394 protein-coding genes, 1 tRNA gene and 1 riboswitch (2 of these 396 only partly in view) are annotated in these 461,373 nt (G+C 42.4%); of the genes, 203 read left to right on the forward strand and 192 right to left on the reverse strand.

The features are described from left to right. Positions 1-808, reverse strand: the 5' portion of a protein-coding gene (corA, locus tag AC1MCB_RS14690) for a magnesium/cobalt transporter CorA (protein ID WP_479965458.1). Its footprint begins 215 nt before the window's first position; the window shows 808 of its 1,023 coding nt (coding positions 1-808); its start codon is at positions 806-808; its stop codon lies beyond the left edge, outside the window. A 210-nt stretch (positions 809-1,018) separates the two neighbouring features. Here corA and AC1MCB_RS14695 point away from each other — a divergent pair, with 210 nt between their 5' ends. Beyond that, positions 1,019-1,963 carry a T9SS type A sorting domain-containing protein gene (locus AC1MCB_RS14695; protein ID WP_479965459.1) on the forward strand — a complete coding sequence of 315 codons (945 nt, stop codon included), beginning with the start codon at positions 1,019-1,021 and terminating at the stop codon, positions 1,961-1,963. A gap of 125 nt (positions 1,964-2,088) precedes the next feature. On the opposite strand, the gene AC1MCB_RS14700 is transcribed toward AC1MCB_RS14695, so the two are convergent. Continuing rightward, the gene (locus AC1MCB_RS14700) at positions 2,089-2,457 is read right to left on the reverse strand and encodes a DUF3127 domain-containing protein (protein ID WP_479965460.1); all 369 of its coding nucleotides are present in this window, start codon (positions 2,455-2,457) and stop codon (positions 2,089-2,091) included. A gap of 154 nt (positions 2,458-2,611) precedes the next feature. Between AC1MCB_RS14700 and AC1MCB_RS14705 the strand changes: the two genes are divergently transcribed. The 3 genes from AC1MCB_RS14705 to AC1MCB_RS14715 are packed head-to-tail and all read left to right on the forward strand — an operon-like array spanning position 2,612 to position 4,875. Continuing rightward, on the forward strand, positions 2,612-3,787 hold the full coding sequence (locus AC1MCB_RS14705; protein ID WP_479965461.1) for a THUMP domain-containing class I SAM-dependent RNA methyltransferase: 1,176 nt from the start codon (positions 2,612-2,614) through the stop codon (positions 3,785-3,787). A 10-nt stretch (positions 3,788-3,797) separates the two neighbouring features. Next, the gene (locus tag AC1MCB_RS14710; RefSeq protein WP_479965462.1) at positions 3,798-4,445 is read left to right on the forward strand and encodes an HD domain-containing protein; all 648 of its coding nucleotides are present in this window, start codon (positions 3,798-3,800) and stop codon (positions 4,443-4,445) included. Then, on the forward strand, positions 4,432-4,875 hold the full coding sequence (locus AC1MCB_RS14715) for a gamma-glutamylcyclotransferase (protein ID WP_479965463.1): 444 nt from the start codon (positions 4,432-4,434) through the stop codon (positions 4,873-4,875). Before AC1MCB_RS14710 ends, AC1MCB_RS14715 begins: the two co-directional genes overlap by 14 nt. On the opposite strand, the gene AC1MCB_RS14720 is transcribed toward AC1MCB_RS14715, so the two are convergent. Then, complete coding sequence (locus AC1MCB_RS14720; protein ID WP_479965464.1) at positions 4,868-5,827, reverse strand: UbiA family prenyltransferase; 960 nt, start codon at positions 5,825-5,827, stop codon at positions 4,868-4,870. The genes AC1MCB_RS14715 and AC1MCB_RS14720 overlap by 8 nt on opposite strands. A gap of 31 nt (positions 5,828-5,858) precedes the next feature. Here AC1MCB_RS14720 and AC1MCB_RS14725 point away from each other — a divergent pair, with 31 nt between their 5' ends. Genes AC1MCB_RS14725 through AC1MCB_RS14750 form a run of 6 tightly spaced genes read left to right on the forward strand, consistent with a single transcriptional unit; the run spans position 5,859 to position 11,677 of the window. After that, positions 5,859-6,971 carry a type III polyketide synthase gene (locus AC1MCB_RS14725; protein WP_479965465.1) on the forward strand — a complete coding sequence of 371 codons (1,113 nt, stop codon included), beginning with the start codon at positions 5,859-5,861 and terminating at the stop codon, positions 6,969-6,971. A gap of 1 nt (position 6,972) precedes the next feature. After that, entirely contained in the window at positions 6,973-7,692 is a 720-nt protein-coding gene (locus AC1MCB_RS14730) for a methyltransferase domain-containing protein (protein ID WP_479965466.1), read from the forward strand. Next, the gene (locus AC1MCB_RS14735; RefSeq protein ID WP_479965467.1) at positions 7,692-8,834 is read left to right on the forward strand and encodes an NAD(P)/FAD-dependent oxidoreductase; all 1,143 of its coding nucleotides are present in this window, start codon (positions 7,692-7,694) and stop codon (positions 8,832-8,834) included. Before AC1MCB_RS14730 ends, AC1MCB_RS14735 begins: the two co-directional genes overlap by 1 nt. Before the next feature lie 13 nt (positions 8,835-8,847). Next, on the forward strand, positions 8,848-9,891 hold the full coding sequence (locus AC1MCB_RS14740) for a sensor histidine kinase (RefSeq protein WP_479965468.1): 1,044 nt from the start codon (positions 8,848-8,850) through the stop codon (positions 9,889-9,891). 50 nt (positions 9,892-9,941) lie between these two features. Beyond that, the gene (locus AC1MCB_RS14745; protein WP_479965469.1) at positions 9,942-10,589 is read left to right on the forward strand and encodes a DUF47 domain-containing protein; all 648 of its coding nucleotides are present in this window, start codon (positions 9,942-9,944) and stop codon (positions 10,587-10,589) included. A 32-nt stretch (positions 10,590-10,621) separates the two neighbouring features. Beyond that, complete coding sequence (locus AC1MCB_RS14750; RefSeq protein ID WP_479965470.1) at positions 10,622-11,677, forward strand: inorganic phosphate transporter; 1,056 nt, start codon at positions 10,622-10,624, stop codon at positions 11,675-11,677. A gap of 104 nt (positions 11,678-11,781) precedes the next feature. Here AC1MCB_RS14750 and AC1MCB_RS14755 read toward each other — a convergent pair whose 3' ends face one another. The 4 genes from AC1MCB_RS14755 to AC1MCB_RS14770 form a co-directional block, all read right to left on the reverse strand. After that, on the reverse strand, positions 11,782-12,504 hold the full coding sequence (locus tag AC1MCB_RS14755; protein ID WP_479965471.1) for a DUF6503 family protein: 723 nt from the start codon (positions 12,502-12,504) through the stop codon (positions 11,782-11,784). Next, a complete protein-coding gene (locus tag AC1MCB_RS14760) occupies positions 12,504-14,372 on the reverse strand; it encodes a M1 family metallopeptidase (protein ID WP_479965472.1) in 1,869 nt (622 codons plus the stop codon). Before AC1MCB_RS14760 ends, AC1MCB_RS14755 begins: the two co-directional genes overlap by 1 nt. An 86-nt stretch (positions 14,373-14,458) precedes the next feature. Further along, positions 14,459-15,478: an energy transducer TonB gene (locus tag AC1MCB_RS14765; RefSeq protein WP_479965473.1), complete on the reverse strand. Its 1,020-nt coding sequence runs from the start codon at positions 15,476-15,478 to the stop codon at positions 14,459-14,461. Then, on the reverse strand, positions 15,468-16,046 hold the full coding sequence (locus tag AC1MCB_RS14770; RefSeq protein ID WP_479965474.1) for an RNA polymerase sigma factor: 579 nt from the start codon (positions 16,044-16,046) through the stop codon (positions 15,468-15,470). Before AC1MCB_RS14770 ends, AC1MCB_RS14765 begins: the two co-directional genes overlap by 11 nt. Positions 16,047-16,088: 42 nt before the next feature. On the opposite strand from AC1MCB_RS14770, the gene AC1MCB_RS14775 reads away from it, so the two are divergent. From AC1MCB_RS14775 to AC1MCB_RS14785, 3 genes are all read left to right on the forward strand, one after another. After that, positions 16,089-18,014, forward strand: a complete 1,926-nt coding sequence (locus AC1MCB_RS14775) for a YfbK domain-containing protein (protein WP_479965475.1) — start codon at positions 16,089-16,091, stop codon at positions 18,012-18,014. A 25-nt stretch (positions 18,015-18,039) separates the two neighbouring features. Next, on the forward strand, positions 18,040-18,798 hold the full coding sequence (locus tag AC1MCB_RS14780; protein ID WP_479965476.1) for a DUF4197 domain-containing protein: 759 nt from the start codon (positions 18,040-18,042) through the stop codon (positions 18,796-18,798). Positions 18,799-18,988: 190 nt separating this feature from the next. Beyond that, on the forward strand, positions 18,989-19,444 hold the full coding sequence (locus AC1MCB_RS14785; protein WP_479965477.1) for a ferritin-like domain-containing protein: 456 nt from the start codon (positions 18,989-18,991) through the stop codon (positions 19,442-19,444). Positions 19,445-19,981: 537 nt separating this feature from the next. Here AC1MCB_RS14785 and AC1MCB_RS14790 read toward each other — a convergent pair. Continuing rightward, a complete protein-coding gene (locus tag AC1MCB_RS14790; protein WP_479965478.1) occupies positions 19,982-21,700 on the reverse strand; it encodes a pyruvate dehydrogenase complex dihydrolipoamide acetyltransferase in 1,719 nt (572 codons plus the stop codon). 38 nt (positions 21,701-21,738) lie between these two features. Then, the gene (gene pdhA, locus AC1MCB_RS14795; RefSeq protein WP_479965479.1) at positions 21,739-22,734 is read right to left on the reverse strand and encodes a pyruvate dehydrogenase (acetyl-transferring) E1 component subunit alpha; all 996 of its coding nucleotides are present in this window, start codon (positions 22,732-22,734) and stop codon (positions 21,739-21,741) included. Positions 22,735-22,986: 252 nt separating this feature from the next. Here pdhA and AC1MCB_RS14800 point away from each other — a divergent pair, with 252 nt between their 5' ends. Next, entirely contained in the window at positions 22,987-23,541 is a 555-nt protein-coding gene (locus AC1MCB_RS14800; protein WP_479965480.1) for a C40 family peptidase, read from the forward strand. A 59-nt stretch (positions 23,542-23,600) separates the two neighbouring features. Here the strand turns inward: AC1MCB_RS14800 and AC1MCB_RS14805 are convergent, their stop codons facing one another. Then, positions 23,601-23,789: a hypothetical protein gene (locus AC1MCB_RS14805; protein WP_479965481.1), complete on the reverse strand. Its 189-nt coding sequence runs from the start codon at positions 23,787-23,789 to the stop codon at positions 23,601-23,603. Between the two features lie 61 nt (positions 23,790-23,850). Beyond that, positions 23,851-24,300: a DMT family transporter gene (locus AC1MCB_RS14810; protein WP_479965482.1), complete on the reverse strand. Its 450-nt coding sequence runs from the start codon at positions 24,298-24,300 to the stop codon at positions 23,851-23,853. A 182-nt stretch (positions 24,301-24,482) separates the two neighbouring features. Between AC1MCB_RS14810 and AC1MCB_RS14815 the strand changes: the two genes are divergently transcribed. From AC1MCB_RS14815 to AC1MCB_RS14895, 17 genes are all read left to right on the forward strand, one after another. Next, on the forward strand, positions 24,483-25,541 hold the full coding sequence (locus AC1MCB_RS14815; RefSeq protein ID WP_479965483.1) for an endonuclease/exonuclease/phosphatase family protein: 1,059 nt from the start codon (positions 24,483-24,485) through the stop codon (positions 25,539-25,541). A 204-nt stretch (positions 25,542-25,745) separates the two neighbouring features. Then, positions 25,746-26,678: an SPFH domain-containing protein gene (locus tag AC1MCB_RS14820; protein ID WP_479965484.1), complete on the forward strand. Its 933-nt coding sequence runs from the start codon at positions 25,746-25,748 to the stop codon at positions 26,676-26,678. Between the two features lie 159 nt (positions 26,679-26,837). Then, complete coding sequence (locus AC1MCB_RS14825) at positions 26,838-27,269, forward strand: CBS domain-containing protein (protein ID WP_479965485.1); 432 nt, start codon at positions 26,838-26,840, stop codon at positions 27,267-27,269. A 77-nt stretch (positions 27,270-27,346) separates the two neighbouring features. Further along, positions 27,347-27,781, forward strand: coding sequence for an NADH-quinone oxidoreductase subunit A (locus AC1MCB_RS14830; RefSeq protein WP_479965486.1), 435 nt, complete (start codon positions 27,347-27,349; stop codon positions 27,779-27,781). Next, a complete protein-coding gene (locus AC1MCB_RS14835) occupies positions 27,778-28,416 on the forward strand; it encodes an NADH-quinone oxidoreductase subunit B (RefSeq protein ID WP_479965487.1) in 639 nt (212 codons plus the stop codon). Before AC1MCB_RS14830 ends, AC1MCB_RS14835 begins: the two co-directional genes overlap by 4 nt. Positions 28,417-28,459: 43 nt before the next feature. Next, positions 28,460-30,208: an NADH-quinone oxidoreductase subunit C/D gene (nuoC, locus tag AC1MCB_RS14840; RefSeq protein WP_479965488.1), complete on the forward strand. Its 1,749-nt coding sequence runs from the start codon at positions 28,460-28,462 to the stop codon at positions 30,206-30,208. A gap of 103 nt (positions 30,209-30,311) precedes the next feature. Next, positions 30,312-30,707, forward strand: coding sequence for a VOC family protein (locus AC1MCB_RS14845; RefSeq protein ID WP_479965489.1), 396 nt, complete (start codon positions 30,312-30,314; stop codon positions 30,705-30,707). Between the two features lie 13 nt (positions 30,708-30,720). Continuing rightward, positions 30,721-31,185: an NADH-quinone oxidoreductase subunit NuoE gene (gene nuoE / locus AC1MCB_RS14850; protein WP_479965490.1), complete on the forward strand. Its 465-nt coding sequence runs from the start codon at positions 30,721-30,723 to the stop codon at positions 31,183-31,185. A gap of 17 nt (positions 31,186-31,202) precedes the next feature. After that, complete coding sequence (nuoF, locus tag AC1MCB_RS14855) at positions 31,203-32,471, forward strand: NADH-quinone oxidoreductase subunit NuoF (protein ID WP_479965491.1); 1,269 nt, start codon at positions 31,203-31,205, stop codon at positions 32,469-32,471. Between the two features lie 5 nt (positions 32,472-32,476). Continuing rightward, positions 32,477-35,173: an NADH-quinone oxidoreductase subunit NuoG gene (nuoG, locus tag AC1MCB_RS14860; protein WP_479965492.1), complete on the forward strand. Its 2,697-nt coding sequence runs from the start codon at positions 32,477-32,479 to the stop codon at positions 35,171-35,173. Next, a complete protein-coding gene (gene nuoH, locus AC1MCB_RS14865) occupies positions 35,170-36,129 on the forward strand; it encodes an NADH-quinone oxidoreductase subunit NuoH (RefSeq protein ID WP_479965493.1) in 960 nt (319 codons plus the stop codon). Before nuoG ends, nuoH begins: the two co-directional genes overlap by 4 nt. Positions 36,130-36,218: 89 nt before the next feature. Further along, positions 36,219-36,734: an NADH-quinone oxidoreductase subunit NuoI gene (gene nuoI / locus AC1MCB_RS14870; protein WP_479965494.1), complete on the forward strand. Its 516-nt coding sequence runs from the start codon at positions 36,219-36,221 to the stop codon at positions 36,732-36,734. 18 nt (positions 36,735-36,752) lie between these two features. Then, positions 36,753-37,286, forward strand: a complete 534-nt coding sequence (gene nuoJ, locus AC1MCB_RS14875; RefSeq protein ID WP_479965495.1) for an NADH-quinone oxidoreductase subunit J — start codon at positions 36,753-36,755, stop codon at positions 37,284-37,286. Then, complete coding sequence (gene nuoK / locus AC1MCB_RS14880; RefSeq protein ID WP_479965496.1) at positions 37,283-37,591, forward strand: NADH-quinone oxidoreductase subunit NuoK; 309 nt, start codon at positions 37,283-37,285, stop codon at positions 37,589-37,591. The genes nuoJ and nuoK overlap by 4 nt, the downstream gene beginning before the upstream one ends. Positions 37,592-37,641: 50 nt before the next feature. Beyond that, positions 37,642-39,531: an NADH-quinone oxidoreductase subunit L gene (nuoL, locus tag AC1MCB_RS14885; RefSeq protein ID WP_479965497.1), complete on the forward strand. Its 1,890-nt coding sequence runs from the start codon at positions 37,642-37,644 to the stop codon at positions 39,529-39,531. Then, the gene (gene nuoM, locus AC1MCB_RS14890; RefSeq protein WP_479965498.1) at positions 39,528-41,084 is read left to right on the forward strand and encodes an NADH-quinone oxidoreductase subunit M; all 1,557 of its coding nucleotides are present in this window, start codon (positions 39,528-39,530) and stop codon (positions 41,082-41,084) included. Before nuoL ends, nuoM begins: the two co-directional genes overlap by 4 nt. Then, positions 41,071-42,510: an NADH-quinone oxidoreductase subunit N gene (locus AC1MCB_RS14895; protein ID WP_479965499.1), complete on the forward strand. Its 1,440-nt coding sequence runs from the start codon at positions 41,071-41,073 to the stop codon at positions 42,508-42,510. Before nuoM ends, AC1MCB_RS14895 begins: the two co-directional genes overlap by 14 nt. A 315-nt stretch (positions 42,511-42,825) precedes the next feature. Here the strand turns inward: AC1MCB_RS14895 and AC1MCB_RS14900 are convergent, their stop codons facing one another. Further along, positions 42,826-43,344, reverse strand: coding sequence for a hypothetical protein (locus tag AC1MCB_RS14900; protein WP_479965500.1), 519 nt, complete (start codon positions 43,342-43,344; stop codon positions 42,826-42,828). Positions 43,345-43,688: 344 nt separating this feature from the next. On the opposite strand from AC1MCB_RS14900, the gene AC1MCB_RS14905 reads away from it, so the two are divergent. Genes AC1MCB_RS14905 through AC1MCB_RS14915 form a run of 3 tightly spaced genes read left to right on the forward strand, consistent with a single transcriptional unit; the run spans position 43,689 to position 46,735 of the window. Next, on the forward strand, positions 43,689-44,426 hold the full coding sequence (locus AC1MCB_RS14905; protein ID WP_479965501.1) for a LytR/AlgR family response regulator transcription factor: 738 nt from the start codon (positions 43,689-43,691) through the stop codon (positions 44,424-44,426). A 10-nt stretch (positions 44,427-44,436) separates the two neighbouring features. Further along, positions 44,437-45,585 (forward strand): histidine kinase, encoded by a 1,149-nt coding sequence (locus AC1MCB_RS14910; protein WP_479965502.1) that lies wholly within the window; start codon positions 44,437-44,439, stop codon positions 45,583-45,585. Further along, positions 45,572-46,735, forward strand: coding sequence for a sensor histidine kinase (locus tag AC1MCB_RS14915; RefSeq protein WP_479965503.1), 1,164 nt, complete (start codon positions 45,572-45,574; stop codon positions 46,733-46,735). Before AC1MCB_RS14910 ends, AC1MCB_RS14915 begins: the two co-directional genes overlap by 14 nt. Positions 46,736-46,889: 154 nt before the next feature. Here the strand turns inward: AC1MCB_RS14915 and AC1MCB_RS14920 are convergent, their stop codons facing one another. From AC1MCB_RS14920 to AC1MCB_RS14940, 5 genes are all read right to left on the reverse strand, one after another. After that, positions 46,890-49,418, reverse strand: coding sequence for a ligase-associated DNA damage response DEXH box helicase (locus tag AC1MCB_RS14920; protein WP_479965504.1), 2,529 nt, complete (start codon positions 49,416-49,418; stop codon positions 46,890-46,892). Between the two features lie 186 nt (positions 49,419-49,604). Beyond that, complete coding sequence (locus tag AC1MCB_RS14925; RefSeq protein WP_479965505.1) at positions 49,605-51,218, reverse strand: ATP-dependent DNA ligase; 1,614 nt, start codon at positions 51,216-51,218, stop codon at positions 49,605-49,607. Beyond that, positions 51,215-52,405, reverse strand: a complete 1,191-nt coding sequence (locus AC1MCB_RS14930; protein ID WP_479965506.1) for a ligase-associated DNA damage response exonuclease — start codon at positions 52,403-52,405, stop codon at positions 51,215-51,217. The genes AC1MCB_RS14925 and AC1MCB_RS14930 overlap by 4 nt, the downstream gene beginning before the upstream one ends. A gap of 64 nt (positions 52,406-52,469) precedes the next feature. Continuing rightward, positions 52,470-54,587: a carboxy terminal-processing peptidase gene (locus tag AC1MCB_RS14935; RefSeq protein WP_479965507.1), complete on the reverse strand. Its 2,118-nt coding sequence runs from the start codon at positions 54,585-54,587 to the stop codon at positions 52,470-52,472. 471 nt (positions 54,588-55,058) lie between these two features. Then, a complete protein-coding gene (locus tag AC1MCB_RS14940) occupies positions 55,059-55,739 on the reverse strand; it encodes a YiaD family glycine zipper/OmpA-like lipoprotein (RefSeq protein WP_479965508.1) in 681 nt (226 codons plus the stop codon). 90 nt (positions 55,740-55,829) lie between these two features. On the opposite strand from AC1MCB_RS14940, the gene AC1MCB_RS14945 reads away from it, so the two are divergent. Next, a complete protein-coding gene (locus AC1MCB_RS14945) occupies positions 55,830-56,654 on the forward strand; it encodes a Rossmann-fold NAD(P)-binding domain-containing protein (protein ID WP_479965509.1) in 825 nt (274 codons plus the stop codon). Positions 56,655-56,835: 181 nt separating this feature from the next. On the opposite strand, the gene AC1MCB_RS14950 is transcribed toward AC1MCB_RS14945, so the two are convergent. From AC1MCB_RS14950 to cphA, 5 genes are read right to left on the reverse strand one after another with little or no spacing between them, the layout of a single operon-like run. After that, the gene (locus tag AC1MCB_RS14950; protein WP_479965510.1) at positions 56,836-57,603 is read right to left on the reverse strand and encodes an SDR family oxidoreductase; all 768 of its coding nucleotides are present in this window, start codon (positions 57,601-57,603) and stop codon (positions 56,836-56,838) included. Positions 57,604-57,622: 19 nt separating this feature from the next. Beyond that, positions 57,623-58,324 carry an ABC transporter ATP-binding protein gene (locus AC1MCB_RS14955; protein ID WP_479965511.1) on the reverse strand — a complete coding sequence of 234 codons (702 nt, stop codon included), beginning with the start codon at positions 58,322-58,324 and terminating at the stop codon, positions 57,623-57,625. 2 nt (positions 58,325-58,326) lie between these two features. After that, on the reverse strand, positions 58,327-59,805 hold the full coding sequence (locus tag AC1MCB_RS14960) for a DUF5687 family protein (protein WP_479965512.1): 1,479 nt from the start codon (positions 59,803-59,805) through the stop codon (positions 58,327-58,329). A gap of 36 nt (positions 59,806-59,841) precedes the next feature. Beyond that, positions 59,842-61,122, reverse strand: coding sequence for a replication-associated recombination protein A (locus AC1MCB_RS14965; protein WP_479965513.1), 1,281 nt, complete (start codon positions 61,120-61,122; stop codon positions 59,842-59,844). A gap of 57 nt (positions 61,123-61,179) precedes the next feature. Further along, on the reverse strand, positions 61,180-63,804 hold the full coding sequence (cphA, locus tag AC1MCB_RS14970) for a cyanophycin synthetase (protein ID WP_479965514.1): 2,625 nt from the start codon (positions 63,802-63,804) through the stop codon (positions 61,180-61,182). Between the two features lie 295 nt (positions 63,805-64,099). Here cphA and AC1MCB_RS14975 point away from each other — a divergent pair, with 295 nt between their 5' ends. Together AC1MCB_RS14975 and AC1MCB_RS14980 are read left to right on the forward strand one after the other, a co-directional pair. Continuing rightward, complete coding sequence (locus AC1MCB_RS14975) at positions 64,100-65,002, forward strand: cyanophycinase (RefSeq protein ID WP_479965515.1); 903 nt, start codon at positions 64,100-64,102, stop codon at positions 65,000-65,002. 4 nt (positions 65,003-65,006) lie between these two features. After that, positions 65,007-65,852 carry an isoaspartyl peptidase/L-asparaginase gene (locus AC1MCB_RS14980; RefSeq protein ID WP_479965516.1) on the forward strand — a complete coding sequence of 282 codons (846 nt, stop codon included), beginning with the start codon at positions 65,007-65,009 and terminating at the stop codon, positions 65,850-65,852. A gap of 11 nt (positions 65,853-65,863) precedes the next feature. On the opposite strand, the gene AC1MCB_RS14985 is transcribed toward AC1MCB_RS14980, so the two are convergent. The 14 genes from AC1MCB_RS14985 to AC1MCB_RS15050 form a co-directional block, all read right to left on the reverse strand. Further along, positions 65,864-66,568: an SAM-dependent methyltransferase gene (locus AC1MCB_RS14985; protein ID WP_479965517.1), complete on the reverse strand. Its 705-nt coding sequence runs from the start codon at positions 66,566-66,568 to the stop codon at positions 65,864-65,866. Between the two features lie 45 nt (positions 66,569-66,613). After that, positions 66,614-67,870, reverse strand: coding sequence for a pyridoxal phosphate-dependent aminotransferase (locus AC1MCB_RS14990; protein ID WP_479965518.1), 1,257 nt, complete (start codon positions 67,868-67,870; stop codon positions 66,614-66,616). A 57-nt stretch (positions 67,871-67,927) separates the two neighbouring features. Then, positions 67,928-69,268, reverse strand: a complete 1,341-nt coding sequence (gene argH / locus AC1MCB_RS14995; RefSeq protein WP_479965519.1) for an argininosuccinate lyase — start codon at positions 69,266-69,268, stop codon at positions 67,928-67,930. Between the two features lie 76 nt (positions 69,269-69,344). Continuing rightward, positions 69,345-69,929: a GNAT family N-acetyltransferase gene (locus AC1MCB_RS15000; protein WP_479965520.1), complete on the reverse strand. Its 585-nt coding sequence runs from the start codon at positions 69,927-69,929 to the stop codon at positions 69,345-69,347. Then, positions 69,929-70,990: a M20 family metallo-hydrolase gene (locus AC1MCB_RS15005; RefSeq protein WP_479965521.1), complete on the reverse strand. Its 1,062-nt coding sequence runs from the start codon at positions 70,988-70,990 to the stop codon at positions 69,929-69,931. The genes AC1MCB_RS15000 and AC1MCB_RS15005 overlap by 1 nt, the downstream gene beginning before the upstream one ends. 7 nt (positions 70,991-70,997) lie before the next feature. Further along, a complete protein-coding gene (gene proC / locus AC1MCB_RS15010) occupies positions 70,998-71,813 on the reverse strand; it encodes a pyrroline-5-carboxylate reductase (RefSeq protein ID WP_479965522.1) in 816 nt (271 codons plus the stop codon). Positions 71,814-71,815: 2 nt separating this feature from the next. Then, complete coding sequence (gene argB, locus AC1MCB_RS15015) at positions 71,816-72,625, reverse strand: acetylglutamate kinase (RefSeq protein WP_479965523.1); 810 nt, start codon at positions 72,623-72,625, stop codon at positions 71,816-71,818. After that, a complete protein-coding gene (locus AC1MCB_RS15020; RefSeq protein ID WP_479965524.1) occupies positions 72,625-73,620 on the reverse strand; it encodes a Rossmann-fold NAD(P)-binding domain-containing protein in 996 nt (331 codons plus the stop codon). The genes argB and AC1MCB_RS15020 overlap by 1 nt, the downstream gene beginning before the upstream one ends. Beyond that, complete coding sequence (locus tag AC1MCB_RS15025) at positions 73,617-74,750, reverse strand: aspartate aminotransferase family protein (protein WP_479965525.1); 1,134 nt, start codon at positions 74,748-74,750, stop codon at positions 73,617-73,619. Before AC1MCB_RS15025 ends, AC1MCB_RS15020 begins: the two co-directional genes overlap by 4 nt. Beyond that, complete coding sequence (argC, locus tag AC1MCB_RS15030) at positions 74,750-75,769, reverse strand: N-acetyl-gamma-glutamyl-phosphate reductase (RefSeq protein WP_479965526.1); 1,020 nt, start codon at positions 75,767-75,769, stop codon at positions 74,750-74,752. Before argC ends, AC1MCB_RS15025 begins: the two co-directional genes overlap by 1 nt. A gap of 97 nt (positions 75,770-75,866) precedes the next feature. After that, on the reverse strand, positions 75,867-77,063 hold the full coding sequence (gene argG / locus AC1MCB_RS15035) for an argininosuccinate synthase (protein WP_479965527.1): 1,197 nt from the start codon (positions 77,061-77,063) through the stop codon (positions 75,867-75,869). Position 77,064: 1 nt separating this feature from the next. Beyond that, the gene (locus AC1MCB_RS15040; RefSeq protein ID WP_479965528.1) at positions 77,065-77,745 is read right to left on the reverse strand and encodes a GNAT family N-acetyltransferase; all 681 of its coding nucleotides are present in this window, start codon (positions 77,743-77,745) and stop codon (positions 77,065-77,067) included. Positions 77,746-78,112: 367 nt separating this feature from the next. Next, on the reverse strand, positions 78,113-78,844 hold the full coding sequence (locus AC1MCB_RS15045) for an acyl-CoA desaturase (protein WP_479965529.1): 732 nt from the start codon (positions 78,842-78,844) through the stop codon (positions 78,113-78,115). 409 nt (positions 78,845-79,253) lie between these two features. Further along, positions 79,254-80,120, reverse strand: a complete 867-nt coding sequence (locus AC1MCB_RS15050; protein ID WP_479965530.1) for a creatininase family protein — start codon at positions 80,118-80,120, stop codon at positions 79,254-79,256. Between the two features lie 573 nt (positions 80,121-80,693). On the opposite strand from AC1MCB_RS15050, the gene rplM reads away from it, so the two are divergent. The 10 genes from rplM to AC1MCB_RS15100 all read left to right on the forward strand — a co-directional run bounded on the left by rplM (position 80,694) and on the right by AC1MCB_RS15100 (position 88,579). Continuing rightward, positions 80,694-81,137 carry a 50S ribosomal protein L13 gene (gene rplM / locus AC1MCB_RS15055; protein ID WP_479965531.1) on the forward strand — a complete coding sequence of 148 codons (444 nt, stop codon included), beginning with the start codon at positions 80,694-80,696 and terminating at the stop codon, positions 81,135-81,137. 16 nt (positions 81,138-81,153) lie between these two features. After that, positions 81,154-81,540: a 30S ribosomal protein S9 gene (gene rpsI / locus AC1MCB_RS15060; protein ID WP_479965532.1), complete on the forward strand. Its 387-nt coding sequence runs from the start codon at positions 81,154-81,156 to the stop codon at positions 81,538-81,540. 18 nt (positions 81,541-81,558) lie between these two features. Next, entirely contained in the window at positions 81,559-82,452 is an 894-nt protein-coding gene (gene rpsB, locus AC1MCB_RS15065; protein WP_479965533.1) for a 30S ribosomal protein S2, read from the forward strand. A gap of 98 nt (positions 82,453-82,550) precedes the next feature. Next, complete coding sequence (gene tsf, locus AC1MCB_RS15070; protein WP_479965534.1) at positions 82,551-83,390, forward strand: translation elongation factor Ts; 840 nt, start codon at positions 82,551-82,553, stop codon at positions 83,388-83,390. 77 nt (positions 83,391-83,467) lie between these two features. Then, on the forward strand, positions 83,468-84,580 hold the full coding sequence (gene nagA / locus AC1MCB_RS15075) for an N-acetylglucosamine-6-phosphate deacetylase (protein WP_479965535.1): 1,113 nt from the start codon (positions 83,468-83,470) through the stop codon (positions 84,578-84,580). Positions 84,581-84,715: 135 nt separating this feature from the next. Next, positions 84,716-85,423, forward strand: a complete 708-nt coding sequence (gene pyrH / locus AC1MCB_RS15080; protein WP_479965536.1) for a UMP kinase — start codon at positions 84,716-84,718, stop codon at positions 85,421-85,423. A gap of 163 nt (positions 85,424-85,586) precedes the next feature. Continuing rightward, positions 85,587-86,150: a ribosome recycling factor gene (gene frr, locus AC1MCB_RS15085; protein WP_479965537.1), complete on the forward strand. Its 564-nt coding sequence runs from the start codon at positions 85,587-85,589 to the stop codon at positions 86,148-86,150. 204 nt (positions 86,151-86,354) lie between these two features. Continuing rightward, on the forward strand, positions 86,355-88,109 hold the full coding sequence (locus AC1MCB_RS15090) for an ABC transporter ATP-binding protein (RefSeq protein ID WP_479965538.1): 1,755 nt from the start codon (positions 86,355-86,357) through the stop codon (positions 88,107-88,109). Between the two features lie 39 nt (positions 88,110-88,148). Beyond that, positions 88,149-88,370, forward strand: a complete 222-nt coding sequence (locus AC1MCB_RS15095; RefSeq protein WP_479968748.1) for a PLDc N-terminal domain-containing protein — start codon at positions 88,149-88,151, stop codon at positions 88,368-88,370. Further along, a complete protein-coding gene (locus AC1MCB_RS15100; protein WP_479965539.1) occupies positions 88,367-88,579 on the forward strand; it encodes a PLDc N-terminal domain-containing protein in 213 nt (70 codons plus the stop codon). Before AC1MCB_RS15095 ends, AC1MCB_RS15100 begins: the two co-directional genes overlap by 4 nt. On the opposite strand, the gene AC1MCB_RS15105 is transcribed toward AC1MCB_RS15100, so the two are convergent. The 7 genes from AC1MCB_RS15105 to AC1MCB_RS15135 are packed head-to-tail and all read right to left on the reverse strand — an operon-like array spanning position 88,576 to position 96,388. Then, the gene (locus AC1MCB_RS15105) at positions 88,576-89,850 is read right to left on the reverse strand and encodes an MFS transporter (protein WP_479965540.1); all 1,275 of its coding nucleotides are present in this window, start codon (positions 89,848-89,850) and stop codon (positions 88,576-88,578) included. The genes AC1MCB_RS15100 and AC1MCB_RS15105 overlap by 4 nt on opposite strands. 6 nt (positions 89,851-89,856) lie before the next feature. Beyond that, positions 89,857-91,272: a M20/M25/M40 family metallo-hydrolase gene (locus AC1MCB_RS15110; protein ID WP_479965541.1), complete on the reverse strand. Its 1,416-nt coding sequence runs from the start codon at positions 91,270-91,272 to the stop codon at positions 89,857-89,859. 55 nt (positions 91,273-91,327) lie between these two features. Next, on the reverse strand, positions 91,328-93,433 hold the full coding sequence (gene recG, locus AC1MCB_RS15115) for an ATP-dependent DNA helicase RecG (RefSeq protein ID WP_479965542.1): 2,106 nt from the start codon (positions 93,431-93,433) through the stop codon (positions 91,328-91,330). Between the two features lie 14 nt (positions 93,434-93,447). Continuing rightward, positions 93,448-94,374 (reverse strand): EamA family transporter, encoded by a 927-nt coding sequence (locus tag AC1MCB_RS15120; protein WP_479965543.1) that lies wholly within the window; start codon positions 94,372-94,374, stop codon positions 93,448-93,450. Beyond that, positions 94,364-94,756, reverse strand: coding sequence for a RidA family protein (locus AC1MCB_RS15125; RefSeq protein WP_479965544.1), 393 nt, complete (start codon positions 94,754-94,756; stop codon positions 94,364-94,366). Before AC1MCB_RS15125 ends, AC1MCB_RS15120 begins: the two co-directional genes overlap by 11 nt. Positions 94,757-94,758: 2 nt before the next feature. Then, a complete protein-coding gene (locus AC1MCB_RS15130) occupies positions 94,759-94,995 on the reverse strand; it encodes a DUF6728 family protein (protein ID WP_479965545.1) in 237 nt (78 codons plus the stop codon). Next, complete coding sequence (locus AC1MCB_RS15135) at positions 94,973-96,388, reverse strand: OmpA family protein (protein ID WP_479965546.1); 1,416 nt, start codon at positions 96,386-96,388, stop codon at positions 94,973-94,975. Before AC1MCB_RS15135 ends, AC1MCB_RS15130 begins: the two co-directional genes overlap by 23 nt. 162 nt (positions 96,389-96,550) lie before the next feature. Between AC1MCB_RS15135 and AC1MCB_RS15140 the strand changes: the two genes are divergently transcribed. Both AC1MCB_RS15140 and AC1MCB_RS15145 read left to right on the forward strand, forming a co-directional pair. Next, positions 96,551-97,840, forward strand: a complete 1,290-nt coding sequence (locus AC1MCB_RS15140) for an aminopeptidase P family protein (protein ID WP_479965547.1) — start codon at positions 96,551-96,553, stop codon at positions 97,838-97,840. 15 nt (positions 97,841-97,855) lie between these two features. Next, positions 97,856-98,512 (forward strand): glycosyltransferase family 32 protein, encoded by a 657-nt coding sequence (locus tag AC1MCB_RS15145; RefSeq protein WP_479965548.1) that lies wholly within the window; start codon positions 97,856-97,858, stop codon positions 98,510-98,512. Here the strand turns inward: AC1MCB_RS15145 and meaB are convergent. Beyond that, entirely contained in the window at positions 98,509-99,414 is a 906-nt protein-coding gene (meaB, locus tag AC1MCB_RS15150; RefSeq protein ID WP_479965549.1) for a methylmalonyl Co-A mutase-associated GTPase MeaB, read from the reverse strand. The genes AC1MCB_RS15145 and meaB overlap by 4 nt on opposite strands. A gap of 87 nt (positions 99,415-99,501) precedes the next feature. Here meaB and AC1MCB_RS15155 point away from each other — a divergent pair, with 87 nt between their 5' ends. Together AC1MCB_RS15155 and AC1MCB_RS15160 are read left to right on the forward strand one after the other, a co-directional pair. Continuing rightward, positions 99,502-100,410, forward strand: coding sequence for a glycosyltransferase (locus tag AC1MCB_RS15155; protein WP_479965550.1), 909 nt, complete (start codon positions 99,502-99,504; stop codon positions 100,408-100,410). Continuing rightward, a complete protein-coding gene (locus AC1MCB_RS15160; protein ID WP_479965551.1) occupies positions 100,407-101,396 on the forward strand; it encodes a glycosyltransferase family 9 protein in 990 nt (329 codons plus the stop codon). Before AC1MCB_RS15155 ends, AC1MCB_RS15160 begins: the two co-directional genes overlap by 4 nt. A 4-nt stretch (positions 101,397-101,400) precedes the next feature. Here AC1MCB_RS15160 and AC1MCB_RS15165 read toward each other — a convergent pair whose 3' ends face one another. Next, positions 101,401-102,309: a glycosyltransferase family 2 protein gene (locus AC1MCB_RS15165; protein ID WP_479965552.1), complete on the reverse strand. Its 909-nt coding sequence runs from the start codon at positions 102,307-102,309 to the stop codon at positions 101,401-101,403. Positions 102,310-102,430: 121 nt separating this feature from the next. Between AC1MCB_RS15165 and AC1MCB_RS15170 the strand changes: the two genes are divergently transcribed. Further along, entirely contained in the window at positions 102,431-104,269 is a 1,839-nt protein-coding gene (locus tag AC1MCB_RS15170) for an ABC transporter ATP-binding protein (protein WP_479965553.1), read from the forward strand. Further along, positions 104,266-105,108 carry a hypothetical protein gene (locus AC1MCB_RS15175; protein ID WP_479965554.1) on the forward strand — a complete coding sequence of 281 codons (843 nt, stop codon included), beginning with the start codon at positions 104,266-104,268 and terminating at the stop codon, positions 105,106-105,108. The genes AC1MCB_RS15170 and AC1MCB_RS15175 overlap by 4 nt, the downstream gene beginning before the upstream one ends. Here AC1MCB_RS15175 and AC1MCB_RS15180 read toward each other — a convergent pair. From AC1MCB_RS15180 to AC1MCB_RS15200, 5 genes are all read right to left on the reverse strand, one after another. Further along, positions 105,105-105,875: an FkbM family methyltransferase gene (locus AC1MCB_RS15180; protein ID WP_479965555.1), complete on the reverse strand. Its 771-nt coding sequence runs from the start codon at positions 105,873-105,875 to the stop codon at positions 105,105-105,107. The two genes, AC1MCB_RS15175 and AC1MCB_RS15180, sit on opposite strands and share 4 nt — an antisense overlap. A gap of 137 nt (positions 105,876-106,012) precedes the next feature. Next, complete coding sequence (infB, locus tag AC1MCB_RS15185; protein ID WP_479965556.1) at positions 106,013-109,096, reverse strand: translation initiation factor IF-2; 3,084 nt, start codon at positions 109,094-109,096, stop codon at positions 106,013-106,015. 105 nt (positions 109,097-109,201) lie between these two features. Next, complete coding sequence (gene nusA, locus AC1MCB_RS15190) at positions 109,202-110,437, reverse strand: transcription termination factor NusA (RefSeq protein WP_479965557.1); 1,236 nt, start codon at positions 110,435-110,437, stop codon at positions 109,202-109,204. 5 nt (positions 110,438-110,442) lie between these two features. Continuing rightward, positions 110,443-110,925 carry a ribosome assembly cofactor RimP gene (gene rimP, locus AC1MCB_RS15195; RefSeq protein ID WP_479965558.1) on the reverse strand — a complete coding sequence of 161 codons (483 nt, stop codon included), beginning with the start codon at positions 110,923-110,925 and terminating at the stop codon, positions 110,443-110,445. 153 nt (positions 110,926-111,078) lie between these two features. Further along, entirely contained in the window at positions 111,079-111,528 is a 450-nt protein-coding gene (locus AC1MCB_RS15200; RefSeq protein WP_479965559.1) for a hypothetical protein, read from the reverse strand. Positions 111,529-111,569: 41 nt separating this feature from the next. On the opposite strand from AC1MCB_RS15200, the gene AC1MCB_RS15205 reads away from it, so the two are divergent. After that, positions 111,570-111,914: a phage holin family protein gene (locus AC1MCB_RS15205; protein WP_479965560.1), complete on the forward strand. Its 345-nt coding sequence runs from the start codon at positions 111,570-111,572 to the stop codon at positions 111,912-111,914. A 59-nt stretch (positions 111,915-111,973) separates the two neighbouring features. Here the strand turns inward: AC1MCB_RS15205 and AC1MCB_RS15210 are convergent, their stop codons facing one another. The 6 genes from AC1MCB_RS15210 to panC form a co-directional block, all read right to left on the reverse strand. After that, a complete protein-coding gene (locus AC1MCB_RS15210) occupies positions 111,974-114,085 on the reverse strand; it encodes a M1 family aminopeptidase (RefSeq protein ID WP_479965561.1) in 2,112 nt (703 codons plus the stop codon). 3 nt (positions 114,086-114,088) lie between these two features. Beyond that, positions 114,089-115,336 carry a peroxiredoxin family protein gene (locus AC1MCB_RS15215; RefSeq protein ID WP_479965562.1) on the reverse strand — a complete coding sequence of 416 codons (1,248 nt, stop codon included), beginning with the start codon at positions 115,334-115,336 and terminating at the stop codon, positions 114,089-114,091. A gap of 14 nt (positions 115,337-115,350) precedes the next feature. After that, positions 115,351-116,490, reverse strand: a complete 1,140-nt coding sequence (locus AC1MCB_RS15220) for an acyl-CoA dehydrogenase (RefSeq protein ID WP_479965563.1) — start codon at positions 116,488-116,490, stop codon at positions 115,351-115,353. 132 nt (positions 116,491-116,622) lie between these two features. Then, a complete protein-coding gene (gene rfaE2, locus AC1MCB_RS15225) occupies positions 116,623-117,123 on the reverse strand; it encodes a D-glycero-beta-D-manno-heptose 1-phosphate adenylyltransferase (RefSeq protein ID WP_479965564.1) in 501 nt (166 codons plus the stop codon). Positions 117,124-117,130: 7 nt separating this feature from the next. After that, positions 117,131-117,484: an aspartate 1-decarboxylase gene (panD, locus tag AC1MCB_RS15230; protein ID WP_479965565.1), complete on the reverse strand. Its 354-nt coding sequence runs from the start codon at positions 117,482-117,484 to the stop codon at positions 117,131-117,133. A 595-nt stretch (positions 117,485-118,079) separates the two neighbouring features. Beyond that, entirely contained in the window at positions 118,080-118,919 is an 840-nt protein-coding gene (gene panC, locus AC1MCB_RS15235; protein WP_479965566.1) for a pantoate--beta-alanine ligase, read from the reverse strand. A 153-nt stretch (positions 118,920-119,072) separates the two neighbouring features. Between panC and AC1MCB_RS15240 the strand changes: the two genes are divergently transcribed. From AC1MCB_RS15240 to AC1MCB_RS15255, 4 genes are all read left to right on the forward strand, one after another. Continuing rightward, on the forward strand, positions 119,073-119,897 hold the full coding sequence (locus AC1MCB_RS15240) for a glycogen/starch synthase (RefSeq protein WP_479965567.1): 825 nt from the start codon (positions 119,073-119,075) through the stop codon (positions 119,895-119,897). Positions 119,898-119,913: 16 nt separating this feature from the next. Continuing rightward, entirely contained in the window at positions 119,914-121,281 is a 1,368-nt protein-coding gene (locus AC1MCB_RS15245) for a DUF4270 domain-containing protein (protein WP_479965568.1), read from the forward strand. 54 nt (positions 121,282-121,335) lie between these two features. Further along, positions 121,336-123,171 (forward strand): glutamine--fructose-6-phosphate transaminase (isomerizing), encoded by a 1,836-nt coding sequence (gene glmS / locus AC1MCB_RS15250; protein WP_479965569.1) that lies wholly within the window; start codon positions 121,336-121,338, stop codon positions 123,169-123,171. A 316-nt stretch (positions 123,172-123,487) separates the two neighbouring features. After that, a complete protein-coding gene (locus AC1MCB_RS15255) occupies positions 123,488-124,426 on the forward strand; it encodes a LysR substrate-binding domain-containing protein (protein WP_479965570.1) in 939 nt (312 codons plus the stop codon). Here AC1MCB_RS15255 and AC1MCB_RS15260 read toward each other — a convergent pair whose 3' ends face one another. The 4 genes from AC1MCB_RS15260 to AC1MCB_RS15275 all read right to left on the reverse strand — a co-directional run bounded on the left by AC1MCB_RS15260 (position 124,427) and on the right by AC1MCB_RS15275 (position 126,185). Next, complete coding sequence (locus AC1MCB_RS15260; RefSeq protein ID WP_479965571.1) at positions 124,427-124,594, reverse strand: hypothetical protein; 168 nt, start codon at positions 124,592-124,594, stop codon at positions 124,427-124,429. Positions 124,595-124,663: 69 nt separating this feature from the next. Then, positions 124,664-125,275, reverse strand: a complete 612-nt coding sequence (locus AC1MCB_RS15265) for a superoxide dismutase (protein ID WP_479965572.1) — start codon at positions 125,273-125,275, stop codon at positions 124,664-124,666. A gap of 77 nt (positions 125,276-125,352) precedes the next feature. Continuing rightward, positions 125,353-125,829, reverse strand: a complete 477-nt coding sequence (locus tag AC1MCB_RS15270) for a nucleoside deaminase (protein WP_479965573.1) — start codon at positions 125,827-125,829, stop codon at positions 125,353-125,355. A gap of 20 nt (positions 125,830-125,849) precedes the next feature. Continuing rightward, complete coding sequence (locus AC1MCB_RS15275; RefSeq protein ID WP_479965574.1) at positions 125,850-126,185, reverse strand: tRNA-binding protein; 336 nt, start codon at positions 126,183-126,185, stop codon at positions 125,850-125,852. 265 nt (positions 126,186-126,450) lie between these two features. Here AC1MCB_RS15275 and AC1MCB_RS15280 point away from each other — a divergent pair, with 265 nt between their 5' ends. Next, entirely contained in the window at positions 126,451-127,641 is a 1,191-nt protein-coding gene (locus AC1MCB_RS15280) for a class I SAM-dependent rRNA methyltransferase (RefSeq protein ID WP_479965575.1), read from the forward strand. 94 nt (positions 127,642-127,735) lie between these two features. Here the strand turns inward: AC1MCB_RS15280 and AC1MCB_RS15285 are convergent, their stop codons facing one another. The 7 genes from AC1MCB_RS15285 to AC1MCB_RS15315 all read right to left on the reverse strand — a co-directional run bounded on the left by AC1MCB_RS15285 (position 127,736) and on the right by AC1MCB_RS15315 (position 133,404). Further along, complete coding sequence (locus AC1MCB_RS15285; protein ID WP_479965576.1) at positions 127,736-128,521, reverse strand: TerC family protein; 786 nt, start codon at positions 128,519-128,521, stop codon at positions 127,736-127,738. Between the two features lie 104 nt (positions 128,522-128,625). After that, complete coding sequence (locus AC1MCB_RS15290; protein WP_479965577.1) at positions 128,626-129,915, reverse strand: hypothetical protein; 1,290 nt, start codon at positions 129,913-129,915, stop codon at positions 128,626-128,628. Then, complete coding sequence (locus tag AC1MCB_RS15295) at positions 129,896-130,453, reverse strand: hypothetical protein (RefSeq protein ID WP_479965578.1); 558 nt, start codon at positions 130,451-130,453, stop codon at positions 129,896-129,898. The genes AC1MCB_RS15290 and AC1MCB_RS15295 overlap by 20 nt, the downstream gene beginning before the upstream one ends. A gap of 65 nt (positions 130,454-130,518) precedes the next feature. Beyond that, positions 130,519-131,085, reverse strand: coding sequence for an RNA polymerase sigma factor (locus AC1MCB_RS15300; protein WP_479965579.1), 567 nt, complete (start codon positions 131,083-131,085; stop codon positions 130,519-130,521). Between the two features lie 237 nt (positions 131,086-131,322). Next, positions 131,323-131,844, reverse strand: coding sequence for an AAA family ATPase (locus tag AC1MCB_RS15305; RefSeq protein WP_479965580.1), 522 nt, complete (start codon positions 131,842-131,844; stop codon positions 131,323-131,325). Between the two features lie 3 nt (positions 131,845-131,847). Then, positions 131,848-132,474, reverse strand: coding sequence for a nicotinamide riboside transporter PnuC (gene pnuC / locus AC1MCB_RS15310; RefSeq protein WP_479965581.1), 627 nt, complete (start codon positions 132,472-132,474; stop codon positions 131,848-131,850). Positions 132,475-132,876: 402 nt separating this feature from the next. Further along, a complete protein-coding gene (locus AC1MCB_RS15315; protein ID WP_479965582.1) occupies positions 132,877-133,404 on the reverse strand; it encodes a hypothetical protein in 528 nt (175 codons plus the stop codon). 166 nt (positions 133,405-133,570) lie between these two features. Between AC1MCB_RS15315 and AC1MCB_RS15320 the strand changes: the two genes are divergently transcribed. From AC1MCB_RS15320 to carB, 4 genes are all read left to right on the forward strand, one after another. Further along, the gene (locus AC1MCB_RS15320) at positions 133,571-133,834 is read left to right on the forward strand and encodes a hypothetical protein (protein WP_479965583.1); all 264 of its coding nucleotides are present in this window, start codon (positions 133,571-133,573) and stop codon (positions 133,832-133,834) included. Next, positions 133,827-134,621, forward strand: a complete 795-nt coding sequence (locus tag AC1MCB_RS15325; RefSeq protein WP_479965584.1) for an energy transducer TonB — start codon at positions 133,827-133,829, stop codon at positions 134,619-134,621. The genes AC1MCB_RS15320 and AC1MCB_RS15325 overlap by 8 nt, the downstream gene beginning before the upstream one ends. Before the next feature lie 215 nt (positions 134,622-134,836). Next, a complete protein-coding gene (locus tag AC1MCB_RS15330) occupies positions 134,837-135,151 on the forward strand; it encodes a peptidase associated/transthyretin-like domain-containing protein (RefSeq protein WP_479965585.1) in 315 nt (104 codons plus the stop codon). Between the two features lie 225 nt (positions 135,152-135,376). After that, positions 135,377-138,193: a carbamoyl-phosphate synthase large subunit gene (gene carB / locus AC1MCB_RS15335; RefSeq protein ID WP_479965586.1), complete on the forward strand. Its 2,817-nt coding sequence runs from the start codon at positions 135,377-135,379 to the stop codon at positions 138,191-138,193. Between the two features lie 103 nt (positions 138,194-138,296). Here the strand turns inward: carB and AC1MCB_RS15340 are convergent, their stop codons facing one another. The 5 genes from AC1MCB_RS15340 to AC1MCB_RS15360 form a co-directional block, all read right to left on the reverse strand. Further along, positions 138,297-138,785, reverse strand: a complete 489-nt coding sequence (locus AC1MCB_RS15340) for a DUF4920 domain-containing protein (protein WP_479965587.1) — start codon at positions 138,783-138,785, stop codon at positions 138,297-138,299. A gap of 133 nt (positions 138,786-138,918) precedes the next feature. Then, positions 138,919-140,298 carry a DNA repair protein RadA gene (gene radA / locus AC1MCB_RS15345; protein WP_479965588.1) on the reverse strand — a complete coding sequence of 460 codons (1,380 nt, stop codon included), beginning with the start codon at positions 140,296-140,298 and terminating at the stop codon, positions 138,919-138,921. Between the two features lie 171 nt (positions 140,299-140,469). Continuing rightward, positions 140,470-142,020: an Rne/Rng family ribonuclease gene (locus AC1MCB_RS15350; protein ID WP_479965589.1), complete on the reverse strand. Its 1,551-nt coding sequence runs from the start codon at positions 142,018-142,020 to the stop codon at positions 140,470-140,472. Positions 142,021-142,324: 304 nt separating this feature from the next. After that, complete coding sequence (locus tag AC1MCB_RS15355; protein ID WP_479965590.1) at positions 142,325-143,167, reverse strand: tetratricopeptide repeat protein; 843 nt, start codon at positions 143,165-143,167, stop codon at positions 142,325-142,327. A 9-nt stretch (positions 143,168-143,176) separates the two neighbouring features. After that, entirely contained in the window at positions 143,177-143,479 is a 303-nt protein-coding gene (locus tag AC1MCB_RS15360) for an HU family DNA-binding protein (RefSeq protein WP_479965591.1), read from the reverse strand. Between the two features lie 166 nt (positions 143,480-143,645). Between AC1MCB_RS15360 and mutY the strand changes: the two genes are divergently transcribed. Then, positions 143,646-144,692: an A/G-specific adenine glycosylase gene (gene mutY, locus AC1MCB_RS15365; protein WP_479965592.1), complete on the forward strand. Its 1,047-nt coding sequence runs from the start codon at positions 143,646-143,648 to the stop codon at positions 144,690-144,692. A gap of 28 nt (positions 144,693-144,720) precedes the next feature. Beyond that, positions 144,721-145,161 (forward strand): single-stranded DNA-binding protein, encoded by a 441-nt coding sequence (locus tag AC1MCB_RS15370; RefSeq protein ID WP_479965593.1) that lies wholly within the window; start codon positions 144,721-144,723, stop codon positions 145,159-145,161. Positions 145,162-145,214: 53 nt separating this feature from the next. Here the strand turns inward: AC1MCB_RS15370 and AC1MCB_RS15375 are convergent, their stop codons facing one another. The 6 genes from AC1MCB_RS15375 to porX all read right to left on the reverse strand — a co-directional run bounded on the left by AC1MCB_RS15375 (position 145,215) and on the right by porX (position 151,065). Then, complete coding sequence (locus AC1MCB_RS15375; RefSeq protein WP_479965594.1) at positions 145,215-146,525, reverse strand: amidohydrolase; 1,311 nt, start codon at positions 146,523-146,525, stop codon at positions 145,215-145,217. A gap of 49 nt (positions 146,526-146,574) precedes the next feature. Then, complete coding sequence (locus AC1MCB_RS15380; RefSeq protein WP_479965595.1) at positions 146,575-147,060, reverse strand: DinB family protein; 486 nt, start codon at positions 147,058-147,060, stop codon at positions 146,575-146,577. Between the two features lies 1 nt (position 147,061). Next, positions 147,062-147,748, reverse strand: a complete 687-nt coding sequence (locus tag AC1MCB_RS15385; protein WP_479965596.1) for a M15 family metallopeptidase — start codon at positions 147,746-147,748, stop codon at positions 147,062-147,064. A gap of 33 nt (positions 147,749-147,781) precedes the next feature. Beyond that, positions 147,782-148,993, reverse strand: coding sequence for an alanine dehydrogenase (locus AC1MCB_RS15390; protein WP_479968749.1), 1,212 nt, complete (start codon positions 148,991-148,993; stop codon positions 147,782-147,784). 63 nt (positions 148,994-149,056) lie between these two features. Continuing rightward, positions 149,057-149,476 (reverse strand): tRNA (adenosine(37)-N6)-threonylcarbamoyltransferase complex ATPase subunit type 1 TsaE, encoded by a 420-nt coding sequence (gene tsaE / locus AC1MCB_RS15395; protein WP_479965597.1) that lies wholly within the window; start codon positions 149,474-149,476, stop codon positions 149,057-149,059. Positions 149,477-149,511: 35 nt separating this feature from the next. Further along, positions 149,512-151,065 carry a T9SS response regulator signal transducer PorX gene (gene porX / locus AC1MCB_RS15400; protein ID WP_479965598.1) on the reverse strand — a complete coding sequence of 518 codons (1,554 nt, stop codon included), beginning with the start codon at positions 151,063-151,065 and terminating at the stop codon, positions 149,512-149,514. Between the two features lie 157 nt (positions 151,066-151,222). Here porX and AC1MCB_RS15405 point away from each other — a divergent pair, with 157 nt between their 5' ends. From AC1MCB_RS15405 to AC1MCB_RS15435, 7 genes are all read left to right on the forward strand, one after another. After that, positions 151,223-152,464 (forward strand): HD domain-containing protein, encoded by a 1,242-nt coding sequence (locus AC1MCB_RS15405; protein WP_479965599.1) that lies wholly within the window; start codon positions 151,223-151,225, stop codon positions 152,462-152,464. A 59-nt stretch (positions 152,465-152,523) separates the two neighbouring features. Next, a complete protein-coding gene (gene lpxD, locus AC1MCB_RS15410; RefSeq protein ID WP_479965600.1) occupies positions 152,524-153,570 on the forward strand; it encodes a UDP-3-O-(3-hydroxymyristoyl)glucosamine N-acyltransferase in 1,047 nt (348 codons plus the stop codon). A gap of 21 nt (positions 153,571-153,591) precedes the next feature. Next, the gene (locus AC1MCB_RS15415) at positions 153,592-154,998 is read left to right on the forward strand and encodes a bifunctional UDP-3-O-[3-hydroxymyristoyl] N-acetylglucosamine deacetylase/3-hydroxyacyl-ACP dehydratase (RefSeq protein WP_479965601.1); all 1,407 of its coding nucleotides are present in this window, start codon (positions 153,592-153,594) and stop codon (positions 154,996-154,998) included. Continuing rightward, on the forward strand, positions 154,995-155,780 hold the full coding sequence (lpxA, locus tag AC1MCB_RS15420) for an acyl-ACP--UDP-N-acetylglucosamine O-acyltransferase (protein WP_479965602.1): 786 nt from the start codon (positions 154,995-154,997) through the stop codon (positions 155,778-155,780). The genes AC1MCB_RS15415 and lpxA overlap by 4 nt, the downstream gene beginning before the upstream one ends. Before the next feature lie 33 nt (positions 155,781-155,813). Beyond that, on the forward strand, positions 155,814-156,458 hold the full coding sequence (locus AC1MCB_RS15425; RefSeq protein WP_479965603.1) for an ABC transporter ATP-binding protein: 645 nt from the start codon (positions 155,814-155,816) through the stop codon (positions 156,456-156,458). Between the two features lie 142 nt (positions 156,459-156,600). Next, on the forward strand, positions 156,601-157,161 hold the full coding sequence (gene efp, locus AC1MCB_RS15430; RefSeq protein ID WP_479965604.1) for an elongation factor P: 561 nt from the start codon (positions 156,601-156,603) through the stop codon (positions 157,159-157,161). Positions 157,162-157,287: 126 nt separating this feature from the next. After that, positions 157,288-157,863, forward strand: coding sequence for a 5-formyltetrahydrofolate cyclo-ligase (locus AC1MCB_RS15435; RefSeq protein ID WP_479965605.1), 576 nt, complete (start codon positions 157,288-157,290; stop codon positions 157,861-157,863). Here AC1MCB_RS15435 and AC1MCB_RS15440 read toward each other — a convergent pair whose 3' ends face one another. From AC1MCB_RS15440 to AC1MCB_RS15480, 9 genes are all read right to left on the reverse strand, one after another. After that, complete coding sequence (locus tag AC1MCB_RS15440) at positions 157,864-158,871, reverse strand: formimidoylglutamase (protein WP_479965606.1); 1,008 nt, start codon at positions 158,869-158,871, stop codon at positions 157,864-157,866. It lies immediately after the preceding gene. After that, a complete protein-coding gene (gene hutI, locus AC1MCB_RS15445; RefSeq protein WP_479965607.1) occupies positions 158,871-160,115 on the reverse strand; it encodes an imidazolonepropionase in 1,245 nt (414 codons plus the stop codon). The genes AC1MCB_RS15440 and hutI overlap by 1 nt, the downstream gene beginning before the upstream one ends. A 134-nt stretch (positions 160,116-160,249) precedes the next feature. Then, positions 160,250-161,017: an exodeoxyribonuclease III gene (locus AC1MCB_RS15450; protein ID WP_479965608.1), complete on the reverse strand. Its 768-nt coding sequence runs from the start codon at positions 161,015-161,017 to the stop codon at positions 160,250-160,252. Between the two features lie 54 nt (positions 161,018-161,071). Continuing rightward, positions 161,072-162,526 carry a serine hydrolase gene (locus AC1MCB_RS15455; RefSeq protein ID WP_479965609.1) on the reverse strand — a complete coding sequence of 485 codons (1,455 nt, stop codon included), beginning with the start codon at positions 162,524-162,526 and terminating at the stop codon, positions 161,072-161,074. A 124-nt stretch (positions 162,527-162,650) separates the two neighbouring features. Beyond that, entirely contained in the window at positions 162,651-163,355 is a 705-nt protein-coding gene (locus AC1MCB_RS15460) for a peptidylprolyl isomerase (RefSeq protein WP_479965610.1), read from the reverse strand. Between the two features lie 86 nt (positions 163,356-163,441). After that, on the reverse strand, positions 163,442-163,780 hold the full coding sequence (locus AC1MCB_RS15465; protein ID WP_479965611.1) for a hypothetical protein: 339 nt from the start codon (positions 163,778-163,780) through the stop codon (positions 163,442-163,444). A 95-nt stretch (positions 163,781-163,875) separates the two neighbouring features. After that, positions 163,876-164,121 carry a GNAT family N-acetyltransferase gene (locus AC1MCB_RS15470; protein WP_479965612.1) on the reverse strand — a complete coding sequence of 82 codons (246 nt, stop codon included), beginning with the start codon at positions 164,119-164,121 and terminating at the stop codon, positions 163,876-163,878. A 56-nt stretch (positions 164,122-164,177) separates the two neighbouring features. Then, complete coding sequence (locus AC1MCB_RS15475) at positions 164,178-164,315, reverse strand: hypothetical protein (protein ID WP_479965613.1); 138 nt, start codon at positions 164,313-164,315, stop codon at positions 164,178-164,180. Positions 164,316-164,324: 9 nt separating this feature from the next. Continuing rightward, positions 164,325-165,221: a hypothetical protein gene (locus tag AC1MCB_RS15480; protein ID WP_479965614.1), complete on the reverse strand. Its 897-nt coding sequence runs from the start codon at positions 165,219-165,221 to the stop codon at positions 164,325-164,327. A 69-nt stretch (positions 165,222-165,290) separates the two neighbouring features. Between AC1MCB_RS15480 and AC1MCB_RS15485 the strand changes: the two genes are divergently transcribed. Beyond that, positions 165,291-166,313, forward strand: coding sequence for a Gfo/Idh/MocA family protein (locus AC1MCB_RS15485; RefSeq protein ID WP_479965615.1), 1,023 nt, complete (start codon positions 165,291-165,293; stop codon positions 166,311-166,313). A gap of 254 nt (positions 166,314-166,567) precedes the next feature. On the opposite strand, the gene AC1MCB_RS15490 is transcribed toward AC1MCB_RS15485, so the two are convergent. Together AC1MCB_RS15490 and AC1MCB_RS15495 are read right to left on the reverse strand one after the other, a co-directional pair. Next, complete coding sequence (locus AC1MCB_RS15490; RefSeq protein WP_479965616.1) at positions 166,568-166,945, reverse strand: hypothetical protein; 378 nt, start codon at positions 166,943-166,945, stop codon at positions 166,568-166,570. After that, positions 166,946-167,692, reverse strand: a complete 747-nt coding sequence (locus AC1MCB_RS15495; protein ID WP_479965617.1) for a class I SAM-dependent methyltransferase — start codon at positions 167,690-167,692, stop codon at positions 166,946-166,948. 99 nt (positions 167,693-167,791) lie between these two features. Between AC1MCB_RS15495 and AC1MCB_RS15500 the strand changes: the two genes are divergently transcribed. The 5 genes from AC1MCB_RS15500 to AC1MCB_RS15520 all read left to right on the forward strand — a co-directional run bounded on the left by AC1MCB_RS15500 (position 167,792) and on the right by AC1MCB_RS15520 (position 171,390). Further along, complete coding sequence (locus tag AC1MCB_RS15500; RefSeq protein WP_479965618.1) at positions 167,792-168,172, forward strand: PH domain-containing protein; 381 nt, start codon at positions 167,792-167,794, stop codon at positions 168,170-168,172. A gap of 27 nt (positions 168,173-168,199) precedes the next feature. Then, complete coding sequence (locus tag AC1MCB_RS15505; protein WP_479965619.1) at positions 168,200-168,559, forward strand: MmcQ/YjbR family DNA-binding protein; 360 nt, start codon at positions 168,200-168,202, stop codon at positions 168,557-168,559. 1 nt (position 168,560) lies between these two features. Further along, positions 168,561-169,262 (forward strand): hypothetical protein, encoded by a 702-nt coding sequence (locus AC1MCB_RS15510; RefSeq protein ID WP_479965620.1) that lies wholly within the window; start codon positions 168,561-168,563, stop codon positions 169,260-169,262. A 77-nt stretch (positions 169,263-169,339) separates the two neighbouring features. After that, positions 169,340-169,819, forward strand: coding sequence for a nuclear transport factor 2 family protein (locus AC1MCB_RS15515; RefSeq protein ID WP_479965621.1), 480 nt, complete (start codon positions 169,340-169,342; stop codon positions 169,817-169,819). Between the two features lie 98 nt (positions 169,820-169,917). Continuing rightward, positions 169,918-171,390 carry a T9SS type B sorting domain-containing protein gene (locus AC1MCB_RS15520; protein WP_479965622.1) on the forward strand — a complete coding sequence of 491 codons (1,473 nt, stop codon included), beginning with the start codon at positions 169,918-169,920 and terminating at the stop codon, positions 171,388-171,390. Between the two features lie 9 nt (positions 171,391-171,399). Here the strand turns inward: AC1MCB_RS15520 and AC1MCB_RS15525 are convergent, their stop codons facing one another. Further along, on the reverse strand, positions 171,400-172,860 hold the full coding sequence (locus AC1MCB_RS15525) for an ArnT family glycosyltransferase (protein WP_479965623.1): 1,461 nt from the start codon (positions 172,858-172,860) through the stop codon (positions 171,400-171,402). Between the two features lie 242 nt (positions 172,861-173,102). Beyond that, a complete protein-coding gene (gene hutU, locus AC1MCB_RS15530) occupies positions 173,103-174,779 on the reverse strand; it encodes a urocanate hydratase (protein ID WP_479965624.1) in 1,677 nt (558 codons plus the stop codon). Positions 174,780-175,273: 494 nt separating this feature from the next. On the opposite strand from hutU, the gene AC1MCB_RS15535 reads away from it, so the two are divergent. Both AC1MCB_RS15535 and AC1MCB_RS15540 read left to right on the forward strand, forming a co-directional pair. Continuing rightward, positions 175,274-177,586: a TonB-dependent receptor gene (locus tag AC1MCB_RS15535; RefSeq protein ID WP_479965625.1), complete on the forward strand. Its 2,313-nt coding sequence runs from the start codon at positions 175,274-175,276 to the stop codon at positions 177,584-177,586. A 232-nt stretch (positions 177,587-177,818) separates the two neighbouring features. Beyond that, a complete protein-coding gene (locus tag AC1MCB_RS15540) occupies positions 177,819-178,877 on the forward strand; it encodes an oxygenase MpaB family protein (protein ID WP_479965626.1) in 1,059 nt (352 codons plus the stop codon). A 463-nt stretch (positions 178,878-179,340) separates the two neighbouring features. On the opposite strand, the gene hutH is transcribed toward AC1MCB_RS15540, so the two are convergent. From hutH to AC1MCB_RS15565, 5 genes are all read right to left on the reverse strand, one after another. Then, positions 179,341-180,828, reverse strand: coding sequence for a histidine ammonia-lyase (gene hutH, locus AC1MCB_RS15545; RefSeq protein WP_479965627.1), 1,488 nt, complete (start codon positions 180,826-180,828; stop codon positions 179,341-179,343). A 53-nt stretch (positions 180,829-180,881) separates the two neighbouring features. Continuing rightward, positions 180,882-181,442: a YceI family protein gene (locus AC1MCB_RS15550; protein ID WP_479965628.1), complete on the reverse strand. Its 561-nt coding sequence runs from the start codon at positions 181,440-181,442 to the stop codon at positions 180,882-180,884. Further along, positions 181,439-182,404: a DUF5777 family beta-barrel protein gene (locus AC1MCB_RS15555; RefSeq protein WP_479965629.1), complete on the reverse strand. Its 966-nt coding sequence runs from the start codon at positions 182,402-182,404 to the stop codon at positions 181,439-181,441. Before AC1MCB_RS15555 ends, AC1MCB_RS15550 begins: the two co-directional genes overlap by 4 nt. A gap of 88 nt (positions 182,405-182,492) precedes the next feature. Further along, positions 182,493-182,927 (reverse strand): QcrA and Rieske domain-containing protein, encoded by a 435-nt coding sequence (locus tag AC1MCB_RS15560; RefSeq protein WP_479965630.1) that lies wholly within the window; start codon positions 182,925-182,927, stop codon positions 182,493-182,495. A gap of 80 nt (positions 182,928-183,007) precedes the next feature. Next, a complete protein-coding gene (locus AC1MCB_RS15565) occupies positions 183,008-183,880 on the reverse strand; it encodes a phosphodiester glycosidase family protein (RefSeq protein WP_479965631.1) in 873 nt (290 codons plus the stop codon). A 96-nt stretch (positions 183,881-183,976) separates the two neighbouring features. On the opposite strand from AC1MCB_RS15565, the gene AC1MCB_RS15570 reads away from it, so the two are divergent. Next, the gene (locus tag AC1MCB_RS15570; RefSeq protein ID WP_479965632.1) at positions 183,977-184,741 is read left to right on the forward strand and encodes an SRPBCC family protein; all 765 of its coding nucleotides are present in this window, start codon (positions 183,977-183,979) and stop codon (positions 184,739-184,741) included. A gap of 66 nt (positions 184,742-184,807) precedes the next feature. Here the strand turns inward: AC1MCB_RS15570 and AC1MCB_RS15575 are convergent, their stop codons facing one another. Continuing rightward, a complete protein-coding gene (locus AC1MCB_RS15575) occupies positions 184,808-187,327 on the reverse strand; it encodes a zinc-dependent metalloprotease (protein WP_479965633.1) in 2,520 nt (839 codons plus the stop codon). A 154-nt stretch (positions 187,328-187,481) separates the two neighbouring features. Beyond that, positions 187,482-188,699 (reverse strand): aspartyl protease family protein, encoded by a 1,218-nt coding sequence (locus AC1MCB_RS15580; RefSeq protein WP_479965634.1) that lies wholly within the window; start codon positions 188,697-188,699, stop codon positions 187,482-187,484. Positions 188,700-188,835: 136 nt separating this feature from the next. Between AC1MCB_RS15580 and AC1MCB_RS15585 the strand changes: the two genes are divergently transcribed. After that, on the forward strand, positions 188,836-190,152 hold the full coding sequence (locus AC1MCB_RS15585; protein WP_479965635.1) for a D-alanyl-D-alanine carboxypeptidase/D-alanyl-D-alanine-endopeptidase: 1,317 nt from the start codon (positions 188,836-188,838) through the stop codon (positions 190,150-190,152). 18 nt (positions 190,153-190,170) lie between these two features. Here AC1MCB_RS15585 and AC1MCB_RS15590 read toward each other — a convergent pair whose 3' ends face one another. Next, on the reverse strand, positions 190,171-191,133 hold the full coding sequence (locus AC1MCB_RS15590) for a YihY/virulence factor BrkB family protein (protein ID WP_479965636.1): 963 nt from the start codon (positions 191,131-191,133) through the stop codon (positions 190,171-190,173). 76 nt (positions 191,134-191,209) lie between these two features. Here AC1MCB_RS15590 and AC1MCB_RS15595 point away from each other — a divergent pair, with 76 nt between their 5' ends. Both AC1MCB_RS15595 and ypfJ read left to right on the forward strand, forming a co-directional pair. Continuing rightward, positions 191,210-191,779 carry a histidine phosphatase family protein gene (locus AC1MCB_RS15595; RefSeq protein WP_479965637.1) on the forward strand — a complete coding sequence of 190 codons (570 nt, stop codon included), beginning with the start codon at positions 191,210-191,212 and terminating at the stop codon, positions 191,777-191,779. 106 nt (positions 191,780-191,885) lie between these two features. After that, on the forward strand, positions 191,886-192,725 hold the full coding sequence (gene ypfJ / locus AC1MCB_RS15600; protein WP_479965638.1) for a KPN_02809 family neutral zinc metallopeptidase: 840 nt from the start codon (positions 191,886-191,888) through the stop codon (positions 192,723-192,725). Between the two features lie 21 nt (positions 192,726-192,746). Here the strand turns inward: ypfJ and AC1MCB_RS15605 are convergent, their stop codons facing one another. Both AC1MCB_RS15605 and AC1MCB_RS15610 read right to left on the reverse strand, forming a co-directional pair. After that, entirely contained in the window at positions 192,747-195,311 is a 2,565-nt protein-coding gene (locus tag AC1MCB_RS15605) for an ABC transporter permease (protein ID WP_479965639.1), read from the reverse strand. Position 195,312: 1 nt separating this feature from the next. After that, positions 195,313-196,017, reverse strand: a complete 705-nt coding sequence (locus tag AC1MCB_RS15610) for an ABC transporter ATP-binding protein (protein ID WP_479965640.1) — start codon at positions 196,015-196,017, stop codon at positions 195,313-195,315. A gap of 275 nt (positions 196,018-196,292) precedes the next feature. Between AC1MCB_RS15610 and AC1MCB_RS15615 the strand changes: the two genes are divergently transcribed. Further along, the gene (locus tag AC1MCB_RS15615) at positions 196,293-196,853 is read left to right on the forward strand and encodes an arylesterase (RefSeq protein ID WP_479965641.1); all 561 of its coding nucleotides are present in this window, start codon (positions 196,293-196,295) and stop codon (positions 196,851-196,853) included. Positions 196,854-197,114: 261 nt separating this feature from the next. Here the strand turns inward: AC1MCB_RS15615 and AC1MCB_RS15620 are convergent, their stop codons facing one another. Then, positions 197,115-198,005, reverse strand: coding sequence for a YihY/virulence factor BrkB family protein (locus tag AC1MCB_RS15620; protein ID WP_479965642.1), 891 nt, complete (start codon positions 198,003-198,005; stop codon positions 197,115-197,117). Positions 198,006-198,108: 103 nt separating this feature from the next. Then, complete coding sequence (locus tag AC1MCB_RS15625; RefSeq protein WP_479965643.1) at positions 198,109-198,573, reverse strand: response regulator; 465 nt, start codon at positions 198,571-198,573, stop codon at positions 198,109-198,111. A gap of 114 nt (positions 198,574-198,687) precedes the next feature. Between AC1MCB_RS15625 and AC1MCB_RS15630 the strand changes: the two genes are divergently transcribed. The 5 genes from AC1MCB_RS15630 (at position 198,688) to AC1MCB_RS15650 (ending at position 204,384) form a co-directional block, all read left to right on the forward strand. Next, positions 198,688-199,830, forward strand: a complete 1,143-nt coding sequence (locus tag AC1MCB_RS15630) for a ThiF family adenylyltransferase (protein WP_479965644.1) — start codon at positions 198,688-198,690, stop codon at positions 199,828-199,830. A gap of 136 nt (positions 199,831-199,966) precedes the next feature. Then, complete coding sequence (locus AC1MCB_RS15635) at positions 199,967-200,701, forward strand: hypothetical protein (protein ID WP_479965645.1); 735 nt, start codon at positions 199,967-199,969, stop codon at positions 200,699-200,701. Further along, a complete protein-coding gene (locus tag AC1MCB_RS15640) occupies positions 200,701-202,872 on the forward strand; it encodes a sensor histidine kinase (RefSeq protein WP_479965646.1) in 2,172 nt (723 codons plus the stop codon). Before AC1MCB_RS15635 ends, AC1MCB_RS15640 begins: the two co-directional genes overlap by 1 nt. 4 nt (positions 202,873-202,876) lie before the next feature. Then, positions 202,877-203,968, forward strand: coding sequence for a hybrid sensor histidine kinase/response regulator (locus tag AC1MCB_RS15645; protein ID WP_479965647.1), 1,092 nt, complete (start codon positions 202,877-202,879; stop codon positions 203,966-203,968). 2 nt (positions 203,969-203,970) lie between these two features. Then, positions 203,971-204,384: a response regulator gene (locus AC1MCB_RS15650; protein ID WP_479965648.1), complete on the forward strand. Its 414-nt coding sequence runs from the start codon at positions 203,971-203,973 to the stop codon at positions 204,382-204,384. On the opposite strand, the gene AC1MCB_RS15655 is transcribed toward AC1MCB_RS15650, so the two are convergent. Beyond that, entirely contained in the window at positions 204,381-205,184 is an 804-nt protein-coding gene (locus AC1MCB_RS15655) for an N-acetylmuramoyl-L-alanine amidase (RefSeq protein WP_479965649.1), read from the reverse strand. The genes AC1MCB_RS15650 and AC1MCB_RS15655 overlap by 4 nt on opposite strands. A gap of 224 nt (positions 205,185-205,408) precedes the next feature. Here AC1MCB_RS15655 and AC1MCB_RS15660 point away from each other — a divergent pair, with 224 nt between their 5' ends. The 4 genes from AC1MCB_RS15660 (at position 205,409) to AC1MCB_RS15675 (ending at position 209,462) form a co-directional block, all read left to right on the forward strand. After that, a complete protein-coding gene (locus AC1MCB_RS15660; protein WP_479965650.1) occupies positions 205,409-206,650 on the forward strand; it encodes an acyltransferase family protein in 1,242 nt (413 codons plus the stop codon). Positions 206,651-206,710: 60 nt separating this feature from the next. Beyond that, entirely contained in the window at positions 206,711-208,387 is a 1,677-nt protein-coding gene (locus AC1MCB_RS15665) for a dipeptidyl-peptidase 3 family protein (protein ID WP_479965651.1), read from the forward strand. 89 nt (positions 208,388-208,476) lie between these two features. Continuing rightward, positions 208,477-208,818 (forward strand): hypothetical protein, encoded by a 342-nt coding sequence (locus AC1MCB_RS15670; RefSeq protein WP_479965652.1) that lies wholly within the window; start codon positions 208,477-208,479, stop codon positions 208,816-208,818. A 35-nt stretch (positions 208,819-208,853) separates the two neighbouring features. Beyond that, positions 208,854-209,462, forward strand: coding sequence for an LEA type 2 family protein (locus AC1MCB_RS15675; protein WP_479965653.1), 609 nt, complete (start codon positions 208,854-208,856; stop codon positions 209,460-209,462). Positions 209,463-209,468: 6 nt separating this feature from the next. On the opposite strand, the gene AC1MCB_RS15680 is transcribed toward AC1MCB_RS15675, so the two are convergent. Together AC1MCB_RS15680 and AC1MCB_RS15685 are read right to left on the reverse strand one after the other, a co-directional pair. Next, entirely contained in the window at positions 209,469-209,903 is a 435-nt protein-coding gene (locus AC1MCB_RS15680) for a DUF983 domain-containing protein (RefSeq protein WP_479965654.1), read from the reverse strand. A 214-nt stretch (positions 209,904-210,117) separates the two neighbouring features. Beyond that, positions 210,118-211,704, reverse strand: a complete 1,587-nt coding sequence (locus AC1MCB_RS15685; protein ID WP_479965655.1) for a M20/M25/M40 family metallo-hydrolase — start codon at positions 211,702-211,704, stop codon at positions 210,118-210,120. Positions 211,705-211,866: 162 nt separating this feature from the next. On the opposite strand from AC1MCB_RS15685, the gene AC1MCB_RS15690 reads away from it, so the two are divergent. Then, complete coding sequence (locus AC1MCB_RS15690; RefSeq protein WP_479965656.1) at positions 211,867-212,988, forward strand: AI-2E family transporter; 1,122 nt, start codon at positions 211,867-211,869, stop codon at positions 212,986-212,988. 17 nt (positions 212,989-213,005) lie between these two features. On the opposite strand, the gene AC1MCB_RS15695 is transcribed toward AC1MCB_RS15690, so the two are convergent. From AC1MCB_RS15695 to AC1MCB_RS15725, 7 genes are all read right to left on the reverse strand, one after another. Further along, entirely contained in the window at positions 213,006-213,467 is a 462-nt protein-coding gene (locus AC1MCB_RS15695; protein ID WP_479965657.1) for a hypothetical protein, read from the reverse strand. Between the two features lie 69 nt (positions 213,468-213,536). Beyond that, positions 213,537-214,019, reverse strand: coding sequence for a hypothetical protein (locus AC1MCB_RS15700; protein ID WP_479965658.1), 483 nt, complete (start codon positions 214,017-214,019; stop codon positions 213,537-213,539). Positions 214,020-214,094: 75 nt separating this feature from the next. Further along, the gene (locus AC1MCB_RS15705) at positions 214,095-214,667 is read right to left on the reverse strand and encodes a DUF1543 domain-containing protein (RefSeq protein WP_479965659.1); all 573 of its coding nucleotides are present in this window, start codon (positions 214,665-214,667) and stop codon (positions 214,095-214,097) included. Between the two features lie 72 nt (positions 214,668-214,739). Next, positions 214,740-216,176 carry a glycoside hydrolase family 30 protein gene (locus AC1MCB_RS15710; protein ID WP_479965660.1) on the reverse strand — a complete coding sequence of 479 codons (1,437 nt, stop codon included), beginning with the start codon at positions 216,174-216,176 and terminating at the stop codon, positions 214,740-214,742. Between the two features lie 119 nt (positions 216,177-216,295). Next, complete coding sequence (locus AC1MCB_RS15715) at positions 216,296-217,117, reverse strand: PKD domain-containing protein (RefSeq protein WP_479965661.1); 822 nt, start codon at positions 217,115-217,117, stop codon at positions 216,296-216,298. A gap of 87 nt (positions 217,118-217,204) precedes the next feature. Beyond that, on the reverse strand, positions 217,205-218,695 hold the full coding sequence (locus AC1MCB_RS15720; RefSeq protein WP_479965662.1) for a RagB/SusD family nutrient uptake outer membrane protein: 1,491 nt from the start codon (positions 218,693-218,695) through the stop codon (positions 217,205-217,207). A 12-nt stretch (positions 218,696-218,707) separates the two neighbouring features. Further along, entirely contained in the window at positions 218,708-221,623 is a 2,916-nt protein-coding gene (locus AC1MCB_RS15725) for a SusC/RagA family TonB-linked outer membrane protein (protein ID WP_479965663.1), read from the reverse strand. A 315-nt stretch (positions 221,624-221,938) separates the two neighbouring features. Between AC1MCB_RS15725 and AC1MCB_RS15730 the strand changes: the two genes are divergently transcribed. Beyond that, positions 221,939-222,478 carry a glutathione peroxidase gene (locus tag AC1MCB_RS15730; RefSeq protein WP_479965664.1) on the forward strand — a complete coding sequence of 180 codons (540 nt, stop codon included), beginning with the start codon at positions 221,939-221,941 and terminating at the stop codon, positions 222,476-222,478. 24 nt (positions 222,479-222,502) lie between these two features. On the opposite strand, the gene AC1MCB_RS15735 is transcribed toward AC1MCB_RS15730, so the two are convergent. Beyond that, entirely contained in the window at positions 222,503-224,173 is a 1,671-nt protein-coding gene (locus tag AC1MCB_RS15735) for a glutamine--tRNA ligase/YqeY domain fusion protein (protein WP_479968750.1), read from the reverse strand. Between the two features lie 119 nt (positions 224,174-224,292). Here AC1MCB_RS15735 and AC1MCB_RS15740 point away from each other — a divergent pair, with 119 nt between their 5' ends. The 7 genes from AC1MCB_RS15740 (at position 224,293) to AC1MCB_RS15770 (ending at position 229,476) form a co-directional block, all read left to right on the forward strand. After that, a complete protein-coding gene (locus tag AC1MCB_RS15740) occupies positions 224,293-224,712 on the forward strand; it encodes a cobalamin B12-binding domain-containing protein (RefSeq protein ID WP_479965665.1) in 420 nt (139 codons plus the stop codon). Between the two features lie 40 nt (positions 224,713-224,752). After that, on the forward strand, positions 224,753-225,535 hold the full coding sequence (locus AC1MCB_RS15745; RefSeq protein ID WP_479965666.1) for an enoyl-CoA hydratase/isomerase family protein: 783 nt from the start codon (positions 224,753-224,755) through the stop codon (positions 225,533-225,535). A gap of 160 nt (positions 225,536-225,695) precedes the next feature. Next, on the forward strand, positions 225,696-227,099 hold the full coding sequence (locus tag AC1MCB_RS15750; RefSeq protein ID WP_479965667.1) for a sigma-54-dependent transcriptional regulator: 1,404 nt from the start codon (positions 225,696-225,698) through the stop codon (positions 227,097-227,099). Between the two features lie 109 nt (positions 227,100-227,208). After that, positions 227,209-228,252 (forward strand): AI-2E family transporter, encoded by a 1,044-nt coding sequence (locus tag AC1MCB_RS15755; RefSeq protein WP_479965668.1) that lies wholly within the window; start codon positions 227,209-227,211, stop codon positions 228,250-228,252. A gap of 70 nt (positions 228,253-228,322) precedes the next feature. Further along, positions 228,323-228,643 carry a YtxH domain-containing protein gene (locus AC1MCB_RS15760; RefSeq protein ID WP_479965669.1) on the forward strand — a complete coding sequence of 107 codons (321 nt, stop codon included), beginning with the start codon at positions 228,323-228,325 and terminating at the stop codon, positions 228,641-228,643. A 22-nt stretch (positions 228,644-228,665) separates the two neighbouring features. Continuing rightward, entirely contained in the window at positions 228,666-229,040 is a 375-nt protein-coding gene (locus AC1MCB_RS15765) for a phage holin family protein (RefSeq protein WP_479965670.1), read from the forward strand. Next, positions 229,024-229,476 carry a hypothetical protein gene (locus tag AC1MCB_RS15770; protein WP_479965671.1) on the forward strand — a complete coding sequence of 151 codons (453 nt, stop codon included), beginning with the start codon at positions 229,024-229,026 and terminating at the stop codon, positions 229,474-229,476. The genes AC1MCB_RS15765 and AC1MCB_RS15770 overlap by 17 nt, the downstream gene beginning before the upstream one ends. Positions 229,477-229,548: 72 nt before the next feature. Here the strand turns inward: AC1MCB_RS15770 and fcl are convergent, their stop codons facing one another. Then, positions 229,549-230,499 carry a GDP-L-fucose synthase gene (gene fcl / locus AC1MCB_RS15775; RefSeq protein WP_479965672.1) on the reverse strand — a complete coding sequence of 317 codons (951 nt, stop codon included), beginning with the start codon at positions 230,497-230,499 and terminating at the stop codon, positions 229,549-229,551. Positions 230,500-230,557: 58 nt separating this feature from the next. On the opposite strand from fcl, the gene trmB reads away from it, so the two are divergent. From trmB to AC1MCB_RS15790, 3 genes are read left to right on the forward strand one after another with little or no spacing between them, the layout of a single operon-like run. After that, positions 230,558-231,208 carry a tRNA (guanosine(46)-N7)-methyltransferase TrmB gene (gene trmB / locus AC1MCB_RS15780; RefSeq protein WP_479965673.1) on the forward strand — a complete coding sequence of 217 codons (651 nt, stop codon included), beginning with the start codon at positions 230,558-230,560 and terminating at the stop codon, positions 231,206-231,208. Continuing rightward, positions 231,208-231,549 (forward strand): MGMT family protein, encoded by a 342-nt coding sequence (locus tag AC1MCB_RS15785; RefSeq protein WP_479965674.1) that lies wholly within the window; start codon positions 231,208-231,210, stop codon positions 231,547-231,549. The genes trmB and AC1MCB_RS15785 overlap by 1 nt, the downstream gene beginning before the upstream one ends. A 32-nt stretch (positions 231,550-231,581) precedes the next feature. After that, positions 231,582-231,932 carry a carboxymuconolactone decarboxylase family protein gene (locus tag AC1MCB_RS15790; protein WP_479965675.1) on the forward strand — a complete coding sequence of 117 codons (351 nt, stop codon included), beginning with the start codon at positions 231,582-231,584 and terminating at the stop codon, positions 231,930-231,932. 52 nt (positions 231,933-231,984) lie between these two features. Here the strand turns inward: AC1MCB_RS15790 and AC1MCB_RS15795 are convergent, their stop codons facing one another. Beyond that, the gene (locus AC1MCB_RS15795) at positions 231,985-232,425 is read right to left on the reverse strand and encodes a hypothetical protein (RefSeq protein WP_479965676.1); all 441 of its coding nucleotides are present in this window, start codon (positions 232,423-232,425) and stop codon (positions 231,985-231,987) included. Between the two features lie 79 nt (positions 232,426-232,504). Here AC1MCB_RS15795 and AC1MCB_RS15800 point away from each other — a divergent pair, with 79 nt between their 5' ends. From AC1MCB_RS15800 to AC1MCB_RS15815, 4 genes are all read left to right on the forward strand, one after another. After that, positions 232,505-233,068: a DNA-3-methyladenine glycosylase I gene (locus tag AC1MCB_RS15800; protein ID WP_479965677.1), complete on the forward strand. Its 564-nt coding sequence runs from the start codon at positions 232,505-232,507 to the stop codon at positions 233,066-233,068. A 211-nt stretch (positions 233,069-233,279) separates the two neighbouring features. After that, the gene (polA, locus tag AC1MCB_RS15805; RefSeq protein WP_479965678.1) at positions 233,280-236,090 is read left to right on the forward strand and encodes a DNA polymerase I; all 2,811 of its coding nucleotides are present in this window, start codon (positions 233,280-233,282) and stop codon (positions 236,088-236,090) included. 675 nt (positions 236,091-236,765) lie between these two features. Further along, a complete protein-coding gene (locus tag AC1MCB_RS15810; protein ID WP_479965679.1) occupies positions 236,766-238,187 on the forward strand; it encodes a glycogen synthase in 1,422 nt (473 codons plus the stop codon). A gap of 2 nt (positions 238,188-238,189) precedes the next feature. Next, entirely contained in the window at positions 238,190-239,455 is a 1,266-nt protein-coding gene (locus tag AC1MCB_RS15815) for a glucose-1-phosphate adenylyltransferase (protein WP_479965680.1), read from the forward strand. Between the two features lies 1 nt (position 239,456). Here the strand turns inward: AC1MCB_RS15815 and AC1MCB_RS15820 are convergent, their stop codons facing one another. The 4 genes from AC1MCB_RS15820 to AC1MCB_RS15835 form a co-directional block, all read right to left on the reverse strand. Continuing rightward, a complete protein-coding gene (locus AC1MCB_RS15820) occupies positions 239,457-240,134 on the reverse strand; it encodes a metal-dependent hydrolase (protein WP_479965681.1) in 678 nt (225 codons plus the stop codon). An 8-nt stretch (positions 240,135-240,142) separates the two neighbouring features. After that, the gene (locus AC1MCB_RS15825) at positions 240,143-240,448 is read right to left on the reverse strand and encodes a YbaB/EbfC family nucleoid-associated protein (RefSeq protein ID WP_479965682.1); all 306 of its coding nucleotides are present in this window, start codon (positions 240,446-240,448) and stop codon (positions 240,143-240,145) included. A 46-nt stretch (positions 240,449-240,494) separates the two neighbouring features. Further along, positions 240,495-240,875, reverse strand: a complete 381-nt coding sequence (locus AC1MCB_RS15830; protein ID WP_479965683.1) for a response regulator — start codon at positions 240,873-240,875, stop codon at positions 240,495-240,497. 247 nt (positions 240,876-241,122) lie between these two features. Then, positions 241,123-242,340, reverse strand: coding sequence for a serine hydrolase domain-containing protein (locus AC1MCB_RS15835; protein ID WP_479965684.1), 1,218 nt, complete (start codon positions 242,338-242,340; stop codon positions 241,123-241,125). 190 nt (positions 242,341-242,530) lie between these two features. On the opposite strand from AC1MCB_RS15835, the gene fumC reads away from it, so the two are divergent. The 4 genes from fumC (at position 242,531) to hisS (ending at position 246,828) form a co-directional block, all read left to right on the forward strand. Beyond that, a complete protein-coding gene (gene fumC / locus AC1MCB_RS15840; RefSeq protein WP_479965685.1) occupies positions 242,531-243,928 on the forward strand; it encodes a class II fumarate hydratase in 1,398 nt (465 codons plus the stop codon). 42 nt (positions 243,929-243,970) lie between these two features. After that, a complete protein-coding gene (locus AC1MCB_RS15845; protein ID WP_479965686.1) occupies positions 243,971-244,468 on the forward strand; it encodes a fumarate hydratase in 498 nt (165 codons plus the stop codon). A 6-nt stretch (positions 244,469-244,474) separates the two neighbouring features. Beyond that, positions 244,475-245,272 (forward strand): S1/P1 nuclease, encoded by a 798-nt coding sequence (locus AC1MCB_RS15850; RefSeq protein ID WP_479965687.1) that lies wholly within the window; start codon positions 244,475-244,477, stop codon positions 245,270-245,272. Between the two features lie 185 nt (positions 245,273-245,457). Then, positions 245,458-246,828 (forward strand): histidine--tRNA ligase, encoded by a 1,371-nt coding sequence (gene hisS, locus AC1MCB_RS15855; RefSeq protein WP_479965688.1) that lies wholly within the window; start codon positions 245,458-245,460, stop codon positions 246,826-246,828. A gap of 28 nt (positions 246,829-246,856) precedes the next feature. Here the strand turns inward: hisS and AC1MCB_RS15860 are convergent, their stop codons facing one another. Next, a complete protein-coding gene (locus AC1MCB_RS15860) occupies positions 246,857-247,321 on the reverse strand; it encodes a hypothetical protein (protein ID WP_479965689.1) in 465 nt (154 codons plus the stop codon). Between the two features lie 145 nt (positions 247,322-247,466). Between AC1MCB_RS15860 and AC1MCB_RS15865 the strand changes: the two genes are divergently transcribed. From AC1MCB_RS15865 to AC1MCB_RS15900, 8 genes are all read left to right on the forward strand, one after another. Beyond that, a complete protein-coding gene (locus tag AC1MCB_RS15865) occupies positions 247,467-250,820 on the forward strand; it encodes a coiled-coil domain-containing protein (RefSeq protein WP_479965690.1) in 3,354 nt (1,117 codons plus the stop codon). Further along, positions 250,810-251,244: an ATP-binding protein gene (locus AC1MCB_RS15870; RefSeq protein WP_479965691.1), complete on the forward strand. Its 435-nt coding sequence runs from the start codon at positions 250,810-250,812 to the stop codon at positions 251,242-251,244. Before AC1MCB_RS15865 ends, AC1MCB_RS15870 begins: the two co-directional genes overlap by 11 nt. Next, on the forward strand, positions 251,245-251,676 hold the full coding sequence (gene ybeY, locus AC1MCB_RS15875; protein WP_479965692.1) for an rRNA maturation RNase YbeY: 432 nt from the start codon (positions 251,245-251,247) through the stop codon (positions 251,674-251,676). A 264-nt stretch (positions 251,677-251,940) separates the two neighbouring features. Continuing rightward, positions 251,941-252,597, forward strand: a complete 657-nt coding sequence (locus tag AC1MCB_RS15880) for an NAD-dependent epimerase/dehydratase family protein (protein ID WP_479965693.1) — start codon at positions 251,941-251,943, stop codon at positions 252,595-252,597. Next, positions 252,594-254,462: an ABC-F family ATP-binding cassette domain-containing protein gene (locus tag AC1MCB_RS15885; protein ID WP_479965694.1), complete on the forward strand. Its 1,869-nt coding sequence runs from the start codon at positions 252,594-252,596 to the stop codon at positions 254,460-254,462. Before AC1MCB_RS15880 ends, AC1MCB_RS15885 begins: the two co-directional genes overlap by 4 nt. Further along, positions 254,459-254,722, forward strand: a complete 264-nt coding sequence (locus AC1MCB_RS15890) for a CBU_0592 family membrane protein (RefSeq protein WP_479965695.1) — start codon at positions 254,459-254,461, stop codon at positions 254,720-254,722. Before AC1MCB_RS15885 ends, AC1MCB_RS15890 begins: the two co-directional genes overlap by 4 nt. A 26-nt stretch (positions 254,723-254,748) precedes the next feature. Then, complete coding sequence (gene mnmG, locus AC1MCB_RS15895) at positions 254,749-256,611, forward strand: tRNA uridine-5-carboxymethylaminomethyl(34) synthesis enzyme MnmG (RefSeq protein WP_479965696.1); 1,863 nt, start codon at positions 254,749-254,751, stop codon at positions 256,609-256,611. Between the two features lie 132 nt (positions 256,612-256,743). Beyond that, positions 256,744-258,369 (forward strand): Ig-like domain-containing domain, encoded by a 1,626-nt coding sequence (locus AC1MCB_RS15900; RefSeq protein WP_479965697.1) that lies wholly within the window; start codon positions 256,744-256,746, stop codon positions 258,367-258,369. Here the strand turns inward: AC1MCB_RS15900 and AC1MCB_RS15905 are convergent. Beyond that, positions 258,350-258,871 carry a gamma carbonic anhydrase family protein gene (locus AC1MCB_RS15905; RefSeq protein ID WP_479965698.1) on the reverse strand — a complete coding sequence of 174 codons (522 nt, stop codon included), beginning with the start codon at positions 258,869-258,871 and terminating at the stop codon, positions 258,350-258,352. The genes AC1MCB_RS15900 and AC1MCB_RS15905 overlap by 20 nt on opposite strands. 9 nt (positions 258,872-258,880) lie before the next feature. Next, positions 258,881-260,467, reverse strand: coding sequence for an L-aspartate oxidase (gene nadB / locus AC1MCB_RS15910; RefSeq protein WP_479965699.1), 1,587 nt, complete (start codon positions 260,465-260,467; stop codon positions 258,881-258,883). Positions 260,468-260,933: 466 nt separating this feature from the next. Here nadB and nadA point away from each other — a divergent pair, with 466 nt between their 5' ends. The 3 genes from nadA to arsC are packed head-to-tail and all read left to right on the forward strand — an operon-like array spanning position 260,934 to position 263,359. After that, a complete protein-coding gene (nadA, locus tag AC1MCB_RS15915; protein ID WP_479965700.1) occupies positions 260,934-261,926 on the forward strand; it encodes a quinolinate synthase NadA in 993 nt (330 codons plus the stop codon). Between the two features lie 37 nt (positions 261,927-261,963). Continuing rightward, positions 261,964-263,007, forward strand: a complete 1,044-nt coding sequence (gene thiL / locus AC1MCB_RS15920; RefSeq protein ID WP_479965701.1) for a thiamine-phosphate kinase — start codon at positions 261,964-261,966, stop codon at positions 263,005-263,007. Between the two features lie 4 nt (positions 263,008-263,011). After that, positions 263,012-263,359, forward strand: coding sequence for an arsenate reductase (glutaredoxin) (arsC, locus tag AC1MCB_RS15925; protein WP_479965702.1), 348 nt, complete (start codon positions 263,012-263,014; stop codon positions 263,357-263,359). Here arsC and AC1MCB_RS15930 read toward each other — a convergent pair. Together AC1MCB_RS15930 and AC1MCB_RS15935 are read right to left on the reverse strand one after the other, a co-directional pair. Further along, positions 263,356-264,699, reverse strand: coding sequence for a DNA recombination protein RmuC (locus tag AC1MCB_RS15930; RefSeq protein ID WP_479965703.1), 1,344 nt, complete (start codon positions 264,697-264,699; stop codon positions 263,356-263,358). The two genes, arsC and AC1MCB_RS15930, sit on opposite strands and share 4 nt — an antisense overlap. 340 nt (positions 264,700-265,039) lie before the next feature. Beyond that, a complete protein-coding gene (locus tag AC1MCB_RS15935; RefSeq protein ID WP_479965704.1) occupies positions 265,040-266,182 on the reverse strand; it encodes an NAD(P)/FAD-dependent oxidoreductase in 1,143 nt (380 codons plus the stop codon). 146 nt (positions 266,183-266,328) lie between these two features. On the opposite strand from AC1MCB_RS15935, the gene AC1MCB_RS15940 reads away from it, so the two are divergent. Continuing rightward, positions 266,329-267,021, forward strand: coding sequence for a zinc metallopeptidase (locus tag AC1MCB_RS15940; RefSeq protein ID WP_479965705.1), 693 nt, complete (start codon positions 266,329-266,331; stop codon positions 267,019-267,021). Between the two features lie 69 nt (positions 267,022-267,090). On the opposite strand, the gene apaG is transcribed toward AC1MCB_RS15940, so the two are convergent. Further along, positions 267,091-267,477, reverse strand: coding sequence for a Co2+/Mg2+ efflux protein ApaG (gene apaG / locus AC1MCB_RS15945; protein WP_479965706.1), 387 nt, complete (start codon positions 267,475-267,477; stop codon positions 267,091-267,093). A 49-nt stretch (positions 267,478-267,526) separates the two neighbouring features. Next, positions 267,527-268,519 (reverse strand): tRNA dihydrouridine synthase DusB, encoded by a 993-nt coding sequence (dusB, locus tag AC1MCB_RS15950; protein WP_479965707.1) that lies wholly within the window; start codon positions 268,517-268,519, stop codon positions 267,527-267,529. Positions 268,520-268,590: 71 nt separating this feature from the next. On the opposite strand from dusB, the gene AC1MCB_RS15955 reads away from it, so the two are divergent. The 4 genes from AC1MCB_RS15955 to AC1MCB_RS15970 all read left to right on the forward strand — a co-directional run bounded on the left by AC1MCB_RS15955 (position 268,591) and on the right by AC1MCB_RS15970 (position 271,716). Beyond that, positions 268,591-269,532: a CPBP family intramembrane glutamic endopeptidase gene (locus AC1MCB_RS15955; protein ID WP_479965708.1), complete on the forward strand. Its 942-nt coding sequence runs from the start codon at positions 268,591-268,593 to the stop codon at positions 269,530-269,532. Further along, a complete protein-coding gene (locus AC1MCB_RS15960; RefSeq protein WP_479965709.1) occupies positions 269,513-269,716 on the forward strand; it encodes a putative signal transducing protein in 204 nt (67 codons plus the stop codon). The genes AC1MCB_RS15955 and AC1MCB_RS15960 overlap by 20 nt, the downstream gene beginning before the upstream one ends. Positions 269,717-269,769: 53 nt before the next feature. Further along, positions 269,770-270,576, forward strand: coding sequence for a phosphatidate cytidylyltransferase (locus tag AC1MCB_RS15965; RefSeq protein ID WP_479965710.1), 807 nt, complete (start codon positions 269,770-269,772; stop codon positions 270,574-270,576). 93 nt (positions 270,577-270,669) lie between these two features. Continuing rightward, entirely contained in the window at positions 270,670-271,716 is a 1,047-nt protein-coding gene (locus AC1MCB_RS15970) for an energy transducer TonB (RefSeq protein ID WP_479965711.1), read from the forward strand. On the opposite strand, the gene mfd is transcribed toward AC1MCB_RS15970, so the two are convergent. Continuing rightward, positions 271,709-275,065 (reverse strand): transcription-repair coupling factor, encoded by a 3,357-nt coding sequence (gene mfd, locus AC1MCB_RS15975; protein ID WP_479965712.1) that lies wholly within the window; start codon positions 275,063-275,065, stop codon positions 271,709-271,711. The two genes, AC1MCB_RS15970 and mfd, sit on opposite strands and share 8 nt — an antisense overlap. Positions 275,066-275,234: 169 nt before the next feature. On the opposite strand from mfd, the gene AC1MCB_RS15980 reads away from it, so the two are divergent. The 6 genes from AC1MCB_RS15980 to AC1MCB_RS16005 all read left to right on the forward strand — a co-directional run bounded on the left by AC1MCB_RS15980 (position 275,235) and on the right by AC1MCB_RS16005 (position 278,634). Next, positions 275,235-275,453 (forward strand): DUF2905 domain-containing protein, encoded by a 219-nt coding sequence (locus AC1MCB_RS15980; RefSeq protein WP_479965713.1) that lies wholly within the window; start codon positions 275,235-275,237, stop codon positions 275,451-275,453. A 169-nt stretch (positions 275,454-275,622) separates the two neighbouring features. Beyond that, on the forward strand, positions 275,623-276,033 hold the full coding sequence (locus tag AC1MCB_RS15985; protein WP_479965714.1) for a DUF4199 domain-containing protein: 411 nt from the start codon (positions 275,623-275,625) through the stop codon (positions 276,031-276,033). Between the two features lie 50 nt (positions 276,034-276,083). After that, positions 276,084-276,299 (forward strand): DUF2752 domain-containing protein, encoded by a 216-nt coding sequence (locus AC1MCB_RS15990; RefSeq protein ID WP_479968751.1) that lies wholly within the window; start codon positions 276,084-276,086, stop codon positions 276,297-276,299. Positions 276,300-276,322: 23 nt separating this feature from the next. Continuing rightward, on the forward strand, positions 276,323-276,703 hold the full coding sequence (locus tag AC1MCB_RS15995; protein ID WP_479965715.1) for a TM2 domain-containing protein: 381 nt from the start codon (positions 276,323-276,325) through the stop codon (positions 276,701-276,703). 75 nt (positions 276,704-276,778) lie between these two features. After that, complete coding sequence (locus tag AC1MCB_RS16000) at positions 276,779-277,876, forward strand: Nif3-like dinuclear metal center hexameric protein (protein ID WP_479965716.1); 1,098 nt, start codon at positions 276,779-276,781, stop codon at positions 277,874-277,876. Next, complete coding sequence (locus AC1MCB_RS16005; protein WP_479965717.1) at positions 277,876-278,634, forward strand: zinc ribbon domain-containing protein; 759 nt, start codon at positions 277,876-277,878, stop codon at positions 278,632-278,634. Before AC1MCB_RS16000 ends, AC1MCB_RS16005 begins: the two co-directional genes overlap by 1 nt. A 230-nt stretch (positions 278,635-278,864) precedes the next feature. Here the strand turns inward: AC1MCB_RS16005 and AC1MCB_RS16010 are convergent, their stop codons facing one another. The 5 genes from AC1MCB_RS16010 to rsfS all read right to left on the reverse strand — a co-directional run bounded on the left by AC1MCB_RS16010 (position 278,865) and on the right by rsfS (position 284,601). Beyond that, positions 278,865-279,938, reverse strand: coding sequence for a 3-oxoacyl-ACP synthase III family protein (locus tag AC1MCB_RS16010; RefSeq protein WP_479965718.1), 1,074 nt, complete (start codon positions 279,936-279,938; stop codon positions 278,865-278,867). Between the two features lie 73 nt (positions 279,939-280,011). Further along, complete coding sequence (locus AC1MCB_RS16015) at positions 280,012-281,085, reverse strand: PA0069 family radical SAM protein (protein WP_479965719.1); 1,074 nt, start codon at positions 281,083-281,085, stop codon at positions 280,012-280,014. A gap of 272 nt (positions 281,086-281,357) precedes the next feature. Beyond that, entirely contained in the window at positions 281,358-281,993 is a 636-nt protein-coding gene (locus AC1MCB_RS16020; protein WP_479965720.1) for a LutC/YkgG family protein, read from the reverse strand. 84 nt (positions 281,994-282,077) lie between these two features. Beyond that, positions 282,078-284,171 (reverse strand): ATP-dependent zinc metalloprotease FtsH, encoded by a 2,094-nt coding sequence (gene ftsH / locus AC1MCB_RS16025; protein ID WP_479965721.1) that lies wholly within the window; start codon positions 284,169-284,171, stop codon positions 282,078-282,080. A 55-nt stretch (positions 284,172-284,226) separates the two neighbouring features. Further along, positions 284,227-284,601: a ribosome silencing factor gene (gene rsfS, locus AC1MCB_RS16030; RefSeq protein ID WP_479965722.1), complete on the reverse strand. Its 375-nt coding sequence runs from the start codon at positions 284,599-284,601 to the stop codon at positions 284,227-284,229. Positions 284,602-284,645: 44 nt separating this feature from the next. Between rsfS and AC1MCB_RS16035 the strand changes: the two genes are divergently transcribed. The 4 genes from AC1MCB_RS16035 (at position 284,646) to lpcA (ending at position 289,284) form a co-directional block, all read left to right on the forward strand. After that, positions 284,646-285,422: a biotin--[acetyl-CoA-carboxylase] ligase gene (locus AC1MCB_RS16035; RefSeq protein ID WP_479965723.1), complete on the forward strand. Its 777-nt coding sequence runs from the start codon at positions 284,646-284,648 to the stop codon at positions 285,420-285,422. A 246-nt stretch (positions 285,423-285,668) separates the two neighbouring features. After that, positions 285,669-287,714, forward strand: a complete 2,046-nt coding sequence (locus AC1MCB_RS16040) for a protein-disulfide reductase DsbD family protein (protein WP_479965724.1) — start codon at positions 285,669-285,671, stop codon at positions 287,712-287,714. Between the two features lies 1 nt (position 287,715). Beyond that, on the forward strand, positions 287,716-288,693 hold the full coding sequence (gene pfkA, locus AC1MCB_RS16045) for a 6-phosphofructokinase (protein ID WP_479965725.1): 978 nt from the start codon (positions 287,716-287,718) through the stop codon (positions 288,691-288,693). Between the two features lie 18 nt (positions 288,694-288,711). Further along, the gene (gene lpcA, locus AC1MCB_RS16050; protein WP_479965726.1) at positions 288,712-289,284 is read left to right on the forward strand and encodes a D-sedoheptulose 7-phosphate isomerase; all 573 of its coding nucleotides are present in this window, start codon (positions 288,712-288,714) and stop codon (positions 289,282-289,284) included. 275 nt (positions 289,285-289,559) lie between these two features. On the opposite strand, the gene AC1MCB_RS16055 is transcribed toward lpcA, so the two are convergent. After that, positions 289,560-290,639 (reverse strand): acyltransferase family protein, encoded by a 1,080-nt coding sequence (locus AC1MCB_RS16055; RefSeq protein WP_479965727.1) that lies wholly within the window; start codon positions 290,637-290,639, stop codon positions 289,560-289,562. Positions 290,640-291,152: 513 nt separating this feature from the next. Between AC1MCB_RS16055 and AC1MCB_RS16060 the strand changes: the two genes are divergently transcribed. Both AC1MCB_RS16060 and AC1MCB_RS16065 read left to right on the forward strand, forming a co-directional pair. Next, positions 291,153-291,689 carry a DUF1579 domain-containing protein gene (locus AC1MCB_RS16060; protein ID WP_479965728.1) on the forward strand — a complete coding sequence of 179 codons (537 nt, stop codon included), beginning with the start codon at positions 291,153-291,155 and terminating at the stop codon, positions 291,687-291,689. Continuing rightward, positions 291,686-292,120, forward strand: coding sequence for a hypothetical protein (locus tag AC1MCB_RS16065; protein ID WP_479965729.1), 435 nt, complete (start codon positions 291,686-291,688; stop codon positions 292,118-292,120). Before AC1MCB_RS16060 ends, AC1MCB_RS16065 begins: the two co-directional genes overlap by 4 nt. A 96-nt stretch (positions 292,121-292,216) precedes the next feature. Here AC1MCB_RS16065 and AC1MCB_RS16070 read toward each other — a convergent pair whose 3' ends face one another. From AC1MCB_RS16070 to AC1MCB_RS16080, 3 genes are all read right to left on the reverse strand, one after another. Further along, positions 292,217-292,396, reverse strand: a complete 180-nt coding sequence (locus tag AC1MCB_RS16070; protein ID WP_479965730.1) for a GxxExxY protein — start codon at positions 292,394-292,396, stop codon at positions 292,217-292,219. A gap of 216 nt (positions 292,397-292,612) precedes the next feature. Continuing rightward, positions 292,613-292,933 carry a heavy metal-binding domain-containing protein gene (locus tag AC1MCB_RS16075; RefSeq protein WP_479965731.1) on the reverse strand — a complete coding sequence of 107 codons (321 nt, stop codon included), beginning with the start codon at positions 292,931-292,933 and terminating at the stop codon, positions 292,613-292,615. A gap of 263 nt (positions 292,934-293,196) precedes the next feature. Further along, positions 293,197-293,730: a 5' nucleotidase, NT5C type gene (locus AC1MCB_RS16080; protein ID WP_479965732.1), complete on the reverse strand. Its 534-nt coding sequence runs from the start codon at positions 293,728-293,730 to the stop codon at positions 293,197-293,199. Positions 293,731-293,834: 104 nt separating this feature from the next. Between AC1MCB_RS16080 and AC1MCB_RS16085 the strand changes: the two genes are divergently transcribed. Further along, positions 293,835-294,407 carry a 30S ribosomal protein S16 gene (locus AC1MCB_RS16085; RefSeq protein ID WP_479965733.1) on the forward strand — a complete coding sequence of 191 codons (573 nt, stop codon included), beginning with the start codon at positions 293,835-293,837 and terminating at the stop codon, positions 294,405-294,407. A gap of 88 nt (positions 294,408-294,495) precedes the next feature. Next, the gene (gene rimM / locus AC1MCB_RS16090) at positions 294,496-295,023 is read left to right on the forward strand and encodes a ribosome maturation factor RimM (RefSeq protein ID WP_479965734.1); all 528 of its coding nucleotides are present in this window, start codon (positions 294,496-294,498) and stop codon (positions 295,021-295,023) included. An 11-nt stretch (positions 295,024-295,034) separates the two neighbouring features. Here the strand turns inward: rimM and AC1MCB_RS16095 are convergent, their stop codons facing one another. After that, entirely contained in the window at positions 295,035-295,340 is a 306-nt protein-coding gene (locus tag AC1MCB_RS16095) for a DUF3784 domain-containing protein (RefSeq protein WP_479965735.1), read from the reverse strand. A 165-nt stretch (positions 295,341-295,505) separates the two neighbouring features. Here AC1MCB_RS16095 and trmD point away from each other — a divergent pair, with 165 nt between their 5' ends. Together trmD and AC1MCB_RS16105 are read left to right on the forward strand one after the other, a co-directional pair. Beyond that, complete coding sequence (trmD, locus tag AC1MCB_RS16100; protein ID WP_479965736.1) at positions 295,506-296,180, forward strand: tRNA (guanosine(37)-N1)-methyltransferase TrmD; 675 nt, start codon at positions 295,506-295,508, stop codon at positions 296,178-296,180. 127 nt (positions 296,181-296,307) lie between these two features. Further along, positions 296,308-298,356 carry a cation:proton antiporter domain-containing protein gene (locus AC1MCB_RS16105; RefSeq protein WP_479965737.1) on the forward strand — a complete coding sequence of 683 codons (2,049 nt, stop codon included), beginning with the start codon at positions 296,308-296,310 and terminating at the stop codon, positions 298,354-298,356. A gap of 12 nt (positions 298,357-298,368) precedes the next feature. On the opposite strand, the gene AC1MCB_RS16110 is transcribed toward AC1MCB_RS16105, so the two are convergent. After that, a complete protein-coding gene (locus AC1MCB_RS16110; protein WP_479965738.1) occupies positions 298,369-299,661 on the reverse strand; it encodes a sensor histidine kinase in 1,293 nt (430 codons plus the stop codon). Positions 299,662-300,003: 342 nt separating this feature from the next. Between AC1MCB_RS16110 and rplS the strand changes: the two genes are divergently transcribed. The 3 genes from rplS to AC1MCB_RS16125 all read left to right on the forward strand — a co-directional run bounded on the left by rplS (position 300,004) and on the right by AC1MCB_RS16125 (position 302,863). Continuing rightward, the gene (rplS, locus tag AC1MCB_RS16115) at positions 300,004-300,348 is read left to right on the forward strand and encodes a 50S ribosomal protein L19 (protein ID WP_479965739.1); all 345 of its coding nucleotides are present in this window, start codon (positions 300,004-300,006) and stop codon (positions 300,346-300,348) included. A 93-nt stretch (positions 300,349-300,441) separates the two neighbouring features. Further along, a complete protein-coding gene (locus tag AC1MCB_RS16120; RefSeq protein ID WP_479965740.1) occupies positions 300,442-301,698 on the forward strand; it encodes a Glu/Leu/Phe/Val dehydrogenase dimerization domain-containing protein in 1,257 nt (418 codons plus the stop codon). A 4-nt stretch (positions 301,699-301,702) separates the two neighbouring features. Then, positions 301,703-302,863, forward strand: coding sequence for a mechanosensitive ion channel family protein (locus tag AC1MCB_RS16125; protein ID WP_479965741.1), 1,161 nt, complete (start codon positions 301,703-301,705; stop codon positions 302,861-302,863). A 264-nt stretch (positions 302,864-303,127) separates the two neighbouring features. Here the strand turns inward: AC1MCB_RS16125 and AC1MCB_RS16130 are convergent, their stop codons facing one another. Beyond that, a complete protein-coding gene (locus AC1MCB_RS16130) occupies positions 303,128-303,325 on the reverse strand; it encodes a DUF2683 family protein (RefSeq protein WP_479965742.1) in 198 nt (65 codons plus the stop codon). Positions 303,326-303,649: 324 nt separating this feature from the next. Here AC1MCB_RS16130 and AC1MCB_RS16135 point away from each other — a divergent pair, with 324 nt between their 5' ends. The 8 genes from AC1MCB_RS16135 (at position 303,650) to AC1MCB_RS16170 (ending at position 311,726) form a co-directional block, all read left to right on the forward strand. Further along, complete coding sequence (locus AC1MCB_RS16135; protein WP_479965743.1) at positions 303,650-304,186, forward strand: hypothetical protein; 537 nt, start codon at positions 303,650-303,652, stop codon at positions 304,184-304,186. A gap of 80 nt (positions 304,187-304,266) precedes the next feature. Next, on the forward strand, positions 304,267-306,630 hold the full coding sequence (locus tag AC1MCB_RS16140) for a TonB-dependent receptor (protein ID WP_479965744.1): 2,364 nt from the start codon (positions 304,267-304,269) through the stop codon (positions 306,628-306,630). 50 nt (positions 306,631-306,680) lie between these two features. Beyond that, positions 306,681-307,598, forward strand: coding sequence for a DUF4249 domain-containing protein (locus AC1MCB_RS16145; protein WP_479965745.1), 918 nt, complete (start codon positions 306,681-306,683; stop codon positions 307,596-307,598). 232 nt (positions 307,599-307,830) lie between these two features. After that, on the forward strand, positions 307,831-308,448 hold the full coding sequence (locus AC1MCB_RS16150; RefSeq protein WP_479965746.1) for a hypothetical protein: 618 nt from the start codon (positions 307,831-307,833) through the stop codon (positions 308,446-308,448). A gap of 72 nt (positions 308,449-308,520) precedes the next feature. Further along, on the forward strand, positions 308,521-308,865 hold the full coding sequence (locus tag AC1MCB_RS16155) for a hypothetical protein (protein WP_479965747.1): 345 nt from the start codon (positions 308,521-308,523) through the stop codon (positions 308,863-308,865). Between the two features lie 18 nt (positions 308,866-308,883). Next, the gene (locus tag AC1MCB_RS16160) at positions 308,884-309,711 is read left to right on the forward strand and encodes a hypothetical protein (protein ID WP_479965748.1); all 828 of its coding nucleotides are present in this window, start codon (positions 308,884-308,886) and stop codon (positions 309,709-309,711) included. A 9-nt stretch (positions 309,712-309,720) separates the two neighbouring features. After that, a complete protein-coding gene (locus AC1MCB_RS16165; protein WP_479965749.1) occupies positions 309,721-310,401 on the forward strand; it encodes a response regulator transcription factor in 681 nt (226 codons plus the stop codon). After that, positions 310,398-311,726, forward strand: coding sequence for a sensor histidine kinase (locus AC1MCB_RS16170; RefSeq protein WP_479965750.1), 1,329 nt, complete (start codon positions 310,398-310,400; stop codon positions 311,724-311,726). The genes AC1MCB_RS16165 and AC1MCB_RS16170 overlap by 4 nt, the downstream gene beginning before the upstream one ends. On the opposite strand, the gene AC1MCB_RS16175 is transcribed toward AC1MCB_RS16170, so the two are convergent. The 5 genes from AC1MCB_RS16175 to AC1MCB_RS16195 form a co-directional block, all read right to left on the reverse strand. Continuing rightward, positions 311,727-312,638, reverse strand: a complete 912-nt coding sequence (locus AC1MCB_RS16175) for a hydroxypyruvate isomerase family protein (protein ID WP_479965751.1) — start codon at positions 312,636-312,638, stop codon at positions 311,727-311,729. A gap of 100 nt (positions 312,639-312,738) precedes the next feature. After that, the gene (locus tag AC1MCB_RS16180) at positions 312,739-312,930 is read right to left on the reverse strand and encodes a hypothetical protein (RefSeq protein WP_479965752.1); all 192 of its coding nucleotides are present in this window, start codon (positions 312,928-312,930) and stop codon (positions 312,739-312,741) included. A gap of 285 nt (positions 312,931-313,215) precedes the next feature. After that, positions 313,216-313,878, reverse strand: coding sequence for a phosphatidylserine decarboxylase family protein (locus AC1MCB_RS16185; RefSeq protein WP_479965753.1), 663 nt, complete (start codon positions 313,876-313,878; stop codon positions 313,216-313,218). A 135-nt stretch (positions 313,879-314,013) separates the two neighbouring features. Then, positions 314,014-314,565, reverse strand: coding sequence for a hypoxanthine phosphoribosyltransferase (hpt, locus tag AC1MCB_RS16190; protein ID WP_479965754.1), 552 nt, complete (start codon positions 314,563-314,565; stop codon positions 314,014-314,016). Positions 314,566-314,575: 10 nt separating this feature from the next. Continuing rightward, a complete protein-coding gene (locus AC1MCB_RS16195) occupies positions 314,576-316,711 on the reverse strand; it encodes a biosynthetic peptidoglycan transglycosylase (RefSeq protein WP_479965755.1) in 2,136 nt (711 codons plus the stop codon). 155 nt (positions 316,712-316,866) lie between these two features. Here AC1MCB_RS16195 and AC1MCB_RS16200 point away from each other — a divergent pair, with 155 nt between their 5' ends. The 3 genes from AC1MCB_RS16200 to AC1MCB_RS16210 all read left to right on the forward strand — a co-directional run bounded on the left by AC1MCB_RS16200 (position 316,867) and on the right by AC1MCB_RS16210 (position 318,989). Continuing rightward, complete coding sequence (locus AC1MCB_RS16200; protein ID WP_479965756.1) at positions 316,867-317,928, forward strand: Mrp/NBP35 family ATP-binding protein; 1,062 nt, start codon at positions 316,867-316,869, stop codon at positions 317,926-317,928. A gap of 42 nt (positions 317,929-317,970) precedes the next feature. Next, positions 317,971-318,249 (forward strand): NifU family protein, encoded by a 279-nt coding sequence (locus AC1MCB_RS16205; RefSeq protein ID WP_479965757.1) that lies wholly within the window; start codon positions 317,971-317,973, stop codon positions 318,247-318,249. Positions 318,250-318,347: 98 nt separating this feature from the next. After that, positions 318,348-318,989, forward strand: coding sequence for a peptidase associated/transthyretin-like domain-containing protein (locus AC1MCB_RS16210; RefSeq protein WP_479965758.1), 642 nt, complete (start codon positions 318,348-318,350; stop codon positions 318,987-318,989). 20 nt (positions 318,990-319,009) lie between these two features. Here AC1MCB_RS16210 and def read toward each other — a convergent pair whose 3' ends face one another. The 6 genes from def to ffh all read right to left on the reverse strand — a co-directional run bounded on the left by def (position 319,010) and on the right by ffh (position 325,556). After that, entirely contained in the window at positions 319,010-319,579 is a 570-nt protein-coding gene (def, locus tag AC1MCB_RS16215; RefSeq protein ID WP_479965759.1) for a peptide deformylase, read from the reverse strand. Between the two features lie 74 nt (positions 319,580-319,653). Next, a complete protein-coding gene (locus tag AC1MCB_RS16220) occupies positions 319,654-320,883 on the reverse strand; it encodes a M16 family metallopeptidase (RefSeq protein WP_479965760.1) in 1,230 nt (409 codons plus the stop codon). Positions 320,884-321,052: 169 nt separating this feature from the next. Continuing rightward, on the reverse strand, positions 321,053-321,595 hold the full coding sequence (locus tag AC1MCB_RS16225; protein WP_479965761.1) for a YciE/YciF ferroxidase family protein: 543 nt from the start codon (positions 321,593-321,595) through the stop codon (positions 321,053-321,055). A gap of 192 nt (positions 321,596-321,787) precedes the next feature. Beyond that, the gene (gene msrA / locus AC1MCB_RS16230; protein WP_479965762.1) at positions 321,788-322,435 is read right to left on the reverse strand and encodes a peptide-methionine (S)-S-oxide reductase MsrA; all 648 of its coding nucleotides are present in this window, start codon (positions 322,433-322,435) and stop codon (positions 321,788-321,790) included. A 79-nt stretch (positions 322,436-322,514) separates the two neighbouring features. Continuing rightward, on the reverse strand, positions 322,515-324,053 hold the full coding sequence (locus tag AC1MCB_RS16235) for a YifB family Mg chelatase-like AAA ATPase (RefSeq protein ID WP_479965763.1): 1,539 nt from the start codon (positions 324,051-324,053) through the stop codon (positions 322,515-322,517). 159 nt (positions 324,054-324,212) lie between these two features. Next, entirely contained in the window at positions 324,213-325,556 is a 1,344-nt protein-coding gene (gene ffh, locus AC1MCB_RS16240; protein ID WP_479965764.1) for a signal recognition particle protein, read from the reverse strand. 340 nt (positions 325,557-325,896) lie between these two features. Between ffh and AC1MCB_RS16245 the strand changes: the two genes are divergently transcribed. Beyond that, complete coding sequence (locus AC1MCB_RS16245; protein WP_479965765.1) at positions 325,897-328,335, forward strand: DUF5916 domain-containing protein; 2,439 nt, start codon at positions 325,897-325,899, stop codon at positions 328,333-328,335. 403 nt (positions 328,336-328,738) lie between these two features. Next, on the forward strand, positions 328,739-329,128 hold the full coding sequence (locus AC1MCB_RS16250) for a hypothetical protein (RefSeq protein WP_479965766.1): 390 nt from the start codon (positions 328,739-328,741) through the stop codon (positions 329,126-329,128). Between the two features lie 78 nt (positions 329,129-329,206). Here AC1MCB_RS16250 and AC1MCB_RS16255 read toward each other — a convergent pair whose 3' ends face one another. The 8 genes from AC1MCB_RS16255 to ruvX all read right to left on the reverse strand — a co-directional run bounded on the left by AC1MCB_RS16255 (position 329,207) and on the right by ruvX (position 336,506). Then, positions 329,207-330,208, reverse strand: a complete 1,002-nt coding sequence (locus AC1MCB_RS16255) for a DUF3078 domain-containing protein (RefSeq protein WP_479965767.1) — start codon at positions 330,206-330,208, stop codon at positions 329,207-329,209. A gap of 43 nt (positions 330,209-330,251) precedes the next feature. Then, complete coding sequence (locus AC1MCB_RS16260; protein WP_479965768.1) at positions 330,252-330,596, reverse strand: hypothetical protein; 345 nt, start codon at positions 330,594-330,596, stop codon at positions 330,252-330,254. Beyond that, positions 330,593-331,312 carry a peptidase associated/transthyretin-like domain-containing protein gene (locus tag AC1MCB_RS16265; protein ID WP_479965769.1) on the reverse strand — a complete coding sequence of 240 codons (720 nt, stop codon included), beginning with the start codon at positions 331,310-331,312 and terminating at the stop codon, positions 330,593-330,595. Before AC1MCB_RS16265 ends, AC1MCB_RS16260 begins: the two co-directional genes overlap by 4 nt. 214 nt (positions 331,313-331,526) lie before the next feature. Beyond that, positions 331,527-332,351: a glucosaminidase domain-containing protein gene (locus AC1MCB_RS16270; RefSeq protein ID WP_479965770.1), complete on the reverse strand. Its 825-nt coding sequence runs from the start codon at positions 332,349-332,351 to the stop codon at positions 331,527-331,529. Positions 332,352-332,356: 5 nt separating this feature from the next. Continuing rightward, on the reverse strand, positions 332,357-333,031 hold the full coding sequence (locus AC1MCB_RS16275) for a glucosaminidase domain and LysM peptidoglycan-binding domain-containing protein (RefSeq protein ID WP_479965771.1): 675 nt from the start codon (positions 333,029-333,031) through the stop codon (positions 332,357-332,359). 3 nt (positions 333,032-333,034) lie between these two features. Beyond that, complete coding sequence (locus AC1MCB_RS16280) at positions 333,035-333,673, reverse strand: O-methyltransferase (protein WP_479968752.1); 639 nt, start codon at positions 333,671-333,673, stop codon at positions 333,035-333,037. A 268-nt stretch (positions 333,674-333,941) separates the two neighbouring features. Continuing rightward, positions 333,942-336,071 carry a DNA helicase RecQ gene (gene recQ / locus AC1MCB_RS16285; protein ID WP_479965772.1) on the reverse strand — a complete coding sequence of 710 codons (2,130 nt, stop codon included), beginning with the start codon at positions 336,069-336,071 and terminating at the stop codon, positions 333,942-333,944. A 15-nt stretch (positions 336,072-336,086) separates the two neighbouring features. After that, the gene (ruvX, locus tag AC1MCB_RS16290) at positions 336,087-336,506 is read right to left on the reverse strand and encodes a Holliday junction resolvase RuvX (protein ID WP_479965773.1); all 420 of its coding nucleotides are present in this window, start codon (positions 336,504-336,506) and stop codon (positions 336,087-336,089) included. 495 nt (positions 336,507-337,001) lie between these two features. Here ruvX and AC1MCB_RS16295 point away from each other — a divergent pair, with 495 nt between their 5' ends. The 8 genes from AC1MCB_RS16295 (at position 337,002) to AC1MCB_RS16330 (ending at position 348,421) form a co-directional block, all read left to right on the forward strand. Next, positions 337,002-337,652 carry a hypothetical protein gene (locus tag AC1MCB_RS16295; RefSeq protein WP_479965774.1) on the forward strand — a complete coding sequence of 217 codons (651 nt, stop codon included), beginning with the start codon at positions 337,002-337,004 and terminating at the stop codon, positions 337,650-337,652. An 87-nt stretch (positions 337,653-337,739) separates the two neighbouring features. Beyond that, complete coding sequence (locus tag AC1MCB_RS16300) at positions 337,740-338,180, forward strand: DoxX family protein (RefSeq protein ID WP_479965775.1); 441 nt, start codon at positions 337,740-337,742, stop codon at positions 338,178-338,180. A gap of 158 nt (positions 338,181-338,338) precedes the next feature. Continuing rightward, positions 338,339-339,187, forward strand: coding sequence for an alpha/beta fold hydrolase (locus AC1MCB_RS16305; RefSeq protein ID WP_479965776.1), 849 nt, complete (start codon positions 338,339-338,341; stop codon positions 339,185-339,187). Positions 339,188-339,277: 90 nt separating this feature from the next. Next, positions 339,278-340,423: a DNA polymerase III subunit gene (locus tag AC1MCB_RS16310; protein WP_479965777.1), complete on the forward strand. Its 1,146-nt coding sequence runs from the start codon at positions 339,278-339,280 to the stop codon at positions 340,421-340,423. A 2-nt stretch (positions 340,424-340,425) separates the two neighbouring features. Beyond that, a complete protein-coding gene (locus tag AC1MCB_RS16315; protein ID WP_479965778.1) occupies positions 340,426-341,781 on the forward strand; it encodes a PSP1 domain-containing protein in 1,356 nt (451 codons plus the stop codon). Further along, entirely contained in the window at positions 341,782-342,261 is a 480-nt protein-coding gene (locus AC1MCB_RS16320) for a gliding motility lipoprotein GldH (RefSeq protein ID WP_479965779.1), read from the forward strand. Between the two features lie 285 nt (positions 342,262-342,546). Continuing rightward, a complete protein-coding gene (locus AC1MCB_RS16325) occupies positions 342,547-345,435 on the forward strand; it encodes a TonB-dependent receptor (RefSeq protein ID WP_479965780.1) in 2,889 nt (962 codons plus the stop codon). 109 nt (positions 345,436-345,544) lie between these two features. Continuing rightward, on the forward strand, positions 345,545-348,421 hold the full coding sequence (locus AC1MCB_RS16330; RefSeq protein ID WP_479965781.1) for a TonB-dependent receptor: 2,877 nt from the start codon (positions 345,545-345,547) through the stop codon (positions 348,419-348,421). Positions 348,422-348,874: 453 nt separating this feature from the next. On the opposite strand, the gene AC1MCB_RS16335 is transcribed toward AC1MCB_RS16330, so the two are convergent. Then, positions 348,875-350,194, reverse strand: coding sequence for a UDP-N-acetylmuramoyl-tripeptide--D-alanyl-D-alanine ligase (locus AC1MCB_RS16335; protein WP_479965782.1), 1,320 nt, complete (start codon positions 350,192-350,194; stop codon positions 348,875-348,877). 103 nt (positions 350,195-350,297) lie between these two features. Here AC1MCB_RS16335 and AC1MCB_RS16340 point away from each other — a divergent pair, with 103 nt between their 5' ends. Further along, positions 350,298-352,802: a M14 family metallopeptidase gene (locus AC1MCB_RS16340; protein ID WP_479965783.1), complete on the forward strand. Its 2,505-nt coding sequence runs from the start codon at positions 350,298-350,300 to the stop codon at positions 352,800-352,802. 179 nt (positions 352,803-352,981) lie between these two features. Next, a complete protein-coding gene (locus tag AC1MCB_RS16345; RefSeq protein ID WP_479965784.1) occupies positions 352,982-355,384 on the forward strand; it encodes an outer membrane beta-barrel protein in 2,403 nt (800 codons plus the stop codon). 109 nt (positions 355,385-355,493) lie between these two features. Here AC1MCB_RS16345 and AC1MCB_RS16350 read toward each other — a convergent pair whose 3' ends face one another. The 3 genes from AC1MCB_RS16350 to AC1MCB_RS16360 all read right to left on the reverse strand — a co-directional run bounded on the left by AC1MCB_RS16350 (position 355,494) and on the right by AC1MCB_RS16360 (position 360,131). After that, entirely contained in the window at positions 355,494-357,947 is a 2,454-nt protein-coding gene (locus tag AC1MCB_RS16350) for an outer membrane beta-barrel protein (protein ID WP_479965785.1), read from the reverse strand. Between the two features lie 224 nt (positions 357,948-358,171). Beyond that, on the reverse strand, positions 358,172-359,749 hold the full coding sequence (locus tag AC1MCB_RS16355) for a PspC domain-containing protein (protein ID WP_479965786.1): 1,578 nt from the start codon (positions 359,747-359,749) through the stop codon (positions 358,172-358,174). Between the two features lie 10 nt (positions 359,750-359,759). Further along, on the reverse strand, positions 359,760-360,131 hold the full coding sequence (locus tag AC1MCB_RS16360; protein WP_479965787.1) for a PadR family transcriptional regulator: 372 nt from the start codon (positions 360,129-360,131) through the stop codon (positions 359,760-359,762). A 692-nt stretch (positions 360,132-360,823) separates the two neighbouring features. Between AC1MCB_RS16360 and AC1MCB_RS16365 the strand changes: the two genes are divergently transcribed. From AC1MCB_RS16365 to AC1MCB_RS16405, 9 genes are all read left to right on the forward strand, one after another. Next, positions 360,824-364,045 (forward strand): SusC/RagA family TonB-linked outer membrane protein, encoded by a 3,222-nt coding sequence (locus AC1MCB_RS16365; RefSeq protein ID WP_479965788.1) that lies wholly within the window; start codon positions 360,824-360,826, stop codon positions 364,043-364,045. A 15-nt stretch (positions 364,046-364,060) separates the two neighbouring features. After that, entirely contained in the window at positions 364,061-365,542 is a 1,482-nt protein-coding gene (locus AC1MCB_RS16370; protein ID WP_479965789.1) for a SusD/RagB family nutrient-binding outer membrane lipoprotein, read from the forward strand. A 16-nt stretch (positions 365,543-365,558) separates the two neighbouring features. Then, a complete protein-coding gene (locus AC1MCB_RS16375; RefSeq protein WP_479965790.1) occupies positions 365,559-366,209 on the forward strand; it encodes a DUF5011 domain-containing protein in 651 nt (216 codons plus the stop codon). A 13-nt stretch (positions 366,210-366,222) separates the two neighbouring features. Continuing rightward, entirely contained in the window at positions 366,223-366,702 is a 480-nt protein-coding gene (locus AC1MCB_RS16380; protein WP_479965791.1) for a lipid-binding protein, read from the forward strand. Between the two features lie 906 nt (positions 366,703-367,608). Beyond that, the gene (locus AC1MCB_RS16385; RefSeq protein ID WP_479965792.1) at positions 367,609-370,791 is read left to right on the forward strand and encodes a SusC/RagA family TonB-linked outer membrane protein; all 3,183 of its coding nucleotides are present in this window, start codon (positions 367,609-367,611) and stop codon (positions 370,789-370,791) included. Between the two features lie 25 nt (positions 370,792-370,816). After that, on the forward strand, positions 370,817-372,274 hold the full coding sequence (locus AC1MCB_RS16390; RefSeq protein WP_479965793.1) for a SusD/RagB family nutrient-binding outer membrane lipoprotein: 1,458 nt from the start codon (positions 370,817-370,819) through the stop codon (positions 372,272-372,274). Positions 372,275-372,441: 167 nt separating this feature from the next. Next, positions 372,442-373,152 carry a hypothetical protein gene (locus tag AC1MCB_RS16395; protein ID WP_479965794.1) on the forward strand — a complete coding sequence of 237 codons (711 nt, stop codon included), beginning with the start codon at positions 372,442-372,444 and terminating at the stop codon, positions 373,150-373,152. A gap of 459 nt (positions 373,153-373,611) precedes the next feature. Continuing rightward, positions 373,612-376,728 (forward strand): SusC/RagA family TonB-linked outer membrane protein, encoded by a 3,117-nt coding sequence (locus AC1MCB_RS16400; RefSeq protein WP_479965795.1) that lies wholly within the window; start codon positions 373,612-373,614, stop codon positions 376,726-376,728. 11 nt (positions 376,729-376,739) lie between these two features. Continuing rightward, a complete protein-coding gene (locus AC1MCB_RS16405; RefSeq protein ID WP_479965796.1) occupies positions 376,740-378,191 on the forward strand; it encodes a RagB/SusD family nutrient uptake outer membrane protein in 1,452 nt (483 codons plus the stop codon). An 80-nt stretch (positions 378,192-378,271) separates the two neighbouring features. Here the strand turns inward: AC1MCB_RS16405 and AC1MCB_RS16410 are convergent, their stop codons facing one another. From AC1MCB_RS16410 to AC1MCB_RS16420, 3 genes are read right to left on the reverse strand one after another with little or no spacing between them, the layout of a single operon-like run. Beyond that, entirely contained in the window at positions 378,272-379,468 is a 1,197-nt protein-coding gene (locus AC1MCB_RS16410) for an OmpA family protein (protein ID WP_479965797.1), read from the reverse strand. Position 379,469: 1 nt separating this feature from the next. Further along, positions 379,470-379,877, reverse strand: coding sequence for a DoxX family protein (locus AC1MCB_RS16415; protein ID WP_479965798.1), 408 nt, complete (start codon positions 379,875-379,877; stop codon positions 379,470-379,472). Then, positions 379,877-380,758, reverse strand: a complete 882-nt coding sequence (locus tag AC1MCB_RS16420) for a S66 peptidase family protein (RefSeq protein WP_479965799.1) — start codon at positions 380,756-380,758, stop codon at positions 379,877-379,879. Before AC1MCB_RS16420 ends, AC1MCB_RS16415 begins: the two co-directional genes overlap by 1 nt. A gap of 206 nt (positions 380,759-380,964) precedes the next feature. Here AC1MCB_RS16420 and metG point away from each other — a divergent pair, with 206 nt between their 5' ends. Together metG and AC1MCB_RS16430 are read left to right on the forward strand one after the other, a co-directional pair. Continuing rightward, entirely contained in the window at positions 380,965-383,064 is a 2,100-nt protein-coding gene (gene metG, locus AC1MCB_RS16425; protein WP_479965800.1) for a methionine--tRNA ligase, read from the forward strand. A 169-nt stretch (positions 383,065-383,233) separates the two neighbouring features. Next, positions 383,234-383,305: transfer RNA gene (locus tag AC1MCB_RS16430), tRNA-Arg, on the forward strand. 134 nt (positions 383,306-383,439) lie between these two features. On the opposite strand, the gene AC1MCB_RS16435 is transcribed toward AC1MCB_RS16430, so the two are convergent. Both AC1MCB_RS16435 and AC1MCB_RS16440 read right to left on the reverse strand, forming a co-directional pair. Beyond that, positions 383,440-383,601 carry a hypothetical protein gene (locus AC1MCB_RS16435; RefSeq protein ID WP_479965801.1) on the reverse strand — a complete coding sequence of 54 codons (162 nt, stop codon included), beginning with the start codon at positions 383,599-383,601 and terminating at the stop codon, positions 383,440-383,442. Between the two features lie 38 nt (positions 383,602-383,639). Continuing rightward, positions 383,640-384,191, reverse strand: a complete 552-nt coding sequence (locus AC1MCB_RS16440) for a Rossmann-fold NAD(P)-binding domain-containing protein (protein WP_479965802.1) — start codon at positions 384,189-384,191, stop codon at positions 383,640-383,642. A 667-nt stretch (positions 384,192-384,858) separates the two neighbouring features. Between AC1MCB_RS16440 and AC1MCB_RS16445 the strand changes: the two genes are divergently transcribed. Together AC1MCB_RS16445 and AC1MCB_RS16450 are read left to right on the forward strand one after the other, a co-directional pair. Further along, positions 384,859-387,018 carry a tetratricopeptide repeat-containing sensor histidine kinase gene (locus AC1MCB_RS16445; RefSeq protein WP_479965803.1) on the forward strand — a complete coding sequence of 720 codons (2,160 nt, stop codon included), beginning with the start codon at positions 384,859-384,861 and terminating at the stop codon, positions 387,016-387,018. 33 nt (positions 387,019-387,051) lie between these two features. Further along, a complete protein-coding gene (locus AC1MCB_RS16450; RefSeq protein WP_479965804.1) occupies positions 387,052-388,092 on the forward strand; it encodes a response regulator in 1,041 nt (346 codons plus the stop codon). Between the two features lie 287 nt (positions 388,093-388,379). On the opposite strand, the gene AC1MCB_RS16455 is transcribed toward AC1MCB_RS16450, so the two are convergent. The 6 genes from AC1MCB_RS16455 to pepT all read right to left on the reverse strand — a co-directional run bounded on the left by AC1MCB_RS16455 (position 388,380) and on the right by pepT (position 398,162). Beyond that, complete coding sequence (locus AC1MCB_RS16455) at positions 388,380-391,181, reverse strand: outer membrane beta-barrel protein (protein WP_479965805.1); 2,802 nt, start codon at positions 391,179-391,181, stop codon at positions 388,380-388,382. A gap of 11 nt (positions 391,182-391,192) precedes the next feature. After that, on the reverse strand, positions 391,193-391,978 hold the full coding sequence (locus AC1MCB_RS16460) for a hypothetical protein (protein WP_479965806.1): 786 nt from the start codon (positions 391,976-391,978) through the stop codon (positions 391,193-391,195). A 176-nt stretch (positions 391,979-392,154) separates the two neighbouring features. After that, positions 392,155-394,338 carry a family 1 glycosylhydrolase gene (locus AC1MCB_RS16465; RefSeq protein ID WP_479965807.1) on the reverse strand — a complete coding sequence of 728 codons (2,184 nt, stop codon included), beginning with the start codon at positions 394,336-394,338 and terminating at the stop codon, positions 392,155-392,157. Continuing rightward, positions 394,307-395,449, reverse strand: coding sequence for a UDP-galactopyranose mutase (glf, locus tag AC1MCB_RS16470; RefSeq protein WP_479965808.1), 1,143 nt, complete (start codon positions 395,447-395,449; stop codon positions 394,307-394,309). The genes AC1MCB_RS16465 and glf overlap by 32 nt, the downstream gene beginning before the upstream one ends. A gap of 2 nt (positions 395,450-395,451) precedes the next feature. Beyond that, positions 395,452-396,471, reverse strand: coding sequence for a glycosyltransferase (locus AC1MCB_RS16475; RefSeq protein ID WP_479965809.1), 1,020 nt, complete (start codon positions 396,469-396,471; stop codon positions 395,452-395,454). A gap of 434 nt (positions 396,472-396,905) precedes the next feature. Beyond that, positions 396,906-398,162: a peptidase T gene (gene pepT / locus AC1MCB_RS16480; protein WP_479965810.1), complete on the reverse strand. Its 1,257-nt coding sequence runs from the start codon at positions 398,160-398,162 to the stop codon at positions 396,906-396,908. Between the two features lie 102 nt (positions 398,163-398,264). On the opposite strand from pepT, the gene AC1MCB_RS16485 reads away from it, so the two are divergent. From AC1MCB_RS16485 to AC1MCB_RS16510, 6 genes are all read left to right on the forward strand, one after another. Continuing rightward, positions 398,265-398,978 carry a hypothetical protein gene (locus tag AC1MCB_RS16485; RefSeq protein ID WP_479965811.1) on the forward strand — a complete coding sequence of 238 codons (714 nt, stop codon included), beginning with the start codon at positions 398,265-398,267 and terminating at the stop codon, positions 398,976-398,978. Beyond that, positions 398,978-399,346 carry an MmcQ/YjbR family DNA-binding protein gene (locus tag AC1MCB_RS16490; protein WP_479965812.1) on the forward strand — a complete coding sequence of 123 codons (369 nt, stop codon included), beginning with the start codon at positions 398,978-398,980 and terminating at the stop codon, positions 399,344-399,346. Before AC1MCB_RS16485 ends, AC1MCB_RS16490 begins: the two co-directional genes overlap by 1 nt. Then, positions 399,327-399,581 (forward strand): 4a-hydroxytetrahydrobiopterin dehydratase, encoded by a 255-nt coding sequence (locus AC1MCB_RS16495; protein WP_479965813.1) that lies wholly within the window; start codon positions 399,327-399,329, stop codon positions 399,579-399,581. Before AC1MCB_RS16490 ends, AC1MCB_RS16495 begins: the two co-directional genes overlap by 20 nt. A 30-nt stretch (positions 399,582-399,611) precedes the next feature. Continuing rightward, positions 399,612-401,357: a M14 family metallopeptidase gene (locus tag AC1MCB_RS16500; RefSeq protein ID WP_479965814.1), complete on the forward strand. Its 1,746-nt coding sequence runs from the start codon at positions 399,612-399,614 to the stop codon at positions 401,355-401,357. Beyond that, complete coding sequence (locus tag AC1MCB_RS16505; protein ID WP_479965815.1) at positions 401,357-401,992, forward strand: rhomboid family intramembrane serine protease; 636 nt, start codon at positions 401,357-401,359, stop codon at positions 401,990-401,992. The genes AC1MCB_RS16500 and AC1MCB_RS16505 overlap by 1 nt, the downstream gene beginning before the upstream one ends. Positions 401,993-402,512: 520 nt before the next feature. Then, positions 402,513-403,934, forward strand: coding sequence for an APC family permease (locus AC1MCB_RS16510; protein ID WP_479965816.1), 1,422 nt, complete (start codon positions 402,513-402,515; stop codon positions 403,932-403,934). 80 nt (positions 403,935-404,014) lie between these two features. Here AC1MCB_RS16510 and AC1MCB_RS16515 read toward each other — a convergent pair whose 3' ends face one another. After that, positions 404,015-411,166, reverse strand: a complete 7,152-nt coding sequence (locus tag AC1MCB_RS16515) for an Ig-like domain-containing protein (RefSeq protein ID WP_479965817.1) — start codon at positions 411,164-411,166, stop codon at positions 404,015-404,017. Positions 411,167-411,414: 248 nt separating this feature from the next. Next, positions 411,415-417,960 carry an Ig-like domain-containing protein gene (locus AC1MCB_RS16520; protein ID WP_479965818.1) on the reverse strand — a complete coding sequence of 2,182 codons (6,546 nt, stop codon included), beginning with the start codon at positions 417,958-417,960 and terminating at the stop codon, positions 411,415-411,417. A gap of 727 nt (positions 417,961-418,687) precedes the next feature. Between AC1MCB_RS16520 and AC1MCB_RS16525 the strand changes: the two genes are divergently transcribed. Further along, on the forward strand, positions 418,688-421,276 hold the full coding sequence (locus AC1MCB_RS16525) for a phosphoenolpyruvate carboxylase (protein ID WP_479965819.1): 2,589 nt from the start codon (positions 418,688-418,690) through the stop codon (positions 421,274-421,276). Positions 421,277-421,384: 108 nt separating this feature from the next. Here AC1MCB_RS16525 and AC1MCB_RS16530 read toward each other — a convergent pair whose 3' ends face one another. Beyond that, positions 421,385-422,206, reverse strand: a complete 822-nt coding sequence (locus AC1MCB_RS16530; protein ID WP_479965820.1) for a DUF4339 domain-containing protein — start codon at positions 422,204-422,206, stop codon at positions 421,385-421,387. Positions 422,207-423,171: 965 nt separating this feature from the next. On the opposite strand from AC1MCB_RS16530, the gene AC1MCB_RS16535 reads away from it, so the two are divergent. From AC1MCB_RS16535 to AC1MCB_RS16550, 4 genes are all read left to right on the forward strand, one after another. Continuing rightward, complete coding sequence (locus tag AC1MCB_RS16535) at positions 423,172-426,162, forward strand: TonB-dependent receptor (RefSeq protein WP_479965821.1); 2,991 nt, start codon at positions 423,172-423,174, stop codon at positions 426,160-426,162. A 67-nt stretch (positions 426,163-426,229) separates the two neighbouring features. Next, positions 426,230-427,186 (forward strand): sulfite exporter TauE/SafE family protein, encoded by a 957-nt coding sequence (locus AC1MCB_RS16540; protein WP_479965822.1) that lies wholly within the window; start codon positions 426,230-426,232, stop codon positions 427,184-427,186. A 32-nt stretch (positions 427,187-427,218) separates the two neighbouring features. After that, a complete protein-coding gene (locus AC1MCB_RS16545; protein ID WP_479965823.1) occupies positions 427,219-427,473 on the forward strand; it encodes a chromate transporter in 255 nt (84 codons plus the stop codon). A 209-nt stretch (positions 427,474-427,682) separates the two neighbouring features. After that, positions 427,683-428,768 (forward strand): Gfo/Idh/MocA family protein, encoded by a 1,086-nt coding sequence (locus tag AC1MCB_RS16550; protein ID WP_479965824.1) that lies wholly within the window; start codon positions 427,683-427,685, stop codon positions 428,766-428,768. Positions 428,769-428,804: 36 nt separating this feature from the next. Here the strand turns inward: AC1MCB_RS16550 and AC1MCB_RS16555 are convergent, their stop codons facing one another. The 3 genes from AC1MCB_RS16555 to AC1MCB_RS16565 all read right to left on the reverse strand — a co-directional run bounded on the left by AC1MCB_RS16555 (position 428,805) and on the right by AC1MCB_RS16565 (position 430,144). Beyond that, positions 428,805-429,182: a nuclear transport factor 2 family protein gene (locus tag AC1MCB_RS16555; RefSeq protein ID WP_479965825.1), complete on the reverse strand. Its 378-nt coding sequence runs from the start codon at positions 429,180-429,182 to the stop codon at positions 428,805-428,807. A gap of 65 nt (positions 429,183-429,247) precedes the next feature. Next, a complete protein-coding gene (locus AC1MCB_RS16560) occupies positions 429,248-429,502 on the reverse strand; it encodes a hypothetical protein (protein ID WP_479965826.1) in 255 nt (84 codons plus the stop codon). Between the two features lie 84 nt (positions 429,503-429,586). Beyond that, entirely contained in the window at positions 429,587-430,144 is a 558-nt protein-coding gene (locus tag AC1MCB_RS16565; protein ID WP_479965827.1) for a GNAT family N-acetyltransferase, read from the reverse strand. 263 nt (positions 430,145-430,407) lie between these two features. Here AC1MCB_RS16565 and AC1MCB_RS16570 point away from each other — a divergent pair, with 263 nt between their 5' ends. Both AC1MCB_RS16570 and AC1MCB_RS16575 read left to right on the forward strand, forming a co-directional pair. Further along, positions 430,408-431,190 (forward strand): DUF4339 domain-containing protein, encoded by a 783-nt coding sequence (locus tag AC1MCB_RS16570; protein ID WP_479965828.1) that lies wholly within the window; start codon positions 430,408-430,410, stop codon positions 431,188-431,190. A gap of 75 nt (positions 431,191-431,265) precedes the next feature. After that, the gene (locus AC1MCB_RS16575) at positions 431,266-431,406 is read left to right on the forward strand and encodes a hypothetical protein (protein WP_479965829.1); all 141 of its coding nucleotides are present in this window, start codon (positions 431,266-431,268) and stop codon (positions 431,404-431,406) included. Between the two features lie 137 nt (positions 431,407-431,543). Here the strand turns inward: AC1MCB_RS16575 and AC1MCB_RS16580 are convergent, their stop codons facing one another. After that, positions 431,544-433,961 (reverse strand): TonB-dependent receptor, encoded by a 2,418-nt coding sequence (locus AC1MCB_RS16580; RefSeq protein ID WP_479965830.1) that lies wholly within the window; start codon positions 433,959-433,961, stop codon positions 431,544-431,546. A gap of 380 nt (positions 433,962-434,341) precedes the next feature. On the opposite strand from AC1MCB_RS16580, the gene AC1MCB_RS16585 reads away from it, so the two are divergent. From AC1MCB_RS16585 to AC1MCB_RS16595, 3 genes are read left to right on the forward strand one after another with little or no spacing between them, the layout of a single operon-like run. Beyond that, positions 434,342-437,545: a SusC/RagA family TonB-linked outer membrane protein gene (locus tag AC1MCB_RS16585; protein ID WP_479965831.1), complete on the forward strand. Its 3,204-nt coding sequence runs from the start codon at positions 434,342-434,344 to the stop codon at positions 437,543-437,545. A gap of 32 nt (positions 437,546-437,577) precedes the next feature. Further along, entirely contained in the window at positions 437,578-439,041 is a 1,464-nt protein-coding gene (locus AC1MCB_RS16590; protein WP_479965832.1) for a SusD/RagB family nutrient-binding outer membrane lipoprotein, read from the forward strand. A 24-nt stretch (positions 439,042-439,065) separates the two neighbouring features. Further along, positions 439,066-440,559: a calcineurin-like phosphoesterase C-terminal domain-containing protein gene (locus tag AC1MCB_RS16595; RefSeq protein ID WP_479965833.1), complete on the forward strand. Its 1,494-nt coding sequence runs from the start codon at positions 439,066-439,068 to the stop codon at positions 440,557-440,559. A 188-nt stretch (positions 440,560-440,747) separates the two neighbouring features. Here the strand turns inward: AC1MCB_RS16595 and AC1MCB_RS16600 are convergent, their stop codons facing one another. Beyond that, positions 440,748-443,117, reverse strand: a complete 2,370-nt coding sequence (locus AC1MCB_RS16600; protein WP_479965834.1) for a ribonucleoside-diphosphate reductase subunit alpha — start codon at positions 443,115-443,117, stop codon at positions 440,748-440,750. Between the two features lie 95 nt (positions 443,118-443,212). Next, positions 443,213-444,181 (reverse strand): ribonucleoside-diphosphate reductase small subunit, encoded by a 969-nt coding sequence (locus tag AC1MCB_RS16605; RefSeq protein ID WP_479965835.1) that lies wholly within the window; start codon positions 444,179-444,181, stop codon positions 443,213-443,215. A 109-nt stretch (positions 444,182-444,290) separates the two neighbouring features. Next, positions 444,291-444,447, reverse strand: a riboswitch (cobalamin riboswitch). A gap of 321 nt (positions 444,448-444,768) precedes the next feature. On the opposite strand from AC1MCB_RS16605, the gene dinB reads away from it, so the two are divergent. After that, entirely contained in the window at positions 444,769-445,872 is a 1,104-nt protein-coding gene (gene dinB / locus AC1MCB_RS16610; protein WP_479965836.1) for a DNA polymerase IV, read from the forward strand. Between the two features lie 224 nt (positions 445,873-446,096). On the opposite strand, the gene AC1MCB_RS16615 is transcribed toward dinB, so the two are convergent. Further along, positions 446,097-446,732: a porin family protein gene (locus AC1MCB_RS16615; RefSeq protein WP_479965837.1), complete on the reverse strand. Its 636-nt coding sequence runs from the start codon at positions 446,730-446,732 to the stop codon at positions 446,097-446,099. 216 nt (positions 446,733-446,948) lie between these two features. On the opposite strand from AC1MCB_RS16615, the gene AC1MCB_RS16620 reads away from it, so the two are divergent. Beyond that, the gene (locus AC1MCB_RS16620; protein WP_479965838.1) at positions 446,949-449,339 is read left to right on the forward strand and encodes an ATP-binding protein; all 2,391 of its coding nucleotides are present in this window, start codon (positions 446,949-446,951) and stop codon (positions 449,337-449,339) included. Between the two features lie 32 nt (positions 449,340-449,371). Here AC1MCB_RS16620 and AC1MCB_RS16625 read toward each other — a convergent pair whose 3' ends face one another. From AC1MCB_RS16625 to AC1MCB_RS16660, 8 genes are all read right to left on the reverse strand, one after another. Next, positions 449,372-449,740 carry a VOC family protein gene (locus AC1MCB_RS16625; protein WP_479965839.1) on the reverse strand — a complete coding sequence of 123 codons (369 nt, stop codon included), beginning with the start codon at positions 449,738-449,740 and terminating at the stop codon, positions 449,372-449,374. Between the two features lie 238 nt (positions 449,741-449,978). Next, on the reverse strand, positions 449,979-451,691 hold the full coding sequence (locus tag AC1MCB_RS16630) for a hypothetical protein (protein WP_479965840.1): 1,713 nt from the start codon (positions 451,689-451,691) through the stop codon (positions 449,979-449,981). Next, positions 451,688-453,001 carry an MFS transporter gene (locus AC1MCB_RS16635; protein ID WP_479965841.1) on the reverse strand — a complete coding sequence of 438 codons (1,314 nt, stop codon included), beginning with the start codon at positions 452,999-453,001 and terminating at the stop codon, positions 451,688-451,690. Before AC1MCB_RS16635 ends, AC1MCB_RS16630 begins: the two co-directional genes overlap by 4 nt. Continuing rightward, complete coding sequence (locus AC1MCB_RS16640) at positions 452,994-454,055, reverse strand: glycoside hydrolase family 130 protein (RefSeq protein WP_479965842.1); 1,062 nt, start codon at positions 454,053-454,055, stop codon at positions 452,994-452,996. The genes AC1MCB_RS16635 and AC1MCB_RS16640 overlap by 8 nt, the downstream gene beginning before the upstream one ends. Positions 454,056-454,112: 57 nt before the next feature. Beyond that, on the reverse strand, positions 454,113-455,597 hold the full coding sequence (locus AC1MCB_RS16645) for a RagB/SusD family nutrient uptake outer membrane protein (protein WP_479965843.1): 1,485 nt from the start codon (positions 455,595-455,597) through the stop codon (positions 454,113-454,115). Between the two features lie 21 nt (positions 455,598-455,618). Then, positions 455,619-458,699: a SusC/RagA family TonB-linked outer membrane protein gene (locus tag AC1MCB_RS16650; protein ID WP_479965844.1), complete on the reverse strand. Its 3,081-nt coding sequence runs from the start codon at positions 458,697-458,699 to the stop codon at positions 455,619-455,621. A 15-nt stretch (positions 458,700-458,714) separates the two neighbouring features. Then, positions 458,715-461,231 carry a hypothetical protein gene (locus AC1MCB_RS16655; RefSeq protein WP_479965845.1) on the reverse strand — a complete coding sequence of 839 codons (2,517 nt, stop codon included), beginning with the start codon at positions 461,229-461,231 and terminating at the stop codon, positions 458,715-458,717. A gap of 78 nt (positions 461,232-461,309) precedes the next feature. Then, positions 461,310-461,373: the 3' end of a hybrid sensor histidine kinase/response regulator transcription factor gene (locus AC1MCB_RS16660; protein WP_479965846.1), read on the reverse strand. It continues 4,130 nt past the right edge of the window; only the last 64 of its 4,194 coding nucleotides appear in the window; its start codon lies off the right edge, out of view — the gene reads right to left on this strand; it ends in the stop codon at positions 461,310-461,312.

The following is a 461,373-nucleotide window of genomic DNA, read 5'->3' on the forward strand; positions in this document are numbered from 1 at the left end:
AAAAATTTGCCTCAAGTGCCGTGTTCAACAACTCCCGGGTGTTATCAACCATGTCATTCAAACGGACGGAATGATCGTATATGTCGCGGAAATACGGGAGCGTTTGACCGGAGATGCTCCTCTTATCCAATCGCATTAAACGATTGCAGATATCGATCAAGGGAGATACAGCACGTTTCACTTCCAGCAACTCGCGTTTCAACTGATATATGTTTTCAGTGGTCTGCCGGTTAGGCTTGTCCTTGAATATTCTTTCTTCCAAGGCTACCAACTGAATCTCGAGCTCGTTCACAACTGGGAAATATCTGTCAACAATAAAATCTATTATGGCGTAAAGAACAAATCCAGGTCCTAAAGTCAATAATTCCGGGGTTGATTCGCAGCGTGCTCTAACCTCTTTATACGCAACCGACGAGCCGTGCCTTACACTGACGATAAAATTCTCGCCTACAAAAAAATGAGTTTCTCCGAGTTCAATGTGAGCGTCTTTATTCATATGCGCAGTACGCACCACTATGAAAAGCGAGTCTCCGTAGACTTCAAGCTTTGGTCGCTGATGGGCCCGGTGAGCATCCTCAATAGCCAGATCATGTAGGCCAAATTCTGCCTGTACTTTACTTAGAATCTCTTCTGATGGCTCGTAAAGGCCAATCCATACAAACTTATCGGCTTCACTAAGAACGTCGTGCACATTGTTTAAATCGACATCAAGCAGGCGTCGGCCACTTTGGTATGCAACACAGTTAACTATGTCATTCATGAGGCTGATAATATAAGTCGCTTTCACCACCATCTTGCAGGTATCCACGCCCGTCTGGTTAAACTACCGAAAGGTCTAAAACGACAAACACAACTAAATTTGAAACAGATAATTTAAGTAGTTTAAATTTAACGATTTAACGGGCTATTCAACAACCGGTGCTTAAATCATCGTTGAACACCTTTAACATATTTTAACAAAGCTTTAACAGTATAGGCTTTTAACGAGATTTAACTTTGGATAAATTAAAACCTTGTTATGAAAAGATATATACATTTCGGTCTTTCCCTGATGGCCACGGTAGTGATCATAATGGGCGCAGGTGCAGTTAAAGCGCAGAAAAAGAAAGAAGTCCGGAAAACCATTATTATTAACGACAGAGATACAATCATTAACGGAAAAAAGCTTAGTGAAGCTTCGCCTGCCGAGCGTAAGACTCTTTTGAAGGAATTAAAGGACAAGGATAAAAGCCTTAAAGACCGTAAGATTATGCGCAATAAGAAAGACGGAAAAGAAGAGACGGAGATTATTATACGTCAGGGGCATAAAGAACCGCGCGTTTTGAGGTGGCGGTCAAAGGATGACGGTAACGGGCATACCCGAGTTTTTAAATTTGATTCCGATAGCCTGTTGATAGCCCTCGACGGCGATTCGCTTCGCAGAAACTTCCGCTTCAATTTTGATACGGATGGGTTGGACAGCAATATGCACGACAGAATGATAACAATAAATCCGCGTCTTCGCAGTCTTCCGAGAATGATGGAGGGTTCGCATCCACGGGTATTGTTTGATGAAGATAGAGTGTTCGATCGGGGTGGACGGAGAGAGAATTCCCAAACATTTAATTATGTAAGTACAGATAAGGACGGTGTTAGTAGCCGCATGAGCATCCGCATCTCTGAGGTTAGTCAGGAGACTTTAAAAAAGCTGAATCTTAATAAAGACAAGGTCACTCTGGAGGTAAACGATCTCAATTTGTCTCCTAATTTTTCGAACGGAAAGTTAAATCTCACATTCAATCTGAGCGGAAAAGGCACCACTGACGTAAAGGTTCTGGACAGTAATTTGAAAGAGCTATTTGCAGATAGGCCCAGCATTAACGGCACTTATTTTAAGCAGATCAGTTTACCAAAGAATGGGGTATATTATATCCATATCAGCCAGGGAAGTAAAACGTTTGTTAGGAAGATGGTGAAAGAATAATTAAGAATTAAGAATGAGGAATTAAGAATTGATTTTATAGCGTATGAATAACCTATGATGGATAAATAAAAAAAACCTGTATGGCTTTTCGTCATACAGGTTTTTTATCTTAATTCTTAATTGAACTAGAACGGAAGATCGTCGTCTTCAGCAGTCGAGGTGATATCAACCGGCTTAGCATATTCAGGGGATGCAGCCCCTGTCGAGGCGTCCGCGCCTAATACATTCACTCTCCAAACAATCATATTGTTGAAATAAGAGGTAACGCCTTCTTTGTTAGTCCAGGGACGACCACGAAGGTTGAAAAACACTTCTACCTGATCGCCAACCTTAAGAGAATCTAACAAAGAAACTTTATCCTGCTGTGCCTCAAACTTTAAGAACTCAGGATACTGAGGATTGTCAGCATACTCTACAATCAATTCACGCTTTTTGAATTTTTCATTCACCTCGATTACCGGTGAAATTTCATGTACTTTTCCTTTAATGTCCATGGCTATGTAACTTTTTTAATGTTCAGAAATTTTAAAAACCTTCCCTTCAACATTCAAACATGGGTTCCTTAGAAAAATGGGGAGCCTTTCGAAAATGGGTTTGTAAAAGTAAAAAATTAAGGCAGGTTTTAATTGATTAACTTCGCAATTTATTATGCAAGTTTTCCACACCAACAGCAGAATTGTAATAACCTGCAACAAACGTTTATCCACTTATTTACAGCAGGAAGTTGAAGCACTCGGTTACACCATAACCCGCAGTTTTAGTACCGGCGTTGAGCTGGAAGGCACTCTCAACGACTGCATCCCGTTAAATCTAAATTTACGCTGTGCCAGCCAGATCCTTTATCATCTAAAGAGTTTTGAGGCTGAAAATCCCGCCAGGTTATATAAAGAGCTCCTGGAATTTGAATGGGAAAAACTAATTGATTTTACCGGCTATTTTTCTGTCACCAGCAATGTGGACAATGAAACTATAACTACTCCCCTGTTTGCTAATCTGAAGGTGAAAGACGCCATTGTTGACAGGATCAAAGAAAAAAAAGGCATCCGCCCGAACAGTGGCTCAGACGGGAATAAAGCAGTGATTCACCTGTATTGGAAAGATACTAAAGCCGACATCTTCATTGATACTTCCGGAGAGACCCTTGCTAAGCATGGATATCGTAAAATTCCCGGAAAGGCACCTATGCTGGAGGCCTTAGCCTGTGGAACTATTATGGCTACTCGCTGGGATAAGAAAAGTCCGTTCGTTGTTCCCATGTGCGGTTCAGGAACCCTGGCTATCGAGGCAGCACTGTTAGCGACTGATAAGGCTCCCGGATTATTTCGAATGAACTACGGCTTTATGCATATAATGGGCTATGAAGAAGAAGTGTTTTTTACCGAACGTCGTAAGCTGAAAGACCAGTCTAAGAAAGAAACTGAAGCAAAGATCATCGCTACAGATATTTCTGAAGACGCGGTTGATGTCTCCATTAGAAACGCGAGAACCGCAGGTGTTGATCACCTGATCGAGTTTTCGGTTTGTGATTTTGAAGATACACCTGTTCCCGAAGGACCGGGTGTTGTGATCTTCAACCCCGAGTATGGCGAGCGGCTGGGTGTCCACACCAAGCTGGAAGCCACCTACAAGCGTATCGGCGATTTCATGAAATCAAAATGCCAGGGCTATCGTGGTTATATTTTTACCGGAAACCCTGATCTGGCGAAAAAGATCGGCTTAAAAGCCTCGCAACGCATTGAGTTTTACAACGGCAAACTTGACTGTAGAATGCTGGAGTATGAATTATATCAGGGAAGTAAAAGGGAGCCCAAAGAGACTATATAACAGGGTATCTATGTCTTCCATAATTGTTCAAACCGCAGAGTTTGTAAAACATACTCTTAAACATGCCGAAGCAGGGCATGATTGGTGGCACATCCAAAGAGTTTGGAATAACGCAAAGCTGATCGGACAATCAGAAAAAGCGGATATGCTGGTTGTTGAACTCGCGGCCTTACTGCATGATATCGCTGACAGCAAGTTTCATGATGGCGATGAGGAAGTTGGCCCTAAGATAGCTGGAGAGTTCCTGGAAAGCGTTAAGGTCCAGGAAGGTGTGATTGAACATGTTCAGAATATTATCGCGAATATGTCTTTTAAATCTAGCCTGGGGGTTATCAATTTTCAGTCGCTGGAAATGCAAATTGTTCAGGATGCTGACCGGTTAGATGCTATAGGGGCTATCGGCATTGCCCGGGCTTTTACATATGGGGGTTATAAAAACCGGGAAATGTACAATCCGGATGTTGAACCTGCGCTTAATATGAGCAAAGAGGAGTATAAGAACTCAACAGCTCCGACCATCAATCACTTCTACGAAAAATTGCTTCTGTTGAAAGATCGGATGAACACCAACACCGGGCGACAGATTGCGATTGAACGTCATCAATTCATGGAAACCTACCTCGAACAGTTTAACAATGAATGGAATGGAAAACAGTAGCTACTTTTATTATTTCGCTTATGCCAGTAACCTGAAGGTCTCAGTTCTTGAACAGCGCATCAACGGCAAAGTTCAGGATTATATTCAGGGCAGACTGATTGATTACGGATTCCGTTTCAACCGCAAGAACTCTGATGGAACTGCAAGAGCAAATATTATTTCTTCTGAATCTGAAGATGTATTCGGTGTGTTATACCAGGTAGATGAAGGATACCGGGAGATCCTGTTGAAGACAGAACCGGGTTATAGTCTTATCGAAGTGCCGATTGAAACAGAAGGTGGCAATGTTCAAGCTTTCACTTTTATCTCTAATGCCGATGACGAAGGTATTTATCCCCGCAAAGAATATTTAACTACCATACTTAGCGGGGCAAAAGAACACGCTCTTCCCACAGAGTATACAGACTTCGTTAGGTCTCTGGCTAAATAAGATTCAATACTCCAAAATATAATAACATCAGCGCTCCGCTTACGAGGGTCATTTTTGACATATTCTCATAGTTCGCTGCGTGCTCATTCTTCCAAACCTTTCTGGCCCAGTCTATAAACACCGCGAAAACGGGTAATGCGAATGGCAGGAATAACCAAAATTTTATCAGCTCGCCGAGATTAACCCAGTATAAATACAGCAAAACGGTAGCTATAACGAAAAGCACAGCTGAAAAAACAAAGGATCCTTTTATCCCCAGGATCATGCTTAGCGTTTTATCGCCACGTTTGCCATCTTCTTCGTGCTGGTAAACCTGCGTTAAGGGATAGGTTGCCCCGATCAGGCAGGAGCAGATCAAACCGGCTACGATAAAATTTGTATTCCATCCGCCTAAAAGGCTAAGACCTGATATCGCCGCATAACTGCTCCAGTAAATGCAAGCTCCCTGGAAGATAAAAACTATTAGAAAGCTGATTACCGGGTATTTTTTTAGCCTTGTCAAAGGATGACTGTAAAGCTTAGAGAAAATGCCGTAAAGCAACACCGCTGCAACCAACTCTCTGCTCACCAAAAAAGCGAGAACCAGGCCTAAAGCATCCAGCAATAGGGAAAAGTTATACAAGGTCTTATCTACTTGTGGCGGCTTCTCAACCAGCGCAATGCTTCCTTCGTCTTTATCAAAATAGCTGTTATAACCATTGCTTGCCGGATAGACCAGAAGGTGCCAGATGATAAAAGTTAGGATTGCATTGAAAATGATTACCTGTGGGGCCTGACTTAAAGCGAACAGAAAGATAGGCATCAGGAAAAAAGAAAAGAAAAACCTTAAATGCACCAATGCTGACCTCGATGGAATAAGGGCTTTAAATAACTTCATGAACGAAATTAACATTAATTGCTTATTGTGTAATTTGGTCAAATCAAACAGGGCGGTTAAAAGTGTGTTCATCATTACGAAAGCTTTTAAGTCTTAATCCGAAAACATGAGCAGTTGCATTAGTGCTATTGGTACCGCCAATCCAAAATATCGTATTAAACAATCATCAATACTTGAGTTCATGACGCGGGCTTTTGGATTAGATCAAAACAATGCGCTGCGCCTTAAAAAGATCTATGATCATTCTGGTATTGATTATCGCTACTCGGTGATCCCCGACTTTGGTGAAGAAGACTTTGGTAAACATTTGTTCTTTGCGAAAAACTCTACCCTTGAGCCGTTCCCATGTACTCAAAACCGGTTGAAATTATACCAGCATACCGCAGCTGAAATAGCAACTGAGGCAGCCACTAATTGCCTGCAATTGCTGCCCGACCTGTCACCTTCACAGATCACTCATTTGATAACTGTGAGCTGTACAGGGATGCATGCCCCAGGAATTGATATTGAATTGGTAGAAAAGTTAGGGCTGAACCGTAATATCGAACGCACGTGCATCAATTTTATGGGTTGTTATGGGGCTATCAACGCCCTTAAAGTAGCTGACTATATTTGCAGGGCAGAAGATGATGCCACGGTATTAGTAGTGTGCATTGAGCTTTGTACCCTACATTTTCAGAAAGAAAACACCCTTGATAATTGGGTTGCCAATTCTCTGTTCTCTGACGGCGCGGCCGCCGTAATCATTGAGAATAATCATCAGAGAAACAAGGCCGGAAATTCCTTAAAATTGAAGACTTTCTATTCTGAATTTGTTCCCGAGGCGCATCATGAAATGGGCTGGCACGTTGGCAACATGGGTTTTGAAATGAAACTAACTTCGAAGGTATCTAAAATGATTAAAAACCATATCGCGCCTATTAGCGATAAATTACTAAAAAAAGCCGAACTCTTACTTGGAGATATTGGAGCTTTCGCTGTGCATCCTGGTGGAAAGAAGATCCTGGAAGCTTCAGAAAGCGCTTTAGGAATATCGGAAAAGGCCAACCTGTTTGCATACGACACTTTACGCGATTATGGGAACATGTCGTCCGCAACGGTTTTATATGTACTGAAAAAGACGATGGAAAACACTAACGCAGTCCAGGGAGAAAATATCATGAGTTTTGCTTTCGGACCGGGTTTAACGGTCGAATCACTCATTCTGGAACGCAACTGATATGCCGGATTTTCGCGTCAGGAGCAATGAAGCTGAAATGATGGACGACTTTAGCCTGGGCCACCAGGTTATTGACCCTATTATGGATGAGCTTGAAGTGGTAAACAAGCTTCTGGGTGGGTACAGGGTATTTTTCGATGCCTTTGAAACATTAGGTCTACAAGATGGGATGACCGTCAGTGACTGGGGTTGCGGCGGCGGAGACTCGCTGCGGGTTATTGCACAATGGGCTCGTAAGCGCGATATAAAGCTAAAACTGATTGGTGTGGATGCAACCGCTTCAGCCGTTGAATATGCGAGAGAAAAATCAACAGGTTATCCAGAGATATCATATATCCACAGTGATGTTATGAGTATAGACCTGCAGAAGGATCAATTTGACGTGGTTATATCAAGCCTCTTTACACATCACTTTCCTGAAAAAGAATGGGTTGCGCTCATTCAAAAAATGGCAGAATGTGCCAGGCAGTACGTAGTGATCAATGATCTGCACCGTCATTGGCTTGCATACCACTCTATCGGCATCTTAACCCGGTTGTTTTCACGTTCTACGATGGTGAAGCATGATTCTATGTTGTCCGTGTTGAGGGGTTTTAAAAAACAAGAATTGCAAGAGATGTTGAAACAAGCGGGATTCAACATCTATACCGTCAATTGGATGTGGGCATTCCGCTGGCAGGTCTGCCTAAAAGTTAAACCAGTGAACCAACTGAGTAGATAATGCCGCCAACACCAGGAAAACAAGCAATTTCAATTGCCATAATCGGTGCCGGTCTTGCCGGACTAACATCAGCCATTCTTTTAAGAAAGCAGGGTTACCCGGTAACCATTATTGAGAAGAAAGCATTCCCGTTTCACCGTGTTTGCGGAGAATACATTTCTAATGAAGTTTTGCCGTTTTTTAAATCCCTGCAGCTAGACATTAGTCAATATAACCCTGCCAATATTTCAAGGCTCATTGTAAGTTCGATGGGCGGCAGCGCGGTTGACATTCCGCTTCAGATGGGTGGATTTGGAATAAGCCGGTATGTTCTGGATAATCACTTACACGAGGCCGCAAAGGATTTAGGGGTAGACTTCATTCTGGATAAAGCAAATGATATAAAGTTTGAAAAGGAACAATTCGCAATTGAACTATCATCCGGCACCGTCATCACCTGCGATTTGGTAATCGCCGCTTATGGAAAGCGTGCGAATCTGGATCAGAAGCTAAACCGAACCTTCTTCTACCAGCGCAGTCCGTATATGGGCGTTAAATATCATATAAAAACTGACCTGCCAAAAGATGTAATCAGACTGGACAACTTTGAAGGCGGCTATTGCGGAACCTGCAAAATAGAAGACGATCTTTATAATCTCTGTTACCTGACAAAAACGGAAAACTTAAAAAACCATAAGAATATCGTTGCGTTGGAAGGCGAAGTTCTATTTAAAAATCCCCATTTAAAACAAATCTTCGGCAATGCAGAATTTGTTTCGGACAAACCAGAGGTAATTAATGAGATTAGTTTCGAGAAGAAAACACTTGTAGAAAATCATATTCTTTTTTGCGGCGATGCAGCTGGGATGATCACTCCACTATGTGGAAATGGAATGGCTATGGCTATTCACTCCGGTAAGCTATTGGCGGAATGCATCATACAAAATGGCAAGTATATCGATCATCCAGGCAGGCTGGCCCTGGAAAGACATTATAAAAACCGATGGGAGAATCAGTTTGCAATGCGCCTGAAGGCCGGCCGGTATATTCAAAAACTATTAATACACCCACAATTCAGCAACCTGGCGATAAACTTGTTGAAAAGGTCTCCCGTTCTTGCCAAAATGGTGGTTAAAAGCACTCACGGCAAATCTTTTAAATAGCTAAATTGCAACCATGAAATTACGCGTATTGGTTTTTTTGAACGCCTTGGCTGTAGCCCTGGCACTTGCAATTGTCAATTACTATTTTTCTCAAAAGTTGTCAGACATGGCTTTAACCTTCGGTGTAGCCTTAATTGTTAGCTATATCGTATTCTACTATCTGATCGAGCGGTTTGTTTACAGCAAGATCAAACTTATATACAAGCTTATCCATAACCTTAAATTGGGTAAAGACCTTAAAGATGCGTTGGGCGAGTACGTAAGTCCTGACCCAATCAATGATGTGGAGCACGAGGTGAAGGAATGGGCAAGGGAGAAAAAGTCTGAGATCGAGGCTTTAAAGGATCAGGAGAAATTCAGGCGTGAATTTTTATCTAATATCTCACACGAGTTTAAAACACCTCTTTTTGCAATCCAGGGATATATTGAAGCACTTCAGGATGGTGATACTGATGAGGTTACTACCCAGAAATTTTTACAGAAAGCTGCCAAGAATGTTGATCGCCTGAGTTTTCTGATCAAAGATCTCGATGCAATTTCTAAACTAGAGACTGGAGAAATCCCAATCAATTATACTAAATTCGATCTAGTCCAACTAATACAGGAAGTTACAGAATCCCTGGAGGTTAAAGCCAAACAGTATAAGATCAGTCTGATATTCAAGGAAAAATATCATACTCCAACACCGGTGTGGGCAGACAGGGAAAAGATACGACAGGTTCTCGTAAATCTAACTGACAATTCTTTCAAATACGGCAAGGAAAATGGCAGTACTTCGTTTAAGATCTTTAGCATGCATAATCAGGTGCTGGTTGAAGTAACCGATGATGGCACTGGTATCGATGAAAAATATCTTCCGAGGCTTTTTGAAAGGTTCTACCGAACAGATAAAAGCAGATCACGTGAAGGTGGTGGCTCCGGATTGGGTCTGGCTATCGTGAAACACATTATTGAGGCACATCAGCAAACCATAAGTGTCAGGAGTACAGAAGGTATTGGTTCAACTTTCGCATTTACTTTAGACAAAGCAGGAACAAAACAAAACTTAGGGAGTTAACATTAATTTAACATTAGCGTTGTAGATTTGCACACTTTAAAAAATCGAGCATGTCATTGAACACTATTTTTCAATACTTCATCCCCAAAGACAAAAAATTCTTTCCGCTCTTTGAGCAAGACAGTTCGAATCTGATCAAGTTAGGAGAAAAATTGGTAGAAGCGGTTAACACCGAAGATCTAACCCTGCGTGCAGCGCTCTTTAAGGACATCGAAGACCTCGAGCATATTGGTGACGAAATCACACACCAGATACATCTGGAATTAAGCAAAAACTTCATTACACCTTTTGATCGCGAGGATATCCATCGCCTGGCATCAGCTATTGATGACATAGCCGACTATATACACGGTTCGGCATCACGAATGAGTCTGTACAAAGTCACTCTTATTACTCCCCCAATTAAAGAATTAGCTGCTTTAGTTCTCGAGAGTTGTCAGGAGCTTGATAAAGCCATGCGCGAACTTCGGGATTTAAAAAATATACGCACTATTGCTGATTCATGCGTTCGCATCAATAGCATAGAGAATAAAGCAGATTACGTATTTGATAACGCAGTCGGACAGCTTTTTGAATATGAAAAAGACGCTGTCAATCTGATTAAATACAAAGAAGTTCTGGGAGCACTCGAAACCGCCACAGATATGTGCGAAGATGCAGCTAATGTTCTTGAATCCATTCTTGTAAAACACGCATAAGTTTTTAAACCAATTCTTTTTTACAAAGCTTTATGGGTTTTACATTATTAATTGTCGTGATTATCTTGGCGCTGATATTTGATTATATCAATGGTTTTCACGATGCAGCCAATTCTATTGCCACAGTAGTTTCCACAAAAGTCCTTACCCCATTCCAGGCCGTTATTTGGGCCGCTTTTTTTAATTTTCTTGCGTACTGGATATTTCACCTTAATGTTGCTGATACGGTTGCTAAAACAGCGGATACCATGAATATCAGCATGGTAGTGATTCTCGCTGGTGTAGTCGCTGCTATTTGCTGGAATTTACTTACATGGTGGCTGGGCATCCCGTCCAGCTCATCGCATACCTTAATTGGTGGCTTTGCAGGCGCTGCTCTCGCACATGGCGGTCTTGATGTGGTTAACCTTGGTGTAGTTGGAAAAGTGGCGGCTTTTATTGTAATCGCTCCCATTGTGGGGATGATCATGGCATATACCATAACGGTCATCATCGTCAATATTTGCCGGTATGCCAACCCAGGCAAGGCGGAGTGGTGGTTTAAAAAGCTTCAGCTTCTTTCTTCGGCTCTTTTTAGTTTAGGTCATGGTGGTAACGATGCTCAGAAAGTAATGGGTATTATTGCTGCTGCCGTTATTGTTTACTTAAAAGATGCCAATTTAAATGTCGATGATATTCCTCATTGGTTACACGTTTCTTACACGGTTATCGATGGCAAAGTGAAGATCAACCATATTCCGGAATGGATTCCAATAGCTTGTTACACCTCCATTGCAGCAGGTACCATGAGTGGCGGATGGAAGATCGTAAAAACCATGGGTACCAAGATCACTAAGGTGACCCCATTAGAAGGAGTTGCGGCTGAAACTGCCGGAGCGATTACCTTATTTATTACAGAACACTTTAAGATCCCGGTTTCAACTACTCATACGATCACCGGCTCAATCATCGGGGTCGGCTTAGCCAAGCGGATTTCCGCAGTACGCTGGGGCGTAACAGTAGGCCTTTTATGGGCATGGGTACTAACTATACCTGTTTCAGCAGCCCTGGCAGCCATCTTGTATTATTTATTTAGTATTTTCTTGTAGAGGCTTTTAACAGCTATTCCATAAAAAGCTCAAAACCTAAACGTTTTGAGCTTTTTTCTTATCTGCCATAATGCTCTGCTCAGTGATGCTCAACAAGCGGGAAGTTACAACTGCCTGACCACGATATGCCTGATCTCTATTCTTGAAAGCTCCTTTAATTTTCCCGCATTATACAAACTGTCATACTTCTGAACCGGTGTTAATGAGTCGCCTAACGGAGACTGGTAATTTATATAATCCTGGAAAATGATTCCGTTTACACTGTGGGTACGTGAAACCGACCTGAAGCGGTTCCCTCCAGTGCTGTAAGCAAAGTGATCCATACTGTAGTCAGCCGCATCAAACCAATAATAGTAAATATCCTCATGATCTTCTCCTCCCCCATCTTGGTTGAAGGAGATTTCCAGTTTGTGATATGGCTTATCTTTTATCATCGTCTCTCCTAAATACTTCTTGTTTACCGATGCGTCATTCAATTTTAATGGCAAGTAAACAAAGTAAAACAGGGCATTGACCGATCTGGAGTAGCTTTCAGCCTTCTTCTTATCCAACCGTTGCTCCTTTCCGTTTACGCTGCGTTTAAAACCCTCATTAGTGAGGATATCATGTACTTTACCAGTTGAATCAGTAAACATTCGCTCATATTTGAACTTCCCGTCCTTCTGTGTAGCTCTCAACTGAAAATTTCGGAACTTAAATTCCAGAGTTGCGTTCTGTAATTTTTCCATGTTGTAATAGTCGATACTTCGATCAACTATCTTTTGGGCATCCGGCTTCGTACAGGCAACCAAAAAAAGCATTGGCAACATCAACAACCGGTAGTTCATTATTTTAAGATTTCGTCAACAGAATGATAAGAGACCGAATGGTAATTTTGCCTTGCCTTCGCATATATCGATTTCGCCCATTCTTTCCCTTCGGGAGTTTTGACCATTTCCTTATAAAGCGGGATCAAAAACTTCCGACGTCCAACCTCAGTCAAAAATCTCTCTATATGTGGATTGGCGGGCTTGTATCCTTTACGAATAGCCAATACATACCATGAGGCCTGTATTTCGGCGTTTCCTGAACCTGTAAACTCAAACTCCTGGTCAATAGCATTCATTTGTTTGGTGCTGATGTTGTCAGGAAGATGCCGGATCAGATATAGCAACTCATTGGTTGTCCGGTTTATTTTAGATAGATCTGAGATCTTACCGGAAGCCTGCCATCTAGAAAGCATGGTGTCTATGGCTTTAAATTTCGTCGATTCTACTTTCTGGGCCTGAGCAGGTAAACCTGGCTTAAATATCCATTCTTCAAGATTTAGCTTTTTACGCAGAGCTCCGTCTCCTTTAATAAGATGTTTATCCAGGTAGGTAATGAACTGCTCGGTAGTCACCGATTGAAAAGCGTGTGAATTAAAATACTCCTTCAAAAAATTGTCAAGCCGTTCTCGTCCAACTGCTTCTTCAATTGATCTCAAGAATGAATAGCCTTTTTCATAAGCAATATCCGAAACGCCTTCATCGGGATCACGGCCCGTAAAATCGGCCTTCAACCTGGTGTCCGGACTCGTATCGCCCAGCTCCTCCAGTGTAGCATGCAGATCCTGAAAACCCAAAACCTCCTGCATCCTGGCTTCGTCTTTTCCATACACGGCCTCTATTATTCTTCTTTCAAAATAAACGGTAAAGCCTTCATTTAACCAGAAGTCATTCCATGTAGCATTTGTTACCAGGTTTCCGCTCCAGCTGTGAGCTAGCTCATGTGCAATCAGGCTTACCAACGAACGATCCCCGGCAATTACAGTCGGAGTAGCAAAGGTAAGCATCGGGTTTTCCATCCCACCAAATGGAAAACTTGGCGGCAATACCAGCACATCATATCGTCCCCACTTATAGGGGCCATATAAATTCTCGGCTGCGGTGATCATCTTGCCCATATCCGCAAATTCGTAAGCAGCCTTTTTAAGGGTAACAGGCTCTGCATACACTGCGCTCCGTTGATCAACCGCTTGAAATGCAATATCGCCCACCGCCAGCGCCATCAAATAAGAGGGAATGGCATGTGGCTGCTTAAACTCGTAAACGCCCTCGGAATTCTTCTCCTGAGGATTTTCGGCACTCATCACCGCCAGCAGGTCTCTAGGAACGGCAACTTTTGCATTATAGGTAAACCTGATTCCCGGGCTATCCTGACAAGGTATCCAGCTACGTGCTAATATCGCTTGCGACTGCGTGAATAAGAACGGGTACTTCTTACCGGCAGTCTGTTGCGGATTAAGCCATTGTAAAGCCGCGGCTCCCTCTGAGGTACTATAGTAAATATTAACCCGGCGGGTTTCCGGTGCTATTTTAATTTTCAGGGCCGTACCCAGATATTCTACCGAATCGCCAAGGCTAAACGTAGTTTGTTTGTTATCCTCGCCCAGAGTGACCTTGTCAACCTTTAAACCCCGCGTATCAAAAATAATCTCATCACTATTTGACGGGTTCTCAATTTGCCATGAGGCTGTTCCGCTAATCAACTCCGTATCAAAATTGACCTTTATATTCAGGTCAAGGTGCTTAACTACGGCTTTAGATGGCTCAGCGAAAGAGTGAGTATCTTTTGTTTTGGTACTATCTGAAGTATCCATCATATTAGAACTTGTATTTGATTGTTGACAAGCTATTGTAAAGATGACCGGCAGGATCAATAAAAACTTCTTCATATTCTATTTTAACTCTATACTCCTTTAAAACAGCGGTGGCATGAACGTTTGTTCATACCACCGCCTTATCACCTAGTGCTATTAAATTAAAAATTCAAATCAACTTTTAAGTCCGTCGCTTTCCCATCTGCTGCAGCTTTCCAGGATGGCCCGGTCCGGATAATTTCCAGGGCCAGCGAATCAGCAGTTGCTGATAATCCTTTTAAGATCTTGACATCACGCAGATTGCCGTCTTCAGCTACTTTAAAACCAACAATCACCTTCCCCCTTTGCCCAGTCGTTCCCGAAGCTTTGGTAATGCTTTCCTGAATATAACGTCGGTAAGCTTCCCACCCACCTGCAGGAGCAGCATTTCCCGTAACTGACGGAGCAAATCGGCTAACTGCAACCTCGGATAGATTAACCGGAGCGGAGCTCAAAGTCTTGATCTTTAATTCCTCAGAACTCACTTTCCGTGAACTTGCCCGGTCACTCTTCTCAACCTCCATCGCCGCAATTCTTGCCTCTTTATCCGCAATAAAAGCATTGTCTGTATTATTTACAGTATCCTCAATCTGACTCAAAACGGCTGCATTTAAGCTTGCGTTATCCTGAGTAACCCCTGGCGTCTTACTTTTCACAGTCGGTTTCGCAGCGTATAATCCTTCATTGCGCCGTACCTTAACAACCGGTTCTGTTACCGCCGGAATCCGGTCGGTGTTGCTTACGATAGCGCCATCGTTGGCTAGGGTATCTACCGGTACACCATTTAACTCTACCTTTTGACGATTCACAGCACTGGTTCGGTTATCAACCTGGCTGTTCATCCAAAACAAAACTCCCGCACTTATAAACATAACCGCTGCAGCTGCAGCAACACTTAATCGCTGCCAGGTCAGGTCAAATACTTTTTTGTTTTCCTGCTGGTGCATGATACGCTCATGCAACTGACGCTGCAGAATGCTCAAGCCGTGATCAGCATCAGATATTTGGGCAAAGCCTTCCAGAGCATCAGCCAGAAAAGGATCCTCTAAAGCTCTCTTTTCCAGCTCATGCATCAGCTTCTTGTCAAGGCTTCCCTCAAGATACTGCTGAATCGTTAAATTATCTGGCCAATTATTCTTCACCGCTTTTCTCTATACAAATTTTAAGGTTGCGCTTACCATTTTGAATGTAGCTTTTTACCTTATTCAAATCAAAACCTGTAATATCTACAATTTCCTTGTAGCACTTCTGCTCAAGGTAAAACAGGTTAATACTATCCTTCTGCTCCCGGGGGAGCTTTTCCATACATCGCTCCATAACGGTAAGCTTACGCTCGCGTGTATCGTCCATATCGAGATGCATAAAAGCATCCTTTTCCATAAAGTTTTCTTCCATCGGCACAAACTCATGCCGGTTAGAAGACCGCAATTCCATCAGGCAATAATTGCGGGCAAGTGTATAAAGCCAGTTCTTGAAATTACTTACCTCATGAATTTTCAGTTTGCTGATCAGCTGTTCAAAGATCTGCATTACGGCATCCTTGCTTTTCTCTTCGTCCTTCAAATACTTCATGCACAACCCATATACCAGGTGCATGTAACGCCCGTACAACTGGCCGAGGACTTCCAGGCTGGCGGACTTGCGGTATTCTGTCAGCAGTTCCTGATCCTCAGGCCCGTTTTTTACGGATGTGTTGGTTATAAATTTCAATTCAAAAGGGCAGATTATTCCGCCAAGTATAAATAATTTCAGTTGAATTTATGGAAACATCCACAAACAGCCATCTCCAATAAAAACTATATCATGAAAGTTACCGGCATTACGCTCTCTGCATTTCTTTTCCTGCTGATGGTGGCATTTAGCAATCCATCAAGCCGAATCATCACCGGGGAAGTGCTCGACGCCACGAGCAATACCCCGCTGGCAGGAGTAACGGTTAAAGCAAAAGGAGGTTCGGCTACCGCCCAAACAGATTCTCTTGGCCAGTTTAAGATAAAATTAGCTAACGGAATCCAAACTTTGACCTTTCAAATGAAAGGCTACAAAACCAGGGAAATGAAGGTTAGCGAAACTGACTTTGTCCGTGTTTCACTAACTTCTATTATGTCATTAAGTGAAACGGCACTTAAAACCATAAGACAACAAAAAATGGCATTACCCGGCTCCATATCGGCGATGGTAACTCCTATCTCCGCAGGGAATGCCCAGTACAGGAGCGAAGAGCAAAATGCATTTAACACCGAATCCTACAACGCTATTAATGAAAATCGTTTCCTGGCCGCAAAAGACAATCCCTTATCTACCTTCGGAATCGATGTTGATGCGGCATCTTACAGCAACGTTCGGCGCTTTATTAATAACGGACAGCTTCCTCCTATAGATGCCGTTCGGATTGAAGAAATGGTCAATTACTTTGACTATGAGTATCCCCAACCGCAAAACAATAATCCGGTATCTATCAATACCGAGATCTCTTCGGCACCCTGGAATGACAAACACAGGCTAGTAAAGATCGGCTTGCAGGGTAAAACCATACCCACTGGTAACTTACCGGCTTCCAACCTGGTTTTCTTGATTGATGTTTCGGGATCTATGGACATGCCCAACAAGCTTCCACTTGTTAAGTCCTCCATGAAACTACTGGTGGATCAACTCCGCCCCCAGGATCGCGTAGCTATTGTAGTGTATGCAAGTGCAACCGGCCTGGTATTAAAGTCTACTTCCGGACAGAATAAACAAATAATCAAAGATGCTATTAACAAACTCGAAGCCGGCGGCTCTACGGCCGGAGGCGCCGGAATCAAATTAGCTTACCAGGTTGCTGCCGACCATTTGATCAAAAAGGGAAATAACCGCGTGATTTTAGCCACAGATGGTGATTTCAATGTGGGTGTTTCAAGCGATGCTGAGATGCAGCGCTTGATAGAAGAGAAAAGGGAACTCGGCGTTTATCTTACTGTATTGGGTTACGGTATGGGAAATTACAAAGACAGCAAAATGGAAACACTTGCCGACAAGGGCAACGGAAACTATGCCTATATCGATAACATCAGCGAAGCTAAGAAGACGCTGGTTAATGAATTTGGAGGCACGTTATTCACCATTGCTAACGACGTGAAGCTTCAGGTGGAATTTAATCCTGCCAAGGTTCAGGCCTACCGTTTGATTGGGTACGAAAACCGGATGCTTAATAAGGAAGACTTTAACAACGATAAGAAAGATGCGGGCGATATGGGTTCCGGCCACCGGGTTACCGCTTTGTACGAAGTGATCCCCGTGGGAGTAAAGAGTAGCTTCATAGAAAAAGTTGATAACCTGAAGTATCAGAAAAACCAGGCATCAGTAAACACATCCGCTACTGAGGAATTATTAAACATTAAGTTGCGCTACAAAACGCCCGGTCAAACAGCCAGCAAATTGATAGAACATCCAGTTTTGGATCGCAATATTAGTTGGAGCAGCACATCAGACAATTTTCGCTTTGCAGCCGCGGTGGCAGGTTATGGCATGTTACTTCGCAACTCAGAATTTAAACAGCAAACCCGCTACGCTGATGTAATAAATTGGGCAGAAGGTTCTTTAGGGAAAGATAAAGAAGGCTACCGTTCAGAATTCCTGAAACTGGTAAAAGCCAGTGAATTAATGGCAAAAGAATTGCTATCTGTAAGTGACAATTAAGTCACCGTTCATTGGAAATATTCTCATGCCCCAAATACCCCATTTTAAGTCGGCCATTAAATTAGTCGTTGCCACTATTATTGCCTTTTCGTTCGCAAGCTGTGATGCTCTAAACCAGGCTACAGAGATTTTAGCTCAAACCGGTAACCCAACGCAGACTGAAATAAACATGGGCTTGAAACAGGCGCTTGAGTTTGGTACAAGTTCAAGCGCTGAACGGCTGTCTCTACAAGACGGGTACTTCGGAAACATGGCTATCAAAATACTTTTCCCGCAGGAAGCTCAAAAGGTTGAAAGAACCCTCCGCACACTTGGCTTAAACTCTCTTGCAGATAACGTGATTTTAAGCATTAACAGGGCTGCTGAAGATGCGGCTAAAGAAGCGAAGCCTATTTTCGTTGCTGCCATTAAGCAAATGACCATTGCCGATGCAACTAATATTCTGCTTGGCCAGAATAAAGATGCCGCTACCCAATATTTTCAACGGGTAACCAGTCAGCAATTACATGATAAGTTCAAACCGATTGTATCAAGCAGCTTATCAAAAGTTGGGGCAACCCGCTATTGGTCTGATGTAATAACCCGTTACAACCAGGTTCCATTGGTAACCAGGGTAAACCCAGATCTTCAGGAATATGTTACCCAAAAAGCAATGGAAGGTCTGTTCATTGAAATCGCGAAGGAAGAACTAAAAATCCGCGATAATATATCTGCAAGGGGAACAAACCTATTGCAAAAAGTATTTGGTTACGCTGACCGCAACAGGGGATTGGGAAGTTTGTAAATTAGGGCTTGGGTTGTCTGGATCAGGATTATCTGATGAGGATTGTCTGGATCAGGATTTTTTAGATTCAGGGATTTAAAAACTTTATAAGTTTCCTATCACCTTCCTTTCGATCTCTTCAAGCAAAGTGCTGCCTTCAAACTAAACCTTTCAATTCCTGTTATCCTGAAAACAAATCTAAAAAGTAGACATGGAAGACGTAAATAAAAAGTTAATAGATGATTTAAACCATCTGATAACTATTTGTAACGATGGCAAATATGGTTATGAAACAGCCGCCGAAGATGCAGATTCTGCAGCTTTACGGGCAATGTTTTCAGAATACAGTGCAGAAAGGGCAGGGTTTACTCAACAACTAAAGTCCGAGATAAAAAAGTTTGGCGGTGATCCTGATCATGGAGGCGGGCCGATCGGCGCCGTTCACAGGGCCTGGATGGAGGTAAAGTCGGCGTTAACTTCTAAAGACAACAAAGCGGTGCTGGGTGCCTGTATAACAGGAGAAAAAGCAGCCGTGAACGCCTATAGCGATGTGCTGGAAAAAAATCAGCTGCCGGCCGAAACCCGGGCACTGCTGAACCAGCAACGCCGTAGCATTGAAGAAACTCTTTATAAAGTGGAAAGCCTTCATGACACCATCGAATCCTGAGAAATAGAACTTAAAAACGAAACCGTCCTGAGGCAACTCAAGGCGGTTTCTCTTTATAAGGAGATCTGAGATTTAAGACTTTAGATTTGAGATAGGATAATTAAGAGATCCGTCCAGATCAGCATTGCCGGTTAGAACAAGCTCATAGTTACTCTCCATCCCGTTCGTCTTCCCCTTTAAATCCGAGTAATGTAATAGGACTTAGTGTAGATTTCGTCAAATCCAATAGCGGAAAACGCTCCGGTTATACTCCGTAAAATTTTTCATTTTAAGTAAGAGATAACAGGGTGTTAACAGTATGATAACAGTATGATAACAGGGTGCTCAGTATATTAAGATATGGCGAGTACCCTGCGAACACATAGTGTACATATAATGAAAAAATAATTTGGATGCTACAGGAGCAGAATTGGCATTTCCCTGCTTGTGTTATGATCCGCTTTGTTAGCTGCAGAAGAGAAGTCCTGTCAGAAAATTTTACACAAAAAAAAGACTGCCTCGTGGAGACAGTCTTGTATGTAAAGTTTTATGCTGAATTTAAACCAATAATCTTACAGGCTCTTCAAGCAGGGCTTTTAAAGTCTGCAGGAATGCGGAACCGGTTGCTCCGTCTACCACGCGGTGATCACAGCTTAGCGTCACCTTCATGATGTTGCCCGGAACAACAGCGTTGTTTTTCACGACAGGCACCTGCTGAATACCACCAATGGCCAGGATACAGGCATCGGGAGTATTTATAATAGCCGTAAACTCGTCTATACCGAACATGCCCAGATTAGAGATAGTGAAGGTAGAACCTTCCCAATCTGCTGGTTGCAGTTTCTTACTTTTCGCTCTCTGGGCGAAGTCCTTCACTTCTGCAGAGATATGCGATAATGATTTACCATCTGCAAAGCGAACCACCGGTACCAGCAAACCATCTTCAACAGCTACAGCTACACCAATATTCACGTGTTCATTGTAACGTATCTTATCTTCCTGCCATGATGAGTTAACATTAGGGTGCTGCTTTAAAGCAACTGCCACTGCTTTTAACACAATATCATTGAAAGATATTTTTACCTGCGAAAACTCATTCATTTTCGCACGCGCCTGGATGGCGCTATCCATATCAATAGACATGGTCAGGTAGAAATGCGGTGCGGTGAACAGGCTTTCTGAAAGACGCTTTGCGATAACCTTGCGCATCTGCGATACGGGCTTCTCGGTAAACTTCTCTTCGCCAATGAATTGTGGGATAACTGGTTTGGCAGATTCTGCAGATTTTGATTCGGTTTGTTGTGCCGCGGCCTTTTCAACTTCCTTAGTTGAAGGAGTAAAGCCTTCCACATCTTTCTTCACGATGCGGCCGCCTTCTGCGCTTCCTTTTACCTGGTTAATATCAATTCCTTTATCCTTAGCGATCTTACGTGCTAACGGAGAGGCTTTAATGCGTGAGTCGGAATCACTGAAAGCAGGCTCTTTTTCTTCTTCTACTTTGGCAGGAGCCGTTGCAGCTGCTGGTTGTTCTGAACCAGCTGCCTTTGCTTCTTCTGGCTTAGGCGCAGCAGGCTTGGCCGCAGATTGTTTAATTAATGGAGTAACATCAGTTCCCTCCTTGCCTACAATGGCTATAATATCGTTGACCTTAGCAGCCTGTCCTTTTTCAACCCCTATGTATAATAGAGTTCCGTCTGCGTAACCTGTTACTTCCATGGTTGCCTTATCGGTTTCCACATCAGCCAGAGCATCATCACTTTTTACTTTGTCACCAACTTTCTTGTGCCATTCAGCAATTACACCTTCCGTCATGGTATCGCTCAATAAAGGCATGCGAATGACGGTGGCACCAATTGATTCGGGATCTATCTCTAATGCTGGTTCAGCGGCTTCGGTTGCCTGATCAGCAGGAACTGCCGTTTCAGGTTTATTCGAAGTCTCGCCAGTAGATTTAGCTTCAGCTACTGCTGGTTTAGCTTCTTCTGGTTTAGCTTCACCATTGCCTCCTGCAGAATCCAATGCACTTTTGTAGTCTTCGCCTTCAGCACCAACCACGGCAATAACAGCATCAACGGGCACAGCCTTACCTTCTTCGGCTCCGATATATAATAATGTACCTTCCTGAAAAGATTCAAAGTCCATCGTTGCCTTATCCGTTTCGATCTCAGCAACCAGGTCTCCTGAATTAACTTTATCTCCTACTTTTTTATGCCATTTAGCGATAACACCTTCAGTCATGGTATCACTCATTTTGGGCATTCGCACTACTTCAGCCATGTTATAAAAATTGGTGTTGTTAAGATTTTAGAGTTTAATTAGCTGCGGATATATGGGTAATCTTCCTGAACATACACATCCTTATAAAGTTCAGAAGGATCAGGCCATGGTGATTCCTCTGCAAATTTTACAGACTCATCTACTATTGCCTTAACTTTTTGTCCAATTTCCTCAAACCAAGCCTCATCAGCGTATTGCTTCTGTTCGATCGTTTTTTTAACTTCCTCTACCGGGTCCTTTGCTTTATACTGCTCTACCTCTTCCTTGGTGCGGTACTTAGCCGGATCTGACATGGAGTGTCCTTTGTAACGGTAGGTGCGGATCTCTAAAAATGTTGGACCTTCACCGCGGCGGGCGCGTTGTACAGCCTCATCCATAGCATTATGAACAGCTACCGGATCCATGCCGTCAACCGGAGCGGATGGCATATCGAATCCTAAACCAATTTTGTAAATATCAACCATGTTGGTGGTACGCGCTACTGACGTACCCATAGCATAGCCGTTGTTCTCACACACGAAAACTACAGGAAGTTTCCATAACATCGCCATATTGAAGGTTTCGTTCAGGGCTCCCTGGCGAACTGCACCGTCTCCCATATAGGTAACGCATACGTTATCGGTTCCGTTATATTTCTCGGCGAAGGCAATACCTGCACCTAATGGGATTTGCCCCCCAACGATACCATGACCACCAAAGAAACGGTGTTTATTGCTGAACATGTGCATCGATCCACCTTTGCCCTTCGAGCAGCCGGTTGCCTTTCCATATAATTCAGCCATGATCTCGTTAGCTCCCATACCTCTTGCCAAAGCGTGGGCATGGTCGCGATAAGCCGTGATCATCGAGTCTTGCTCTTTCAGAACAGACATGGCTCCAGCCAAAACAGCTTCCTGGCCAATGTATAAATGGCAAAATCCCCTTATCTTTTGCTGACCGTATAATTGTCCGGCTTTCTCTTCAAACTTCCGCATCAAAAGCATCGACTCGTACCAATGCAAATAGGTCTCTTTCGTTATTTCTACTGAACTCATTTCGTACAATTTGTATTAAACCTGCCTGAATTACAGGACGACAAATCTAACTATATCTGGCTAAAAAAAGAATTAGCAAAGTGTTTTGTTTACACCCGGTAGCAAAAGGTTTATAGACTGTTAACGAATGTTAAATAGCAATTAAAAGGTTGGATACAATCGATAATTATTTTAGTTTTGAAACATTCTAAAATAAAACCAAGTATAAGGCGTTAATAGTCTTGTCGTTTAAACTATTAAATCCAGTCAAGAATGGGGAAAAAAGTAATCGTAGCACTGCTACTTATCATTTCTTTTGTGTCAGCTGAAGCGCAAATAACGAATAAGGATCAAAATACAACAGTAAAAATCGAAGATCCCGATAATCTAGCCACAGAATATTTTACACAAATTATGGGTGTTGCCCTTTCGGCGTCCTCTAATCTAAGACTTTATCAGTTTGTTTATGATTGGATTGGAACACCTTACCGATTAGGTGGTGGTACCAAAAATGGGATCGATTGTTCCGGTTTTGCATTCCAATTATATAACAAGGTGTTTAATACTGTTATCGGCAATAATTCCCGTAACATTTTCAGCATGGTTAATCCGGTCAACAAAGAAGAGCTTAAAGAGGGCGACCTTGTTTTCTTTAAAATCGGCAGCCGTTCTATCACTCATATGGGCGTTTACATGGGTAATAACAAATTTGCTCATGCTTCAAGCAGTAAAGGTGTAATGATCAGTGATCTTGATGAGGCCTACTGGAGAAAATATTACTACAAAGGAGGCCGAATGCTAGCATCTTTTCGGGAAAGCATGAATTAGACCTCCCTCTAAAAGATATTGAGGAAGCCAGAGGCTTCCTTTTTTAGTTTAAGGGCTTTTTACTTAGCCTGGTCTGTCGTGTTCCGAACAAGGCTGATTCCTGTAAAGAAAAAAATCATTCCTAAAACAGCAAAGACGATTAGCTGCTTGGCACCTTCAGAGTTTTGCACAAAGCCGATAGCAGCATAGATCAATCCAACAATACCCAGCAGAGTTAATATTAAGCCGAAAGTTCTTTTTAAATTCATATGATAAGGTTTAGGCGGATAAATGCAAATAGTCTGCCATTCGTTTGGCTTCCAAACCCACCTAGTTCTTCAGGATTAGAAAAACTCCCGCTACGAGTAGTACAGCGCCTGCCATGCGCATCCAGTTAACGCTGTGTTGCGCAAATCCCAGTAACCCGTAGTGATCTAAGAAAAGGGCAAAGAGTATCTGACCTGCTACAATAAGAGCTGCGGTATTAGTTGCTCCGATCCGGGGGGCAACAATTATCACCCCGGTTACATATAAAGCGCCGATGATTCCACCTGACCATTTGTATACAGGCATATCCTGCAGCGATTGAATTAAACCCGAGCTCTGCTTATTAAAAAGAAGAACGTATAATAAAAGTGCAAAGCTTCCTACTAAAAATGAAACAAGAGCAGCCATTACCGGGTTTCCAACTACGGTGCGCAATTGGGCATTTACACCGGCCTGGGTTGATAGCATGATGCCGGCGATGAGGGCCAAAGCATAGTAAATGAAGTTATTCATAACGCGAGACTTGAGATATGAGACATTAGATCGCTTTGAAATTCGATAACGAGTTGTTGTTCAATACTTCGTATTAGATTCAAGACAGAAAGTCAAATTTATAAATAGCTCCTAAACAATTGTCAGCCGTTCTTTTATTTTAGATATTATATTTGTTTGCGATACTTACTATCCGGATCCACTTGGAAGCACTTAAATTTTTGATCATCTTTTTAGGGTATTTTCTCATCTTCATCACTTTACTACCCTTTATCCGTCATGATTACTGGATTTTCAGGGTATTTGAATATCCCCGAATCCAGAAGTTGGTAGCAACAATGATGATCCTCATCCTGTTTATTAGCATTTTTGAGATTGAAAGTATGCATGAATACCTGTTTTCAGGATTGCTCACAGTCAATCTCGGCTATCTGTGCTATCAGGTTTACCCTTTTACCATGCTTGCTAAGAAGCAGGTTATCAAAACTGCTGTTAAGGATCCTGATAAGTGCATTAAGTTATTCATCGGAAATGTATTTCAGGACAACAGAGAGGCAAAAGATTATGTACATATCATCAAATCAGTTGATCCGGACGTCATTCTTTTAGTGGAAACTGATGCGTGGTGGGCTGAGCAAGTAGAAATCTTCGAATCTACCCACCCGCATCGTTTGCTGGTGCCTTTGGAAAATACTTATGGTATGCTGCTTTATTCAAAGTTCGAGTTAATAGATGCCAGCGTTAAATTTTTAGTACAAGACGATATTCCGTCCATCCATACTTGTATCAAGTTGCCATCGGGGGATATTTTTCGTTTCCATGGCTTGCATCCGACTCCCCCGGTGCCTGGTGAAAATCCACGATCAACAGAAAGAGATAAGGAAATTCTGAAGGTGGCAAAATCCGCAAAGAAAAGCGAACTGCCGGTGATCGTTGCGGGCGATTTGAATGATGTGGCCTGGAGTTATACCACGCTGCTATTTACAAAGATCAGCGGTCTATTAGACCCCCGGGTAGGACGAGGATTTTATAACACCTTCCACGCCGGACACCGCCTTATGCGCTTCCCGCTGGATCATATATTTTGTTCAACGGACTTTACCCTGGTGGAAATTCAACGAATGCCTAATTGTGGCTCAGACCACTTCCCTATGTATATTCAGCTGCAATATCAACCCAGGGCTGCTGCCGTGCAAGAGGAACCCGAAGCAGATGCAGCTGATCTGGAAATGGCGCAGGAGAAACTTAATAAGCCAACCTGAAGAGTTTCACGCAATGCCCGCAAAGTTAAAAAACGCGAAGGCCGCAAAGTCCTGGCATGCGGAGTGTTAAACTCTGCGTTCTTTGCGCCTGGCTTACCTGCTTTGCGTGACAATTCTTTTTAGCCAAAATTCGATCTGATGAAGATAATGGAAATCAATTTAAGTTTTACTTAAATCCTTATCTTGACCAAAAATTAAGAATATATGATTCCAGGTTTAATTGTGGGCTTTATAGCTCTTGTTATTTTGTTTAGTTCTTTTGTGACCGTTCGGCAGGGCACAATAGCAGTAATTACTATTTTTGGAAAGTACCGGAGGATTTTGAGTCCGGGATTAAGTTTAAAGATACCGCTGATTGAAATGATCCATTCCCGTATTTCTATACAGAACAGATCGGTGGAGCTGGAATTTCAAGCAGTAACGTCCGACCAGGCAAATGTGTATTTCAAAGCCATGGTTCTTTATTCGGTTAATAATCAGGATGAGGAAACGATTAAGAACGTAGCTTTTAAATTCGTTAACGAGCAGAACCTGATGCAGGCGCTGATCCGTACCATTGAAGGTACTATTCGTGCCTTTGTAGCCAGTAAAAAGCAGGCGGAAGTATTAAGTCTTCGCAAGGACATCGTTGATCACGTAAAGGACCAAATTGATGTGGTGTTGGAGAGCTGGGGTTATCATCTGCAGGATCTTCAGCTTAATGATATCACCTTTGATGAAGTTATCTTAACCTCGATGAGCCGTGTGGTTGCATCGAATAACCTGAAGGCTGCGGCAGAAAATGAAGGTCAGGCTTTACTTATAACCAAGACGAAAGCTGCTGAGGCGGATGGTAACGCGATTAAGATTGCCGCCAATGCCGAACGTGAAGCTGCGCAGTTACGAGGCCAGGGTATTGCGCTTTTCCGTGAAGAAGTAGCCAAGGGTATGACCCATGCTGCTAAAGAAATGGAGTCAGCCAATTTAGATACTTCGGTGATTTTATTTACCATGTGGACTGAAGCAATCAAACACTTTGCTGAAAACGGCAAGGGCAACGTGATCTTTCTGGATGGTTCTACCGAAGGCATGAAGCGTTCTATGGAACAACTGATGAGCATCAACATCCTTGATAAAACAAAAGAGCTATCCAATTAATAGTCGGCGATACGCCGGGTAATCCCCAAAAAATTATCAGTCGTACTAAATTATGGCTGATAATTTTCCTTTTTTAGTTTAATAAAAAACACTAACTTTCTATTACAAGACACCAATACGAAAAACTACTACCAGATTATAACCAGAAAGGAGTTAAATATGGGAAAAGTTAGAAACATACTGCAATCAAAAAGCAATTCTACTATATCTGTCTGTCCGGATAGTACCGTCTTTGAAGCATTAGAGCTAATCTGCGAAAAAAACATCGGCGCTCTGCTGGTGATGGATCAGGAGGAATTCGTTGGGATATTTACGGAACGGGATTATGCCCGTAAAGTGATCCTTAAGGGAAAATCTTCTAAAGAAACCCTGATCAGGGAAATTATGACCGAGGACCCGATCACCGTTACGCTCGATAACACTATCGAAGACTGTATGCGGTTAATGACTAACAAATTCATCCGGCACTTACCTGTTCTGGAAAACGGAAAGTTGATTGGCATTATTTCAATCGGCGACGTGGTAAAGTACATTATTGAAGAGCAGCGATTTATTATTGAAAATCTCGAACATTACATAACAGGGACCTGATCTCCAGGATCTCGTTATAAGAATAGCATTTGTATTAAAAGTTTTTGCGCTAAGGTCGTTCCCTAAACAGGTATGTTATGACTGAACCAAATTCATTTAGCACGCCCGGCTGGCCATTTCTGGTTTATGGTTTATTTGTACTCCTGCTTTTAACTCTGATTCTCACTCTATCTTATTTCTTAGGACAACGCCATAGCGGCCGCGCTACGGGGCAACCTTATGAGTCAGGTATTCTGGAAACCGGCTCAGCGCGTCTGCGATTCTCTGCTCAGTTCTACCTGATGGCCATGATGTTCGTCATCTTCGACATAGAAGTGGTATTTATTGTCCTGTGGGCCCTGGCCTTCAACGAGCTGGGCTGGGCCGGGTATATTGCCATTTCCGTTTTTATAGGGCTACTGATCGCGGTACTAATTTACGAATGGAGTATTGGAGCTCTGGATTTTGGACCTGACGGCAAGAAACTAATAAAAGCATATAGAAAACTGAACGTTCAAAAACCAGGTGTATGAATTGGTGGCTAAGTAAGACTGACGATCCAACAGGTACTGTTAAAGGTACCAGCTCATTTGAAGAAAACGTACGACAAAGCATCATGCTGACTACCGTGCAGGACTTGCTTGCCTGGGGTCGAAAAAATTCTATATGGCCATTCCATTTTGGCCTCTCCTGCTGCTTTGTTGAAATGGCCACCAGCCTGACGAGCAAATACGATGTTGCCCGGTTTGGCGCTGAGGTCATACGTGGCACTCCTCGGGAAGCCGATGTGATGGTTATCGCAGGAACTGTATTCGTCAAGATGGCACCAATAATCAAACGGCTTCATGAACAGATGATGGAGCCGAAATGGGTCATATCCATGGGCTCATGCGCTAACTCCGGCGGCATGTATGATATCTACAGTGTGGTACAGGGGGTCGATAAATTTCTTCCGGTTGATGTCTACGTACCCGGATGCCCTCCGCGACCGGATGCATTTATGAGCGGATTAAACCTCCTTGTCTCCTCTGTCGGCAAAGAACAAAGACCCCTAAGCTGGTATATGGGACCTCAGGGAATCATCAAGCCAGAAAAACCTTCAATGAAAGAAGTAAACAGGGAAGCGAGAAAAAATATGATCGACTTTAAGACTACGGATCAGATATGATACCCAAAATATAGAATTATTAAGAGGCTTTAATTTCAAAAGCATGGATACTGTTTCCGGCTCAACCGACGAAATTACCGGCATAAGTGACGGTGAGATTCTCAATCATCAACATACTGTTGATGAAATCGGGACAGTTTGGGTCAAGCCGGAAAGTATAGTATCGGTTCTATCACACTACAAAACCCTTCCTTCTAAACCCTATGAGTTTCTGTACGATATCTGCGGTATTGACGAGCGAAATCGCCTTACAAAAACTGAATCTTATATAGCAGATTTTACAATAGTTTACACCTTGCTTTCTTTTGAAAGTAATCAATTTCTTAGATTCAAAGTCGGACTTGCGGGTGAATATCCCACTCTGCCCTCCATTACCTCATTATGGCCAAACGCCAACTGGTACGAGCGCGAGATCTATGATATGTTCGGTGTCCGGTTTGCCGGTCATCCCAACCTGCGACGGCTGCTCATGCCCTTAACATGGGAGGGCCATCCATTACGAAAGGAACATCCAGCCCGGGCAACTGAGATGGGGCCATTCAAACTGTGGGATGAAAAACAGGACCGTGAGCAGGCATCACTTCAGTTTCGGCCGGAAGACTGGGGTTTGAAAAGAACAAGTGCGGATGCCGATTTTATGTTTTTAAATCTGGGGCCGCAGCACCCGGGTACGCATGGAGTTCTTCGAATCATCCTTCAGCTTGACGGGGAGGATATTGTGGATGCCATTCCTGATATCGGCTTCCACCATCGCGGGGCCGAGAAAATGGGTGAGCGGCAGTCATGGCATACATATATTCCCTATACCGACCGTATTGATTACCTGGGCGGTGTGATGAATAACCTGGCTTACCTGCTGGCGGTAGAAAAGCTGGCAGGCATTACAGTGCCCGATCGGGTAAAAACCATGCGGGTAATGCTTTGCGAATTTTTCAGGATTGCAAGCCACCTGGTTTGGTACGGAACCTTCGCACAGGATCTCGGGCAGCTATCACCCGTATTTTACATGTTTACTGACAGGGAAAAGGTATTTGATGTGATAGAAGCAGTTACCGGTGGAAGGATGCATCCTAACTGGTTTAGAATTGGCGGTGTTGCCCAGGATCTGCCTCAAGGATGGGATACATTGGTTGCCGATTTCGTAGAATATTTTCCGAAAAGGCTTAAGGAGTATGATCAAATGGTAATGCGTAACAGCATCTTCAAAGCCCGGACCGTTGGAATTGGAATATACACCGTACAGGAAGCTATTGATTGGGGGGTAACCGGCCCGGGCCTTAGGGCCTGCGGCTTCGGTTGGGATTTTCGAAAGAAACAACCCTATTCAGGCTATGAAAACTTTGACTTTGAGATTCCTGTCGCCCAGAATGGGGACTGCTATGACCGGGCAGTAGTCCGCGTTGAAGAAATGAGGCAGAGCCTTCGAATTATTGATCAATGCCTTAAAAATATGCCCTCAGGTCCCTATAAAGCTGACCATCCCTTGACAACCCCTCCCATTAAAAAACATACGATGGAGGATATCGAAACTTTAATCACTCATTTTTTGAATGTAAGCTGGGGCCCGGTTATTCCAGCCGGTGAAGCTATGAGTTGCATTGAGGCTACGAAAGGTGCTAATAGTTATTATTTGATCAGCGATGGAAATACATCACCATATAGGGTGAGGGTAAGGACACCATCGTTCCCACATATGCAGATGCTGCCATACATCAGCAAAGGATATACAGTTGCTGACCTTCTTTCGATTTTGGGAAGCATGGATTACGTATTAGCGGATATCGACAGGTGACGGATGAAGGATGAAGGTGGAAGGCATGAAGGAAAATTGTAAAATGACCAAAGAATAAAAATTAAGGAAAATAAAGGATCTTAAAAAATGGAGGGTAAAAGCTATGGTAAAGACTTATGGTTTAACTCATATCACTTTGAAAGTGCAGGATGTAAAGCGCTCTTCAGCATTTTATCATAAGGTATTTGGAGCCCAGGAAATGTATCATTCGGAGGGTTTTATTCAGATTCAGACTCCCGGGAGCCACGACATCATTGTTTTTGAACAAGGAGAAAAGAGTTCATCGAAAGGCGCCGGCATTGTTCATTTTGGATTCCGGCTTGTTAGGCCGGATGATCTCGAGGACATCGTTAATGTAGTCGAGGCCGCCGGTGGTCAGATCAAAGATCAGGGTGAATTCGAAGCTGGAGAGCCTTATGTCTTTCTGTATGATCCCGATGGATATGAGGTAGAGATCTGGTACGAAAAACTTAGTCCGGCACATGTAGCCTTCAATTAACAGCCTTTGCGATATGCTTACCCTCGACGAAAAAAAAGAGATTGAAAAAGAGGTCGCACTGGTCCCGGTGCGAAGGGCGGCATGTATTGAGGCGTTAAAAATTGTGCAGCAGCGCCGTGGATATATCTCAAATGAAGACTTGCGGGACATTGCAGATTTTATGGGGATGTCTGCTGAGGATCTGGATAGCGTAGCGACATTCTACAATCTTATTTTCAGAAAGCCGGTAGGAAGGAATGTAATACTACTCTGTGACAGTATCAGCTGTTACGTGATGGGGTATGAAAAGCTATATGAATATTTGAAAGAGCACCTTCATATCCGCTTTGGAGAGACCACCCGCGATGGCCGGTTTACGCTGTTACCCAATTGCTGTTTGGGAACCTGTGATCACGCTCCTGCTTTAATGATCAATAATGAATTATATAGAGATCTGCATGAAGATAAACTGAACGAGATTTTAAAGGAATACAAATAACCTTATCGAAATACCTGATGGAAAAGCCTTTAACCCAACACATAAGTTCTAACCGCCCGCCGCTTAATTTTAAAGAATTTTCGGCTGTTGGCGGTTATGTGTCGGTGGGCAAGGCTTTACAGATGACACCTGCGGAGGTAACAAAACTTGTGCAGGATGCGGACCTTAAAGGTCGTGGCGGGGCCGGCTTTAACACAGGAATGAAGTGGAGCTTTGTTCCGATGAATGGAATTTCTGGAGACAGATACCTGGTAGCCAATGCAGATGAAATGGAACCGGGAACTTTTAAGGACCGCTTGATGCTGGAAGGAAATCCTCATCTGCTGATTGAAGGAATGATCGTCGCAGCCTACGCCATCCAGGCAAATATTTCATTTATCTTTTTACGCTGGGCTTATAAAAAAGCTGCCCGGGTGATTAGGCAGGCTATAGACGAAGCCTATCGATCCGGATATCTCGGGAAAAATATTCTTGGCTCAGAATTTAGTCTCGAAATGCATCTCCACACGGGTGTTGGCCGCTATATGTGTGGCGAGGAAACAGCTCTTTTGAATGCTCTGGAGGGGAAAAGAGCAACGCCAAGGACTAAGCCACCATTTCCACAGGTAAGCGGTCTGTTTGGAAAACCAACAATCGTTAATAATGTAGAAACGCTTTGCAATGTCCCCCATATTATCAACAATGGAGCCGATTGGTTTAAGGGGCTCAGTGCGGGCGGTGATGCAGGAACAAAATTATACGGGATCAGCGGTAATGTTAATAAACCGGGCCTTTGGGAACTACCCATGGGCACAAGCATGCGTGAACTTATTTATGAGCATGCAGGCGGCATGAAAAAGAATTATAAGTTTAGGGGAGCTCTTCCGGGCGGGGCTTCAACAGATTTCCTGGTGGAGGAACACCTGGATACAAAGATGGATTTCCGTTCGGTTGCAGCGGCTGGCAGCCGGCTGGGAACAGGCACTATGGTTATCCTTGACGATCACACCTGTCCGGTAGGTTTTGTTCATAACCTCGAACACTTTTTTGCACAGGAATCTTGCGGATGGTGCACTCCGTGCCGGGAAGGTCTGCCATGGACAGAAAAAATACTTAAATCTATAGAAGACGGATTCGGCAAAGCAGAGGATATCAACCTGCTCGAGATGCACACACAATTTTTGGGTCCCGGAAATACATTCTGCGCGTTGGCGCCCGGGGCAATGGAGCCCCTTCAGAGCGCATTGAAATATTTTCGTGAAGATTTTAACAGGCATATAGACCAACATCGATGTCCTTATAAGTAAGAATTATGGCCATTATCTATATAGATAAAGTTCCTTATGATGTTAAAGCAGGGAAAAACCTTTTGGAGGTTTGCCTTAGCCTTGGGCTTGACCTCCCCTACTTTTGCTGGCATCCTGCGATGGGTTCGGTGGGTGCATGCCGCCAGTGTGCTGTTAAACTTTTTAAGGATGAGACAGATCCGAAAGGACGCCTTGTGATGTCATGCATGGAGACTGTCAAGGACAATCTTCAGCTTTCCATTGCCGACGCTACTGCTAAAGCCTTTCGGGCACAGATCATCGAATGGTTAATGACCAACCATCCTCACGATTGCGCGGTATGCGACGAAGGGGGTTCCTGTCATTTACAAGATATGACAGTCATGACCGGCCATTCTTATCGTCGTTTCACATACAAAAAAAGAACTTATAGTAATCAGTATCTGGGTCCTTTTATAAATCATGAGATGAACCGCTGCATTCAGTGCTATCGCTGCGTTCGGTTCTATAAGGATTATGCCGGAGGAAAAGACCTGGATGTTTTTGCGGCCCATGACCATGTTTATTTCGGCAGGTCAGAAGATGGCGTGCTTGAAAATGAGTTTAGTGGAAATCTTGCTGAAGTTTGCCCAACAGGTGTCTTTACAGATAAAACCCTTAAGCAACATTATACCCGGAAGTGGGACCTTACTATGGCCCCATCGGTTTGCCAGCACTGCAGTTTGGGCTGTAATATAGTTGCTGGAGAGCGCTATGGCGAATTAAGACAAATTACCAACCGTTATAACAGTGAAGTTAACGGCTATTTTATCTGTGACCGCGGCAGGTTTGGTTATGAATTCGTAAACAGCCTGAACCGCATACAACAGCCGCTCATCCGCAGCAGTGTTCCCGAAGCGGTAGATAAAGACACATTATTTGATCATTTGAAGCCGCTTCTTTCGAATAAGATGATAGGAATTGGATCCCCCAGAGCTTCCCTTGAGTCTAATTTTGCTTTGAGAAAATTGGTGGGCAAAGACAGCTTTTTCCAGGGAGTAACAGACGTGACAGCAGAAATAATGAACTTTGTTATTTCCGTTTACAGTTCCGGCGATGTTCATGTTGCTTCTTTAAAAGACGCTGAAGAGGCAGATGTGGTTTTGATTTTTGGCGAAGACCTGACCAATTCTGCTCCCCGGCTGGCTCTTACCGTGCGCCAGGCTGTAAGAAACACTCCCATTGAAGATGCCAATCGTATAAATATTCCTGAATGGCATGATGCTGCCTTAAGAGAGTTGGTTCAGCAGGAAAAAGGCGAATGCTTTATTATCAATCCGATAAAGACGAAGCTGGATGAGATTGCATCTGAAACTTTTAATATCGCTCCGGATGATATCGCACGTTTAGGATATGCGATAGCAAATTATTTAAATCCGCTTTCACCCCCTGTTGAAAATCCAGATCAGGACATGATGAGTGATGCCATTCGCATTGCGACTATTCTTAAAAATGCAAAAAACCCGCTGGTCATTTCAGGGGCAAGTTTAATGAACTCTGCAATTGTAAAAGCGGCTGCCAACATTGCATCGGGCCTGGGTACCGAAAGCCGGAAAGCTATGCTTTCCATTGTATTCCCTGATTGTAACTCATTGGGACTGGCGATGATGGACGCCCCGCCACTATCTGCTGCTTCAAGTTTGCTCAGAATGGCAGAAACATTGATTATCCTGGAGAATGATCTTTATCGGGCTACAGAGGCCAGGGAAATTGATGACTTGCTTAATAGCTGCAAAAACGTCATTGTGTTAGATCATTTGCACAACCGAACAACATCAAGAGCCGGTGTAGTGATCCCCGTTGGAACCTTTGCTGAGGCCGATGGTGCAGTTATCAATAATGAAGGGAGGGCACAATGCTTCTTCCAGGTGTTTCCGCCAAAAAACGAATATATAAAAGAGAGCTGGCGATGGCTAGCCGAGTTAAACCAACTAAAAACCGATCAACCTGTTGAATTAATATCACCTCACTTGCTCGCTGCTGAACTGGCAAACGAGCTGACTCAGTTTGACGGGCTGGAGAGAGTTGTCCCTCCTTCGGATACAAAGATCAAAAACCAGAAGATACCCCGGGAACCGCACCGTTACAGTGGACGTACGGCTATGCAAGCCCACCAGAATGTAAGCGAGCCAAAACCACCGACTGATATGGACACTCCATTCTCCTTTACCATGGAAGGGTATAAAGGGCCGTTGCCAGGCCCATTGGTTCCGTTCTTTTGGGCACCTGGATGGAACTCATCGCAATCGATAAACAAGTACCAGCTTGAAGTAGGCGGTCCCTTATACGGAGGCGACTCTGGTGTGCGATTATTTAATAAGATTAGTGCCGACACTCCAAGCTTTTTCAACAGTATACCGGCTACTTTTAAACCATCTGCCGGTGAATGGTTATTAATTCCGTTGACTCACATTTTTGGTTCGGAGGAACTGAGCGTTTACACCCCGGGGGTTGCTGAGCGTTCGCCGGCCCCCTACATCGCGATTGGATTGAAAGATGCCATTTATTTGAATGTAAAGCCGGGGGAGATCATATCAGTAGCTATTGGCACAAGCAGATATTCCTTGCCGGTTCAGGTAAAAGACGAATTGAAACAGGGAACAGCCGGAATTCCATACAACCTGGGCGAATTAACTGGAATCAAGTGGCCCGCAAAGGCAACGCTAAAAAGGGTAAGCACATGAACGAAACTGTTTATTATATCCTGATGATTGTGATCATGCTTTTCACGTTGACCACTATTGCCGCATGGCTTATTTGGATCGAACGGCGTGTTCTTGCATTGTGGCAGGATCGCTATGGTCCAAACCGCGCAGGACCATTCGGTTTGCTAATCGTAGTGGCTGATACTCTTAAACTGTTTTTCAAAGAAGACTGGATTCCACCATTTGCTGACAAGTTCATCTTCGTTATTGCCCCGGCTATTGTTGCCGCTACCGTTCTGATGAGCTTCGTAGTGGTGCCATTCGCTCCCGGAATACTCATTGCGGATCTGAACGTCGGCCTGCTATTTTTTCTGGCCATGTCCTCACTTGGTGTTTACAGTATCGTTCTGGGAGGCTGGGCCTCAAATAATAAGTATTCGCTTTTGGGGGCTTTACGCGGAGCATCGCAGATGATCAGTTACGAGGTATTCATGGGTTTATCATTAATGGGGGTGGTCATGCTGTCTGGCTCTTTCCGCCTAACTGACATAGTTATGGCTCAACAGGATTATTGGTTTATCATCACGCAACCGGTCGCCTTTGTGATCTTTCTGATTGCTGGGGTAGCGGAAACGCATCGGCTGCCTTTTGATATCCCTGAAGCGGAAAGTGAACTGGTAGCAGGTTTTCACTCCGAGTACTCTGGAATGAAGTTCGGGATGTTCTTCATTGGCGAATACCTGGGAATTATACTGATCTCTTCTATGCTGGTTACCCTGTTTTGCGGTGGCTGGCTCGGACCTGCCTTTCTGCCGGGGGTTGTATGGTTCTTCCTCAAGACGTTCGTTTTCATCCTGCTGTTCGTCCTGTTACGTGCTTCGCTTCCTCGTCCCAGATATGATCAGCTGATGGAGTATGGGTGGAAAGTATTGCTCCCAATTGCTTTACTGAATTTATTGGTTACCGGGGCAGTAGTATTGTGGATGAGAGAATAATGGATGAAGCAAGGATAAAGAATCAAAGACTAAAAATTAAGGCTAGGATTATAGAGCAAAGACAAGGTATCAATGTAAACCAGAAAGAGATGTTTAGTTTATTAAGAACTATGGGACTTACGTTTATGCATATGTTTCATAAACGGGAAACGATCCAGTATCCGGAGGAAAAGGTTCGTTTACGCCCACGTTACCGGGGAAGAATCGTATTAACCCGTGATCCGGACATGGGTGAGCGCTGCGTTGGCTGTTACTTGTGTGCTGCTGCCTGCCCGGTCGACTGTATAGCTTTACAAGCGACTGAAGACGAAAATGGCCGGCGCTATCCCGCATTTTTCCGGATAAACTTCTCCCGCTGCATTTTTTGCGGTTATTGCGAGGAAGCCTGTCCGACATATGCTATCCAGTTGATACCCGATTTTGAAATGGCCGAATACAGCCGCCAGAACCTGGTATACGAAAAAGAAGACTTGTTAATTAACAGCCAGGGTAAATACCCCGGATATAATTATTACAAAGTTGCCGGTCTCGCTGCGGGAGTAAAGGGGAAGGGAGAAGGTGATAATGAAGAGCCGCCGGTTGATGTACATAGTTTGTTGCCATGAAATATTAATACCGCGCCTATGACTATTGCATTCTACATCACCGCTTTCATCGCTATTCTTTCTACCCTGCTGGTGATCACCCGCTATAACCCCGTGCACGCGCTGCTATACCTGGTGGTTTCGTTGCTATCACTGGCGATGATCTTCTATTTATTGGGCGCAGCTTTCGCCGCCCTACTGGAAGTGATCATCTATGCCGGTGCAATTATGGTGTTGTTCATTTTTGTGATCATGTTGTTGAACCTGGGTAAGGAAACGGCGGAGCAGGAGCAGAAATGGCTGAAACCTAAAGTTTGGCTGGGCCCTGCGGCCTTGTCACTGGTGCTTTTACTTGAGTTGTGTTTTCTGCTCACCACGCAGGATTTCGATGTTTATAGTACTGAGCAGGCTGTAGAACCAAAAGTGGTCGCGATTGCTCTATTTCAACCTTACCTGATCGGAGTAGAACTGGCAGCTATGCTGCTGATGGCTGGAGTGGTTGGGGCGGCTCATATTGGGCAGCATAAAAAAGTGGTACTGCATAGATTTTTACAAGAAAAAGAACCTGTATGAATGCTATATCGATTAATATGGTCATGATCCTGGCGGCGATACTATTCATGCTCGGTATCGCAGGAGTCATCATACGGAAGAACATCATCTTCATGTTGCTTTCTGTAGAAATAATGCTGAATGCTTCAGGGCTCGCATTCATAGCCGCAGGTGCTAAATGGGGACAGCCTGATGGACAGATCATGTTTATATTCATACTGGCTATGGCAGCAGCGGAGGTTTCCGTTGGTTTAGCATTAATACTACAGGTTTATCATCAGCATCAATCACTGGATATAGACAGACTTAAGGAAATGAACGGGTAATAAAACAACGAGTAATCCATCCGGCAAATGCATTGAACAATGTGAAAAACATGGAAGATCTACTTTGGCTTATTCCAGCATTACCGCTTGCAGGAGCACTGCTCCTCATACTTGCGGGTAATCGAATGTCAAAAGGCGCCGTTGCTTTTGCGGGGGCTGGTAGCGTCTGCCTTTCTGCAATAGTAACGCTTGTAATTGGCTACAACTTCCTTTCAAGCCCTCCCCAGACAGGGATAATATCACAGACAATTTGGACCTGGTTTGAAGTGGGTAATTTTAAACCAACTATCTCTTTATACATCGATGCGCTCTCGCTGGTATTCATCTTTGTAATCACCGTCATTGGGGCGTTGATACATATCTATTCTGCAGGTTTCATGGCTGCTGATAGAGACTACTCGCGGTTCTTCGCTTGCATGAACCTTTTCGTTTTCTCTATGCTGATGCTCGTTCTTGCAGAGAACTTATTGCTGCTATACCTGGGATGGGAAGGCGTGGGTTTATGCAGCTACCTGCTTATTGGCTTTTGGTATGAAAGCCACGCAAATGGCTATGCAGCCCGCAAAGCTTTCATCATAACCCGTATCGGAGATACCGCCATGGCCATCGGACTGTTTTTGCTTTTTTACCAGTTCGGCACATTGGCCATTCCAGATATCTTGAGTAATGCCCCCGAATCATGGAGTACCGGTTCTTCAGGTGTTACCATTGTCGCGTTACTACTACTAGCAGGAGGCCTGGGAAAGTCAGCCCAGTTACCCTTGCAAACATGGCTGCCCGATGCAATGGCCGGGCCTTCGCCGGTGAGTGCGCTGATACATGCGGCAACCATGGTCACCGCCGGAGTTTACCTGATCGCCAGGATGCATGTACTTTTTGAACTTTCCCCGGTAGCCCAAACCACCGTTGCTGTGATCGGGGCTGCCACCTTATTCATTGCGGGCTTCAGTGCTCTGACACAGTACGACATTAAACGGGTCCTGGCTTACTCAACTATCAGCCAAATCGGTTATATGTTCCTGGCATTGGGTGTTGGAGCATATAGTGCGGCCATCTTTCACTTTGTGATCCATGCTTTTTTTAAGGCCTTACTATTCCTTGCGGCTGGAGCAGTGATTGAAGCCCTGCATCACGAACATAATATGTTTAAAATGGGCGGACTGAAAGATAAACTGCCTGTCATATTCTGGACCTTTCTCATTGGTTCTGCATCCCTGGCTGCACTGCCACTCGTTAGTGCAGGATTTTATAGCAAAGACCAGATACTATGGTACGCATGGGCAGCAGAGGACGGAAATGTATGGTTGTGGCTGCTGGCACTTCTGGGTGCCTTCATAACCGCAGCATATACCACCAGAATGATGATCCTGACTTTTTGGGGAGAAAGTAAAACTGCGATCAGCCATACGCCCGGAAATTTAATGACGATCCCCTTAGTCGTCCTTGCTTTTTTCGCCCTCTTCGGCGGCTTTATTGAACTTCCCCATAACTTCGGGCACCTCACTCTTTTTTCCGATTTGTTGCAGCCTGTACTGCCGGCCACTGCATTAGGAACTACCGAAAGTCCTGAATGGGTATTTCAGCTTATCGCTGCGCTTGCAACCCTCTCTGGAATTGCTATTGCCTACTTTTTTTATCATCGCCAACCCGCGCGGCTTGCTGGCTTAAAAACAAATCGCACGTTCAACAACCTTTTTAGATTCTGGCATTCAGGGTGGAGATTTGACAAAGCATATGATCTTCTGCTCGTAAGGCCCGTAGTCTACATATCCCGGATAAACAAGCATGATATTATAGATAATTTATATAGTGGAATCACATCTGTTTCCTCAACTTTTTACCGCTGGCTTTCCCTAACACAATCTGGCTCTTTAAGATGGTACGTGATGGGTTTGATAGTAGGCGCAATACTTATTTTAACCATTCAAATAATGCTATGATCCTGGTCTGGCTAATCGCTATTCTAATGGGCGGAGGACTTGTTTCCCTGATGCTCGGACAATGGAATAAAACCTTGCCCCGGTGGATCAGTCTGTTCACGCTGTTAGCCGGCTTCCTCGGACTGGTCTCCTTATGGATCGAACAATATAACTCTGCTAACACCTGGCTTGTTGACTTCAAAGAAGAATGGATTCCTTCCTTTGGAATCACCTTTCACTTGGCAATTGATGGGCTCAGCTTGATATTGCTCACCCTGACATTCTTTATCGGAATACTTGCCGTACTTTGTTCATGGAGTGATATCAAAGAACGCGTTGGCTTTTATCACTTTAATTTGCTCTGGATACTTGCGGGAATCTCAGGAGTGTTCATGGCGATGGATCTTTTCCTCTTCTACTTCTTTTGGGAAGTCATGCTCATCCCCATGTATTTCCTGATAGGCATTTGGGGAAGTGAAAACCGGGTGTATGCAGCATATAAATTCTTTATTTTCACGCAGGCCAGTGGCTTGCTGATGTTCCTGGCTATACTTGGCTTGTTTTTTATCCACGGGCGCAATACTGGTGTATACACCTACAACTACTTTGAACTTCTCGGCACAGTCATGCCGGAAAGAATCGCCAACTGGCTGATGCTTGGCTTCCTAATAGCTTTCGTAGTTAAGCTCCCCCTCGTTCCTTTTCACTCCTGGCTACCAGATGCACATAGTGAGGCCCCAACTGCAGGAAGTTTGATACTGGCAGCCCTCCTTCTTAAAACTGGAGCATATGGTATCATCCGGTTTGCGCTTCCTTTATTCCCCCAGGCCGCAGCTACGTTTGCACCCTGGCTTATGCTTCTCGGGGTAATTGGAATTATCTATGGCGCCATACTCGCTTTCTCGCAAAGCGACCTCAAACGTTTGGTTGCTTATACCAGCGTCAGCCACATGGGCTTTGTGGTACTCGGAATTTTCGCGTTCAATGAGCTGGCGTTACAGGGTGTTGTTCTGCAACTAGTAACTCACGCCATCAGCACCGGGGCATTGTTCATTATTGCAGGAATTTTAAAAGAACGACTTCATACCAGGAATATTAACTCCATGGGCGGACTCTGGAGCCAAATGCCAAATCTGGGTTTTATGGGAATGTTGTTTGCCATGGCTTCATTAGGATTACCCGGACTTGGAAACTTTATAGCCGAATTCCTGGTGTTGTTGGGTGCATTTAAAGTAAATGTCTGGCTCACTGTCTTTGCTACACTCGGCCTGATCTTCTCCGCCATCTATTCTTTGCGCATCATGCAGAAAGTATTCTTTGGACCGGTAGAACAAGCACAGCCAACAAATGATCTCAATCTTAGAGAACTATCAGTTCTTTCGGTGCTTACGGTTTCAATTATCTGGCTGGGTATATATCCTCAACCTTTGATAAACACCGCTAAACTAACAATTAACAGCTTAGAACAGATTTTTGTCCCTGAGAGCAAAACGGAAACATCGCAGAGGATATTAATACCTGCAAAATCTTTAAAACAGACTGGAAAAAGAAAGGAGATCTATGTCAGCGAATGATTTTTACGCACTGAACCCTTTTCTTATTCTTGCCGGATCGTCTGTGCTTATTATGTTGCTGATAGCAGTCAAGCTAAGTCATCGTGTGATCCAGTTAAGCAGTCTTTTGCTGTTCGTCCTCGCTTTTTATTCCTTGATATACAGTTCACATATTCTTCCTTATACCATACATCCCTTGTTAGTTTTTGATGGATTTTCCGCTTTTATTATGGGCCTGATCATTTTCTCAAGCCTGATTGTAAATATTCTATCCTATGTTTATTTTGATGAGAAAGAAGAAAGCCCAAAGGAATATTACGTGTTGCTCTTTCTATGCACGTTAGGATCCTGTGTACTTGCGGTGAGCAATCATTTCGTTTCATTATTCCTTGGCCTTGAAATTTTAACAGTGGGATTATATGCCCTGATAGCATATTTACGAGGCCGCCACTATAGCATTGAAGCCGGAGTTAAATATCTGGTGCTTGCTGCCTTCTCGTCTGCTTTTCTCCTGTTCGGGATGGCCCTAATCTACCTCGAAAGTGGCACCATGAACTTTACTGAAATTGGAAAAGTTCTGCAAAATCATGATACTATTCCTTCCGTTTTCATAACCGGTTTAGGTATGATACTCGTCGGGGTTGGTTTCAAGCTAGCTATAGTGCCTTTTCATATGTGGACGGCCGACATTTACCAGGGAGCACCTGCTCCGGTAACTGCTTTTATCGCTACAGCATCTAAGGGTGGCATGTTCGCAGTTCTATTTAGATTCTTCAACTCCATTGAAGGATTTGATTTCCCCGAGATCATGACTATCATGACTGTAATTGCTATCGCGTCCATGATCATTGGCAATCTGTTAGCCCTAAGGCAAAAAAATGTGAAGCGAATACTTGCTTATTCTTCTATCGCCCACTTCGGCTATTTACTGGTCGCATTTATTCCCGGCAGTGCAATGAGTCTGGAAGCAATTAGTTTTTACTTGCTGGCTTATTTCCTCACTACACTAACTGCTTTTGGAATAGTAACGATCTTATCGGTAACCGCTTCTGATGCTGAAGAAATTGATAATTATAAAGCGCTCTTTTGGCAACACCCGGTGCTGGCTTGTATTTTTACCGGCGCTCTCCTCTCTCTAGCCGGAATCCCGCTTACTGTTGGATTCATCGGCAAGTTTTATGTTCTCGCAGCCGGTCTGCAGGGCGGATTATGGCTAAGCGCAATTGTGCTTGTCCTGAGCAGCGTGTTCGGCCTTTATTACTATTTGCGGATCATTACCATGATGTTTTCGGGGAAAGCGAGTACAGAAATGGTGGAGAAGAAGGCTCATCCCGGATTCTATATAGCCAGTAGTATAGCCTTGTCGCTGATCACATTTTACATTTTATGGCTTGGCTTATATCCGTCGGGAATGATGGAGTTTATGACGCTCCTGCTGAGAAAATAGGGTGCATTTGAGCGAGCAGATGAAAAACCGATCAAGGGACGTTGTTTTTTTAGTGCTTTCCCTTAACCGGCATTTCATTTGAAAGTCAGATACATAAAGCGTAATCCATTCGGCACACCTGAGTTTTCAGAGTTACATTGGTTTGGTCTGGTTCGTAACATGTTCGTGTCAGGCCGTCAAATTGACGGCCTGACACGAACATGAGCAAAAGGAGAGCAGACCAAAGGGTATTTTTTGTTGGTCAATATCCCGTGCGGGGTAACCCGTACAACGCAGTTTCGAGTCCGGGCAACAAAATGCCTCAACAGGCGATCATCATTGTTTCGCGGTTGCATTGATTTCAGCAGTGGAAACGTTTTTTGATCGTTTTACTTCGTTTAATATATTGTCTTCTATCCGGCTAAGTACCATATAATCCTTATTCTCTAGATTCACAATCCAAACATCTCTTCTGTCTTGCTTTATATTAAAAACCCTGGCAACTCTGAAATCTTCATATCTTGACTTTACCAAATTGCGGGTGGGTCTCGGAAGGTTTTTCTCATAACCATAGGTTATGTGATAAATTGGGCTGCCATTTTTTCTGTACAGTACGTTGTGCTCCTGATCATCCTGGATGAATTTGACCAGGTAATTTTTGTTAGCTTCATACCAACGCATTTCACTGGCGTTTTTGAAAGATCTTGCAAACGCCTTGCGAACTTTTTCGCTTACGTTAGTACCTGTTGCAGTAATAGTTACCACAGGTAACATTTCGTCTTTTGTTTGTTGAGCGGATAAATCGTTTACTGAAAACAGACATCCGGCAATCAATAGATTAATTAATGCTTTCATGACTTTGCGGTTTAATTGTTCAATTATTTGGCCCCCTTCTTTCATCTCTTAAGGAAGTTTAGGCTAAGGTAAATGAAGACCAAACCGGCAAATTCTTTATTAGCCTGAATGCTTCTAAGTATGGCTACATACCCCTAATGGTAGGACTAATGCCGTTCGTCGACAAAAAAGGCAATTCGTTTGCGATAACCTGTAAAACGGCTATTAACTGGCTAAAAATAGATTTTTTACAAATGCGATATGTAAATTTATACTGAGGTTCTATCTGTCGTAACTGCTCACTTCTCAAACCAGCCAGATCCCACAATCGCAGATGGCGTTACCTCTCTGGAAACCTTCATACCATGCCTGGGAGTCAAAAAATAAGGTGCCTTATTGTAGACGACGAACCGCCGGCCATTGACGTATTGGTAAATTATATCCAGGCGGTGGATGATCTGGAACTTAGCGCAACCTGCTCGAACGCCGTAGAAGCTTTAAGCATGCTCAAGCACACCGCTGTAGATCTACTGTTTCTCGATATACAAATGCCGCAATTGCTGGGAACAGACTTTGTCAGAACTTTAAAGAATCCGCCTAAAGTGATCTTTACAACTGCTTATAGAAAATTTGCAGTAGAGGGATTTGAACTGGATGCTGTCGACTACCTATTAAAACCAATTTCTTTTGAACGATTTCTGAAAGCGGTAAATAAAATTCTTCAAACATCTGTTCAAATATCGTCTTCGGGTTCTACTCAGTTCGATAGTCAAAATAACCAACCTGAAAACTTTATTTATTTCCGTACCGACCGAAAAATGGTAAAGGTGTATTTGGATGATATTCTTTATGTGGAAAGTCTTAAAGATTACATAAAGGTTTACACGACCACCAAACAGATTATTACCAAGCAAGCCATTTCGGCCCTTGAAGACATGCTTCCGTCATCTCAGTTTCTTCGGATTCACCGCTCTTACCTGGTGGGCTTAAATAAAATTGATTCATTCACAGCTGATGACATTCAAATCGGCGAAAAAGAATTACCTATTGGTCGAATGTATCATCATGAAGTACTAAAAGCTTTAAAAACTACGGCAAAATAAAAGATCAGGAATGACTGCCTATGAATTCATATTCTCCAACAAAACCGTCCATCGGGTCACACGGCACCTGGTGTTTTGGAGTGTTTACAGCGTTTATTTCTGGCTGCAGAGTATCGCCGCGTCAGACTTTAAAGATCTCAGGGAATTTGAACCGTATAGAAATGCATTGGTCAATTTACTTTGCTTTTTACCTTCCTGTATTCTGTCAGTTTATCTGTTCATTTATGTTTTTCTGCCTGCCCTTCTCAAGAAGAAAAGGTATCTCTTCTATGGAGTAATTCTCCTTTTACTCTATGGTCTGGAATTATATATCAATCGATTTTTTGGAGAACTCTTCCTTGATTATGTTACCTATTATGAGGTAACAAAACTTCCATTTACCGCATGGGATTTGAGTATAACAAATACGTTATGGGCATACACCATTGCCGTACTTGCTGTGGGCATAAAATTAGCCAAAAGCAGGTACCATCAGGGAAAAGAAAACCTCGAATTAACCAGAAAAAAGTTAAATGCTGAGTTGACTTTTCAAAAAGCCCGAATTCATCCTGCTTTTCTTTCAGAAACTTTAGATAACATTTACCAGCAAATTTTAAATAAGCCACAGTATGCCCCTGATATGGTGTTACAGTTGTCTGAAATTTTAAGTTACACTCTTTACGAGGGAGATTCGGAGCTGGTGCCATTAGAAAAGGAATTGACAGTAGTCGAGGATTTTATTTCTCTTAGTAAGGCCAAACAAAACTCCTTAGAGATTCGGCTTTTTACCGAAGGCGATATCCAGAATAAGTATGTCGTTCCAATGCTAATCTTGACATTCGTACAGGACACTCGCAAACTGTTAAATCGAAATAATTGCAGGGCTTGCCGGGTAATTTTTCACATGCCAACACAGAGTTCGCAGTTAGTGGTAAAATTAGATCTCTATTCGACAGATAAGCAGACTTCCATTACCTCAGACTGGCACAAGATTGTTCAGGATGTTCTTAACAAATTGAATACCTCTTTCTTTTCAGGTGAATTTGTATTACAAGCTCGTAAAGAAGTAGAATCAACCGGCCTTAGGATTGCCTTCCCTTTATTTAAGAGCAATAAAATAATAAAAAATAACATTCCAGCACCCGATAACAAACAGGCTATAAGTTATGAAGCTGAATGATTTTATATTTTCAAATAAAGCTCCAGCAAAATACCTAAGGCATATTGCTTTTTGGCTGGCCTGGTATCTGTTTCCGGTTATATGGGATTTGCTGGTATATGGTGTTATTCGCGGAGAAATTACAACCGAAAAGTTACTTCTCGGTCTAGCCTATCGATCCTTAGACCTTGTTCAAAATGTAGTGTACTGTTATTCCATTGTTTATTATTTGGTACCCGAGTATCTCAATAAGCAAAAACCTCTTCAATTCATCAGCCTAACGCTTACTCTCACTCTACTTACCTTTTCCTTTTTCCTATACCGTTTATGGTATATCCAGAATTTCCGTTCCTTCTATGGAGCAACCAGCGATCCTCAACTGTCACTTTTCATTTTAAATTCTGCCCGGTCATTTATTACCGATGGCTCTGTTGTTGTGCTTGGATTCTTTTTAACCATCAATACACTCAAAGGCTATTATCAGAAATTAGAAGAAAAGGCAAGCCTTATTCAGGAAACCAGCAATGCCGAGCTCCATTTGTTAAAAGCCCAGGTTCATCCTCACTTTTTGTTCAACACGCTTAATAATATTTACTCCTTTACCTTAAATAATCCCAAAATAGCTGCCGGTCTGGTGTTGAAACTTTCTCATACAATCAAATACATGACCTATGATTGTGAAGCGGAACTCGTTCCGCTGAAAAAAGAAATTGAAATGATTAACGACTACATCGGCTTAGAAAAAGTACGCTATGGTCAACGGCTGGACCTAAAAGTTAATATAACGGGCGACTCTGAAAACAAGCTTGTCTCCCCTTTATTATTAATTCCTTTTGTTGAAAACAGTTTCAAGCATGGCAGCAGTAAAATGCTGGAACGTCCATGGATTAGAATTCACATAAACATTGAGGATGACTTTCTTGATTTCCGTATCAGCAACAGTAAACCTGATAATATTCAATCTTCAAATGGGCTCAACGGGATAGGCTTAACAAACGTCAGAAAAAGATTGCAGTTGCTATATCCCCATGAGCATCAGCTTAAAATAGAATCCGAAGATCACTCATATCTGGTTGAATTAAGAGTGCCCTTGCACGTTCACCAATTTGCGGAAACAGTTAAGGGAAAAACTGAAACACCGGCTGAGACAGAAATTTATGAAACTCAATGATTTTATATCCTCCCATAGAAAAACCCACCGTGTATGCAACCACCTTGGTGTCAAAACCTGAATTGACTTCTTTTTTTAAAAGCCTGAAGCCTTTTACCGGGAAAGCGAAAGCCTTTTAGAATTTTATTCAACTTGGCAGAGACTCCCAGTTCCGTTATTTAAGCAGTGACGATTTCTGATACTTCATACTCATCTTTGCCACCCTGTCTTCGAGTGACTCAGTAATCAGTTTCTCTCTGCTTAATCCATCAACCAAAATAGGGAAAGCAAAAGGTGTTGGCTGATCGCTTTCGCAGATCACCACCTTTAGTTTTTGAATGCGCTGTAAAGCAGCCCGCAGCCGGAATTCCTCAAGCTGAAACTGAAGTGCTTCGTGATATGCTTGCCGCACCAGGACATTATCACTTTCATATTCACTAAAAACCTCAAACAATAAAGATGTAGAAGCCTGGAGATGCCTGTTCTTCATTGCTTTTCCGGGGAAACCCGTAAACACCAAGCCTGCAATATGGGCAATGTCTCTGAAGCGTCGGCGGGCCATCTCTGTGGCGTTTAAGCTTTGTTGAATATCATCGAGTAAATTATCTATAGAGAATAGATCATTTTCCAGGGCTTTCTCCAGCATGACCTCATCTTCAGTCAGGAGTTCGAAGCCATAATCATTCATAGCAATAGAGAAATTTGCCTTTTTGATTTTCGAGATCCGGTAAGCAAAGATAGAGGCCATGCCTTCGTGCACTAATCTTCCCTCAAAAGGATAAAAGAATAAATGATGACCATCTCGCGAAGTATATTTCTCAATCAGAAACTCGGACTTACGGGGAATATGTGAAAGTTGGGCCTGCAAATCGAATAATGGCTTCAAGGCGACTATCTCCACGTCAGTTTGCTTTCCCTGGGCCACTTCATCCAGCTTTGTCCTGAACGTTGCTGAGAGCTGTGATGAAAGCGGAATTCGGCCACCCATCCAACTGGGGACCATCCCTTTCTTTTTCGCTGACTTACGAACAAAGGCTGTCATATCCTTGATCTTCACTAACTCCAGGCTGCGCCCGGCAAAGTAGAAATTATCCCCAATTTTCAATTTGCTTATAAACGACTCTTCGATTGAACCCAGGTTTCCGCCTGTCAAAAATTTTACCCGCATACTTACATCCCCTACGATAGTCCCCATGCTGAGCCGGTGTCGCATGGCCACCCGCCGGTTATTCACCTTGTATACGCCATTCTCAACTTCAACTTTCAGAAACTCATCATAAGCCGACAGGGTTTTTCCGCCCTGCGTTATGAATTCGAGTATCTGTTGAAAATCCCGCCTTTCCAGATCGGCGAATGCGTAAGTAGTTTTTAGTTCTTTGAAGATCACCTCCGGAAGAAAGCCATCAGATACAGCCAATGTAACCAGGTACTGCATCAACACATCCATGGCCAAAACAATCGGATCGCGGCTCTCAAAGATGCCGTCGGTAATTGCCTGCTTTAACGCGGCACCCTCTAACAGTTCCAAAGAGTGTGTCGGTACAAACCATGCTTTAGAGGTAGCCCCGGGATGGTGACCACTCCGGCCCGCGCGTTGCATAAAACGGGCAACGCCTTTAGGACTTCCAATCTGGATTACTGTATCAACCGGCCTGAAATCCACTCCCAGATCCAGGCTGGAAGTACAGACCACGATCTTGAGCATCTCCTGGTGTAAAGCCTCCTCAACCCAATTACGCAATTCGTTATCCAGCGATCCGTGATGCATGGCAATAATCCCGGCATATTCCGGATACTTATCCAGGATACCCTGGTACCATATCTCGGTTTGCGAACGTGTGTTTGTGAAGATGAGCGTGGTTTTACTCTGTTCCACAATGTCAATCACCTGTGGCAATAGCTTAATTCCTAAATGCCCGGCCCAGGAGAAATTTTCAATGTTTTCCGGTATAACCGATTCAATAATGATCTTTTTGCCAATGTTCGCCCTAACAAGTTTTATCTGATCTTTCGAAAAATCATTACCCAGTAGCACTTCAGCAGCCTGCTCCAGATTTCCAATCGTTGCAGAGATTCCCCAAATTCTAAGAGTCCCACCGCGGGGGTGCGTGGTTACTTCTGAGGGTGCTGCTCCCTCTCCTTTGGAGAGGGCTGGGGTGAGGCTCTTTACTCTCGACACGCCCAGCTCTAGCTGCACGCCTCGCTTGGTGCCGAGCAACTCATGCCATTCATCAATAACAATGGCGTGAAGGTTCTCAAAAAGCTTGGGGTAATCTTTAGTGGCCAGCATGATGTGCAGACTCTCCGGCGTCGTCAGCAGAACTTCCGGCTGTCGTCTTTTTAACTCTGCTTTTTCCTTAGCGGTGGTATCGCCGGTACGTGTGGCAACTTTCCAGGGCAAACCAAGATCATCAACTACCGTCTGCATAGCTTTACGGATATCGTTGGTTAAGGCACGCAGGGGAGTGATCCACAGCAGCTGAAGTCCGTTGTTTTTCCGTATTTGGTAATCATCAGGATGCTCATTGATATAAGCAGCTATGAATGGCAGAAACATGGCAAAGGTTTTCCCGCTTCCGGTAGGAGCATTTAGTAACCCCGAATAACCCTTCAAAAAGGCTTCTTCCATCTCCTTTTGAAAGGGGAATTGTTCCCAGTTCCTTGTATTAAACCATTCAGAAATTATCTGCTGACCTTTAGTCATTTATCAAATTCATTAATCGGTGTAAGCCATTAAGCTATGCTGCTCATGTAGAATAACTAAAGAGTCAAAGCTTTTTTTGTATATAGAATGGCAAAATTATTAACTTCCAAGCTATGTTCTTCAGTTCTAAACAGTTCGGCTTTAGCTCTCCATTACTAGTATGCCCATCCACGTCTGACTGATTACTCACTGAAGAAATTCCTTTAGGGTTTCAATAGTATCTGCATCTTCGATTTTTTTGTCTTGTCGCCACCTTAATATTCTTGGGAAACGTAAAGCCACTCCTGACTTATGTCGGGTTGACTTATTGATTCCTTCGAAGCCAATCTCAAAAACCAGTTCTGGCTTTACGGTGCGTACCGGGCCAAACTTCTCAAGCGTATTGCGTTTCACAAAATAATCAACCTGGTTGATTTCTTTATCGGTTAAGCCGGAGTATGCCTTGGCAAATGGGACAAGCTTGTCCTGATCCCAAACGGCAAAGGTGTAATCGGTATATAGATCTGCCCTGCGTCCATGACCCTTCTGTGCATAGATCATCACCGCATCAATTGATAAAGGATCTACTTTCCATTTCCACCAGTCACCTCGTTTACGACCAACAAGGTATGGCGAGTCAAGCTTTTTAAGCATGAAACCTTCTGCATGTTCATCTCGTGACCGCAGCCGCATTTCATACAGTTCTTCCCATGAGTTAAAATCTACAACAGGCGACAATCTGAAAACCTGTTTGTAGCTGCTCTTTTGATGCAGTTCTTCTAAAATTGCACGTCTTTCCATCAAAGGTAATTCCCGGATATCATTTCCCTCATGTTCCAGGCAGTCGTAAGCTATAAACGCCATCGGGCTTTCTTCGAGGATCTTTTTGGTGAGATTTTTACGGCCTATTCTTGTTTGCAGTACATTGAAGGGCATCGGGCAGTTGTCGCTAAAGCAGATTGCTTCTCCGTCCAGAACAGTTCCATTCGGGAGTTCTAACAAAAATGGGTGGAGCTCCGGAAATTTATCTGTCGAAAGATCCTCACCCCTGCTCCAGACAAAGATCTCGCCGTCCCGTTGTATTGCCTGAGCACGGATCCCATCCCACTTCCACTCGGCCTGCCAGTTAGCAGTGTCGCCAAGAACTTGGCTGACCTCGTCTGCGCTTTTCGCCTGATCGGAGGTTTCCTGTATGGCATAGGCCAGGTAAAAAGGATAGGGCCTTGAAATATCTTCAGAGCCATCTTCTTCCTGCATTAGATGCGAGTAATTGAAAGATGCAGGATCCCAGTTACCCATGATCCGGTGCGTGAGCACCTGAGGCTTATGTCCCGAGATCTCTGAAAGCGCTTTGATGATGAGGCTTTGGGAAACACCTACGCGGAAGCTGCCTGTTAAGATCTTGTTGAAGACGAATCGCTCCTGCTGATCCATAGAACTCCAGGATGATAAAAGCCATTCCTTTTTCTGATCTTCAGTAAAGGTGTTCAGAGAATTAATTTCCGCAATCCACTCTGATAAAGATTTATTTTGTGTCTGTTCAGATTTGGGTAAGAGAAGTGCTATCGTTTCGCCAAGATCGCCGACTACGTGATAACTTTCATCAAATAACCATGCGGGTATATTGGCCATCTCCATAGCCCAGGTTTTTACCAGTGTGGCATTTATCTGCCGCTTAGGTTTTCGGCCGGTAAATAAGGCAAGCGTTTGAATTTTATCTTCATCGGGAACTTGTGAAAAGTATTCTTTCAGAACCCGAACCTTTTCATTGGTTTTATTAGTCTCATCCAGTGAACTAAACAGTTGCGCAAATGACCTCATAATGCTCCTCCTGCCTTTTTTGCCTTTTTCAAAGCCAGTGACTTTTCAGCATCAGATAATTGACGTTTAACGGGTTGCATAGAAGGGGGTTGGCTTTCTTCAATCGGAATTTCCGTTGCAGTTGGATCTTCTGTTTGATCAATCACCTCACCTTGCTCATTGACCAGCTTAACCGGATCATGATCAAGTTCATCAACTTCGTCGCCGCCGTACAGGGTATGGGCTTCGTGAGCATCATAGCCTATCTCCGCGAGGTATCTCGAAAATGTTGCTGTATAACCGTGAGTTAAGTAAACGGTATCGCATTCAGTCGCTTTTATTGCCTGGATCAAGCCATCCCAGTCGGCATGATCTGATAATACAAATCCACGATCAGCGGCTCTTCTACGTTTGGCGCCCCGCAACGCCATCCAGCCAGAACAATAACCAAAGCTATACGGGTAGAATTTTCGCATCCAGGGAGTGCCCATCGAGGACGGTGGACAAAGAATCAAACCTTTGCGCATATCGTCACGGTTAGTTTCTTGAGTTACCCGGATTGTATCATTTAATAAAACACCATTTCTCCGGAGAGCTTCGTTAGTATTCTCAATAACCCCATGGGTGTAGACGTTGCCGATTGAGAGATCGAGCCCCTGCAGAATGCGCTGCGCTTTGCCTAGTGAGTAGCCGACCAGCACAGTTGTTTTGCCTTCATCTACATTCTGCCGCCACCAATTATTAATGCCATTGAATATTTCCGCTTGTGACCTCCATTTATAAACCGGCATTCCAAAGGTACATTCGGAAATAAAGGAATGACATTTGACGGGTTCGAAAGGCTGGCAAACTCCATCGTCTTCTAATTTATAATCGCCTGAGACAACCCAAACCTCTCCCTTACATTCGACCCGGATCTGAGCGGAACCAATTACATGGCCGGCAGGATGGAAAGATATTTGAACGCCATTTTTGGTAATGGTGTCTCCATACTCAACTGTTTCGAGATTGATATCACCCAAGCGGTACTTTAAAACCTCTCGGGAAAGAGTATGGGCAAGATAGTTTTGGTGTCCCCATTTGGCATGGTCGGAATGGGCATGGGTGATAACAGCATACTTAACAGGGCGCCAGGGATCAATATAAAAATTTCCGGCTGCACAGAAGATACCGCGATCATTAAATTCTAGGAGTGGTTTGGCTGACATATTAGGAGAACCTGATTTCAGCTATTTGGTTTAAAACAAAAAACCCGGCCAAGCCGGGTTTAGTTTATTTTTTTAGCTCTATAAAATTGGCCATTATGTTGAGGGTTTCATCTCTCATGAAGTCGATATCATCCTTCGGACGTACTTCACCTTTCTTCAAAGGCGGCAGACCATGTGCTTTCCGGCTTGCGTTTTCACGGGCAAGGTTAGCGGCTTCCTGTTCGTCTCTCTCTTTTTTCAGCTGCATTTCATTCAATGTTACGGAAGTCTCCGCATCACGTTTTTTAAATTGTTCGATATCGTATTTTAAGTTTTTGAATTCAACAGAGTTCACCATACGTTTTTCGTGCATAGCAATGAGCTGGCGTTTTACCGGTGCCAGGTCATTAACCGGCACATAGCTACTAGGCTTAATGGTATCCCATGGCAACGCGGTAGGCTCAGAACTTTCTCCATACTTATCGGCAGGGAAAATCATCGGAAACTGAATATCAGGAATTACTCCCTTATGCTGTGTACTGCTCCCATTAATGCGATAGAATTTTGCCATTGTTAAATTAATCTGACCAAATTCCGGCGCTTCTGAACTTGTTGGTCCGGCACCTTTTAAATCTTTTTCTTTAGCGGATGCCATCAATTTGATCTTCTCGGCGGTACCAATCACTCTTGACATATCTATACCCTGCTGAACGGTACCCTTGCCGTAGGTTTGGGTTCCAATTACTACACCGCGACCGTAATCCTGTATAGCGCCAGCAAATATCTCAGATGCGGAGGCACTAAAACGATCTACAATTACTCCCAGGGGACCAGCCCATGCAATAGTAGGATCTTTGTCCTCGTCGATATCAATCCGGTTACGTGCATCACGAACCTGAACTACAGGTCCTGTTTTAATGAATAAGCCAGTCAAGCTGATTGCCTCGGGCAAGGACCCGCCGCCATTACTGCGAAGGTCTATTACCACCGCATCCACATTTTGTTGTTTTAAGGTATCAAGTAAACGGTTTACATCACGGGTAGTGCTCTTATAATTACGGTCACCAGCCTGCATTGCTTTAAAATCGGCATAAAAAGCTGGTATGTCAATGATTCCGACTTTATAGGTTTTACCGTTTGAAGTGACTGTCTTGATCGTCTTTTTAGCTGACTGCTCTTCTAAAATTACTTTATCACGAACTAACTGAACTATCTTAGGTGTGGCGGATAGCTCCTGTCCAGCAGGGATCACTTTCAGCCGCACGATTGTTCCTTTCGGACCTTTGATCTTTGTAACCGTTACATCAATCCTCCAGCCTACTACATCTACAAATTCACCGTCTTTTCCCTGGGCGACAGCAATTATCCGGTCATTAACGTTCAGTGTCTTAGCTTTAAATGCAGGTCCGCCTGGTATTATCTCGGCAACCTTAACCACTTCATTCTCTAATTGTAAGCGGGCGCCAATTCCTTCAAAAGTTCGGGCGAGATCTTCATTAAACTCCTGAGCTTTATTAGGAACGAAATAGTTGGTATGCGGATCAACTGTTTCGGTAAAAGCATTCATTATCGTTTGAAAAACATCCTGGTTGTTGAATTTAGCAGATTGAGAAATAAGACTTTTATATCTTTCTGTAAGGGTTTTCTTGTTCTTTTCCGGATCAGCCGAACTAATCTTAAGATTCAACAACTCATATTTTACTCTCTTTGACCACAGGTCATCCGCCTCTTCTGCGGTTGCAAACCAGGGTGCATCTTCACGGTCATAGTTATACTTTTCGTTGGAAGTAAAGCTGTAATTTTTATCAATTTGCGCTAACGCAAAGTTTACCCTGTCTGTATAGCGCTTCTGATAAACGTTAAAAATATAAAAAGGGGCGCTTAGATCACCCTCACGAAGATCGTCGTCCAAGGTGGTACGAAATTTCTCAAAGTCCTTAACGTCACTCTGTAAAAAGTAACTTCTCCCGGGATCAAGAGCCTTTAAATACTTATCGAACACCACCGATGAAAAATTATCATCAACCTTCACTTTTTTATAATGGAAGTTTTCTAAAAGGGTAACTAATTCTTTAGCTACGACCGCCTGCCGGGCGTCAGGCTGCAAATTTGCGGAACCTTCCACGTTGGCTTTGACGCGCGGATCCGCCTGACAGGCAAGCGCTGCAAATAAGAATAGAGCCAGATATATTTTTTTGAACATTTCTTTTACTGATTTTAAATCCATTGTAATATGGTTATCTAAATTGATACCAGAATGTTATAAATAAACAAATAAGAGATTGATTATGTGCAGTGCTCTTGTAACAAGTTTATAGTTAATATTTACCAATCAATAAGCACTTAACAAGAATACGTAATTTGCTACGCCTCTATACAGCTAAATTAAGGGGTTGACAATTAAATAAACGAAACTTCTGGATGAATATCACGAAGTGAAGTCAGGTTTGAATTAAAATTTACGGTTAAATTATAAACGACCAGCCAGAAATTGCTGACATAATAAGGGTTCTCCCTTTACAAAAACCTGCCGAACTGTCGGCAGGTATCTGAGGAGCCAAAAAAAAAAGGATCCCCCGATTCCGCTCTAAGCAAGTGGCCCGAAATTTTTCCAACAAAAAAAGATCACCTGGTTGAAGGTGATCCTTTTAATAGTGATAAGGTTTTAACCCGTTTAATTTGCTGCTGTTTTCGCTTCAGCTTTTAACTTATCATTTGCAACAATAACAACTTCAACCCGACGGTTTAAAGCTTTTCCAGATTCAGTACTGTTATCAGCAATTGGCTCAGTTTCACCACGACCTTCAGTTGTTAAACGTGAAGCGTTAATTCCATTAGCCAGGGCGTAAGCTTTAACAGCCTCAGCACGACGATCTGAAAGACGTAAATTATATGCATCTGCTCCGGTTGCATCCGTGTGGCCAATAATTAAAATGTTTGTCTCTGGATTATTTTTCAGACTTGTAGCCAGGTTTTCAATATTTGATTTGGCATTTGATTTCAAGGCTGCTTTATCGAAATCGAATAAAATACCTGAATCAAATTTTACAATAATTCCTTCGCCTTCGCGAATTACTTCTGCATTAGGAACAGTTTGCTCAATTTCCGCAGCTTGTTTATCCATACGGCGACCGATATAAGCACCTGCTGTACCACCAATGGCACCGCCTATAATCGCGCCTACTGCAGTATTACCCGCCTTTTTGCCAATGATAGCACCAATAGTACCACCCGCTGCTGCTCCGATTCCGGCGCCTTTCTGAGTTTTAGTCAATGAATTACATCCTGCTAATAATAACGTTGAGGTAGCAACGGCTAGAGATAATGCAGCTATTTTGTTTTTTAGTGTTTTCATGTTTTTTTCCCTTTTTCTAGAATTGTTTTATTCAATGTTAATGCCAAATTTAAAAACAATTACAAAGGCTGTACTTTTATAAAAAACAAAATGAACAAAAGGCCAACAATTAGTGTTATCGGATGCGGATGGCTTGGATTGCCTCTGGCTGAAGCGCTGGTAATCAATAACTATGATGTTAAGGGATCCACAACCTCATTTGAACGGCTCCAAATATTAGGAAACATAGGTATTGACCCCTATTTAGTACATTTCCCTGACGCGAATCTGGATGTGCTTAAAGAGATGTTAGACTCCGATGTACTAATTGTTAATATCCCGCCACGGAGTAAAGCTCCGGAAGGAGCAGCAAGCTATCAGAGTATGGCCAATCTGATTACTGGCAACGCTGCTAAACAACGAGTAAAGAAGATCATCCTGGTTAGCTCTACTTCAGTTTATAGAGACACAAACACAGCAATTACTGAGAGTTCCATAACCGAATCAGACTCTCCTACCGCCGAGCTATTGTTGAAAGTAGAAAAACAGTTTTTAGCTCTGCAGGATAAACAAATTTGTGTACTACGGCCTGCTGGGTTAGTCGGACCAGCGAGGCATCCGGGAACGTTCTTTAAAAACAGAGCAAGTATTCCGAACGGTCTAGCACCAGTAAATCTCATACATCGGGATGATGTAATTGGCATTCTGCTTTCTTTAATCGGTAAGTCGGAGGCGAAGGGGATATATAATGCTTGCAGTCTGATACATCCGGCTAAACATGAATTTTACACGAAGGCGGCTGAAGTTTTGGGTAATCCGGCACCCGGGTTTATCTTAGAAGAGGGATACTATAAGATCGTCTCAAGTAACCGGATTATTGAAGAACTGAATTATTCTTATAAATACCCCAATCTGATGATTTGGCTGGACGAATAGATTTGATCTTTAGCAGCCGATAAATCAGGAGTCATATCTCTAAAAAATTGAAATGAAATCCTTATGATTGCGAATACCCATTCAACTTCTCTTAAAGACTGGATTTATACTCGCTCACCCAGCTTCTCTCGAATTAACTGAATTATTTTCCCTGGTTTTTAGTTTACAAGGTGGGAGTCCTTCACCCATCCACTGGTAAATTAATACCATTTATGTAACCTGCAGCAGGGCTTGCCAGAAAGGCGATGGCTGCCGCAACTTCTTCAGCTTCACCAATTCGGCGCGCCGGGATTCCTTCGATCATTTGTTGTTTTACTTGTTCAAAGGTTAGGGATTCCTTTTCTACACGAGAATTGATCAGGGATTCAAGCCTTCCGGTCATAGTAAATCCAGGCAATACATTATTAACCGTTATTCCAAAAGGTGCCAGTTCCACTGATATTGTTTTCGCCCAGCTGGCAACTGCGCCGCGAATCGTATTGGAAACGCCTAGTCCCGCTAACGGCGTTTTGACGGAAGTAGAAATTATGTTAATTATGCGACCAAAGCCCTCTCTCTTCATAGCCGGACTTACAGCCTGTGCCAGTATCTGATTACAGATCAGGTGGCTGTTAAATGCTCTTATAAATTCCTCAGGATCAGCCTCGATGGCCAGACCGCCCGGAGGGCCGCCCGTGTTGTTTACCAAAATATCAATGGAATGATCTTTTAGATATTCATCCAGAACAAGCTTTAGCTGATCCGGATAGCTGAAATCAACAACCAGATAATGATGTGATTCAGTATCATCGGCCGGAAGATGCTCAATGACTTCTTTCAGTCTTTCCTCATTACGTGCAACCAAAGTAATACTGGCGCCCATAAGGGCCAGTTCCATTGCTGCAGCTCTGCCTATACCCTGGCTGCTGCCGCATACCAAAGCTCTTTTTCCTGTAAGATCTAAATTCATATTCTGATATAAAAAGGTTTTACTGTAGAACGGAAAAGTACTCTTCCAGTTCTTCTAATGTATTTTGATTGGTTTCCATATCCTTAATGATCTTACCTTTCTCCATTAACAAGATTCTTTGGCATACATCGGTCACATGATTCAGATCATGACTGGAAATAATGGTTGTAATATGTTTTGCCTGATTGATCTCTCTCACCATATTCTTCAGTCTGATCTGGGTGCTTGGGTCAATATTGGCAAAGGGTTCATCAAGCATCAATACCTCGGGATTTTGAATCATACTGGCTACCACTCCCACCTTACTTTGGTTACCCTTAGAGAGGTCCCGAATATATTTCCCCCTGTTTAATATTTCACCGTTGAAGAAATCTGTAAACTTTATTAACTCCCAATCTACTTCTGCTTTGCTCAGGTCATGCAGACTCCCGATGAAATGAAAATACTCCTCGGGCGTCAGGTAGTCAATCAGAAAGCCTTCATCAAGATAAGCGGCTGTGTAGTTTTTCCAACTGTCCGTATGCGCTACGTTATTCTCTTTTGAAATAACTTCACCTGAATCTGCACGGATCAAATCAAGCATCATTCGAAAAAGAGTGGTCTTTCCGGCACCGTTATTTCCAACTAGTCCGATGGTCTCACCTTTATGAATGCTCAATTGGGGAACGTTTACAACTGTAACCCCATTATATATTTTCTTTAAGCTTTGTATCTCAATCATGTTTATTCGTTTCTAAAACCTTCAGCAATGGTATAACGCTTTTCATTAAATATTTTTACCAACCTACCCAGCCAATATTGCCTGGTAATGATAAAGGTTAAACCTGTCACTCCTAATATTGTCAATCCTGCTTCCGGGTACCCAAGCCACTGTAATGGATAAAAGATAACAAACGGACTGATCAGCAATGGAAGAGATAATATCCATTGACTGGCACCGGCTCCTTCCCAATTAAATGATGCACTTTTAGACAAGTCAATTCGCTTGTAATTTCGGTTAGCAAAATATAAAACTAATAACGTGTTAACGCCTAAGTTCCAGCAATACATAATGAAATGGATGAGTATGATCTTCCATCCAAAATATACATAAGGAATGGTCAGAATTAAATTAACAGTGGAAAAGATAGTGAACAGCAAGAATTTTGATTTAAAAAAATCTTCAACACTAATCTTATTCGACAACAAACCGTCGAAATGACTGCTTTGCCAGCCAAACATAAACTGTCCGTAATTAATAATAAAAACTCCGGTCATAAACATTCCGCAAAAGATGGCAGAACCATATCCGGTGCCCATCGATGGATTATTATAAAATATCAGTCCATAGAACAGGAAGAAAAAGCTCATCATGATTGCAGACTTAGGCCTTTTATTTCTAAAGATCAATTTCAATTCATTACCCACCAGTTCTCCCGGCCTACCGAAATGATTCAGGAAGGGTATATCGGTACTGGACTTATTTGTTGCCGTGGCCGAATGCAGCTCATCCAGGTAAAGGTTGCTTTTCAGGAAATAGTAATTGATCAGATACATAGTTACCCCACCAAGTACTGGTATAAAAGCCAAGACTGGTTGCGTTATTATTCCTCTAAAAATGAATAAAGATATTGTTGAGAATGAAATAATATGCAGGTAAAAATCAAAGAAAATGAGCACCCCTATAACCGCCAGGAACCCCAGCATCCACCAGGGGTTCAGGTTTATTTTGCGTTTAAGCCACAGACTAAAAAAGTGGTTGAAAATTGTTAGTCCTGCAATAGAAACAAGCAATCCCCAGAAAACAGCTGACCCTTCCTGCGGTAAAACGACTTTTATCAGGAATGGAAGCGTTAAAACAAAGGGGGCGAAGTTAAAACCTGATGTCAGGGATATTAGGGAGAGATAGTTGATTATCTGACTTCGTTTTATGTCGAGACTAAGATATGGCTTGACGCTAAGGGTTGGAAGTTCCTGCATCTGGAACCTCATTAAGATATCGATTAGAAAATAATAAAGCAAACAGCTGGCAAAGGCTGTGATGAGGTCGAGATCCGGAAAAACGCTGGTAAGTAATTTATCAAGGAAAAAAGAGATTAAAACGAGGTTGGCAAAGAGGTAAAGTATTATAACGGCCATCACAATTCGGATTGTGATACTTTTCCCCGAATTCTTAGAACGCCAAAACGCTTTCCATTGGTGCTGAATAAGAGTTATTGTCATGCTCGAATGTAAGCAAAATCACTTATATCCGCTGTATCAGTACTTGTATCTGCCCTTCCACAAGGATCTTAGTCGCTCTCTTAACTTTTCTTCTGCTGCATTGCTCCCTGGATTATAAAGAAGTGAGCCGCTGAGTTTTTCCGGGAAGAACTCCTGGTCGGAAAAATTACCCTCGTAACTATGAGAATATTGGTACTCCTTGCCGTATCCTATGTTTTTCATCAACTTGGTAGGGGCATTGCGTAAATGCAAGGGCACAGACTGATCACCAGTCTGCTTAACCAGATCCTCCGCTTTACTGATGGCCTCGTAACTTGCGTTGCTCTTCGGAGATGATGCCAGGTATGTTACCGTTTGGGATAAAATGATCCTCGATTCGGGCCACCCGATGACATTAACAGCCTGGAAGCAGTTGTTAGCGAGAAGCAAGGCGTTTGGGTTGGCGTTGCCAACATCTTCGGATGCTAGTATCAACAAACGGCGCGCGATAAATGAGGGATCTTCTCCTCCGGCTATCATCCTTGCCAGCCAATAAACGGCTGCATTCGGGTCGCTTCCACGAATAGATTTGATGAATGCGGAGATAATATCATAATGCTGTTCACCCGCCTTATCGTAGAGAGCCATGTTCTGCTGAACATTTTTCAGAACGGTCTCATTATCTATAGCAATCTCTGGTTTGTTAACGGCATTGATCACCAATTCCAAGACATTCAGCAACTTACGAGCATCTCCGCCAGACAAGCGCAAAAGTGCTTCATGTTCTTTAATGTCAACCTTCTTTTTTTGAAGATACTTATCTTCCTGCAACGCTTTTTTAAGTAGTAACAGCAGGTCCTCTTCTTCAAGATTCTTTAAAATATAAACCTGACATCGCGATAGCAAAGCGGAAATTACTTCAAACGAAGGATTCTCGGTAGTGGCACCAATTAAAGTAACCAGTCCGCGCTCTACGGCACCTAATAGTGAGTCCTGCTGAGATTTTGAAAAGCGGTGAATTTCATCGATAAATAGGATGGGCAAATTCTCATTCTGTTCCTTCAACTTCGCCGCTTTGTCAATTACTTCCCGAATATCCTTAACACCTGAGTTGATGGCGCTGAGACTGAAAAAAGGACGGGTCAGTTGATTGGCAATAATAAAAGCAAGAGTGGTTTTACCCACCCCCGGAGGACCCCACAAAATAAGAGAGGGTAAGTTTCCGCTTTCAATCGCTTTGCGCAGTATCGCATCCGCGCCTACCAAATGCTGCTGCCCAACATAGTCATCAAGACTTGCCGGGCGCATACGTTCTGCCAAAGGAGGGATGGTGGCCATAATAAATTACAGATTGCGATAGTAATATTTCGAAGCGAGCATTGGAATGTTCAGTTGTTACCCTTCTTTAATTCCCGCTTCCCTATCCTGGTACGCCTGTACAGATTCTAATGCCTGGCTGACCGAATCGCCAATTATGGTGATAAACGAACCCGGTGTTACATTATCTATAGCATAAGCTAAAGCTTCATCACCTTTCGGAATAATGGCCAGGGGAACCTCAGGTTTTACTTCTTTGATACCTTCCACGATCAACGAAACCACGTTTTCATAAGCCCGACCCCGAAGATACTTCTCCTGGCAAATAATGATATCGTCGAACATCCGTGCAGAGATACGACCTATCTCGCGAAGATCATCATCTCTCCGGTCACCAGTTCCCGATATGATTCCGGTATGACGTTTCACATCAAGCGTAGCTAAGAAGTCTCCGATACCGTTTAATCCCGCAGGGTTGTGAGCAAAGTCAACCATTAATTTGAAATCCTTAAACTCGAAGATGTTCATACGACCAGGAGTATGAGCTGCTGACGGAACAAAGGTTTCAAGTGAAAGGCGGATATCTTCAATCTTAAATCCCCAGACAAAGGTAGCCAGACAAGCGGCCAGGGCATTGTGGATCATAAAGTCAACCGTTCCATTGAATGTGATGGGCACATGGGTTACTTTTTCTACCCTGATTTTCCAGTCTCCCTTTTTTATCGTCAGAAAGCCGTTTTCGTATACCGCAGCGATGCCGCCTTTACGGCAGTGATCAACAACCACTGGATTTTTTTCATCGAGAGTGAAAAACCCAACATTACACCTCGCCTCGCGGCCAATGCGAACACAGTGTTCATTATCCGCGTTTAATATTGCCCAGCCGTCGCTTTTGACTGCTCCGACAATAACCTGCTTAACTTTGGCCAGGTCTTCAAGCGTATGTATATCGGAAATTCCTAAATGATCTTCCTGAATATTAGTGACGACAGCGATGTCGCAGTTACTAAAACCTAACCCTGAGCGAAGGATACCACCCCGGGCTGTTTCCAGTACCGCAAATTCAACGGTGGGATCTTTCATTACGAACTCCGCGCTTACAGGTCCGGTGGTGTCACCTTTCAACATCATCGAGTTTTGTATATAAACTCCATCTGAAGTTGTAAAGCCTACTCTGTAGCCATTGTTTTTAACGATATGGGCTATCAGGCGCGTCGTAGTTGTTTTACCATTAGTACCAGTTATCGCAATGATTGGAATACTTGCCGACTTTCCGGGCGGATACAGCATATCCAAAACCGGTGCAGCTACATTTCGTGGCAATCCTTCACTTGGTGCCAGATGCATCCGGAAACCCGGTGCAGCATTCACTTCAAGAACCACTCCCCCATTGTCAGTTAAAGGTTCGGTTAAGTTCATCGCCATAATATCTATTCCGCAAATATCAAGACCTATGACGCGCGCAATTCGCTCGCAGATAAATATGTTTTGCGGATGAACCATATCGGTTACGTCGATCGATGTCCCCCCGGTACTCAGATTTGCAGTTGACTTCAGACAGATAACTTCACCTTTAGCAGGAATGGTTTCCAGCGTATAGTTTTGTTTGGCCAGTAAATCCATGGTGTCCCGGTCTATGGTAATCTCCGTTAGCACATTCTCATGTCCATAGCCTCTTCTAGGGTCATTGTTTTCAGTCTCTATTAATTCCTGGATGGTGTGAACCCCATCGGCGATCACATTGGCCGGAACACGCTGAGCTGCCGCAACCATCCGGTTATCAATTACCAGAACCCTGAAATCATGACCTGATATGAAACTTTCTACAATTACCCGGTGAGAGAATTTCTGAGCATGAGCGAAGGCTTCTATGGCCTCGGCTTCAGTTTTTACATTAATAGTAGCTCCCTTACCATGATTGCCGTTTAAGGGTTTGAAGACTAAGGGAAAACCAACTTTTCTAATCGCTTCCTGCAATCCTTCTTCGTTGTGAATAGTTAAACCTTTAGCAACAGGTATGGCCTGTTCTTTTAAGATTCGTTTTGTCTCGTCCTTATTGCCGGCAAGATCTACTGCGATGCTACTAGTTTTATCGGTCATGGTAGCGCGAAAGCGCACCTGGTTTTTTCCATAGCCCAGCTGAACAAGTGAATTGCTGTTCAAGCGGATATATGGTATTTTTCGGGCTACCGCTTCGTCAATAATCGACGCAGTACTTGGTCCGAAGCGTTCGCGTTCCCGCATTTTTTTCATGGTCAGTATGTCCTTATCAAGATCATACTCGCGCCCGTCTATCAGGGCTTGGGCTATATTAACAGCGGCCTCAGCAGCAAAAGCACCGACAGATTCTTCTAAATAGCTGAAAACTACATTATATATACCACTCGTCTTAGTCTCCCGGGTTCTGCCAAAGCCGGTTTCCATTCCTGCCAGACTTTGAATCTCGAGTGCAATGTGTTCAATAACATGGCCCATCCAGGTTCCCTTGTCAATTCTTTCGAACAATCCACCCTGACGCCCTGGTGAACAACGATGTGTAATTAAACTTGGTATGAGTTTCTCAATCCCCTCTCTGAAACCAGGGATCTTGTTAGTAGGAAATTGCTCCAGTTCTTCCAGATCAAGTCGCATCTGGATAAGTTTTTTACGTCGGATAGACCAGATATTTGGACCTTTTAGAACTTGTATACCAAGTATTTTCATTTTTAGAGTATATTTTTTTTTTAACCGGTGATGTTGTGATATGTCTGATATATTAATGACGAGACCCTACAGTGCGAGCATAGCGTTTCAACCAATCCAATAAGTTTTCACTTTTTCTTAAACTCATAAGGGATTATTGTGGCTATGAAAGTATGAAAAGGAATGTTTATCGGGACAAAAATCAGTACAAAAACCCAATAAATCAGATAAAGTTTTGTGGATAAGTTATAAACTTATGTTTCAACTTCTAACCTTGAGTTCTATATTTGACAAGTTGCAGTAAATATATTCAATTATGGTTCCAAAAGGTAAGCTCGTTATCATTGGCGGTGCAGTAGATCTGGGAAGCTCCTTAAATTTTAACGAGAATATCAGCCATCCCCATTACATCAAATTTTTTGAACGCGGAATTTTAAAGAGAATCATTACAGAATCTGCCAAAAAGGAAGAGTCGGTAGTGGAGGTTATAACCACGGCTTCTCAAATCCCTGATATCGTAGGCGTTGAATATATCAAGTCTTTCAACCAGCTGCAAGTATACAATGTCAACGTTCTGCACATTAAAAGTCGCGAGGATGCAAATAATCGGGCATACATAGAAAGGCTTCAGAAGGCTGATGTGATTATGTTCAGCGGCGGCGATCAGCTGCGATTAAGCTCAATTTTCGGCGGCACCCAGTTTCTTCAGATTCTGAAGAAAAAATATATTGATGAAGACTTCATGATCGCCGGCACATCGGCAGGGGCCGCTGCGGCCTCTACCAACATGATTTATCGAGGCAGTAGCAGCGAGGCACTGATAAAGGGAGAAGTTCAGATTACCGCAGGGCTCGGATTTATTGACTCTGTGATTATTGACACACATTTTGTACAACGCGGTAGGATAGGTCGGTTATTCTATGCCGTTGCAAGTAATCCGGGAATGCTTGGCATCGGATTAGGAGAAGATGCGGGACTTTTAATAACTAACGGAGATACCATGGAAGCTATCGGTTCCGGATTAACAATCCTGGTGGATGGAAGGTTTATCAGTGAAACAAGCATTTACGATGTACAGATGGGAGCGCCGGTCTCCATTGATAATCTTCGGGTACATGTGATGTCGATCTTCGACAAGTACGATCTGCATAAGCACGAGCTTAGCATTAACAAGGGGGTTAAGGTAGAAGAAGGTGTCTTTATTAAGGTGAAGGAATAGGAAAATGAAATCTAAATTGATCATTCATGGCGGTTTCTTCAGCGAGTCGAACACCAACCAGGAAGTAAAAAAGGCAAAGCAGGATGCTCTGTCGGATATTGCAATACAAGCTGCTGCTTATTTGAAAACCCACACAGCGCTTCAGACCGTTGTTTTTGCAGTTTCATTATTGGAGGATTGCGAACTCTTCAATGCAGGGCTAGGTTCGCAGGTACAAAGCGATGGCAAGATCAGATTAAGCGCATCGTTGATGGATAGCGTATCCAAAAAGTTTTCAGGAGTCATAAATGTTGAAGACGTAAAAAATCCTATTCAAATAGCCGAAAAGCTGTTAGGGTATGACGATAGCGTTCTAAGCGGCGAGGGAGCTTTAGACTTTGCACGGAAAAATGGATTTGACTTCTTCAATCCGGAGACTGAACTACGGCGTCAGGAATATTATCAAAAACTTGAGGCATCCCGCAAAGGTACAGTTGGCTGTGTGGCCCTGGATGAAGAAGGAAACCTGGCCGCTGCCACTTCTACAGGTGGCAAAGGGTTTGAAATCCCCTGCCGGGTCAGTGATTCTGCGACTGTTGCGGGGAATTACGCAAATCAATATGCTGCTATTTCCTGTACAGGCGTAGGAGAAGATATTGTAAGCGCTGCACTGGCTGCTAAAATCGTAACCCGTGTGACAGATGGGTTTTCATTGAAGGAGGCAACTGACAAATCCTTCGGTGAGTTAAAAACATTCGACGGATTTGCCGGCATTATTGGAATTTCTGCCAACGGAGAAATGTATCACTGGGACTCGCATCCTTATATGGTATGGGCGTCTGTAGATGACGTTGTCGAAGTATTTGACTAATCCGATCTTACCTACTTAGATAAAAGGTAGATCACAGGCTTTTTATGAAGTTCAGGCACCTGTTTTCGCCACTCAGCAACGCTCTTAGTTTGAACCATCTCATCTTCTGCTGTCAGATTACAAGCTATGCAAAGCTGCGTTTGGGGTTTGCAGGATCGCAATATTTCCTCCAGCATCGGATTGTTCCTGAAGGGGGTTTCGATGAATAACTGAGTTTGATTATGTTTTTCAGCCAGGCCTTCCAATTCCTTAATTCTTTGTGAGCGCTGAAGTTTATCGATTGGGAGATACCCGTGAAATGTAAAACTCTGCCCATTGAATCCGGAAGCCATCAGGGCAAGTAAAATAGAACTTGGACCGACTAAAGGAACAACCTTAATTCCTTTTTTATGCGCGTAAGCAACGATATCTGCGCCGGGATCGGCAATTCCCGGACATCCAGCCTCGCTCATCAAGCCTACATCCTTTCCGTTCAGTAACCCCGTGAAAAATTCAGCGAGGTTATCCCTGTTATGTTTCCCGTAATCATGAACGATCAGCTCACTTTGCGGAATTTGTAAACCGGCTTCCTTTAAAAATCTTCGGGCGGTTTTACTATTCTCTACGATATATTCACTGATGTGATTGATGGTCTCAGTAAGGAAGGGTGTAAAAGACTTGGCAGTTGCGTTCTCTGCCAGTGGTACCGGAATTAGATATAGGGTTCCCAGGGTCATTAGAAGTGATTTTAAAATTATAAATAATAAGAATAGATGGGAATCTTACTTCAGCTTTTCAAGAGCTGCTTTCAGTCGCGGTACCATGGTTTCAATATCTGATAACGAACATCCGCCCACGGATGCTCTGAACCAGTTCATATTGCCATCAGAACCAAACGCTGAAAAGGGAACAAGTGCAATCTTTGCCTCCTTGATAAGATAGAAGTTAACATCCGCACTGGTTTTTAGCAAATCTCCTTCAGGGGTTGTCTTGCCTGCATAATCAACCTTAATCGTCAGGTAGATCGCACCCATCGGAGATATAGAGTCTACCTGGAAGCCCTCAGACTTTAAGTGCATTACACCCCTATAAAGAGTATCCAAACTTAGCTGAAGTTGACTTTTAAACGATGCTAGATAAGCATTCAAATCATCGGTCTGAGTTAAGAACTTCGATGTGGCAATTTGTTCTGCTTTAGGAGCCCATGCACCTATATGCCCAAGGATAGAACGCATTTTTCCAATAATTTCATTCGGACCAAATGACCAGCCTACCCGTACACCGGTTGCAGCAAAACATTTTGAGATACCATCGATGAAGATGACATACTTTCTGACCTCAGGGCGCATGGTGATAGGCTCAAAGTGTTCATGATCCCCAAATGTCAATAGTGAGTAGATCTGATCGTATAGGATATATAAAGGCTTTTCATTTGCCGGCCTGCTTTTATTCTCCTCTATTACCAGGTCGCATATATCTGCCAGATCGCCTTTAGTAAACATCGTTCCTGTGGGATTGAGGGGCGAGCATAAGGCCAGCAGCGTTGCGCCCTTTAAATGCGGACGAAGATCATCGGCAGTGGGCATAAAATTATTGGCAGCAGACGTGGGGACTGCTACTCCATTTGCACCTGAAAGGTGGCAATAATGATTGTTATTCCAGGAAGGTGTGGGATAAACAACCGTATCACCCGGATCAACCAGGGCAAGATATGTGGCATAAATTAAGGGACGTGAACCACCGGCTACTAGAATTTCATTGATATCATATTTAAGATGATAGCGCTCATTTAAAAATACCGAGATATTTTCACGCAGCACCGTTACACCGTCGGCAGGTGGATAATTAGTATGATTCCCGTGATAGGCATCAATAATACCCTGCTTTAAACCAGCAGGGATTGGAAAAATAGCTGGATCAAAATCACCGATAGTCAGGTTTGCAATCTTCTCGCCCCTCTTCTTCAGCTCATTGATCTCACCACCGATCTTAATTATTTCTGATCCTTTTAAAGTTTGCGCTAATGTAGATACACTCATTCCAATTAATTTTATTTATAGTTAAATGGCCTTGGTGACCGTTTCAAGTTAATGATATTATGCTTGTTTTCCAAGTAGGGCGGCAATCGCTGATTCCACTTTCTTAAAAGTAAATCCCTGCAATGTGCTATTAAAAGCCTCTCTTATTTGCGTGTTACAAAGGTTGCCAATGCTTCCCTCATGAGTATGATTAACTTGTCCGGAAGCTTGAAATTCTCCCTTCTCAATCTGACTTCCAATTAACTTATAGGCTTCCCGAAAGGGCACCCCCTTTAGCACTTCTTCGTTTACAGCGTCGACGCTAAACAGATAAGCGTATTTATCATCTTTCAGAATGTCATCGTTAATTGTAATATTTTGGAGCATGAATGCAGTCATTTCCAGGCACTCATTTAATGATTGAAATGCCGGAAAAAGGTTTTCTTTAAGCAGTTGCAGATCACGGTGGTAACCCGACGGCAGGTTGGTGGTCATCAACGCTATCTCATTCGGTAAAGCCTGGATCTTATTACACCTCGCGCGTATTAACTCGAAAACATCCGGGTTCTTTTTATGTGGCATGATGCTCGACCCTGTTGTCAATTCGTCCGGAAAACTGATGAATGCGAAGTTTTGATTGATGAATAAACAGACGTCCATAGCCATTTTCGCTAACGAAGCCGCTATTGATGACATGGCTTGGGCTAGTATCCTTTCGGTTTTACCTCGACCCATCTGCGCGTAAACGACATTGTAGTTCAGCGAATCAAAGCCGAGTAGTTCAGTTGTTAATGTTCTGTTCAAAGGAAATGAAGAACCATACCCAGCTGCTGAACCAAGAGGATTTTTATTACAAATCTTCCACGCAGCCAGCATGAGTTCCATATCATCGGCTAAGCTTTCGGCATAAGCACCAAACCATAAACCGAAGGAAGATGGCATAGCGATCTGTAAATGAGTATAGCCCGGTAAGAGCTTAGCTTTGTGCTCCTCGCTTTGTTCGATAAGCTGATTAAATAACAAACTGCTATTACTTACCATTTCCCGGATCTGATCCCGAAAAAACAACTTCAGATCAACAAGAACCTGGTCATTGCGTGAGCGTCCGCTGTGAATTTTTTTGCCAGCTTCACCAATTCGTTTTGTTAATAATAACTCAACCTGCGAATGGACATCTTCGACATGAGGTTCAATAATGAAATCACCCTGTTCAATTTCCTTAAAAATATCTTTCAGGCCAGCTTGAACCTGTGCTAAATCGCCATCATCCAACAAACCGATCTCATTGAGCATTCGGGTGTGAGCCAGTGAACCCAGCACATCAAAACGAGCGAGCTGCATATCCAGTTCGCGGTCATTACCAACCGTAAATTTCTCTACCGACTTCTCTACTTCTTTATCCTTTTGCCAGAGCTTCATTGTGTTTGTTTAGTTATTAATTTACTGCTGTTTATTCGAGCTACTATCGACTTATGGGTATTGCAGACATTCAATCTTATCCGATCACTTTAAAATATCTGGATTCAATATCCTGCCATTCGGATCTTAATATGCTATAGAAAACAGAATTCCGCAGATACCCATTGTGTAGCTTCATGTGCTGTCGTAATATGCCTTCCTCAGTAGCACCAATGCCTCTTATAGCTTTTCGTGACTGAACATTACGCTCGTCAGCCTTTAATTCAATTCTATTGAGATTTAACTCCTCAAATCCATATTTGAGGATCAAATGTTTCATTGCTTTATTCAATCCGCTTCCCTGAAATCGTTTGCCGATCCAGGTCCAGCCGATTTGACCGCGTTCGTCTTTCCATGATATTTCGGCAAGGCGCGTACAGCCGGCTATTGAATTCGTTTGCTTGTCTATAATTGTCCAAACAGAACATACCCCTTCATCGCGGGCAGCGAGGGCACTTTTGATATATCTTTCTAATTCGCCAGGCTGACTAAGATCGGCCAGACCATATACCCATAGATCTTTGTCATTGGCAATTGCTTGTAATTCAAATTCATCTGAAACAGCAAGCGGCCTTAATAAAACCCGCTCATTTTCGAGAGCTATATCCAGCTTCGTTTTCATTAAATTAAGATCCGGTCCAACATTTTAGTATAAACTTCCACTCCTTCTTTGATTTCGTTAAGGTAGATGAATTCATCAGCCATATGAGATCTTGCAGAATCACCAGGACCCATCTTTAATGAAGGAATATCAAGCAAGGCCTGGTCACTTGTTGTGGGTGAGCCATATGTTCGAAGCCCCATCGAAATACCAGCCTGTACGATTGGATGGCCTGTACTGATTGAGGATGATTTTAAACGTACAGACCGTGGCGTAACCTTGCAGCTTACGTTGTTCCGGATTATCTTCAAAACTTCTTCATTTCGGTAACTATCAGTAACCCGCACGTCTACAGTAAACTTGCATGTGGCTGGCACAACATTATGCTGAGAACCAGCTTCAATTATAGTTACACTCATTTTTACGGGGCCAAAAAGCGGAGATTCTTTAGCAAAGCGATAAGTTCGGAACCATTCAATGTCCTTAATAGCCTTGTAAATGGCATTGTCTCCTTCCTCACGGGCAGCATGACCTGATTTGCCTTCTGAGACACAATCCAGAACCATCAAACCTCTCTCGGCTATGGCAAGTTGCATTTGAGTTGGCTCGCCGACTATAGCAAACTCCAAGTCTCCCAGCTCCGGCAATATTAGCTCAAGGCCGTTAATGCCAGATATTTCTTCTTCCGCCGTCGCGGCAAGGCAGATGTTGTATTTTAAATCCTCGCGGTCATTATAATGAAGAAAGGTCGCGATTAAAGAAACTAAGCAACCGCCGGCATCATTACTTCCAAGTCCGTAAAGTTTGCCGTCAATCTCATCTGCTAAAAAGGGATCACGGGTATATCCGGTATTCGGTTTTACCGTGTCATGATGTGAATTAAGCAGAAGGGTAGGTTTATTGACGTCGAAAGCCTTATTAAATGCCCATATATTATTATTCTTCCGATGCGTTTTTATCCCGCTCTGATGTAGAAAAAGCTCAATGATTGCAGCAGTACCGTCCTCTTCCTTACTGAACGAGGGAGTTTGAATGAGTTTTTTAAGAAGTGCTATGCTGCGGTCCACAAGGGTCTCAACCATTGAAATATTATTCTTTTTTGTATAGTTCCCCGGCTTTAATTGCCGACAATTTAATGCCTTTAATTAAAGAAGAACTGAACCCCTGATGTTCCATTTCATTCAAGCCGGCAATGGTACAACCTTTTGGAGAAGTTACCTTATCGATTTCATGTTCCGGATGGCTTTGATTATGGAGAAGCAGATCTGCCGCTCCCTTAGCCGTTTGCACGGCCATTCTCAATGCATCTTCTGCATGAAAACCAATCTCAATGCCACCTTGTGATGCAGCACGTATGCCCCTCAAAAAGAAAGCAACGCCACAAGCACATAGTGCTGTGGCGGCAGTCATAAGATCTTCGTTTATCTGGATCACCGAACCCACTGTGTCAAACATTTTGGTGACGACTACTAAATCTTCTGCGGTTGCATTATCCGTGGCAATACAGGTCATAGATTGACATATTGCAATCGCCGTATTGGGCATGGCTCGCACAACGTGGACGTCATTTCCTAATTTAGACCGGATATTCGCGCAGGTAACGCCAGAAACCACGGAAATTACAAGGTGTTTATGCGGATCAATAGCTCCAGCTATCTGTTCAAGAACCTGATCCAGTTGCTGAGGCAACACTGCTATTATAACAATTGAGGATTTGGCAACAGCAGCAAAGTTATCATTGCTAACCTTGTAACCAAGGTCGGCCTGCTCCGATAAGTGTTGCAGATCACGCCGTGTTAAGGTTATATCAGCCGGTTTGCAATAATCGGCCTTAACGAGGCCTTTTGCTAGCGACATTCCAATATTACCGCTTCCTAAAACTGCTGTTTTCGTTGATAATTCCATTACTACTTAATTAACCGTGTGCCAAAATTCTGTTCTCTTAAGGAAGGCAAAGCATCAGCTTTCCCAATGTAAACTTGCTTAAGGCCTTTTGATATGGCATCAAAAGCATTATCCAGTTTAGGTATCATACCCTCGTTTATGATGCCTTGCTGCTTTAAATCTGCATATTTTTTTAAGCTGATTTCAGTAATAACTGAATCTTCATCTTCAATATTCTGCAACACGCCTTTTTTCTCGAAGCAATATACAAGGGATGTAGTGTATCGTCCTGACATAGCAGCTGCTAGTACTGAGGAAATAGTGTCAGCATTAGTATTAAAAAGCTGGCCTGATCCATCATGTGTAATGGCAGCAAAAACCGGAACAAAATCAGCCTGAAGCAATTTATCAATAGATTCAATATTCACTGAGTTTTCATCCAGATCACCCACAAAGCCATAATCAAGATCACTGCCGGTAATCGGATGCTTGCGAATAGGTCGCTTAACCGCTTTGATTATATTTCCGTCCGCACCTGTCAGACCGATAGCGTTGCAATGTTTGCCTTGTAAGCCTGCGGTTATGGTTTTATTGATCAATCCGGCATATACCATGGTAACTACCTTTAGGCTCTGAGCATCCGTCACCCTTCGGCCTTCAACCAGTGTCGCTTTTATTCCAAGATCAGCTGAAAGTTTTGTCGCTATTTTTCCACCACCGTGAATCAGTATTTTGTATCCATCAAGGTCGGCAAAATCGGTTAAAAATCTCTCCAAACTTTCCGGGTTATCAATAACATTTCCTCCTATTTTAACAACGGTCAGACGGTTCATTATACCAGATCGGTTAGCATTCTTTTCAAAACGGCCTGCGCAGCCCAAAGCCGGTTGCCGGCCTCAGCAATAACTAAAGAATGTGGTCCATCTAAAATCTCAGATGAAAGTTCAAGATCCCGGCGCACAGGCAGGCAATGCATCACTTTAGCAGCATTGGTTTGCTTTAATCTTTTTTCTGTAAGCATCCAGCCTTCCCCGTCGTTTAAAATCTTACCGTAGTCGCTGTAACTCGACCAGTTTTTAACATATATAAAGTCGGCATCGGCCAAGGCATCGTCTTGTTTAAAGGTGATCGTAGCCCCATCGGTAAACTCCTCAGCAAGTTCATAGCCTTCCGGATAAGTGATCACAAAATCAAGCAGACCTTCCTTTTGCGCTTTACACATCCACTCTGAAAAAGAGTTAGGGACAGCCTGAGGTAAAGGCTTCACATGAGGAGCCCAGGTTAGAACAACCTTAGGTTTCGCTTTAACCCGGCCCTCCCCTGAAAAGTAAGGGGAGTTGTTTGCGTGTTCCACGATTGTAATTAGGTCTGCCAGACTTTGAAGCGGATGACGGGTTGCGCTTTCCAGGCTCACAACAGGAACACCGCAATATTTGACAAATTTGTTGAATAGATCTTCGCTATAATCCTCATCCCGGTTTTCCAGTTTAGGAAAAGAACGTAAACCCAGAATATCACAATACTGACCCATTACGGCGGCGGCTTCGCGAATATGCTCTACCGTAGAGCCATTCATTACCACGCCATCCTGCGTTTCAAGCGCCCAGCCTTCCTTGTCCAAATTCATCACCATCACATTCATCCCCAGGTTTAAAGCTGCTTTCTGAGTGCTCAATCGGGTTCGAAGGCTCGGGTTTAAGAAAACCAGTCCCAGCGTTTTATTTTTACCTAACTGCTTGAACTCATACGGCGATTCCTTTAAAGAAAGTGCTTCCTGCACAATGTCCTGAAGATTATCAATATCGTTTACTGAGGAAAATGTCTTCATCCGTTGAGAGTTTTTGAGAATGCGTCAAGAAAAACATCTGCTTCAACTTTCGATAAGTTTAAAGCCGGAAGCAGACGGATAATATTTGGTTTAGCTTCACCCGTAAAAATACGATGCTTGAAGAGTAAATCCTTCTTTACATGTGATAATTCATCGGGTAATTCTATTCCGATCATCAAACCCAAGCCACGAACCTCTAATACCCGGTCAAATTTTTTCAATTCTTTCATTAGGTATTCACCAACTGAAGCTGCGTTCTGCATCAGATTATCCTCTTCGATAACTTCCAGCACTGCTAATGCCGCAGCGCAAGCCAGGTGATTACCACCAAAAGTAGTACCCAACATGCCGTGCCATGGTTTAAATTTCGGTGCAATTGAAATTCCGCCAATGGGAAAGCCATTGCCCATCCCTTTGGCCATCGTATAAATATCGGCATCTACGCCTGCAAAATCGTGCGAGTAAAACTTACCGCTCCGACCATAGCCACACTGAACGCTGTCAGCAATGAAAAGCGCATCATATTGATCACATAATGATCTGATCTTTTGCAGAAAGCTGTTAGATGCCAATCGTATGCCGCCGACCCCCTGAATACCTTCAATAATTACCGATGAGATCTCATCACCAAACTCAGCAAAGGCTTGTTCAAGAGCGGACTCATCATTGTGCGGAAGGAAAACAATATTGTCAGTTTCGTTTACAGGCGCAATAATCTTGGGATTATCAGTGGCCGCTACCGCCAGGGAAGTTCTGCCGTGGAAAGCACGTGAAAATGAAATTACTTTCTTCCGACTGTTATAGAAAGAAGCAAGTTTCAGCGCATTTTCATTAGCCTCAGCCCCTGAATTACATAGAAATAACTGGTAGTCCTCCTTTCCCGAAACACGACCAAGCTTGTCCGCCAGTTCTTCCTGCAAAGGAATCTTAATGGAATTTGAGTAGAAGGCAATTTTATTCAGCTGATCGGTGATTCGCTTTACGTAATGAGGGTGCGTGTGTCCGATGGAGATGACGGCATGACCGCCGTAGAGATCCAGGTATCGGACACCCTTTTCATCCCAAACAGTACTGCCACAGGCTTTTACGATCTCAATATCGTTGATTGGATAAACGTCGAATAATTCCATTAGAATGCAACTGGTTTTAATTTGAGGCCTGAGGTTTCGTCGAAACCAAACATTAAATTCATATTCTGCACCGCATGTCCGCTCGCTCCCTTTACAAGGTTGTCGATTATCGAAACTATGAAGAGTTTGTTACCGTGCTTCTCCACGTGGATCAGACATTTATTCGTATTTACAACCTGCTTCAGATCCACATTCTTCTTGCTTATATGGGTAAAGGGATGCGAACTATAGAACTCTGAATATAGTTTCTCAGCCTCCTCTTGTGTTAAATCACAATCAAGATAAATAGCAGCCAGAATGCCCCGGGCGAAATCACCACGCTGGGGGATGAAGTTCAGTTCATCACTAAAGTTTTCCTGAAGTTGATTTACAGACTCCTTGATTTCATTGAGGTGCTGATGCCCGAAAGCTTTATAAACCGACAGGTTGTTATTTCGCCAGCTGAAATGTGACGTTGTAGAAAGACTTTGCCCGGCACCGGTTGAACCGGTCGTGGCATTAATGTGTATCTCACCATTCAACAAACCTTTTGACGCAAGCGGTAATAATGCCAGTTGAATAGATGTGGCAAAACAACCTGGGTTTGCGATATTTTGAGCAGTTTTTATTTCTTCACGATTAAGCTCAGGGAGTCCGTACTTGAAATTACGTGCCTTTAATTGAGAGTTGCGGGATAACCTGAAATCCTGGCTTAAATCGATGATCTTAACTCTTTCATTGATATTATTGGAATCTAAAAACTTCTTTGCATCACCGTAACCGACGCATAAGAATAAAACATCGGCCTCACCCAAACCCTCTCCGGAGGAGAGGGTTTCTAAGATCTCGTTGCCACTAAATTTCAACTCCGTATCACCAAACAGATCTGTATGAACTTCAGAAACGGGATTGCCGGCGTTGCTGTTGCTATGCACAAACGCGATTTCAACCTGCGGATGATTGATCAATATCCGGATCAGTTCACCACCGGTATAACCCGCGCCACCTACAATACCTGCCTTAATGCGTTTCTCGCTCATAGTCAATCCTTATTACATTACATCAAACCATTTACCTTCCCACCTTCAACCTTCCAACCTTCAACCATCTCCCTTCAAGCTTCCAGCCTTCAACCTCTTACCCCTCTAGCCCTTCATTCACCCTATTCCAGATCATAACCTGGTTTCCAAAGATTTTAGAAAAACCTTTTACATCCTCGCCGCTCCAGGTATTGTTCATTTCGCCATAACTGCCAAATTTATTAGACATCAAATCGTGTTCTGATTCAATTCCAATAATCTGGAAACGATAAGGGTGCAGCTGAACAAACACTTTCCCCGATACTGTTTTTTGAGTATCCGATAAAAAGGCTTCCATATTCCGCATAACCGGGTCATGAAACTGACCCTCGTGTAACCAGTTGCCATAAAAGGAAGAAAGCTGATCTTTCCAGCTTAGCTGCCACTTGGTAAGCGTATGCTTTTCTAAAGTATGATGAGCTTTTATAATAATTAATGGTGCCGCTGCTTCAAAGCCCACCCGGCCTTTAATTCCGATAATGGTATCCCCAACATGAATGTCTCTTCCAATGCCGTAAGGCTGAGCAATAGCCTGCAACTTCTGGATTGCCTGAACTGGTGATAGTTCTTCATTATCAATACCTACCAGTTCGCCTTTTTCGAAAGTCAATTGTATTTCCCGGCTTTCTGTTTCAGTCACCTGAGTAGGCCATGCTTCTTCGGGAAGAGTCTGATTAGATGTTAAAGTTTCCTTTCCGCCAACCGATGTACCCCAAATCCCTTTATTAATGGAATATCTTGCTTTCTCTGCACTATACTCTACCCCGTGTTTTTGAAGATACTCTATCTCAGCTTCCCGGCTTAATTTCAGATCACGTATAGGAGTAATTATTTCCACACCCGGGATCAATATATTAAAGATCATATCAAACCGCACCTGGTCATTGCCGGCTCCTGTACTTCCATGGGCCACATAATCTGCACCAATCTTCTTCACATAGTTAGCAATCGCAGTAGCCTGACTAACTCGTTCAGCACTTACCGATAAAGGATAGGTTGCGTTTTTCAACACATTGCCATAGATCAGGTATTTGATGCAAGACTGATAGTAGTTGTCTGTCTCATCAATCGTGGCGTGCGAAGTTACCCCTAAAGCATAGGCGCGCTTTTCTACTTCCTGAAGTTCCTCATCAGAAAAACCTCCAGTATTTACCAGCACAGAATGCACTTCCAGTCCACGGTCCTGAGCCAGGTATATAGAACAAAATGAGGTATCAAGGCCCCCGCTAAAGGCTAAAACAACTTTCTTTTTCATATTAATCTTGCAGAATTTTAGGAGTGACCATTAAAAACGGCCCAATTGACTTCATCGATTTCTTTAACTTTTCTTCTATTCGTTCCAGCAGCGTTGACTTATGGGAGATCTTTTTCATCTTCTCTTCAATCTCCTTTGCTTTCTCTTCTGGATCCCAAAGCATGGCTGTACACATACAATTCTTTCGCTCCTTACTCATTAGGATATCATAATTCACACAGCTCTGGCAACCCTTCCAAAACTCTTCATCCTGAGTAAGTTCAGAATAGGTAACCGGTTCATACCCTAGTTCAGAATTGATTTTCATAACCGCCAGCCCGGTGGTCAGGCCAAAGATCTTTGCGTTTGGATATTTCTGTCTGGAGAGCTCAAAAATCCGGTACTTGATGGCTTTCGCCAATCCACAATTCCTGAATTCAGGACTTACGATTAAACCGGAGTTCGCCACAAAATCACCGTGTCCCCAGGTTTCTATATAACAGAAGCCTGCCCAACGGCCGTCGGGGTGCAAGGCTATTACAGCTTTGCCCTCAAGCATTTTTGCAGCTACATAATCGGGTGTGCGACGGGCAATACCGGTTCCCCGGGCTTTTGCAGATTCGGCCATCTCATTGCAGATCGTATCTGCGTAATGAATGTGTTCTCTTGTTGCAGGTATTACAACAAACTCGTTTTCTTTCATGTGTTCTGAAGAAAAAATCCGGTTTTTAAGGCGGAAAAAAGACTACGGTTTTAGTCTTTACTTGGTTAAAAAATCTTTGTTGATAACGCTTCCGGTAGGATACCGGTTATTGGGAGGTTATGCCAGACTCAAGCCCTTAGCATATAAGGTCGTCGGACCTTTATGACCAATCTAGAAGAATTAAAATTTCCATACAACTTACCCATCCAAACCGTCATGGCCGGATAATAAGTTTTCATATTTAAAGAGGAAATAGTCATTTTTTCTTAAAACTGCTTGTGCTTTTTTTTGCAAATATCAAATAATATTTAGCCAATTCAATAAAACAGTTCAAAAATTACAAATACCGGTAATTTGTTCGGGGTTACTATGCTAGTTTACGAAGCTTAATAATCCCTACCCAGTGCAGAAAGCGCATGAAAGGATACACGGGATCAAACTCAAACCACTTTTTAGCAAAGTTCGGACTGTTAGGATATTTATGATGATTGTTCTGAAATAGCTCACCCAACATCAGGAAATCAACAGGCGTCGTATTTTTAGATTGATCCTTATTGTCAAAATTAGAATAACCGTATTTATGACCACACCAGTTTACAATTGCTCCATGAATCGGACCCATCAAGAAATGAATGGGTAATAGTAAGAACATCCACCATTGAGTGGCGAAAAAAGCGTAAAAGATAGTATAGAGAACTCCGAATCCAATTCTGGAGAGTGCCGTGTTGCCCAGGAAATCCATGAACTTCCATTCCGGATAATTTCCTGTAAAACGCTTCTCGGGAAGATGCTTGTACTTCAATACATTTTGGAAAATATTCTTTGTATGAAAGGTCATTCTGAAAATGTCCTTAAAGAAATGGGGAGAATGCGGATCCTGCTCCGTATCGCTATATGCATGGTGCATGCGATGCAAAATAGCGTAAGCTCTGGGATTTAAGAATGACGATCCCTGGAAAATATAAGTCATTGTGTAAAACACCTTTTCCCATCCCTTGCTGAATGTAAACATTTTATGCGATGCATACCTGTGAAGAAAAAAAGTCTGGAAAAACAGCGAAAGAAACCAGTGGGCGAAAAAGAAAATAAGTATGACCAAAATTAAAATATACGGGATTAGCTAAAAAAATGAGATTCTGATATTGTGGACAATTACTTTTTACCCGTTAAAAAATACTGTTGTTGAAGATCAGTTTTAATTAAACGTTCTTTTTGAGGAAAACGCATCATTGAATATGCAAATATGATGTTATTTTTTTCAATCAGTTCTCTTGTCTAAAATAATTATACTCAAATGATTATTGAAATTAGTGCAACAACAATGCCACCAGATTGCACATATGGGTGGGCATATGCCAATCAATTACTCAGCACGCCCTTTTCATGTTGATCTGGGCAGATAATAGCGCGGATTTAAGTGAATTAAATCCCTCCTCAACCAACAAATGATCGATTCGTCGCAAACAGATTCAACAGGAATAAAATACTAAATAAGCATTTGGAAACTTTTACTTATTCACCTTATCTACCCGGTCATAATATTCATTCTGCAGCTCCAACGCTTTAGTGTCAGCCTTGATGGCTTTTAAGGTTTTACTGAATGAACTGATCTCATGATCGGCTATCAACTTGCCCAACTCCTTTGTTGCCTTTGCGCCTTCGCCGGCATAATGATTAGGGAAACCCGCATACCACCAGATTGGAGTGTAAACGCCGGGTATCTTCAACCTGTCCTGATTAGCACCAGATTCTTTCGCAGCTTGGTCCATCCGCATCACATCAGGCCGTAGATATAAAAGTGTGGAAGTTTCCCGTTCTCCAGCATGCATGTCGCCGGAAGGGTCGGATTTACGCATCGACGTATATTTTTCATTATAAGCCTTATCCTCTTCAGGAGTGTACAGGTATACTACGTAATTCTTCCGCTTATTTAGCTGCGACTGCATAAAGAATTGCAGGAACTCAGGGTTACCGCCATGACCATTCAGAATGACGATCTTTGTAAAGCCATTCCTGGCAATCTCATCGCAGGTAGCTTCGAGCAGTTCGTAAATCAAACGGCTCGGTAAAGCAAATGTCCCCGGTTGTTGGCGTGCCTCATTGATCTGACCATAGAAATAGTCCGGAAAGACAACCGCATATTCATTTTTAACCGCTCGGGCAGCTACTTCCCTAACGTGTATCAGGTCGGTACCTAAGGGGGAATGCGGTCCATGTTTTTCCAGAATCCCAATAGGAAGAATACATGTTTTAGAAGATTTCTCCATTGCCTTGAACCAATCGCTGGTGGTCAGTTCATCCCAGCGAGCGGGTAATTCCTGCGCGGTAGCATAGGTAGTAATAGCAAACAATATTAGTAAAATAAGAAATCTCATAAGGTTAAGTTAAAGAGGTTTTCAAATGATAAATCATCTTAATTAAAGATAGTTTTTAATTTAAAGTTTTCTAAAAAAACACAAACCTCAGCCTTTCATTTAAAAATTCATTGAAACTTACTCAGCATCTCAACCTCAAATAATAAGCAAAGACGGGTTCCCCAACTGATAAGGATCGAACCGTAGATTACTATGTGATTACTATGTGCTTACTATGTGCTTACTATGTCATCCTTCGATCAAGATATAGTAAACACCCTGTTATCATATAGTGAGTATATACTTAGTGTCATAGATGTTATAATAGGAATGATTTCCTACGCCTGCCCACAACACGGGGTATTGATGCGCTGCAATATTTTTTAAGAGGTTCGCAGGCCCGTCAAGTAAGCGTGTAATAGTCGGGATCGTCGCCCTATTATCTAATGATTGGTTTAAAAGGCAGAACAAGGCGATTAAATCGTTCGAAACAATTTCTCTGTCAAGGACTTGACTTTTAAAGTAATTCGGCTATCTTTGCAGTCCCTAATTTTAGGGTTAATAGAAATCGTTAAATATTTTAAATTCAAGCAAGTGAATACGTTAAGTTACAAAACTGTCTCTGCCAACAAAGCAACCGTTAACAAAGAATGGGTAGTTGTTGACGCTCAAGGCGAGATTTTGGGGCGCTTGTCTTCTAAGATCGCAATGATGATCAGAGGAAAACACAAGCCATCGTACACCCCACACGTAGACTGCGGAGATAATGTGATCATTATCAATGCAGACAAAATTAAACTGACCGGAAACAAATTCGAAGAGAAGCAGTACGTTTCTTATACGGGTTACCCAGGTGGTCAGAAATTTATTTCTCCAAAGGAGTTAATGGCAAAACATCCAACGCGCGTAGTTGAAAAAGCTGTTCGTGGTATGTTACCTAAAAACCGTTTGGGCAAGGCTTTATACAAAAACCTTTTTGTGTACGCTGGTGCAGAACATCCGCATGCTGCTCAAACACCAAAGACCGTTAAACCGTAATTAAAGGAGAAAAAAAATGTCAACTACAAACACTTCAGGAAGAAGAAAAACAGCAGTTGCCCGCATTTATCTGACTGAGGGAAGCGGCAACATTACCGTAAATGGTAAAGATTACAAAGAGTATTTTCCAACATTGCCATTGCAATACGTTGTTACACAATCTATGGAAGTTTCCGGTTCTATCGGAAAGTTCGATGTGAATGTAAACGTAGCAGGTGGTGGCGTTAACGGACAAGCAGGTGCTGTTCGTTTAGCTATTGCCAAAGCAATTGTAGAGCTGGATCCAGAGACGAAAGCTTCTTTGAGCGCAAAAGGACTGATGACACGTGATAACCGTATGGTTGAGCGTAAGAAACCAGGTCGTAAGAAAGCCCGTAAGAAATTTCAATTTAGTAAACGTTAATCTCAGGAGGATACTACAATGGCAAGAACAACATATCAGGATTTATTGGATGCAGGTGTACACTTTGGTCACCTTACCCGCAAATGGGATCCGAAAATGGCACCGTACATTTTCATGGAGCGCAATGGCATCCACATTATAGATTTAAATAAAACATTAACTAAACTGGAAGAAGCTGCTGCTGCGATCAAACAGATCGTAAAATCAGGTCGCAAAGTTTTGTTTGTTTCTACCAAGAAACAAGCTAAAGACATTGTTGCTGAGCAAGCGCGTTCAGTAAACATGCCGTACGTAACCGAACGTTGGTTAGGTGGTATGTTAACTAACTTTCAGACTGTTCGTAAGTCAATCAAAAAGATGTCTAACATCGATAAGATGACTAAAGACGGTACTTATGATGTTTTATCGAAGAAAGAAAAGCTGATGATTCAGCGTGAGCGTATTAAGTTGGAGTCTTTATTAGGCGGTATTGCTGACTTAAACCGTTTACCGGCTGCATTATTCATTATTGATGTGAAGAAAGAGCATATCTCTGTTGCTGAGGCGATGAAATTAAACATCCCTACGTTTGCAATGGTTGATACAAACTCTGATCCTTCAAACATTGATTTCCCGATTCCGGCAAATGATGATGCTACAAAGTCAATCACATTGATCATGGACATCATCATGAAAGCGATTCACGAAGGTTTAGATGAACGTAAGCGTGAAAAAGACGAGGAAAGCGACAAAGAAGCTGCTGCTGCTAAAGCAAAGGTTGATACTGAAGGTGAAGAAGCTCCGGCAAGACGCACCCGCAAGGTAACTGCTGAAGCTGAAGCTGTTGAACCAGCTGCAACCGAACCAGCTGCTGCTGCAACTGAAAAGGAAGTAACTGCTAAGACTGAGGTTGAAGCTAAATCAGAAGAGTAAAAATTAATGTGGGTTGTAGATTGTAAGTTGACGGGAAACCTGACAACCTGCAATCTACAGCCCACACTTATATAACGATCATTTAAAAAATCAAAAAAATGTCTACAGTACAAATTACTGCCGCAGATGTAAATAAGTTACGCCAGCAAACCGGTGCCGGAATGATGGATTGTAAAAAAGCATTAACCGAAGCTAACGGAGATTTTGAAGCTGCAATTGATTACCTGCGTAAAAAAGGCGCCAAAGTAGCGGCTAGCCGTTCTGACCGCGAATCAAACGAAGGTGTAGTTATTGCTAAAACTTCTGCTGACGGTAAACAAGGTTTTGTTATTGAAGTAAATTGCGAAACTGATTTCGTAGCGAAGAATGCTGACTTTTTAGCTTTTGCTAACAGCATAGCTGACCTTGCTGTTGAAAAGAACCCAGCTTCTTTGGAAGAATTAACTGGTTACGAATTGAACGGTGCTAAAGTTTCTGACTTGATCTTAGATCAGACTGGAAAGATTGGTGAGAAAATCGGCGTTTCGAAATATGAAACCGTTACAGGCGAGAAAGTAATTGCTTACATCCACGGTAACTACCGTTTAGGTGTATTAGTAGCTTTAAACGCAGATGCGGCTGGTGCTGATGAGGCTGGAAAGGACGTGGCCATGCAAATTGCTGCCATGAATCCGGTTGCAATCGATAAGGATGGCGTTGATTCAAGAACGATTGAGCGTGAACTTGAGATCGCGAAAGATCAGATTCGTGCAGAAGGTAAACCAGAAGAGATGGTTGAGAAGATTGCTGCTGGTAAATTGAATAAATTCTATAAAGATTCTACTTTACTAAACCAGGAATTTGTTAAAGATTCGTCTAAGACAGTTGCCCAGTTTTTAAATGGGGTTGAAAAAGGTCTTACTGTTACTGCTTTCAAGCGGGTTCAGTTAGGAGCTTAATATATTTTTAGAAATCCCGATGGAAACATCGGGATTTTTTTTGCGCTTAATTTTTTGTAAACCTGTAGAACTCAAGCATGCTTGCAGCTTTAACAAGAGCCACCATTTTCTCCGGAGAGGAAATGATTGAAGGTAAATCTGTTCTGATTGAGAATGGCATTATTCAAGCCATCGTTGATGATGCTGCTGTTCCATCGGGAGCACAGGTCACTGATTTTACAGGCCGGTTTATTGCACCGGGTTTGATTGACCTGCAGATCTATGGGAGCGGTGGACATCTTTTTGGCGGAAAACCAACTGTTGAAGCTTTGGCTCAGATGGAATCGGATCTGTTAAGCCAGGGATGCACCGGTTTTCTGGCTACCGTTGCTACTAACACTCCGGACATTGTGGAACAGGCTATTTTAGCTGCTAAAGCATATCGTAAAAAGTCAAAAGGAAATTTTCTCGGTTTGCACTTGGAGGGGCCTTATTTGAATGTCAAACGTAAGGGCGCACATCCTGAAGAATTTATAAAAAAAGCGGAGCTCACTGAGCTAAAAGCATGGGTTGAGAGTTCGGAAGGCGAAATTAAGATCATGACTATAGCTCCGGAATTGCAAGATCCTGAGATTCTGGATTATCTGGCCTTACAAAACATTGTCATTTCAGCAGGTCATAGCAACGCGAATTATGACGAAGCAATTGAGTTTTTCGATCACAAAATAACAGCTGCTACCCATCTATTCAATGCAATGCCCCCTCTTCATCATCGTGATCCCGGATTAGTGGCTGCTATTTTTAAGAAAAAACCTTTTTCCAGCATCATTGCCGATGGACTTCATGTTGACTACCAGATGATTGAAATAGCTAAACGTCAGCTTGGCGAAAAACTATTTCTTATTACCGATGCCGTTACAGCAACAAGCGAAGGCATCTATCCACATATATTAGATGGCGACCGATATGTAATGCCGGATGGGACACTTTCCGGGTCAAGTTTAAGTATGTGGCAGGCTGTTAAAAACTGTGTGTCATATGCGGGCATAAGCCTTGAAGAAGCTCTGCGAATGGGAGCTACGTATCCTGCAAAAGTGATAAACCGACATAATAACCTGGGTTTGATTAAGCCGGGTTATGCAGCAAACCTGATTGTTTTTGATCAGAAGCTTAATTTAAATGATACTGTAATGGCAGGTTTAACCACCTGACTCTATAATTTTTAATACTTTTACGCGACCGTTATTAGTTGGTTAGTTCGTTAGGTTGTTAGCCCGGCTCATCTGAAGCTTCGTCTTACGTCTGAAATCTAATATCTCAAGTCTAATATCTCACATCTCTCTTACATGAAATACAAGCGTATACTTTTAAAATTAAGCGGCGAGTCTCTAATGGGACAAAAGCAATACGGCATTGATATGGATCGTGTTGCCCAGTATGCGCAGGATATTAAGGCTGTACACGACCAGGGAATAGAAATTGCCATAGTTATTGGCGGGGGCAACATCTACCGGGGTTTAAGTGCCGAGAAATCGGGGATGGACCGTGTTCAGGCCGATTATATGGGAATGCTTGCTACTGTTATAAACAGTATGGCTTTACAAGATGCGCTTGAGAAAACAGGAGTAAAAACCCGGTTACTGACTGCTATTAAAATGGAGCAGATCTGCGAGCCTTTTATCCGCCGTCGTGCTGTTCGCCATCTCGAGAAAGGACGTATCGTTATCTTCGGTGCAGGTACCGGCAATCCTTACTTTACTACTGATACAGCTGCCTCCCTTCGCGCCGTAGAAATTAATGCAGATGCTGTATTGAAGGGAACGCGTGTTGATGGAATCTACACCTCTGACCCTGAAAAGAACACTGATGCAATCCGTTACGATGAGATCACCTTCTCTGAAGTGTACGAAAAGAATTTAAATGTAATGGATATGACCGCCATTACGCTTTGCCAGGAAAACAACTTGCCAATTATAGTATTTGATATGAATAAGCCGGGCAACTTTATGCGAATAGCTAATGGTCATCCGATTGGAACTTTGGTAAGGGGATAACAAAGTGACAGAATATTAGTGGTAGCCGCAGAGTGAAAAAGTAGCAGGAAGAAATCTTAGCGAACAATCCGTACGCATACATCCTACTGCTACTGCGACTTATAACTAACCTATTAACTTCATACATTTTTTATATTTTTGATAACGAAACTCTTAAGAAAAAATGAACGAGCTTATTACGAAACAATTAACGGATGCTAAGGTACACATGGAGAAAGCCATTGACTTTTGCGATAGTGAACTGACTAAAATACGTGCAGGTAAAGCTATGCCAAGCATGCTTGATGGAATTACCGTAGATTATTATGGCACACCAACTCCGTTAACTCAGGTTGGCACCGTAAATACGCCGGACGCCCGTACACTCGTTGTTCAGCCTTGGGAGAAAAACATGATAGTACCAATCGAAAAGGCTATTAAGGATGCTAATATCGGCTTGAACCCGCAAAATGATGGAATCGTTATTCGTTTGAATGTTCCGCCGTTAACAGAAGAACGCCGTAAGGATCTGGTAAAAAAAGTAAAAGAAGAAGCTGAAAGAGGTCGCATAGCCATTCGGAACATTCGTAAAGATGCTAACGAAAAAATAAAAAGATTAAAAGCAGACGGTATTGCCGAGGACGAGATTAAATTAGGTGAAGCCGAAGTGCAAAAATTAACCGATACCAATATTGTAAGTGTTGATCGTTTAGCTGAGATCAAAGAAAAAGATATTATGACCGTTTAATCCGAAAGGATTGGTTCAAACATAAGGGAATGAAGCGGATGCAACATTCCCTTTTTGATTTAAAGAGAAGTTAGATTTGAGATGTGAGATATGAGATCAAATGGAATTCTTTTGAGGTACTGTCGTCAGGTCTCAAATCTAAGATCTAGATTCTCACATCTAATGTCTCATATCTAACATCTCATATCTCAATACTATTTAAGAATGAAGATATTATTTCAATACCTGAAGAATTTTAAAGGCTTAATCCTGCTGGCATTAGTGCTAGCGGCGATTAACCAGATATTCTCATTACTTGATCCCTGGATCTTCCGGAAGATCATTGATACCTATGTAACCCATTACAAAGACTATACAACCGATGAGTTTTTTAAAGGCGCCGGTCTGCTGATTCTGGCTGCCATGGGTGTGGCTATGGTTTCACGGATCGCTAAAAACTTCCAGGATTATTATGTGAACGTGATCACCCAGCGATTGGGTGCAAAGATCTATTCAGACGGACTTGCTCACTCATTGGAGCTTCCGTACTCAGTTTTTGAAGATCAACGAAGTGGCGAAACACTAGGTATCTTACAGAAGGTACGGACTGACACAGAAAAACTAATAACCGCCTTTATCAATATTGTTTTCACTTCCCTGGTGGGAGTCACCTTTGTGTTTATCTATGCGAGCAATATTCACTGGTCAATTGCCGTAGTATATGTCTCTGTGATCCCTATTCTTGGGTTTATAAGCTCTGTATTAAGCAAAAAGATCAAAGTAGTACAAAAAACTATTGTTCAGGAAACTACAGCTTTAGCCGGTTCAACTACCGAATCATTACGTAATATCGAACTGGTAAAAAGCCTGGGGTTGTCTGCGCAGGAGATAAAGCGACTTAACAATACAACCGACAAAATTTTAAAGCTGGAGCTCCGAAAAGTAAAATACGTACGCAGCCTAAGCTTTATTCAGGGAACACTAGTAAACCTTTTGCGCAATGCCATTCTCTTATTGATGCTTTACCTGATTTATGCAGGGAAAATTAGTGTTGGTGAGTTCTTTTCACTATTTATCTATTCCTTTTTTATTTTCGGCCCCCTTCAAGAACTCGGGAATATCATTAACATCTATCGCGAAACAGAGGTATCACTCGATAACTTCAGTAAAATATTGAATGTACCTAAAGAGATTAAACCGAAAAACCCGGTGAGGCTTAGCCAGATTACCGATTTAAACTTTAAAAATGTCAGCTTTAAACATCAGTCGGCTAATGGGAACGCCCTTAACCACATTTCATTCAGCACGAATAACGGGCAAACCATAGCTTTTGTCGGACCTTCAGGTGCTGGAAAGAGCACCCTTGTTAAACTCTTGGTAGGCCTGTATCCGCCTGTTGAAGGTGACATACTATACAATAATGTGTCGCGCAACGATATTGACCTTGATCAGCTACGAGAGAAGATCGGTTTTGTAACGCAAGATACCCAGCTTTTTTCCGGGACTATCCGGGAAAATCTTCTGTTTGTGCGACCTGAAGCGACCGATGAAGAGTGTTTACGGGTTCTTGAAAAAGCGGCTTGTCAGAACTTGCTGGCCCGGGCAGATAATGGCTTAGACACGATTATCGGAGAGGGCGGCGTTAAGGTATCAGGCGGAGAAAAACAGCGTTTGTCTATTGCGAGGGCATTATTGCGTCAACCGGATATCTTGGTATTTGATGAGGCGACATCTTCGCTTGATTCAATTACCGAAGAAGAAATCACAGTCACTATTCGCGATGTATCGGTAATTAAAGATCATATTACCATCCTGATTGCTCACCGTTTATCAACCATCATGCACGCAGACAGGATATTTGTGCTGGAGAAAGGGAATATTATCGAATCCGGGAAACACGAAGAATTGTTGAACGAAAAAGGTCTGTATTTTGCCATGTGGCGTCAGCAAATCGGCGAGAAGCAGGAGGTAGATCTGTAAGATTTTTTGTAAATTTAGAAAAGCAGTAAAATGAACACCATGCTATTTTTGAATATAGGAACTCCGGAAATCATAATCTTATTGTTCGCCTTTGGTTTTCCACTAATATTGTCTATTTATTGTCTGCTGGATATAACCCGCTCGACTTTTCAGGATTCTACTAACAAAATAATCTGGGCTATTATTGTCTTGCTAGCACCGGTATTAGGCCCGCTGGCTTACATAATCTGGGGACGACAACAAAAAACAACTATCTCATGATAACCTTAGCTATACTCTTATTTTTTGGCGGTTTTTTCCGCTTTATCTTTGGCGTAATCTGGGTAATACTGATCGTAGTAACTCTTTTGGATTTGTTCAAAAGTGTTTTGCCAACCAACACAAAGTTGCTGTGGCTGATCATTATCCTGGTGGCACCGATCTTTGGGTCGCTTATCTATTTGTACTGGGGAAAATACCAGCGTATTTAATGCGGGTGAATTTCCTTCAGGGTCAAAGGTACCAGGCGTTTGTTTTTCAACCAGGTAATCGTTACGACTACAAGCGTCATAGTACCGCCAAACAGTACGGAAGGCACAGTTCCCATTAGTTTAGCCGTTACCCCCGACTCGAAGGCTCCTATCTCATTGGATGAACCGATAAACATAGAATTTACCGCAGCAACCCGACCACGCATTTCATCCGGGGTAAGCAACTGCAGAATGGTTGAGCGGATAATAACACTTACACTATCGAAACATCCCTCACAAAACAGAATTAACAATGTAAGGTAGAAGTTGCGGGATAAACCGAAAGCAATAATTGAAAGGCCGAAACCGGCCACCGCGATCAGAAGATTTCGCCAGGGCCTTCCCATTGGAGAAAACCTCGCCATCATAAACATGGTGATCACCGCACCTGCAGCAGGCGCTGCACGCATAATCCCAAGTCCCTCAGCTCCCACTTTTAAAATATCATGTGCAAAAATGGGCATCAAGGCTACCGCTCCGCCAAAGAATACAGAAAACATATCCAGACTTAAGGCGCCAAGAACCATTTTGCTTTTGAACACAAACCTTATCCCTTCTGCCAGGCTCTCAAGAATATTTTCTTTCGGAATAAACTGCGGCGGCTTGTTACTGACAAAGAATGATATGCTTAGCAGGGCTGCAAGCATAAAGATCACGATAACCGAAAAGCAAGCTGTTACACCACTAAAACCATATAACAGGCCACCAGCAGCGGGACCTACTATAGAGGCCACCTGCCAGCTGCTGCTATTCCAGGTGGATGAGTTTGGATAAAGATTTTTAGGGACAATTTGGGCCATCAGCGAAAAAGCAGTCGGAGAAAAGAACCCGCGCGCAATCCCAATACAAAAGATCATTCCATAAATTATCGGAATAACCCAATCCTTAGCAATCGGCACAATGGTCTGCTCCATGGTAACGAGAAAGAGGATAAAGGAGCAAAAAGCCATAGCAGCGATTACCCAAACCAACATCTTCTTTTTATCCGACTTATCTGCAACATACCCACCGTAGAGGGAGACCGATATCGCTGGTATAGCTTCTGCCAGTCCTATAAGACCCAGGGATAGTGGATCTTTGGTCAACTGATAAATATACCATCCCACAACGACTGCCTGGATCTGGTAGGCAAACGTCAGCAGAAAACGCATGGCTACATAAGACCGGAATTCCGGATACCGAAGTGCTGCATAAGGATCGGTCCGCTGGTCTTCTGGTTTGATATCAGGCATTACGGCTTAATCAAGGATAAATTCTTGTAATCCCTTTTGATCTATCAGGTAGGTAAGGGCAGCTATTCCCGCGGCACCGAGCTCCAGTTCACGTCGGTTAACATTTTCAAAAACATCATTGCTGGCATGGTGAATATCAAAGTAACGCTGCGAGTCAGGTTTGTAGCCAATCAGGACTACACCGGGAACAGCCCTTTTAAGCGGACCAATATCGGCACCACCGCCACCAGCCTCGATAACTTCAATTAAGTAAGGCTTTAAAAGAGAACGAAAGTTCTTAACCATTCCACTGATGATTTGCTGAGATGCATCAACGCTGAAGCCCCGTGGAGTAAATCCACCGGCATCTGATTCGATAGCCGCGATATGCTTTTCGTTATTAAGTTTGGCATGTTCCGCATACTTCAAACCCCCTCTTAAGCCGTTCTCTTCGTTCATGAACATTACTACACGAATGGTATGCTTTGGCTTATAGTTCATGACTTTGAAAATTCGAAGCACTTCTATTGATTGGGTGATACCCGTTCCGTCATCATGAGCGCCTTCAGCGAGGTCCCACGAATCAAGGTGACCACCAATGCTGATGATTTCTTCCGGTTTCTCTGTCCCGCGCATCTCGCCTATTACATTATAAGATAAAGCGTCAGGCAGGATGCGGCAGTTCTGCTTTAGATAAAACTGAACGGAGCCGCCTTTTGAATTCTTGATCTTCTCACTCAACAGTTCAGCACCCATTGTGCTGATTGCTGCCGCAGGTATTTTGGTAACACCATCATCATAACGCATCCCACCTGTGTGTGGATGATTATCGAGAGCATGAGTCATGGAACGTACAATAACTGCCACCGCTCCAAGTTTAGCAGCTTCTATAGCCCCTTGTGAGCGTTGATCTACCGCGCCGCTGTAAGATTGAAAAGATTCAATTGGTTTGGGATCGAAGGGACGGTTAAAGAAAACGATCTTCCCTTTGACACTTTCTCCTAATCTCTTCAGCTGATCAAAGTTTTGCACTTCGACCACTTCGGCTAGAATGCCTTTGGCTGGAGTTGCAATGGAACTTCCCAGTGCAGCTACCGGAACTGTCAGTTTTTCTTTACCATTTAAAATGTATGCAGTTTCCTTTTTACCGCGTTCCCAGTGAGGCACCATGACTTCCTGGAGATATACAGAATCGAACTGGTAATCTTCCATAAGCTTTTTTGTCCACTCTACCGCTTTTTGAGCACCTGTTGAACCACTGAGGCGTGGACCAATTTGTTTACATAGGTATTCAAGGTTTTTATAACTATGGCCTTTTTCAAGAGCATGGTCATAGATCTTCCTGATCATTAGTGAATCAGCAATTTGAGCCGTACTTAGCTGGGTAACAAACAAAAGAAAGAAAGTGAATTTCAAAGATTTAAGTAAAAAAGCTTTAGACATATATTTGTGAAATTATCCGGTGGAAAATTATTGATTTAATTGTGTTATCGTAGCATCAGGAGATTTTATTCCAGCTTATACCATCCCTCTTTTCCTCAAAATACTGGTACAGTAGTATATTTTCCGGGTTTGATAGCTCGGGATCTTTCTCGAATAACTCGATAACTGTATTTCGGGCGTCCATTAATATGGCCTGGTCCTGAGTCAGGTCGGCTAACTTGAGGTCTAAAACTCCGCTTTGCTGCGTGCCTTCTATATTACCGGGTCCTCGTAGTTGCAGGTCAATTTCTGAGATTTCAAATCCATCTGAAGTTCTTACCATTGTTTCGATCCGGATCTTTCCTTCTCTGCTAAGCTTATTTCCAGACATTAGGACACAGAACGATTGTTCGGCACCCCGCCCTACCCTGCCTCGCAGCTGATGTAATTGAGAAAGGCCAAAGCGCTCTGCATTTTCAATAACCATTACGCTTGCGTTAGGTACGTTAACCCCGACTTCTATTACTGTTGTTGCCACCATAATTTGCGTCTCACCTTTTACAAAGCGCTGCATCTCGAATTGTTTATCCTTAGGTGATAGCTTTCCATGTACGATACTGATGCGATATTCCGGCAAAGGGAATTCATCAGCAATATTTTGAATGCCAGCTTCAAGGTAAAGCAGATCTAACTTTTCACTCTCTTTAATCAGCGGATAAACAACATATACCTGGCGGCCCTTCGCGATCTCCTCACGCATGAAACCATACATCCGTAAACGCTGGCTTTCAAACAAATGGATCGTTTTCAGTGGCTTTCTTCCTGCGGGCAGTTCATTGATTACCGACACGTCCAAATCACCGTATAAGGTCATAGCAAGGGTTCTGGGGATAGGGGTTGCTGTCATTACCAAAACGTGAGGAGGAACTGCATTTTTACGCCAGAGCTTAGCCCTTTGTTCTACACCAAAGCGATGCTGCTCATCAATTACTACCAGACCCAGATTATTAAACTTTACGACGTCCTCAATCAGCGCATGGGTTCCAATCAGAATATTTAACTGACCATTCTCTAATCTCTCATGAATGAGCTTCCGGTCCTTCTTAGGTGTAGAGCCGGTTAAAATATCAACCTCGACGAGATTATCATTTAACAGATCGGTTATTGAATGGAAATGCTGGCGGGCAAGAATTTCAGTTGGTGCCATGATACATGCCTGATAACCGTTATCAATGGCCAGCAGCATGCTCATTAATGCTACCACTGTCTTTCCGCTACCTACATCGCCTTGTAACAGACGGTTCATTTGAACAGGACGCTGGGTATCCAGCCTGATTTCCTTAACTACCCGCTTTTGCGCACCGGTAAGGTCGAAGGGCAATTTCTCAGAATAAAAGGTGTTGAACTTGTCACCTACTCTATCGAATACTAATCCCTTATATTTTTGAGTACGCAGTAGCTTATTCTTTAATAGTTTCAATTGTATAAAGAAAAGCTCTTCAAATTTTAGTCGTGCGATGGCGTCATTCAATGATTGAGAGTTGGCAGGAAAATGTATCTGCAGCAATGCTTCTTTTCGCCCAATCAGATGATGCTTTTCAAGGATATACAAAGGAAGGATTTCCGTGATTTCATTCAACACGAGTTCAAGCAAAGCAGTCTGAAGTCGCTGAATTCCTCTACTGTCCAGAAAAAACTGTTTTAGCTTCTCGGTTGAACTATATACAGGCTGCAAAGTCAAATTTCCCTGCTTTTTCTCCTGAGAAGTATAGAGTTCCATTTCAGGATGTGAGATAGAAATCCGGGAATTGAATATCGCAGGTTTCCCAAACACGATGTACGCAGAACCAATCTTTAGGTTTCTGTCTATCCAGGCAATGCTTTGAAACCAGACAAGCTCAAGGATACCCGTGTCATCTTTAACCTGGGCAACGAGGCGGCGGCCACGTTTTTCACCAATGATCTCCTTAGAGACCAGGCGGCCGATCACCTGTATGGCTGGCAGTTCACCGTTCAGTTCCTTGATCTTGAAAAAACGTGTGCGGTCAATATACCTGAAAGGGTAATGGTGAAGCAGATCTGCATAGGTGAAAATGCCAAGCTCCTTTTTAAGAACATCGCCCTTTTGCGGACCAACTCCCTTTAAGTATTCAATTGGGGTTTTAAGTATCTGAGTTGCCAATTCACCGTAATTTATCAGGAATCAGAGGAACTAAGCGTGTTATAGCTTTTATGGAACAGTGTACTGATTATATTCCAGTTAAATATAACTACTGCTGCGACCAAAAGAGAATATGCATAAATCTGATACTGACTTATGCTTTCATTGAAGTATAAAAATGCGACGGCAAATGCAATGACTGGATTGAGGTAGATGATTATGCCTAATGTTGAAGAAGGCATTCCAATCAATGCGTATAAGCTTAAAAATAGTGGTATGATGGTAAAAACCACAGATATCACAACTATATTAATCCAAAAGTAGAGGCTGGTAGGAAACGAGGTATAGTTATAAATAAACAACGGAAACATCAGTACCATTGAAATGATCAGTTGAATACCAAGCATGTTGAGCTTATCAACATTTGAAATTACCCTCTGAATGATCAGGTAGAAGGCGTACAGTGACGCAATAAATACTGACCATAAGACCTCCTCTAAAGAACCCGTTGCTAATATTAAAATACTAACTAATGCTATGCCTATTGCGATCAGCTTGATGCCGCTCAGGTGCTCCTTAAGTATGAGAAATCCGCCCATAGCAGTAATCAACGGACACACCATATATGCAAAAGCCGCTGATGTAAGGCTTACATTATTGACGGCGTATATATAAGAATACCAGTTACCCGTGATCAAAATACCTGCAATAAAAGTAAGCCAATAGATCTTCTTACGACCTTCCGGACTTTCTGCTTTTATATAATTAATGTCATTGCGAAGCTTTTGTCTTTTGAATAAAAAGATCACTACCCAGGTAATAAGGAGCGAGGTAAATATCCGATAGTGAAGGATCTCTTCGGCAGGATACTGCTGAAGATTACGAAGTGGAATAGCAAAAAAGCCCCACATCGACACCGACAAGAGAGCTGCAGCAAAGTATTTAACGCGATTAAAGATCAATGCCTAGTCTGTATGCAGTCACAGATATTTCAACATTCACGTTTTTGGGGAGCCCTGCCGCCGCGACTGTTTCACGTGCAGGAAAATCACCGTGGAAATAAGAACCATACACCTCATTCACCTCTCCGAAATACTTCATATCCGTTAGGAAGATCGTGGTTTTAACAATATCTGAAAAAGAGTAGCCACTTTCTGTTAAAAGAGCTTCTATGTTCTTCATCACTTGACGGGCCTCATCAGCAACACTGCCTGTAATAAGTTCATTGTTAGTCGGGTCTATTGCTATCTGGCCAGACAGGAAAAGCATGTTGCCGGCTTGTACACCCTGGCTGTATGGACCTATTGGCTCTGGAGCTTTATTCGTATATATAATTCGTTTCATTCTTATTTAAGTATAAGCCAGTCAATAAGCTTGTAGATTATTCCTGCCAAAAACATGGTGATAGCAATAGCATTAATAATATGCATCACCCGAAGATTGAAGTTGGTTGGGCGGTTTGGATCTCTCTTTCTGAAGAAATACATAAAGACAAAGGTAGAAAACAAAAAAAGAGTCCCGATAATATCGGGACTCTTTTTTACAATATGCTTATTAACATTATTGTTGTTGTCTGAACTCAACACGACGGTTTTGAGATCTTCCTTCTTCTGTAGCATTTGAAGCTATAGGACGAGTTTCACCGAAACCTTTAGTAGAGATTTTATTAGCAGCAACTCCTGAGTTAACTAAGTAAGTCTTAACTGAATTAGCTCTGTCTTTAGATAACTGCATGTTGTATTCTTCAGTTCCTTCAGCAGAAGCGTGACCATCTAATTGGATACGTAATGATTCATTAGCTCTAACTTCAGCAGACAATTTGTCTAAAGTAGGGTAAGCAGAAGTTCTCAATACAGATGAGTTGAACTCGAACTGAATGTTATTGAATCCAGCCATTGTACCAGAAGTCATAGAAGGACATCCGTTTAATTCGGCAGTACCTTTTTCAGTTGGGCAGCTATCTTTTGAATCAGGGATACCATCACCGTCAACATCTAAAGGACAACCTGAACCATCAACTTTAACTCCAGCTTCAGTGTTAGGACACTTATCTAATTTATCAGCAACACCGTCACCATCACTGTCTTTCAACAGATCACTAACAGTAGTCTCGATTGTAGACACACGACCTTTTAAAGCTTCAACTTCCTGACGTAATGTAGGATCTTTTAATTCATCATACATTAAAGCAACAGGGTTAACCCAGTCTAAGTTTGGCTTGGCAGCAGAACCTAAAGAGAATTCTAAACCACCGTAACCGTAAGAGTACTTATCGTTTGAGTTAGCTGGGGTACGAGTACCGTCCAGGTTATCTCCGTCTAAGAAGTACATGTTATAACCTAAGTCAAAATTGATACGCTCAGAAACTTTGAATTTGATACCCACACCTACAGGTATGAATTGCTCTTGAACCCATTTCTCATCGTTGTTATCTCCGGCAACACCTTTCCAGTCAACAGTAGCACCGCTAGCTGTAACATAAGAAGGAGCATAACCTGCGATACCGTAACCAGCCTTAACAAGGAAGTTAACGTTATTCTCTCTTCTCAAGAAATCAACAGTTGCGACATTTGCAACACCCATGATACTTCCTGAGTAAGCATACTTTGTTTCAAAACTTTTACGATCAAATTGATTAGGTGCATCTTCATTGTTACCTTCCAAATCACCTCTTAAGAAACCTAATTCTAAACCAAAAGCGTGACCGAATTGCTTGCGCAATGTAGCTCCGTAACCTAATCTGATGTCCCAGTTAGAGAAATCATTGGAACCGCCTAAAACTGTAACAGGAGACATAACGCCCGCGTTAAGTCCTAAAGACCAAGTTCTGTACTGTGCTCTTCCACCAAATACTTTGGCAGATGAGCTCATCGTTGTTGTCGTCATCGTGGTGTCCTGTGCGTTAGAAGCGGCAGTGAAGCCTAGCACAGAAACCATTGAGAGAACAACGGCTTTCTTAATTGTAGAATAATTCATACTCGTTGTTTTAAAGGTTAAACAAATTTTAATTGTGTAATTTTATACAAAAATAATCATAAGTTTGATTCCAGCAAACAAACAAATATTGTTCCAATTTCTCTTAATGCAACATTTGTTTTCAAAAACTGTTTTCATACCACCTCAAATTTCCACATATCAATGAAATATTGTTCTGTAGATAAAAATCTATTCGTTAATAACCGTAAAAATTTCAGTAACAATCTGAATAAGAAATCGATAGCCTTATTTAATGCGAATGACGAATTTCCGCGAAGTGGCGATCAAACACATGTATTCAAGCAAAATGCGGACCTGTTTTATCTAACAGGAATTGATCAGGAGCAAACTATTCTGCTTTTATTTCCTGATTGTCCAAATCCATTATACAAAGAAGTACTGTTTTTAAGACAGACAAGTGAATATATTGCTGTTTGGGAGGGTCATAAGTACACTATTGAAGAAGCCAGAAAAACGTCAGGCATTGAATCAATCTTTTGGATTGATGAATTTTGGAATATTTTCCAAAGCGTTGTTCATTATGCAGATACGATTTATTTAAATACAAATGAGAATGATAGGTATTCCCACCAAGTGCCTTATCGTGATCTGAGGTTCATTTTAGACTTGCAAAATCGATTTCCCCTTCATCGTTATGAGAGAGCTGCTCCCATTCTGCGAAAGTTAAGAGCAATAAAATCAGATACAGAAATTGAACTGACTCAAAAAGCTTGCAATATCACACGCGATGCATTCATAAGAGTACTAAAGTTCATCAAACCGGGAGTTAAGGAGTATGAAATAGAAGCAGAAATAATTCATGAGTTTATTCGCCAGGGAGGAACCGGACATGCTTACAGCCCGATCATTGCGTCGGGAGTAAACGCAAATATTCTTCACTATAATGACAATAATCAAATCTGCAAAGACGGCGATGTAATCCTTTTCGACTTTGGAGCCGAATACGCTAACTATAATGCTGATTTGAGCCGGTCAGTTCCTGTGAATGGTAAGTTCACCAATCGCCAAAAAGATGTTTATAATAGTGTATTAAGGGTTATGAACGAGGCGAAGAAAATGCTGGTAGCCGGAACCATTTGGAACGATTACCAGGAGGAAGTGGGAAAGGTGATGGAAAGTGAACTGATTAAGTTAAGATTACTGGATAAACATGACGTTGCCAGACAAGATCCTGCAATGCCGCTCTACAAAAAGTACTTCATGCACGGGGTTTCCCACCATTTAGGTCTTGATGTTCACGATTTTGCGAGCAGGTACGAGCCTTTCGCAGTTGGCAATATATTAACATGTGAACCCGGAATTTATATTCAGGCAGAAGGTTTAGGTATCCGTCTGGAAAATGACATTCTCATCACCGCCAGTGGCAACACTGACCTTATGGCAGACATTCCATTAGAAGCAGATGAGATAGAATCAATTATGAATAGCTAAATATATTGGGGTACAATGGCTATTCCCAAAATCATTCATCAGACTTTTAAAACAACTAGACTGCCTTTGTTAACAAGGTGGCACATTTCAAAGTTCAGGAAAAAGAATCCAGACTACGTTTATGAGTTTTATGATGATGAGCGAATTGTGAGATTTCTTGAACAGGAATTCGGCGACGAGATGCTTAGCCTTTATCAGAAAATAAATATAGGAGCGGCAAAGGCTGACTTTTTTAGATATGCAATTTTATATAAAAAAGGAGGAGTCTACGTAGACATCGACAGTAGTATAAACTGCAGTCTGAACGAATTCATTAAACCTGATGATTCGGCAATCATCACACATGAAGGAGACGCATCTCTGTTTGCGCAGTGGGCTTTGATCTATAGCCCTGGCCACGCGTTTTTGAAGAAGACGATTGAGATGGTCGGTGAAAACATCCGTGACAATAAATACCCCCATAATGTACATCAAATGACCGGACCATCGGTTTATACCACGGCAATAAAAGCCGCTTTAGATGAGGATCCATCCGTTCCACACAGGATCCTCGGGACAGATTACGAGGGCTATTTAAAGGTAAAGTATAAATTCGGTAAGTTTTTTCTTTACAGAAAGGGTCATCATTGGAAAAAACATCAACTTACAACACCAGTTCTAAAGCAACATTAAGTTTTAATCCGAGTTTCATACTCTTCAATAAACCGGTATAAATTAAAGTCTTTATCATCATATGATTCTGCAATAGCATTTTTTAATTCGTTTCTTGAGACATCCCTCATTCTATTGTTTTGAATCAACTTGTAGGCCTTTTCCGTGTATAGAAATAACTTTCTTTGATTCTTCTGAACCTGAGAAGATGAAATCCAGGTTAATAACTCATCGATTCCTAGCGCCTTATCCGCAACTGTTTTAAAGACAGGCACAGCAGGCGAGCGCTGATTCAACATCTTTTTCAGCTGATTCGCAAATGTATCCGAACCCGCTCGATCTGCCTTGTTCACGATAAATGCATCTCCGATCTCCATTAACCCGGATTTAATATGCTGGATTTCATCTCCGCTTTCGGGAACTAAAACAACCAGCGTAATATCTGCCAAACCTGCTATTTCAATTTCCGACTGCCCCACCCCCACTGTTTCTACCAGCACGTAATCAAAGTCCGCAGACCTAAGTACATCAACCATCTCGATGATCTTAGCCGATAATCCGCCAACAGAACCACGGGTTGCTATCGAACGGATATACACATTCGGGTTGTTAAAATGAACTGACATTCGCACCCTGTCTCCCAACAACGAACCCAAATTAAACGGAGAAGTGGGATCCACTGCCAAAACAGCAATCTTCTTTTGCTGCTGTGTAAGTTTGCTAATTATCGAACTGACCAAAGTGCTTTTACCGGCTCCCGGGGGGCCAGTTATGCCAATCACGGGAATACTTTGGTCAATATCAATTTGCCTAAGGAGTTCTGCATTACCGGGCAGTTCGTTTTCAACTAAAGTTAAGATTCTGGCCAATGATAAATAATCAGACTTCTTTATTCCTGATAAAATTTGAGGGATTGTTTTCATTGTTAAATCTATCTTTGCTGCAAATAACCAGAATATAAACGCTTTAGCAAACAAACCTGTCCCATATCTCAAAACTATTTAATCACAATGAAAGTTAGCGGTTTTTCTTACATGCGGAATAGTTTCAAATACGGGTACCCTGTAATCGAATCTATCAAATCAATATTGCCCATATGCGATGAGTTTATAGCCGTAGTTGGAAAGTCTGATGATGGAACCCGCGAAGCCATTGAGGCAATCGGATCAGACAAAATAAGGATTATCGATACCGAATGGGATGACACATTGATTAAAGGGGGAAAAGTATTTGCCCAACAGGCTAATATTGGGTTGAAGGCTGCAACTGGCGACTGGGCATTCCATATTCAATCGGATGAAGTTTTCCATGAAGATGACCTGGATGAAATAAAAAATGCCATGATCTATAATCTGGATGACAAAAGGGTTGAGGGCTTCCTCTTCAACTTTCTACATTTCATCGGAGATTATAAACACATTGGAACTACCCGGAAGTGGCATCGACGGGAAATCAGAATTATAAGGAATGACCCGACATTTTACTCGTTTCGCGATTCCCAAGGCTTTAGAAGTTATCCTACTTTAACAGATTACGTAAATGGCACAAACAGCAGGAAGCTGAAGGTGAAGTTGCTAAATGCACGTATATTCCACTATTCCTATTGCAGAAATCCGGATTTGCTGCTTGGAAAGGCAAAACGCTTCAGTAGCTATTACCAGCCGGAAGAAAAAACGAACGAACATTTCAAAAATTATAAGACGTTCGATTTCGAAACCGTGGCAGATATATTAGCTCCATTTAACGAGTCGCACCCCGCCACAATGAAGGACACAATCGCTGCTCAGGATTGGACATTTGAACATAATCCTAATAAGATAGATCTATCACCAAGAAGAATGCTACTGCACCGCGTTGAAATGATTACAGGGTGGAGAATTGGTGAATACAAAAACTATAAAATTATAAAAGACATTTGAAGATCAACCGGATACTGATAAGTAGAATCGATGCTATTGGGGACGTGACCTTGACGCTGCCCATGTGCGGGTATTTAAAAAGCCTCTTTCCCTCGTCCGAAATATATTTTCTGGGCCGTGGTTATACGCAAGCAGTCATCGAAACCTGCTCGGCCATTGATCATTTTATTGACTATAATAAGTTGTCTGCTCTACCGCCCTCGGAACAGTCCACGCATTTTAAGAGCCTATCGCTGGATGTTTGCATCCATGTGTTTCCCAATAAACATCTGTCATTCATTTTAAAAAACGCTGGTGTTTCCCTGAGAATAGGTACTACTAACCGTTGGTTTCACTGGCTAACATGCAATAAACTGGTAAAATTAACCCGGAGAAAATCCAATCTTCATGAGGCTGAACTTAATTTAAGACTATTAGGCCCGCTCGGTGTAAAAGATTTTCCCACTCTAGAGTCGTTGCACACCTATTACCATTTTGACCGGATTTCCGACCTTTCACAGAATGTCAGCAACCTGCTCAGTTCAGAAAAGTTTAACCTCATCCTACATCCCAAATCTCATGGTAGCGGCAAAGAATGGCCGCTTGCGGCATACAGAGATATTATAGAGCTTCTACCTAAAGATAAATTCCGCGTCTTTATTTCAGGATCTGTAAAAGAAAAGCCAAAATTGGCCGACTGGGTCTCCACGCTAAACGCAGATATTGTCGATATCATAGGACTAATGGATCTGTCAGAACTAATAGCGTTCATGCATAAGGCAGATGGACTTATTGCCTCGTCAACAGGGCCTTTACATCTGGCAGCGGCATCCGGCATTCACGCGCTGGGATTATATCCGAATACCCCGCCAATCCACGCTGGTCGCTGGGGTCCTGTCGGGGAAAAGGCTATGTATATAGAAAGTCCGAATGATAATTTGCAGGCTATATCAGCCGAACAGGTTTACAAGGAAGTAGTTAATTGGTCAAAGGTCAGTAAGCCGTAACTCCCTATCGATATCTTAGGCTGGATTTCATGGGAGCGCCGCGCAGTATAAACCCAACGAAAGGAAAGTAACGTCTGTTTCTCAGCGATTTTTTCAAAAACCTGAGACTGTAAAATAGTTTCAGGAAAAAGTAGGAAACCGCAGAATAGTGCTTCCTGAAAAAATACATCAACGAGATATAATTCTCCTTGAGCATCACCAGGTTTTCCATGGAACTTCCTCCAATAAAATGAATATATTTTGCTTCAGGGACAAAGAACACTTGCAAGTCATCATTGCGCAAACGCTGCCCCAGATCCTCTTCTTCGCAATAAAAAAACAAGTTCGGATCAAAACCCCCAATCTCCCTGAAGGCAGAAGTTCTGAAAAAAAGGCCGCTTCCGCTCACTAAGTCTACTTTAACCGGCACATAGTATTGCTTCTCCCGATTAGGATACCTGTGAGGATCGAATACCCGGAGAACAGCAGGGCCAAGAAATTTTAAGGCCGGAGTTGGCAAATAACCGAATGACCGGATTCGTTCGAGTTTCTCAGAATATAGCTGTGCGCCACACAAACCAACTGAAGGATTCTTATCACAAAAAGCTTTTAGGATAGCCAAACAATCATTCAGCAGGACGCAATCATTATTTAAAAAAAACAGGTACTTGCTGTTTGCGCTCGCCGCGCCCAGCATATTTCCCCTGCCAAACCCAAGATTCTCTGTGCTGTAAATTATCTGCAAATTGGCTCGCCCCTCTAAAGATTTCAACTTTTCAACCTCCTCAATCCTGGAGGCATTGTCGACAACAATTATCTGGTAGCTGATAAGAGAAGAGGTTTGGGAGACAATCGATTTAACACAATCCAGTGTAAAACTGGTTGAGTTATAATTTATAATAACAATAGCTACATCGCTGCTTATTTTCTCCATCTTTCTTTATCGTTACAAATATACATTTTGTATGAGAATTTGAATCCCCGGGGGGTGCCGCACTACTTCTAACGTGCAAGACCAATTCAAATTAAGTAACTTTGGCGCCATAATTAACTGAATGAACACTTTTTACAGACTGCTTTCCTTCGCCAAACCAATCCGCAACTTTGCAATCCCTTTTTTCGGGCTCTCCATTTTGGGTGTTATCTTTGGTCTGCTAAATTTTACCCTGCTAATTCCACTGTTCGAACTACTGTTCAACGAGACAAAGGACATAGCTGAGAAAGCCACCCCGGTGTTACCTGCCTTTCATCTGAGTCTTGACTATTTTAAATCTTTTTTCTACTACTTCTTTAACTCAATCATCGCTGATTACGGTAAAATACAGGCCTTACAAACGGTATGTGTGATAATTGTAGTATCCATTCTGCTGAGCAATTTTTTCAAATACATGTCTGCGAGGGTCATCGAAAACTTACGATTGCGCATCGTTACCCGCATCCGGAGTCAACTGTTTAAAAAACTTACCGATGTACAGATCTCCTTTTATACCAATCAACGGAAAGGCGACCTGATGTCGCGGTTTATGACAGATGTCGTCATCATTCAGCAATCTATCATTAGCTCAATGCAGGTTCTTTTAAGGGAACCGATCGCTATCATTTTAAACTTTGCAGTTCTGATAGCCATATCTCCTGAACTCACCGTTTTCGCCCTGATACTGCTCCCCGTTTCCGGCCTTCTGATTACAGCTATTGTAAAGAGATTGAAGAAGCATGCCACCGCAGCCCAGGAAGCTGTCGGAACTCTGGTAAGCAACATCGATGAGGGTCTGAACGGCGTAAAGGTGATCAAGGCATTCAACGCTGAAAAATACATTCAGCAAAAGTTTGATTCAGTAAATCTCAACGCAAGTAAAATTTATCGTAGATTAACCCGCAGGCAATTACTCGCTTCACCAACATCGGAAATACTCGGCGTGATTACGGTAGCAGTTCTTCTCTATTACGGAGGAACCCTGGTTCTTGAGACCGAATCAAATCTCAGCGGATCCGCCTTCATAGGCTATATCATCATTTTTTCGCAGATCATTACTCCCGCAAAGGCGATTTCCGAAGCCTTTGGAAATATCTCGCAGGGAATTGCTGCAGGTGAACGTATATTCGATTTAATGGATGCACCTGTAACGATAAGCGACCCAACAAACCCGGTGGAGAAAACAACATTTGAACATTCAATCAAATTAAAGAATGTCACATTCGCCTATGGTGAAAAAGACGTACTGCAGGAAATTAATCTCGAAGTTCCAAAAGGTTATACAGTTGCCCTGGTTGGTCCCTCCGGTGGCGGTAAAACCACCTTGCTCGATCTTATTCCCCGGTTTATTGACCCAAATACAGGCGAAATATCAATTGATGGCATCAATATTAAATGTCTTAGTATGAAATCGTTGAGATCGCTCATGGGTATCGTTAACCAGGAGTCGATTTTATTCAACGAAACCATCTTTAACAACATCGCATTTGGAAGAGAGGTCACACAGGCAGAAGTAGAAAATGCCGCCAGGATTGCAAATGCCCATGACTTCATTCTCCATACAGAGCATGGGTATCAAACAAACATCGGCGACCGTGGCATGAAATTGTCCGGGGGGCAAAAGCAACGGATCAGCATTGCCCGGGCAGTTTTAGGGAATCCGCCGATCCTTTTACTGGATGAGGCTACATCAGCACTCGATACTGAATCGGAAAAGCTTGTTCAGGAAGCGCTGGTTCGTTTAATGGAAAATCGCACCTCCATTGTAATTGCACATCGCCTGAGTACAATCCAGAACGCAAACCTGATAATGGTGCTTGAAAAAGGTAAGATTGCCGAGTCAGGAACTCATACAGACCTAATGGTTAAAAACGGGCTTTATAGACGATTAATCAACATGCAAACCTTTAGTGAAGCATGAGCTATCCCTTTGTCAAAAAAATAGAAGAAAAAGAACTATTCGACGTCAGGTTCACTATTTGCACCTTAGTGTCAAAGCCTGAAGAATATAAAGAAATGCTCGACTCATTTCTTTCGGCGGGTTTTAACTCCGATATATGCGAATATCTGTGTATCGATAACAGTCAATCAAATAAATTAGATGCTTACGAAGGTTTAAATCGGTTTCTTCGGCAAGCGAAGGGAGAATATATAATTATTTGCCACCAGGACATTCTGCTCTCTAATCATACAATTATTGACTTGGAATCCCGGATAGCGGAGATGAACTTTCTTGACATAAACTGGGGGATTCTTGCTAACGCCGGTGGAATTAACTTAAAATATGTAGCCAAGCACATGACTCAAAGTGTGGGCACAAGTTCTTTCGAAACAAAACTGCCTCTTAAAGCTCAAAGCGTAGATGAAAACTTTATTTTGGTAAAGAATGCAGCAAATCTGGCTCTGTCGCATGATCTTAATGGCTTTCATTTATATGGCACCGATATTTGTCTCATTGCCGAAACGCTGGGATTCAATACGTACATCGTAGACTTTCATCTCACACATAAAAGCGGTGGAAAGATCGATAACGGCTTCTATGAACTGAGACGTGATTTGATGGTAAAATATCGCCGGGCATTTCGAAGCCGGTTTATTTCAACAACAATTACCAGGCTTTACCTCTCCGGATCAAAACTGCAATCATGGCTTTGCAATTCAACACCTATCTTGTTCCTGGCAAGGCAATACTTTAAATTATTTAAGCCCAAGGGAGGTTATCGCCCAAAAATCAAAAAGTATTTGCATGATTCGGCTTAAGCTTTATAACAGAAGACGTTTAAAGCCATATCAAATGACTCACAAATGATTCCTTCTTCAATAAATGGACGCTGTCTTGTCCCGGATTCTTTAATATAATATTTAAATCCTTGCTGGTGCACAAGATCCAGGAGTTCATGAAGTGATTGCTTACTCTGCAATTTGTTATGGTATTCGAAAAAGATATGGTGCACCTTGTGTAGTTGATTAGCGCAATGCCTGAGCACCTCATCCTCTGCTCCTTCAACATCCAGCTTGAGGAAATCTACGTCTTCTGTAATATATTCCGACAAAGGTACCGCATCGATAAGTACCGGTTTTCTGTTAGAATACGCCTCATTAACCCGGCCGCCCATACCTCCATCTGAATAAAACTTAAGTGTCTCTGTTTTCGTCCACACAGCCTTATTATGAAGCGTTACATTCTTCAACTGAAAGGTATCAACATTCTCCTGCAAAATATCGAAGATCATCCTCTCCGGCTCAAATGCAATAATCTGATGATTTGGATAATTATGGGCGAAATACAAGACGCTTAATCCCATATTAGCTCCACAATCAAGAATTATCCGGGAGTCTGGTGAAGGTTCAAATTTGTAGATCTCGTCACGAAAAAGCTCCTTAAAGGTATCAACGAAGCTCTCACCATCATGAAATTTAAAAGGTTTGTCAAACACATTGGCAATTCCTGTTTTATATCTTTCAGTGAGCTGGATCCGTTCTAACTCAATTCCCAGGTTTGGGCCTTTCAGCCTATTGACGGCCATTCGGTTGACCCATCTCTTGTATAACTTTCTTAATCTCACTGCAGCATATTATGATTCAAATATATAATTGTAAGGTTGTAATAGCTTAACAAAAAAAGCGACCCGAAGATCGCTTTTCACTATATCTAATCAAACAATTAAAGCTTTCTTTTCACTTCCACCTGCTCGTATGATTCAACGATATCTCCAACTTCAATATTGTTGAAATTGTGAATGTTTAAGCCACACTCATAACCGGTAGCTACTTCTTTAACATCATCTTTGAAACGCTTCAATGAAGCAAGTTCTCCGGAATAGATTACCACACCATCACGGATGATACGGATTTTGCTATTTCTCGTGATCTTACCGTCGAGAACCATACAGCCGGCAATAGTACCAACTTTAGTAATCTTGAATACCTCACGTATTTCAACGTTCGAGGTAATCTTCTCAACGAATGACGGAGCAAGCATACCTTCCATCGCTGCTTTCACTTCGTTGATAGCATCGTAGATTATGGAATACAGACGAATATCTATTTGTTCCTGCTCGGCAAGCTTGCGGGCACTTCCTGACGGACGAACCTGGAAACCGATGATGATAGCGTCAGAAGCTGATGCCAGCAATACATCCGATTCAGATATCTGACCCACAGATTTGTGTATAATATTTACCTGGATCTCTTCAGTAGACAACTTCAATAACGAATCTGATAAAGCTTCGATAGAACCATCCACGTCACCTTTAACAATGATGTTCAATTCCTTAAAGTTACCAATCGCTAAACGACGCCCAATCTCATCCAGAGTAATGTGTTTCTGGGTACGTAAACCTTGTTCGCGCTGTAGTTGCAAACGCTTGTTGGCAATCTCTCGAGCCTCTACTTCACTTTCCAGTGAATTAAAGCGGTCACCAGCAGTTGGCGCACCCTGCATACCCAATACCTGTACAGGTGTTGAAGGCCCTGCCTCAGCCACTTTCTGGCCACGGTTGTTGTGTAGAGCCTTTACTCTACCACTAAAGCATCCTGCAAGAATCGGATCTCCTACTCGTAACGTACCTGCCTGAATAAGCACTGTGGTAACAATACCACGGCCTTTGTCAAGAGCAGATTCGATGACCGTACCAACAGCACGTTTATTTGGATTAGCTTTCAGATCTAACAAATCAGCTTCAAGCAATACCTTCTCTAACAAAAGATCGACACCTAAACCTGTTTTACCCGAAATCTCCTGAGTCTGGAATTTACCACCCCACTCCTCAACCAATATATTCATGGTTGATAACTGTTCGCGGATCTTATCTGCGTTGGCACCAGGTTTATCTATCTTACTAAATGCGAATACAATCGGAACTCCTGCAGCTTGTGCGTGGTTAATAGCCTCTTTTGTTTGAGGCATCACGCTATCATCTGCAGCGATAACAATAATAGCAATATCGGTTATCTGGGCACCCCTGGCACGCATCGCCGTAAACGCTTCGTGACCCGGTGTATCCAAGAACGTAACACTGCGGTCATTGTCCAATTTCACTTCATAAGCACCAATGTGCTGGGTAATACCCCCAGCCTCACCTGCAATAACGTTGGCTTTACGCACAAAGTCAAGCAATGATGTCTTACCATGATCGACGTGACCCATCACCGTCACAATTGGTGATCGGGTAATCAGATCTTCTTCCGCATCCTGCTCTTCCAGGATACCTATCTCCTCGTCTTCTGGTTTCACAAACTCCACTTCGTAGCCAAACTCATCAGCCACAATCGTTAGAGTTTCAGCATCCAGACGCTGGTTGATGGAAACAAACATCCCCAAACTCATACAAGTAGAGATGACTTGTGTAACCGACACATCCAGCATATTGGCTAATTCGTTTGCCGTAACGAACTCAGTAACCCTTATTATCTTTGATTGCAACTCGCGTTCCATCGCAGCGTCTTCAGCTGTCTGGGCTACATCATCCCGTTTTTGACGACGGAATTTAGCACGCTGTGCAAATTTACCAGATTTACCAGCACCACTCAAACGAGCAAGTGTGGCTTTAATCTGATCTTGTATTTCTTTATCTGTCGGTTCGGCCTTCGGTCCATCCGGTGTACGCGGCTTATTCCTAAAGTCAGGACGTGTACCCGCGCCTTGTGGTCCGCGATTAGGTGCACCCGGTGCGCCTCTATAAGGAGGACGTGCACCCTGAGGGGCCGCTCCCCCTGCCTGGTTAGGAGCAGGACGATTAACGCCCTGACCCGGTGCCTGGGTTTGACCCGGAGTTCCGGGCTGATTATCTTTACGTTTACGCTTGCGCTTATGGTCAGCCCCTGCCGCACTTGATGACGACGCAACAGGTTGCCCACGACGCGAAGACTGGACAGGAAGTTCAATCCTACCGACAACCTTGGGTCCGGTTAAACTCTCTGTCTTGGCTCTGAAAAATTCCGGAGCACTAGGAGCTTCAGGAGTTTGAACAACTGGTGCTGCAGATGTGTCCTCAACATTCGTTGCCGCCTTAACAGGCTCAGGCTGAACTTGGTCTGCTACCGGCTGTTCAACACTTTTTATCTCTTGAACAGGAACATCGGGCTTGCTTTCTACCGTTACTTCAGCAGGCTTATCCACTACCGGCGTTTCAACAACCGGCTTCTCTGCAACAGGTTCCTGAACTACTGGTTGGGCTTTCACTTCTTCAGCTATAACCGGTTCAGGGTGGGTCACCTTTTCTTCAGCAGGTGTAATTGGTTCAGGCTGAGAAACAGGCTTTTCAACAACTACCTCTGGTTCAACAGGTTTTTTGTCAGGGCGGGTCTTCGAATTAAGGTCGTCCAGATTAATCCTGCCGACAACTTTAACACCAGGCAATGAACCCTCAGCTTTTGCTTCTTCAGCTTTTGGCTCTGCTGGTGCAGGCTTTGGCTTCTCGGCCGGCGGAGCGAATGTATTGACATTCTTAATCAGGATTTCCTCCTGGTCAAGATCCTTAGAACGCATGGGTTCTGTTCTTTCCGGAATAACAGGAGCCTCATCACGCCGGATCTTGCCAATGATAATCTGTTTGGCTTCCTCCTTTACAATTTTATCTCCCTGAAACTCCTTCAAAAGAACTTCATACATCTCATCGGTGAGTTTTGTATTAGGACGGGGATCCACCGGATGCCCTTTTTTTCCTAAAAACTCCGCCGCTGTGGATAAACCAATATTCAGCTCTTTTGCAGCTTTAAGTAAGTTTGTGCTTTTGCCTTCTGACATTTAATATTTTAACCTCGCTAATTTTGTACAAAAGTACGATTTTAAATTTTGTGTTACACGTTTAAGCCTTACCAACTATATTTATGGCAAAACTAACCGGTAACTTTATTCGAATTCTGATCTTAATATCTCCAGAACATCTTTAACTGTATCTTCTTCAAGATCTGTCCGCTTAACCAATTCTTCTGAATTTAAAGCTAAAATTGACTTAGCGGTATCTAAACCGATCTTCTTGAATTCGTCAATTACCCAGCCTTCAATCTCATCAGAGAATTCCTCAATATCCACATCCTCATCGTCTTCATGAGCTTCACGGTAAACATCAATCTCATAACCGGTCAACTTTCCGGCTAATTTGATATTATGCCCTCCACGACCAATAGCTAATGAAACCTGATCAGGCTTCAAGTATACTGCAGCACGCTTCTCTTCGTCATCAAGCTTGATGCTACTGATCTTGGCCGGGCTTAAAGCTCTCTGAATATACAAAGAAATATTATTTGTATAATTTATGACGTCAATATTTTCGTTTTTTAATTCACGCACAATTCCATGAATACGTGAACCTTTCATACCCACACAAGCACCTACTGGGTCAATACGATCATCGTACGACTCAACAGCAACTTTAGCACGTTCACCTGGCTCCCTCACGATCTTCTTAATGGTTATTAATCCGTCGAAGATCTCAGGAACTTCCATCTCAAAAAGACGTTGCAAGAATTCAGGGGCCGTACGGGATATAATAATCTTAGGATTACTGTTTATCATATCCACTTTATCAATAATCGCTCGCACAGTGTCTCCCTTTTTAAAATAATCCGCAGGGATCTGCTCGGTTTTAGGTAAAAGCAACTCGTTTCCTTCATCATCCAGAACAAGAGTTTCTTTTTTCCAAACCTGGTATACTTCACCGGTTACAATTTCACCCACACGATCTTTATATTTTTTAAAGATCTCATCTTTCTCAAGCTCCAGAATCTTAGAAACCAACGTCTGACGAGCAGCAAGTATAGCTCTGCGGCCAAAACTTTCCAAGGTGATCTGTTCAATAAAATCATCTCCAACTTCCAGGTCAGGATCAATCTTTTTTACGTCCGATAATTCAATTTCCAGATCATCATCTTCAGAAAAACCGTCTTCCATAACGGTACGAGTACGCCAGATCTCCAAATCCCCGTTATCCGGATTTACAATTACATCACAATTTTCATCCGTACCAAAACGTTTCCGCAGCATACTGCGAAATACTTCTTCCAATACACTGATAACCGTTGGACGGTCGATGTTTTTGAAGTCTTTAAACTCCTGGAATGAATCAATTAAATTTATACTGCTCATTTTTATTACTTAAATGAAATTAACACTTTAGTTTCAGCTATCTGATCAAATGGAATTACATTTTCAACCAGTTGAGCTTTTTTATTTTTTTCGCCTGCAATGCGTGCGGGTTTAACATTCTCTTCCAACGTTACACCCTTATCGTCAACCGCGATCAATTGGCCTTCATGAGTGGTTCCGTCCACTAATTTAACACTCACAGAGCGGTTCAAGTTTTTTGTGTATTGCCGCTGCAACTTTAAAGGCATGTCTAAACCAGGTGAAGAAACCTCCAGGTTATACGCCTGCTCGATGACATTCTCTTCTTCCAGAAAAAAACCGACATGCCTGCTGATTGCCGCGCAATCCTTTATCCCAATGCCCTGATCGCCATCCATTAAAATAGTCAGCAACCCGCTTGAATGCATTTTCACGTCAACAATAAAAAGATCTGGGCGGTCGGCTATCTTTTCCTCTACTAATTCGATTACCCGATTTTCAATATCCATAATTATCAATCATCCGGCAAAACGGCCGGTAAAAAAAAGAGCCCCGAATTATCGGGACTCTCCTTAGGTTGCTGCAAATATAGATAATTTTTTTAAGCTGCAAAAGCCTGATTTTAAAATAATTATTCATAATACCCATAAATCTGGGTCCGTTCAGCGTCTGAATTTAAACTCCACGGTCTCCGGTTGCCTGGACAAACTTCCCTCTATAATTACATCTGATGGCTTCCCCAATATTTTCGGTCTGTAAAACCGTGCAAAATACGCGCTGTCCTTTTTAAAATTTTCCTTCGGCAAAAAAACGATGGTACTGTCTTTTACAAGATAATTGCCTTCCAAAGGAAACTGCAGGTCACGCAATTCCGGATCAGTAGCTTCCTGATAAACCGCAAACAAACCCTGCCATTCCTTTTGATTTAGGCTGTCTTGCTGCAGATACTCCAAAACATCACCTGGAACCGAGTGCAATTCAACAGACGAGCTGTCGGCCGAAAGTGAAATATGGACTCCTTTTTGTAATGCAGCTGACGAAGGGTCGGAGTTACATGCGGATAAACATCCGACACTTATTAAGATTATACGTAATAAATTTTCAAACTTCATGTAGTATCTTCAAATTATTAAACCTTTTTTAACCAAGTATTATGAGATTGATTATTGAAATTTTGTTAATGGGCGTAGCCGTCGCACTGGCGGCCTACTTTCTACCTGGAGTAAACGTAAATGGGTTCGGTAGCGCTATACTGGCGGGTATTTTGATTGCCCTTGCCAATGCAACTATCGGAACAATTCTAAGGCTGCTAACATTCCCTATTAACTTCCTTACATTGGGATTGATGTCATTTATTATCACCGTTTTGATGGTATTGCTTGTTGACAGTCTGATGGATAGTTTCAACACCAGCGGATTCTTTTCAGCTGTTCTTTTCGCTATTGTACTCGCTCTGATAAAAATGCTCTTCGGGGCTTTCAGTAGCGATAGAGATTAGTAAAAAGGTTAGAGTAGCAGTAAAAGTGGTTATTTTCCGCTGCTACTGCTAACTGCCACCTACTTCCTGGCCTCAAGCGTTGCTCTAATCACGCTTGGGGCTTTATCGTTTGCTGTCTGGTCAAAAACATCCGCATTATTCTCGTTAGAGAATGCTTTTGATAATATTTTAACCGCCGCCGCACGCACAAACGAAACCGGATCTTTAACCGCAATCTGACGAATCTGCTGGTAAATTGCTGATCTCTCGTTTGGTTCAAGATTACCCGAAAACTCAACGGCGATTCTCCGCAATGCCGGGCTGCTGTCAGCAAGTGCATTCATCATTGTTTGCCTCGCCACAGCGTCAGCTTTATGATTTTGCAGCATCGTTAGAGCTTCAAACCTATCCATAAACAGCGGAGCGTTTTTATATTGAAACACGTATTGCTGAAGGGATTTCGATTCTGTCTTATTAGCAAGAACATATTTTTCAGCATCCACATTAATTAAATCAGGCATCACCGCCGAACTGAAACTAAAAGTTTGGTTTTGCTGATTAAGGATAATTTCTTTTCGTTCTACCTTTCCATCTGAATAAATATCAACCGCCATTGGTATCCGGTAAAGCGGCGTAACAGATAAGTCCTGATTTTGCTGAATCGAAATTGTTGCAAGCTTTTTCTCTGCGTCATAGCCCGTTTTAATTGTTAAAGCAGGATGTCCAGACGCTAAGAACCATTGATTGAAGAACCAATTCAAATCCTGGCCAGTAACTTCCTCAAAAACCAATCTCAAATCGTGAATTTCGGCTGTTTTATAAGCATAACGTGTCAGGTACAAATTGAGTGCTTTAAAGAAAGCATTGTCCCCGACGGTTTTCCGTAACATATGAAGTATGCGTCCGCCTTTTTGATAAGTCACTTCATCAAACATCTGCTCACGATCCGCATAGTTATAGCGGATCACATCAACCTGCTTCTGTCTGGGGCTGTTGTAATACGCGTTTGCGTCTTCCATGCCTTTAAAATCGGCGCTCTCACGCCCGTATTTAAATTCAAACCACAAATATTCACCATAGGTGGCAAATGCTTCATTCAGCGGCAAATTTGCCCATGACTCGGCAGTTACCAGGTCTCCAAACCAATGGTGAAATAACTCATGGGCAATTATATCTTCCTGATTTGCATCCAGATATTGCCCCTCAGTCATATTCAGCCGGTCAAAAAATACCGTAGCAGTCGTATTTTCCATCGCGCCGCTCACAAAATTACGGACAACAATTTGCGAATACTTTTCCCATGGATACTCGACGCCCATCTTTTTCGAGAAAAACTCCATCATCTCCGGGGTCTTACCGAATACTAATTTTGCAGTCGAAGCAAAGGCTGGTTCGGTGTAATAATTAACTTCTTTCTCGCGCCATTTGTCTTTAGTGATAGTAAAATCACCAACAGCAAGCATGGTCAAATAGGTAGAGTGTGGCTGTTCCTGGCGCCAGCTATCCGTGCGGGTTCCATCACCATTCATACTGGTATACTCCAGCGAACCGTTTGACAGGGTTACGAACTCATCAGCTACCGTAATGTTAAGCTCCTGGGTCATCTTTTCCTGAGGTCCGTTGATTGTGGGAAACCAGTTCGAATTACACTCCGTTTCGCCCTGTGTCCATATCTGACGAGGCTTGGCTTTTTCCTTGCCGTCCCGGTTAATAAAGTAAAGTCCACGATCACCCTCAGAAGCTATGTCACCGCCAACTTTCAGGTTATAGGGCATCGCTACATAATCAATGAAAATCGTATATTTCTGGTCGCTGGTATAAACCTTCCCCAGTTGAATCGTTATTTGTTTGCCGTCATAAGTATAACGTAACGGGGTTTTATTTTCCTTTACCTTAAGGGAAACTGAATTGATCCGGAATCCCCTTGCATCTAAAACCAGGTTATCAGAGGGATAGAAATAAGGCTTTGCATCAATGGTTGCCTTTCCAAAAACATAGGCGCTGTCCCAGTCAAAGCTAAGATCTAGCCGGGTGTGAAGAATATCTGTTACTCTTGGATAGCTGCCCCTGTAATTAACTCCGGCGGCATTTTCCGTAACCCGCACCGGATCGAGAACTGCTTTCCTGGTCGTACAACTTGCTAAAAAAAATGCTGCCAAAAAGTGACAGCATATTAAAAATTTAAACTTCATCTATTATATGTTTTCCTTAAGGAGTTCATCTATATTCTCCTCAAACTCTTTGACAAATTTAGTGTAGTGCTCACCAGTCCCCGGACCGTTAAATCCAGTATGGATCTTCCGGACTTTGCCAGCTTTATCCAGGATTACCGTCGTCGGAAAGGCTACAAACTGAGTAAGCATTGGTAAGCTTTTAGCTACTTCCGCTTTATCCTTAGTGTAGCCTGTAATTAGCATATCATAGGTTACATTAAACCGGTTCTTCATACGTTCCACATTCTTCTTCGAACGTTTAAAGTCTGTCGTCCTCTCATATGCTAAACCCACCACTTCTACTCCACGGTCCTTATACTTCTTATAGAACGGCGACAGATAGGCTGTCTCATCCATGCAGTTAGGACACCATGAACCAAAGAACTGAATTATTACTACTTTGTTTTCAAACTTCGGATCGGATAAAGAAACCTTTTTACCTTCCAGATCCGGGAAGCTAAAATCGACCTTATCATAACCTGGCTTTAATGCCGTAAGAGAATATGCATCAGGCAAAATCGCCTGTTCATCCTTCCTTGCCGCCCAACTTTCAACAGATGAAAAACCAGAATAGAATGTTCCGTCAACAATCGTACTGTCATTAGCAATTTTCCCCGTGAAGAGGTATGCATTTGATCCGTCAAAACAAGATAAATAGAGCTTATCTTTTGATACAGTTCCCTGCAGAAAACGATAATCTCCGGTGGTGGTTAAAAATGTTCCGGAAAGATCGGTTCCATTCTGTTTAAACTCACCAATTGCTACTGTTGTGTCTTTCTTATCCTGGCTTAGGAAAGTGGTCGACCAACGACCATTAACCTTGAATTTGGTATCTATTTGAGTATTAAAGAAACGCCAAGATGCATCAGGGCGGGCCTCAAAATTCATCGTCACATTTGAATCTGCCAAATGCTTGATCCATCGTCCCGCAAGTTTTTTGCCTTCAATAGCGGCCTGTATTTCTGAATCAAATAAAGGCATTTGAATCAACACAGAATCATCTGTCAAGGTTATTTCATTAACCTTAAACCGCTCAGCCCCATTTATAATATAAATCAGCTTTTGATCGGCAGAATCAACAACTTCAAAATTAAATGGAATCTCAGCTCCAACAGCCGTCTTAAGCGTTGCGCGCCAGATCCCCGCTTTAAAGTTTTCCTTTACAGATGATTGACATGCTGAAAACAGAAGGGCTGATGCTAAGAGAAAAGTATGGATGTATCTGATCATTTGCAGAATTTAATCTATTTTAAAAGTTCTCTCGAAATCACAATTCGTTGAATCTCAGAGGTCCCTTCGTATATTTGGGTGATTTTCGCATCCCGCATTAAACGCTCTACATGATATTCCTTTACAAAGCCATAGCCGCCATGGATCTGAACAGCCTCAACTGTAGTTTTCATGGCCGTCTGCGAGGCAAACAACTTAGCCATTGAACTTGCCTGAGCATAAGGAAGGCCTTGATCTTTTAACCAGGCAGCCTTTAAACAAAGTAAGCGCGATGCTTCTATCTCAGTTGCCATGTCAGCCAGCTTAAATTGTATCGCCTGGTGGTTGGCGAGTTCCGTTCCGAACGCTTTACGCTGTTTCGCATAATCACGTGCTAATTCATAAGCCCCGGAAGCAATTCCTAAAGCCTGAGCGGCAATGCCTATGCGACCTCCCTCCAGGGTTTTCATCGCAAACTTAAAACCAAAACCATCCTCGCCAATTCGATTCTCTTTAGGAACCTTCACATCATTGAACATTAGCGAGCAGGTATCTGATCCTCTAATACCCAATTTATTTTCTTTCGGTCCGCTGGTAAAGCCTTCCATCCCTTTTTCAACAATAAGAGCATTTATCCCATGATGCCCTTTTGCAGCATCGGTTTGAGCAATAACCAAATAGGTAGATGCGGTGGTACCGTTTGTAATCCAGTTTTTTACCCCATTTAACAGGTAATGATCGCCCATATCGATCGCCGTGGTGCGCTGCGATGTAGCATCCGACCCGGCCTCTGGTTCGGATAAACAGAAGGCGCCTATCTTTTCGCCGGTCGCCAGAGGTTTTAAATATTTTTCCTTTTGAAAGTCATCGCCGTATTTCTCTAGTCCGAAACAAACCAGTGAATTGTTTACCGATACAACTACGGAAGTTGATGCATCGATCTTAGATAACTCCTCCATTACCAGAACATATGAAACGGCATCCATGCCCGAACCGTTATACTTCGGATCCACCATCATCCCCATAAATCCTAGATCACCCAGCATTTTAACTTGCTCAACAGGAAACTTTTGATGCTCATCACGATCAATTACACCAGGCTTCAGCTCATTCACAGCAAAGTCTCTTGCTGCACTCCTGATCATTTCCTGTTCTTCGGAGAGTTCAAATAACATAGGGTTATGGTTAAATATGTTCAAAAATAATATTTAAAATGAATGTTTAACCCGCGGGGCTGATTTTACGCAGATTGCCTTAAAGCTTTCTGTTGTGAAAACTCGATTGGTTGAAAGTAGAAGCTATAAAAATTAAGACAACCTAATCTTATTCTCAATAGCGGTTGTAGAATAGCCGGGCAAAAAGTCGATCGTATGCACCTTCCCGCCATTTGCTATTACCAGGTCGGCCCCTACAATCTCATCAATTGAATAATCCGAACCCTTTACAAGCACGTCCGGCATTACAGTCTTTATAAGATTTAGTGGAGTGGGATCGTCAAACAGCACAACAGCGTCAACAAAAAATAAAGCTGCAAGAATAGATGCACGCGATTCTTGATCAGTGATGGGGCGTGACGGGCCTTTTATCCCGGCGGTAGACGCATCAGAATTCAATCCTATAATCAGCCTGTTTCCATAATCGGCTGCCTTCGACAAGTAATCAATATGCCCTAAGTGCAGCAGATCAAAGCATCCGTTAGTAAACACAATCTTTTGATCCGTAAATCTCCAGATGTTTAAGTTGTGTCTTAATAATTCGGTACTAGAATAAATCTTACCCCTGATCAAATCAATTCTTCTCGTTTTCATATCGGCCTTAGGCGTGCAATAATTTATTATGGTCGTCCGGAAAAACAAGCAGAGGGTTGTAAACTTTGGCTTCCTCAAGTTCCATGTAAGCGTATGACATGATAATAACGATATCCCCAACCTGGGCTAGTCGTGCTGTAGCACCATTCAAACAAAGTATTCCTGAGCCTCGTTCCCCTTTTATAACATATGTTTCAAATCGGGCTCCATTATTATTGTTCACTATTTGTACTTTTTCGTTGGCAATTATATTAGCCGCATCAAGCAAATCTTCATCAATTGTTATACTTCCTACATAATTCAACTCAGCCTGGGTAACCTTAGCCCGATGAATTTTAGATTTTAATACCTGAATTATCATGCTGCAAAATTAGTAAAAATTAAAAGCTAATTGGAGAGTGCGGGTAATGGCCTTTGTGCATCCCTAAATAAGGCTTATCAATAGCATTTTTTAAAGAACCGCAGCAAATGCAAAACAAGTAAAAAATTAGCTCGGGTTTCATAGGGGTTTCCTAGTAGTTTGGTAGTAGTTTCCTAGTAGTTTGCTAGTAAGATTCGACTATAAAACTACTAGCAAGATATAAGCAAACCTTAACTGCTTTCCTTTCAAAATTATCGGAGTTCGGAAGGCGCCAACTTGCTAATCGACATCCTGTTACAGCACCTGTATGATCGACCGTCTCTAATAGGGCCCGTATCATGCTATGGTTTCCGATTTACAGCAGACCATATCACTATATACGGGTGTTGGAATACTCAAGTGAAATTTGTAGAAATCGAGATATCAGATTTATACCTCCTGTGGGGTCACTTTGGGCCACATTCGCGAAAATTTACTTTTAAACCCGTACGCGAAATCGCAGAACAGTTAATGGCTATGCAATTCTAAGGCAGGTTAGCAAACCCTAAAGCAAGAGAAGCTCTTGAAGAATAATTAGTTTTATGAGATAGTTGTACTAATCCAGTGTCACATTATCGATCAAACGGATGTGTCCAACTTTTGCGGCTATGAGAGCTACCAAAGGCCGGCCATCCTTTTCGGCTACGGGCTGCAGCGTTTCCTGATCACAAATTTCAAAATACTCCAGATCCACTCCTGGTGTTTTATGCACAAATTGGCTTACTTCCTCTTTAACTTCAGCGATCGGCTTATTTGGATAAATATCTGTTGCCAGCTTTAGTGCACGGGATAGCACAAGGGCCCGTTGATGTTCATTGACTGAAAGATGAACGTTCCTCGAGCTCATCGCCAATCCGTCATCTTCGCGAATGATAGGACACATAATAAGTTGAACGGGAATTTCGTATTGCCTCACCAGTTCCATAATAACTTTTACCTGCTGGTAATCTTTCTGTCCAAAAAAGGCCTTGTCCGGCATTACTGTGTCAAAAAGCTTTTTAACTATTTGAGTGACGCCCTGATAATGTCCGGGCCTTATTTTACCTTCCAGAATATTATCAAGGCCATTCAGGTTGATGAGCCATGATTCTCCCTCGGTATACATTTCGGATACCTCGGGCATAAACAAAACATCACATCCGGCCTCCTTTAGCATTTCAATATCGGCCTCAATGGGTCTGGGATATTTAGCAAGATCGTTAGGGTCATTAAATTGCGTGGGATTTACAAAGATGCTGCAAACCACCAGGTCACATGCCTGGCGTGCTTCACTGATCAATGATAAATGTCCGGCATGAAGAGCACCCATTGTCGGCACAAGCCCAACACTTTTACCGACTGCTTTTTGCTCCGAGATATATCCGGAGAGAGCAACCCGGGTAGTAAAAACTTTCAAATTATAAAGGTTAAGATATAACCGCCAAAAATGGGTAAATACTTAAAAACCACCAAACAACTTTGGATAAAACGTTGATAAACTGATATAATATGCTTATATTTGCGGTTCCAAACACTTTCCTAATATTAATTTACTAAAACAAAATTGGAGATGGCAAAAACGAAGCTTCTGTTTATAACCCATGAGATGTCGCCGTTCCTGGAACTTACCAAAATTTCTGAAATAACACGTCAATTACCGCAAGCCATGCAGGATAAAGGATTTGAAATCCGGATCCTGATGCCGCGTTTCGGAAATATCAACGAACGCCGTAACCGTTTGCACGAAGTTATTCGTCTTTCAGGCATGAACATCGTTATAAACGACAATGATAATCCACTGATTATCAAAGTAGCGTCCATTCCCGCAGCGCGCATGCAGGTATATTTCCTGGATAATGAAGAGTATTTCCAACGGAAGTACGTTTTCACGGACAAGGATAATAAATTTTATGATGATAACGACGAGCGCACTATTTTCTTTTGCAAGGGCGCGTTAGAAACTGTTAAGAAACTAGGATGGGCACCGGATGTGGTACATTGCCATGGCTGGATGAGCGCATTGGTACCGGTGTATCTAAAAACTTTATATAAAGATGACCCTACCTTTAAAAATTCAAAAGTGGTTTATTCTGTTTATGAGGATGATTTTTCTGAGAAACTAAGTGATAGTTTTGCATCTAAAGCAGTTATGGGCGGCATGAGTGCTGATCACACATCTGCGTATAAGGCCGGTGATATTACTGCTCTGAATATTGGTGCAATTGGCTACTCTGATGCAGTGGTTTTCGGCAGCGAAACCATTAATTCTGATGTGTTAAAGTTTGTTAAAAAAGCAGGTAAAACAACGTTAGAATACATTTCTACTTCTGATTACGAAAATTATTATAACCTTTACGAAGAAATTGCAAGCGAGGAACTCGTTTCTTTAGATTAAAAAGTAAAGCATACACATGAAATTATATAAACAAGACTTATTAACGCTGTTGATAAGTCTTTTCATTTTAACAGGTTGCGAAAACCCGGACGGTATAGGTTTGGATGTTGATCCCGAGAATGCTATTGAAGGAAAGTTGATTGATAGTTTAACAGTGCGAACTGCAACGGTAAAAGAAGATTCGGTTAGAACGAGCAATTTATTAGAGTATCCGATAGGTTATCTTAATGATCCGTTATTCGGACCAACAGATGCAAAAGTTGCGATATCATTAGACCTGCCTTCCGAAACAGTGAATTTTGGAAATTCACCCATGCTTGATTCAGCAGTTTTAGTCTTAAAATATAGCGATGAATACACCGGCGACGTTAATTCTCGTTTAATGGTGGAAGTTGGTCAATTGGCGGAGCGTTTAACCATTAGCAGTAACTACTACAGTAACGCAGAACATCCGGCTAGTCCGGGTACGGTTGGGAGCAAACTAGCAAAAGTCAATCTTAAAGATAGTGTTTCGATCATTCAGATAGTAGAAGGTAAACCAGATATCACAGTAAAAAAGGGTCCCCAACTTCGTATCCCTCTTACCGCTGCATTCATACAGAGTAAATTCTTTGATGCAGATACTGCTCATTTTAAAACTAACTCTGCTTTCAATGATTTTATTAAGGGACTTCAAATCAGAGTGAACAAAGATTTAACGACTGGTGCGGGTGGACTAGCGACATTTAACCTTGCCGATACCGCAAGCCGTGTTGAATTGTATTACCGTAATCAGACCGGAACGACAATAGATACTAATTTAAACGTTTTCCCAATAAACACGAGCGCTTCAGCGGCAACAATCAAACATAACTATGTGGGCACTCCTATTGAAACGCAATTAAATGCTCCTGATACAACTTATGAAGTAAATTATATTCAACCTCTGGGTGGAGTAAAAACACATCTTACGTTCCCTTACCTGGAAAATTTAAAGGCGCTTGGAAATATTACGATCAACAAAGCGGAATTGGTGGTTCTTGTAGAAGGCGGTACAGATATTTTTTCTCCGGCACCCAGACTGTTTCTTTATCGTACTGACATTGCAGAACAACGCCAGCAAATTCCAGATGTGCTTCTTGGAATCAGTGATGCCTCTTTAGGTGGTATTTTCGTTACTCCGGGCAACTTATACAAGTTTACATTGACTGCTTATATCCAGAATCTTTTAAACGGTAAGTTAAAGCAGTATAATACTTATATCACTGCAGTAAATAAGGACGCGACCAACGAGCAGGCCTTGTCCCCATCTGCAACTACAGTATCCAGAGTTGCAATAGGTAGCGGAAGTCAAACGGGTCCCTTTAGAATGAAATTAAATATTATTTATACGAAAGCCAACTAAACTATTTGGTATCGTTTTGGTAGATTAGACCAAAGTTTACCTAAGGAATAATCTATGTGTGGAATTGTAGGATATATAGGTCACCGTGAAGCGTGGCCTATTGTTATTAAAGGGTTACATCGTTTAGAATATCGTGGTTACGATAGCGCAGGTGTGGCCTTAATGAACGGAAGTTTAAATATTTATAAGAAGGCCGGCAAAGTAAGTGAGCTTGAATCATTTACCGAACATGACAACCTCGGCGGTTATATGGGCATGGGGCATACTCGTTGGGCTACGCACGGCGCTCCTTCAGACGTAAATTCACATCCCCATTCTTCAGGCGACGAACGTTTAGCAATTATTCACAACGGTATTATTGAGAATTATAGCTCTTTAAAGGAGGCTTTAATAACGAGGGGTCATGTATTCAAAAGCGATACGGATACCGAAGTTCTTATTCACCTGATTGAAGAAATACAGAAAGAAACTAATCTCGATCTGAGAGAAGCTGTAAGACTCGCTTTAAATGAAGTGATTGGAGCCTATGCCATTGTTATAATGAGCAAGGATGAACCCGATCAGTTGATCGCAGCACGTAAGGGCTCTCCATTGGTTATTGGCGTTGGTGAGTATGAATATTTCATCGCTTCTGATGCTTCTCCTATCGTAGAGTATACTAAAAACGTAATTTACCTTAATGATAATGAGATCGCTTTTATAAAACGCGATGAGTTACTGATTAAGAGTATTGACAACGTTATTCAGACGCCCTATATCCATGAGCTGGAGCTTGAACTTGAGATGCTTGAAAAGGGCGGATACGAGCATTTTATGCTCAAGGAAATCTATGAGCAGCCTCGTTCCATCAAAGATTGTATGCGCGGCCGTATCTATCCCTCAGAAGGGCTTGTGCAATTAGGCGGTATTAAGGAATACGCTGAAAAGCTTAAAAATATTGACCGGATTGTGATTATCGCCTGTGGTACTTCATGGCATGCCGGCTTAGTGGCCGAATACCTGATTGAAGAATGTGCCCGTATCCCGGTAGAGGTAGAATATGCTTCTGAGTTCAGATACCGCAATCCAATTATTTCAGAAAAAGACATCGTTATTGCCATCTCTCAGTCGGGCGAGACTGCAGATACTATGGCAGCTATTCAAATAGCTAAAGAAAAAGGCGCTACCATTTTTGGCGTTTGTAATGTTGTCGGGGCTTCGATTCCACGAGCGAGTCATGCTGGAGTTTATACCCACGCAGGTCCTGAAATAGGGGTAGCCTCAACCAAAGCTTTCACAGCCCAGGTTACCGTGCTCACTTTGATGGCTATTTATATGGCTCAGCAACGCGGAACGATAACCCAATCAAAATTGGTTCACTTACTTTCTGAACTTGAAAACATACCAGTTTTAGTTGAAAGATGCTTGCAGTCTAACGACCGTGTTAAAGAGATTGCCGCTAAATTCAAAGATGCCCGCAATTTTCTTTTTCTTGGCCGGGGCAGTGGTTTTCCGGTAGCTCTTGAGGGCGCCCTTAAGCTGAAAGAGATTTCATACATACATGCCGAAGGTTATCCAGCCGCAGAAATGAAACACGGTCCGATTGCTCTTATCGACGAGGAAATGCCGGTGGTGGTGATTGCAACACGTAACTCATCTTACGAGAAGGTAATCAGCAACATTCAGGAAGTAAAAGCACGCAAGGGAATGGTTATAGCCATTGTAACAGAAGGCGACACAGATGTTAAGAGAATGGCTGATTATACCATTGAGATACCTGATACTGACGAAATGTTCTTACCGCTGATAGCCACCATACCATTACAATTATTATCATACCACATAGCAGTAATGCGGGGTTGCAACGTAGATCAACCCCGTAACCTGGCCAAGTCGGTAACAGTGGAGTAAGATTATTAGTCAAAGCCGCCCGGAAGAAGATCCGGGCGGCTTTTTTGTGTCCAGATTTGTCTCACTGTGACCTTTTCTAAAGGAATCGAATTTCCTCCCTGACGTCACCCCTTATTACTAGTTTCAAATGTTGTCTTTTGGTTCCCTTCCAGCTATCGGCTTTTATTCTTCGACTTTAACCAATGACAATAATTATTGCCAAATAAATTGTCAATTTTTTTTCATGAGTGCAACTTTATGAGCAATTAATTGCTCATAACATTAGATATAGCTAACTTCAATATTATTCACTATAATATAAAGAATACCTATAGCAATGACACTTGTCCAACTTGAATACCTGGTAGCTTTAGATACATACCGAAATTTTGTGTTAGCCGCCGAAAAGTGTTTTGTAACTCAACCCACTTTAAGTATGCAGCTTCAGAAGCTTGAAGACCATCTGGGGGTTACGCTGTTTGATCGCAGCAAGCAGCCTGTTGTTCCTACTGATATAGGGATAGACATTATTGAGCAGGCGCGGACCATATTAAAAGAAAGCGGAAAGCTTAACGAGATTGTTGCGGATCTAAAAGACGAAATAGGCGGAGAACTTAAACTCGGGATCATCCCCACAATTGCACCTTATCTCCTTCCGCGGGTTATTTTAAATTTCATGAATAAATACCCTGGCGTCCAGCTGATGATATGGGAATTTACAACAGAGCAAATTATTAAACAATTAAAATCGGGACAGTTAGATTGCGGAATTTTATCTACTCCTGTTGACGATCGTTCGCTTAACGAAAGACCGCTATTCTATGAAAGTTTCGTGTCGTATGTTTCGAAATCGCACTCTTTATTAAAGAAGAAACTGGTAAAAGCAGCAGATATAAACCCGGAAGAGGTGTGGCTGTTAAACGAGGGGCATTGTATGCGAAACCAGGTGCTTAATATTTGCCAGCGAAAAAAAGCGGGGCCTGGTAAACAGTTTGAGTACAATACCGGCAGTTTAGAAACCTTGAAAAGGATGGTGGATTTAAATAATGGAATTACAATACTTCCGGAGCTAGCTGTATCAGACCTTTCTTCCAGCCAGATGCAGCGTGTGCGGCACTTTAAATCCCCGGAACCAACCAGGGAAATAAGTATTGTAACACACCGCAACTTTCTGAAGCGCAACCTGATTGCCACTCTTGAGAAAGAGATCCTCGAGATTGTGCCGAAAGCGTTAAAAAGTAAAAAGAAGAAAGAGGTGATGGAAATCTACACCTGATCAGCCCCGGCTTCTGAATTTAGAAAATAACCAGATAACTAATGCGACAATGATGACAACAATGATAATTCCGGTATAAGCACCAGCTTTAAAGATATCACCTATAAGCTCGCAACTGCTGAATAGGGTTACCAAGAGGATTGCTGTTAATGGATATAATTTTCTCATAAGGTTTAAAATAAAAATGGTGTACTATATAATAATACACCATCTCTTACTTAATGTTTGCGTTTAGCTTTATTTTTTTGCTTTGGCAAACCGATCAGCTACTGCATCCCAGTTTATTACGTTCCAGAAGGCAACGATATAATCCGGGCGCTTATTTTGGTACTTCAAGTAATAAGCATGTTCCCAGACATCCATTCCCAAAACCGGAGTGCCTTTGATTTCTGCCAAGTCCATTAATGGATTGTCTTGATTGGGAGTTGATGATACCTGAAGCTTTCCTCCTGCATCAGTAATTAACCAGGCCCATCCCGATCCAAAACGTGTTGCACCAGCTTCAGCAAACTTCTTTTTGAAGTCTTCGAAAGATCCGAAAGCATCGTTTATTGCTACTGCTAAGTCACCAGTTGGAGCACCGCCACCATTTGGGGACATTATTGACCAGTAGAGCGTATGGTTAAAATGTCCACCACCATTGTTTCTAACTGCTACCGGGTATTTTGAAACTGAAGCCATTAGCTCTTCAATCTTTAGGTTCTCACCTTCTGAACCGGCTAGAGCTTTGTTTAAATTGTCAACATAAGCCTGGTGATGTTTGCCATGGTGTATTTCCATAGTCATTTTATCAATATGCGGTTCTAAAGCGTCGGTTGCGTATGGTAACGCTGGTAATTCAAATGCCATGATCGTTGTGATTTAATGATGAATAATAAGACTTAACAAATATAACCCTGTAATGTTGAAAATCGTTCAATTGAAGGTTAAGTTTTATTCCTTTTACTCTGGAAGAAGTTTTTTACGAGGTCACCGCATTCTTTTGCACGGATACCTGCCACTACTTCTGTACGCGGATGGGTGATCCGCTGTTTAATTTGCGAGAACCCGCGTTGCGGATCGTCGGCGCCATAAACAATCCTGCTGATCTGAGTCCAGTACGATGCCCCGGCGCACATCACGCAGGGCTCAATAGTTACATATAGGGTGCAATCCTTCAGGTACTTTCCCCCGGTGTAATTGGCTGCAGCCGTAAAGGCCTGCATTTCCGCATGAGCGGTAACATCTTTAAGCGTTTCAGTCAGATTATGACCTTTGCCTATAATATGATCCTTGTGCACAATTACCGCTCCGATAGGAACTTCATCAAGCTTCAGGGCAAGGCGGGCCTCCTTCAAAGCCTCTGCCATAAAAAACTCATCAGGAACGACCTCACTCTCCTCTCCGAAATTTATATATCTCATTCTGTAACCCTACTGGTGATTTAAATAAGTAGTGTGCCGTTGGGCACCTGGCTATCAACAGACGCCAGAACAATATTTCCCTGGCTATCAGTGAAACCGGTAACCAAAAACTCAGAAACAAAATTAGCGATTTGTTTCGGTGGGAAGTTCACAACGGCAATGACCTGCTTGCCCGGAAGCTCATCAAGAGAATAGTTTTTAGTGATCTGTGCGCTGCTCCACTTGGTTCCGTAAATGCCGAAGTCGACTTTAATTTTATAGGCTGGCTTACGGGCTTCAGAAAATTCAACTGCTTCGATTATTGTTCCTGCTCTTAGTTCGACCTTTTCAAAGTCTTCCCAGTTTATTTCTTGCATGCACAAATGTAGTAAGGGAATATGAATTGAAAGGAGTGTTCAGTTTGTTTGGTTGTTATCGTTGATGGGATTAAACATATCAGAAAGATTCTTTAAAAATAAATAGCGCCTATTAACACAAAGCGTTCCGATGGAACGCCGGGTCGCGGGACTACATTCTTTGCTACCGACAAAATCTTCCTACGGAACAGCTGCAGCAAAAAATACAATTTCGTTAAGCTTTTATCGGTAACCTTAATCTGAAAATCTTACTTAGTTTTGCAGGATGCACGTGGTAAAATTAAAAAAAGGAAAAGAGAAAGCCGTCAGACAATTACACCCCTGGATATTTTCCGGCGCTGTTGAACAGGTGAAAGGGAAGCCCGAAAATGGTGAGATAGTTACCGTCACAGACAATCAGGGTGAATTTTTAGCCTATGGTTTTTACAACGATCAATCACGTGTAGCAATCAGGGTGCTCGAGTGGGATCAGCAGGTTCAAATAAATGAAGAGTGGTGGAGGTGGCGGATTAAAAAAGCTGTGCAGGCGAGACAAGATCTGATGACCAACGAGGGTACTAATACCTATCGTTTAATTTTTAGCGAAGCTGACTTTTTACCGGGTCTCATTGTAGATCGCTTTGCCGACTATTTATCTGTACAAATTCTGACGGCAGGTATTGAACGGAACAAGGCAGTAATTTTAGATGAGCTCCAGCAACTTTTAGACCCGTTAGGCATCTTTGACCGCAGCGATCCTTCCGCACGTAGTCACGAAGGGATGGAAGCCTCTTCCGGCGGAATTCTAAGCGGCGTTGAGCCGCCGGAATACGTAACAGTTAAGGAAAACGGTGTTATGTACGATGTAAATATATCTTCGGGTCAGAAGTCTGGATTCTATTGTGACCAGCGGGACAACCGGAAGGTTGTGGCTGATCATACGGCAGGAAAGAAGGTTCTGGACTGTTTTAGCTATTCTGGTGGCTTTAGCCTGAACGCTTTTAAGCAAAACGCATCAGAGGTTACCAGTGTTGACAGCTCTGCGCTGGCTTTGGAGACTTTAAAAAGGAATATTGAGATTAATAAATTCCAAAATGCAACGCATCGGTTGTTTCAGTCGGATGTGAATAAGCAGCTTCGTGCTTTTCGTGAGAGCGGTGAAAAGTTTGATGTGATCATTCTTGACCCGCCTAAATATGCTCCTTCACGCTCAGCAGTTAATAAGGCCTCACGAGCTTACAAAGATTTGAACCGCCAAGCGATGCTATTGCTGGAAGAAGGCGGCTTACTGGCCACCTTTTCATGCTCTGGGGCAATTGATATTGCTACCTTCAAGCAGATACTTGCCTGGGCAGCTTTAGATGCAGGCAAAGAAGTGCAGTTCATTCACCAGTTTTCTCAACCAGAGGATCATCCGGTAAGGTCATCATTTCCAGAAGGAGAGTATTTGAAAGGCTTGCTGTGCCGGGTGGGATGAAGAAGTTGCAGGCTTTGAGTTGAAAGTTGCAGCAAGGTATACCGGCTGAACCTACAACTCAAAACTTATATACTTGATACCTGATACCTCAACCCTAATCATTAGGATCGTCAGGTACATTGTGTAAATGCACAGGTTCGTTAGCAGTCTTTTTCGTCTTCAGGTTTAGCATCTCAACCAACACGGAGAACGCCATCGCGAAGTAGATGTAACCTTTAGGTATATGCTGTTCGAAACCTTCTGCAAGAAGTGAAACGCCAATTAATAAAAGGAAGGATAGAGCCAGCATCTTTACAGTAGGATGCTTGTTGACGAAATTACTAATGCCTCCTGCTGACACCATCATCACAACTACCGCGATCACTACCGCAGCGATCATTACTCCAATATGATCGGCCATCCCAACCGCAGTAATAACGGAATCCAGGGAAAACACTACATCCAGAATTAAGATCTGCACTATAACACCTGAAAATGTAACAACTGCCTTTGTTTGAACTGCATGTTCCTCTCCTTCAAGCTTTTCGTGAATCTCTGTAGTACTTTTATAAATAAGGAATAATCCTCCAATAATTAAGATAAGGTCCCTCCCAGATATAGTTAGCTTTTGCAGCCAGTCGGGATCTGTAATACCAATCCAGTCACCCATACTAAAGAGCGGCTTAGTTAGGGTCATAATCCAGGTTAGCGATAATAATAGCAAAACACGGGTGATCATTGCCAGCGCCAATCCAATCTGACGCGCCTTCTTCTGCTTTTCGACGGGCAGTTTGGCTGCCATTATGGAAATGAAAATAATGTTGTCTATTCCCAACACTATTTCAAGCACAGTAAGGGTAATTAATGAGATCCAAATTTGTGGATCAGAAAGCCATTCCATAATTTATCGTTTTACGCAAAAGCACGAAAGTAAGACCAAAGACTTAAAAACAAAAAAAAACCTTTTAGTTTTGACTAAAAGGTTTTTTCAATGACTATTTACATTTACAAAAACTTAACCCCACCATAATTGGATTTGATAATTACTCGTGACTCAGAACCCTTTCCAAAAGTGCCTTTGTAGTTTTTAGTGGGGTTCCATCCTTTGGCATTTCCGTCAGGAGTTTTACTGATTATATTCACCTTATCTTCATTGAAATTAAATCCCGCATAGCTTACAGTAACATCAAAGTTAAAATTGGCAGCTTCGTCGATACGCATGGTTAATCCAGAGTAAGAAGAATTGATGATAAGGCTTCTGATGCTCTTATCTACTGACTCCACTTTGCAATCTCCATAAGCCAGATCAATATTACCGCCACTGGTTAGCTTACCAATTTTGGCGGTGCTATATCTGATATCAGCACTTAGTTTATCTGCGTTAGCTAATTTTAAACTACCGTAAGAGACGTCGAGTATTCCGGATGAATAACCTTCGATGCTTGCAGAGCCATAGCTTACCTTGATGCGGTTAGCCGCATTATTCAATGTTTGAGCGGTTAATGAGCCATAGGAACTAGTAATGCTCAGCGGGCCATCTAAATCAGGAAGTACCGTCCTTCCGTAACGATTGGTAATATCGAGCGGGTTTTTTACTGGCATATAAACCACATAATTAATTTGAACACCTCTCTTTTCTTCTTTGCCATTCTTTGTCCGTGACCACCAGCTAATGTTCTTCTTATTGATATTGGTTTTAAAGCTAACCAGATCACCCTGCTTTGATTCGCTAATGCTTACTGCATCAAGCTGATCCTGCGCCTTGCTATCAGATGATTCGTAGGATTTAATTTCAATATCTATCCGAAACTCCTTCTTTGCCCAGGTATTTACTACCACCTGGCCATACTGATTGCTTATAGAAAGCTTATCATTAGCGTCGGCAGGATATGTTTTACTTATCGTTTTTACCTTTTCAGAGGGTTGAACGTAATTGGCATCGACCTCTGGTTGCGAGAAATTCTGGTTAATGTTTCCTTCGTAGTTATCGGCAATATTTCCAAAAACCTCTACCACCCTGTTATCTAAGACAGCAATTTTTGGTGCCAGCCTAACATCCAAATTTTTCAAAGAGTGGTTTAATTTAGCAAGCTGACCATTAAGATTCTTTATCTTTTGATCTGTAAGCTTAAAATCAACTTTAATGTCTGACGCGGCAAGTTTCCCGGCATAACGGGCTCCCATTGGAGAATCGGGTGCTACAGGTGTGATTATTCCGGATTGTGCAAGTAATGGCTGCGTAATTAGCAATGCTATCGCAAGGCTGAGCAGTCCCTTATATAGATTTTGTTTCATTGTTCTGTTGTTTTTTTGATTCATTAATTTGCTTAATCACCTTTAGCTGCTGGTTTAACACTTCGGCCTGTATCTGCAAGTTCCGGATCATTGCTTTTACAGTTTCCTCCTGGTTAGGACTGCTTGGAAGGTCGCTTTTTAAGCGCTGGTAACTTTCATCCATTTTTCTGATTTCAGAGGAAAATTCCTGGTATAAGTGTGGTTCTTCTTTTTCTATTCTTTTCAATTCACTGCGTTTTGTTTCTATTACCGAAGCATAGTGTATCTGCTGCTTGGCTAGCACCGGATCAATGTTAGCCAGGTCAGTAGCCTGCTTGTATTGATATTGCCATAAGAACAGGCCTGCAGCAACAATAATGGCAAGTGAAGCAACCATTTTTAAAAGAAAACTCAACCTTATTACCCTTGCTGTTTTTGGTTGTACCTTCTGCTTCTCTTCGAGTTCCTTTTCAATTTTCTCCCACAAGCCAGCGGGTGGCTCAAATTGGTCGAAGTCTCTCTTGTTCTGTTTTATAAAATTTTCTAATCTTTCTTCCATCTTTATCTCTCCTGATTTGATTTATTTTTATGATGTCTTGACCTGGCTATAAATACATCATTGTGTCAGTTATAATGTATCCCCTGTTGTTTTAAAATTTCTACCAATTTTCGCCTTGCTCGCATATACTGAGTCCTTGACGTGTTTTCACTAATCTTTAAAATGTGCGAAATCTCCTCATGGTCGTAGCCTTCTAATAAATAAAGTGAGAGCACAACGCGGTAACCATCTGGAAGATGCTGAATTGCGTCCTTTACCTGCTTTACCTGCAGCTCAATTTCCTCCATGTCTGGAGACTCCTCATCAGGTACTTCCTCAATATTTACCTCATCGAGGGAAACCATTTCTTTTTTTCTCTTTCGCAGCTGACTTATGGATTTGTTGATCACAATTTGTTTCATCCATAAGCCAAAAGTGGTCTCCTGCCTGAAATCGCCAACTCTTGCAAAAGCATCTATGAATGCTTCCTGCAACACATCGGCAGCTTCGTCAGCGTCATTCAGAATTCGTTGCGCCACGTTAAACATGGCTTTGGAATAAAGCCTGTATAAATCATACTGGGCTTTCCGGCTGCCCTTTTTGCATTCAACCACCAGGTTGAAATGCTGATCTGTATAAACAGCTTCCAACATTTTAATTTCTGATTAAGAGACGCAGCCGTTTTTTGAACGTTGCACCGTCTATTGAACAATTATCCCACTTAAAGCTAAATAATTACAAATTGCTGACATGTTAATTTATGTTAAGAAAGGGAGAGATCATGTAACATGTTGGAAACACATCGTCCGGAGGCTGATACAAAAATGAGTTACGCAGATAAGAATTAGAAGGGGCAGCGCGTGAAGAAAGACAATAGTATTCTTTTGGAACTAACGTTGTAAAAATCGGTTAATCGCTTTTACTGCATTTCCCTGGCGTTGTTCATCACTTCCTGATATGACTACATAAGTTGCGTTAAGAGATTGCAACTCTTTATGCCAGATCTCCATAAAATGCTCTCGCAGGTTGGGAAAATCACGGAGATCATCCTCTTGCCAGGGCAGGTCAATATCCATCAACAAATAAAGGTCATAAGGATGTTCAGGCAGTTTATTTAATACTTCCCGTGGAGATTCTCCGAAGGTATGCTCGCTCCAGATCTTTACAGTCAGAATCGTGGTGTCACAGATCAGGATATTATTCGCGAATGGCAGGGTTTGCCGTTCTAACTCAAGCTGGCCATTAAAAATATTTATCTCATCCTGCCAGGTACATGGAGCGGTTAGCATAGAGCAGTACTCCCTGGAAAACTCAGGAACCCAGACTGTGTTGTAATGACTTGCGAGGCTGGCAGATAGTGTAGACTTACCCGTTGACTCAGGTCCGACAATTGCTATTTTTTTTATATTCATCAATCAGGAAGCCGTGGAGTCTAGTGCCAGATTATAGGTTTTTTTCCATTCCAGATAACCCATAACCGCAAGTGCGAGGAAGAGTGTGTACAAGATGGCGGTTAGCATCAGATCTTTGTAAAGATATAAAGGAACGTAACAAATATCCACAATGATCCATAGAATCCAGCTTTGCAATATTTTTCTGGTCATTAAAAGCTGTGCTATAAAGCTGATTGCTGTGCAAAAGCCATCAGCGTAGGGAACGTTTGTATCGGTATAGTTATCCAGAAACCAGCCCATCATAAAAGTAAGTAGAATGCTGCTGATCACAACTTTTACAATTCCGATATTACTCAGGTTAGCGATTGGCTTTTTATGCGACTCTTTCCTTTTTATCCAGTAATACCATCCATAAAAAGAGGTCGCCATGAAGTAGAGTTGCAGAACCGCATCGCCGTATAATTGATATTCATAAAAAAGGATTGAGTACGCTATCACACTAATAATAGCGACTGGCCAGTTCCATATATTTTGTTTTGCCGCCAGGTATACACAGGCAAAACCCGATACTGTACCTATCCACTCTAGCAAGGTTGTTGCTGCCAGCTGGTTGATAATCAATTCCCAAAAAGAAACCTGAAGTAACATTATATAAATCACCTGTGGCGCCAAATATCTGATATTATTCCCTTGTTTAATTATTATTGGTGATATGCACCCTGATTTCACGGTATCTGTCAAGATTTAAAGGGTTAACTATCAATCAATCCCCCCAAGCTCGTATCATTATGGTCATCAGGTTAAGATTTCTCCTGACTGGTCTTTAATAAGTCTGTCAACTAATGTAACAGTCCGTCCTGATAGTTCAGACCATTTCTTTGCTACAGTTTTACTCATTCTTTTATCAGTCCAATTTAATAGACTAACGCGAACCTGTACGGAATGGTCCAATACCAGAACACCCTTAAAGCAGGGACAAAAAAAATCCTCCTGCTTCACAGCTGGAGGACTAGCATTAACCAAACATTATTTAATCAAAAGAAAAACTTACTATTTAGTGGCCGGCACAGTACTAAACCCTAAGCTCGTTTTTACACTGACGTCGGTATTTAATCCGCCACGCAATTGGTATTCCATGCGTATTCTTACAGTACTCCCTTTAATATATTCATCTAAAAACCGCGAGTTATCAATATCTAAAACCAGGTTATTCCCAACAGTTGCAGATATATCGCTACGCTGAGCCACCATTATTTCAGACGAACCATCGCCTCTGGAAATATACAGGCGTATAGACTTGAATACGCCTAGATTCTGGTTTGCAGGATTACTTGCATCTAGTTTTGCCGAGGCGATCCGAACCTCTTTAACAGAATTTGTATTTGACCCCTGACCGGTAAAGATCTGGTCGAAACTGCTGGCCGAACTGGTAGCAGATAATGTAGTATTTGTTTTTGAACTAGCCGGAACTATTAACGTTGCGGTGTAGGGAAATGTAGAACGAACAAGCGACTGCACGGTTGAACAGCCTGATATTATACTTGTGATTGCTATAAGGGCAATAATGGTCTTTTTCATAAATCTAAAATAAATTATTGCGAACCACGCAAAACCCGTTCCAACGATTATACGTTTCTTTTATCGTTATAGTTACAGCATTTATGTCTCATTTTATCTACAGCTATTTTAATTTTAATAGTTTTAATGATACTTTATTTAGCCTGTGTATTTCGTATTATTACTCATGAATTTCTATCTAAAAACCTTTTTATCGCTCGCTGTCTTCTTATTCAGTTTTCATAATTCGATAGCTCAGAAAAGACAGATATTCTTCATGAAAGGAGAAGGTCAGGAAGTTAAAAACAAAGACACTGCAGAATTTATCCGCATTATTGAGGAGCCAGATTCCGCTAATCGATATTTCAAAGTGCTGGAATATTATCCAGATAATTCAAGAAAATTTATTGGCCAGGCCTCTTCAGTTGAACCAGGAATAATTTATGAATGAGCCACTATCCGTTTTTCTAAAACCGGCAGAAAAACTGAACAGGTTTCCTACGTACTTGGTATTCCTATTGGAACAGCTTTTTTTTCATCCAAATGGGCGTGTAAAAAAAGAAATTGAATATAGTCCTGACGGACGCCTTATCTCGAACCATAGCAAAATCAGTGAAGCAAGATTGAAATCATATTTTGACTCGTCCGGAGTACAAACTGTTAAAAACGGAACCGGTTATACTGTTCTGGTGGGTGAGGATAATATGTTGAAAGAAGAGGGGAGCTATGTTGAAGGACTAAAAAATGGACTTTGGAAAGGGTTCTACAATGAAGCCGGAAGATTTTATGAAGAAGACTACAAGGATGGAATTCTAGTTTCGGGATTACAGCGCCTGCCCGACGGGCGTAACTTTAATTATACTATGATCAAGGAAGCGCCGCAACCATCGGTTGGCGGGCCAGACTTTTACAGATATTTTCAACAAAACTTCCGTTATCCGAAAGAAGCTTTGGACAGGGACATTTCCGGCAAAATGATGATGAGTTTTGAAGTCTCAATTGATGGAGCGGTTACAAATGTCAAAGTTCTTCCATCATTAACTTATTCAATCACACGGGAAGTTGAAAGGGTCTTAAAGAATGGAAGAAAATGGCATCCCGGAAAACTCCGCGGCGAACCTGTGCATGAAGTTTTTCAATTCCCTTTAAGCCTGACAGTTCGTAAACCTATGATTATCAATCAAGAAGTTCGCCAAATCCGCGGCTCTCAACCTCAGAAAACCAGACGGACTTATTAATACGTTTTCCACTTAGCTAACAGGCCATTATGAAGAAACTACCCCTACGTTCTTAAGTATCCACGAGGATGAAAATTAAAAAAAAGTGATTCATTTATACTCAGTGGCATCACAAAGCCGTTACATCAGCATCAGTTACTTAACAGAACATAATAGATGAAGGAAATTTTTACTCAACAATTCATGATTATTTTAACCTTTAAAAATTACAAACTATGAAAAAGTCGAGTTTAGGATTTCTTGCAACAGCAACAGTAGCTTTAGGATTAATGGCTTTTACAACGGTCGAAACCGGAACAATCAAAGGAACGTTAACACCTGCAAATTCGGTGAATCAAGTGTTGGCTATTTCAGGAACTGATACATTAAAAGTAACTCCTGATAGTACATCATTCACATTTGATCAGGTTAAGGAAGGATCGTATACTGTTATCATTGACGCAAAGGAACCTTTGAATGATAAAGCTCTTGAAAACGTAGCAGTTAAGGCCGGCCAAGTGGCTGATCTGGGCGAAATCAAGTTGGATTAATAAAGAGTCTTTAATTTCCCAATCAGGAAGGGAGGCGGAATCGTCTCCCTTCTTTAATTTAGCCACTTCATATTAATCGTGTTTTTTGTGGTGAACTTGATTTTTTATCTATCTTTGCACCCCGACAGAACAGTCGGGATTCTTGTTTCTAAGAGCTTCATGCTCTCGTGTCAAACCCCTCTGTTTTGACGTTTATTTTTAATCCTTTTTCTACATAAAAGCTCTATGCCCAGAGATACTTCCATTCACTCCGTATTAATTATTGGTTCCGGTCCTATTGTTATTGGCCAGGCCTGCGAATTTGACTATGCCGGTTCACAGGCAGCTCTATCCCTTAAAGATGAGGGTATAAGCGTTTCAATTATTAATTCCAATCCCGCCACCATCATGACGGATAAGGTGATTGGTGATCATGTATACCTGCTTCCCCTTACCTGCGAGAGCCTGGAGACGATATTGCAGGAACAAAAAATTGATGCTGTTTTACCAACCATGGGCGGACAAACTGCTTTAAACCTTTGTAAAGAGGCTGAAGAACGCGGTATCTGGGCTAAATACGGGGTACGCATAGTAGGGGTGGATGTGGCAGCTATTGAGAAAACTGAAAATCGGGAAGAGTTCCGCCAATTGATGGTGGATATAGGTGTTGGAGTTGCAAAATCGAAAATAGCTAATTCATTCCTTGAAGGTAAAGAAGCAGCACAAGACATCGGTTTTCCATTAGTCATTCGTCCCTCTTATACTTTAGGCGGATCAGGCGGAGGCATCGTTTACAAGAAAGAAGACTTTGATCATGCCTTAAGTCGCGGACTGCAAGCATCCCCTACACATGAAGTATTGGTTGAAAAGGCAGTAATCGGCTGGAAAGAATTTGAACTTGAACTGCTTCGTGACAGTAAAGACAACGTGATCATCATCTGTTCTATCGAGAACTTTGATCCGATGGGTATTCATACGGGTGACTCTATAACTGTTGCTCCGGCGATGACTTTGAGCGACCGTTGCTATCAGGATATGCGTAATCAGGCGATTAAGATGATGCGTGCGATAGGTAACTTTGCCGGCGGCTGTAACGTACAGTTCTCTGTTGACCCTGCAACGGAAGATATTATTGCAATAGAAATTAACCCCCGCGTGTCACGTTCATCGGCCCTGGCTTCGAAAGCTACCGGTTACCCAATAGCCAAAATAGCCGCCAAACTTGCTATAGGTTACAACCTGGATGAAGTAGAAAATCAGATAACTAAGACTACCTCCGCATATTTTGAGCCAACACTTGATTATGTAATTGTTAAAATACCCCGCTGGAACTTTGATAAGTTTAAGGGCGCAAATACTGAGTTAGGTCTGCAGATGAAGTCTGTGGGAGAGGTTATGGCTATTGGTCGTACCTTTATAGAGGCCCTTCAAAAGGCGTGTCAGAGCTTAGAAACAAACCGACTGGGATTAGGTGCCGATGGCAAGCAAAGTCGCAACCTCGAAGAGATTATGCACAGCCTGGAACATCCAAGCTGGGACCGCCTGTTTCATATTAAGGACGCCATGTCTCTTGGCGTTCCGCTTGAATCTATTCGCAAGGTAACCCATATTGATAAATGGTTCCTGGTGCAAATTCAGGAGCTGGTACATTTGGAAATTGAATTAAAACGCTACTCACTTAAAAATATCCCGAAAGACTTCTTCATCACGTTGAAGCAAAAAGGATATGCGGATGCCCAAATAGCATGGCTTCTCGGGAATGTAAGCGAGGATGAGGTGTATGCACATCGTAAGGAACTTGGAATCAACCGTTGTTACAAAATGGTAGACACCTGTGCGGCTGAATTTCAGGCACAGACTCCTTACTACTATTCAACCTTTGAAGATGAAAATGAATCGAAGGTAAGTGATAAAAAGAAGATCATTGTTTTAGGATCAGGGCCCAACCGGATTGGTCAGGGTATCGAGTTTGATTATTCATGCGTGCATGGATTGCTGGCGGCAAAAGAAGCCGGTTATGAATCTATTATGATCAACTGTAATCCTGAAACCGTTTCCACAGATTTCAACATGGCTGATAAACTGTATTTTGAGCCTGTATTCTGGGAGCACGTGCGTGAGATAATCGAGCTTGAAAAACCCGAAGGTGTCATTGTCCAGCTAGGTGGTCAAACCGCCTTAAAGATGGCCGAGAAGCTTCACGAATTTGGAATCAATATTATCGGCACATCATATAACGATATGGACATTGCCGAGGATCGTGGCCGATTTTCTGATCTTTTAAAAGAACTCAATATTCCTTATCCAAAATACGGTGTAGCTGAAAGTGCGGAAGAAGCGCTGGAAGTTGCCCATCAAGTTGGTTACCCGGTGCTGGTTCGTCCAAGTTACGTATTAGGTGGCCAGGGAATGAGTATTGTAATAAATGATGAAGACCTGGAGAAAGCAGTTGTCAAGTTATTAAGGAACCTTCCGGGTAACCGTGTGTTGATCGATCATTTCCTTGACCGTGCAGAAGAAGCTGAATCAGACTCCATCTGCGATGGCGAAGATGTGCACATCATCGGTTTAATGGAGCACATAGAACCAGCTGGTATTCACTCAGGTGATTCATACGCTGTGTTACCACCATTTAACCTTCCCCAAAAGGTGATGAACTCGATGGAAGAGTATAGCAAACGTATTGCGCGCGCTTTAAATGTACGAGGCTTGTTAAACATTCAATTTGCCATTAAAGACGATAAAGTTTACGTAATAGAAGCTAATCCGCGGGCGTCCCGTACGGTCCCCTTTATCGCGAAAGCCTACGACGTTCCTTACATCAATATTGCCACTAAGATCATGCTGGGTGATAAAAAGCTGAAAGACTTTGATATTGTCCGCAAACTGGAAGGCTACGCTATTAAAGAGCCGGTATTTTCCTTTGATAAATTCCCTGAAGTTGAAAAGCAATTAGGTCCGGAAATGAAGTCAACAGGTGAAGCGATTCGCTTCATCAAAAGCCTGGAAGACCCGTATTTCAGACATTTATATAAAGAAAAGTCTATGTACTTAAGCAAGTAGAGGATCCTTTTAGGCAATCGTAAATCTGCACAGTCTATAAGAACGACTGGACATAAAAAAACCGGCTATAGCCGGTTTTTTATGTTTAGTATTTATCTCTGGTCTAGTTCATAACTACAACACCTTTCGCTTCGAATGAAAGCTCTTTCTTTGGTGTTGTTATTTTAGCTATTTCTGCTTCCGATTTACCACCATCCTTTGCATAATGTCTTTGATCTTCTATCGAAGTTGTATCAGTGAACGCAAAGCCCTCTAAAATAACTTCTTTACCTGTAAGATCTTTAGGAACAAAAATTTTATAATCCTTGAAGGTTACCCGCATATCATCGCCATTGCCAAGTTTCATAATCATCCAGCAACCTTTTTTCTTGCAAACCTCGTTCACCTGCCCTCTAATCTTCATATCCATTTTGCTTTTATCCTGCATAGCGGTTGATACAGAGGCAAGATCAATAACATTTACATCCTGGATAGAGTCCCCATAAACGGCAGTTCCCTTTATATACTCCGCAGCACGAAGCGACGTAGTTGGCTTGCTATCGCAAGATGCCAGAAATGCTACTATTAGGAATAAGGGAATTATATTTTTCATCAGTTTATTTTAAGCTACCAAATTTGATAAAATTAAATGGTACTTGTGAGATGCATATATAACCTATAGGTAAAATTTTGATTACCCGGAATTATGATTTGCCTGATAGATAAATCAAGTCGCTAATTACAGTCTAGCCAAATAACGCATTGAAAACCTCTTCTACTTTGCCCACAGTTTTTATTTCAATTTTGTATCGTGAAGTGTCAAGTCCCTGTTTGTTATAGCGTGAGATAAATATTTGTTCAAAGCCGAGTTTCTCTGCCTCTGCGATGCGTTGTTCTACCCGATTAACAGCCCTGATCTCACCGGACAATCCAACCTCTGCAGCAAAGCAGACTTTTAACCCCACGGGCATATTTTCATGGGAAGAGATAATTGAAACTATTACTGCGAGATCAATGGCGGGATCTTCTACACGCAATCCACCTGCAATATTCAAAAAGACATCCTGCGAACTAAGTCTGAAGCCGCAGCGTTTCTCTAAAACAGCCAGTAGCATGTTCATACGTTTGGTATCAAAGCCAGTTGCCGATCGTTGCGGAGTTCCATAAGCCGATACACTCACCAGTGCCTGAATCTCCACCAGCATTGGACGTAATCCCTCCATCATTGCAGAAATTGTAATGCCACTTAAAGGCTCTTCCCTTTGAGAAAGCAAAATTTCAGAAGGATTAGAAACTTCACGCAAGCCACTACCCTGCATTTCATAGATACCAAGTTCAGAGGCGGAACCAAAGCGATTTTTTACTGCCCTCAAAATACGGTAGACGTGATGCCGGTCGCCCTCAAACTGCAGGACCGTATCAACCATATGCTCCAATATTTTGGGGCCTGCTATCATACCATCTTTGGTAATATGCCCGATAAGAAAAACAGGCGTACCGCTCTCCTTGGCGAAACGAAGCAGCTCTGCTGTGCACTCACGCACCTGCGAAACACTGCCGGGAGTAGACTCTATATGAGCTGAATAGAGTGTTTGAATCGAATCAATCACCAGAATGTCAGGCTGCAATATTTCAATCTGCTTAAAAATATTTTGCGTGGAAGTTTCGGTGAGGATATAACACTGACCTTCCGTGGCATTATTTAACCTTTCGGCTCTCATCTTTATTTGCTGTTCGCTTTCCTCGCCCGACACGTACAAGACTTTTAATCCGGGCAGATTAAGCGCCAGCTGTAGCATTAATGTTGATTTACCAATACCAGGCTCACCACCTATCAAAACAATAGATCCTCCTACAATACCTCCACCCAACACCCGGTTAAACTCCTTATCAGGAGTAACAAGCCGATTCTCCTCTGTAAAAAGAATATCCTTTATTGCCGATGGTTTGTTAGATCGCTGCGTAGTTGTTGATACGGCTTTCCAATTCGGAATTGCGGTATTCGCCTTCTCAATAACTTCCTCAACGAGTGTATTCCATTGTTGGCAGGAGGGGCACTTACCAAGCCACTTAGCGGATTCAAAGCCACAGCTTTGGCAGAAATATGCGGAACGGGTTTTAGCCACAGGTTAAATATGCAAATGTGATAATGTGCAAATGAGCAAATAAGTCACGGGTTAATAATAAATGCTGGAATGTGAAGGTATACAAATGTGCAAATGCTGATGGATTAATGCATAAAAAATGTGCAGACGAAATTCATCATCTGCACATTTTCTCATTTCCTAATTTGCTGATTATAATTTTATCTCTTCTTCTTTTGAATTGAGAAAATGAAACTCCGTAAGATAATATGAGGAGACCGCTTTCACCTTAACCCATTTATTGAACTTGAAGAACCATTTCCATTGACAGGATAAAAGTCCCTTCTTTATATAAGCTTCGATGTAAGGGTGTACGCATAATGTGATACCCTTTTCATTCTGTTCATTAAGGATGTAATTGAGATTATTTTCAATGTCATCCATAAGGATGATACTGGCCTTAATTTCCCCTGTTCCATCACAGGCAGGGCATTTCTCATTAGTAACAATGTTCATTTCCGGCCTTACCCTTTGTCGGGTAATTTGTACTAAGCCAAATTTACTTGGGGGCAAAATAGTATGCTTTGCCCGGTCTAAAAGCATTTGGTCCTTCAGGTAGTCAAAAAGTTCTTTGCGGTTCTGCGGCTTATGCATATCGATGAAATCGATTACTACTATACCTCCCATATCGCGCAATCGTAGCTGACGTGCTATCTCTTTGGCAGCTTCCATGTTCACCATTAAAGCATTCTGCTCCTGGTTTTCCGGATTCGCTGTACGGTTACCGCTATTCACATCGATAACATGAAGAGCCTCTGTATGCTCGATAACCAGATAAGCTCCGCCAGGCAGATTAACCGTCTTCCCAAATGCTGCTTTGATCTGTTTCTCTATGCCGAAGTATTCAAAGATAGGCTCGCGATGTTTATAATGCTTAACGATCTTATCCATTTCGGGAGAGATCTCGTGCACATAGGATCTAACCTCCTCATACATTGCAGGATCTGAAATGTGAATATTGGTGAAATCAGTGCTTAAAATATCGCGTAAGATTGTTGAAGCCCGTCCCATTTCTCCAAGAATCTTCTTAGAGGGTTCGACCGCTGGCAGCCGCTGGGTAAAGCTTTCCCATTTATCAATCAGATCAAGTAGATCTTTCTGAAGCTCGGCTACACCCTTTCCCTCAGAAACTGTGCGGATAATTACACCAAAGTTTTTGGGCTTTATACTTTCAACGATTTTTTTTAACCGGCTACGCTCAGTGTTGCTTTTAATCTTTTTCGAGATAGAGATTACCTCAGAGAAAGGAACCAGTACCACGAAACGACCCGCAATTGAAATATCCGAACTCAACCGTGGACCCTTGGTTGATATAGGTTCTTTCGCGATTTGAACCGGCAATACCATATTGCGGCTTAATATCTCAGAAATTTTACCGGACTTGTTGATATCCGCTTCCTGTTTAAAACTATTTAGCAGTTTATCTTTGTAACTGCCATTCTTTACAATCTTGGTTAGCTTTAAAAGCGATTGTACCTGCGGCCCCAGGTCCAGATAATGCAGAAAAGCATCTTTCTCATAGCCAACATCTACAAATGCAGCATTCAGCCCGGGCATGATCTTCTTTATCTTGCCCAAGTAAATATCGCCAACAGCATAGTTGTTGTTGACTTGCTCTTTGTTAAGTTCTACGAGTTGCTTGTCTTGCAGTAAAGCAATAGTCACCCCATTGGGGTTAGAATTGATTATTAATTCTTTTACCAATAGCTACTCTTTATAATAACATGCTTAGACGCAGTTATCCGTGAAAAAAAGATTAAATAAGAAAGTACGTAGAAAAGCATTAAACCTCCGTCGCTAAATTTGCGGGAGGTTTAATGAAGTCTAAACGTCTTGTAAATTAGCTATCTAAAAGTACATTCAGATAACTAACTGTAGACTAGACTATTTTTTCTTATGCCTGTTCTTTCTTAAGCGCTTTTTACGTTTGTGAGTAGCCATTTTATGTCTTTTTCTTTTTTTACCGCTTGGCATAATTTTTAGATTTTAAATGTTTTATTGTTGTTAATTACTTCTTTAATTCTTTAATTTTTCTGTCTACGAACTGACTTAGACTAGGATCAGCAGCGAGTTCCTTTGTCTTCAGATAAGCCATTATGGCGTCATCAATTAGCCCCTGGTTTTCGTAGCTGGAAGCCAGGTAAAACCAGGCTTCTGGATCAGGCTTCTGGGCAACCACCGTTTTGAAACGCTCAACCGCTTTATCAAACTGACCAGACTTCATTGAAAACAGACCCAGGTTCATATTAGCCTTAAGATTTTTTGGATCTTCCTTTACTACACCCAGCAGTAAGGTTATACCCTGCATAGGGTTACCAGATCCATTAACATAGGCCACACCCAATCCAGTTTGCGCGTCAAGGCTGTTTTTATCTAATTCAACAGCTTTCTGATATGCATGTGTTGCCTTTTGCATTAAGGCAGGTTGCACTAATGAATCCTGCGTATTTTGATAGGCATCAGTAAAGCGATCACCGGTTATTAACCAATTATTTAAGTTACCTTCCTTCTCGGCTATCATTTCATAATAAAATGCCGCCGGTGCAGGTTTATTCACGTCGTCCCAACTTTGGGCAAGTTTTTTTTCTATTGCAAGCTTCTCATCTTCAGAACTGCCTTTAAATTCTGCTTCCAGATCTTTAATCTGCTGTGCAATATTAGCATTTAAATCCAAACGTGCAGTTTCTGAAGCTTGCTCTACCGTAAACTGCGTTGTAGGTGTTACGGGCTGATTGCTTACTGCCGCTTGCTCCTCTGTAGGCTTAACTAAGCCTTTTATGTTTAAAGAAAGTAAAACCGCCATAAGTATGACTATTCCACCGACAACTAAAATTTGCTGTTTCTTAAACATGTCCTTCAATTATTTTACCTCTTCTAATTTTCTGTTTCCTGATTTCACTTTCTCAACAAATACTTTTGCTGGCTTAAAGCTAGGGACAAAATGCTCGGGGATAATGATGGCGGTATTCTTTGAAATATTACGTGCAGTCTTTTTCGCTCTCTTCTTAACTACAAAGCTACCGAAACCTCTTACATAGACGTTTTCACCGCTAACCATTGAATTTTTAACGACTTTAAAAAATGCCTCCACTGCCTCCTGAACATCTACTTTCTCAATACCTGTTTTTGTAGAGATTTCCGCAATAATTTCTGCCTTGGTCATGTCTGTTTTATTCTATTATTTATCGTAAATACTTAACTGTTTTGGGGTTGCAAAAGTATTGCATTAAATTGGATTAGGGAAATATATTAAAGATTTTTTTACTGCTGTCGTGATATCAGCAAGTGCGCCGTACTTTTGAAAGCAATAGACGCGTTAATTTCCATATATGAACTTTGCTCATGAAATAATCACCTGGTATCTTCTCAATAAACGCGACCTTCCCTGGCGCGAAACAAGTGATCCCTATATAATCTGGCTTTCTGAAATTATTTTGCAGCAAACGCGTGTTGAGCAAGGAATGCCTTATTTCAAAAAGTTTGCAGAACACTATCCTACAGTGGCTCATTTTGCCTCCGCTACCGAGGATGAAATTTTAAAGCACTGGCAAGGTCTGGGCTACTACTCGCGTGGGCGTAACATGCACCACACTGCGCAAATGGTGATGGAAGAACATGCCGGCTACTTTCCTAACAACTACGATCAGCTGTTAAAGCTAAAGGGCATAGGTGAATACACTGCTGCGGCCATCTCATCCTTTTCTGCGAATCAAGCCAAGGCAGTGGTTGACGGGAATGTATTCAGGCTGCTCAGCAGATATTTTGGAATAGAAACTCCGATTAATTCCGGAGCTGGCAGAAAGGAATTCACAACTCTTGCCAATAGGGTTATGGATGCAGCTCAACCAGGTATATATAACCAGGCGGCAATGGAATTTGGATCGCTGCAGTGCAAGCCAGTCAAGCCTGCCTGCTCAATTTGCCCCTTACAACCATCTTGTAATGCTTATCATTCAAATCGTGTTGATCTTTTGCCTGTAAAGATAAAAACTGCAAAGGTTCGCGATCGGTACTTTAACTTTGTCGTCGCAGTTAGAGATCAGCACGTGCTGATGCAAAAACGCGGTGCTAAAGACATTTGGGAAAATCTTTACCAACTTCCTTTATTTGAATCTAACGGAGCAATAGATCCCCGGAAATTGCTGCTTCAATCTGAATTTACAGAGTGTTTTGGGATAAACGTTAGCATTAAAAGTATTTCGACTCCAATAAAGCACTTATTAAGCCATCAGCGCCTGCATGTTCAATTTATTGAAATAGATAACTTCACCAGTCCGGACAATTTATTAAACGGCCTTTTCTATGCAAATAGCACAGATTTTAGCACACTTGCACAACCTAAAGTAATATTTGAGTTCCTCGAAAAGTTTTTCTAAATTCAGGTAGCTTATCAATGAAACGATCATGTCAGGAATTAACAAAGTTATTTTAGTGGGGCATTTGGGCAAGGATCCGGAAGTCAGGCACCTCGAAGGTGGAGTAAGTGTTGCAAGTTTTCCATTAGCTACTTCAGAAACATATAATAAGGATGGCCGTAAAATAGAGCAGACGGAATGGCATAATATAGTAATGTGGCGGGGATTGGCGGATGTTGCTTCAAAATATTTGCAGAAAGGAAAACTGGTATATATTGAAGGGAAACTTCGGACAAGGTCTTTTGAAGACAAAGAAGGCACAAAAAAATACACTACTGAAGTTGTTGCAGAAAATTTCACGATGCTGGGGCGCAAAAGTGATTTTGAAAACGGGAATGGCACACCTGCTAGCCCGGCTGCAACGAAATCCGAAGAACAACCGATGACCTATGATCGTACGAACCCTGAAACGGATGACTTACCGTTTTAGAAACGAACCCTCTTATAAAATTGAAGCCCGGTAAGTCCCGGAATTTTCAGTCTCTATTGCTTTTTCGACATATCCATGTAATCGACCGTAAGGTTGACCATCGCCTTAACTCCAAGCTTAAAGCCGCTTTCATCAATAAAGAAATCGGGCGTATGGTGTGAAGCTGTCTTCTTAGGATCGAGCCCCTTTGGCATTCCACCTAAAAATATAAATAGCCCCGGTACTTTCTCCTGAAAAAATGAAAAGTCTTCAGCTCCTGTATCAGCCGGAACTAATAACACATTTGCCGGGCTAGCAGTATGCTTAAGACTTGGTAACATTTTATTCGTTAATGCGATATCATTAAAAGTCACAGGATAACGGACACTGAACGGAATTTTCACTTCGGCGGTAGCTCCTGCACTTTCAGCCGTTTTAATAGCTACCTGTTTAACTCTTGCAATGATCAGTTTCTCATCTTCAGGACTTAAGGACCTTAGTGTCCCCATCATTTCTACTTGTTCCGGGATAATATTTGAACGGTTTCCCCCGTGAATAGACCCTACAGTAACTATCCCTGCATTCTCAGTAATATTCAGATTACGGCTTATTATGGTCTGCAGGTTGTTGATGATCTGTGCGGAGACAACAATAGGATCTACTGATGACCATGGGGAAGCGCCGTGTGCCTGACGGCCTTTTACAATGATTTGCATATCGTTAACGCTAGCCATGGTTCCCCCGGGACGGTAGGTGATCTTTCCCACTTCGGTCTGAGCGTCAATATGCAATCCGAAGATCACTTCAACCTTTGGATTCTCTAAAACCCCTTCCTTAACCATCAATTGGGCTCCACCCTCTTCACCAAAAGGCGGCCCCTCCTCAGCAGGCTGAAAAATGAATTTCACTGTCCCCTTCAAATCTTTTTTATGTTCTGAGAGAATCTGAGCAACACCCATGAGTATGGCCATATGGGAATCGTGACCGCATGCGTGCATGACATTTACTTCCTGTCCGTTAAATTGAGCCATTGCCTTAGAAGCAAAGGGCACATCGACGCGCTCCTTTACTGGCAAGCCATCCATGTCTGCCCTTAAAGCTACAACCGGCCCTGCCTGGCCACCTTTTAGAATTCCTACTACTCCGGTTTTAGCAATGCCGGTCTTTACTTCCATCCCCAATGACTTCAGATGCCTGGCGATAATCTCAGCCGTCCTCGTTTCCTGATTTCCCAGTTCTGGATGCTGGTGAAAATTACGTCGCCACTCGATGACCCTTGGCTCAACCTTATCGGCTGATAGCATAAGTTTCGTTTTTAGGCTCTCGTTTTGTGCAAAAGCCTGAATTGTAAGCAAGCTAAAACCAAATAAAAGTATTCTTTTCATACTAATCTATTTTAAAAGAAATGAGCCAATCCACCGGGTTAACAAGATTTTAAGTTGAGGTGCTGGCGGTAGTTAACTTGTTACTCATCAGGAAGATCGAATAAATGTGGTGGGCTTCATGAAGCAAAAAGAATTCTGCCCAAAGAGCAATGGAAAAGTTACCAAGCTGCGTATGCCTTCCCTTGCGTATTAACTCTCCGGAGTTTAAGCCGAGATAGAAATCCCTAAGAGTTCCGCGCATTTCCTTAAGACTTATTAGCAATTCGTGCACAGGCAGTTGAGCAGTTTTTAAAAATTCTTCGTCCTCCTCGGCTACATATGGCGAGAAAACAGCATTAAAATTGTTCATGATAGTTTGGACCCGCTCAAAAAACATTTCCTGATATCTGACAAGGTGAGCCAGTTGCTGATGAACAGTCCATTTACCCGGAAAAACTTCCTGGTTAAGCTGCTCTTTACTTAAACGGGTAACCATTCCTGCAATAAGCTCATGCTGGCTCGTTAGACGAATCCTGGTAGCTTCCGGCAATTCCATATTATAATTCTTTAAAGGGTATATCCATAAGACTGAACTTTTGCCAGTCCCTGAAATCGAAATGCCACCATTCGTTGTTCAGTACCGTGAACCCGTGATCTTCCATAATCTTAATCAGGTAATCGCGATTAGCCTTAACCCTTTTGGGCAAATCGGCAAAAGTTGAGCTTGCCTCTGGTGCAAAACTATCATAGGGGGTGGGCATCCTCAATTCTTTGCCAGTTTTAACGTAAATAAGGGTGAGATCAACTGCACAACCGCGGTTATGCCGTGAACCATTTTTAGGATTTGCAACAAAGTTTTTATCCTTGGCTATATTGTAAAACTTTACCGTAACAGAGTAAGGTCGATATGCATCAAAAATTTTCAGTCCCAGGCCTTTCTTCTGAAGTTCTCGCTGAATACTCTGTAAAGCCATCACCACCGGCAAACGTGCGAATGCCCGTGCCTCATCATACACAGCTTCCTCTGCAAAATTATTAGTGGTAGCGTATCTTATATCAAGTTTGATGTCAGGTATCAACTTCTTTATCTCGACTAGTCGATTATCACCATTTATGGTAGATTCTTTCAAATAGTCAACTCTAGTCTTTATAATTGGAAGACCATATTCATTTGAAGGCTGAGCATAAGACCTAAAATAACCTGCCAGGAGTAATAAAGAAATCAGCAACTGCTTCAAAGACATTTATCCTAACTTAAATACTATTTCAATATTAGTTTATCTGTTAGAAACTATCAGAAGATCGAGGTCTTTGTGGGGAATGTTAAACCTGTCAGCAAGATCCATATTTGTAAGGTGTCCCTGGTACAAATATATCGCATTTCGTACGCCCATGTTTTCCCACATCACGTTTATGATGCCGCCTTTTTCACCAATGTCAAGTAAAATTGGCGTGAAGATGTTAGTCAGGGCATAGGTTGCTGTTCTTGCAACCCTTGAGGCAATATTTGGAACACAATAGTGTATTACGTCGTACTGACGAAATGTAGGCTTCGTATGATTGGTAACGTGTGAAGTTTCAAAACATCCGCCCTGATCGATACTTACGTCAATAATTACAGAATTAGGCTTCATCTTACTTACGGTAGTTTCTGACACCACGCAAGGGCTGAAACCATGCTTAGCTCTTATCGCCCCTATGGCTACGTCACAGCTTCTCAAAGCCTTTTGAAGTACATTTGGCTGAATAACTGATGTAAAAAGTCTGGAACCTATATTATTTTGCAAACGCCGAAGCTTATAAACCGAGCTGTCAAAAACTTTAACCTCAGCTCCCAGAGCAATGGAAGTACGGGCAGCATACTCACCAACAGTACCAGCACCCAATATTACAATTTCTGTTGGGGGAACACCGGTTATTCCTCCCAGCATAAGACCTTTTCCCTCAAAAACATTGCTGAGATACTCCGCTGCTATTAAGACAGACGTAGCTCCAACAATCTCGCTCATAGCCCGCACTACACTTAAAATATTTCCCTCATCGCGCAGGTACTCGAAGGATAAAGCAGTCACTTTCTTTTTCATCAAAGAATGAAGGAACTCTGACTTCATACTTGACATCTGTAAAGCTGATAACAATACCTGTCCCGTTTTCATCATTGCTATCTCATTCGCAGTTGGCGGGGCAATTTTGATGATAATGTCAGTCTGGAAGATTTCCTTCTTATCATAGACGATTTTTGCACCCTGCTCACTGTACTCCCTATCACTGAAATTTGCGGCAACGCCAGCACCGGATTCTACCAGTACGTTGTGCCCGTTATTAACCAACAAAGCCACTGATAAGGGTGTCAAGGGTATTCGATTCTCCTGGAAAGAAGTTTCTTTTGGAATGCTTATATTGAGACTATTTTTTTTGGTTCTAGTTTCCAGCATTGCCTCCTGAGGCTGCATTAAAGCCTGCTTCGCAATGTCAGATAGTTCACTCATCATGGGTCACTTAAGTTTGTTGAAATTACAATTTTTTAGAGAGAACGTAATTTTTTAAACCGACTATTTAACAACAGCGGCGGTAATTTGTCTATCCTGCTCGTTGGAGACCAATATTTTAACTTTTACGAATTCTTGCGGCCAAAGATTAACTATTTTTTCTGGCCATTCTATCAGGCAGTAATTGCCATTATAAAAGTATTCTTCATACCCCATATCCAGAGCTTCTGTTTCATTCTTTAATCTATAGAAATCGAAATGATATAATTGCCCATCAGGAAACCGGTATTCATTAATAATGGAGTATGATGGGCTTGAAACAGTGTCAGTAACCCCCAGCTCTTTACATATAGCTTTTATAAAAGTGGTCTTACCGGCACCCATTTCACCAAAAAATAAAAAGATTCGGCTTGAGGGAAAATTACTTAAAAGATTAGCGGCAGCTTCTGATAATTCAGACAAACCTTTCACTTCAATATCCATGTCTGCAAATATAATATCAACCGATCATAGCCAATTTACTTTGGACTGTAGACTGCATATGGTACAATCATTTCTTCCAAAGAGATACCGCCATGCTGAAAAGTCGCGTTAAAATAATTCACAAACTGATTGTAGTTATTGGGGTAAACGAAATAACTATCTTCTTTGGCGAAAATAAAGCTAGAGCTGATATGCAGTTTCGGTAACATTGCATCATGCGGGTTTTTAATATGAAAAACATCTTTAGCATTAAAGTTCAAATTCTTTCCTTGCTTGTACCGTAAGTTGGTGTTTGTGTTCCTGTCTCCAATTACTTTACTGGGATGCTTAACGCTGATGGTTCCATGATCAGTTGTTATAATTAGCTTGATATTTTTTTGGGAAAGCTTCTTAAGCGCATCAAGCAGTGGTGAGTGTTCAAACCAGGACAACGTAAGAGACCGGTAGGCTGCCTCATTGTTTGCCAGCTCACGTATCATGGCCATATCTGTTCTCGCGTGCGACAGCATGTCGACAAAATTATAGACAATGACATTGAGATCATTCCCCATTAGATTATTAATATTTTCGGTGATGTCTTTACCCTGTTCAAAAGTAAGCACCTTGTGATAAGAGTATTTGCAATCCTTCCTGACAACACGCTGAATCTGATCAGCAAGAAAATCTTCTTCAAAAAGATTCTTCCCACCTTCATCCTCATCATTCTGCCATTTGCCCGGAAAGCGCTTTTCCATATCAAGCGGCATCAGCCCCGAGAAAATAGCGTTTCTGGCATATTGTGTCGCTGTAGGTAAAATACTATAGTAAGTATCCTCTTCATCAACACGGTAATACTCGCTCAATATCGAGTTGATCATCTTCCATTGATCGTATCTCAGGTTATCTATCAGAACAAAAAACGTTGGCTTATTACTTTCCAATGCAGGAAACACCTTCTTTTTGAGAAGCTGGTTCGAAGTAATAGGACCTGATTCCGGGTTTTTAATCCAGTCGAGATAGTTTTTTTCAATAAATTTCGAAAACTGCACGTTGGCTTCTGACTTTTGCATAGTCAGAATTTCCCTCATACCCGCGTCTTCCAACTTTTCGAGAGAAAGTTCCCAGAAGACTAATTTTTTATATATATCCGACCACTCCGAAAAGCTCAGATTTTCATTCATGGTCACACCCAGATTTCTAAAATCTTGCTGGTAAGCCATGGACGTTTTTTCACTTACCAGACGCTTGTTGTCAATCAACTTCTTAATTGTCAACAGAATTTGGCGGGGATTAACTGGCTTAATGAGGTAATCATCGATTTTGAAACCAATTGCATCCTCCATTAAGTATTCCTCCTCGTTCTTAGTTATCAAAACGATAGGAATATCAGGATTTATGCTTTTTATCTTTCCAAGGGTTTCTAGCCCGGTGAGGCCTGGCATATTTTCATCAAGGAAAACAAGATCAAAAATTTCAGTTTTAAACAGCTCCAATGCATCGCTGCCGTTTGTAACCGTTCTAATCTTATACCCCTTTTCATTCAAAAATAAAATATGAGGTTTTAAAAGGTCAATCTCATCATCGGCCCATAATATATTGGTTTCTTGCATGCTAGTGTATTGTTACTGTATCTTAGAGAATTCCTTATCAAACGAGACAGGCGTCAGTGTGTTGTTTCAGTCATTTTTAGCAAACTGTTACAATTCTGCCTTTAAAAAGTTTAATGTATCATTAAAATTAACAATTTTTGTGCCTTAGCCCTCCGTATTGAACAAGAAAAAAATTATTAACGATCCGGTTTATGGATTTATCACTATACCTTCAGATCTGATCTTTGATTTGATCCAACATCCGTATATGCAACGGATGCGCTACATTAAACAACTAGGTATGACGCACCTGGTCTATCCAGGTGCTTTACATACGCGATTTCATCATGCTATCGGTGCGATGCACTTAATGGGCCTGGCGGTAGAAACCATCCGGAGTAAAGGCCACGAAATCACAGCAGAGGAAGAAGAAGCCGTCATTATTGCAATCCTTCTGCATGATATTGGCCATGGCCCTTTTTCCCACGCGTTAGAACATACTATTGTCGAGGGTATATCCCACGAGCACATATCCACTCTTCTCATCAATAATCTTAACAGGCAATTTGATGGCAGGCTAAATATAGCGTTAGAAATCTTCAACAAGCGATATCCCAAAGCTTTTTTACACCAACTTGTGTCTGGCCAGCTCGATATTGACCGCCTGGATTACCTTAACCGGGATAGTTTTTTTACCGGGGTATCAGAAGGAGTAATCAGCTTTGATCGCATAATTAAAATGCTTGATGTTTCTGATGATCAGCTAGTGGTTGAAGAGAAGGGGATTTATTCAATCGAGAAATTCTTAATTGCGAGGCGTTTGATGTACTGGCAGGTTTATTTGCATAAAACTGTAATTGCCGCGGAGCAAATGCTTGTAAAAATTCTCGAAAGGGCTAAAGAATTGGCAGGCAACGGCAGAGTTTTATTTGCGACTCCCTGTCTCGCCCACTTTCTGAACAACTCAATAACTGCTGAAGATTTCAAGTCAGATCCAATTCATCTTGAAAGGTTTTCAAAGCTGGATGATCATGACATTTTTTCTTCAATTAAGGTTTGGGCTAGTGATGAAGATCTGATCTTAAGCACCCTTTGCAAACACCTGATCGCGCGAAATTTATACCAGGTAGAGATTAGTAATGATCCTCCAGACTTTGAAAAGATAGATAGTCTCGTAGAAGAGAGTCTTTTCAGTTTTGATATAGATGAGGATGACGCTTCATACTTTGTGTTTACAGATACGATCAAAAATAATGCGTATAGTGTAGGTGACGGAAATATAAATCTTTTAATGAAGGATGGGAGTATACAGGAAATTACCCGTGCATCAGACAATTCAAACCTGGAAGCTTTAGCAAAAACTGTAAAAAAATATATCCTTTGTTACTTAAAAGAGCTGAAACATATTGATCAAAAATGATTCTAATAGCTAATAAGGACAAAATTTGTTCGTTAACTTATAACACCTAAATTTGCCGCATGCAATTAACTGCACATCAGATTGCGCTTTTGTTGAATGGAACTGTAGAAGGAAACCCCGATGTGTCAGTTAATCAACTGGCTAAAATTGAGGAAGCTCTGCCGGGTTCACTGTCATTTTTGGCCAATCCCAAATACGAACAATTCCTTTATCAGACTCAGGCATCTATCGTTATCTTAAACGATGACTTCGAAATTACTCAGCCGTTAGATCTCACTTTAATACGTGTGAAGGATGCTTACAGCGCTTTTTCCATCTTACTTGAAAAGTACAACACCATAAAACTTAATAAAGTCGGAATAGAAGAACCTTCATTTATTCATCCCAGTGCTAAACTTGGCGAGGATGTTTATATAGGGGCTTTTGCTTACGTCGGCATCGACGCAGTTATCGGAAACAACTCAAGGATATATCCGCAGACTTATGTCGGCGACAATGTTAAGATCGGCAATGACTGTACACTCTTCTCCGGTGTCAAAATCTACGCTGATTGCGAGCTTCATAACCGGATCATAATTCATTCTAATACGGTTATAGGTAGTGATGGATTTGGATTTGCGCCTCAGAATGACGGCAGCTATTCAAAGATTAGTCAGATTGGTAACGTTATTATTGAAGATGATGTCGAGATTGGCTCAAACACCTCGATTGATCGGGCGACAATGGGCTCCACAATAATTCGCAAAGGTGTAAAACTCGATAACCTACTGCAACTAGCGCATAATGTTGAGATCGGGAAAAATACGGTGATAGCCTCGCAAACCGGAATTTCAGGAAGCACTAAAGTTGGTGAAAACTGTATCATCGGCGGCCAGGTGGGCATCGTAGGTCATATTTCTATCGCTAAGGGGTCTCAAATCCAAGCCAAATCAGGTATTGGCAGATCAATTGACGATGAAGATAAAAAATGGGCTGGAGCACCAGCTATGAGTTTTGTCAATAATATGAGAGCGCAGGTCGTTTACCAGCGCTTGCCGGAACTCGAAAGAACTATTGAAGAGTTGAAGGCGAAGATAAATGCAATAACGAAAGAGGAAAATCAGTAATTGCCCTTTCCAAGACAAATCATGAACGTAAAGCAAAGAACAATCAAATCCGAAGTTGCAGTATCAGGTGTGGGATTGCATACCGGGCAACCGGTGACTATGACCTTTAAGCCGGCTCCTGTTAATCATGGCTATAAATTTAAACGCGTCGATTTACCTGACAGTCCTGTCGTAGACGCAGATGTTGATAATGTTACTGATACTTCCAGGGGTACAACAATTACTCAAAACGGAGCAAGTGTGAGCACTGTAGAGCATGTTCTTGCCGGATTGGTTGGCTTAGAGGTCGACAATGTGATGATGGAGCTTACAGGTCCCGAGATACCTATCATGGATGGCAGTGCGCTTATGTTTTTAGAAGCTCTGGAGGCAGTGGGCTTTAAGGAACAGGAGGCTGATCGCGATTACTACGACATACCCTACAATATTCATTATTCAGAGCCCGATCGCAAGGTGGAAATGGTAGCCATGCCTTTGGATGATTACCGCTTTACCTGCATGATTGATTATAATTCGCCAGTCCTTGGTAGCCAGCATGCAGCAATTACAACCATTTCAGAATTTAAGAGAGAGATAGCTTCTTGCCGTACCTTTTGCTTTTTGCACGAGCTTGAAATGCTCTTAGAAAACAATTTGATAAAAGGTGGCGATCTTAACAATGCTATTGTAGTTGTCGACAAACAGGTTAGCCCGGAAGAGTTAAAACACCTGGCGGTTTTATTTAATCGCGACGATATTGATGTAGCCAAAGAAGGAATTCTTAACAATATTCAGCTACGCCATCAAAATGAGCCCGCACGTCACAAATTACTCGATATGATTGGAGACCTGGCCCTTGTCGGTGTTCCTTTGCGCGGGCATATTATGGCAGCCAGACCTGGCCATGCTGCAAATATCGCTTTTGCTAAAAAGATAAAAGCGCAGATAAAGAAAGAGAAAAGTAAAAAGCACGTTCAACAATACAATCCGAATTCAGCGCCTGTTTATGATACTGTTGAGGTAATGAATATTCTGCCTCACCGACCTCCTATGCTGATGATTGATAAGATTATTGAGCTGAGTAAGAGTCATGTAGTAGGCGTCAAAAATGTGACCATGAACGAACCTTTCTTCGTCGGACATTTTCCTGATGCACCGGTAATGCCGGGGGTTCTTCAAATTGAAGCAATGGCTCAGACCGGTGGAATTCTGGTGTTAAATACTGTACCCGATCCTGAGAATTACCTGACTTATCTTCTGAAAATTGAGAATGCGCGTTTTAAGGATAAGGTTTTGCCCGGCGATACTATTATTTTCCGTTGCGATCTGATGGCACCTATCAGACGGGGAATTGCACAAATGCGAGGTGTGGGAATGGTTGGCAACAAAATTGTCGTTGAAGCGGAACTTATGGCGCTTATATCCAGAGTAGAAGATAAAGAAGCATGATCCAACCCTTAGCATATATACATCCGCAGGCAATTATTGCTGATAATGTCGTTATCGAACCTTTTGTTACCATTCATAAGGATGTAGTTATTGGCGAAGGCACCTGGATCGGGTCAACCGTAACGATAATGGACGGAGCTAGAATCGGAAAGAACTGCCGTATTTTTCCGGGAGCAGTTATTTCGGCTCCTCCGCAGGATCTTAAATACAAGGGCGAGGCCACTACGGTAACTATTGGCGACAATACAATTGTTCGCGAATGTGTGACTCTTAACCGCGGAACTGCCCTTGATAAAAACACGACAACTATTGGCCAAAATTGCCTTCTAATGGCTTATGTGCATATTGCTCACGATTGTGTGATTGGCAATAATGTAATCATTGCCAATTCGGTGCAACTGGCGGGACATATTGAAGTGCAGGATTTCGCCTTTATTGGCGGTGCTTCAGCAGTTCATCAATTTGTTTCTATAGGAGCGCATTCCATCATATCAGGTGGCTCCCTGGTACGCAAGGATGTCCCTCCTTACACCAAAGCAGGCCGGGAACCTTTATCATATGTTGGAATTAATTCGGTTGGCCTTCGCCGACGCGGATTCACATCTGAACAGATAAATGAGATACAGGATATCTATCGGACAATCTTTTTAAAGAAGCTGAATATCAGCAAGGCTCTCGATATTATTGAAACAGAACGCCAGCCAACAGAAATTCGCGACGAGATACTCGATTTTATCCGCAATTCTAACCGGGGTGTTATGAAAGGTTTTGGCAATGCCTAACCTGACGGTAACGTCACCTGGTTTTAAGCAGCCATGAAGATAACCCTTGAAAACATAGGCCGTCGTTTCAATCGCGAATGGATCTTTAATGGAGTAAATTATGACTTTGTTTCCGGTAGCAGCTATGCTGTTTTAGGGGCAAACGGGTCTGGGAAATCAACTCTACTTCAGGTTGTTGCTGGCAGCCTTACTCCTTCAGAAGGCAGTATAAGATATGAACATCAAGGTAAACACATTGATGTTGAAAACATTTACCAGCATCTAAGTCTGGCCAGCCCATACCTGGAATTGATTGAAGAATTCACTTTACAGGAGGTAATAGAGTTTCATTTTAGTTTCAAGAAGTTTATACCCGGAACAAACTCCAACGGCGTAGTAGAATTATTAGGCTTCCAGCGCGCGCGTAATAAGCCGGTGAGAAATTTCTCTTCCGGAATGAAACAACGTGTTAAATTAGCACTTGCAGTATGCTCTGATAGCCCGATACTATTACTTGATGAACCCACCGCAAACCTGGATAAACAGGGAATTGAATGGTATACCGAATTAATTAGACATTATACATCTAACCGCCTGGTTATTGTTTGCTCTAACCAGGAGCACGAGTATTATTTTTGTGATCATCACTTACAAGTCATGGATTTTAAAGACTTTAGCAGCGTCAATAAAATCGTCTAAAAGCGATTCTAGGGTCGTGTAAAAGCGCTATTTTTAATGGCTAATAAATAATTTAATTAGCTATAGTTTTAATACATAAAGAATCTATCTTTGCGGCTCGAAAGACACCCTGTTTAGACAGACATCTTCAGAAATAAATTATATGGCGAAAGCATCAGAAGTTAAAAACGGAAATATCCTGCGTTTCAGCGGCGACTTGGTGGTAGTAGAGGAATTCATTCATCGTACACCCGGTAAAGGCGGTGCATTCTATATAGGCAAATTACGCAATATCAAGACAGGTAAAACTGTGGAAGCCCGTTTAGGGACTGATGAACAGGTGGAAATCTGTAGAGTAGAAACCAATGATTATCAGTACCTATATGAGGACGGTGATTATTATGTGGTGATGGATAACACCACTTACGAACAATTCAACATTCCTAAATCTTTATTTGGCGAGTCAGCCCGTTTCCTTAAAGAAGGAATGAATGTAATTATCTCTATGGAAAGTGAAGAGCCTATCATGGCTCAGACACCTTCGTTTGTAGAATTAGAAGTTACTTATACAGAACCCGCTGTTAAAGGCGACACCTCAACAAATGCTTTGAAAAGTGCTACTGTTGGTTCTGATGTGGAAATAAAGGTTCCAATGTTTGTAAATCAAGGTGATAAAGTAAAAATTGATACCCGCACAGGGAGTTATGTAGAGCGTGTTAAATAACGTTTAAAATATTTAAGATTAGGTTTAGGTTTAGGTTGATTAAGCGGTTTCAAAGAAATTTGAAGCCGTTTTTTATTATTCGTTGAAGCAGATTTCTCAGTTTAAAAAGTTTATTACATTAGTGTCGTGAACAAAGCAAGCATCCGCAAAACTTATCTGCAAAGACGCAAAAATCTGAGTCGCTCTCAATACTGGTTTTTAAATAGTAAGATCGTCGATCAAATAGCGTCTATTAATTGGAGCCAGTTTAAAGTTGTTCACTTATTTTTACCAATCAGCGAAAACAAGGAAATCGATACTTTTTCTATACTGGAATACTTCAAAGAACACGAACCCAACCTGCAGGTGGTTATTCCAAGAACAGATTTCGAAAAAACAGAAATGGAAAATATCCTTTTCGACCCCGATTACACGATTTTAGGACGCAATAAATATGGAATTCCCGAACCTATTCATGGTCGTGTTATTGCCGCCCATCACATTGATGCAGTAATTATGCCGTTGCTGGCCTTTGACGTCGACGGTAACCGCGTTGGATATGGCAAAGGATTCTATGACCGTTTTTTAGACGGTTGTCGGCCCGACACCAGGAAAATAGGCTTGTCATTTTTTGAGCCGGTTGAGCGGGTAGAGGATATTAATGAATTTGATAAACGGCTTGATGCCTGCATTACTCCCGAACGCATCTGGGAATTTGCTTAATTACAACTGGGCTTTCATAAAATCGCTGGCTATATAAGCAATCAGCTTTCCTGTTTGATTACTCTCCAGACCATTATCCAGACGATGCGCGCCTTCAGCAATATGCAAATAAAAAAACTGTCGTATAGTTGTTTGAGCAATAATATCCCGTATCTCCTCTGCCCTAAAACCGCATGGAGACATTGCGCTTGACAAAAAACCGGCAATGCTGTCAACGTCAATTTCCAGCCCGCACAATCCATCTGTAAAATTCATCGCGTCCTGAAATGCCCGGCTATAATTTGTTATCTCCCGTAAAAAGTCTTCCATAAACACGTACTGGAAATGCTTGGGCTGAGCCTTAAATTCATCAATGATCGTCTGAGAATTATAATTCTCGTGCAAGCCGATCACAGAATATTTATTTAGATAGCCTTCTTTAAAAGCATAACTGAAACCATTTCCACTGTGTCGACCTTCCAACGGCCGGAAGTCAGTATGAGCATCCAGGTTTATAGTATTCACCGGCGTATTAAACGATTTAGAAAATCCCTTAAGGATCGGGTAGCTATTATTATGACCGCCTCCAATTACAATAGGAATTTTTCCAGCACCATAGATCACCCGTACAACTGCCTCAACTTCATCGTCAATTTCGCTTACAAGCTGTCGAAGATTCTTTAAGTCCCCTGTTTCCCATGGACTTAATAATTTTGCTTTCTCCAGCTTCTCTGCAAAATCAATATGACCTAAAACGGTTATTTCATCACCACGAAGCTTCTTAGTGCTTTGGATGTTTAATAATGATTTTAAAGCCTGATCCCATACCGTTCGTGCACCCCCAATACCGAAATTCGCTTTTATGCCAATGTCCTCAGGAAGCCCCAGTAAAACAAACTTACTGCTCGAAAGCGAGAGTGAATTCAAATTGGTAACGGTTTGTACTTTTTCACCCAGTTTGATTTCACCTGAACGAGTATCGGTGACTGCACTAATATCATCTGCGGTGTAAAGTTTAACTGTTTCCATTAGCAGACCTTTCCGTTAATATATACGCTTTCAATATGATTAGAACCAAAACTATATGGCAAATATGCCACTGAAGGAGCCGGTTTGGTGATGAAGAAATTTGCCACTTTTCCACGGGTAATACTACCATAGGATTCAATCAATTCCATCGCCGCAGCACCATTAAGAGTAGCAGCATTAATAGCTTCTTCAGGCTGCATCTTTAAACGCATACATGCCAGAGAAACCACCAGGTTCATATTCCCGGAAGGAGTAGAGCCTGGGTTAAAATCCGATGCGATGGCTACAGGAATATCTTGCTCAATCATCGAACGCGCCTCAGCAAAGGGGATACCTAGAAATAGTGAACACGACGGAAGCAAGGTAGCGATGGTATTACTGCTTTTTAAACTTTTGAGAGCGTTTTCATTTATCACTTCCAAATGGTCTACAGATAAAGCATTATGTTCAACGCCAATTTCTACCGCTCCCATTGCAGATAATTGGTTCGCATGAATCTTAGCTTTTAACCCGTTACTAGCTCCTGCTTCAAGTATACGTGCTGTTTCTGCAACCGAAAAGAATCCCTCTTCACAAAATACATCGATATAATCAGCAAGACCTTCACCTGCTATTATTGGAATTAGTTCTTTGATCAGAATGTCTATATAACCCTCATGGTTTGACTTAAATTCTGCTGGGAAAGCATGTGCGCCAAGAAACGTTGCTTTAACAGGAATATCAGAAGTCTCTTTTAGTCTGCGGATCACCCGTAACATCTTCAGTTCGCTTGCAACGGTTAAACCGTACCCGCTCTTAATTTCAATGGCACCCGTCCCGAAGGCCATCACCTCTTTTAAACGCTGTTGTGCGCTTTCAACTAACGCATCTTCGGTGGCCTCCTGAACCTTCCTGGCAGAGTTTAGAATTCCTCCCCCGGCTTTCGCGATCTCTTCATATGATTGACCCTTAATCTTCATCACAAATTCTTTTTCACGGCTTGCAGCAAAGACCAGATGGGTATGCGAGTCGCACCAGGCAGGAAGAATGAACTTCCCTTCCGCTGAGATTTGAGAGTGGAGAGTGGAGATCTGAGAAGGCAGGCTCGCCATCTCGCCAAAATCTTTGATGAGTCCATCTTCAATTAATAACCACGCATCATTTATCTGGGGTAAAAATGACATCGCATGCCCTTTAAGGACTTTAACATCCGAAGCGTGCGTGCCAATTAAGCCTTTTATATCAGTGATCAACAAGGTAGACATGACCGAAGATACATGAAATTCTAAAGTTGTTGAATTAGATGATCATTCAGTTGCATTGATGCTAGCAGTCATCTTACACTCAGAAAACTGCCAGTTGACTGCAAATACCATATAGCTGATAGCTGAATCGCAGCTTAGAAAGCTAGCTCCAGCAGAACGGGACAATGATCAGAGTGCCTTGCTTCTGGCAGAATAGCCGACCGCTTAATGTTTTCACGTAAGTCCTCAGTAACCATATTGTAATCGATGCGCCAGCCCAGGTTCCTGTTCCGGGCACCCGACCTGTAACTCCACCACGTATAGTTGTGCGGTTCCTGGTTAAAGTGGCGGAAAGAATCGATAAAGCCGGTACCAATGAAGTTTTCCATCCATTCCCGTTCAGCTGGCAAAAAACCGGATGAGTTAGCATTAGATTTAGGATTATGGATATCAATAGACTGGTGACAAATATTATAATCTCCTGAGATTACTAATCTCGGGTAGTCAAGCTTTAGCCGATCAACATACATTTGGAAGTCATCCAAAAACTTATATTTGAATAATTGCCGTACATCACCGCTTGAGCCGGAAGGAAAATAAGTACTCATCACCGAGCATTCATCAAAATCAGCACGGATCACCCGGCCTTCCCGGTCGTAATCTTCAATCCCGCAGCCATACTCTATATGCTTTGGGGTGTGCTTTGTAAAAAGAGCTGTACCGCTGTACCCCTTTTTTTCAGCGGGATTCCAATAGTGCTGATATCCCATCTTTTCAAGCAGTACAATATCAGCAAACTGGTCAGGTGTACATTTTATTTCTTGCAAACAAACCACATCGGCGTCGGTGGCTTGCAACCAGGCTAACCAATTTTTATTTATTGCTGCCCGGATGCCGTTAACATTATAAGTAATGATTTTCATAGAAGGTATAAAAACATTGGTCGAGACTTACCTCTTAATTCGTCCTCTAACAGATTATTTTGATTTTAACACTTTCAATGCGGCAATCGCATTTTCGTTTTTGGGATTCAATTTGAAAGCTTGTTCATAGTTTTTAACAGCCTGCGCTTTGTCACCAATTTCAGCGTAAATCTCTCCTAAGCTGTCGTAAGCATTTCCACTGTTCGGATAAAGAGAAACATTCAGTTTAAAGATTTCTAAGGCATCAGTCGGTCTGTTTTGCTTCAGAAGTACATAGCCCCAGTCATTTACTTCGCCTTCTGTCAACCCAAAACCCTTACTTGATTTTGCGAGGCTTTTTGTCTGCTGAATCGCGCTCTTATATCCCAACTTCTCCAGCTTTGTTCTGAGCAATTTTACAGCTGGGGAAAGCCCGAAACCATTCGATTCCTTCATATCCGGAATATAAAATCCCGCCAGTTCATCCATAAAAGAATCAGGAAAGGCTCCCGCCAGATTTGTTAATAATATGATCGAAAGATTATCCTCAGGGTATACGAAAATTGCCGACCTATTGCCACCAACAGCTGCAGCAGCAGGATGTTCAGCCCTACGGGCGATTGGCCAGCCTGCCGCATAACCATTTAACAGCCTGCTAAATCCAACGGTTTTTCCGTTATTCAAAACCGCAGAAGTCCACAGCGCGGTAAGGCTGACTCCCTTTTTCAGAAGCTCTTTCTTTTGCAAAGCAATAACCCAGTCGGCAACTTCCTTTGCAGTCCCGTGCATTCCCGCAGCAGTTTGCAAAGAAGGCGGAAGTGAAAAGTACATATTTATTAACTTTCCTTTTTTACTGCGATAGGCACCTGCCGATCGTGTGATAACATCGCCGGAACCGCCAAAACCTGCCTTAATCGTATTAGGCATGCCCACAACTTTCAACTGCTCCTTAGTAATAAATTCGGCGAACGGCATTCCGCTGAGCTTGTCAATAATACGGCCCAGTAACAAGTAATTTGTTTGATTGTATCTGAACATTTCCCCCGGCTTAAAATCCATTGGCAGATTCAGAACTTTCTTCCATGATGCCTCTTCCCCTTCCGGAGATATCAAGTTCGTTTCTTCATCAACAATATCAGGTAAACCGGAAGTATGAGATAACAATTGCCGGGTAGTCACACTTCGCCATGCGGCCGGCAAATCATTTAGATAAGTTGAAATTGGTATTGACAGGTTTAATTTGTCTGCCTCCACCAGCTGCATGATAGCAACGCCAACAAACGCCTTTGTTATAGAGTTCAGTGTGAACACCGTATTTGTCTTCACCGGTATTGAATCCTGCACATTCGCCAATCCGTAATTTGCGAGCTTCACAATTACCCCATTTCTTACTACAGCTAATTGAGCACCGGGAATATTACCACTCTGCATCTTACCCTTGAGAAATGTGTCAATGCCGTCGTCCTGAGCATATCCGTAGCAGCATAAAAAAACACCGGCGATTAAAAGGATTGATCTCTTAAAAAACATTTTCGTGGTTAGGCAACCATTTATGGTAGTGATAGTCATTGTTCGCTGATCTAATGAATGGTGATTAGATACAACACGCTATCGCTTGTTACAGGAATGGAATCAAGACTAATGTGATAAAAACTTAAAGAACATTGCCTCTAAGACCGAGTGCTTTCTCAAGCTTGCGAGCTTCACGCTTCTTCAAAATGCTGACTTCCATTTTTACATCTTCTTCGGGACGATCCCCTGGCGCCGTCTTAACCGCAGCGATCGCATCGATCATTTCTATGCCTTTTACTACTTCTCCAAACACCGTATAATTTTGGTCCAGATGGGGCGTTCCACCGATAGTTTTATAAACTTCCCTTTGTGAAGCAGGGATCTGACGGCCCTGCATCCTGGTTTGTTGAAGCTGATTAAGTGCATCATCAGTCCATATCTTGCCATGTACAATGTAAAACTGGCTTGCGCTGGATGCTTTCTCCGGATTATTATCACGCGCAGCAGCCAATACACCTTTTTTGTGAAACAGACTATCACGAAATTCTGCGTCAACACGATAACCTAAATCGCCTTCTCCTAAAGCCTGGCCGGCCTTAGCTGTTTTAGAATCGGGATCACCCCCCTGAATCATAAACTCTTTGATGACCCGGTGAAACAAGGTCCCATTATAAAATCCCTCTTTTGCCAGCTTCAAAAAGTTGTCATGGTGCTTCGGGGTCTGGTTATATAACATGATGATACATTCTCCCTTAACGCTTTTTACCCTTACATAGTCGTGTTTAGGCTTAGCGGCAAACGAAGCGATGGATACAAAAAGTAACAAAAAACTAAGAATGTGTTTCATGGATTATTCAGATAATAATTGGTAGTTCGAGATTGACTAACATCGAAAATACAAGATTTATATGATTAAAAGCAACAGGGATTCGATTACAGATTTTCAAAATAAGTAACCATCAGAGACTTTAGAACCATTTCCTGCTCGAGCAGTGTATAGGCCGGGATCGGCTTCACCAATTTCCAGTGCGGCCACCCATCCTGATCAAGGCCTTCAAGTTCGTAGAAACCAAGCTCGCTGAATAACCGGCAATTGGCAATATGCATTAACTCCTCCTTTTGCCTCTTGCTGAATTTCCGGGGTCCTTGTCCAAGTTCCTGCACACCAATTAAGAATAAAAGTACCTTTAAATCCGGTTTTTCATTATCAAAATCAGTAGCGATCCGCTCCTGCAATGCTCTAAACTTTATGTTGATTTCCGCTGGGGTCATTCGGCAAAGTTAGAAAAAGGACAATCCAAAATACCGGAATCTGTAACCGCATTGTCAGATTAAATTAATCGCAAGAAATCTTCTTCAGATAGTTCTTAATTGATCCAGTCAGTATTTTGTTTACCTCCTAATCGTTCGTAAAAACGCATCCCATCTTCGTTCCATGGAGCTACTGTCCATTTGATAGAAATACAACCATAGTTCCTTGCTTCTTCTGAGATCGCCTTCATAAGTTGTTCTCCTATTTTAAAACCCCGGAACTTTTCGTCAACATATAACTCTTTAATGTACTTCGAAGGGCGGTTTGTTGCTGTGTAGGCCAAAAAATAATAAACGATCATTCCCGCAACCTCTCCCTCTGCTTCTGCAATAAAGCTATAAAAGTCGGGAGGCGATTTCAGGAAACCCTTTCAAGCACCACCGCCGGCGTGATATTGAAAATATCGATATAACTTTCACAAATTGCTAATTTATGCATCAAGTCCCAAAGACCGGAAATATCCTCTTCTCCCGGCTTTCTGATAATCACTTCCATTCTAATGATTTAATTAGCCAGATAAGGAACATCCCACAACTGTTGTTTCAGCCCGCCGTAGTTTTCATTCGTTAAAAAAACCTGTCCATCGCCTTTGAAACATACAGCCTCCAGCTGACCTGTTTCATTAACGGCGCCGAGGCTGAAATGACGGGTGGCCGATTTCGATAGACCACCAGCGTTGAAAGCTTTAAATTCCCAAAGCAATCGCAGTCCGAAACCTAAATAACCAACCATGATCAAAGTGTTATTATTCGAATTAATCGCTGCACCGGTAACCTGACCGTTTGTTTTATAGTTTTCAATAAACTGAGCGGTAGTACTCCCCGGCTCGGGTGAAATGGTGAAATGATTAGTTACATAAAGGTCTTTTGTAAAAAGATGTAAGGAGCCATTATAACTTATTAAAGCTTCAGCGTCATAGTTCGTCTTTTTACCTTCTACTTCCGGATAAGTAAAGCGAATGACTTCACTCTGCACATCGCCGCTGTTAACAATCTTCGAAACTTTCGATTTTTCCAGACGATATATCTGTTTCTCATCCCTAACTGATGAGTTATCACCAATGTCAGCGATATAAATATAACTATCGTCCTGCGTTAACTCCTCCCAATCAACATTTTTAGCGTTGGTAATAATGATCTCGGTAACTACCAATCCAGATTTTGAATCAATTCTATAAAGAATATTTTCGTTTCCGCTATCATTAATAGTCCAGAAGGCATTGTCAAAATATATAAGCCCGGAGGTTTCCACAACTTTCTCGTCCAGTGTAACCAATGCTCGCGGCTTTATAGCAGTTAAGCCCGGTTCCAGATCACCCTGTGATTTCGTTCCCGGGGATTTCTTACACTGAACATTGAAACCGTAAGAAAAGATGATTAGCAAGATCAAAAGTATCCGCATAGCCTTTGTTTATGTGTACTTATAAAGATAGTACTCCGAAAATAGATATTTAGAAATTTATATTTGTACATGCAAAATCCAATTGTGACGGGCCTGATGGCCTATGGAATGTCGGGAAAAGTATTTCACGCGCCTTTTCTGCACACTCACCCTGGTTTCCAGTTACAGACTGTGCTGGAGAGGAACAACAAATTAGCCGCGAAAGATTATCCCCAAATACGGAGTTACAATACAGCTGAAGAGATATTTAACGATCCGGCCATTGAACTCCTGGTAATTAATACGCCCAATAATACCCACTTCGAATTCGGAAAAAAAGCATTGTTAGCGGGCAAACATGTTTTAATCGAAAAGCCGGCTGCCACCTCGGCTGAAGAGGTCCGAGAACTATTTGAACTTGGAAGATCTCAGGGTAAAAAGGTGATGATCTATCAGAATCGCCGCTTTTCAAGCGATTTCCTGGCCACCAAGCAAGTTATCGAGAGCGGCAAATTGGGACAGCTTATAGAGGTGCATCTACGATTTGACCGTTACCGTGAATCCATCGGACCGAAAACATTCAAAGAAACCCCGGTGCCAGGAAGTGGCATCTTGTACGACCTCGGCTCACACCTGATTGACCAGGCCATCAGCCTTTTCGGAAATCCAGAACACTTCCATAAGACTTTAGGAAAATACCGCCCGGGCAGCCAGGTTGATGATTATGGCCATCTGCATCTACAATATCCTGATTATCTAAATGTATTCATCACCGTTAGCTTGCTGGCAGCAGATCCGCAGCCCGGAATTGTGATCCATGGAACTAAAGGCTCCTTTATTAAATCTTTTTGCGATATGCAGGAAGATCAGCTCCTGGGCGGAATGATGCCCGGGGATGTTGGCTTTGGAAAAGAACCTGCGGGAAAGGAAGGAAAACTGACCGTTGTTGATGACAAGGGTGAAAAAATCAGCACCCTGATTCCATCGCAGGAGGGAAAATATATGAACCTGTTTGATTCGGTCTATCAAACAATCCGGCATGACCGGCCTTACCCGGTTAAGGAAAATGAAATTTTAATGCAACTGGAATTACTGGAAATGCCTGCTCAGTAGAAACTGGACAATTCTGGGATTTAAATCAAAGTCAACGCAGAATTAGCACTATAAAAAATTTCCCTAATCCAAAAGCTATTTCATTCTGATATAGACACTTTTCGATTCGGTCTAATTCAAGACTGGTTCGTGACCTGTTCGACCATCCTAAGATCAAAAGCTATTTAATCTTAGGATGGTCGAACATGGTATTAGTCAGGGTATCGGATAAGTAGCACAAAACTTAAGAAGCTTCTGATACTGCACTCCATTCTTCACTTCGTCAAAAACTTTGCTTTCGATACTTTGCCGATTCGCAGATCCCCCTGCAGCACCAGCCTGCAGAACACATTTGCATAAGTTTCAAAGTCTTCATTATCTGAGGGGATCAACAGCCAGTCACCGGCGTTCTCACCAAACATTTCAATTTTTTGAAGAACTGGAATTAGTTCTTTTAAACTTTCATGGTTTTCAGACGGAGAAGCAATCCAGATTCCGTTATCATTAGAGTAGCTGTCCTTTTCGCGGAGGATACAAATGATCTTATTACCGATGTAAACGCCGTGAGCTCCGAAAATGGCTTTTACCTGCGGATTCCGGCTATATAACTCTTCGACTACAAAATCGAAAGCAATTTTTTGAGGCACTTTCATTTAATAAGTTTTGACCTTTCCGACCCTAAGGAACAAAGGAAATATTACTTCTTGACTCCAAGTTTGTCCCCAGCCGTCCCGAAGCTCTGCAGTGATCTTATCGACCGGGTTTTCATTATTGTCGCGGATATAATGCTGAACGGCCGACCAGCTGTTTAGATAACCTATTAGATGATCAATGGTCCAGGAAACGCGGATAAAAAATTCAGGTGCAACCACTTCATTAAAAGGAAAAGGGATAGTTTGGTAGTGATCCTCTACTAATCTTCGTTCCGCATCCCAGTATTGATCGCCGAGCGTATCAGCATACAGATGTTGTATCACGTGATCTATTTCATCGTTAATCGTCAGGAGGCTGTAACACCAGGCCGCAATAACAGAACCTGGTTTACAAACACGATAGACCTCTTTATAGAAAGCGTCAAAATTAAACCAATGTATAGCTTGCGCGACTGTCACAAGGTCAATGCTAGCCGGAGCAATATCTACCTTCTCAGCGGCAGCAAGCTGGTACTTGATGTTGAACTTTTTAACAGCATGATCGAGTTGCTTCTGACTTATATCTGTAGCATCTACCTGGTTAAAATAATTAGATAATACCCCCGCAACCTGTCCGTTTCCGCATCCGCAGTCCCATGCTCTGTTTCTTTCCGGAACTAAAGACAGCAAATAATCATACAGCTCAACGGGATAAACCGGCCGGAAGGCAGCATAAACAGCAGCGTGGTTAGAAAAATTATCTTTCATGATAACTCAGTAATCCGTGATCATTAATAATATTCGGTGAACCTGTTAATCAAAATTAAGACTATCAGTTTGTATATTTCGCTTTTAAATAACGACGACATGGGAATATTTTCAGCACTGCTTGGTAACGCAGGTACAGTAACGAAGGAAGAATTAAAAAAAGACTACGGAAACCTTCTGATCGAAGGTGAAGAAATTGAGCTGGGCTTCAAGTTGATTCGGGATACTTTCATTTTTACGACCAAGCGATTAATTCTGGTAGACAGGCAAGGCTTAACAGGACGCAAAACCGAATATATGTCTGTCTCTTATAAAAGCATTTCACGGTTTAGCGTAGAAACAGCAGGGACTTTTGAACTCGATGCCGAACTCAAGATCTGGATCTCCGGCGAGTCACAAGCCAGTGTCACTAAAAAATTCAACAAATCTGTAAACGTTTATGATGTGCAGAAAGTGCTTGCCTACCATGTGTTAGAATAAGGGGAAAATAATCTGTAAATTAGGTAGATGGTAGATACCGAGACTTTCCGGCAAATGGCGCTTGCGTTCCCCGGGACAACCGAACAGCCGCATTTTGAAAAGACCTCTTTCCGCTTTGGTAACAAGATATTCGCCACACTTGATGTTATAAAGAACCAGGCATGTATAAAGTTAAATGAAATAGACCAGGATGTTTTCTCGGCGTTCGACCAGTCTGCTATCTATCCTGTTCCTAATAAATGGGGCAAGCAAGGGTGGACTATAATCAAGCTGTCGGACGTGAGAAAAGATCTGCTGACGGACGCATTGTCCACTGCGTACTCTGAATTGACATCAAAATCCGCTACATCGAAGAACTACCGACCGAACAAAGGGCAAACAGTTTGAAATGATAGAGCAGCTGCCATCGTACATTTCGATTGTATTCGCAGTTACCACACTGGTTACCTTAATTTTATTCCATTACGTCATCAGGCAATCAGTTCTTACAGAGAAAAAGCGAAACTGGATCATTTTCATTGTCATCCTGTGGCTGCTTATACAGTCTGTTCTCACATTGAATAACTTTTACAACACCGACACGCGGTTGCTTCCCCCAAGGTTTGTACTGCTTATCATCCCGCCCTTACTTTTTATACTGCTTCTATTCCTAACTGAAAAAGGGCGTCGCGTTATGGATAGTCTGTCGCTGGTGTCTTTGACATGGCTACACATTGTGCGAATTCCTGTGGAGATAGTCTTGTACTGGCTCTTCCTCCATCGAGCCGTTCCGGAGTTAATGACTTTTGCTGGCCGCAACTTTGATATCCTTGCAGGGCTCACCGCACCGCTGGTGGCTTATTATGGGCTGAAAAAACAGAACCTGAGCAGAAGAACTATCCTGATCTGGAATTTCATCTCACTAGCTCTTTTAATAAATATCGTGACCAATGCCGCCCTTTCCGCACCATTCCGTTTTCAACAATTTGCTTTCGAGCAACCGAACATTGCTATATTGAACTTCCCGTTCACCTGGTTGCCTGCCTTTGTAGTTCCGGTAGTGCTTTTTGCTCATTTAGTATCAATAAGACAATTGTTGAAAACCAATTAGGGAAAAGCCCCATTACTCAGCTTCAGAAACTTAGGAAAGAGTGGGAAATACCTGTACCATAGTTTTTGATCAACCGGATGAAACAAAACGCCCTGCTAATCGAACAATTCTATTTGGCTTTCCAAAAGAAGGACTATAGAACTATGCAGAACTGCTACGCCGACAATGCAAGATTCAATGACCCGGTATTTCACACTCTTAATGCAGAACAAGTTCGTGCAATGTGGGAAATGCTTTGTTTAAGAGGTAACAATCTGGAGATTGAATTCATGGATGTTAAAGCAAATGAGTCAGAAGGCAGTGCCAAATGGATTGCCCGTTATAAATTCTCTTCAACTGGAAGATTTGTAGTAAATCATGTCACCGCAGGTTTCGAATTTAAAAATGGGAAGATTGTAGAACATACCGATCACTTCAACTTTCATAGATGGGCAGGACAAGCCCTGGGGCTCTCAGCACGGTTACTCGGCTGGACACCATTTTTCAAAAACAAGGTGCAAAGATCGGCAATGGCTGCCTTAAACGATTTTATTCAAAAGAGGAGTACCAATAGGTAATTGGCCTTATTTATCTTTTACCTTTACTATCCTCATACGCTTGAAATGCTATCAACACCTGCTAATATTGTCTATATTGCGATTCCGTCAACCTTGTTTTGAAATACTATAGAACCCTTATTTATATTCTTCTTACTGTACTGTCAAATAGCACATTCCTGCTTGCTCAAACTTGTAGCGGGAGTTTAGGAGATCCGGTTGTGAATATCACATTTGGAGCGGGATTACCTGCTGCAACCCCACTACCGCCCAACGTAACGTCGTACACGTATAACTCAAATTCATGCCCTGGTGATGGCTTTTACAGCATCGGATCCGAGAATCTGGATTGTTTTAGTAGTACATGGCATTCTCTCAGCCAGGATCATACCCCCGCAGATATAAATGGTAATATGATGATCATCAACGCGTCGTTTACAGCAGGTGATTTTTATAAACAGAGAGTAAGTGGTCTTTGCGCCGGAACGACCTATGAATTTGCTGCCTGGGTGTTAAATATCCTAAGGGCAGGATCCTGTGGTTCGGAAGGCATTGATCCGAATATTACCTTCACAATAGAAACCGTTGGTGGCGCCGTCCTGAAAACTTTTGATACAGGCGATATTGCTGAATCCGGAGGTCCTGAGTGGAAGCAATATGGTTTTTACTTTACTTCTACGGCCGACGAGGTTGTTATACGAATGACCAACAATTCGGAAGGAGGCTGTGGTAACGATCTCGCGTTAGATGATATTACTTTCAGAGCGTGCGGGCCTGTGCTTAAGGCCGCCGGTGACCCAGCATCTTTGAGTGGACCGTTTTGTGAAGGTGGATCTGCTAGTATTGTGTTAAACGGAGAGGCGCCTGTCGGATACATAAATCCATCTTACCAATGGCAAATTAATAATAATGACGGTGAGGGTTGGCAGGATCTCGAAGGTGCAACCTCGCTATCTTATACAGTAGATATTCCAACGATCAACACGGAAGGATACCAGTTTCGTTTAGCAGCTGCGGAAGGATCGAACATAAACTCACTAAACTGCAGGATCGTTTCGAACGTGATTCCTATTGAAGTTACTAAAAATCCAACAGCCGATGCAGGCTTGGATATCACTATAGATGAAGGGCAGACCATTGAATTAAAGGGTAAGGCAGAAGGGCAGAATCTGAGATACTTCTGGACGCCAGCTTATTATCTGGATAACCCGAATATTCTTAATCCAACCGCCAGCCCAACTGAAGATATCACTTATACATTGACTGTAATGTCTGACGATGGTTGCAATATGGTTGCCGAGGACGAAGTTTCCATTCGGGTGCTGAAAAAGCTGGTTGTTCCCAATGCCTTCACACCCAATGGTGACCTCGTTAATGATAGCTGGAGGATAGCCGCTTTAAATACTTACCCGGAAGCTAATATTACAGTTTTTAACCGCTATGGCAATGCTGTTTACAAAAGCGTTGGCTATGATCGGGAATGGGACGGAACTTTCAATGGTCAGACACTTCCGGTCGGAGTTTATTACTATATCATAGATTTAAAAGCTGGCAAGCCGATACTAAAGGGTGCTGTATCCATAATCCGATAAGCTGAGCTTCTACCATCTCAAGATTATAAAATCCTCATTCTTCTTTACTAAGTTCATTTCCGACTTTAGGTAACTTGCCAGTCTGGGATGATTCGTCTGAATCTCAGAGTAGTGTTCCCCGGTAATACCAAACCAATCAGCACCTTTAGATCTCAAATCTTTTAGTATAGTAACAGACATCGTGTCATCTGGAGGCAGCTCTTTCGGTGCCCATTGGTCTGCAGGCGGGAAAACCCACCCTTTAGCTCCGCTGTAATAAATTGCTACCGGATCACCCATATCCTGAGCGATAGTAACCACTAAATCGCCGGGCTGTTTCAACTTCTTTAGTTCCTTGCCCATTTCATAACTATGGTTTGCGCGATTTCCGTTAAAGAGCTGCTCACGCATAATTTTAATATTATAAGCTATCATCAAGACAACCACTACAGCAACCCGCAACATTTTTGCGGGTTTGGGCGAATTGCTTAGTGAATAAAGAACTACAAGCATTCTTCCACAAAAGACTGAAATAACTGGTAAGAAAAGTTGAAAGTTCCAGGCATTGCGAATTAATTCAAAAGCCCCAATAAAATAATAGAAGGCGCAGCCGAGCAATAAATAATGAAAGAACCACTTAATACCTTCCGATCGAACCTCACTTTTGGGAGGTGGAGATAATAAAAATCCCAGGATAAAAAGAACTATAGCCGGATAGCCCAGAATCCAGTATTCGAATACATTTTTTAAAGTGCCTAGTAAATAATAACTCTTTAGCATCCCCTTCCAATCGTTCCATATCCAGTTTCCCGATCCGGCAAAATGATATGGAGGATAATGGAGTGATAAATATCTCGCCCATAAATAATATGCGATAACTGTAACTAACACCAGTCCTGCAGTCAGTAAAACTGGTTTAGTATAGGAGAATTTAAGGTGTCCTCGGTCTCTGTAAATTGAGATGTATGCATAAAACATCGGCAAGGCGATAATAATGCCTGGAAGCTTCGTTAATATCCCCAGACAACCTGCAAAGCCTGCCAGAATGAGATATCGTGTTTTATTTTCACGCAGATATAACACAAATAGCCACATACAGGTCGTTGTAAGGGAAACCATTACAGGGTCTGGCAGAAAGGATCGGTCTATAAAAGCGCTTCCCGGTAGAATCGCCATAATCGTGGCAGCCGCTAATGCATGTTTTCTATCCCAAACCAATAGAACAAGCTGGTATAACGCAAAAACTCCCCAAATTCCAAAACAAATAGGAATGATACGGCCAATGTAGTCGTGTTGCCCGAAAAATGTGTAAGCTATTGCGGCAAGGTAACTCACCGTCTGGAACTCACGGCCTTGATATCCAGGTCCCACTCCTGTCCAGTTAACTTCGGGATAAAAGATATTCCAGCTGGTTTTGAAGAAGTTTTCCGCCATCATAGCCGTGCTGGCTTGTCGCCAGCTGAAAGCATCAATAAAAGGTTGGGTGATCATTTGCCCTCGCATTGCAAGGGCAACTATGAGGATTATTATGAGGAGACTATGATTACTAAGTGTGGTCTCTATTTTACTTCTCAACATTCATGATTTATTTCTCAGTAAGATACAAGTTTTGTCTAATTAACAAAATCACTTAATAATAACTAAACATCGTAACAAATTCATTTGCACTAAAGCAGCAGGTGTCTGTTTCAAACCAGATTATCTGCACACCTGGAAAGCTACCTTCATAAACCTTATTCCAGCCTGTCCTTCAAATCCAGCTTATGTTTTCTGGCGGTATCCATGGCGCTATCATACCCGGCATCTGCATGGCGGATCACTCCCATCGCAGGATCATTGTGTAAAACCCTTTTTATTCTCCGCTCTGCATCATCGCTGCCATCAGCAACAATCACCATCCCCGCGTGGATAGAATAGCCTATGCCCACTCCACCGCCATGATGGAGAGATACCCAACTCGCACCACCAGCTGTATTGATTAACGCATTCAATACCGGCCAGTCTGCTACCGCATCAGACCCATCCTTCATGGCTTCTGTTTCGCGATTAGGCGAAGCAACCGAGCCCGTATCTAAATGATCCCGGCCAATAACAATTGGGGCTTTAACTTTTCCTTCTGCCACCAATTTATTAAAAGCTAACCCCGCAATTTCGCGTTCACCCTGACCCAACCAGCAAATACGAGCAGGGAGCCCCTGGAAGGCAATTCGATCCTGCGCCATCTTTATCCAGCGATGCAGGCCTTCGTTTTCGGGAAATAGTTCAAGGATCAATTTATCAGTCTCATATATATCCTGCGGATCGCCGCTAAGAGCTGCCCATCGGAAAGGGCCTTTGCCTTCACAAAACAATGGCCGTATATAAGCCGGAACAAAGCCGGGAAAATCAAACGCGTTCTTTACTCCAGCCTCCAGCGCCCTGCCTCTAAGATTGTTTCCATAGTCGAAAGTGACAGCACCCCGGTTCTGTAGTTCAAGCATTTGCTGTACGTGTTTAGCCATGGTCTTGTAAGAACGCTTCACGTACTCTTCAGGATCCTGCTCACGCAGAACCTTTGCCTGATTCACAGTTAAGCCTTCCGGAAAATATCCGATCAGAGGATCATGTGCTGAAGTTTGATCCGTAAGTGTATCCGGTACTATATTCCGATCAATGAGCCGCTGCAATAACTCAACTGCATTACAAACCACACCAATCGATAAGGCCTTGCCATCCCGCTTGTATTCTAAAGCCCGGTCTATGGCGGCATCAATATCCATTTCGATTTCATCAATATACCGGGTGTCGAGTCGTTTTCTGATACGCCACTCTTCCACCTCCGCAGCCAGACAAACTCCCTCGTTCATAGTTATAGCCAGCGGCTGAGCGCCACCCATACCCCCCAGCCCGGCGGTTACAGACAATGTGCCTTTCAGTGACCCGTTAAAATGCTGCCGTGCAAGTTCTCCGAAAGTCTCATAAGTTCCCTGGACAATTCCCTGCGAACCGATATAAATCCACGATCCTGCGGTCATCTGCCCATACATCATTAGGCCCTTATCTTCCAGCTCATCAAAATGCTGCTGAGTAGCCCACTTGGGTACAAGTTGAGAGTTAGAGATCAATACCCTTGGAGCGTCCTTATGGGTAGGCAGTATGCCAACCGCCTTTCCCGACTGTATCAATAGTGTTTCGTCATCTTCAAGATCTTTTAACGCTTTTATAATTAGCTCCAGCGCCTCCGGACTCCTCGCTGCCTTGCCTCTGCCGCCGTACACAATCAGATCCTGCGGCCGTTCGGCTACTTCCGGATCCAGATTATTCAATAGCATACGTAATGCCGCCTCCTGAATCCAACCTTTGCAATTTAAGTTTGATCCAGTTGGGGTATTTTTTACAGAAAGGTCAAGAGCTGACGAGAGAAGTGTCATAGTATTCTTATTGTTACTCAATCAAAATTAGTGAATTGTCTAAAATGGCCTGCAAATGAATATCTTTGTCTGTCAGCGAAAATGAAAGGTATTAAAAAATCCATTGGAACAGGCATTTCAGTCCTTCTGCTACTGTGTTTTTCAGTAACGGTTTTGCCGATGGATTTCTTTCATAATCATAGGCAAGAACAGGCTGTATGTAAAGATGCAAAGACCAATAAGCCTTGCAATCATTCTGTTCATATTTCATCTAAAAAAACGTTTTGCTGGGTCTGCGCCATTCATTTTGATAACCATTATACACAGGTTAACGTTTTCGATAAATTGGCCGATTTACCGGCAGTTAGTATCTTCTCCGAGAACGAAGTTACTTCCTACTTCATTAAATGCCTGTTTGCTGCATTAAGAGGACCTCCCCAAAACTGATTGCAGTACTCCCATCAGTTTTAATTGCTTAATTACTAAGCCGATCCTTCTTAATCATAAACTTTTCCATGAAATTAAAAATCATTTTAGTTGCATTAGCATTTCTTTACAGTCCTTCCATCTTTGCTGAACTACGACAAATACACGGCCGCGTGATCGACGCCAATACCAAAGAACCACTAGCCGGTGCTAGCATTTCAATTCCCGATTTACGTATTGGGACTATGGCTGATGAAAACGGCGAATTTACCTTTAAGAACGTGCCTGATCACGGCCAGTTCTTGATTGAAGTCAAGTATCTGGGTTACAAAACAGTGACCGATAATATTGACCTTGCCTCAAGTTCTTCTCTAGAGATCGAGCTCACTCCAAGCATCATTGAAGCGCGTGAGGTGGTTATCACCGGAACTGCTTTCAGCACAGATAACCGCAAAAACAGCACGTCCGTATCAGCAGTTTCAAAAGATCAGCTTGTCAATAATCCCGGCGGTAACTTAATTGATGCTATCGCCAAAGTTCCGGGTGTATCACAAATTACTACCGGTGGCGGCATCTCTAAACCGGTTATCCGTGGTCTCAGTTCTAACCGTGTACTCACCTTAGTCGATGGGGCTAAGCAAGAAGGCCAGCAATGGGGCGATGAACATGGCCTGGAGACAGATCAGTATAATGCAGAGCGTGTAGAGGTGTTACGTGGAGCGGCCAGTTTGCTTTATGGCTCTGACGCACTTGGTGGGGTAATTAATATTCTTGAGTCCCTGCCCGCACCGGAAGGGAAGATTAGAGGTGAGTTTTTAAGCAATTACGCCAGCAACAACGGCCTAAGCGGAAGTTCGGCCATGCTCCAGGGAAACACTAATGGATTTATCTGGCAGGCTCGCGGCTCTTACAAGAGTGCGTTCAGCTATAACACGCCCGGTGGCAGAATAGCTAACACCGGATATAATGAGACAAGTCTGAGCAGCCAGGTTGGATTGAATAAGAAATGGGGATTTGCCCATCTTAATGTTTCCAGCTTCAGAAACAACATTGGTTTACCTGATTTCTCGCGTAATGCAGACGGCTACTTTGAAGATCAGGATGGCCTCGTATTTACTGACAATGCCTTAAAAGACCGCAGTCTTTTGCTTCCCTTTCAGGATATAAGGCATTACAAAGTAGCCCTAAACAGTAATTTGCTTTTTGGCGATAATCATTTGCATACCACACTTGCCTTCCAGAATAATCAGCGACGCGAATTGGAAGATACCCGTACTGACCCTTCCTTGTTCTTCGACTTGAAAACCTACTCGTATGATTTCAAATATTATCTTGCCGCGGAGAATGGATGGGAACCCGTTATTGGAATCGCTGGATCATTCCAGGACAATAAAAACAAAGCTCCAGAACTGCTGATACCTGACTATAAAGCAAACGATGCAGGCGTTTTCGCTTATGCGAAGAAAACCTGGATTAACACAACCTTCAACCTCGGACTTCGCTTTGACTACCGTAACATCAAAGGCGTTCAAATGGAAGAAGTGGGTGATTTAAAATTCAAGGGTTTTAATAATAATTTTTCCAATCTTTCAGGAGCTGGCGGATTTACACATGAATTTGATGACCGCCTGAGTTTCAAATCCAATATCGGCAGCGCTTTCCGTTCCCCCAATATTGCCGAACTTAGTTCAAACGGCGTGCATGAGGGAACCTTTAAGTATGAAATAGGGAATACCGGTTTAAAGCCGGAGAGAAGTCTATACGCTGACGTTGCCCTGGAATATAACAGCGATAAGTTACAGGCAAGCTTCAGCCTATATAATAACCACATCGCTAATTACATCTACAGCCGGCAGATAAACAATGAAACTATTCAGGCAGAGTCTGAAACGCTGCCGGTTTTTCGGTTTGTACAGGCTGATGCCAATTTATACGGTGCCGAGGCTGCTCTAACTTTCCACCCAATAGAGGCTTTGCACTTTGAGAACAGTTTCGCATTCACCCATGCGACGAACACAGAAACCAATACTGCCTTACCTTTCATTCCGGCAGCTGTACTTCACAATGAACTTCGTCTGGAGCCGAACATTCCAGGATCCGCACGTAAAACCTATTTTTCAATCGCGCTGAATAACGTTTTTAAACAAACCCGAATTGATCAATTCGAAACTCCCACAAAAGGATATACACTGGTGAATGCTTCATTAGGCACCACCCTGATGCTAAATAAACAGCCTTTAAGGGTAAATGTATCCGCTAATAATCTATTTAACAAGGCCTACTACGATCACCTAAGCCGTTTTAAGCCCGGCAGACTCGACGAATCGAACCCAACGGAAGGCTACTACAACCAGGGTCGTAATGTTTCCGTGGGAATTTATATGCCCTTTGTGCTGAAGTAAGATAATGAGGGTTGGGAATGAATACAATATTTGTTGGACTGGTTTTATAAATTCACCGGTGCGTATTGTTTCCATCGCGTAAGTAGTTTCAACCAAATCGAAACAATAAAAACTCATCGTTCTTACCTGCTAAAATGGTCAATTGATTCAGGTAATAACTGGCATCATATTTAAATTTGATAAGGCAATACTTATGCATTTAATTTATTAGATCACATCAATAAATGGGTGAATGATGACTAATCACAAATTATATAATGATGAGCTTTTAAATGCGAAGAGGTTATCCGGAGATCCTTTAGTTGATAAATTTATACAGGATGTATTTTCAGACCCGGTTAAAAAACTGCAGTTACAGCAAGGCCTCAGCGACACGTTTGAGGGAGATGTGTTAAACCTGTTGAAAACTCAATACCCCGATGTCGCGTTCATCAGCAAAGCTAGCACGCTACCTTCATGGGCCGACCCCAAATTAATGAAGGCCGGCTCTGCCTTCTTTGCCAAACACGCTGAAATAATCATGAGCCTGCTTGGGCTTTTATCCTTACCATATTGCTATACCGCCGCTAATGGCGCTATGGTATTGTATCTATCCGGGCTGATTAAAGAAAAAACTACAAAACGCTTATATGATACCGCAGTATTTGTTTGGGAGGTGATGGCCCCGGATGCTTTCGGCCCAACGGGACACGCTTACACAGAAATTTTAAAAGTGCGTCTGATGCATTCGGCTGTTCGTTACTACACGCTTCAAAGCAGTAAATGGGATGATGCCTGGGGTCTACCCATTAATCAGGAAGATATGGCGGGTACGAATTTATCTTTCTCGCTGATCGTTATACGCGGTCTCCGCAGGCTTGGTTTTCATGTAAGTCACTCAGATCAGACAGCTTTTATGCATTTATGGGCCGTAATTGGTTATCTGAGTGGCTTGAACGAAGACCTGATACCCGAAAACGCTAAAAGGGCACAGGAGTTGGATGTCGCTATCAAACAGCGTCAGTTCCGCCCGTCCACCCATGGCAAAGAACTCACACAGTCCCTGACCGATCATATACTGGCTATTAACCAAAGTAAAGCAACGGCCAATGATATCCTGGGTTTAATGCGTTATTTACTCGGGATCGGAATAGCAGATATGCTTTCGATCAAGGCTCCGGAATTACCCGGCTACAAACTGAGCATCATCAAAACGGTGAATCTGGTAAAAAGCTTTAAACCGGTGGGCGATACGAATCGCAGTTACCTAAGGGCTTATGCAACATTCAAAAAAGCAAAACCCCGAGCTTAACAAAACTCATAAGTTGCTTATTCAACGTTCTTGCTCAAAGTTACCCGAAAATTTACTTTACACAATAGAGGTAGCTGGCTGCAATTTCGTCTGGCATTAACTATATGCTTACCATATGCTTACCATATGCTTACTATGTGCTTACTATGTGCTTACTATATCATCCTTCGATCAAAATATAGTAAGCACCCTATAATCACATAGTGAGTACAGGGTTAACCTTGAACCGGTCCGGTCGAAGAGTCATCGCTGTTTTGAAGGAACGATTTTCCAGTTTTCGAAAATTTGGGGAAGTTTTGTTCTGAGTTTTAAGCGAGATTTGGATAGATCGGCTTCGTGCTCGCTCGGGAGAATTTAACGACAGCTCTGCCATCCGAAAAGCTTTCGAACAATAAATAAATCATCTGACGATACTGAAAAGGAAGCGGCTGTTGTCTATAAAATAGGAAAATTGAACTTCGGACTAATTGCTGCAGGTCTGCAAAAAGGTAACGGCACCTTGTATATCAGCAGCAAGAAAATGGTCGTCATCCTGGAAAGGAACTTTCTCCCTAAACCCGCTAACAACGTCCTCCAATACGGTGGATGTTCTTGCAGGTCTGCGGAATTCAAGACCCTGTGATGCAGTAAGTAACTCTATAGCTAAAATGCGCTCGAGGTTATTAACAACACGCAGACACTTGGTTGCACCATTTGCTCCCATGCTCACATGATCTTCCTGGCCGTTGCTTGAAACAATTGAATCAACCGAAGAAGGGGTAGAAAGCTGTTTATTTTCACTGGCTATAGATGCGGCGGTATATTGCGGGATCATTAAACCGGAATTTAAGCCGGCATCTTTGACCAGGAAATTTGGAAGTCCGCGTTGTCCGGAAATTAACTGGAAAGTTCGTCTTTCAGATATCGAACCTAATTCCGCCAAAGCAATACATAAAAAGTCAAACGCTAGTGCCAATGGCTGACCATGAAAGTTTCCTGCCGAAATGATCTCATCTTCATCTGGAAAAATATTCGGGTTATCTGTCACCGAATTTATCTCAGTATGAAAAATTGAGGACGCATATTCGATAGTATCCTTACTTGCTCCGTGTACTTGCGGCATACATCTGAAAGAATAAGGATCCTGTACTTGCTTACCTTCATTCCGCATAAGCTCACTATCGGTTAGTAACGAAAACAAATTCTCTGCCGTTTTAATTTGTCCGGCGTGCGGCCTTATTCTATGACTTAATGGTTTGAAGGGATCAATACGGCAGTCGAAAACATCGGCAGACAGAGCACCGATGGTGTCAGCCCAATCAGAAAGCTTCTGAGCTTTTAACAGGATATGTATACCGTATGCAGCCATAAACTGTGTACCGTTGATTAAAGCAAGGCCCTCTTTCGACTTCAGGGAGAGCGGCAGGAGCTCGGTACTAGTGTACCACTCCGCGGCCGTGATCTGCCTTCCGTTTATCCATACTTCTCCTTCACCTATTAGGGGAAGGGCCAGGTGTGCTAAAGGCGCCAAATCACCGGATGCCCCTAATGAACCTTGGGTATAAATCACCGGAAGTACATCGTGATTGTACATATAGATCAATCGCTCAACAGTCTGCAAAGTCACCCCGGAATTCCCGTATGCCAGCGACTGCACTTTAAGCAATAACATTAGTTTAACAATTTCTGGGGGGACTTTTTCACCCGTACCACAGGCATGGGATAAGAGAAGGTTATGCTGGAGCAAGGTTAATTTTCCATTGGGTACTACCACGTTCTGCAGGTAGCCAAACCCTGTATTGATTCCATAAACAGGGTTTGAACTCGCTTCTAATTTAGTGTCCAAATAACTGCGGCAGTTTTTAATGGCAGTCACCGCTTTTTCACTCAGTGCGATTTGGATACGTTCATCAGTAATCTTCTTTAATAATGAAAGTGACAAGTGTTCTGACCCGACAGAATATATATTCATTTATGAAATTATTGATCTTCCAAAAATGAAAAAAAGCAGGGATATAAAGTTTTTTATTTTGCCTGTGGCGAATAGTTGAAGCTAGTAGTTACCGCTACCTTTTCGGCTATCTTGTTAAACACAATTCTGGGGATCTTAATTTTATGATCTGCAAGCAAAACATCAAACTGGCTGGTGAGGGTCATCCCGGGGTTGCTGATTGTCAGTTTGCCCTTCAATATTCGTTTTTGATTAACACCATGTATATTAAGCACGCCTGTGGAAGAAACATCGTAGGTCCCTGGCTTTCCGAAATCGATAGCTTCATTGATCTTGCCTTTAAATGTGGCATGGGGATACTTTTCGCTCTCCAAATAATTCTCATTAAAATGTCCTTGCATTAAGCTATTTCTGAACAGAAATTGTTTGATGGGAACCCTTACAGCAATTTCATTATTGCTGGTATTGATCAATGAAATCACCTTATCATTCTTAGCCTCGATATCTTCAAGCGGAGCACTGGAAAAGAAAGTGATGCTTCCCTCGCTGGTGGCGTATATTTGGCTTTGCGCAGCAGCATGCAATGAAGCGCCTAGCATAACAACCCCTATCACAATCCATAGTTTCCGTTTCATTGTTCTGCCCTATTCTTTTTAGCAAAGCTAAAAGTTCGTGATATATTAAATCCGAAATGTATGTCTCCATCGCCCCAGCTGCCATTTGTCTGGGTAATAAATTGACGTTCTGCCATGCCGAACGAATTTGTAAACAGTAACTGAAAAATATGACCTCCGGTTTCAATATCGTAGCTAAAAGATAGATTATTCGTGTAACTATCGTCAATCTGATCAGGAAAAACATAATTATACTCCCCGTTTATAGAAGTTCGTTTTGTGACCCTAACCCTCCCACCAATGCCGGTAGCAAATACCGTTTTTAAGTCATTGGCAAAGTCTGGCCTGTTCTGATAAATAATCGTTGGTGATAATTGTAGAGAAAGAGCATCACTGAATTTACGGGCGATAAGTAGCTGTGCCGTATAACTACTCCGGTCAGATGCGGAAAGCTGAGGAGCCGTCTTATTGGTTTTTAAAGCATATCCGGCAAAGGCACTTAATGAAAGCGGTACATTTCTGGCACCCATGCTCTGCCTTAAGAGTCGGACTTTTGTGAAAAAGTCATAGTTTTTTTCAAAAGAACTTCGTCCGATGCCAACCATCAGATAATCATTAACCCCATACTCAAGGCCAAGCCGGTTGGTTGCCGCATCAAGTCCGAAGAATTCATCGAACCCCTGGTTTACCCGTTCAAAGCGGTGAGAAATGATGAAGTCCAGATTGTTCTTGCCGACGGTTTCCACAGAATGTCCGTTGATAATTCGGGTCGCTTTAAATGTTGGATTACTAACCGTTACTTCATTGCTGTCAGTAGCCCTTTTCAGGAGGTCATCCTGAGCCAGTAACCTCAGCGGACAAGTAAAAAGAAGAACCAACAAAATTAATTGCCATCCAGAAATGGGCAGAGGGTAAAACTGCAGGAAAGATAACAAGTTACTTTTTTCTTTTCTGCAGTTAACTATAGAAGCTGGTGCTGTCATCTAAAAAAGGGATTTAATTGTCGCCACTTACATAGCGGCATGATTGTTTGAGGAACCATTAAAAACTGGTTGCGACTACAGACAAACTCTATGATTCAAAGACGCGCAAAGTATTGCCATTAAGAGTGGTGTTGTACTTTTTCAGACTTGCTGTAGCGGGTCCGGTAATTTTCACTCCCTGGGCATTAAAAACAGACCCGTGTGGTGGATCTTTCTGAGAACATGGAAAGGTGTTATTGACAGGATCATAAGTCATCGAATTTTGCTGATGGGTGCAGGTCCCCGATAAGGCAATATATGCCGATCCATTCTTGGCGATGATTATCTGGTTCTGAATGGTCCAACCTTTAGAATTGAGATCCGCATTGCTTGAAACATCTACCGTAAAGTCAACTTTGCCGCCTGTCCCCGGTGTGGGAGCAGGTGTTGGGCCATCGCTTTTACCGCAGGCCCCTAAACAAGAAGAGACAATAATAGAGCCTGCACCCAACCCCAGGATAGAGATAAATTCTTTGCGTTCCATAAAGTTTAAGTTTAATTTCAAGCAATTACGGCTAGTACCGAAAGAAGGTTTACCGGGCGAATAATTAAATATTAATTAAATCACTTCTTGTTTTTCGACTTCTTAAATAATAAAATCACATTAGCCACTTTTCGCTCACCCTCATGATCCCATTTCTTATTATCCGAAGGATAGTTAACTACCGCTCCTCCAGTATTATTATTTACCCATAGGGTGGTCGAGCCGCCCCCATCCAGGTTTATTGCCTGGCTTGCACCGAGCCAGTCTACGAATTTAGTAAGTTCAAAAAGGCTCATGCCTGCCGAATTTTCCTGACGACCATCAACTGTTATTAAAAGGACGCGATTATTCTTAGTAATAGCAACAGCCGTACGGGGATGCCGCGTTTTATTGAAGGCATTTGCTGTATCAAGCTTCTCTGTTTTACTATCGAAAATCAGCAATGGCCCTGTTACCATGATATCTTCCGCATCAAGAGTTTGCTCCCATTCGGGCTCTCCATTCCATTTACTCAAAGACACTTCCCCTTTTTTAAACAAAATAGCAGATTGCTGATGAAGTCCTCGTATTTCGTTCTCACCAAGCTTGTTGTGGTTAATAACCTTGTCGTCGGACTCTATAAAATCTACTGATCCTCCATTTTCAATATCGAAAAAAGTGCCGTTAAGAGCAGCCAGAGCATTAGCGGCTTCTCCAAAATCGCTGGTTTTACGTAAGACTTTGGGTTCGTAGGCAAGATCAAAATATCGCCGTCCCCGTTGCTTTACCTCCAATATAGTTATGTTTTGGTTTGAACTAAACAAAGAGTTGTTAAAACAGAACTGCTTCAATTTAACTCCGCGTGCTATTTTCTGCGTGTTCCAATCTGTGCTAACAACCGCTAATGAGTCCGTTTGGGCAGTTGCAGCTGACGTGATTAGCAGTAGTTGACAAAAAAACAGGAGGTGTTTCATGGGCCTTAAGATAGTAAAGAGGCACCGGTAATTCGAAAAAGTTTAAACTAAGAAGATTGTTAATGGTTGAAGAGTTATACACCTAGACAAAACGATATGGCAACTACAATTATGAGCAGGGATCTGGAACGCTATAATACTACGTTCCGCGAGTTACCTGTAAATGTATCATGGTCGGAGCGTCTCGCTTCCATTGCTGCCGGTGCAAGACTGCTTTCCGGAACATTTAAAAATATTACTTCTCATCCGCTTCGAAATATCTTCATGTCTGCGGCAGGCGGCTATTTGGTTTACCGGGGAGTGACCGGTAACTGCCCGCTTTATTCATACATCTCTAACATAACCTCAGGCAGTCGGACCTCAAATATTAATATCCGGACTTCAGTTTATGTTGAGAAGCCAAGACAGGAAGTTTACGATTTCTGGCGAAACCTGGAAAATTTACCTTTGTTTATGACGCACCTTAAGAGCGTTAAAAATATCTCCGACAGACGCTCACGATGGGAAGCTAACCTTGCGGGAAATATGGGCGGTGTTAGCTGGGAAGCTGAGATAGTAAACGAAGATCCGGGCAAGGTAATTGGATGGAAATCAGTTGGCGGTTCGGATATTGATAATGCCGGCAAAGTTGAGTTTATGGACTCTGATGACGGTAAAGGAACCGTAATCCAGGTGATCATTAGTTATTTGCCACCCACAGGTGGCTACCTTAAGTCAAAAATTGCCGGATTATTAAGTCCGGTTTTTGAAAGACTTGTACGCAACGACATCAATAACTTTAAACAATACATAGAGCACCGGGGCGGCTCTAATTCCAATTATCTTGCAGAGTCACAAAACTTCGGTCAAACGGAAATATGAGTAAAGAGCACTAATAAAAAAACCCGCTTCATTAAAATGAGCGGGTTTTTTGGTTAGAATATATGTTTACCCTTTAGGGTCGAGTATGTTGTTTATGCGAATAAAGCTGTCTTCCAGGTGCGCTTTTACAATAACATTGCTGAACTTCGGTATAGAGGACTTAATCTCTGCTGCCAGAAGCTTCAGCTCACGACGAGCCATCGGACGAATATCTGATTGTGAAGCGTTGATTGGAGTACCCAGAAACTGAGCCGCAAACTGCGCAGGAATACCTGCAGGCAACTCCTGATCCTTCGTCATCAGGTATTCCATCCGTTCAATATAAGCACGCTGCAAATTACGTCGGTAAGTATCTACGTTGGCGCCGGTTTTAAGTTCTTTCCAAACTCCGGAATGCACGTCAGCAAAGAGCTCATCGATACCATATGCGTTATTGCCATTTTTAACAGAGTTATCAATAACACGTGCTAAACGGGCGAACTCAAGTATACTATTTAATGTACTTACCTGCGTGCGTCTAACCCGGTCAACAATGCCCGCCTGGTCAAACTTATTTAATACGGTCTGGTCAAGCATCCAGGTAGGGGTAGCAAAGGCCTGCGTATTAATGAACTTCATGGCTTCGCGTTGTTTGGCTTCAGAAACGTGCGTATAAACCGGGCCTTTCTGCTCATAGGTTTTATTGTTTTCATAGATGCCACCAATGTTTGAGCGCACATGACCCATATAGCGGTTCCATTGAGTTAGTACTTCACCGTACAATTCTTCCAGGTTCTCATAGGCTTTGCCTTCTTCGTAAGTCCATTTTTCGATGTTTGGAACAATACGCTTCAGGTTAGCGATCCCGTATGTTGATGCTTTAACGGCATCGTCACCCAAATCTTCTGATTGAGACCTTGGATCTATAGGGTTGCCTGTTTGACGGCCATAGAAGTATAACGGGTTACCTGCTTTTTCCAGAGCCCACTTATTCAACGTTTTTGCTTCCTGCTCGGGAGTTTGGTTATCAAACCATGTATAACCCCACTTAACAGCCCACTTATCATACTCGCCAATACCGGGATAAAGCATTACGCCTTCATCACCCGGCTGTGCGATATAATTGAAACGTGCATAATCCATAATTGACGGAGCAGTACCACCCATACGTTTGGTAAACGATGGTGAGCGCAGAGAATCCACAGGGTAAGCTACGCTTGAACCGAAGTTATGTGGCAAACCCAGTGTATGGCCAACTTCGTGGGAAGAAACAAACCTTACTAACTGACCCATTACTTCATCTTTAAATTTAGGCGAACGGGCTTCTGGATTTATAGCTGCCGTTTGAACAAAGAACCAGTTACGAACCAGGTTCATTACGTTGTGATACCAGCCGATGTCAGACTCCAGGATCTCTCCGGAGCGTGGGTCAGCATTATGCGGACCATAAGCGTTGGGTACATCAGAAGCAAAATAGCGAATAACCGAATAACGTGCGTCTTCAGGTGACCAATCCGGATCGTTTGCAGGAGCTTCTAAACAGGTGATGGCATTTTTGAACCCTGCAGCTTCGAAAGCAATATTCCAATCCTTAACCCCTGCAATCAGGTATGGGCGCCATTTGGCCGGAGTAGCCGGATCGATATAATAAACAATCTGCTTTTTGGGCTCCACCAACTCACCGCGCTTGTAAGCGGCCGGGTCTTTTGGCTCCAGTTTCCAGCGACGGATGTAGCTGGTTACTTCCGCTCTTTGTGTTTCGAGTCCGTAGTCGGTTTGGCGCTGACTGAAGTAGCCTACCCTGTCATCCTGGAAACGTGGCTTATAAGGAGTTTTCGATAAAAGCAGCATGGAGTTATGAACCTCAACAGTGATTGAACCAATAGACTTATCGCCAGGAGCGTCTGCAGCCTTATAGGTTTTTAGTGAGCGAACCTCAACATTGATTGGAAAAGATTTGATCGTATCAATATATGTACGGCTCTCATCCATAGTTGAGATTTTAAACTGGGTGCGTATGCCAGGAGGCAAGCCAAGAGACTGTACATCTTTCGCGTACAGGTCAGTTACATCGATAACAACTGAATTTGAGTCCTTATTGATCGCTTTGATATCGAAAGAAGCAAGAACGGCGTCAAGGTTTGAGTTTTGTACCGACTGATACATTTCTGTTCCTTTGGCAGCTACATTCTGATAAGATGGAACACGTATGAAAACCTGCTTGTCGCGTTTCTGCCACTTCCAAACCTGCTCATTCAATTCCTCACCACCATACGTGCGATCTTGTGTGGGTGTCTTGGCATAACGGGTAACAACCAGCATTTCCCGCTCAAACAATGAGTCAGGGATCTCAAAATAATACTTACTGTCAAGGCGGTGCACCTTAAACAGACCGTTGTCGGTCTTTGCCTTGTCCGTAATAACTTCTCTGTAAGGCTTAACGCCGGGCTTTGCTGCGGCTGCTGCGGACGCTGCCGGAGGTGCCGTAGTCGCTGGTGCCGGTTGGTTTTTCCTTTTGCGAGTTTGAGCACCGGTATCATTAAGCCCGGCAACTATAAACAGCGCGGTAAGTGTTACGAAAGAAACGTAACGTGAATTTTTTATCATATATAATAGGTTTGGTAACCGCAAGAAACAAATTTATCAAAGCTTTTATTGTCGGTTAACGTGAAAGTTACAATCAGGCAATGTTAACACAACATGCGACTCCCTACCAGGTCATCAATCAACCTGGGAAAAGCGATGATAGCTTGCCTGATGATCAGATCCGACGCTCAAGCGTTAAGATTACGCGATCCCGTTCTTTTCCTTTGTTGCGCACTATCTCTATAATAAAACTACGGTCATCTTTAGAACGAAACAAATTATCAATCTCCTGTATACTCATCTCTTTAACCGGCTTAAAGTTGATTGACAGTATCTCATCGTCTTTTCTTAATCCAATATCCTCAGCGGGCGAAAAGGGTTCTACCCGAGTCACCACTATACGATTATATTCGGGGCCGGTGGAAGTTAGTTCCATCCCACTCATATCATGCTCAAACGGCTCTTTCAAATACGTTGAAGGCCGTAAATACATCGCCTTACCAGCATAGTCAAATACTATATCGAATCGTTTCAAAATACTATTTCCAATATTACCATTTCGGCTAACCAACATTATACGTGAACCTACGTCGCTATAATTGGGAAATGACGCGATTACATTATCCAATGTATATTTTCCCAACTTAATTGAGCGGATACGACCAATATATCCGTTAATCGCTCCTGTTAAACCCACGCCCAGATTGGCAGCAATATTCACCGGCGGAAGTTCGAAAGGTTTGCCCTGGTAATTCTCGAGCGAGATGGGATGACCTGCACCAGTATCAATGATTAATTTAGCTGAGATTTTTTTGCCACTACTTAAAACGATATCGGTAACGAGATAGGGTTTCTTCTCTTCTATCGATAACGGAATTTTAGTTCCTTTTCGTAGCACATAAGGTTTCTTTGGACTAAATAGGGTAACTGAATTTGTTGAAAAGCTTATTTTAACGGTAAAACTACTGAACAACTCATACCCAATCAATCCATGAATGGGCATCCCCGCATAGCCCGATAATTCAAAAATATCATCTTTTAAAATAGCTGCAGGAATGGATTGCGCTACAGCGGAACCAATTTTTACTTTCAGAGATGGTGTTACAAATGCACTTAACTCATTTCCTTCTCCAAAACCGGTTATCCGGATACTTCTTAAATGAGCTATTCTAATCGTATCGATCAACTTTGGATCAGTAATCAAAAAAAGCCCCACGCCCGTGTCGAGTACAAAGTTATAAGGCCCCATACCATTGATGGTCAAAGGTACTACTATAAGGTTTTTTACAAGCTTGAAAGGAATTGTTTCTCGTTTACGATTTCCTGAAAATTCAAAGTATTGAGCATTGGAAGCCTCGGAAAGAAAAAGCAGTACTGAAATAATTATCAGCAATTTATAGCACTTTAGTTTCCTGATCTTCAACTGCATATTCTTTATAAATTACGGCTTAGAATGGAAACAAGAAGAAACGGTTATATTTATTGTCAACTAATTAAATCGCATGGGGTATTCTTGTTCGTCTAAATCTATGAAATTCTTTACGTTATTTGTTTCGCTCACCCTGCTTGTTCTAGTGAACGATGCGCTTGCGCAGAAGGTTCGTGCCGGAAAGATTAGCAAACTGCTTAAGAAGTCAGAGGTACTTAATGATCATTTCACCGGGTTTGCTTTATATGATCTGAGCAAACGAAGGCCGGTGATCGAGCAAATGAGTCGCAAGTATTTCACACCCGCCTCTAATACCAAATTATTCACCTTCTATGCCGGGTTGAAACTTTTGAAAGACTCTGTACCGGGATTACAATATGTTTTTAAAGGCGATTCACTGATCTTTTGGGCTACTGGTGACCCCGTATTTCTGCATCCTGATTTCCCAGAACAAAGAGTACTGGAGTTTCTTAAGAACAGCGGCAAGAAAATTTACTGGGCCAGTGGCCGTTATGAGGGCTCTTTTTATGGTACGGGTTGGTCTTACGATGATTATAACGAATACTATCAACCAGAGATCTCCGAAATGCCAGTGTACGGCAACATAATTCGCTTGAAGTCGAAGGATGGGATATTGGTTAGCACACCTCCCTTGCCTTCTCCGGGCCTGTTCGACCTCTTTACTGATAGCGCAGTTACTTCGGGTAAATATTCCGTTCAAAGAGAATTCGCTAAAAATGTCTTCCATCAGCCGGCGATAAATTTTACTCCAGCTTTTAATCAGGAGGTTCCATTTAAGACTGACCAGCAGGTAATAGATTCTATTTTAAAGACCGTTCTGCCAAACTACCAGGGAGTTATTAAATTGGCAAAGCCTGCAAGTACCCAAACCATTTACAGCGCACCAGCCGACTCAGTGTTTAAGCATATGCTCTTACCAAGTGACAATTTTATGGCCGAACAACTTCTGCTTACATATGCTATAGAAACCGATCAGCCCATGAGCACTCCGGTTATTATCGATTATATGATCAAGAATCACCTCTCCGATCTTCCGGATAAACCCCAGTGGGTAGATGGGTCAGGCCTGTCACGCCAGGATTTATTTACACCTGCGTCTTTGGTTAAACTTTGTGAAAAGATTTATGATGAGGTGAATGACGAAGAACGTCTATTCAACATGCTTCCGCAGGGTGGCAAAACAGGAACTTTAAAGAACTATTTTAAGGCTGATCAGCCATTTATCTTTGGCAAAACGGGGACTTTATCTAACGTTCACAATCTATCGGGATATTTAAAGACAAAATCCGGCAAGACCCTGATCTTCTCTTTTATGCACAATAATTACGTGAGACCCACGGCAGACATCAGAAAAGAAATGGAAAGGATTTTAACTTTTATACACGATAAGAATTGAAATTTGGTAAAAAAGCCATTAGTCTTCTTCGATATTGTGTTCCTGTTTAGGTAGCACCTTTACCTCTTTTTCTTCTTCTGTTGTGACGATATGCACTGCATAAGTAGCGGGAGCGATCTTACCACCATAACATTCCGCATACACCTGGGTGTATTCTGCACCAAAATAGAGGATAGCGGATGTATAATACACCCAGACCAAAATTACGATAAGGGATCCCGCAGCGCCGTAAGCAGAGCCCGGCCCAACCTTTTCAATATATATGCCGATCAGGAACCTGCCAATCGTAAATAAAATTGCAGTAAATATAGCCCCTACACGGACATCTTTCCACCCTATCTTGACATCAGGCAAGTATTTAAAAATAATACCAAACAGGGTCGCAATCACGATAAATGTAAGGGCAGCATTTACTACCTCAACTACAAAGATTGTAATGTCGGGGAAATACTGCGTGAGCTTCGCACTTAAGGCGAGTATGATACCATTTATGATCAAGGATACGATCAGCAGAAAGCCCAGACTTATTATCATGGAGAACGACAGAATCCTATTGATGATCAATTTCTTCCAGCCCTTTTTTGGCTTGGCTTTAACCCTCCAGATTTGATTTATTGAATCCTGGATCTCAATAAAAACCCCCGTTGCCCCTAGAAACAGCGTGGTTATACCTATAATTATGGCCAGGGTAGAATCACTTTTAAGTGTAATTTCCTGCAGGATCTCCTGGATCTTTAGGGCAGCTTCGTTGCCGAGTATACCATTCAGTTCTTCAAAGACTTTATTTTGTATAGCTTCCTTACCGTAAAATATACTTGCTGCCGATATAAGGATCATTATTAAAGGTGCCAATGAAAAAACGGTGTAGTAAGCTAAAGCAGCGCTCATCTTCAATGCTTTATCATCCATAAAGGCATTGAACGACGCTTTCAACATGCTGAAAGTCTTTTTAACCCATTTAATCACTGCTTTAAAATCCATGCTTTAATTATTTAAGTTTACAATGAGTTTTCATTTTAAAGTGTTTTGAATAATTTGAAAATTAAATTATCGAGCTATGAACAAATTAATAAAATCATTGACCTGGATATGCCTTCTATTGCTGTTGGCTCCCGTAAACGGCTCCGCTACCCTTCCGGATGAAACCATTGTATATGTTGTGAGGCATGCAGAAAAGGACGTTAGTGATCCCAAGAATAATGATCCTGATTTGAGTAAGCTTGGTAAAGAGCGTGCAGAAGCTTTAAATGTCTTCTTAAGAAACGAAAAGATTACTGCCGTATTTGCCACAAACTTCAAACGAACCATTCAAACGGTATCGCCGGTAGCACAGCAGAATGGTGTGTCTATTAATACCTATGATGCAAAAGACAATTCAGAAATTGCGAGGATAGTGAAATCTCAATTAGTTAATCAGAAGGTATTGGTTGCAGGGCATTCGAATACGATCCTCGAGATTGTTAAAGCCTTCGGAGTAAACCCTCCAGCCGATAAGTTGAATGATGATGATTACGACCTGATCTTTCAAATCAGAATTGATGGTAGTGGCAACACCCGACTGATAACAAAACGGTTCGGTAAAAAGCATCACAGCACGGTAATTGATAAAACAGATTTAGTACATTAAGTACAATAATGAGATAAGATTCATTACCGGTTGTTAAAAAAACAAACATATAACACCGGTGTTGTATCGTTATCATACATAAAACTCACGTAAACACTATAAACATATGCGCTGGTTAGGAAGACGCGGAAGCGGAAATATTGAAGATCGTCGCGGAATGAGCGGCGGCGGAATGGCATTAGGCGGCGGCGGTATCCTTGTTGTGATACTCGGATTGCTGTTCGGCCCGGACGCTGCAAACTTAGTAAGTCAGTTGCCAATTGGCCAGGGTGCTCAAACGGAAGTTGCCAAGGGCTCTCCTTCTGATGAAGCTGGACAGTTCGCTGATGTTGTTTTAGGGGATACTGATGATGTTTGGAATAAAATTTTTAGCGAAAATGGCTCACAATACCAGGAACCGACGATGGTGCTTTTTGAGAACCGTGTTTCTTCGGCCTGCGGGGCTGCCAGTTCTGCAACCGGTCCTTTCTATTGCCCGGCAGACCAGAAAGTTTACATTGATTTAAGTTTTCAAAACGAATTGAAAAACCGCTTTGGTGCAGGTGGTGATTTCCCGATGGCTTATGTAATAGCCCACGAAGTTGGTCACCATGTTCAGAACCTGATGGGAACATCTGATAAAGTTCAGCAAATGCGCGATAGGGTTAGTCAGGAAGAATATAATCGCCTTTCGGTGATGTTAGAACTTCAGGCGGATTTCTATGCAGGCGTTTATGCAAATCGTGCTGATAAAATGCACAATATGCTGGAGGCGGGCGATATCGACGAGGCGTTAACCGCAGCGAGTGCAATCGGCGATGATCGCATACAGAAACAAACACAGGGTGAGATCGTGCCGGATGCTTTTACACACGGAACTTCGGCACAACGAATGCGCTGGTTCAAGAAGGGGTATGAAACCGGTGATATCAGCCAGGGTGATACTTTTTCTGCAACTAGTTTATAGAACCGTTAAACCAGTATTCTTCTAGGCATCATTCCGTAAAACCTCAAGTGGTGGCTTGTTTAAAATACTTCGGCTATTAAACAAGCCGATTAGCACTGTGAGGCCGGTAATTATAATAAACAGAATAATTACCGGCAAAATGGTAGGGGTAAATACTGTTTCAAAACTATAGCGCGCCAATGCCCATGAAGCTGCCAGAGAAAGAATGATTCCTGTAAAGGCAGCCATACTTCCGAGGAAAAAGTATTCCATACCCGTAATTACCAGTATTTGCCTTCGGCTCGCCCCCAACGTTCTAAGAAGCACGCTCTCTTTTATTCGCTGAAATTTACTAATCAGCACAGACGCAATAAGAACAACAATCCCGGTGATGATACTGAAAGCAGCCATAAAGCGGATCACGAACCCGATCTTACTTAATATTTCATCTAATACACTTAATACAAGACCGAGGTCAATGATAGAGATATTTGGAAAATTTCTCACCACTGCCTGCTGGAAACCCGCTGACTGAGCATTGTCAGCAACCCTCGTGATCAGAACGTGGAACTGGGGAGCATCTTCAAGCACCCCGGAAGGGAATATCAGCAGGAAGTTGGTTTGAATCCTATTCCAGTCAACTTTTCGAAAACTTCCTACTATGGTTTCCACCGGCGCACCCTGTACATTAAAGGACAGCTTATCACCAATCTTAACACCAATGCGTTCACCAAATCCTTCTTCGAGCGATACATAAATTGGTTTCCCTGGTTCTGCCCTTCCGGACCACTTACCTTCCGTAATGGATTCAGATACTGAAAGACTATCGCGGTAGGTAACCCGGTATTCCCGCTCAAAAGCCCTTTTAGATATCCTTATCGTGCTATCTTTTTTCACATCCGAAGCAGATTTCCCATTGACTTCGTTCAACCTCATAGTTACAATTGGCACTTGCTGAAGCAAGGGAAGATTCATTTTTCTGGTCAACGCTGCTACCGAATCTTTCTGACTAGACTGAATATCAAACAGCACCATATTAGGCTGGTTCCCACTCGAAGAAAGAGTTACCCGGTTTATCAGTATATCCTGTACAAAAAATAAAGTGCAGATAAACGCTGTCCCCAATCCGATTGATACTACCAGGATGAGTGTCTGGTTATTTGGCCTGAATAAATTGGCGAATCCCTGTCTCCACAAATAACTCCATGAGGTTGGAAAAAATCTACGTGCCAGCCAGATTAAGGCGGCCGCCATCCCGGCCAGCACCAGGAAAGATGTTAATACACCTATCGTGAAATAAAGACTTTGCATCCAGCCACCAATCTGCAGATATGTGAAAATAAATACAAAAAGAATAATCACACCATACACCAGCCATTTCAGAGGATCCTTCAATATAGGAGTCTCTTCGAATGATAAACGCAAAGTATTCAAGGGGGAAATATTTCGCACCGATATCAGCGGTAACAGAGCGAACAAGAGCGATATGATCACTCCTAATAATATACCCTGTGCGATTGCGGTCCATGATATAGCGATAGTTATTTCAACCGGCAGGAAGTCTTTAAGCACAAGCGGCAAAAATTGCTGTACAAGCGCTCCAAGGAAGGCTCCTAATACGGAACCTATGAACCCGATTCCTACAATTTGAATTAAGTAAATAACAAATGCCTGCCTTGAACTGACGCCCAGGCAACGTAACACAGCCACCGTACTGATTTTTTCGCGAATATAAATGTGGATGGCACTCGCTACACCAATGCAACCTAGTAAAAGAGCAATGAAACCTACCAAAGCTAAAAATCGTGAAAGATCTTCAAAAGACCGGCCCGTATTTTCCTTGCGTGACTCAACTGTTTCATAGTCAAGCTCTGCTTTATCAAGGCGCGGCTCCAACCGCTTAACCAGCCGCTCTACATTAACACCTTTCTCAAACTGATAATAAAAATTGGTCGTAATACGGCTGCCCTTTTGTGAAAGACCCGTTTTATCAAGATAGCTAAGAGGGATAAAGACTGACGGAGCAACCGACGAGGCAAAACCGGTTTGACCAGGAGCTTTATTCAGAATTCCGGCTATCTTAAAAAGCACATTTCCAACCTTCACCGAGTCGCCTAGTGCGGCATTGAACTGTAACATCAACGTCTTGTCGACAAGCGCATCCTGGTTATTCCGGAAATTTTTGCCTGCTGAGGCAGGAGTTGTCTCAATATTTCCGTAATAAGGGTATTCGCCCTGAAGCGCCTTGATATTTACTAACCGTGTACCTTGATTCTTTGGAAAATAGATCATAGAAGCAAAGCTTCGCTCCTCCGAGCGCCTTTCCCCTAATTTCTGAAGCATAGGCAATGCTTCTTTCATTACCGGCTTATTAGTTTCAATCACCAGGTCGGCCCCGAGAAGCGACCTGGCCTGATTGTCTATGTCTTGCTTTAAATTATGTTCGAAAGAATAAATAGCCACTAGTGCGGCGATGCCCAGAACAATTGAAGAAATGAAGAGAAACAAGCGTGAGCGACTGCGGCGGCTGTCCCGGATGGCCATCAGAACCAGCCATCGAAAATTTAGCGGACTTTTAGCTGGCGTATAGTGTGAAGAAGTCTGCATATTAGTTTTGCTCTGCAGATTCGGCAATCTTGGCTTCATCAGACACGACGATGCCGCCTTTCAGCTTGATGATTCGCTGGGTTTTTGAAGCCAGATCCAGATCGTGTGTTACCAGTATCAGCGTGGTCCCAGCTTCTTTATTCAAGTCAAAAATTAGCTTTACCACTTTCTCACTTGTTTCAGCATCTAAATTCCCGGTCGGCTCATCTGCAAAAAGGATCTTAGGTTGATTCGAGAATGCTCGCGCAAGCGATACTCTTTGCTGTTCTCCTCCCGAAAGCTGAGCAGGGTAATGGTTAACCCGATCCGTAAGTCCCACCTTGTCAAGGAGATCAAGGGATCTTGCCCGAATGTTTTTTTCACCTCTTAATTCCAAAGGGACCATCACATTTTCAAGTGCAGTAAGGGTGGGCAGAAGCTGAAAGTTTTGAAATATGAACCCAACAAACTGATTTCGCACCTGCGCTCTCTGGTCTTCTGTAAGGTCGTCCAAACGAATGTTGTTGAGCTCAACCAATCCTGAACTTGACCGATCCAGGCCCGCACATAGGCCCAGCAAAGTGGTTTTTCCACTTCCTGAAGGCCCGACAATGGAAAGAGTCGAGCCGGCGGCTACAGAAAAGTTAATATTATCGAGCACGGTGAGTGTATGACCCGCGCTCTGATAAGTTTTACTTAAGCCTTCTACATTGAGTATATTTTCCACAAGTAATTTTAAATGTTAAAGTAAGTTTACCGGCTAATGTTACAGGTATTAGTATGATATTACCTGAAAATTACAAATTAGTTAAACTTATGCCACCCTGCTATGTTAAAAAAAACTTAGCCTGGATTCACAATAATTTCATCATGGTCAAGATCCATTTAAACTTAACTTTCATTCTATTATTGTTTTTTGCTGCTTGTACCAGTTCCCCAAATCAGGAAGCAAAATCAAAAGAGGATACTTCTGCCAATAAAAATAAAGCACACGCCGGGCCTATGAAAACAATTCTATTTTTTGGTAACAGCCTGACAGCCGGATACGGCCTTGAACCGGAGGAATCTTTCCCGGCGTTGATCCAGAACAAGATTGATTCGCTAAATCTGCCTTATAAAGTGGTTAACGCGGGCCTTAGCGGCGATACCTCTGCAGGCGGCAAATCCAGGATAGAATGGTTGCTAAAACAACCTGTTGATGTGTTCGTCCTGGAACTTGGAGCTAATGATGGATTAAGAGGTATACCTGTAACCGAAACCACTGCAAATCTTCAAAGCATTGTCGACCAGGTAAAAGCGAAGTATCCGCAGGCTAAGATGGTTATGACGGGAATGCAGGTGCCGCCAAACATGGGTGGCGTTTATGCCTCCCAATTCACTCAGATTTTTAAAAATATTGCCGAAAAGAACAATATGGCTTATGTGCCTTTCCTCCTGGAAAAAGTTGGCGGTGTCGCTGAACTAAATCAGTCCGATGGAATTCATCCTACTGCCGAGGGGCAGACTATTTTAGCAGAAAATGTATGGGCTGTACTTGAAGACATACTGGTACAGGAACTCTAAAGGTCTGCCTTTACTCATGTTCGTGTCTTGCCGCTAAGTTAGCGGCAAGACACGAACATGACCCGAACCAGTCCAGAACAAGGCCGCTTGAAATTGGGGATGTCTTATCCTGAAATAGCTTTGTCTTATTCTGAAATAGCTTTACGTATCGTGATCGTTCTGAAATCTTTAGTTTTATTAAAGTACTATTGAATTTAGATAAGATCAAGAGAATTAGTCTATGACTAGACTTCTGAAAACAGTTTGCGAAAGAAAGCTAATTTAATGTTTAACGGACGGTTTTTCGGGTTCTATTTCAAGAATTTCGAATGAAAAAGCTTCTTTAACGGGTTTTATTGGCGCATTATATTCTTCGCTAAGCACTTTGACAAAGCAGCCTCCATAATAAAAGATCATAGAGGAGTAGAAAACAAAAAGCAGGATCAGCACCGTAGAACCGGAAGCCCCATAAATGGAGCTAACATTACTATAGCCCATCAAAAACCTCAAAATGATTTTTCCCACGGTGAAAAGAATAGCAGTAAAAAATCCTCCGGCAACGGCATGACTAAACTTCGGCCTTCCAGCAGTTAAAAATCTGAATAGATTGGTAAACCAGATGGTAACGATGACTATGAATACTATCTCATTAATAATCCAGATAAAGAAAACGGCACCGGCACGCCAGATGTCTTTAAAGTAATCCGCCATTATTGCCTGGATTCCTTCTATAAATAGCCCCACAAAAAACAACAGACCCGCCAGGATAATAATGATTAAAGAGCGCCCGCGGTCTTTAAGCGTAAAGACTACGCCGGGATGCGCCCTGAGCTTAATCCCCCAGATTTGATCCAGAGAATGTTTGATCACTGCGAACAGCGTGGTGGCAACGAACATCAGAAAAATAAATCCGAACAGGGTTACGTACCAGTTTTGACCTAATGACCGAAAGCCTTCTAGTGTCAGCTTAATTTGCATGGCGCTTGTGTTGCCTAACACGTTGGCCAGCCTGTCGATGAGTTCTGAACCTATTTTACGAGGGTCTACAAAAACGCCAAACAGTTGGATAAGGATGATTAAGATTGCCGGTAAAGCAAATGTGGTGAAGAACGCGGTCGCACCGCCCATGCGCAATGGATCGTTCTCTTTAAGTTCGACAAAAGAACGGCGCATCAGGTGACCGAGGAATTTGACGCGTGAAAATATAGTTATAGAATGACTTTTAGACGGTGTCAATATTTTGAAGATAGTAATTTTTTAAAAGCCTGATTAAAAATCAAGAAAGCAGGCTTTGACGCAATAAAAACTCGAGCTGATCATTGGAAGTGGCCAGCTTTCCGTTCATTGTCTTTATTTCAAGGTCTTTGCAGTATGCTTCGTAGGCACTCTTTATAGTTGAATCCAAAGTTTCCTCGTTCCAGGGCTTACTTAGGTAATGATAAATTTTCCCCTTATTGACGGCGTCGATCACTGCGTTCATATCTGCATAACCAGTCAGTAAGATTCTGATAGGGTCAGGATATTTTTCCAGAACCTTTTCTAAAAACTCGATGCCCGTCATACCCGGCATACGCTGATCGGTAATGATGATCTCAACGGGTTTCTTCTCTAACACTTTCATCGCTTCAGCTGCACTCAACGCGATCATGACGTTGTACTTCAGGCGAAAGGTGGCCTTAAATGACATCAGGTTATTTTCTTCGTCATCAACATAAAGTAAATTGATCTTTTTATCAGACATTTGCGTACAAAGTATTTAATGCACAAAAATAGCATAAAGATATTTAAGATCGGGACGGGTTTTTTGTGGACTAGAATTCAAAAAAAAAACCGATTGATAGTTAAGGGGATATAAATGAAACAGTTACTGGGGGAAACAGTTAATAATGCCTTTAAGCCTTTATTTTACAGGCTGCATAAGGAAGAGGATAGAAAAAACTATGAAGAGCTTATTAATAGCAAGCAACCAATAAAGATTTTTGACCAGATTGAAAGTCAGTTACGAGAGTTCATTAATTGTCTAAATCCCTCGAAAGATATCATGGGTGAAGAATTAGCTGGATTTATTGACCGGCACCTTAATGGCTGCCCACAACACGAGTATGGAGTCTGGGTATATTATCCCTGGAATCAAAGCTTGGTCCATTTGCTTGATGAGGCGGAGTTCATCGAAGTACGCACCAACCGTAATCGCAATAAAATAACACAAGCTGAGCAGGATATCCTTAAAACCAAAGCCATTGGCGTGGTAGGATTATCCGTAGGACAGTCCATTGCTTTGACAATGGCAATGGAGCGTGTTTGCGGAGAAATACGCCTGGCTGACTTTGATACCGCAGATTTAAGTAATCTAAATCGTTTACGCACGGGTTTACACAATTTAGGACTTAAGAAAACGATAATTGCTGCACGCGAGATTGTTGAGATAGATCCATTCATAAAAGTTGTAATTTACAATGACGGCCTAACGTCCAGTAATATGGATAATTTTTTATTGCAGGGGGGTAAGTTAGATCTCCTTGTTGAGGTTTGTGACGGTCTTGAAACTAAGATTACCAGTAGAATCAGGGCTAGAGAATTAATGATCCCAGTCGTGATGGATACCAATGATCGCGGAATGCTGGACATCGAACGCTTCGACCTCGAGCCATCAAGACCTATACTTCATGGTTTAATAGGTAATTGCCCCCCTGAAGATTTCATCGGTTTAAGTGGGGCGGAAAAGATTTCGTTAATACTCAAAATCGTTGGAGCTGAAACGATTTCAGACCGCCTTAAAAGTTCCATGTCAGAACTTGGAAAAACTCTTAAGAATTTACCTCAACTAGCATCCTCAGTGGTGTTGGGTGGCGCCATTACAACTGATGCTGCACGCCGTATATTACTAAATCAGTATTCTCAGTCTGGACGATACTATATCGACACGGACAAACTTATCTCAGAAGAGCACGATACTCAACCTATACTACGACAGCAGCCGCAAGAAACCCGTTCCTGAAATTAGTGAGCATCAACATCCATCATCGATTAAAATTCACCAGGTAAATTAACAATGAATATTTATAAACCAGCTATAATACTGCAGAATAACCCACGGCTTAAACAGCGGGGATCGCAACTAAAAGATTCATAAAATGATCACAATCAGGGCGTTTAGAGCAATAGATGATTATGATGCGTGTGAGAAATTTATGCTTGGCCACCGAAAGGTGCTTGAGAATATTGGGATTCACAAATTGACCTCATCAAAAGATAATTGGATGGTTAATCCGGCAGTCTTTGTCACCATTGTAGAGTCGGAAGACCGTTCTAAAGTTTACGGAGGTGCTCGCGTAAATGTAGCCGGGGGAACTCAGCCTCTACCGCTTGAAGAAGCTACGGGGTATCTTGACCCTTCAGTTTATGATATCGTTAAAGGGCATGCCGTTACCGGGACGGGTGAAATCTGCGGACTTTGGAATTCGAGAGAAGTAGCTGGAATGGGCATTGGAAGTGTTTTCTTAACGCGGGCATGCGCTGCTATTTGCAGTCAGATCGGACTTCAGACCCTGTTTGGTTTAGCTGCTCCTTATACGGTGAAAATGGCGCAGGACGTGGGCTATGAAATCCTGAAAACTGTTGGCAACAATGGTACTTTTTACTATCCAAAGCTTGATCTTATTGCTACAGCATTAGTGCTTGAAGATGTGAAAACACTAAGAAAAGCGGAGCCATTTGAACAGGAGCGAATTTTTAGTTTACGAGCTGCGCCCAATCAACTAACAACAGAAGTATTACGGAAAAAAGAATTAGATATTCAATATAGCCTTGAGATTCCTCACATTGACGAATGGTATGAATCTGGTATCATTGAAAAATTGCTAATATAATGTGCAATATCATAAAGTTACTTTTCCTTCTCATAGTTGCGATCCTCGCCTCCAAAACTGTTGCAGCTCAGTCTACTGTTGTTTTTGATGAGCAAAATCAAAATGTATATATTGGCCGGCACGTGGATATCCATCAGGACTCGACCGAAGATTTGAGTTTTGGAACCATCAGAAACAATAAGCAGGAATTATTCAGGAGAAGCCAGGTAAACGTTCCGAATTTTGGGGTCAGCACATTTAACAGCTGGATCAGATTTAAACTAGTTAATAAGTCATCCGAGGACAAAGTTGTCCTTAACGTTGAAAACCCGACGATTGACGAGGTAACTTTATACCTCGTATATCCGGATAGCCGCATTGACAGCCTGTCAATTTCTGGAAGTGAACCGGTCAAAAACAGGGTTTATAACACTCAGTATTACATTTTTGATATTCATGTCGATCCAGGCAAGGCCGTTGTCTGCTATGTTAAAGTGAAGGGTAGCAAGCAAATACTCGCCCCGGTAACTATTCGGAACGATACAAACTTGTTAAGTTTTATAAGCAATGCAGATTTGTTTGCAGGAATCTACTTCGGGATTATGCTCGTTATGCTATTCTACAACTTGTTTATCTATGCATCAGTCCGGGATAGAAGTTACCTGGTATATGTGAACTATATCTTCTGGGTAACCCTAACACAAGCGACATTGCTAGGTTATTCACATCGCTTTTTATGGACCGACAATGTTTGGCTAGCTAACAATATGGTTACAGTCTGTGGTGCGCTGGTGGGTCTGGCTACTATCAGTTTCACGCGCTCATTCCTTCGCACCAAAATTTATCTCCTAAAGATTGATCCGTTACTAAATGTATTAAACCTGGGATACATCATTGCTTTGCTTGTTTTACTTGTGGGATATCAGGGTTGGGCGTATCATATAGTAGACGCGATGGCGGGCATTGGAGCGCTAGTAATCCTCGTTACAGGTTATAAGGTTTCCCGCAAAAAGTACAGACCAGCCAGATATTTTCTGGTTGCCTGGACTATCTTCCTTGTCTCGGTATTTTTATTTGTATTAAAAGATTATGGGATCTTGCCATATAATTTTTTAACAGTTCATAGCCTTCAGTTGGGTTCAGCCATTGAAGCGGTACTTTTATCATTTGCTTTGGCTGATCGGATCAACACACTTAAGAAAGAAAAAGAAGCGTCGCAAGAAGAGGCCTTAAAGGCAGCCCAGGAAAATGAGCGAATTATCCGGGAGCAAAACGTGATACTCGAAACTCGCGTGTCAGAACGTACCTTTGAATTAAATGAAGCAAACGAAGAACTCAGTCAGACGCTGGTTGACTTAAAAGAAGCTGAAAGCCAGCTTGTAGAGGCTGAAAAAATGGCTTCTTTGGGTCAGCTGACGGCGGGTATTGCGCATGAAATAAATAATCCAATCAATTTTGTTACGTCCAACGTAAACCCTCTTAAAAGAGATATTGATATATTGCTTGAGACTATCGACACAATCGAAACTGTTGCTTTGTCTTCAGATTCTCAGGATGATAAGCAGCAACGGATAGATGATTTGAAGGAGGAGATTGACTTTGATTATCTGAAGATGGAGATTGGTCACTTAATAAAAGGAATTCACGAAGGCGCTTCACGCACAGCTGAGATTGTGAAGGGCTTGCGAATTTTTTCAAGGCTTGATGAAGATGACTTGAAAAAAGCTAGCATCAATGAAGGCCTTGATTCAACTATTGTCATTGTCAATAATCTATTAACTAATCGAATAAGGCTTGTCAAAGATTATGCGGACATCCCGGAGATAGAGTGCTACCCTGGAAAATTGAATCAGGTTTTCCTTAACATTATTTCCAATGCTATACACGCCATTAGGAAAAGATACGGCGAAGAGCAGGGGGGGCAGATAAATATAACGACCTTATGTGATGACAACGGCATAGTCATTAAAATAGCTGATAATGGGACCGGCATGGATGAGATTACCAAAAAGAAAGTATTTGAACCATTTTTTACTACAAAAGATGTTGGGGAAGGCACCGGATTAGGAATGTCTATCGTTTATAATACCATCCGTAAACATCAGGGTGAAATTAGCATTGATACAACCGTGGGGGTTGGAACAGAGTTTATCATTGAGTTGCCCTATATCATGGCAGCTTTAGAAAATTAGTAAAGTGGATAAGCCGGAAAAAATAAAAGTTCTGTATGTGGATGATGAGATGAACAACCTCATTGGTTTTAAGGCATCCTTCAGATTACAGTATAATATTTTGATTGCTCAAAATAATAAAGAGGCCCTTGAGCAACTGACTAAACATCCGGATATCCGGGTTATTTTCTCGGATCAGCGAATGCCAGATGTTACCGGAGTTGAATTTTTTGAATCAATCAGGGGAGATTATCCGAAGCCTATCAGGATTTTAATAACCGGCTATGCAGATGTGGAAGCGGTTATTGATGCAATTAACTTAGGGAGTGTTTTCAGGTACGTGAAAAAGCCCTGGTCTGAAGCAGATATCATGACGGCTATTAATGAGGCCAACAAGTTCTACGTGGCGAATTTGCTTATGGAATCGAAAAACACTGAACTTCAGATAGCATATGATGAACTCGACAAATTTGCCTATAGCGTAACGCACGATATGCGTAATCCGTTGCTAAGCATTCTGGGCGCTGTAGAGTTATCAAAGGACATGAATGACATGTCGGAGATCCGTGAGATGCTTGGCTTGATTAAAGAATCAGTTGGAAACCTGGATGCATATATTCAGAATATACATGATTATTACAATGTAAACCGCGGCCAGCTTGAGATTTCAGAGATTGATTTCAATGATATCGTCAAAGAACAGCTAGAAACTCACCGGCTTACGGCTAAAATGAAACATGTAAACTTTAGTACGAAAATCGTACAGAATGAAGCTTTTCGCGGCGACGCCATGTCAATGAAAATCATACTTAATAATCTGCTATCCAACGCTTTTAAGTATCAGAAAAAGGATCGCGCAGATAAAAATGTGGATCTGGAAATCACTGTTGATTCAGGAGAATTAACTATGCTCATCAAAGATAATGGGATCGGCATATCAGGTAATCATATCGGTGACATTTTCAATATGTTTTTCCGGGCTACCTCCCAGGACGTAGGTTCCGGTTTTGGACTTTATAATGTAAAAGATGCATTACTAAAACTAAACGGAGAAATAAAAGTTGACTCTGTATTAAACGAGGGCACAACTTTTACTGTGAAAGTCCGTAATAAATAATAATGTCATCTGTACTTGTCAATTTTATTGTGATCGACGATAGTCGTCTGGATTGTTTTATTTCTGAAAAAATAATCAAAAACACGGGCTACTCGAAGTCTCTACGCAGTTTCACTGAAGCTGAAGAAGCTTTAAAATTCATCAAAGACACTCCTCTTATAAGCGCTGATGAGCATAAGACGGTCATTTTGCTCGACATACAGATGCCATTAATGAGTGGATTTGATTTTGCCGAGGCATTTGAAAGATTGCCCGACGATAAAAGATCTGCCTATATGATCTTTATGATATCATCATCGACTAATGAAACAGATCGTATGCGGATCGGAAATTACCCATCTATTATTAATTTGTATAAAAAACCAATTGATAAAGAAATTATAGAAGAATTAGTTATGAGGGTTAGCCCAGGCTAAAGATATTTTTTATACAGGTTATATAGTACTTGTTTGTCATACTCATTCAGCATTGGGCTTATGTCTGATTGTATAAAATGCAGTTTGAAAGCCCGGATTGCAAAGTCGAGATTCTTTACATCATACCCAATAATTCTTAAAGCTTCCTGTGGATTGAACGTTTCTGGAACAGAATCTAAGACAAGGTCTGGCCATAATCCATAGCCGCTATCTGCCAATTTCTTCCATGGAAAGTTTGAATTAGGATCCACTTTTCTCCCCGGTGCAATATCTGAATGTCCGATAAAGTTAGTGGCAGGTATGCCATAATTCTTCTTCAATTGGGCAAGCACTTTCAGCAAGCCACTAATCTGTGTATCTGAGAAAGGTTCGAAACCGTTATTATCAAGTTCAATACCAATAGAAGATGAATTTATATCAGTTGCATTACCCCATTTGCTAGCGCCGCCATGCCATGCTCTTAAGTAATCATTCAACATATGATACACTTTTCCATCACGACCAATAACATAGTGCGCACTTACTTGCGTACGCGGCAACGTAAATGTCTTGAGAGTTTGATCTGTAGAAGCTTGGGCTGTGTGATGTATTATCACATAATTCGGTTTCCGTAACCCAAAGTTTGTAGTCCCAACCCACTCTGAAGGAGAGGGTTCTGTTGGAATCTGTCTGATTACTTTTGAGAGCTGCTTGCTCTGCTTCTTATAGGCTCTGTTGGTAACAGCGTAGGGATTTGTAACGCAGGAAGTAATTAATGTTGTTAAGACAATTAGATATCCTAAAGTATCGGTCCTTCTCATTTGATGTTAGATTAAACCGCAAGTATAATAAGTAGTTCACAAATCGCCGGTTTAGAAGTTAATTTCCTTGTAACATTAGTAAGACAGTGTTTGCAAAAAGAAAATCAAGTAACTAACAGTAAACGCTTTACGTATATCATGTTAACGAATCTTAATTATACGGTGAAACCGGAAAGCTTTTATTTCGTCAAAATAAATAAATTAGACGTTGTAACACGTTTTGTATGCATAAAACCTCTACCCCTAAACCTTCCCGTTTATTTTATCTTGATTGGTTGCGTGTTATTGCGTTTGGAATTCTCGTTCTGGTTAACTGTGCAGAAGTTTTCGCCGGCACCCATTGGTGGATTTCAAACACGGAAACAAATCAAACAATTGCTATCGTTCTAAAATTTTTTCGGCAATGGCGTATGCCTTTGTTGTTTATCATTTCTGGCGTTGCTGTATCTATGTTATTAGAAAAGAGAAGTATTTTACAATTTGTCGACGATAGGTTAATGCGAATATTTATACCATTAATCGCTGGTATGATAGTCGTAATTCCGCCAATGATATTTTTTATATGGCGATTTGAAGGAGACCTGGAATCGATCCAAGACTTTTATCTTCGCCTGTTAAACCCTGAATGGTTTCCGCGCGGCAATTTTCACTGGCTTCACCTTTGGTATCTGGCTTTTATCTTCATTTTCAGCATAGCCATTTTACCGTTCACTTCCTTCCTGAAAACCAAAACCGGGCAGTCAATGCTTGCTGCGGCCACCAGTTCTATGAGCCGCCCAGCTGTGCTCTTTCCAGTGATCCTACTGTTGCACCTGCCCTATTACATCTCTTCGAATTTTGTAAAAAGTGATAATATAACTGACTTATTGTATTATATTCCATATTTCTTTTTTGGTTCCCTATTCTTTATTCGACCTCAAATAAGGGCAGTTTTTAAGGAAAAGCGCACTGCAGCACTACTAGCAGGAACGGCTACAACGATAATTCTTTACAGCCTTGTATGGCTGCAGTTTGACTCCCCAGTCAATACATTTGGTATCAGGGAATGGGTACAAGGGCCTCTATTGCTACCACTAATTTCTTTAAACCAATGGTTTTGGGTAATTGCACTCGCCGGATTTGCCATGCGTTACCTAAACTTCGGAAACAGGTTTCTAACCTATGCGAATAGTATTGTTTATCCATTTTACATCTTTCATCAAACCATCATAATAGCACTGGCTTACTATCTGATACCCATGGATGCATCAATTCTTACCAAGTTTTGTCTAATCATTGCAGGAACATTGACGATCATCTTGCTAACCTATGAGATGTTACTGAAACGATTTATGATTTTAAGGTTGATGTTTGGGATAAAAACCAATCTGACATTGAGTGAGAGCTTCCCACGATCGGTGGACTATGTAAGTAAATTTCTGCCTCAATTGAGTTTTATCAATCGCAAACGGATAGATCCCAGCTAAAGCGATGATGATGAGGCTTGCAGGTTTTAGCTATATTTATAGCTGATTAACATCAGAAATATGAAATTTAACTTCACATCCAATATTTTGTTAATGGCGCTGTCAGCAAGTATTGGACTATCGGCATGCAATCGTAATCCCCAAACAAACGATGAAAAAATTAAAGAAAAAAATGCTGATTCATTGTTAGGCTATGTTGCCGACCGCTTACCAATCTACGAAAAAGTAAAATTAACTACCAATCTGGAGACCTTGACAGATAACGAACGTAAGATGATTCCATTGCTGATTGAAGCAGCGAAGGTGATGGATAATTTATTTTGGAAACAAGCCTACCCGCAGCGCGACAGCCTTTTAAAGGAAGTAAAAGACCAGAAGACAAAGGAGTTTATATCTATCAACTACGGTCCCTGGGATCGCTTAAATGGTGATAAGCCATTTGTTGCAGGAATAGGACCGAAACCAGATGGAGCTGGCTTTTACCCAGCAGATATAAGCAAAGAGGAATTAGAAGAATCTAGCGTTAAAGATAAAAGTGGACAATATTCTGTCATTCGCAGGAACACATCCGGTCAGCTTGAATCTATCCCTTACCATGTATTTTATAAAGATGACCTGCAAAAAGCATCAAACCTGTTAAAACAGGCATCTGTTCTTGCTGAAGATGCGGGTTTAAAGAAATATCTTACTCTCAGGTCAGAAGCGTTGATGAATAGTAATTATACCGCAAGTGACTATGCTTGGATGGACATGAAGAATAATGGTATTGATCTAATCATTGGACCCATCGAAAATTACGAAGATAAGTTATTAAGCACCCGAACATCATTCGAGGCCTATGTGCTTGTAAAAGATAAAGAATGGAGCAAACGATTGGAGAAATACGTATCCATGCTACCTGAATTGCAGCGGGGTTTACCGGTTGACCAAAAATATAAAAATGAAACACCGGGTACTGAATCTCAATTGAATGCATATGACATCATCTATTATGCAGGAGATTGTAATGCAGGCTCTAAAACAATTGCAGTGAATTTGCCTAACGATGAGGAGATACAACAGAAAAAAGGCACCCGACGGTCACAATTAAAGAATGCGATGCGTGCTAAGTTTGACAAGATATTGTTGCCTATCTCCGGAGAACTAATTGACAAGGAACAACAGAAATACGTAACATTTGATGCTTTCTTCTCCAACGTAATGTTTCATGAAGTAGCCCATGGGTTAGGTATTAAATCGACGGTAAATGGCAAAGGCTATGTTCGAACTGCTTTACAGGAACAGGGATCGTGGCTTGAGGAAGGTAAGGCAGATATACTTGGTTTATATATGGTTACTTCACTTCTGAAAAAAGGAGAGCTACAGGGCGATATAAAAGATTTCTACACAACTTTTATGGCAGGGATATTACGCTCAGTGCGTTTTGGAGGAGCAAGCGCCCATGGAAAGGCAAACATGCAATGCTTCAACTTCTTTGAGGAAAAAGGTGCTTTTGAGCGCTCTCAAAACGGTACCTACAAAGTAAACTTTGACAAGTTTGCAACAGCAATGAATGATTTAAGTCGCGAAATTTTAACGTTACAGGGTAATGGCGACAAAGCTGGAGTGGAGAAACTGCAGAAAGAAAAAGGAATTATCAGCAATCAGCTTCAGCAGGATCTCAACCGTCTGGGAGAAAAAGGAATTCCTGTGGATGTAGTTTTTGAACAGGGAGTAAACGTACTTGGATTGAACTAGTATTATTTTTGAACCTTGCTTTTTACACTGCTGTGAATCGCAAACTATTGTTTTATCTATCTTTGTTTATCTGACATTATCTTTTAACTATGAAAACCATTTATATTCTTGTCATAATAGTATTAATAGGAGCTTCCGTATTCACCTATGTGTACACCAGGGATTCCCAAAAAACTGAAGCAATACCTAATGCTCAAAACACCCAAGATCCCACCGCTGAGGGCTTCACCGCGCCGGTAATTAATACTACTGCACAAGAAGGCTTGAATCCTGAACATGGACTTCCGGGACACCGATGTGATCTACCTGTTGGTGCTCCATTAACTGTTACCGCAGAGCAAAAGGTTGCTGCGCCGGCTAAACCAAAAAATAATCCTCAGCACGGCATGCCTGGCCACCGTTGTGACCTGGCCGTTGGAGCGCCTCTTTAGTAAATACTTTCTTAAATCACTTTACAAATAAGCAGATGCTTTTTAAAAAATTAGTCTGGCTTAGCTGCCTGGCGCTAACAATATTCGGCTGTGGCATTAATAAGCAGGCTAAACAACTTCAAACTCTTGAGGACTGCATCTATGAGATCCGTTCAGCAGATAGCATTTACATAGCGGGGAAAGATGTAAGCAAAATGATCAGCAACAACGCCATCAACATTGGGAGCATGCCGGAAGTTGCCTGGGCTTATCTACAGAGGAACATTCCTTTGAAGGCACGAATCAATCTTAAAATTAAAAACCCTACGCAGCAAGATGCTGCAATTAACCGATTTGAATATCAGGTTTTGGTTAAAGGACAACAACTGGCTAACGGATTGGTCAATCAAAAAGTTAGCATCGCTGCGGGCGACTCCATAATTGTTCCTGTAAGCATTAATGCAAATATTTACCAAATCTTATCTAATGGGAATACCATGCAGGAAATTGTTGACTTCATGAAAGGTGGCAATGACTCGGCAACCGAAAGAAAGGGAATTGTAACCTTGAAGATCAAACCTTCAATTGCAATTGGTGATAACCTTGTAAACTATCCGGGTTATATTACAATTGAAAAAGAAGTGAGCAGCAAGATTCTCTTCTAGGTAAGTCTACCTCTGAATTTCGGGATTTCTCCCAGACTGATCTTTCCTTTCGGGCGAGTAATTTAAACCAGGCGTTAACCAATACAAAAGTACTACGCGGGAATACCGGTAGTTAAATGGCGATAATAAAACTACAGCTGCAAAAATAACCCCAATGTATATCCATGGGGAATTCTCTTCACCAGTAAAAAAGTAAGTAAGCATCCCTACTGCAACCATCTGGATCACGTTGAATGCGTAGCTAACAAACATTGCCACATAAAAATACCCTGGTTCCCGCTCAAACTTCAATCCGCAATGAGGACAATATTCGTTCATAACCTGGGTTTTAAAGCCATACATTGAATTCGCGAACATATTACCCTGCCGGCAACGCGGACACTTTGATTGCAAGGCCGCAGTCAGTTTTGAAATTTCGTTAGAAGCGGGTTTACTTTTCATTGTATTTTATTGATTTCCGACTTTATGAAGTGGCGGGATGAACGCCTTTGATTCCTATTACGCAAAGATACAAACAGCATATTAAGCCCTGATAATAATTACAGTTCATTTCGTAAACTTTACAATTCAGTTCCAATACGAACATCGGTAAAGAAAAAAGCCGCTCCAAGTCCTTTGAACATGGAGCGGCTTAGTAACAAGTGATTATAAAAAATTATTCCACTCCACCTTTTCTTGTCGGCGATCTTTGTTCAGGCCACGTTGCAGGCGCACCAGTGCGCGGATTAAGTGGCAGAACACTCCGGTCACGTGAAGTCTTTACAGAATCCTCGCTTGCCATGTAAGCCATAATTGCCGTTAGAATTGCGTTACTCCGAACATCATCAAAGACAATTTTATCGTAAGTGTCGCGGTTAGTATGCCAGGTATAGGTAGGATAATCCCAGCTTAAAGAACTTAGCGAAAATGCGGGAACGCCTGCTGCCACAAAGGATGCAAAATCGGACCCACCACCAAAAGGAGTTCCGGGGAATGTTGTTTTAATTTCATCCCGGATGTTTTCAGGCACACTACTTAGCCAGCGGCCAAGATAATCGTACGAATTCAAGAACCCCTGGCCTGCAAGATTTACTACTCTTCCAGTACCATTATCCTGATTAAAAACAGCTTGAATATTTTTGACAATCTCAGGATGATCTTCAACGAAAGCACGCGAACCATTCAGTCCTTGTTCTTCGCTTCCCCAATGACCTACAAGGATGGTACGTTTAGGATTTGGGTATAGCTTCTTTAGGATGCGCATTGCTTCCATCATAGTTATTGTACCAGTCCCATTATCCGTTGCACCGGTAGCGCCATCCCAGGAATCAAAATGGGCAGAAAGAACTACATACTCATCCGGCAGCTCAGTTCCTCTAATCTCGGCAATGGTATTAAAGTTTGGCACCATACCTAACTTCTTTGAATCAGCACGGACGGTTATTTTTGGTTTGTTGCCTGATTCAACCAACCGATAGAGCATACCGTAGTCTTCCAGAGCAATATCAACGGTAGGTATTTTGTTAGTACTTGCTCCAAAAATCTTGTTAACTCCGAAACCTCCTGACCAGTTTGAGCCAACAATACCTGCAGCGCCAGCTTTCTCGAGCGCTTGCGCTAATGTCTTAGTATTGTAACCAGTTTTACTTATCCGTTTACGCCAGGCAGCAGTTAATGTTGTCCGCTCCTGCTTCATCTTTTCAAGCGACTCCTTAGTTGCATACTTTTCCCAATTGCTTTCATCTCTTCCTGTAGGCTGGTTCATCGAAATCAAAACAAACTTTCCCTTAACGTTGGGTAGCCAGTTTTGGAAAGCCAAAGAGTCAGCTACGTCTGCTATAATTATCAATTCTGCGGTAACCCCCTTGTTTGAAGTTGCAGGACTCCAAGCTAGCTGGGTACCTTCAAGAGATTTAATTCGGGGGGAAACCATCGTAATCTGAGATGGGCCGCGTTCCCAACCTCTCCATTCACCCCATTTTTCATTTTTAGCTGTGATTCCCCAGCTTTTATATTTCTCGACAGCCCATTTATTTGCCTGAGTCATCTGTGGGGTTCCAACTAAACGAGGCCCAATTACATCAAGCAACTCATGTGCGAGCAATTCCAGCTGCGAATTATCTGTCGCTTCCTTTACAATACTTTCAACGACCGGGTTTTTGCTTTGAGCAAAAGAAACATAACCAGTAAACATGAAGACGATGCACAAAAGCTTCCTCGTCTTCCCAGAATGTTGTATTCTAATAAAACTATATCTTTCCATGTCGCTAATATATTCAAATGCTTATCAATAGGAAAAGCGGGTAACTAGTTTGATACGTTTAGTTTATAAATGTCAAACAATAAATGAATTTTTCCCTTTATTGATACGCACCGATGATGTTTTTGTAATTTTCCAATTACTGACCGGGAAACTATATTATATATGAATGAAATGCCAGTAACCGTAAAACGATCTCTTGAATTGTTGGGTTTATTTCTCGTGGGCGCGCTAATTGTACTGGGAAAGGATATTATCATGCCAGTACTGCTTGCTTTTTTTGTGAGCATTTTACTGCTGCCTGTTTATCGTTTCTTCAAGAAAAAAAGATTTCCCGAGATCCTGGCGATATTATTACCGATTCTATTGCTCGCTTTCTTTCTCGCTGGAATCGTTTGGTTTTTCTCATCGCAGATCGGCTCCCTGGTCGCTGACTTTCCAAGTATAAAATCAAATGTGAATAAGCACTTAGCATCTTTGAGCGCCTGGGTAAACGATGTTTTTGATTACTCTACCACCGAGCAACTCAAATTGATAAACGAGCAGAGTGAAAAGATGCTTAGCTCCGCAGGAAACATATTAGGAGGTGCTGCCGGTTCTTTAACAAATCTTTTTCTGTTCTTTGGATTGCTTCCCATTTACATCTATTTGATGCTTTTCTATAAAAATCTCTTACTCCGATTTGTTTTTATGTGGTTCGAATCCTCAGATCATAAGAAAGTTGAAGAGGGAATGAAAGAGACAGAAGTAATCATAAAGAGCTACTTGATTGGATTGCTTATTCAGATTACCTACATCACCGTTTTGCTGGGAGGAATACTATTGTTGTTCGGCATAAAACATGCCTTACTTATAGGGGTAATTTTTGCTTTGTTGAACTTAATCCCTTACATAGGTGCCTTATTCGGAAACCTGATTGGCGTTCTGCTGACGTTAACGTCCTCCCAGGAATTGACTCCTATCATTACGGTGCTACTAACGATAGCATTCGTGCAGTTTCTAGACAATAATATATTGATGCCACGTATTGTAGGTTCAAAAGTTAAGATTAATGCACTGAGTGCTATATTGGGAGTGTTTATAGGGGGGGCGTTAGCTGGAATCTCTGGTATGTTTATGGCTCTACCAATTATTGCGGTTTTAAAAATAATCTTTGACCGCACGGAAATGTTTAAACAATGGGGTGTACTGTTAGGAGATGATTTACCGAATAAGAGTCCAATGAGTTTCCCTAGATTCCGGATAAAGAAGAATATAGCTTCGTCAGAGGCAAACACTACAGATTGATAATTTTGTAGATATTATTATCTTACTCTTTTGCAGTCTGCCTTTAAAAACTCAATACTGAACGCTGCGGTGTCTGTTAGTACTTCTAGCCCGGTGTTTAAGTCATAGCTGGTTTTCTTTTGCAACAATTTATTGTCTTCGAGCCTGAATTCATAAGAGTTAGAATCGTTGATTCCCTCCTGCTGATAGTGCCATGTCCCTTTGATCAGGTTTCCAGATTTCACACCTGTCACTGTACCAATACGAGAATCTTTTTCATAAGGAAAATTCGAAAAATTGCCTGTAACATTATCCCCTTTTATGATTAATTTCACGTAAGCAGTATCTTGGTTTTCTAAACCACTATAACTACTAAAACATAGTGTGTCTGCTATTTCAGCATTGCCATTTCTCTTAGATTCAACTGCCTTCTGACTATTACTCTGGTTGCAGGCTGAGATAACGCATATAACTGCAGACCAAAAAAGTAGCTTTTTCATGATTTTGAATTAAAAAAAGCCGGAGATAATTCCCCGGCTTCATATTCACTGTTCCTTGTTTATAAAATATTATTTCTTAACCATATTGTAAACAATATAGCCTGTTCCACCACCGTATTGAACCGGTGCTTTTAAAATTAAGTTATCGCCGTCTGCACTAGCCACCTGCAACTTATACCCGGCGTCTACGTTTTTTGCTTTCTCACCTTCTTGCAATTTTTTAAACGTAAACTCAGGAGTACCTGCATTTGAATTTAATCCCCAAAAAATAGACTGAACAGTTCCATTAGTTAAAGCATAGATCCCCTTGCCACTATTAGTAAGAGTCCAGGTACTGCCCTGAAATACGCTAGCCGGCCCTTGATCGAAAACTGATTGCACTGCGCTTTCTACAATACCTTCATAAGTAATTGAGTTAACCGTCCATGTTCCGGTTATTTTTCCCCTGCCAATAGTAGTGTCAGTTGCCGTAGCATTTCGGGTTGACGAACAAGCAGTAATCATAACCGCCGCAGTAAATAAAAGCGCAATAGAATAAATTATTTTTCTCATGATTTTCAATTTTTGTATTAAGGTCAATACATTAACCTTGCCAAATTAATGGTTATTAAATCACCGATCCAAAAATCACAAATTGTTCAGTTTGAAATAGCCCAGATGCAATTTATCTGGCTCTCCGACCGCATTGGTGGCTGACAAACTAATGGAATATTGTTGTTTTATATCTGCCGGAAGGATTTCACTTATTTCATAGATATCATCTACATCGATACCGAACTTATCATCAATGTGTGATTCGGCCCCTGTGAAGCGCATATGCTTACAAAAAACAGTCTGTTTAGCATTTACTATCGCTAAATTCTTATCTATCGCAGGCGTTAAAATCTTATAATGAAATTCGTCAAACTCACCATCTTTATATCCTCCCAGATTTATGAAAAACAACTTAATTTTCGGGATTGCAAGCCTGTGATTTTCAATGTCGCGCCGTACTATATCGACACGATAATTGTCGATCAGAGTAACTTCACGCCAGGCATCTATATGAATTTTACCGTTCGCTTCAGGCCAGAAATTAAGAATTTGTGGCACCGTATCCCTAATGCTTGATGCAATAGCGAAATAAACGTCATGTTGTTCTGTATTTCTTCCCGGAGGAGTACAGCCGAGCAAGAGCATAAAAAGTTTTAAAGAAGGCATATAGTTATTGGAAACTCAAAATATTTAAGAGTCACCAAAAATACAATGTCAAACACTTAATACAATACTGCTCTACCAAACATATGTACCCACCGCACCAGCCTTAAGGGAGCTTGTGAAAGCTTTGCCCTCAAACCGAACACTAAAGTTCTGATCTGATGCACTATCGTTAACTACTATCACAACTGTTTTTTTGTCTGAAGTTTCAAAGGCAACATTCGGAAGATTGGGGACCATGTTAGAATGAATCCTTACCGACCCTGGTCTTACAAACTTTGAGGCGTGGGCAATGATATAATAGGCCGGGTTTCGCACTACCGTATTTCCATCAACCGTAATAGCGCCCAGGCACTGGTAACAGCCACCCTCCGTATGCGGATCTTCTTTGGGGTCAGCCGCAAGATTCCACTCAAGTACATTCCGACTCCAGTTTCGAGGAGCTCCTACTATTAGTGTCTTTACATGCCAAAGCAGATCTTCAGGAAATTTACCTGGTGCTCCAATCCATTGTTCAGTGAAATACAAATTCTTATCCGGATGCGCTTCATGCACTTTGCTTAAGCTATCGATATGACCTCCATATAAATGAAAGGCAGAGCCATCAACATATTTTTTGGCCTCAGGGTCATTCAAAATACTTATTGGATAATCCGGACGGTCGGCATTATGATCGTAAAGTATAATTTTGGTGTTAATTCCCGCTGCTTTAAATGACGGGCCAAGACTCTTTTTAATAAATGCTGCCTGGTCTGCTGCCAGCATTAAAAGACTTGGATTGTTTCCTGGATGAAGCGGCTCATTCTGAATAGTAATCGCATCGATTCTTATCCCCTCCTTCTTCATTTCCTGAATATATCTGATCAGGTATTTCGAATATGAATCGTAATACTCAGGCACCAGGCTTCCACCTTTTGAATTTTTATTTGTTTTCATCCAAACTGGTGGCGACCATGGCGAGCCCAGAATCTTGATATCAGGGTTTATGGACAAGATTTCTTTTAACACTGGTATCAGATCCTTGCGATCAGGGTCGAGGCTGAATTTCCGCATAGCTGTGTCCGTTTCCCCTTCCGGAAGATCATTATATGAAAACACATAATCGCTGAGATCGGAAGCACCAATGCTTAACCTTAAATAACTGATACCAATACTATTGCCTTCAATACCAAAAAGCTCATTTAGCAATGCTTTCCTTTTCGACGGCTCCATACGGTTAATAACAATAGCACTTCCCCCCGTCAAGGTAAAGCCAAAACCATCCATAGACTGGAATTTTTGTTTAGGATCTATATCTATAACCGGTTCAGATGGAACAGAATCTGAGAAAGCCAGATTAGCACTTTGCTTCTGAAATAAAACCGATTTATCCGGTGTAGTAAGCCAGAATTCTATAACAGGAATATTCTGTTGTTTCGCTTGCTGTTGTTTTACCGTGCAGCTGGTAATTAAACTTAAGATAGATAATAAAACAACCGTTACACTTAAAATAGTCTTTCGTATCTGGTTCATATAGTACAATTAAATTGATCGCTGAACAGCATTTGCTGAGAGCCCTCAATTTATGCAAATTTATTCGGACCCGTTATCTGTTTATAGAGGCAGTCTAATTCATTGGAGAACCAGAAAAATTATTCCTTTTTAACCAAGCTAACATTGTCGATCGAAATTCCTTCAACTCCCAAGTTTGCACCACCTGTTTTGATAAGCAGATAAACGGTTCCGGATTGCGGAAAAGTGATCTCTCCATTTTTTCCTTTCGAAGCACCCGCACAGGCTAGCGTTGCCAGGTTACCACTAAACGGTGTGTTGCCGCATCCGTCCCATGTACTTAATCCAAACTGATTCCCTCCGGTAGTGTAATCAGTATTTTGAATTGGTGCCGAAGTTCCAAAGTATACTTCCAGCCAGGTTTCCGTAGCTCCGCTGCCGGCTACTAAAGCGGAGAATGTATAAGGTTGGTTTGCTTCAACCGGGATTGCCTGATAAATGGCGGCATGTCCCCAATTCCCGCCCTTGGCAATTGCTTTACCATTTTCAAAAGTAATCTCTACCCCGGGGCTTATTTTCAGAATTGTCCAGTTGCTAATATCTGCCGCATCCATTTTGCCGCCCTTAACAAAGTTTTCGGGGGCTGTAACTGTAACCTGGCCGGTTGTGGTATGCTCCTTCCCATCACGACCAGTTGTAGTCAAAGTGACCGTGTACGTTCCCTCATTTTCGTAAAAATGAGATGGGTTCATTACAGTAGACGGTGTGGTATTGTCGCCGAAATCCCACGAAAAATAACGTGTATTGGTTGATTCATTCTTAAAGTCGACTGACAGATTATTTACTGTAGAAGTAAAGCCAATTGTTGATGCCGGGATATTATCATCTTCTTCACATCCTGAAAAGATGGCTATTGCCAATGTGAACAAAAGCAATAATGGTTTGCTGAATCTTGTTTTCATAATCGTTTAGACTATATGCCTGTGTTTTATTCGAAAGCTATTTTTAATCGTTTGTATTGCAGTCCCATACACTTACGCCCAAATCAATTAGTTGTAGCCGGGATTTTGAGTAAGAGCTGTGTTTCTGTTAAGCTCCTGCTGCGGAATTGGAAGTAAAAGATCCGTTGGCTGAGCATTGTAATTTGTTTTAACATTCGAGCGCAAATCTATCTCATTTAATGCGTTCATCACGTCCACAGCTCGACCATAACGTTTAAGGTCATTCCAACGCTGCGCTTCCTGGGCGAACTCTAACCGGCGCTCGTTTAAAATAGCAGTACGCATTTCAGCCTGGTTTGCTGCAGTTGTGTTGGGCAAACCCACACGGCTTCTAACCCGATCTATAACTGTTTTTATTGCCGCCATTGGCTGACCCAACTCATTCATCGCTTCAGCCTTTAACAGGATAATGTCGGCAAGGCGAATAATATACTGCCTGTTTGAACTACCATCCCAGCTTGGGGCGCTTCTCCATTTATAAGAAAAGGGGATAACGGAATTTAAATTGTTTCCCCAGTACTCATCTACCCAAGGGGCACTTTCAAAAAGAATAGTGGAATTCTTACGGACATTGTCTCCCGCAGCATCAAATGCATTAATGAGATCGTGTGATGGCACTACAAACTTTCTCCAGGTATGCCCTACTAACGAAGGCGGAAGGAGTAAGGAGGGTCCATAGTTCCCCTCGGGAGCACCGGTAAACTGGATTTCCATGATAGACTCTGCGTTGTTATAGTGCGCACCATCCCATAAAAAGTCATAATTGCTTAAAAGTTGATAGCCTGCAGGACTTGCAATCACGGCGTCCGCATATTGCAAAACCTTATTGTAATCCTTACTAGGTTTCTGAGCATAAACTTTAGCCAATACTGCGTTTGCTGCGCCTTTTGTAGCTCTGGCTTTTGAAATTCCAGGGTCACCATTATATGTATCAGGCAAATTTGCCACAGCAAAATCAAGGTCCTGGATGATTTGATTATACACCTCTTCTTCAGTCGCCCGAGGCAGATTGGTGGCCGACTGCTCTGTTGACGCAATTGGTGTTGTTACCAGGGGCACTCCGCCAAATAAAGAAACGAGCTGGTAGTAATGATAAGCGCGTAAAAACGAAGCCTCACCTAAGATTTGCGCTCTCCGGCTATTATTATCAAGATTCACATCACTAATTTCTGGCACTTTCTGTAACACCAGGTTCGCTTTTGCGATAGCATTATATAGTTGACTCCATATGTTGAAAAGGCGCCCATTTGTAGGCGTAATTTCTAGCCTGTCTACCGCAATAATGTTTTGGTCGTCACCACCGGCATAATGATTGTCGGAGATCACGTCGCTGAAAATCACATTATCCCATATATAATACTCCTGCGCATATGAGTCGTATACACCAGTTAGTGCAGCCTCCGCATCTGACGCAGTTTTATATGCATTAGCAGTAGTAGCAGTAGATATAGGTTCGAGATCGACAAAATCCTTGCAGGCGGACACAACTACTAGAATGGCTATTGCCATTGTATAGAAAGCTTTGTTTTTAGTTTTCATGTCGCTAATAAATTAGAATGAAACGTTCAGCCCGAAGATGATATTTCGGGTTTGCGGATAAGTACCGAAATCAATTCCCTGCACTGTGTTTGAGCCACCTGCATAATTAACCTCCGGATCAAAACCTTTATAATCGGTTCCGGTTAACAAGTTCTCGCCTGTAACATAGAATTTAGCTGCTCCTGCGTTAATTCTTGACAATAAGCTTTTAGGCAGTTGATAGCTGAGTGTTGCTGATTTTAAGCGAATGTAAGATCCATCTTCTACAAACCGGCTAGAGACCCGGGAGTTACCTACCTCGAGCGACTTAGGTATATCGGTAACCTGCCCCACAGTCTTCCAGCGCCGTAATACGGCAGCCGAATGATTCTTAGGATCTATCATCCCCTCAGTCTCAATTCGGGTAGCATTAAAAATATCGTTCCCCTGCGAACCCTGAATAAAGAAGTTAAACCCAAAGTTTTTATAAGAAAGTGTATTTGTTAACCCGTAGATGAAATTAGGATTGGGATTCCCGATAATTGTCCGGGCACTTGTTGCAGGTTCTACTGTGCTATTTCCGTTCTCATCAAGGTAAAGGAGGCTTCCTGTATTTGGATCAACGATATCAGCAACATAGCCAAAGAAAGTACCCAATGGATAACCCTCCCTTGCTAAACTTACATCACCTATACCGCCAAAAATGTCCGATTGGTTTATATTAACTACTTTGTTTCTGTTGAAGGAAATGTTGAAATCTGTTTCCCACTGGAAACTATCGTTTACAAAATTTCGGCTGTTTAATTGAAACTCTAACCCCTTGTTCTCCACCGTTCCAATATTTTGGATTCCGGTTGCAAATCCCGTTGACAGCGGAAGCGGTACTTCCAGAAGTAGATCCTTTGTTTTTTTCAAGTAAGCCTCTGCAGTAAAGTTAATCCTTGCATTGAGCACAGACAGGTCGATCCCCACATTTGTCTGCTCAGTTTCCTCCCATTTTAAATCATTATTCCCAATTGATGAAGGGAAAGTACCTGGCTGAATGATACCCCCAATAGGATAGTTTGCACCTACGCCAACACTTGCGAAAGACGCATAGGTACCAACATTGTCATTTCCAACTACCCCCCAGCCGGCTCTTAGCTTTAAGTCGTCAATAAAAGTTCTATCTTTTAAAAATGATTCCTCAGAAATCCTCCATCCTAACGAGAAGGATGGAAAATAGCCCCACCTGTTTCCCTCACCAAAGTTTGAGGAAGCGTCCGCACGGAAATTCGCAGTTAAAAGATACTTTCCTGCAAAATCATAATTAATACGGCTGATAAATGATTGATTAGCTTTCTCAGATTTATCAGCCGATGCTGTATTTATCACTGAACCTCCATTTGGAGTAGTCACTGATATTCCGGAAAAATTTCTTCTCTCAATGGCACTGTTTTCAAATCTGGATTTCTGAAGAACAAACCCGCCAAGAGCACTTACATTATGCTTCCCAAACAGCTTGTTATACGATACCGTGTTATCGTTAATCCAAAAATTTGACAGGTTAGTTGTGTAGTTACCTATTCCGCCGTTTGCCCTGCCCCATCCTGTGCGAATTGGATCGAGGAACGAATCAAAAGCCGCATTGCTAAAGTCAATACCTATGTTACTTCTCAATTTTAATTCCGGAAGAATGTTTAATTCGGCATGAAAGCCCCCCAACAATCGTTGATTCTTAAAGCTCTTATCAGTACCGTCAGTTCCGGATATTGGATTCTCCCAATCCTGGAAAGGGTTCCTGGTAAAGGTTCCATTTTCGTTATATATGCCGATTACCGGGGGTGTTGAAAGTACCCCCAGAAGTACCCCGCCCTGATTAATAGCCTGGTTATCATTAACATCAACATCATGGTAACGGGTGTAGGCTAAATTAGTACCCACACGCAACCAGCTTTTTAATTCCTGATCCAGATTTACTTTGAAATTATAACGGTCCATTTCGGCACTCCGTACCGCACCTTTCTGCTGTACCCATCCACCCGAAACGTAATAAGCAGTTTTATCACTTTTGCCTGAAACCGCTAGCTGATAGTTTTGTGAATTACCATTTTGGAATACTTCATCCTGCCAGTTGGTGTTAGCAGTATACAGGCTCCAATCGGTATTCTGCCCCATCTCGGTCATCAAATCTTTATACTGCTCTCCGTTCAGAACGTCCAGTTTTCTCCAAACACTGGCAAACCCAGTATAGGCGGTGAAGTCGAATTTCGCATCACCGCTTTTACCTTGCTTGGTAGTAACCAGTACAACACCATTAGCACCCTGAGCACCATATATAGCGGCAGAAGAAGCATCCTTTAATACCGTGATAGTCTCAATGTCACCCGGATTAAGTGACCGGGTGTCCGTAGTGGGAACTCCATCGACAACATACAGCGGCTCACTCGAAGCATTGATAGAGCTTGTACCCCTTATTCTGATACTTAACCCCGCTGAAGGCTCTCCAGAAGTGGATAAAACTTGAACCCCGGCTGTTTTACCCTGAATACTATTTCCCAGCTGTGTATTTGGCCTTGAATCAAATGCCTCACTTGAAATGACGCCTACAGAACCAGTGATATCGCCCTTGCGCTGTGTTCCGTACCCTACAACCACAACCTCACTTAATTGCTGATTCTCTGAAGTCATCTCGATATTTATAGTAGTGCGGTTGTTGACGGGTTCTTCATGAGCTTTGAAGCCTAAATAGGTAAATACGAGAGTAGCAGTTCCCGGAACATTGATTGAATAATCACCATTGACACCAGCAAGTACACCAGTAGTTGAGTCTTTAACTTTGACAGAAACTCCCGGCAGGGTCTCACCCTGGGAGTCTGTGATTACGCCTTTCACGGTAATGTTTTGCGCGGCTGCAATCATCCAACCGTTTAATAGAAAGACAATAATGAGAGTAGTTTTTTTTCCCATAAATTCTATTATTTTTATTATGAGTAAATGTTTTTAAGCTCTTGATTTGCTTAATTAAAGTTATAGCATATCGCAGATTAAATGCAACAAAAAACTGTAAAAATTTGGTATAATTACCTGACAATAAGAATGTTAAAACATCATTTGTTACAGTTACTACTAGCAATTTCGCAGAGTTACGGATATTGAGTTGTTCTGATTTATGCGAAGTTAGAACCCTGGTAATGTGTAGAAATGTAAAATCATTCCATCACCTTCAGAGCTGTTATAAGTTTTATAAAATTTTAGAATTAACTTTACACAAAAAGCTGCCTTATGACACATTTAATTTCCGCATTTATGATGGTGATGTTATTCACCTCCACGTCTCCTGTCAAAGAAAAGAACATATATGATTACCGGATAAAATCAGTGGATGGTAAAACCATCAATTTCTCCCAGTATAAGGGCAAAAAACTACTGATAGTAAATACTGCTTCAAAATGTGGGTATACACCTCAGTATAAAGCCCTCGAAGAATTATACAAGAAGTATGGCAAAAAGCTGGTTGTTATCGGCTTTCCATCCGACAATTTTGGTGGGCAGGAGTTTCAGTCAAACAGTGAAATCAAAGAGTTCTGCCAAAAGAATTATGGAGTTACCTTCCCCCTTACAACACGTGTTGACGTAAAGGGTGAAAACACCACGCCCATATTTAAATACCTTTGTAATAAAAGCGATAACGGTGTCTTAGACGCCACTATTGGCTGGAATTTTAACAAATTCCTGATTGATGAAAACGGAAAATTGCTTGCTCACTTTGATAGTAAGGTGAAACCTGACAGCCCCGAAATATTAAAATATCTCTCTAACTAAAATAGAGACCTTAAATATCAATCGTCATTTCTTTTTTACTTCCTTACTCCAGGCATCTTTAAGGGTAACCGTGCGATTGAATACCAAATTTTCAGGAGTAGAATCGGTGTCCAGTGTAAAATAGCCTTTACGAATAAATTGATAACCTTTTCCCGCAACAGCATTATTAAGGTCAGGTTCTATAAAAGCATTCCTTATAATTGTTAAACTATCTGGATTTATATATTCTTTGAAATCGCCGTCCTCGCTTGAGGGGTCTTCCACCTGGAAAAGACGATCATACAATCTTATTTCGGCTGTTTTTGCATTGGCAACACTTACCCAGTGGATGGTCCCTTTTACATTGACTCCGCTTGTATCACTTCCGCTTCTTGATTCGGGAATGTAACTGCAATGGATCTCAGTCACTCGACCGTTTTCATCTTTCTTAAAATCATCGCATTTCACTATATAGGCATGCTTAAGCCGAACCGTTAAACCCGGACCGAGTCTAAAAAACTTCTTCGGTGGCTCTTCCATAAAGTCTTCCCGCTCAATCCAAATCTCATTGCTAAAAGGAATATCACGTGAACCCTCACCGCCTTCTACCTCAGGATTATTTTCGCCGCTGAGCAATTCCTCTTTCCCTTCAGGATAATTGGTAATTATTACCTTTACCGGATCCAGGACAGCCATTCTGCGCCACGCGGTTTTATTGAGGTCTTCGCGGATACAAAATTCCAGTAAACTGTATTCAATTATATTTTCCCGCTTTGCGATACCAATCTTTTCACAAAAGTTACGGATTGAGGCCGCAGTATAACCCCGCCTTCTGAAACCGCTAATCGTTGGCATCCGCGGATCATTCCACCCGCTTACGAACCGCTCATTTACCAGTTGCAGTAATTTTCGCTTGCTCATCACGGTAAAATTCATATTCAGCCGGGCAAATTCATATTGTTTCGATGGGAATATTTCCAACTCATCAATGAACCACTCATATAACGGTCTGTGCGGAATAAATTCAAGTGTACAAACCGAATGAGTGATTTTTTCGATTGAGTCACTCTGTCCATGAGCAAAATCGTACATCGGATAAATACACCACTTGGCTCCCGTTCGGTGATGGTGTACATGCCTGATCCGATACATCAATGGATCTCTCAGATGCATGTTCGGAGAAGCCAGGTCAATCTTTGCTCGCAAAACCTTTGCTCCATCAGGATATTTACCGGCTTTCATCTCCGAGAACAGGGTCAAGTTCTCTTCTATACTACGGTTACGGAATGGAGTAGGCTTACCTGCTTCTGTTGGCGTTCCTTTAGCAGCGGCTATTTCCTCTGCGGTGCTATCATCTACATAGGCTTTGCCTTTCTTGATTAACTGAACAGCAAAATCATAGAGTTGATCAAAATAATCAGATGAGTATAGTTCCTGGTCCCAGTCAAAGCCCAGCCATTTAATATCTTCCTTAATGCTCTCTACATACAGAGTGTCTTCCGTTACCGGATTTGTATCATCAAAACGAAGATTTGTCTTGCCATTATATTGTTGTGCCAACCCAAAATTTAAACAGATAGACTTGGCGTGGCCGATGTGAAGAAATCCATTTGGTTCAGGAGGAAAACGGGTAAGCACTCTTCCCCCATTCTTCCCTTCACGGATATCTTCAGCAATAATTTCTTCTAAAAAGTTCAATGATTTTTCTTCACTCATATTTTCTGCTACTTCACCAATTGTGATATTTGGCAAAAGTAATAATAAGGATCGGCTCTATTCTAGTTCAATTTGATGGCTGGCAGCTACCGCATCCTTTTTTCTACTATTTTTACGATATGAATAAGAGTTTAAACCGGCCAATCCGTGTACTAGTGGCCAAGGTAGGTCTCGACGGCCATGACAGGGGCGCAAAAATAATAGCAACTTCCCTGCGTGATGCCGGTATGGAGGTTATATATACCGGCTTGCGTCAAACTCCTGAGATGGTTGTTAATGCGGCTTTACAGGAGGATGTAGATGCTATTGGCGTTTCTATCCTTTCCGGAGCTCATATGACGGTGTTCCCTAAAATCATCAACATCATGAAAGAAAAAGGCATGGATGACGTCCTTGTAACCGGTGGTGGAATAATCCCGGATGCTGATATGGAAACCTTAAACGGCTTGGGTGTCGGAAAACTTTTTGCTCCCGGCGCACATACCCGCGATATCGTTTCTTATATTACTGAATGGGTAGAAATTAATCGTAATTTCTAGTTTCATATCCTAGCGATTAACCGTCATCTTAAAAATTACCATGAAATACAATAATTTACTCCTCGAAATAAAAAAGCGAATTCTATATATCACAATTAATCGTGAGAATAAGCTAAATGCTTTGAATAAAGCAACTCTGGCGGAACTGCATTTTGCGATTACAGATTCATTCAGCGACTCTTCCATCGGAGGTATCATAATAACCGGTGCTGGTAACAAGGCCTTCGTTGCCGGGGCAGATATCTCAGAATTCGCTTCATTCAATTCAGACGAAGGCCGTAATCTCGCTCGCGAAGGCCAGAATAAGGTATTTGACGTCATCCATAACAGTGACAAGCCTATAATAGCTGCAATAAACGGCTTCGCATTAGGAGGAGGCCTGGAACTCGCAATGGCCTGCCATATCCGTGTTGCTTCTGATAATGCACGTTTGGGATTGCCTGAAGTTTCATTAGGCTTAATTCCAGGTTACGGTGGAACACAACGTTTAACGCAATTGGTTGGAAGAGCCAAAGCTCTGGAGATGATCTTAACGGCGGGCATGATAACCGCAGACGAAAGTCTGCAACTTGGCCTTGTCAATCATGTGGTTACTTTAGAGAATTTGATATTTAAAGCGGAAGAAATATTGAATAAAATTTTAAGTCAGTCACCTACAGCCGTGGCGGCCGCTATCAGAGCGGTAAACGCAGGGCTGACCGATGGAGAAAATGGCTTTGAAGCAGAAATTCAGGAATTCTCTAATTGCTTTGGAACCCCCGATTTTCACGAAGGAGTAAATGCATTTCAGGAAAAGCGTAAACCATTATTTAAAGGATTTTAAAGAGCGCTCAGAAAGATTTTATATTGGTCGTCAAAAACTTATGTGTATTCGTAACATTCTTAATCGATTACACGTAAATATCCTTAGCCAATAAAAATTAAATTTGTAGGCAACCAATTGATACCGTATACCTCTTACAATATTAATTACGCTTTTTTTAATGAATAAAATATTAATTGTTGATGATGAGATCAATATCGGCCTCATACTCTCTAAATTTCTGATCAGAAACGGCTTTGAAGTAAATACTGCGACAAACGGTGCAGCCGCATTCGATTACCTTTCTAAAGAATCTTATAACCTCGTTCTCTGTGATTTTCGTCTGGAAGATACTGACGGTCGTGAAATTTTAAGGAGGATCAAAGAGAATTATCCTGAAACCGTTGTTATCATAATTACCGGCTATTCCGACATCAAATTGGCGGTAGAGCTTATAAAAATGGGAGCTTTTGATTATATCACAAAGCCCTTATATCCAGATGAAATATTAAATACGATCCACAAAGCTATTGATGCACAAAAAGTTTCTCAACCCAAAGCATTCGGCTCTGAGCAGGACAAAGACTCAGAACAATCCAAACGGAAAGCGCTGTCAGAGGAATTCGTGGTTGGACAAAGTCATGCATCCAAGGAACTTCTCCGACAAATTGCCCTGGTAGCTCCTACCAATTACAGTGTTATAATAACCGGTGAAAGTGGAACCGGAAAAGAGTCAGTGGCCAAAAGTATACATCAAAACAGCCCTCGCCGGGACAAACCATTTATTGCAATGGATTGCGGCTCTTTGACGAAGGAATTAGCAGGCAGTGAATTTTTTGGTCATGAGAAAGGGTCATTTACCGGCGCTCTTTTTACAAAAATCGGTCACTTTGAGCTCGCTAATGGCGGAACTTTATTTCTTGACGAAGTTGTTAACTTATCCTATGACCTTCAAGCGTCACTTCTGAGAACGGTTCAGGAAAGAAAAGTCAAAAGAATAGGTAGCACTAAAGAGATAGATCTTGACCTTCGTATCATAGTAGCTACCAATGAAGATCTCGGCCAGGCAATACAAAAAGGGCGTTTTCGCGAAGATTTATATCACCGGTTCAACGAGTTTAATATTACCCTTCCTCCGCTAAGGAACAGGGGAAACGATATCATGATATTCGCTGAGAGTTTCTTAAGACAGGCCAACGCAGAACTTAACCGTAACGTTTTAGGTTTTTCGCCAGAAGTAATTGAGTGTTTTAAGACCTATCACTGGTCAGGGAATGTGCGGGAATTAAAGAATGTGATCAGACGCTCTGCTCTCTTGACAGAGGGTGGTACCATCCAGGTGAAGGCGTTGCCATTGGAAATTGCAACATTCGCTAAAGTTACCGCATTACAGAATGCAATGAATAGTAGTGTGGGAGGATCAATCAACCGTCGCGATCTAAAAAATGCGGCTATGGAAGCGGAATACGACACTATCCTGAATGTATTGAGAGAGGTTAAATTTAATAAAACCAAAGCAGCAGAATTGTTAAATATCGACCGCAAAACGTTATACAATAAAATGAAAGCGATCAATCTCGAGTGATTTTATAGAATTACAAATAATCATTATTTCGAAAACCTGTCGGATTGAACACCCAACAGGTTTTTTTTATCGGATCTCTTTTATGTAGTTTAGGCTTTCAATTTGCTGTATGTCAATCTATAGTTATAAACAACGTAATATCATCGTTCTAGTAATCCTGATCACTTTGGGATGCTTTATCTTGTACTCCTTAAGAGCCATTGCCGGCTCGCTGCTTAGTACCATCGTTCTGTATACCATCTTTCGGCCAGTTTTCCTGCACATGATAAGTGCCTGGAAGTTGAAACGCTGGATTGCAGCGATCATTATTATTATTTTATCGCTTGTGATTATTGTGATGCCTTTTCTGGCGCTGAGCCTGATGGTTATTTCGAAAGTAACCGAATTCACCGACGATCCTCTGAGGATTAAAGTGCTATCGCAGCAAATAGATGACTTCGCCGGTTCTAAATTAAACCAGCCTGATTTGTTGGATAACGGAATTGAAAAGCTCAATTCTTTAGCCCAAGAACTATTCCCGTCAATTTTAGGAGGTGCTGCCAGTATATTTTTAGGATTGCTGGTAATGTATTTCCTACTGTATTTTATGTTTGTTCAATATGAGCAGTTCGAAGGTCAATTACTTAAATACGCTCCATTTAATGAACAGAATGCCCTGCGCTTTGGCACCGAGTTGAAAACAACGACCTATTCAAATGTACTAGGACAGGGTTTTATTGCGATTGTACAAGGTTCACTAGTTAGCATCACTTTCTTCATTTTCGATGTTCGTGACCCTATTTTCTGGGGCGTCATTTCAACCTTCCTTTCCTTTCTGCCAGTTGTTGGAGCACCAATAGTCTTTGTTCCGGCCGCACTAATTGAACTCGCCAATGGGAATACCACTGCAGGTTGGGGAATTCTACTGTGTGGGTTTATTGTAATTACAAACATTGACAACGTGCTGCGACTAATTATTGCAAAAAGTGTGGCTGATACACATCCCATAATAACCGTTGTTGGTGTGATAATTGGTATTCCTGTATTCGGAATTATTGGTCTAGTGTTTGGCCCCTTGCTTTTATCTTATTTTATCCTAACCATTAGAATCTATGAAACAAGTAAACTTGCTTCTGAACGTTTGGAACGAATAAAGGCGGTTGAAGATGAATAAGAAAAAACACTTTCAATAATTTGTTTGTATTGTTAATAGTTTAAATTTTAATAAATCAAAACCGAAAATCATGAATGACAATTCGAAAGTATTAGCTGCTTTATTAGCCGGAATCGCTGCGGGCGCTGCAATTGGACTTTTATTTGCACCAGAAAAAGGTACAGATACCCGCGATAAACTTAACGATTCGCTTAAAAACCTTGCCGATAGCATTAAAGACCGAGCCTCTGATGAACTAAGTCATTTGAAAGATGCAAAAAATAGGGTTGCGGATAATTTGAAGTCTAAATTTTCAGCTGCTGAAGACCAATTGAAAACAGCTGGCGGAAAAGCACGCTCAGCATTCGATGATGCAGCCGATAGTGCTGAAAACAATTTCAACCAGGCTTAATTATCCATCCTGAATTCCAGATATGAAAGAGCAGACAGAAGAAGACAAAGGCTTAATAAGTAACATAAAAGAATACGCCAATATCCGAAAGGAACTTGCCATGTTAACCGTTGCAGAAAAGGGATCGACTGCTGCAGCGGGCGTTGCTGCCGGTGCTGTTCTCGCAATCCTGGCGCTTTTCGTTTTCTTTTTTGGAAGCCTTACACTGGGCTTTTATTTATCCGAAGTAATTGGCAACACCTATTCGGGGTTTCTTATTGTAACAGGGTTCTACTTAGTTGTAGCCTTAATAATTTACTTTACTCAGGAGAACCTGATCAAAAAGCCCATTGAGAACGGAGTGATTAAAAAGATTTTCAAAGACAGAAACGAAGGTAAATATGAAAAGCAAAATTGAAAACATCGATGATTTGCGTTCCGAGATTCTTCGTTTAAAACTACAACGTTTTCATCACGAGGCTGTAATCGAGCAGGAAATTGAAAAGATTAAGGATAAGTTTCGCTTGCCCTCAATCCTTCTTAACAAAGTGAACACCTTCTTTGGCGACAATGCGCGTGGAGTTGACAAGACTAGTCATGACTGGGTTACAAATGCCCTCCGTATCGGATTGCCATTTACTCTAAATAAGATGATTTTTGGCAAGTCGAGTTTTATTATAAAATCGCTGGTTGCCTTGCTTTCACAGAAAGCCGCTACATCAGTAAATAAAGATACAGTCACTAATTGGATCGACACAGCCTCTAATTGGATACGTGGTGCAACGAAGTCTCGTCGCGAAAAAACAAGATCTGCCCATGATTACGGCATTCCACCTGACAGCGAAACATATTAGTTGAATCATAAAAAAAACTGTTTAGAAATCTAAACAGTTTTTTTTTATGCGCTTTCCTTCCCGTATCTGTTGTTAATACTTCGGTAAAAGTTCTTCAGATTGCTTTTTAAGAAAGTCAGAGTAAGCAAGCCTGATTCCCTCACTCAATTCAATACGGTGAGACCAACCGCGTGAATGTATTTTTGAAACATCCATTAATTTGCGAGGCGTTCCGTCTGGCTTTGAGGAGTCAAAAACCAACACACCATCAAAGCCAACTACTTTTTTAATAAGTAAGGCAAGATCTCTGATGGTAATATCTATTCCGGTTCCAATATTGATTATGTTGGGTTCACTATAATTCAGCATCAGGTAAAGGCAGGCATCTGCCAGATCATCTGCGAACAAAAACTCTCGCATGGGCTTACCTGAACCCCATACAATTACTTCTTTCGAACCTTCAACCTTTGCTTCGTGAAACTTTCGGATAAGAGCAGGCAAAACATGTGAGTTCTGAAGATCGTAATTATCGTTATAGCCATACAGGTTCGTAGGCATCACTGAAATAAAATTGCAGCCATATTGATCGCGGTAGGCGTCACAAAGCTTTATGCCAGCAATCTTGGCAATAGCGTAGGGCTCATTAGTAGGCTCTAACAGTCCCGTTAGCAAATATTCCTCCTTCAGAGGTTGAGGAGCTAGCTTTGGATAGATACAGCTTGAGCCAAGAAACAACAATTTTTTAACCCCGGTTAAATAAGAATTGTGAATGATGTTGCTTTGAATCATCAGATTCTCGTACAAAAAATCACCCCGATAGGTGTTGTTGGCAACTATTCCACCTACTTTAGCCGCAGCGAGAAAAACGTACTCGGGTTTCTCCTCGTTAAAAAAGTCGGTAACCATTTGCTGGTTCGTTAAATCGAGCACAGCAGAACTACGGGTAATCAAATTGGTATAGCCCTCCCCTTCCAGCTTTCTAAAAATAGCCGACCCTACCATCCCACGGTGCCCTGCAATATATATCCTCGAGTTTTTTTTCACGTATCTTTTCGTTAAGGCTGCAAAGATAAAACTATTTTTGCAGGCAGAAGTTTGAAAAATGGGTAAAGATAAATTGCGGCGCTTCGCAGAAATTGCAACATTTCATAATGTATTTGAACTGGAAGAAGGGCATAAGCTGAAAGGGGATTGGAATAAAATCCATTTCAAAAACGGCAATCCTCTGGTTCTTGAACTAGCCTGCGGTAAGGGTGAGTATTCTGTCAACTTGGCCCGGCTTTTCCCGGAAAAGAATTTTATCGGCGTTGACTATAAAGGAAACAGGATATGGAGAGGAGCAAAAACGGCCATTGAAGACCGTATTCACAATGTGGCCTTTCTAAGAATCCAGATAGAAAACATTCTGGAATTCTTTGATGCAAATGAAGTTTCTGAAATATGGATCACATTTCCCGATCCCCAGCCACAAATTAGTCGCGAGAAAAAACGGTTAACATCGCCACGATTTCTTGAAATGTATCGTACCATTCTTGCGCCTGAAGGCATTCTTCATTTGAAAACCGATAATGATGCTCTTCATGCTTATACTCATGAGCAGATAGCGGAACACGATCTGCAACTTCATATACGGACTGAAGATCTCTACCGCTCTGATTTTGTCGATGAAGTGCTCTCAATTAAAACATACTACGAGAAGAAATATCTCGCCCATGAAAAAAACATAAATTATCTGAAATTTAGCTTTAGATAATGGATAGGGCATCCTTTTACGACCAGGTATACCAGGTAGTTAGATTAATACCTAAAGGAAGGGTGACTTCTTATGGTGCCATTGCCGCTTATCTGGGTACTAAAGGCTCCTCGAGAATGGTCGGATATGCCATGAATGGAGCTTCAAAGGTTGATCCGGAAGTTCCCGCGCAGAGAGTCGTTAACCGCAATGGACTATTAACCGGCAAGTTTCACTTCAATCCGCCTGAGATGATGCAGCAGTTACTCGAGCAAGAAGGCATTGAGGTTAGCGATGATAAGATCATTAACTTCAAAAAGGTGTTCTGGGATCCATCAATTGAATTAGACCTGGAAAAATAACTACAGCATTTACTTAGACGATGAATAACAACATGGGAAAACTAATCGAGGAATTTAATGATTACCGCACCAGGATGAATAGCCGCATTATGGAAAGCGCCAACACAAATATGAAAAGATTTCTTGCTCTTGATACTACAACGTATGCGCAGGGTGCACTGGATGTCAAAACAAAAGAAATGCTTGGATTAGTAGCTTCAATGGTTCTTCGTTGTGATGACTGTATCAAATATCACCTCGGTAAATGTCACGAAGAAGGTGTGAGTACCGAAGAGGTGAATGAAATATTTATGGTAGCCAACCTGGTGGGAGGATCAATCGTAATTCCACATTACCGCCGTGCAGTTGAATATTGGGATGAGCTAAATGATTCTTTAGCCTGAAGCTCCAAAAAGACTTATTCTGGAAAGAATCAACTGCCTTTATTGCACAGTCTTACTTAGATAAGTATAAAGTAACTCTCCCCTTTCCGGTGGCTAAAACTTCTTCCACATAAAACGTGAATTTTGAAGAAGTCTTTTCCACCACCGACGCCTTCGTTGTTACAGTGACGGGTTGATTGGAGCTGTTAATCTGTTTGTAAGTAAGCGACAACACAGAGTTCTCAATTGCATAAAGTCCGTTTAAACGCTGTCCATCCTGTAGTATCTCAAACCTGCCGTCAGAGGCAAGTGCTAAATAATCATTCGCAGTATAGGCTGAATCTGTTTCAGAATTTACAACAGTGCCCGTCGAGTTGTATTGCTCGGTAACCACCTTATCAAAAAACCACTTTTCTTCAACGATTTGTGGTTCATCATTCCGATCCTTTTTACAGGATGAAATTATTGCTGGCATCATACAGAGAACCAGCAACCATGGCAGTAGTTTTCTCATAACGTAGGCTTTCTTAAATATACCGAAATCAATTCGTTAATATCTTTCCATACTATTTATTTCTTGATAAATTCACCTCATGAATGATTTAATCAGATGTGCCTGGTGTGGCACAGATCCATTATATGTAAAGTATCATGATGAGGAATGGGGTAAGCCTGTTTATGATGATAGAATCTTATTCGAATTCTTGATTCTGGAAAGTGCCCAGGCTGGTCTAAGCTGGATAACCGTTCTGCGTAAACGCGAAAACTATCGGAAAGCTTTTGCTGATTTTGATGTGAAAAAGGTAGCTGCCTTCAGTGGGGATGATATAGAACGCTTACTGCAGGATCCGGGAATTATTCGTAACCGTCAGAAAGTAACCGCAGCAGTAACGAATGCACGGCTTTTCATTGACATTCAACAAGAATTTGGCAGTTTTTCGAATTACATGTGGGGCTTTCTTCCCGACAAAAAACCAATCGTTAATAACTGGCAGGATCATAGAAACACACCGCCGCGCACCGAGCTTTCAGACAAGATAAGTGCGGACATGAAAAAACGCGGTTTCAAATTCTTTGGAACCACTATCTGCTATGCGCATATGCAAGCTACAGGAATGGTAAATGATCATTTAGAAGACTGCATTGCCAGGTTTTAGATGCTGTAGAATCCAATAACTTCCCATCAAAATGCCTTCAGATTATTATCTTTGAAATCGGCAACAAAGGAGTATTCTGTCAATTATTCGCCACCATCTGGAAATAGCTGGCAAAATGTTAATGTCTGTTAACGCAGGGTCTTTGCCGTACCTTTAAGCCTTTCACGACAAACGGAACACGGTTAAATAACCGTAAACAATAATTTATTAGATGAAAAAACTCTTTCTTTTAGACGCATTCGCTTTAATATACCGGGCGCATTTTGCTCTTAGCAAAAGTCCCCGTTTTACATCCGGGGGATTGAACACCTCAGCCATTATGGGTTTCACAAATACTTTGCTTGAAGTACTGAGAAAAGAGAATCCCAGCCATATGGCTGTTGTCTTTGATACCGATGCTCCCACAGAACGCCATACAGATTACACAGCTTATAAAGCTCATCGCCAGGCAATGCCCGAAGATCTGGCACTCGCCATTCCGTTCATTGTTCGATTGATCGAAGGCTTCAATATTCCCGTTCTTTTTTCTGACGGTTACGAAGCAGACGATGTAATAGGTACCCTTGCCAAGAAAGCTGAAATGGAAGGCTTTACCGTTTTCTGCATGACGCCCGACAAAGATTTTGGGCAGCTTGTTTCTGAGAATATCTTCATTTACAAGCCAGCCAGAATGGGCAACACCATGGAGATCCTGGGTGTAAAAGAGATCCTGGAAAAGTGGGAAGTTGAGCATATTGAACAGGTAATTGATATACTGGGCCTATGGGGCGATGCAGTAGACAATATTCCTGGCATTCCGGGTATCGGAGAAAAAACTGCCAAACTGCTAATCAAGCAATATGGCTCTATTGAGAACATGATTGCCAACAGTCACGAGCTTAAAGGGAAATTAAAAGAGAATGTTGAGAAATATGCTGACCAAGCCATTGTATCTAAAAAGCTTGCAACCATCATGCTTAATGCACCGGTGGATCTCGACGTGACGGCACTAAGGGTAGATAAACCTAACCGTGAGGTTCTGGAGCCTCTATTTGCAGAACTTGAATTCAGAACTATAGGTCGTCGTGTTTTTGGCGATGAATTCAGTGTTTTGGATAATAAGCCCGCTGAAAATGGAAGCTCCCAAATGGATCTGTTTAGCAGTACTCCAACTGTCCAGGCCGGCGATAAAAACCAGTCTCCAGTAGCTGAACCTGAAGAAAGATCGGCTTCTAAAAACATTGAGAATACCCCTCACAGTTATCACCTGGCCGATACCGATGAGAAAAGAAAAGAGTTAATTCAGCTCCTAAGTAGTCAGCCGGGCTTTTGTTTTGATACTGAAACCACCTGTCCGGATGCTAATGATTGCGAACTAGTTGGCTTATCTATTTCTATCAAAGCAGGCGAAGGCTGGTATGTTCCATTCCCTGAAGACCAGGTAGAATGCCAGAAGTTTATTGATGAATTCAAAATGTTGTTCGAGAATGAAAGCATAGCTAAATGGGGTCAAAATCTTAAATATGACATTTTAGTGCTCAATTGGTACGGCATCTCCGTAAAAGGGCAGCTATTTGATACGGTGTTAGCACATTACCTCATCGATCCGGATTCACGTCACAATATGGACCTGCTGGCAGAAAACTATTTGGGTTATTCGCCAGTTACCATTTCTTCGCTCATGGGCAAAGGCAACAAGAGCCGCAATATGCGGGATGTAGACATTGAAGCGATGAAAGAGTATTCGGCTGAGGATGCCGATATCACCTTGCAGCTTAAACAAGTTTTTGATCCTTTACTGGAGTCTGCCAATGCCTCTAAGCTAGCAATTGAAATTGAAAATCCGTTAATCTATGTTCTAAGTGACATGGAACGCGAAGGGGTTAAAGTTGATCAGGAGGCGCTTGCTGAATTTTCAAAGCAATTACAAACAGATCTCAAATTGCTTGAGCATACCATCTACGATAAAGCAGGTGTTAAGTTCAATATTGCTTCTCCAAAGCAATTGGGCGAAGTGCTGTTTGACAAATTAGAACTTGATCCGAAAGCAAAGAAAACCAAAACAGGTCAATACCAAACCGGTGAAGATGTTTTATTAGCGCTGGCAAACAAGAGCGATATTGTAGCGGACATACTGGATTTCAGGCAGCTTCAAAAACTTAAATCGACCTATGTGGATGCACTGCCCTTAATGATCAATAAGAAAACCAACCGTATTCATACGTCCTATAATCAGGCCGTTGCGTCTACCGGAAGGTTAAGCTCCAATAATCCAAACCTTCAAAATATTCCTATCAGAACAGAGCGTGGTAGAGAGGTGCGACGAGCATTCATACCTCGCGACGAAAATCATGTTATTCTATCTGCGGATTATTCTCAGATAGAGCTTCGTCTGATAGCCGAGATCAGCAAAGATGAAAACATGATGGAAGCTTTCGCTCTGGGCCTGGATATTCATACTGCAACCGCTGCAAAGGTTTATGGAATTGCTTTAGAGGATGTCACTTCTACGCAACGTCGTAACGCCAAGGCGGTAAACTTTGGGATTATTTATGGACAGTCAGCCTTCGGCTTATCTCAAAGTTTGGGTATCCCCCGGAAAGAAGCAGCCGAAATTATTGAAAACTACTTCAAGCAGTATCCCGGAATCAAGGATTACATGAACAACACCATGAACTTCGCCCGTGAGAATGGCTACGTGGAAACTCTAATGGGACGCAGACGTTATTTAAGAGACATTAATTCGGCCAACGCTACAGTGAGAGGCTTCTCAGAAAGAAATGCAATTAACGCGCCCATACAAGGGTCGGCCGCTGATATGATTAAGATAGCTATGATTCATATCCACCAGGATATTAAGAATCAGAAGCTTGATTCGAAAATGACCATGCAGGTACATGATGAATTGGTGTTTGATGTGCTGCGCACTGAAGTAGAACAAATGAAAAAAATCATCGAGTACCGAATGAAGACCGCTATTAAAACTACGGTTCCGATATTGGTTGAGGTAGGCCAGGGTGAAAACTGGCTAGAAGCGCATTAAGCATTATTTAACCTACCGCCCTTAAAATGTAGCTGGCTACAGCCTGCCACATGAATTTAATTAAACAACAATTTTTGATTTGCCATTTGCGGATGTCAAATTCATAAGACTTTACAAAGCAGTATCAGCAGATACTGCTTTTTCGTTTCTGTATGGTACTACTATCCTGACTTCCTTTACTACGCTTCAGGTTAGTTCACAAATTTGGGCGACTACCACGAACCAGTTGATGAACCTCCCTGACTGTGTGACTTTAAAACTTCCGACAGTTATTTTATAGTAATAGTTGATAACTTTTAAAGAGCGCGCATCCCGTATTTCAAAGAATTAGCTCAGGTTTGGTTTCACGCTTACTATGTGATTACTATGTGATTACTATGTGATTACTATGTGATTACTATATCATCCTTCGATCAGGAACCTGTGAGCATCCTGTAATAACAGGGTGTGTACATGGTTCGCGTAGGATGGTCGCATGCATCCCCAGACTTTATTCTCTAAATATATTTTCAGCTTAAATCAGGGAAAGAGTTGACGATAAAATCTTATTTGAAAGATTTTGTTGAAATTGCGAGCTCGTTGACAATAAATATCTTTAAATTCTCATTCTGATTTTCACATGGATTTTTCTGATTAAGTAAGTAACAATTACTATCTTGAAATAAAATCATTGAAATGAATGTAATTCACCTAAGTGCAGAATGTTATCCGGTAGCAAAAGTTGGCGGATTGGGTGATGTGGTGGGTGCGCTGCCAAAATATCTTTGCAGAGACGGGATACAGGCTTCGGTAGTAATGCCTTTTTATGACCGCAAGTTTGTTAGAGAAAACGACTTTGAAACTGTCTGCGAGGGTACCGGCAAGCTGGGGCACCGTCCTTTCGATTTTACCATATTAAAAGAAAGCACCGATAAGTTAGGATTTGAGCTGTATCTGATTCGCATTCCGGGACTGCTGGATCGGCAGGAGGTTTATGGTTATCCGGATGAAAGGGAACAATTCATCGCTTTTCAGCTTGCGTTCTTAGAGTGGATGGTGCAAACACGCGCTCGTCCTGATGTCATCCATTGTCACGATCATCATACCGGGCTAATACCTTTCCTCGTTTCCCATTCTTACAGATATAATTTTTTAAAAAGTGTTCCTACGATATGCACCATTCATAATGCGGAATATCAAGGCTGGCTTGGCTGGGATAAGTTAAGCTACCTGCCAGAGATAGACTTGTCGAAGTCAGGCTTATTAGATTGGGGGGGCTGCATAAATTCTCTCGCCGCTTCTGTAAAATGCTGTTGGAAATTCACCACTGTTTCACCGTCTTATCTCACGGAACTGTCTGTTAACTCGAATGGCCTTGAGCATTTATTCCGGATGGAACAACAGAAGGGGCTCGGGATAATTAACGGAATTGACACTGAGGTTTGGAATGCTGAGACTGATCCAAGAATCAAGGCACACTATAACCCCGCAACTCTGTCAGATGGCAAGAAGGCAAATAAAAAACATTTATGTGACGAGTTTGGTTTGACTTTAAAAAACCCGCTTTTTGTATTTATCGGCAGGCTTGTAGGCGAAAAGGGGGCTGACTTACTTCCTGAAATAATCGAGCGTGTTTGTACAGAATATAAAGGCAGGGTCAACTTCCTGGTATTGGGTTCTGGTGAGCCTGAGGTAGAACAGGAGCTTCGATTATTATTAGCTACATATAAAAAGCAATATGGCTTATTTATAGGATATGATGAAGACCTTGCGCACAGGATTTATGCCGGCGCTGATTTTATCATTATGCCATCAAAAGTAGAGCCCTGCGGATTAAACCAGCTATACTCTTTGCGGTATGGCACTATGCCTGTGGTAAGTGACACGGGTGGATTACATGATACCGTAATTGACATTGACGCAACCGGGGGTTATGGTATCCGATTTGCGAATGCAACAGCGGACGATGCCTTTGAAGCTGTTAACCGCGCTATAACTTTATATGCAGACGGCAAGAAGTTAAAGGAATTACAGAAACGGATGATGTCTCTTGATTTTTCCTGGAATAGGTCAGCCGATCAATATATTGAATTATACAACAGTTTAACCAACCTTTAAATATGGAATCTAAAGTACTCAGTGTAGTCCTTGGCGGCGGTCAAGGCTCCCGATTGTCGCCTTTAACTTCGACCCGATCAAAGCCGGCTGTACCTATCGCCGGCAAGTACCGTCTTGTAGACATACCGATTTCTAATTGTTTGAACTCCGGATATGAGCGAATATTTGTAGTTACTCAGTATAATTCCGCTTCTCTTAATAAGCATATAAAGAACACCTACCACTTCAGCATCTTCAGCGATTCATTTGTTGACATACTGGCTGCCGAACAGACGCCTCACAACGTTACCTGGTTTCAGGGGACGGCAGACGCTGTAAGACAGTGCCTTCATCATTTTGTCCAGCACAGCTTTGAATACATCCTTATCTTATCAGGCGATCAATTATACCAGATGGATTTTGGTGAAATGGTTGAACACCATGAAAAAACAGGGGCTGATATCTCTATTGCCACTATTCCGGTAACAGCCCGTGAAACCTCAGGCTTTGGAATTTTAAAAGCGGATGAAGATCACGTGATTACTTCGTTTGTTGAAAAGCCAACCGCTAACCTGCTCCCGGACTGGGTTTCTGACACTGGTGATCAAATGAAGTCTCAGGGGCGCGAGTATCTCGCTTCGATGGGTATTTACATCTTTAACCGCCAGGTGTTGTTCGATCTTTTAGAGGGGAACAACCGAACTGACTTTGGAAAAGAGATTATCCCGCAATCATTGGAAACGCACAAAGTAGTGAGTTTTCAATACGAGGGTTACTGGACAGATATTGGTACCATCAGCTCGTTCTTCGAAGCAAACATCGGGTTGACTGAAGACATTCCTGATTTCAATCTTTTTGATAAAAAGCCTATTTATTCACGGGCGCGGATGTTACCCCCTTCCAAAATCTCAGGCACAACGTTAGAGAAAACGGTTATTTCTGATGGATGTATAATCAATGCAAGCAGAATAGAGCGTTCAGTTATTGGGATCCGGACTCGCATTGGCACTGGAACTACCATCGTGAACGCTTATGTAATGGGTAACGATTACTATCAGACGCTGGATGACATGAAAAAAGCTCACGATAACCATTTACCTATTATGGGAATTGGCGAGCGCTGCTATATTAAGAATGCTATCCTTGACAAAAACTGCTTTATTGGGAATGATGTAAGAATACACGGCAAGGAGTCACTTCCCGACGGTGATTATGATACGCATACAATTAAGGATGGTATCATCGTGATCAAGAAGTTAGCTGTAATTCCTAATGGCACCGTTATTTAATTTATAGCTCCATACCCTGGCCTACTGGCAACAGCCGCAGGTTTAAGCCTGCTTTCTCAAACTTATCCATAGCCTCCTGTTCATTTATTTGAATGGGAGGAAATGTATTGTAGTGTATTCCAATAATGTTTTTGCAATTGATAAACCCGGCGGCTTTAATGGCGTCGTCTATCCCCATGGTAAAGTTATCTCCAATCGGTAAAAATGCCCAGTCAAGCTTTTCATCGGCCAACAGCTTCATATCATAAGTGAGCGCTGTGTCGCCAGCAAAATATATGGTTTTGCCGTCCGCATAAATAAGGTAGCCCGCAGGATTTCCACCGTAACTTCCATCCGGAAGAGAACTGGAGTGTATTGCATTAACCATTTTTACACGACCGAAATCAAAGCTGTGCGCACCACCGATATTCATTCCATGCACCTTACTGACATTGTTTCTGTTTAACCAATAAGCTATTTCAGCGATACAGATTACAGTTGAGCCAGCATTCTTTTGAATTTCGAAAAGGTCAGCAGTATGATCTTCGTGGCCGTGAGATAATAAGATATACTGGGGCTTGATTTGTTTAATATTGATATGGGCAGCCAATTTATTCGGTGTAATGAAAGGGTCGAATAAAATTATGGTTTCTTCAAGCTGCAACTCTATGCAGGCATGTCCGTATGAAATTGCTTTCATATAACCCTCTACTTGCCAAAAATGTTACCCAGTCCACCCATCATATCACGGGTAGCAGCCTGCATTTCTGTCTGACTTACCTGCTCTGCCTGTTGCATCACCTTATTAATGGCGGTAAGCAGCAGTTCTTCGAGTTCCTCGCTATTGGCTTCCTTCAAGAATTCAGGGTCAATATGGATAGCAGTTAAAGATTTATTGGCTGTTGAAGTAACGCTAATTTTGCCCCCTTCCACTTCGGCACTCACGGATATGGTGTCAAGGCGTTGCTTAATTTCCTCGGCTTTTTTTTGAGCTTCTAATAATTTATCGAACATTTTATTTGAGTTTGTTCAAAAATAAACATTCGGATGCAGTAAAGGTTTATAAAGTGCTGCGGATTATATCAGGAGAAAGGGGTTTAGAAATAAAACCGTTAACAGTAGAATATCTTTGAGCCTTCAAAATATCTTTCTCATCAACCGAGGAGGTGACTATAAAAATGCGGATGGGTTTGGCGATTTGGTTTTTAATATCCTCGTACTGGTCTAAGAAGTCCCATCCATCAATAACCGGCATGTTTAGATCCAGTAAGATAACATCAGGCAAATTTGATGCGGTTTCCTTGTTTTCTTTCAAAAAGATAACGGCTTTCTCAGCATCAACAAAGCTCGTATACTCATCAAAAAGCTGATACTTTTCAATCATGATTTGAGCAATCCGTTGATGTATCGTGTCGTCGTCAATAATAAAAACTCTGCTCATTCTTTTTAACGCCCTAAAATTCGTTCAATAAACTTTCTCATACTAACTACTGTGGCGCTAAGACTAATGTCTCAAGACATGATTCCGATCCAACCCTCATCAACTTTTTCGTGCCCTCCTAAATACGAAATAAAGGAGCATTTAGTTACAAGCCGAAAATAATGGTTTCATTTAAGTATTGATATCTATAGTTCCTGGCAGTGGACATAGCTTTTTTGCGGAATCTGGACCAATAAAAAATAATTCATCACTCATCTGCTTCAGCAGAAGCAACAGCGCCATTACCAAAATAAGCACCACGGCGAATCACCGGCATATCTACAATATCATAAAGCCCATCTAACTTTAGCAGACTTCCATTAGTCAGGTTGCTTAATAATATCACGGTAATATCTTTACTGAGGTTACGAACATAGATATGACGGAAACCATGCCACCACCCAGTATGGTACACAATCTGCTGATCGCTCCCCTGAAATGTACGCCAACCATAACCATAGTTGAAGTGACCACGTTCCATAGCATTATGGGGTGCGTAAGCTGAATCCTGCGTTTGCTTTTTAATGAGTCGATTTTCCCGCATGGCGCGATCAAAAAGATATAAATCGTGCACGGTGCTGTAAATACCCTTGTCTCCAACAGGGCCATCTAAAAAGTTTTGGGCTACCGAGCGTCGCCAGGTTCTGTCATGACCGACTACGTCTACGGGAATCTTGTCGTATACCGCTTTAGAATACACAGCAGTTTTCTTCATTCCCGCGGGAGCAAACACACGTTCCTTCATAAAATTGGCGAAGGCCATGCCGGTAACCTTTTCTATAATGGCAGCCAACACCATATAGTTGGAGTTATTATAATGGAACTTTTTGTCTGGTTTGTTGTAAGGAGCTGGCTTATACTTGGCTATCAAACCCATCACTTCCGCATTTGTCATTCCTTTTCTCTCATCCCTGTGTTCAGATTTCCAAATATTATCGGCGAAATAAACGTAGTTCATCATTCCCGAACGGTGTGTCAGAAGCATCTTTATCGTAATACCTTCGTATGGGAAATCCGGGAAGAAAGTCCGAACGTCCTGATCAAGCTTTAGCTTTCCCTCTTCAACCAAAATTAATACTCCGGTGGCGGTGAGCGGCTTTGATACCGATGCAAGTTCAAAAACCGAATTGATCTCTAGACTATCGCGGTGCAGGTGGTCTGCCCAGCCAAAAGAGTTCTGATAAATGATTTTCCCTTTTTTTGCTACCAGAACATTCCCGTTAAATGAATATTTGCGGTGCAGCTCTTTCATAAACTCATCAATTCGCTTATTTGCTTTTTCTGGATTATATACTAAAGCAAAGCTGTCTTTTCTAGGATTATCAGCGGATTTTGAAGCTTTATCGTTTGACGTAGAGGAGGAACATGATTGAAAAATAGTAAAAGTTAAGAGCAGCAAAGCCGGCCCGCGTAGGCAATGAATCATTATGAGTTTGTGATTATGTTATGATAGAATAGCGAAAAGTAAAAAATATTATAAAAAGCAGCAGAAAAGAATTGTAAACACTTTGATACTCTTTTGGCTGATGCTGCAAAGGTAAAGCCAAATTGGGAACATTAAGGACAGAATGTTCTTTAAAAAATCTAAATTTGTGGCCTTAAAACCATATCCCGAGATGACATACAGAGTAGAACATGATACCATGGGCGAAGTTCAGGTGCCGGCCGACAAGTATTGGGGTGCACAAACAGAACGCTCCCGTAATAACTTCAAAATCGGTCCGGAGGCTTCTATGCCTGCAGAGATAATTGAAGCTTTTGCTTATCTGAAAAAAGCGGCCGCTTATACCAATACCGACTGTGGTGTTCTACCATCAGAAAAGCGGGATATGATTGCGCAGGTCTGCGACGAAATACTTGCCGGAGAAATGAACTCCGAATTCCCGTTGGTTATCTGGCAAACTGGCTCGGGCACCCAATCAAACATGAACGTCAATGAAGTGGTAGCAAACCGGGCTCATGTAATACAGGGAAATAAACTTGGCGAGGGACAGACTTTTATTCATCCGAATGATGATGTAAACAAATCACAGTCATCTAATGATACGTATCCAACTGCCATGCACATTGCTGCTTATAAAATGGTGGTTAAAACAACGATCCCTGGTGTTGAAAAACTTAGAGATGCTTTACATGCAAAATCAGAGAGCTTTAAGGATGTGGTTAAAATTGGGCGTACGCATTTGATGGACGCCACTCCCCTTACCCTGGGTCAGGAATTTTCTGGCTATGTATCTCAGCTTAGTCATGGCTTAAAGGCTTTAAGAAACACCCTTGATCATCTATCGGAACTTGCTTTAGGAGGCACAGCCGTAGGAACCGGAATTAACACACCGAAAGGCTATGATGTTAAGGTTGCTGAATATATTTCGACGTTCACGGGCCTGCCCTTTCGTACCGCAGAAAATAAGTTTGAAGCACTGGCAGCACATGATGCCATTGTGGAAACTCATGGAGCTTTAAAGCAAATTGCAGTTTCTTTAATGAAAATAGCCAATGATATCCGGATGCTTGCCTCTGGTCCCCGATCTGGTATTGGTGAAATTCACATTCCGGATAATGAACCGGGTAGTTCAATTATGCCAGGAAAGGTTAATCCGACTCAGAATGAAGCGGCTACTATGGTTGCTGCCCAGGTAATGGGAAATGATGTAACTATCTCAATAGGCGGATCTAACGGCCATTATGAGCTGAATGTTTTCAAACCAGTGATGGCTGCCAGCTTTCTGCAGTCGGCCCGTTTGCTTGGTGATGCCTGTGCTTCTTTAACAGATCATTGTGTAGTGGGGATAGAGCCCAATTACGATGGCATCAAAAAGCATTTGGAGAATTCATTAATGCTGGTTACTGCGCTAAATCCGCATATCGGTTATGAGAATGCAGCCAAAATCGCCAAAAAGGCGCTAACAGAAAATACATCACTCCGGGAGGCAGCCATCGGACTAAACCTGGTAACAAACGACCAGTTTGACGAGTGGGTTAGACCAGAAAATATGATTGGCGGATTAAAATAAAATAAACATGAGCCTTCTTAAAAGTAGAGCGGCTTTGAAATTATGAGCCGCTACTTCAGATTTTTTCCTATTCTTTTACTCTTATTTACTTCTTGCAAGTTTAATTCCAACCTTCAGAACAAGGGTGTTGATTATTTGCAGGGTGTATGGGTTGAAGGTAGCGTGAGTTATCGGGAACAACTGCTTCAGTATACCACTCATCAATATAAATTTACCTGTGACTCGTTTTATACGACCTTGACAACATTTGCTAAAACGAATATGTATCCCGATAGCTGTTTCAACGAAGGCAAATGGACAGAATATGCTAAAGGGAACTATATCGTTAAAGGAGATTCGCTTGTACTCTCCGGAACTTTTACCAAGTCTAACTTTAAACAGAAGATTAGCGGATGTTATCGTATAGGACTGTACCTGGAAACGTTTCTTATTAAGAATAACCCTGGAAAGACTATTCAACTTCAAAGTCTGAAGCAGCATAGACCCGTATATCTCACCCTTAAACAAAAGACTGTTTGTATACAGCAGCCGATTAATTAAATTAAAATGAAGTTTTCTATAAAACATATCCTGTTAAGTTTCATATTACTTTACATCCCTGCTCAAACCATGGCCTGGGGAATGCTTGGTCACCGCATTGTGGGAGAGATTGCAGATAGCTACATTAACGCTAAGACCCGTAAGGAGATCAAAAAAATATTAGGTAACGAATCGTTGGCCATGGCCAGCAACTGGGGAGATTTCATAAAATCAGATCCTGCTTATAACTATTTGGGAAACTGGCATTACGCTAATTTTTCGGACAACCTCGACTTTCAGCAGCTGAAAGAAGCTATGGAAAAAGAGACAGGAACCAACATCTACAACAGGATCAACTTTCTGACTGCCGAATTGAAACATCGCGACCTTGAAGCTGGAAAGAAAAAAATGTATCTGCGTTTGCTAATTCATCTGGTGGGTGATTTGCACCAACCGATGCATATGGGTCGCAAAGATGATAGTGGCGGAAATGGAATAAAGCTAACCTGGTTTTACGCACCCAGCAATTTGCACCGCGTTTGGGATGAAGATCTGATCGACTACCAGCAACTGAGTTATACGGAATATACGAAGGCTATTAACTTCACCACTTCCAAAGAGCTTAAAGCCTGGTTGAATGATGATTTGGGAGTATGGGCTTTTGAATCATATAAAATCAGTAGAAGACTATATTCTTCCGTCAAGCCTGAAGAAAAGTTGGGCTACCGGTATAACTTCGATCATATTGCCACATTAAACCATCAGCTATTAAAAGGTGGGGTGCGCCTGGGTGGCTTGCTTAATAAAGTGTTCTCTAGATACTAATAAATTTATTTGCCGGCCGGAATATCGTTGAATACTTCCTTATAAGTGAGCACCGCATACCTGCAGAAAATCTGGACAATAGTCTCTCGAGGGTGACGTCGGGGCTTCGTCTGCGAATTTCTGATAAATCCACATTGATTGCTGCCACATTGCAATTGTGCGGGCAGAGTTTTTACCTTTGCCCAATGTCTATTATCAAACCATCTCTTCCGAAAGGCACAAGAGATTTTTCGCCTTCAGAGGTGGTCAAGCGGAATTATATCTTCGATACCATAAAGTCAGTTTTCCGGAAATTTGGATATCAGGAAATCCAGACACCAACGATGGAGAACTTGTCCACCCTAACCGGTAAATATGGTGATGAGGGCGATAAATTGATTTTCAAGGTGTTAAATTCCGGAGACTACCTTTCTAAGGCAGATCAACAAAAGCTTGCCAATCGTAACTCCAACAGCTTGACTGCTGAAATATCTGAAAAGGCCCTCCGTTACGATTTGACCGTGCCATTTGCCCGGTATGTCGTAATGCATCAAAATGAAATCGTATTTCCCTTCAAACGTTTCCAGGTACAACCAGTATGGCGGGCCGACAGGCCTCAGAAAGGACGCTATCGTGAATTTTATCAGTGCGATGTAGATGTAGTAGGTTCCGACAGCCTGTTGAACGAAGCCGAATTTGTTCTGATATACGACGAGGCACTAAGTCTTTTGGGTCTCAGAGATTTTAGTGTAAAAATAAATAACCGGAAGATATTAACCGGAATAGCCGAAATAATAGGAAAGCCTGAATTAATTGTCGACATGACTGTCGCTATTGATAAGCTGGACAAGATTGGCTTGGATGGAGTCTGTACAGAACTTCTTCAGAAGGGCTTCACGGAAGCTGACATCGACAAAGTTAAGCCTGTAATTCTTTTACAAGGAAGTAACAGAGAGAAGATTCGCTCCCTGAAAGAAGTTTTAAGCAGTTCAGAAGCCGGATTAAAAGGCATCAGCGAGATAGAAACTATATTGTCCTACCTTGAGAGCCTCAGTATTATCAATGCCACTGTGGAGCTGGATGTGACGCTAGCCCGAGGGTTAAACTACTATACAGGAGCTATCTTTGAAGTAAAAACCAACGAGGCGGCAATGGGGAGTATTGGTGGCGGAGGCAGGTATGATGACCTTACCGGTATGTTTGGATTGAAAAATCTAACCGGAGTGGGAATCTCTTTCGGAGCAGATAGAATCTACGACGTTTTGGAGGAATTAAACCTCTTTCCAGAAAGCACGCAACAAACTACTAAAGTCCTGATTAGCAATTTTGACGCAGCTGCTGAGCGCTACGCACTACCTCTTTTGCAGCAAATGAGAAAGGAAGGGATTGCCGCTGAGTTGTATCCGTCTGCAGCTAAGTTAAAAAAGCAAATGAGTTATGCCGATGATAAAAAGATAGAATATGTTGTTCTGATCGGTAGTGATGAGATGGAAAGCGGTAAATTGACGTTGAAAAACATGCATACAGGGGCACAGGAGAAACTATCACCGGATGAATTGGTGAAAAGGCTGAGATAGCTTCTGATAGTTATGCAATAAACACTAATTACCTGCACGGGCAATGGAAATTTAACGTTGAGATCACTTTTGCTGCAGTCTTCACACCGTTATCATTGTAGGTCACGTTTGTTTTTTCCTGCCTCCAGCTCATGTTTTCCTGTTCAATTGATGTGATCTCGTATGTTTCTGTCGAGCCGTTAGCTGTAAATGAAAACCAGTTTTTCCCATTGGAATTAGAAATGGTGTATGGAACCAGGAACTGGCTAGCTCCTTGTGGATTTGCGAGCCTCACCCGATCATTGATCGTGTACTTCCATCCGGGTTCAACGATACTTTGAAAAATCTTTTCATTGTTAGCATTGTAATAATCATGTGTTTCAGAGGTGGTAAGCCATACGCCGACAATGGCCTCTCCTATTGGTTTATCTGCTCTTGTAGACGGTTTCCTTTCCTTTTTACATGCTGCAACTCCTACCGAAGCTATCAGCAACAATAAGATGATTTTTTTCATGGTAAATGTGGTTAGCCGAGTACGAGATATTTGTACCCGTTTACTCAAATTTAAACATGCTGATTTGTAAATTTGTTTAAGAGCAGGATATTTTATGTAGATATATGAATCTGTTTGCTCAGATTTGAGATACCTTAGAAAACGAATGATTAATTCAAGTGGGAATTATGCTTTACTCATCCAGAAAATAGATGAGTTTATAAGAAAATATTACCTCAATCAAATAATCAGAGGTAGCATCTTTCTGGCGGCATCATTTTTCGCTGCCTACCTGTTAGTTACCGTCGCGGAGTATTATGGGAATTTTGATTCAACAACCCGCCTGGTATTATTTTACAGCTTTTTGTTGTTGAACACCCTGATTTTCATCGTCTACATTGCCATACCTTTATTTTCCTATTTCAATCTCGGCAAGCACATTAATCATGAGCAAGCCTCGAATATTATTGGAGATCATTTCAGGCCGGTGAAGGACAAGCTGTTAAACACCCTTCAATTAAAAAAACTAGCTGATGAAACTCCTGAGCACCGGCTACTCATCGAAGCGAGTATAGATCAAAAAATATCCGAATTACGACCCGTCCCCTTTACCAAAGCCGTCCATCTGGATGAGAACAGGAAATACATTAAGTATGCCTTGATTCCCTTATCTGTCATTGTTTTGATATTTTTTACGGCTCCCTCAATTTTCAGCGAAAGCACTGAGCGGCTTTTAAAGTACAATACCCGGTTTGTGAAAAAAGCACCATTCAACTTCGTGGTATTAAATGATAATTTAAGCGTAATTCAGGGCGATGACTTTGAATTAAAGGTAAAACTGGAGGGCGATAAGATTCCTCAGGACCTTTACCTTGAAGACGGTGTAAACACTTATAAGCTTGAAAAAGAATCTGTGGTCCGCTTTTCTTATACTTTCAAGAATCTTCAAAACAATAAAAAGATCCGGCTGACTTCAGGAGAATTTGTCTCTAACGCTTATGAACTGACGGTTAAGAAAAAACCCTCATTGATTAAGTTCGACGTTTACCTTGACTATCCTGCTTATCTTGGGAAAAAGGACGAAGCTGTCGCTAACTCTGGTGATCTGACCATTCCAGCAGGAACTATAATAAGATGGAATTTCAACGCAGAGAACACAACCAAACTTGAAATAAGCTTTAATAACAAGCAAAGTCTTGTAAGTCCGTCAGCAGCGGGAACATTTCGCTTTTTATACCGTGCGCTTAGCAATACAAATTACTCCGTTAAACCTGTCAACCAGGAGGTGAATAACGCAGACCCCATATCCTACCAGCTAAGTGTAATTCCTGATCTGCATCCTACCATTGAATTGAATGAAAAGCGGGATTCTGTTAACGATAAACTGATATATTTTGTAGGCCGGGTTAACGATGACCACGGGTTTAACCGACTTAACTTTAATTATAGGATTATCAACGAGTTAGGGGGCAAACCATTGAAATCGGAGAACCGTTCAATCTCCTTCGACAAAAATTCAATTCAAAGTTCGTTCTTCCATTACTGGGAAGTCAGTAAGATAGCCGCAGCTCCCGGAAGCCGTATCGAATATTTCTTTGAAGTTTACGACAATGATGGGGTTAATGGGCCGAAGGGCAGCCGTACACCCGTCAAGACTTTCAATGTCAGGACGGAACAACAAATCGAAGAAAAACTTGAAGCTAATTCAACTTCTATTAAACAAAAGATGGAACAGGCCATAAAACAGGCCAGTCAGGTTGAACGTGAAGCCAAACGTTTAAATCAGGATTTACTAAATAAGAAGAACCTCAATTACGATGATAAGAAGCAACTCCAAGCACTCCTGGAAAAACAAAAGGATCTTGAAGATCTGGTAAAGGAAATCCAAAAAGAAAATAAACAGGATCTGTTTGAACAGCAGGATAATAAAGAGATCCGGCAGGATATTCTTGAAAAGCAAAAGCAAATAGAAGATTTATTTAACAATGTTCTGGACGAGAAAACTCGCGAAATACTTAAGAACATCGAGAAACTTCTGGAACAGAATAATAAAAATCTAACCCAGGAGGAGTTATCAAGAATGCAGATTGATAACAAATCCCTTAAAAAAGAATTAGATCGCATACTAGAGCTCTACAAGCAGCTTGAATTTGAACAGAAACTGACCGAGACAACTGAAAAATTAAAGGAACTCGCGAAGCAGCAAAATGACCTGAGTGAGCAATCAAAAAGTAAAGAAGCGAAGCAGGACAAGCTTCAGCAAGAGCAGAAAGACTTAAATAAAGATTTTAAGTCAATAAAAGATAATCTGCAGGAACTAGAGAAAAAAAATGAGGAGCTAAGTGAGAAGAATCCATTAGAAAACACCGATCAAGAGCAACAGGGAATTGAGAGAGATCAGCAGGAAAGCAGCGAGAAGCTCGACAAAAAAGATCTAAAGAAAGCTAGTGAGAGTCAGCGCCAGGCTGCTCAGAAGATGCAAAAGCTTTCTGATAAATTGGAGAGTATGCAGCAGGAGGGTGAGGAAATGGAAAATGAGGTTAATATTCAAAGTCTAAGGGAAATTCTGGATAACCTGGTCACAACTTCCTTTGACCAGGAAAAGATTATGCAGGCCCTCAAGGCAACAAACTCCTCTGATCCGAACTATATTTCCAATACGCAAAAACAAAAAGACATAAAAGACAATTTAAAGATGATTGAAGACAGCCTTTATTCACTGAGTAAAAAAGTCCCCCAAATACAATCTGTAGTGAATAAAGAAATTCAGGCGATAAATTCTAATATAAGTGATGCCCTTGAAAACCTAGCTGAGCGCCGTACACCGGAGGCGAATCGTAATCAGCAATATGCTATGACATCTATTAATAACCTTGCATTAATGCTAAGCGAAGCACTGGATCAGATGCAACGGGCTCAGCAGAATGCTAAATCGGGTGGAAAGGGGAAGAAGCAAAGTCTTTCTCAATTAAATAAGATGCAGGAGCAATTAAATAAAAACATGCAAAAGGCCCGTGAACAAATGCAGAAAGAGGGTCAACAGGGGCAACAAGGCAAGCCGAAACCAGGGAAAGGTCAAATGAGTGAGCAACTTGCCAAAATGGCTCGCGAACAGCAACTTATCCGCCAGGGGATGCAGGAGATCAACAGGGAATTGAACAAAGATGGCAAAAGCGGTTTGGGCAATCTCGACAAATTGATGAAAGAAATGGAACAAACAGAGACTGATCTCGTAAACAAGAAAATTCATCAGGAAACCATTAACCGACAACAACAAATTTTAACTAAGTTATTGGAAGCAGAGAAGGCGGATCGGGAGAGGGAGCAAGATAATAAACGAGAAAGTAAGCAGGGTATTGATAGACCATCAACCTATAATGATTTTATGAAGGAATTTCAAAGCATAAAACTAAAAGAGACAGAAATGTTAAAGACCGTTCCACCTTCCTTAAACTCATTTTACAAAATAAAAGTGGGAGATTACTTTAAATTCTTAAATTCGGGAAATAATGACAAGTAGCCCGATCGATTTTTCAGACAACACAGGCCTGTACACGCTTCAGTTACCTTCGAAGCTCGAAAGTATTACTACGGTTGAAAATTTTATTGACAACCTGAGTGAGAAGTATAACTTCACCGAAGAGACTTATGCTAATGTGCTTACATGCTTAAGTGAGGCAGTTATCAATGCTATCGTTCACGGAAATAAGCAGGATGAAAATAAAAAGGTTTATATAAATCTTGAAGTAATCCAGAATAAGCGTTTAATCTTTACCATAGCTGATGAAGGCGCTGGTTTTGACTACAACAACATTCCAGATCCGACCGCACCTGAAAACCTGGAGAACTACAGCGGCCGCGGTGTCTTTATTATTAAGAAACTTGCTGACCAATGCATCTTTAATACCTTGGGTAATGAACTTGAGCTGCATTTTAAGATCTAAATGTCGCAGTTGCCCATTCATTTTTTCTCTGAAGACATCACTTTCACTTTAAAACAAAAGTTGAAAGTTCGTACCTGGATTCATCAAACCATCACTTCTGAAGGCTATAGACTAGGCGAGCTGAGTTTCATCTTTGCAAGTGATGAATACGTTTTAAATGTCAATCGCGAATACCTGAAGCACGATACGTATACGGATATAATAACCTTCGATAACAGCGATGAAGAGAGAAGTATCACTGGTGATATCTTTATCAGCATTGATAGAATTCGCGAGAACTCCGCAAAGTTCAAGGTGAGCGAAGCCGATGAACTTCATCGGGTAATGATTCACGGAATACTTCACTTATTAGGCTATCCGGATAAAGGTGAAGAAGCCAAATCAATTATGACCAGTAAAGAAGATTATTACTTATCTCAAAGGAGCTTTTAAATACCTTCAGAGTCTGCCGTGTAACCACAAACGCCCCCATCGCCAACACGCCACCCGTCGCCCATCTTAAACTGTCCTCTTCAACCTTCATTAAATCGTTTGGATTGACACGCTTAGCATGGAGCTTGAGTTACCCCTCCTGACTTCTTACATTACAGCTGAAGCACTTATTCTTCATATCAATCTAATTTATTTAAGTGTTTAAATGCCAAAATGTGCTGCAAAAATAGTATTGCTTACCTTTGCAGCAATTTGAAGCATGATATGTCATATAAAGCCATTTTAGTCGGTGCCAGTGGCCTTATTGGCAGCGAGTTATTAAAGCTTGTTTCGGCCAGTGATGCCTTTAATGAGGTCTTACTCATTAATCGCAGACCCTTGATTATCAGCGGCCCCAAGATTCGTGAAATTGTCATTGATTTTGATAAGCTCGCAGACATATCTGATGAGATATCTGGCGACGTAATTTTTAGCTGCCTAGGTACCACCCGGGGAAAAACTCCCGATGCAGCTCAGTACCGTAAAATCGAACTTGACTACACCCTGAATATTGCTAAATATGGACTACAGAATGGCGCCAAACAGTTTCATTATATTTCCTCATTGGGTGCTGATGCATCCTCATCAAGTTCCTACCTTAAATTAAAAGGCGAGGTAGAAAACAGACTTAAAGAACTATCCTTCAGTAGTTTACATATATATCAACCCTCTTTTCTAACCGGAGAAAGGGAGGAGAACCGCATAGCAGAAAAGCTGATGGCGCCGTTGATGAGCTTGATAAACCCCTTATTAATTGGTAAGCTCAGAAAATTTCAAAGTATTTCCGCAGAAGCAGTTGCTAAAGCGATGCTTAATCAATCATTAAAAAGCAAGGAGGGCATCTTTACATATCCTTCCGACATTATAAAACAATTAGCGTGAGTATTTTATCAACAGAACAATTAGGTCATTCATTTAACGACAACTGGCTATTTAAAGACTTGTATTTAGGTTTAGCTAAAGGCGACCGGGTAGCCCTGGTTGGAGTTAACGGTACCGGGAAGTCTACTTTATTACGAATTCTTTCCGGACATTTAGCCCCCTCTTTAGGTAAGGTGGTTACAGAACGTGATTTACGTATAGGATATTTAGAGCAGGATCCTCAGTTTAATTCCTCTGACACAATCAGCGACTTTATCTATTCCATCGGAAACAAGCAGCAGCAGTTGATCCGACAATACGAAGAAGCGATAGCTGTTGAGCCACATGATGAGAAGCTGCTTAACTTCCTGATGGACGAGCTAAGCACGGAAAATGCTTGGGAATATGAGTACCAGATAAAGACTATTCTCGGGCGGCTGGGAATCCAAAAACTGGATCAAAAAATCTCTACCCTTTCTGGAGGGCAGCGGAAACGAATTGCTTTAGCGAAATTGCTGATAGATGATCCTGACGTTTACATTATTGATGAGCCTACCAACCATTTGGATATTGAGACGATTGAGTGGCTGGAGAACTTTCTAACCACTGGTCAGAAAACCATTCTGTTAGTGACGCATGACAGGTATTTCCTGGATAACGTTTCATCGCAGATAATGGAACTGGATAAAGGGAAGCTACAAGTCTTCAAAGGTAACTATAGCTACTACCTGGAGAAGAAGGCTGAGCAGATAGCAGCAGACGACGCAACATTTGAAAAAAATAGTAACCTGTTAAGAAAAGAACTCGAGTGGATGCGCCGGCAGCCAAAGGCAAGGACCACCAAATCAAAATCTCGGATTGATTCGTTCTACGATTTGGAAGAAAAGACAAAAGGTCGCGGAGCAAAATCCACTCTTGAATTAAGTGTGAACGTCTCACGTCAGGGAAATAAAATTCTCGAACTAAGGCACATTAAACAAGCCTTTGACGGAGTTTCTGTAATTAATGATTTCAGTTACACCTTTAAAAAAGGCGACCGCATAGGAGTTGCCGGTAAAAATGGTACCGGTAAATCAACATTGTTGAATATCATAACTGGCAGCTTGAAGCCAGATTCAGGTTTAGTAGGACTTGGCGAAACTACCTCATTCGGCTATTACAGACAGGGTGGCCTGGAGTTTAATGAAGATGAGAGAGTGATAGATGTTGTAAAGAACGTAGCCGAATACATCACCATGGCTGACGGAAAAACACTAACTGCCAGCCAGGTGCTCACTCACTTCCTCTTCCCCCCTGCCAGGCAATACGGAATGGTTAATAAACTTAGTGGTGGTGAAAAGAAAAGATTGCAATTAATGCGGGTACTTATGCGAAACCCCAACTTCATGATCCTGGATGAGCCTACCAATGATCTTGACATCGATACACTCAACGTGTTGGAAGATTTCTTGTTAAAGTTTCCTGGTGTCCTGATGCTTGTTTCACACGATCGATATTTGATTGATCGCTTAACCGACCAGTTGTTTATTTTTGAAGGTGAAGGAAACGTTAATATATACTCAGGCAACTATACTGATTACAGACTTGAGCAGGAAGAGATAAAGACTAATGAAAAAAGCGCTGTTAAGATCGTACCGACGCAGGCAAGCATCAAACCTATCTCGAAGAAACTCTCCTATAAGGATGAACAGGAATTAGCGGGCATTGAAAAAGAGATTGAGCTCCTTGAAAGTACTGTGAAAGAATTAACATTAGAACTGAACTCCGCAAACGGCGAACATCAATTGCTTCAATCGCTTGCTCAGGAGATCAAAGACCTCCACCAAAAGATTGATGAACGCACTTCCAGATGGATGGAATTGCTTGAATTGAAAGAAACAGTATGACCTTGGCTGACACTATAGCAACAGCAGGAGTTACTCTACTACTCGCGGCATTTATTTTAAACTCCAGGAAGCTGCTTGCAGCCGACAACCGGTGGTATAACTCATTGAACTTTGCAGGCGCAGCCTTATGTGGATATTCCGCATACTTGATTGGGTTCTACCCTTTCGTAGTCTTAGAAAGCGCCTGGGCAGGCTTTGCGCTGATATCCCTATACCGAAGTGTTTCACGTGAAACACTTAAATTGAACGATCACAAATAATATGTTCCACGTGGAACTCGAAAAATATGTTTAAAGAATACGATGTTATAGTAGTTGGGGCTGGCCATGCCGGATGTGAGGCCGCAGCAGCAGCAGCAAACCTGGGCTCCTCAGTTCTGCTCGTTACTATGAATATGGGTACTATCGCCCAAATGAGTTGCAACCCGGCCATGGGTGGTGTTGCCAAGGGTCAGATAGTTCGCGAGATAGATGCTTTAGGTGGCTACTCAGGGATAATATCTGATAAAACTACTCTTCAGTTTAGGATGTTAAACCGCTCAAAGGGACCGGCAATGTGGAGTCCGCGCTCTCAGAATGACCGTATGCGCTTCGCTGAAGAATGGCGTCTAATGCTGGAGCAAACTCCTAATGTCGATTTCTGGCAAGACACCGCTATTTCGCTTATTATTAATGACGGTAAAGCATGTGGCGTGCGGACTTCTCTGGGAATCGAGATTACTTCTAAAGCAGTGGTTTTAACAAATGGAACATTCCTAAATGGAGTAATACATATCGGTGAAAAACGCTTTGGAGGAGGTCGCACTGGAGAAAAGTCAGCAACCGGAATAACAGAACAATTGGTTGAACTGGGCTTTGAAGCAGGAAGAATGAAAACCGGAACACCACCAAGAGTAGACGGTCGCAGCCTGGATTATTCCAAGATGGAAGAACAATGGGGAGACGAAGACAAAGGACGGTTCTCATACTCTGATGTCGAGATACCTAAAGAACAACGCTGTTGCTGGATCACTTATACCAACTCAGCAGTCCATGATACGTTGCGCGAAGGCTTTGAAAAGTCGCCGATGTTCACTGGTCGTATTAAAGGCCTTGGCCCAAGATACTGTCCATCTATAGAAGATAAGATTAATCGATTCGCCGAGCGCGATCGTCATCAGATCTTTGTTGAACCGGAAGGTTTTAAAACGGTTGAAATTTACGTGAACGGGTTTTCTACCTCGCTGCCGGAAGACGTGCAATACCGGGCCCTTATTCAGATACCAGGCTTTGAAAATGTCAAGATGTTTCGCCCTGGTTATGCCATTGAATACGACTTCTTCCCCCCTACACAATTGTCTTTAACGCTCGAGACCAAAAAAATAAACAACCTATATTTTGCTGGACAAATAAACGGCACAACCGGATATGAAGAGGCCGCTTGCCAGGGTCTGATGGCTGGTATTAACGCACACCTCAAAATAAATAATAAAGAAGAACTGATATTGAAGAGATCGGAATCTTACATAGGTGTGCTGATTGATGACCTCGTTACCAAAGGTACAGAAGAACCTTACCGTATGTTTACATCCAGAGCGGAACATAGATTACTTTTACGTCAGGATAATGCGGATATTAGGTTAAGTCCTATTGGTCATAAGATTGGATTAATCTCAGATGCCCGGTTAGAGAAGGTGAATGAAAAAATTAAGAATGCAGATCTTATAGTCGCCTATTTAAGAACGCATTCCTTATCCCCTGCAGTCATTAATGATTTATTAGAAGAAAGAGAAACATCGCCCATAAGTCAGAACGCGAAACTATTTCAGTTGGTTACCCGACCTCAGATCGGATTCGAAGAGCTACGCTCTGTAGATAAAGATCTGGATGAACTTTTATCCAGGTTTGACAAGGAGACCGTTGAACAAGCAGAAATTAAGGTGAAGTATGAAAGTTACTTTGAAAAAGAATTAGAGATCGTAGGCCGGATGAAAAGAATGGAAGATCAAATATTGAACCCGGAATTTAATTATGGTTCACTAGTTTCCTTGTCGAAAGAAGCAAGAGAGAAACTCGGCAGAATAAAACCAAGAACTCTGGGTCAGGCTTCGAGAATTTCGGGAGTTTCGCCTTCCGATATATCTGTAATCATGGTCCACATGGCAAAATAGCTGTAAATAACTGTTAATCAGTTATTTACTAAAAAATATTTCCAGTCAAAATTTGTTGCGTGTAATGCATTATCTTACATCTGGCAATATTATCTGTCCAAAAAGGGTTTAATTGAATTTAAAAGCGTCTAAATGGCCAAATTTAAGAGGTACAAAAACGAATTGTTATTTTTAAGCCTGATACTAGTTTTGTTTGGCTGTGCAAGCATCCAGTCACCGACCGGAGGGCCAAAAGACAAGCAGCCGCCCAAGGTAGTTGAAGCCACTCCAAAAAATATGACCACCCGTTTCAAATCTCAGAACATCAAAATTGAGTTTGACGAATTCATTAAATTGAACAACGAGTTTACGGAAGTCAGCATCTCTCCGGCAATGGAGAAAATGCCAACATTCAAAGCCCGAAAAGAAATGCTGGATATTAAGTTTGACCAGCCGCTCGATAGTGCAACTACCTATACCATTAATTTTGGAAAAGCCATCGTAGACGTCAACGAAAGCAACATCCTAAAAAACTACTCTTATGTCTTCTCGACAGGCGATCTGATCGACTCCCTGTCTATTAGCGGAAAGGTAAAAGGATCACTGAAGAAAGACTCTTTAAAAGACGCAACAGTTTTTATACTTCCCGTAAAGCAGGATACTATATTTGGGAAGAAGCGAGCGAACATCTTCACCTCTACCGACTCTGCCGGAAACTTCATTTTAAAAAATCTAAGAGAAGACGATTATCTGCTATATGCATTAAAGGAAGAATCACCCGACCGAATATACAACGGTCCGGCTGAGGAAATAGGTTTCTTTCAAGATACCATTCATCTGGATAAGAATATCTCTGGTATCGAACTAAACGTGTTTCAACAGATTCCTGAAACGTTCTCAATTAAGGAACGAAAAATCGAGAACGATGGAAGAATTCTCTTTCTCTTTAATAAACCGCTTCCGGACGCTACGGTGAACATCATTGCCCCTGCAGGACTGACTAAGGTTAAAAAGGCCGTCGAGTTAACAGCCAGCAAGGATTCCGCCTACTTATGGGTACAGGACCTTACGTTCGACTCGCTAAAAGTTTCGGTTGCTTCAAATGCTAAACCGCTGGATACCGTTCAGGTCACCCGTAGCAAGCGCGATACTTACAAACGAGAAGTTAATACCAGCGACAATCTTAGCACCGGGAAGCTTAAGCCTGGCGGTGACGTAGTACTCACCCTATCATCACCAATAGACTCGTATGACGTCTCAAAATTTACACTACTCGAGGATTCAGTTGCTGTTACAGGATTGCAAGTACTCAAAGACTCCCTGTCAAACAGAAAATACAAAGTGAAATATCCCTGGAGATCAAAAAAAGAGTACATCCTGAAAACAGCACCAGACGCGTTCACAGATATCTTCGCAAACAAATCAAAAGCATTTACTACCAACTTCACTTTGGATTCGGAAGAAAACTACGGAACTATAGCGCTTGCAGTAACCGTTCCTGATACGGGTAAAACATATCTAATTCAGTGGTTAAATAGCGAGGACAAGATTCTGCGAACCGACAAAGTCACAAAAGATACCACTATAAATTACATACGCTATCCTACCGCGAAGTATAATGTCCGGGTGGTGTATGACCAAAACAATAATCAGGTTTGGGATACCGGCAGTGTCAAACTAAGACGTCAGCCAGAACCAATCTGGAATTATAATAAACCATTAACCTTGCGGCCTAATTGGGACCTGGAAGAAAAGTTAATTATTCCGAAGAATCCATAAACCAGCCTGAATACATGATATAGCGAGCAGGCAGGTCATCAAGCAATTGCTTTTGCGGATCTGTTAAAGGCTTAATTTTCCTGGCAGGAATACCTGCATACAAAAAGCCTGACTCACATACCGTGTTTTCCAGCACAATAGAACCCGCCGCGATAATTGTATACTCCTCAATAACAGCATGATCCATTACAATAGCACCCATGCCAATTAACACCTTGTCGTGCAATTTACAACCATGGACAAGTGCGTTATGACCTATCGATACATTATTGCCAATTTCAGTCGCTGCGTACTGGTAGGTACAGTGAATTACAGCTCCATCCTGGATATTAGTATTGTTGCCAATCCGAATGTAATTTACATCGCCACGGATGACTGCATTGAACCACACCGAGCAATTATTACCCATGGTGACATCACCTACGATCGTTGCATTTTCAGCGATAAAACATTCATCGCCCCACGCCGGGAGCTTGCCTAAAATAGGTAATATCAGTGCCATTATAAACTTTTAAAATACGGTATCCTGCGGGTTTTCCTGGTGTTCAGGATAATCTGTATTATAATGCAATCCCCTGCTCTCTTTACGCATCATCGCAGATTTAATAACGATATAAGAATTCTGAATGACGTTACGAAGCTCGCAAAGCTTTAATGAAAGCTTTGTCTTTTTGTAAAAGCTTTCAGTTTCCTCATGTAGTAAGCCTAGCCGTCTTAGAGCACGCTCTAACCTGAAGTCAGAACGAACAATACCAACATAATCACTCATTACCTTCTGCGTTTCACGCAGGTTGTGCGTAACCAGAATGTCTTCATTTGATAGCTTCGTATCCGTCTCATCCCATTCCGGTATATTTTCCGGAATTGTGTTGTGCTCAAAATTTTTAGAAGCATCAAGGTATATCCGATGTGCAAAAACAGTCGCCTCCAATAGTGAATTGGACGCCAGGCGATTAGCACCATGTAAGCCTGTAGAAGCACATTCCCCGCAAGCGTAAAGTCGCTGGATAGAAGAACGGCCAAACTCATCCACTTTAATTCCGCCACACATATAATGGGCCGCCGGAGTTACCGGAACCATATCCTTCGTCATGTCAATGCCGATACTTAAGCATTTAGCATAGATATTAGGAAAATGTGTTAATATATCGGCTTTAGCGCGATGCCTAATATCAAGATAGACAAAATCATCCCCGCTTTTCTTCATCTCCGCATCAATAGCGCGCGCAACAATATCCCTTGGTGCCAATGACCCTCTTTCATCATAATGCTGCATAAACTCTTCACCATTGCGATTCTTCAATACACCCCCATAGCCACGAACAGCCTCAGAAATCAAAAAGGATGGGTATTCTCCCGGATTATAAAGCGCTGTAGGATGAAACTGTATAAACTCCATGTTACGCACCTTTCCCTTTGCGCGATAAACCATGGCCATACCATCTCCGGTCGCAATAACGGGGTTAGTAGTATTAGCATAAATATGCCCAGCTCCCCCTGAGGCCATAACGGTCACCTTTGCTAGGATCCTTTCCACCGAGTTATCAACAGTATTTAATGCGTATACACCATAACAAGTGATATCTGGGGTACTCTTATCCACAAATTCCCCCAAATGATGCTGAGTTATTAACTCCACGGCAAAGTAGTGAGTCTGTATCTCTATATTAGGATTCTGATGTATCTTAACCAAAAGAGCTCGTTCTATCTCAAAACCGGTTATATCCTTATAATGTAATACCCGGTGTTCAGAATGACCACCTTCCTTAGCCAGATCAAAAATACCCTCCTTATCCTTATCGAAGTGAGTTCCATATTGAATAATCTCATCTATACGCTCAGGACCTTCCTTCACAACCATTTCTACAATACGCTCATCACATAGTCCATCACCGGCTATCAGCGTATCTTCAATATGCTTGTTAAAGGAGTCTTCTTTATCAACAACAACCGCTACTCCGCCCTGAGCATATTTGGTATTGGATTCATCTTCATTAGCTTTGGTAACTATTAAAACCTTTCCATGTTTCGCAGCCTTTAAGGCGAAACTAAGTCCTGCTATCCCTGATCCAATTACTAAAAAATCTATGTCTTTCATTCCCTTTGTTAAAAAAATGGATTACTCCCCTGTCATATATTAAGCAAGAAGGAAAGCAAAACTGCACCAAACATTCCAATTGCACCTACCTTAGATGTTAACAACCATACCAAACATGTTGATATTGGCTAACAACCCTACCTAATAAAAGCAAAACTTCTCCGTCGGTAACTTTCACCAGTCAATTTTAGTTATTTTTGAGAAAGTTATGAGATAAATAAGGAAGTTATTCCACTTTTCTAAACCCGAAATAATTAAACAAATAACTTTTGAAAATATACTAGCGATTAGAAAAATATCTGACTATCAATAGCTTACTTCTATAAACGTGTGTAGAAAATGTTAGTAACTAACTCAAAACAAAACTATCAAAAAAAAATATGTCAACTTTCCCACACTACCAACACACTAATAAACAATAAGTAATCTATTAAAGTATTAATTGTAATTATTGATGATGTTAAGAATGAATACCTTCGAAGAATTAAATATTAAAGGTTTTATAGACGAGCCGATCGATCCGACGCTGGATCTGTTTGATGAAATAAACAAACTTAAAAAGGAAAAAAATGCCGTAATCTTAGCCCACTATTATCAGGAACCGGACATCCAGGATATAGCCGATTACATCGGTGATAGCCTGGGCTTATCACAGGAAGCGGCGAAAACTGATGCTGACATCATTGTTTTTGCTGGAGTTCACTTCATGGCTGAAACGGCGAAGATATTATCACCAGATAAAACTGTTTTACTGCCGGATTTAAAGGCAGGTTGTTCTTTATCAGATAGTTGTCCGCCTAAGTTGTTTGCCAAGTTTAAGGAGAAATACCCTGACCACCTGGTGATTACTTATGTGAACTGTACTGCAGAGTTGAAAGCTCTAAGCGATATTGTTTGTACATCAACCAATGCAGTCCAGATAGTAGAAAGTTTACCAAAGGACCAGAAGATAATCTTCGGACCAGATAGAAATTTAGGAGCCTGGATTTCAAAGAAAACAGGCCGCGATATGGTTCTTTGGAATGGTGCCTGTATGGTTCATGAGATATTTTCTGAGCAGAAGATACTGAAGTTGAAGCAAAGACATCCGGAAGCTAAATTTATTGCTCACCCGGAATGTGAAGAAATAGTGCTGAAAATGGCGGATTATATTGGATCAACCACTGGTTTGTTGAAATATACCATTAGTGATCCTGCCAAAGAGTTTATTGTAGCTACAGAAAGTGGTATTATCCACCAGATGGAAAAGGCGAATCCCGATAAGGTATTTATTCCGGCTCCACCCAATAATGCCTGTGCATGTAATGACTGTCCGCACATGAAGCGCAATACATTAGAGAAATTGTATTTGTGTTTAAAGAACGGATTACCTGAAGTAACTGTGCCAATGGATATTATCTTAAAGGCTCAAAAACCAATTGAGCGGATGCTCGAGATCTCAGCCCGATACGGGTTGTAATCAATTATTTTTATAAAAATTTTAATGCTGCTGCTGCATGTTTGAGAATAAAGGACGTACTGAAATAGAGAATCTGGGTGAATTTGGCCTGATAGATCATATAACAAAAGATATTAGGATAAAGAACCCAACTTCAATTAAAGGTATCGGAGATGATGCAGCAGTATTAGATTTTGACGGTAAAAAAACCCTTGTATCCACAGATCTACTGTTGGAGGGAATTCATTTTGACCTGGCTTATACCCCACTCAAGCATTTAGGATATAAAGCTGTACAGGTTAATCTGAGCGATATTTATGCCATGAACGGAACGGCTACCCAGATAACTGTTTCTATTGGTATCTCCAGCAAATTCCCTTTGGAAGCTGTTGAAGAACTCTACCTCGGTATTACCATAGCCTGCGAAAAGTACGGAATTGATTTAGTTGGTGGTGATACCAGTTCGTCAAAACAGGGCCTGGTGATCAGTGTAACCAGCATCGGCTACGTAGACGAGGATAAAGTTTGCTACCGCGATGGAGCTAAGGAAGGTGATCTTATCTGTGTATCCGGAGATCTGGGTGGCGCTTACATCGGACTTCAATTATTAGAACGCGAAAAAAGTATTTTCCTTGAGAATCCCCAGATACAGCCTGATCTTGAAGGAAAGGATTACATAGTAGAGCGGCAATTAAAACCTGAGTCGCGCAAGGATATTATAGAAGTATTAGCTGAAATTAACATCCAGCCAACTGCTATGATTGATGTATCTGACGGACTCGCTTCAGAGATACTTCATATCTGCAAGCAATCCAATACCGGTTGTAAGATCTACGAAGATAAAATTCCAATTGATCCGATGACTTATGATACTGCCCGTGATTTTGGTATTGACCCTACGGTTTGTGCGTTAAATGGTGGCGAAGATTATGAGTTGCTTTTTACTATTAACCAGTCTGATTACGAGAAGATTAAGAACAGCGCGGACATTTCAATAATTGGCCATATTACCGAAGCTTCTGCTGGCTGTAACCTGATATCGAAGTCAGATATAGTACATGAGATTAAAGCTCAGGGTTGGAATGCTTTCAAAAAGAGCTGAGTGAATGGTTAAAATCTATCATAACAACCGCTGCTCGAAAAGCAGGGCTGCCTGCGAAATACTTAGCGCTCATAAAATTGAAACTGAGGTAATTGAATATTTAAAAAAACCACCTACGGAAACCGGGATCCGGGAAATACTAGAAAAGCTTAATATGAAAGCATCTGAAGTTGTTAGAAAAACAGAAGATGTATACAAACTTAACTTTGCCAATAAGCAATTCTCCGAAGATGAATGGATTAAGATATTAGCAGAAAACCCAATTTTAATTGAACGGCCGATTGTCGTATACGGAAACAAAGCGGTAATCGGCCGGCCACCCGAAAAAGTGCTTGAATTATTTAAGCATTAATCCTCCACCTCATTCAAATACTTCTGGTCAATTTGCTTTCCTGCTTTTGCACCCAGATTCTTAATCTTTTCAGCTGTAACGGCCAGATTTCCTCTTCCGGTTGATAGCTTGTTTAAAGCTTTATCATAAGCATCGTTGCTCAGCTTAATGCTTCTGCCGATACTTTCCATATCACCTGCAAAACCTACAAACTTATCATACATCTCACCGCTTAAGCGTGCAATTTCCATAACATTACGGTTTTGGCGTTCCTGTTTCCAAATACTGGCAATGGTTCTTAACGTCGCCAATAACGTTGATGGACTTACAATAACAACTCGTTTATCCCAGGCATAATTAAACAGTTCTGCATCTTTCTGAACAGCCACACTGAAACACGATTCGATAGGAATAAACAGCATCACAAAATCCGGCGAGTTGATCTTGTACAGATCGCTATAGTTCTTGCCGGACAGGTCACTTATATGAGTTCTAAGAGAACTTAAATGCTGCTTGAGATAAAGCTCTTTATCACTCTCTGCTTCGCACTCCACAAGGCGTGAATACGCAATAAGTGAAACCTTCGAATCAATGATCAAATGCTTATTATCAGGAAGGTCAATAATAACATCCGGCTGAAAACGGCTTCCGTCTGTCGAATGCATACTCGCCTGAATACGGTATTCCTGATCTTTTAACAATCCTGAACGTTCCAGCACTCTTTCTAATATCATTTCTCCCCAGTTGCCTTGCTTTTTGTTATCTCCTTTCAGGGCTCTGGTAAGATTCTGAGTCTCCACGCTCATCATTTTATTAAGATCCATTAATTGAGTGATTACCCCTTTCAGGATGTTTCTTTCATCAGATTCTACTTTATAGACCTTGTCCACCTTCTCTTCGAAAGCTTTGATATTTTCTTTCAAAGGATTCAGGAGAATATCCAGGTTAGTGCGGTTTTGCTCTGTAAATTTTGCGGTTTTTTCGTCCAGAATTCTGCAGGCAATCAACTCAAAGTCCTTATTGAATTTCTCCTGATTTTTATCCCGCTCCTGGTTTAGTTCAAGGATCTTTTCCTGCTGAGCTTTGTAATACGATCGTGAACTCTCCAGCGACTGGTTGGCCTGTGCAAGCTGATTCCGTTCATTGTTTAATTCATTAACAAGAAGCTCCTTATCGTTCTGAAGCAGTTTAGAGCGCTCTTCTAATTTGGCCAGAGAAATTTTTAGCTGCACATTTTCTGCGCCCAAACGTTCAGCTTCAAATTGGTCAGCATCATTAACCAATGCTTTCGGCTTCTTCAAAAATAAAAACACGGAAATAAGCAGAATAGCGATTGAGCCTAATAAAACGATGATATCCATTGCTAAAAATTTTATTATTAATGTAGTGATAACGGTCTACAAATTACTAAAAATTTTATCAATTTGGGAAGAGCCAGCGATAAAAAATCTCCCGGATTTTTTAGGAGTAAAGATCGTGATCATCTCCATCACCCAAATCGCCCGAGTAACCATATTACCCGCTTAATTTCTGGGGGCTAATTAAAAGCATGATTACTATGTGCTTACTATATGCTAACTATATCATCCTTAGATCAAGATATCGTAATCACCCTGTTAACATATGGTGAGGACATGGTTATCCTCTACGATGGCCAAACCCGCAGCAGAATTTTGATTACAGAAAATTTTAACGGAATATTTAGAGTTCAGCAATAACCAGGTCCGCTACCTGCTGACCGGATAAACTCCCCATGGCTACGCCCATGCCATTGCAGCGGACAGCGCAGAATACGCCTGGCTCTTTTTCCTTGATTATTGGTTTTAGCTCATCTCCAAAGGCCATCACTCCGCTCCATCGGTATTCGATGGCAGGTTTTTGACCGGGTATGATTGTGTTATACAGCATATCTTCGAGTGCCGATTGTATCAGTGCAGTCGTTTCAGGCTCAGTGGTTTCTTCAGATTTAAAATCGAGATTACGGCCGCCGCCAAGCAGGATCCGGTTATTGATATTGCGGAAATAGTAATAACCCTGGTCGTAATGAAAGGTGCCATTAATCTTTAAACCGGTAATTGGTGCGGTAACCAGTACCTGTCCCCGACCCGGGACGACGTTAAGCTCAGGATAAAAATCACCGATAAAAGCATTGGTAGCCAGAATTACTTTTTTACTGGTAAAGTTGCCCTGAATTGTTTCAAGAGTAAAGTAGGAGTTGTTATTAATGAAATGAAGAAGCCTGCAATTATTATAAACATGCACTCCCAGACTGGTAACTTTCTGAAGTAAGGCCGACATCATCTTCCCGGTATCTATCTGGGCTTCGTAACGATTTAAAATCATAGAGTCTACATTCGCTAAGCCAAAATCTGCAACTTTTTCATCAGCCACTGCATATATGTCAGTCTGCCCGATTACATCTTTTAACAAGGAATTTAAATAAGGTATTTTCTCCAGGCAAGTATTTGAAAGTGCACAATTAGTATTTTTAAAAATCTCATATCCTCCGGATTGCTGATAGTCTAGTGCCTGATCTCCCAAAATTTGTCTCAGTTTATTGAGCCCTTTCCAACGCATTTCAATTACTTGCAATACTTCTTCCTCGGAAGTTGTTTGAAGTTCGTCAAGAATTTCGGAAACACTCCCAAAACATGCAAAACCAGCGTTTTTAGTGCTTGCCCCACTCGGTAGAAATCCGGCTTCAAGAACACCGACCTTGAGTTTTGGCTGCTGTTGCTTCAGGTGCAGGGCAGCATTTAAACCCACAATACCGCTGCCAATGATCATCACATCATACAACGAGTAAAAAGCCGTGGACTCCCAATAGGAAATATTTCTTTGCATAAGAATAAAAGAAAGCAGGAAATAAATTTCTGTTAACGCTGACAAAATAAGCTAGCTTGCTCTCAATAAATGTAATATTTATACGATAATATCTGCGTAGCTTGCTTCGGAATGCTTTTTGAACAAAGTACTAAAAAAGGTTAAAAATGAACTTAGGATTAATATTAATGATTGTTATTGCAGTGGTGAGTTTCATCGTGCAATGGCGTTTTAAAAGTAAATTTAAGCAGTATTCAGAAATGCCACTGGCTTCAGGACTAAGCGGAAAGGATATTGCGGAAAAGATGCTTTCTGATAATGGCATACCTGATGTGAAGATCATTTCTGTCGAAGGCCAGTTATCTGACCATTATAACCCGGCTGACCGTACGGTGAATTTAAGTCCGGAAGTATATCACGGACGGAGTGTGGCGGCAGCCGCAGTAGCGGCTCATGAGTGCGGGCATGCGGTTCAGCATGCAAAAGCATATTCATGGCTGAAATTTCGTTCGGCAGTGGTGCCTGCGGTAAACGTGGCATCAAAAATAGTTCAATGGACATTAATGATCGGTGTGATGTTGCTGATCTTCTCTGGAAACCCGATGGTTTTAGCTGTTGGTGTGGCGGCTCTTGCGTTTGTAACGATCTTTGCATTCATTACCCTGCCGGTAGAGTTTGATGCCAGTAACAGGGCTCTGGCATGGCTACAGACAAACAGAGGTATTATGCAGGTTGATGCGGAACATACTCAAGCTAAGGATGCTTTATGGTGGGCAGCAATGACTTATGTAGTTGCCGCTCTTGGCTCACTCGCTACCCTGATTTACTATGCCAGTATGCTGATGAACAGAAGAGAGTAATTAACCAGTAATACATAAAAAAGCCGCTTCGGATTTTCCGGAGCGGCTTTTTTTATGTGTTGTTGATCGTTAGTTCAATTTATAGGGAGCGATAAGCAAAAATTCCGGGATGTTTACCGGGAAACGCTCTTCGTCCACAATGCGTTTCATTTCATAGTGCCCTTTCATGCTTCCGATGTCGGTCTTAAGATTACAGCCGGAAACGTATTCGTGGTTGTCGCCTGGCTCAATAATCGGTTGCTGACCAACAACACCCTCGCCGTCTACTTCGCGATGAGCACCATTTGAATCGAATATTTGCCAGTGGCGATTGAGCAGCTGAACACTGTATTCCGTAAGATTTTCAATATTCACTTTGTAGGCGAACATAAAATGCTCGTTAGCGGGATTTGAATATTCAGGCTGGTAAATAGTCTCCACCGACACCTTTACCCCCTCAGTAATTTCGGTTACCATAAAACAAAATTTTAAATTAAGATAGTAATATATTTTGGAAACCCAAACCCTAAGCTATAACACTTTCAAATTGTTCCTCTATCTCTTCAAGAACAGCGTAAATCTCTTGAATGTTTTCAAGCGATACCAATTTCATCCGGTAGGCCTTGAAGTCTGGAATGCCCTTGAAGTAGTTAGCGTAATGACGACGCATTTCGAAAATGCCTGTTTTTGGGCCTTTCCATGCAATAGATTTTTCAAGGTGGGTACGGCAAACGGTTACCCGTTCGCTCAAAGTCGGTCCCGCTAAATGTTCACCGGTTTTGAAGAAGTGTTTAACTTCTCTGAAGATCCAGGGATAACCAATAGCAGCTCTGCCGATCATAATCCCGTCAACCTCATATTCCATGCGCCAGTTGGCTGCCTGCTCCACATTTACCACATCACCATTACCGAATATTGGAATTCGTATACGCGGATTGCGTTTAATCTCACGGATCAGTGACCAGTCGGCGCTGCCTTTATACATCTGCGCACGGGTGCGGCCGTGGATGGTAAGCGCCTGGATACCGATATCCTGTAACCGTTCAGCGACTTCATAAACATTTTTGGTGTTATCATCCCACCCAAGGCGGGTTTTAACGGTTACCGGAAGATGCGTAGATTCAACAACCGCTTTGGTCATCTTCACCATCTTATCAATATCCTGCAATAAGCTGGCACCGGCTCCACGACAGGCAACATTCTTAACCGGGCAGCCATAATTAATATCCACCAGATCCGGTTTAACCACCGTGGCAATACGGGTAGCTTCGCGCATGCTCTCTATATCGCTGCCAAAGATCTGGATCCCGATAGGACGTTCATACTCAAAGATGTCTAATTTCTGACGGCTTTTGGCTGCATCCCGAATTAAGCCCTCTGAAGAAATAAATTCGGTATACATCAGATCCACACCATTTTGCTTACAAACAAAACGGAAGGGCGGATCACTGACATCCTCCATCGGAGCCAGCAAAAGCGGGAACTCCCCTAAATCAATATTTCCAATCTTAACAGACATTAGCTATCTTCAACGCGATTTTTAGATCAGGGTTTCCCCTTAAAACGCAAAATTACAAATATTTACTCACCATGAGTCATTCGGGGTCAGCAGACCGTCATCCTTTTATTTCCTTAATCATTTTACTGGGATTAATCCTGACTGGTGCCATTATCTTCACCATCATCGGTGCTGTAATTGGGGGCGTAATATACGGAATGACCGACCTGATGAAATTTTTATCAGGAGACCTGAGCGCCAACCTGGCATTGACGAAGATTGTTCAGATTGCATCCAGCACGGGCATGTTCATTATACCAGCCATATTCTTTGCCAGGATAGAGAGTCGGAACTGGCGGGATTATCTAAGATTAAGACCCACGCTACCTGTCTTGTTCCTTTTTACGATTGTGTTGATGTTCATCTCGGTGCCGCTTCTTGAACTTTCGGTGGAAATTAATGCAAGTATGAAACTGCCTGCTTTTTTATCGGAGATGGAGGAATGGATGCGCAGACAGGAAGACCAGATGGCCGAGTTAACCAGGCAGTTGTTAACAATGAACAGCGTTAGTGCCTTACTGGTTAACCTGCTTATGCTCGCTGTAATACCTGCGATTGGTGAGGAATTTATATTCAGGGGTTGTTTACAGAAGCTTTTTAAAGAAATAACCGGCAATTACCATCTTGCTATTTGGGTAACCGCTGTAATCTTCAGTGCCATTCATATGCAGTTTTATGGATTTATTCCTCGTATGCTGCTTGGCGCAATGTTCGGTTATTTACTGGTATGGAGCAACAGCCTGTGGCTGCCTATATTGGCTCACTTTATAAACAATGCGACAGCTGTAATAACAGCTTATGTATTTCAGCAACAGGGAAAATCGCTCGATCAATTGGATGATCCTCAGATCGGTTCCTGGCCAGCCTACCTGATAAGTCTGGCGTGTACAGCAGCACTTCTCTGGTATTTTTATCAAAAGGCCAAAGCCCCCTATCCTGTAATTAATGATACTGATGGAGCAAGGCTGGATTAAAATTTACACGTCGAATGATTTTTTTAAATCCGAGCTAGTCAGGCAGGTGCTGACGGATTATGAGCTTTCCGCGATCCTGATCAACAAGCAAGGTTTTCCCTACCGTATCGGGGAGGTGGAGGTTTACATTCATCCAGATAATTTTCACCAGGCTATTGAGATAATTGTTAAGAACGAACTTTAAATCTTCACCAGTATGCCTCAACTACCTTATTCACTACTTTCTACTCCTATATAATGAAGACCAGGGCTATTACCGGATTTTTTTTTGTTGCCGTTATGCTGGCTTCAGTTTTATTGGGCGCTTATGCATTCACCCTGTTTTTTTTGATTCTAAGCATACTCAGTGTTGAAGAGTTCTACCGGCTTGTAAGTACCGATGAAGTGAAACCACAGAAGCGTTGGGGTTTAGCACTTACAATTTCAATATACCTTCCCCTCTCATTATTTTTCTTTCGGGCTGAGCCTTTGCAATACCTGTTGATCTGTGTGCCAATTTGTATCCTTATTATCGTTGCAGAGCTTTATAGAAACAAGCCTAACCCTTTTCATAATATTGCCTATACCCTATTTGGGGTTCTTTTTGCTGCCGTACCCTTCTGCTTTTTCTATGGAATTGCATTTATTGATGGTGAGTATTCAAGTCATTACCCACTCGCATTTTTAATATTGTTGTGGGCAAGTGATACCGGTGCGTACTTATTCGGCGTCAGTATGGGAAAGCATAAGCTGTTTGAAAGGCACTCTCCGAAAAAGACATGGGAAGGCTTTGCCGGTGGAATGATTACAAGCCTAGCGGCAGCAGTAGTGTTGAGCATTTTCTTTAACGAACTTCCTTTATATCACTGGCTGGCCATTTCGGTGATTATTGTGGCTGCGGGAACGCTTGGAGATCTCTCAGAATCAATGTTAAAAAGAAGTGTTTCTGCAAAAGACTCGGGCTCTTTATTACCAGGGCACGGCGGGCTACTCGACCGCTTTGACGGATTGCTTTTAGCTGCTCCTCTTGTATTTGTATATTTGCAACTAATTAGCATTCTTTAAGTTAAAAACAAATAATACTAAAAAGGGGTGTGCCGTTATATGCTCTGGAACGGTTTTTAGTATACAGTGCCTTTAGAAAACAGCAAATCCTTCATGGAAAATTCTTTACAACCACAAACGGATGAGATTCATGACAATGAGCCGGTAAAAAAAGACCGTTCATTATTGTACATGGGCATCACCCTGGGTACCATAATCCTGGTGATGGGTTATCTCACTTTTTTTGTTGATGACCTGGGAAGCTTATTTTCAAAAGAAGAACAGACCATTGCGGTGGTTGATGATGAATCGCACCTTTTAGATAAAAATGCGGATATGGATGATCAGCAGGTTAAGCGATCCCTCATTAAGTTTATCGAAGCATTTTACCAGGATCAGCGCAGGGGTTATTTTGACCCGCCAAGTTATTTTGCCAGCATTATTGAAACGTATTATAATTTTCATAACCTCACCTACAAACGTCTCCAGGAGATACATGACCTACGCTCCCGCGAGATGCGTAACCTAAATCAGAACTGGATCGTTTCTTCTTTAAATTTTGAAAGGGTGGGCGATAACCTGGTGGTTACCTACTGGAACAAGGTAAGCTACTTCAAAAAAGACTGGGGCAAACAGGAGTCTGCCGATATTAAGAACGAGATGGTCATTAATCCCGAGGGTAAAATCATTTCACTTAGAGAGCTTGAGGTAAAGAACTTTTCCTCGTATACCGTAGTAACTGAACCGGATACGATAGGCGAAGAAACCGGCTATATTGGGCCCGGTGCAGAAGTTGACCCGGCTGCCGTGGCCAACGGCGAGGCGCTGTATGAGGGAAAGCTTTATGACCTCGGAACGGTTGAAGTAGCACCTGAATTTCCGGGCGGGCAAAAGGCATTCGCAAAGTTCCTTGGATCCAACATCAGATACCCGGTCGCCGCTCGGGAGAATAGTATACAGGGTAAAGTTTACATCGGCTTTATCGTTGAAAAGGACGGCTCGCTAAGCGATCTTAAGATAATTAAGGGTATCGGCAGCGGATGCGACGAAGAAGCACTCAGGGTGCTTAAAAGTAGTCCTGCGTGGCAACCGGGAATGGCAGAAGGAAAGCCTGTCCGGACATCTTTTACCTTTCCAGTGACCTTCCAGATTGCTAACTAACCATTACGGGTTGTGCGATCTCCTGTAGCAGTTCAATAGCACTTTCGACAGACCCAACATGTTCAATGGCCAGGCGAAGCGTTTTCTTTACCTCCTTCAAATTGCAGATTCGGGGATGTGCCTGTACAAACTGTAAAACACGGTTAAATTGCTCGGTTTCGAAATAGGCTGATTGCTGGTTAGTGAGGAAATAGCCCTTCAAAGTGTTCTTCTTCAGCGAAATTTTCTCAAAGCCAATCATTTTACCAAGCCACTGAAGGCGCCAGGTATTTAGCAGTTCATGCACCGGAGGTGGGATAGGGCCAAACCGGTCAATCAGTTGCTGCTGAAACTGCTCCAGCTGTGCTTCGTCTTCGAGCTTTGAAAGCTCAGTATAGAGGTTGTAACGTTCCCCAATGTTGGTAACATACTCATCCGGGATCAGGACTTCCAGATCCGTATCTACTTGTGTAAAGGAAATAAAAGGTCTTGGTTTTTCGTCCGTAAAAAGGTCCTTGAACTCGTCATCCTTTAATTCCTGAATCGCTTCATCAAGGATCTTGTGATACATTTCAAAGCCGATCTCGGCGATAAATCCGCTTTGTTCAGCTCCCAGCAGATTCCCGCTTCCGCGAATATCCAGGTCGCGCATCGCTACGTTGAAACCACTCCCCAGGTCAGAAAATTCTTCGATCGCGCTCAAGCGCTTGCGGGCTTCACTGGTTAGGGTAGATAGTGGCGGACTAAGTAAATAGCAGAAAGCTTTTTTATTAGACCGGCCTACTCTTCCACGCATTTGGTGCAGATCGCTTAATCCGAACATGTGCGCGTGGTTAATCAGAATGGTATTGGCGTTGGCGATATCCAGTCCGGCTTCAATGATCGTAGTGGCTACAAGCACATCGAACTCACCGCTTACAAACTTCATCATTACGTCTTCCAGCGCATCACCCTCAAGCTGCCCATGTGCAATTCCGATGCGAGCCTTAGGGACTAATTTCTGGATGAGACCGCCTAATTGCATCAAATCCTGAACCCGGTTATGAATAAAGAATACCTGGCCTCCACGATCGACCTCAAACTCTACAGCTTCCTTAATCAACTTTTCGTTAAATACATGCAATTCTGTAAGCACCGGCTGCCGGTTTGGCGGCGGTGTGCTGATAATGCTCAGATCCCTTGCTCCCATCAATGAAAAGTGCAAGGTCCGCGGAATGGGAGTCGCGGTCAGCGTAAGGGTATCCACATTGATCCGGAATTGTTTCAATTTTTCTTTGACGCTTACACCGAATTTTTGCTCCTCATCAATGATCAGTAAGCCCAGATCCTTGAACTTCACATCCTTACTGACGATCCGGTGAGTTCCGATGATGATATCAACCTTTCCTTCCGCAAGTTTCTGCAGTGTTTCTTTAATTTGTTTGCTCGATTTGAAACGATTGATGTAATCGATATTACATGGAAGATCTGCCAAACGTGCAGAGAATGTTTTATAATGCTGCAGAGCCAGGATGGTTGTAGGAACAAGAATGGCTACCTGTTTACTGTCAGCAACAGCTTTGAAGGCGGCCCTGATAGCAATTTCAGTTTTACCAAACCCAACGTCACCGCATACCAGGCGGTCCATAGGATGAGGTGCCTCCATATCACGCTTCACATCAGCCGTGGCTTTAACCTGGTCAGGCGTATCTTCATAAATGAAGGATGCTTCAAGCTCGGTCTGTAAGTAGGTGTCAGGATAAAAAGCATTACCGGTTTGCGACTTGCGTTTAGCATATAGCTTGATCAGGTCGCGGGCAATATCTTTAACTTTTTTTTTAGTAGTTTTTTTTAGCTTATCCCAGGCGTCGGTACCCAGCTTATTCATCCTGGGAATAGCGCCGTCTTTACCTGAATATTTGGATATGCGGTTAAGTGAATTGATGTTGACATACAGAAGATCGTTATCCGCATAAACTAAACGGATCATTTCCTGTGACTTGCCATTCACTTCAACCTTCTCAAGACCGGCGTACTTTCCGATTCCGTGGTCAATGTGCGTGATATAATCACCAGGCTTCAGGTCACGAAGTTCTTTTAGTGTGATAGCCTGAGACCGCACATAGCCCTTCTTCAGCTTGTATTTATAATATCGGTCGAAGATCTGGTGGTCGGTATAGCAAGCCAGTTTCTGGCCATAATCTACGAATCCCTCGCGAAGCGATAAATGAACGGGTGTGAATTTTACAGTCTTATCGATGTCTTCAAAAATGCTGTAAAGCCGTTCGATCTGCTTAGTAGAATCGGTGAATATGAAGTTTTGAACATTTTGTTCTTCGTTTTGCTTAATGTTATGAATAAGCAGGTTGAAATCTTTATTGAACGAAGGCTGCGGCTTAATATCAAATGCAATTACTTCGGTCGGCTGATAAAAGAATTGTTTCCCGAATTCAAGAACCGGGAAATCGCCCAGCTGATCAGCCAATAGCTTTTGGTCAGAGAAGTTGAACTTTGGATCAACCCAATGAGGGTTCTGTTCTTTATCTGCTTCAGGAAGAGCCTTCCAGAATTCCACTGCTTTTTTATAGCCGTCCCTGACGACGTCTAACGAGAACTCCACATCCTTAAACCAAACGATGGTTGTGGGATCGATGTATTCGAGTAAGGAGATATTATTCTCGGTTAAAAACTTCGACTGAACGTTAGGAACGATCGTTATCGTTTTTACCTGCTCAACGGAGAGCTGATCCTCGATCTCGAATGTGCGGATACTTTCTATGAAGTCTGCAAAAAACTCAACCCTGTAAGGCAGTTCATGCGAGAACGAAAAGATATCAACTATGCCCCCACGGACAGAAAACTGCCCAGGCTCATATACAAAGTCAACTCTGTCAAAGTCGTATTCAATTAGAAACTCGTTAATGAATTCGATGCTTAGCTTATTTCCGGTAGCAATCTCGAGGGTGTTTTTCTCTAAAGCCTGCCGGTCAATAACTTTCTCTGCTAAGGCCTCGGGGTAGGTAACGATAATTTGCCCGAATTCTGAGGTGTGGTTCAATTCGTTTAACACCTCGGCCCGCTGTAATACATTCCCGCTGTCGACGAGGGTGAAATCAAACGACTTCCGGAAAGAAGACGGGAAAAAAAGCAGTTCCTTATTAAGCAGATTTTCCAGGTCACTTAAAAAATAGGCTGCTTCTTCACGGTCAGGCATTACAAAGACCATAGGCCTTTGCTGCAGTAAATAAAAGGCGCTCGCGATCAAACCATCGCTTGAACCTACCAGGCCCTTAAGATGGATACGGGCATTTTTACGCTCGTTCAACGCTTTGGCCAACTGGTCAACACGGTTATCTGACTTATAAAGAGTTATTAGATCGCGAATATTCACACTTTTAAATTTCGCTTCAAATATACAAGTAACGTGCTAGAAAACACATCCGGCATACCTTTCCGGAAGCAACCCACCCAAATGATGATAAACCCTCAGAAAATCCAGTTCCATAGAACATTCTCCATTGATTTTGACTTTTATATAATTGACAACCAGGTTTTCGAACATGAATACTGGAAAGGCATTAATTATTGCAGGTATCCTAATGCTGATCGCAGGAATAATCTATTACTTTTTTCACGATAGGTTAGGCTGGATCGGTAGTCTTCCTGGAGATATCAAGATTGAAAGGGATAACTTCAGGTTTTATTTCCCGATCACTACAATGATACTTGTGAGTGTGCTGGTGACACTTATCATTCAGGTATGGAGATGGCTACAATAGCTTAATATCTTATGCAGGCTCGTTTGAATCCCTATAAATAATGCATTCCTCCATGAGCCAATGGCGCCATGATACTTACTTTAAAACTTCGCATGCCTAATTGTGTTGAAAATATTTAACTTTAAATTACCAACGCATTCTAAGAATTTTACTTATTAATTTTTTGCTGATGAATAACGCAATCAAATACGGACTAATCATTGGAATATTAAGCGGCATCTGGATATTGATCCTACACTTTGCAGGAGTTTATTCCGATGCGCCAGAACAGGGGCAGTATAGCTGGATTGAATACACCTCCGTACTTATTCCTTTCGTTGGCCTTTTTTTTGGCATTAAGAATTTCCGGGACAATATAAACGGCGGCAAGATGGAATTTTTCGAGGGCTTGTTCGAAGGGTTCAAAATTATGATTGTCGGCGGCGTTATAGCTGCATTCTTTGCAGTAATTTATGTTCAGGTTTCTCCAGCTGTTTTAAATACGGACTATATGGGTCGGATTGGAGGTGCCGGAATTATCGGTATCCTTTTCAATCTTGGCATTTCGATTCTTTTAATGAATAAACACAAACATTTATAGTGACTAACAAGTTGCCATTCGAGTTGATAATTTGGCTTGGCGCGTTAGTTATGCTTGCTTTGAGTAATCCCGGAGTTCAGCATTTCACCTTATGTCCGTTATCAAATCTTGGCTTTTTATGGTGCCCCGGCTGTGGCCTTGGCCGTTCAATCAGTGCCCTCCTGCATGCTGATTTCAGGAGTTCAATCCAACTCCACTGGTTCGGAATACCTGCTTTTCTAATACTACTTCACCGGATCTGGCAATTATCCCGTAAATTCATTTAAATTAGAAGCATAATCATCCGACTATGTATCAAGACTTAATAATGAACTTAAAGGGGGTTACTCCTGATGAATATATGTACCTGGAACAGGTGATGAAAAACATGACACCTGACCAGGCAAAACACTTCATATCGTATTATTCAACCAGACGGAAAGATCCGCAGGATATATTGATATTTACACTGCTTGGATTCGTTGTGATAGCCGGGATACAGCGTTTTGTTCTTGGCCAAATAGGAATGGGAATTCTTTACTTACTGACCGGCGGGTTGTGTTTAATTGGTACGATTGTCGACCTGATCAATCACAAGTCACTAACTTCGGACTATAACCAGAAAATGGCTTATGAGTGCGCACAGATGATCCACGCGATGAAGAATTCATCGAACTCCTCATTTTCCTGAGAGAATAACATCACCATATCTTAATGCTTTTGAAAGCAAGTGATTAGATATCATTAGAAAAAAGTAGAATACTTGATGCAAATAAAAGAACTAATAAGCTTTCTGGAATCAATAGCTCCCTTATCTTACCAGGAAGATTACGATAATTCCGGTTTGATCGTCGGAAATGCCGAACAGGAAATATCTGCGGCTTTAATATCACTTGACTGCACCGAAGAAATAATTGATGAAGCAATTAGGAGAGGTTGTAACATGGTTATTTCACACCATCCTATCGTTTTTCGAGGTTTAAAGAAATTTAACGGGAAAACGTATGTTGAACGCGCCGTTATCAAGGCTATAAAAAATGATGTGGCTTTATACGCTATCCACACTAATTTCGATAACGTACTCAACGGAGTGAATGCAAAGCTTTGCCAGGTAATTGGGTTAACGAACTGCAGTATTCTTTCACCTAAATCTAGTCTTCTAAAGAAGCTGGTTACTTATTGTCCGGTTGCTCAGGCAGAAGGGGTTCGCTCAGCTTTATTCACCGCAGGTGCCGGAAACATAGGTAATTACTCCGAATGCAGCTTTAGCAGCGAAGGCTTCGGGACATTTAAGGCGGGTGAAAATACGAATGCTTTTGTAGGTGAAAAAGGAAAACGACACCAGGAGCCTGAAACACGAATTGAAGTTATTTATCCCGTTCATCTTGAAAGACAGATCATAGTAGCTTTGCATTTGTCGCATCCTTATGAAGAAGTTGCCTTTGAACATTTTAATACTACCAATAGCTTTACTAGTGTCGGATCAGGCATGATAGGTTCTTTAAGTGTTGAAACCGACGAAGCCGGCTTTTTGCGGGATGTTAAAGATAAACTGGGAGCGAAAGTGATCAGACATACCGCGCTCAAAAATAAAAAGGTAAAACGTGTGGCTGTTTGCGGTGGAGCCGGCGGCTTTTTACTATCGCAGGCAATCGATGCAGGAGCTGATATCTTCATTACTGCCGACTATAAATATCACGAGTTTTTTGATGCCGACAAACGAATTGTGATTGCTGATGTAGGTCATTTTGAGAGCGAACAGTTTACACAACAGCTATTGTTAGAATTAATTACGGAAAAATTTCCTAACTTTGCACTCCATTTAACAGCACAAAGTACAAACCCCATAAATTATTTGATTTAATGGAACAAACTGTAGAACAAAAATTGAGAGCTTTATACGAGCTTCAGACTATCCATACCGAAATTGATAAAATCCGTCAAATCAGAGGAGACCTTCCAATGGAAGTTTCTGACCTGGAAGACGAAGTGGCAGGTCTCGAGACCCGTATACAAAAGATTAAAGCGGAGCTTGACGAATTAGAAGATTCGATCGTAACCCGTAAGAACATGATCAAGGAGGCTACGGCAGCTACCAAAAAGTATGAAGCCCAGCTTACTGAAGTTAAGAATAACCGCGAATACGACGCGATAAATAAAGAGATTGAGATCCAGGGACTAGAGATCCAGGTTTCTGAAAAAAAGATCAAGGAATATACTTTCGAGATCAGTAACAAAACCGAAGGTTATGACAAAACTTTGGCGGAGCTAGCTGACAGAAAGAAAGATCTTGAAACTAAGAAGGCTGAACTGGATACTATTACTGCAGAAACTGAGAAAGAAGAAGCGATCCTGCAGGAAAAGGCTAAGGTAGCTGAGCAGCATTCTGATGAGCGTCTGCTAATAGCTTACAATCGTTTACGCAATAACTCTAAGAACGGTCTGGCTGTTGTTACTATTCAGCGTGACTCATGTTCAGGATGTTTTAACCAGATTCCACCCCAAAGACAGTTAGATATCCGTCAACGTAAAAAGATTATTGTTTGCGAGCATTGCGGACGTATCCTGGTTGATGAAGGTTTTGCTTTAAGTGAGCAGGAACAAGCTCAGGCGGCCGAATAGGTATTGTTTTAAAATATTAAAAGACCATTCTGAAAAGGATGGTCTTTTTTTGTTGTCTTTTTTCTCTGGTTTGAAAAATGAGGTATCCGGAGGATGTGGAATCTTTACATAAAAAAATGCCGTTCACATATTTAAGGAACGGCACTCTTTCTAAGTTTTATATGTTTGTTTATAACCGATAATACCAAGAGGATACTTTATCGATTCGAGCAATAGTCGTTGTTAAGGTGTTAAAACTGGTAAACCATCGCATTGATATTCATCCCTGCTCCTACTGAAGCAAATACGGCAATATCCCCAGCGTTGAGCTCCTGCCCGGGAATTTGGCCTTTTAAGATCTCGTCAAGCAAGGTAGGAACTGTTGCTACTGAGCTGTTTCCGTATTTCGCAATGGTCATAGGCATAATTCCTTCAGGTGCAACCGGGATTCCGTACAACTTAAATAAGCGTTTTAAGATAGCCTCATCCATCTTGCCATTTGCCTGGTGTACCAATACCTTATTAACGTCGTATATGGTCTTACCTGCTTTCTCCAGAGCTTGTTTGATAACAAGCGGTACATTGGTCAGAGCATATTCGTAAATCTTACGGCCCTCCATTTTTATAAAAAGATCATCTTTTTCGAAGTCGGGATTGCTGGATTGTCCCGAAAATAAGAAATAAGCTTCTGAAGAAGTGTGGGACTGCGTTTTATGAGATAAAACTCCCCGATCTCCTACCTGGCCCTCCAGTATAGTTGCGCCGGCGCCATCTGCGTAGATCATACTGTCCCTGTCATGTGGATCAGTAACGCGGGATAGGGTTTCTGTGCCGATTACTAAAACACGTTTAGCATCTCCGGAACGAATGAAATAATTAGCCTGGATCATGCCCTGCAACCATCCCGGACACCCGAAAGGAAGATCATATGCGACGCAATCCGGAGTCTTTATTCCGAGCCTGTGTTTGATACGGGCAGCTAACGTAGGAATAACGTTGTTTCTGGTATCGCCATGCGGAATGTCGCCGAAATTGTGGGCCACCACAATATAGTCCAGTGTTTCCGGATCAATACCGGATGATTTTACAGCCTGCTCAGCAGCGAAAAAGCCAAGATCAGAAGCGGTGTGTTCATTGTCTGCATATCTCCGTTCCTCAATTTCAGTGATATCCTGAAACTTGGAAATTATTTCTGCGTTCTCCCGTAGAATTGGGCGGCCGTCACTTTCAAAAAATTTATGTTGTAAAAACTGATCGTTAGATATTATATTTTCCGGAATAAAACAGCCGGTTCCTATGATTACGGATTTGATTTCTGAGCTCATTCAGCGGTTTTGAACTAAATACTAGTTTGGTTTATCGTATAAATATACGAGTAATTTATTTTGATGCAAACGATTAGTGAAACAGTCCAAGCTGTCTACCCTTCTGCGGACTAAAAAGATCCAGATTAAATGGCCTTAAATTACTTTCTGGAAGATAGCGTTTTGCGGATATTTTAAATAACTGGTTAATACTTTCGGCAATCTGCCCATCGCCAGTCATACGGGCACCCCAGCGGCTATCATTTAGTTTCCCTTGATGACAATCCGCAATCATATGCAACACCTTTTCAGCTCTGTCCGGAAAGGCTTTGTGGATCCAGTCAGTAAAGATTTCGGCAATCGAGCCATTTAATCTAACTAGTGTATATGAGGCGTCCTGTGCTCCGGCATCTGCTGCAGCTTTTATTACAGTTGGTATTTCATCACTGTTTAAGCCAGGAATTACTGGCGCGAGCATCAATCTTACGGGGATATTTTCAGCGCTCAGTTTTTCGATGAGTTTAATGCGACTGATGCCTGTTACGGTTCTTGGCTCCAGCTTTAAACGCAAATCTTCGTTCAGTGAATTTAGGGTGACGGATACATGCACCAGGTCTAAAGCCGCAAGTTCTTTTAAGATATCTATATCGCGCAGCATCAGGTTATTCTTACTAATGAGGCTTACCGGGTGCTTATATTTAAGGAACACCTCGAGTACAGACCGGGTGATCTTTAATTTACGTTCAATTGGCTGATAGCAATCCGTATTGCCCGAAAGCATAATCGGGACGGGATTGTAGTTCTTCTGATTAAAATGGCGTTCTAATAAATCTGCGGCATTCCGCTTGACGATGATCTTGCGTTCAAAATCGAGGCCGGCACTAAAGCCATAATATTCATGCGAATTACGGGCATAACAATACAAGCAACCATGTTCGCAACCCTGGTATGGATTAATAGAATGCATAAAAGCGAGGTCAGGGCTATTCGAAACGCTAACTATTTTTTTTGCGTGCTCATCATACAATTGCGTCTTGCTATCTTCAAGAAGAGGCTCGTCAATACCTTCTTCGTGTTCAGCTACATAACTCTTCTTTAAAAATTTATTGTGTGTATTTACTTGTGCGCCCCTGCCCTTGAAAAAGTCCTTATTTTCCACATGTCCCATAATGCAAAATTGCTAATATATTTAGCAAATCCAGTGTGGCAATTGCAAAAAAAATTTTAATAAGTGTCAAGGCTGGAGTCTAGTTATAGCTCATCAGCGAGGGTAAGAATGTCTATTAGATATAGATGCTGCCTTTACATCCTGAATGAATTTGCATAAGCCGGGCCAGCTTATTTAAGAACCGGTGATTGGGTTTGAACGTTTGCGCACCATCTACTAATCTGAAACCAATACAGATTTAATAAAGTAAACAAGGATTTGGGCTAATGAAATTATCCGTCTATCAAAAACACAAATAGCTCCTTAGGGCCGTGGGCTCCTATAACGAGCGTTTTCTCGATATCGGCAGTACGGCTGGGGCCGGTGACATTGGAGACCATCGAAGGCAGGCGCTCGCCATATTTTTCTTTCAATAAAGCAAAGCCATCTTTTAAATCCATCACCAGCTGCGAGGTATAGGCCAGCACGATATGAATGTTTGGATAGATGCTCAGCCGTCGTCCTGCGTCACTTCCGTTTGATACCAGCACACTGCCATTACGGGCCACCAGGGCTTCGCAAAGCGTAATCCCTACATCTGCCTGCATGAAGTCGGTGTCGGTACTGTAGAAGGGATATTCGTAGGTGCTTAGCAAATTTTGTAAAGCAGGTTCCCAGCAGTAGATTTTTCTCAGGGTTTTTTCTTCGGCAAGTTGCAGGAGGTTTTCAATGAATTGAATTTCATCTGCACAATAAATAAACTGACCCGCGATGGCCGTAAACTGTTCGGCGAACATTACCTCCAGATACTCATCCGATTCTTTATATACCGGAGTATCTTCAAGATTCGGATAAGGGTTATCACGCTTCTCAAGGAGAGCCTTACGAATCTTTTTGAGCATCTTTTCTTTTGAGGTAGTTTCTTTCATTTAAATCCCGCCTGATATAAAAAATTGGGAATTCAAAGATCGCGCATCTTTAAATTCCCAATTTTGGTACTGTCAATCAATTTATTAGTCTTGAGATGAGCGGTTTTCCGGAAGATCGATGTTATGATCAATCACACCTTCATGCTCCAAATTCTCTGTCACATCATTTCCTGCCGCAGGTACGCCATTTACAAACTCGTCATAAGTGGTTCTGTTATCGAACGGGCGTTTTCCAAGTATTTCTTCCAGGTCTGACTGGAAAAGGATCTCTTTTTCCAAAAGCTTATGAGCTAACTTTTCAAGACCATCGCGCTTGTCGTTCAACAGCATTTTTGTCCGCTGGTAAGCACGATCGATCTGATTTCTTACTTCGATGTCAATGATCTCAGATGTCTTTTCAGAATATGGTTTGTTAAACTGGTATTCGCCCTGTGTATCGTTAAATGAAACGTTACCCACTTTCTCATTCATTCCATAGATTGTAACCATTGCGTATGATAATTTGGTGATTCTTTCAAGGTCGTTCTGAGCGCCTGTAGAGATTTTACCAAATACAATATCTTCGGCGACACGGCCCCCGAGGGTCATACACATTCCATCAAGCAATTGTTCCGTAGTATACAGGAATTGTTCTTTCGGCAAATACTGCGCATAACCAAGCGCGGCTACTCCACGTGGAACGATTGAAACCTTTACAAGCGGATCAGCATGCTCAAGAAACCAACCTGCAATGGCGTGTCCGGCTTCATGATAAGCTACGATACGTTTTTCTTCGGGAGAGATAATCTTATTCTTCTTCTCTAAACCACCGATCACACGGTCAATGGCGTCCTGGAAGTCGTGCATATCAACTGCTTCCTTATCACGGCGAGCTGCGATTAATGCGGCTTCGTTACAAACGTTAGCAATTTCTGCTCCGGCAAAGCCAGGTGTTTGTGCGGAAAGTTTCTTAGCATCTACTTCACCAGCTAATTTCAATGGCTTTAAGTGCACTTTAAAGATTTGCTCGCGACCAACCAGATCGGGCTTATCAATAGAAATCTGTCTGTCAAATCTTCCCGGGCGTAAAAGTGCCGAGTCTAATACATCTGGACGGTTAGTGGCAGCAAGAATAATGATTCCTGAATCCGTTCCAAAGCCATCCATTTCAACCAGCAATTGATTTAATGTATTCTCGCGTTCATCGTTGCCGCCTACAATATTATTTTTTCCGCGGGCACGTCCGATGGCGTCAATTTCATCAATAAATATAATACAAGGAGCTTTATCCTTGGCCTGCTTAAATAAGTCACGAACCCGTGAAGCACCTACTCCAACAAACATCTCCACAAAGTCAGATCCTGATAAAGAGAAGAAAGGAACTTGCGCTTCGCCGGCAACAGCTTTTGCCATTAAGGTTTTACCAGTACCCGGAGCACCGACAAGCAATGCGCCTTTTGGTATTTTACCTCCCAGATTAGTGTATTTCTTAGGATTTTTCAGAAAGTCAACAATCTCCATTACTTCCTGCTTGGCTTCCTCTAAGCCGGCAACATCATTGAAAGTAATTGAAACCTGGGTTTCTTTATCAAACAGAGTAGCTTTAGATTTTCCGATATTGAAAATCTGACCACCTCCTCCGCCTCCGGCACCACCGCCCATCCGGCGCATTATGAATACCCAGAAACCAATAAGTAATAAAATTGGCAGAATGAACGACATGAACCAGCCAGCCCAGGGGCTTTCACGGCTTTCAATGTTCAGTGGAGTACGCTGTTCGGTAGGAATATCTTTTTCCGCCTCTGTCAGCTTAGCCTGCAGAGCATCAAATGATCCGTCAGTAAAAATGTACTGAGGACTTGTGGCCGACACATTAAAATTGCTCTTGGTACGTACATCATCATATTTCCGCTGATTCAGCTTATCCTTTTTGATATATACCTCTACCGCTATCAAATCATTACTTTTATAGGCAACGAGCTTTTCCACCTCGCGGGGCTTAAGCATCTCGTTCTCAAATTTTTGATAAGTAATGGTTTTTGCGTTATTACCGCTAAACATATACTGCACCACAAAAAGCCCTATTATGATCGCTGCATACAGCCACATGATATTGAATTTGGGCGTGTTAGGCATTATCTTTTTACCGGGGATCTTTTTTATAGACTTCTTTTTATCGGTTGTTTTAATCTCTTTCATTTTTCTTTATCAATAAGAAATGTGTGGTGATTTAATAACGCACACATAACTAGCTTTATGCGCTTTTATAAGTCTGCATTTCTGCGTCACCCCACAACTCTTCAATCCCATAAAATTCACGTTTATCAGTTTTAAAGATATGGACTATAACATCTATGTAGTCCAACAGGATCCACTCACCATATTGCAATCCTTCTTTTCGACGAGGCTCTATTTTTAGCGCTTTGAAAATTTCTTCTTCTACACTATTGCATATGGCTTTCACCTGAGTAGTTGAATCGGCATGGCATACAATAAAATAATCAGCTACCGAACTATGTATATTTCTAAGATCTAACCGTACTATATCATTTCCCTTTTTTTCCTGGATACCATGAATGGCAATCTCCGAAATGGAGGTGGACTCCAAAGCAATTTTGTTTTTTACCATTAAAAAATTTTAGTTTTGATCGATTAATTTAGTGCGTCACAACTGTGCAAAATAACATTTTTTTAGGATTATTCGTTGGCCATAATACTGTCACATTAAAACAAGTAGATTCTACCAACTCCTGGTTAAAGCAAGCTTTGTCAAATTCTGCGCCATTAGCCGAAGGCACTGTTATAATGGCAGAAGCCCAGTTAGCAGGTCGTGGGCAAAGCCAAAACGTGTGGCACAGCGAGCCTGGAAAAAACTTGACTTTCAGTATTTTGCTGAATCCCCGCTTCCTTGCTATCCCACGCCAATTTGATCTGAATATAGCCGTTAGCCTTGCGATAAACGATGTTTTAGCTTCTTACCTGGGAACTTCCGCTACAATCAAATGGCCTAACGACTGCTATATCGGTGACAATAAGATCGGCGGAATACTGATTGAAAATATTATTCAGGGTAGCCAGATCAAACATGCCATTATTGGTATAGGGCTTAATGTAAACCAGGCGGAATTCCCTCCCTACTTGCATAATGTTACTTCTTTTAAAAAAATCTTACATACTGATTATGATTTGCAAACGATAATGAACGAGATTTGCAGGTCTCTTGAAGCAAGGTATCTTCAGCTGAAGGCGGGCAAATACGCCAGCCTTCATACTGCTTACTTAAACAAGTTGTATAAGGTTGATGTTTGGGCACCGTATAAGATTAATGGAGAAATTGTATCCGGGAGAATAGTCGGAGTTAGCGCCGAGGGTTTTCTAATGGTTGAAACGGAGACCGGACTAAAACGGTTTGGATTGAAGGAGATTGAGTTTGTAAAAGAGGTCTGGTAAAAGATATTAAGAGTTGACAACCTATGGTTGTAGAAGTAGTATAGCGTAAAGTAAGCCTACTTTTTACATCGTTCAACTATAAACGAATAAGGCGCGGAAGTCTGGACCGAAATCTATAAACGTTAAAGTTAAATAAACAGCACTTAGTTATAAGAATACCTGCATTTAAGGTGTGACCAAAATTAAAATGAACATGGCTTTAAAGCAGATAAACGCTTCATCGCGACTTAAAACCAATATTTTCAGATGAAAAAAATTCTAAGTCTCCTTTTTATATTCATTGTATATTCTTCCCAAGCTCAGATTCTCGATCCTGTTAAATGGAGTTTTTCATCTAAAAAAGTAAATGATAAAGAGACCGACCTCCTGATCACCGCTAAAATAGAACCCGGATGGCATGTCTACTCACAATTTATAGAAGAAGGGGGCCCTATTCCCACTTCCTTCAAGTTCTCACCGTCTCCTGCCTACAGTCTCTCGGGTAAAGTCACTGAAACGCCCAAAGCCGTTTCAGCCTTTGACAAAAACTTTGATATGCAAATTGCCTGGCACGAAACACAGGTAGTTTTTAAACAGCGCATAAAGGTTAATACTCCGAGAACCACCGTTTCAGGAGTACTGGAGTTTATGGTTTGCAATGACGAAAAGTGTCTTCCCCCCGCTGAAGTAGAATTCAAAATCCCGGTTGATATGGGAGTCTCAGCAGCCTCCACTTCTAGTCCGGGTGTGACTTCATCTGAAGAACCAGCTGACACCGCCGCTGCGCTACCCGCCCCCGTTATTCCTTCCGGTCAGAATAGTTCAGTGTCACAAGTTGATACGGCAAAGATTAGTGCAAAGATGACTTCTACCGCTGACGGGAGCTCGTTATGGGGAATATTTATTGCCGGTTTCATCGGTGGCCTTGCGGCGTTCTTTATGCCCTGCATCTATCCGATGATTCCTTTAACGGTTTCTTACTTCACCAAGAAAGCAGGTTCCAGAGCTAAAGGTATCCAAAGCGCCATCATCTACGGGCTTTCCATAATCTTCATATATGTAGCCCTGGGGCTCATCATCACGTTAATATTTGGTGCTTCTGCATTAAATGAGGCTGCAAGCAGTGCCACTTTTAACCTGCTGTTTTTTGTAATGCTGATCGTGTTTGCCGTTTCCTTTTTGGGAGCTTTCGAAATAACGCTTCCCTCGTCGCTGGTCAATAAGATGGATGAAAAGTCAAACCGTACCGGCTTTGTTGGCTTGTTTTTTATGGCCTTTACACTTGCGTTGGTATCGTTTTCATGTACAGGCCCCATTATAGGTACCCTGCTTGTGGATGCGGTGTCTAAAGGTTCATACCTGGGCCCTGCAACGGGCATGCTCGGCTTCTCAGCGGCTTTGGCAATTCCTTTTACTTTATTCGCCATTTTCCCATCCTGGTTAAAGGAGATGCCTAAATCGGGAGGTTGGTTAAACACGGTGAAGGTTTCTTTAGGATTTCTGGAACTTGCGCTTGCGTTTAAGTTTTTATCAAACGTTGACCTCGCCTATCATTGGGGAATTTTCGACAGGGATGTTTTCCTGGTGATCTGGATCATCATTTTTGCAATTTGGGGGTTCTACCTGCTTGGTAAGATCCGGCTTTCACACGATTCTGAATTTGGGTTCGTGTCATTACCGCGGTTATTTTTCGCCATGCTGGTACTAGGGTTTACATTGTATATGGTTCCCGGGCTTTGGGGAGCTCCTTTAAAAGCCATCAGTGCCTGGCTGCCACCGCAACCCACCCAGGATTTTGATTTGTACACCAATCAAACCTCCAACGGGGCACCGGCTAAGACAACCGCAAAAAAGTATGCTAATCTCTTTCATGCACCTCATAATCTGGATGCCTTTTACGACTACGAAGAAGGCCTGGCTTACGCCAAACAAGTAAATAAGCCGGTTTTAATTGATTTTACCGGCTGGAGCTGTACGAACTGCCGGAAGATGGAAGCCAGCGTATGGTCAGATAAAGAAGTGCTAGGTCTGCTAAAAGAAGATTATGTATTGATCTCCTTATACGTTGATGATAAAACGGAACTATCGGAGGCTGAAAAGTACACTTCGGCCTTCAGTAACAAGAAGATTAAAACCGTTGGTAATAAGTGGAGTGACTTTCAAGCTTCGAAATTTGGAACCAATTCGCAGCCATATTACGTAGTAGTTGATCACAACGGAACAACATTGGTCGCGCCGCAGGCGTTTAACCTCGATATTAATAATTACATTGAATTTTTAAATAGCGGCAAGCAAGCTTTTAGCCGTAAATAATATGAGTGAAATAAAAAAAATTGGCGTGTTTACTTCCGGAGGCGATTCGCCAGGAATGAATGCAGGAATCCGGGCTGTAGTGCGCACGGCATTATATTACAATCTACAAGTAAGCGGAATTATCCGCGGTTACGATGGGATGATCGGGGGTGAGATAATCCCTATGGATGCCAAATCTGTGGCTAACATAATTCAACGTGGCGGTACGGTCCTAAAAACTGCCCGCAGCGAAGAGTTTAAAACCAAAGAAGGTCGCAAGAAAGCGTATGCACAGTTGCAAAAACACGGTATTGACGCCTTGGTGGCCATTGGTGGCGACGGTACCTTTACCGGCGCCAATATCTTTATTAAAGAATTCAATATCCCGGTTATGGGTTTGCCCGGCACCATCGATAATGATCTGAGAGGTACAGACTTCACCATTGGATATGACACTGCCATAAACACGGTTGTTGAAGCGGTTGATAAAATTCGCGATACCGCCGAATCGCATGACCGATTATTCATTGTAGAGGTAATGGGTCGCGACTCCGGATTAATAGCCTTAAGAAGCGGTATCGGAGCCGGAGCTGAATCAATATTAATCCCTGAAACAAAGACCGACGTGAATGCTTTGTTATGCAAGCTCGGCGAGAGTCGTCGTGAAAAAGCATCAAAAATAATTATTGTCGCTGAAGGCGATGACGCGGGTGGCGCTTTCGAGATTGCTGCTGCCGTTAAAGATAAGTTCCCGAGTATTGATACCAGGGTATCCATTCTCGGGCATATTCAGCGTGGTGGTCCGCCATCATGCATGGACCGGGTGTTAGCCAGCAGGCTTGGCGTGGCTGCAGTTGAATCCCTTCGCGAGGGCAGAAAAGGTGAAATGATAGGTCTGGTGAATGGGAAGATCCATTACACCCCTTTCAAAAATGCCATTAAGCATATTTCGGAAGCCAGTCCCGAATTGGTAAAAATAATGGAGATTTTATCACGATAAATACCACCACCTTCCTGCATGGAAAAAATAAAAGCGCATTTCGAAGAGGCTGAATCGGTTCTGAAGACCTTTCTGTCTGATATCCGAAATTTTGAAGCCATTGAGCGGGCAGGGAGTCTGTTGGTAGAAGCGATCGAAAAAGATCGCAAAATTATCTCCTGCGGCAATGGAGGCTCTATGTGCGATGCCATGCATTTTGCCGAGGAACTTTCTGGCCGATACCGAAATGACCGTAAAGCACTGCCAGCCATATCTATATCAGACCCAAGCCATTTAAGCTGTGTTGGTAATGACTACGGTTATGAATTTGTCTTTTCGCGTATGGTTGAAGCTATCGGTCGCAAAGGCGATGTGTTATTCGCCATCAGCACCAGCGGAAATTCCGGCAACGTCTTACGCGCTATTGAATCGGCTAAAAAACAAGGAATGAAAGTGATCGGCTTGACCGGCAAAGACGGCGGGCAAATGGCTTCTTTATGTGATGTGGAGATCAGGGCACCCCATTCTGAGTACGCCGACCGCGCGCAGGAGGTCCATATCAAAGTGATCCATTCGCTGATTGATTATATTGAACGAAGCCTGGTATTATAATAAAGGATGTTTGATTACACGGGAGCTGCTTATCCCGAATTTTAACCCAGAGTCAATAGCTGAAATTTTCGAATGGCTCTTAGGTACAAAAAATATCGCTTCCAGAGATTTAGTATATCCATTTTAGGTCTGCTAAGCCGATCTGGTTTTGCATTCGTTTTAGCTTTGTTCGTATCAGGCCGTCAAATTAACGGCCTGCTACGAACCAGTTACGAACCAGAGTAAACCAAAGTCACGGGAATTAACACCCCTTTCTTCATTGGCTATTTATTTCATTACCCTCTTTTACGCAGACTGGTTAAGTACCGCCGCACAGGCATATCATATAAGACCATGACCAGCCAGGCAAATCCGATCAATAGAAGCGTACCGATGATTATGATTAGTGTCAATTCCGAAGTTCCCGGCTTGTTGGCGGTATAATACGCTCCAAAGATCCATATCGCTGCATAATGAGTCATGTAAAGTGGGTAGGAAATGTTTCCTGAAAACACACACAGCTTTTTTAAGCCCTGTGCGAGTACAGTTCCGGCTCCCAATGAAACCATCAGGGGGAAAAAGAGCAAGACGACCAGGGGCTCGGTTAGCCAGTTCCAGGCAGACCAGGGCATAATGAACGCTAAGCACAACAGCATTGACAGACCAATAAAACCAATCCGGTTTTTTATGATCCAGTTATACCTATAGATCAATAGCCCTGCTAAAAAAGAATAGGAAATTCGCGCGGCGCCATGCCAAAAAGTTTCGCCATTCCATCCGCCCAGCAGATTTCCTGCATCATAGCTCACAAAACAAATTGCTGCAGCTGCCAAGACTGCTAGGGGAATCAAATAGCGACGAGCAATTCTGTAAAGAACAACTGCATACACAAGGTTGGCTGCGTATTCCCAAAATAGTGACCAGGCAGGGGCATTGAAACTGAACAGATTAAAAGCACGTTCTTCCATCGCTGGAAAAGGAATCAGAAAAATGGAGGAAAGAAATATTAGAAATATTCTGCCTGCACTATAGGTTTCCGCTGGACCTCCAAACGGATCGAAGAGAAATGTGGCCAGGCCCAATATTGAACCCAGGATTATCAACGGGTGTAGCCTGATCAGCCTTGATTTTAAAAATTCGACAACCCCCATTTTCTCCATGCGGTCATCATAGGCGTATCCAATTACAAAGCCTGACAGGCAGAAGAAGAAGTCGACAGCTAAAAAACCATGGCCTATAAAATTTTTACTGAAGTCTGAGTAAGCCCATTCCATAAAATGAAAAATGACGATTACTACTGCGGCTACTCCGCGTAGTCCATCGAGGACTTCGAAATGGGATTTAGTTTTTAGAATGTCAGGGCTTAATTTATTCATGTGATTGTATTTATCCTACCAATCTACCCGGATAAAGAAATTTGTGTGTGATTGCAGATGGCGGCAAGATTACACATATTACCGGTTTATCAGAAACATTATTGCTGTGACTAAGTATCATTAGTAGTACGCAACTAGTGGTAACGGCGCATCTGAGAGAGATTTCCGGGTTGTTTTTCTTATATTGTATACGATGTTAAATCATGTCAGAAAGTGTTGCTGACTTAACGAACTTATAGGGATTAGTAAGTAAATTATGTTAGGAGAATTTTTATCGCGCAAAAAGAACAGGAAGCTGCTGTGGCTTTTGTTGGGGATTTGTGTATTCTTAATTTTAATTGGTTTCATTCTTTCCCGAACCGCTTATTGACGAACGGCAGGTTGACAATATGGTACAGGCTTTGGATTAAGCCTGGTTGACATTTGTTAAATGAGCTGATCAGTTTCCTTACCATTTATTCTTTTTTATCGATATTATTGACTGAACCTTTATAGCTTAATTAAACCTCGAATATGAGTGAAAAATTTGAAGAATCTAAGGTTACTGGTCCACATTACCAGTTAAGCCGTTTGGTTGGTGAGTGGGCAGGAATTACCAAAACCTGGTTTGAGCCAGATGAGCTTGCAGATGAGTCGCCAATAACCGGAAGTATGAGACTTGTGCTCGACGGAAGGTTTATCCTTCATGAGTATACCGGGAGTCTTCAGGGTAAAGCCCTTTCCGGGATGGCGTTCTATGGCTATCATCTTGCTTTAGAAAGATTTCAGAGTGCCTGGATTGACAGTTTTCATAATGGTTCTGCCATTATGTTCTCTGAAGGCGAGCGAAAATCCCAGGATTTCAACATGCTGGGCAGCTACGCCTATGTAACCCCCGAGATGGAGCAGCATTGGGGATGGCGTACGCAAATTGAAATTATCAGTGATGATGAAGTAAAAATTACGGCGTATAATGTAACCCCAGAGGGAGAAGAGGCTAAAGCAACAGAAACTTTATATAAGAGAGTGAATCTCGGGCAGGAAGCAACCATCGAGCCCATCGTGATATGAGCCCGGTCTTAAGAAATATCCTGGCAATTATTACGGGAGTCATTGCCGGCAGTGTCGTAAATATGGCAATCATTTCGATGAGTGCTTCGGTTATTCCTCCTCCGGCAGGAGCTGATGTGACTACCTCGGAAGGTCTTAAAGCAGCAATGCATTTATTTGAACCCAGGCATTTTATTATGCCTTTTCTGGCTCACGCTCTCGGGACGTTAGCAGGTGCATGGGTAGCAGCGTTAATCGCCGCTAATCATAAGATGAAATTTGCTTTGGGTATAGGCGCCTTCTTTTTTGCCGGCGGTATTGCCAGCGTGTTTATGCTTCCTTCGCCGGTATGGTATACCGTTGTGGATTTGGGGCTGGCGTATTTGCCGATGGCGTATTTGGGAGGGAGATTAGGAGGAAATTCTAAGAGAATGCTTGAACGAGCGCTGTAAAGAAAGTTTTTGCACCACAGATTACACAGATTTTCACAGATTATACTTACATCGCGATTCTTTTTATACCGGTTTTCATATTATCGACATTGAAATTTAGTATTTGTGTACTGGTGCAACTTCTTCAACAGATTTAATTTCTAAGATAATCTGATTTTCGATTAGCATATCAATTCGATAACCTGCATCTAATGGGACGCCGCTATAAATTACAGGAAGGATTTTTTGACGCTCAGTAATAAGGCCGGACAAAGAAAGCTCATATTCTAAACACACCTCATAAGTAGACTCCAGAAGACCGGGCCCTAATTCGCGATGAACCTTTTAGGCCGAACCAATTATTTTATAACTTACTTCATTTAGTACATCTAAATTCGACTCAGCGACATCCATCCTTTTGGCTTCAAATTACTGATAGGTTCACGATAAATATCTGGAATTCCTAATCTGTGTAAATCTGTGCAATCTGTGGTGGACCTTTTCTGTAATCTCCTACTCAACTACCACCGCCGTACCACTCGCACTCACCATCAGCATACTGCTGTTACTCCCTAAAGTTTCATAGTCAAGGTCTACCGCCAGGATTGCGTTAGCCCCTAAGGCAGCGGCTTGCTGTTCCATCTCGCGTAAGGCAATATCTTTTGCTTCGCGTAAGCCTTCTTCGTATGCTCCTGACCGTCCTCCGACGATATCACGGATGCCGGCAAAGAAATCCTTTACAATATTCGCCCCGATGATAGCTTCGCCCGAAACGATGCCGAGATAGCGGGTTACTTTTTTGCCTTCGATGCTGTTGGTGGTTGTGACGATCATGGTTATTGGTTTATGGTTTATTGGTTTATTGGTTTATGGTTTATTGGTTTATTGGTTTATTGGTTTATTGGTTTATTGGTTTATTGGTTTATTGGTTTATTGGTTTATTTTAAACCAGGCGTATAAATTACGAACTTTCACTGAATACTTTTCCTTGTTCTCAAGCATAAACCTATAAACCATTTTGATAAACCCATAAACAGTTTTTTCGGTTTACCGGCATAAACTCATAAACCTATAACCCTATAACCCCCCTTCTTCCTTCACAGCAGCTTTTCCGCAACTTCCTGCCAATTGTTAACGCGTTCATACTGAGTAATCAGTTCGTTATGCGGAGAAGTAAAGAGTAGTTTGCGGCCTTTGAAATCAACGAAGTTCCGGATACGATCGTCAATCATGATATCTGCATTGACGATCTTTTCACCGCAGAAAATAATATTTGTCCAGCTGATGAAGGGGAAATGGTCGGCAAGCCAGTCAAATTTATCTTCGAGGGAATTTCTAAATTCCATGGCTGCTGAGACGATATAGACATCATACTTTTCGTGCATAGCCAGCATCACTTCCTGTGCTCCGGGAATAACGGGCAGCTCGCGAAAAAAGCCCTTCTCGTTGATATAGTCAAACCATTTCATGTTAGCATGTTCCGGTACATGATGATGGATTTCATTTCCGGGGAGGATCTTCAGATCAAGAGGCACTCCATAATCACGATTGTAAAGGGCAATAAACTTTGATAAAGGATCGGCCAGCACTTCGTCCATGTCAACAGCTATTTTCAGTTTCTTTTGGTTCATGCTCAAAAATAGGACATTAGCTAAAATAAAATAAGAATAATTTATATCTTTGCAGCCCCGCAGAATAGACTCCGGGACTATGTTGAATACATAAACTTTATAAAATGGCAACCAAAATCAGATTGCAAAGATTCGGTAAAAAGGGAAAACCTTTTTATCACGTAGTAGTGGCAGATGGCCGCTCACCAAGAGATGGTAAATTCATCGAACGTTTAGGTTCTTACAACCCGAATACCAATCCAGCAACTATCGAAATCGATTTCGACAAAACTTTAGACTGGGTTAACAAAGGCGCACAGCCAACAGATACAGTTCGTGCTATTCTTTCTTACAAAGGAATTTTATACAAAAAGCACTTAGAAGGTGGTGTTAAGAAAGGCGCATTAACTGCCGAACAAGCCGAAGCTAAATTTACTGAGTGGTTACAAGGTAAAGAAGGTAAGATTGAAGGCAAAAAAGATAGCTTAACAAAATCTAAAGATGAAGTTAAGAAAGCTGCACTAGCTGCTGAGGCTAAAAAGAAAGAAGAAATAGCAGCTGCTATTGCTCTTAAAAACACGCCTCCTGTTGAAGAAGTTGTAGAAGAAGAAGTTGCTGCTGAAACTGAAACATCAGAAGAAGCTGCTGCGGAAACTCCTGCTGCTGAAGAAAGCGCAGAAGAAAAAACAGCAGAATAATACAATCATTTAAATCCGCAAGGGTTTGTAATAGCGAAGAATCTCTCAAAGCAGACGATCTTCGCTATTATTGTTTAAAGCCATTATTATGAAAATTGAGGATTGCTTTTATATCGGTTATATCACCAAGACAAAGGGCCTTAAAGGTGAAGTTCAGGTGTTTTTTGAGTATGAAGAGCCGGAAGAGCTTACGCTAAAAACGGTGTTCGCCGATATCAACGGGAAGCTGATTCCTTATTTTGTATCCACCTATAAGCTGCAGAATAACCAAACCGGCCTTTTCTATTTTGACGACGTTGACCATATCGATAAGGCCGAAAAGCTGGTGCGGAAAAAACTATATCTTCCTAATACCGAAAAACCAGAGCGTGATGACAGCGAATTCCTGATCACTGATCTGAAAGGCTTTATTGTTCACGATGAAAAGTTCGGTGAACTGGGCGAGATCATCGAAGTTCATGAATATCCCCAACAGTTTGTGGCAGTAGTTCCCTATAAGTTTCGCGAGATCATGTTTCCGCTGAATGATGACCTGATTGTAGAGATTGATGAGGAGGCAGGCATTTTAAAAGTCGATCTGCCGGATGGATTGATTGATTTGTATATTAATGAATAGTGTTTTTTTGTTTATGTTTCCTTTGAAGTTCTCCAGAGAAAATATGGGTAAGCTACCATCGGATAAACAGCCAGGAATACTCCAGCTGCATTTTCACTGATGAACAAGGATAAGAGGATTCCAACTGTTAGCATGGAAACACCAAGGAAGATGTGGAACCTTTTAAATTTGCTTAAATAAGTTTTCAGGTTAAACTTACCTCTATCTTCTTTACTCATGCTATTATAGCCTGCGAGAAGATGTTTGGCGTTCTTTTCAGTTACAACAAATCCAATTGCAATTAATAACAGACTTATTCGAATGATAGGGATGATCATTTGTTTGAATTTTCGACATCAGAGAATTAACGCTACTGAAATCTAAATATCAGCAATACCGTTCGATGAACGCGACGGCTGCCTCCAATACTTTAAGATACTGCTAGGATCGCGATTCTCAAATCTCATATCTGATATCTCACATCTCCCTTCTATCTTTGTAACATGCGTTTTGATATAATCACTGTACTCCCCGGCTTGCTTGAAAGTCCTTTTGCACATTCTATCCTGCAGCGGGCGCAGCAAAAGGGTCTGGCGGAGATCGTAGTTCATAACCTGCGCGATTACAGCACGCACAAGCAAAAAAGTGTCGATGATTATCAATATGGCGGTGGCAGCGGCATGGTGATGAGCATTGAGCCCTTTGCTGCATGCATTGAAAAGTTAAAGTCAGAACGTGACTACGATGAAGTGATCTTTCTGACACCCGATGGCGAAACGCTGAAGCAAACTATTGCCAACGAGCTTTCGTCAAAAAAGAATATCATTTTACTTTGCGGACACTACAAAGGAATTGATCAGCGTATCCGCGACCTTTTTGTCACCCGGGAGATCTCTATCGGCGATTATGTTCTTTCGGGAGGTGAATTGCCGGCAGCCGTATTAGTTGACGCTGTAGTCAGGCTGCTACCGGGAGTGTTGAATGATGAAACCTCTGCTTTGTCTGATTCCTTTCAGGGAGAACTGCTTGACGCGCCTGTTTACACCCGCCCAGCCGACTGGAGGGGCCACAAGGTGCCCGATGTATTGCTGAGCGGCCATGAGGCGAAGATCGCTGAATGGCGACATGACGAAGCACTCAACAGAACAAAAGAACGGCGGCCAGATTTGTTGGAATAAACACGTTATTCTCAATGTTATGATAAGGTTGAAACCTTGTACGTAAAAAAAAGCTAACAAACATAAATACTGCGCAGGTGTATTCAATTAGCATCGATTTTTTATCTTTCAAAAAAACTTTCATCATTTGAATATAGACCTATCCTCATATTTCCCGATTACGGATCCGGTACTGATCTTTTCTGTAGTACTCTTTATCATTTTGCTGGCACCTATTGCATTCAGGCGTTACAAAGTTCCAAATCTTATTGTGCTGATTGTTGCGGGAGTTGTATTTGGCCCCAATGGCCTCAATATATTGCTGCGTGACCAGAGCATGATTCTATTTGGCACAGTGGGTTTGCTGTATATCATGTTTATTGCCGGATTAGAGATTGATATGAACGATTTTATCCGCAACAAAAACCGCACTTTAGTTCACGGCTTTTTAACTTTCATCATTCCGGCAGCCATGTCCACATGGGTAGGATTGACTTTTTTGGAACTTAACTGGGTATCTTCTTTGTTGTTTGCCAGTGTAATGTCATCCCATACTTTGCTCGCCTATCCTATTATAAGCAGGCTTGGCATCGTTAACAGCCGGTCTGTTAGTACAACTGTGGGAGGAACTATTATCGCCGACACAGCGGCATTATTGATCCTTGCGGTCATTGCAAATTATGCTCATGGTAAACTTGACTATGCTTTTGGCATCCAACTGGTAATTTCACTGGCCATCTTTTGTTTTATTATTTTCTGGGGATACCCGAAAGTATCACGCTGGTTCTTTAAAAACTTTGAGAGTGAGGGCGTATCTCAGTACATATTTGTTCTTGCCCTGGTGTTCCTGGCGGGTTTCTTATCACACCTTGCTGGAATAGAGCCGATAATTGGCGCCTTCCTGGCCGGTCTGGCATTAAACAGAATGATCCCGCATAGCTCCTCGCTGATGAATCGCATTGAATTCGTCGGTAACGCTATCTTCATTCCTTTTTTCCTGATAAGTGTCGGAATGCTAGTCAACCTTTCTATCGTATTCAAAGGAACCACCGCGTTGGTAATCGCCGGAATTATGATCATTACTGCCACGGCTGGCAAATGGATTGCTGCCTGGGCTACCCAAAAGATTTTTCGTTTTTCAGTGCTCGAACGCAACATTATCTTTGGCTTAACAAATGCCAGGGCAGCCGCAGCACTGGCTTCAGTTATCATAGGATTTGAATTAGGCTTGCTGAGCGAAAACATCCTGAACGGCACCATCATCATGATACTGGTGACCTGCCTGATCAGTACGCTGATAGTAGAACGTGCGGGTCGTGAACAGGCGATTGTCGAAAACTCAGCTACGCCGGAGATGCAGGATATAGCCGAGCGGATCCTGGTTCCGGTCTCAAATCCCGAAAGCATTGAAAAGCTTATTGATTTCTCTATCCTCTTAAAAAATCCTAAATCTTCGGAACCCATTTATCCTCTGGTAGTGGTTCCAGATGACCATCAGACTCACGAGAAGGTGATTTCAAGCAATAAAATGCTTGAAAAAGCCACTAAACATGCGGCTGCGTCTGACCGTACTGTCTCGTCTGTCACCCGTGTAGATATGAATATTGCCAGCGGTATAATCCGGGCAATAAAAGATCTGATGATCACTCAGGTAATTATTGGGTGGAATGCACGCCATAGTGCGCAGCAGTGGATTTTTGGCAGTGTACTGGATAATTTGCTCGAGCGGTCGGGGAAGATGGTGCTGGTTACCAACCTGGTGGGTCCTTTAAACAGTATTGAACGTATTATCGCTGTAGTACCTCCAAACGCCGAGTTTGAAACAGGCTTTACTCATTGGATAAACACACTGAAGACGCTGGCCCGCCAGACCGCCGCTAAGATCTATTTTCACGGTAACCCGTCCACACTCAATCAGCTGAAGCAAATATTAGGAGATTCTAAAGTGAAGATCGACGCTGAATATGGTATCTTCAACGACTGGGATAATTTCATCCGGTTTTCTGAAGCCGTACGGGCGGATGATCTTTTAGTGGTGATCAGTGCGCGAAACGGCTCAGTATCCTATAAGTCGATCCTCGACCAGATTCCTAAGCAGCTCGGCAGAAGCTTTTCAGACAGATCTTTCGTAGTTATCTATCCGGAACAACTCGGACCGGAGATTGTTGATCCTGCTTACGTAACAGCGGTCTACTAATCACAGCTTATCTTACAATCCGTGCTCTTGTTGTGCTAATGGTAAACGTAAACGAAAAGTGCTTCCTTTTCCATGTTCGCTTTCGATAGTAAAATCGCCGCCATGCATTTTTACAATCTCCGATGCGATATACAGCCCCAAACCCATCCCTTCATAACTCATCGCTATTTCATTCACCCGGTAAAAGCGATCAAACAGCCGATCTATATCCTCCTGAGCGATTCCTATTCCAAAGTCGGTAACAGTTATCACCAGCTGATTTGAGGTCGCTTCCGCGGAAACTAAAACCTTATCAGCACTTGGCGAATATTTTATGGCATTGGTCAGAAGATTAACCATTACTTGTTCCAGCCGGTACTGGTCGCCTCTATACAAAATGTCAACTGAGTTCTTTAAAATGATCTGGTGTCGAGCAGATAGCTGTTGAACGCTTGAAATGCTATGCATCAGCATGTCGCTGAAAGAAAATTCCGCTATGATAAGGTCTACCTTACCCGAATTGATTTTAGTTACATCCAGCAAATCTTCGATCAGTCTTTCCAGGCGTTTGATGTTATGGTTTGCTTTTAGAATAAAAGGATAATTTCTGGAGGCCTTGTTTGTTGTTTTCTCAAGCAGCTGGTTTATGGCCTTAATATTCGTTAACGGTGTTTTAAGTTCATGACTGACCATGCTAAAAAACTCATCTTTCTTGGCTTCAGTTTCTGCACGTCTTTCTCGCTCCTTGTTTTGGACAACTAGTTCCTTATTCGCAAGAATCAGCTCGGCAGCTCGTTTCTCTTTCTCGCGGCTCTGAAAAAACAATTCTTTTTTGGCAATAATCAACTCTGCGGCTCGCTTTTGCTTTTCGCGGTTCTGGACAATCAATTCTTTATTCGCAATAATTAGCTCATCGGCCCTCTTTTTCTTCTCCCCGGTTTGGAAGAATAGTTCTTGGTTGGCGATAATCAGCTCTGCTGCCCGTTTTTCTTTTTCGCCGCTCTGAAAGATAAGCTCCTGATTCGCAATAATCAGTTCAGCGGCCCGCTTCCCTTTCTCCTCACCCTGATATTGGAGTTCAATATTGGCAAGGATTAATTCTGCGGCACGTTTATCCCGCTCTAACTCCTGGAAATTAAGTTCAATATTAGCAATGACCAGTTCTGCCGCGCGCTTCTCTTTCTCCAGATTTTGGAAATTGAGTTTGATATTGAGCTGCTCGTTTGCAATGATAAGCTCTGCAGTGCTTTGACCCGGTTGTGGGTGTTGAGAGTCAAGTACTTCGGTTGCAGACTGCGACTTATCCGAATGATTGTTTTGGTTCATATTCAGCCCTGATGAGTAAAACGAATGAACATATCAGAACTGTCCGCCCGGATAAAGATAGGCAAAAGGATGGCTAAATGATTTTTCAAACAAAAAGGTTCGCATATTTGTATTAGCAGTTTTAAAATTGCCGTTGCCATTTGTAAGTCACTCTTTATTTGCATGCAGAAATCTGGTGTACGGAATTAATGAATTGCTGCGTAGAGCATTTTTATTTCATTAAATTGTGGAATTCCATCTAAATGTGGAAAAAAAACAATCTTCCTTTTTTAAATTAAAAATTATACCTAATATTGCAATCCGATTTTTAGGGTCTAAAAATCGCATTAAGAGCTTAAAATCATGGATTTAGTAAAATTTGTAGAAGAGCAGGCGGTAGTTAAAAAGACGTTTGCATTCAAAGCCGGAGATACCGTCAGCGTTCACTATAAGATTAGAGAAGGAAATAAAGAGCGTATCCAGATTTATCAGGGAGTAGTTATTCAACGCAACAGTACCGGCGTGAATGAAACTTTTACTGTACGTAAAATGTCTAACGGTGTTGGCGTAGAACGTATTTTCCCTGTAAATTCTCCAAACATTGATAAAGTAGATATTAACAGTTACGGAAAAGTGCGCAGAGCTAAATTGTTCTACTTACGTGAACTTACCGGAAAAGCTGCTCGTATCAAAACCAGAAGAGTATAACTTTATTACATATTTATTGAGCCTCCCTGATTATTTCGGGGAGGTTTTTTTGTTTTTAACCTTAAACCAACCTTGTTGTAATCCGATTTTATTATGCCCACATCAGAACTGCTCAATATCAATATGAAAGAATTGCTGAAACGCTTCGAAGAGAAAAGGCCTGAGATTGTATTTGAGTGGAAAGATTCTGAGACGGAGGCGGAGGGCTGGGTAGTGATTAATTCCTTACGTGGAGGAGCTGCCGGTGGTGGTACCCGGATGCGTAAAGGACTGGATAAGCGCGAAGTTGAGTCACTGGCTAAAACCATGGAGGTTAAATTCACGGTTTCGGGCCCACCAATTGGGGGCGCAAAATCAGGGATCAATTTTGATCCTTCTGATCCAAGGAAGGAAGGCGTTTTAGATCGATGGTTTAAGGCGGTGATGCCACTTTTAAAAAATTATTACGGTACGGGAGGTGATCTTAACGTTGACGAGATTCACGAAGTTATTCCTATGACAGAAAAGTATGGTTTGTGGCATCCGCAGGAAGGCGTGATCAGCGGTCATTACAACGCTCGCGAGAATGAGCGGATTCACCAGATTGGACAACTGCGTTATGGAGTTTCAAAAGTGTTGGAAGATCATAACTTTTCACCAGATGTCAGAAGAAAATATGTAGTGGCCGATATGATCACTGGCTACGGCGTATCAGAATCGATCAGACACTATTATAACAGCTTTGGTGGCGATGTTTCCGGTAAGAGGGCCATCATCCAAGGCTGGGGTAACGTTGGGGCAGCTGCGGCCTTTTATCTGGCTCAGCAAGGGGTTAAAATTGTGGGAATCATTGACAGGGTAGGCGGATTGTTAAAACCTGAAGGCTTCTCTTTTGAGGAGGTACGCGATTTGTTCCTGAAGCGTCAGAATAATACCCTTGTTGCTGATTCTCTCATTCCTTTCAATGAGATTAACGAAAAGATCTGGAATACAGAGGCCGAGATATTTATACCTGCGGCCGCTTCACGATTAGTTTCAGAAGCGCAGGTGAAGAGCCTCATTAAAGCGGGCCTGGAAGTAATCGCAGCTGGTGCGAATGTTCCCTTTGCGGATAAAGAGATCTTCTTCGGTCCAATTATGGAGCACGCCGACGAGAATATTGCCGTAATACCCGATTTTATATCCAACTGCGGAATGGCGCGCGTATTCGCTTATCTAATGGAACGTAACATTGAAATGAGCGATGCTGCTATTTTCAGCGATGCATCAGAAGTGATCCGGGTAGCGATAGAGAAAATTCATCAGAAATCATCTGGCAACACTCAACTTTCTAAAACTGCGTTTGAGATAGCATTAGAGCAACTCGTTTAAACTGATGATGAATTATTCTGTATTTGAACAGGTAATATTAGGAAACACGGTAAAGAGCTACCTGCTTTTTGCCGGTATATTGATTTTTGGCTTACTATTCAAACGGATATTTTCCCGGTTATTAAGCCGTCTGTTGTTCAAGATCTTCGGACGTTTGATTGATGATTCTGATCCCCGGGTTTTCATCTCCATGCTGATCCGGCCGGTAGAATTAATGATCTTGTTTTTTGTTATTTATCTCGCGATAAACCAGCTAAGTTTCCCGCTAAATGAGGTGGTTTTCAGTCGTCACGAAGTTGTCGGCAAAGTTAAGACGCTTTACCAGGTGACACTAATTCGGGTAATTGATAAATTATTTCTATTCCTGTTTATTTTCTCCGCTTTCTGGATCTTCCTGCGCATTATTGATTTCATCGCTCATGTATTTTTACACAGGGCCTCACTTACCGACTCGAAATCTGACGACCAAATGGTTCCTTTCGTACAGGAACTTAGTAAGATACTGACTATTATCTTCGCCATTTTTGTTGTAATGGGTTCGGTGTTCGAACTGAATGTGGCCACCATTATTGCCGGTCTGGGGATAGGTGGTATTGCGGTGGCGCTTGCTGCTCAAGATACTCTCCAAAACCTCCTGGGCTCATTTACCATTTTTGCGGATAAACCGTTCGTAGTCGGTGATCTTGTCAGGATCGACAAATACGAAGGAACAATCGAGAAGGTGGGTTTTAGAAGTACCTTGCTGCGGACCCTTGATAAAACGATGGTGATCATCCCGAATAAGAAGATGGTCGACAGTCCCTTAGAGAATTTAAGTCTGCGGAACTTACGGCGCATGAAGTTTAATGTAGCGCTTGAATACAGTACTTCTGCTCCGGTGATGCTTAAGATAAGTAAGGAAATAGAAGAGTATGTCAACAAGCATGAGGCCACCAGTAATGATACCCTGGTAACCTTTGATTCCTTCGGAGACTCATCCCTGAACCTGCAGGTGCAGTATTTTATCCAGATTGTTGACTATAATGAGTACATGAAGATCCGCCAGGAAATTAATTACGGCATTATGGAAATTGTGACCCGTAATGGAGCCGGATTTGCCTTTCCATCACAAACGGTTTATCATCATTATCCAGAGGGAGGCAAGCTTGCGGAAGGTAAGGAGTAAGAGGTTAGTAATGTCCTCTCAGTGACTGGATCTCCAATATTATTATAGTATTTTCTTCGTAGACCTCGTAGATGAGACAATGTTCCTGTTAATTCTACGAAACCATGAACCTGATAATTCTTATTTTAGTGGTTCAGGTTTTCCGATACCCTTCAAACAAATTTTCCTGAATTGCAATAATTAACGTTCTATCTTTTTTTAGATGGCTTTGTTTGCGGTCTTTTTCCAGTATTTGAGGTCTTCCAGAGCACTCGGAGAATATTATTACTGCAACAGATCTTCTATGGGTATTTTAACACCTTTCCCGATTTTAATGTCCTCTCTGCTCTTTAGTATCTTTTTAACAAACGCGAGGTCATAAGAGCTTATACCCGTTTCGAACTTCGTGTCCAAAGCCTTGGCAATAGCTTTTAGAGCTGCCAATTGTTCTTTGGTTTTAGGATGCATGATTACTGTTTCCATAACCAAAATTTACTGATTTTAATTCTCTGTACAACGGGAGAGTTATGCATTGCACCAAGTTGCTTTTCTTCTCAAACGATTTATCACTAGGGTTCCAGGCGTTAAGCTATAATGTTAAGGAATTGTTTGAATAAGGGTAGGGGGGAATACGATAGCATGTACAATTGTGAGTCTTAATCCTGAAAATCATTTAATCCTGCAAATCCTGATTCAGATTATTGCCCGCATATCGAAGTATTTTACCGGTTACTCGAAAATCACTACCGTTCACCCCTTTAAATTTTTGATTCTGAGAAGTAAGGGTATCTTGAAAAAATTTTCACGATGATTAAATATTTACTGCGGATCAATTCGCTTAGGAACTTCAAAGACATATCTACATCCTTCCGAAAAGTTCAATTGAACACGTTAATTTATTCATCAGTCATTGTTTTGTTGTTTGCTTTAACAGGCTGTGAAAAACAACCAGGTTTCGAGCGTTTGAATGAAATCAGCGGAAACTATAAAATTACCAAAGCAACCTTTTTCAAACAAAGCAGCGTAGGTGACTCCACTTCATATTCCAACTTTGGCACTATGACATTCACAGACTGCAAAAGAAATGGCAGCCAAGCGTGCCCGGGGAACTATAAAATTGGCGCTGAAGCAGAACTCCCGATGAAGGCGAGCTATTTTATAGAGGATGATGCGAACGTTCTGCAATTAAATCTTCTTTCACAATTAGAAGGTGGATGGGATATATCTGGTCGTTATGAAATCCTGGAAGAAACAGATAAAACTCTTGTTTTGAAATCTATTTTCCACGTTTACTTCGATCACACGGATATGGGCTTAGCTATTTTTGAGTTAAATAAGAATTAGATAAGCAGGGAAATATGAATATTACGCCGTCAGCAAAATCCTCTAATAAAAGCTTCATTTAGTCCACCTGCAGATTCTGAATGATTAAAAAATTACTTTATTCCTCATTTCTCCTTATTCTCATCCATCCTGCTGGAGCACAAACCATCAAAGCGCCAGCTATCACCGTCAATGGGTATATCAGTGATGCGGCTTCAGGCGAACGGCTGGCAGGCGCTTCCGTATACAGTTTAACAGAAAAGTCAGGTAGCAGCAGCAATGCTTACGGATACTTTAGTCTCAAACTGGGTAATTCGGAGCAAGCCATGGTCGTGAATATGCTGGGTTACTTACCCGATACGCTTCGAATAAATACTTTAAAAGATACTACCCTGCAAATCCGGTTGATTGCTAAAACAGCGGCACTAGCGGAAGTGACGATTACAGGCGAACTGAAACGAAACCTGGATATCAGCCAGATGAACAAAGTGGGGTTAAGCCCGGCTGAGATCAAAGCGCTGCCGCGGTTTGCGGGAGAGGTAGACGTGGTGAAAGCCCTGCAATTGATGCCCGGCATCCGGGCCGGAAAGGAAGGGTCTGGTGATTTTCATGTGCGTGGTGGTGGTCCGGATCAAAACCTGGTGCTGCTGGATGGCGTACCGATCTACAATTCAGCACATTCATTAGGTTTGTTTTCGGTATTCAATGCGGATGCGATTAAAAATGTGGAGCTGATTAAAGGCGGCTTTCCATCACGCTACGGCGGCCGTTTATCCTCGGTAATGGATATTCGTCTTAAGGATGGTAATAACGATCATTTCAGGTACGATTTCTCCCTCGGTTTGATCTCTTCGCGATTATTGCTGGAAGGGCCGCTTAAAAATGAAAACACGACTTTTATGATCGGCGTGCGCCGTACCTACCTGGACCTGGTGGCGTCGCTGGCGCAAAGCGGTGAGAATGAAAAAGGTACTTATAACTTTTATGACCTGAACGCGAAGATCAGCCATCGTTTCAATGAGAAGGACCGCTTATATTTCAGCATTTATTCCGGGAATGACCGGCTGGGGAGCAAATTCAAGTCAGACGACAAACAATCGATCGACAAAAATTCCATAGGCTGGGGGAACATTACTTCCGCTCTGCGATATAATCACCTATTCAACAGCAAGCTATTCAGCAATCTCACGTTAACGTACACCAATTATAAATTCGGTATTAGTAATAGCTACATCGATAAAGCGGAACCTGCGAAGTACGAATTAAAGTACTCGTCGAAGATTGATGATGCCGGCTTGAAAATTGATTTTGATTACATCCCTTCGAACAACCATTTTATCCGGTTTGGCGCCAACGCCATTTCGCATACTTTCCGACCTAATGTTACCAGTTTAACGATGGTTGAGGATGGGGTTTCGTTAGCAGATACGGCTTTCAACAATAATAATATCCGGGCGCTGGAATATTTTTTATATGGCGAAGATGACATCAGGCTGAGCGACCGCTTGCAAGTAAATGCTGGTTTTCATTTCTCGGGATTTTATGTGCAGCAGAAGAATTACTTTTCCTTACAGCCCCGCCTTAGTCTGAATTATCTGGTCAGCGAAAGCGCTGCACTGCGGGCGTCCTATTCGCAGATGAGCCAGTATATTCATCTTTTAACTACTACCGGATCAGGAAGCCCTGCTGATATTTGGGTGCCTTCCACAAGAGAGATCGCACCCCAAAGTTCCTGGCAAACCACTGCCGGCTTTGCGAAAACGCTGTTGAACGACCGGTATGAACTGAATTTGGATGCTTTCTACAAGGAAATGGAGCATGTAATTGAATACCAACAGGGAGCGGCATTTCTGGACGAAGGCTCTGAAGACGGACTGATCTCTGAATCGACCACTCCGTTTGAAGATAAAGTAGTAGCAGGAGAGGGCTCTGCCTACGGAACGGAGTTGTTGTTTCGCAAGAAGGAAGGCAAGACCTCGGGCTGGCTCGCATATACCCTTTCATGGAGTGACCGAAAGCTACCGGGAATAAACAACAACCAGGTGTACCCATACACATATGATAGCCGTCACAATATTTCCCTGGTGCTTAATCATAAATTGAGTAGGGGGATTCGATTATCTGGTACGTGGGTTTATAACTCGGGGGTTCCGGCAACCATTCCGCTATCTCAGTATAAGTTTTATGAAGAAGGTGGAGGTAACGGCAATTCAATAGAGAATGTAAACGTCAGGAACAATTTTCGAATGCGCAGCTATAACCGTCTGGATCTGGGTATATCCTTTATCAAGCAGAAAAAGCGCGGTGAAAGGAGCTGGAATATTTCGATCTACAATGTTTATAATCGGAAGAACCCGTATTTCATTCAGGCAGGTCAGAAAACCTCCAATGGCAAAACTGAACTTCGTCAATTTTCATTGTTGCCTGTTTTGCCATCGTTTAGTTACAGTTATAGTTTTAAATAGCCTCACCCCAGCCCTCTCCAAAGGAGAGGGAGTTTGATTTTGAAGTAAATATGAAAGCATTATGCACGAGTATAAATTTATCGCTGAGGGCTATAACTGCAACACTTATCTTTTGTAGCTTCTTATTCGCCCTCTCTTCTTGTGAAACGTTTACTGAGATTGAGCTGCCGGAAGAACAACCTCAACTAGTGGTCAATGCTGTGTTTAACGCGGATAGTTTAGTGAAGGTGGACTTGACTGAGAGTCAGTCAGTAAATACTAATGGCTACCGTTTTACTGCCGTTGAGAATGCGAGTATTGAGGTTTTTAAAAATGCGACAAGCGTGGGATTCCTAAGCTACAAGGGGAAAGGACTTTACTTTTCTGCAGCACCGCTGCCGAATGATCCGGGAGCTGAATACAAATTGAAGGTAGTGGCAACTGGCTTTGAAACAGCTGAGGCAACGGAAGTGTTGCCTGAAGAGCCGTTAATTGGGGAGCTTCAAATGATTCCGACCTCCCAGAATAATTCTTCTTATAAAGCTTACAAAGGCAAATTTACTTTGACAGATGCTCCGGAGGAAAACTATTATTTGATGAGAATTTGGATAGTTGAAAAGGACAGGAAAAGCTCAAGATCTCTAATCTATTTTGGGCTCAAGAATACATTGGGCCAGTTTGAGCCCAACGGAATGATATCAAGAGGGGTTTATTTATTTGACGATAAATCATTTAATGGAAAGTCAATCGACTTGGAATTTGACTTTACTCAAGGCTTTTACACCAATGATGCAACGAAATACGAGGTCATGTTTGAACTCGTTAACACTGGTAAAGCTTATTATACTTACCAGTTTGATGTTCAAAAGCAATCAGGGGGAACTTCTGTATTTAATCCGGAGAAAAGCCCGGTGAGTAATAATATCAAGAATGGGCTGGGTATTTTTGCGCCGTACAATTCTGCGGCTTTAGTTTTTGACCTAAAGTAGGCGGTTCTGATTTTTGCCATAAATACACTCTTAAGCGAATCCCCTACTCTATCTCTTACATTTTAATCAGTCATATTCCCTCCTTCGATAACTCGTTCTTAACTATAGTATGTCATATCCAACATCTCCCATTAAAAATAATTTCAAAATTTCATCTTCGCTTCATCTTGCTGCTACAAATTTGTATCAGTAAATAAGAACAACTTTAATCCGAAACTTTAAAGACAGAATTATGAAAACCAAATTATTAGTAGCAGCAGCCATATTATTCAGTGCATCGTCATTTGCACAATCAAGTAACGCTAAAAACGAACAGGGAACAAAAGTTCGTACTGAAGCGAAAGCAAAGGTGGAAGGCGGTAGTAATGGAGAAACCGTGAGCGGAACAGCATCCGCTAAATCCCAGGCATCAGTGAACCGTAAAAATCAAACAGCGGAAGAACGCAGGCAGAATAAAGCCGATCGTGAGGCATCCCGTGAGGCAAGAAAACAGGAGCAAAGAGAACTTGTAGCCGGCGTGAAATCTGACAACGAGACAAGGGTAAACGAACACTCGGAAGATGTAAAAATGAGAATTGAAGAACGCAAGGAACTTTTGATTGAAAACAGAGAGAATGCTAAGGAAGCAAGAGCAGAGGCTAAGGCAGACAGAAAGCAATCTGAGGATGCGATTTTGAAAGCAGATGCAAAAGCAGCCACCAAGATTGAAAAAGCTGATAGAAAAGCAGATAAGGCTGATCGTCCGGTAAAAGTAAAAACCGGAGTAAAAGCAAATACAGACGTTAAATTACGCCGTCCCCGTGTTGGGACAAAAGTACAAGGTTCCGCCGGCCTTGGACTTGGCTTATAATACCGGCTTCCATATATAGTTTTTCAATTCTGCCGCTGATCAGCGGCAGAATTGTTTACTTTGCTCTACACAATGAATAATCGCCGTCTTTATATCTTGGTATTAATAACCCTGGCTGGAATTTTACCTGTCAGGTCTTCGGCAAAAACACTTTCTGGTAGTTTTAGGGTTACATTATCCTCACCAATCGAGATCTCAATTGACTCAGTAATCAAAAAACAGCCTGGCAAAAACGACGAAAAGAAGCAGAAGGGTCAGAAAAAGGGTACAAAGAAGCCGGAGATAAAGGAAGTACCCAAATCAAAGCGTCAGCTAAAGCCTGCTGCAGTTAAAACAAAGATCAAAATTCCGGTGAAACGGGTTAAACCGGTGATAAAAAAACCCGTTCGTTTAATTCGTAAAAATTTAGGCATCTAATTTTAAATAATACAGAGCATGAAGTATCTATACGCTTTACTCTTATGTTGCGGGTTTACTACCCAGGGCTGGACACAGCAGGATTCCCTGCCGAAATCATCGTTAACTCTTGCGGCCATTTATGGCAATACCGCCAACTACTTCGGCCAAACAACTGCTGAAAAGCTACCCTATATTTTATCCCACGCCGCTTACAAGCTAAAGGGTGGACTATTTTTTTCTGCCAGTGCATTAACCCTACTCAATAATGCCAATGGTGTCGCCGCGGTAGATCTTTCTGCAGGCTACGGATTTACTCCTTTAAAAAATGTAGAAGGAAGCATGAGCTACACACGTTCATTTTACCAAAAGAACGCACCCCTTCTACAAGCCTCTAACGAGAATAATGTGAACGGCGAATTGTCATTTACACATTTTTTGCGGAGTAGTTTGAGCGCCGACTACGCTTTCGGTACACAGAGCGATGTGTTTGTTTCTTTTACAAACTCTAAATTGATCAGCCTGGGAAGCCTTAGCGACAATGATTTCATTTCACTGGAACCCACTGTTAGTGTAATTGGCGGTTCACAGCGTTATTATCAGACCTATACTACTGAAAAAGAGCGGCGAAAAAAATTACTGGATCCCTTATTTCCCGGTTCTCCGCCACCAAAAACCGAAACCACTACCGTCGAATCAACTAAGTTTGATGTTTTGGCTTATACATTCAGTCTGCCACTTGCCTACAACCGAACGAATTATACGATTGAAGCAAGTTACCAGGCCACTCTTGCCAGCAAGAACATGGTTGAGGGTTCTGATAAACCCGTTTCTATATTTAATCTGGGCTTTTACTACATGTTTTAACCGAAAGTTTTGAAGGTACTTATTGTCGAGGATGAAAAGACGCTTGCCTACGAGGTAGAAGCATTTTTAAAGAAAGCATTTTACTTGTGTGATCTGGCCCATAACGGTCGTAAGGCCCTGGAGATGCTCGATCTAAATCTTTATGACTTTATACTGCTCGATCTGGGTCTGCCTGATACCGATGGACTAACTCTGTTGCAGGAGGCTAAGAAATTCAATCCCGATGCTGCGTATATCATCCTAACCGCAAGAGGTAACATTGAAGATCGCATAAAAGGTCTCGACCTGGGCGCAGATGACTACCTCCCAAAACCCTTTTCTTTGCCTGAATTGCAATCGCGCATGCAGGCTATATCACGAAGGAAGTTCGGGGTTAAGAACGAGGCCATACCTATTGGCGAATTTCAAGTCGACTTGCAGAACAGAACTCTATTAAATAAGAATACCGAAGTGGAGCTTACCCGTAAGGAGTTTGATCTGCTTAGTTATATGCTCCTTCACAAAAACAGGGTGCTTACCCGTATGCAGTTAAGTGAGCATATCTGGGGTAGCTTTAGCGATGATGACAGCGACTCGAATTATATCGATGTACATATCAAGAACATCCGGAAGAAGCTGAGTATCCATGCATCTGTTGACTGGCTGGAAACGGTTCGGGGCGTAGGCTATAAGATCAAAAAACAGGCGTGAAACTATTTACCAAGCTTACTCTTTTTATTACGCTTTCTAAGCTGGCCATTGTACTTCTATTTGTACTTAGCCTTCCGTTTTTAGTTGAAGAAATTGCTTCGGAATTCACTAACAATTACCTTCGGCAGCAACAGCAGAAGGTAAAAGAGGTTATCGATAAGAACGGCATTGATTTTTACCTTGAGGGTGACGAGTCATATGGTAGCTATACCTTGCTGAAAGAGGAATATATTGCTTTGGAGGCTACGGACAAAGCCACTTCGATTGACACCATTGAAAACACACAGAGAGTTATAGAATCAGATACCTTAAATTATCGTGTTCTGATGCATACCTTTAAGGCTGGTAATCAGCAATATCTGCTCGAGATTGGAAAAACCACAGCAACCATAAGTCAGTATAACAAACCGCTACAACGCATTGCCTCCTATGTGCTGATTGGCCTGATTATATTAACCCTTATTGCAGATCTTGTTTTCACCCGGTTCTTGCTGGCTCCGCTCGGGAAGATCATTAAATCAAAGCTGATCAATCGTCGATTTCCTTTTCGCGATAACAGTCCGCCGGTCAAGACCTCCACCTCCGACTTTAAGTATCTTGACAGCTCGCTGATCCTGCTAATGGACCAGGTGCATGATGCTTTCGAGAAAGAACGTGAATTCACGGCTAATGCGTCGCACGAGTTAATGACTCCGATCAGTATCTTACAAAATAAGATAGAGAACCTCTTGGACGATTCTGAGGTGAATGAAGTACTGCAGCAGCGCCTGGTTGATATGCAGCGCACTCTTGATCGGCTGAAGAAGATAGTCCGCTCGTTATTGCTAATATCGAGAATAGAGAATGAGCAGTTTGCCAGGTCCGAAAGCTGGAATGTTAAAGAACTGTTTAGTTCTTTGCTGGAAGAGATTGGTCACCGGATGGAAGAACGGCAGATCTCTGTGGAAATTGAATTGAACGGTGCAACCACCTGGACACATGTAAACCGCGATCTGATCTTTCAGCTTGTTTATAACCTGGTTAATAATTCGATAAAGTACAATAAGGTAAAGGGACACATTAAAGTACGAGAGGTTATTACGAAGGGTCAGTCGTACCAGCTAATAATCGAAGACTCTGGAATCGGCATCGCTGAAAATGATGTTCCGGCTATTTTCAACAGGTTTAGAAAAGCCAATCCGGGAGAAGGTGGAGGCTACGGTTTAGGTCTGTCAATTGTTAAAAGCATTGCCGATTATCATCAGGTCGCTATTGCTGTTGAATCGAAGGTTGGTCAAGGAACACGCTTCACATTAACCTTCCCTAACGCCATAATTAGCAATTGATCAGACAAGGAAGGCGTCTGCCTCCCGATAAGATTTAATGAGCAACAACTCCCCCTCTTTACCAGGTTTCGAGTTACCATGCTCCATGCCCAGAATACCTTTGTAGCCTTTACTGTGAATGTATTTGAAGATATTCTGATAATTTAACTCTCCAGTGCCTGGTTCTTTTCTCCCGGGATTGTCGCCAATCTGGATATATGCGATCTCGTCCCAGCAGAGGTCAATGTTTTTGATGACGTTACCCTCATTGCGCTGCATATGATAGATATCGTATAATATCTTACAGGATGGGCTATTCACTGCCTTACAGAGCATGTAAGTCTGGTCTGAGTGTCTCATGAAAAGTTCAGGGGTATCGCTTAAAGGTTCAAGCACCATCACCAAACCGTGCGGTTCAAATATCTCGGCGCCGATGCGCAGGGCGTCAATTACATGGCTGGTTTGAATGTCCATAGGAAGGCTGCGGTCGAAAAAGCCCGGCACAACGGTCGCCCATTTAGCGTTACAGCGCTTGGCGGTATCTATTGATCGTCGACAAGCATCAGCAAAACGGTCTTTAAATTCCTTTTTACCGCTTGCTAAAGATACCTTCCAGTTGTCACCTGCATCGACCACAAACACGCCCATTTGCATGTTTAGTTTTTTAAGCAAGCTTCCGATTTGTTCTTGTTCAGCTACCGGGCGTTGAAGCATGCCGTTATCTTCAATGGCGTTGAACCCCTGGCTGTGCATATACTGAATCTGGTCAAGGAAGCTTTTACCTCCATGGCTGGCAAACATTCCATCGTGGGGCGCATAGTTCATGTTAAAGCCCTTTGTCTGCTTTGTCTGACTGTTGGCAAAAGATAAGGGTGCCGCAGCCATACTTAGACCTGCCAGAACACTCGAGTGGATGAAGGTGCTTCTTTTCATAGAGTTATATCGTTGAATACCTGACTAAGATAGAAAATGAATTTAACCTTACACAACAAAGCCCCGCTCATTTCTGGCTGGGCTTTATTGTTTTTATGTATTAGTTCTTTTTAACCTCTTTGCTTTTTGTTTCTGCAGAAGCGGTTTTCTCTTTGGCATCTTTGCTGCAGCATTTATCAGCTTTTTTACATTCCTTTTTGGCTTCGGCTTTTGCTGTAGTCTTAGGTGTGGTTTGCGCTGTTGCCAGGCTTAATGAGGCAACAAAGGCTAATAGAGTAAATAATTTTTTCATGATTGATTGGTTAGTTACTTAAAAATAAAAGAATGAACCAAAAGTTGCGGCTATTTGTCCAATCCAGAAGATGAACATCCACTTGATAACTTCTCCTTTATTATTAGCCACGGCTTCTTTTACATCAGAAATATCCTGCTTAGTGGCCAATACTTTTGTGCTATCCTGAACCTCTTCTCTAATCTTGCTTTCTATATCTTGAGTTAAATTTCGGCAGTTTCCTTCCCTACTTTTTCTGAGAGCAAATCATATAGCTTCGTTAAGGAAACTGTACTCATAAAACTCTTAAGCTTTTAATTCGGCAAGAACGGTTATGCCGCCTTTAACAGTATCCCCTAATTTAACATTAATTTCTGTTCCGAGTGGTAAGAATACATCAACCCTTGATCCAAATTTAATGAACCCAAACTGTCCTCCTTGCTCCGCCTGATCGCCTTCTTTAGAGTAACAAACAATCCGACGGGCCATAGCCCCTGCAATCTGTCTGAATAATACGGATATCCCTCGTTCATTTTCTACTACGACAGTAGTTCGTTCATTCTCAGTGGAAGATTTAGGATGCCATGCTACTAAAAACTTACCAGGATGGTATTTGAAATACTTCACGACGCCGCCAATTGGATAGCGGTTCACATGCACATTGATCGGTGACATAAAGATCGACATCTGGATCCTGCGATCCTTAAGAAACTCAGTTTCTTCGGTTTCTTCAATTACCACTACTTTCCCGTCGGCGGGACATATCACATGCGAGTCGTGGCCAGACACATTAATACGGGGACTGCGGAAAAATTGCAGTATGATAATGAAAAGCACGAATGAGAACGCGTAGGCAGCCCAGTGCAACCAGGTAGAGTCTGGCAGAAAAAACTGCACCAGGGCATTTAATACAAATATGAATAAAATGCAAAGTGCTATAGAGGTATATCCTTCTTTATGGATCGTCATCGTTTCAAATAAAAATTACTGGTTTAAGGCTTCTGATCTAAAAGGATAATCCTGTACGACTCGTGGATTAAATTCTTCACTTTCTTACCAGTTTGCAAAAATAGCAGATTTTGCGACTTTTAGCAGCATTATGGATTAGGTTTCCGAGGGCGTGTAATCAGCACGATAGATATCTTTCAAATTACGCCCCAGGCCTTTATAATCGAGCCCATAGCCAACAACGAACTCCTCAGGAATTTCAAACCCTACATAGGTAATTTCTTCGATATCTTCTTTCAGGGATTTTGGTTTTAAAAGGAGGGTGCAGACACAAATAGAAGCGGGATTCTGTTCCCGGATCATATCAATTACATAACGCAAAGTGGCGCCACTATCCACTATATCCTCAACGATAATTACATCGCGATCTTTCAATTCCATTTGCAGACCTATATCCTTTTTTATTACACCCGTATTTTTATCGCCATCGTATGACGATACTTTAACGAAGGTAACTTCCGAAGAAATGGTCACTTCTTTCAGCAAGTCGGCCAGAAAGATAAAACTACCGTTCAACACTCCCACAAACACAGGAACACGGTTATCATAGTCTACATTTAGTTGAATACCGATCAACCGTGTACGTTTCTTTATCTGATCGTACTCGATCAGCAAATTGAAGTCTTTATCGTCTATCTGAATATGCATTTAATCCGTTTTACAAGCCATCGTTCTTCTTTCTTTCCCTTTCAAGGCGGCGCTGCTCGCGCCGTTCCCTTCTAAGCTCGGCAGGGGTCTTTTCCCTAATCGCCGGATTTGTATCTGGTTTGCTTTCCCGGGTTTTGACACTATCAGGTTTACGCTTTCCGAATATCTGATCCAGGAAACTGCCAACATCGCTTTCTTCTTCATCAAATTCAATGAGCGTGTCAGTTGCTAACGAATCGGTGACAGGGGTCCCGCGTCTTAAACTTTCCTTCAACCTGACTGCGTAAAAACCGTACACATTAGAATCGGGCTGGGCAAGTCCCCGCTTGGCCATCAGTCCACCAATAAGTCTGAAGTAACCACGTAGGCCCGTTCGTAAGCTACCGTCTCCCTCAAAGAAGTTTAAACCCGATTTAGGTCGGGGGACGATGCTGGCCAGGAAGATACTTTCACCGAGATTTAATTGCGAAGGGTGTTTAGCAAAGTAATGCCTCGAAGCTTCACCGATCCCATAAACATTACGCCCCCATTCGATTAAGTTTAAGTATACCTCAAACATTCTCTGCTTGCTTGACATATGACTATTTTCTATGATCCAAACAATCAGGATTTCCTCAATTTTGCGGGCAAGCGTCTTCTGCCGGTTAAGATAAACGTTTTTTACCAGCTGCATAGAGATAGTGCTGCCACCGCGTTTAAATGCTTTCTCTTTAAAATTAGTTGCAATAGATTTCCGGATAGACTCTTCAACAAAACCATTATGACTATAAAAGGAGGGATCCTCGGCGGTTAAAACAGCGTTTCTTAATAAAGGTGAAATTTGATTGATGGGTGTATAATCTGGATTTGTTGGTCCAATCATGATTTTTCTCATGGGCTTTCCATATTCGTAAGGCGTGTAGAAAAACTGACCATTGATTTTTTGAAAATTGCTTTTTCCCCAGCTGATCACCTTAAAGTTTTTGTTATTCAACCTCGAATCAAATACCACCTTATCAGGATGTTTAGAATTGAGATGAAAGTTCATATCGTACTGAAGCTTACCCGATACCTGCATTCCTTCAAGCGATTCAAATAACCCCTGCGGAAATGAATTGAAAAGCTGCTGTGCGTCAAGCTCGTTGGTATGGAGTTTTAATTCGTAGATCTTTTCTGGACTTAGAGTGTATTTGATAAACGGGTTTGCTTGAATGTTCTTGATATGAATGACCGAGGTGCTGTCAATAGCTACATAATTCTGACCGAAAATCATATCCGCATCAATTGAGCCTTCCGGTAGGATAATGTCGTTAGCGGCAATTCGCGGATGGTTTACCAGGAGATTCTGGACAGCCCATGAGCCGGAGATCTTAAAGACGTCTCCATCTTTACGCACCCGCTTCATCTCAGTTCTGATCGTATCGAAGTTAAGCTTCAAACCGTATTCTTTTTCAATAAAGGGTAGCTCCACTTTTTTGCCATCAGCGTAAAGCATCAGGTTTAACTGCTTATCCGAGGGATGGACTTCGCCGTCTACATGCCATACCGACTCTTTACCATTTACATTGATAGTGGATTTTACTTCGCCATCTACAATAGTGGCTGTTGGTGTAAACAGGTTAAAAAAGCTCGTATCGTTAGTGAACTTAATTTCCAGGTTTTTGACATCCATGTCATCCGGAATCTTATAAAGCATCTGGTTCAAAAGATTGTTAGCCAGTTCACCCAGATTAACTTTACGACCTGTGCTTACCGTATCCGCGCTTTTCTTACGGAAAAGAAAATCATAATTGCGGATACTGTCTTTCTTGGTCAGGTTCACCCAGACATTACTGGTTTTAACTTCGGCAAGTTTGATGTCCCCGAAAATGAGGGGTAGAAGCTTGATGCCCACTCTAAATTTTTCAATATAGAGGAGGCTGTCGCGATTCTCAGGAACTACAGAAATATTTTCAAGATCGATGGTGCGCAAGCCAGCAAACCGGGCACTACCAACCTTCATATTGAGATTATAATCTCTTTTCGCTTTCGATATAGCACGTTCTATACCCGATTGCAGCAGAGCTTCGCGTTTGTTATAAGCTATAAGTCCGCCTATAAAAACTAAGATCAAGATACCAGCTAATACAATTCCGATGATTTTGAGGTATTTAGATGGGATCTGCATAGATGGCTTATTTCAATAGTATAAAGGAAGAACGCTTTAAAACGTTTTTAAAAACTGTTTATTCTGACAGTCAAATATCTGTAAAAACCTCAATTTAACAATTTTTGCGTCTATGGTTTAGTACTTTTGGCGAAAATACATCCCATTGATTCAAAATGATTAGCACGGAACAGGTTTTAAATGCATTGCGATATGTTGAAGACCCGGATTTGAAAAAAGATCTGGTCACCTTAAACATGATTGAAGACATCAGAATTGATGGGAATAACCTGAGCTTTTCAGTGGTATTAACTACCCCGGCTTGTCCACTAAAAGAGATGCTTGAAAACGCTTGCCGGAATGCCATTGGACATTTCATCAGCAAAGACATAGTCGTTAAGATCAACATGACCTCGAGGGTTACCAGCCGTCCGAGTCCTACATTAAGCAACATCAAGAATATTATTGCGGTGGCGTCCGGTAAAGGTGGAGTCGGCAAGTCAACCGTTGCCGTCAACCTGGCCATTGGTCTTGCGAAGAAAGGGGCCAAAGTTGGACTTATTGATGCCGATATCTACGGGCCGTCCGTGCCGATGATGTTTGGGGTAGAGGATATACGACCAAGAGCCTTTGAAAATGCTGAGGGGAAAACACGTATTGAGCCGGTTGAAAAATATGGCATTAAACTACTTTCTATAGGTTTTTTCACTGATCCAAATCAGCCGGTGCCGTGGCGTGGACCAATGGCATCAAATGCGATTAAACAATTATTTAATGACGCGGATTGGGGTGAACTGGATTACCTGGTTGTTGATCTTCCTCCGGGCACCGGAGATATCCATATCACTATCAGCCAAACTTACCCGATCACCGGTGCTGTTATAGTGACCACACCTCAGAATGTAGCATTAGCGGATGCGCGGAAGGGTGTTGGTATGTTTCTCATGGAGTCCATAAACGTTCCTGTACTTGGAGTCGTAGAAAACATGTCTTATTTCACGCCTGCAGAACTGCCGGACAATAGATATTATATCTTCGGCCAGGATGGCGGCAAAAAACTTGCTGAGCAATTTGATATACCATTCCTGGGTGAGATCCCAATGGTTAAGAGCATTAGCGAAGGCGGCGATGAGGGTTCGCCCGTGATACTAAAAGACAATGACTTGATGGCGGATGCGTTTATGCAGATTACGGAAAGAGTTGCGCAGCAGGTAGCTATTCGGAATGCCAGGAAGTAAGAAAAATTTATATTTAGTATCTTTATAAAAAATAACAACATCATGGATTTGTTGCAAAAAGTTGAAGATGCGTTGAATACCATACGTCCTTATTTGGAAGCGGATGGCGGAAACGTGTCAGTAGAAGAGATCACCGCCGATAATGTGGTGCGTTTACGGTTGTTAGGATCATGCGGTTCATGCCCCATGAGTATCATGACCTTAAAAGCCGGCATAGAAGAAGCGATCAAAAAAGCCGTTCCTGAGATAGCGTCCATTGAAGCCGTTAATTTAACTGATATAGATGACCCGAACGCTGTTTTACCCGAGCGTTTACAATAGATCCCGAGCATCAAAAAGATAGCTGACCGTCCTCTCACACAACGCGTTTAACACTATTTAACACACTTACGGCACGATTTTTTGGTAGTTTTGGAATTATGCGTTATTACTTAATTATTCTCGGATTATTCTTTTGTTCGTTCGGCTACGCACAAGCGCCGGACAAGAAACTGGTTCAGTTTTCCGGCGTCATAATTAACTTAGACAGCGGGACGGTAGTGCCCTATGTGAACATCACCAATAGAACTGCAAAAAACCAAATCTTTTCCGCCAATTATAAGGGCTATTTTTCATTTGTTGCTCATGAGGGTGACACTCTTCAATTTAGTGCTATTGGATACAAACGGGAAGGTATAGTAATCCCCCAAAATCTTCCTGACAAGAAATTCACAGTGATGGTCAAGATGAAACAGGAGATTATCAATCTTCCAACCGTGCGCGTTTTCCCATGGGCCAGTATGGATGATTTTAAGCGGGAGTTTTTAACGATGAAGTTCGCTGATGACGATTTGGCTATCGCGAGCAAGAACGTTTCCCAGCAAAGCCTGGCTGCTATGGCTGCTAATTTGCCGAGAGACGGACAGGAAATGCAGAGTCTTAATTTCCAGAACAACCATAGCCGCCTTGTTAATCAAAATATGAATCAGCGGATGTCAAACCCGCTGCTCAGCCCATTCGCATGGGGAGCCTTAATTCAGCAGATCATGCAGGGCGACAAAAGCAGGGATAAAGGAAATTAAGGTATAGGGTTTTTGCCTTTTTATCGTTTCTTTTTCAGGGCTGGGAATTTCATTTTGTAGTCCACTTTCACAAATCCTTTCGAAATAGAGTCTAGCCTGTTTTTAAGCATCGCCTTACGCAAAGGGCTCAGTTTATCTGTAAACAGCTTACCCTCAATATGATCATATTCGTGCTGAATAACCCGTGCCGCCAGCCCATTGTAGGTTTCTGTATGCTCCTTCCAGTTTTCGTCAAGATAGGTAATAGTAAGGGTTGGATGCCGGTTTACATCTTCCCTAATATCAGGAATACTTAAACAGCCCTCATTAAAGCTCCACTTTTCGCCATTCTCATCGATCACCTGTGGATTAATAAATATTTTCTTGAAGTCTTTCAACGCCTCATCATCCTCAGCGAACGGAATTGCATCTATCACGAATAAGCGAACTGACAAGCCGATTTGCGGAGCCGCTAATCCAACGCCATGAGCTCCATACATCGTCTCAAACATATTGGCAATTAGACTCTCCAGATCTGGATAATCGGGAGAGATATCAATAGCTTTCTTTCTTAAAACCGGGTCGCCGTAGGCTATTATGGGCAATTTCATAAATGCAAAAATAACAGGATTTGTAAGTACGCGGGCATATTTAATTGAAATTCGAGGAAATGGAAGATATGCTGTTAGCTGCGTGGTTCGAAAAGGAGGGTTGTGAGCTGTGATTTATCAAACATCTGGTTGGATATTTCGAGCGCCTGGCTTGCGGTCACCGCATTGATCTTTGCGAATACTTCTTCAAGTGTATCCACCTTGCCGTAATCCAGTAAACTCTTTGCCATGGATATGATCAGGCCCATCCGATTCTCCTCTCCAAGGGCTATCTGGCCAATAAACTTCTGTTTAGCCTGGTGCAATTGAACGCTTCCCAATTCTTTATCTTTTAATTTATCGAGTTCTTTAAATATCAGTTTAGACGCTTTCTCAACCTTTTCGGCGTCGGTGCCAAAGTATATTGAGAAAATGCCTGTGTCGCTTAGGGGAGTATAATTCGACTCAATGGTGTAGGCAATTCCATATTTCTCCCGGATTTCCAAATTCAACCTAGAGCTCATGCCTGGTCCACCGAGCAGATTATTTAGCAATAGAAAACCAATTTTATTAGAATCATGAAAGGAATAAGCCCTGGATCCAATTACACAATGTGCCTGATTGATCGGTTTTTCAGCACTGAAGCTTTTGGGGTGGTAAGAATTCACTGCGACCCGTTTCCGGGGACTGGTATTTGAAGTGATCTGTCCAAAGATTTTTTCACTGATCTTTATCACCTTTTTAAAATCATAGCTCCCCAAAACTCCAATAACTATTTCATCTGTACGATAGTTGGCATTACTAAAATTGACTATGTCGTCCCGCGTGAAATTTTTTACACTCTTGGGTGTTCCCAGAATATTTCGCCCCAAAGGGTGCCCGTCAAACAGCAAATCTTCAAAGTCATCATTCACAGCTTCGTCCGGCTGGTCCTGGTACGAAGAGATCTCATCGAGGATAACATCTTTCTCTTTTATCATTTCATCCTCCGGAAAAACAGAATGAAAAACGATGTCCTCAAAAAGGTCAAGCGACCGTTCAAGATGCGGGTTTAAAAACGAAGCATGTATGCAAGTATACTCTTTGGTGGTATAAGCATTCAGATCTGCACCTACCACTTCCAGACGGTTAAGAATTTGATTAGTGGTCCGCTTTTCTGTTCTTTTAAACAACAGGTGCTCAATGAAGTGGGCAAGACCGCTTTTGTCGGTCGCTTCATCTCTCGAACCAGCATTGAGTATTATGCAGGCATGCGAAACACTGGTTGCCCCAGGCTTGTGTAAAATGCGAATGCCATTGCTGAGAGTATGTACCTGGTAATCCATATCCGGCTAATTTATCAAAAACAAATAGATTGCCGGTTAAGCTGTGAATTCGTTTTTTAACTGTTTTATTAATGGCTTTTAACAACGAAGGCCTTTCAACAATTGAAAAGCCTTCGTTGTTAAACAATACGATATTCCGTAAATAATGGAATAATAAGAGCTAAAAGATCTATTTCTCGCCCATTGCCGACTGGTTAATAAAACCTTCGGCAATTTGGCTTAATAGAGTATCAGTGTTTTTTTCTTCTTCCAAAATCTGGCTAAGAAGTTCTGATGCTTCAGGCAAACCTAAAACATCAGCAAGAGTACGCATGGTACCATAGGAAGCAATTTCGTAATGCTCCATCTTTTGTGCTGCCGCAATAATACCTACGTCCCTGGTCATGGTACCATCTTCGGTTTCAGACATAATACTTTCTGATTCCTTAATTAGTCCCTCCATTGCTTCGCATTTTTTGGCCTGGGCCTTCTGATCCATACTGGCGAAAACCTGCTCCAGCTTAACTATCTGGTTTTCGGTTTCGGCGATATGTGTTTCAAGAGCTGATCTTAACTCGTCCGAAGTTGCTTTCTTCGCAAGCCTTGGAATCGCCTTTAGCGCGTTCTTCTCTGCCCAATAGATGTCTTTCAGCGAATCAACAAAAAATTCCATCAATGCCGACGATTCGTCAGGCATCTTTTGGGTGGTTGATCTTGATTGTTTAGTTGCCATAAACTTGAGTTTTAATTTTTGGTAGAACAAATGTTTTTCATAATGAAATGACCATCAGCAAAAGGCTCTTGACATCTTCACTGGCTTCCTACTGTATGGCACCTCATTGCTTAAATCAACATCGCTCTAGGGGAATAGTTCTACAAAAAATTCAAAACAATCGGGCGTAGGCAGATTATGTGGGAAACAGGCCTATTTCAGTTTCCCTTTGTAAGTTTTTTTGAAAAGCTGAAAACGAGGAATAGACACCGATCTTACATACGGGTCATTCGGATGACGATCTATGTACTGCTGGTGATAGGATTCAGCCTTATAAAACTCGTTTAGTGGCTTCAGTTCCGTTACGATGGGGTTTTTAAATCTTCCCGACTTAGTCAAATCTCTTATAGTCTGCTGGGCGACGGCTTTCTCAGCCGGCGAGCCATAAAACAGAATCGAGCGGTAGGAGGAACCTTTGTCCGGTCCCTGTTGGTCGGGTGTTGTTGGGTCATGGGAAGCGAAAAAGACTTTAGCAAGTTCTGAATAGGTGATGATCTTCGGATTATAATATACCAGTACTGATTCTGCATGACCGGTTGTTTCGGTGTTAACCAGCTCATAGTAAGGGTTTGGTTTAGTACCCCCGGCATAACCGGATACGGCTGAATCCACCCCTGCCACAGCTTCAAATATATGCTCCGTACACCAAAAACATCCGGAAGCAAAGGCTGCAATAGCTTTTCCCTTAGGCGCCTTCAGGATGATTTTCTTCACATCATTCTTTTTCTGCGATTGGGCATCACAGGCCAGAAATGTTGTGGTAATAAATATGGCGGTAACAATTGAAATTATGTGTTTCATGGAGATTTTTAATTGATATACGTTAAACAATACAAAGATGGTTTGTTTAATATAATCGACAGCTATCAATAATCTAAATTTACCCGGCCCAGCCATCACGGTCCAGGCTGCGATAGTTGATCGCTTCAGCCAGATGTTCCAATTGGATTTCCTCACAACCTGCCAGATCGGCAATGGTACGGGCAACTTTTAAAATACGGTCGTACGCCCGGGCAGACAGTCCCAGTTTCTCCATTGCCTTTTTGAGCAGCAGCTGCCCGGCTTCATCGATACGGCAAATTTCCCGAACCGATTTCGGACTCATTTGAGCATTGCAAAAAACATCGGTTTTATTCTCAAAGCGTTTAACCTGCACATCACGAGCTTGAACGACCCGCTCCCGAATGAGCTCACTCTTTTCAGCAAGTCGGTCAGATGCAAGTTCGGTAAAATTAACCGGTGTAACCTCCACATGCAGATCAATGCGATCTAGTAACGGTCCGGAGATCTTACTCAAATACTTCTGCACCATACCTGGCGGACAGATGCAGTCCTTCTCAGGATGATTATAAAAGCCGCATGGGCAGGGATTCATTGAAGCTACCAGCATAAAGCTGGCTGGATAGTTGACGGTTGATCGCGCCCGTGAAATGGTTACTCGCCGCTCTTCTAAAGGCTGACGCATTACTTCCAGTACGCTTCTCTTAAATTCAGGCAGTTCGTCTAAAAATAACACGCCGTTATGAGCAAGTGATATTTCCCCCGGCTGCGGGTTAGTACCCCCGCCAACAAGGGCAACATCGCTAATCGTATGGTGGGGAGAACGGAAGGGTCTGACAGTCATCAGCGAATCGGAAGCCGCAAGCTTACCAGCAACCGAGTGGATCTTAGTGGTGTCAAGAGCCTCAATTAAGTTAAGCGGCGGCAATATAGTCGGCAGTCTCTTGGCCAGCATGGTTTTGCCGGCTCCGGGAGGTCCGATTAAAATAACATTATGACCGCCGGAAGCGGCTATCTCCAACGCACGTTTTATATTTTCCTGTCCTTTTACATCCGAGAAGTCATTGTCATACTTACTAATATTGATCAGAAATTCTTCCCTGGTATCTACGAGGGTTGGCTTAAAATCATGCTTGTTGTTAAAGAAGTTGATGACGTCCAACAGGGTCTCAACTCCATATACTTCAAAATCGCTTACAATGGCTGCCTCGCGTGCATTCGCTTTCGGCAGTACTAAACCCTTGAAGCCTTCCTTTCGGGCTTGTATAGCGATCGGTAAGGCGCCTTTGATTGGTTGTAGTCCGCCATCCAATGATACTTCCCCCATAATGATAAACTGATCAAGCTTATCCTGGTGGACCTGGCCAGAGCCCGCTAGTATGCCAATAGCTATTGCCAGGTCGAAAGCAGAACCCTCTTTACGGATATCGGCAGGCGCCAGGTTAACTACAATCCGCTGGCGTGGCATATGGAAGCGCGAGGTATTAATGGCAGCTTCAACCCGAAGCAGGCTTTCCTTCACCGCGTTGTCAGGTAATCCGACAATGAAGTATTTCAATCCGCCGCTAATGTTTACTTCTATGGTAATCGTAATGGCTTCTATTCCGTAAACGGCGCTTGCATAGGTTTTTACAGGCATCTGAGAGTGCTAAGGGAATCTCAAATTACTCAATTTTATCCAATAAAGTTTCGCTATAAGAAACAAATCGCACAGCAAATAAAGATTTAGTTAAGTAACTCCTATAATCGAAAAAACCCGGTGCCATTAAGCATCGGGTTCCTCTATAATTTTGTAAGCTTACTGCTTACCGAAAGGCATCTTTGGCATGCCTCGCATCATCTTGGCGGCTGCTGCGGGATTAGAAAATTGTTTCATCACTTTGCGCATATCTTCGAACTGTTTGATCAGTTTATTTACTTCCGTGATATTGCTGCCTGATCCGTTTGCAATCCGGGCACGGCGGCTTTGATTAATAGAATCAGGATTTTCGCGTTCGTAAGGAGTCATCGAGCGGATAATTGACTCAATGGGCTTGAAGGCGTTATCGTCAATCTCCACATCCTTCAGGGCTTTGCCTACACCGGGAATCATCCCCATCAGGTCTTTCATATTACCCATTTTTTTGATCTGCTGGATCTGGCTGATGAAATCATTAAAGTCAAACTTGTTCTTCCTGATCTTTTTCTGAAGTTCAGCGGCCTCTTTTTCGTCAAACTGCTGCTGAGCACGTTCAACCAACGACACCACATCACCCATCCCGAGGATCCTTGAAGCCATCCTGTCCGGATAGAATACATCAAGGGCCTCCATTTTTTCGCCGGTACCAATAAACTTAATCGGCTTCTGAACTACCGATTTAATTGATAATGCCGCACCACCACGAGTGTCGCCGTCAAGCTTTGTTAAAACTACCCCGGTAAAATCCAGGCGTTCGTTAAAGGCTTTAGCGGTATTTACCGCATCCTGACCAGTCATCGCATCAACAACAAACAAAATTTCGTGAGGATTGGTCGCAGACTTAACCTCGGCAATCTCATTCATCATTTGCTCATCAATGGCTAAGCGGCCGGCGGTATCCACAATAACCACATTGTTGCCGTTCTTTTTTGCTTCTGCAATACCTGCAAGGGCAATAGCAACCGGATCCTTTGATTCCAGGTTGGCATAAACCGGAACACCGATCTGGCTTCCTAAGACCTGCAACTGGTCTATGGCCGCAGGGCGATACACATCACAGGCAATAAGTAAAGGCTTTTTGTTTTTCTGTGTTTTTAAGAAGTTCGCCAATTTACCCGAGAAAGTCGTCTTACCGGCACCGTTTAAGCCGGCAATTAGAATGACGGTCGGATTAGCGGTGATCTGAAGTTCCTCAACGGATCCACCCATTAGCTTCGTCAGCTCATCATTCACGATTTTGGTGAGCAGTTGTCCGGGAGATATAGTGGTTAATACATTCTGACCTAAAGCTTTCTCTTTAACGTCATCTGTAAATGTTTTTGCTGTTTTATAGTTTACGTCGGCATCTAAAAGAGCTTTCCTGATCTCTTTCATGGTTTCCGCCACGTTTATTTCCGTGATGTTACCCTGACCCTTTAATACTTTAAATGCCCGGTCAAGCTTATCCTGTAAATTTTCAAACATAATATATCAATATATAGGGCGCAAAATTAGCAATATTCTGAGGAACTATTGAAAGCCAAAAAATATTGGCGAACAGCGGCCGGGAAAGGTTGAGTCGAGATGTCAATAGCGAGCGCCCTGTCAGAATATCCCGGATTCTGCTTCCACAAATTCTTCACCGACTTATTAGGGGCTTCTACCGAGAAATGAGGCTTCCCCGCCAGATTCTGATTGTGCTGCTTTAGGCCGTAACATACATTTGACTTAACAAGCAACATAATTAACCGGGCGCCGCTGCAACTTTAGTAACATCTGCAGCGTCATATGCTCAAACCAACCATAAAGTCCAACAAAAAATTAGATGAAAAAATTATTGTCCCTGACCTTTCTTGGAACCGCGCTAGCCTTTTCAGCACTGCAGGCCGCCGATAAAGAACCGGAAGTAAAGAAAGTAAAGGCCGTGAGAATTGATAAGGCGCCAAAGATTGACGGCATCCTCGATGAGGAGATGTGGAAGAATGTTCCTGAGGCTGTTGACTTTACTGAATTACGACCTGTGCCGGGCAGAAAAGAGAAGATCGGGCAGGAAACTCACGTTAAGATAGTATATGATGATTCGGGCATCTACATAGCAGCCCGGATGAATGAACATAACCCGGATAGCATTGCCCGCGAACTTGCTCCCCGCGATCAGGTGGGCAACGCCGATTTCTTCGGCATAGTGTTCGACACCTATCTGGATAAGATCAATGGAAACGGTTTTTTTGTTACAGCCGCTGGTTCGCAGTTTGATGCCAAATACTCTAACGGCGGTAACGAAGACCCGCAATGGAACGCAGTCTGGGAGAGCGATGTAAAGATCGACGAAAAAGGCTGGACTGTTGAAATGCGCATCCCTTATTCAGCACTCAGGTTCTCCGAAAAGGATATCCAGAAATGGGGTGTGAACATGATCCGTAAGCGCCAAAAAATTCAACAGCAATTTTTTTGGAACTCAATCGATCCTAACAAGAATGGTTTCATAAATCAGAACGGAGAATTATCCGGTATTGAGAATGTGAAAGCGCCGGTCAGGCTATCATTTTCCCCGTATATATCTAGCTACGTGAATAACTACCCTTATAATATTTCGGGTGTAAAGAATACAACAGGCTCATTTAATGGGGGGATGGACATAAAGTATGGGATTAATCAGAGTTTCACTTTGGATATGACCCTTGTACCAGACTTCGGACAGGTGCAATCAGATGACCAGGTATTGAACCTGACGCCATTTGAAGTTCAGTTTGATGAGAACCGCCAGTTTTTTACTGAAGGAACTGAACTGTTTAGCAAAGGTGACTTATTCTACTCCCGCCGTATTGGTTCAAACCCAACCTATTTAGGTGACGCAACGCTTAACACCGGCGAAAAATTTGTGAAGTACCCCGTTGAAAGCAAGTTGTTAAACGCCACAAAAATATCCGGCCGCACCGCGAAAGGCTTAGGTATAGGCTTCTTCAATGCCCTGACTAACCGAATGGAGGCCACGATTGAAGATGCCGCGGGAAACAGGCGCTTTGTTGAAACCCAGCCGTTAACTAACTACAATATTTTTGTTTTGGATCAATCTTTAAAAAACAACTCATCGGTCAGCTTGATCAACACCAATGTGCTGCGCAAAGGTTCGGCTTATGATGCCAATGTTACAGCCGTTGATTTTAGTCTGAATGATAAGAAGAACGTGTGGAATGTGAGCGGTACAGGTAAGATGAGTAACATCACGGCGCCAGGAACGGAGGCGGACGCTACCGGTTACAGCTACAGGCTCAAATTCGGGAAACAGAGTGGTAAGTTTGTTTATAACTTTCTGCAGCAACTAACCGACGACAGATATAATCCTAACGACCTCGGTATTCTGTTTAACAATAACTTTCTTGACAACTCCGCTTTTGGCGAGATCAATCTGTACAAAGGCAAAAAAGTTTACAGTGAATTGCACGCTTTCATCCAGACAAAATATTCTCAACGATTCAGGCCGCGTTCGTACCAGTCGTTTGGTGTTTACTCAGGCATGTATATGATATTTAAGAACCTTTGGTATGTTGAGGCAAACGCCGAATGGGAACCTGAGGGCAACGATTTCTACGAATCAAGAAACGATATGGTGTTTAAAAGATCATCGTATACCTTTGGTGGATTAGAAGTTGGTTCAAATCGCTCGAAGAAATATAATGCTGGTGTTTTCGCCTTTGTCAACGCGAAAAAGCAATTTGATGGAGTTGGCTACAATGTTGGGTATTACCAGAATTTCCGTATCAGTAATAAATTCAGCATCGGTAACGATTTAAGTTATGAGCCGCAGCTTGATCACGCGGGCTGGGTAGGAAGTAATGCCAACGGCCAAACCATATTTTCAAAATTTGACCGCCAAACCATCGAAAATTCCTTTGACGCTAAATATTCATTCAACACCAAAATGGGTATCACACTCGTAGCCCGTCATTACTGGTCGAGCAGGCAGAACAAGGAGTTTTTTGCCCTTACAGAGGCTGGCAGACTGAACCCCATTACTGGGGTAAATAACACCTACGATGTGAACTTCAACACCTTCAATCTCGATATGAATTACATCTGGCAATTTGCCCCGGGAAGCGAACTGACTGTTACCTGGAAAGATGCTTCTATGGCTAATGAAAGTCAAGTGTTAAGAGGCTACGGTAGAAATTTCAGTCATGTTTTCGATACTCCCCAAAACAATAGCCTTTCCGTAAAAGTGTTATACTACATTGATTATTTGCAGCTCCGGAAAAAAAGATAAGTTTAGTTTAGTTTAGTTTTGAAAAGAGCCCTTCAGAATGTATTTTCTGCAAGGGTTTTTTGTTTACAAGGCACTGCTACCGGACTTTTTACATTCATCCAGCTAAATCTGTCGCTTCAGAGAAACAATTGAAAGTGCCCTGATTCACTTCTGCCAGTTCTTGCTCAGCTGTTCTTCAGCTCTAAAGCAGCTGGAACGTGTTTTAGCTGAACTAGAATGGAAGCAGAACCGTTTGAAGCTGAACAAAGTAGATTTTGGCGCTCGAAATAGCTGATAAATTGGAGATAGTGCTTAATCTTTCACCTATATTTATTTGTTCGTAAAAAGAACAAGAATGTACAACTACGCATATTAAATTAGTACTGCTTTCAAACCGTTTCAGTAACCTAACCAGTTTATTAATATGAAGGCCCTTTTATGTGTGTTGATAGTTTTACTTTCCCTTAGTTGTTTTGCACAACCAAAGGACGCCACTTTCAAAATCATTTCTTCAAAAGAGACAGACTCAGATGGGGTCTACCTGAGTTTGCATTTAAAAATTAATGATTCTCTTGAAGTGGATCATACAGTTGTTTATTACCTGGTGGACCAGCAAAATAAATCGATTCTGCACTCCATGTCCGATAAGGACGGTGAGATTTATCTGGCTATTAAAAACTTTAAATATATAAAGTATATCTACGTTGGTGGACCAGGACGTGTTACCACACGAATTAATTTGACTCAATTTAAAGGCAAGGATGTTGATTTGGAACTTGTTGTGGAACCAGATTTACAGCCACTAATCAATTAAAGGTCTTTTTAGGGATGAACAGTCTGCTGGAAGAAAATTCAGATCTCCCGGATTTAATCCTTTAAAACGCGGCGCATTTTATTTCTGCAACTTATACACCAAACCCAGAGACATCGTTTGACTTGCCTGGATCTTGGTATCAGTATCATCATCATATAAGACCACCCCGCTAAGAGCAACATTAATCAGACGGTTCACACGAGCAGTGACGGTCACGTCGAGTCGGTGATCAATGGCTCGCAGATGTTCATAATTGGCGAACATCACATACCGGCTCTTTAAATTTAAGTTGGTGGCGATATCCTTGTCAATGCTGCTGACCAGCTGAAAAGCGAGCTCGTTACGGAATCTGCGTCCGGGTTCAACACCGAAGTTCTTGGGATTAGTTCGGTGTATCGAAGTGTCCAACACAAAGGTTTGCCTTGCTGTTCCGGTACCAATCCGAAGGAAGAAGTATTTTACAGGTTTATATTCAAAACCGACTGATTCAGTTAAATAGCCTGGAGCCATAAAGCGGGACAATAATGTACGCACTTCCCGGCCATCGGTGTCTTTACTAAATGAGTAGCCTTTCTCAAACTGAGACTCGAAGTTCAATGAGCCGAAAAAGTTCCAGGAGCGAGAAAGTTTCAAGCCAACCTTGTTGTCCCAGAAAATCCGGTCAGCCGTTTTACGTTCCAGCTGGTCTTTGTTTTTCTGTTTGCCGTATTGTAAAAGGAGCTCCGAAACAAAGTTTTTGTCGCCTTTGGTGTAATCCGTTTTGTAACCGAATAAAGTTCCCAGAGCCAGTGAGTTGACACCGCCACTGCTCCAGTTGTCACTGAAGGAAGCCTGGTTGAAGTTGACGCCAAAAGAGATCCAGTTTCGCCAGTAGTTTACTTTCAGTTCAAGGGAGTCGCTTGGCAGGTCAACCGGTTCAAGCAATAATATGGGGCTGCGGACTGGCAGACTATTTTTACGAGGATATTCTTTTAATTCCTTTAATCGGATAGTGTCAGGAACCGATAGAGTGTCCTGGCCTTTTAGTGGATTTATAAACAGGAAGGAAACAAGAAGTAAAAGCAAGTACCTAATAGACATTGCACAAATAAACCTAAAATATTAAGGCTTTTAAAATTCAATTTCAATTTGACGCATAACGCGAGGCAAAGTATCTGGTCCATGCCCAGAATCTACGGTGCTTTAAATAGTTTAAATTTCTATCATTAACATAGGCTTCACGTTCGAAAACGATGTTTCGGTAGGCTTTATCGTGCTGCATGTAATAAAGCAAATTAAGCAAATAATTCAGCAGGTAGAGCATGTAAAACGGAACAAGCAAAAGTTCTAATTGCTGGCGCAAATGAATCTTCTCATGATTGATTATCGCTTTATTGAGCTTCAGCGTTTTCGTTTTTACTAAAATAAACGGGAAAAGTGCCATCCCCGCTGCAGGCATGAATGGTACTCTGATGATAATCCATTTCATGGATTGTCACCTCTTAATGGTGGGAGCCTGCGGACGGAAGGGTTTTCCAAATACTTTTGATAGCTGGTTTTTATGAAAGTGATGAGCTGATAATCATTCGCCTCGATAACGAAGTTGTAGGTGGGTCGGTATTGCTGCATAAAATCGGCTAGTTGACTACCTTTTAATCCGGTTACATCACTAACCAGTTTCGGATCATACCGGTATGCGATCATCGCCTGGTGGTAATCGCGCTCAATAATCTTTTGGAGCTGCCGCGCGTTTCGCCCTTCTTTGCTTAACAGGGTATATAGCGTATTGATGCTCAATCCAGCACCCCCAGCACCCGTATTGCCTCCTGTGTTAAAGATGTCTTTTACATCCCCTTTTGAATAGGCGTCCTTATAATCTTTTTGTGTTTCCTTGAGTTGCTCTTTTGGGTTTTTAAGGCTGTCTTGAATGCGCACTTCCTTTAACTGAATACTGGTGCGTTTCAAGTGGAAAAGTATCGTATTTGCCGTTGCGACAGTAACTGTATCCACACGATAGCCCTGTAAGGCAGCAACTAACACATCACCGGGACTCGCAGTAGTGGTAAATTCGCCTTTGCTATTGTTGTAAAAGCCTTTACTTGTGCTTGTATTATAAATATATACTCGCGAAAGTCGTTGTTTGCTATCCCGGTCAAAGACAATACCCTGAACTATTTTCTCCTGGGCAAATATTCTTCCTGTCAACAGGACCAATACGCTGAGTATGCAAAAAAGATTTTTCAATGGCCGTAAAACTATGCGAATATTTTTCGAATGTACGTGCTTTAACAATCTTTAACACATTAAATTCGGAAGGGTTTAACGAGTTAGATCAAGTATTATTTGCGTGGTTTTTCTAGCAGCGCGTTACTTTCATTAATTTGCGGTTAAACGACGTGGGCGATTTGATATTTGAACGCTAGATTTTAGAAACTACCAGTAGCTGTCCCAGCTGAAGTTCTTGTTTCTGAAGGTTGTTTAAGATTTGCAGATCTTCAACAGTTAATGAAAACCGTCGGGAGATTGAATAGAGGGTGTCGCCTTTTTTTACCTCATAAATTTTCATAACAACCGGCGGTTTTGCGATATCTTCCTTTTTTTCTTCCGGGATACTCTCCGTAATCTGGGCTAACACACGGTCTTCCCGCTGGATCTTTTCAATGTTGTTTTCTTTCCGGTCGTACTGGTCAAGACCATAGCGCTCCACAAGGCTGATCAGTAATTCCGGGTAACGCGGATTAGTGGCATAACCGGCCTGTTTCAAGCCGCGCGCCCAACCCTGATAATCATCTTTATCTAGTTCAAATAGAAAGGCATAGCGTTTACGTTTAAGGAATTCAGTATGATCTCTGAACGATTCTTCCGGACTTTTATACACCCTGAAGCAGTCATCGATCTGATCATCATCGCGCAGAGTTGTCGGACCTTTCCAATCTGAATTGCACTTAATACCAAAATGATTATTCGCTTCCCTGGCCAGGCTGCTGTTACCGTTTCCAGATTCAAGCAGTCCCTGTGCAAGGGTAATACTGGCTGGAATGCCGGACTTATTCATTTCGCTTATCGCGATAGCTTTGTAGCGATTAATATAAGCTTCGCCGGAATATTTGTTTACAAGAGAATTTTTTACGGGAGCCTTGTCAGTCGGTTTGGCAACGGGGGTATTCTTTGACGCAACCTTCAAGCTATTACATGAGCTTAGTAGGACACCTGCCATACACAGGACAATTATATTATATCTCATTAAGGTTAGGTCTTTAATCTTTGGCCGATAGTTAAATTGCTGCTTCTTAGGGAGTTTTTCTTCATCAGGCTTCTTACGGATATTCCGAATCTTTTAGAGATCTCTCCTAAAGTATCACCTTTTTTTACTTTGTAGGTCGATCCGTTAGCTCTAACAGATGATTCTTTTACTGATGCGTTTGCCAGAATGGTCCCAGGCATTCCTTCCGGACGTTCATCGAATTGATAAAGCTTGAATTTTTTGATAGTGGCCATTACCTGGCTTCCCCATGTTCGACTGGCTGCATAGCCGCCACGTTGTATTCCCCAGACCCAATTCTTATAATCGTAATGTGTGAACTTGTCGAACATCGGACTAAATTGGCGGCGGTTTTTCAATAGCGATATAAAATCCTGATAACTTGATTCTACCGATTCGTAGCCGCGGTAAGATGATTTGATAGCAGTACTGCTATTTTTACCTTTCATCCCAAAGTGATTATTGAGATGCCGGGCGATAACACTTGTCCCGTTAGCCGACTCATGCATCGCGACGGCAAGAATTATACTGGCAGGCACGCCATGTTTTTTCATTAATTCGACCGCATCATTTTTGTGCTTTTCAATGTACCTGGAAGCGCTGCTTTGCGCAGATGCAGTTAAGGTTAAAAAGAGTAAGATCAGAGTTAGTGATTTCTTCATACGTTATTTTTTTAGGACCATAAATAACCCGTCACGTACCGGAAGGATAAGCTTCTCAACGCGCGGATCTGATTTTATCATGGAGTTAAATTGATTTATTTCGCGGGTGTCGCTATCCTGACTTTCAGGTTGCAGAACTTTCCCGCTCCAGAGAACATTGTCAACAACGATCAGTCCGCCGGAGCGGACCTTGTTAAAAACGAGGTTATAGTAAGTTTTATTATTCTTCTTATCTGCGTCAATAAAAACAATATCGAATACTTCATCGATTTCTGGAATAACCTCCAAAGCATTGCCGATATGATATTGAATCTTTTGTACGTAATCCGATTGGCTAAAGTTCAAACGGACCATTTCTTCAAGCTCGGAATTGATGTCAATGGTGTGAATAATGCCGTCTTCTGTTAAGCCTTCGGCCAGGCAAAGGGTAGCATAGCCGGTGTAAGTGCCAACCTCCAGTATTCGCTGCGGTCGCATCATTTTGCTAAGCATGCTGAGTAGCCGGCCCTGATAATGGCCTGAAAGCATGCGTGGCATTAGTACCTTCAGATGTGTTTCGCGGTTGATGTGTTTTAACAGATCATCCTCAGGTTCACAATGCCGGTCCAGGTATTCGGTAAGTTCATCGCTTAGTAACACCATGGCCGCAAAGATAGTAATTTTTGATTTTAAGGAAATTTGGGCTTCTAAAACGGGCGTTCTTCTTAAAATAGTGCTCGTTTTATGCAAGTACCGCTATTTTAGCCAAGGATTGGCTAGGTCCACTTGAAGATGAGGCATGGCGGGATTTGTAAAAGGAATGTTGTTGTTGTTCCGTTTCCCTTCTCAGATCTAGCCGGTTTAAAGAGAAGGCCTAGCATTTAGTTAAGTGATCGGATAAGTCTCGATCGCTAGAGCTATAAGCACAAAATTATTTTCCTTCTTCTTCTTTTTCAATCACCGCCAAAGCCAGTCTGATCTTTAAATATGAAACACTTTCATTGAGATGTTCAAAGATGGGTTTCATGGCTTTATTGCTTCCACCTAAAAACTTGAGCGCTTTTTTCACATGCTCAACTTCCTGCCAGCTGACGAATTCTTCAAGGCTATCGATGTTTCCACGGAGATAGAGATAGGCCAGGTGTGAGTAGGCGGTTTGCGGACTTATATTTCTTTGCGAGGCAATCTCCTCAGGCTTAAGTCCCTGCTTGTAAAGCAACAGCGTTTCCTGGTAGGTATTTCCCTTTTGGGCTTTGCTGCCTGGGCCTTCTAAGAATCCCAGGATCGCATCGATAAACGCTTGTCCGTAACGCTCAAGCTTATGTTCACCAACCCCAGTAATATCCAGCATCTCCATACGGCTTCTAGGTTTTTCGGAAGCCATAGACTGCAGGGTAGCATCGCTGAAAATAATGTATGCCGGAACGTTTTCTTTCATTGCAAATTCCCGTCGAACATTTCGTAAACGATCAAAAAGTTCCTCGGCAGGAGCAATTGGACGTTTCGCTTTTTTCTCCGCGGAGGATGATTCTTTCCGGTCAAGTGCCTGTAGAACCGTAAGTTCTATTTTCTTTTTACCAAAGAGGATCTCTTTTCCGAGAGGTGTCAATTTAAGTGCGAAATTCTCATCGTAAGCCATCTCTAACACACCCACGTTCAGCATTTGCATCAGGTAGCGCTGCCAGTCCAGGCTACCGATCTCAGAGCCTGCTCCATGTGTCTTCAGCTGATCGTATTTGGCATAGGTGATTTCGGCCCGCATAGATCCGCGCAACACATCAATCACCATTTGTGAGCCCTCTTTCTCTGCCATTCGTACAATCGCTGATAGCGCTTTTTGCACCAGTACAGTCCCATCGAAGTGTTTACGTGGATTTTTGCAAACATCACAGTTGCCGCAATTCTCGGGAAGAGTTTCAGAGAAATAGTTCAGCAGTATTTTACGTCGGCAACTGTCAGCCTCCGCATAATGCTGAATACGCTTCAATTTCTCTAAGTTGATCTCGCGCTGCCCGCCTTCACTCGCGAACTTGTTCAGCATCATGATATCGGCATAGCTATAGTACAGAATAGTCTCAGAAGGTAATCCATCCCGACCGGCACGGCCAATTTCCTGGTAGTAACCTTCCATGTTTTTGGGCATATTGTAATGAATCACCCAGCGAACATTTGATTTATCGATACCCATACCGAAGGCAATAGTGGCACAGACTATCGGCAGATCATCATTGATGAAAGCTTCCTGAACACTGGCCCTGTCTTCGGGGCTCATACCTGCATGATATGAATCCGCTTTAATGCCGGCTGATTTAAGTTTTTCGGCCAGATCATCACATGTATTACGGCTCAGGCAGTAAATTATTCCGCTTTGATTTTTACGGCTGAGAATAAAACTGATGATCTCTTCGGTCTTTTGCTTTGGCTTAACGCCGATCCGTACATCCAGGCTCAGGTTCTTTCGGTCGAATGAAGAAACAAAAAGCCGCGGCTCACGTAGCTTCAGCTGTTTGCTGATATCTTTCCGGGTCACCTTATCGGCAGTTGCTGTCAGGGCAATAAAAGGGATGTCAGGGAATCGCTCCCGCAAAAACCCCATTTTCGTATACTCGGGCCGGAAGTCATGTCCCCATGAAGAGATACAATGCGCTTCATCAATAGCAAAAAGAGCCGGTTTAGCCATTCTTGTGATTTGATCCAGGTCTGTTAGAAGTTTTTCGGGAGAGACATAGAGCAATTTAACTTCTCCTCGATAACAGGCTTCCAGAATCTCCTGCTGATCGTTGAAACTTTGTGTGCTGTTTAAAAACTCAGCTTTAATGCCATTGACCTTCAGGGCGTCTACCTGGTCTTTCATGAGCGAGATCAAAGGAGAAACAACGATACAGGTTCCCTCCATGAGCAGGGCCGGAAGCTGGAAACAAATAGATTTCCCACCGCCTGTAGGCATCAGCACTAAAGCATCTTTTTTATCCAGAATCCGCTCGATAATTTCGGCCTGCTGAGGGCGAAACTGGTCGAACCCGAAATGCTTTTTAAGAATTTCCTGCGCTGAGGACATCATAGGCTGTTTGCTTTGTTATAGAAGATAGTTCTTTTTCTCGAGGTAGGACTGCAAAATAATGGTCGCCGAGATAGTGTCGACTCTTTCCTTGTTTTGGCGGTCAGATTTTTTGAAGCCGCTTTGAGCGATCGTTGCAGCCGCCATCTTCGAAGTGAAACGTTCGTCTATCGTTTCCACGGGGATATTGGGAAAAGTTTTTTTTAGCGTTGTAATAAAGCCCTTCACATGCTGGGCTGACTGTGAGGGCGTTCCATCCATTTGCTTTGGTTCGCCAACGACAAATAACTCAACGGGCTCGTTAAGGAGAAACCTTTTAAGGAACTCAACAATATCTTTTGGATGGATAGTGTCTAATCCTGTGGCGATAATCTGCAAAGGATCTGTTACAGCTACGCCGATACGTTTTGTTCCGTAATCAAAAGCAAGGATGCGCATTCGCAGGGGTTTAAGTATCTGGTACAAGTTTAATTTTGCAAATATACGCAGACGGTGGTGAAGACCTTCACGGTTGATACTCTGTATTAGACTTCCCTATAGCTTTCCTATATTCACACGGGTAGATTACTATGTGCTAACAGGGTATTCACTATATCCCGATATAGTCATGACATAGTAAGCACATACTAAGTATATAGTAAGCACATACTAAGCTCGCTTGTTGATCTTAATTAATTTGACGCAATTTGAAGCCTCACTCGCCATGAAAAATCGACTATCATAGAAACAAATTAAAAAGAGAAAGATCACCGGAATTCAGGCAGGCTGCTCAATTGCAGAGAATTTGTAACTTGGCAAGTGAAGTACTTTGTATTCGGCAAAATACTACCGCAATTGTAAATTCAAAATTCCCAAGCTATTACGTTGTTCAATATTCCGATATACAGCTAAAACATATCTGCCCTCATTAGTTATAACCTTCTCTCCCGAATTATGCGCCTAATCTTATTACTTCTTTCGCTTTCTAATCTCTTATCCAGTTGCCAGTTTAACAATAATGCCTCTTTAGATAAGTTGAACGACAGTGTTCCCACTGTTGCCTCAGAGCCTGCAAACATAGACACGGCTGACGCAGAAAGTGTTGAAGGCAACCCACAAATGTTAGCCCTTACTTCGAATGCGTTGCGGCTCGTCGATTCCGGATCAGGTTCAACAAGGGAGATTGCGTTTGGAATGCGGTTCGAACAGCTGGTTGGGGCTGTGACCAAGGTGTTAGAAAGCGCGCCTTCCAGCGTTGGTATAAATACGGAATGCGGTGCCGGCCCCCTGAAGATGGCCAGCTGGCCAAATGGATTGACGCTTGTTTTTGCTGAGAAGAAAAGGGATGATAATCAATGGATTTTTGTTGGTTGGTTTATTGATAAAGTGTCAGAAGTTAACGCAAAGAAACTTACAACTATGGCAGGTATTGGGGTGGGTTCTACGCTACAGGATCTACGGAACGCTTATGTAGTCACCGTGACAAGAACCACCCTCGGCCAGGAATTCACTGTAGATTCGGGATTCTATGGCCTGCTTTCAGGTACGGGCAAGAATGCTGTAATTGAGGTGATGTGGAGTGGCACAAGCTGTAATTTCAGGTAGCTGATTGAAGAAGTGCTTAATTAGTTTCCCTTTTTCTACCAGTTATAAAAACGTTTGCTGAAATACTATTAACAAGTAATTTAGTTAATGAAAACAACCGTAATCCAAAACATCTTTCGAATAATTCTTGGTCTGTTTATGGCTTTTGCCGGTGTCGGCCATTTAACTTTTCAACGAAAGGAGTTTTTAGCCCAGGTACCCGCCTGGCTGCCAAATGAGCCTGGGTTTATGGATTTTATTGTTTTGTCATCTGGAAGCGTCGAAATAGTGCTGGGGTTATCAATGATCTTTCTTATAAAATATAAAGTATGGGTGGGAATTGCGCTTGCACTATTTTATATTTTAATCTTCCCGGGAAATATTTCGCAATACGTCAATGGTATCGATGCTTTCGGACTTGATACCGATCGGAAAAGATTGATCAGACTCTTTTTTCAGCCGGTTTTAATTCTTTGGGCATTGTGGGCGACGGGTGCGCTGGCTTACCTACTAGAAAGATTCAGCGAACGAAAGAAGGCTAGGACTTAAATCTATGGGTCTTGAGACGACAGCTAATTATGATTTAAGGCTCCAATAATAACCCGTGACCAGCGATATAGATGTGCCTCTTTTTAGTTATTTTAGAGTTAACCGAAAAGAAAATGTTGTTAGGGCCAAAATTGCATCCGGATAATTATCTGGTCACTATGAAAAAAGTCTATTTCTTAATCATTCTGGGTTGCGTGATATTTACCCCTTTAACAAGGGCTAATGCACAGGAGAAAGCTAATCCTCAGGGAAAGTTCATAACCGTTAATGCAGCAAAGATTTACTACGAGGAGTACGGCATGGGAGAACCACTCATCTTACTCCATGGCTTCGGCAGGACACTGGCTGACTGGAAGCCATTTATTGGGGAATATTCAAAAACCTATCGTGTCATTGCCTGGGATATGCGCGGGCATGGCAGATCATCCAGTCCAGATACCAGCAGTGCGTTTTATCATCTCACAGCAACAAAAGATTTACTGGCTCTTATTCAAAAACTTAATCTCAAAAAAGTAAGGGCTATCGGACACAGTTCCGGCGGCATTATCATTTTAAATGCAGCAATACTGGAACCTGAACGCTTTGAAGCAATTGTCCCGGTAAGTGCACAAATGTACTTTAGTGTGCAAACACGGGAGTTTATTGAGAAGAACGCTAAGCCCGAAGCATATTATAAATTTAATGAGCTGGAAGGGCAGCACGGAAAAACGAAAGGGCGATTGATTGCCCGGCAGTTTTATCATTTCCGGGAACTTTATGGTGACCCGGCTATAACTCCGGACCAGCTTGCAGCCATCAAAGCCAGATCGCTTATTGTTCACGGTGACAACGACTTCGTGCCGGTGGCGCAAGCGTTTGAGATTAGTAAGCATATTCCCAATGCTCATCTTTGGGTTGTTCCAAACGGCTGGCATATGCCTCATGTTGGTCCTCAGAATGAAGTTGATTTCACCAGGATAACCTTAGAATTTTTAGATGGAAAGTGGAGTAAAGAGCGAAAGCCTTAAGGCACAACTGGATATGCAACCTTGTTAGCAGCGTACCTAACCACCTAACAAACTAACCAACTAACAATCTATTTTCCTATTTTGCAAGCCATGCAATTCAGTGATATCTTAGGGCAGCAAGAAGTTAAGCAGCATTTAATTCAAACCGTAGTTGAGAACAGGGTTAGTCATGCCCAGATGTTTCTCGGTCCGGAAGGGAACGGCGGGTTGGCATTGGCATTGGCCTATGCACAATTTATTTCCTGCCTTGATCGTCAGGCCCAAGATAGCTGCGGCGAGTGTTCTTCTTGTCGGAAATACAAAAAGCTAATTCATCCTGATCTGCACTTCTCTTATCCTTTCTTTGCAAAACACAAGGACGATACGGCCCTGAAGTTTGCTGCTGAATGGCGGGAGGCGTTTCTTTCAAATCCGTATTTAAGTTTGGAAGAGTGGCGTAACCAGCTGGATGCCGAAAACAAGCAAGCCAACATCAATATTGCTGAATGTCACCAGATCATTCAAAAGCTTAGTTTAAAGCCTTTTGAAGCTGAATATAAAGTGCTGATCATGTGGTTGCCCGAGTTCCTCGATAAGGAAGGGAACACACTTCTGAAAATAATTGAAGAACCTCCTCAGAAAACTTTGTTTCTGCTGGTAGCGCAAAATCAGGATCAGATCTTAAATACCATACTGTCCAGAACCCAGCTAGTCAAAATTCCCCGGCTTGCCGATGAAGAAATTAGCAGGTTTTTGGTTGAGAAAAAAGGAATCTCCGAAGTTAAGGCAGAACAAATAGCATATCTGAGTGACGGCAGTTTGCAATCCGCACTGAGTTTTATGGTTGGTGAAGAGAATGATAACCTGCAAATGTTTAGAGAATGGCTGCAGATCAGTTATGCGGATGCTGGCGCTAAGTTTATAGACTTCACCGAAAGAGCAGCTAAGCTTGGTCGGGAAAATCAAAAGAACTTTTTGCGATATGGGATGAACCTGATCCGGGAAAGTATGCTGATTCTTTCAGGAGCCGCTGACCTGGTTCATTTGCCTAAGGCAGAGCTGGAGTTTATCAGCAAATTTAGTGGGGCGATCACTTTGGCGCAGGCTGAATCGATAGTGATTGAGCTTGAGAAAGCGCACTACCATGTGGAGCGTAACGCTAATCCTAAAATTTTATTTTTAGATGTATCTTTGCAATTGGTGAAAATTTTAAAGTTTAATACGCTCCCTACCGGGACTCAATATATATACTCTTAACTATGGGATGTGGAAGTTGTTCAACAGGCGGCGGTTGTGCGCCTGCTGGCTGTAAAAGTAATGGCACGTGCCTTACTAATGGTTGCAGCAAATTAGATGTTTACGATTGGCTGTCGCATATGGACATGCCTTCTAACTATAAAGTTTTTAATATTGTCGAGATAAAGTTTAAGGGTTCACGTAAAGAGTTCTTTTTAAATACCGATAATTTATATCTCGAGGCCGGCGAACTGGTAGCAGTGGAAACGACTACCGGAGGTTATGATATAGGCCACGTTTCGCTGACCGGTGAACTGGTACGGATGCAACTCAAAAAGCGTCACGTTCGTACCGAAGATGTTGTAAAAAAGATCTATCGCAAGGCTACTCCTGCCGATGTTGAGAAATGGAAAATTGCCAAGGAAACTGAGTTTACAACCATGCATAAAGCAAGGGTTCTGGCCAAAGATCTTGGGCTGGCCATGAAGCTAAGCGACGTTGATTACCAGGGCGATAAGACCAAAGCTACTTTTTATTATACCGCCGAGGGGCGTGTGGATTTCAGGGAGCTCATCAAAAAGATGGCCGAGACTTTCCGTATCCGTATAGAGATGCGGCAGATCGGCATGCGTCAGGAAGCCAGCCGTTTAGGCGGTATCGGTTCCTGCGGGCGTGAACTTTGCTGCTCTACCTGGTTAACAGATTTTAAAACTGTTTCTACTTCAGCTGCCCGTTATCAGAATCTGTCCTTAAATACGCTCAAGCTTGCCGGACAGTGCGGTAAGTTGAAATGCTGCCTGAACTACGAACTCGACACTTACATGGACGCCCTTAAGGATATCCCTGACAAGGTTGATCGTCTGGAAACTGGTAAAGGGATGGCGCGACTTCAAAAAACAGATATCTTCAAAAAGCTGATGTGGTTTAGTTATCCGAACGACGAGAACTGGATTCCACTGGAGATCAGTCGAGTAAAGGAAATACAGCAATTAAACCGAAATGGTGAAAAGCCTGATGACTTGAAAGATGAAGCCGTTGAAATTGAAAAACCGATTGTAGCTAAAGTGCTTGATTACGAGAATGTAGTTGGGCAGGACAGCTTAACGCGTTTGGATGATAAAGCGAAGCGTAAGAAACCTGCTCGCAATAACAACCGCAATAAGCCTAAGTCCCCTGCAAATGTTGCGGAAGGAGAAAGTCCACGGCCGCAGCAGCCGACACAAGCCTCCAGGCCTCCTCAAAACGCCAGGCCAAGGCCAGAGCAGAAGGCAACAGGTACTGAAGCGAAACCAGCAACAGGAGACGCCCGCACCGGCAGGAATAACAACCGCCGCAGAGGTAACCGGAATAATAGCAATCGTCAAAAACCTACTGAGTAAATGATAATAAGGGCTAGTATTATTTTCTCATTGGTTATTTGCAGTGTTTTCTGCTTGACCTCCTGTCAGGATGCGAATACCATAGTAGATACTAATCAAACGATCAATAACCGGAACTGGAGCTATATCAATAAGGTTCGCGTTCCGGTTACCATTGAAGATGAGAAAGCTGTTTATAATATCTATGTTAATATGCGCCATACCGGAGATTACAAATACTCTAACATTTTCCTCCGGGTTCATTCTCGTGGTGCTGGCGGACGGGTAGTTACTGAGCGAATAGAATTTAAACTGGCCTATTCCGACGGTCAGTGGCTCGGGAAAGGGTCTGGAAATATGTATAGCTATCAATTGCCTTTTAAAGAAGAATACAGATTCCCCGGTAAGGGTAAATATCTGTTCGAGATCGAACAAAATATGCGTGATAACCCATTGAAGGAAATTACCGATGTAGGTTTACGCGTAGAAAAATCCAATTAATAAATGAATAGTTTCCAGCGCTTTTTGATAGGCCGCAATTTTACCTTCCTGTCTGTATTCATGGTTTTCTTTTGCCTCTTTGCTGTAATCATATTAGATACGGATCATCCGCTTTACATTTTCGCTATTGTATGTGGCATTGCCATTTTTATCATGCAGCGATATCGTAAAACGCTGCTAAAACGGCCTTAACTTTCTCTTTGTAATTAGTTTACGGGGTTTGTATAAACAAGTTTTGATTCTGAATTAATTTGTTTAATTTACATCCCCCCTAAAAAAAATTATATGGAGAAACTTTACAAAACGCTTTTCTCGTTTTCTATCCTTTGTCTTCCAGCTTCTCAACTTTTAAGTCAAAGTTTAACAGGAACGATCACCAATCAGTCAGGCACCGCGTTGCCCGGCATTAGTCTGCATATTCAGGGCCTGACCAGTACTGTCACGAACGATTCAGGAGAGTATTATTTTAAGCTGCCTTCCAAAGGGAGTTACCGGCTTAAAGTGAGTTCAGCTGCTTTTGAATCTCAAAGTAAAGATGTATTCGTAACGAATAGTGCGAAGAAAGTCAGTGACTTTGTGCTTAGTCCGCTGGGCACCGCACCTGAGAGGAAATCGGTTACCGGTTCGCGCGTAATGAATTCTCAGAACAAAAATGGAGCATCGGTTCCGGTTGATGTTATCACCGCTGATGAGTTGAGAAAGTTCGCTCAGAAGGATATTACCCAGATCTTGAATTATTCTATGCAATCCTTTAGTTCTAACCGGCAGACAATTGCTGATGGAACGGATCACATAGACCCAATCTCATTACGTGGATTAGGACCGGACCAGGTCTTAGTATTAGTAAATGGAAAAAGGAGGCATTCTACCGCTCTGGTTAATACGGAGAGTACATTCGGGCGAGGAGCAGTAGGCACTGATATGAACTCGATACCGGTGTCGGCGATTGAGCGTATTGAAATAATGCGTGACGGAGCTTCCGCGCAATACGGTTCTGATGCAATCGCTGGTGTGATCAATATCATTCTTAAGACTAATTCGCCGTTTAACATGTCGATGTCTTTCGGTGAGGCGGCATCCAATACCATGGGCCGGAATTTCAACGATGGGAAAACTTTCCAGGTTGATTACTCGGAAGGGATTGACCTCGCGGGTCGGGGTTCTCTTAATTTTTCAGGGCAATATCTTTATAGAGGAGCCACTAACCGCAGCGGGTTTGATACACGTCCTTTATTATTCTCAGCGTTGCCTTCGAGAGGGGACTGCGAATGTGAAGAGGATTTTGTGAAACGTTATCTCGCATTAAAAGCTAAAGATGATCTGATGGCGTCAGCCTCTGGTGTCAGTCGTGATAACATGCGCGTGGGAAATGCTGAGGCTGCGAATGCCGGGTTTTTTATTAACGGGCAGTTTTCTTTGTTCAAAAATTCAGAGGTGTACCTTACTGCTGGCTATGCGTTGAAAAGCGGAGAAGCGGCTGGTTTCTCACGTTTGCCTGGTCAGGTAACTCAAAACGATCCGGGTATGTATCCCAACGGATTTTTACCGATGATAAATACGGGAATCCAGGATCTTTCGGTAGCCTCTGGTTTTAGAGGAAAGCTTGCGGGCTGGAATTATGACCTGAGCCATATTACCGGTAAGAATAATATAGACTTTCATATCTCCAGGTCGCTTAATGCATCCCTGCCATTAGGAACCAGTCCTGATAATTTTTATGCGGGCGATCTTTACTTCAGGCAAAATACAAGTAACCTGGATATTAGTCGCAACTTTGAACTTAACGGTTTCCTCAAGTCGCTAAATGCGGCCTTTGGCGTCGAGTACCGGGTAGATAATTACCAGATAGAATCCGGTGAAGAGCTGTCTTACTCTTTAGGTCAACCGTCAAAAGGAATTGCAGCCCGCAAAATAGGGTCTTTATATGCCGCTGCCGGCGCCCAGGTTTTTCCCGGTTTTACACCTGTAAGTGCCTTAAACAGATCACGAAACAATAAGGGTGTGTATGCTGACTTTGAAACAGCTCTTGGTTCGAAAGTCACACTAGGACTTGCGGGGAGATTGGAAGATTACAGTGACTTCGGTTCGAATTTCTCCTATAAAACCGCGGCGAGATATAATTTTTACAAAGCATTTTCATTAAGAGGTTCTTATGCCACAGGCTTCAGGGCGCCATCGTTGCATCAGCAATACTTTAACCATGAAAGCAGCACAGTAATTAACGGAGTTACTACAACGGCAGTAATTGCCAATAATGAAAATCCAATTGTTGCGCAATTCGGTGTTGGCTCATTAAATCCCGAACTTTCTAAGTCTTACAGTATGGGATTAACCGGAAAGCTCTATAAAAGCCTGACATTATCGGCTGACCTTTATCAGATTGACGTAGATAACAGGATTGTTTTATCTGGCTTATACAGTCGTGAACGGACAGGCAAGGGAGTTTTAATTCCCACAGGATCAGTTAATCAAATTTTGAACAGCACTGATCCGGGGGCCAATGTGAATAGTGTTCAATTTTTCACGAATGCTATATCTACACAGTCGCTGGGTATGGATGTTGTCTTAAGTAACAGGTTCCCTCTTCGAATTCCAGGAAACAACATCGTACTTTCGGCAGCTTTCAATATCAACGATACCTCAGTAGGTGAGCTAAATGCTCCGGATAAAATTAGCAGTAATGCAAGTCTTGCAGAAAAGTTATTTGACCGGCAGGAGCGGTCGAGAATAGAGTCTGCGATTCCAAAGAGTAAGGTAAACGTCACTGCCAACTATACTGGCCGGTCATGGGGATTGGTGGCCAGAACAGTTCGGTTTGGAGAGGTGTCATACAATAATCCGTTCGATCCAACATTTCATGAGAGCACTACCACGATTATTCCTGATCAAACCTTCTCAGCAAAATGGGTAACGGATTTAACTGCAGATTATAGCTTAACCAATCAACTCAATATTGCGTTCGGTGTGAATAATCTTTTTGATATCTATCCAAACAGAGTCTTTATGGATTCGGGGAACCGTCAGGACAATCTTACCGGTGATGCAATCATGAACTATCAAAGCAGCGCTAACCGTGACAATTCAGCAAACGGACGGATTCCTTTTAGCAGGAACGTAACGCAGTTTGGTTTCAACGGCAGGCATCTTTACGGAAAGCTGACTTACAGTTTGTAGAACTCGGAGAAGTATAGCAGTTTAGCTGAGTTAGGCGCTGTCGATTTAGTGTAATTAGTTCTTCCATAATAGTTTAACTATTATTAAATTGGAATTAAATTCATTAATTATGAAAAAACTCTACACTAAAGGCTTGCTAATTCTAGCATTTTGCCTTTGCAGCTCATTGCTTTATGCCCAGGGTTTAAGAGGTAAAGTTGTTGACGACACTGGCAGGGGCCTGCAGGGCGTTAACCTGCAAGTTCAGGGTTTAACTCTGGGAACATCAACAGATGCCAACGGAGAATACGCTCTGAAATTCCCTTCCTCAGGAACATATCAGCTTCGTATTTCATTTTTAGGGCACGAAACCTTAAATGAATCGATTCAAATAGGGAATGGAACCATTGAGCGCAACTTCACTATGAGGGTCTCAGAATCTTCGTTAAACGAAGTAATTGTAGTAGGCTCCCGTTCAACTGTTCCAAGAACAAATATTGAAACCGCTGTGCCTGTAGACGTGATTTCGGCGCGTGATGTAAAAAACTTCGCTCAAACAGATGTTACGCAGATCTTAAATTATGTAGCTCCATCATTTAGTTCTAACCGTCAGACAGTATCTGACGGTACTGACCATATTGATCCAGCCTCATTAAGAGGATTGGGACCTGACCAGGTGTTGGTGCTGGTTAATGGCAAAAGACGACATACAACAGCACTGGTAAATATAAACGGTACGTTTGGCCGCGGAACAGTAGGAACAGATATGAATTCTATACCTGTTGCTGCTATCGACCGGATTGAGGTTTTACGTGATGGAGCTGCTGCACAATATGGTTCTGACGCCATAGCGGGCGTAATAAATATTATTCTGAAAGAGAATTCACCGTTAAGCGTTTCTACTACTTACGGACAGACGGCATCAAATGCATTAGGCCGTCATTTCGACGACGGGAAAACATTCCAGGTCGATTTAAGTAAGGGTTTCAATCTGCGTAATAACGGCTTTTTAGCATTTGGAGCTCAATACCTTTCCAGAGGTGCAACAAACCGGGGAGGTCTGGATACACGTCCGTTACTATACACCTCACTTCCGTCAAAAGGTGCCGGAGAAACTGAACAGGATTTCCAGGCACGGTACGCAAGTTTGAAGGCAGTTGATGATGCGAAAGCCCAAGCTGAAGGTCTTGACAGGAATAACATGCGGGTGGGAAATTCGGAATCTAAGAATCTGGGGTATTTCTTAAACGGAAAATATAAGGTAGGTTCAACTGCCGAACTATATATAAACCATGGTTTCACGAATAAAACCGGGGAAGCTGCAGGTTTTTACCGCCTGCCTTCTCAAGCTTCTCAAGTTGACCTCACGATTTATCCAAATGGCTTTTTGCCATTAATAACCACTGATATCAATGATATATCTGGAACTGTTGGTATAAAAGGCATGCTGGGTAAGTGGAATTATGATATCAGCAATGCATTAGGCCAGAATTCCATTCGCTTTGATATAATAAATACCTTAAATGCTTCGCTTCCTCTCGGAACGAGTCCGACCGAATTCTACGCAGGCAAACTTAAGTTTACACAAAATACAACCAACCTTGATATCGTCAGGAAATTTGCCGTTGGTACCGACATCAGCTCTGTCAACGTAGCTTTTGGGGCTGAGCACCGCATTGATGATTACGAGATCAAACCCGGAGAAGAATTATCCTATTCTTTTGGTCAGCCATCTAAGAATATCCCCGGTCGGATGATCGGTACTTCTTTCACCGCTGCGGGCGCCCAGGTGTTTCCCGGTTTTACACCAGCTAACGCATTAAGCCGGTCAAGGAATAACACAGGCGCTTATCTTGACGTTGAAGGCGAGTTTGGTCCAAGGTTATTATTAAGCGCAGCGGGCAGGTACGAGAACTATAGTGATTTCGGGAATAACTTTTCCTACAAATTTACGGGCCGCGTAAAACTGATTGGTGACCTGGCACTTCGCGGAGCGGTTGCATCCGGTTTCCGCGCTCCTTCATTGCATCAGCGCTACTTTAATAATGAAAGCACACAATTCGTTCAGGGCCTGCCTACCCAGGTGCTCACGGTCAATAATGACAATACAGTAGTTAGTCAGTTTGGGGTTGGATCTCTAAAGCCAGAGATCTCGCATTCCTATAGCATCGGACTGGCAGGGAAGTTGGCTGAGAATCTGACCTTTACAGTTGATGCATACCAATTGAATATTGATGACCGTATTGTTTTTTCAAGTCAGTATACCCGCGAACGCGATGCAAGCGGTAATCAAAACCCTGCTGGCACCGTCAACCGGATACTAAATACCGTTGATCCAAACGGAGTGATAAACAGCGTTCAATTTTTTACAAATGCAATCAGTACAAAAACTAAAGGTTTAGATGTGGTTATAAGCGACCGTTTTGATATCGGTACATCCGGTGACAGGCTCAACTTAACGGCCGCCGCAAACTTTAATGACACGAATGTTGAACAGGTTCAGGGTTCTGCTAAAATTGAAAGTGATCCGGTCTTAAAGGCAAGGTTATTCGACCGCCTGGAACGGTCTCGTTTTGAAACCTCTGTTCCTAAAAATAAGTATACGCTTAGCGGTAATTATACCAGTAAGAATTACGGCGTATTAGTAAGGGCAGTTCGTTTCGGGGAAGTAACCTCTTTAAATCCTGTAGATCCGGCCACCGCAAATCTTCCCTTGCAGCTGGATCAGGCTTATTCCTCCAAATGGATTACAGATCTCACTGTCAATTATAGTATCCGGAAAGAGATTAACATAGCCGTGGGAGTAAACAACCTGTTTGATATTTATCCCGATAAGGCTTATATCGATCCTCGAAATAATGAAAACAACCTGAGTGGTGATCCAGCTACCAACTATACCGGAAGTAGGGATAATACCTCGAACGGCCGGTTTCTATACAGCCGCGCGGTTCCTCAGTTTGGGTACAATGGAAGATATGTTTTTGGGAAGCTATCCTACAGACTTTAAAAGTTTTGAATAGTGGATAACCCCGGTTGATTAAAAGACCGGGGTTATTGTTTGACGCTGGTGATTTTGATTGGAAGGCTTTTCGCCACAGAATTCCCAAAATCATGGAGAATGATAAAACAAGGACTGCTAACTTTAAGATTATCGAAGAAGCCTAAAGGGCTTTTACATCAGAACCGGGGGCAACGCCCCCAATTGGTCATGAGTTAAGAGCCTTAGCCTGAAGGGCGAACACAGGGCACCCTCTAACGGATATCTGTGTACGCCCTATAGGCTGATTAAGTAACGGGCTTTCTTTAGCCTGGGATGATGTCCCAAGCTTTGCTATGTCAGGCCTTCAGCCTGAGAAGGATCTTGTGCAGCGATGGTTCTGACTTGTTAGATGGAATTCACAGAAAACACAGATAGGAGAAGAAAAAGGAACTCTTCGCGGTTAAGGACGAGCTATTTGTATTATAAAATCCCGGTAAGTGTTTCCAGTTTCATTCCCCTGGATCCTTTGATCAGCACAAGGAAACCTTTCAGTGAGTTAGCTTTAAGTGCATCGTAAGCTTCCGTAGTTGTGCGATAAAATTCCGCATTACCAGGAGTCTGATCTTTTAATTTGTAGAACTCTTCACCCACAAAAATGGTCCGTTGCGCCTCCACGCTCATCGCTTCTTCCACCACCAACCGGTGTTCTTCTTCGGCTTCCTTGCCCAGCTCAAACATGTCGCCTAGAATGAAGGCTTTCTGTTCTTCTCCCGCGCTCTTAAGGTTGTCGAGGGCAACCTTCATACTGCTTGGGTTAGCGTTGTAAAAATCACAGATTAATGTATTATTATCGGTCTTCGTTATCTGAGACCGGTTGTTTGCAGGATGGTATACCTCAATTCCCCGATTGATCTGATCAGCAGATAGCCTAAAGAAACTGCCGATACAGATAGCTGCCAATACATTCTCCAAATTGTATGCTCCGGTAAGGTTTGATTTAGCAATATGGGTTTGATCATCAATCTCAAGGCCCTCACGATGCCAGGCGACTGATAGGAATGGCGATGCTTCCGCTAATGCTCCAGAGACATAATTATCAGCGGTGTCGCCGTAATTAACTATGTTTTGAACGTTTCGATCACGGCTCATGTCAACAAGGTGACGGTTATCACTGTTTATAAAGGCGATTCCATTATTCTTCGCAAGATATTCGTAAAGTTCGCCCTTCGCTATTTTTACACCTTCAAAACTACCAAAGCCTTCCAGATGGGCCTTTCCAACATTGGTAATCAGTCCATGGGTGGGCTCCGCAATATTGCATAAAGCGGCGATTTCTTTTTGATGATTAGCACCCATTTCAATGATCGCTATTTCGCATGATAAGGGTATGGACAGGATGGTTATCGGAACTCCGATGTGATTATTCAGATTACCGGTTGTAGCGTATGTTTTGCAATGTTGTGATAGAACCGAATATAAAAGTTCCTTAGTTGTTGTTTTCCCGTTTGTGCCGGTGATAGCGATAAAGGGGATATCAAATTGTCTGCGATGATGAAGAGCCAGATCCTGTAACGCATCTAGTACATTGGCTGTAAGAAGATAGCGATCATCAACAACTACTGAAGGATCATCGACTACTGCCCATTTAGCGCCATCCTCCAATGCTTTCCAGGCGAAAGCATTGCCGTCAAAATTATCGCCCTTTAAGGCAAAGAAAATGCAGCCCTTAGTTATCTGCCGGGTATCGGTACACACTGCACCACTTTGGAGATACTGCTGATAAAGAGATTCGACGTTCATCGTGCAATATTAAACAAGGTTTTCAGAAATATTTAACATGTACGAAAGAAAGCTTGAAGTATATGTCATAGTTAAAAAAGAAATTTGTTTTAGATTAGAGCCCATGAGAAGACCATTACTTTTTTTAGCCTATTTTTTCATCAGTATTTTTTGCGCTTCTGCCCAAAAAATTCAATCACCATCAGATTTCCTGGGATATAAACTAGGCGATCAGTTCACTCCTCATCACAAGGTAGTTGATTATTTTAATTACGTGGCTGCAGCTTCAAAAGATGTCATGCAGTTGAAATCATATGGCAAAACGTATGAAGGCCGGCCTTTAATGCTGGCTTTTATTTCCTCCTCACAGAACATAGCGCAGCTGGAAAGTATCCGTAAAAATAACTTGCGGCTTGCCGGTATGGAAAGTGGTTCAGGGCTAACTAATCAACCGGCGATTGTGTGGTTGAGTTATAATGTTCATGGTAACGAGTCGGTTTCGACTGAGTCATCGATGCAAACCTTGTTTGATCTTGTTGATCCGGCTAATAGTAAGACCAAAGCATGGTTACAAAATACCGTCGTTGTTATCGACCCTTGTTTAAACCCTGATGGACGTGAACGTTATGTTAGTTTTTATAATTCCGTAAAAAGTATATCTCCCGACCCGATGCCTGTTTCGCGTGAGCATATGGAACCATGGCCGGGAGGAAGGGCAAATCACTACTACTTTGACCTAAACCGTGACTGGGCCTGGCAATCACAGCTTGAAACGCAACAGCGCGTTGCGGTATATAATCAATGGCTTCCCCAGGTGCATGTAGATTTTCACGAGCAAGGTATTAATGAACCGTATTATTTTGCGCCAGCTGCTGAACCCTTTCACCAGGACATTACGAAGTGGCAACGTGAGTTTCAAACAATAATCGGGAAGAACAATGCTCGTTATTTTGATGAAAATGGCTGGATGTTTTTTACCCGCGAGCGATTTGACCTGTTATACCCGTCATATGGGGATACTTACCCCACGTATAATGGTTCCATAGGCATGACTTATGAGCAAGGAGGATCCGGGCGGGCAGGTTTAGCGGTAATAAATGAGGAGGGAGACACACTGACTTTAAAGAACCGTATAGACCATCACCATACTACGGGATTATCAACTATCGAAGCAACTTCTCAGAATTCTACGAAGTCTATAACCGAATTTAAAGCTTATTTCGTTAACAGCAAGGCAAGCCCTGCCGGAGAATACAAAACATATGTTATCAAGAGTGATAACCCCGAAAAATTGAAAACCCTGGCCACACTGCTAAAAGGTAATGGAATAGAGTTTGGTTATGGAGCAGCGAAAGGAGGTTCGGGATTTAACTACCTCACGGGAAAAAACGAAAACTTTACCGTGGCTAAGACGGACATGGTTATCAACGCTTATCAGCCTAAATCGGTCATGCTTAAGGTTTTGTTTGAGCCTAAAACCTTTGTCTCTGATTCTGCGACCTACGATATTACGGCTTGGGCATTACCCTATGCTTATGGGCTGCAAGCATATGCCACCAGGGAGAATATTAAACCACAAAATGAGACTTTAGAGATTCCCCCGGTTGTTAACCAATCTGGGGGTAAGCCGGTTGCTTATATTGCTAACTGGAATGCTGCTGCGGATGTGAAATTCTTAGCTGAGCTGTTGAAAAGTAATATTAAGGTTCGGTATTCTGAAATTCCTTTCGAAAGTGGAGGCAAACGTTTCAACGCCGGATCATTGATCATCGCCCGGACCTCCAATGAAAATGTAAAAGATTTTGATTTGCGAATTGCCGGAATCGCCAAAGCATCAGAAGTGACCTTACAGGCGCTATCATCAGCTTTTGTTGACAAAGGGGCTGATTTGGGATCGGATAAGATACGTTACATAAAGAAGCCTAAAGTAGGTTTAGTTGCCGGCGATGGTACATCGTCACTGGCCGTGGGTGAGGTATGGCATTTCTTTGAACAGCAGATTGCTTATCCGCTATCTATTGTTAGAACCCAGGATTTGAGCCGAATCAATTGGAGTGAATTCGATGTATTAATCTTTGCCGATGGTAATTATGAAGATTTTGGCAATGAACAGATGCAGAGCTGGATTCAGGCCGGAGGGAAGCTTATTGCTATGGAGGGAGCTGTTGCCCAGCTTGCAGGTAAAAAAGGTTTTAGTTTAAAAGTCAAGGAAGAAGAAAAAAAGGATGAAAAGAATAAGGATCCTTACCTCAATATTAAAAGTTACGAAAACCGGGAGCGTGATGAGTTGAATAATAGCATCCCGGGTGCCATTTACAAGGTGAACTTAGATAACACACATCCCTTAGCCTTCGGCTATCCGGATCATTATTATACTCTAAAACGTGATGATCAGGTTTATGAATACCTTGAAGGCGACTGGAACGTAGGTGTTTTAAAGAAGAATAATTACGTAACCGGGTTTGCAGGCTTAAAGACGAAGAAAAAGTTGGTAGATGGCATGCTATTCGGCGTTCAGGAAATGGGAAGGGGCTCTGTCGTATATCTTACTGATGATCTTTTATTCCGCAGTTTTTGGGAGAATGGAAAGCTGATGTTTAGTAATGCGGTTTTTATGGTAGGGCACTAAAACGAATCTTCCATATGGGATTTTATCCAAATTAATTCAAAGATAAATAATTGTTAAGTGTAGCAATTGTGTTACTATATTGCATTTTTATAACTCACAATTTGAAGTGCTTTTATTGTTGCTTGTGGCGCGGTTCTAAAGAGGTCTTTCTTTTTTTTAGTCTACTACTTGTTCATTTTATGCTCTCTGCACAGGATAAAGCACCTGCTGTACTTGCTGGTGTCGTTATTAATCAGGAGCAAAAAGCCGCTGATGGCAGTGCTGTTTGTTTACTGGCAGCTGCGGACTCATCTGTCATAAAGATTGAAATAAGCGATAAGCGAGGTCGGTTTAGCTTCACTACTATAATGGACGGCAAGTATCTTTTGCGGATAACCTCTGTTGGGTTTCAGCCCCTATTTTATGGACCCTTCTCCGTAAACCAAAAGAACAAACCACTTAACGTCGGTAAACTCCAGTTAGCTCCGGCTTCTACCACACTGAAGGAAGTCAGCATTATAGAGCAGAAGAACTTTATTGAACTGAAACCTGGAAAAGTGGTGCTAAATGTTGAGAATAGCATTCTGTCATCAAGCAATTCAGTTTTTGATATCCTGCAGGTTGCTCCCGGAGTTCAAATGGATGCAGAGGAGCGAATACGGTTAAATGGTAAGCAGAATGTCTTAGTTTTAGTGAACGGTAAGCAAACGTTTATGGAAGGTCAGGCGCTGAATGACATACTTAAAAGTATGCAAGGTACCGAGATCGACCAGATAGAACTAATTAGTAATCCTTCGGCAAAATTTGAAGCCACAGGCAGCGGTTCGATAATCAATATTAAGACTAAGAAGAATAAACAGTTTGGTGCCAATGGCAGCTTTAACGCCAATTCCGGACTGAGCCTAAAAAATGAAGACGGTGAGCCGAATTTTAGGGTTGGCTCAGGTCTTAATTTAAATTTCCGGAGTAAGTTTATAAGTGTATTCGGAAACTATACTTATGGTGATGTTAGCCAGGATCGCGATATATTGGTTGAACGGGATATCAATAATAGCTTGCGGACTGCCATTGATGTCAATTACCAGAGCCTGAGCCGTCGGCTGGCTAACAGTTATCGCGCAGGTGCCGACATAGATCTGGCACCAAATCATGTGATGGGGATGATGGTGAGTGGATCAGATAATCGGCTGGAGATCGGTAAAATCAACAATTCCAGTATTTTTAATCGAAACACACTCGATTCAACAATACGTACAAACTCTGATCAGACAAGAGGCCTGGAAAACATCGTGCTCAATTTTAATTACAAGGGCGCCTTAGGAAAAAAAGCAGGTGATATATCTTTTGATTGGGACTATATTTCTTACCAGCGCAGTTCTACTGAGCTTTTAACTAATGATTTTCTTGATGTCAGTAATAATGCCTACAGGGAAAGTCAGCTTCTTAAAAATAGCTCGCCTTCAGAATATGATGTGCAGTCCTTTAAGGTAGATTATAATGTTTCGCTTACTAAGAGGTCCAAATTAGAATTAGGAGTCCAGAGAAGTCGTGTAAAGGGCGATAGCCGGCTTGACTTTGGCCGTATTCGTTCTGATATCTATTATCCGGACGATAGCTTCACCAATCACTTCTTAATTGACGAACAAATCTCCGCCGGATACCTAAACTATAGTATCGATTTTAAAAACTCGAGTCTTGCAATTGGGTTGCGCACTGAAAAGACTATTTCTGAAGGTAATTCTTTAACATCCGGACACATTACTAAACGCGATTATCTTAATTTTTTCCCGAACCTGCAGTTTAGTCAAAAGCTGAACGACAATAACAAGATTCTTTTTTCTTATAGCCGCCGCGTCACCCGGCCAGGATATGATAACCTGAATCCATTCGTGGCTTACCTGGATCAGTATAGCTACCGGTCCGGCAATCCCTATCTCAAACCAGAATTTACACGTATCGCTGAAATTACTCATGTTTATAAAAGCAGATTTTCAACTACGTTGAGAACTAAGATCGTCGATGATCTGATGCTTGATATAAACGAGCAAAATGACCTGACACATGTTAATACAATAATCAGCCGTAATATCGACAGACAGTTTATGTATGGCCTGGAAATAAATGCTCCGGTAACTTTATTGAATTGGTGGGATTTAGACTTAAATCTTCAGTCGATGTACGAGAAGTATACTACTCAATCTTCCGTCGGTGATTACGAGAATACCAGTCCCTCGTTTATTGTCAGTGCTTTGCAGTCAATGAAATTCAAGAATAATTTTTCTGCTGAAATTAATGGTAAGTATGAAAGTCCGACCATATATGGAATATACAACTACAAAGCTGCCTATAGCGTAGATGCCGCCATAGCAAAAAGCTTTCTCAATAAAAATGCTACGGTTAGACTTCGCATTTCTGATCTGTTCAATACGTCTATTAATCGATATACGTCGACCTATCAGGCCTTAAACTTACTGTCTGTTGATAAGCGGGATTCGATGCTTGGACAGGTTAGCTTCGTTTATTTATTTGGGAGGCGTACAGTAAAAGGAGTCCGCAAAAGAGATACAGGATCAGAAACCGAACAGCAGCGGATTGGAAGTTAGTTCAGCTTCTTCCCTATACATTTGGCTAAGTGCTAGCAAACGATTGCTGTAAATAAAAAAGCGCTGGTTAGTTTCCTTCCCAGCGCCTCAATCAATCATAATCAAAAACTTAGTTCTTCATGCGGTTGGCCTCGTCTTCCAGCCCTGTTGAGCGGCGTCTGGCAGCCTTTACTTCATTTTTACCAAAGCGGTATGACAATGTAAGTCGGCCAATCTGGCTTTCTCCTTTTTCTTTAAAGTTCAGGTTCATATTCTGATAAGTTGTTGATAAACGCTGAGTGCGTGAATTAAACAAGTCGTTCATAGACAAACGGATATTCATTTTACTGTTCATAAATGATTTACGAAGGCCTGCGTTCATTACAAGCTGAGATTCAATCTTAAAGACACCATACTGTAGCGGCGATTGATACTGGGCTGAAAGCTCGGCGGTAAACGTCTTATTGAGTGTAAATGTATGATCCATGTTGTACGTCATGGCCAGCTGACCGGCGTCGAGGTCACCATTTTCCGACTCAGATTTAAAGCTCATGTGGAATACTTGCAGGTTATTATTAACGTTCCACCACTTCTGAACTGGTACAGGTGCGTACAAGGTAACCCCGTAGATGGTTTGTTCGTCCAGGTTGCGTTCTATTGCAAAAGTCTTCAATGTTTCATCTTCCTGCTCGGTAACCGTGGTCATTGCATCAACGGTATGGCTATAATTTAATGTAGTAGTGATACCTCCCTTATAAGTATGTGACAGATCAAACGAGCTGGTAAACTGTGGGTTCAGATAAGGGTTGCCCTTCTTGAAAGTATATTCATCCAGAAAGTTCAGGAAGGGGTTTAGATCATCGTATCCCGGGCGGTCAATACGACGGCTGTAGGAGAAGCCCAGCTGATTATTTTTGTTGATCGTATGAGATAACGATAGACTTGGGAACAACTCAAGGTAATTTCTTTTAACGATCTCATTCTTAGTGATTGAATTCCCCTTAGAGAAGGTCTGTTCAGCACGGAGACCCAATTGAAGGCCAAACTTCTTGAATTCTTTACTGAAATTCAGGTAGGCAGCATTGATGGTTTCGTCATATAAGAACCGGTTTGTATAATCAGGATCGGGTATCCAGCTGTTTCCCTGTTGCTTTGCCAGCAAAAGGTCATTGTCGGTTTTTACAACACTGCTTTTAAGTCCTGTTTCAAACTTACTGGTCTTGCTCAAAGGATGTGTGTAATCAACCTTTACGGATTTCACGTCAATTGATGAGGGTGAGTAGTTTTTAACCAGTAAGCGGTCACGTGGAATTAGGTTAGTGGCGGTATAAGAATTATCGCGCAATTCATCATGACTGCTATTATAGTTCGAGTAGTCTAAATCTACGGATAGCTCCTTGCCGGATGTATCCAGCGTTCCCTTGTAATTGAAGTTATAGGCGACGTTTTGATACTTTTCAGTATTACTTCCGATGATCTTAATGTCCTCAGTCTGGTCGAAATTATTAACGCGGTTTGTAAAACTGTTGCTGTTCTCCTTATTGCGGTTAAAATAGCCGTTCGCCAAAATACCAACTGTGTGATTTTTATTGATGAAGAAGTCCATACCGGTTTTAAAAGAGTTGCTTAACCGCCTGTTATCCCAATCGTTTAGTTGGATAAAGTCCGTGATGGTATCCTGGTAGGTTACTTCCCTTCGCATATCTAAACTATTCTGACGGCCATTGTTAGCGTAGTTGTAATTTCCGAACGCGTTAATCTTTCCCTGGCGATAGTTCAAGGTTGTGCCGCCGGAATACTTTGTGGTCAGTCCATAGCCTGTACCTGCGGTTAAAGTACCGTTTAAGCCCATGCTTTTGCTTTTCTTGGTTTTAATATTGATAATTCCTGATGTACCGGCAGCATCATACCGCGCCGAGGGGCTGGTGATCAGTTCAATAGATTCTATTTGACTGCTTTGCATATTACGAAGCATATTGGCTACATCGGCAGAGCTCATGTAAGTTTGTTTTCCGTCAAGCATGATAAGCACGCCCTGTTTTCCTTTCATCGAAATGTTATCGTCTTTATCAACCGTCACTCCGGGAGCTTTCTCCAAAACTTCCATCGCGGTACTTCCTGCTGATACACTGCTGTTTTCAACGTTGACGATTAGTTTGTCCATCTTACGCTCGATGAAAGGTTTTTGAGCCACAATGCTCACTTCTTTCAGGTTCCGGGAATCCATACTGGCGGAAAGTTGCTCGACCTGTACTACCGCATTTGGAGCATCCAAGGCGAAAGGCTTGCTTTTAACCTTTTTATAACCAACCATTGATGCTGTTATAAAATACTTACCCGCAGGAATGCTTTCAAAAAGGTACTTACCTTCCTGATCGGTTAATGAAGTCTTTACCATTACAGAATCGACATCTCTCAGCAGTATAATCGTTGCGAAGTCAAGTGGTTTTTTCTGATCGTCAACAACCTGACCGGCTATTTTACTCCCGGCTAGCTTAGTTTGTGCCTGCGCCTCTCTGTTGTCACACAGAAACAAAGTGCCCATCAAGGCTGCTATTGCGGCGAAAATATGAGTTGTTTTCATCTTTAGGTTTTAATGTTTGGTTACTGTTTTAGGCAAAGGATTTCCCCGTCAGGTACAAAAATGCCCTTAGCCCTTATTTTAGCTGTGTTTGGTTTATTTATTGCGGATCTTACCAGTTCGGTCTTCAGCCTCGCGGCAGATGTTAGTAAGACGCCTTATCGGTAGAGTTGGTTACATATAGTTAAAAGTTTTTTTAAGGGTTCGGTTGTTAGCCGAACCTTTTATTATTCCAGCTCACCGCGATTGCTGCGGTATAGACTATCATTTTTACACTTTAAACCATCTTCTGTCATCACCCATTCACTTATGAAATCGTCGGAAGAGTTTTGCTCCTGACAATCTCGGAGGTTATGGTCTTCAAGAAAGCGGTTCAGGTTACCATCAATCATTAAGCGGGTGTTTACAGGTAAACGCAGGGTTAATTCGACCCGCTGGTCGCGCCATAATTGGTTTTTATGCAGCCTGGTGTTCCAGTCAAATTGCAGTAACGAGTCTTGCTGGTTAAACTGATAGTTTGTTAGTTGTGCCGACTTGAGGGCGGTCTCAAAGTTCGGACCTTTTGCACTGAACTGCTGGTTAAGTATAGCCTTACCGCCTTCACTTTTTTCTATCCTCAGGCTGACATTCTGGGGCATATCAAAATCATGATCCCGATCATTAATTATGATCTTACTTTCAAAGCTTCCCCGGTCGATATCATATTGAAGACTATCATCTTTTGTCAAATACTTTACCGTATTCAACTTCAGATAGTAGACTGAGTCGGGCTTGATCTCGGTAACTTGCGAAAAAGTTGCTTCATCAGTAAACTGCCCGGCTACTTTAGAACCGTAGTATACTGTTAATCCCAGTCCTGCCAGCCAGATGATAAGCATGGCGAAAGAGCCGGTACGACTTAATACGTTTCTGTTGAACAGTACTCTGATGGCAAATAGGATCAAAGCAACGAGCGGAATAAAAACCAAAACAAAAGCGCTGAAAGATAATACAGACTTGTATTCTGGGTTAACTATATTGAAGGGAAAGTGATTTAGTTCTGTCGACTGCCAAACGCCAAGAAAGGCGAGCAGTCCAACCACCATACCGAACAATACCATGGCCCCAACAAAAATGATGATACCGCCTACTATTTTTACAAATACTTTAAGTAGGGTACCAATTGCGCTACCAATCCGGTCTATAATAGGTGCAGCTTCACTGGATGCCCTGTGAAATCCATGACGGATGCCCTCTACTTCCTCATCGAAATTCTTTTTAAAGTTCTGAATGTTGATTGGCTCACCTTTCATGGCCATTTTATCGGCTCTGGTTATTGCGCGGGGCATCACAATCCACAGCACCAGGTATATAATAATACCCGTCCCACCAAAAACAACGAGTAACAGTAAGATCAGGCGCATCCACCGGGGTTCAATGTCCAAATAATGTCCCAGTCCTGAACAAACTCCTGCAATCACCCGATCATCCATGTCACGAAGCAGTTTTTTCTCAACTTTGTAACGATCAGTGTAGGTATACGCAGGTTCCTCGTCGTCCTCAATCTCAAAATCTGCAACGTTCCCCATCCTTTCAGTTACTTCCTTAACATCCTGCAGCACAATCACCTGCTTATTCTCACTTGCCAGACGCTCATTGAACATCTCAGCCAGGCGATTCTCAATATCCGTAACTATTTCATCACTGTCGGCAGAATATGCAAAATGCCGTTTTACGTCCGTCATGTAGGTTCGCAAGACCTCGTAGGCATCCTCTTCTATATGAAATACGATGCCGTTAATATTTATTATAATGGTTTTGTTCATGGCTTTTTGATTAATTGGTTGAGGAATTTGATTGATCGTTCGACTGGGAGATGTTCCGTCCTTCCATAGACATCTGCACGGCGTACACCAGTTCATCCCAGGTTTTATCCAGTCTGTTTAAAACTTCAAGACCCGCCGGTGATAATACATAGTATTTGCGCGGTGGCCCGGAAGTTGATTCCTGCCAGTTATAGCTTAAAAGCCCGTTGTTTTTTAAACGGGTCAGTAAAGGGTACAAAGTGCCCTCCACCACCAGCATTTTAGCCTTCCTAAGCTCGCTGATTATATCTGAGGCATATATCTCCCCCCGGGAAATAATGGAAAGAATACAGTATTCCAGTATCCCCTTCCTCATTTGTGTTTGCGTATTTTCAACTATCATATAACAAAGATATATGTTTCATTTAGTATTATGCAATACATAGTAGTATATTTATTTGTAGTGTAACTAAGTTGTTACTTTTATTATATTTATTCTGTAACTGAATCGAAAACAATTTTATAGGTAGTACCACGTCTTAATTGAATTGACTGAATATTTTAAAAATAATTCTGACGGCTAAACTTCCTTTATTTACTCTACTGTCTCCTAAATTTAAACGCTAAAAATTTTCGTACTAGAATCCTCTCGGTATAAATTTAATTCGTTGTTTGTCAGAACATTATAAAAAAAAGATAGTTAAATTCACTAAAGGAATTTTAGACTTAGTGTAAGTATTGGATATCGGTGATTGTAAAGTTTTTGATGAGAATATAAATCGATAGGTATGGAAAAACACTACGAAATTTAGCTGCTCAAAACAATCCATTGTGTATTAGAGCGCGAACCTGTGTACGTACGAAATGTAGCACATAGGGTGGTGTTTAGTCACCAGTGAACTTTAGATCGAAAACGATGATTTAACAGGGTCACGAAAAAGTATTATATCCAAAGAATATTTGTTTAAATAATGTAAAATTTAAGCTCTAAATGCTTGATTTATAATGGTATAGGTAATTTTATATTGGTAATTTTTAACATGTGGAACTAAATTAATGAAGTAGTTTAAGTTAATAGATGTAAATCAGTGAGCTATGAAAAAACTTCTTACTATTTTGCTGTTATTTCTTAGTATAAGTACATTAGGGATCGCGCAAACCCGCCAGGTTTCGGGTGTTGTAACAGCACAAGAAGATGGACTTCCTCTTCCCGGAGTAAGTGTAAGGGTTCCGGGCACTACAACAGGAACCACTACATCAGCAGAAGGTAAATACTCCTTAAATGTTCCATCCGGAACTACCAGCCTTCAATTTTCTTTTATCGGGTATTCATCTAAAAATGCCACTATCCCCGCTTCTAATGTGTTGAACGTGGTATTAGTCACCGATACAAAGCAGCTGGGTGAGGTGGTGGTTACCGCACTAGGGATCTCTAGAGAACGAAAATCATTGGGTTACTCTGCCACCCAGGTCGGAACGGAGGAAATAAACAAGGCCTCCCCGGTTAATATTGTCGGCGGATTACAGGGAAAGGTTGCGGGGGTAGATATATCTACTACCTCGGGTGCTCCGGGCGGCTCCAGTAAAGTGGTGCTAAGAGGATTTTCTTCCATCGCGGGTAGTAATCAACCGCTTTATGTAGTGGACGGTGTTCCCGTGAATAACGCACGGCCGGGAGGAACTTCGCCAGTGGGATCGGTAGGTGATTTAACGGAGAATTTCGATTTTGGGAATGCTATTAATGACATCAATCCCAACGATATTGAAAGCGTCAACATCCTGAAAGGTACAGCGGCAACTTCCCTTTATGGTTCGCGCGGTGCTAACGGAGTTATAGTTATCGCTACAAAAAAAGGTAAAGCCGGTGCTTTTAAAGTCGATTTTTCGTCTGCTGCATCCTTTACCCAGGTATCAATTGTGCCAAAGCTTCAGCGCAAGTTTGGACAAGGCTGGGATAATACATTTATCCTTTCTGAAAATGGGAGCTGGGGACCGGCATTAGATGGCCAGATGCGTCCATGGGGAGCCGTTGTTGACAACACACAACTGCTGAAGCCTTTCTCTTTTATCAAGGATAACTTTCGCGATGCGTTCGATACAGGTGCTGAATTCAATAACACCATCTCGTTAAGTGGCGGAAATGAAGCCTCCACATTCTACCTTTCATACGGTAACGTAAACAGCGATGGCATGATGCCTGGTGATAACGACACCTATAAAAGGAACAGTATCTCCTTGAGCGGATCTACAAAGTTCAAAGGTTTCGACGCCAGTGCTTCTGTAAATTATGTTGGTAAAAACTCACGGTTTGTGGAGGTTGGTCAGGCAAATTCTGGTATAGCGGCAAATTTCTACGAAGATATACTTCAAATTCCAACTGACGTTCCGATTAAAGACGTGCAGGATTATAATAATCTTTATTTCAACGTTGATAATTATTTTACCCCTTTTGCAGAAAATCCATATTATCCGCTGAACGAGAACAGTGCGAGATTTAACAGCGACCGGGTGTATGGTAACGTGGAGTTTAAGCTGAAAGCCAGCGATTGGCTCACCTTATTACTGCAGCAGGGGGCCGACCTCACTAATGGGGTTGACAAGATCTGGCATGCTAAAAATGCTCCTTCACCCGGAAGCTGGAATGATGGTTCAAACGTTGAAGGTGCTCAAAGACAGGCCGATGTAGGTAACGTAGTAGAAGGGTCTGAAAAATACTTCGAATACGATACCAAGCTCCATGGTTTATATCAAACACCACTGAGTGCTGATTTTGATCTGAATGGATTAGTTGGGCTTAACTTTAACGACCGGGGATTTCGTACTCTGTATACTTCTGTTGAAGATTTGAGTATTCCGAACTTTTACAGCATTGCTAATTCAATCAATAGCCCTGAAAGTGTAGACACCAGGAACCACAGGCGTTTGTTTGGGGCCTATGCAAGTGCCACATTAGACTTCAGAAATTTCGCTTATTTAACCTTAAATGCACGAAACGACTGGAGTTCAACCCTGCCAGCTAATAAGAATAGTTATTTTTATCCTAGTGCCAACCTTGCGCTTGTTCTATCGGAAGCTTTAGATCTTACTAAAGCAAAAGTGAGTTTGCTTAAAGTCAGAGCAAGTTGGGGCCAAACCGGCAATGATACAGCACCGTACCGGGTCTTCAATACTTTGAGGTCAGCAAATATACCGGTTAGAGGTGGTCTAACTACGCTTACATTCCCGATAAACGGAGTTCAAGGGTTCAGTATCTCCAATACGCTGAACAATGCCGATTTAAAACCTGAAATCAGTACTGAAAGTGAATTTGGAGCCGAAGCCAGCTTTTTTGATAACAGGCTTGGTTTTGACTTTGCTTATTACAATAAAACGTCCAACGATCAAATTCTTCCTATTGATGCAGCTCCTTCCTCTGGCTATAAATTCCTGATCGTAAACTTCGGTAAAGTGCGAAATAAAGGGATAGAATTTGCTTTGAATTCAACTCCCGTTCAGTCAACCGACTTTAGGTGGGATCTGAATTATGTTTTTGCCCGGAACAGAAATGAAGTTTTAGAATTACCTGCAGGACTCAATCAAATAGAAATTGAATCCGCTTATGATGCCAAGTTATTGGCTAAAGTGGGTGAGCCTCTTGGAGTTTTCGAAGCATCAGTCCCTAAATTAGACCCTCAAGGGAGAATAGTTGTAAACCAAACCAATGGTCTGGCAGTACCAGCGTTAGAAGACGGCTTTTTTGGCACCAGTGAGCGCGATTATACTATGGGATTGACCAACACTTTCGGATATAAAGGTCTTGCTCTTGGCGTTACCCTTGACTACCGAAAAGGGGGAGTTTTCTATTCCGGTACCGCTGATTTGCTAAACTTTGTTGGTAACGATATCAAAACTACCTACAATGACCGCAGACCCTTTATAATTCCAAATTCTGTTGCAGAAATAACTGATGCGGCAGGTAATGTAACCTATGTGGAGAATACCGTTCCCGTTAGCGAGAACTTTGTGGATGATTATTACTATCACTCCAGTAATAAAGCGCTGGCTTACTATAACCGGATACTGGATAAAACATTCTTAAAGCTTCGGGAAGTCACCTTGTCTTATCAATTGCCTAAATCCCTTGCCAGCCACATACGAGCAAAAAATGCTTCCGTATCTGTATTCGGCAGAAACTTATATACCTGGCTCCCAAAAGAGAACCGCACCATTGACCCTGAAGTATCCAATTACGGGAATGATCTGAACAGTGAGTTTGGTGAATTCCGTACAGGCCCATCAACCCGGTTTTTTGGAGCCTCTTTAAAAGTGTCGTTTTAATTAAAAGCTGATCATATGAAAAACGCAATTAATTATATATTGATTTTTTCCATCGCCAGCCTAACATTCACTTCAGGCTGCGATGACACGCTGGATATCAATACAGATCCCAATAACCCGGGAATTGAAAACGCAACACCGGAAGTCCTTCTTCCATCTGCTGTGATGTCTACAGCCGGGATGGTCGGAGGTCAGTTAGCAATAGTCGGCGGAATCTGGTCACAGTACTGGTCGCAAGCATCCAACTCAAGCCAGTATCGCGAAATTGATTCATATAACGTTACCAGCATCAATGAAGAGGTTAACCTTCCTTATGAAGAACTATACGCCGGGGCATTGGCTGACTATCAACTTACCATTGATAAATCGAAGGAAAGAAAAGACTGGCGCTATAACCTGATGGCCACCGTGATGAAAGCTTACACCTATCAGGTGTTAGCTGATCTTTACGATCAGATTCCTTACTCAGAAGCTTTAAAGGGTAATGGTAATTTGCAACCAAAGTTCGACGACGGCTATTCCGTTTACCAGGGCTTGTTAACTGAAATTGACAGCGCACTGGCACATGACTTTAAGTCTGATCCCTTAAGTGCCTCGCAGCAATCTACAGACTTCGTTTTTAACGGAGACATGGACAAGTGGGAACAATTCGCCAATACTTTAAAATTGAAAATGTATTTACGGATGGTAAATGCTAAGCCCGCTGAAGCGGAAGCCGGAATTAGGGCATTATACCAGGGAGGAGGAAACTTCTTAGCCGAGAGTGCGGGCGTGAATGTTTTCACAGACGTGCCAAATAAGAGTAATCCTTTTTACGAATTCAACATCAGGCGTCTGAATACGACCACTAACATTCGAGCTAGCTTTACATTAGCTAGCTGGCTGATAGAAAATAACGATCCCAGAGCTGAAACTTATTTTGGAAGCAGCAATCCAAGCGCTATCCATCAAGGAGATTTTACAGCTACGCAGGCAGACCAGCCAACTTATGGAACCGCAAGTGTATTTGTGCAGCATGCCGACGATCCCGTTTGGTTTATATCGAAAGCAGAATCGTTTTTTATGCAGGCAGAAGCACTTGAGCGCTATTTTGGAGGCGCCGGTGCAAAGGCATTGTATGATGCCGGAGTTACTGCTGCCTTTGAACAAGAGGATTTAACTGTGGGGGGGCTATTAACAGGGGCATATATCTATCCATCAGCCGGTTCATTCCAACAAAAGCTGGAAGCGATTATCGTTCAGAAATGGGCCTCCTTTGTTAGGTCAGAAGCTTTAGAGGGTTTCTTCGAGCAAAACAGAACCGGTTTTCCCCGAATCAGCCCGGTTTACTCTACCGAACCAACTTATGTTCCTGGGCAATGGGTTTATTCCAGAAACGGCTTCACCGGAGCTGGAAACTTTCCGAAGAGATTTCCATTTCCTGATTATGAAAGTACAAGAAACACAAATACACCCGCGCAAGTACCGATAACAACGAAAGTATGGTGGGCTAAATAAATCATAGCGAAATTGTATGAAAAAGATCTTACGTTTTTCAATACTCATGTTTTCCATGATGGTAGCATCGTCATGTGAGGACAAAGATTTCAACTATCCCGAAGGACGCGTTGGGATCTCGAAAATCACCGTTTATCCTACATTAACACTGGTTGGCGATCGCTATATGGCCATAGTAAATGGCTCGAGTACTTTTACAGACCCTGGAGTTACTGCCAAAGAGGGCGATACAGAAATACCCGTTACCACAACCGGATCAGTGGACGATAAAAAGCCGGGGGTATACACCTTAACCTATTCCGCTGTTAATAAGGATGGGTTTTCTGCATCGGTTAGCAGAACAGTAGTGATAGCTAATGTGGATGCTGTAGCTGCTGCTAAAGATTTGTCGGGCAATTATGCCAGAACCACCAACGGTTCGGTAGCTGTCTGGACTAAAATTGCTCCGGGTGTATATACCGTTTTCAATCCCGGCGGAGCTCCGGGTACAAACCTTACCGTTATTGCGGTTAATTCTAGCGGAAATAATGTTGAAATTCCCGAGCAGCTGGCAAGCGACGGATCTCCTACAAGTTCAGACCAGGAATCTTTTAGTGGTAATACATATTCATGGCAAATTGTAAATCCCGGCTACGGCCCTGCGGTGAGAACTTTTGTTAAACAATAAAAAAACGCATCATATGAAAGCATATAAACGTTTAATAGCTATTAGCTCCCTCATATTATCAATTTTCAGCATAAGCGCTTGCAAACAGGATGACCCCGAGCCAGGAGGAACTGCCCTGCAGACCATGGCTGGCGAATGGTGGGTTCAATGGGATGGAGAAGGCGATTATTATCACTTTTCCACCTATAATACCGCTGCGAATGTTCCAACTGAAATGTGGCTGGATGATCTGGAAACCTTTTGGCAAATGAAAGGCAAGGTGAATGTGGATATGGCCAATTTGTCATTCTCTGCAGCTAATGTACCTAACGAATATTACGATATTACTTTCACCGTCGACTCTGGTAAGATCCTTCCAGGTGTGTCAAAAGGACCTGTCTCAAAAGCAGTCACGGATTCGATATCATTTATCGTAGAGTTTTCTGACGATCCGGGTACCAAATATCATTTGTCAGGATATAGAAGAACCCGCTTCGCAGAAGATGACCATTAATAAATAACTTTAAATAAATAATCGTCCTTATCAAAGGCCATTTCTGAAAAGATGATGGCCTTTTTTCTTTAATTCCCCGCCTTGATTTAATGGTCAGAGTTCATCCGGGTCTGGCTAACAACTAAGAAGCTGCTCACTATGATAACAGTGTACTTACTATATCCTGATCGAAGCATGATATAGTAAGCACGCTGTTAACTCGCTATTATTTATAACGGAGACTTTCAGTTTTGAAGGTTTGGATTTGAGATTAGATTGCATATGCTAAAGGGCTTGTCAAAGTGTGTTACTTTGCAATGCCTTCCTTTTTGAGATGGTGTATATATTATTTTAGGAACGGGATTTGGGAAAAATTAGCAGCCGACTTATCTTTGGTTGAATATTTATATATTTTATCAAATGGCAGGATAAATTTGGTTAATTTGATATTAATAATAACAGTTTATCATAAATCATTAACTCTTTATTAGACAATATCGATGTTTAGCTGAGTGTTATCGCTCAGTAGCCTAATTCCAGGGTAATAATTTTCTTTAGATTCCTTTGTATCGCATTTATTCTTACTGATTATTGTAAAAAACGGTAATTTTAGTGATAAAAATCAAAATTTTATATTTGTTTTTCGTAAAAACTCTATAATATCGCTGTTTCACTGGCTTATTGAGTATTTTAATTATAGAAAAATAGTTAACTTAAATCTTATTGTTATTTCGCTATAGTGATATTTTGTGTATTTTCATATATGAAGAACAAAATAGTGTTAAAAGATGTTAAATTTTATTCGTCTGATTTTCAAGCGGTTAACTTTTTTTTACCAAAAATTAAAAGTAATAATTTTGTTATGACACTAAGTCTGAGCACTTTTAGAGATTAAATAATCAAAAACTAAACATTAATTAATTCAGTATGAAAAAACTTCTACAAAGTTTGTTCTTGCTTTTGTTTGTGGCCAGTACGGCTCTGGCACAGGAACGGACTGTAACAGGAAAAGTAACCGCTAAGGAGGATGGGCTGCCACTTCCGGGCGTGAGTGTGGTGGTAACCGGGTCCAATATTGGGACCCAAACGGGTGTTGATGGCACCTTTTCGTTAAAGCTGACCAGTGGTAACAGTTTAACGTTTACTTACATTGGCTATACTACACAAAGGGTAAATATCCCTGCGAGTAATACAGTAAATGTTTCATTAACTCAAGATGCTACAGCTTTATCTGAGGTTGTAGTGACCGCAATGGGTCAAACAAGATCTCAGAAATCATTGCCTTATGCTGCTACGAAGGTAGATGGTGCAGATTTAACTGTAGCCAGAAACACAGATATCAGTACTGCTTTGGCAGGTAAGGTTGCTGGGGTTCAATTAAATGGTTCACCAAGTTCTTCTTTTGATAACGCGAACGTTATTATTCGTGGTATTAATGGTTTCTCTGTAGGCGCTCCATTATTCGTGGTTGACGGTACGCCAACTGCACAGGAAAACGTAAACATGGATAACGTAGAAAGCGTTACAGTTCTTAAAGGAGCTGCAGCTACTTCGTTATACGGACAGCGTGCTTACAATGGTGTTGTTGTTATCACAAGCAAAAAAGGTTCAAGAAAAGGCGGTACATCTGTAGAGTTTAACACTAGTTACACTACAGAAAATGTGTCTTTATTACCTGACTATCAAAATGAATACGCAGGTGGTTATTCTGCGGAGTGGCCTTTGTTCGAATATGATGCTACTGTTCACCCTGCTGCATGGGCTGCATTTGATGGTCAGAAAATGTTGGATTATGGTGCTGATGCTAGTTTCGGTCCAAAGATCGATGGTTCTCAATACCGTCCTTACTATAGCTGGTACGAAGGTGCTAACTTTGGCAAAACTGAAGCAATTTCAGCTAATCCGGATAACGTTAAGGACTTCTTACGTCAAGGTCATAACCTGAATAACTCAATTGCTTTCTCAGGTGGTGGCGAAGGCTACAACTTTCGTGTTGGTTATACTAACCAGGACAGAAGCTTGATTCAACGTAATGCTGATCGTAGCATGAACATGCTTAACTTGAATGGTAGTTTAGATATCAGCAAGAAATTTACTGTTTCAACCGATTTCCAGTTCTCTAAAGAAGCCAGAAAAGGTCAGCCTTATGAAACTTACCGGAATGATGGATTGAACGTTGTTCAAGGTTTCAACCAGTGGTTCCAGCGTCAGCTTGATATGAAAGAAATGGAGCGGAATCCAGTTCAGGCTAATGGAAATCCAACTTCATGGAATATTGGTAATCCAAATGGTAGCGGCGATCTTTCTGAGATCACAACGCCTCAGTATTGGGATAATCCTTTTTGGGTTGCTGATAATAGCTACCGTACTGCTAAGAATAACAGAGTGGTTGGTAACCTTGGTTTAAGATATAATCTTACAAATGATATCGCGATTCAGGCAAACATCAGAGGTGATTTAAACAATGGTTTAGGCGACGAGCGTATGGCGACAGGTGGTCTTCAATTAGATTACTACAAAACCAGCCAGTTTACTAATAACGAGTTTAACTACGAGTTGAATGCAACCTACAAAAAGACTTTCGGCGATTTCAGCTTCGATGCTTTAGTTGGCGGTAACTTACGTAACGAAAGACGCGAGAGCCTTTATGCACAAACTGCCGGTGGCTTAAGCTTCCGGAATTATTTCAGTATTGATGCTTCTCTTGCTCGTCCAACTTTTACTTATCCAGGAGGTGTTTATCCTTACTATGCCAAAGAAGTTAGAAGCGCTTTCGGTAAAGCTTCATTCGGTTACAAAGGTTTTGCATATGTTGACGTAACAGCCAGAAATGACTGGTCTTCTGTTTTTGCTCCAGGTCTTAACTCTTATTTTTACCCTTCAATTTCAGGTACATTCATCGCGTCTGAATTTTTCTCACCAGGTTTGAAAGATGTTGTTTCTTTCGCTAAAGTAAGAGCTTCATATGCTCAGGTGGGTTCTGATATCGATCCGTACCGCGTGAATCTTCAGTATAACACAGGCTTCGGTTATGGAACTGATGCATCTTTAAATATTGGCGACGAGTTACGTGATGGAAAAATTAAGCCAGCACTAACCGGTTCATTCGAAGTAGGAGCTGACGTAAGATTCCTGGATGATCGTCTTGGAGTAGATTTCTCGTATTACGAAAACAATAACAAAAACCAGATTCTTTCGGTAACCTTAAACGGAGCAACCGGATATGGTAGTAACCTGATTAATGCTGGTCAGTTAACTAACAGAGGATTTGAAGTTGCTTTAACTGGTACTCCAGTTAAAACATCAACTGTTACCTGGGATTTAAACTTGAACTTTAGTAAATCAAAAACTATTGTTGACAAAATCACAGAGACTCAGCAAAACGTAATTTACCAAAACTCAACTTTCTTCACTAACAGCTTAAACTTACGTGAAGGTCAGGAGTGGGGTTATGTAACTGGTCGTAAATTCAACAGAGATGCAGCTGGCAACATGATTATCCTTGCTAACGGTCGTCCGGCATTCACTACTAACCAATTCATTGGTTATGCTCGTCCTGATTATACAGGTGGTGCATTCTCTTCATTAAGAGTAGCTAATTTCGACTTAGGTTTCTCAATTGACTTCCAGAAAGGTGGTTTATTCAACTCAACTACCAGAGCATTCAACATGGGTAGTGGATTATCACAGGAAACTGTTGGTCTGAACGATAAAGGTATCGATTGGAGATTGCCAGTATCAGAAGGTGGTGGTTACAAATTCCCAGGTGTCTTAGCTGACGGAACGCCTAACACACGTTACATTGAAGCTTCAGTAGCTTTCTACAATGGTATGCAAAACGGCGCTGGTGAAATGTTCATGATCGATGCTTCTTACTTGAAATTAAGAGAAGTTAGATTAGGTTACAACGTACCTACCAAATTCCTTGCTTCAAAAGCAGGTTTCGTGAAAAATGCTAACCTTGGACTAATTGTTGGTAACGCCTGGTTAATTTCTGCTCCGGGTAAAGAATTTGGTATTGACCCATCAGAGTTAGAGAATTTCTGGCAAGAAGGTGGTCAATTGCCACAAGCACGTACCTTCGGTGTTAATTTAAGAGTAGGGTTTTAAGTAAAGACAAATTAAATCGAGAATCATGAATAAAATAACAAAATATATAGCACTATCTCTGGTAAGCGTGGGAATGCTTGCTACGAGTTGTGAGAAGATCGAGGACTTCGGTGATACGAACGTCGATCCAAGTAAAGTTGCGGTACCATCTACCCGCTCTTTACTAACCAATGCCATGCAAAATAGTACTTCCCTATATGTGGGAAGTTCTCAGGGTACCACCATGGCTCAGCATTTTTCTGAAGGACCATACTTAACCAGTTCTGGTTATAGTGACGCTATTGGTGGACAAGCGTATTCTGGTTTTTATACCTCACCGTTGATCCAATTGCAAAAGATCATCGATTTTAACAATGCTGGTACTGTAGAAGCAGATCAGGGAGCAAACGGTTCGAAAAACAACCAGCTTGCTGTTGCAAGGATCATGAAAGCTTTCATCTTCTGGAAATTGACTGACCGTTGGGGAGATCTTCCCTACTCCGAAGCATTAAAGGGTGGTGAGAACATCACTCCGAAGTTCGACAAGCAGGAAGACATCTATGCTGATTTGTTCAAAGAGCTGAAAGAAGCTGGTGCGCAGATTGATGGTGGATTAGGTGTACAAGGGGATATTATCCTGGGCGGTGACATGAGTGCATGGAAAAAATTCGCAGCTACTCAAAGATTGCTGATGGCATTACGTATGTCAAAAGTTTATCCTGCAGCTGGTGGCTTAGCGGCTACTGAATTCAATGCGGCATTAACTGATGTACTTGCTTCAAATGCAGATAATATCCAGTACCACTTCATTGGCGGCGATCCAAACAACTGGAATCCATGGTATGAAAATTACACGAACGACAACCGAAATGACTTTGCTATCAGCAAGACGTTGGTAGACTACATGAAGGCTAACGGTACAGGTTCTGATCCAAGATTACCAGTATACGCTGAGGTTTTACCTGGTAATAAAATTGTAGGTCTTGAGTATGGAAACGCTATTCAAAAAAACATTCCTAATGCTTATAGCAGATTAGGTGATGCATTGCGTGAGCAGGCTACTCCGGCTAACATCTTCACTTTTGCTCAGGTTGAATTTGCAAAAGCTGAAGCGGCAAAATTGGGTTGGATTCCAGGTGGTGATGCTGCGGCAAAAGGATTCTACGAGTCAGGTATTGATGCATCTTTAGCTCAGTATGGTGTTGCAGATGCAACGTTTAAGAATGCCACAGGCATCGCTTATGCTCCAGCGACAGCTATCCAGCAGATTGCTACTCAAAGGTGGATCCATTCTTATTTAGACGGATGGGAAGCTTGGGCTGAGTGGAGAAGAACAGGTTTCCCTGTTTTGACTGCTGGTGAGAATACTGCTAATCCAGCTGGTATCCCAAGAAGATTGGTTTACCCAGCATCTGATAAAACGGTAAACAAAGCAAATTATGACGCTGTAGTTGCTCAGCAAGGTGCTGATAATTTGAACACCCGTATGTGGTGGGATAAATAGGCTGTCAATTTAACTTATAAAAAAAAGAGGCTACCAATTGGTAGCCTCTTTTTTTTATAAGTTTTTACGCTCAACAAGCAGGTCAGTTTGGACAGCAAATAGTTGTGATGTTCAGGCATCTGTTAACAAAATAAATTTATATCTTTAAGTTAATCAAACTCTGCATTATGAAAATATTTTATAAACTGGCAGCATTTACAGTCTGTGTCTTCCTTTATAGTTCGAGTATAGCCCAGGAGGCATGCAAGGTTTTAATGCCAGCATTGTCCGGTACTTATGTTGGAGAGTGTAAAAAGGGAAAGGCGAATGGCAGTGGAAAGGCCCAGGGAACAGATCAGTACGAAGGCGAGTTTAAAGATGGGCTTCCGAGTGGACAGGGAGTTTACCAGTGGAAAAATGGAGATACTTATACTGGAGCATGGTTAGCTGGTAAACGAAGTGGTCAGGGTGATATGACATTTAAAAAAGCCGGTAAATCGGATAGCCTGGTTACTGGGTTTTGGAAGAAGGATGTCTTTGCTGGCAAATTTGAAAAACCGGCACAAGTAGTAACCCGTACCTTAGAGGTGACTAAGGCAGAAGTGAAATTCGAAGCGTCGTCAGCAAAGGAAATAGTAGTTTTATTAAGTAATACTACCGGCAACATGCCAACGATGGGTGGTCAGATTCGGCCTAAAGCAGCCCTCAGGGAGGTGAATGTTTCAAAAGGCAGCTATACAAAGCTGTTAAATTTTTATGAAACCAATAAGCAGATAGCCTACAAGCTTGAAAATGTGACCTTCCCCTTTAGGGCAAAATTCAGAATCGGAAGCCAGGAAGTTGAGGCGGAGTTTTTTGAACCCGGCAAATTCACTTTAGATATTGCTTTAAATAATTAAGTGTTCAGAAATTTTGAAAGACGCATAACGAAGAAGTAATTGTACTAATACCCAAAAGTTGAGATTGTGCAATGGTATGGTACAGTGTCATCGGGTATGAATCGAAATTTGAGTATTATAACGAAAGCGGGCTATGATTACGCTTCTTCTGTTGAAAAATAACTCATTTTTAATACTAAGGACATCTAAATATGACACAGAAGTTGGTAACTAATTCACTGGTTAAGTAAAGCCCCTGCGTAAAAAATGAAGGGGCTTTTTTATGAGCTGAATCTCTTTTTCAGAAATGCTCTTAAGAACTTTGGAGATGTACAGTATAGAACCTTGTGGGGATGTTGATATGAAAACTAATTGTTCAATGGATTGTGAAATTTTTTGCTGTTCGAACTCGGTGGTAATTTCTTTATGATCAAAAAATAGCACATCTTCGCGCATTAACTAAACATAAATTAATAGCGAATGAAAAAACTTTTACAAAGTTGTATGTTTTTCTTGTTCCTCGTTGCCAGCCAGGCATATGCACAAGACCGGATTGTTTCCGGAACAATAACAGCACAAGAAGATGGATTACCGTTACCCGGGGTAAGCATCAAAATTAAGGGTACCACAAATGGTGGTCAAACTGGTGTAGATGGCCAGTATTCAATTAAAGTCCCCTCTAACAATGCAGTTTTAGTTATTTCCTACATTGGATATTCAACGCAGGAAGTGAATGTTGGAGCAAGGAATATTGTAAACATTTCTTTAGTTACCGACGCGCAGCAATTGAGTGAGGTTGTTGTGGTAGGTTATGGTACCGCAACCAAACAATCTTTCACCGGTTCGGCAGCAGTAATTAACAGTGATGTGCTGGAAAATCGTCCGGTTACATCGTTCGAAAAAGCTCTTCAAGGAGCTGCCGCTGGTGTAACTGTGTCAAGCGTATCAGGTCAGCCGGGTGCCACGTCTACTGTTCGGATTAGAGGTGTTGGTTCTCTATCAGCATCATCCACACCGTTATATGTCGTAGACGGTATTCCTATCTCTACCGGTGACTTTAGCCAGGTAGCTACTTCATCCGATGTGCTTTCAAGTTTGAATCCGAATGATATCGAGTCTGTCACTGTACTGAAGGATGCATCAGCTGGTTCCATTTACGGATCCAGAGCTGCCAACGGTGTTATTTTGATCACTACCAAAAAGGGAAAATCAGGAGCAACCAGGTTTAACGCAACTATAAACAACGGATATTCTAATGCCGCTGTTGACAAACACGAAACCTTAAGTGCAGGCCAATATTTCAAACAGTATTTTGATTACTATTACAATCTTAGAACTGTTGCTGGTGACTCACCTGCTGCGGCAGCATTAAGCGCGAATACCTCAACTAAAGCCAGATTAGCAGTTAATCCATATAACGTTGCAAATCCATACACTGCAGGTGGCGTTTTAGACCCCGCTGCGAAACTTTATTACGATACAGACTGGCGTGATGCTGTACTTAACCAGGGTCAGACTAAAAACGTCAATGTTTCTGCTCAAGGTGGAGATGCGGCTACCAAATTCTTTATCTCAGGAGGTTACTATGACCAAAAAGGTATCGTTCTGGCTTCAAATTTTAAAAGATACTCTGGTAAAATAAATGTTTCAAACCAGGTTAATAAAGCGATCAATGTAGGTATTAATAGTACGCTTTCGTACACTGATCAAAACACCCCGGCGGGTTCAACAGGAGCTGCCAACCCTGTTAGATTCAGTGATGTAGTATCAAATATTTATTCTCTTTATCAGAGAGATGCCAACGGTATCCCTGTTACTGATCCCTCGGGAAATAATGTTTATAATTATATCAATCCTATCTCTGTAGACTTTAATCCACTTGGTTTAGCTGAAAAGGATGAATACATTACACGCACTGCAAGAGCAATCCTTAATCCTTATGCTGAGGTTCAGTTCCTCAAAGATTTTCGTTTTAAGACCAACTTCGCTGTAGATTATATCAACAATCGTGAACGGTTGTTTTATAATCCGGAGCATGGAAATGGTGCGGCGCCAGCCGGAAGAGCCGAACGTTATACCGTACAGGATATGACCCTGACAATTTCAAATACTTTAAATTACGACAAACGAATAGGTTTGGGCGATTTGAACGTATTAGTCGGGCAGGAAGCTTACGGCACTAAATACGATAATATTCAGGCATCGATTACAGGTTTCCCTTTTGATGGCGTCCCAGAATTGGTGGCAGGTTCTTTACCAGGTACCCCAACTTCTTATCTGACAGAAAAAAGAATGTCGTCTTACTTCACCAGAGCAAGTTATAGCTATGCGGATAAATATTTCGTTCAGGGAAGCTTCCGGAGAGATGGATCTAGTGTATTTGGATCGGAAAATAGATTTGGTAATTTTTATTCTGCAGGTGTAGCCTGGAGAGTAAATGAAGAAAGTTTTCTTAAAGATGTTAGTTGGATTGATGAGTTGAAACTTAGAGCCAGTTACGGAACTTCCGGGAATGATCGGATAGGGCGTTACGATGCTCAGGGACTATACGGCCTGGGTAACAATTACCAGGGACAGTCAGGTATCACTTATACTAATCTTCAAAATCCATTGTTGAAATGGGAAGAAAATAATCAATTGGATATTGGCGCTGAATTTAATTTATTCGGTGGAAAACTGGGTGGAGAGATTTCCTACTATGATCGCCAGGCGGAAGGATTATTATACAATCAGCCACTTTCTTATACCACAGGATTTGCCAGCGTAGTAACCAACCTTGCTTCTATGGAGAATAAAGGAATTGACTTATTACTAACCGGAAATCCCGTTAAGTCAAAAGACTTTAACTGGACTATTTCTTACAACCTGACTACTTCAAAAAATGAAATTAAAAAGCTTACAGGTAACGACGTTATCAGCGGTAGTAAGCGCTTAAAAGTCGGCAGCGACCTTTATCAGTTTTATTTAAGAGACTATGCAGGTGTTGATCCAGCTGATGGAGCTCCATTGTGGTATATTGATGAAGTTGGCGCGGATGGGAAAGCTACCGGAACACGTTTGACAACTAAAAATTACAATCTTGCCACACGTTATGACAGTGGAAGCTCACTTCCAAAATACACTGGTGGATTAACTAACACTTTAAGGTATAAAGGATTTGATTTTACCGCGTTCGTATTCTATAGCTATGGAGGCAAAATTTATGATAACCTTTACGCTACCTTGAACCATGCTGGGTCAAACAATGGAACTCAGTTATCTTCTAACATTTACAATTCATGGCAAAAGGCTGGGGATGTTACAAATACTCCACGCTTCAGACCCACAAATACTGATTTAGGCAATAGCCAGTCAACCCGATTCTTATATGATGGATCTTACATCAGAGTTAAAAACCTCACACTGGGTTACGACTTAAAAAGAGAATGGGCTCAGAAAGCTAAATTATCAAATGCCCGAATTTTCCTAAGTGCTGAAAACGCATTCACATTTGCAAAACACAAAGGAATGGATCCGGAAACTGAAATCACCGGATTAAATGACAGTGATGTTCCAAATATTAAAACACTGTCACTTGGTTTAAATATTGGCTTTTAATCAGAACAAAAATGAAATATTCATATAAAATAAATAGCGGGGTGTTCCTTGGAGCACTCGCACTCTCTCTTACTTTTTCGAGTTGTAAAAAGGATTTTCTAGATGTTACTCCCACCCAGTCAATAAGCAACACGGAAGCTTTTACAAGTGAAGCTAAGTTGCAGGCTGCTATGACCGGCATCTATGATCTGATCACCAATAATATCTATACCTATAATATCATCCTGAATGCAGAAGCAAAGGGTGAAGATGCCTTTCCAAATTCAACCGGTAATTATAATCGGTTCGTAGCAGGGTATCAATACATTGAAACAGTAAATAACGGCGAACTGCAGAGCCATTGGTCTCAAGGCTACAAGATCATCGCTAACTGTAATCAATTAATTGAAAACGCTCCGACAGCTCCGGTATCTGAGGAGATTAAAAATCGCTTCATCGCTGAAGCAACTGCCATCAGAGCTTATGTTCATTTTCAACTTGTTCAGGAATTTGGCGAAAAGTCTTTCGCTCTTGATCCTGAGGCAATGGGTGTTCCAGTTGTAGTAAAGTCAATCGGCCCAACTGATGAATTCCCTGCAAGAGCTAAAGTAAAAGAGGTATATGATGCAATCTTAACTGATCTTGCTTTCGCTGAAAGTAACTTTCCGGCTAGCATAGATGACGTTTATCGAATTAATTTGAGTGCTATCAAAGCCATTCAAGCCCGGGTTTATCTTGCCAAGGAAGATTGGACGAAAGCCAGCGAATCTGCTAAAGCTGCACGCGCAGGACATACTTTAGGTTCTGCAAGCTCGCTTTTGGAGGGCTTCAGAGCTCCGACATCCGAATGGATTTTTGGACTGAGAAGTACCGCAGATGACAATGATTTCTATTTAGAAGTTCAGTCCTTCTTTGATCCTTACGACAGAGGATATTCAAGTTTTAGAATTAGTGAGGAACTATTTAACTCATTCGAGGAAACTGACATTCGTAAGAATCAGTTCAGAATTCCAGGAGATGTAGGTGGTGATCCGACAACGGGAGAATATGAGCTACTTGGAAATGGTTATCTGACAAGTAAATTTGTGTTTGATGGTTCCGGAGCCAATGATCAACTTCTAATCAGAGCATCAGAAATGGTTTTAGCAGAAGCAGAAGCAGAAGCGAGAATTGGCGGAGCAAATGAAATAGCTGCTAAGCAGGCATTACTTTTAATTCAGAAAAGAGCCAACCCTACAGCTGTTTTATCCGCTAATACTGGAGCTGCTTTAGTTCAGGAGATTTTATTTGAACGCAGAAAGGAATTATTTGGAGAGGGCCAACGGTATTATGACATCCTGAGAACTAAGCAATCATTGGTTAGAACAGGGTCAGCGTCACATTGGAGCTTGTTAAATATTCCTGCGGGAGATAAAAAGTTTGCTCTGCCAATTCCTCAGGCAGAAATAAATGCTAATCCTAAGATTATTCAAAATCCTCTATAGGCAGTAACATGTATATAAGGAACCTGGCCGCCGGTTCAGGTTCCTTATTTAACTGTTAATAGCAAGAAAAGTTAAGCATGTTAGGGCTTCTTTACCAATGTCACCTCTACTCTTAAATTCCGCAATCCTTCTGTCGGATCTTTAGTTACCACAATCGGCATTTTGCCACCCACACCAGCACAGGAAATTCGCCTCTCAGCGATTTCGTTATTGATCAAGTATTTTTTCACAGCTATTGCTCTGTTAAATGACAGCTGTTGAAGATACTTTGCAGATGCAAAGACATTTTGATTGGTGTGGCCGGTAATTTTAACCGTCCACTCAGGACGTTCTTTCATGAAATGAGCCAGCCTGTCCAGTTCGGGTAGCGAAGAGGATAATATTTCGTCTTTGTTGGGTTGAAAATGGATATTATTCAAAACCAGTTTATCGCCTGAAACTGGGGTATCTAAATAGAAATTAAGATTTGCGTCTCTAAGTATGAAGGTATCGGCAGTAGCGAAGATATAGGCTGGGTGGCTGGAAGTAACATTTAATGGTCGGCTAACCGGCACCTTCATCTTATAACGGCCGGTAATGGAGTCAGCAATGGTCTTACCTATCAGAACACCGGTTGAATCATCGTCGACAGTAATCTCTGCTGATAATGGTTTGTTAGAATGACGGTCAAGGACGGTGCCTTCCAGATCTACGAATGGTCCCCTGATGTCCGGCATTAGCCTTATAGACATGTCAAACCCTTGCCCACCGTATATATTATCCAGCACCATTGTCAGTTTATCCCCAGATCTGACCTCTAAGGGCATTGAATAGTTATTACCGGGACCTGGCTTCACAAACTTACTGGAGGCACCTTTTGCCATGCCGGTTTTGCTGGATAGTGCTGTTGCGTTACGTGCATTGTTTGTGCGGAGTGGCAACGCAGTTTCATTACGGATGTTTTTTTCCAGATCACTGCCGTATTTATACAGCATCCAGTCATAATCATCCTTCACCTGGTGCGGAATAACATCGAATGTAAGTATTCCGCTGAAGGGAACATCGATGATGAACCAGGTGGTATTGCGCTCCTCTCGAAATATGGTGCTGCTACGTTCCGGGTTTATTTTGAATTCTTTGATCTTGCCGTAACCGGAGGGCGCCCTTTTAAACGAGTATTGTTGGTTTACATAAACTGTTGCTGCAATTTTGAGATCCCCTCTTAATAGTATTTCATCTTGTGCGCGGGTAACTCCCGGCAACAACAGGCAGAATACGAAGAGGAGAGCAATACGCATATTATTTTTTATCAACGCTGTATCTGCCGGGTCCAATAATAGTGAGCCCGATAAATACAATGGCGGCCTCTACAGCATGTGAGGCGCCGCTAAGGCCATCGCCAGTTTTTAGATGCATTATCGACGCCACAATCATGGTTATGGATAACAACAGGGTAGCAGGACGGAACGCCAGACCAAGCAGTACCAGGAAGCCGCCAAAAGTTTCGGTAGCAGCGGCAAGAAATCCCCATCCAACCGGGAAAAATGTAACTCCCGTATGTTTCATTGCATCGCCAACAGCAGTCCAGTTATCAGGGCCGCCGAGAAGTTTGGGGTAACCATGAAACATAAACATAATGCCCAGTCCGACGCGGATAATTAATAGTCCTGTGTTTTTATATTTACCAAGGTTTGAAAGAATGGCCATTAATCTATATATGTAAGGTGTACCTGATGTGGACCGGCATTTAAATTTACTGTTTTTCCGAGTATTAACGCATGGTTATTCTCTATATGTCCGGCCGGGAAATCGAAAGAAACAGGGAAATTATATTCATTTGTATGTTCGCGAATGATCTCTGCAGCAGTGAGCCCGAACGGAATTTCATTATCCTTTAATTCGGTAAATCCGCCTACCAGCAGTCCATTTAGCTTAGCTAATTTTCCGGATCTTTTGAGATTCCACATCATCCTGTCGACAGAATACAGATACTCTCCGACATCTTCTATGAAAAGAATCTTATTTGAGTAATCCATATCAGATACAGAGCCTGACATCGTCATTAATAAAGTTAGGTTTCCGCCTATTAAAATTCCTTCAGCTTCGCCGGGCTTATTTTCCTGTGTGCTTTCGTATTGGTAATCAAACGATTCGTTAAACAGCGCTTTGCGAAGAGTTTCTAACGATTGTTTTGTCCCATCAGGAATGGTTAATGGCATCTGACCATGAATGCTCTGAGTATTGAAGCAAGCAAAGATATGACTATGCAATACGGTAATATCGCTAAAGCCAATGATCCACTTGGGCTGAGCTGCGAAACCTGAGAAGTCTATTTTGTCAATGATGCGGATGGTTCCGTAACCGCCGCGGGCAGCAAAGATGGCTTTTACAGAATTATCATCCAGGAAGCGCTGAAAGTCTTTGGTCCGTAAGGCGTCATCGCCCGCATACTGATTGAATTCGGCGTGCACCGTATCGCCCAACAGTACTTTGAGGCCCCACGACTCCAGGAGATTTACCGCATCCGTAATTGCATGAGGAAGTTTTTTGGCGGGACAGGTAATGGCGACGGTATCGCCTTTTTTCAAATAGGGCGGTGTCAATGTGCTAATTTGTTGATTTTGGTTCAATGTGCTAAGGTGCTTATTTGTCAATTTATCAATGATATGTAAAGCGTGTTAACGATGCGCTAATTCTCTGCAGTGTCAATAATTGGCAAATTAACAAATTGAATGGCCTCATAAGCAAATTGATTATCTTTGCAAAATTACAAAAAACGATAATTTCATAAATTTTGGGAAACGACAAGTTCAAAAGATACACAGTTACTGCGGCACTTCCTTATACTAACGGTCCGGTACATATTGGCCACCTGGCTGGGGTTTATGTGCCCGCCGACATTTACGTAAGATATTTGCGGTCGAAAGGCAAGGATGTTGTATTTATCTGCGGATCTGATGAGCATGGGGTCCCCATCACGTTAAAAGCTAAGAAGGAAGGAATAACGCCGCAACAGGTGGTGGATAAATATCACCGGATTATAGGGGATTCTTTTCGTGATTTTGGTGTTTCTTTTAATATTTATCATCGTACATCTTCTGAAACTCACCACGAGACAGCGTCTGGCTTCTTCAAGAACTTGTACGATAAGGGTGTATTTACGGAAGAGGTTACAGAACAGTATTTTGACGAAAAGGCTAACCAGTTTCTAGCCGACCGGTATATAATAGGCACTTGTCCGAATTGCGGGAATGAAAACGCATATGGAGATCAGTGTGAAAAATGCGGTACTTCTTTGAGCCCTACTGAACTGATCAATCCGAAGTCTACGCTTTCGGGAGATAAACCGGTTTTGCGGAACACCCGGAATTGGTTTTTACCCCTCGATAAGATGCAGCCACAGGTAGAAGCCTATATCGATTCACACAAGGAATGGCGTCCTACAGTTTTCGGTCAGTGTAAATCATGGCTTAATGGTGGTTTGCAACCGCGGGCAATGACGCGCGACCTTGACTGGGGTGTACAAGTTCCGGTTGAAGGTGCCGAGGGAAAGGTGTTGTATGTGTGGTTTGATGCGCCTATCGGATATATTTCTGCGACTAAAGACTTGTTTAACGACGGACTTAGCGATGAGAAAAAGAAGGAATACTACCTGAAGGAGAATCTGAAACCAGCGGGGAGTTGGGAAGATTACTGGAAGTCGGATGATTCTAAACTGGTGCACTTCATCGGAAAGGATAATATTGTATTTCATTGTATCATTTTTCCGGCTATGCTGATGGCACACGGAGAATATACCCTGGCAGATAATGTGCCGGCAAACGAATTCTTAAACCTGGAGGGGGATAAAATTTCTACTTCCCGCAACTGGGCGGTATGGTTACCGGAATATCTTGCTGACTTTCCCGAAAAGCAGGATGTGCTGCGTTATGTTTTAACGGCCACGGCGCCTGAAACCAAAGACAACGACTTTACCTGGAAAGACTTTCAGGCTCGGAACAATAATGAGCTGGTCGCCATCTTTGGGAATTTCATTAACCGGGTAATGGTGCTTTCACATAAGTACTTCGATGGAAAGGTGTCCATGGGATCACAATTCACTGAAGCTGATCTGGAATTGCTGGCTGAAATGGCATTTTACCCAGAAAAGCTCACCGTAAGCATCGAACAATATCGTTTTCGTGAAGCCTTAGGTGAATTTATGAATCTGGCAAGGCTGGGCAATAAGTACCTGGCTGATATGGAACCGTGGAAGCTGATTAAAACTGATGAGGAGCGTGTTAAGACTGTCTTAAACGTGGGTTTACAGATTGCTGCTAACCTGGCCATCCTCTCTCAGCCGTTTCTGCCGTTTACAGCCGTAAAGCTTTTTAACATGCTGAACCTGGAAGCTCTTAATTGGGACCATGCAGGTAGGTCTGCCCTTCTGTCTGAAGGCCATCAGTTGAATGAAGCATCGTTATTGTTCGAGAAAATCGAAGACGATGCAATCGAAGCGCAGATACAAAGATTATTGAATACAAAGAATGCTAATGAACAGGTTCAAGCCGCTGTAAGTGAGGGTAAGCCGAATATCAGCTTCGAACAGTTTGCAGCAATGGACGTCAGGGTAGGCACTATACTGACCGCTGAAAAAGTAGCCAAGACTAAGAAACTTCTAAAGTTAACGATAGACACCGGCTTAGATCAGCGGACTGTAGTTTCTGGTATAGCTGAATACTTTGAAGCAGAAAGCATCATTGGCAAACAGGTATCAATACTTGTAAATCTGGAGCCCCGTGAGATAAAAGGTATTTTATCACAGGGAATGATTCTGATGGCTGAAAATTCAGATGGAAAACTTAGTTTTGTAGCACCAGCCGAGACTCTTCAGAATGGAGCTGTTGTGCGGTAGTGATACAATAGCTTGTGAAGTCAATAGTCAGACTTTTACAGTATGCAAGTGATAGGTTAATAATGGCCCCATAGTTCACGCCTGCCCGCAGGCAGGGATAGAAGGGGTTTTTCATTAACTTGGAATATTATATATGTAAAAAATCAAGGTTTGTAATGGACAATTAAATGGCCCCGTAGTTCAACGGATAGAATAGGCGTTTCCTAAACTCTAGATATGGGTTCGATTCCCGTCGGGGCTACTATTACTACTGATACACCCCATTTAGACTATTCTAAAAGGGGTGTATTGGTTTTTTTGCCGGAAATATTTCGTGACTTAGACAAAATGCATTAGCCAAATAACAGAAACTAAGCCTGCGGTTACCATTTAGAGTTACGGAATCAATTTTTCCTCTCTTAGCTTTTCAAATAGATCAAAAAACGACTCTCTGGTATCCTGATAAAGGGTGAAGCCCAGCTTTCGACTTTTCGACATATCGGTCATTACTTCAATCGGGCGGCTGAGATCCAGATCTGTATGCCAGGCTGATGCCAAGCGGTTTAAATCAGATTCTTTCAAATTATGCTTACCAGCTATCTCTTTCCAAAGTGGGCCGTCATTTGAAATTTCAACTTCCAGAGGATGAATGGTACCATCGAATCCAATATCATAACATCAAACCACTCTGCCAATTTATTCCAGAGCCAGTTCCATCGGAACAACTCACCATTTGTGATATTGAAGGCTTGGTTACGAGCAGTATCGGTAGAAGAGGTCCAAATCAATTGCTCGGCTAGTATACGCGCATCGGTTATATCAGATAAACCGTTCCATTGAGCAACTGAGCCAGGGAGATGGAATGGCCTGCTGGCTTCTTTACAAATGGTGGCGTAAACGGCCAGGGTGGTTCCCATATTCATCAGATTGCCCACCGCTTTGCCGATCACTGTATGCGGACGGTGAATACTCCAGGGGAAGCCATCACGTTCAGCTGCCGCAAATACCTCATCTTCCTGAGCGTAGTAAAAGTTTTCGATTTCAAGGCGCGGATGCTCTTCGCGTACTGGTGTAACGGGTAGCGTTCCCGCTTTAGCATAGGCTCCGAAAGGACCCAAATAGTGTTTCAGTCCGGTTACCAAAGCCACATGACGCACCGACTTTTTAGTGATAGTGCATTCAGCAGGTTTCGGACCATCAAGCTGTTTATTCTGATATTTTCCGCTTCCGTTTCATTGCGCATCCAACTTGTGATAAAAACATGTGTTGGAGCTATGTCTGTTAATGCATGGTTTACGCTTTCTAAGCTTAACAAATCAGCGGTGACAGGTATTAAGCCGTTAGTATCAGTTTTTGGATTACGCGCCAATCCATAGCTCTTCCACCCTTGGGCAATTAATTTTCGTGATGCCCCTCGCGCCTACTACTAATGCTATCTTTTCCATATCTTAATTCAGCGTTTAAGAATTCATTTGTTTCAGTAATTCACGAGCCATGGGTCATGAGGGTCGACAAATTTCTTAGCACTCTTTTAAATATCCGCTAGCCTTATGTAAAGAACCGTGAAGGGATTTCAAACAGATTTGTTTCTAAATTTTAAAGTATCGCGACAGCTAATAATTGATTTTATTAAGAAAACGAAGTCCCAACCTTTCATCAAGAATTAGTAAATTAGGAATTAAGAACCTGAGCAGATACCTGTTTATTCATTTTTTGCCCCTTCCTTTTGTTGGTTCGAACAGAGTCGAGATTTTAAGCCTGTTTTTGACAATTTTTTATTAGTGTTCACAAGTGCACCAGATGCTTTAAATTGCTATGAAATTAATCGCTCTAATAATTTCTGTCTTTACTGTTCACCTGAACGCTGCCTTTGCTCAGTATCCAAAGATAGACAGTCTGGAAATTTTCTTGAAAAACCATTTAACTCAGGATACTAACAGGGTAAAGGTCCTTAATGAGCTTGCTTATGAGCTACAGGGCTCAGGTTCAAAACGCAGTCTTCCGGTTGCCCTTGAAGCCTTTCAACTATCACGTAAGCTAAAATATTGGAAGGGAGAGGTGACAGCTTCGCGCCGTTTGGGCGGGTATTATTACCAGAGGGCTGATTACCCTGCTGCGTTGAAATATTTTAATTTGAATCAGCGGCTTGCAAAGGAAATTGGCGACAATACTGCTCTAGCCTGGGCATTTAATGGGAAAGGGACGGTATATCATAGTAAGTCGGATTATCCGAAAGCATTGGAAAATTACTTACAGGCGGTCAAAATTTTTGAGAGTACTGGCAAGCATAAGGAGGCTGCCTCAATAATGGGTAATGTGGGGGTTCTCTATAAGGAGATCGGAGATTTGACACTAGCTTTGAAGTATTACCAGTCCGGATTAACAATTCAAGAGCAAAGAGGAGATAAAGATGAAATTGGCAGATTTTTGAATAATATTGGCGGTATCTACAGCGATCAAGGCAAATTTCAACAAGCAGAGGCAACATTTATGCGAGGTTTAACGATTGCTGAAACCAGGGGTAATCAACGGTTAACAGCTCTCATTTTACGTAATTTGTTGGAAATGACGGTGATTCAAAAAAAGTATCCTATGTCTTTCAAGTACGGTTTCAGGTCTTTATCTCTTTACAAATCATTGGATGATCCCGAAGGAATTGCGGACGTTTCTTATCAGATAGCACTAGCCTACCTGAATTCCGGCAACGCAGATAGCGCATTATACTATGCGACAAGCTCAATGAATACCGCACAGAAAATAGGCTTTAAAAGAAACATTCATAATACATTTAATGTACTTGCCCAGGCATATGCAGCCAACAATAAGTTTCCTGAAGCATATCAGGCGCAACGTCAATATATCGCTTATAAGGATAGTCTGATAGGGGAAGATCAGAAGAGTGTGGTGGCAGGCTTGAAATTTCAATACGAACTTGATAGAAAGCAAACCCAAATTGAAATGCTCAATAAGGAAAGACAGCTTAGGATGGAGGAGGCAAGACATCAGCGGCATCTAACTTATACTTTAACTGCCGGTTTACTATTGGCAGCTTTATTAGCGATAGTGCTGGTTCGGAGTAATAAGCAGAAACACACAGCAAACGTTCAGCTAAACCGACAGAAACTTGAACTGCAGCGAGCCTTAGTCGAGTTGAAGTCAACCCAGGCTCAGTTAGTTCAAAGAGAGAAAATGGCTTCGTTAGGAGAGCTGACAGCCGGCATTGCTCATGAGATTCAAAATCCCCTTAATTTTGTAAATAACTTCTCGCAGGTGACGGAGGAGTTGCTGGAAGAATTGAAAGGAGGCGCGGTTCAGAAGCTGGGGGGCGCCGATAAAGCAGAAGTGGACGAGCTGATCAGCTACATTACTTCGAATCTGGAAAAAATAAGTCACCATGGAAAGAGAGCGGATGAAATTGTGAAGGCAATGCTTCAGCACTCGCGAAGTAGTTCCGGACGAAAGGAAGAGACAGACCTTAATTCACTTGTTGACGAATTCCTGCGCTTAAGCTACCATGGCATCAGGGCAAAAGAAAAATCGCTCAGCGTTACCATCCACACAGACTTCGACCCAAACATCCAGCCGGTCAATGTTAATCCGCAGGACATGGGAAGGGTATTGTTGAATTTATTCTCTAACGCCTTCTATTCAGTCTCTGAAAAGAAAAAACTCAAGGGAGATAGTTATGTCCCCGAAGTTTCTGTAAGAACAAAGCGTCTTTACGATGGGATTGAAATCAAGATCAGAGATAATGGGATGGGAATACCAGCCAATGCAGTTAGCAAGATTTATCAGCCCTTTTTTACGACAAAGCCAACCGGACAGGGTACAGGTTTAGGCCTATCGCTCAGTTATGATATTATAACAAAGGGGCACGGTGGAGAAATTAAGGTAGAGACCAGTGAAGATGGTTTCGCAGAGTTTACTATTCAGTTGCCGGTGCGGGATAAAGTGCTGTCTGCCAGTACAGTCTAACGCTGCTTAGTATGATGCTATAATTCAAATAAGATGGTAAAAATTCTAGTTGCCGATGATGAGACCGATCTTGAAATACTTATCCGGCAAAAGTTCCGTCAACAGATCAGAGAAAAGAAATATCATTTTACTTTCGCGTTCAATGGTAACCAAGCACTCGAGCAACTTAAGGCGGATCCTGAGATAGCCATTTTACTTAGCGATATCAAAATGCCTGAATTGGACGGGCTGACTTTATTAGGTAAAATTAATGAGTTATATCCACTTGTAAAAACCGTAATGGTTTCTGCTTATGGTGACATGGATAACATCCGGATGGCCATGAACCTCGGTGCTTTTGATTTTATATGTAAGCCTGTAAATTTTGCTGATCTGGAACTAACCATCGAAAAAACTATGCAGCATATTTTACAGGTAAAGCAAACTCTTCAGGCTATCAAGGAGAATAATATTCTTAAAATGTATGTTGACGAGACAGTTTTAAATTTCATGAATCGGGAGGAATTTGAAGCAAGTCTACTGGCAAACGAAACTATAGAGTCAACGGTTGTATTTATTGACATTTGCGATTTTACCTCCATTACCGAGAAAGAGCCGGCAGATAAAGTTGTTAAGCTTTTGAACAATTACTTTGAAGTTATGGTTAAGCAGATAATCGCTCAAAATGGACACATTGATAAGTTTATGGGCGATTCGATAATGGCGGTATTTCGAGGTGAATATCATTTAGACCGCGCAGTTGAAGCTTCTCTGGCTGTTCGTGAGCATATAAATAAATTGCCGGATATTTCTGCGGAACTGAACTTCTTACCGGAGGTTTCTACTGGGATCAAAAGCGGTGAGGTGATTTCAGGAAATATTGGCTCTGCTAGTCTTCGTAGACTTGATTACACAGTTATTGGAGATGTTGTTAATACAGCTCAGCGATTGAAGGCGGCAGCTAAACCTGGTCAGATCATTATTGATGAATATGATTTCGAAAAGATTAAGGAATCTTTTAAATGTGAGATGGTTGGTACGACAACATTAAAACATAAAGAAGGTACACGAACGATTTATGAAGTTTTAAGCTGAGAAAATGACTTTCTCAGCTATATTGATGCGTTAGTCGCATGGATTAACAATATCCTAAGGCAACCCAGATTAAAATAAAAACAACAATGGTACCGATGCAGCCACCGCCAAGCTTTTTGGCGCCATAACCTGCAATAATTGCTCTAAAGAAATTGTTCATATGTATAAGGTTTTAGTTTCTAATAACCACAAACGTTCGATAAGGTTTGGGGCGGCCGTTTTAGAAGCAATAAAAAGGCCGAATCTCAATCTCCGGCCTGTACTTACATTTATATCATACTAACGAACTATGCGCCTCCCTGTCTTCTGACCTCGATCCTGTCACCACGACCTGGCATTCGCATCTGCGTTTGTTGACCGTTAAAGCTTTGCAGTCGCATGGTAAAACTCAACATAAAATATCTTGATAAACGATTGCTTCGGCTATCTACAATTGTATTAGCACTGGTTATAGGCGAGCGTGATACGCTGATGTTCTCATCCAAAAGGTCAAAAGCTTGGAGACGTAAAGTTCCGTTCTTGCCTTTAAAAAATTGTTTCTCGAGATAAGTGTTTATTATAAAAGGATTGGCAGCTAGTAAACTGCTGTATCCACTATTGAAAGTTTTCCTCATGTCAATGCCAATAAGAAATGTTTTAAGGAAATAGGTTTTGCTGTTGAAGTTGACACCCCAAGCAGAAACCTTTGTGTTTGAGCGAGTAACTATGTCATTGGTGTTGGTATTGTAACTGTAACTAACGCCTGGGTTCATCTCCAGCCACTCAACAGGATTTATCTGCGTATTCAATCCTTGAGTTAGTACCCAGTTTTTGCCAATATTTTTCTCGCCATTGTTAAAGGAAACGTTATTATTATAGTTAGCAGAACCGTTGATAGATACCACATATTTACGTTCTGCAAAGGGCTTTGAGTAATTATAAAAGCCATTTAAGGTATAGTATCCATCTGTATTTTTATAACGGGTCTCCTGGACAAGGCCTACTGCCGGGTCGTCAAGACGGGTTGTTATATCAGTTACGATTTTGTTCTCTGTAAAGGATGCTGAAAGATTAGTAAACAATACGTTGCCGGTATTAAATTCAAAGTTATTGTAACGAAGATTGAACCTATGATTAAATTCAGCGTTTAGGTTTGGATTACCAAAAATAGGATACTGAGGGTTTGAAAGGTCTGCTATCGGCTGTAACTGAGTATAACCGGGTTCATTGCTGCGGCCGAAATAGCTGGCATTGAAAGCACGTGTTCGAGAGAAATTGTATGAAAATCTGGCAGTTGGAACAAAATTGAGCCCGGTATTACGATAAGAAACCAGTTGGTTAGATATAATTGAATTCCCTTCAAGCACACTGGGCTGGATGCTGGCACCCAGGGAATAGTTATACTTCTTCTGATTAACCCGGTAGTTTAGTCCGAATCGATTAGTTGCAAATGAATAATCGTAGTTATTGCTCAGAGAATCGATCCGCAGGTTAGAGCCCTGTGGGTTGAGGTCAAAAGTTTCCCTGTCGTTTTCATACTTCGTATAGTTCGAGGTATAGCTGAACTCCAGGTTAGAAGTTCTTGTCAGGGGTTCGTTATAGGAGAGAGTAGCGCCCGAGTTAAGGCTTTTGTTGATTATATCGAGACGCTGGCGACGATAGACTTCAGTGTCTCCTGTAGGTCTGAAGTTTGTATACTCGTTTAACTCATCGCGATCTTGCTCACTGTCTGAATTATTCAGGTTTAAATTTAACGATATGTTGCGACCGCGTTTTGCGAAGCGATGATTTAACAACAGATTTCCGCCTATTGCCGGAGTAATGGAGGCCGAACTGTTTGAGGTAATTCCTGCAGAATTAGGTTGTGAATTATTGGTTTGGGTATAGTTTGAAAATCCTCGGGCATCTGATTGGGAGTAATTGAAGCTTGGCGAAAATTTGATGTAGTTCAAGCTATCCGGACGATACTCAAGATTCCAGTTGAAACGATGGTTGATATTAGTGGTTGTATTAGTATTATTTTGATCATTAACTATCAGATTATTTTCGAAAGCATTTTGCGAAAGCTGGTTACTGGTTACTTCATTGTCGCGGTTTGAAAAACTGTAGCTCCCGTAGGATGACAATTTCTTACTCCATTCATCCCGGTAATTTAAGCCGATAGATCCGACAAGAGTAAGTCCATCACCGCCAGCGTTATTGCCGCCACCTCTCATTCCACCCTGCATACGAACGGCGCCTCCGCCTCCGCCTCCGCCTCCGCCGCCTCCGCTGAAGTTGAACACTGAACTGTTTGTGTTATTCAAATTCCCGATGAAAGAGAGCTGCTGTTTGTCTTTGAAGGAATTTGCTGTTAATGACGCTTGATACCGGTCTTTATTTCCTCCGCCAACTGTTCCCTGAGCCATATATCCTTTGTTTTTATCGGGCCTGATCTCAATATTCAAGATTCTTTCAGGATCACCATTTTTGATACCTGTCAGGTTAGCCTGATCGCCATAATCTTCTATAATCTGGATCTTATCGATAATATCTGCCGGAAGCTGCTGGGTAGCAGTCTTTACATCTCCACCAAAAAAGTCTTTTCCATTTACCCGTACTTTAGTAATGGTTTTACCTTGTGCAGTAACATTACCATCCTTGTCAACCTCTACGCCCGGCAATTTCTTTAGCAGATCCTCAGCTAAAGCGTTTTCCCGCAGAGCGTAATTCGAAGCCTTATATTCTACGGTGTCTTCTTTAATGGTTACTTTGGGGGTGCCGGAGATAACCACTTCATTCAGCAATTTGCTTTCAAAGTTCATGGTTATAGGATCCAATAAGATGTTTGAGACATCTCCCGTTTTTTGATATCTTTTGCTAACAGTTTCGAAACCAAGGCGGGTGACAAGGATGCTGAAATCAGAAGCCTTTATGTTTAAAAATGCGAATTCGCCTTTATCATTTGTATTAGTGGTCAAACTGTCCGTCGCGGACACCAATTTTACGCTTGCTGCAATAATCTTATTTCCGGATGAGTCGATAACTGATCCACTTACTTGCCTGCCGGTCTGCGCGGCTACAGAGAAACTGAAAACAACGAAAAGCAGGAGAAGTAAAGTTTTATTCATTTATCTATCATTTAATTTTTAGCGAGTGTAGTTTTTATCCAAAACCCGGTTGCTGAGTTTTCCTTATTAGTTATTGGACCGCGGTCATAACGATAGTCACGGCGGGGATAACCATACATTCCACTTTGGGAGTTCCTATTGGGATTATAAGCTCCTCGGGGCTGCTTGACACCATTTATTTCAACCAGCAACGCAATTAATCCCTGACTGGTTGTAACACCTAATTGTTGTAAAGGGACAGCTAACTCAACCACCAAGTTGTCTTTTGAATCAAAACTTGCTGCTGCTTTAATTCCGTATGTGTTATTAATTGAGACAGGTCCATCGAGAATATCAGGAAACCCGGTGACGTTTATTCGCTGAATTCGGGCGAGGATATGTGCCTGCGCTTCTTTAGCGTCTGGCTGCCCTTTTACTGGTTTCACTGGCTGGCTACCGCGCTCCAGCACAGGGAAAATAACAGTGGAACCTGGTTTTTTTTTACCATCGGTATTTACAGAAAAACTAATACCACGGGCAAGTATTCGGTTAAGGTTCTGTTTATCCTGACTTTTTATAGCCAGGTAAAGCGTCTTTTCGTCATTCTTGACTTTAAAAGAGAATTGTGTGTCTTCGTTGAAGTATTGAAGTGAATCATTCCAGTCTGTTAACAGTCCATCAATATTAATAGATTTTGTGGCCCAGCTGCTAATTATCGTGTCATCATTTTTGATAGTTTGCGCTATCGTTGTTCTAAAGAGAAAAAATTGACTTCCGATGAAGAAAAGGATAAGAGAACGACGCAGAGATTGATTCATTTGTACTTCGACTTAGAAATCCCTTGTAAGTTTAAAAAGGAATTTTATTTAATTAGAACTCCTAATAAAGACGGCCTTAATAAAATATCCGCTTCCTTTAGGTGAACTAAGATACTTACATAATTAATTATGTCGAAGTTGTTGAATGTAGTTGATGTTACAGAGAAGTGGTGTACTTACTTAATAATAAGTTCGTTATCTGAAAAAAATCGCTCTAAAGCGTTATCAAGATTAGCGAGCAGGCCCCCCCGGTCACTTTTCAATACACTGTAAGAAGGGCGGAGTGCCTTCAATGCCATTTCATTTAGAGAAACCCTCGTAATGAGATTTGGATTATACGATCCCCTCATGGCGATTTCGCGGGCGAAGTCTGCCCAGCTAACTTCAGCATCATTAGCCAGATTCCATACACCGCATTCTCCGTCAAGCAGTAGGTCAAGGGCAGTATTCACCAAGTCAGGGACATAGGTGGGCGAGATGAAAACATCATCAATAGCATTCAAAGGCAGATTGTTCTGAAGAGAACTTAAAACATGTGAGGCAAAATTGTACTGATCCCATGGTCCAAAGAATGCACTTGTTCTGATTACCAATGCTGTTGGATCAAGCTTAAGAACCAATTCTTCTGCTTTCGCCTTGCTCTTGCCATAAATGCTCAAGGGTGAAACATCATCAGTTTCTACATAGGGACGTAATTTCTGTCCATCGAAGACAAGGTCTGAAGAGAAGGTAAGAAACCTCACACCATATTTACGACAGATTAAAGCCAGGTTTTCAGGCCCCGTGGTGTTTGCTCTGAAGCAGTTATCCTGATCGTCTTCCGCATCGTCCACTTTTACAAAACCAGCCGTATTAATTATTGCCCATGGCTTTCGTAATTTAATTATTTTTTCAACTTGTTGCAGGTTTTCAATATTCAACTCTTCCCTGCTTAGTAACTGGTGCGAAATTCCCCGAGATGAGCAAGCGCGGAAAAAGCCGTGGCCAAGGGTGCCGGTTTTTCCTGTAATCAATATTGGTGATGAATTGCCAACACTTTTAGGTGGTAAAAAATTTTTATGTTTAAAGGGATATAAAATTCTTTTGTCTGATTTCCACCATCCCTCATCTTCTAACACAGGGTGGTTAAATGAATGGCCTTTTGAATAGGATTGTATGATTTGGGTTAAGATAGTTGGCCGGGGAACCCCCGATCGGACATCAAATACGCCACTTTCATACTGACCATTTTCTTCGGTTAGAAGTTTATTCCAACCAAAGGAACCAAGCATTGCCCAAGCGGTAACTGCTTCAATTGCCACTCCTTCGTTTTTTAGTTCATTGGCAGAGATCCAAACAGAGTTAAACCACCTTAATTGTTCTTCACGGGTGCAATGTAAATGCACTTCCGTAATTGCTATGGGCATTTTGAAATAATTCCACGCTTCTTCGAGTAAGCCTTTGAGACCCAAAACTCCTAAATGGTCAGTTCTAACAGCCTCTACATCCGCATACTGATGATGAAAGTTAGCACCATGAGTATGGGTGGGATAATTATCCAGGTTTTCATCAAGATATCGTTCAGACGTTAGATAGTGATTAAATCCAATGGTATCCGGTACACAGGCATATTTAATAAAATAAAAGAGATCATCCTTTTTAGCTCCGGAATTTAATAAATACTGCCACAGCGGATGCACAGGGGTTACCCGACCACAAATGAGATCAAAAGACAGCCATCGGCGCTGATTTTCGAAGTCCGCCTGGTATTTCAACATCGGTGTGCTGTAGGTTTTACCGAGATCTTCAGTTTGTATTAATTTAGCTTCAGGATTAATCTTTCTGATCTCCTGCATGGCCATGATTGTTGCTTTGGACTCATTTATCAGAATCTTAACAAAGCTTTTATCATCTTTTTTATGTGGATGCCAGATTCCATATAGTCCACAAAAACGTGCGGTAGTAAGGGGTTCGTTTATGGGCGTGTAGTATTCAATCCATGGAAATTTTGTTGCAACCTTTGATGCATAATCACTGAGTGACTTCGGAAATGAATCCTCAAAAATGTTTGAATATCGCGGCCCGCTCCCGTGATGCACCAGACCGGCAATCGGTGAAATACCGAGTTGTTTGAGTCGGTTCAGTTTGTCCTCCACACAACTCCAGTCAATTTCGATATCAGCCTCAGGCTGCAATTTCTCCCATAAAATAGGGTATCGCATCCGGGTTATTCCCAAGCTGGCAAAAAGATTAATATCTTCGTCACGCTCGTAATGACCAGTATAATTTAGCTGATCAAAATAGGCATCAGAAACCCGATTATAAGTACATTCTATTCCCCCCCAAACTTCAATTTTTCGATTTAAGGATGTTCTTTTCATCAGAAGTAGGTTTAGAAATTTCGTGATTCAAAATCTTCTTGAAAGTAGAAAGGGCCTGGGCAACAACCTGGTCCATATTGTAGTATTTATAAGTTGCCAGACGTCCAACAAAATAGGTATTTGATAGTTGGTCCGCCAGCGCTTGATATTTTTTATATAACAAGCCATTTTCAGGCTTGGGGATCGGATAATATGGATCACCTTCCGCCTTAGGAAATTCATAAACAATCGATGTCTTTGGATTTTTCTGACCAGTTAAGTATTTAAATTCAGTGATACGGGTAAAGCCGTAATCGTTAGGATAATTAACGGTACCCGTGGGCTGAAACCCTTCCTTATCTAAAGTTTCAAACTTGAATTCAATAGAACGATAAGGCAATTTCCCATAACAGTAATTGAAATATTCATCTACCGGCCCGGTGAAGATCAATTTTTTATAACTGATTTCATCCATAATTTCCTGGTAATTCGTATTTAGCATAATCTTAATGTTTGGATGTGCAAGCATCTTTTCAAACATTTTAGTATAACCATGCAAAGGCATACTCTGGTAGGTATCTGTGAAATACCGGTCATCCTTATTTGTGCGGGTAGGTACTCTGGCGGTTACCGAAGCATCAAGCTCGGAAGGATCAAGTTCCCACATCTTACGGGTATATCCTTTAAAAAACTTTTCGTAAAGCTCTCTTCCCACCTTACTTACCACCACATCCTCTGATGTAGTGATCTTTTTTATATCCTCTGCACGTGAAGCGAAAAAATCTTCGACATCTGAACTGCTAAGGTTAAGACCATAAAGGCTATTAATTGTATTAAGATTGATAGGCATTGGTACCATTTGTCCATCAACACTTGCCAGAACCTTGTGCTGGTAATTATGCCATTCAGTAAATTTCGATAGGTATTCAAATACGTCTTTACTATTGGTGTGGAATATATGTGGTCCGTACTTGTGTACCAATATGCCATCCTCATTATAATAATCATAAGCGTTGCCTGCGATATGATTACGTTTGTCAATAATCAAAACTTTTTTATTTGCAACGCGTGCTAATCTTTCTGCCAATACGCTTCCCGCATACCCCGCACCCACTATAAGATAATCGAACATAGTTATTTTGTTGAGACAGTTATTTGATTCACTTGCGCTGTTTTTAAAAGCGTTAATTCCATTTGGAAGAGCATTTTTGAACATGTCAGATCCCAGGAGCTCTGCATTAAAAAATCGTCAACTTCTTCCTGCCAACACTTTTTATCAGTATTTAATTGTTTGTCGATTGCTGTTACAAACTCTATGGCAGTACTCGCAATATGAACCAGATTCTTATCTCCATATGGTCGAACCACATCTTTAATTGGGGTTGATACAACCGGAATTCCGGCAGCCAGATATTCCGGAGTTTTTGTTGGACTAATAAATTGAGTTGATTCATTTATCAAAAAAGGAATTAACGCAATGTCCCAGCCCGATAAATATTCCGGAAGCTCCAGATACGTTTTGGAGCCCAGGTAATGAATATTTTCTGCCTTTGGCAGAATGTCAGGGTCAATTTTCACCACCGGACCAATTAACATAAACTGCCAGTCAGGACGTATTTCAGACATTTCAGCGATCAAATCGATATCGAATCGTTCGTCGATTACACCGAAAAAACCAATTCTCGGTTTTGAGATGTCAATCTGATCTTTTGGCGATTTTTTGTATGTACGGGCCTTTTCAAAATGATGTTTGTCGATACTGCTTGGAAACGGGAAGATATTAGAATGTTGGTGCTGCTTTGCCTCGAATAACGACTGGCCGCCTGTAAAGACAACGTCAGCTTTAGCCAAAAGTTCCTTCTCAAGTTCCTTTATTGCCGATGGCGCGAATTTAAACGCAGAAAGTTCGTCCATACAATCATATATTACAATTGCAGGTTTAAACTCCCGGGAAAATTCCAAAGCCATTGGTGTATAATACCAGAAAGCAAAATCATTCAAATTTTTTGTGTGATAGAACTCACTCAATAATTGTTTTTGAGTTTCGATAATCTCAGTATAGGTCAGTCCTTCAGGCAGATGCGGAGTTAGAACCCATAAGTTTTCTTCCTTTAACGATTTAGCGAGATAAGCGATCGCCGTATTTTCAAACACTGGTTCCTCAAGGAAGTATACATTAAAAATTTTTGCAAACCGTGTTAAAAGATGCTGCGGTCTTTGAAAAACGAAATCCCAGCGTAAATGTGAAAAACAAAAAATGTTAGAGGGTAAGATTCTTTTCGTAGCAGGTCGTGTGCTAATTTTATTAACACTTGTTAGCTTTTTATCCATAATTAGTAGGTAGTTGTAGAATTATAACAATAGAAACCTATAAATCGTTTGGCTAAACGGTGTTGGTTATTGGACAATCACGTGTTTATCTACAAAAAAAAAGCCTTTACCAAGGTGGTATAGGCAGTTTCATCTTTATGTTAAAATCAAAACCACGTATTTTCCGCGTGCGAATTACCTGGTTTTCAGCAAGTTTTAAGTGTAATAGTGAACCTAAAATGCCCTCTCTTAGATATGATTAAAGGAAATTTCGGCGATTAGGAGGGCGCTTCTTCTTCCCAGATCATAGCAAGGTGAATAATTGTTTCGACAGCTTTATTCATATCCTGGACGGATACCCACTCATGCTTACCATGAAAAGCGTGCTCGCCTGCAAAAATGTTCGGACAGGGTAAACCCATAAACGACAACCGTGAGCCATCAGTACCACCGCGAATACTACGCAGATTTGGCTCTAGCCCGGCCCTTTTGATTGCTCTCTTTCCGTAATCAATTATTTGCGGATAGCGGTTTAGTATCGACTTCATGTTTCGATACTGTGGGGTAATATTAAGTTTATAAGTGGAGTTAGGATATTGGGATATAACCTGTTTTGCTATCTCATTGATAATCTGTTCGTTGGTGTAAAGGCCTTCCTCTTTAAAATCGCGAATAATAAATTCTATTCTTGCTTCTTCAACATTGCCATTTATCCCCGTTGGATGAATAAACCCATCTCGGTCCCAGGTGCTTTCCGGAGATAGGTTTTCCTTTGGAAGCGAAGCAACAATTTCCGATGCTATTTTGATGGCGCTTTCCATTTTCCCTTTCGCAAATCCGGGATGTGAGCTAACGCCTTTTATTGTAAGAACTGCACCATCTGCAGAAAAAGTCTCATCTTCTATCGAGCCGGCCGCTTCGCCATCAACGGTATATCCGAAGTCAGCACCTAGCTTTTGCAGATCTGCTTTATCTACGCCTCTGCCGATTTCTTCATCTGGAGTAAACAAGATCTTAATTGCGCCATGCTTGATTTGGGGATTGTCGATAAAATATTTCGCCATCGCCATTATTTCGGCGATTCCCGCCTTGTTATCCGCTCCTAGTAAGGTCGTACCACTAGCGGTGATGATATCATTTCCTAACTGATTTTTCAAGTCGGGATGATCGCACATTCTGATGATTTGGTTGGGGTCGTCAGGCAGAACAAGGTCCTGGCCCTGGTAATTCTTATGGACCAAGGGCTTAACGTTCTCACCGCTGCAATCGGGAGAGGTATCCATATGGGAGCAAAAACAAATTACCGGGACTTCTTTTATTGAATTAGAAGGAATGGTGCCATACACGTAACCATGTTCATCGATGTGAGCGTCGGCTATCCCAATCTCAACCAGTTCCTTTACCAATAAACGTCCCAGGTCTTTTTGCTTTTCAGTAGAAGGGCAGGTATCAGAGGAGGCGTCAGACTGTGTATCTATCCGAACGTATCTAAGAAAGCGGTCCGCGGCTGAAAATGAATTGTAATCACTATGCATAAAAACTTGTTTGAAAATGTATATTTATTGCAGATCTATTTCACCTGCAAAGGTACAGCCGGTTTTTTTATAATTTTAAGGCTTTAATTTAATATTAACGGTTTGAAAAAGTTTGTATTTTTTTTGTTTGCCTTATTCCAATTCTCCAATACTTTTTCGCAGTATAATTTTCACCGTTTTAGTGTTGGCTTGGGCGCGGGTCCTAATAGACCGTTTTCTGACGTTTATACAAACAGGACTGGTCCGGCAGCAACACTTTACTCCGACTTCTATTTAACCCCCTTTATTGTGCTTGGTGCTGAAGGACAATTCGGCAAACTCACAGGTGGTAACCGCTTGACTGATCCACATCTGCGTGAATTTGAAAATACTTATAAAGCTTTAATCTTCAACATGAAGTTTTCATTAGGGGAACTTCTGAATTACAATCGGCGGAGCATCTTAAATACTTTTAAGGGCCTTTATGTTGGTTCGGGCGGTGGTTTTATTTTTAATAACATGACTTTTGTTACGCGAATTAAGCCTGATGGTCTCCCCAATCAATATACTTTTCCAGGCGATGACTCTGGAGTTAACCTTGTTGTGCCGGCGATGGCAGGTATTGGTTTTAACATTGTGGATGACTGGGGTGAAACACGATACATACTCAGCGCGGGTTATCAGATGAATCTAACCTTTGGTGAGGGAATGGATGGATTTAACGACCCGCCTGAGAAATTTGAGAATAATTATAACGATATGTATAGCTATGCCACTTTAAGCCTTAAGTACTGCTTTGGTCGCAAGGGCGTGCATTATCGACCGTTCAGGTACTAATGAATATAGAATTACTTCGTGATTACTGTCTGACCAAAGCAGGAGTCGCCGAAACGTTGCCTTTCGGACCAGATACTCTTGTCTTCAAAGTATTAGATAAGATGTTCCTTTTGATTGGTCTTAACAATCCGGATAGTTTTAATGTTAAGTGTGACCCGGAAAAAGCTGTACGACTTCGCGAAGAATATGAAGAAGTGCAGCCCGGCTATCATATGAATAAAACTCATTGGAACAGTGTCTACATCAAGGGGAGGTTGACGGAGCCACAGCTAAAAGAGATGATTGATCACTCTTATGATTTGGTTGTATCAAGTCTTTCAAAAAATAAGCAGAACTTATTAAAAAGTTATGGAATGGGAAGAAGTTAATACCGATGAAGGCGGATCAGCCTTGGTTAAAGAGTTCAAATTTAGGGATTTCGTAAACGCATGGGCCTTTATGAATTCTGTAGCTTTACTGGCAGAAAAGATGGATCACCATCCCAATTGGACAAATGTTTATAATGAGGTAACCATTCGATTGTCAACTCACTCAGAGGGTAACAAAATTACTGACAAAGACCGCAAACTTGCTGCGCAAATAGATAAGCTGGGCCTTGGATAATATATTTGCCAGATCAGCAAAAGCAGATAAATGAAAAACCTAGTACTACTTCTATTTTTTATGCAATCCCTGAACCATCTTGCTTCTGCTCAGTTAACTCCCTTCGAAAAAAGTAAAGATGGAAACAGCACTGCTCAATATTCGGAAGTTATCTCTTTTTATGAAGCTTTAGACGCTAAATACTCCCAGGTAAAAATGCTTACATGCGGCTTAACAGACATTGGCAAGCCGCTCAACCTGGTCGTATTGTCCAGACATAAAATATTTGATCCGGCGCTTATCCGCAAACAAAATAAACGCGTCTTATTAATCAATAACGGCATACACCCTGGTGAACCGGAAGGTATTGATGCTACTATGATGCTTGCCCGGGATCTGCTTGAAAAGGATCAGCTTCCAGAAGATGTCGTGATATGTATCATTCCGGTATACAACATTGATGGAAGTTTAAACAGAGGTATATCTCGAATCAATCAGAACGGGCCTGAAAGTTATGGCTTCAGAGGAAACTATCAAAATCTGGATCTTAACCGGGATTTCATCAAAGGCGATTCAAAAAATTCTCAAAGTTTTCAGGAGATATTCAGTGCCTGGAAACCAGAGGTATTTGTTGACAATCATACCAGCAACGGGGCAGATTATCAATACATTATCACCCTGATACCCACACAGAAGAATAAGCTTCAACCACTATTGGCAGATTACCTGAGCAATAAAATGCTTCCGGATTTGTACTCTGGCATGAAAGCGGCCGGTTACCCCCTAACTCCTTATGTTAATAGTATAGATGAAACGCCCGATTCGGGTATCGTGGGCTTTCTGGAAACCGCCAGGTACAGTACCGGTTATGCAGCTTTACATAATGCTATCGGCTTTATGCCTGAAACCCATATGCTGAAGCCCTATAAACAGCGTGTCGAGTCAACCTATGAGTTTATGCGGCAAGTGATCAATATTGTTCAGAAAGACGCTAATCTAATAGGTGAAAATAAGGAGAAAGCTGATGAGCTTATAAGAACACAAACCCGTTTCCCCCTTAGATGGCAGCTAGATAAACGTAAGTTCGAATTGTTCAGCTTTAAAGGCTACGAGGCGAGATACAAACTAAGCGAAGTAAGCGGGTTCAGCAGATTATATTATGACCGAAATTCGCCGTTCGAAAGAGATATAAAAGTTTGGGATAAATACGTTGCAAATGTTGAAGTCGAAAAACCACTTGCTTATTTAATACCCCAGGCCTGGGAGAAGGTAATAAGTCTCCTAAGATTAAACGGGGTGGAAATGCGACGGCTTCGAGAGGACACTACCCTTGATCTTGAGATGTATTACATTGCCGATTACAAAACTGTACAGCGGCCTTATGAAGGACACTATATTCATAGCGATGTGAAGGTTCTCCCGAAATTACAACGAGTTAACTATTATAGCGGCGATTATTTGGTCTACGTGAATCAGCCGCAGAACCGCTATATTGTTGAAACACTTGAACCCGAGGGTGTAGATTCTTTTTTTGCATGGAATTTCTTTGATTCTGTGCTCGGACAGAAAGAGCATTTTTCTGCATATGTCTTCGAGGATGAAGCGGCTTCCCTGATTAATAATGACAAACAGTTATCGAAACTATTCCAGGAAGAAAAGCTTGAAGATCCGGAGTTATTTAAAACTGCTTCAGCAGCATTGGATTGGGTGTACAGACATTCTGATTACTACGAAAAAACACACTTACGCTATCCTGTTGGGCGTTTAATAAATAATACCAAACTAGACCTTAAATAATGGAAAGCTTTATAACCGATACCCCTGTTGCGACTGCCATCTTCCTGTTTACCATTATTACCAGCTTGTACGCTTTTTCTAATGCCACGGTCTATGGTAAGTTTATGCTTCATCCATATAGTGTGAGTCGCGGGGAGCGATTGTACTCATTAATTACCAGCGGTTTAATTCATAAAGACTGGGGCCACTTATTCGTAAATATGCTTTCTTATTTCTTCTTTGCATTCCCTCTCGAAAAAACCTTTGCATCCTTAAGTAGTTGGGGGCATGTGCAGTTTGGAATATTATATCTGGTAAGCATCATCTTAAGTGACATCACCTCTATCATGAAACACAAAGATCACTTTTGGTTTAATAGCCTTGGTGCTTCAGGTGCTGTTTGTGCGGTGGTATTCAGTTACATTTTGTTCTATCCGCTTAATAAGATGATCATTCTGCCTATACCTTTTCCTATTCCGGCAGTTCTTTACGGATTTTTATTTTTAGGATATTGCTGGTATGCAGCGCGTAACTCAAGGGATGCCATTAACCACGACGCCCATTTTTATGGAGCTTTAACGGGAGTACTTCTCACCATAATCTTTTATCCCGATATAGCAGGATATTTTGTAAACCAACTCACAGGCCGGGTATAGAGATTTTAGAAAGCGTTTTTACCGGCTAACTTATCGAGTGTCTTGATTTCCCGTTCGCGAAGATCGGCATTGCCATTCTTCACATCCTGAAGTAGATTCTTGCTTCGCCTAAATATTTCCGACCAAAGGGACGGTCATGTTTAATAATATCACAAGCATTATCAATCAGATCAGCATATTTAATTGTTTGAGCAGTAGCAATGGCTTTTGAAAGCCTTATAGTGTCGAGTTCTTTGCGGCTTTTCCGATATGTTTATATCAAAAAAACTATCCAAACCTTAATGCAGATGAGCATCACTCGCTCAGGATGAACAATATACCTTTCAGATGTATACTTTCGCATTTGTTCACCATGTGCTTCATCGGCGAAATTCTTCATTTAAAGGAGCAAGTCTTCCATATTTTATATCACATATCGTATGATCTGTAGTTTAAAACTATTCATTTTACCCTAATAATTAGTGAAGCTAGCTTGTTTGCCACGAAATAAGTCTAGTTTAGGGTATATTTTATTCTCATTATGAGCACCACTTCGAAGCTTAGCCAGTCATTAGGATTACGATATGTTATTGTAGTAGTCATTGCAAATATTATTGGTTCGGGAGTATATAAAAAGATTGCCCCAATGTCGGCAGAGCTAGGATCCTCTGGCTGGGTGTTGATCGCATGGGCTGTCGCCGGAATTATTACGCTATTAGGTGCCCTTTGCAATGCGGAGGTGGCCGGATTGCTCGCTGACACGGGTGGCGAATACGCTTACTACAAAAAGATCTACAATAAATTTTTTGCCTTTATGTTTGGTTGGTCGCTATTTACAGTGATCCAGACTGCAGCTATTGCTTCGATAGCTTACGTGTTTGCACAGTCTTTTGACAGTATTGTTAATCTGCCGGAAATTTTCGAAACCTATAAGGACGTAAGCATTGCAGGAGTGTTTTACCCATTTATGGGCTTTTCGGTTAAATTGACGGCTATACTGCTCATTATCTTCCTGACCTGGGTAAATACGAGAGGAATAAAAACGGGAGTTGGCGTAAGCAATGCTATTCTACTAATGGTTTTTGCCGGTATCGGACTGATTGTTTTTTTCGGCTTAAGCAGTAATTCAGCTGTTGTTTCACAAAGTGTTCAAATGAGTACTGCTACTGGTTCGCCGGTTACGATCAGTGCCTTATTCACTGCTATGCTTGCTGCCTTCTGGGCGTATCAGGGTTGGTATTCTATTGGGTTTATAGGGGGTGAAATCAAGGATGCTAAACATACTCTACCTAAAGGCGTTGTTATCGGGGTTTTTATTGTGATTGGCGTTTATCTTCTTGCTAACGCTACCTACCTGTCTGTTTTATCAATTCCTGCGCTCACCGAAATATACCAGGCGGGGAATCAAATCGCTGCAGTTGAAGCAGTACGGACTTTTTGGGGAACTAGTGGTGTGATGTTCATCTCTGTGCTAATCCTTGTTACCACTTTGGGATGTACCAATGCAAGCATATTAACAGGTGCACGACCCTATTATGCCATGGCAAAAGAAGGAATGTTTTTCTCTGGTGCTGCAAAACTTAATAGTAAACATGTTCCGTCCAATTCCCTCAAGTTCCAATGCGTTTGGGCTTCAGTGCTCGTACTTTCAGGCAGTTTTGATCAACTTACTGACATGCTGATTTTTGCAGTTTTCATATATTATGGTGCTACAGCCTTAGGAGTTTTTATTCTTCGGCGTACAATGCCTGATGCCGAAAGGCCATATAAAGTGTGGGGATACCCTATAGTTCCGGGCATCTTCATCTTATTCTGCGCAGGCTTGTTTTTCAATACATTTATTACAAGACCACGCGAAGCGTCCATTGGACTGGTACTTATGCTAACCGGGGTGCCGATGTATTTTTGGTTTAAAAGAAAAGTCAGGAATAAAATAGTGCCGGCTAACGAAAGCATTTCTTAGGTTCACGTACGCTTCGCGAACGTTTTCGTTTCATTAGCCGGCATGGATGCATCATATAGGCAGTTTGCGAATTCAGGGTTTTAATTTGTAATGACTTTCGTAGTTACCGTTTTTTGTGGTGTGATAAAGTGAATAAAATAAACACCGGGTGAAAGGTTTAAGCTATTAATCTCAAATCGATTTAGTTCATTAGCCAGTGTTGGCCCTTCATAAAGATTTTTAATTTTTACTCCGTTTACATTATAAACGTCTAAATAGACCTTTTCCTCATTCTTTGGCGTACTAAACTCGGCTGTGGCGTATTTCGCAAAAGGGTTGGGATAAACAGAAAGCTTTATATCCTGGTTCAGTGTTTTTTGACTGCTATTTAGCAAGTTCATCTCAGAAATTGCAGATATGTTAGCGAGAGGCTGAGCCGAAGTTCCATAAATCGCAGTGTAGTTTCCATCTTTTCCATCAAAGAACGCATACTCAATCCCCTTTATGGTTTCCTTAGTAAATGGAACCGTAGCAGTTCCTTTAAGGATCATACTAAGTTCCTTTGTTAATGTTCTCAACGGAAGCATGCCCTTTAAATTACGCGACCCATCTGCAGCTATTAAATCGAAATTCAGCTCATTGTTATTCCACGTAAGAGTTTTAAACGCTGAATTATTACGCCCATCCAGCCAGGTTAATAACTGTTTAGCAGAAATCACCGGGATCCCTCTCGCAACTGCTGAGTTAATGATCGCCTCAGAGCCTGTGGAAGTTCCATTGTCTGTATGCATGTTCGCACAAAAAGTACCATAGAATCCCTCCGGACCTTTAGCTTTATCAAGTAATGAACTAATAAAAACGGAGTAATTGCTAATATCTGATTCGTCAGTAACCTGGGTGGTTACCTGGTAACAATCAATTATGTTACCATTCAGATCCGCAAAACGCATAGGTAGACCTGACCCGGTAAACATTCCCGCACGGCTTTGAACCCATGATCCTGGCCAATAATAGTAATTTGCATCTACTCTTACCCCTTTGGATGCTTCATTTTTGGGTTGACTAGTCCAGTCAGTCCATGGTAAACAATGCGTTCGGTTGCTTACAGCCGCATTCAGTGCTGGGAAGGTTGTGCTTATGTCGTTCCACTGCTCATTCCAGAAATTCAACCAGGAAGTTTCTGTAAAGGGTCCGCAATCTGTATATAGATGCAGTGCAATTTCGAAACCATCTGCCTGGAATGCATTAATTTGACTATTAGTTATTGGGGTGTAAGGATAGATATAGGAGGTGCTTCGGATAGCTATCCAATCGGCCACTGCGTCAGCGGTGTTGGAGGTGCTTATCGATTTGTAGTGATTGAATCGCGCTATCGTTCCTGCGTTAGCATGGTCGTCGCCAGTCATTACCACAGCAGCTTTCAAACCTTTTGGAAGATACCAAAAACGAGGGAGAGGTTTGCGGTCCAAATTTCCTTGAATGATAATATTTGCAAGTAATCGTTGTTGTTCATCCGCCTGAGGTATGGCAACTTTCTTAAAATCAATCCAATCCGGTTTTCTATCAAAAGATGCATTCCCATAATATAAATCGTTAGAGCGGACAGGTGCAAGGCCATCCCGGTCTTGTCCTTCCCAGGCCGGATTTCCTTGCCTGGTATAAACAATTGAACGGGCAAGGTCATAAGTAAATGCAACTGCCTGACCCCCATTTACGCCCACATTTCTACTTGTCACGGCCGGGTTGGTCGTTGCAGTATTTACTGTTGAATACAAAGTTGCCAGAGCTGTCGCTCCGCTCAAAGTGTACAGATCTGCAGTGCCGTGATATTGAATGGTTTCGTTGACGATCCCCATTCCAGGCCCCGCTGCCGTGTTCACCAACAAATATTGATTGGCTGCGGTTCCAGTAGTGCGGGTGATACCCAATAGTGAAGCCAATTTTACATCAGGTCTGAATGAAATAAAAGTTCCGCCACCATTGACCCAATCAGTCAGCATTGTCACTTGCGACAATGTTAAAGGTTGCTCTCCCAAAATCACAACATCATATTCACTCAGAACCAAAGGAGTTACAGCTGAAATATCCAACGCCTTAAACTCATTTAGTCCTTCAGCTCTCAAAATTTCAACAGAATAGCGGCTAAAAGGATTAGAAGCGGAGCTAATTACGAGGATTGGCCCACCAGGCCCTTCTGCAGGAGGAAGTGGAGGAGCTTGACTGGTTTTAAAAGTCCAGGCAAAGTCTGCCATCATATTGCCTGCCTGATCTCGAATTCCTTTAAGTGTGGCCACGTAATCCGTAGAGTATTCGAGTGGGGAAGAAGGACTTAAGGTGGCCGTTCTTGAAGTTGATGAATAACTTACGACGGCTGAAACTGTCTGACCCGAGGTATTGTTTAGTTTAAACGATAAATTACTAACAGTTCCCTCGTCTATTGCTTCACTAAACGTAGCCAAAACATCAGAGGAGATAGATATTCCGGTGGCCTGATTTGACGGCGATGTCGAAGTTACTGTGGGAGATTTGACATCGGGGCCTAAAATAGTTTCAAATACAATATCCACCCAATAGTTTGTAGAATTAAAGGTGAATGATGGGAACGTTGATGCAGAAGAATAAGAAAATACTCCATTTGGACCGTCACTACCGTCTTGTAGTGCCACCACCGGATCGGTGCCTGACCCTGAGGTGGCAAAGTAGTTTCCATCAAATGAATAATTCCCTGTTGGGGTAAAATAGGAAGCTATATAAGTAGTCCCTTTGGTTATTGCAACTGGTGTATTAAATAGCACCTCCTGCCAGCCGGATGAAGTTTCTGTCGAAAAGGTTACCCGGGCAAGGTTTGTACCATTGCGAGACCATAGATTGCCAATATGTGTACCTGTGTTATTTAGATTTTTGTAGAATCTAATTCCGGTAATAAAGCCATCTGTTGAAGCCTGGAATTTTACTCCTAATTCCACTGGCTCTGTATCGTTAGCGGGCAGGCTGCCAGGTATTGTAGTTGCAGGCCAAATTGAGAACCTACTAGTTTGAGGGCCACCACTAATAGTGGTAAAAGTCCACACATAATCGGTGGCCATTGCATTTCCACTGATAGCTTTTATTCTTGGATCAGTAGTCCCCCCTTTCAATGTTGCTGTATATACCGACGAATTAGCAAGCGCAGTAGAAGGCATAAATGTTGCGGTTCTGGTCTCCGGATCGTAGGTTATCGTTCCAGGGATTGCAGTGTTGCTGGAATTCCTTAGTGTAAATGTGCTGGTAGTCAAAGTTGCCGAATTGATGTCATGATTGAAGGTCGCATTTACTGAGGCCGTTGTTAAAACCCCTGTTGCTCCATTGGAGGGATTATTTCCAATCACTACAAGCGCCGGTGCATCTACAACTGCGAAACTCCATACATAATCAGCGGCCAATGCATGACCGTTTATATCTTCAATACGTGGATTGATTGAACCACCTTTTAATGTCGCAGTATAAACCGTTGAATAATCCAGTGGCTCAGACGGCGTTAATGTGGCTGTTCTGCTAATTGAATTGTAGTCTATTATTGAAGGAATTAGCGTATTGTTCGAACTTCTCAATTCAAAAGTATTGTTGGTTATCGTTGCCGGATCGATCTGGAGATCGAATACAGCGGTCACCGTCGTAGTCCGGGAGATACCGGTAGTTCCATTCTCTGGCGTATTCGCTATTACCACCGGCGCAACCAGGGCAGCAGTGGTAAAACTCCAACTAAAGTTTGCTGCAAGAGCATTTCCGGCCAGATCCTTAATACGTGGATCTGAAAGACCTCCTTTAAGCGTTGCTGTATAAACCGTTGAACTAGCCAGAGCGGTTGCTGGTGTCAAGGTAGCAGTACCAGTTCCTGAAGCATACGTTAGAGTTCCGGGAATAACGGTATTACTGGCATTCCTTAATTCAAAAGTGGAACTGGTTAAGGTAGCTTCGTCAATTTCATTGTTAAAAGTGGCAGATATGTCTGTAGTCGTCAGGACGTTAGTGGCCCCACTTTGAGGGGTATTCGCTGTCACCATCAAGGGGGTGGTCGCAACGGTGGTGAAACTCCAGACAAAATCTGCTGCAAGTGGGTTGCCTGCAAGATCTTTAACCCGCGGATCTGTGGCACCTCCTTTCAGTGTTGCCGTGTATTCCATTGAATTAGCTAGCGTGGCGGAAGGTGCTAATGTTGCTGTTCTGGTGGATGGGTTATAGCTTATCGTAGCCGGAATAATTGCATTGCTGGCGTTTTTTAATTCGAAAGTGGCATTTGTTAAGGTTGCCGGGTCAATTGCCAGATCAAAAGTGGCGGTTAAATTTGCCGTTGTTAAAATACCTGTAGCCCCATTTGCTGGTGTATTAGCGACTATCAAGGGCGCAATCACGGGAGCAGTGGTAAAACTCCAGGTAAAGTTAGCTGCCAAGGCAGTCCCGGCCAGATCCTTAATGCGTGGATCTGAGAGACCTCCTTTAAGAGTTGCTGTATACACAGTTGAATTAGCCAGAGGCGCGGATGGTGTTAACGTGGTAATACCCGTTGCTGAAGAATATGTTAAAGTTCCTGGAATAATGGTATTGCTGGCATTCCTTAATTCAAAAGTGGAACTGGTTAAGGTGCTTCCGTCAATTTCATTATTAAAAGTGGCAGTTATATTTGCAGTTATAAGGACGCCGGTGGAAGCGTTTTGAGGGGTAGTAGCTGTTACTGTCAGGGGAGTGGGGGCAACGGTAGTGAAACTCCAAATGAAATCGGCTGCAAGCGGGTTACCCGCGAGATCTTTAATCCGCGGATCTGTGGCACCTCCTTTCAGTGTTGCCGTGTATTGCATTGAATAAGCCAGGGCGGCGGAGGGTGCCAACGTTGCTGTTCTGGTAGATGTGTTATAGCTTATGGTAGCCGGAATAACTGCATTGCTGGCATTTCTTAATTCGAAAGTAGTATTTGTTAAGGTTGCCGTGTCAATTTCCAGATCAAAAGTGGCGGTTAAACTTGCCGTTGTTAAAATGCCTGTCGATCCATTTTGAGGGGAGGTTGCGGTTACCTTAGGGGTGATGGCTGCCGCGGTAGTGAAGCTCCAGCTATAATTGGTGCTTAATGTATTGCCGGCCAGATCTTTGATTTGTGGATTTATAGAACCACCTCGAAGAGTTGCCGTATATACCGTCGAATTAGCCAAAGCAGCAGAAGGTGTCAGGATTACGGTTCTTGTTGCAGAATTATAGGTTATCGCTCCCGGTATGACGGTATTAGCGGCATTTCTTAATTCAAAAGTACTACTGTTTAATGTAGTTGGGTCGATACCTTCACTAAAGGTCGCGGTTATAGTGGAAGTGGTACTTACCGATGTTGCTCCTGCCAGGGGAGTTGTGGCAGTCACTCTTGGTGGATTATTATCTACAAAAAGAACATCTACCCAATAATTACTTGATTTATCCGGTGAGTTCGGAAAAATACTGTTAGCTGAGTATCTGTAGATTCCATTTGGTCCATCAACGCCCTGCGCTAACGCTTGCAGATAAGGTGTGGTCACATTGCTCGTAAAAAAATTTTCACTGATTGCATAACGACCTGTATTTGTGTGATAGGATGCAACATATGTGGTGCCGGCTGTGATAGCGACCGGGGCGCTGAATTGAACTTCCTGCCATCCGGAAGCAGATTCGCCGATAAAAGTAGCTCGTGCCAGATTTGTTCCCGTCCGGGACCATAATGTTGCCACATGTTCTCCGGTGTTCGTGGCGCTCTTATAAAACCGGATACCCGTTATCAGACCATCAACGGAAGCTCTGAATTTCACTCCGAGTTCTACGGCTCTTGTTTCCGGATCTGTAGCTGGCAATGGTACTGGTGTTGTTGTTGGATCCCATATTGAAAAGGGACCGACTAAAGTCTGCTGGCTGGAAGTCGTGAAGCTTGTGACAATATTTGCAGGTAACGCATTTCCAGCCTGACCTTTAATGCCTGTGTCACCTCCTTTTAGCGTAAACGTGTATGCCGTAGAAACTTCTAATGGAATAGATGGTGTCAAAGTTGTACTCAAAGTTGAACTGTTATATGCGATAGAGGCCTGAACTAGTCCACCGGACGAATTCCTGAGTTCAACTGTGTTGGCATTGATGGTGATTGGATCTAAAGGCTGATTAAAAAATGTCCTGACAATAGAATTTGTCAATACGCCGGTAGCCAGGTTAGCCGGTGAGGTAGAAGTCACTACCAGAGGTGTCGGATTTTCAGTCGTGAAGCTCCAGGAATAATCTGCTGCCATTGCATTCCCGGCGGCATCTTTAATTCTTGGATCAATCGTGCCCCCTTTAAGTGTGGCTGTATATACAGTTGAATAGGAGAGCGCTGTCGAAGGAGTAAGAGTTGCGACACGGGTAGTTGAATTATAGGTAACTTCACCCGGAACAATTGTGTTACTTGAATTCCGGAGTTCAAAGGTGGTGTTATTAAGCGTTCCCTGATCTATTGCTTCACTGAAAGTTGTCGTGAGCGATGACAGCCTGCTCACGCTAGAAGCCCCATTAGCGGGAGTACTAGCAGTTACAGTGGGCGGGGTGGTGTCAGGAGCAATACTGGTCGTAAAAACTACATCCACCCAATAATTGCTTGATTTTGTAGACGAGTTTGGAAATATGCTATTTGCTCCATAACGGTACACGCCGTTGCCCCCATCGACCCCACTTGCCAGAGCTTGTAAAACCGGGTTTACTCCGATGTTCGTTGTGAAATAATTTTCATTTATTGAATATCGGCCGACATTTGCATGATAAGAAGCTACATAGGTAGTGCCTGCAGTAATGGCTACAGGAGAACTGAATAATACCTGTTGCCAGCCGGTACTGGTTTCTGAAATGAATGTTGCCCTTGCCAAAACCGTACCTGTTCTTGACCATAAAGTTCCTACATGTGTGCCGCTATTATTTGGACCTTTGTAAAACCTGATACCAGTAACAAATCCGTTTACTGCAGCTCGAAATTTTACACCGAGTTCTGTAGATTTCCTGTCAGGATCAGATATCGTTCCAGGGGTAGTGGTTGCACTCCAGATTGAAATATTTTCGTTTTGAGCTCTTGCTTTTGTTGGATTTAAAACATACATTAATAGGAATACAGTAAATATTCTGAAAATCAGCATTCCCGTCCTCTTCAAATGAGTCAGTTTTGTAAAAACTTCTGCTGGTTTCGAAAGAATGTTGGAAGAAATAAAATGCTTCCGATCGTAAAGGATAGAGTATTTTTTCATCACCGTAGATTTTAGGATATAAGCAAATAGTTCAGTTCCTGCAGAATATCAAGGGATGTCCAGGAGAAATATTAGATGTTGTAAAAGGGTTTTTAAAAACGAAAGTGAGGGAACTGTCTTATTTTAAATATAATATTATTTTTAAATAAAATAAACTAGTATGTAACACTATAGATCTCATAATCAAGAGACGGTATCGAAATCATCAACTTGCAATAGTTATCCCGAAATAAGCTGGCACGTCCTTGTTACTCTAGTTCAATTATTTTCCTGCTTTCAACTCCGCGTGAAGTTTTGAAATGAATGAAATAAATTCCCGCGGCCAGATTACCAGTATCTATTGGGAAACTATAAACTTGATTCGCTTTCGCAGCACCTTCATAAACACGGCTGGTTTTTCTTCCCATAGAATTATAGATATCCAGCATAACCTTTGGTTCTTGAGTTGGAACAACAAATTCTAGCCTTGCATTTCCAGAAAAAGGGTTTGGATAACATATCAACGATATCTTATTATTCTTAATCGCGTTTGCATCAGATATATTCATAAGATCCAACTTCTCCGGAGCTGTAGTTAATAGAGAGGAAGAGGCTAGTGTGGCCTGCAAAGGATTTGGAGTTGAATTAGTGGTGAATAGCACGTCAACCCAATAATTACTTGAATTGTAGGAAGATGATGGAAATGAACTGGATGAGGAATAATTATACACACCGTTCGAGCCATCAACACCTTCTGCCAGTGCCTGGAGATTTCCGGAAACTATTCCGCCTGCTGCAAAATAATTTTCATTGACCGAATAGTTCCCTGTTGGAGTATGGTAAGAGGCAATATAAGTTGTACCTGCGGTAATGGCTACCGGTGTTGAGAAAAGAACTTGTTGCCATCCGGATGCTGTTTCTGCTGTGAAAGTTGCACGCGCAAGGTTTGTGCCTGTCCGTGACCATAAGTTAGCGGTATGAATACCTGTATTACTTTGACCTTTGTAAAAACGGATCCCGGTTATAAAGCCGTTAACCGACGCACGGAATTTCACTCCGAGTTCTACTGATGAGGGATCTGGTTCAGTGATAATAGCGGGCTGTACAGATGCATTCCAAATTGAAAAGGGACCTGTTTGAGAGCTGGCGGCAGCAGTAGTGAAACTCCAGACATAATTTGAAACTAAAGAAGTTCCTGCCAGATCTTTTATTCGGGGGTCTGTATTGCCTCCTCTCAGGGTTGCTGTATAAACTGTGGAGTTGGCCAGGTTTGATGATGGTGTTAAGGTAGCTGTCCGGCTTGTTGAGTTGTAAGTAAGGCTTCCTGCAACGAGCGTATTGGCAGCATTTCTTAATTCGAATGCTGTAGCAGTCAGGGTGGCCGGGTCAATGGCTTGGCTAAAGGTCGCTGTTATTGGAGTTGAAGTTAATATGCCGGTAGCATTATTGGCAGGGGTGTTCGAGGTTACGGTCAGCGGAGTGACCGCAACAGTAGTGAAATTCCAGGTATAATCAGCTGTCATAGAAGTTCCGGTTGCGGTTTTAATCCTTGGATCCGTTGCACCACCTCTGAGTGTCGACGTGTATACGGTCGAATTAGCTAACGCTGCAGTTGGCGTGAAGGTTGCCACTCGGGTTGTTGAATTATAATTCAGCGAGCCTGGAATGAGCGTATTGGCCGCGTTCCTCAATTCGAATGTCGTAGCGGTTAGGGTGGCCGCGTCAATGGCCTGGTTAAAGGTTGCAGTTACTGTAGTGGTTGTTAATACGCCGGTGGCTCCATTGGCCGGAGTATTTGCGGTAACGGTCAGCGGAGAGGCTGCAACGGTGGTGAAACTCCATATATAATCAGCAGCCATGGAAATTCCGGTTGCGGTTTTAATCCTTGGATCTGTTGCGCCGCCTCTGAGCGTTGCCGTATATACGGTCGAATTAGCTAACGCTGCAGTTGGCGTGAAGGTTGCCACTCGGGTTGTTGAATTATAATTCAGCGAGCCTGGAATGAGCGTATTGGCCGCGTTCCTCAATTCGAATGTCGTAGCGGTAAGGGTGGCCGCGTCAATGGCCTGGTTAAAGGTGGCAGTTACTGCAGTGCTTGTTAACACGCCGGTGGCTCCATTGGCCGGAGTATTTGCGGTTACGGTCAGCGGAGAGGCTGCAACGGTCGTGAAACTCCACACATAATCAGCAGCCATGGAAAGTCCGGTTGCGGTTTTAATCCTTGGATCTGTTGCGCCGCCTCTGAGCGTTGCCGTATATACGGTCGAATTAGCTAACGTCGCTGTCGGCGTGAAGGTTGCCACTCGGGTTGTTGGATTATAACTCAGCGAGCCTGGAATGAGCGTATTGGCCGCGTTCCTCAATTCGAATGTCGTAGCGGTAAGGGTGGCCGCATCAATGGCCTGGTTAAAGGTGGCAGTTACTGCAGTGCTTGTTAATACGCCGGTGGCTCCATCGGCCGGGGTGTTCGACGTTACGGTCAGCGGAGTGGCTGCCGCGGTTGTAAAATTCCAGGTAAAATCAGCTCCCAGGGCGTTATCCGCAAGATCCTTAATTCGGGGATCGGTAGCGCCTCCTTTCAGCGTGGCGGTATACACGGTGGAATTAGACAGAGCAGCAGCAGGCGTTAAGGTAGCGGTTCTGGTAGTAGAATTATAGCTGACTGTGCCGGTGACGACCGTATTAGCAGCATTCCGTAATTCAAAGGTGGAACTGGTTAATGTGGCTGCGTTGATATCTTCATTGAAAGTTGCTGTGATAACCGAAGTGATACTAACTCCAGTAGCTGAACTAACGGGACTGGTAGCTGTTACGGTCGGCGGACTAGTGTCAGGTGCAGTGTTAGTGGTAAAGACTACATCAACCCAATAATTGCTTGATCTGGTAGACGAGGTTGGGAAAATGCTATTTGCGCCGTAACGGTAAACTCCATTTGGTCCGTCAACACCATTCGCGAGGGCCTGTAGGGTTGGACTAAGGCCAACGTTCGTAGTAAAATAGTTCGAATTTATCGAGTAGCGCCCAGTCTTTGTATGGTAAGAAGCAACATAAGTTGTTCCTGCGTTAATGGCAATTGGAGTATTAAACAATACCTGTTGCCAGCCTGATGATGTTTCACTGGTAAAAGTAGCTCGGCCGAGTACTGTTCCGGTCCGCGACCATAGAGTGCCTACATGGTTACCTGTATTGGTTGTGCTCTTGTAATACCGTATTCCGGTTATAAAACCATTGACCGATGCTCTAAATTTTACACCTACTTCAATCGCTTTTTTATCAGGATCGGCGATGATCGCAGGACTGGTTGTTGCGCTCCATATAGTGAAAGGACCAGTTTGAGAGTTGCCTGACACGGTGGTGAAACTCCACACATAATCAGCAGCCATGGAAATTCCGGTTGCGGTTTTAATCCTTGGATCTGTTGCACCGCCTCTGAGCGTTGCTGTATATACGGTCGAATTAGCTAACGTCGCTGTCGGCGTGAAGGTTGCTACTCGGGTTGTTGAATTATAATTCAGCGAGCCTGGAATGAGCGTATTGGCCGCGTTCCTCAATTCGAATGTCGTAGCGGTAAGGGTGGCCGCGTCAATGGCCTGGTTAAAGGTGGCAGTTACTGCAGTGCTTGTTAACACGCCGGTGGCTCCATTGGCCGGAGTATTTGCGGTTACGGTCAGCGGAGAGGCTGCAACGGTCGTGAAACTCCACACATAATCAGCAGCCATGGAAAGTCCTGTTGCGGTTTTAATCCTTGGATCTGTTGCGCCGCCTCTGAGCGTTGCCGTATATACGGTCGAATTAGCTAACGTCGCTGTCGGCGTGAAGGTTGCCACTCGGGTTGTTGGATTATAACTCAGCGAGCCTGGAATGAGCGTATTGGCCGCGTTCCTCAATTCGAATGTCGTAGCGGTAAGGGTGGCCGCATCAATGGCCTGGTTAAAGGTGGCAGTTACTGCAGTGCTTGTTAATACGCCGGTGGCTCCATCGGCCGGGGTGTTCGACGTTACGGTCAGCGGAGTGGCTGCCGCGGTTGTAAAATTCCAGGTAAAATCAGCTCCCAGGGCGTTATCCGCAAGATCCTTAATTCGGGGATCGGTAGCGCCTCCTTTCAGCGTGGCGGTATACACGGTGGAATTAGACAGAGCAGCAGCAGGCGTTAAGGTAGCGGTTCTGGTAGTAGAATTATAGCTGACTGTGCCGGTGACGACCGTATTAGCAGCATTCCGTAATTCAAAGGTGGAACTGGTTAATGTGGCTGCGTTGATATCTTCATTGAAAGTTGCTGTGATAACCGAAGTGATACTAACTCCAGTAGCTGAACTAACGGGACTGGTAGCTGTTACGGTCGGCGGGCTAGTGTCAGGTGCAGTGTTAGTGGTAAAGACTACATCAACCCAATAATTGCTTGACGAGAAAGAGGAATTAGGAAATATGGTGTTCGAGGAGTAATTATAAACACCATTCGGCCCGTCCACCCCATTGCCCAGAGCTTGCACGTAAGGAGTGATTCCGGTTGTGGACGTGAAATAGTTTTCATTAACGGAATAATGACCTGTTGGGGTATGGTAAGAAGCAACATAGGTTGTCCCTGCAATAATAGCCACCGGAGTAGAGAAGAGCACTTGCTGCCATCCGGAAGCCGTTTCCATTGTAAAAGTAGCTCTTGCAAGGTTAGCTCCGGTGAGAGACCATAAATTAGCGATATGCGTACCTGTATTTGCTGAACTTTTGTAGAAACGAACTCCTGTAATAAAGCCATTAACCGATGAGCGGAACTTAACCCCGAGTTCTATTGCTTCAGCGTCAGGGTCATCAGGTACTGCAGGAATTGTATTCGCACTCCAGATAGTGAATGGTCCAATCTGGGATGAACCGGTAACATTTACTGTTATTGCATTTGTAGCCGGGGCGGTGCCTTCGGGTTCTGTATTCCCGCTATTATCTATTCCTCGCGACTTTAGAATGAAACTGCCATTAAAAGCTGGAGTCCAGGAATAAGCCCAGTTTGTAGTTCCGTTTGCTCTTTGCCAGGTAGCCCCCCCGTCTGTTGATACATCGACCCCGGTGACAGTTCCTCCACCCAGATCTGTAGCTGTCCCGCTGATGGAAACAGCACTTCCTGCGGTCACTGTGGCCCCGATCGCAGGAAAGTTGATCGAAGTGGTTGGCGCCTGAGTATCTGAAGGGGAGCTATCGCTAACTAAATCAGACTGCAATGACCCCGCGACTACCCCCATATCCCAGAAAAGGTTGGCTGTTGCCTGCTGCATATCTCTGCTGGGAGCCGCACTACCCCTGTCGTGGACATTGTCTAATCCCCATGACCACTGTACGGTGCCGGCACCGAATACTTTGGCACCACTTGCATGTGTATATAATGAAAGCTCATGAATTTTGCCGGCAAGGTTGGTGCTGGAAAGAACTTGTCGTCCCGAAGGATAACTGCTGGAATAGGCAGATTCTCTGCCATCCCATTCATAACCGAGGGTGCCGTTCGGAAAGGTAGCTGACTGGCCATTGGCAATACTTGTATGTCGCCAAAATGGTGCTGTTCGGAAAGTTGAAGGTACGGTTATACTGCCGGTGGCGTCTACCCAGCTAATTTGTCCGGTAAGTGCATTCTCGGGTCTGCAACCATCTGCATTGGGATAGTCACAGCCATCCCGCCATAGGCCAGTCCACGTATTCGCCAGGGGGTCACATTTACCACCGCAGACATTTTCTCCAAGTGTTCCTTCCTTATAACAAACCAGCGTTCTGTAAGGCGTATTCGTTCCATCTATACTATTTTCCCATCTTGTTTTCCAATAGATTTCATTCCCACTAAGGAAAGCGAGATGAACCCCCTGACCCCGGGCATTTTCAAATCTCGTCCTGGCTGATTGTGACCAGTATTCGTCATGGCCAACAGATAATAATACTTTATGCTTCGATGGTGTAATAGGTGTCGCATCTCTGCTCATATCAACATCAGTAGTATAGCTCACATCGTAACCATTTCTTTCCAGCCAACGAATCATCGGGTACTCGGCATTGAAAAGCCAGTCTTCCATTGCACCACCGCCGCCGCCGCCGTTCCGGGTAATAAAAGGTCGGTTATAACTGACTTTGACAGCATGCCCTCCAGGGTATGAGGTAGAACCAACATAAAGACTGTTTCCACCGTAAACATTGTACGCCTGCCATGTAGCATCAGATGTTTTAAAAAGCAAATTTGAATTGGCGTTATCATCTCTTACGACAAAAGCGATGTGACTTGAACCATTATTATCAGACCGGGTGAGTTTTGCTAAATACAGTCCCGAAACTGCGGTCGCAGGTACAGCCCAGCTTGCCGATTCAACCCAATTGCCACAGTCAACGAGTCCGGTAGAAGAATTAGATACAGGGGACGGCTGCACCCTACCGGTAAAATTTCCAAGGTCTGTAATTAATCGTGCTCCGCTTCCACCGTAGTAACCAAGGCGGTAAATTCTTATTCTAAAGGTAACAGCCCCAGTTACATTAATCTTAAATCTAACAGTGTTTCCTTTGTTTACACTCATGTCGGTGGCGAATCCCTGAATATTAAGGTCTCCGGCACCATTAATATCCCATTCAGCCTTGGGGTTTCCAGGCAAAAGATTCTCCTGCACAATAGGATTTTGTGCAGAAACCTGTTCGGTGCTCACCATCAATATTAAGAAGCAGGTTAAATAAATGAGTAACATGCTTAAAATATTTCGATGGGAAGTAATCGATGTCCATCTGGTATTTTGTGGCAGAAGAAAGTCTGCAGGGAGGATTTTACTCCCGATCTGAAAGGTACCTTTGAATATCATGTGAACACGTTTTTAGGTAAATACTCGGTGCTATCAGGCACTCTGATAAAATATCGCAAATGGGTATTCTAGTCTTAATTATTGTTGGATAACGACCTAAATAAATCGCCACGGTACGGGAGGAAGGGGCAAAAGTCTATAATAAATATAAAGACAAATTTGGATGTAATTATAATATTATGAAATTTATTTAGCTAGTATAATATCTTTCAAACACATTCTTCGTTGATCTATTTTAAGACTGGAAGCTCTCCAATTATTATTCAGGGAAAATCTGCCAACGGTTCACCTTTCTATCGCATATCGAAGCTTTTATAAATTCTCTATTTACTTCCCACCGTCTTCGCTTAGTCTGCGAATATTTGTTTCCGTACGCCTGTGTACCAGGCCACCCAATGCAGCCACGGATTGGTATTCATACCGACCTGTCTGCCCAATAGATTTTTGTTTAAACGGGGAGCGAAGGGAGAAATTCCTGAGGAACTGAATCAACCCTCGGTAACTTTTACTTACTCTAGTGCCGGAGTGCAGATTTTCAGACCTTCCAGATCAAGTTGAAAAACTTTTTGAGTAAGCTTTGTGAGTAGATACTAATTATTCGACTTTTATTATCAAAATCATTTATTATAAATGGTTTCAAGCGTAAAAATTTACAGTTTCCTAATAATTTAAACCCCTTACGCATTCTTTATTGTTTAAATTTTAGATTTCGTAATTTTCCCGCACTATGTCCAAACTGATCTCCCAGGCTGGTTCAAAAGAAATGGTGTTTAAGGATGAAGTCACCACCAAATTTGAACTCTACAACAGTCTTTTTCTTACGCTGCCCTTTTATACAGTAAAAAATACAGGGCTGGCTTTGCCGTATTTCTTTAAGCATTGCGAAGAAGGCACTGAGCAGCACTTAAGTCCTGAAGAAATTATATCGACATTCTTCACCAAGCAGAAAGGCTTGACCGAAGAAAAAGATGTCAATGATTTGCTATTTCTCTTTATTCAATATATAGAAAGACAGGTAGTATTGTTTGATGCAGTGGAAGATGCAGCCTACTCAAAAATTACAATGAGTGATGAAGTAAGTACCCTAAGCAACCTTATGAATCGGGCATCAGAGAATGAAGACCTGTATAAAAATATAAGAGAAGCACTGAAGGAACTCAAGCTAAGACTGGTATTTACCGCGCACCCCACTCAGTTTTATCCGGGAGCGGTGTTAGGTATCATGACCGATCTGACCTATGCCATCAAAGAGAATGATGTAAAAGCAATCAGTTTGCTGCTGCAGCAACTCGGCAAAACACCCTTTTTCAAAAAAGAAAAGCCCAGTCCTGTTGACGAAGCGGTTAGTCTGACCTGGTACCTCGAGAACATTTTGTATCATACTGCTTCCGACGTCCACAGTACCCTGGAAGATGTTTTTAAACTTAACCTGGGTAATCACAGCCTGATAGAATTGGGTTTCTGGCCCGGTGGCGACCGTGACGGCAACCCTTTTGTAACAGCCGAAACTACCAGGGATGTTTCCTATTTCCTTCGAAAGGCTTTGTTTAGGTGCTATTACAGAGATTTCAGGAATATGAAGCGCCGTATCACTTTTAACGGGGTAGAAAAGCCTATGGCAATTCTCGAACAGTTAATCTATGGAAACGCCTTTGACCCGAATCCCGAAAAGAAGGATATTAAAGAAGAGTTATTATTAAATCTGCGTTCAATTAAACAGGTGCTCCGCAACTATCATGATGGTTTATTTTCTGATGTGGTTGATGACATGATTTGGAAGGTGAAGCTTTTTGGATGTCATTTCGCCTCGTTGGACATTCGGCAAGATAGTCGCGTTTTAAGAAACCTCTTCTCTGAATGTATGGCCTCAGGCGAATTGAAGAGTAAGATACCTGGTGGGTATTTGGAGCTTTCAGAAGCTGATAAAATCGAGTCAATTCCATTAGAGACAGCTGATTTTACCTCCTATACAAATTTTGCTGATCTCAGTAAAGACGGCCTCGAAGTCATTCGCCTAATTAAAGACCTGCAAAAACATAATGGAAAAAGAGCCTGTCATCGGTTTATAATCAGTAATTGCCAGCAGGCATCGGATATATTGCAATTGATGCAGTTGTTTTTATGGAGTGGCTGGAAGATGGATGAATTGGATATTGATTTTGTTCCGCTTTTCGAAACCATTGACGATTTAAAAATAGCGGATGAGGTGATGAAGAGTCTTTATCAGCACCCCATTTATCAAAAACATTTGATCAGACGTAAAAATCGGCAGGTTATTATGCTGGGCTTTTCCGACAGTACTAAAGATGGCGGCTACCTGATGGCTAACTGGTCTATTTATGACGCTAAAGCTAGCTTGACCACAGTTTCCAGGGAAAATGGGATAGAGCTGGCCTTCTTTGACGGTCGGGGAGGTCCTCCAGCTAGAGGAGGCGGCAAAACACATAAATTCTATGCCTCTTTCGGTAAGGATGTTGCAAATAAGCAGATTCAGATAACCGTGCAGGGTCAAACCATCAGTTCGCATTTTGGCACCTTTGAAAGCTCCATTAACAATATGGAACAGCTCATACATGCCGGCATTACTTCCGCGCTGGATAAGCAGGAAGCAAACACCATGAATGATCGTGAAAAGGAGCTGTTCGGGCAAATGGCAGGCAAAAGCTATGAGTCCTTTATGGAATTAAGGCAGCATCCCCTGTTTTTAAAATTTTTAGAGGTGCAAAGCCCTTTGAAAATGCTATCGCAGATTAACATAAGTAGCCGCCCCGTGAAGAGGAATACCGACACGGAGTTGAAACTTGAAGATCTGCGGGCAATTAGTTTTGTGACCTCATGGAGCCAGCTAAAGCAGAATATTCCCGGATTTTACGGTGTGGGCACAGCTTTGAAGTATATTAAAGACAATGGTGACTGGAATGAAGTGAAAGCTTTGTATAAGCAATCTAGTTTTTTTAAAACCGTTATAGACAATTGTATGATGTCTATGTCAAAGGCTGACTTTAGAGTAACTGCTTACCTGGAGAATGACAAAGTATTTGGCACATTCTGGAAACTTCTAAAAGCAGAGTACGATTTGACAGAAATTTTAGTGTTGGATCTTAGCGATACTAAGGTTTTGATGGAAAGATATCCGATTGAACAACAATCCATCTCCGTTCGGGAAAAGATCACGCTACCACTTGTCATTATACAGCGCTATGCTATTATCAAAAGTTTGGATCCGGATACCAGCGAAGATCAAAAGGCTGTATACGACAAACTGATCTTAAGGACTATTTACGGTATTGTAAATGCAGCAAGAAACTCAGCATAAGAAATTGTAATTTGCGGCTGCTCTGACCAGAATAAGTTAATTCAATTTCAATCAGAGCAGCTTTGCAGCTGAGGTATGATTTTCATTAAATGATATCACTTTAGCATATTATAGTCTGAAAAACGGATCTGGCCCGGCTCCGACTGGGATGTCAGCGTTATAAGAGAACTGAAGTTTCTCAGAAGCGATCTTTGTGATATCCAGCGTCACCGATGTTCCACTTTTACTTGTAGGAGCAGGCACCGATAACTCGCCACGCTCAGGAACATTATATAGCGTCACATATTCTGTTTTATATGTCTGTCCATGGCGGATATACTTCACCGCAATTTTAACTGTATCTAAAGGAAAGTCACTTTTATTCTGTACGATGGCCTTCAGATTATGTATCCCACCAAACTTGCTGTAAAATTTAAAATTGTTGTGAGTCGCTTTGATAAAGGTTGCCCAGTTATTCCTGATACTACTGTTTACTGTATCTTTATTTTCTATTTCTTTTTTTACTTCAGGCTTAGTAATATTTTGAACCGAAGCTACTTTCTTTTCAGGCGTTGATGCAACCTTTGATAATGTAATAACTTCCTGCTTTTTTGAAATGACGGAATCGCTTTTTTTATAGTAATACACAAATCCGTTGAGGGCTAATAAAACTATAGCTGCCCATTGTAAAGCTGAAATTCGTGAACGTGTTTTCGGTTCGCTTATAGCATCAGCGGTAAAAATATATTTTGGGCCTTCAAGTTTTTTGAAATGATGCGGCGGCCCTGTTTCAGATATAATCGACTTTATTGCTTTAACTGTACCTGCGGGCATCCATTTAGCTCCATCCTGAGATATTAAGGTATCTGTGTTTATATCTTTCTTTCTTAATTCTTCGAGTGAAAAGGGACCTTCCTTTCCGCCGGAAGTCTGAATGTAATATACGGTCATTCTGTGAAGCCTAAGGAGCTTGACACTTATACGAAGTTAAGGAGGTTTAGGTTATAGGAAAAATATTTTCAATCTTATTGCCAATAACCCTATTGCCGGATCAACGGATTTCTTTTGATATCACCCTTGGATGTTCATTACAATGGAGGTTTGCACCTTTTGAAATCCAGTTTCACCAAAATGAGACTAGTGCGAACAGAGTAAATTAATGCCGCTATATAATAACACTTATAATGATATGTCGTATTCAGTTGTATTAAGCTATGTATTCTAAGCGGCCTCTTCTACTAGAATCACCTTTGAGCGATTCGAATTAGTAATTAAATCTGGTTGAAAATAAAATCGTAATTGGGCTGTTGACAGAGCACAAAACAAACCTTCACTCTGCAGCGGAAAAACATATCAGTCAAGAACAGCAAAAAAACCTATAATTATAAAAGATCATGAAGATCGCCGGTATTACGTTAGTAAGCATATTCGCTGTTGCGATTTTCGCTTATTTTAATATCAATCGCATGTTTACTGATTTGGCTGAACCTGTTTTATTTGATAGTGATCCGGTGATTCATGATTTATAAAATCTGTTAATCCTGTTTCTCATTCAGCCTTCGAACACATCTGTAGTTGCCGGCAAGGCTTTAATTTTTCTATAAGCGAAAAGAGAAATAATGACCCTCAATTGCAGAAAAGCTTCTTTCGGGCAACCGTTAAATATGAATTTGCTTCATCTGCTCTACTGATAAACCTGAAATATGATACTATTTTCAAAAAAATAATTAAGATTAAAAATATGTTTTCTATTATTGTCTACTAATCCGATAGACTTTATATGGCAGTTGCCTTTACTTCGAACTCTCCCAGTGTCCGCCTCTACTACTCTCGCTATGGTATGTGCTGTTGTTGCTTTATGTGATCTCCTCAAATAAACAACAGCTTTTCCATTCACTATTTTTTACCAAACCTCCATGACGACCTCGAGCCTTTTTGCCAAAAAGAATATTGCCTCATCTATTTCAAACATCATTTTCAAGTACCTCATGATCATAGTCCTAATTGTCATAAGTTCCAGCCAATTAGTTCAAGGCCAGCAAAGTCAACTAATTGAAGTAACAGGTCAGGTTACTGAGCAGGACGGTGGTGGCACCCTCCCCGGAGTTAGCGTTCAGATAAAGGGTACTATATCTGGAACAACAACAGATGAAAAAGGTAATTTCAGGCTTAAGTCAAAGCTAAAATTTCCTTTTACCCTGGTGTTTTCAAGCATAGGCTTTGCCTCTCAAGAATTTGAGGTAAAGGAAACTGGCCCCCAGCTTCATATCGCACTTGTTACTCAAACTCTATTAGGAAATGAAGTGGTGATCACCGCTTCGCGGGTAGAAGAAAGCATTCTAAAATCGCCGGTGGCGATTGAGAAACTGGATATAAGGGCAATCCGTGAGTCTCCTGCACCAAGCTTTTATGACGCTCTCGAAAATGTGAAAGGCGTGCAAATGACCACTTCCAGCATTACTTTTAAAGTTCCTAATACACGCGGTTTCAACATTCCTAATAACTTTCGTTTCGTGCAGTTGGTTGATGGAGTTGATATGCAAGCCGGAACCCTTGGTGTTCCACTCGGCAACGCCATCGGGCCGACAGAATTAGACATTGCTAGTGTTGAGATCACACCCGGAGCAGCATCTGCATTGTATGGTATGAGTGCTATAAACGGTATGGCCAATCTATTAACGAAGAGCCCTTTTTTGTACCAGGGTTTAAGCGTCTATCAAAAAACAGGTCTTAACCATGTTGGTGGCACAGGCCGTGAACAAAGCAATCTTACGGAGTCAGCACTGCGTTATGCAAAAGCCTTTAACAACAAGTTTGCATTTAAAGTTAACCTCAGTTATATGAGAGGCACAGACTGGCTGTCGGATACCAAAACGAATCAAAACCCTAACAACTTAAATACTGCTAACCCTAATTTTCAGGATTTGACTGCAGATGCTGACAATCCTGGATATGATGCATGGAATAAGTATGGCGATGATAACGGAAGCAATGCGGTTACTCTTAGCGGCCTATCAATTCCGGGTAAGCCAGGAAGCCAAAGCATCCTGGTGAGACGTACCGGGTACTGGGAAAAAGACGTAGTAAATCCAATTGTTGATAATTTGAAGGTTGATGCTTCGCTGCACTATCGCCTGAGTCCGAATGCTGAGCTTTCTTATGGCTACCGATTTGGTAAGCTAGACGGCCTTTTTCAGCGTGGAAACAAGATCCAGATGGATAATGTAAGCGTGCAAAACCACAAACTCGAATTAAAGGGATTCAATTATTTCGTTAAGTCATATGTGTCAATCGAGAATACAGGGGATTCTTATAATATTAAGCCTTTAGTGGATAATTTGGATATTACCAGTGGCGGAACAAACTCAGTTTGGGGCGCTAAATACAAAGCAGCACTTCAAGATGCGATAAATAATGGCTCTCCGCTTTCTGCAGCATTAAAGATAGGCAGATCGGCTGCCGATGCCGGACGAGTAGAACCGGGAACCCCTGAATTTGATGCTCTGAAAAATACGATTACCGGCATCAATAATTGGGATAACGGAGCTGTAATTGCCGGTGCGCCTGCCACAGGGGGAGCCTGGCTAACGCAACGGAGCCGAACCTATCATACCGACGCACAACTAGATCTGACAAAAAAGGTTCGTGTGTTCAACTTGCTGGTGGGAGCCGACGCAAGAATCTATGAAGTAATACCTGATGGAAATAACTTTGTAGATTTTTCAAGACCTAATGCCGACAGAAACAAGCCTTTGGCTGACGGCAGTTTTGGTGACAATGTGTACTATAAGAAGTTTGGGGCCTTTGCCCAGGTTACAAAAATCCTTCTAGAAGAGAAACTTAAGCTTTTTGCTTCTCTGCGCGTAGATTACAACCCTGAATTCACCGCTAAATTCAATCCCCGGGTAGCTGCAGTTTATACAGTCGCTGATAAACATAATTTCAGAGCGTCGTTCCAGAACGGATATCGTTTCCCTGCTTTATTCGAAGCAATCTCATTTGTAAATAATGGAAACGTTCGACGTGTGGGTGGTTTATCCTATATCAATGAAGGCCTGAATTATTTAGATAACTCTTACACTTTAAGTTCTAACAACGCATTTAACGCTGCGGTAAACACTGATGTTGCCGCGGGGCTGTTAACAAACGATGCCGCCTTAAAAAACAAGGGCCTCTTAGAGGTAACTAATCTGGCTGAAACCCGTCCGGAGAAGATCAATTCATTTGAAGTTGGCTACAAAAGTGTGCTTGCCGAAAACAGACTGGTAATAGATCTTGATGCCTACATCAACCAATATGATGGCTTCCTTGGCCAGGTAGAAGTATCCGTGCCTTACAAAAGAGCAGTTGCAGGAAGCCCAAGTTTCGTTGAACAAGTGCCGGTAGGATCAGATGACGCGGTGATAGCTATGCTTCGATCGAATCGTGATGCTCAGCAAACTCGCTACCGTGTTTATACAAATGCCAAGAACAAGTATAATAACTACGGATCGGCATTAGGCCTTACGTATAATTTCTACCGGAAGTTCACACTTGCAGGAAATGTGAGTTATAACAACATGACCCAGAATGAGCAAAAGGATGTTTTCGAAACCGGCTTTAATACCCCGAACTGGACAACCAATATTTCATTCGGCAATCGTGAGGTCGTAAAAAATCTTGGATTTAACCTGGTGTGGAGATGGCAGGATAAGTTTGCATGGGAAAGCCCCCTTGTAAATGGAACAGTGTCTTCTTTCCACACTTTTGATGGCCAGGTAAGCTACAAAGTGCCACAATACAAAGCCGTTTTAAAAGTGGGAGCCACCAATATTCTGAATAAATCCTATGTTCAATACGCAGGAGGGCCAACTATTGGTGGGTTATATTATACCGCAATTACTTTCGACGGTTTGCTACACAAGTAGCCGGAGTGATTTCGTCAGTGAGCCGGCATAGAGACAGCTATACCGGAGTTTTTATCAGAATTTAGTAATGCAGGTCGAAGAACAAGTTAGGGAAAAAGCAGTGAAAGTGGGTGTTGCGTCGGTGAGATCACAGGAAAAGAAATGGATGAAGGTGGCGTATATATCACTATTCGCGCTGGCTTTTATGTTTGTGAGTCTTGCTTTTTACTCCTATGTATCTTTTTCTACAGTAATTACAGTAAGTAAAGATTTGTACGCCGGAATCGATGAAATATTCTTCTGGATGTTGGTCGTAGGATTTTGCGCGCAAATGGTTGACGGCGCTTTAGGGATGGGTTATGGAGTTATTTCCACTACGCTTCTTTTATCCCTGGGATTGAACCCTGCAGTTATTTCTGGCAGCATTCATACGGCGGAGATGTTTTCAAGCGGCGCCTCGGGCTTCAGTCATTACCGTTTTGGCAATGTTAATATGAAGCTCTTCAAAACCTTACTTATTCCGGGTGTTGTTGGGGCAATAGTAGGAGCCATAGTTCTTAGCTATGCAGGAGACAATTATTCGCAGTGGATCAGGCCTGTTATCTCGATATATACCTTGCTACTGGGTATTAAAATATTGACGAGCGCCTTCAAAGAGAAGGCGAAACCACAAAAAGTGAAGCGTGCCGGGTGGCTTGCCGGAGCAGGGGGATTTTTAGACTCATTTGGTGGCGGAGGCTGGGGGCCGCTGGTAACAAGCACCCTGATCTCTAAAGGCCGGACTCCCAAGTATGTAATAGGTTCGGTTAGTCTAACCGAGTTTTTCGTAACCATGGCTAGCGCTGTGACCTTTTTTGTAATCCTTGGAGTTAGCCACTGGCAAACTATTGTGGGTCTTATTATCGGTGGAGTAATAGCTGCGCCGTTTGCCGCAAAATTGGTAGGGAAGCTTCCCCTTAAGAAAATGTTTATAGGAGTCGGAGCGATCGTAATTATTTCAAGCATCCGTATCATCTGGAATTCAATTGATAAGTTAATCACGTAGATCAGATTTGTCTGCCCTGCTATCTATTTACAGTGATCCTCGCGCCTTCTTTTAAACGAATTTCCAAAAATATCAGCATCAGAGCTTTTGTCGATGGTATCACAGCATCTGTAATCGGTGCCCTTGCCGGAGCGGTCATCATTATCGGAATTAGAACAGTTATTGACATTCCAACGGCAGTGATCGCGAGCCTGACCGTGTTTTCTTTGATCTACATAAAAAAAATAAAGGAGCTTGCATTGATTCTTATCGCTGCGATCATTGGTATCCTGATTCGTATGATTTAATTTCTGTAAAAAAACTTTGCGTTAATTATTCAATGAAATTTCTTGCGGAGCCTTCAAATACAGTAACATAGGCCCTGAACTCTTTTTAGCTTATACAAAATTCGAAATGCTATTAAAGGGTTACGTCTATTAGCACTGTTTTCTTAATTATTTACGTAAGCCGATCAAAAAATACGACCTTCACTCATCTTTAGATACAATCTAGCTTTATGAAACTTATCCTTTCAACCTTTACCTGCATGTTGATCTTTACTCAAATGTTCGCACAAGCGCCGGTCAGGGTCGCCATCGCGGGCTTGAGCCATGGGCATGTGGATTGGGTATTTAACCGGGCCGACAAGAAAGACATTTTGCTAGTGGGTATCTATGAACCTAATAAAGAGCTGGCGAACAAATATGCCGATAAATACAAGTTGAGTAGAGATCTCTTCTTTACCGATTTGAATACTATGCTTGATAGGGTGAAGCCTGAGGCTGTTTCTGCTTTTGGAGCAACTAACGAGCACATCAAGGTCGTCAGGGCATGTGCTCCAAGGAAGATCCATGTAATGGTTGAAAAGCCATTGGCCACTACCTTTGCTGATGCGAAGGAAATTGAAAACCTTGCTGTAAAGAACTCTATCCATGTCCTGACTAATTTTGAAACTTCATGGTATGCCAGCAACCAATATTTGTACAACTTATATAAAGAAGGTAAAATCGGCAATATTAGCAAGGTTATGGTTAACGACGGTCACCAGGGACCAAAGGAAATAGGGGTTAGTGAAGAGTTCCTGGAAATCCTGATTGACCCTGTAAAAAATGGAGCGGGAGCATTAATGGACTTCGGGTGTTACGGAGCAAACTTGATGACCTGGTTGCTAAACGGACAAAGACCGGTTTCCGTTACCACAATGATAAGTCAAAATAAACCACACATCTACCCCCGGGTGGACGATGAAGCGACTATAGTTCTGCAATACCCCAAGGCACAATGCGTCATTCAGGCATCCTGGAACTGGACTTTCTCGCGTAAGGATATGGAAGTGTATGGCGATAAGGGCTATGCTATTGCTACTGATGGTAACACGGTACGGGAACGCCTTGAGGAAAGATCACCTGAGAAGGTCATCAAACTGGATTCCCGGCCTGCTCCGTATAACGATCCTTTTTCAATGCTCGCAGAGGTTGTCAGTGGTAGAGTAAAGCTTGATGATTTCGACCAATATGGATTGCCCGTAAACGTGATGGCGGTAGAGATCCTTGAAGCAGCGAAGGAATCTGCGAAATTAAAGAAGAGTGTGTTTTTGAAGTGATAGGTTATCGTGTGATCTTTTAATCGCTGCCTTTCATCAAAACATGGTATTACTATTCATTGAATGCTCGGGAACAACCTGTAAGACATCCCAGTGTTCAACGATCTTGCCGAACTCATCGAAGCGGAATATGTCAATGCCAGCATAGTCATGATCGCCAGGCCAGTGCTGGTGGCAATGCAGCACTACAAACTCCCTTTCGCCGATCACCTTCTTAAACTCAACTTTCTTTCCAGGATACTCCTTCGCCATCTTTTTAAAATATTCAATAAATGCCTTTTTACCATCACCTACATGCGGATTATGCTGAATATAGTTTACACCGGTATACAGATCGATGGCCTCTTCGGGCTGACATTGATTAAACATCAGGTCGTAGAACGCGACAGCATTCTGTTTGTTAAGCTCTGTCATAAAGTTAGTTTAACCTTTGATTTCTCAATCCGGAGTGCTGCAAATTATGTTCCACAGCCTGCTACCTAAAGCAACATGTAGTACCGAAGCAAAAACCAAACACCTGTGGCAGTGATCGCTATGGCCAGAATGATTAATGATCTTCTTCTAACCGCTACCGGTTGCTTTGCTAATTGAACGGTTTGGATGATCACACCGCCAGCTATTAATATCCCGCAGGCAATGATCCATAGTCCGGAATAACCAATATTTCTTAGCATGGAGATTGCAAATACTCCAAGGAGCGTAATTAATGGGGAGATCTTTAATATCGTTTGCAATCTGAAACAATGCTAAGCCTCTATAAATATAAGTTTTTTACAAGATTTTCAAACCTTCGCATCCTAAAGTAAAATCTAATTGAATCAGCGTGGCATTAATTCTGACTCAACGGTTTTTTGCTGCCATTCATTTTCAAGAATACTCATTTCCATGATACTCCAGTAGTTATCGCCGTGCCTGCTTATGTCACGCAGAACTCCATCAGTAATAAAACCGCATTTTTTATAGCATCTGATGGCTGGTTCGTTAAAATCATAAACGCCAAGACTCATGCGATGAAGGTTAAGCTCCTTAAATCCTGTTCGGAGCATGGCATTAATCATCTGCTCTCCGATTTTTTTGCCTCTTTCCGCAGGATTTCCAACAATTACCCGCGTGATTCTCGCAGAACGGTTTTCCCGGTTCAGCGCAGTTAAGGATATATGACCCACGATTTCTCCGCTCTCAGAATCAACTGCTTTATAGATCAGCGTTTCTGAGCGATCGAAATCGTTTGCGCCCTTCAAATACCAATGTAATTTATCTTCGGTAAGTGGAAATTTGAAATGAGAACCAGCCCAATTCAGTAAGAGGTCTTTGTCACTAATCCACCCCATCAGCGATTGGAAATCGTTGGCGGTAAAGTATTGTAGCTCAATCATAAAAAACGGTAAAGAATGTAGTTTCAGCAGTTTGATAAACGCAAGCAATGTAAAAGGATTTTCTGAATATGTTTAATAGTCCCTTACCTTTTTCAGCATCGATATTCTACTAAATTTGTAAATAGATTTTACCCGATCTCATAATACATTTATGACGGGTCATTCGTTTTAATTAGCGGCATCAATTTTGAAAATAATATTTGTCAGCTCAGCAAACTTATTAGCTGTTTTTTCGTAAAACATTTCATCCACTAACGTTCTCAATGAGTCAATATTTTATTCAAACCCGTACCGGTCAGGAAGGTCCTTTTGTATTAGAGGAGCTGTCTAAGAAGACTATTGATCGGGATACACTGGTTTGGTATAAGGGGATAAATGACTGGACACGTGCAGGTGAGATTGAAGCACTGAAGTCTTTGTTTAAGAGTGAGGCAGCTCCCGCTCCTGAAACTTTCATAGCTCCAGCATATGATAATCTGGAAAGACGATCTGATTTGTCATTACTCCAATGGGCCGGAATCGGCGTTCTGATGATCTCGGCTTTTATATACTTTGCCAGACCGGGGGATGCAGGCAATGCCAGATCAAAGTATACTGCCCCGACCATTGATAGTGCGGCTACCTCAGCCTCCAATGAGATAGCAGAGAAGAGGCGGGTGATGTCTGAACTGGCAGCAAAAAATATTAATTATCGAAATAATTGGGGCCGCTACATCAAAGCGAATGCCGGCAACTTTAAAACCAACACCTTCGGTGGCATCTATAATCTTGAGGCAACCGTTAACAATCAAACGGATTATCCCCTCGAAGAAGTTAGCATTGCTGTAAGCTATATAAAAGAAAATGGGGGAACACATAAAACTGAGATAGTGACCAGCTATAATGTGCCGGCACATGGCAAAGCCTCGGTACCGGCCCCGGATAGCAATCGCGGTAAATCGGTTAACCTGCGGATTACGAAAATAAAAGCGAAAAGAATGAATTTTTTATATAGCCCCGATATTTCGGTTGAAGGAAGAGATGACCCTTATTACAAGGTCAATTAGTTTTACTATTTTTAAATCAATTTGCAGGCTAGGTACGATTGCCCTTAAGCCTGCGTTTTTTAAGGCATGCAAGATATGATCATCAAGACAACTGGATTTACTTTATTGGGGATTATGGGTGTAGCCCTTTTAACCTACACTTATTTTAATTTTATGTTTACCGATCTGGCGGAAGACAATGCATTTGAGAATGCACAGATACCTCATTACCTGTAACAATATTTGTTATTGTCGAATTAATTTATTCTAAATTGTCATCAATGGCCTGGTCTCTCAAGTCCGTTAGATCAGAGTCATAGGTAGATGCTGATGAAAGCCGCCCAAAAAACCGACGGCTTTCGCTCAGGTTTTTGTTAGAGGTTCCCACCCTCTTCAGAAACGTCCGTATTATTGATCCCTCTTTTATTTTTCTTGATCTTCTCTTTCAACTCACCGAAACGATAGTTCATGCTGACCGTGAAGTTCCGCAGGTAACTTTGGTTAAACGACTCCTGGCTAAAATTAAAACCGTGGGTATAGCTGATGGCCTCACGGTATTTGCTGAACACGTTGTTCGCTGCCGCTGATAAGGAGAGCTTACTTTTCATCAGGTCTTTATTAACGCTGAAGGAAGAACCCGTAAAAGAATTGCTGGTACCCTGGAGTGATAAATTGGGGCCATTATAATTCATGCTGGCCGTAGCGTCCCAGCCTTTATCGAAGCGATAGCCTGCAGAAGTGAATACCCTGCTCATCAAGCCCTCATTTTTAAGTTGAACGCCCTTCACTTCCCCTTTTACCTTTCCGTAATTTAGATTCCCGCTAATGTTCAGTTTTAATTTGCTGGTCATTGGGTACCCTATATTAACATTGGCAGCCAGCAACCTTGCACTTCCGGTATTTCCATAGCTGCTGCGGGTGATATTAGTTTGTGGGTCTACCGAGATCTGCGGCATGATCAGATCATTGAAAAAGATCAGGCGCAGACCAGTATTAATGGTAGCCTTTTTGAAATAACTGTATCCGGCCTCAACGATGTTCCCTGTCATTGGTCTAAGTGCAGGGTTTCCACTCCACTCAAAGTTCGGATTTGAACGATCGACAAAGGGATTCAACTGGTTAATGCCCGGCCGTTGAATTCGGGAAGTGAATCCGAAGTTAATGCTGCTGAGATTCTTAAACTTCCGGTTGACAGAAATGGAAGGTATTACATTGAATGAACTCTGCTCCAGCTGCGTTTCAGCAGCCGTAAAATCAGCGTCTATCTCAGTCTGTTCAACCCTGACACCGGCCTTTACACCCCATTTATTCAGGTTAAACTGGTAGGTATTATAGAAGCCGAAAACGTCCTGTTTATTACTGAACTTGTTGGTTCGCAGTGAGTCATTTTCAAAAATACCTGTACTTTCATTCATGGATGCAAACTGGAAATTGCTGCTGTTATTTCTGAAAATCCCTTTTATCCCAGCCTCCACAGTCACCTTTTTAATGGGATGCACATAGTCTATCTGGAAGGTTTTTTCAGACGATGCGCCCTCATTATCCTGTCTGAAGTCTGGCTGAGCATAGGAGACGGGATTAAATACATCGATACTATTGAACTGGTCGTTGTTGTAGCGATAGTAACGGTAAGAGAAGGTTAACATCTGGTTTTTATCTTTTTTGAAGCCAAGCTGATAATTAAAAGCCGCATCCATCCCAGTTCCCGAACCATCGCTTGTATTTAAAAGGTCATAGCTTTGAAGCAGAGAACCTGAACTGCTCAGGATTGAGTTTTGATTGCTGGTAGTGGCCGACCTATTTCCATTAATATTAAGTTGTCCCGAAATCAAATTCAGGCTATCAATCTCGAAGCTTAGCTCAGTACCAGCATATCCGCTTTTACCCGAGAAATTCTTTGTTCCACTTTGCAAAAGGTCGGTGGGATTATTACCGGCTGTCAGTCTGCTGTTGCTGTTTGTAGTTTCGGGCGAGTTGTTCCGACTTGCACCTGCGTTAGCCGTTATCCCAAGCCTTCCAATTTTCAGGTTTAGCGAACCTCCAACACCAGGACCTCCAACCCGAAAGCGCTCACTGGCATTTACGGTACCATTGAAGCCATCCGCTGCCTTTTTATTGGTGATAATATTGATAATCCCTGCCAGTCCTTCGCCATCATATTTGGCAGGCGGGGTGGTGATCACTTCGATCCGTTCAATGCTGGATGCTGGCATGCTTCTTAAAATATCCTTTGGATTTCGTTCCATCATCCCGGATGGACGACCATTAATAAGGATCTTATAATTATTATTCCCCTGAAGTTGAATGTTATCATCCACATCCAGGGAAAGAAGGGGAACCTTCCGCATCATTTCCAGTACGTTATTCACCTTGCTTTCCGGATCCGCTTTTACATCATAAGCTATACGGTCAATTTCCTGTCTGATCAGCGGTTTGTCGGCCGAGATCACCACTTCCTTCAGCCGCTCTGAGGAAGGCTTGATAAAGATGTTCCCTAAATTGAGGTCTTTTGATTCCAGTTTGAGAGGAACGATGCGGGTTTGATACCCGATAGAAACGATGGTTAATACATAATTTCCAGGTTTCAAGCTCTTAAGCGCAAATGATCCGCCAGATTTGGATATAATAGATTTTGCTGGCATTTTCTTTTCATTTTTTAAAACCACGGTGATATAGTCAAGCGGCTTTTGTGAGATGGAGTCAATCACCTTACCACTGATCTGTGGGGATGGTAAGAGCTGAGCTGATGCTTCTATATTAAAGCAGACGATTAAAAATAGTATGGTTCTCATATCAATATTTGTTTCGGTTGATTAATGATGCAAGCCTATGCAATCAATCCGCTGCGCTAAATAAAATGTGATGAAAGGCTTTGATTATGTGATGAATGCCTGAGAGCACTTCCGGGGAAGATATTTTTAACCCACAGCCTTTAACGATAAGATACTGACGGCCAATGATGACAGAAAAACTAAAGTGATCAAACCAGCTTCTGAAGGAAAAGAGGGAATGATGGATCAATCTTGAAAAAGGACAATTGTTCGCTTCAAATAACTGCCTACTTAATATTAACTTAAGAACTAGCGGCTTTTTGACGGGTAAACTTAACGCAGAGTTAGTATTGCTATAATAAGCTGAGAATAGCTTTGCAGCAGTTAAAATTTATAAAATTGTGAAGCTACATCTAAACGTTTTGATTTTTAAACGGATACCAAGTATCTGTACGTTGTTGTTTTTAATCAGTGCATCTTATGGTCAGCAAAGTTTTGTTGCCGGTAAAGTGACAGATTCAGAGGGTTTGCCCCTACCCGGAGTATCCGTACTACTAACAAATACCACCACGAGCACTTCTACCGACATTAACGGTAATTTCCGTCTGTCAGCAGGAAAACCACTCACAAAAGCTGATGCATTGGAATTCAAATTCCTCGGCTATAAAACCTTTACTGCTAATTATAACGGCTCGGATTTCAATGTTCAGCTAGAAGATGATCTGCAAGCTTTGCAGGAAGTAGTGGTAACGGCCCTTGGAATAAAAAGAGAAGAAAAAGCTCTGGGTTATGCCACCCAAAACATTACCTCTGAGCAACTAAATGATGCCCGGTCAAATAATTTTGTTGGGGCTCTCTCAGGCAAAGTGGCCGGATTGACTTTAATCTCTCCGGGTTCAGGGCCATTAAATTCTACTCGTGTCACCTTAAGAGGCAACACATCTTTAAACCCCGATGGGAATTTTGCTTTAATTGTTCTGGATGGAGTACCCATGAACAGCGGTATGGCCAGCGCTGGGGTTTCAAATGCGTATGGCGCAGGCTCGGGTAATGATGCACCCGTAGATTTTGGTAATGGCATCGCCGATATTAATCCGGACGATATTGAGAGCGTCAATGTACTTAAAGGAGCTAGTGCTACAGCGCTTTATGGAAGCCGGGCGGCTAACGGTGCTTTAATTATAACTACTAAATCAGGAGTACGTAAAAACAATGGCATAGGCATTTCGGTAAACTCAAACGTAAGTTTTAACGATGTGTTGAAGTGGCCTGACTTCCAGCATGAATATGGGCAGGGAACCATGGGTCCCAACGAGAATTTTTTGCCGGCGGGCCAAAAATACTATTCTTATGGTATCACGGCGGATGGCGCTGGTACCAGCGGCACGAGCAGCGCCTTCGGCCCCAGGTTCAACGGACAGCAGTATTTCCAATATGATCCTTTAGTACAGGGTGCCGGGGCAGAGCGTACTTTGTGGAGGTCGTATGAAAATAACGTAAGGGGCTTTTTCAGAACAGGCTCTACCTATACTAATAACATCGCGCTCGAAGGAGGAAATGAAAGAGGATCTGCCCGGGCTTCTATCACCCATTCTAAAAATGAGTGGATCATGCCCAATACCGGATACGAGCGCTTAACAGCTGCGCTGAGTCTTAATTATGATATATCAGATAAACTGAAACTTAGCTCAAAAGTAAATTTCACGAATAAGAATAGCGACAACCTTCCAGCCACCGGCTATAACAACCAGACTATTTCATACTTCATGATATTCCAAAATCCAAATGTAGATTTGAACTGGTACCAGGATCGATGGAAGAATGGAGCCGAGCAAATTGATCAGATTCATCCCTTCAGTTCTTTCATAGATAATCCCTTTTTAATAGCACATGAGATGACGAATGCTGTCGATAGCTATAATACGGTTGGCAACATCGCAGCTACGTACGAGTTTTCTGATAAGCTTAATTTTCTGGTGCGCTCAAGTTTAGACATGACCACCGAAGAGCGCGATACCAGGCGGCCCTACAGTACCGCTAATTTTCGGAGGGGATACTTTAAACAGCAGAATCTTAATGATCATGAGATCAATACAGATGCCTTGCTTACGTTCAAACAAGATTTGAGCCGCTCAATAAAAATGAGCACATCTATTGGTGGAAACCTAAGATCTCAGCAATACAGGGAACTGGGCAGGTCAGTAGACGGGCTTGTTACTCCGGGGGTTTACAAGCTCTCAAATGGTATAAGCAGTCCGCTGTCAAGTACTCTTTATAGCAATAAAAAGGTAAACAGCTTATACGCCCTTGCCTCTTTTTCATACAAAAGCAAGGTATTTGTGGATGTAACCGGACGGAATGACTGGTCAAGTTCGCTGCCCCAGCAAAACAATTCATTCTTTTATCCCTCTGTCAGCTCAAGTTTAATCTTTAATGAAATATTTAATCTTCCGGAATTTGTTTCCTATTCAAAATTGCGCGTGTCGGCTGCCCAGGTTGGCAATGACACCGAGCCATATAAAACCAGCAAGTACTACTCTATAAGCGACTTTCCAAGCTCGGCTGTGGCGCCTGCAACCTTATTTAATGCCGACTTCAAGCCCGAGATCACCACCAGTTACGAAGGTGGACTGGAGTTAAGCTTGTTTAACGGCCGGGTAGGTGTTGATGCAACTCTTTATAATAATGTGACCGACAATCAGATCCTGGAAGTACCATTGGATCCCACAACCGGTTTTACCCGTGCGGTTTTAAATGCAGGCACAGTCAAAAACCAGGGAGTTGAATTGGTTTTAAAAGGCAAGCCTGTTAGCGGTAAGTATTTTAACTGGAATACAAATATCACCTGGGCCAAAAACAACAATGAGGTTCTGGCGCTGGCTGAAGGAATGGACGACAGGCAGGATATCGGCTATGGCGGTAATGCAACCATTCAGGCAAGGGTAGGAGGTTCAACGGGAGCTATCTACGGTTTTAACTTTGAACGATCTCCCGATGGACAAATTATATATACTACAGATGGCTTTCCGGCCCGGCCCGCCCAGATACAATATATCGGTGAAGCCTATGCCAACTGGAGAGGTGGTATACAAAACGAATTCTCTTATAAGAATCTGCGCTTCAGCTTTCTGATCGACGGACAGTATGGCGGCCTGGTTTATTCTCAAACCCATCATAAAATGGCTGAGCAAGGGAAGCTAAAAAGTACCTTACCCGGAAGAGAAGATGGCTTTATTATCGGTGATGGAGTAGTTAAGAATGCGGAAGGGGGTTATTCTCCGAATACAAAGAAAGTGCCTGTGGGTAATTACTATGCCGATTACTACCGCAGAGCGAACGTAGAATCAAATTCATTTGATGCCTCCTTCCTTAAGCTGAGAGAAATGCGTTTCGAATACTCTCTTCCTAAAAGCCTGACAAGTAAAATCCGTGTAAGCAATGCAAAGGTGGCATTCTACGGACGCGACCTGGCAATGATAACCAGCTTCCCGATGTTTGACCCGGAAACGGCAGCTTTAAACGGTTCCACTATCCTTCCGGGAATTGAAATGGGCCAGATGCCGTCAACCCGGACATTCGGTATGAACCTTATGTTCAATTTTTAATCTACAATACTTAGCTCTGATATAATAAAACTATGGCTCATATAAATAAAATTGCCTGCCTGCTATTTCTTGCAATCTTCATCACTTCTTCGTGCACCAAAGATTTCGAAGAATTAAATACAGATCCCAACCGTCTTGACCGGGTAAGTCCGGGAACCTTATTAAATCCTGTTATACACAGCATGGCCAGTTTCAATGCCCAGCGGAGTACTGACTTTACTTTCAATCTGATGCAAGTGAGTGTACCTTATCCAAGCGTTGCCGGTGGCATTCATCAATATGACGTGAGTGAAAGCGCAGGTAATTCAACCTGGAACACCTATTACAAATGGATTAAAAATCTCAAAGAAATGAAGACGGCCGCAGATGCGGTAAACGATCCAAACTACCAGGCTATCGCATTAACTCTTAACGCATGGGCCTATTCTTTACTTTCAGACAGTTTTGGCGATGTGCCAATGACGGAAGCAGCAAGCGGTGATGAAGGAATTCTTCGCCCTGCATTCGATACGCAGAAGGATATTTATATTAAAATCCTAACTGACCTTGATGCAGCCAACAGTCTTTATGATCCAACTCAGAGTTTAATCTATGGTTCAGAGATACTGTATGGCAACAATGTAAGTAACTGGCAAAAATTTAATAACTCTCTTTACCTGCGCTTACTGCTGCGTGTTTCGAAGCGTGAGGAGATAAATTCTGGTGCTAAAATGGTCGAAATAGTAAACGATCCGATCAAATATCCTGTGTTCACCAAAAATGATGAAAGTGCAATACTAAAGATAACAGGAATGGAACCCAATGTCTCGCCATGGGGCCGTTCCATCGACTTTACAAACGGCCGCGCAGTCGCAACTTTTTTTATCGATAACCTGAACAAGTTCAATGATCCGCGTAGAGCCAGGCTTCTAAGTCAGGCAACCCGTGTTGATCCGGCTACAAAGAAAGCGGTTCCTATAGGCTATAAAGGAATTCCAAGTGCGTATTCCGGTTCAGATAGCCAGTTCGACTATACTCCGTCAAACTTACTCAGATCACTGGTTGAAGCACCTATGGTTATTCCAATTATGACCTATGCCGAAGTGGAATTTATTAAAGCAGAACTCGCCCAGAAAGGCTTGATTACATCCAGCGCCCAAACCCACTATGAAAATGGCGTAAAGGCGGCTATCGAACAATGGGGACTGATAATGCCGGCTGATTATTTCACTAATCCGACGAGCAGCCCATACACAGCCTATAACGGCACACTGGAGCAAATCATCTTGCAAAAATACTTCGCGCTTATCTTCACCGATTATCAGCAATGGGTTGAATATCGCCGTACAGGTTTGCCAAATCTTCCAAAAGGTGTTGGGTTAAGAAACAATGGGGTAATGCCTGTAAGGTTCAAATACCCTACAACAATTGCTTCAGGTAACAATGCTAATTATAATATTGCGGTGCAATCTATGGGCGGCGATGACATCAATACAAAAGTTTGGTGGGAAAAATAATTTTTTAACAATCAGGACATTAGCATGGAAAGAAGAAATTTCTTAATCAATTTAGGATTAGTCGGCGCAGCGATAGCTGCACCTGTATCCGTTATTAATGCAGCTGAAACAGCAACGGCAGGGGCCACTGATCTTTCCAATACAACTTTGAAAGGCCGGGTAACTTCAGCGGGAAAAGGGATTCAGGGTGTAGCAATTACAGATGGAATTAATATCACCAGGACGACTGCGAATGGCAGCTATGAATTACTGAGTAATAAAACCACCCAGTTTGTCTATCTGTCAATTCCGTCAGGATACGAGATCCCTCATCAAAACAGTATCAGTAAGTTTTTCGCGAAGATTGATCACTCTCGGCGGACTTTCAACGCAGATTTCAAATTAACCCAGCTCGCAAACGGTGACGATAAGCACGCCTTTGTGGTATGGGCGGATACCCAGATCCAGAATAAACAAGACGCCGGGCTGTTGTTATCTCAATCTGCACCAGACCTGAAAGCATTGGTTGATACTTACCAGGGAGTCCCAATGCATGGCATCGGATGCGGAGATCTTGTGTTCGACAAGTTTGATCTCTTTCCCGACTATGAAAAGGCAATTGGAATGAGCGGGATTCCCTTTTTTAATGTTATCGGAAATCACGACATGGACCTGGAAGCCAGTACCGACGAGAAGTCTACCGAAACCTTCAAGCAGCACTTTGGTCCTACCTATTATTCTTTTAACAGGGGCAAGATCCACTATGTGGTGCTCGATGATGTATTTTTTATGGGAGTACCCAAAAGATACATGGGGTATATAACAGAAAACCAGCTTCAATGGCTTGAACAGGATATAAAAGATCTGCCGTCAGGATCAACAGTTATAGTCAGCCTGCACATTCCTACTAATACCGGCCAGCGCCAGCGCGACAAGGCTATAGAGCCAGAATTGGGAGGTGTAGTGATTAATCGCCAGCGCTTATATGATCTGCTTGAGCCCTTTAAAGTCCACTTCATGTCTGGTCACACTCATTTCAACGAAGTATGGATAGAAGGGAATATAACAGAACACAATCATGGTACAGTTTGCGGTGCCTGGTGGACCGGTCCCATTTGCGGCGACGGAACTCCAAATGGCTATGGTGTTTACGAAGTAGATGGCGAAAAGGTCAGCTGGTATTACAAAGCCACAGGTAAGCCAAAGAGTCATCAGCTACGGATCTATCCTGTTGGAAAGCACGCCGAATTTCCCGGGGAAGCCTGTGTGAATATCTGGAATTACGATAAAAACTGGAACGTCGAATGGTTTGCAGATGATAAACCTATGGGCCCGCCCAAGCAACGCACAACTTATGATCCGTGGGCTTACGAGATGTTCCTCGGAAAAGAAAAACCAAAACCGAGAGCATGGGTTGAACCAAACCTTACAAATCACCTTTTCTTTGTTAAACCGGATGCTGGTGTAAAAGCAATTAAAGTTACCGCAACCGATCCTTTTGGAAACACGTATGTGGAAAGCCTGGATTTGAATGCTTAGGCAAAAATGATTTAGATAAATAAAAACAGGCTGTTATTCATTTGATCGAATAGCAGCCTGTTAAACTTAAGCTGTCAGCAATCGATTTGGCTGTCAGCAATCAGCTCTTAGAAAATCGTTAGGGAATTAACTTATTCGGTTCTAGCATTTTCCCTATTCCCGCATTACCACATTAACATATTCCCACGTTAACCGGAGCAACTGATACAGCCTTCTTCCATTGAACAAGATGCTCCTGCTTCGATCTCTGCAATTTCTGTATACTGCGGAATTACCGCTTCCATTGTCTTGCCACCCTGGTTTTCTACAGTGAATTTCACCGCCTGGCTGGCTGCCTGTGTTCGGAGATAATACATTCCGGTTTTTAGCCCTTTCTTCCAGGCGTAAAAGTGCATAGACGTTAACTTGGCGGCGCTCGGTGAAGACACAAAGAGGTTTAATGACTGCGACTGGCAGATAAAAGCCCCGCGATCGGCAGCCATGTCAATAATGGTCCGCATGCTGATCTCCCACACAGTTTTGTATAACTCCTTAATATGTGACGGGATAGCATCTATACCCTGGATTGATCCGTTCGCAGAAATGATCTGGTTTTTGATATCCGTGTTCCATAAGCCCAGACCAACCAGATCCTTCAGTAAATGTTTATTAACAATAACAAACTCACCGCTTAGAACCCGGCGGGTATAAATGTTAGAGGTATAAGGCTCAAAGCACTCGTTGTTGCCCAGTATCTGAGAAGTAGAAGCAGTAGGCATAGGGGCCACAAGCAGCGAGTTCCTAACGCCGGTTTCCATCACTTCTTTCCTCAGATGGTCCCAGTCCCATCGGCCGCTGTCGGGCCGGATATCCCAGAGGTCAAATTGAAACTTCCCTTTGGATATGGGGGACCCCTTGAAGGTCTGGTAGGCTCCTTCATTTATGGCCAGATCCTTAGAGGCTGTCATCGCCGCGAAGTAAATTGTTTCAAAGATCTCTTTGTTGAGCTTGCGCGCTTCCATGCTTTCAAATGGCAGTCGAAGCAAGATAAAAGCGTCCGCCAAACCCTGGACCCCCAGGCCAACAGGCCGGTGCCGCACATTCGAATTTCTTGCTTCTTCTACCGGGTAGTAGTTATGGTCAATGATCCGGTTCAGATTGATTGTCGCCTGGTAAGTAACCTCATACAGCTTATCATGATCAAAACTGCCCTCCTTTACAAAGCGTGGCAAAGCCAGGGAGGCAAGGTTACATACCGCTATTTCATCTTCAGCAGTGTATTCTATTATCTCAGTGCAAAGATTAGAGCTTTTAATAGTTCCCAGGTTCTGCTGATTAGATTTGCTATTTGCGGCATCCTTATAGAGCAGATAAGGTGTTCCGGTTTCTATTTGAGCATCCAGTATAGCAAACCATAGTTCCTGTGCCTTAATGGTCTTGCGGGCGCGGCCTTCGCTTTCATATTTTTCGTAGAGCGCCTCAAACGTTTCTCCGAAGCACTCGTGTAAACCGGGGGCTTCATGCGGACAGAAAAGACTCCATTCGCCATCTGCTTCTACCCGTTTCATAAACAGATCGGGTATCCATAGGGCGTAGAACAGGTCGCGCGCACGGTTCTCTTCCTTACCGTGGTTTTTGCGCAGGTCAAGAAAATCAAATACGTCCGCATGCCATGGCTCCAGGTATATCGCAAAAGCACCTTTACGTTTCCCCCCACCTTGATCCACATATCTGGCGGTATCATTAAACACCTTTAGCATGGGCACAATACCATTACTGGTACCGTTGGTACCGCTGATATAGGTGCCGGTCGCCCTGACATTATGAATGCTTAATCCGATGCCCCCGGCACTTTGGGAGATTCGGGCCGTTTGTTTCAGCGTATCATATATGCCTTCAATGCTGTCGTTTTTCATCGTCAGCAGAAAACAGGACGACATCTGCGGCTTGGGCGTTCCCGCATTAAATAAAGTGGGCGTAGCATGCGTGAACCACCGCTCACTCATCAGGTGGTAGGTTTTGATTACACTATCCAGGTTCTCCTTATGAATACCCACAGATACCCGCATGAACAGGTGCTGCGGACGTTCGGCTATGCACCCATCCGTCTTCAGAAGGTATGACTTTTCGAGAGTTTTAAAGCCAAAATAGTCGAAGCCGAAGTCACGGTCATAGATGATGGAGCTATCCAGGATCTCCGCATTATTTTCAATAACGGCCCAAACGTCGTCCGCCAGCAGCGAAGCTTTTTTTCCGGTCTTGCTGTCCACATAGTCGTGCAACGTTCGCATTGTTTCCGAAAACGATTTGATGGTGTTCTTATGCAGGTTAGAGACTGCAATACGGGAAGCCAGCAAAGCATAATCCGGATGCGTGGTGGTTAAGGAAGCTGCGGTTTCAGCAGCTAGGTTGTCCAGTTCGGAGGTGGTGACCCGGTCGTACAAACCTTCGATCACTTTCCTGGCTACCTCGACCGGATCAACCAGGGCTGACAGACCGTAGCACAGCTTTTCTATCCGGGCTGTTATTTTATCAAACTTTACGGATTCTTGTTTTCCGTCTCTTTTTATTACGAACATTTTTTAGGTATTAGGTATTAGGTATTAGGGGTTAGGTATTAGGTGTTAGGTCTGGGCAATAGCCTCTTCCCTTCAATCTAAACCTCCAACCTCTCTCAAAACTCCTCATCCAGCGAAAAGCCCTGCATTTCTCCGGCCGACAGAACCCCACTTTTCTGGTAATCACCCACTCGCTTCTCGAAGAAGTTGGTTTTTCCCTGCAGGGAGATCATTTCCATAAAATCAAAAGGATTCGTAGCCTGGTAGATCTTTTCGCAGCCCAGCTCGTCCAGCCAGCGGTCGGCAACAAACTCAATATACTGACTCATCAAGCCGCTGTTCATTCCGATCAGGTTGACCGGGAGCGCTTCGGTGATGAACTCCTTTTCGATCTCAACGGCCTCCTGTATGATAGCAATTACGTCCTCCTGTGGAAGCTTGTTCTTCAGCATGCCATAAAGCAGGCAGGCGAACTCACAGTGAAGTCCTTCATCCCGCGAGATAAGCTCATTGCTGAAGGTTAGTCCGGGCATCAGGCCTCGTTTTTTAAGCCAGAAGATGGAACAGAAGCTGCCGCTAAAGAAGATGCCCTCGACAGCCGCAAAAGCGACAAGCCGTTCGGCAAAAGAACCTTTGTCGATCCATCGCAATGCCCATTCTGCCTTCTTACGCACACAGGGGATGGTGTCAATAGCATGGAATAGCCGGTCTTTTTCTTTGGGATCTTTAACATACGAATCGATCAGCAGCGCATAGGTTTCCGAATGGATATTTTCCATCATGATCTGAAAGCCGTAAAAACAGCGGGCTTCAGGCACCTGTACCTCACGCATAAAATTGACCGCGAGGTTCTCATTGACAATCCCGTCGCTGGCGGCAAAAAAGGCCAGAACATGCGAAATAAAATGCCTTTCGCCGCCATTCAAGGCCTGCCAGTCTTTCTGATCTGCCGAAAGGTCGATCTCTTCAGCCGTCCAGAAACTGGCTTCATGTTTTTTGTACATCTCCCAGATAGCGGGATAGTTGATGGGAAGGATCACGAAACGATCCTTATTCTCTTTTAACAATACTTCTTCCTGTTGCATAAATGATGGTATAAAAAAGCTTTACAGGAATTGACAAAAGTCAGATGGGCATTAACAACAGGACGTTGTAACGCGTACGGGCTTTCGCCAAAACCTTATTCGTGAAAGTTTTGACAAAATCATTATGGCAGGTGTCTGGCTGATAACCGCATCAAATGATACGATTATTTACAGTTGCACGTCAGCTCGTGGTTTACACACGATTCCCTTTTAATCATATCCGAATACAATGTATACCCGGATATGAACTTGAATGATCTATAAGAAAGAACTTATTAATGCAAAGGTATTCTTTCGTCTGCAGCCGCAAAGGGGAACTTATGAACAGGAGTGGAGTTGTTAACAAATAGGTATCAGGTATTAGGTATCAGGTATTAGGTTTCAGCAATCAGCTTTCAGCAGGATCGTACTACTTCAATATAGCAATTCATGTAGAAATTTTCAAGAAACTTCCCGACAGTGGAACCACAGCCTCACATTAGCACATTTCCGTATTACCACATTACCATATTCCCCTACTAGCACATTAACAAATTCTCACATTGCCATATTACCATAATCGTAAATTTGCTTTTGTAAACCGATCCATGATTCCACCAGTAACAGCCCACCGCAAGATCATTCATATTGATATGGATGCTTTCTACGCGTCGGTGGAACAGCGTGATAATCCGGAATACCGCGGCAAACCTCTCGTTGTGGGTGGTTCACCACAAGGTCGCGGAGGAGTGGTGGCGGCGGCCAGCTACGAAGCCCGTAAGTACGGCATCCGCTCGGCCATGTCCGCTAAGCAGGCTTTGCAGCTTTGTCCCCATACCCTGTTTGTACGCCCGCGGTTTGATGCCTACAAAGAAGTTTCTTCAAGGATCCGCGAAATCTTCAGCCGCTATACCGATCTCATCGAGCCATTATCGCTGGATGAAGCCTACCTGGATGTTACCGAAGATAAGCTTAATATTGGCTCCGCACTCGAGATTGCTCAGCAGATCAAAGCGGCCATCAAAGACGAGTTGCAGTTAACTGCTTCCGCCGGGGTTTCCATCAATAAGTTTGTGGCCAAAATAGCCTCGGATATTAATAAACCGGATGGCTTAAAATTCATAGGCCCTTCAGCTATTAAAGCCTTCATGGAAAATCTGCCGGTTGAAAAGTTTCATGGGGTAGGCAAAGTAACTGCCGGGAAGATGAAGAGTATGGGTTTACATACCGGTGCTGATCTTAAGAAACTTCCTGAAGAGCAACTGATACAAAGGTTTGGGAAAGCGGGCCGCTTCTACTACCGGATTGTCAGAGGCATTGATGAGCGTCCCGTACAGCCACACCGTGAAACCAAATCTTTAGCTGCTGAGGACACCTTCGGCCGCGACCTGACAGACATTGAAGAAATGGAAGCTGAGCTCGACCGGATCGCCGAGCTCGTTTGTAAGCGTTTAGAAAAACGCAATCTGAAAGGTCGCACCATCACCTTAAAGATCAAATACAGTGACTTCAGGCAAATCACTCGAAACAAATCCTTCGTCACTCACGTTGCAGATTTCGAAACCATCAGCACAACTGCCAAACAACTATTGACAAGCACCTTTCCGGAAGAAAAGAAGATCCGGTTATTGGGTATTTCACTCTCCAATTTCGGCGAGCCGGAGATTCGTCAGAAAGTGGAGAAGGTGACGGGACAGCTCAGCCTATTTTGACCGGCTAGCTAAGTTTCGTAGTTGAAATAAACGATCGCTTGCCTGCAAGCCGGCATTCTGATGCTGAAGGCATCAAAGGTCTATAGGAACGAGTCTAAATTAGGATGTTCGACTCCGAAGGGGTCGAAGGCTTGTTTCGCCCAGGGTCTACAAACGTTTTATCTCTTCGGGATAATCAAGCCTGGGGTAATGCTGCTGAAAAGTATTATGGGGTTACATATTGTCTAAAACTTGTACCCAATCGAAACCGAGCTCACCCTATTTTTAATATCCGCCAACCTGGATTCACCAGCAAACCTATGACCCGCCGGCGCCACATTATCCAAACCGACACTTTGCTGCAGACTCAAGCTGAGTCTTGATTTCAATTCTGTTCCAACAATCAGGTTAACGCCAAAGTCAGTATTAGTAAAGCCATCAGTACCCGCTATTCCGCGGAAAACGTTTGGCGCTCCATCCCTTTCTTTACCGTTAAGTCCCAGTCCGGCGTAAGGACCACCGCCAATAATAAGCTTTGTTAAATTCGGAAGTTTAAATTTATAGAGAAGATTTATCGGAATTTCCAGGTACATCATATTCACTCTGCCGTCAGTCCCCTGACCTTCTGCGGCATCAGTGCTAACGCCCTTTCCCTGCAGGGAGATTCCCGGCTGCACGAACAGGCGTTTAGCCACCTGTACTTCCGTAAAGCCAGTCACATGCATCGTTACAACCGCACCCGGCTGCATACCGTACATGCTGTTTGTCTGCCAGGCAACATTTACCCCTGTTTTAATACCCAACCTGGCTTTCTGCTGAGCAGAAGTATGAAGAGAAAATAGAAGGCAAAACAAAATACACAGCGAGCAGATCTTATACATTAGCGGGTTTTCTTGCGAAGATAGAAAACCGGGTGTAAATGGAAACTTTTTAATTTATTGATGACCGAGATCACCGTTGTAATATATTGTACAATTATGATTGTTACATATCTCCGTTGAATTATTTCCACAATCTTGAATCTTTAATACCTTACAAACGTATTGCATCCTACCAAAAACAGGGTTTACTATTGGGTGTGCATAATTTCTATTAGATTGAAGTTTCTCTTTTACATATTACTAATATTTACCTGGTGTTTACCAACCGGTGTTTCGGCATCTCAAGGTACTACACCCCGCGCAAAAGCTGGCGTGTTAGATCTGCGAAATCAGGATTTCTCCAAACCCGTAGATCTTGATGGCGAATGGTTCTTCTACTGGAAACAGCTGTTGGATCCGGAGGAGTTGGCCAAAGGGAAATCAGAGATCGTCAACTTGCCAGGCATCTGGACCGGACAGGAAAGAGACGGCAAAAAAAACCCGTCCTATGGCTACGCCACCTATCAGCTTACCGTTTTGCTACCCAGCAACGAATCGTTGCGTTTGGTGATGCCTGATGTTTACAGTTCCTACCGCTGTTTCATCAACGGCAAGGAAGTGGCAGCAAACGGCAAGGTAAGCACCAGCGAGAAAGATTTTGTTCCCTATTGGCAATACAGAGGAGTTAGTTTACGTCCAAACACAGACACGATCAACATCGTATTGCAGGTAGCCAACTTTTCCCACAGCAAGGGCGGCATTAAAAAGGCTATTACAATCGGTAGGGCCGACGAGGTAGTATTGGCCAGGCAGCGTGATATGTCCATAGATTTTATGCTTACAGGCTGTTTGTTTATGGGCGGACTGTTCTTTCTGGGACTCTACCTGCTTGGAAACAGGGATAATTCTATCCTGTATTTTTCTTTATTCAGCATGGTCTACAGTTACCGGACGATAGGGGTAGACACCTATGCGCTTCATACTATCCTTCCAAATCTCAGCTGGTATGTGACCATCCGGATCGAATATATCAGTTTATTTTTAGGAGTCTGTTTTTTTGCCCGTTATTCGCTTCACTTATATCCCCAGGTAGTCAATAAAAAAATCATAGACGCCATCAGTATAGTTTGTTTTAGTTTCGTCGTTGCCGTCATCGTACTGCCCTCGCTATATTTCACCCGCCTGATTTATCCATTTCTATTCCTGACCAGTTTTTGCCTGCTGTACACCCCTTACATATATATCAAAGCCTGGATTGCTAAGCTGCCCGGGTCGGCTTTTTCTGTGCTGAGTTCCCTTGCACTCATGTCAGTTTTCTTGGTCTCATTCCTGCACTATTGGGCTCAGACTCCGCCTTTTCATTTATTTGCCTTTGGTGCCTATATCACCTTTTTCTTCCTGCAGTCGCTCATCTTGTCACACCGTGTGTCTTTCAAGTTAAACCAGGCGCTCCAGCAGGCAAACCAAGGATTGGTGGCTAAGAGTGATTTCTTAAGCACCATGAGCCACGAGATCCGAACTCCGCTGAATTCGGTGATTGGCATGAGTCATTTATTACTGAAAAGCGCACCCCGTGATGACCAGGCCGAAAAGCTGGAGGTCATGCTGTTTTCGGCCAACAACCTGTTGGCCATCGTGAACGATGTTCTCGATTATAATAAAATCGAGGCAGGGAAGGTTACGTTTGAGCATATCGAAATGGATGTCGCTTCCATTGCGCGTAACATTGTAAAAGGTCTGCAGACCTCCGCCGAAGATAAAGGCATAGAGCTAAGGATTGATCTTGACCCGTCGCTGCGCAATAAGCTATTGGGAGATCCTACCCGCGTATATCAGGTGCTCAACAACCTCGTTCATAACGCTATTAAATTTACCCAGACCGGCTATGTACAGGTCGGAATCCGCCTGATTGATCAGAAAGACCGGTCCGTTACCCTGCGCTTCGAGGTTAAAGATACCGGTATTGGAATCTCGGCAGATAAACAGAAAGTGATCTTTGAACGTTTCACGCAGGCCGATTCATCTACCTCAAGGGGTTTTGGGGGTACAGGTTTGGGATTAGCTATTGCTAAACGCATTCTCGAACTGCAGCATTCGGAACTTCAATTAGAGAGCGAAGAAGGCAGCGGGTCCGTGTTCTTCTTTGTACAAACCTTTGAGAAAAGCAATAAAACCGTTGAGCAGAAAAAGCTTGAAAGCACATTACCTCAGGAGGAAGATAAGCCGCTGAGCGGAATTGCCATCCTGCTGGTGGAAGATAACGCAATGAATGTAATGGTCGCACAATCATTCCTGCAACGTTGGGGCGCTTATATAGATGTGGCGCGCAATGGCCAGGAAGCCCTCGATAAACTCGACGCTGCCAGACACCGCTTAATACTCATGGACCTGCACATGCCCGTAATGGATGGCTTCGAAGCCACCAAAAGGATGCGTGCAAACGGGGTGAGCATCCCGATTGTCGCCCTTACAGCTGACCTGCCAAAGGAAATAGAAGAAGAAATAAAAGAAATAGGGCTTGATGATATTGTTGTGAAACCGTTCATGCCTGATGAGCTCTACAGAAAGGTGCTTGCCCATGTTTTTAAAGTAGCTAAAGCAGAGCCCTCCGATCTGCCTTCACGGTAATAATTAGTGCCAAAAAGTGAATTATGGAGTTCTTACTTATTGAACTGTCCAAAATGCCATAATACACCGGCGGGATCATGCATGAAAACCTCCCGTCCCCAGTCATACTGCTTAATTCCGGTGAACCGGACGCCTTCATATTTATGATGCAAACCCTTGCTCAGCAATTCTTCGCTACATTTTTCCACATCATCTACCTCCAGAAAGATCATTGAATTATCTATCCAGTCTTTAAGGTAGTAGTCCTGCAGATAGAATCCTAAACTATCATTTACTTTGAAAAGCGACATGCCGGCATCCAGTACGTGCTCTTCAAATCCAAGCTCTCTGTAGAATGCTCTTGATAGCTGGTAATCTTTTGCGCCGATAAAAGGGCGAATTCCTTTAGAAGTGAAGTCCATTTCAAAAAATTAATTAAAAGAAAGTTAAACATTGCATTTTAAAAATAGCGATGGCTACATTACTGTCACACTCTAATACCCACAATCTAAAATTAATACCTAACAACATCAGCTAACCGGCAGAAAATAATGTTGAGCCCAAACGGCGTTCCCAGAGAAATAGAAATCCGGCAAGATTTTCGTCTTGCCGGATCCGTTGAAGCCTTAATTCTAAAAGCTGTCCCTACATAACAGCTGGCTAGTTCTTAATGTTATAATCTACTACAGTCCCATTCACCAGCATTTTATTGCCGTCAAAAGTGATCTGCCCCTTTGAAGGAATGCAAACGATTACCGCTGACTGATTAGCGGGAAGTTTGATTTTGGCTGATTTAGTGACATTTCGCGCAACAAAGCGATGGGTAATTGTGTTGTAAAGATCCATTCTTCCTCCTTCTTTCAAGTCCACAGAAACCTTCTTTTTTACGTTAAAGGGGTTATAGTAAAGATAACTCGGGAAAGCTTTTTCGTTAAAAAAGTCAGTTGCCAGTAGGTCTAGCTGTAAGATCCCTTCAACATCAGTAGTATCTACAATACCAGCGAAGATACCCACGTGCCCGCTGCCGTACACGCTGAACTGCGAGACCTCCGGATTTTTTCCCGGAACCCATTTCGGCCCATCTCCCTGGGCCACCGGTGCCTTCAGGGAAGTATAAAGGCTGTCGAAAGTAGAAGCTTTAGAGATCCCCTCGTAAGCGATCACGCCTTTGGTCACACTAGCCAATTGAGGAATTGTCTGATGCGCTTCGGGCATATACTGCGGATAAAAGTACCTGGATGCATTTACTGCATTCAGCATCCACTTACCTATGGCATTGGCGTAAGAGGGCTGGTATTTTACAAGAGGAATTAAAGGCCATGCGGCGTCGAAAGTATTCATCAGGAAGCCGTAACCGCCATGATCAACCGTACTGCCCACTGTACCCGAAATATCGATGCCATTCCAGTTGCCGATCAAAAAGCCCCAGCCTTCCCTGCAAACTGCGGTTCCGTCAAAGGTCCAGTCAAGCATTTTCTGGACATCGAAGTTAGTTCCTTCTTCTGCGTTCATCCTGGCAGCCAGGTAAGCCCCGAAAGGCATCAGCAGTTCGTAAGTAGGATTGATCTGCTGGCTTTCAAGCGCTTTCATCGCACTGATAGCTCCCTTTAGATATCGTTTATCGCCAAATTTCTTATAAGCTGAATAAAGCACATAAGCGTGTCCGGCAGCGGCATCCGGCTGAAGGCAAATGTTATTGGTCATAGGCTTCATTTTACCATAATCGAAGTAGGAGTAATTATAGTTACCGTTCAGGATGGAGTCAGCCTTATAGAACTTTTCCGCGATACTTTTTGCCAGCCGGTCGAAGTCCGGCTCATCAGGGTATTTATCATAGATGGCGTAAAACAATACGTTCGGATAGACATCGTACCACCAGTCCCTTCCATAACCGCCGCCAAGCAGTGCTACTTCAGGGGCTGTATTGTTCATCATGATGTCCCAGCCGGTGTCGCTGTTAAAGTAGTTTTTAAGCATCCCTACATAGTTCAAACCCTTCTGATCGCTTTTATCAATGCCAGCCAGGGTAGCGCCCAGAACAGAACCCATGTTTGCCAGGGCTTCATGGAACATTCCCTTATTATTCGTTCCCTGGCGGACGTCGCCCACGGCTGTATAAATGCCGACAACCGGCTGGTCGAAGTTTTTCTTGGTACTGTCAATCCATACCATCGGCCAATACTGGCCTGTTGCCTTAAAATCGTAGATCGTACTGTCAAAATCACGAGCCATTTCATCCCAGTCGATAATTTTTAAAGGCTTCGGAAGATCAGCCATTTTATTCACCCGTGGAATGGGTAGTTGTTTAACCTGACCAAAGGCAGACGAGGCAGTGATTAGGAGAAGGAGGAAGTATCGGAACTGTATTTTCATTGTATATGTGTGGTTAAAGGGTTTGCCAGGTTTAAATCCCCGATAGGTTCAATAGGGGGAGTTTTCATCAATTCTCCTCTGTCAATGATCTGTTTGGCTACCAGGATCGAAGAGAGTTGAATGAGTGCGACAATCATGATCGCATAGCGCAGGGCAATTTCAGTCGAGATCAGATAAGCCAGTAAAAGAAAGGTGCCCGCACCCAGGAATCGCCCGACATATAAACCCGCCTCATGATTCAGGATGTAAGCAAATTCGCCCCTGTTTTCAATTTTTGAAACAATATCAATCACTTTAAACTGAATTGGGAAATAGGCCAGGTCCATTAAAGGCTTTGCCACCAGCAGAAAGAGCATAAATAAGATCACGCCCACCTGGTTGAACAAGATACCATTTAAAAGGGCTGCGATCGCGAATAAAATGAGTCCCGCAGCGAAGATCCTGAGGCGGTGCTCAGGTTTGGAGATCCTTCCTACAATATACATCATAAAGGCAGCAATAATGGCTCCTATCGATTGGGCTGTTCCCAAAGCACCCTCTTTACCCAGCAATAACATAATGAGCATCGCGGGAGCAGTCACTAAAAATCCCTGTACCAGTCCTTTCAGAGAGGCCAGGATCAGCAACTTATTCCAAAGAGGATGGAATTTAAAGAAAATGTATTGCTTCTGTGCCGGGTTGGAAAAAGTTCCCCGGAAACAAACGATGGATGCTACTACGGTGATGGCGAATACAATGCCCGTAATGATGCGGTAAGCATTGTTAATCTGCCCGGCCTGCAATGCTCCGGCATCACCGCCCCGGGTCTCTATAAACCAGCCAATGGCCACCGGTATCACCACTGCGATGATGGTATAAAAAAATGTTTCCAGGCCGTAATAATAGTTCCTGTTGCCATCGTTGGTGATCGCCAGCGCCAGGTAGTCCCTGTTAGCCCAGTAAAACCCGAACGACATGCCCATAATAATCCCGGCAAAGCCGATACCGGCAAGGTCGAGGGTTTTCAAGGACATCATTACCATCATCGAAACTCCGCTAAGCAGCATGCCCGCAGAATACAGCTTACGGATGTTAAAATGCTTCAGTAACCAGCCGTTCAGAAGGAAAGTTAGAGGAATCCCTGTGTAGATCGTCAGCTGGTAAATAACCACCTTAGTCGGATCATTGGAACTGCGCATGACATAGGCGGCAACGAAAATATCAATCACCGGCAACACGATTGCGTAAACCAGGTTGGTCATTACCAAAATCTGAAAATTATGTGGCTGACTCTTGAAATGCGCTATTTCGACTTTAAGTTTGTTAAACATGATCTTGGTTTAGTAATGAGAATATTTCATTGATAGAAAACCGGGCTCCGCATACAAATTCGTCTGAGGCACCATAATAGATTGTTAGTGTATCTCCGTCAGGACCTACAATATGACCGTTTGTAAAGACCACATTCCCGAAGAAGCCGCTTAACTCATAAGTCGTTGAAGGAACCATGATCGGTTCACTGGTCCGGGCAATAACTTTTGAAGGATCTTCAAGATCCAGGAGAAAGGCACCCAGGCAATATTGATGATCATGATTAGCGCCATGATAGATCTCAAGCCAGCCTTTTTCGGTCTTGATAGGAGATGCCCCTGCGCCAACTCTTGCGCTATCCCAGCGGTCAGGACGCGTCTTAATGATACATTTATGATTACCCCAGTGGATGGCATCCGGCGATTCAGCGATCCAGATGTAGTTACCGCCTATATCTACACTGCTTGGTCTGTGTAAAGCGTAAAACTTGCCGTTGACCTTTTCCTCAAAAATTGCGCAGTCCTTATTGTGTGGTGGCAATATCATCCCATGCTGATCAAAGTGCTTCCAGTCAGTGGTAGTACGCAGTCCCACACCCACTCCATTATCAGATACTGCCGTGAAAGTGAGGTAATAGGTATTTTCGATACAGGTAACCCGGCAATCTTCAACGCCAAAGGACTGCAGAATGCCTTCGCCATATAAGGATTGATAACCCTCAGGCTGGTAGAAGCGGATCCCGTCATCGCTGCATAAAAGGCGCAGGTGTGAAAGAGTGGTGAGATAATCAACCCCTTTATAATTAATCACCCTGGCGTCAGTGGCGATAAGGGCCGGATCATTTAATTCTATTTCGATGATTTGAGTGCCGGTAGGAGTCAGAATTGGGAAAGAGATCAATCCTTCTTTCTGTGTAGGTCTTTCGGCTACGCGTACGATCAGCCAGGTTTTACCTTCGTATTGAAACACACCGGGATTAAGAAGGCAGGTAATTTCCAGGCCATCGCTGCTGGGTTTTAAATCGCCGGGACTTAATAAAGGATTCTGCTTGAATCTATGGCCAAGGTCTTTCATGTAAATAGGGTTTTAAAAGCGAAGAGATTAACTCTTCGCTGATTCAATATATTTAATTTAGTAACCCGGGTTCTGCGTAATGCTGCCCCCTGACTTATCAATTTCTCCCTGCGGGATAGGATAAACCATGTTGCGGTCCTGGAAGTTCATGCCTGCGGCAGTTAACACCTGTTTGGCAATACCCCATCTTTTCAAATCGTTAAAGCGTTGAGACTCAAATCCGAGTTCTACTCTTCTTTCCTGCATCAACCATTCTTTCACCTGAACCTTGTCTGTTGAATTAGGCCTGTCAGCAAGCGTTCCTGCCGGAGGAAGCGTTCCCTCTGCATTTATACTGGTGCGAGCCCTGCTTCTGATGGAATTGATAATGGCAACAGCTGCAGGAGAGGCTCCGGTTTCGTTTAAAGCCTCAGCCTTCCAAAGGAGCACATCGGCCCAGCGTATGAAGATCTTATTGCTCGGCGCATCATCATTCCCTTTGTTAGCACCTGTTAAGTCACCGAATAATTTATTGACATTTTGCTTACTCACATCTACCGTATAGGTTAACCTGGGGTCACCTGCTTCAAAGGCACTGATGAAACCTGGAGTAGGTGCGATAAATCCCCAGCCGGCAAGGGCGGCAAGTCCATTACCCATGGCAGGGGTTTTTCCTTGCTGGTGATCGAAGGCAAAGATCACTTCGGCTTCTGCAAATTCTTTTGCAGTGCTGAAGCTGTCGAAATAATTAGGATTTAGACTGTAATAGTTTAGGCTCTCCAGCTCATTCACCAGGCTGATCACCTCGGACCATTTTTGGTTAAATAAGGCCACTTTTGCTTGCATGGCAATCACGGCGCCTTTGGAGGCACGCCATTTTTCAGCGTTGTCGGCATATTTGGCAGCGGGCAGCAAGGGCTTAGCTAAAGCCAGATCTGCGCTGATCTGTGCCCATACTTCGGCTTTAGGTGCCTTCTGCGCTACGCCGTAAGCATCCGAAAAGGTTTTTAACGGCTTCAGCAACAAAGGAACATCTCCAAAATTGTTCACCAGATCAAAATAGTAGAACGCCCGTAGAAAATAAACCTCACCTAGCAGGCGGTTCTTTAAATCATCAGCTATACCGATCTTTGCAATTACTTCAGGGTCGGTTAAATAACTTATGGCTTTATTGCAACGGGAAATTCCTTCGAAGTTATAACTCCACTGGCCGTTGAAACCACCGTTGGCTGCGGTGAAGTTGAATTTCGCAAATTCATCCATCCAGGCCTGATCACCGTCTGGATTCCATTTCTTCTGCATATCCCCTGACGCAATATCATGTAGGATAAAATCATTTCTCAGTACGGTTCCATCGTCCCAGCCCCATTCGCCGATAATGTTGAGGGTGCTGGATAACAGTCGGTATGAAGACGTGACCGATGAGACAACGGTTGACAGTTTCGGGTCGGTATTCACCTGATCAGGAGTTAATAAACCGATCGGTGCCTTATTTAATTCCTTTTCGCAGCCGGCACCCGTAAAGATGATCAGAGCGGCGAGTATTTTATATAGTGGTTTCATATCTGTAATTTTTAAAATCCATTAAAATTGAATGTTTGCTCCAAACAAAAATGCGCGGGACTGTGGATAAGTTCCCATATCAATGATATCAGTCGACTCAGGGTCAAGACCGGTGTAATCGGTAATTGTAAAGAGGTTTTGTCCTGAAACGTATAGACGGATATTTTGTACTCCCAATCTCGACTTGGTCATTTGCGGTCTGAAAGTATATCCTATTTCCATGTTTTTTAGCCGCATATACGATGCATCTTCCACGAAGATACTGGAGGTTTTACTGCTGCCATTATCATTGAAGGTTGAGCGTGGAATTGTATTACTGCTACCCTCGCCATTCCAGCTGTCGAGCACGCGTACCGAATGATTAAAAGGTCTTGAATCATAGTCAATGATCTTCTTCAGATCATTGTATTTTTCGACTCCTTCAACACCCTGGAACAAAGTAGAGAAATCAAATCCTTTGTAGCTAGCCGACAAATTCAGCCCATAAGATAATCTTGGGTTCGGGTTCCCGATATATTTTCTGTCCAGGTCGTTGATAATTCCGTCGCTGTTCAGATCGGTAAATTTGATGTCCCCAGGTTGTTCAGAAGGGTTATTGGTGTTGTTCAGATGGCTGTTGATCTCTGCCTGGTTTTGGTAGATGCCCTGCATTTCATATCCGAATAAAGCATTCAGGGGATGTCCTGCTTCCGTTTTGGTAACCTGTCCAACCATGTTCGGCAAATTTTCGTGCAGTTTAACGACCTGGTTTTTTAGGGTTCCGATATTACCGTCGATACTGTATCTGAAGGCATTGTCCTGGTTGCGGTACGATAAGCCAATTTCCAGACCTTTATTGCTCACTTCCCCGGCGTTTACAATGGTGGGCTGTACGTCGCCAACAAAAGAGGGCAGCGAAAGCGGTAGTAGTATCCCTGAAGTCGTTTTAGTAAAGTAGTCCAGAGTCATGTAAACCTTGTTGCTGATCAGGCCAAGGTCCAGACCAATATTGTTCTGAGTAGTGCTTTCCCACTGCAGGTCGGGATTACCGAAACGCAGCAGCTTGTATTCATCACCATCCTTTTGCAGCAGGGTCAGGTAAGTATAATTTCCTATCTCCTGGTTTCCAAGCTTCCCGGCGCTGGCACGCAGTTTAAGGTCTGAAATCCAGCTTACATTCTTTAGGAAAGCTTCTTCAGAAACTTTCCAGGCTGCCGAGATAGAAGGAAAATATCCCCACTGGTTATTAGGACCGAAACGTGAGGAGGCATCAGCTCTTAAGCTTCCGGAAAGAATGTATTTAGAATCAAAACTATAGGTTGCTGATCCGAATAAAGAAAATAATGTCCACTCTGCGGCCGAACCGCCATTCCAGAGGTTCGCCAAAGTGTTCCCGTTATCAATATATTGAAACTCTGGCTGAGTGTATTCGAAGCGGTTCCTGGTGGCACCAATAGAGGAAGAATTGTTGCTGATATATTCGGTTCCTGCCATGGCACTGATAGCATGTTTTTGAATGTCCTTGCTATAGCTTAATGTATTGTTCCAGGTAACGGTCGTCTCTTCGCCACGGCCCTCATTTAATGAGTTAGGGCGGTTTTGCCTGCCCAGGCCTTTGTCAAGGGCGTCGCCGCCGCCATCATCGTCCCCAAAATTATTATTGAACGCTTTATCGTGCAGCACATTGAGATCCAGACCGACATTGGATCTGAATTTCAGCTCTTTGTTTTTCAGAAATGAAAATTCTCCGTAAATATTACCGAAGGTCTTGAAATTGTTGGCCCTGTTATTCGTGAAATAAGCCAAAGCTACCGGGTTACTGCTCCACTCGTATTTATTGCTTTCCCAACCACCATTCGACTGATCGTTGTGCTTGTAAAAAGGAAGATCGGTAAAAGGGTCATCCACTGAGTAGGTCGGGTCATCCGTAGATTTAAAAACCGGCAGGGCTGGTGGCCGGATAAAGGCGTGCCTGATTATCCCCGGCGCATCGCCTCTTGACGAAAGCCTGTCTTTTTTGGTATATGACAGTTGTAAGTTAGAACCCACGGTTAAACGGTCAGTTAGGTTGCCCATTACGTTTGTTCTAAAATTTAAACGCTGGAATTTGTCATTGTCATAAACTACAATGCCATTCTGGTCGTTATAGGCTCCTGACAACAGATACCGGAACTTCTCGCCTCCGCCACTTGCTGTCAGCTGCATGTTCTGCGACTGCCCGGTTTCAAATAATTCATTGAGCCAGTTAGTATTCGCCAGGCCTGTTCTTGACTTCTCGGCGGTATATGGATTCACACCTGAGTATCCCGAGTTATTCCATGCTTCCTCTACCTTGTTTAAATACTGGGTTGTATTTAACATCTGCGGAAGATTGCTTACCCGATGGAGACCTTTGTAATAGTTTACATCGATATTCGATTTACCCGCTGCACCCATCTTTGTTGTGATCACAATTACCCCGGCCGAGGCTCTTGCTCCGTAAATTGCAGCTGCAGAGGCATCTTTAAGAACGGTCACCGATTGCATATCTGAAGGATTCAGAAAAGATATATCCCGGGATGGAATGCCGTCAATTATAAAGAGCGGGCTGTTATCGCCGAAAGTGCCCTCACCACGAATTCGTATATTTATAGGGTCACCCGGTGAACCCGTACTCTGGGTGATCTGTACGCCTGCAACCTGTCCCTGCAGCACCTGGGCAACATCAGATACCCGGCGCTCTTCAACAGCATCCATGTTTACCGTACTTACGGCTCCGGTCAGGGTTGATTTTCTTTGCGAGGTATATCCCAGAACAACCACTTCATTCAGCAACTGCTGATCCTCCTTCAGGACTACATTGATGATGTTATTGCCGTTGACAGCGACCGTTTGAGCTAAATAACCAAGATAAGTGAACGTTAGTGATTGGGGTGAGCCTTGCGTTAAGGCAATCGAATACTTGCCTTCGGAATCAGTAACAGTCCCGTTCGTAGTACTCTGCTGCACAACACTTACACCAGGCAAGGCGAGCCCGTTGGCATCTTTTACGGTTCCTGAGATCCGGCTTTGTGCCTGCAGATCCTGACTTGCCGTCCCCACGATGAGCAACAGCAGCCACAGAAAGTTCATTTTTATTTTCATTTTATTTGTATTTGGTTAGTGTGCATTTGAATTTATTGGGTTCTTATTGGTTGTTTTTTTATAGTCGGGGTCCATATCCGGGCTGCGTAACCCGGCCACTTCATTGGCCATCAGGATAAATACATTCCAGCTAAGACCCTGGGTAGAGGGCCACCATGAATCGGTACTGGTATATTTAGTTGGAATAAATTCTTTACTGTAAGGCCAGTCGGGATGCAGGTTGATCTCGGCCCAGATACGGTTCTCCATAAGTTTCGGTGCCTTTTTCCAGCCGTGTTTTAACCCCGCAACATAAGCGCAGTATTCCGCTCTGAACCAGCTGCCGCCATTATAATAAAAGCCGTCATTTTTGCCATCTGAATAGTTGCTGACCCCAAACTCGCCGAAAGGCTGATAATCAGCGTTTAAATAGGAGTATCCTTTCTTGTCGTTTGTTGCCCTGACCAGGATCGGGGCTGTCGTTCCGTATTCTGGATGTGGCGAATTGGCCACTTTGTTAAGCACGGGGATCTGGTCAAGGTGGCTGATCACCATTTCATCAGTCAGAATGGGCCGATTAAATAACCATAAAGAGAAGAACTCAGGTTCGAGGTCAATGAGAGAGATGATATCCGGATAATTACGGTCAAAAAGCAGGTGTTTTCTTTTCGGGTCGTAGAAATTGCGGTATTCCTTTTCCGCTTTTTGAATGTAGGTCTCTGTAATGGGAAAGCCGAGTTCTTTGATGGTTCTCAGGGCAATGGCAAGCATTCCCTGATTAACCGCCAGGCGGTCAGTAGCCGGCTGGTAGTCAATAATGTCAATCTGGCTCATGGGGAAATGTGACAGACACTTCCCGTCCCTGTCGGCATCAAATTCGTTCAGCACATAATCAACGGCTTTTTTGATCTTTTCTTCAGGCAGTTTTACGCCAAAGCGTCTTTTATTCAGCATGGCCCAGATCAGCCAGTGTATGGTGGCTTCATTATCTTTAGCCTCCACAGATCCCATGGAAGGGGTGATGATGGTTCCGATGGTTCCCTTTGGCGTCTGGGTATTTGCCCATTGCTCCCAGATGCTGGTGTTTAGTTCGCGGTTGTAGGTAGACACCACAGAAAAGAAGGAATCCCGGTTATACATGTCCGGTGAATAATTCATGTTAGGCACATTGAAAGGCTTGAAGTTGTTTATGCCGTTGATCCAGGTAAGCATATTGAAATTGCCATACAGCATTTTTTCAATTTGGCTGCCTTTAAATCCCATTCCTTCAGCCAGCCTTGTTTGTGCCGAAATCATAAACTGCTGATGACTTTTCCAGGGCTCCACGAAAATGTAACTTGTCTTTTCTGCCGTCTCCCCGATATTAAGGATGTTATAGGGCTCGCGCTGCGGCTCATGTTCGGTCACCTGCAGGTCCTTGATTTGTAGCTGACCTGCTTTTCTAGCCAGGCTTCCGATAAAAAGCGAGATGCTGTCGTTCCCGGTATAGGGCACCAGGATACTTCCCTTAAACAGTGTCCAGTCTTTTTCGGCAGCAGGGAAGTTGTCGATGTACTTCAGGCCGTTTTCAAGTTCTACGGTTTTTTTGCCATTTTTAATGCGGAAGAGCTTTACGGCTACCGGTGAATTTCCTTTACATAGAAAGGAAAGTGTATATATCTTCTGATCCTCCAGAGGCGCAATCATTTCAATGCCCGCCCGGTCAGAGGGCTTAAAATCAAGGGTGATGAGATTCCCGCTTTCTTTAACGACCAGATTCCCTTCTTTTTGAAAGGGGCCTTTCAGGCTGGTCGTTTTACTGGTTCCCGCATCCAGGTTATACATCTCTCCGAATGTTTGCTTTATATAATGTTTGCCTGCTGCCTGCTCAGCAAGGGTAGCCACTGCCACCAGTTCCGGGTCGGGAAGTTTGCGCATCCCAACGAAACCACCGCCACGGCCACTAAAGCGGCGACGGGTAGTGCGCGTGTATTGATTTTTGTACCCGGCATCCATTAAGATACCTACTACCATCTTATTCTTATTGACAAAGCCTGCGGCGGGAAACATTTCATGAGCGAAACCGCCGGGGAATTTTTCATGCTCAAAGCTCACATACCGGTCGGGTCTATCAGCAGGTATGAACTTCTCATTAAGCGAATAGCGCATGGAGGGCATGCCGGGCTGAAATAAAGTAATGGTCTTTTTGATGATATTACTGCTTATAATGCTATAAGTAACATGGACAGTTAGATTGACATCAAATTCGGGAATATAGCTTTCCCTGCTTAAGGTGATCCGGGTTTTATCGCCCTTCCATGTGCTTCCTTTCCAGTTTGCTATGAGGGATCTTTCACTCAGGTCGGTATTGGACATTAAAAGAGAAAACTCTTCCGTATTGTTCAGAAGTAATTCTTTGCCATCAAAAAGACCGACCTGAAATCCACGTGTTGAATCGCCGATAGCTTTGAGCGAAAGCGACTGTGCCGAGACAGCGTTAACCGAAACTAAAAGGATCAGCAATACATGAAGAAAGTACGTTGGGCCACGGCGGTCGCAAGGCTTATTATTCATTCGGTTTAATTTATTGGTTAAGCCAAATTTAAAAGCAGGAGACGTGAAGGAGGTGTACTATAGTAACATTTTGGTTCACTATGATTGCACAGAAGGCATATCTGCCTCATATTGCTTTAGACGGTACTCGTTAGGAGCACAA

It is taken from the genome of Daejeonella sp. AP26 (genome assembly GCF_056680515.1).

Coding starts and splice junctions, on each gene's coding strand:
- AC1MCB_RS14695 (WP_479965459.1), top strand. CDS start 1,019: ATGAAAAGATATATACATTTCGGTCTTTCCCTGATGGCCACGGTAGTG.
- AC1MCB_RS14700 (WP_479965460.1), bottom strand. CDS start 2,457: ATGGACATTAAAGGAAAAGTACATGAAATTTCACCGGTAATCGAGGTG.
- AC1MCB_RS14705 (WP_479965461.1), top strand. CDS start 2,612: ATGCAAGTTTTCCACACCAACAGCAGAATTGTAATAACCTGCAACAAA.
- AC1MCB_RS14710 (WP_479965462.1), top strand. CDS start 3,798: ATGTCTTCCATAATTGTTCAAACCGCAGAGTTTGTAAAACATACTCTT.
- AC1MCB_RS14715 (WP_479965463.1), top strand. CDS start 4,432: ATGGAAAACAGTAGCTACTTTTATTATTTCGCTTATGCCAGTAACCTG.
- AC1MCB_RS14720 (WP_479965464.1), bottom strand. CDS start 5,827: ATGATGAACACACTTTTAACCGCCCTGTTTGATTTGACCAAATTACAC.
- AC1MCB_RS14725 (WP_479965465.1), top strand. CDS start 5,859: ATGAGCAGTTGCATTAGTGCTATTGGTACCGCCAATCCAAAATATCGT.
- AC1MCB_RS14730 (WP_479965466.1), top strand. CDS start 6,973: ATGCCGGATTTTCGCGTCAGGAGCAATGAAGCTGAAATGATGGACGAC.
- AC1MCB_RS14735 (WP_479965467.1), top strand. CDS start 7,692: ATGCCGCCAACACCAGGAAAACAAGCAATTTCAATTGCCATAATCGGT.
- AC1MCB_RS14740 (WP_479965468.1), top strand. CDS start 8,848: ATGAAATTACGCGTATTGGTTTTTTTGAACGCCTTGGCTGTAGCCCTG.
- AC1MCB_RS14745 (WP_479965469.1), top strand. CDS start 9,942: ATGTCATTGAACACTATTTTTCAATACTTCATCCCCAAAGACAAAAAA.
- AC1MCB_RS14750 (WP_479965470.1), top strand. CDS start 10,622: ATGGGTTTTACATTATTAATTGTCGTGATTATCTTGGCGCTGATATTT.
- AC1MCB_RS14755 (WP_479965471.1), bottom strand. CDS start 12,504: ATGAACTACCGGTTGTTGATGTTGCCAATGCTTTTTTTGGTTGCCTGT.
- AC1MCB_RS14760 (WP_479965472.1), bottom strand. CDS start 14,372: ATGAAGAAGTTTTTATTGATCCTGCCGGTCATCTTTACAATAGCTTGT.
- AC1MCB_RS14780 (WP_479965476.1), top strand. CDS start 18,040: ATGCCCCAAATACCCCATTTTAAGTCGGCCATTAAATTAGTCGTTGCC.
- AC1MCB_RS14785 (WP_479965477.1), top strand. CDS start 18,989: ATGGAAGACGTAAATAAAAAGTTAATAGATGATTTAAACCATCTGATA.
- AC1MCB_RS14790 (WP_479965478.1), bottom strand. CDS start 21,700: ATGGCTGAAGTAGTGCGAATGCCCAAAATGAGTGATACCATGACTGAA.
- pdhA (WP_479965479.1), bottom strand. CDS start 22,734: ATGAGTTCAGTAGAAATAACGAAAGAGACCTATTTGCATTGGTACGAG.
- AC1MCB_RS14800 (WP_479965480.1), top strand. CDS start 22,987: ATGGGGAAAAAAGTAATCGTAGCACTGCTACTTATCATTTCTTTTGTG.
- AC1MCB_RS14805 (WP_479965481.1), bottom strand. CDS start 23,789: ATGAATTTAAAAAGAACTTTCGGCTTAATATTAACTCTGCTGGGTATT.
- AC1MCB_RS14810 (WP_479965482.1), bottom strand. CDS start 24,300: ATGAATAACTTCATTTACTATGCTTTGGCCCTCATCGCCGGCATCATG.
- AC1MCB_RS14820 (WP_479965484.1), top strand. CDS start 25,746: ATGATTCCAGGTTTAATTGTGGGCTTTATAGCTCTTGTTATTTTGTTT.
- AC1MCB_RS14825 (WP_479965485.1), top strand. CDS start 26,838: ATGGGAAAAGTTAGAAACATACTGCAATCAAAAAGCAATTCTACTATA.
- AC1MCB_RS14830 (WP_479965486.1), top strand. CDS start 27,347: ATGACTGAACCAAATTCATTTAGCACGCCCGGCTGGCCATTTCTGGTT.
- AC1MCB_RS14835 (WP_479965487.1), top strand. CDS start 27,778: ATGAATTGGTGGCTAAGTAAGACTGACGATCCAACAGGTACTGTTAAA.
- nuoC (WP_479965488.1), top strand. CDS start 28,460: ATGGATACTGTTTCCGGCTCAACCGACGAAATTACCGGCATAAGTGAC.
- AC1MCB_RS14845 (WP_479965489.1), top strand. CDS start 30,312: ATGGTAAAGACTTATGGTTTAACTCATATCACTTTGAAAGTGCAGGAT.
- nuoE (WP_479965490.1), top strand. CDS start 30,721: ATGCTTACCCTCGACGAAAAAAAAGAGATTGAAAAAGAGGTCGCACTG.
- nuoF (WP_479965491.1), top strand. CDS start 31,203: ATGGAAAAGCCTTTAACCCAACACATAAGTTCTAACCGCCCGCCGCTT.
- nuoG (WP_479965492.1), top strand. CDS start 32,477: ATGGCCATTATCTATATAGATAAAGTTCCTTATGATGTTAAAGCAGGG.
- nuoH (WP_479965493.1), top strand. CDS start 35,170: ATGAACGAAACTGTTTATTATATCCTGATGATTGTGATCATGCTTTTC.
- nuoI (WP_479965494.1), top strand. CDS start 36,219: ATGTTTAGTTTATTAAGAACTATGGGACTTACGTTTATGCATATGTTT.
- nuoJ (WP_479965495.1), top strand. CDS start 36,753: ATGACTATTGCATTCTACATCACCGCTTTCATCGCTATTCTTTCTACC.
- nuoK (WP_479965496.1), top strand. CDS start 37,283: ATGAATGCTATATCGATTAATATGGTCATGATCCTGGCGGCGATACTA.
- nuoL (WP_479965497.1), top strand. CDS start 37,642: ATGGAAGATCTACTTTGGCTTATTCCAGCATTACCGCTTGCAGGAGCA.
- nuoM (WP_479965498.1), top strand. CDS start 39,528: ATGATCCTGGTCTGGCTAATCGCTATTCTAATGGGCGGAGGACTTGTT.
- AC1MCB_RS14895 (WP_479965499.1), top strand. CDS start 41,071: ATGTCAGCGAATGATTTTTACGCACTGAACCCTTTTCTTATTCTTGCC.
- AC1MCB_RS14900 (WP_479965500.1), bottom strand. CDS start 43,344: ATGAAAGCATTAATTAATCTATTGATTGCCGGATGTCTGTTTTCAGTA.
- AC1MCB_RS14905 (WP_479965501.1), top strand. CDS start 43,689: ATGCCTGGGAGTCAAAAAATAAGGTGCCTTATTGTAGACGACGAACCG.
- AC1MCB_RS14910 (WP_479965502.1), top strand. CDS start 44,437: ATGACTGCCTATGAATTCATATTCTCCAACAAAACCGTCCATCGGGTC.
- AC1MCB_RS14915 (WP_479965503.1), top strand. CDS start 45,572: ATGAAGCTGAATGATTTTATATTTTCAAATAAAGCTCCAGCAAAATAC.
- AC1MCB_RS14920 (WP_479965504.1), bottom strand. CDS start 49,418: ATGACTAAAGGTCAGCAGATAATTTCTGAATGGTTTAATACAAGGAAC.
- AC1MCB_RS14925 (WP_479965505.1), bottom strand. CDS start 51,218: ATGAGGTCATTTGCGCAACTGTTTAGTTCACTGGATGAGACTAATAAA.
- AC1MCB_RS14930 (WP_479965506.1), bottom strand. CDS start 52,405: ATGTCAGCCAAACCACTCCTAGAATTTAATGATCGCGGTATCTTCTGT.
- AC1MCB_RS14935 (WP_479965507.1), bottom strand. CDS start 54,587: ATGTTCAAAAAAATATATCTGGCTCTATTCTTATTTGCAGCGCTTGCC.
- AC1MCB_RS14940 (WP_479965508.1), bottom strand. CDS start 55,739: ATGAAAACACTAAAAAACAAAATAGCTGCATTATCTCTAGCCGTTGCT.
- AC1MCB_RS14945 (WP_479965509.1), top strand. CDS start 55,830: ATGAACAAAAGGCCAACAATTAGTGTTATCGGATGCGGATGGCTTGGA.
- AC1MCB_RS14950 (WP_479965510.1), bottom strand. CDS start 57,603: ATGAATTTAGATCTTACAGGAAAAAGAGCTTTGGTATGCGGCAGCAGC.
- AC1MCB_RS14955 (WP_479965511.1), bottom strand. CDS start 58,324: ATGATTGAGATACAAAGCTTAAAGAAAATATATAATGGGGTTACAGTT.
- AC1MCB_RS14960 (WP_479965512.1), bottom strand. CDS start 59,805: ATGACAATAACTCTTATTCAGCACCAATGGAAAGCGTTTTGGCGTTCT.
- AC1MCB_RS14965 (WP_479965513.1), bottom strand. CDS start 61,122: ATGGCCACCATCCCTCCTTTGGCAGAACGTATGCGCCCGGCAAGTCTT.
- cphA (WP_479965514.1), bottom strand. CDS start 63,804: ATGAAAATACTTGGTATACAAGTTCTAAAAGGTCCAAATATCTGGTCT.
- AC1MCB_RS14975 (WP_479965515.1), top strand. CDS start 64,100: ATGGTTCCAAAAGGTAAGCTCGTTATCATTGGCGGTGCAGTAGATCTG.
- AC1MCB_RS14980 (WP_479965516.1), top strand. CDS start 65,007: ATGAAATCTAAATTGATCATTCATGGCGGTTTCTTCAGCGAGTCGAAC.
- AC1MCB_RS14985 (WP_479965517.1), bottom strand. CDS start 66,568: ATGACCCTGGGAACCCTATATCTAATTCCGGTACCACTGGCAGAGAAC.
- AC1MCB_RS14990 (WP_479965518.1), bottom strand. CDS start 67,870: ATGAGTGTATCTACATTAGCGCAAACTTTAAAAGGATCAGAAATAATT.
- argH (WP_479965519.1), bottom strand. CDS start 69,268: ATGAAGCTCTGGCAAAAGGATAAAGAAGTAGAGAAGTCGGTAGAGAAA.
- AC1MCB_RS15000 (WP_479965520.1), bottom strand. CDS start 69,929: ATGAAAACGAAGCTGGATATAGCTCTCGAAAATGAGCGGGTTTTATTA.
- AC1MCB_RS15005 (WP_479965521.1), bottom strand. CDS start 70,990: ATGGTTGAGACCCTTGTGGACCGCAGCATAGCACTTCTTAAAAAACTC.
- proC (WP_479965522.1), bottom strand. CDS start 71,813: ATGGAATTATCAACGAAAACAGCAGTTTTAGGAAGCGGTAATATTGGA.
- argB (WP_479965523.1), bottom strand. CDS start 72,625: ATGAACCGTCTGACCGTTGTTAAAATAGGAGGAAATGTTATTGATAAC.
- AC1MCB_RS15020 (WP_479965524.1), bottom strand. CDS start 73,620: ATGAAGACATTTTCCTCAGTAAACGATATTGATAATCTTCAGGACATT.
- AC1MCB_RS15025 (WP_479965525.1), bottom strand. CDS start 74,750: ATGGAATTATTCGACGTTTATCCAATCAACGATATTGAGATCGTAAAA.
- argC (WP_479965526.1), bottom strand. CDS start 75,769: ATGAGCGAGAAACGCATTAAGGCAGGTATTGTAGGTGGCGCGGGTTAT.
- argG (WP_479965527.1), bottom strand. CDS start 77,063: ATGAAAAAGAAAGTTGTTTTAGCCTTTAGCGGGGGCCTTGATACCTCA.
- AC1MCB_RS15040 (WP_479965528.1), bottom strand. CDS start 77,745: ATGAAAGAAAACGAGTTTGTTGTAATACCTGCAACAAGAGAACACATT.
- AC1MCB_RS15050 (WP_479965530.1), bottom strand. CDS start 80,120: ATGAGATTTCTTATTTTACTAATATTGTTTGCTATTACTACCTATGCT.
- rpsI (WP_479965532.1), top strand. CDS start 81,154: ATGTCAACTACAAACACTTCAGGAAGAAGAAAAACAGCAGTTGCCCGC.
- rpsB (WP_479965533.1), top strand. CDS start 81,559: ATGGCAAGAACAACATATCAGGATTTATTGGATGCAGGTGTACACTTT.
- tsf (WP_479965534.1), top strand. CDS start 82,551: ATGTCTACAGTACAAATTACTGCCGCAGATGTAAATAAGTTACGCCAG.
- nagA (WP_479965535.1), top strand. CDS start 83,468: ATGCTTGCAGCTTTAACAAGAGCCACCATTTTCTCCGGAGAGGAAATG.
- pyrH (WP_479965536.1), top strand. CDS start 84,716: ATGAAATACAAGCGTATACTTTTAAAATTAAGCGGCGAGTCTCTAATG.
- frr (WP_479965537.1), top strand. CDS start 85,587: ATGAACGAGCTTATTACGAAACAATTAACGGATGCTAAGGTACACATG.
- AC1MCB_RS15090 (WP_479965538.1), top strand. CDS start 86,355: ATGAAGATATTATTTCAATACCTGAAGAATTTTAAAGGCTTAATCCTG.
- AC1MCB_RS15095 (WP_479968748.1), top strand. CDS start 88,149: ATGCTATTTTTGAATATAGGAACTCCGGAAATCATAATCTTATTGTTC.
- AC1MCB_RS15100 (WP_479965539.1), top strand. CDS start 88,367: ATGATAACCTTAGCTATACTCTTATTTTTTGGCGGTTTTTTCCGCTTT.
- AC1MCB_RS15105 (WP_479965540.1), bottom strand. CDS start 89,850: ATGCCTGATATCAAACCAGAAGACCAGCGGACCGATCCTTATGCAGCA.
- AC1MCB_RS15110 (WP_479965541.1), bottom strand. CDS start 91,272: ATGTCTAAAGCTTTTTTACTTAAATCTTTGAAATTCACTTTCTTTCTT.
- AC1MCB_RS15125 (WP_479965544.1), bottom strand. CDS start 94,756: ATGAAACGAATTATATATACGAATAAAGCTCCAGAGCCAATAGGTCCA.
- AC1MCB_RS15135 (WP_479965546.1), bottom strand. CDS start 96,388: ATGAATTATTCTACAATTAAGAAAGCCGTTGTTCTCTCAATGGTTTCT.
- AC1MCB_RS15140 (WP_479965547.1), top strand. CDS start 96,551: ATGAAATATTGTTCTGTAGATAAAAATCTATTCGTTAATAACCGTAAA.
- AC1MCB_RS15145 (WP_479965548.1), top strand. CDS start 97,856: ATGGCTATTCCCAAAATCATTCATCAGACTTTTAAAACAACTAGACTG.
- meaB (WP_479965549.1), bottom strand. CDS start 99,414: ATGAAAACAATCCCTCAAATTTTATCAGGAATAAAGAAGTCTGATTAT.
- AC1MCB_RS15155 (WP_479965550.1), top strand. CDS start 99,502: ATGAAAGTTAGCGGTTTTTCTTACATGCGGAATAGTTTCAAATACGGG.
- AC1MCB_RS15165 (WP_479965552.1), bottom strand. CDS start 102,309: ATGGAGAAAATAAGCAGCGATGTAGCTATTGTTATTATAAATTATAAC.
- AC1MCB_RS15170 (WP_479965553.1), top strand. CDS start 102,431: ATGAACACTTTTTACAGACTGCTTTCCTTCGCCAAACCAATCCGCAAC.
- AC1MCB_RS15175 (WP_479965554.1), top strand. CDS start 104,266: ATGAGCTATCCCTTTGTCAAAAAAATAGAAGAAAAAGAACTATTCGAC.
- AC1MCB_RS15180 (WP_479965555.1), bottom strand. CDS start 105,875: ATGGCCGTCAATAGGCTGAAAGGCCCAAACCTGGGAATTGAGTTAGAA.
- infB (WP_479965556.1), bottom strand. CDS start 109,096: ATGTCAGAAGGCAAAAGCACAAACTTACTTAAAGCTGCAAAAGAGCTG.
- nusA (WP_479965557.1), bottom strand. CDS start 110,437: ATGAGCAGTATAAATTTAATTGATTCATTCCAGGAGTTTAAAGACTTC.
- rimP (WP_479965558.1), bottom strand. CDS start 110,925: ATGGATATTGAAAATCGGGTAATCGAATTAGTAGAGGAAAAGATAGCC.
- AC1MCB_RS15200 (WP_479965559.1), bottom strand. CDS start 111,528: ATGAAGTTTGAAAATTTATTACGTATAATCTTAATAAGTGTCGGATGT.
- AC1MCB_RS15205 (WP_479965560.1), top strand. CDS start 111,570: ATGAGATTGATTATTGAAATTTTGTTAATGGGCGTAGCCGTCGCACTG.
- AC1MCB_RS15210 (WP_479965561.1), bottom strand. CDS start 114,085: ATGAAGTTTAAATTTTTAATATGCTGTCACTTTTTGGCAGCATTTTTT.
- AC1MCB_RS15215 (WP_479965562.1), bottom strand. CDS start 115,336: ATGATCAGATACATCCATACTTTTCTCTTAGCATCAGCCCTTCTGTTT.
- AC1MCB_RS15220 (WP_479965563.1), bottom strand. CDS start 116,490: ATGTTATTTGAACTCTCCGAAGAACAGGAAATGATCAGGAGTGCAGCA.
- rfaE2 (WP_479965564.1), bottom strand. CDS start 117,123: ATGAAAACGAGAAGAATTGATTTGATCAGGGGTAAGATTTATTCTAGT.
- panD (WP_479965565.1), bottom strand. CDS start 117,484: ATGATAATTCAGGTATTAAAATCTAAAATTCATCGGGCTAAGGTTACC.
- AC1MCB_RS15240 (WP_479965567.1), top strand. CDS start 119,073: ATGGCAAAAACGAAGCTTCTGTTTATAACCCATGAGATGTCGCCGTTC.
- AC1MCB_RS15245 (WP_479965568.1), top strand. CDS start 119,914: ATGAAATTATATAAACAAGACTTATTAACGCTGTTGATAAGTCTTTTC.
- glmS (WP_479965569.1), top strand. CDS start 121,336: ATGTGTGGAATTGTAGGATATATAGGTCACCGTGAAGCGTGGCCTATT.
- AC1MCB_RS15255 (WP_479965570.1), top strand. CDS start 123,488: ATGACACTTGTCCAACTTGAATACCTGGTAGCTTTAGATACATACCGA.
- AC1MCB_RS15260 (WP_479965571.1), bottom strand. CDS start 124,594: ATGAGAAAATTATATCCATTAACAGCAATCCTCTTGGTAACCCTATTC.
- AC1MCB_RS15265 (WP_479965572.1), bottom strand. CDS start 125,275: ATGGCATTTGAATTACCAGCGTTACCATACGCAACCGACGCTTTAGAA.
- AC1MCB_RS15270 (WP_479965573.1), bottom strand. CDS start 125,829: ATGAGATATATAAATTTCGGAGAGGAGAGTGAGGTCGTTCCTGATGAG.
- AC1MCB_RS15275 (WP_479965574.1), bottom strand. CDS start 126,185: ATGCAAGAAATAAACTGGGAAGACTTTGAAAAGGTCGAACTAAGAGCA.
- AC1MCB_RS15280 (WP_479965575.1), top strand. CDS start 126,451: ATGCACGTGGTAAAATTAAAAAAAGGAAAAGAGAAAGCCGTCAGACAA.
- AC1MCB_RS15285 (WP_479965576.1), bottom strand. CDS start 128,521: ATGGAATGGCTTTCTGATCCACAAATTTGGATCTCATTAATTACCCTT.
- AC1MCB_RS15290 (WP_479965577.1), bottom strand. CDS start 129,915: ATGAAACAAAATCTATATAAGGGACTGCTCAGCCTTGCGATAGCATTG.
- AC1MCB_RS15295 (WP_479965578.1), bottom strand. CDS start 130,453: ATGGAAGAAAGATTAGAAAATTTTATAAAACAGAACAAGAGAGACTTC.
- AC1MCB_RS15300 (WP_479965579.1), bottom strand. CDS start 131,085: ATGTTGGAAGCTGTTTATACAGATCAGCATTTCAACCTGGTGGTTGAA.
- AC1MCB_RS15305 (WP_479965580.1), bottom strand. CDS start 131,844: ATGAATATAAAAAAAATAGCAATTGTCGGACCTGAGTCAACGGGTAAG.
- pnuC (WP_479965581.1), bottom strand. CDS start 132,474: ATGTTACTTCAGGTTTCTTTTTGGGAATTGATTATCAACCAGCTGGCA.
- AC1MCB_RS15315 (WP_479965582.1), bottom strand. CDS start 133,404: ATGAAAAAGACCATTATTGCCCTTATAGCAATCACAAGTATAATATCA.
- AC1MCB_RS15320 (WP_479965583.1), top strand. CDS start 133,571: ATGAATTTCTATCTAAAAACCTTTTTATCGCTCGCTGTCTTCTTATTC.
- AC1MCB_RS15325 (WP_479965584.1), top strand. CDS start 133,827: ATGAATGAGCCACTATCCGTTTTTCTAAAACCGGCAGAAAAACTGAAC.
- AC1MCB_RS15330 (WP_479965585.1), top strand. CDS start 134,837: ATGAAAAAGTCGAGTTTAGGATTTCTTGCAACAGCAACAGTAGCTTTA.
- carB (WP_479965586.1), top strand. CDS start 135,377: ATGCCCAGAGATACTTCCATTCACTCCGTATTAATTATTGGTTCCGGT.
- AC1MCB_RS15340 (WP_479965587.1), bottom strand. CDS start 138,785: ATGAAAAATATAATTCCCTTATTCCTAATAGTAGCATTTCTGGCATCT.
- AC1MCB_RS15355 (WP_479965590.1), bottom strand. CDS start 143,167: ATGTTTAAGAAACAGCAAATTTTAGTTGTCGGTGGAATAGTCATACTT.
- AC1MCB_RS15360 (WP_479965591.1), bottom strand. CDS start 143,479: ATGACCAAGGCAGAAATTATTGCGGAAATCTCTACAAAAACAGGTATT.
- mutY (WP_479965592.1), top strand. CDS start 143,646: ATGAACTTTGCTCATGAAATAATCACCTGGTATCTTCTCAATAAACGC.
- AC1MCB_RS15370 (WP_479965593.1), top strand. CDS start 144,721: ATGTCAGGAATTAACAAAGTTATTTTAGTGGGGCATTTGGGCAAGGAT.
- AC1MCB_RS15375 (WP_479965594.1), bottom strand. CDS start 146,525: ATGAAAAGAATACTTTTATTTGGTTTTAGCTTGCTTACAATTCAGGCT.
- AC1MCB_RS15380 (WP_479965595.1), bottom strand. CDS start 147,060: ATGGAATTGCCGGAAGCTACCAGGATTCGTCTAACGAGCCAGCATGAG.
- AC1MCB_RS15385 (WP_479965596.1), bottom strand. CDS start 147,748: ATGTCTTTGAAGCAGTTGCTGATTTCTTTATTACTCCTGGCAGGTTAT.
- AC1MCB_RS15390 (WP_479968749.1), bottom strand. CDS start 148,993: ATGAGTGAACTATCTGACATTGCGAAGCAGGCTTTAATGCAGCCTCAG.
- tsaE (WP_479965597.1), bottom strand. CDS start 149,476: ATGGATATTGAAGTGAAAGGTTTGTCTGAATTATCAGAAGCTGCCGCT.
- porX (WP_479965598.1), bottom strand. CDS start 151,065: ATGCAAGAAACCAATATATTATGGGCCGATGATGAGATTGACCTTTTA.
- lpxD (WP_479965600.1), top strand. CDS start 152,524: ATGCAATTAACTGCACATCAGATTGCGCTTTTGTTGAATGGAACTGTA.
- AC1MCB_RS15415 (WP_479965601.1), top strand. CDS start 153,592: ATGAACGTAAAGCAAAGAACAATCAAATCCGAAGTTGCAGTATCAGGT.
- lpxA (WP_479965602.1), top strand. CDS start 154,995: ATGATCCAACCCTTAGCATATATACATCCGCAGGCAATTATTGCTGAT.
- AC1MCB_RS15425 (WP_479965603.1), top strand. CDS start 155,814: ATGAAGATAACCCTTGAAAACATAGGCCGTCGTTTCAATCGCGAATGG.
- efp (WP_479965604.1), top strand. CDS start 156,601: ATGGCGAAAGCATCAGAAGTTAAAAACGGAAATATCCTGCGTTTCAGC.
- AC1MCB_RS15440 (WP_479965606.1), bottom strand. CDS start 158,871: ATGGAAACAGTTAAACTTTACACCGCAGATGATATTAGTGCAGTCACC.
- hutI (WP_479965607.1), bottom strand. CDS start 160,115: ATGTCTACCTTGTTGATCACTGATATAAAAGGCTTAATTGGCACGCAC.
- AC1MCB_RS15450 (WP_479965608.1), bottom strand. CDS start 161,017: ATGAAAATCATTACTTATAATGTTAACGGCATCCGGGCAGCAATAAAT.
- AC1MCB_RS15455 (WP_479965609.1), bottom strand. CDS start 162,526: ATGTTTTTTAAGAGATCAATCCTTTTAATCGCCGGTGTTTTTTTATGC.
- AC1MCB_RS15460 (WP_479965610.1), bottom strand. CDS start 163,355: ATGAAACACATTCTTAGTTTTTTGTTACTTTTTGTATCCATCGCTTCG.
- AC1MCB_RS15465 (WP_479965611.1), bottom strand. CDS start 163,780: ATGACCCCAGCGGAAATCAACATAAAGTTTAGAGCATTGCAGGAGCGG.
- AC1MCB_RS15470 (WP_479965612.1), bottom strand. CDS start 164,121: ATGATCGTTTATTATTTTTTGGCCTACACAGCAACAAACCGCCCTTCG.
- AC1MCB_RS15475 (WP_479965613.1), bottom strand. CDS start 164,315: ATGGAAGTGATTATCAGAAAGCCGGGAGAAGAGGATATTTCCGGTCTT.
- AC1MCB_RS15480 (WP_479965614.1), bottom strand. CDS start 165,221: ATGCGGATACTTTTGATCTTGCTAATCATCTTTTCTTACGGTTTCAAT.
- AC1MCB_RS15485 (WP_479965615.1), top strand. CDS start 165,291: ATGCAAAATCCAATTGTGACGGGCCTGATGGCCTATGGAATGTCGGGA.
- AC1MCB_RS15490 (WP_479965616.1), bottom strand. CDS start 166,945: ATGAAAGTGCCTCAAAAAATTGCTTTCGATTTTGTAGTCGAAGAGTTA.
- AC1MCB_RS15495 (WP_479965617.1), bottom strand. CDS start 167,692: ATGAAAGATAATTTTTCTAACCACGCTGCTGTTTATGCTGCCTTCCGG.
- AC1MCB_RS15500 (WP_479965618.1), top strand. CDS start 167,792: ATGGGAATATTTTCAGCACTGCTTGGTAACGCAGGTACAGTAACGAAG.
- AC1MCB_RS15505 (WP_479965619.1), top strand. CDS start 168,200: ATGGTAGATACCGAGACTTTCCGGCAAATGGCGCTTGCGTTCCCCGGG.
- AC1MCB_RS15510 (WP_479965620.1), top strand. CDS start 168,561: ATGATAGAGCAGCTGCCATCGTACATTTCGATTGTATTCGCAGTTACC.
- AC1MCB_RS15515 (WP_479965621.1), top strand. CDS start 169,340: ATGAAACAAAACGCCCTGCTAATCGAACAATTCTATTTGGCTTTCCAA.
- AC1MCB_RS15525 (WP_479965623.1), bottom strand. CDS start 172,860: ATGATCACCCAACCTTTTATTGATGCTTTCAGCTGGCGACAAGCCAGC.
- hutU (WP_479965624.1), bottom strand. CDS start 174,779: ATGACACTTCTCTCGTCAGCTCTTGACCTTTCTGTAAAAAATACCCCA.
- AC1MCB_RS15535 (WP_479965625.1), top strand. CDS start 175,274: ATGAAATTAAAAATCATTTTAGTTGCATTAGCATTTCTTTACAGTCCT.
- AC1MCB_RS15540 (WP_479965626.1), top strand. CDS start 177,819: ATGATGACTAATCACAAATTATATAATGATGAGCTTTTAAATGCGAAG.
- hutH (WP_479965627.1), bottom strand. CDS start 180,828: ATGAATATATATTCTGTCGGGTCAGAACACTTGTCACTTTCATTATTA.
- AC1MCB_RS15550 (WP_479965628.1), bottom strand. CDS start 181,442: ATGAAACGGAAACTATGGATTGTGATAGGGGTTGTTATGCTAGGCGCT.
- AC1MCB_RS15555 (WP_479965629.1), bottom strand. CDS start 182,404: ATGACAGCACCAGCTTCTATAGTTAACTGCAGAAAAGAAAAAAGTAAC.
- AC1MCB_RS15560 (WP_479965630.1), bottom strand. CDS start 182,927: ATGGAACGCAAAGAATTTATCTCTATCCTGGGGTTGGGTGCAGGCTCT.
- AC1MCB_RS15565 (WP_479965631.1), bottom strand. CDS start 183,880: ATGAAACACCTCCTGTTTTTTTGTCAACTACTGCTAATCACGTCAGCT.
- AC1MCB_RS15570 (WP_479965632.1), top strand. CDS start 183,977: ATGGCAACTACAATTATGAGCAGGGATCTGGAACGCTATAATACTACG.
- AC1MCB_RS15575 (WP_479965633.1), bottom strand. CDS start 187,327: ATGATAAAAAATTCACGTTACGTTTCTTTCGTAACACTTACCGCGCTG.
- AC1MCB_RS15585 (WP_479965635.1), top strand. CDS start 188,836: ATGAAATTCTTTACGTTATTTGTTTCGCTCACCCTGCTTGTTCTAGTG.
- AC1MCB_RS15590 (WP_479965636.1), bottom strand. CDS start 191,133: ATGGATTTTAAAGCAGTGATTAAATGGGTTAAAAAGACTTTCAGCATG.
- AC1MCB_RS15595 (WP_479965637.1), top strand. CDS start 191,210: ATGAACAAATTAATAAAATCATTGACCTGGATATGCCTTCTATTGCTG.
- ypfJ (WP_479965638.1), top strand. CDS start 191,886: ATGCGCTGGTTAGGAAGACGCGGAAGCGGAAATATTGAAGATCGTCGC.
- AC1MCB_RS15605 (WP_479965639.1), bottom strand. CDS start 195,311: ATGCAGACTTCTTCACACTATACGCCAGCTAAAAGTCCGCTAAATTTT.
- AC1MCB_RS15615 (WP_479965641.1), top strand. CDS start 196,293: ATGAAAACAATTCTATTTTTTGGTAACAGCCTGACAGCCGGATACGGC.
- AC1MCB_RS15620 (WP_479965642.1), bottom strand. CDS start 198,005: ATGCGCCGTTCTTTTGTCGAACTTAAAGAGAACGATCCATTGCGCATG.
- AC1MCB_RS15625 (WP_479965643.1), bottom strand. CDS start 198,573: ATGTCTGATAAAAAGATCAATTTACTTTATGTTGATGACGAAGAAAAT.
- AC1MCB_RS15630 (WP_479965644.1), top strand. CDS start 198,688: ATGAAACAGTTACTGGGGGAAACAGTTAATAATGCCTTTAAGCCTTTA.
- AC1MCB_RS15635 (WP_479965645.1), top strand. CDS start 199,967: ATGATCACAATCAGGGCGTTTAGAGCAATAGATGATTATGATGCGTGT.
- AC1MCB_RS15640 (WP_479965646.1), top strand. CDS start 200,701: ATGTGCAATATCATAAAGTTACTTTTCCTTCTCATAGTTGCGATCCTC.
- AC1MCB_RS15650 (WP_479965648.1), top strand. CDS start 203,971: ATGTCATCTGTACTTGTCAATTTTATTGTGATCGACGATAGTCGTCTG.
- AC1MCB_RS15655 (WP_479965649.1), bottom strand. CDS start 205,184: ATGAGAAGGACCGATACTTTAGGATATCTAATTGTCTTAACAACATTA.
- AC1MCB_RS15660 (WP_479965650.1), top strand. CDS start 205,409: ATGCATAAAACCTCTACCCCTAAACCTTCCCGTTTATTTTATCTTGAT.
- AC1MCB_RS15665 (WP_479965651.1), top strand. CDS start 206,711: ATGAAATTTAACTTCACATCCAATATTTTGTTAATGGCGCTGTCAGCA.
- AC1MCB_RS15670 (WP_479965652.1), top strand. CDS start 208,477: ATGAAAACCATTTATATTCTTGTCATAATAGTATTAATAGGAGCTTCC.
- AC1MCB_RS15675 (WP_479965653.1), top strand. CDS start 208,854: ATGCTTTTTAAAAAATTAGTCTGGCTTAGCTGCCTGGCGCTAACAATA.
- AC1MCB_RS15680 (WP_479965654.1), bottom strand. CDS start 209,903: ATGAAAAGTAAACCCGCTTCTAACGAAATTTCAAAACTGACTGCGGCC.
- AC1MCB_RS15685 (WP_479965655.1), bottom strand. CDS start 211,704: ATGGAAAGATATAGTTTTATTAGAATACAACATTCTGGGAAGACGAGG.
- AC1MCB_RS15690 (WP_479965656.1), top strand. CDS start 211,867: ATGAATGAAATGCCAGTAACCGTAAAACGATCTCTTGAATTGTTGGGT.
- AC1MCB_RS15695 (WP_479965657.1), bottom strand. CDS start 213,467: ATGAAAAAGCTACTTTTTTGGTCTGCAGTTATATGCGTTATCTCAGCC.
- AC1MCB_RS15700 (WP_479965658.1), bottom strand. CDS start 214,019: ATGAGAAAAATAATTTATTCTATTGCGCTTTTATTTACTGCGGCGGTT.
- AC1MCB_RS15705 (WP_479965659.1), bottom strand. CDS start 214,667: ATGCCTTCTTTAAAACTTTTTATGCTCTTGCTCGGCTGTACTCCTCCG.
- AC1MCB_RS15710 (WP_479965660.1), bottom strand. CDS start 216,176: ATGAACCAGATACGAAAGACTATTTTAAGTGTAACGGTTGTTTTATTA.
- AC1MCB_RS15715 (WP_479965661.1), bottom strand. CDS start 217,117: ATGAAAACAAGATTCAGCAAACCATTATTGCTTTTGTTCACATTGGCA.
- AC1MCB_RS15720 (WP_479965662.1), bottom strand. CDS start 218,695: ATGAAAACTAAAAACAAAGCTTTCTATACAATGGCAATAGCCATTCTA.
- AC1MCB_RS15725 (WP_479965663.1), bottom strand. CDS start 221,623: ATGGGAAAAAAAACTACTCTCATTATTGTCTTTCTATTAAACGGTTGG.
- AC1MCB_RS15730 (WP_479965664.1), top strand. CDS start 221,939: ATGACACATTTAATTTCCGCATTTATGATGGTGATGTTATTCACCTCC.
- AC1MCB_RS15735 (WP_479968750.1), bottom strand. CDS start 224,173: ATGAGTGAAGAAAAATCATTGAACTTTTTAGAAGAAATTATTGCTGAA.
- AC1MCB_RS15740 (WP_479965665.1), top strand. CDS start 224,293: ATGAATAAGAGTTTAAACCGGCCAATCCGTGTACTAGTGGCCAAGGTA.
- AC1MCB_RS15745 (WP_479965666.1), top strand. CDS start 224,753: ATGAAATACAATAATTTACTCCTCGAAATAAAAAAGCGAATTCTATAT.
- AC1MCB_RS15750 (WP_479965667.1), top strand. CDS start 225,696: ATGAATAAAATATTAATTGTTGATGATGAGATCAATATCGGCCTCATA.
- AC1MCB_RS15755 (WP_479965668.1), top strand. CDS start 227,209: ATGTCAATCTATAGTTATAAACAACGTAATATCATCGTTCTAGTAATC.
- AC1MCB_RS15760 (WP_479965669.1), top strand. CDS start 228,323: ATGAATGACAATTCGAAAGTATTAGCTGCTTTATTAGCCGGAATCGCT.
- AC1MCB_RS15765 (WP_479965670.1), top strand. CDS start 228,666: ATGAAAGAGCAGACAGAAGAAGACAAAGGCTTAATAAGTAACATAAAA.
- AC1MCB_RS15770 (WP_479965671.1), top strand. CDS start 229,024: ATGAAAAGCAAAATTGAAAACATCGATGATTTGCGTTCCGAGATTCTT.
- trmB (WP_479965673.1), top strand. CDS start 230,558: ATGGGTAAAGATAAATTGCGGCGCTTCGCAGAAATTGCAACATTTCAT.
- AC1MCB_RS15785 (WP_479965674.1), top strand. CDS start 231,208: ATGGATAGGGCATCCTTTTACGACCAGGTATACCAGGTAGTTAGATTA.
- AC1MCB_RS15790 (WP_479965675.1), top strand. CDS start 231,582: ATGGGAAAACTAATCGAGGAATTTAATGATTACCGCACCAGGATGAAT.
- AC1MCB_RS15795 (WP_479965676.1), bottom strand. CDS start 232,425: ATGAGAAAACTACTGCCATGGTTGCTGGTTCTCTGTATGATGCCAGCA.
- AC1MCB_RS15800 (WP_479965677.1), top strand. CDS start 232,505: ATGAATGATTTAATCAGATGTGCCTGGTGTGGCACAGATCCATTATAT.
- polA (WP_479965678.1), top strand. CDS start 233,280: ATGAAAAAACTCTTTCTTTTAGACGCATTCGCTTTAATATACCGGGCG.
- AC1MCB_RS15810 (WP_479965679.1), top strand. CDS start 236,766: ATGAATGTAATTCACCTAAGTGCAGAATGTTATCCGGTAGCAAAAGTT.
- AC1MCB_RS15815 (WP_479965680.1), top strand. CDS start 238,190: ATGGAATCTAAAGTACTCAGTGTAGTCCTTGGCGGCGGTCAAGGCTCC.
- AC1MCB_RS15820 (WP_479965681.1), bottom strand. CDS start 240,134: ATGAAAGCAATTTCATACGGACATGCCTGCATAGAGTTGCAGCTTGAA.
- AC1MCB_RS15825 (WP_479965682.1), bottom strand. CDS start 240,448: ATGTTCGATAAATTATTAGAAGCTCAAAAAAAAGCCGAGGAAATTAAG.
- AC1MCB_RS15830 (WP_479965683.1), bottom strand. CDS start 240,875: ATGAGCAGAGTTTTTATTATTGACGACGACACGATACATCAACGGATT.
- AC1MCB_RS15835 (WP_479965684.1), bottom strand. CDS start 242,340: ATGATTCATTGCCTACGCGGGCCGGCTTTGCTGCTCTTAACTTTTACT.
- fumC (WP_479965685.1), top strand. CDS start 242,531: ATGACATACAGAGTAGAACATGATACCATGGGCGAAGTTCAGGTGCCG.
- AC1MCB_RS15845 (WP_479965686.1), top strand. CDS start 243,971: ATGAGCCGCTACTTCAGATTTTTTCCTATTCTTTTACTCTTATTTACT.
- AC1MCB_RS15850 (WP_479965687.1), top strand. CDS start 244,475: ATGAAGTTTTCTATAAAACATATCCTGTTAAGTTTCATATTACTTTAC.
- hisS (WP_479965688.1), top strand. CDS start 245,458: ATGTCTATTATCAAACCATCTCTTCCGAAAGGCACAAGAGATTTTTCG.
- AC1MCB_RS15860 (WP_479965689.1), bottom strand. CDS start 247,321: ATGAAAAAAATCATCTTATTGTTGCTGATAGCTTCGGTAGGAGTTGCA.
- AC1MCB_RS15865 (WP_479965690.1), top strand. CDS start 247,467: ATGATTAATTCAAGTGGGAATTATGCTTTACTCATCCAGAAAATAGAT.
- AC1MCB_RS15870 (WP_479965691.1), top strand. CDS start 250,810: ATGACAAGTAGCCCGATCGATTTTTCAGACAACACAGGCCTGTACACG.
- ybeY (WP_479965692.1), top strand. CDS start 251,245: ATGTCGCAGTTGCCCATTCATTTTTTCTCTGAAGACATCACTTTCACT.
- AC1MCB_RS15880 (WP_479965693.1), top strand. CDS start 251,941: ATGTCATATAAAGCCATTTTAGTCGGTGCCAGTGGCCTTATTGGCAGC.
- AC1MCB_RS15890 (WP_479965695.1), top strand. CDS start 254,459: ATGACCTTGGCTGACACTATAGCAACAGCAGGAGTTACTCTACTACTC.
- mnmG (WP_479965696.1), top strand. CDS start 254,749: ATGTTTAAAGAATACGATGTTATAGTAGTTGGGGCTGGCCATGCCGGA.
- AC1MCB_RS15900 (WP_479965697.1), top strand. CDS start 256,744: ATGGCCAAATTTAAGAGGTACAAAAACGAATTGTTATTTTTAAGCCTG.
- AC1MCB_RS15905 (WP_479965698.1), bottom strand. CDS start 258,871: ATGGCACTGATATTACCTATTTTAGGCAAGCTCCCGGCGTGGGGCGAT.
- nadB (WP_479965699.1), bottom strand. CDS start 260,467: ATGAAAGACATAGATTTTTTAGTAATTGGATCAGGGATAGCAGGACTT.
- nadA (WP_479965700.1), top strand. CDS start 260,934: ATGAATACCTTCGAAGAATTAAATATTAAAGGTTTTATAGACGAGCCG.
- thiL (WP_479965701.1), top strand. CDS start 261,964: ATGTTTGAGAATAAAGGACGTACTGAAATAGAGAATCTGGGTGAATTT.
- arsC (WP_479965702.1), top strand. CDS start 263,012: ATGGTTAAAATCTATCATAACAACCGCTGCTCGAAAAGCAGGGCTGCC.
- AC1MCB_RS15930 (WP_479965703.1), bottom strand. CDS start 264,699: ATGGATATCATCGTTTTATTAGGCTCAATCGCTATTCTGCTTATTTCC.
- AC1MCB_RS15935 (WP_479965704.1), bottom strand. CDS start 266,182: ATGCAAAGAAATATTTCCTATTGGGAGTCCACGGCTTTTTACTCGTTG.
- AC1MCB_RS15940 (WP_479965705.1), top strand. CDS start 266,329: ATGAACTTAGGATTAATATTAATGATTGTTATTGCAGTGGTGAGTTTC.
- apaG (WP_479965706.1), bottom strand. CDS start 267,477: ATGGTAACCGAAATTACTGAGGGGGTAAAGGTGTCGGTGGAGACTATT.
- dusB (WP_479965707.1), bottom strand. CDS start 268,519: ATGTCTGTTAAGATTGGAAATATTGATTTAGGGGAGTTCCCGCTTTTG.
- AC1MCB_RS15955 (WP_479965708.1), top strand. CDS start 268,591: ATGAGTCATTCGGGGTCAGCAGACCGTCATCCTTTTATTTCCTTAATC.
- AC1MCB_RS15960 (WP_479965709.1), top strand. CDS start 269,513: ATGGAGCAAGGCTGGATTAAAATTTACACGTCGAATGATTTTTTTAAA.
- AC1MCB_RS15965 (WP_479965710.1), top strand. CDS start 269,770: ATGAAGACCAGGGCTATTACCGGATTTTTTTTTGTTGCCGTTATGCTG.
- AC1MCB_RS15970 (WP_479965711.1), top strand. CDS start 270,670: ATGGAAAATTCTTTACAACCACAAACGGATGAGATTCATGACAATGAG.
- AC1MCB_RS15980 (WP_479965713.1), top strand. CDS start 275,235: ATGAATACTGGAAAGGCATTAATTATTGCAGGTATCCTAATGCTGATC.
- AC1MCB_RS15985 (WP_479965714.1), top strand. CDS start 275,623: ATGAATAACGCAATCAAATACGGACTAATCATTGGAATATTAAGCGGC.
- AC1MCB_RS15990 (WP_479968751.1), top strand. CDS start 276,084: ATGCTTGCTTTGAGTAATCCCGGAGTTCAGCATTTCACCTTATGTCCG.
- AC1MCB_RS15995 (WP_479965715.1), top strand. CDS start 276,323: ATGTATCAAGACTTAATAATGAACTTAAAGGGGGTTACTCCTGATGAA.
- AC1MCB_RS16000 (WP_479965716.1), top strand. CDS start 276,779: ATGCAAATAAAAGAACTAATAAGCTTTCTGGAATCAATAGCTCCCTTA.
- AC1MCB_RS16005 (WP_479965717.1), top strand. CDS start 277,876: ATGGAACAAACTGTAGAACAAAAATTGAGAGCTTTATACGAGCTTCAG.
- AC1MCB_RS16010 (WP_479965718.1), bottom strand. CDS start 279,938: ATGAGCTCAGAAATCAAATCCGTAATCATAGGAACCGGCTGTTTTATT.
- AC1MCB_RS16015 (WP_479965719.1), bottom strand. CDS start 281,085: ATGGGACATGTGGAAAATAAGGACTTTTTCAAGGGCAGGGGCGCACAA.
- AC1MCB_RS16020 (WP_479965720.1), bottom strand. CDS start 281,993: ATGAAAGAAACTACCTCAAAAGAAAAGATGCTCAAAAAGATTCGTAAG.
- ftsH (WP_479965721.1), bottom strand. CDS start 284,171: ATGAAAGAGATTAAAACAACCGATAAAAAGAAGTCTATAAAAAAGATC.
- rsfS (WP_479965722.1), bottom strand. CDS start 284,601: ATGGTAAAAAACAAAATTGCTTTGGAGTCCACCTCCATTTCGGAGATT.
- AC1MCB_RS16040 (WP_479965724.1), top strand. CDS start 285,669: ATGAAAAAAATTCTAAGTCTCCTTTTTATATTCATTGTATATTCTTCC.
- pfkA (WP_479965725.1), top strand. CDS start 287,716: ATGAGTGAAATAAAAAAAATTGGCGTGTTTACTTCCGGAGGCGATTCG.
- lpcA (WP_479965726.1), top strand. CDS start 288,712: ATGGAAAAAATAAAAGCGCATTTCGAAGAGGCTGAATCGGTTCTGAAG.
- AC1MCB_RS16055 (WP_479965727.1), bottom strand. CDS start 290,639: ATGAATAAATTAAGCCCTGACATTCTAAAAACTAAATCCCATTTCGAA.
- AC1MCB_RS16060 (WP_479965728.1), top strand. CDS start 291,153: ATGAGTGAAAAATTTGAAGAATCTAAGGTTACTGGTCCACATTACCAG.
- AC1MCB_RS16065 (WP_479965729.1), top strand. CDS start 291,686: ATGAGCCCGGTCTTAAGAAATATCCTGGCAATTATTACGGGAGTCATT.
- AC1MCB_RS16075 (WP_479965731.1), bottom strand. CDS start 292,933: ATGATCGTCACAACCACCAACAGCATCGAAGGCAAAAAAGTAACCCGC.
- AC1MCB_RS16080 (WP_479965732.1), bottom strand. CDS start 293,730: ATGAACCAAAAGAAACTGAAAATAGCTGTTGACATGGACGAAGTGCTG.
- AC1MCB_RS16085 (WP_479965733.1), top strand. CDS start 293,835: ATGGCAACCAAAATCAGATTGCAAAGATTCGGTAAAAAGGGAAAACCT.
- rimM (WP_479965734.1), top strand. CDS start 294,496: ATGAAAATTGAGGATTGCTTTTATATCGGTTATATCACCAAGACAAAG.
- AC1MCB_RS16095 (WP_479965735.1), bottom strand. CDS start 295,340: ATGATCATCCCTATCATTCGAATAAGTCTGTTATTAATTGCAATTGGA.
- trmD (WP_479965736.1), top strand. CDS start 295,506: ATGCGTTTTGATATAATCACTGTACTCCCCGGCTTGCTTGAAAGTCCT.
- AC1MCB_RS16110 (WP_479965738.1), bottom strand. CDS start 299,661: ATGAACCAAAACAATCATTCGGATAAGTCGCAGTCTGCAACCGAAGTA.
- rplS (WP_479965739.1), top strand. CDS start 300,004: ATGGATTTAGTAAAATTTGTAGAAGAGCAGGCGGTAGTTAAAAAGACG.
- AC1MCB_RS16120 (WP_479965740.1), top strand. CDS start 300,442: ATGCCCACATCAGAACTGCTCAATATCAATATGAAAGAATTGCTGAAA.
- AC1MCB_RS16125 (WP_479965741.1), top strand. CDS start 301,703: ATGATGAATTATTCTGTATTTGAACAGGTAATATTAGGAAACACGGTA.
- AC1MCB_RS16130 (WP_479965742.1), bottom strand. CDS start 303,325: ATGGAAACAGTAATCATGCATCCTAAAACCAAAGAACAATTGGCAGCT.
- AC1MCB_RS16135 (WP_479965743.1), top strand. CDS start 303,650: ATGATTAAATATTTACTGCGGATCAATTCGCTTAGGAACTTCAAAGAC.
- AC1MCB_RS16140 (WP_479965744.1), top strand. CDS start 304,267: ATGATTAAAAAATTACTTTATTCCTCATTTCTCCTTATTCTCATCCAT.
- AC1MCB_RS16145 (WP_479965745.1), top strand. CDS start 306,681: ATGAAAGCATTATGCACGAGTATAAATTTATCGCTGAGGGCTATAACT.
- AC1MCB_RS16150 (WP_479965746.1), top strand. CDS start 307,831: ATGAAAACCAAATTATTAGTAGCAGCAGCCATATTATTCAGTGCATCG.
- AC1MCB_RS16155 (WP_479965747.1), top strand. CDS start 308,521: ATGAATAATCGCCGTCTTTATATCTTGGTATTAATAACCCTGGCTGGA.
- AC1MCB_RS16160 (WP_479965748.1), top strand. CDS start 308,884: ATGAAGTATCTATACGCTTTACTCTTATGTTGCGGGTTTACTACCCAG.
- AC1MCB_RS16175 (WP_479965751.1), bottom strand. CDS start 312,638: ATGAAAAGAAGCACCTTCATCCACTCGAGTGTTCTGGCAGGTCTAAGT.
- AC1MCB_RS16180 (WP_479965752.1), bottom strand. CDS start 312,930: ATGAAAAAATTATTTACTCTATTAGCCTTTGTTGCCTCATTAAGCCTG.
- AC1MCB_RS16185 (WP_479965753.1), bottom strand. CDS start 313,878: ATGACGATCCATAAAGAAGGATATACCTCTATAGCACTTTGCATTTTA.
- hpt (WP_479965754.1), bottom strand. CDS start 314,565: ATGCATATTCAGATAGACGATAAAGACTTCAATTTGCTGATCGAGTAC.
- AC1MCB_RS16195 (WP_479965755.1), bottom strand. CDS start 316,711: ATGCAGATCCCATCTAAATACCTCAAAATCATCGGAATTGTATTAGCT.
- AC1MCB_RS16200 (WP_479965756.1), top strand. CDS start 316,867: ATGATTAGCACGGAACAGGTTTTAAATGCATTGCGATATGTTGAAGAC.
- AC1MCB_RS16205 (WP_479965757.1), top strand. CDS start 317,971: ATGGATTTGTTGCAAAAAGTTGAAGATGCGTTGAATACCATACGTCCT.
- AC1MCB_RS16210 (WP_479965758.1), top strand. CDS start 318,348: ATGCGTTATTACTTAATTATTCTCGGATTATTCTTTTGTTCGTTCGGC.
- def (WP_479965759.1), bottom strand. CDS start 319,579: ATGAAATTGCCCATAATAGCCTACGGCGACCCGGTTTTAAGAAAGAAA.
- AC1MCB_RS16220 (WP_479965760.1), bottom strand. CDS start 320,883: ATGGATTACCAGGTACATACTCTCAGCAATGGCATTCGCATTTTACAC.
- AC1MCB_RS16225 (WP_479965761.1), bottom strand. CDS start 321,595: ATGGCAACTAAACAATCAAGATCAACCACCCAAAAGATGCCTGACGAA.
- msrA (WP_479965762.1), bottom strand. CDS start 322,435: ATGAAACACATAATTTCAATTGTTACCGCCATATTTATTACCACAACA.
- AC1MCB_RS16235 (WP_479965763.1), bottom strand. CDS start 324,053: ATGCCTGTAAAAACCTATGCAAGCGCCGTTTACGGAATAGAAGCCATT.
- ffh (WP_479965764.1), bottom strand. CDS start 325,556: ATGTTTGAAAATTTACAGGATAAGCTTGACCGGGCATTTAAAGTATTA.
- AC1MCB_RS16245 (WP_479965765.1), top strand. CDS start 325,897: ATGAAAAAATTATTGTCCCTGACCTTTCTTGGAACCGCGCTAGCCTTT.
- AC1MCB_RS16250 (WP_479965766.1), top strand. CDS start 328,739: ATGAAGGCCCTTTTATGTGTGTTGATAGTTTTACTTTCCCTTAGTTGT.
- AC1MCB_RS16255 (WP_479965767.1), bottom strand. CDS start 330,208: ATGTCTATTAGGTACTTGCTTTTACTTCTTGTTTCCTTCCTGTTTATA.
- AC1MCB_RS16260 (WP_479965768.1), bottom strand. CDS start 330,596: ATGAAATGGATTATCATCAGAGTACCATTCATGCCTGCAGCGGGGATG.
- AC1MCB_RS16270 (WP_479965770.1), bottom strand. CDS start 332,351: ATGAGATATAATATAATTGTCCTGTGTATGGCAGGTGTCCTACTAAGC.
- AC1MCB_RS16275 (WP_479965771.1), bottom strand. CDS start 333,031: ATGAAGAAATCACTAACTCTGATCTTACTCTTTTTAACCTTAACTGCA.
- AC1MCB_RS16280 (WP_479968752.1), bottom strand. CDS start 333,673: ATGGTGTTACTAAGCGATGAACTTACCGAATACCTGGACCGGCATTGT.
- recQ (WP_479965772.1), bottom strand. CDS start 336,071: ATGATGTCCTCAGCGCAGGAAATTCTTAAAAAGCATTTCGGGTTCGAC.
- ruvX (WP_479965773.1), bottom strand. CDS start 336,506: ATGCGCATCCTTGCTTTTGATTACGGAACAAAACGTATCGGCGTAGCT.
- AC1MCB_RS16295 (WP_479965774.1), top strand. CDS start 337,002: ATGCGCCTAATCTTATTACTTCTTTCGCTTTCTAATCTCTTATCCAGT.
- AC1MCB_RS16300 (WP_479965775.1), top strand. CDS start 337,740: ATGAAAACAACCGTAATCCAAAACATCTTTCGAATAATTCTTGGTCTG.
- AC1MCB_RS16305 (WP_479965776.1), top strand. CDS start 338,339: ATGAAAAAAGTCTATTTCTTAATCATTCTGGGTTGCGTGATATTTACC.
- AC1MCB_RS16310 (WP_479965777.1), top strand. CDS start 339,278: ATGCAATTCAGTGATATCTTAGGGCAGCAAGAAGTTAAGCAGCATTTA.
- AC1MCB_RS16315 (WP_479965778.1), top strand. CDS start 340,426: ATGGGATGTGGAAGTTGTTCAACAGGCGGCGGTTGTGCGCCTGCTGGC.
- AC1MCB_RS16320 (WP_479965779.1), top strand. CDS start 341,782: ATGATAATAAGGGCTAGTATTATTTTCTCATTGGTTATTTGCAGTGTT.
- AC1MCB_RS16325 (WP_479965780.1), top strand. CDS start 342,547: ATGGAGAAACTTTACAAAACGCTTTTCTCGTTTTCTATCCTTTGTCTT.
- AC1MCB_RS16330 (WP_479965781.1), top strand. CDS start 345,545: ATGAAAAAACTCTACACTAAAGGCTTGCTAATTCTAGCATTTTGCCTT.
- AC1MCB_RS16335 (WP_479965782.1), bottom strand. CDS start 350,194: ATGAACGTCGAATCTCTTTATCAGCAGTATCTCCAAAGTGGTGCAGTG.
- AC1MCB_RS16340 (WP_479965783.1), top strand. CDS start 350,298: ATGAGAAGACCATTACTTTTTTTAGCCTATTTTTTCATCAGTATTTTT.
- AC1MCB_RS16345 (WP_479965784.1), top strand. CDS start 352,982: ATGCTCTCTGCACAGGATAAAGCACCTGCTGTACTTGCTGGTGTCGTT.
- AC1MCB_RS16350 (WP_479965785.1), bottom strand. CDS start 357,947: ATGAAAACAACTCATATTTTCGCCGCAATAGCAGCCTTGATGGGCACT.
- AC1MCB_RS16355 (WP_479965786.1), bottom strand. CDS start 359,749: ATGAACAAAACCATTATAATAAATATTAACGGCATCGTATTTCATATA.
- AC1MCB_RS16360 (WP_479965787.1), bottom strand. CDS start 360,131: ATGATAGTTGAAAATACGCAAACACAAATGAGGAAGGGGATACTGGAA.
- AC1MCB_RS16365 (WP_479965788.1), top strand. CDS start 360,824: ATGAAAAAACTTCTTACTATTTTGCTGTTATTTCTTAGTATAAGTACA.
- AC1MCB_RS16370 (WP_479965789.1), top strand. CDS start 364,061: ATGAAAAACGCAATTAATTATATATTGATTTTTTCCATCGCCAGCCTA.
- AC1MCB_RS16375 (WP_479965790.1), top strand. CDS start 365,559: ATGAAAAAGATCTTACGTTTTTCAATACTCATGTTTTCCATGATGGTA.
- AC1MCB_RS16380 (WP_479965791.1), top strand. CDS start 366,223: ATGAAAGCATATAAACGTTTAATAGCTATTAGCTCCCTCATATTATCA.
- AC1MCB_RS16385 (WP_479965792.1), top strand. CDS start 367,609: ATGAAAAAACTTCTACAAAGTTTGTTCTTGCTTTTGTTTGTGGCCAGT.
- AC1MCB_RS16390 (WP_479965793.1), top strand. CDS start 370,817: ATGAATAAAATAACAAAATATATAGCACTATCTCTGGTAAGCGTGGGA.
- AC1MCB_RS16395 (WP_479965794.1), top strand. CDS start 372,442: ATGAAAATATTTTATAAACTGGCAGCATTTACAGTCTGTGTCTTCCTT.
- AC1MCB_RS16400 (WP_479965795.1), top strand. CDS start 373,612: ATGAAAAAACTTTTACAAAGTTGTATGTTTTTCTTGTTCCTCGTTGCC.
- AC1MCB_RS16405 (WP_479965796.1), top strand. CDS start 376,740: ATGAAATATTCATATAAAATAAATAGCGGGGTGTTCCTTGGAGCACTC.
- AC1MCB_RS16410 (WP_479965797.1), bottom strand. CDS start 379,468: ATGCGTATTGCTCTCCTCTTCGTATTCTGCCTGTTGTTGCCGGGAGTT.
- AC1MCB_RS16415 (WP_479965798.1), bottom strand. CDS start 379,877: ATGGCCATTCTTTCAAACCTTGGTAAATATAAAAACACAGGACTATTA.
- AC1MCB_RS16445 (WP_479965803.1), top strand. CDS start 384,859: ATGAAATTAATCGCTCTAATAATTTCTGTCTTTACTGTTCACCTGAAC.
- AC1MCB_RS16450 (WP_479965804.1), top strand. CDS start 387,052: ATGGTAAAAATTCTAGTTGCCGATGATGAGACCGATCTTGAAATACTT.
- AC1MCB_RS16455 (WP_479965805.1), bottom strand. CDS start 391,181: ATGAATAAAACTTTACTTCTCCTGCTTTTCGTTGTTTTCAGTTTCTCT.
- AC1MCB_RS16460 (WP_479965806.1), bottom strand. CDS start 391,978: ATGAATCAATCTCTGCGTCGTTCTCTTATCCTTTTCTTCATCGGAAGT.
- AC1MCB_RS16465 (WP_479965807.1), bottom strand. CDS start 394,338: ATGAAAAGAACATCCTTAAATCGAAAAATTGAAGTTTGGGGGGGAATA.
- glf (WP_479965808.1), bottom strand. CDS start 395,449: ATGTTCGATTATCTTATAGTGGGTGCGGGGTATGCGGGAAGCGTATTG.
- pepT (WP_479965810.1), bottom strand. CDS start 398,162: ATGCATAGTGATTACAATTCATTTTCAGCCGCGGACCGCTTTCTTAGA.
- AC1MCB_RS16490 (WP_479965812.1), top strand. CDS start 398,978: ATGAATATAGAATTACTTCGTGATTACTGTCTGACCAAAGCAGGAGTC.
- AC1MCB_RS16495 (WP_479965813.1), top strand. CDS start 399,327: ATGGAATGGGAAGAAGTTAATACCGATGAAGGCGGATCAGCCTTGGTT.
- AC1MCB_RS16500 (WP_479965814.1), top strand. CDS start 399,612: ATGAAAAACCTAGTACTACTTCTATTTTTTATGCAATCCCTGAACCAT.
- AC1MCB_RS16505 (WP_479965815.1), top strand. CDS start 401,357: ATGGAAAGCTTTATAACCGATACCCCTGTTGCGACTGCCATCTTCCTG.
- AC1MCB_RS16510 (WP_479965816.1), top strand. CDS start 402,513: ATGAGCACCACTTCGAAGCTTAGCCAGTCATTAGGATTACGATATGTT.
- AC1MCB_RS16515 (WP_479965817.1), bottom strand. CDS start 411,166: ATGAAAAAATACTCTATCCTTTACGATCGGAAGCATTTTATTTCTTCC.
- AC1MCB_RS16520 (WP_479965818.1), bottom strand. CDS start 417,960: ATGATATTCAAAGGTACCTTTCAGATCGGGAGTAAAATCCTCCCTGCA.
- AC1MCB_RS16525 (WP_479965819.1), top strand. CDS start 418,688: ATGTCCAAACTGATCTCCCAGGCTGGTTCAAAAGAAATGGTGTTTAAG.
- AC1MCB_RS16530 (WP_479965820.1), bottom strand. CDS start 422,206: ATGACCGTATATTACATTCAGACTTCCGGCGGAAAGGAAGGTCCCTTT.
- AC1MCB_RS16535 (WP_479965821.1), top strand. CDS start 423,172: ATGACGACCTCGAGCCTTTTTGCCAAAAAGAATATTGCCTCATCTATT.
- AC1MCB_RS16540 (WP_479965822.1), top strand. CDS start 426,230: ATGCAGGTCGAAGAACAAGTTAGGGAAAAAGCAGTGAAAGTGGGTGTT.
- AC1MCB_RS16550 (WP_479965824.1), top strand. CDS start 427,683: ATGAAACTTATCCTTTCAACCTTTACCTGCATGTTGATCTTTACTCAA.
- AC1MCB_RS16555 (WP_479965825.1), bottom strand. CDS start 429,182: ATGACAGAGCTTAACAAACAGAATGCTGTCGCGTTCTACGACCTGATG.
- AC1MCB_RS16565 (WP_479965827.1), bottom strand. CDS start 430,144: ATGATTGAGCTACAATACTTTACCGCCAACGATTTCCAATCGCTGATG.
- AC1MCB_RS16570 (WP_479965828.1), top strand. CDS start 430,408: ATGAGTCAATATTTTATTCAAACCCGTACCGGTCAGGAAGGTCCTTTT.
- AC1MCB_RS16575 (WP_479965829.1), top strand. CDS start 431,266: ATGATCATCAAGACAACTGGATTTACTTTATTGGGGATTATGGGTGTA.
- AC1MCB_RS16580 (WP_479965830.1), bottom strand. CDS start 433,961: ATGAGAACCATACTATTTTTAATCGTCTGCTTTAATATAGAAGCATCA.
- AC1MCB_RS16590 (WP_479965832.1), top strand. CDS start 437,578: ATGGCTCATATAAATAAAATTGCCTGCCTGCTATTTCTTGCAATCTTC.
- AC1MCB_RS16595 (WP_479965833.1), top strand. CDS start 439,066: ATGGAAAGAAGAAATTTCTTAATCAATTTAGGATTAGTCGGCGCAGCG.
- AC1MCB_RS16600 (WP_479965834.1), bottom strand. CDS start 443,117: ATGTTCGTAATAAAAAGAGACGGAAAACAAGAATCCGTAAAGTTTGAT.
- AC1MCB_RS16605 (WP_479965835.1), bottom strand. CDS start 444,181: ATGCAACAGGAAGAAGTATTGTTAAAAGAGAATAAGGATCGTTTCGTG.
- dinB (WP_479965836.1), top strand. CDS start 444,769: ATGATTCCACCAGTAACAGCCCACCGCAAGATCATTCATATTGATATG.
- AC1MCB_RS16615 (WP_479965837.1), bottom strand. CDS start 446,732: ATGTATAAGATCTGCTCGCTGTGTATTTTGTTTTGCCTTCTATTTTCT.
- AC1MCB_RS16625 (WP_479965839.1), bottom strand. CDS start 449,740: ATGGACTTCACTTCTAAAGGAATTCGCCCTTTTATCGGCGCAAAAGAT.
- AC1MCB_RS16630 (WP_479965840.1), bottom strand. CDS start 451,691: ATGAAAATACAGTTCCGATACTTCCTCCTTCTCCTAATCACTGCCTCG.
- AC1MCB_RS16635 (WP_479965841.1), bottom strand. CDS start 453,001: ATGTTTAACAAACTTAAAGTCGAAATAGCGCATTTCAAGAGTCAGCCA.
- AC1MCB_RS16640 (WP_479965842.1), bottom strand. CDS start 454,055: ATGAAAGACCTTGGCCATAGATTCAAGCAGAATCCTTTATTAAGTCCC.
- AC1MCB_RS16645 (WP_479965843.1), bottom strand. CDS start 455,597: ATGAAACCACTATATAAAATACTCGCCGCTCTGATCATCTTTACGGGT.
- AC1MCB_RS16650 (WP_479965844.1), bottom strand. CDS start 458,699: ATGAAAATAAAAATGAACTTTCTGTGGCTGCTGTTGCTCATCGTGGGG.
- AC1MCB_RS16655 (WP_479965845.1), bottom strand. CDS start 461,231: ATGAATAATAAGCCTTGCGACCGCCGTGGCCCAACGTACTTTCTTCAT.